The following is a 452,306-nucleotide window of genomic DNA, read 5'->3' on the forward strand; positions in this document are numbered from 1 at the left end:
CAGCAACGGCACCGACGTGCCGATCGCCGACAACTCGACGGTGCAGAGCACCATCGTGATCAGCGGTTGCGCGGCGACCCCGTCGACCGCGAGCAAGGTCGAGGTGCACATCGTGCACACCTACATCGGTGACCTCGTGGTCAGCCTGATCGCGCCGGACGGCAGCGTGTACACGCTGCAGAACCGCTCCGGAGGCAGCACCGACAACATCGACCAGACGTACACCGTGAACCTCTCCTCGGAGACGGCGAACGGCGCCTGGCGACTGCGGGTGCAGGACGCGGCGAGCCTGGACACCGGCTACCTCAACAGTTGGAGCCTGAACCTCTGACGCATCGGCGACACGGGCGGGCCATCCGGGGTTTCCCGGGTGGCCCGCTCACGCGTCGGCGACCCGAACCCACCCCGCTATAGTCATGTCTATCTATTGGTGTCGCCGTCCCGACGCCGGCAGCTCCCCCACCACCACCCCACCACCGAGGAGGTCCGGATGACTCCGTACCGCTCCCGCCTGCGGGCCTGGGCCGTCGCGTTCCTCGCGGCGGTCGCCCTGCCGGCCGCCCTGCTCGGCCCGCCGACGTCGGCGTCGGCCGCGAACACGCTGACCATGCTCGGCGCGGACGTCTCCTCCGTGCAGCGCAGCCTGGACCTCGGCGCGCGGTACTACGACGCGGCCGGCACCGCCCGCGACCCGCTCGACATCCTCAAGGGCGTCGGCGTCAACTACGTCCGGCTGCGGGTCTGGAACAACCCGGCCAGCGGCTGGAACAACAAGGCCAAGGTGCTGGCGTACGCGAGGACGGTCAAGGCCAAGGGCCTCAAGCTGATGATCGACTTCCACTACTCCGACACCTGGGCCGACCCGGGCAAGCAGTACAAGCCGACCGCCTGGGCCAACCACGGCATCGGCCAGCTCCAGACCGACGTCTACGACTACACCTACGACGTGTGCACCAGCCTGCGCAACCAGGGCACCACCCCGGACAGCGTGCAGATCGGCAACGAGATCAACGTCGGCATGCTGTGGAACGACGGCAAGGTCGTCAACAACGACTTCACCAACCTCAGCCTGCTGCTCAAGGCCGGTTACCAGGCCACCAAGGCGTGCAACGGCGGCACCCAGGTGATCATCCACACCGCCAACGCGGACAGCATGGACCACGCCCGCTGGTTCTACGACGGCATCCGGGCCAAGGGCGTGCAGTGGGACCTGACCGCCCTGTCGTACTACTGCATGTGGCACGGCACGCTGGCCAACCTCTTCAACGTCATCACCGACGTCCGCACCCGGTACGGCAAACCGGTGGTGCTCACCGAGACGGCGTACCCGTTCACCGCCGCGAACGCCGACTACGAGGCCAACGCGATCAACGGCACCGAACCCTGCGCGGGGCACCAGGCGAGCTGGACCGGCCAGGCCACCGAGTTCTCCTGGGTGCAGGACACCGCCCGCAACGCCGGCGCGATCGGCGTCTTCTACTGGGAACCGACCTGGTACGCGGTGCCCGGCAACGGCTGGGACCCGGCGAACATCAACGGCACCGGCAACCAGTGGGACAACATGGCCATCTTCAACTGGACCGGCCAGGTGAACCCGAACATCCGCTGGCGGCCGTAGGCCGGACGGTCGGCGGGCCACCGTCGGTGGCCCGCCGACCGGGCACTACCCTGGCGCGGTGCGATACGACGAGTGCGAAGCGGCCATCCGTGAGCTGGTCGACGCGGCCGACGAGGACGCCCTGCACGCCTTCGGGCTGGCGACCGTCACCCGCCTACTGGAGGCCGACCTGATCGACGAGGCCGGTACCGACGACCTCGACGAGGACGCCTGGGCGGCGCTGACCGCCGCGCGGGAGCGGATCACCACGGCCGACGCGAGCGAGCTGCGCGCCCACCTCGACCGCATCGACGAGGGCATCCTCGCCGACGGCGACATGGATCCCGGCCTGTTGATCGCCCTGTCGGCCCTCGAACACTGGACCAGCTACCTGGAGGAGCACCGGCGCGGCGAGCTGCACGAACTCGCCCTGCGCTCGGTCGAGGAGGTCGACTACCGGGTCTCGGCCGCGCTCGACGACTTCCTGGCCACGCCGGAGATGGCCGCCGAGTACGCGCGGATCAGGCAGTCGCTGACCGCCTGACGGGTCGATGGGTGGCGTGCCGGACCGACGGTGTGCCGCCAACCGGGTGGGTGGCGGCACACCGGTGTGCGCCTCAGTGCCGTGTGGTGTGCCCGCGCGCCGACACGACCGTCACCCGCCGGCCGACGGTCACCGGCCGCAGTTCAGCGTCAGCGGGCCCGGCGCGTTGGTCCAGACGAGCATGCCGAAGGTCGTGCTGCCACCCGGGGCCAGCGTCCCGTTCCACGAGGCGTTGCGCACCGTGACGTCGGCACCGGAGATGGTGAGCACGCCGTTCCAGAGGGCCGAGATGCGCTCGTCGCCCAACCACCGCCAGGTGACCTGCCAGCCGTTGAGCGTCTCCTCGGCGGTGTTGCGTACGGTGACCGTGGCCGCGTACCCGCCGGTCCAACGGTTGTCGATGGTGATCGTCGCCCGACACGACGCCGACCCGGCCGGCAGCGTCCGGACCGGCCCGTTGAGCACGTACGGGTCGTGCTTCTCCCCGGCGCTGAACCGGTACCAGTAGTCGCTGTCCGGGGTCAGCCCGGTGACCGTGATGTCCCCCTGCCGTTCCGGGCCGGACACCGCCGAGGCCACCGGGTTCAGCCACGCCGTCGCGTCCTCCCGGCTGGCGAAGAGGACCAGGGTCATCGGCGGGTTGTAGCCGCACGGCGGGGTCATGATCATCGAGTACCGGACGGTGATGCTCGTGGCGCTGGCCGACACGAACTGCCCGGAGACCGGCAGCGCCGGGGGGCAGGCGTAGGTGGGGGTGGGAAGGGGGGTGGCCGAGAGCGCCGGCTGGGCCTGGGCGCCGGTGAGCGTGCCGGCCCAACCGGCCAGGGTCAGGGTCGTGGTCGCCAGCACCACGCCGAGCGTGCGGAGCATCCGTACCTCCGAGAGGGTTGCGGGGGCACCGGCGGCCGGGACGGGCCTGGGGTGCCGGGCGGTGAGGGGTGGGTGATCTCTGCGCGACCGACGGCGGCCGTGGACCGGGTGGTGCCGGACGACACGGGCGGGGCGACCGGCCGGTGGTCACCGTCGCGGACTGCCCGGCGCGGGGTGGCGCGGTCGCCCCGCGTGTCCGACGGATCGGCGCACGAGTGGTCACGCTGGCTCCCGAGCGTGACGACGTCAGAACAGTCTGGCATTCGATGAGTGTCGATGCAATGCCCGTCCGGCCGGCCGGCGTGCCAGCCGGACGGGCGTGCCGCGCCGCCGTCCGACCGATCGCCCAGAACGGGTCGGATCAGCGGTTACGCGGCGGGGCGGCGCTGTCGCGGACGACCAGATCGGTGGCGAGTTCGATCCGCGGACTCTCGATCGTCTCGCCCCGGGCCAGCCGCAGCACGGTACGGGCGGCCAGCATGCCCATCTCGGCCAGCGGTTGACGGATCGTGGTCAGCGGCGGCGAACACCAGCGGACCTCCGGCAGGTCGTCGAAGCCGACCACGCTGACGTCGTCGGGCACCCGCAGGCCACGCTTGCGGACCGCCTCGTAGACGCCGAGCGCCATCTGGTCGCTGGAGGCGAAGATCGCGGTGGGCGGTTCGGGCAGACCCAACAGGTGCATGCCGGCGGTGTAGCCAGACTCGTGGTAGAAGTTCCCGGGCCGCACCAGCCGGTCGTCGATGGCGAGGCCGGCGGCGTCGAGCGCGGCCCGGTAGCCGTCCATCCGGGCCCGGCTGCACATCAGCTGCGGCGGGCCGGCGATGAAGCCGATCCGCCGATGGCCGAGGCCGAGCAGGTACTGGTTGGCGCGCAGGCTGCCCGCCCAGTTGGTGGCGCCGATGGTGGGGGCCTCCTGGGGGGCCACCCCGGCGGGGTCGACGATGACCACCGGCAGCCGTAGCCGGCGCAACTCCGCCTGCAACGGCGGCTCCACCATCGAGGTCACGAAGATGACCCCTTCGGTGGAGCGGGTGCGCATGTTGTCCAGCCACTGCTTGGCCGACGAGGTGCGCCGGTGGATGGCCGACACGACGGTGCCGGCCCCGCTGGCCTGCGCGACGTCCTCCACCCCACGGATGATCTCCACGGCCCACGGGCTGTCCAGGTCGTTGAAGACCAGGTCGATCAGGGCGGACTGGGTGCGTCGCGCCGCCGAGCGGGGACGGTAGCCGTGCCGGGTGAGCAGTTCCTCCACCCGTTCCCGGGTCTGCGGGGCGACGTCGGACCGACCGTTGATCACCCGGGAGACCGTGGGCACGGAGACGCCCGCCAACCGCGCGATCATCGCGATGGTGACGTTCCTGCCGTTCTCGGAGCCCACGGTCGCCCTTTCGGTCGGGGAACTACAGTCGCAGAAGGCTATCGCAGCAGGTCCGGGTCACCCCTTCACGCTGCCGGAGAGCCCACCGATGAGCTGACGTTCGGCGATGGCGTAGAAGCCCAGCGCCGGGATCATCGACAGCACGACGTAGGCGAGCACCTTCGCGGTGTCGTCGGAGTACTGCCCCTGGAACGCCTGGACGCCGAGGGGAAGGGTCCACCAGCTCTGGTCGGTGAACACCACCAGCGGCAGCATGAAGTTGTTCCAACTGCTCACCAGAGCCAGCACCGACACGGTGGCCAGGGCGGGACGGGCCATCGGCAGCAGCACCCGCCAGAAGAAGCCGAACGGGCCGCAGCCGTCCAGGGTCGCCGCCTCCTCGACCTCGCCGGGAATGGTCCGGAAGAACTGCCGCAGGATGATGATGGTGATGGGCAGGCCGAACGCCGCCTGCGGCAGGATCACCCCGAGCGGGTTGTCCAGCAGCCCCATCCCACGCAGCAGGATGAACAGCGGCAGGATCGCCACCGCGAACGGGAACATCAGCCCGATCGCGAAGATGGTGACCAGGAACTCCCGGCCCCGGAAGGCGAACCGCGCGAACACGTACGCGGCCATCGCCGCCGCGGCGACCACGACGAACGTGCTGGCCACGGCGATGAAGACGCTGTTGCCCACGTTGCGCCAGAACACCCCGGCGGTGACGATGTCGAGGTAGTTGCTCGGCGCCCACGGGTCGGGCAGGCCGAGCGGGTTGGTGGAGAGCTGCCCGTTGTCCTTGAACCCGCCGATCACCCCGAACCAGACCGGCACCACGATGAGCGCGCCGACGGCGATGGAGATGAGGTGCAGCAGGAGGCGGCGGGCCCGCTGGGCCGGGTTCGCCGGGCTGGTCATCGCTGGTCTCCTTGGACGGTGAGGGCGCCCTCGGTGTCCCGGCGCAGCACGATGCGCTGGTAGATGAGGGCGAAGACGAGGCTCAGCAGGAACATGATGATGCTGATCGCGCTGGCGTAGCCGACCTCGAAGCGGCGGAAGCCGTACTGGAACATCGTCACGGCCATGGTCTCCGAGGCGTGGATCGGGCCGCCGCCGGTGAGCACCCAGACCATGTCGAAGAGCTGGATGGTGCCGATGACCGACAGGAACACGCTGATCCGGATGGTCGGGCCGAGCAGCGGCAGGGTGACGTGCCGGAACGCCTGCCACGCGCTGGCCCCGTCGGTGACCGCCGCCTCGTTGAGTTCCTTGGGGATGTTCTGCCGGGCGGCCAGGAAGAGGATCATGTAGAGGCCGAAGTACTTCCAGGAGACCACCAGGAAGACGGCGTACAGGACGGTGTCCGGGTCGGCGAAGACGGCCCCCGCGTCGGCCCCCAGGAACCGGGAGATCGCGTCACCGAACCCCCGGTTGGGCGAGAACACCAGCTTGAACAGGACAGCGGTGGTGACCTCGGAGAGCACGTACGGGGCGAAGAAGATCACCCGGTAGACGGCGCGTCCCCGCAGCGGCTGGTTGAGCAGCATCGCCAGGCCCATCGCGACCGGCAACTGGACCACCAGGGAGAGCACGATCAGCACGAGGCCGTGCCACAGGTCGCCCCGGAACACCGGATCGGCGAAGGCCCGGGTGTAGTTGTCCAGCCCGATGAAGTTCTCGGGCAGACCGAAGCCGTTCCACTTGTAGAGGCTGGCGTAGCTGGCCACCACGATGGGCGCCAGCACCAGCACCAGGAACAGCAGCAGGGACGGGGTGAGGAAGATGGCCAGGGCACGGCGGCGGCCCGGCCGGGGCCGGCGGCCGGTACGGCGTACGCCGCCCGGCCCCGGCCCCGCCGGTCCGGTCACTCGGCCGCCGGGTCCCGCGTTCGACAGGATCGATGGCGTGGTCATGCCTGCTCCACTCAGTTCTCGCCGGCGGCTGGTGATCGGTGGGGGTGGGACGTCACTACTGGGTCTTCGCCACCTGGGTGATGTCCTTGAGGATCTGCGCCGGTGACTTGCTGCCGGCGACCAGGGCGGCGACGCTGTCGTTGACCTGCTGGCCGACGGCCGGCGGGTACGCCTGGTCGAGGTAGAGCTGGAAGCCGGTGGCGGCGGCCAGGCTCTCGGCGACGATCTTGTTGTTCGGGTCGGCGATGGCGTCGGTGGCTTCCTTGACCGTCGGCAGCACCGCGCCGGTCTTCGCGCTCCGGCGCTGGACGTCGACGCTGAGCAGCGTCTTGAGGAAGTCCATGGTGGCCGGCGGGGCGTCCTTGCCGACGGCGAAGCCGTTGCCACCGCCGAAGACCTCGGTGGCCGAGCCCTTGCCGCCGTCGACGGCCGGGAAGGGGAAGAAGCCGAGCTTGTCGCCGAGCCCCTTCTTGCTGGTCGAGCTGGACGCCTGCACCGACGGTGCCCACTGCCCCATCAGCTCCAGCGCGGCGCCCCCGTTGCCCATGGTGGCCGCCTGGCCGTCCGGGGAGCCGTACTCGGCACCGAGGAAGCCCTTCTGGAACGGCTGGAGGTCGACCAGTTCCTTGAGCCGCTCACCGGCTGCCGCGAAGTCGGGGGTATCGAAGTTCTTGTCCTTGGCGGCCTGCTGGAGGGCGCCCAGGCCGCCGATGCGCATGGACAGGTAGGCCCAGTAGTAGTGGGCCGGCCACTTGTCCTTGCCGGCCAGCGCCACGGGGGTGATCCCGGCGGCCTTGAGCTTGCGGACCACGTCGAGCAGCTCGGCCCAGGTGGCCGGCGGCGCGGTGATCTGCGCCCGGGCGAAGAGGTCCTTGTTGTACCAGAAGCCGACCATGCCGATGTCGAACGGCACCCCGTAGATCTTGCCGTCCACCGTGTACGGCTCCAGGGACAGCGGCAGCAGGGTGTCCTTCCACGGGGCGACGGTCTCGGTGAGGTCCTTGACCAGGCCCGCGTCGACCTGCTGCTTGAGCACCCCGCCACCCCAGGACTGGAACAGGTCCGGCGGGGAGCCGGCCTGGGTGGCGGTGGTCAGCTTGGCCTTGAACGCCTCGTTCTCCAGCGGCTGGATCTCGATCTTCACGTTGCTGTGCGCGCCCTGGTACTCCTGGGCCACGGCCGCCCAGACCGGCAGCATCGGCTCGGTGTTCTGGATATGCCACCAGTTGATCGTCTGGGGCGCGTCCGGGTCGTCGGACGCGTCGTCGCTGCAGCCGCTGAGCAGGTACGCGCCGGCACCGGCGCCGACGAGGCCGAGCAGCGATCTGCGGGAGAGGTGCGCTGTCATGATCCATCCCTTCAGGGACTCACGAGGTGCTCGGGCGCCGGCCGGGCCGGCGGGATTCGAAACGTGTATCTCCGGAACTTTCAGAGCGTCGCCGGTATTACCGATCGATGGCGGGCACGCTACGAGTTGTTTCCACGCGGGTCAAGACCTCTGTCCTATCGCGGCGAAAACGGCTAGCGTGTGCAGGGCTTCACCGAGCACGGACCTGATTTCGAAAGTTTCGAGAGCTGCCCCGAGGAGTGCACGTGTCGACCGACACCGCTGAAGTGGCGACCGCTGCCCGGTCGATCCGCAATCCCGTCCTCGCCGGGTTCCACCCGGACCCGTCGATCCTGCGGGTCGGCGACGACTACTACCTGGCCACCTCGACGTTCGAGTGGTACCCCGGGGTCCGCCTGCACCACTCGCGCGACCTGGTGCACTGGCGACCGCTCGGCGGGATCATCACCGACCGCCGCCTGCTCGACCTGCGCGGTTGCGGCGACTCCAACGGCGTGTGGGCACCCGACCTGACCTACCACGACGGGCAGTTCCACCTCGTCTACAGCGACGTGGCCAGCTTCGCCAGCGGCTACTGGGATCCGCAGAACTTCCTGATCACCGCGCCCGACATCACCGGCCCCTGGTCGGACCCGGTGAAGCTGCACGGGCGCGGCTTCGACGCCGCGCTGTTCCACGACGACGACGGCACCACCTGGCTGCTGGCCATGAGCGCCGACTGGCGGCCCGGCCGGGACCGCTTCGGCGGCATCGAGATCCAGCAGTACGACCGGGCCACGCGCCGCCTCGTCGGCCGGCCCCGCATCCTGTTCACCGGCACCCCGGTCGGGGTCACCGAGGGCCCGCACCTCTACCGCCACGACGGCTGGTACTGGCTGATCACCGCGGAGGGCGGCACGAGTTGGGAGCACCAGGTCACCGTGGCCCGCTCCCGCGAGCTGTTCGGACCGTACGAGGTGGACCCGGACGGCCCGCTGCTGACCTCGGTGGGCCGACCCGACCTGCGGTTGCAGAAGGCCGGCCACGGCAGCCTGGTCCGCACCCCCGACGGCGGGTGGTACCTCGCCCACCTGGTCGGTCGCCCCTACTCCCCGCTGGGCAGCTGCGTCCTGGGCCGGGAGACGGCGATCCAGCGGGTCGAGTGGCCCACCGGCGGCTGGCCCCGGATTCCCGGCGGGGTGCCCGCCGACGAGGTCGACGCCCCCGACCTGCCGGCACACCCGTGGCCGGCGGAACCCGACACCGACGACTTCGACACCGACGAGCTGGGCCCGGCGTGGTCGACGCTGCGCCGGCCGGCCGCCCCGGACTGGATCGACCTGCGGGCCCGGCCGTCGCACCTGCGGGTCCACGGTGGGCAGTCACCGGTGGGGCGGCAGGCCCCCAGCCTGGTCGCCCGCCGGGTCGGCGCGACCCGGTGCGCCCTGGAGACCGTCGTCGAGTTCGACCCGGTCGACCACCGTCAGCTCGCCGGGATCACCGCGTACTACAACACCCTGAACTGGCACCATCTCTACCTGACCCGGGCCGACGACGGCCGCACCGTGCTGGAGCTGCTCAGCTCCGACAACGGCCGGCGCACCGCCCACCCGGAGCTGACCGTGGACACCGGCGGCGTCACCCGGGTCGGCCTGCGCGCCGAGTTCGACGGTCCGGTGGTGCGCTTCGGCTACGACCTGGGCGCCGGCTGGCAGCAGCTCCCGGTCGAGCTGGACGCGACCATCCTCTCCGACGAGCACGCCGCCCTGATCATCGACGGCGAGCCGGCCGCGTGGGGGTTCACCGGGGCGTTCCTCGGGCTCTGGGTCCAGGATCTCGGCGGCGACGGCGGGTACGCCGACTTCGACCGGGCCACCTACCGGGAGCACTGACCGCCGGCGTACCACGACCGACCGCACCACGACCGGCTCCGGTGGAGCCGGTCGTGGTCGTGCCCGGAGCCCGTCGCCGTCGAAACGTTGCGACTCGGCGTCGGCGGCCTGACCAGGAGTTCCGGAAGTATCGATGGTTGACCCGGCGGGTCTGCGCTCGTAACGTTCCAGTCGACTTCCGGAAATCGATAGTGAACTATCGGTAGGTTCCGGCGCGGCCGTCCCCCGCGCGCATCGGTGGCCGCACCGCACCCCTGCCCCACCTCGCCGCCGTCGACCCGTCGACGGGCCTCGGGAAAGGAACGCAGATGATGCTCAGACGGTGGATGGCTGCCGGACTGGTCGCCGTCGCGACCGCCGGTGTTTTGAACGCCGTACCGGCCACGGCGCAGCGGCCGTACGACCCGACCGCGCAGAGCCTGCGCGCCCTGGGCCAGCGCCACGGCCTGTACGTCGGCACCGCGGTCGACATGGCCGCCCTCGCCGACCCCGCCGAGCCCCGCTACCGGGAGATCGTCCGCGACGAGTTCTCCACGGTCACCGCCGAGAACGTGATGAAGTGGGAGTCGCTGGAGCCCACCCGGGGCAGCTACGACTGGTCGGCGGCCGACGAACTCGTCGCCACCGCCCGGCGCAACGGCCAGAAGGTCCGGGGCCACGTGCTGGTCTGGCACAGCCAACTACCCAAGTGGCTCACCGACGGGGTGGCCGACGGCTCCATCGACAACACCGAGCTGCGGTCGATCCTGCGCCGGCACATCACCACCGTCGCCAGCCGCTACCGGGGCAAGATCTGGCAGTGGGACGTGGTCAACGAGGCCGTCAGCGACCCCTGGGACACCCCGTCCACCCTGCACTACAAGGGATTCTGGGCCGAACACCTCGGCCCCGGCTACGTCGCCGACGCGTTCCGCTGGGCCCGCGCCGCCGACCCGACCGCCCTGCTGTTCTACAACGACTACAACATCGAGGCGTTCGGCTCCGGCGACCCGGCCAACGACAAGACGCAGTTCGTCTACGACATGGTCAAGGGCCTGCTGGCCCGGGGCGTGCCGATCGACGGCGTCGGCAGCCAGGGCCACCTGGGCACCCAGTACGGCAACTACGACACCCTCCAGGTATCCGACGCGCTGCACCGGTTCGCCGGGCTGGGACTGTCCACCGCGTTCACCGAGGTCGACGTGCGCAGCCGGCTGACCGACGGGGTGCAGGCCGGCGACTCGGAGGAGATCAACCCCCGGCTCCAGGCGTCCGCGGCGAACTTCCACGTGCTGTTGCAGGCCTGCCTGGCCGAGCCGCGCTGCCTGTCGTTCACCGTCTGGGGCTTCACCGACCGGCACTCCTGGGTGCCCGGCACCTTCGACGACCCGCCGCAGGGCCTGGCCACCATCTACGACGAGAACTACCAGCCCAAGCGGTCGTACCAGCTGATGAAGGCCGACCTGATCTACGCCGGACCGCCGTACGTGCGGATGCGGGCCACGCCGAAGCCGCGCCGGTAGGCCGGCCGGTGGTCGCCGACATCCTCGACGCGGCCCGGGGCGGCGGACGGACGGTCAGCCTCACCTTCGACGACGGCCCGAACCCCACCGACACCCCGCGCCTGCTCACCGTCCTGCGGCGGCACCGGATCGCGGCCGTGTTCCTCCTCTGCGGCGGGCAGGTCGAGGCCCACCCCGAGGTGGTGCGCAGGATCGTGGCCGACGGCCACCACCTGGGCAACCACAGCATGCACCACGACGACATGTCCGCCTGGTCACCCGAGCGGATCGAGGCGGACCTGCGGGAGACCAACGAGGCCATCCGGCGGGCCGTGCCGGCGGCCAAGGTCCGGTACTTCCGGGCCCCCTACGGGGCCTGGGGGGCGACCCCGGCGGTGGCCGCCGCGCTGGGCATGCGACCGCTCGGGTGGCGGCTGGCCGTCGGGGACTGGGAGCCGCCGGGCACCGACGAACTCGTCCGCCGCCTGCTCGACGGGGTCACCCCCGGCGCGGTGGTGCTGCTGCACGACGGCGGCGGCGACCGCAGCCAGAGCGTCGCGGCGGTCGACCGGGTCGCACCCGTGCTGCGCGCACGACGCTGGCGGTTCACCCTGCCGGCCGATTGACCCGCTGCCGGCCCGCCCCGGCGGAGCGGGCCGACAGACCGGCCACGGCCGGTGCGGCTGGTGGGTGTGGGGGGTCGGGGTGTGCCCGCCCGCCCACCGCGCCGTCGGGGTGCCGCCGGTCCACGTCGCTGGACGCGGCGGCACCCCGACCTGGCCGGTCACGGCCGGCGTGACCTACCGGACGATCCCGGAGCCACCGCTGCTGCCGCCACCGCCGCGCCGGTGGTGGTCACGGGTACGGTCGGACACGTTGCGCCGGCTCACCGACTCGTGCGACGAGCCGCTGTCCCGGCCGCTGGTGCGGGAGGTGTGGTTACGGGAGGTGTGGTTACGGGAGGTGACCCCGCTCCTGCGGTGCGAACTGGCGGTGTCGGCGATCTCCCCCCGGGACTCCGTGTCCTGCCGGGAGCGCCTCGGCTGTTCCCGGGGGCCCCGGGTGACCATGAACCCGGAGCCCACACCGTGCACGATGGCCCCGGCGTTGCCGGCCGTGGTGTCCTGGCCCGGCGCGTAGCCGACGCCCCAGGTGAGCGCGCCGGCGGCGGCCACCGCGCCGTAGGCGGCCCGGACCAGGTCACCCTGCTGGCCGTTGCGCAGCGAGTTGATCACCTCCTTGCCCACCACGTACGCGCCGGGGCCGGCGGCCAGGGCCAGGCCCACACTGTTGGCCACCGCGTTGCCCCGCAGCCCGGCGGCACCCTGCACCCCGGGCGACGCGACCATCGACACGAAGTTGACGATCTTCTCGTCGTTCTCGTAGATCCAGTTGCCGGTCGCCTTGATCAGGGTCATCACCCGGTTCCCGCTGTCCAGCGAATGTTCGCTGGTTTCCCCCTCGCTCCACTGGACGCTGATCGAGTCACCCGGGCCGGGGCTGCTGCGACCCGAGGAGGTCGACGTGCTGTACGGCTGGCCCACGTCGGCCTGGTAGTCGGCCGCGCTGTACTGGCCGTAGCCCGACGGCATGGACGAGGTGCTCGGGGCGTCCTGGCTGTAGTTGCTGGGGGTGTAGCTGACCTGCGGGTTACTGGCCTGGCTGTAGACGCTCGGCGAGTAACTGATCTGCCCGTACTCGCTCTCGGTGGGCGGGTAGTGGACGCTGTAGCTCTCGCTGCCGGTGGGACTTCCGGTCCCGCCCGGTGGCGGCTGATGGGGTGAGGACACCTGGGCTCCTTGATGCTCGACCAGCGGTTGACACGCTCTTTACGACCGGCCCGGCGGGCCGGTTCAGCCGGCGGCGGGGGTTTCTCACCGGTTCGCCTGCCACGGCGTCGCGGTGGCCTTGCCGGCGGCCCGCTCGGTGATCGCCGCAACCTCCTGCCGGGCCTGCGCCGAGATCCGCGCCGCATCCGGCTCCTTGTACCAGGGCCGCAGCGTGATCACGGCGGGCCGGATACCGGTGGCGAGCAACAGTGCGGTCCCCTTCGGCAGAGCCCGGATCCGGTCCGGCGGCAGCACGTGCTCCTGCCGGTACGAGGTGGACCGCGACGAGCCGTCCCGGCTACGCGAGACGCTGACCGTGCTCACGTCGTGCTGCCCGACCAGCTTGGACACCTTCTCCACGAAGTCGGCGTCGTCGAGGCCCGCACCGAGCAGCTTGATGGTGGCCGCGCCCCACAGCGCGTCCATCCCGGCCTCCCCCCAGACCCGGGACCCCTGCCGGTAGCTCTGCAACAGGGTGACCACGTTGATCCCCCGCGATCCCAGGTGCGAGTAGAGGTCGGGCAGGTCGGAGATCCGGCACACGTTCGCCGCCTCGTCCAGCACCGCCGTCATCGGCGGGTCGAGCCGGCCGCCCATCCGTTCGGCGGCCACCACCCCCGCCCGCAGCGTCGCGTCGGCGAGGCCGGCGATCACCCCGGCCGCCGAACCGCCACCGTCCTTGGACAGCAGGAAGAGGGTGTCCCGGCCGAGCACATGCTGCTCCGGGCGGAACTGCGGCAGGTACGGGTCCGGGGACACCCAGGCCAGGATCTCCGGGTCGAGCAGGCACGCCACGCACTGCCGGGCCGTCTCGTAGATGCCGTCGCGGGTCTCCACCGCCCCGCGTACGGTGCCCTGGAGCTGCTCGGCCATCGCCGGCAGCCCGGCGTCACGCAGCAGGTCGATCGGGGTGCGGTCGGCCGGGTCGGCCAGCCAGCCGAGCAGCTCGGCGACGGGTACCCGCCCCCGGGCGGCGGCCAGGAAGAGCGCGGTCAGGGTGTTCTGCGCCGCCGAGATCCAGAAGTCCTTCTTGGCGGTGTCGTCGTTGACCGACGCTACGAAGTGCCCGGCCAGTCGGCGGGCCCCCTCGATGCTCGTGCAGTCGGCGAGGATGTCCCACCACATCCGCCGGGGCACGTGGGCGATGCCCTGCGGGTCGAACGTCCACACCGTACCGACGCGTTCCCGTTCGGCGCGGGTCACCGCGTACACGTCGGACTTGTTGGAGGTGAGCAGCACCGCGCCCCGGGCCCGCAGCACCCGGGGCACCGCGATGCCGGTGGACTTGCCGGCCCGGGGGGCCATCAGGTCCAGCTCCACGTCCTCGAAGGAGGAGCGCAGCTCCGGGCCGTTCGGCGCGAGGTCGCCGAGCAGGTTGCCGGTGTCGTCCGGGCTGAGCTGCCGTACCCCGGCCAGCGAGGGACGCAGTTCCCGGGCGCGGGCGGCGATCCCGGCGGGGGCCAGCGGGGCCAGGTCACGTACCCGGGCCAGTCCGACCCCGCGCCCGCGCAGGTCCAGCAGCCGGCGTCCGGCGAGCACCGCCGGCACCACCAGCAGCAGCGCCACCACCAGCATCCCGGCGTAGACCGGGTACGGCGACGCGCCGGGCCAGAGCGTGCCGATGTCGCCGGAGATCAACGCCAGGTACGCGCCGAGGGTGAACGGCGGCGGGTGCCAGCCGTGCCCGGTCACCGCGGCGCCCAGGGTGCCGCCCAGCCAGGCGACCGTGAACAACGCCGCGTTGGCGAGGACCACCAGGCAGAACGCCCAGAAGAACAGGTCGGCCCCCCGGGGCGCGCCCGACGACATCCGGCTCATGCCCGCCACCCCGGATCGCCCGCGAGGGCCTCGTCGGCGAGGTGGGCCAGCTCCGGCCGGGTGGCCAGGTTGCCCAGTTCCGCCTCGGCCTCGAAGACCGCCTGCCGGGCCGCCGCCCGCTCCGCGGCCTGCTGGGCGGCGTACCCGTTCTGCACCCAGCGTTGGTTGGTGTCGTGTAGCCGGCGCTCGGTGTCGGTGATGGACACCCGGATCGGGATGCCGGGCCGGCCACCCACCTTGATCAGGAACCGGCCCCGGCCGGGTGGTTCCTCGTTGCTGCCGGTGCTCGCCCAACCCGGCGGCGACGACCAGGACGAGACCAGCTCGATCTCCCGCTTGGACAGGCCGATCACCCGGCCCAGGTCGGTCATCTCGGCCGCCGGCAGCCCGGCGCAGGCGACGATCCCGGCCCGCTCCACGAAACCGCGCGCCTTGGCCCGGTCGGCGTCGGACCCCAGCGCCTCGGCGTCCTTGAGGGTGTGGGTGATCTTGGCGTCGCCGAGGCCGAGCGACCGGTTGAGCCGGGTCAGCGCGTCGATCCGGTCGACGATGCCGGAGGCGGCCCGTAGCGGTCGCCACAGCTCGTCCAGGATGGTGAAGAACCAGCGGCGCGGAGCCAGGCCGGCGTCGGCGAGGGCGTGCGAGGCGGCGACCGTGCCCAGGCCCTCGGACCAGGCGGCCAGCATCGCCGCCGCGGTGAGCTGGGTGTCGGACTCGCCGATGCGGGAGATGTCGATGCAGACCGCCGGGGCGTCCGGGTCGATCCGGGTGGAGGTGGTCGAACCGAAGGTGTCGCCCAACGCCCCGTCGAGGATGCCCAGCAGCGACCGGTGCAGCGGGTCCACCGCGTCGCGGTAGCGGCTCTCCTGCCCCCGGTCCAGGGTCACCGCGCGGACCCGGTCGGGTCCCTCCTCCAACACCCGCAGCAGGTCCGGCAGCAGCGGCGCCCGGCCCTGCGGCGTGCGTTCGCGCAGGTGCCGCAGGCAGGCCGAGAGCACCGACTGTTCGTGGTCGTCCAGGGCCCGGCCGCGCACGATGGTCAGCAGCGCCGCGACCATGTTCAGCACCCGGCCGTGCGTCTCGGCGGCCAGCGCCCGGCCGGCCCGGCCGCCGATCCGCTCGGCGGCCAGCCCCATCGCCCCCGGGTCCAGCACGTTGATCCCGCCGACGCCGCGCCCGATCGGGATCACCTGACCGCCGAGGGCGCGCACCGTGTCCGCGTAGTCCGGCTTGAGGTCGCCGAGCACCAGTGGCACCACGCCGGTCGCGGCCAGGCCCACCGCCATCCGGTTGATCAGGGTCGACTTGCCCAGACCGGGCATGCCCAGCATGAACAGCGACGGGTTGGAGATGTAGCGGGCCCGGGTGAACCAGGAGATCGGATCACCGCAGACCGTGGCGCCGGTGTAGAGGTGCTGGCCCAGCGGCACCCCGGACATCGGCGCCCCCGAGCCGGCCGAGAACGGCCACAGCCCGCACGCCTGCACGGTGGTGGCCCGCCACATGGTGGGCGCGTCCAGGTAGCCGACCCGGCCCCCGCCGGGCCCCTCCCAGCCCCGCGCCGAGGCGGGCAGCTCCCGGCGGGGCCGGGGCGGCCTGGTGTTCTTCGGCGGTACGGGGGCCCCGTCGTCCGGGTCGCCGGCCAGCCCGGTCAGCGCGGTCCGCGCCCCCGAGGTCCCGGCCGGCCAGCCCGCCCCGAGCCCGTCCGCGCGGACGGCAGGTGCGCCGCTCACATCGCCTCCTGGAGTTCGTGTGGCAGCACGGTCTGCTCCCACGGAAGGATTCCGGCCGGCAGGGTGCAGGTGAACGCCGCCGCCTGCATCCGGTGGGCCGGCCGCATCGCGATCCGGGTCGCCCCGGTCATGTTGCGGACCAGCACCGACGCGTCGTCGAGCTGGGACCGGTCGTCGACGGTGACGGTCAGCATCAGCGAGAACTCCACCAGCCCCGCCCCGGTGGCCTCCTCGGCGGCGGCCTGCTCGGCGGCGCGGACCTCGGCGGCGGCCCGCGCCTGCACCATTCCCCGCCCGGAGGTGGCCATGAACTGCGCCGTACGCCGGTCGGCCTCGACGATCCGGGCCGAGGTCGCCGGGTCGATCGGCCGGTACAGCAACGCCACCCGTTTGCGGCGGGTGCCGGCGGAGGCGTCGAGCATGGTGCGCAGCACACTGGAGCGCACCGTGCCCCGGGGCGCCAGGGTGAGCAGCCAGGTCCGGGAGACCCCCGAGTCGTGCTGGTAGGCGTCCACCGACTCGACCGCGGCGACCGGCCCGCAGTCGGCCCACTCCAGCCCGGTCTGCCCGTGCTCGGCACGGACACTGAGCACCTCGGCGGCGCAGGCCGGGTCGTACGCCACCCGGACCACCTCGGCGATCTGCTCGGCCGACAGCGGCTCGGCGACGCCCCCACCGGCCCCGATCAGCCCGGTCAGCAGGCTCGGCACCCGGATGGCCAGGTCGGCGACCACGTCCTCCGGATCCCGCCGCGCCCCACCCACCGGGGCGTAGGTGAGGGTGATGTACGAATTCATCTCCGACGACGCCGACGGGTAGTCGTCGACCACCTCCTCCAGCACCGCACGGGCGGCGGCGGGAGCGGCGGCGTCCAGCCGGGGCAGCACCTCCGCCGCGAGCCGGGTGCCCGGGTCCGGTGCGGTCTCCACCACCACCGCCGCCCCGCGCAGCCCCGGCTCGTGGGCGAGCCGGGACAGCCACTCCCCCCACAGCGACACCCACGTGTCGACCTGCTCCGGGTCGACCAGCGACCCGCCGTCGGGCTCGCACCGCAGCACGATCGTGTAGAGGTTGCGGCTCTTGTGGTGCAGCACCCCGAACGGCCTGTCGTAGGCGTCCCGGCCCTCCCGGGCGAGCACCCCGCTGAGCAGGCCGGGCGGCGGGAACCGGCCACCCGGCCGGGCCGAGAGCGGCCCGGAGACGTACAGGTGCTCCCGCCGGGACACCCGACGCGACCAGCCGATCCGCAACGTCAGGAGCTGGTACATGTTGCGGCCGTCCTGGGTGCGTACGGCCATCGGCAGCAGCGCCACCACCAGCGGCACGCCGACCACGAACGCCGCCTGTAGCGACGCCAGCGAGGCCAGCAGCACCAGCACCAGCCCGCCGAACACCCCGACCGTGCCGACCAGGCCGAGCGGGCCCAGCCCGGCCCGGCGCGGCCGACGCCAGTTGCCGTACGTCGGTTCGATGACGGCTTCCGTCGACATTGCCTCTCCCTCGTCTCACCAGACCACCACCCGGCCGGATCGTCCGGTCGGCGGCGGTCCGCGCTGTCAGTTGTGGCCGGCGTCGCCGTCCGCGCCCGACACGGTGCCGGCCACCATGTTCCGGCCGGTCCGGGCCGCCCGGTGCGCCCCGTCGATCGCCGCCCCGACCGGCCCGGCCAACCGGGCGGCGGAACCCGCCGCCGCCGTGCCACCGGCGGAGCTGCCCGCGTTACGACCGGACCGGCCCTCGCTGCCGGACGGTCCCTGCCGGCCGGTGTCGCCCCGGCTGCCCTGCGGCCCGCGTGCGCCGGACGGCGCGCCACCACCTCCGCCGCCCGAGGACAGGGCGGACCCGGCGACCCGTTTCGCGCCGGAGGCGACCATGCCGCCCGCGGCCGAGACGGCGGTGCCGGTCGGATCACCGGTGCCCAGCGCCGCCGTGGCCGGCACCACAATCTTGAGCAGCGCCGGCAGGGCGATCGCCGACAGCAGCAGGACGCCGATGCCGGCGATGCGGATGTGCGAGGAGTTCTGGGTCCGGCTGCCGACGGCGAGCATCTCCGCGCCGGAGAACATGATCAGACCGACGGCGGGCTTGTAGAGCAGCCAGGCCACCGTCCAGCCGATGTGCTTGCGCCACCAGCCGGCGCCCCAGTTCGTCATCGACGCGGCGGCGGCCAGCGGCAGCGTGCCGAGCATGATGGTCATCACGCCCAGCCGCAGGTAGAGCATCAGCACGTGCACGATGGCGGCGATCAGCAGCAGGAAGGCCAGCACCAGCAGCAGGAACGACTCGATGGACGAGCCGTTGTCCACACACGGCACACCCATGATCACCTGCATGGCCGCCGACTTGAGCAGGTGGTCGGAGAAGCCGTCGGAGAGGCTGGCCGCCCGGCCCACCACCCACGAGCCGGCCCCGGCGACCAGGATGACCCGCAGGAAGCCCTGCAACGCGGTCCGTCCGGCGGTGCCCTTGCGTTCCATCGCCATCCGGGCGGCGGCGAACAGCACCGACCCGATCGCCAGATAGGTCACGACCCACTCGATCTGGTCGCTGATCAGGCTCGGTACGTCGTCCGGCCCGCCCTCGGTCGTGGTGCCCAGCGTCGGCACCGAGGCGCTCAGCTCGGCGAAGATCGAGATCGCGGCGGCCAGCATCAGGTTGGCGATCATCCGGACCAGGGTGCCGATCGGGTCACCGAGGAACGAGAAGAAGCCGGTGATGATGTCCAGCGGACTGGGAGGTGAACACCCGCCCATCTACTTCCTCCAGAGGGTGTAGCCGGCGCTGCCGGTGACCGTGCCGAGCGAGGCGTGCACCACGCCGGCCCGCGACGGCGTCACCTTCCAGTCGCCGGCGTCCCAGCGCAGCTCGACCAGGGTCGCCACGTAGCCCCCGGCACCGGTCTTGACCAGCAACTGCACCCGGGCGGCGTCGGCCGCGTACCGGGACAGGGCGAAGCCCGCATAGCTGCCGCCGCCCCGGCTGGTGACCACCCCGGCGGCGGCCTCCAGCCGGGCCACCAGCACGTCACGGCCCGGCCCCGGCAGCACCTGCCGGTCGGCCACCGTCCGCCAGGCGGGCCCGGCCAGCTGGGTGGGCACGGCATGTGCCGCCAGCACCGCACCGATCGGGGTGTGCGCGAAGCAGCCCAGCACCCCGTCGGCGGTGCGCGACGGCCCCTGCGTCGCGGAGACCGGCACCCGGTCGCCGCCGTCGAGGGTCCGCCACGCCACGTCCTCCGGCGGCACCGCCGGGCCCGCCGTCACCACCGGTCGGGGTGGACACTGCGCCACCTGCGCCTCGGCGGCGGCGCGGGCCACCGGGTCGACGGACGTCTGCCGGGTCACCCCGGACACCCAGACCCCCGCCGCCAGCAACGCCATGCCGGCGAGGAACGCGACGGACAGCAGCCAGCCGCGCTCGGCCCAGAACGGCGGGTCCGCCGGAGACCGGCCTCGCCCGCCGGTCACTGCGGCTGGCCGGCGGTGGTGCCGGCGCCGCCGAGGAAGAAGTTGGCCAACGGACCCGCGACGGCGACCAGGATGCAGCCACCGAGCACCAGGCCCAGGCGGGACATGTGTTCGGAACTCTCACCCCGCTTCACCGAGATCGCCATCATCGTGCCGGTGATCAGCACCCCGGCCACCCCGGCTGCGGTGCCCGCCCAGGCGATCAGGCCCAGCAGCTTGTTCACCAGGGTGTTCAGCTGTCCCGGCGCGTTGGGGGTCGGGTTGATCCCGCCACCGGGTCCCGGGTCGGGGGCCATCGGGAGGCGGGCGAACAGGTAGGCCGCCGCGTACTGGGACAGGCTCGTGAACGTCATCGGAACAGCTCCTTCAGGGCAGGTGGCATCACCGGAGGCGTCGACGACGCTCCGGCGGTGACGGGGGTGGAACAGGGCCGGGCAGTGCGGGGTGCGCTGTCCGGCCGGCGACGGTCCGGCTCAGAGTCCGAGGTCGCCGAAGAACGTGACGAGCGGTCCGGCGGTCGCGCCGAGCGCGCAGCCCATCGCGACGAACACCGCCCCGCGGAAGTGGTCGCTCATTTCCCCGGGCACACCCCGGTTGAGTTGGATGGCCATCGAGATGCCGAGGATGAGCAGCCCGGCGACGCCCGCCGCGCTGACCCCCCAGGCGAGCAGGTTCAGCAGGTCGTCGGCCGCGCCACCGGCCGGGTCGTACGGCGGCGGGGGCTGGAAGGCCGGCAGCGGGGAGGGCGCCGCCGCCGGACCACGCGCCAGGAACGCGGCGACGATCCCGTACCCGGAGGTCACCGGGTCATCCCCTCGCCGGCCAGCCCGGTCGCCGCCCGCAGCCGGTCCAGGGCCTTGGGCATCCGGGCGGGCTGCTGTCCCAGCCGCCAGGCCGGAATCCACGGCACCCGGTGCACCGGCGCGACCGACCGCAGCACCCGGATGCGGCGGGTCAGTGCCGGCGGCAGCCGGCCCGGGGCGTCGGCCAGCAGCGCCAGGCCGACCAGCCGCATGCCGGGCGGGTGACGCCCCTCCCGCAGCGCGTTGAGCGCCCGGGAGACCGCCCGCATCCCCTCGGCGTTGGTCCGGCCGACCAGCATCACCGTGGCCGGTTCCGCCCGCGCGGGGTCCGGCCACCGGCAGCCGAGGTCGACGCCGCCGAAGAGCCGGGTCAGCGTGGTCGTGCCGGCGCCGCCGTGCGCCGCGATCCAGCCCAGCCCCGTCTCGGACAGGGACCGCCGGGACACCGCCGCCCCGGGACCGGTCCGGACGGACGGCGGCCCCGGTGGCATCCGCGGTGCCGGGTCGGTCATCGTCGCGGACCCCATGGCACCCACCTCCTGTCGAATGTCGCTCCACTTCGTCGACGTCCCGGTTGAACCACCTCGGGTCCGGACCCGTCAGTACGGCGGGCCGGGCGGTCGACGGACGCCACTACGACGGGCCCCGCCACCCGGTTCACGCCGGGGACGAACTTTTTTCCACCGCGGTGGTGACCAGCCTGGGAGGCGACATGGCAGCGTCCGACAACGACGGCGCGGAGCCGACGCAAGGGTCGAACCGGAGCAGCGCGGCGCTGATCGGCGCGGCCGTCGCGGCCGGGCTGAGCTGCCTGGCGACCCCGGTGGCCGGGGTGGTCGGGGCCGCCGCCGTCTTCGTGATCGGCGCGCTGGGCGTGCTGCTGGCCCCGCTCGTCGCGCTGATCCTGTTCTTCGGTGGCGGCGGTGGGTCGGCCGACCCGGTCAGCGCCGCCGACGACTCGCTGGCCGCCGCGCAGGGCGACGGCAAGGGCACGCTCGACCCCGACCAGGTGCCCGAGGGGCTGGCGGACAGCATCGAGGACGCCGGGAAGACCTGCACCCAGATCGGCCCCGTGGTGATCGCCGCGCAGATCGAGGTGGCCTCCGGGTGGGACCCGGCGAAGGTCGGCCCGAACGGGGAGAAGGGCATCTCCCAGCTGCCACCCGCGGTCTTCACGCAGTACGGCGAGGACACCGACGACGACGGCGACACCGACGCGGTCGACGAGGAGGACTCGATCGCCGCCCAGGCCAAACACGTCTGCGCCCTGGCCCGGCAGGCCCAGGCACTGCTCGACGACGGCGAGGCGATCGGCGAGGTGCTCGACCTGACGCTCGCCGCGTACGCCGTCGGCATCGACGAGGTACGCCGGGCCGGTGGCGTCCCCTCCACCAACGCCGCCCAGCTCTACCTCGCGCAGGTCCGGTCCCTGTTCGCCAAGTACCAGGGGCTCGGCGGTCCGCCGCCGTCGTTCCCGCCGACCGCCTCGCCCAGCCCCGCCTCGCCCAGCCCCGGAGCGTCGGGTGACTGACCCGTACCGACCGGCGGAACCGATCCGACCGGCAGACCGACGAGGAGTGTCCATGACGGTGACGACCCCGCAGGAGCAGACCCGTGCCGACGACGCGCCGCCTGAGGACCGGCCGCCCACCTCACCGTTCATCCTCTACCTGCGTGACGACGAGTACGTCGAGGAGTTGGAGCTGCTCAGCAACTGGGTCCGGCTGCTGCTCGTGCCGATCTACGCCCGGGAGGCGTCCTCGACCGCGCCCTGGTGCGGGCAGTGGTGGCGACACCCCGAGGCGGTGGCGCAGTTGCACGGCCTGTGGTTGGCGTGGCAGGAACTCACCGGCCCGGAGGCGGGGCTGTGCGGCCCGGCCAACTGGCACCGCGACTACCTGGAGCCGGTGCTGAACAGCCTGCGCAACCCGGCCGGACCGTTCGCCGGCTGCAAGGCGGGCGCGCACCGGGCGAAGGAGGTCCCGCACACCGACCCGTACTGACCACCGCGAACCCGCCCGCCCGGACCGGCAGGTCAGGGGCGGGCGGGTCGGTGGCCCGGGTGGGCTCAGCGGGAGATCGGGGCGGTGACGATCGCGGTGCCGTCGACCAGGCCCACGGTGACGAAGGCCAGGTCCGCAACCGGCAACGACAGTTCGCCGGTGACCTCCTGCGGGCCGGTCGAGGCGGTCCAGTCCCGCACCACGTGGGTGACGCCGTCACGGGTCACCGCGAACAGCCGGTACCGCAGGCCCTGGCGCAGGCCGGTGGCGGTGATCCGGATGGTGGAGCCGCGCCCCTCGTCGGTGGTGATCGCCACGGAGAGGCTCACCCCCTCGGCCGGCGCCTCCCCGGTCGCGGTGAGCACCACGCCGCTGTGGTCGCCGAAGCCGGTGACCGCGGCGATCCCGCCGGCCAGGACGACGGCCACCAGCGCGGCGGCCACCCCGCCCCAGAGGAGCATCCGGCGACGCCGGGCCGGGTCGCCGGGGCGGGTGCCTGCCGTGCCGGAGGCCGTCGCGGGCCGGTCCCCGCCGGGGCGGCTGCCCGCCCCACCGCCGGTGGTTCGCGGACCGGTGCCCCGGCGAACGCCCCGCCGGGGCGTCGCGACCGGGGCCACGTCGGTGAGCGGCTCGGCGGCCGGTGCGTCGGCCGTCGCCCCAGCGTCGTCGACGGTGGGTGGTGGCGGGGAGTCGGCCGGCGGACGCGCGACAGGCACCGGTGCCAGGGCGGCCGGCGGGGTCGGGACGCGGTCCGGCGGTGGGCCGAACTCGGGCGGCAGCGGGAACTCGGGCGGCAGGCCGGCGAGATCCTCCCAGTCGGCGGCGTCCAGCCCGCCGAGGGCGCTGGTCACGCCGCCCATCTCACCCGCCGTGGACAGGCACTCGTCACAACCGGCCAGGTGGGCCTCGAACGTGACCCGGTCGGCGTCGTCGAGCGCGCCGAGCAGGTAGAGGGCCAGGGCGGCGTGCTCGGCGGTGGGCTGGTCACCCCCGGTGCGCATCACGCCCTCCTTCTCGACCCGGAGACACCGGTGACGGTGTGACGACCCCCGGGACGGCAACCGTCCGGCGGATCGAGCGGGAAACCGACACGTCGCGTCATCACGACGACTCGGTCGGGCCGATCGCTGCGTGCAGCGCGCGCACCGCATAGTACGTCCTGGACTTTACCGTACCCTCCGGGATTCCCAGTCGCTGTGCGGCCTCAGCGACCGAGGAGCCCTTGTAGTACATCTCGACGAGCACCTCACGGTGTTCCGGTTTGATCTGCTGCAACGCCAGCCGGACGGTGTGGGTGCTGACCACCCGGTCCATCTCGTCGTCGGCCGAGGCGAGCCGGTTGAGGTCGGGGATGGCCACCTCGGGCGGACGGGACTGGCGGGCGCGCATCGCGTCGATGGCCACGTGCCGGGCGACCGTGTAGAGCCACGGGGCGATCCGGCGCGGGTCCTCCGCCAGCGTCTCCAGATTCCGCCAGGTACGCAGGAACGTCTCCTGGACCAGGTCCTCGGCGAGTTCCTGCCGGCCCAGGAGCAGTCGGGTGAGGAACCGCAGCAGCGGTCCCCGGTACTGCTCGTGGATCCAGCCCATCAGGGCCTCGGGGGAGGCCCGTTCGGTCGCCGCGTCGCCGGTCACCCCGGGCGCTTCGTTGGGCACCGCCGACACAGAACGCCTCCCCCTGACGTACGGGTCACCCCCGTACGGCCGCGCCGTCGTCTCGGCGTCGAGCCCGCCTAGGAAGGAAGCATAACCATGCTCATCGGACGGTCGACCGGGCCGTCGACCGGTCGGTCGGTGCCGCCGGGGTGCGGCGGTGGACGGTGCGGTGGCGGCCCACCGGTCGGTGTCGTGGCCCGGGGCGACGAGGGTGGCCGTGCTCATCGGGTGAAACGCAGCCAGCGGACGTTGACGAACTCCTCGGGTTGGCCACTGGCGAACGTGAGGTAGACGTCGTGCACCCCGGTCACCGGGGCGAGGTTCCCCGGCACGGTCACCCAGTTCTGCCAGCCTCCGGTGCCGGCCACCGCGATGCTGCCCACCGGCGGCAGGCCGGGGGCGTCGAGGCGTACCTCGATCAGGCCGGAGACGCCCTGCGGCGCGCCGGAGGCCACCCGCACCTGGAACTGGGTCGCCGGCTCGCGGCCGAAGTCGACTCCCCGGTACCCGGCCCAGTCGCCGTGGGCGAGGAAGCCCAGGTGCTCGCCGCCCTCGCTGGAGGGTTCGGTCCGTACGCCCTGCTGCCGGTCGAAGCCGGCGGCCGGGATCTCCTGGCCCACGCCCCGGGCGGCGACGACAGCCGCCGGCCCCTCCACGACGACCGGTCCCTCGACGACCACCGGGCGCTCGGCCTCGGGTGCCGGCTGTCCGGCCGCGCCCCCGCCGAACGGGGTCAGCGTGATGGTCATCTCCCGGGGCGCGGTGTCCTGGATGTAGGAGGCGTCGTCGGCGACGTCGTCGAACGGGAAGCCGTACGCGCGCCCGTCGGCGCTGTGCCGGTGCAGCACCCGGGAGTAGTGGTTGGTCACCGGATGCTGGTAGTAGGCGTCCCGGCTGGTGGTGGGCTGGTCCGGCTGGTCGAGCACCGACCGGTTGAACCCGGCCCCGAGGACCGCCGCCACCGGCCCGGAGCGCCCGTCGTTGGGTGCGGCGAGCGCCCCGTCGCAGTGGAACACGTTGAGCGTGGAGGGCCGGTCGAAGGCGCGTACCCCGCCGTCGAAGGTGAACCGCCCGTCGACCACCCGGCCCCGGACGGTGCCGGTCGGTCCGTGGACCCGCAGCTCGGTACGGCTGTACCGGTCCCAGGTCTCGGCGATGTAACCGTCGTAGTACGCCGGGTCGAAGCGGCCCGTCTCGATGCCCTTGCCCGGCGCGATGACGCGCAGCCCGTCGCCGAGCACCAGCCGTTCGAAGCCGGGCTGACGGGACAGCTCGGCGAAGATCGCGTCCCGCCCGCCGTCGACGAGCTTGCCGGTGGCCTGCTCCACGTCGCCGAGCAACCGGATCGACAGCGGAATGCTGAACATGTCCACCGTGGTGGTGTTGCAGAACATGCCGGAGGCGTTGTAGGTGAACTCACAACAGTCGTGCAGCACACCGAAGCTCGGGTCGTCGGCCACCCAGCCGACCGGGTACTGCAACGCCGGGCGGCCGTTGCCGTCGGTGACCACGGTGAACCGCAGCTCGCCGTCGATGGCGAAGTAGATCCGGCCCGACATCATCGGCAGGACGAACCGGGTCACCCCGGAGTCGGCCAGCCGGACGCCGATGTCGGCGACGCCGTCCGGGCCGTTGTGCGCCGGGTCGGCCGGGGTGAACCGTCCGCTCTCCCGGACGTAGCCCATCGCCCCGGTCTCCGGGTCGGTGCCGACGACGTACATCCGGATCGCCGGGTTGGCGAACCGGCCCGTGCTGTTCACCACGTTCAGTGGCAGACCGCCCGAGGCCCGTGCCCGCGAGATCAACGGGGCCGCCACCAACGGCACACCGACCACGGCGGCGCCGGCGAAACCCATCCCGAGTACCCTGCGGCGAGAAAGCATCCCAAGCTCCGATCAACGACACGGCCATCGCCGCCGTTGCCCGGTGTGACTCCGGCCCGGCCCGGCGGTAGCCACGTTGACGGCCCACTACGCCCCTCGGTTCAATGTCGACCGGACCAAAATCATCCGATCCGATTCGAGCCCGGTGAACCAAGGACATCGCGCATCCGTCACGACAGCGATGTCGCCACGCCGGAAGGGACACCTCCCGTGAAATCCGATCACCCCTCCGTACTCGCCCGACTGGGGTCGATCCCCCGTCGTACCGCAGCCTTCGCCGTCGCCGGACTCGCCGTGCTGTCCATGGTGGTGGCCGCTGTCGGCTGGGGCGCGGCCGAGGCCCGCGACGACGACCTGACCGGTCGGCCCGTCTCCCAGGAGCACCTGACGACCATCCAGGCCGCCGCCCGCTCGTGTCCGACGCTCACCCCGGCCCGGCTGGCCGGTCAGCTGATGGCCGAGTCGGGTCTGGACGGTCGGGCCGACCGGACCGCCTCCGGCGGGCAGGGCATCGCCGGTCTCGACGCCGCCGCGTGGAAGGCGTGGGCACCGTGGCCCGGGGCGGAACGCTCCGACCCCGCCGCCAACATCCTCGCCCTGGCCCACCTGATGTGCGACCTCAGCGGCCAGGTCCGGCTGGCGGACGTCCCGGGTGACACCTGGCGGCTCTCGCTGGCCGCGTTCCACACCGGCCTCGACGAGGTACGCGACGCCAAGGGGGTGCCCACCGACGCGGTGAAGTACGTCGACCAGGCCAGCGGGTACGCCGCCTACTACGCCAAGCTGACCGCGTTCGGCGGTTCCGGCCAGCCCCGCCCCAGTTCCGGCGTCCAGCAGCCCAAGGCGGTGCCCGGCAACTACACGGCACTCGTCGTGCGGGCCGGTTCGGTCTGCCCCGAGGTGACGCCGCCGCTGGTCGCGGCGCAGATGATGGCGCTGTCCGGGTTCGACGCCAACCTGCTCGGCCCGGAAGGACAGCGGGGCGTCGCGCAGTTCCGATCCGAGGTGTGGCAGGCGTACGGCCCCGCCGACGCCTCGGCCTGGGACCCGCAGGCGGCGATCCCGGCGGCCGGCACCGCCCTGTGCGCCCTGCACAAGGAGCTGTCCGGGCTGGAGGGCGACCCGTCGCTGCTGGCGCTGGCCGCGTACCGCAACGGCCCGGCCGCCGTCCGCCAGTCCGGCGGTGACCTGGACGCCGGGACGCAGGCGTACCTGCGGACCGTGCGGGAGCACACCGACTACTACACCCTCGACAACCGGCTGCGGCCGGCACCGCCGTCGGCGTCGCCGTCGCCCAGCCCGACCGGGACGCCCCCCGCGTCGCCGTCGCCCAGCCCGAAGGGCAGCTCGGACGCCCCGCCGCCGCCCGCGAGCCCGTCGGCCAAGCCGGCGGCGGCACCGACCCGACCGGCCGGCACCAAGCAGCTCGTGGGCAAGGAGACCGGGCTGTGCGTCACCGCCGGGACCAGCGACGGGGTACGGGCGGTGCTGAACAAGTGCCGGGAGGAGCGGTCTCAGTGGTGGGACTTCCGCTCCGACGGCAGTGTCCGGGCCAACGGGCTCTGCCTCGACGTGGCCTGGGGTGAGAAGAAGGACGGCACCCCCGTGCAGGTCGCCGTGTGCAGCGGCAACCCCGCCCAGAAGTGGGAGTGGATCGAGTACAACGGCCGCACCTCCCTGTTCAACCGGGAGACCGACCGCTGCCTGGACGTCGACGGGCACGGCGTCGGCGCGCCGATGATGTCCTGGATCTGCGTGTTCAACCCGAAGCAGACCTTCACCCGGCGGTAGCCGACCCGGCCGGCGGGCTCCGGTGGGCCATCATGGTCCGCCGGAGCCCGCCGCCTGTGGGCCGCCGTAGCCGGGCGCTGGCGTCAGCGGCCCGGCCCGGCGTCAGCGGCCGGGCCGTTGTTCCGGGCCTCAGCCGGCGAACCGGCGGCGGCGCAGGCGCAGGCCGAAGACCACACCGACGCCGCAGAGCAGCGCGACACCGAGGATGACGGCGAGCGCCGCGCCGTTGTTGCCCTGCTGCTGGCTGGCCACCTGGTTACGGTCGTCCACCGCCACCGACACCGAGGCGGCCGGGTTGATCATGCCGGAGCCGTACCTGGCGTCGGGGGCCGTGCCGATCGCGTCGGCGGTGCTGCGGATGCGCTCCTTGACCTGGGCGGCGGTCAGGTCGGGCTGGGCCGCCCGGATCAACGCCGCCTGCCCGGCGACGAACGCGACGGCGAACTCGGTGCCGGTGTTGCTGACCGCCTTGCCGCCGCCCACGCCGAGGCTCGCCACGTCCACCCCGGGCGCGACCACCTCCACCCCGCCCTCCACGTACTGCTCGGCGAGCTGGTCGCCGGCACCGACGCCACCGGTGAACAGCAGCGCCCCGCCCCCGGACCGGCCGGCCGGGGACGGCGGCGTCACCGCCTTGGTCGGCGCACCGGCCACCAGCAGGACGTCGTGGTCGAGGGCGGTGGCCACGGACGACGCCACCGCCGGGTCACCGAGGTCGACGTGCGAGCCGACCGCGACGACCGACGCGCCGGCGCTGACCGCCACCTCGATGGCGTTCGCCGCGTCGGCTGCCCGCGCGGCACCCGAACCGCGCACCACCCGTACCGGCAGGATGGTGGCGTCCGGCGCGATGCCCACCGGGCTGCCGTCGACGCTGCTGTCACCGGCGATGATGCCCGCCATCGCGGTGCCGCTGCCCAGGCAGTCGGTGTCCCCCCGCCCGTTGCCGACGGTCACGTCCGCGCCGACCGCCACCCGGCCGCTGAGCTGCTGCACGCTCGCGTCGACCCCGGTGTCGACCACCGCCACCTTGACCCCGTTGCCACGGGTCAGGGTCCAGGCGCTGTCGGCGGCCATCCGCAGCTGCGCCCAGTCCGACCGGCTGCTCGACCCGGTGGTGGCGGTGCACTTCGGACCGGTCGCGCCCGGTCGGGGGCTGCCGCCCGTCCGGGTCGGGCTCGGAGTCGGGCTCGGGCTGACGGCCCTGGGCGTGGGGTCGGCCCCGCCGGAGGGCCGGGCACTCGGGGTGGGTCGCTTGCCGGTCGGGAGCTGGCCGTACTTCACCCCCTCGCCGGCCGCGTCCCAGGGCAACACCAACTGCCAGCCGGCCTTCAGGCTGCCCGGGTCGGTCAGCCGGGACCCGTCGGGCTGCACCCGGCCGGTGTTGAGGTGGTAGATCTCCGCGGACCGTTCGCCGCTGCCGAGGAACCGCCGGGCGATCGCCGTGAGGCTCTCCGGCTGGCCCTGGTACTGCGCCGCGACCACGTAGTACTTCACGTACGGCTGTGGATCGTTGGCGGCCCTCGCCGCAGCCGGCCCGGTCGGCGTCATCAGCACGCAACCGGCCATCACCACCGCGAGCAGGCGGGCAAGGATCGAGCGCTTCGCCAGCACTGGGTGTCCCCCTTCAGTCACCATGGCCGAGCGTCACCGGCCTTCACCGTCTATTGCGGATGAGCGGCCGGTCCGTTCAAATCAATCTGAACCAGATTTCCATGATCCTCGTCATGAGGTCAGCCGAGGGTACCGGCCGCCGATGACGGGAACATCTCCTCGGGCCGTCCCCCGGTGGGGACGGGTGACCGGCAGGCGGACGTCCACCGGCGACGGTGGCGACGAACGACGGCCGGACGATCAGGTGCCGGTGGAGACGAAGGTGGGGCGGCGGTGAACGGGCTCGGGCGCACGGCGGAGCCGGTGGGCGGCAACGGCTTGGACCGGGTGCCGGCCACCCGCCGGTTCGACGTGCGCCGGCACCGCCGCATCGCCGGCCTGTACGACCTCTGGCTGGCCTCCGGTCCCGGCGGGCGGCTGGTGGTGCCCACCGCCCCCGGCCGGCCGCTCGACGCGCGGGCCGTCGCCACCCTGGTCCGGCACGGCGCGGACGCGGCACAGGACGTCCGGATCCTCGCCGACGACGGGGCCCGGCACCTCGACCTGTTCACCGAGGTGGCCGGGCTGCTCGGGCACGACGTGCTGGTCAGCCCGGACGGCTCGGACATCAGGCACGCCGTCGACCGGTCGACCACCGGGCCCGCCCGGCCGGCCGCCGACAGCGGGCCACTGGACGCGGTGCCACTGGACCGGGTGACCCGCCAGCCGATGGACTGGCTCGTGCTCCAGCCGCCGGACCTCGCCACCTCGCTGCCCGGCTGGTTCGCGGTGGGCGACGGGCTGGTCCGTCCCCGTACCGGGGTGGTGGGCCTGCCGCTGCCGGACGGCCTCGCCCTGGCCACCCGGGCCGACTTCGTGACCAGGCGGGCCACCGCGCACCGGCTCGGCGCGTCGACCGGGGTGGTCACCGTCGCCGTCACCGCCCGCTCCGGCGGTTTCCTGGTCGGCACCTACAGCGGCACCCAGGACGTGCACAGCGGCGGGCAGCTCGCCGCGCTCCTCGGCGACCTGCCGCTCTACGGCGCCGACCTGCGGCTCTGGTTGACCTGGCCGTCCGACGCCGACGAGCAGGCCCGGCTCGTCGCGGAGGTGGTCGAGCTGGCCGAGACGACCGGGGCCACCGTCTGGACCCCACCTGCGGGCGGCCGGGCCGAGCTGATCGACGACCGGCGTGACCTGCGGGCGTTCGACCCGACGGGCGCGGTCGCCAGGTGGCAGGCACACCGACCGAGGTACGCCGACGGCCCGTCGACCCTGGACGCGACCCCCGAGGGGCTGCTGGTGTCCCGGCTGGTCCGGGAACGGATCGTGGTCGCCTCACCCGCCACCGGGGGCGTCGACGCCGAAGCGGCCGACGGCCACCGGGCACCGGCGCGCGCCGACGACCCGGCCCCCGGACCGGACGGCACCGACGCGTCCCTTCCGACCGACCCGGCCGACCCGGCGTCCCGTACGCCGGTCGACGACGCCGGGGCGGCTGAACAGCCGGCCACGCCCCTCCCCCGGCCCGCCCTGGTCACCGAGAGCCGCCGCGCGGCCGACTACGGTCCACCCTGGTTGCGGCGCGGCCAGCAGGTCAACGCCGCGACGTTCGAGGCGTACGTCCTCGTCGAGGGTGACCCGGCGCGGGCGGTCAGCGACGGGGTGCCCGGCGTCGAGTTGTTCGTGGCCGCGTTCCTCGACCCCCGGTCCGCCCCCGCCGGCAGCGACCTGCTGCGGGTGCGGATCTCCCCCGGCGGCGCGATCCCGATGGCGGTCCTGCGGGCCCACGTGCCGGCACGGTTCAAGTACGTCCTGGGCAGCCCCGACACCTACCTGCTGCCGGCCGCCCGGCTGGACCGGGTCCGGCTGGTGGGCGGATTCCGCTCGGACGGGTTCAGCCGCCTGCTGCCCACCATGGACGCCGACGGCGAACCCCTGCGGATCCGGCCGGCACCCACCAACCGGTCGGTCGCCGGGTTGCCGAACGACGTCCGCCGCTGGCCCGGCTTCGGCACCCGGCAGGCGTACGCGCTGCTGCCGGCCCGGTCCCGGGGGCTGCCCCGGGGCTGGCTGCCGCTCTACCAGCAGCGGCCGGTGGCCCGGCCGGGCCGGTTGTTGGTGGAGGTCCGGGTGCCGGCGGGACGCACCGTCGACGTCGGGGCCACGCACACCATGCTGGCCGGGTTGACCCTGGTCGGGAGCAGGGTGGACCGGCTGCACCGGGCGGGGGTCGACCTGGTCCTCGGCAGCCGCTCGTACGACCGGATCGTGGTGCAGCGCGCCTACCGGGCGCAGGCGGGCGGCTGGCAGCGGATCGGGGAGGTCACCCCGGGGCCGCTGCCGTCCGCCGCCGCCGGCCTTCAGTCCGCCGTACCGGCCCGGGTGGTGGACCCGCCGTCGACCGTGGACACCTGAACCGACCACCGGCCGGCCGGCACCGGTCCGATCACCACCGGCACGCACCGCCCGCCGGTGTCCGTGGCGAGTCGCCGTGCCCCGGCCAGTTCCGCACCGGCCAGGCCGGGGGTGAACACCACGTACGGCGCGGGCGGCTCGGCGTCGGGGGCGGTCGCCGTCGGCAGCCCCGACAGGGTGCGGCACCCCTCCGGGGCCTGCCCGCCGAGCACGTCGCCCACCGTGGCCACGCCGATCCCGCCGGCCCGCAGCCGCCCGGCGAACAGGGCGGCCGTGCGCCGGCAGTCGTCGGTGTCGCCGACCAGGGTGAGCACGTCGGGTGCCCGCCCCAGGTCGACGTGTAACCGCCACGGTCCCCGGTGGCCCAGCACCAGGGGCAGGGTCGCCGGGGGCGCGGCCTCGTCCGGGCCGAGCCAGGCGTACGCGGGCGCACCCCGGCCCGCCGCGACCCCGACCAGCCGGACCCGGATCGGCCCGAGTTCGGTCTCCAGCTCGGTGCTCAGGTACGGGACCTCGTTGCCGGTCGGCACCGCCGGGCGTGGCAGCTCCGCCCCGGCCGGCACGTCGGCGGGCCCGACGGAGGCCACCGCAGCCGGTGCGACGGCGGCACCGGTCGGCGGTGGCGTCGGGGCCGGCGGCGGTGGGACGCCCACCGTCACGCCGACCGGCGGCGGGACGGCCGGGCGGTCGACCGTCGTCGGTCGGGGTGGTGCCGACTGTGGTGCCCGGGGCGGCCAGACCGGCTTCCCGGGCAGCCCGCCCACCGTCGCCGGGGGGCCCGCCGCCTCCGGTACCGCCACGGCGGTTCCCGGTCCCGGCAGTGCCGCCGGAGCCGGCGCTACGGTCGGTTCCGGCGCTACGGTCGGCTCCGGCACCGCGGCCGGTCCCGGCGCTACGGTCGGCTCCGGCACCGCGGCCGGTCCCGGCACTACGGTCGGCCCCGGCACCGCGGCCGGTCCCGGCAGGGAGACCGGCTCCGGCGGGACTGTCGGTTCCGGCCGGACCGACGCCTGTGGGCTCGCGGTGCCCGGCAGTGGTTCCGGTGCGGCTGCCGGGGACGACGCCGGCAGGGCGGTGGGCCCGGTGACAGTGGGCCGGGCGGCGGTGGGCCGGGCGGCGGTGGGCCGGGCGGCGGTGGGCGGTGCCGGCAGGACCACCGACGGCGGCGGAGGCAGCATCGGCGGGGTGACCGCCGGTGGGGCCGGTCGTCGGGCCGGTGCCATGACCGGCCTGGTGAGCGGCGGGGGCGACGGCGGCGACGGCGGCGCGGACGGTGCGGGCGTCGGTCGGGTGACCGGAGGCCGGCCGGTGCCCACCTCGTCGGCCACCGGCCCGGCGGCGAGTTCGGCGGGGGTCGGGGTGTGGTGCCGCTGCGGCGGCCACGGCCCGTCGTCCTCCAGCACCAGTCGGCGGGGCCCGCTTCGACGCAGCAGCAGCACTGCCACGGCGGCGAAGAAGACCGCCAGCAGCCCGGCGCCGACCCGGATCAGTAGCGGGTCCAACCCGCCGCCGGCCTGCGGGGGGTCGGGGGGCCGGGCGACCGCCCTGGTGCTCGCGACGACGGTCCCGGCCGGACGGGAGGGCGCTGCGGACGACGGGGCCACCGTACGCGGGGTCGAGGCGGGGCGGGTCGAGGCGCGTGGGCTGGGGCTGGCCGGGGCCGGTGACCGTGGGCCCAGTTGCGGCAGCCGGCCGATCCGTACCCCCTGGCCCTGCGCGTCCCTGGGCAGCACGAGCCGCCAGCCGGGATGCAGGACCACCCCGTCGGTGAACGTCTCGCCGTCGGGCTGGACCCGGCCGACGTTGAGTTCGACGATCTCCCGGAACCGGTTGCCGTTACCGAGGGTGCGCAGCGCGATGGCGTAGAGGTACTCCCGTTGCCCGTCCACGGGTGGCCCGACCACGTAGTACCGACCGGTTTCGGCCGGCACCGCATGGACCGGCCGCACCGCACCCAGCGGCTGCGCCACGCCCGCCGCCTGCGTCGGCTGTGCCGCCACGAGCAGCGCGATCCCGGCCAGCAGCACCGTGACAAAGGCCCGCCGCATCCCCACCATCGCTTTCCACACCCTTGGTCCCACCGACATCCTCCCGTCCCGGCCCCCTTATACGAACCGGGGTGCCGACGGTTCAACGCGAGCCGGATCGTCCTGCCCGGCGGGCGGCGGTGCGTACGGGTGCCGTCGGGTCCGGCTGGCGGCATGCCGCCCGCGCGCACCGCGCCCGACGGTCATGCCAGGATGTGGCGATGTCGTACCCCCCTCAGCCGTCGTACCCGTCCGCGCCCGGCCCAGCGCCGTTGACCGCCTACCCGCAGCCGATCCCCCCGCCGCCGGGGCACGCGGTGCTGGCCGTCTCGGTCAACCGGGGCCCGTACCTGGTGCCCGTCCCGTCCACCAGCCGGTTCAAGGTCGACGGACGGGTGGTGCCGATCCCCGGCGAGGGGACCTGGTACGTGGCCGTGCCGGCCGGCGCGCACGACATCCGCTACACGGACTTCATGGGCATCCCGATCGTCACCACCGCGCTCACCGTGCAGCCCGCGATGGTGTACCCGCTGTCGTTCCGCTTCGGCGGTTGGCGCAACCGGGTCCACGACGGGCAGGGCACCGACGTGACGAAGTTCGGCATGTGGTCGAACTACAGCATCCTGCTCGTCACGCTGGCCGTGCTGGGGGTGCTCTGCTGCGGGGGCTTCGGCCTGCTCAGCACGCTCTCGACCTCCCCCTGAGCCGGTCCGGGGCCGGTCGGTCCCCCGGGGCGGGGTGGTCACCGGCCGCAGGCGGGGTCGCGGCCCGGTCCCGGGTGCGTTGGATCAGCACCACGCTGACCAGCACCAGCAGGGCGGTGCCGAGGGTGGCTGGCGCGACGTGCTCGCCGAGCAGCAGGGCCGACCAGAGCAGGGTGAGCACCGGCTGTCCGAGTTGGAGCTGGCCGACCCGGGCGACGCCGCCCCGGGCCAGACCCGCGTACCAGGCGAAGAAGCCCAGGAACATGGAGACCACGGTCAGGTAGCCGAACGCCGTCCAGGTGCCGGTGTCCGCCCGGGGTGGGTGGGCCACGGCGGCGACGAGGGTCGCGGCACCGGTGACCGGCAGTGCGTAGAGCAGCGCCCAACAGATCGTCCGGGCGCCGCCCAGTTGGCGGGCGAGCGCGCCGCCCTCGGCGTACCCCAGGCCGCAGAGCAGGACCGCGACGAGCAGGAACAGGTCCGACGGGGCCGGTGCACCGTGCACCGCGCCACCGACGGCCAGGAAGGCCAGCACCGCCACCAGGCCGACGCCGCTGGCCAGCCAGAACGCCGGCGGGGGCCGTTCGCCGCTGCGCAGCACCGCGAAAACAGCGGTCACGGCCGGTAGCACGGTGATCACCACCGCGCCGTGCGCGGCGGTCCGTTCGGTCAACGCCAGCGAGGTGAACAGCGGGAACCCGACCACCACGCCGAGGGCGACGACCGCCAACCGCCGCCGCTGCACGGGGGTGGGTCGTGGCCCGCCGGTGCCGCCCAGATAGGCCCCGGCCAGCAGGGCCGCGCCGACGGCCCGGCCGAAGGCCACGAACCACGGGTCGAGCTGCTGCACCGCGACCCGGGTGGCCGGCAGCGACATGCTGAAGGCGAACACGCCCAGCGCCCCCAGCGCGAGACCGGTCAACCGGTCCACTGTTACCGTGCGGGACGCAGTAGCACTACCATGCTCTCTCATGAATAACGATAACGCAGCCGATCGCGTTATCCACGATCTGCGTCGGGCGGCGGCTGCCGCCGCGCCGGGCGACCGGCTACCGTCGGTGCGGGAGCTGACCGCCCGGCACCACGCCTCGCCGGTGACCGTCGCCGCAGCCGTCCGGCACCTGGTGGCCGAAGGGCTGATCGAGGCGCGCGCCGGCCGAGGCACCTTCGTGGCCGCCGTCGCGCCCCCGCAGCGGCCCGCCGCCGACGTTTCCTGGCAGACCGTGGCGCTCGGCCCCCGCCGACCCGGCGAGGACGAGATGCAGGCGCTGCTGGCGCTGCCGCCGGCCGGGGCGATCCCGCTCTCCGGCGGCTACCTCGACGCCGATCTCCAACCCGACGCCGCGCTCGGTGCCGCGCTGACCCGCGCCGCGCGGCAGCCCGCGTCCTGGCAGCGCGGCCCGACGTCGGGCCGGGCGGATCTGCGCGCCTGGTTCGCCCGGGATGCCGGGGGCGGGCTGCGCGCCGAGGACATGGTGATCTGCTCGGGCGGGCAGGCGGCGCTGTCGTCGACGCTGCGGGCACTCGCCGCGCCCGGCGACACACTGCTGGTGGAGTCCCCGACCTACCTGGGCGCGCTGGCCGCCGCGCGGGCCGCCGGGCTGCGGGTGGTGCCGGTGCCCGCCGACCCCGACGGGGTACGCCCCGACCAGCTCGCCGGCGCGTTCGCCCGGACCGGCGCCCGGTTGTTCTACTGTCAACCGTTGTACGCCAACCCGCACGGTGCGACGCTCGCCCCGCACCGCCGGGCCCTCGTGGCCGACGCGGTACGCGACGCCGGAGCGTTCCTGATCGAGGACGACTACGCCCGTGACCTCACCATCGACGGGTCGGCCCCACCGCCGCTGGCCGCCGACGACCCCGACGGGCACGTCGTCTACCTGCGGTCGCTGACCAAGTCCGCCGCCCCCGGATTGCGGGTCGCGGCGATCGGCGCACGGGGTCCGGCTGGCCACCGGCTGCGGGCGGCGCGGCTGCTCGACGACCTCTTCGTCGCCGGGCCGCTGCAACAGGCCACGATGGAGTTCGTCACCGCGCCGGCCTGGAAGCGGCACCGGCGGGCCCTGCGTTCCGCGCTGCACGCCCGCCGCGAGGCGTTGCTGGGCGCGCTCCGCCGGCACCTGCCCGCCCTCGCCGGGCAGCCGGTCCCGCGCGGCGGGCTGCACCTGTGGGTCCGGCTGCCGGAGGGCACCGACGACGTCGCGGTCGCCGCCGCCGCAGCCGCCGCCGGGGTCGTCGTCTTCCCCGGCCGTCCCTGGTACGCCGCCGAGCCCCCGGCCCCGCACCTGCGCCTGAGCTACGCCTGCGCCCCGCCCGAGGTGATGGACGAGGCCGTCCGGCGGCTCGCCCGGGTCCTGCCGGCCGCCCGCCCCGGACGCCGGGACGCCGACGTCACCGCAGCCGGCGGGCGGTGAACCGGGCCGGCGGGTCGGCGATGGCGTCCTGGGCGGCGACCAGCTGGATCTCCCGGGTGCCGGCCACGAGGGTCCGCTCCAGCACGGTGAAGACCGAGGCGATGGTGCGTTCCAGCGCGAGCGCCGGTGAGCCCGTCGTCCGCAGGTGGGCCAGGTAGAGCGCGGCGGTGACGTCGCCACCGCCGTTCGGGTTGATCGGCAGCAGCGGTGTGGTCACCGCCCAGGCGCCCTCGTCCGAGACGGCCACCACCTCCAGCGAGCCGGCCGGCACGTCGTCGTGCAGCACGCTGGTCACCAGGACGTCCCGGGGCCCGGTGGCGCGGACCACGTCGACGGCGTCCAGCACGGCAGTCAGCGAGGTGGTCGTCCGGCCGGCGAGGAAGTCCAGTTCGAAGTGGTTCGGGGTGATGATGTCGGCGCGCGGGACCACGACGTCGCGCAGATACTCCGGGATGCCGGGCCGGACGAACATCCCCCGGCCGGTGTCGCCCATCACCGGGTCGCAGCAGTAGACCGCGTCCGGGTTGGCCGCCCGGACCCGGTCGACCGCGGCGAGGATGACCGCGCCCATCGCCGGGTCGCCCTGGTAGCCCGACAGCACCGCGTCGGCGGTGCCGAGCACCCCCCGGTCGGCGATGCCCTCGATCACCTCGGCCACGTCGGCCGGGGCCAGCAACGGCCCGCGCCACGCGCCGTAGCCGGTGTGGTTGGAGAAGTGCACGGTGAGCACCGGCCAGACCTCGTGCCCGAGGCGCTGGAGGGGGAACACGGCCGCCGAGTTGCCGACGTGGCCGTAGGCGACGGAGGACTGGATGGACAGGATCTTCACCGGATCATCATGGCTGTTCCCCCTGACAGCCCGGGTACGGGCCCACCGATTCACCCCCACTGCCGGGTCGGGATTCACCCCACTGCCGGGCCGGAAGGCGCGGTTGCGGCCGGTCCCGCGCGGCGCACGCGGGGTCGGCCGCAACCGCGCTCAGGTCAGGTCGAGGGTGTACTGCGCGGTGTGTACCTTCCCGTCGACCTGGAAGTCGAAGAACGCCCGGTAGCGGCCCGCGCTCGGCGCGGTCAGCCAGAACCGCACCGTCCCGTCCACCAGTTCCTGGTCGGGGTGGACGTGCACATAGCCGAGGTCGCCCTCGCGTACCACCACCAGGTGCCCGTACGCCCCCAGGTAGCGCTCCAGGCGGGCCGGGTCGACGCCGTCTAGCCGGAAGGACAGCGGCACGGTCACCCCCACCGTGGGGCTGCCGCCCATCGTCACCGTGAACGGCCCGGCCGTCGACTGCGAGGCGGCCGGCGGCAGCGGGACCGGGGCGTGCGCGCCGGGCACCTGGTGGTCGACCCCCAGCACCAGCGGGACCGTGGTGCCGTCGACGCCGGTCACGGAGAAGTCGGCATAGATCCGGTAGCCACCGGGCCGGGTCAGCGTCAGCGGGACGCTCCAGGTGCCGTCCGAGGTCATGGTCGGGTGCAGGTGCTGGTATCCGCTCAGGTCCCGCCCCACCACGACCAGGTGCAGCGGCTTGTCGTGGACGACCGCGAACCGGGTCGCCGGTTTGCCGTCCGCGCCGACGATGCGGAACCGGTAGTCGGCGCGGACGCCGGCCGGTTGGGTCCGGGTCGTCGGCTGCACGGTGTAGCCACCGGCGTTGACCGACAGCCCGGTCACCTGCGCCTGGGCACCACCGGCGTCGCCGGGATGGGTGTGCGCCCCGGTGCCGGGCCCGTGCTGGTGCCCGTCCCCGGCCGAAAGCGCCGCACCGGTGGCCGGCGGGGCGGCGGTGGTGCCGTCGGCGGGTCGCGCGCCCGAGCCGATCCGGCCGAGCCCGAAGCCCGCCAGCAGGGCCACCACCAGCCCTCCGACCAGCAACGCGAGACCCGTGTTGCCCAGTCGACCCCCGGCATTCGGCGCGGCAGCGGCGGATGCCGTCTCGTCGGCGGCGGACGTCTCGGCGGATGCCGTCTCGGCGGCGGCGGGTGCCGTCTCGGCGGCCCCGGAGGTCGCTTCGGCGGACCCCGCCCTGGCCGTGACCGTCCCCGCCGCCGTGGCCGGAGCCGCCCCGGCGGGGAGTCGTCTCGCCTTGCCGGAGGCCGGGGCAGCCTTACCCGAGGCCGGGGCAGCCTGGGCCGCAGCCGGGACCGCCTGGGCCGAGGCCGCGCCGGTCCTGGCGGGGGTCGTCACCGGGGCGGTGACCACTGCACGTCGGGCGGCGGCGGGACGGGCCGTCTTCCTGCCACCGCCCGTCGTCCCACCACCCGTCGTCTTCGACCGGTTGACCCGGCTGCCGCCCCCCGACCGGGCGGCAGTCCGCCCGGGGCGGGGCCGACCGGCGGGCCGGGTGGCGGGCACCGCACGACGCCGCCACGCCGCGAAGCCGACGGCCGCCGCGACCAGCGCCGCCCCGCCGGCCCAGGCCAGCCATCCGAGGCCGTCCCCGTCGTCGGGGGCGGCGGCCGCCGGGGCGGCCGACGCGGCGGCGGTCACCGGTGCGGTCGGCACCGCGGACGTTGCCTGGCCGGGGGCGTGTCCTGAGGTGGCGTGCTGTTCGGCGGCGGCCACCAGCGCCGGGTCCGGCTGGTCGACCGGGGGCTGCCAGCCGGCTGGCGCGGCGGTCGGGCGTCCGGTGTAGCGGAAGGTCATGGTGCCCCGGACCGGCTCGCCGTCGGAGGCCACCGACAGGTAGCTGACCGCGTACTGGCCGGCCGCCGGCAGGTGGGCCAGGGTCACCACCGCCGGGTAGCCGGTGCTGTACTCCTTCGGCTCGAACGTGCCGTTGACCAGCAGGTACTCCCGGACCGGCTTGTCCAGGGGACGGGGGGCGCCCTGCCGCCAACCGTCGTCGACCCGGCCGCCGCCGGGCCCGGTGACGGTGAAGTACGCGTTCGCCGCGACCTGCTCGGTGAAGTACAGCTCCACCGTCGTCAGCGGCTCGGCCACCGTGGCGTTGGCCGCCGGGGTGGACATCGCCAGCGTGCCGTGCGCCTCTGCCGCAGTGGTGGGTAGCAGGACCACCGCCACCGCGAACACGAGGGCGAGCAGGCCGGCGAGGGTACGCCCGGCGGGTCCGGTGGCTGGAGCGGGACAGCGCATCGGATCATCCTCACGAAGAGCGGACTTCAATCAATAGTTCACTAACTTTTTACGCAGATAGCAAAAGTTTTGGCTATGGCGTCCCAAGCTGAGGTCAAGATGATCAAAACTCGGTCACGGCTGTGCACCACGTGCCCGGCCGGTCACGGTGGGCCTGCCGTCCCGATCCCGGTACGGATGATCCGCCGACGCCTCCCGTCCGTACCAGTGGGCGGGGGTGACGCCGGGTATGACGTACGCTCACCCGGGACCTACTACACCCCGTCGTTACCGTTGCCGGACGACGACGGGGGCAGGCAGGCGGCAGAACCGGACACGGAGGTGGCAGGTGGGCGACGACGACGCGGAGGTCACCGCGTGGGCGCTGGCCGCCGGTCGGGGTGACCGGGAGGCCGCGGCCCGCTTCATTCGGGCGACCCAGCAGCACGTACGACGGTTCGTCGCGCACCTGATCAGCCCGGCCGAGGCCGACGACCTCACCCAGGAGACCTACCTGCGGGCGATGCGGTCGCTACCGTCGTTCGCCGCCCGTTCGTCGGCCCGCACGTGGCTGCTCGGCATCGCCCGCCGGACCGCCGTCGACCACGTCCGGGCCGCCACGTCGCGTCCGCGTACGGTGCCGCTGTCCGAGTGGCACGACACGCCGGACACCCGGGGCAGCGGCTTCGACGGCGAGGTGGTCCTCAACGACCTGCTGCTGGCCCTGCCCGCCGACCGGCGGGAGGCGTTCGTCGCCACCCAGGTCCTCGGCCTGTCCTACGCCGAGGCGGCCGAGGTGTGCGGCTGCCCGGTCGGCACCATCCGGTCCCGGGTCGCCCGGGCCCGCGAGGATCTCGTCGCGGCGGTCGAGGGGAATCCCCAGGCGATCCGCCGCCGGCCGGGAAGCGCCGCCGGCTGACCGCCGACCCCGGGCCGCGACCTGGCCCGGGAGAGGTTACGGGAACCATCACGCCCTGCCGGCCGACTACCTGTACATGGGGTGTGAGCAGTGGCGGGAGATCCTGTCGGCACAGTTGGACGGCGAGGAGACCCCGGCCGAGCGGATGGCGGCGGACGCGCACCTGGACGGGTGCGCGGACTGCCGGATCTGGTGTGACCAGGCCGCGACGGTGGCCCGACGGTCCCGCCTGACGCTCTCCACCGCCGACCGCTGCGACCCGGCCGTCGGCACACCCCGTCGGCTACGGTCGACGACCGCCACCCCGGCAGGGCCGGCACCGGTGGGCACTGCGGCCCGTCCGGATCTCGCCGACGTCGTGCTGGCCGCGCTCCCCGCCCGCCGCCGGCTGCGGGACCGGCTCGTGCCGGGCCTGCGCGCCGGGCTGGCCCTCATCGGCGCCCTGCAACTGGTGCTGGGGCTGACCCAGGTCGGCCGGGGCCCGGCCGCCGGGCACGCCCACGGGGCGCTCGACACGCTGGCGTCCGGGCATTTGTGGCACGAGTCGGCCGCGTGGAACATCGCTGTCGGCGCGGGTTTCCTCGTCGTGGCCGCCCGACGCACCCCGACCGGGGGGCTGCTGCCGATGTTGAGCGCCTTCGTCGGCGCGCTCGTGCTGCTCTCGGCCAACGACCTGGTCACCGGCCGGGTGGAGCCGACCCGGCTGGTCAGTCACGGGTTCCTGCTCACCGGTTATCTGATCGTGGTCGCGCTGTCCCGGCCCCGGCTGCGGCCGGACGGCCCGGCGGGACGCGGCCGGGGTGACCGGCCCGCCTGGCGGCTGCGCGCGGACGACGTACCCACCGCCACCCCGACGTTGCGCCTGTTGCCGCCGCACCCGGGCACGGCGCGGACCCGCGACCGGTCGGCCGCCTGACCCGGACGCCGCCCGGCCGGCACGGCACCGCCTCCGCAACCCGGCGACGTCAACCGGTCCGCCAGCGGGACGGCCGGCACGGCGGTCGGGTCACCCGGGAGAGGACAATCCCGACCGGCCGGAACTATCGGCGACAGGTGACCGACCAACGGGACAGAGCATCGGCACAACGGAGGAAGAACCCATGCGTCCCACCGGTCCACTCGGCACGAATCGACGCGCGTCAGTCGTCTTCGCCGCCACCACCACCGCCGCCCTGCTGGCCGTGGGCACCGCCGGCTGCGGCCCGGCCGACCCGGCGTCGGGCCCCCGGCCGGGCGCCTCGGCCCCGGCGAGCACCCCCGCCGGGGTGATCGGCATCCGGGACCCGTGGGTGAAGGCGGCCGACAAGGGCATGACGGCGGCCTTCGGGACGCTTGTCAACGACAGCGACGCCGACGTCACGCTCACCGGGGCCAGCACCACCGTGTCGGCGCTGGAACTGCACGAGATGACCATGCAGGACGGCAAGATGATCATGCGGCAGAAGCAGGGCGGCATCGTGATCAGGGCGAAGGGCACCCACGTGTTGGAGCCCGGCGGCGACCACCTGATGCTGATCGACCTCCGCCAGCCGGTGCGGGCCGGCGACGAGGTCACCGTGACCCTCACCTTCGCCGACGGCCGGACCCAGCAGTTCACCGCCGTGGCAAAGCCGTTCACCGGGGCGCAGGAGAGCTACGCCCCCGGCCACGGCGCTCCCGTGCCGCAGCCGAGCGGACAGCCGGCCATGAGCGGACAGCCGACGACCGGACCGACGTCGTGACCGGACACCCGGGGGTCCGTGCGGTGGGCCGGCGTGGCCTGCTCGCCGGCGGGGCACTGGCGGCGGGGGGCGCGCTGGCCGGCGGCGCGGTGGTCGTCGCCGGGCGGGACGGCCCGAGCGACGGGCCGGGCGTGCCGCAACCGAGTCCGGTGGCGGCCGTCGGCAGCCTGGTCGAGCCGTTTCACGGGCCCCGGCAGGCGGGCGTGGCCACCGAGCCGCAGGCCCACGCCGCGTTCGTCGCGTTCACCCTGCGACCGGGAACCGACCGGGCGGCGCTGGGCCGGCTGCTGCGGCTGCTCAGCGATGACGCCGCCCGGCTCACCCAGGGCCGGCCGGCGTTGGCCGACACCGAGGCCGAACTCGGGCTGCTGCCGGCGCGGCTGACCGTGACCTTCGGTTTCGGTCCCGGCCTCTATCGGGCAGCGGGCGTCGACGACAGGCGGCCGGCGTCGGTGGCCGACCTGCCGGCGTTGCGGATCGACCGGCTCCGACCGGCCTGGTCCGGTGGGGACCTGCTGGTGCAGATCTGCGCCGACGACGCGGTCACCGTCGCGCACGCCCAGCGGGTGCTGGTCAAGGACAGCCGGCCCTTCGCCACCGTCGCATGGGTGCAGCAGGGCTTCCGGCGCAGCCCCGGCGTCGAGCCCGCCGGGCACACCCAACGTAACCTGTTCGGCCAGCTCGACGGCACCGCCAACCCCCGCCCCGGCGTCGCGTTGGACACCGCCGTCTGGGTGCCCGACGGTCCGGACTGGCTGCGCGACAGCACCACCCTGGTAATCCGCCGGATCAGCATGAACCTGGAGACCTGGGACCTGCTCGGCCGTACCGACCGGGAACTCGCCGTCGGCCGTCGGCTCGACACCGGCGCCCCGCTCACCGGCACCGGCGAGCACGACGAGCCCGACTTCGCCGCGGTCGGCGACGACGGGCTCACCGTCATCCCCGACTTCTCCCATCTCACCCGGGCCCGGGTCACCGACGACCGGTTGAAGATCCTGCGCCGCCCGTACAACTACGACGGTGTGCCCTCCCCTCAGGGGCACGCCGACAGTGGCCTGATCTTCGCCTCGTACCAGGCCGACGTCACCGCCCAGTTCCTGCCCATCCAACGTCGACTCGCCGACCGGGACCTGCTCAACGAGTGGACCACCCCGATCGGCTCCGCCGTATTCGCCGTCCCACCCGGTTGCCCGCCCGACGGGTGGATCGGCCAGCAGGTCCTCGGGTGAACCGGCCCATGACGACCAGGTCACCGTCCCGCCGGGCCGCCGGGCCGCCCCGCCGAGTCACCGGCCGGTTCGTCGCCGCGCTGCTGGCCGGCGTGCTGAGCCTGTTCGTCGCCGCCCCGCCGGCCCGGGCGCACAACGGCCTGCGGTCCGCCTCGCCGGCCCGGGACGCGACGCTGACCCACGCGCCCACCGCGATCACGCTGGAGTTCCTGGCCCGGCTCGACCCGACATTCACCACCATCGTGCTGACCGACGGGACGAAGCGACGTGTCCCTACCGGCGATCCGGTGGTCTCCGGCACGACGGGAGCCGTCCGGGTGACCGGTCCCCTGCCCAACGGGACGTACACCGTGGCGTACCGGGTGGTCTCCGCCGACGGGCACCCGGTGCAGGGGTCGTACCCGTTCACCGTGGCCGACCCGGCCGGTCCGGCCGCGCCGTCCCCCGGTCCGCCCACCGCGTCCCCCGACCCGCCGACCGCTGCGGCCGTCGCGGTGGGGCGCGGCGGCGGGCGGTCCACCGTCGTCGGTGCCGCCGGCAGCGCGGTAGTCGTCCTGCTGGCCGCAGCAGCCCTGCTGCGTCGGCGACGCCGGTCGCGGCGCCCCTGAAGCCACCCGCCGCCGCTGGGCCGCAGGCGGTCGCGGTCGGCAGACCCGTGCCGGCAGACGGTCGTCCCTTGTGGACCCGTGACGCCGCCGGCCCGTCCGGACATGTGCCGGGAACCGCGGGGACGTCCGCTGCGACTACCTCACCAGGCGGGGCCGATCGCAGGGAATCGGCTGACCCGCAGGCACGGGGCGACCATCGAATACATCCAACACATTCGATCGGATGGATATGTCTGTCACTGAGTTGTCCGACCCGCCGAGGCCGGAACCCGCCCCACCCGCCCGGCCGGCCCGGGGTGGCTCCCCGTTCGGCGCGCTGCTGCTGCGGCTGCACTTCTACGCCGGCATCCTGGTCGCGCCGTTCCTGGTGGTCGCCGCGTTGACCGGGCTCGCCTACACGGTGGCCCCGCAGGTGGACGCGGCGCTCTACGGCGAGGTGTTGACCGTGACGCAGGTGGGTGAGCGCCCGGTGCCGGTGGCCGACCAGGTCGGGGCGGCCCGCAACGCCCATCCGGAGGGCAGCGTCAGCGCGGTGCAGCCCGGCACCGGCGACCGGACCACGAGGGTGGTGTTCACGGTGCCGGAGCTGGCGGACAAGCAGCACACCGTGTACGTCGACCCGTACACCGGCCGGGTGCAGGGGCAGCTCACCACCTGGTTCGGGTCCACACCGGCCACCACCTGGCTGGACGACCTGCACCGCAACCTGCACCTGGGCGCGGTCGGCCGGCACTACTCGGAGCTCGCCGCGAGCTGGCTGTGGGTGCTCGCGCTCGGCGGGGTGGTGCTGTGGTGGCGTCGCCGCCGCGCCTCCCGGTCCACCGCGCGGCACCTGCTCGTACCGGACCTGACCGCCGCCCGCGGGGTGCGCCGGACCCGCAGCTGGCACGCCACCACCGGGATCTGGCTCACCGTCGGCCTGCTGTTCCTCGCGGCCACCGGGTTGACCTGGTCCCGGTACGCCGGGGCGAACTTCGGCGCCGGTCTCGACGCCCTCGACGCCCGCGCCCCGCAACTCTCCACCGCCCTCGCCGCCGGACCGGCTCCGGCCGACCCCGGTGGCGGCCACCACGGTGCCGCCGGGGCCGGCGGGGTGGTCGAGTCGGCCGCCTTCGACCGGGTGCTGACCGCCGCCCGGACGGCCGGGCTGGCCGGCCCGGTCGAGATCGCCCCCGGCGAGCCGGGCTCGGCCTGGACGGTCACCCAGGTCGACAACACCTGGCCGGTGGCCAAGGACCGGGTCGCCGTCGACCCCACGACGGGGACGGTCACCGCCCGCAGCGACTTCGCCGACTGGCCGCTGCTGGCCCAGCTCAGTGGACTCGGCATCCAGGCCCACATGGGGGTGCTCCTCGGCCCGGTCAACCAGATCCTGCTCGCCGCGCTGGCCCTCGGGCTGCTCTGCGTCGTCGTCTGGGGCTACCGGATGTGGTGGCAGCGCCGGCCCACCCGGGCGGACCGCCGGGCCCGCACCGGCACTCCGCCACCCCGGGGTGGTGTGCGGGGCCTGCCGTGGTGGGCGGTGCCCGTCGGCGTACCGGTGGTGGCGGCGATCGGCTGGGCCTTGCCCCTGCTCGGGCTGAGCCTGCTCGCCTTCCTCGTCGTCGACGTCGCCCTGGGCGTGGCGGCCCGACGTCGCCGCGACGCCGCCCCGCACCGGCCGGCGGATGACGTGCCGCCCCCGGCCGGCACGTCACATTCCCCGGGCGACGATTGACCGGTCGGGGGTCGCGCCGTTACGGTCGACCCACTATCTGCGGCGTCGCGAGGTAAGCCGGTGGGAATCCGGCGCGGTCGCGCCACTGTGAGCGGTTCCGTCGTCGACGGGTCCGTGAGCCAGGACGCTCGGTCGTCCGCAGCCTTGCGATGGGGACGCGTCATCCCCGGGAAGGTTCGAATCCCATGTCGAGTCCCACTCCTGCCCAGCCGCTGGTGCACCCCGTCGGGTCCACCCGTCTGTGGTGGACGGCCCTGGCCGTCGTCGGCGTACTCCTGCTGCTCACCTACCTGGTCGCGTTCGACCAGGGGGCGGTCTCGCGCAGCGGCATGTTCCTGCACGAACTGATGCACGACGGCCGGCACCTGCTCGGTGTCCCGTGCCACTGACCGCTGCCCACAACCCACCCACCTTCGTCACCGTCCTGCTCCGCGGGCTCCTCGCCGGCCTCGTCGCCGGTCTACTCGCGGGCGGTTTCGGCTACCTCGCCGGTGAGCCGCGCATCGACGCGGCCATCGCGATCGAGGAGGCCGCCACCCACACCGGGCCGGTGGCCGACGACCACCACGCCGAGGACCTGGTCGGCCGGGACGGGCAGCGGTTCGGCCTGTTCCTGGCCACCGGCCTGTTCGGGACGGCGATGGGTGGCCTGCTCGCGACCGCGTACGTGCTGCTGCGCCGACGGTTCCCGGCCGCCGACGACGGCCGGACGGCGTTGCTGCTGGCGGGCGGTGCCCTGCTCGGCGTAGTGCTCGTGCCGTTCGGGAAGTACCCGGCCAATCCCCCGGCGGTGGGCAACCCCGACACCATCGACCAGCGCACCGCCGCCTACCTGGCGTTGGTGGTGCTCGGCCTGGTGGCCGTCTGGGCGGGCACCCTGGGCTACCGGTCGGTCCGCGCCGACGCGCCGCCCTGGCAACGGTGCGGCGCGGCCCTCGGCGGGTTCGTCCTGGTCGCCGGCGTCGGGTACGTCGTCCTGCCGTCGTTCCAGGAGGTCCCGGAGGACTTCCCGGCAGCCCTGCTGTGGAACTTCCGGCTGGCCTCGCTCGGCACCCAGGTGGTGCTGTGGACCGCCCTCGGTCTGTTGTTCAGCGCCCTGATGAGCCGACGCACCGCAGGGCCGCGCCCCGGCGACCGGGCCCGTGCGCCGCTGACCGGTCAGGGCACGCCGGCCCGCCCGTGACCTCGACCAGCCTGCGGCTGGTCGCCCACGCCCACACCGGCGCGCTGCGGCGGGCGGTGTTCGGCGCGGGCGACGACGACCTGGACGAGGGCGGTCGACAGGCCGCCCTCGCCCTGGCCGGTCACGGCCGGACCGGGCCACTGGGCACCGTGGACACCTGTCTGACCAGCCCGGCGACCGCACCGGTGCAGACCGCGTACGCCCTGGGGTTACGGCCCACCGTCGAGGCCGCGCTGGCCGACTGCGACTACGCCGGCTGGGCCGGGCGCAGCCTGGCCGACGTCGGGGCGCGCGAGCCCGGGGCGCTGCGCCAGTGGTGGGAGACGCCCGGGGCGACGCCGCACGGCGGGGAGTCCCTCGTCGCGCTGCGCGAGCGGGTCGCCGGCTGGCTCGACGACCGGCTCGGGCCGGGCCGGCGGATCGTCGCGGTGACCCATCCGATGGTGGTCCGGGTGGCGATCGTGCACGCGCTCGGCCTGCCGATGGCCGCCCTGCCCCGGCTGGACGTCGCCCCCCTGGCGGTGGTGCGCCTCAGCCGGTACGGCCAGCGGTGGCAGCTCCGGTTCACCGCGCCGGCCGGGCCCGGAGACCGGCATGCACCATGACCGGCCGGTCCGCCTCCGGCGACCAAGGTGGCGGTGCGGGCCGGTGGCGGTGAGACTCGGTCCTGACCCCGCCCTACCCGGGCGGCGGGGCACGGCAACCGGCTGCGGGTAGGGTCGCGCAGATGACCGGTGATCCGTCGCTGCTCGCCGCCGACGATCCGTTGGCGGTCGCGGTGACCGGGGCGATCCGCGACGGTGACCTCGCCCGGCTGTGGTCGCTGCTCAGCACGCACCCGGGGTTGGCCGCCGGGCACATCGTCGACCGGGTCGGCGGGGTCCGCACCCTGCTGCACGTGGTCACCGACTGGCCGGGCCGGTTCCCGCGTGGTGCCGACACCGTCGCCGCGCTGGTCGCCGCCGGTGCCGACGTCGACGCCCGGTTCGCCGGTCCGCACCGGGAGACCCCGCTGCACTGGGCAGCCAGCTGCGACGACGTGGACGTCGTCGACGCCCTGCTGGACGCCGGCGCCGACATCGAAGCTCCCGGGAGCGTGATCGCCGACGGTACGCCGCTGGCCAACGCGCGGGCCTTCGCCCAGTGGCGGGCGGCGTTCCGGCTGGTCGTCCGGGGCGCCCGCACCACCCTCGTCGACGCGGCGACGCTCGGCCTGCACGACCGGGTGGAGCGGGCCTGCACCGGTGACACCCCGCCGTCGACCGACGAGATCGACTGGGCGTTCTGGGGTGCCTGCCACGGCGGGCGGCAGTCCTGCGCCGGGTACCTGTGGACACGCGGCGCGCGGCTCAACCGGGTGCCGCCGTGGGAGCACCGCACCGCCCTGGACGCGGCCGTCCGGCGCGGTGCCACCGAACTGGTCGGCTGGCTGCGGGCGCGAGGTGCCGTCACCGCCGCCGAGCTGGGCCCGCACCCGCCCGATGCCAACGGCTGACCCGGGTACACCCACCGCGCGTCCCGACGCGACGGCTGCGGGCTACTCCCCGGCGGCCAGCTGCTCCTTGGCCTCGTCGTAGCCGGCCGCCGCCGGGGCGTCGGTCGGCGCGTAGATCACCCGGATCACCCCGGTCGGGTACACCTCGGTCGTGGTCACCCGCAGGTGGTACGGGCTGCCCCCGTCGTCGAACAGCCGGCGGCCCTTGCGCGCCGCCACCGGGTGCACCAGCAGCCGTAGTTCGTCGACGAGACCGGCGGCGAGCAGCTGCTGCACCACGGAGATCGAACCGGGGATGAGGACGCCGCCGACACCGGGGTCGTCGCGCAGCGCCGTGACGACATCGACGAGGTCGCCGTCCAGCACCTCGGAGTTGCGCCAGGGCAGCTCCCTCGCCTGCCGCGTGACGACCACCTTGCGCAGGTCACCGAGCTGCTTGGCGAAGGGCGCGTCGTCGCCACCGGCGGCCTCCCGGTCGGGCCACGCCCCGGCGAAGCTGTCGTAGGTCTCCCGGCCGAACAGCAGCACGTCGGCGGCATCGTAGTCCGCGCTGACGGCCCGCCCCATGTTGTCGTCGAAGTACGGGAAGTGCCAGTCGGGGTCGATCTCGGCCACGCCGTCGGCCGAGATGAACAGCGTGGAGATGACCTTTGCCATCGGAAGGGTCCCTTCGGGTCGGTAACCGGACCGGCTCAGCATCCCAAACTCCCCGATCGGGCACCGCCCATCCCCGGTCGCCGGTCCGGCCTGTCGTGAGCAGGGCCTATCCGCGCAGCATGATCCAGTAGCGTCGGGTGGGGCCGAACCGGGTGTCCCCGACGCCTTCGAAGAGGCCGCCGCACCGCTCGATCGTCCGCGCGGAGGCGACGTTGTCGGTCGCGCACACAACCAGCAGCCGTTCCCGACCGAGTAGCCGCGCCTCCTCCATCATCCGTCGCACCGCCCAGCTGGCCAGCCCCCGGCGACGGGCGGACGGACGAATGCCGTACCCGAGGTGGCCGGCCCAGGGTGCCTGCTCGTCACAGTCGGGGCGCAGGGCGATCCCGCCGAGCACCTGCCCCCGCTCGATGATCCAGCGGTAGGTGCAGATGTCGCCGGGGGCCACGGTCCGGTCCGGCGGTGGTGTCAGTCGTACCAGCCACGCGGCGAACCCGGCCGGCGAGTCCACGTCGTCGGACGGGCACAGTCCGAACCCGTCCTCGTGCTGCCCCGGCCCCCACTCCGCGTGCGCTTCCTGCCAGGCGTCACGCAGGCGGGCGGTGGGGGGCGACCAGGTCGGGCACCCGCCGAAAGTACTCCCGCCGGACGGGGGATGCTGCGATCCCGTCGCCGGTGGCGGAAAAAGATCGTGGCGGGTGGTGAAACCCGGGGGCGGTTCCGGACGTCCTGAGGGGTGAGTCGGGCACCGGCGGCGACCATCGGGCCGGTACGCCGACCGCGATCCCCCACCAGAAGGAGCGGACGATGTCGACGAAACGATGGCTCGCGGGCGTCGGGTTGCTGGCCCTGACCGGCGCAATGGCGGCCTGTGCGCAGACCCGGCCCGAGGCCGAGGCGCCCGGGGCCGAGCCGCAGCGCAAGCCGGCGGCCGTGGCGGTGGGGCTGTCCGCCACCCCGCCGAAGACGAGTTCCGCCCCGCGCGGGTTCACCGGCACCCGGCAGTACACGATCGTCCGGGTCGGGTCGTTCGAGGGCGGCCTGTCGCTGACCGACTCCGGGCGGTTGGCCGAGGTCGACGACGACCAGGGGCGGCAGCTGTTCGTACCGACCCCGCTGGGCGGTGGGAAGTACCTGATCAAGGCGTACGCCCGGACCAGTGCCGGCCCGCTGTGCTGGCGGGTGCATAATCCGGGCAACAGCCAGCCGTTGGTGGTGCAGGCGGCCACCTGCCGCAGCGACGACGCGCGCCAGCAGTTCGAGATCGTCGCGGCGGCCGGCAGCACGCCGTCGTACCTGATCAGCAGCGCCGGGGCGTTCCTGCGGACCTCCGCGCGCTCCGGTCTCATCCTCGAGGAGTTGGGTGACGCCCCGCCGACCAGCAGTTTCCGGTTCACCGACAACGGGCCGGCACCGGCCGGACGGTGACGGTGGGCCGGGCGGGTCGGCCGGGGGCACGACGCCGGCCGACCCGACCGGAACGGGGCGCGACAGCGGCGGGCGGGGCCGGGCGCAGGGTGGGACGGGACCAGAGGCGAGCGGGTGGGTGGAGATCGTGATCGATGCGTGACGCCGAGGAGTTCGACGCGTTCTACGCCTCGTCGGCCCAGCGGGTGCTGGGGCAGGTGTACGCGATGGTCGGCAGCCGTACCGAGGCCGAGGACGCGGTGGCCGAGGCGTACGCCCGTGCCTGGAGCCGCTGGTCGACGGTGCGGGAGTGCGACAGCCCCGAGGCGTGGGTGCGCAAGGTGGCGTACCGGATCGCGGTGAGCGCCTGGCGCAAGACGGTGAACCGGGTGCGGGCCCACCGTCGGGAGGCGGTCGCCCAGCAGGTCGATGCGATCTCGGTCGATCATGTCGTGCTGGTCGAGGCGTTGCGGCGCATCCCCGGCGAGCAGCGCCGGGCGATCGTGCTGCACCATCTGGTCGGCCTCAGCGTGGCCGAGATCGCCGTGGAGACCCGGGCGAATCCGAACACCGTCAAGACCCGGCTGGCCCGGGGCCGCCGGGGCCTGGCCGGGTACCTGAGCGGCGACGAACAGCAGACGACGGCGGGGAGGGGCCATGGGGTCTGACGACATGCTCGACGACGCCCTGCGGGGGCTGGCCCGGCACGCCGGGCAGACCGGTCGGCTCGCCACGGTCGCCGAGGTCCGCCGGCGGGGCGACCGCAGGCGTCGGCAGCGGCACGTCGCGACGGCCGCGGTGGGGGTCGTGGTGCTGGGGACGCTGGGGGCCGGTTTCGCCGTGGCCCGCCTGGCAGGGCCGCCGCAGGCCACCGTGCCCGTCGGTCCGCCCGCCACGACGTCGACGCCGCCCACGGCGACCCCGTCCACCGGGCCGACGCCGCGTACCCCGGCCACCGGTGGCCCGACGCCCGGCGCGACGGATGCCACACCGCAGGGTTCGGCGACCGCCGATCCGTTGCGGCTCGGGCAGCGCCGGTACGCCCTGGTGCGGTCCGCGGCGGCGGAGGGCGCGGTGTCCCTGCTCGACGACGGTCGCCTCGGTGAGGTCGACGGCGACGAAGGCCGGTCGCTGTTCGTCTTCGTACCCCAGGGTTCCGGCACCTACCTGGTCCGGACCGCCGAACCGGACGCCGACGGCGACCTTGCCTGTTGGCAGGTCCGGTCGTCGGGTTCCCAGCCGCTCACCGTGGCCGGGGCCCCGTGTGAGCCGACGGAGCCACGGCAACTGTTCTCGATCACCGTCGACGGTACGGCCGGTGGCCAGCGGACCTACGCCGTCAGCAACAACTCGGCGTACCTGCAGTACTCCAGCCGTCGCGGGCTGATCCTCGAGGAACTGGGCGACGCCCCGCTGACGACGGTGTTCCGGTTCGTCGACAACGGCCCCGCACCGCAGGGCTGAGCCCGGCCCGGGCGCGGGTGGCCGCGCTCACCGTCGGGGCAGGCCGGCCAGCCAGCGGTCCAGTTCCGCCGGGGAGTCGAAGCGCAGCACAGGCGGCCCGGTGGGGTCGGTCTGCCAGGCCCGCATCCGGCGGCGGGCCCGGCCGTACGCGCCGACGTGCCAGAGCAGGATCGAGTCCCGGGACAGCACGCTGCGCAGTGTCTCCCGGTTGCCGTTGCAGATCACCTCGCCGGTCACCAGCCGGCGGAGGGTGCGGCGCAGCAACCGCCCGAAGGACAGCCAGCGCGGGTAGTCCAGGGCGACGACCAGGTCGGCGCGGCCCAGCGGCACGTCCCGCCACCCGTGGTAGGCCCCGTCGATGATCCACTGTTCGCCCTGGCAGATCCGGGTGATCCGGTCGCGTTGCTCGGCGACCGGCACCTCGACCCAGCCGGGCAGCCACAGCAGGTCGTCGACGGGGTGCCAGGGCAGGCCCAGCCGGTCGGCCAGTTCCGCGGCGAGTGTGGACTTGCCCGCGCCGTACACCCCGTAGACCAGGATGCGGGACGGAGCGCTCATCCGGGCAGCCTACGCAGCAGGTACGCGGTCCACACGGTGCGCCCGGGGCGGTCCGGCGCGACGGTCGCCGGGCGCGGGCGGCCGGTCGCCGGTCGGCACGGCGGGTGTCGATGCCTCTTGTCGGAATCTCCCGCCGTCCATTAGTTTGTTTAACATCCAGACCAACTAGCTCCACTTCCACCTGCGAATCCACCACCAGCCCTTTTCGAGGGGGAACCGATGAGACCCCAGCAACCCGGCTCGAAGGCCTCGCGCCGCCACTTCCTCGGCCTGGTCGGCCTCGGCACGGCCGCCATCGCCGGCGGCCCCCTGCTCGCCGGGTGCTCCGAGAAGCCGGCCGGCTCCGGCGCCGCGCAGAACCTGGACGCGTACGCCAACCTGCTGCCGACGCAGAAGGACCTCGCCCAGAGCATCAAGCCCGACATCATCGGCACCCGACCGGTGCCCGACGGCTACACGAAGTACCCGACCTCCCTGGTCGACGCGATCACCGAGCGGCCCGGCACCAGCGGCAAGGAGATCACCGCGATGACCCCGGCCTGGGGTCCGGCCCCACCCGGGATCGCCCAGAACGCCTACCTCCAGGCGGTCAACGCCGAGCTGGGCACGCCGGTGAACTTCACCATCCAGGACGGCAACACCTACGCCGACAAGCTCAACGCGATGCTCGGCGCGCGGGACGTCCCGGAACTGCTCTGCGTGCCGGGTTGGGAGGTGCAGAAGATCCCGCGCTTCTCCGAGGCGATCAAGGTGCTCTTCGAGGACCTCACCGACTACCTCAAGGGCGACGCGGCCAACGCGTACCCGATGCTGGCCTCGTTCCCCACCGGCGCCTGGCGCAACTCGCTGTGGAACGAGCGGCTGATGGCCGTGCCCAACCCGACCGACGGGCCGTTCCCGTGGGCGTTGTTCACCCGCAAGGACCTGCTCGACGCGCGCGGGCTGGCGGTGCCGGCGTCGCTCGACGACCTGCTCACCGTGGCCAAGCAGGTCACCGACCCGGCCAAGAAGGTGTGGGCGTTCGACAACGTCTTCGAGATGATCCAGATGTACCACAAGGTGCCGGCCTCCAAGCAGGGCTGGCGGCTGAAGGCCGACGGGACCCCGGAGTTCAAGTACGAGACCCCGGAGTACCGGCAGGCCCTGGAGGTGATGGCCAAGATCTACAAGGACGGTCTGGTCCACCCCGAGATCGTCGCCAGCAAGGGCGCGGACAACGTCCAACTGTTCGCCAAGAACGGCGCGATCGTCTTCTCCCGCAACGGGGTGGGCTTCTGGCAGGGCGCCCAGGCCGAGCACCAGAAGGTCAACCCCAAGCTGAACATCCAGCCGGTGCCGATCTTCTCGGCCACCGGCGGTGACCCCCTGGTCTGGGGCGACGACGAGCCGATCTCCTTCACCTTCGTCAGGAAGGGACTCGGCAAGGACCGGGTCGAGGAACTGCTGCGGATCATGAACTGGTGCTCCGCGCCGCTGGGTTCGCAGGAGGCGCAGCTGCGGGACTACGGGGTGGCGGGCAAGCACCACACCAGCACCCCGAACGGGCCGGTCAAGACCGACCTGGCGTTCAAGGAGATCGCCAACCAGTACTTCTTCATCAGTGGGCGCAACCCCACCATCGGCCCGTACCCGGAGACCCCGAACTACGTACCGGACCTGCTGAACTACTCCAACAACATGGTGAAGTTCCTGGAGAAGGACCCCTGGGACGGGGTGAAGCTGGAGATGCCGGCCGCGTACAAGGCCAACCAGGTGCCCACCGAGGACAAGTTCACCGACATGCTGCGGGGTCGCCGGCCACTGTCCGACATCGACGCCATCGTGCAGGAGTGGAAGGCCAACGGGGGCGAGGAAGCGCGGGAACTGCTCGCCAAGTCGCTACCCAAGGCCGGGCGATGACCACTCGCGACACCACCGTCGCGGCCGGGTCCGACCGGACCCGGCCCGACGGGCCCACCCTGGCGGGGCGAGAACGCCGTCCCGCCCGTCGGCGGCGGGTGCCGCTGCGCACCCGACTCGCCCGGGACTGGCAACTGCTGGCCATGGTAACGCCCGGCTTCCTCGTCCTGCTGGTCTTCAGCTACCTGCCGATCCTGGGCAACGTCATCGCCTTCCAGGACTACAACCCCTACCTGGGGGACAACCCGTTGCAGGCGTTCGCGCGCAGCAACTGGATCGGGTTCGGGCAGTTCCAGCTGTTGTTCGAGGACTCGGCCTTCTGGGAGGCGTTCCGCAACACCCTGGCGATCACCGCGTTCCAACTGGTCTTCTTCTTCCCGCTGCCGATCTTCCTGGCGATCATGCTGCACAACCTGCTGTCCAGCCGGTGGCGCGGCTTCGTGCAGACCGTCGTCTATCTGCCGCACTTCTTCAGCTGGGTGCTGGTGGTCACCTTCTTCGTCGCCATGCTCGGCGGCGCCGGACTGCTGGCGCAGACCATGCGCGACGCCGGGATGCAGCCGTGGAACGTGATGACCAACCCGGACACCTTCATCATCCTGGTCACCGCCGAGGCGGTCTGGAAGGACGTCGGCTGGGGAACCATCGTCTTCCTCGCCGCGCTGTCCACCATCGACACCAGCCTCTACGAGGCGGCGGCGGCCGACGGCGCCGGCCGGTGGCGGCGGCTGTGGCACATCACCCTGCCCGGTCTACGCCCGGTGATCGTGCTGCTGCTCATCCTGCGGCTGGGCGACGCGCTCTCGGTCGGCTTCGAACAGTTCCTGCTGCAACGCGACGCGGTGGGCCGGCAGGCCGCCGAGGTGCTCGACACGTTCGTCTACCACTTCTCCATCGCCACCGGGAACTACGGCTACGGCGCGGCGGCCGGCCTGTTCAAGGCCGCGATCGGGCTCGGCCTGATCCTGGCCGCCAACCGGGTCGCCCACCTGCTCGGCGAACGGGGGATCTACTCGAAATGACCGAGACCGTCGCACTGCGGGCCCGCACCGGACGCAACCGCCGGCCGGTGTGGGAGGAGCCACCGACCCGGATCGGCCAGGGGCTCAAGGCCGCCTTCCTGGGCCTGCTCGTGCTCAGCGTGCTCTTCCCGCTCTGGGTGATCCTGGTGACCAGCCTGTCCTCCCGGGAGACCCTCGCCGAGGCCGGCGGCATCGTCGTCATCCCCCGGGGCATCGACACCGCGGCCTACGAGACGATCTTCGCCGGTGGGGCGGTCACCCGGGCGCTGTGGATCAGCACACTGGTCACCGTCATCGGCAGCGCGCTGGCGTTGACGGTGACCGTGCTGGCCGCGTATGGGCTGTCCCAGCCGCGTTCGGTCGGCTACCGCTGGCTGCTGATCTACTTCCTGGTCCCGTTCCTGGTCTACCCGCCGCTGGTGCCGAAGTACCTGGTGGTGACCGGGCTGGGCCTCAAGGACACCATCTGGGCGCTGATCCTGCCGCCGGCGATCAGCGTGTTCAACCTGGTCGTGGTGCGGGGCTTCTTCCAGGCCATCCCGCAGGAACTGCTGGACAGCGCCCGGGTCGACGGGGCGAGCCACTTCCGTACCCTGGGCCAGATCGTGCTGCCGCTGTCCCGGGCGGTCATCGCCGTGGTGGGCCTGTTCTACGCGGTGAGCTACTGGAACGTCTGGTTCGACGCGCTGCTGTTCATCGACCGCAACGACATGTACCCGATCCAGCGGGTGTTGCAGAGCTACCTGCTGGCTGGTCAGGCCCCGCACACCTCCGGCGGCAGCACCGGAGTGTCGATGCCGCCGACCGAGGCCATCAAGATGGCGGTGGTCGTGCTCACCGTCGCCCCGATCGTCGCGGTGTACCCGTTCATCCAGCGCCACTTCATCAAGGGCGTGCTGATCGGTGCCGTGAAGGGCTGACCGGTCCGGGGCGGGGGCGGGTCGGCGGGGATGGCGGCCCGCGTGCGACAGTGGGCGGTCGTGAGCACCCTTGCCGTACGCGGGCTGACCCGCCGGTTCGGCGCGCTTGTCGTCCTCGACGACGTGCGCTTCGACCTCGACGCGGGTCAGGTCGCCGTCGTCGTCGGACCCAACGGCGCCGGCAAGACCACCCTGCTGCGCTGCGTCGTCGGGGCGGACCGCCCGGATGAGGGCGAGGTCCTGCTCGACGGCCGGCGCTGCGACGAGACCGACCCCCGGGTCCGGGCGGCGGTCGCCGCCGCCCTCGACGACATCGACTTCTTCCCCGACCTGTCCGTCGTCGAGCACCTCGAACTGCTCGCCTACGCCCACGGCGGCACCGCCGGACCCGTCGCGGAGGTGCTCGCCGAGCTGGGTCTCGAACCGGCCCGCGACCAACTACCGGCGACGCTGTCCAGCGGGCAGCGCCGCCGCCTCGCCCTCGCCTCCTGCTTCGTACGCCCACGCCGGCTGCTCGTCCTCGACGAGCCGGAGCAGCGCCTCGACGTCCGGGGCCGGGCCTGGCTGGCGCAGCGGCTGCTGCGGGAGAAGGCGACCGGCACGGCGGTGCTGATGGCGTCACACGACACCGACCTGATCGACGCGGTCGCCGACCGGCGGATCGAGATCGGCGGTTGAGGTGACGTCGACCAGGACCTCTCCGCCCGCGCTGGCCACGCCCACGCCCCGGCAGGTGCGGGCCCGGCTGCGCGACGCCCGCCGCCGGCACCATCCCGGTTCGCTCGGCGAGGTGCTCACCGACGCCTACGTCGTGGTGCTGTTCGTCGCCCTGTACGGCTGGTTCGCGGTCGCCGCGATCCGCGACCACCTGACGGCCCCGCAGGTCGCCCGCACCGACCCGGGCGACAGGTACTGGATCGCCGTCGCCGCCGTCACGGCGGGGGCCGGGCTCGTCTGGTGGGGCCTGCGGCTGACCGGACCGCTGCTGGTCACCCCGGCCGCACAGGCCTGGCTGGTCAGTTCCCCGGTGGACCGGCGGGCGTGGCTGCTCCCCCGGTTCGGTGCCCTGGTCGGCGGCGGCACCGTCGGCGGCGGTGTGCTGGCGGTGGCCGCCGCCGTCGCCGGCGGCCACGACCGCCCCGCCGACCTGGCCTGGGCGGCGGTGGCCGGGGTCAGCTGCGGGGCCACCGCGACCGGCTGGGCCGTGGTCGCCCAGAGCGCCCGCCCCACGCCCCGCTGGGCGCGACGGCTCGCCGTCGGGCTGCCCGCCGCCGGGGCGACGATCGCGGTGCTGGTGGTGCTCGGGCACGCCGCCGGACGGTCCCTCCCGCTGCTGCCGGTGCCGCTCACTCCCACCGTCGGCCTGGCGTTGCTGCCGGTCGCGGTGGCGTCGACCGTCAGCGCGTACCGGCGGCTGCCCCGGGTGGACCGGGCGGCGCTGACCACGGGGGCGCAGTTCGCCAACGCCGCCACCACCGCCGCCGTGCTGCTGGATCCGTCGCTGCTCGCCGCGCTGGTGGAGAGCCGCAGGTGGCGCGCGATCGGCCTGGTAAGCGGCCGGCCCCTGCGGGCCGGCGGCCGGTTCGCGGTGCTGCTCCAGACGGAGGTACGCCGGTTGTCGCGGCGTCGGGGCGCCCTCGTCGGCTGGGCCGGGGCGCTGCTGACCATGTACGCCGTCGCGGTGGCGCTGCCGTCGATCGCGGGTCCCGCGCACCTGGTCCTGGCGTACCTGGCGACCTGTCGGCTCACCGGTGGGCTGCGCGCGGTGAGCCGGTCGGCGGGGCTGCGGCGGTCCCTCGGCGGCAACGACGCCCTGCTGCGGCTGACGCACCTCGTCGTGCCGGGCCTCGGGGCCACCGTGTGGTACCTGGCCACCCTGCCGGCGCTGCGGCCGGTCCCCGTACCGCTCGACGCGGTGCTGCTGCTCGGGATCGTGACGGCCGCCTTCTGGGCCGGCACCCGCCCACCCATGCGGTACGGCGGAGCGGTGGTCAACACCCCGTTCGCGATGGTGCCCGTCGATCTGGTCCGGCAGGTGCTGCGCGGCCCGGACCTGGTCGCCGTGCTGGTGGTCGTCCAACTGCTCGCGGGGTGACGGCGGCGGCCGGACGCTCAGCGGGCCGGCAGGCAGACCCGGCCGGTGAACGCCGGGTCGGGTTGCCGGTTGCCCGCCCAGGCCGGGTTCGCCGCGATCGGCAGCGGCGGTGCCTGCCAGGCGGCGGCGAAGCTCTGCAACAGCGGGTACTCGGCCCGGGTGTGGGCGATCGGTTTACCGAGCAGGAAGTCGATCAACCGGTCCTGGAGCAGGCTGCGGTCCAGGAGGCCACCGTGCACGCCGGGGATCTGGTAGACCGGAATCCGGCTGTACTCCCCCGGCGGCGCCTCGGTGGCCGTCGCGGTGGGCAGGAAGGCGACGATCCGGACCCCCGGCACGGGACACATCAGCTGGTTGCGGTAGAACGGCGCGTCGTCGAGCAGCGACCTGATGAACGGCTCGTCCGGCCCGCCGCCGACGTCGGCGAGACCGAAGATGGCACGTAGTTGCCAGCCGGTGACCACCCCCCAGCCCTCATCGTGGTGCGGGGGCGGGTAATAGGCCCGGCCGGCGTAGATCAACGGACTGAACATGACCAGGATGTCGACCGCCGGGTCGTGCCGCCGGGCCAGATAGGTCCGGGCCACCATCGCCCCCTCGCTCTCCCCGATCAGCGCCACCTGCCGCCCGGTACGCCGGTGCAGCAGCTCCACCTGCCGGGCGAGCAGCGCCACGCTGTCCGCCATCGACCGGGTGGTGTCCGCCGACCCGTACGACAGCGGCCTGCCGTCGGGGTCGAGCCCCCGGTAGGAGAAGCGCTGCACCCGGGGGTCGGACGGCTGCTCACCGCCGTATTCGGAGCCGTAGCCGGTGAGCACGATCACCGCGTGGGTGACCGCGGCGGGCAGCGGTCGTTCCAGCACCGCCGTCCTGATCCACTGCTCGTTGCCCGGGACCAGCTCCGTCACCGGCGGGATGACCAGCGGCACGGCCACGGCCAGCAGCGCCGCCAGCGGGGTCACCGGCACCCGGGCCCACCGTAGCCGCGAGCGCAGCAGCGCCGCCCGGACGGTCCGGTTCCACAGCACCCCGTTGAGCGCCCCCGCCACCCCGGCCACCGGCACCGTCCACCAGCCGGGCACCACCCAGCACAGCGCGCCGGCCACGGTGAGCACCACGAAGTTCAGCAGTGACCAGCCGACCAACGAGATCGACGGCAGCCCCCGCCACCAGTGCTCCACCACGGCCACCCGTTGCAGGAACGGCGCGAGCAGGAACATCGGCAGCAGCGACGCCAGCAGCACCCAGGACAGGGCCACCACCGACGCCGCCACCGAGATCGCCGCCCAGGGTGCGACGAACCCGCCGACCAGCACGCCGAGCACGACGTTGCGGCGCAGCAGCCACCCCAGTGAGGGTCGGGGCACCCCCACCGGCCAGGCCAGCAGCACCAGGCCGGTGGTGAACAGGCCCCGGGCGACCAGCACGTAGGTCAGCCAGAGCACGAACTCCCACCACGACCGGTGGTAGACGTAGAGCCACCGCAGGTCGTGGTAGGTGTCGTACGGCCAGAGGGCGGTGAGCTGCGGGGGGATGCCCTGGGCGGCCCGGAATCCGAGGGCGACCAGCACGGTGGCCCCGATCATCGGCACCAGGCTGGTCACCAGCAGCAGCCCGACGAACCTTCGGTTCACGACCACCCCGTTCCGCCGTACCGTGCGCGATCGCGTCTCTCGAAGGCTCCACCGGAACGACGGCCGGCGTCGGCGAATCCGGCACATTGCCCCGGTTCGACCGACGCCGGCGCGTTCGGCGACGACGCGACCGCGTCGCCCGGACGGGCCCGGGTGGCGCGGCGGACGGCTGCCGGTCCGGGGTGCCCCGGACCGGCCCCGTCGCGGATCACTGGACCAGGCAGGTGCCCCCGTTGAACTGGAACGCGGCCGGGCGCGGGTTGCTCGCACCGGAGGTGCCCTGGACGCCGAAGCTGACCGTGCCGCTCTGCGGCACGGTGCCGTTCCAGGCGGCGTTACGGGCGGTCACGGCGACGCCGGACTGGGTGACCTGCGCGTTCCAGGCGTTGGTGATCCGCTGGTCGGCGGCGAAGGACCAGGTCAACGTCCAACTGGTGACCGAGAATCCCAGGTTGGTGATCGACACCTCGGCGGTGAACCCGCCGTTCCACTGGTTGGGCTGCCAGACGACCCGGCAGGAGACGGGCGGCGGGGTGACCGGCGGCGGGGTGACCGGCGGCGTGGTGGGCGGGGGCGTGGTGGGCGGGGGCGTGGTGGGCGGGGGCGTGGTGGGCGGGGGCGTGGTCGTCGGCGGCGGGGTCGTCGTCGGCGGCGGGGTGGTGGTGTCCTTCGGCGGGAAGCGCAGGATGCGGTCGTCGGTCGCCGCCGGGGTGCCGCGTCCGTCCCGGTTGCTGGTGGTGACCCAGAGCCAGCCGTCCGGCCCGTACTCGACGGTGCGCAGGCGGCCGTAGGTGCCGGTCAGCTCGGCCGTCGGGGTGCCGACCCCGCCGGTGCCGGTCAGCGGCACGGTCCACAGCCGGGTGCCGCGCAGGGCGGCGACGAAGAGCCGGTTGCCGGCGACCGCAGCGCCGCTCGGGGACGCCTCCGCGGTCGTCCAGACCAGCAGCGGGTCCCGGAACCGGGGGTCGTTGGCCCGCCCCTCGACCGTCGGCCAGCCGTAGTTGCCGCCGGGCACGATGAGGTTGACCTCGTCCCAGGTGTTCTGCCCGAACTCGGCGGCGTAGAGCCGCCCCTGGGCGTCCCAGGTCAGGCCCTGCACGTTGCGGTGTCCGAGGCTGTAGACCAGGGAGCCGGCCGTGGGGTTGTCCGACGGCGCCGACCCGTCCGGCCGCATCCGGAGGATCTTGCCGTTGCGGCTCTGCGGGTTCTGCGCGTTGGCGGTCTGCCCCGCGTCACCGACCCCGGCGTAGAGCATCCCGTCGGGGCCGAAGGCGATCCGGCCGCCGTTGTGGATGGTGGACCGGGCCAGGCCGGTGAGGACCGGCTCCTGGGTCTGCGGCGTGGTGAGCCGGAACCGGACGATCCGGTTGTCGGTGGCGGTGCTGAGGTAGACGTAGACGTAGCCGTCCTGGGCGTACCCCGGGGAGACCGCGAGGCCGAGCAGGCCGCCCTCGCCGGTCGCGGTCACCCCGGAGATCTGGGCCACCTGCTCCGGGGCCTGCCCGGGGCGGACCCGCAGCACCTGGCCGGAGTTGCGCAGGGCCGTCAGGGCGCTGCCGTCGGGCAGGAAGTCCATCCCCCAGGGTACGGTCAGGCCGGTGGCCACGACCTGCGGACGGGTGAAGTCGAAGTCGCCGAGGGCCAGGGTCGTGGCGGCCGGGGCCGGGCCGACCGGGGCAGCCCCGGCGAGCGTCGCGGTGCCGACGCCGGTGGCCGCGAGCCCCGCCGCGACCGCTGCCGCCACCATCGAACGGACTCTCACGTCGGGCACCTCCCAGACATTAAGTGACTTGCGTCAATATAGCCCGACCTCGGTGAAAGACGCAGCGCTGGACGAAACCGACGCCGGCGGCGGCCCTCCCGCCGACGCCTACCGGTACGGCGGGCCTGTCGGGGGCGGCGGCTAGCATCCGCCGGTGACCCTCACCCCTGACGACCTGACCGGTTACGTCGAGCGTGACCTCGACGCCGATCTCGCCCGCTGGTTCGCCGACCGCCCACCGGTCGTCGTGCCCGACTCGACCCGGCCGGTGACGCCGATGCTCGACCGGCTGCCACCGCCGGCCGCCTCGGCGTTGGCGGCGTTCGACCGCCGCGTCCGGTCCGGGCGGATGCCCCGGTTCCTCGACATCCACGACTGGTCCTACGGCTTCGACTTCGCCGGGAACGACTGCCGGCTCCTCGACGCCGACTACCGGCCGACGCTCACCGACGACGACGTCTACTCGATCGGCGCCGACGGCGGCGGCAACCTGCACGTGGTCCTCGCCACCGGGCAGGTCGGCCTCTGGTTCCACGAGGAGGAGGTCGTCGAGGGCGGCACCCGTTTCGACACCCTCGACGTCTTCCTCTGGTCGGTCGTGCGTTACCACGCGGTGCGGGCGGGCCGGCTGGAGCGGGCCGCCGTCGAGGCCGACTTCCGGTCGCTGGGCCAGGACGGCGTCCTGCGCCCCGAGGTCGGGCTGCTCAGCACGATGCCGTGACGCGCCACCCCGCCCCCGACACCCCCGATCCGTGACGCCGGCCGGGCCGGGGTGGGCACGCCGCCCGCTAGCGGGCCCGACCGGTGTCGCCGGACTGGGCCCACTCCTTGGCCAGCAGCTGGTAGGACCGCACCCGGTCGGCATGGTCGTGGGTGATCGTGGTGACCAGCAGTTCGTCGGCGTCGGTGACGTCCCGCAGGGTGCGCAGCCGCTCGGCGACCGTGTCCGGCGCGCCGACGAACCTGGTGTCCAGCCGGTCGGCGACGAGCTGCCGGTCGGCGTCGGTCCACGGCAGGGCGGCGGCCTGCTCGGGGCTCGGGTACGGGATCGCGCCCACACCGCTGCGGATGCTGTGCACCCAGTGCCCGTACGGGGTGGCCAGCCGACGCGCCTCGGCGTCGGTGTCGGCGACGACCACGTCGGCGGAGACCACCAGGTAGGGCTTCGCCAGCACCGCCGACGGCCGGAACGCCGCCCGGTACGCGGTGACCGCGTCGAGCACCGTCGCGGGGCTGACGTGGTAGTTGGCGGCGAACGGCAGGCCCCGCGCCCCGGCGAGTCGGGCGCTCTCCCCGCCGCTGCTGCCCAGCAGCCACACCTGCAGGTCCACCCCCTCCCCCGGTACGGCGTGCGCGTCGAGACCGTCGGCGTCCCGGTAGTCGCCGCGCAGCAGCGCGAGGATGTCGTCGAGCTGCCCGGCGAACCCGGGCGGTCGCGCGCCGGCCTGGTGCAGCAGCGCGGTGGCGAGCGCGTACCGGGGTGCGGCGGCGAGGTGGGCGTAGGAGAACGGGGCGGGGATCAGCAGCCCGTCGACCACCCGGGCCCCGGCCGGCGGTGCGACGGACGCGGCGGGTTCCCGGGCGGCGTCCGCGCGGGGCGGTCCGGACCGGCCGATGCCGAGGTCGATGCGGCCCGGGTGGAGGGTGGCGAGGGTGCCGAACTCCTCCACCACCGACAGGGCGGTACGGTGCCCCACCAGCAGCGCGCCGGAGCCGACCCGCAGCACGCTGGTGGCTGCGGCGACCTGCCCGATCAGCACGGCCGGCGCGGCGCTGGCCACCCCGGCGGCCAGGTGGTGTTCGGCCACCCAGTAGCGGCGGTAGCCGAACTGCTCGACCTGGCGGGCCAGGTCGACGGTGTGCCGCAGCGCGTCGGCGACGGTGCCACCGGCGGGCACCGGCGACAGGTCGAGCACGGACAGCGCGGTCGATGGCATGGGTGACCCCGTTTCTGCTCAGAGCGGCTCGGCGGCAGACGCCGGCGGACGGAAGGGACGGCTGGGGATCTCCCGGCGCAGCACGGGTGCCACCTCCGCCTGGAACAGCTCCAGGCTCCGCCGGTGTGCCTCGGCGGTCAGCCCGTCCTGGTCGGCCCGCAGGTGCATCACCTCGTGGCCGAGCTGCCCGTGCTGGCGCAACACCTTGTCGACGATCTGCTGCGGGCTGCCCACCAGCAGGGAGCTGCGGGCCACGGCGTCCTCGATGGTGGGGAAGACCGGCTCCACGCCGAGCCGGCGGGACGCGGCGACCCGGGCGTCGAAGATCGGCCGGTACGTCTCGACCGCCTCCTGTGAGGTGCGGGCGGCGTAGAAGCCGGCGGTGCCGGCCCCGACGAGGGCGTCCGCCGGGTCGTGGCCGTGGTGCACCCACCGTTGCCGGTAGTACCGGACCTGCTCCGCGTACGGCTCGATCGGGTTGACGACGTTGGCGGAGAAGATCGGGTCGCCGTGGCGGGCGGCCAGGTCGACCGAGTCCCGGCTGGTGGCGCTGCCGTGCCAGATCCGGATGGTCTCCTGCAGCGGGCGGGGCCAGGTCTCGGCCTCGGTCAGCGCCGGCCGGTACCGGCCCGACCAGGTGACCCGCTCCTCCCGCCAGAGCCGGCGGAACAGCTCGTAGCCCTCCCGGCTGCGGTCCCACTGGTCCTCGGCGGTGACGCCGAAGAGTCGGGCCTGGACGGCGCCGTTGCCCTTGCCGATGATCAGTTCCAGCCGGCCGTCGGAGAGGTGGTCGAGGGTGGCGTAGTCCTCGTAGGCGCGGACCGGGTCCAGCAGGCTCAGCGTGGTGACCGCGGTGAACAGCCGGATGGTGCGGGTCCGGGCCGCGATGTGGCTGAGCACCACCGGCGGCGCGGAGGAGATGAAGGGGCGTTCGTGGCGTTCGCCGACGCCGAAGCCGTCGAACCCGAGTTCCTCGGCGAGCACGGCGGTGTCGACCACCTCCCGGAACCGTCCGGTGGTGCTCCGCAGTCGCCCGGTGACCGGGTCGGGCAGGTGGGTGATCAGCGTGACCAGCAGGACCTTCATGCCGGGACCGGAGCCTTCCGTCGGGTGCCGGGCTGGATCACCAGCGCGAAGCACCGGGAGTAGGGCAACGCATCGTACGGCGGGAAGACCGCGATCGGCCGGTAGCCGGCGCGTTCGTAGCGGCGGACCGCGTCGGGCTGACGGTCACCTGTCTGCAGGACGATCCGGCCCGCGCCGAGCTGCCCGGCCGCCTCCCGGGCGGCGTCCAGGAGCTGATCGGCGATGCCCCGCCCCCGGTGGGCGGGTGCCACGTACATCCGTTTGAGTTCCAGGTCGCAGCCGTGCCAGCGCAGCGCGGCGTGCCCGACCGGGGTGGCGTCGGCGGTGTAGGCCACCCCCGTCCAGGCCACCGAGCCCGGCGCGAACACCCGTTCCGGGGGCAGGTGGATCGGGTCGTACGGGCGGTCGGCGTACCGCTGGCGCAGCTCCCCGGTCATCGCGGCCCGCAGGGCCACCGCGTCCGGGTCGTCCGGGCGCAGCCGGCAGACGGTGACCGGAGTCGCCTGCGCGGCGGTCACGCCGCACCGACCCGGGTGACCGGGCGGGCGGCCCGCAGGCCGAGATGCTCCCGCAGGGTGGTGCCGGTGTACTCGGTGCGGAACACGCCACGTTCCTGCAGCAGCGGGACGACCCGGTCGACGAACTCGTCGAGCCCGCCCGGGGTCAGGTGCGGCACCAGGATGAACCCGTCGGCGGCGTCGGACTGCACGAAGTGGTCCATCTGCTCGGCGACCCGCTGCGGGGTGCCGACGAACGACTGCCGGCCGGTGACCTCGATGACCAGGTCACGGATCCCGAGCCCCTTCTCCCCCGCCAGCGCCCGCCAGCGCCGGGCGGTGCCGACCGGGTCCGGGTACATGCCGGCGCGGCCCCGGCTGATCGTGACGGCGTCGACGTCGGGGTCCTCCGCCGGCAGCGGGCCGTCCGGGTCGTAGCCGGACAGGTCCCGGTTCCACAGCTGCTCCAGCAGCAGGATCGCGGTCTGCGGGCTGACCTGCTGGCGACGGATGTGGTGGGCCCGTTCCTGCGCCGCGGCGTCGGTGTCGCCGAGCACGAAGGTCGCCCCGGGAATGATCTTCAGGTCGTCCGGGGTGCGGCCGTACCGGGACAGCCGGGCCTTGACGTCCCGGTAGAACTCCCGCCCCTCGGCCAGGGTGCCGTGCCGGGAGAAGATGGCGTCGGCGCTGGACGCGGCGAACTCCCGGCCCTCGGGCGAGTCGCCGGCCTGCAGGATCACCGGGTGCAGTTGCGGGCTGCGCGGCACGGTGAAGTGCCCGGCGATGTCGAACTGGTCGCCGTGGTGGGCGAAGACCCCCGGGTCGGCCCCACGGACGTACCTGCCGGTGGCGCGGTCACCGACGACGGCGTCCGCCGGCCACGACTCCCACAGCCGGCGGGCGACCCGGACGAACTCGGCGGCCCGCTCGTAGCGCAGCGACCGGTCGAGGTAGCCGCCCCGGCGGAAGTTCTCCCCGGTGAACGCGTCGGAGGTGGTGACCACGTTCCAGGCGGCCCGCCCGACGCTGAGGTGGTCCAGGGTGGCCAGCTGCCGGGCCAGCTCGTACGGCTCCCGGAAGGTGGTGTTCAGGGTGCCGGCCAGCCCCAGGTGGGTGGTGACGGCGGCGAGCGCGGCCAGCACGGTGAGGGTGTCCGGCCGGCCCACCACGTCCAGGTCGTGGATCCGGCCGCGTTGTTCCCGCAGCCGCAGGCCCTCGGCCAGGAAGAAGAAGTCGAACCGGCCGCGTTCGGCGGTGCGGGCCAGGTGGACGAAGGAAGCGAAGTCGATGTGGCTGCCGGAGGCCGGGTCGCTCCACACGGTGGTGTTGTTCACGCCGGGGAAGTGCGCGGCCAGGATGATCTGCTTGGGCATGGGTCCTCTCCGGGGGTCAGCGGGGGCCCGCGACGGCGTACCGGTTGGCCGGGCGGGGCAGCCCGAGCAGGTCGCGCAGCGTGCCACCGGGGTAGCCGGCGCGGAACAGGCCCCGGTCCCGCAGCGCGGGCACCACCGCCCGGGTGATCATGGTCAGGTCGTCGGGCAGCACGGCGGGACGCAGCCGGAACCCGTCCACCCCGGCCCGCCGCCACGCGGCGAGCAGGTCGGCGAGCTGCGCGGGGCTGCCGGTGAAGGTGGCCGCGTCACAGGTGTGCGCCGTCCCGTGCAGCTCGTCCAGCCGGTCCCGACGCCGTCGGGCCGCCGCCGGGGTGTCGTCGAGCAGCACCTGCAGGTCGGCGAGGATCCGCAGGGGCGGCCCGCCGCGGCCGATGGTCTCCTCGACGGCCCGGACCTCGGCGACGACGGTCTCGGCGTGCGCGGCGTCGGTGGGGGTGACGACCACGACGTCGGCGTGCCGGGCGGCGAACGTGTACGGCACCGTCGCGTGGGCCAGCACGGCGACCACCGGTTGCCCCTGCGGTGGCCGGGGAACGATCGACGGGCCCTTGACCGAGAACCACCGGCCGGTGAAGTCGGTGTAGTGCAGCCGGTCCCGGTCGATGAACCGGCCGGTCGGGGCGTCCCGGATCTCCGCGTCGTCCTGCCAGCTGTCCCAGAGGCGGCGGACCACCTCGACGGCGTCGGCGGCCTCGGCGAACAGGTCACCGACGAGTCGTGCCCGCTCGGGTTCGGCCAGTCGGGTCGGGTCCGGCGGCAGCTCCCGCCGACCGAAGTGCCCGGCCTCGGCCCGGTGGGCGGAGATCCGGGGCCGCCAGCCGGCCCGGCCGCCGCTGACGTGGTCGAGGGTGGCCACCGCGGTCGAAACGTGGAACGGCTCGGTGTGCGTGACGCTGGTGGTCGGGACCAGCCCGATGTGCCGGGTCAGCGGGGCGATCCGGGCCGCGACCAGCAGCGCGTCGAGCCGGCCCCGGAGCTGGTCGACCCGGCCGTCCGGCCCGTCGGGCAGGGACGACTGGAGGTCCAGCGAGTCCTCGATGGTGACCAGGTCCAGCGCGGCCTGTTCGGCCTGCGCGACCAGGGCGGCCCACCAGCGGGGGAACAGCGGTGCCGCCGGGTCGGCGTGGGACAGCCGCCAGGCGGCGGGATGCCAGCCGAGGCCGTCGAGGGCGACGGCCAGGTGCAGGGTGGGTTCGGGCATGGGTTCTCCTCCTCGGTCAGCCGGCGATGACCAGCGTGGGCAGCGCGTCGAGCAGGGACCGGGTGTGGTCGTGCCGGGGGTAGCTGAAGACGTCGCCGACGGGGCCCTGCTCGACCACCGCGCCGTCGTGCAGCACCAGCACCCGGTCGGCGAGGTGGTGCACCATGCCCAGGTCGTGGGAGATGAACAGCAGGGCGGTGCCGTCGGCGGCCCGCAGGTCGGCCAGCAGGTCGAGGACCTGGGCCTGGACGCGGACGTCGAGGGCGGAGACCGGTTCGTCGCAGATGATCAGGCTGGGCCGGGGGGCGACGGCGCGGGCGATGGCGACCCGTTGCCGTTGCCCGCCGGACAGCGACCGGGGGTGCCGGTGCAGCAGGTCCGGGCCGAGGCCGACCCGGCGCAGCAGGGCGACCACCCGGTCGGTGCGGTCCGGCCCGGGGTCGAGGTTCTCGGCGACGAGCCGACCCACGGTGTACCGGGGGTCGAAGGAGCCCAGCGGGTCCTGGGAGATCAGTTGCAGTCGGCGGCGCAGCGGCCGGCGGGCCCGCTCCGGCACCCCGGACCACCGGGTCGACTCGAAGGTGACGGTGCCGGCGTCGGCGGCGAGCAGGCCGGCGACGAGCCGGGCGACGGTGCTCTTGCCGGACCCGGACTCACCGACCAGCCCCAGCGTCTCGCCCCGGGCCACGCTGAACGACACGTCCCGCACGACGGTGTGCGGGCCGTACCGTCGGGTCAGGCCGACCGCGTCGAGCACGGTGTCGTCCGGGCGGACGGCGGGCCGCGCCGGCAGCGGGGTCCGCGCCAGTGCCGGCACCGCGCAACCGTCGCGGACCCGGGCCGGTTCGCTGAGCCGACGTCCCCGGGACGAGGCCGACGGCACCGCCGCGAGCAACTGCCGGGTGTACGGGTGCTGCGGCGCCTGCAACAGCCGGCCGGTCGGCCCCTCTTCGACGATCCGGCCGTCCCGCATCACCAGGACCCGGTCGGCCACCTGGGCGACCACCGCCAGGTCGTGGCTGATCAGCAGCAGACCGACCCCGGTGGCCCGGCGTTCGGCGAGCAGCCGCAGGATCTGCGCCTGCACGGTGACGTCCAGCGCGGTGGTCGGTTCGTCGGCGACGAGCAGCACGGGTTCCCCGGCGATCGCCGAGGCGATCAGCGCCCGCTGCCGCAACCCGCCGGAGAGCTGGTGCGGGTACTGTCGGGCCCGCCGGGCGGGTTCGGGCACGTGTACCTGGTCGAGCAGGTGGGTGACCCGGCCGGCGCGTTCCCGTCGGCCGACGATGTCGTGCGCGGCGAGCACCTCGCCGATCTCCGCACCGACGGTGCGCAGCGGGTCGAGGGAGACCAGCGCGTCCTGCACCACCAGCCCGGCGAGCCGTCCGCGCACCCGTCGCCAGTCCCGTGGCCGGTAGCCCCGCACGTCCCGGCCGGCGAGGTCGAGCCGGTCGGCGCGGACCCGGGCGTCGACGCCGGCCAGGCCGACCAGGGCACGGGCGGTGACGCTCTTGCCCGAGCCGGACTCCCCCACGAGGGCGACGCACTCGCCGGCCCCGACGGTGAGGTCGATGCCCCGGACCGCCGCCACCGGGCCGGTCGGCGTGTCGAAGGTGACGTGCAGGTCCTCGACGGCGAGCAGCGGGCCCATCAGGGACGCCGCCCGTCGAAGCGGGTCTGCCAGTGCCGGCCGACGACGGTCAGCGCGACCACCGTCGCGGTGACCGCCGCACCGGGCAGCACCGTCATCCACCAGGCCACCTGGAGGTAGTTGCGCCCCTCGGAGAGCATCGCGCCCCACTCCGGCGACGGTGGTTGCGGGCCGAGGCCGAGGAAGCTGAGCCCGGCGGCGGCCAGCACCGCCTCGCCGAGCCCGATCACGGCGAGCACCGGCACCGGGCCGAGCACGTTGGGCAGCACGTGCCGCCACACCAGCCGGGGACGGGACAGGCCGAAGCTGACCGCCTGTTCGACGTAGTCGGCCCGGCGGACCAGCAGGGTCTGCCCGCGTACCACCCGGGCGTGGTGCGGGAGGGTGGCGATGCCGATGGCGACGACCAGGCTGGCGGTGCCGGGGCCGGTGACCGTGATGAACAGCAACGCAAGCAGCAGCAGCGGGAACGCCGACAACGCGTCGAAGGACCGGCTGAGCGTCTCGTCGGCGAACCGGTGGGCCAGTCCGGCGAGCAGCCCGAGCAGCACCCCGCCGGTGACCGCGATCCCGGTCGCGGCGAGGCCGATGGTCAGCGAGTGCCCCGCGCCGTGCACCACCCTGGTCCACACGTCCCGGCCGAGTTGGTCGGTGCCGAACCAGTGCGCCGGGTCGGGGGCGGCGAGCGTGGCGCGCGGGTCGGCGGCGAGCGGGTCACCGGGGGCCAGCAGCGCCGGGAGGACCGCCGCGACGACCAGCAGGACGAGGTACGCCCCGGCGACGAGCAGGCCGGGTCGAGGCCGGGTGCGGCGTCGGCCGGCGGGGGTGGACGGGTCGGTGGCGAGCGGGACCGCCGCGCCGGCGGTGGGCGTGGGCCCCAGGGTGACGGTCATCGTCAGCTCCTTCGCAGGCGCGGGTCGACGAGCAGGCAGGTCAGGTCGGCGGCGGTGTTGACCAGCACGTAGACGGCGGCGGAGAGCGTCACCACGGCCAGCACCACCGGCATGTCCTTGCTGGTCACCGCGCTCAGGGTGACCTGGCCGAGGCCGGGGCGGCCGAACACCTGCTCGACGATGACCGCGCCGCCGAGCAAGACGCCGAACAGCCAACCGGCGAGGGTGACCGCCGGCAGCAGCGCGTGCCGCAGGGCGTGGCGCAGCAGCACCGTCCGTTCCCGTGTCCCCCGGGCGCGGGCGGTCAGCACGAACGGCTCGTCCAGCGCCCGGTCCAGGCCGTCGCGGAGCACCTGGGCGAGCAGGCCGGCGATGGGCAGGGCGAGGGTGAGCGCCGGCAGCGCCAGGGCGGCGGGCCCCCGGTCGCCGGCGACGGGGAACAGCCCGTTCCGGAAGGAGAGCACGCTGAGCAGCACGATGCCGATGAGGAACGGCGGGGTCGAGACCAGCAGCAGCTCGGCTGCGGAGCTGACCCGGCGCGGCCACCGCCGGCGACGGCCTGTGGTGCCGACCGCCACCACCACGGCCAGCAGCACCCCGAGGCCGGCGGCGGCGACGGCGAGCGTCGCGGTAGGGGCGAGCTGCTCGCCGATGACCTCGGCGACCGGGCGTTGCAGCAGGTAGGAGCGGCCCAGGTCACCCCCGGCCAACCGCCACAGGTAGTCGAGGTACTGCACGGCCGGCGGCCGGTCCAGACCCCACTCGGTGATGATCTGGGCCCGGATCTGCGGGGTGTCCGCGCCGTCGCCCACGATGCTGTCCACGGTGTTCCCGGGCGCGGCCAGCAGTGCCAGGTAGGCGGTGGTGGCGGCGGCCCACAGCACGACGAGTCCGGCGGCGACCCGACGGGCCACCGCCCGCAGCAGGCTCACCGCGCGATCCACAGGTCGTACGCGCTGGCCGGCACCCCGGCGGTGGGCTCGAACCGCACCCCGCCGACGGCGGTGCTGGCGGCGATCTGGTCGGCCGGGGCGTAGAGCGGCAGGGCGAGCGCCTGCCCGGCGACGACCCGCTGTTGCAGGGCGGCGTAGCTCTCGGCCCGCCGCGCGGGGTCGGTGGCGGCCTGCCCGGCCTCCATGAGCCGGTCGAGCTGCGGGTCGGCGACCCGGGTGCGGTTGATGCCGCCGGCGGAGTGCAGCAGCAGGTTCAGCGCCGCCCCGGCGTCGGTGTCGGCGCGGGAGTTGTCGAAGACCTCGTACTCGTTGCGGTCGAACGCCTGCTGGGCGGTGCCCTGGTCGACCACGGAGACCTTCAGGTCGATGCCGGCGCTCTGTTTCACCGCCGCCTGCACGGCCTGGGCGAGCACGTCGCGGCGGTCGCGCACGTACGGGGCGGCCTGCACCAGCCGTACGGTGAGCCGCCGGCCGTCGCGGGTGCGGTAGCCGTCGGCGTCGCGGCCGGTCCAGCCGGCCTGGTCGAGCAGGCGGTTGGCCTTGGCGGCGTCCCCGCCGTAGCTGCCCTCCAGCCGCTTGTCGTAGAGCGGGCTGGACGGGCTGACCACGCTCCACGCCCGGGTCGCGGTGTCCCGGTAGACCGAGGCCAGCACGGTGTCGACGTCGAGGGCCTCCCGGAACGCCTGCCGGACCCGCAGGTCGTCGAACGGTGCGTGGGAGACGTTGAGGTAGTACGTGTAGGCGGAGCCGGAGTTCAGCTCGCGGGTCAGCCGCAGCCGCGGGTTGCCGGTGATCAGTGGCTGGTCGGTGGCGGGCACCCCCTCGATGAGCTGCACCTGCTGTGCGGTGAGGGCACCGACCCGGACCGCGGACTCTTTGAGGAACCGGTAGGTGATCTCGTCGAGGTGGGCGGGGCCGGTGTGGGTGGCGGTGGGCGGGGCCCAGTCGTAGCCGGGGTTGCGCCGGTAGTGCAGTTCCTGACCAGGGACGTAGCGGTCGAGCACGAACGGTCCGGTGCCGACGACGTCGACGCCGCCGGCCTTGAGGTTCCTGGCCTCCCGCAGCGACCTCGGGGACACCTGGGCGCCCTGCGGGGAGGCGAGGAAGTCGAGGATGAGCACGTCGGGGGCGGTCAGGGTGAGCCGTACGGTGTGCGGGTCGACGACCTCGACGGCCTTGAGGTGGCGCAGTTGCACGGCGGCGACGGCGGGGGCGTACCCGGGTTCGCGGAGTTTGTCGAGGTTGGCCTTGACGGCGGCGGCGTCGAACGGGGTGCCGTCGGTGAAGGTCACTCCGGTGCGCAGCGGGAGGGTGTAGGTCAGGCCGTCGGGGGTGATCTGCCAGCCGGTCGCCAGCCAGGGCACGGGTCGGCCCTGCGCATCGTAGGTGAGCAGTGACTCGAAGCTGTTCCAGACCAGCAGGCGGGCCTTGGCCTGCGCGTACTGGTGCGGGTTGAGGGTGATCGGTTCGGTCTCGACGGCCCAGGTGAGCGCGCCGCCGGGGCGGGGTCGCCCGGCGGCCTCGGCGGCCGGGGTGGTGGCGGTGGCGCAGCCGGCGAGGGCGAGCACGGCGGCGACGGCGAAGGTCCGCAGGGGGCGGACGGGCATGGCGGGTTCTCCTGTCCAGGCAGGCGATCGGGTACGCCGACACCCGGCCGGGCGCGGGGCGCGGGCCGGTGCGGTGTCGGGAAGGGTGCGGCGGTCAGCTCGGCGGTGAGCCCCACCTCGACGGACCGGGGTGGCGCGTCGGGTCCGGGTGTGGGTGCCGGGTCAGGCCAGACAGGAACTCGACCACACCCGACCGAAGTCGATGTGGCCGCGGATCGTCAGCCGCAGCTCGCTGGACATGGGTCGAGTCCACCTCGGGGTGCCGGAGGTGTCAACGGAACACGGGACGGATGTCGGCTAGCGCACCGAGGGGTGTCGATCCGTTGACGCAATACCTACTAAGGCTATAGAATTTACATAGATTGCGTCCGTCAGGCGGCGGGACGGCGGGTGACGCCCTCCGGGCCGCCGGCCAGGCCGGTGTAGCGGCCCCGGTGGTAGAGCAACGGCGACCCCACGTCGGCGTGCCGGATCAGCTCCGGCTCGGCGAGCACGATCGCGTGGTCGCCGACCGGCACCCGCTCGACCACCCGGCAGAGCAGCCAGGCCAGGGTGTCGTCGAGGATCGGCACCCCCTCCGGCCCGGCCTGCCACCGGGTCGGCGCGGCGAACCGGTCGATGCCGCTGGTCGCGAACGTACGCGCCAGGTCCTGCTGGTGGTGGGCGAGCAGGTGCACCGCCACGTGCCGGCTGCGGGCCACCGTGGGCCAGCTCGACGCCCCGAGGTTCAGGCAGAACGAGACGATCGGCGGGGCCAGCGACACCGAGGTGAACGAGGTCGCGGTGAAGCCGACCGCCGGGGCACCGGGGGCGGTGACCACCACGACCGTGCTGGCCTGGTGGCGCAGCAGCGTACGTAGGGTGTCGGCGTCGGCCTCGACCGGCGGTGGACGATGGTCGGAGTCGGTCATCGCAGGGGCCTCCCGCACGGGGGTCGAAGGGTCACGGCGGCACGGCGGACGCCGCGCGGGCCTACGGAATCGTCCCTGCCGGCGGCGACGGCGGTCGGCACCGCGATGCGGCGACCGCAGCGGGTCAGGCGGCGGGGGACGGCCCGGGACACCGCTGGGCGGCGACCCGCATCAGGTCGACGACCCGGCGGGAGGTGAACAGCCGGACGAGCAGCACCGGACCAGTTTCCTATCGAATCGATAGGATTTCAAGCCCCCGTCCCACGTGGGCTCCTCCCCCACTGACCCCGGGGTCAGGACCGGCGGAACGCCCGTGCTCCGCCGGCTGTCGCGCATCGGTCGCCGCCACCGCGACCGTCCCCCTACCCGGACCACCCCGGCCGCCCGCCGTCACCCCACCGTCACCCGGCGATGACCTCCCGCAGCCGGACGGCGAAGCCGGCCGGGTCGTCGGTGAAGCCGATGTGCCCGCCGGGGAACATGGTGGGCGGCACGCCCAGCGCGGCGGCCAGCGCACGGGAGCTGCGGTCGCACAGCTCTCCGGCCGACTCCTCACCGAGGCCGACCAGCACCCGGGTCGGGCCGGCGCGCAGGGCGGTGACGTCCGGCTGGTAGCGGGTCGTGCCGCGCAGCGTGTGCAGGTACTGGTAGCGCTCGTCGGCGGCGTCCTGCGGGTCCGGCTCGTGGCCGAACATGCCCTGGACCATCTCCTCGGGCATGACGATATTGGCGGTGGCGAGGAACTTCCGCCAGGCGCCCAGCCGGTCCCCCCGTCGGTAGGTGGCGATCATGTCGTCCTCCCGGGCCAGGAGTTCGTCGCGGTCGTCGAGCAGCAGCACCAGCGGCGGCTCGTGGGCGATCACGGTGTGCGCCACCTGCGGGTGCCCCTGGGCGAGCGCCAGCACGGTGACCGCGCCGCCGCTGGACCCGAGCACCGTCGCCGGGCCGGCGTCGAGGTGGGCCAGCAGCCGGGCCAGGTCGTCGGCGCGCAGTTCGGGCGTGGAGTCCTGCTGCGGGTCGTGCAGCCGGCTGCGGCGGATACCGCGCGGGTCGGTGGTGAGCACGGTGTGGTCGGTGGCGAGCAGGTCGGCCAGCGGGGCGAACGCACGGGCGTCCATCGGGGCGGCGACCAGCGCTACCAGGGGACCCTGGCCGCGTACCTCGAAGTGCAGGGTCCCGTCGGGGACGGCCAGGGTGGCGGTGGTCACCGGAACGGTCGTGGAACTACTCATGGTCGGGTCCTCCGGGTCGTGACGTGCGGCTCCTACCCGATGCAGACTCCCAGCGTGGGGCAGAATCGTCGGTCGTGAGCAGGATTCTTGCCGAGATCACGGCCGACGACCATGCCGCGACGCTGACCCGGGCCCGGGGCGGGGACGACGCCGCGTTCACCGCGCTGGTCGCGCCGTTGCGGCCGGAACTGCACGCGCACTGCTACCGGATGCTCGGTTCCCCGCACGACGCCGACGACGCGCTGCAGGAGGCCCTGCTGCGGGCCTGGCGCTCGCTGCCCCGGTTCGAGGGGCGCAGCTCCCTGCGGACCTGGCTCTACACCGTCGCCACCCGCACCTGCCTGGACCTGGCCACCGGCCGGGGGCGGCGGGCGTTGCCCGTCGACCTGGGGCCGGCCAGCGAGCACGCCGTGCCGGGCAGCGTCGCCGCCGACCACGTACGGTGGCTCGGTCCCTACCCCGACGCCGCCCTGGCCTCCGGCCCCGCCGCCCCGGAGGCCCGCTACGAGCAGCGCGAGGCCGTCGAGCTGGCGTTCGTCACCGCGCTGCAACACCTGCCCGGCAACCAGCGCGCCGCGCTGCTGCTGTTCGACGTGCTCGGCTTCACCGCCGCCGAGATCGCCGCCATGATGGGCACCTCCACCGGCTCGGTCAACTCGGCGCTGGCGCGGGCCCGCCGGGTCGTCGCCGAGCGGGTGCCGGCCCGCAGCCAGCAGCAGACCCTGCGCACGCTCGGCGACGCCCGGCTGCGCGCGGTCGCCGCCGGCTATGCCGCCGCGCTGGAGAACGGCGACGCCGATGCCCTGGTGGCCCTGCTCACCGAGGACGTCACCTGGTCGATGCCACCCCTGCCGAACTGGTACGCCGGCCGCGCCGCGGTGCTGGACTTCGCGCGGGCGATGCCGTTGGGCAGTTGTGGCAGGTGGCGGCACGTGCCGGTGGCGGCCAACGGCCAGCCGGCGGTGGCCAACTACCTGCGCGCGGGCGACTCCGGCCCGTACCTGCCGTGGTCGATCACGGTGCTGACGGTGCGCGACGGCCGGATCGCCCAGCTCGTGTCGTTCCTGGACGGCACGCTGTTCCGGACGTTCGGCCTGCCGGCCACCCGCTGAGCCCGCGCCACCCGCTGAGCCCGGCCGGCCGAAAAGCCCGCGCCACCCGATGGGCGTGCGGCACGTCCGCCGGCCGGCGCGTCGGACCGCTCAGGCCAGCGGCGTGGTGAGGGTGAACGAGGCGTCGCCGGCGAAGGTGCTGCCGGCGGCGTACGGGTCGACCCGCAGCACGTAGTCGTAGTGGCGCAGGTAGCGGCCGGGGTGGTTCCACGACTCGAACGAGTAGCTGCCACCCCCGGCCAGCCCGGTACGGCTGCAGAAGGTGGCGTCCCCGGCGAAGACGGCGCTGCCGTCGTTGCCGGCGAGCCGCATCGTGAAGTCCCAGTGCCGCAGGTAGGAGCCATTGACCGCGCGGAACGAGTAGCAGGAGGCGTTGGCGAGCCCGGCGACGATCTGGAAGGTGGCGTCCTGCCGGTCAGCCAGCGCGCTGCCGCTGCTCAGCACGTCGATGCGGGCGACGTTGTCACGGTGACGGACGTAGCGGTCGGGGAAGTTCGCCGAGCGCAGCGAGCGGCTGCCGGTGGGCGGTGCGGAGTTGTCCCCGACGCTCTCCCGCAGCACGGTGAAGTGCCGCACCGTGCCGGACAGCCCGGCCAGTTCGGTCTTGCCGGTGAAGCCGTACAGGTCGCTGCTGTCGGCGGAGTAGTAGCGGCCGGCGCCGTACTGGTCGAAATAGATGCGCCAGCGGTTGTCGGGCAGCCGGACCAGGGCGGGACCCTCCAGGCCGGAGCCCCAGCCGGCCCAGTTGCCGGTGCCGACCCAGCTCCACGGGCCGGTCAGCGCGGGGGCGGTGGCGTGCTCGATGTACTTGGTGGTCTCGTTCTTCATGAAGTTGTGGTAGGTGCTGCCGACCTTGACGATGAAGCTGTCGATGTGGTTGGTGCCGATGCCGGCGAGCGCCGCCGGTGCGCTCCACGCCGGCAGTGCGGCGTTCGTCGCGGTGATCCGGTACGGCTGGAACTGCCCGGCGGTGCCGGTCTGCGATACGGAGACGACGATGTGCACGCTGCCGTCGCTGTCGACGAACCACTCGGGGGCCCAGGTGCTGCCGTTGGCCGGCGCGACGCCGATGGTGACGTTGCGCTGGAACGTCCAGGTCAGGTAGTCGCTGCTGCGGGCGATGCCGATGGTGTTGCCGGTCCAGCCGGTGGTGTAGACGAGGTAGTAGTAGCCGTCGGTGTGCTTGATGACGCTCGGGTCGCGGACCAGCCCGGACGGCGGGGTGTAGGCGTTGGCCCGCTGGAGGGTGAACCGGCTGGCGTCGGCCGAGTCGTAGACGTACATGTTGGATTCGCTGCTGTTGGTGAACGCGGTCATCAGATAGTGCGGGACCGGCCCGGCGGCGTTGGCCCGCGCCGGTACGGCGACCAGCAGGCCGCCGAGCACGCAGAGCACCGCCGCCAGGGCGCCGTACCGGAGACGTCCCATCGACACACCTCTCTCATTAAATCGACAGGTGTCATCCTGCACTATTGCCAATGGTTTTCGTAAGTGTTGCGATAAGCGCCATGGCCCGGACCTCCCGCGACATCCGTTCCGCCAACCGGCTCACCGTCGTCCAGCAGGTCGTCGCCGCCGGCACCACCAGCCGGCAACGCCTCGCCGTAGACACCGGGCTCAGCCTCGGCACCGTCGCCACCCTGGTCGCCGAACTCACCGACCTCGGGCTGCTCACCGAGGCCGGCCAGGAGGACTCCGGTGGCGGGCGACCGCGCGGCCTGGTCGCCGCCGACCCGCACGGCGGCCTGCTCGTCGGCGTCGACGTCGCCGAGACGTACGTGCACGTCGACCTCTTCGACACCACGCTGACCCGGCTGGCCGGAGCCGAGGAGGCGCTACGCCCCCTGGAACGCCGCCCCCACCAGGTGGTCCGGCACATCGTCAGCGGCATCGACACCGTCCTGGCCGGCACCGGGGCCCGGGTGCTCGGCGTCGGGGTCAGCGTCCCCGGCCAGGTCGACCGGGAGGGCGGCGTGTCGGTGTTCGCGCCCAACTGGAACTGGCACGACGTACCGCTGCGGGACCTGCTCGCCGACCACCTGCCGCTGCCGCTGCACCTGGACAACCCGCTGCGCGCGGCGGTGCTCGCCGAACTGTGGGCCGGGGCCGCCCGGGGCCGCGACGACGTCGCCGTGATCAACCTGGGCACCGGCGTCGGCGCGGGCCTCGCCTTCGGCGGCACCCTCTACCGGGGCAGCAGCAACAGCGCCGGCGAGTGGGGGCACACCACCCTGGTCCTCGACGGCCGGCTCTGCCGGTGCGGCAGCCGGGGCTGCGTCGAGGCGTACGTCGGCGCGCCCGGCATCATGCAGACCCTGCGCGACCTTGCCCCGACCAGCCCGCTGCTGCACCCCGAGGACCAGACCGCCACCCTCGACGCCCTCGCCGCCGCACTGGCCGCCGACGACCCCACCGCCGCGAAGGTGGTCGCCGAGACCGCCCGCTACCTCGGCGTCGCCGTCGCCGACCTGGTCAACCTGCTCAACCCGGAGGTCATCGTGCTCAGCAGCTGGGTCGCCGACCGGCTCGGTGACCGGCTGCGCGACGAGGTCCGCACCGTGGTCGCCCAGCACGCGCTGCGCCGCCCGCTCGCCGCCACCGGGATCGTCCGCTCCCCCGTCGCCGGAAACCCGGTCAGCCTCGGCGCAGCCACCCTCGCCCTGGAGGGCTTCCTCACCCAGGGCCGCTGAGCCCGCGCCAGCCCGGCCTGGCCTGACCGGCGCAATATCGGCGATCCAGCGGTATCGGACCGCTCGGATACCGCTGGATCGCCGATACAGGTAGTGCCGGGCCGGGACCTCAGTCCAGGATCGCCGTCGCCTCGACCTCGACGAGGACGTCGGGCTCGAAGAGATAGTCGACGCCGATGAGCGACGACGGGGGCAACGGCTGCGGCAGGCCGAGTTCCCCCGCGACATCCGCCACCCCGGCCATGAAGTCACCGATCCGCTCCGGCGACCAGTTCGTCACGTAGAACGTCAGGCGCACGACGTCGGCGAAGCCCGCGCCGGCACCGGCCAGCCCGTACCCCGTGTTGCGCAGCGCCTGGGCGACCTGACCCCGCAGGTCGCCGACGGCGACCGGCCGGCCGGCCTCGTCGCGGCTGATCTGACCGGCCACGTGGACGTGGCGCGACCCCGACGCGACCGCGACGTGGTGGTAGGGAACGGGCTGCATCATGCCCGGCGCGGAGAAAAGCTGAACACCCATCTGAGTTCCTCCCTCGTTGGTATCTCATGGATACCTGGTGCTCCGAGGACACTTCAACGAGACTAGGTGTCATGCCGGAAACCACACCCCTGCCGTCGGAAGCCCTCCAGATCACCCCGCCGCACCGCGAGCTGCTGGACCAGGTGCTCGACAAGTGGTCGTTGGAGGTGCTCAACCAGCTCTGCGAACGGCCCTGCCGGTTCAACGAGCTGCGCCACGCCATCCCCGCCGTGTCCCAGAAGTCACTGAGCGCCACCCTGCGCCGACTCGAACGCAACGGCATCGTCGCCCGCCACGTCCTGTCGTCACGGCCGGTCGCCGTCGAGTACCGCATCACCCCGCTGGGCAAGACGCTCCGGCACCCGGTCGACGTGCTCCTCGACTGGGCCGGGCGGCACCTGCCCGCCATCGAGGCCGCCCGCCGGACGTACGACGAGACCGGGTGAGGTCGCCGGCGCGCCGGAACCGAAGTCAGGAGGCCAGGCGGCGTATCCGTTCGGCGACGATGAAGGCGGCATCCTCAGTACCCTGACGAACCCTGGTGCCGGTGATCGCGTCGGCAAGCGCGACAAGCTGCTCCGGCCGCCGGCTTTTCATCCCGTGCAGCGGCAACCTCACCTCGAACACCGGATGCCCAGTCCTGACCAGCAACGACACGATGTCTCGCCGGCGGTCATCCTCGGCGTCGATGTCCGCCGTGGACAGATCGACCCATCGCGTCCGAAACCACAGGCGCTCACCGAGCATCGTCCCGTCCAGCCACACCGCGTAGGGGATCACCGCGACTATCGCCAGGCTGACAGCTCCCATGAGGTAGACGCCCAGCAGGAATCCGGCAGAGACGAACAGATGAGGCAGCAGTGAGCCCCACAGATCGACCGGACTCTCGGTGACCGACTCGACGATCAGGTACAGCGGCGCCCAAAGCAGAACCCCCGCCGTGACGACGAACGGCAGGCTGAGCACGAACGCGCTGACCTTCCTGGACGCGCCGACACCTACCGCCAGCCGAACCTTGGAACGTCGCCGCCACATGCCCGCCGATCCTATCGGCCCCAGGCTCGACGGCCCTGTCCCACTCAGCTGGAGGGGCCGTCGTCCACCTTGCCGCCAATCACGTCGACGTCACCAGAGCGGATCATCTCTCCCGGAGCCCCACCATCGCCTCGACGCCACTGTGCCCAGATCGAGGTAGATACAGGACCATGACCTCACTTGGCGTTGAAGTAGTTGGCCTCCGGGTGGTGCACCACGATCGCGTCGGTGGCCTGCTCCGGCACCAGCTGGAACTCCTCCGACAACTGCACGCCGATCCGATCCGCCCCGAGCAGATCCACCATCTTGGCCCGGTCCTCCAGGTCCGGGCAGGCCGGGTAGCCGAACGCGTACCGGCAGCCCCGGTAGTCGTTGCGCAGCAGGCCGGCCAGGTCGGTCGGGTCGCCGGTGGCGACCGTGCCGCCGCCCGGCAGGGTCAGCTCGGAGCGGATCCGCCGGTGCCAGTACTCGGCGAGCGCCTCGGTGAGCTGCACGGACAACCCGTGCACCTCCAGGTAGTCGCGGTACTCGTTGGCGGCGAACATCTTCGCGGTGTACTCGCTGATCGGCTGGCCGACGGTGACCAGTTGCAACGCCACCACGTCCAGCCCGTCGCCCTTGGGCCGGAAGAAGTCGGCCAGGCAGAGCCGCCGTTCCTGCCGCTGCCGGGGGAACGAGAACCGGGCCCGCTCGCTGGTGCCGTTCTCGTCCAGGACCACCAGGTCGTTGCCTTCGGAGTACGCCGGGAAGTAGCCGTACACCACGGCCGCCTCCAGCACCTGGTCGGCGATGAGCCGGTCCAACCAGTACCGCAGCCGGGGCCGCCCCTCGGTCTCCACCAGTTCCTCGTACGACGGGCCCTGGCCGCCCCGCGACCCGCGCAGCCCCCACTGGCCGAGGAAGGTGGCCCGCTCGTCCAGCAGCGCCGCGTAGTCGGCCAGCGGCACCCCCTTGACCACCCGGGTGCCGAAGAACGGCGGGGTGGGTACGGCCACGTCGGTCGCCACGTCGGAACGGACCGAGGCGTCGTCCAGCTCCGGCAGTGCCTCGGTGACCATGGTGCGCTGCTTCTCCCGGCGGGCCCGCCGGGCCGCCAGGGCCGCCTCCCGCTCCGGGTCGATCACGGGTGCGCCACCACGCTTGGCGGTCATCACCCGGTCCATCAGGGCCAACCCCTCGAAGGCGTCCCGGGCGTAGTGCACCTGGCCAGGGAACATCGCCCGCAGGTCGTCCTCCACATAGGCCCGGGTCAGCGCCGCCCCGCCCAGCAGCACCGGCCACCGCTCGGCGACCCCGCGCGACGCCATCTCGGCGAGGTTCTCCTTCATGATGACCGTGCTCTTGACCAGCAGCCCGGACATGCCGATCGCGTCGGCCCGGTGCTCCTCGGCGGCGTCGAGGATCGCGGTGATCGGCTGCTTGATGCCGATGTTGACGACCTCGTAGCCGTTGTTGGACAGGATGATGTCGACCAGGTTCTTGCCGATGTCGTGCACGTCGCCGCGCACGGTGGCCAGCACGATCCGGCCCTTGCCGCCGTCCTCGACGGCCTCCATGTGCGGCTCCAGGTAGGCCACCGCCGTCTTCATCACCTCGGCGGACTGGAGCACGAACGGCAACTGCATCTGCCCGGAGCCGAACAGCTCGCCGACGACCTTCATCCCGTCCAGCAGGATGTCGTTGATGATGGACAGCGGGGACCGGCCCTGCGCCATCGCGGCGTCCAGGTCGGCCTCCAGGCCGTTGCGCTCGCCGTCGATGATCCGCCGCTTGAGCCGCTCGTCCAACGGCAGCCCGGCCAGTTCCTCGGCCCGGGTGGCCCGCGCCGACGCGGCGTCGACACCCTCGAACGCCTCGATGAACCGCTGCACCGGGTCGTAGCCCTCGCGCCGCCGGTCGTAGATCAGGTCGAGGGCGACCTCGCGCTGCGCCTCGGGGATCTTGGACATCGGCAGGATCTTGCTGGCGTGCACGATCGCCGAGGTCAGCCCGGCCTGCACGCACTCGTGCAGGAACACCGAGTTGAGCACCTGCCGGGCCGCCGGGTTGAGGCCGAACGAGACATTCGAGATGCCCAGGGTGAAGTTGACCCCCGGATAGCGGGCGGCGATCTCCCGGATCGCCTCGATCGTCTCGATGCCGTCCCGGCGGGTCTCCTCCTGGCCGGTGGCGATCGGGAAGGTCAGCGCGTCGATGAGGATGTCCGACCGGTCCATCCCCCAACGCCCGGTCAGGTCGTCGATCAGCCGGGCCGCCACCCGGACCTTCCACTCCCGGGTACGGGCCTGTCCCTCCTCGTCGATGAGCAGCGCCACCACGGCCGCACCGTGTTCGGCGATCACCGGCATCACCCGCGCGTAGCGGGAGTCGGGGCCGTCGCCGTCCTCGAAGTTGACCGAGTTGACCACGCAACGCCCGCCGAGCATCTCCAACCCGGCTTCGATCACCGCCGGCTCGGTGGAGTCCAGCATGATCGGCAGGGTGGACGCGGTGGCGAACCGGCCGGCCAACTCCCGCATGTCCTGCGTGCCGTCCCGGCCGACGTAGTCGACGCACAGGTCCAGCAGGTGCGAGCCGTCGCGGGCCTGGCTGCGGGCCACCTCCACGCACGCCTGCCAGTCGGCGGCGAGCATCGACTCGCGGAACGCCTTGGAGCCGTTGGCGTTGGTCCGCTCCCCCACCATCAGCACCGAGGCGTCCTGGGCGAACGGCACCGGGTGGTAGATCGACGAGACGCCCGCCTCGTGCCGGGGCTCGCGCGGCACCGGGGTCGCACCGTGCAGCCGCTCGGCCAACGCCCGGATGTGCTCCGGGGTGGTGCCGCAGCAGCCGCCGATCAGCCCCACGCCGTAGTCGGCGACGAACCGTTCGAGGGCGTCGGCCAGCTCCACCGGGCTCAGCGGGAAGTACGCCCCGTCGGCGGTCAGCACCGGCAGGCCGGCGTTCGGCATCACCGACAGCGGGATCCGGGAGTGCTGCGACAGGTAGCGCAGGTGCTCGCCCATCTCGGCCGGGCCGGTGGAGCAGTTGAGCCCGATCAGGTCCACCCCCAGCGGCTCGATGGCCGCCAGCGCGGCCCCGATCTCGCTGCCCACCAGCATGGTGCCGGTGGTCTCCACCGCCACGTGGCAGATGATCGGTACCTGCTGGCCCAGCTCGGCCATCGCCCGCTTCGACCCGACCACGGCCGCCTTGACCTGCAACAGGTCCTGGCAGGTCTCGATGATCAGCGCGTCCGACCCACCGGCGATCAGTCCGGCGGCATTTTCCTGGTACGCGTCCCGCAACGTCGCGTACGGGGCGTGGCCGAGGGTGGGCAGCTTGGTGCCGGGGCCGATCGAGCCGAGCACGAACCGGGGGCGCTCCGCCGTGGCGTACGCGTCGGCGGCCTCCCGGGCGATCCGCGCGCCGGCCTCGGAGAGCTCCCGGATGCGCTGCGGGATGTCGTACTCGGCGAGGTTGGCGAGGTTGGCGCCGAACGTGTTCGTCTCGACGCAGTCCGCGCCGGCCGCCAGGTACTCCTCGTGCACGCCGCGCACCACGTCGGGCCGGGTCACGTTGAGGATCTCGTTGCAGCCCTCCAGCCCTTCGAAGTCGTCGAGGCTCAGATCGGCTGCTTGCAGCATTGTCCCCATCGCCCCGTCGGCGATGAGGATCCGGTCGGCCAGCACATCCCGCAACGAAGTCCGCACAGGTTCAGGTTAGTGCGAGGATTCCGACGATTGTCGACGCCCGACCCCGTCCCACTATGTGTCGATCCGCTCACCGGGCCGGTTCGTACCGGTTCGGGGCCGGGTGGATCGGCGGACCGGCGCGGCCGACGGGCCACGCGCCGCGCCGGGACGTAGGCTTGCGGACGTGAAGGACATCAGGGACGCCACCGTGCACGGCGGGCGGATGACCGGGCCGACCCCCGGCACCGTCGGCGACGAGCGGGGCGAGGTGACGGCGTGACCGAGTTCGACGGGCTGCCGGTGCTGCGGTCCCCGGTGGCGATCGCCGCCTTCGAGGGCTGGAACGACGCCGCGGACGCCTCCACCGCCGCCGTGGAACACCTGGAACAGGTCTGGCAGGCCCGCCAGATCACCGAGATCGACCCGGAGGAGTTCTACGACTTCCAGGTCAGCCGCCCGACGATCACGATGTCCGACGGCGAGACCCGCCGGGTGGAGTGGCCCACCACCAAGTTCGTGGTGGCCAGCCCCGAGGGCACCGACCGCGACGTGGTGCTGATCCGGGGCATCGAGCCGAGCATGCGCTGGCGCACGTTCTGCGAGCAGGTGCTGGAGATCTGCCACAGCCTGGAGGTCGAACGGGTGGTGCTGCTCGGCGCGTTGCTGGCCGACGTGCCGTACACCAGGCCGTTGCCGATCAGCGGCAGCGCCTCCGACGCCCAGGCCGCGCAGCGTTACCAGCTCACCCCCACCCGCTACGACGGGCCCACCGGGATCGTCGGCGTGCTCCAGGACGCCTGCACCCGGGCCGAGGTCGACGCGGTGTCGTTCTGGGTGCACGTGCCGCACTACGCCAACAACCCGCCCTGCCCCAAGGCGACCCTGGCCCTGCTGCACCGGGTCGAGGACGTGCTCGACCTGCCGGTGCCGATGGCCGACCTCGCCGAGGAGGCCGCCGAGTGGGAGCAGCGGGTGCGTGGCGCCGCCGAGCAGGACGCCGAGCTGGGCGAGTACGTGCGGGAGCTGGAGGAACGCGTCGGCGACGCGGGCATCACCCCGTTGACCGGTGACGAGATCGCCCAGGAGTTCGAGAAGTACCTGCGCCGCCGGGGCGGTTCCGCCGGCCCCACCGCCGGTTCCTGGTAGTCGTCCCCGTAGGGCCCCGGGCGTCGTGGCGTCCGGGGCCCTCGGCGTGTCCGGGGTGGCGTCGTCACCCCGTCTAGGGCATCCTAGGAACCTAGCTGTCAGGAGGAGGCGGGCGTGCAGATCAACCCGGGAGCCGCCGAGTTCCCGCACCGGCAGATCGCCGCGCAGCTCAAGGCCCAGGTGCGGCGGGGCGACTGGGGGCCGGGCGAGCGACTGCCGTCCATCCCGGCCATCGCCGAGATGTTCGGGGTGGCGAAGCAGACCGTGCAACGCGCCGTCGACCAGCTGCGGGTCGAGGGCATCCTGATCACCAAACCCGGCTCCGGTACGTACGTGCGGGGCACCCGGCGGCGGCTCAACCGGCTCTCCCGGGGCCGCTACGGTGGTTTCCGCGGCTACCACGCCGACCTCGCCGCGCGGTACCGCCAGCAGCTCGTCTCGGTCGGTCGGTCGCCCGCCCCACCCGAGGTGGCCGACGCGTTCGGGGTCGCCGACGGCACCGAGCTGCTCTGCCGCCGGCACCTGGTACGCACCGACGAGTCCCCGGTGGAGGTGGGCGCGTCCTGGTTCCTGCCGAAGGACACCGCCGGCACCTCCCTGGAGCGGGCCGAGGCGTTCGGCAGACCGCTCTACCAGGAGGCTGAGGAAGCCACCGGCCGGCGGTACACCACCGCCGCCGACACCATCAGCGCCCGCCAGCCCAGCCGGGAGGAGGCCGAGACGCTCCAGATCCGCCCCGACACGCCGGTGCTGCACCTGCTGCACGTCGCCTACGACGCCCACCGCAAGCCGATCGAGGTCGCCCAGGCCACCTGGCCCGGCCCGATGACCACGCTGACCGAGGAGTACCAGGTTCCCGCCCCCGCGCCGGACCCCGACCCCGACCCCGGACTGGTCCTCGGCTGATCCCGACCGGGCACCGCCCGCCCTCCGGTCCGGCCCCCGTCCCGGTCCGGCTCAGCCCCGGTCCGGTCCGGTCCTGTGCCGGTCCGGTCCTGTCCCGGTCCAGCCCCCGCACAGGGGCTGGGCCGCACAGGGGCTGGGCCGCACAAGGGCTGGGCCGCACAAGGGCTGGGCCGCACAAGGGCTGGGCCGCACAAGGGCTGGGCCGCACAAGGGCTGGGCCGCACAAGGGCTGGGCCGCACAAGGGCTGGGCCGCACAAGGGCTGGGCCGCACAAGGGCTGGGCCGCACAAGGGCTGGGCCGCACAGGGGCTGGGCCGCACAGGGGCTGGGCCGCACAGGGGCTGGGCCGCACCGTACAACGGCGGCGGCACGGCCGGCGGGACGGCACCGGGCGCAAGGGGGTCGGCCGCGCCTCAGGTGAGCGCGGTGACCACGATGACGGTCGCTCCGAGCGCGACGACGATCAGGGAGGCGACCACCCCGAGCAGGTCGGCGACCCGTACGGGGACGGTGGCACCGAGGGCCGCGCCGATCGTGGCGAGCCCGGTCTGCCAGAGCAGGGAGGCCAGCCCGGCGGCGACGACGAACACCCCGGGCCCCGTCCAGCTACCCGGCACGGCGTTCACCGTCCCGGCCAGGGCGAAGAAGTACACCAGGGTCAACGGGTTGACCGCGGTGAGGAGCACGAAGCGGACGTAGACCGGTCCGGCTGCGGTCCGGGCCGGACGTTGCCCGCCGGTGCCGTCCCGCTCGACTCCGCCGCCGCTACCGTCCCGCCGGGCCCCGCCGGTGCCGTGCCGCTCGGCACCGGCCCCACCGGTGAGCTCCCCCTCGGCACCAGCCCCGCCGGTGGGTTTCCGCCCGGCACCGGCCTTGCCGGTGGAATTCCCCTCGGCTCCGGCGGTGTCGGGGCCGGCCCCGGGGCGTGCCGGGGGGCGGCGCAGGGTGGCCAGTTGGTGGCAGCCCAGCCCGACGATCACCAGCCCGGACAGGTAGCGGGGGGCGTCCCCCCACGAGGCGATCACCGGCGCGAGCGCCGCCCCGGTCAGCAGCGCGCCGAGGCAGTAGAGGGTGTCGACGGTGGCGACCCCGAACGCGGCGGCCAGGCCACTGCGGTGGCCGCGCAGCATCCCCTCCCGGAAGATCAACACCCCGATCGCCCCCAGTGGCATGGCCACCCCCAGTCCGGCGGCGAACCCGGCGACCGCCAGGAACACGATTCCATCAGCCATCCGCCGAGTCTGGGGCACCCCGCCGGGTGCGACCGACAGATGAGCGGTGCCGACGTACGATTGTCGGTGTGGACCGTCTGGACGAGCAGATTCTCGGCATCCTCCAGGAAAATGCGAGGTGTTCGTTCAGTGAGATCGGTCGACGGGTGGGCCTGAGCACGAACGCCACCGCTGCCCGGGTCCGCCGGTTGGAAGCCGACGGCGTCATCCTCGGGTACACCGTCGTCACCGGCCACGAGACGCCGGAACTCCGGGGCGGGTTGGAGGTGTTCATCGACGTACGCCTCGACGTCGGGACCGACTACGAGACGTTCGTCGACGCCATCGCCCCGATCGAGCAGATCGTCGACGCGGTGCACATGACCGGGCCGTACGACTACCTGCTGCGGGCCCGGCTGCGGGACACCGCCGCCCTGGACACGTTGCTGCATCGACTCAAAAAGAGCTGCGGCGTGGTGCAGACCCAAACCCGGGTCGCCCTACGCCCACCCACCCCCCACCCCCACCCCCACCAACCCCCACCCCCAGGCCCAGGCCCCGGCCCAGGTCCGCTGCGTCGATCATGAAGTTGTGGGGCTCCGAAAACGTCGCATATCCGGGCTTAACCCCCACCACAACTCCATGATCGACGGGCGGGGCGGGGGGTGGGGCGGAGCCGGGGGGTGGGTGGGGGTTAGAGGCGGATGCCGAGGAGGGCGTTTATGGTGTCGGCGAAGAGTGATGGGGCCTGGGGGGCGTCGCCGGTGCCGGACAGCGCCGCCGCGGCCCAGTGGTCGGCCAGGGCGAGTGTGCCAGGGGTGTCCAGGTCGTCGCCGAGGCGCTCGCGTACCCCGGCGAGGAAGGCCGTGCCGGACGGCCCGGACGGCGCGGCGGCGGCCCGTCGCCAGCGGTCCAGGCGCTGCTGAGCGTCGGTCAGCACGTCGTCGGTCCAGGCCCGGTCGTCGCGGTAGTGGCCGGACATCAGGCCGAGCCGGACCGCCATCGGGTCGACCTGGTCGGCGCGCAGCCGGGAGACGAAGACCAGGTTGCCCTTGGACTTCGACATCTTCTCGCCGTCCAGCCCGATCATGCCGGCGTGCACGTAGTGGTCGGCGAAGGGGGCCGTGCCGGTGAGCCGCTCGGCGTGCGCGGCGGAACACTCGTGGTGCGGGAAGATCAGGTCGTTGCCGCCGCCCTGCACGTCGAGCCGGTCGCCGAGCAGGTTCAGCGCGATAACCGTGCACTCGATGTGCCAGCCGGGCCGGCCGGGACCCAGCTCGCCGCCCGGCCAGGACGGCTCGCCGTCGCGGGCGCCGCGCCACAGCAGCGGGTCCAACGGGTCGCGCTTGCCGGCCCGATCCGGGTCGCCACCGCGCTCGGGGAAGATCTCCAGCATCTGCTCCCGGGTCAGGTTCGACTCGTAGCCGAACGCCGGGGCGGCGGCGATGTCGAAGTAGACGTCGCCGGTGCCGTCGTCGAGCCGGTACGCGGCACCGTCCTTGAGCAGCTCCTGCACCCGGTCGGCGATCTGCGGGATCGACTCCACCGCGCCCACGTAGTGCGCCGGCGGGATGATCCGCAGCGCCTCCATGTCCTCGCGGAACAGCGCCGTCTCCCGCATCGCCAGGACCTTCCAGTCCTCGCCGTCGCGCTCGGCGCGTTCCAGCAGCGGGTCGTCGATGTCGGTGACGTTCTGCACGTACCGGACGGTCAGGCCGGCATCGCGCCACATCCGCTGCACCAGGTCAAAAGTGATCATGGTGGCGGCGTGTCCCAGGTGGGTCGCGTCGTACGGGGTGATGCCGCAGACGTACATGGTGGCGGGGCCGGCGGGCCGGCTCGGGTGGAGACCGCGCCGCGCCGAGTCGTACAAGCTCAGGGGCCCGCCGTCACCCGGCAGCCGTGGCACCTCGTGTCCCGCCCAAGACTCCATGACCGCCAGCCTAACGAGCCGCCCGGCCGCCGGAAGGAACCGCCCGGGTGATCAACACGACAACGGCTCAGATCGGCGGCCACGGCATCGCCGGCCACTCCTGCGGCGGCAGCGGGTACCGGCCGGTGTCGCGCAGCCGCCGCACCCGGGCGGCCACCTCGGCCACCTCGCCGATGGTCAGGTGCTCCGCCAGCTCCTCCCCCAGCTCGCCGGTGAGCTGCCGGTCGAGGGTGTCGAGCACCTGCACCGCGTCCGGTGGGAGCTGCCGGCCGGCCCAGCCCCACAGCACGGTCCGCAGCTTCTCCTCGACGTGGAAGCAGACCCCGTGGTCCACCCCGTAGATCCGGTCGTCCGCACCGGCCAGCACGTGCCCGCCCTTGCGGTCGGCGTTGTTGATGACCGCGTCCAGCACGGCCAGCCGGGCCAGCCGGGGGTCGTCGGCGTGGGCCAGCGCGTACGCCGCGCCGTCGTCGTCGCGGGCGGCGGCCACCGGGAACCAGCGCGGCGGCACCGCCTCGGCCGGCACGAAACCGACAAGCGGCTCGGCGTCGTCCGGTTCGTCGATCCAGAGCTGGCACGACCCGGGCCCCAGCGGCCCGTCGCGCAGCACCGTCGGCGGGACCAGATCCCAGCCGGTGGCCCGGGAGACCAGGTAGGCGCAGACCTCCCGGCCGGCGAGGGTGCCGTCGGGGAAGTCCCAGAGCGGGCGCTCGCCGCGCACCGGCTTGTAGACGCACCTGGCGGTACGGCCGTCGAGGGTCAGGATCGCCCGCAGGGTGGTGTTGGAGGCGTCGACCAGTCGACCCTCCAGCTCCAGCGCACCGTCGCACAGCAGCCGGAGCGCGGCGTCGGCGTCCTGACGCCGCACCTCCGACGACGTCACCGGTGGTAGCCGTTGTGCCGGGGGCAGAGGTGCCCGGCCGGGTCGAGCGGCTGGCCGCACAGTGGGCAGGGCGGGCGGCCGGCGTTGACCACCCGGCGGGCCCGTTCGATGAACTCGCGGGTCGCCTCGGGGGTCAGCCGAACCCGCAGCCGGTCGAGGTCCTCGTCCGGTTCCTCGTCGTCGTCCTCGTCGGCCTCGTCGTCGCCCAGCTCGACCTCGGCCTCCGCCTCACCGGCGGCGATCGCCTCGATCACCACGGTGGCGGAGTCCACGTCGAACGCCAGCCCGAGGGTGCCGACCCGGAACTCCTCGTCGACCGGATTGTCCAGCGGGTCGTTGTCGCCGACGGACACCGGGGACTCCGGCAGCTCGACGCCGAAGCGGCGCTGCGCCTCGGAGAGCAGCTCCTCCAGCTTCTCGGCGAGCAGGGAGACCTGTACCTTCTCCAGCGCGACGCTGACCAGCCGGCCGCCACCGCGGGCCTGGAGGAAGAACGTGCGCTCCCCGGGCGGCCCGACGGTCCCGGCGACGAACCGCTCGGGCGGCTCGAAGGCGTGCACCTGGTGGGTCATACCCACGACCCTATCCGGAGCGTGGAACGGTCGCGCAAGGCACCGACGCCGAATCAGCCGAGGGCGAAACGGCGCGACCCGTGCCCGGCGGCGACCGCCCCCGGTGGGCCGGCTCAGCCGGTGGCCCCCGCACCCCCGCCGACGGCCGCGTCGGAGTCGGCCGGCCGGGTCGCCCGACGCCGCCGCTTGGCCGGCGGCGGCACCAGGGAGGCCAGGTCACCGCCGGTGTCGTTGAGCCGGACCAGGAACGGCCGCAGCGGGGTGTAGCGGATCGCGGTGACCGAGGCCGGGTCGGCGACGATGCGTTGGAACAGGTCGAGGTGCACCCCGAGGGCATCGGCGACGATGGCCTTGATCACATCGCCGTGGCTGCACGCCAGCCAGACCGCCTCCGGCCCGTGTTCGGCGGTGACCCGGGCGTCCCAGGCGCGTACCGCGGCGACCGCGCGGGCCGACATCTGCGCCATCGACTCACCGTCGGGAAAGACGGCGGCGCTGGGGTGCTGCTGCACCACCGGCCAGAGCTTCTCCTTGGCCAGCTTCTTCAGCGGCTGCCCCTCCCAGGCACCGTAGCCACACTCGATGAGCCCGTCCTCGACCACCGGGGTGGCCTGCGGAAGGGCCAGCTCCAGGGTCTGCCGGCAGCGGATCAGCGGGCTGGTCACCACCGCCGAAAGCGGCAGGCCGCGCAGCCGCTGGCCGACCGCGCCGGCCTGGGCCCGCCCGGTGTCGTCCAGCTCGACCGGCTGGCGGCCGGCCAGCCCGCCGTCGGCGTTCGCGGTCGTCCGGCCGTGTCGCAGAAGCAGAAGGGTCGCCACGCCCCCACCCTAGGGGCAGCCGGACCGCAACCGGCCCCCGACACCGGCGGTGGTGTCGGGGGCCGTGGGCCGACACTGTCAGGTGGCGCTGATCGTGCCGGTGAGCAGCAGCGCCAGCACCAGGGTGCCGAGCGCCACCCGGTAGAGCACGAAGACGTACAGGGTGTGGTGCGCCACGTAGCGCAGCAGCCAGGCGATGGCCGCGTAGCCGATGCCGAACGCGATGATCGTGGCGACCACCATCTGCGCCACCGAGGGCACCGAGGTGCCCGGGGCGGCCGGCTCGAAGACGTCCCCGACGCTGAAGATGCCGGACATCACCACCGCCGGGATGGCCAGCAGGAACGAGTACCGGGCGGCGGCCTCCCGGGTCAGGTTGAGCAGCAGGCCGGCGGTGAGCGTGCCGCCGGAGCGGGACACCCCGGGGACCAGCGCCATCGCCTGGGCGAAGCCCATCACGATGCCGTCGCGCATCCGGAAGTTCACCAGGGTGCGGCTCTGCCGCCCCCAGTACTCGGCGAAGGCCAGCACGAAGGCGAACACGATGAGCGTGGTGGAGACCACCCACAGGTTGCGCCCGGCGGTACGGATCTGGTCCTTGAACAGGAACCCGAACAGCCCGATCGGGATCGAGCCGACGATCACGTACCAGCCCATCCGGTAGTCGAGGCTGGAACGCACCGAGCGGTCCCACAGCCCCATCAGCCAGGTCCTGGTGATCCGCCAGATGTCCTTGGCGAAGTAGATGAGCACGGCCGCCTCGGTGCCCAGCTGGGTGACCGCGGTGAAGGACGCACCGGCGTCCCGGTCGAAGAAGATCGCCGAGGTGATCCGCAGATGCCCCGACGAGCTCACCGGAAGGAACTCGGTGAGCCCCTGGACGATGCCCAGGACGATGGCCTCGACCCAGGTCACTCGCCGACTCCCGAGAGGTCGAGGGCCTCGGCGACGGTGCGCAGGGTCTGCACGCCGCTGTCCCGGTCGGCCACGAACAGGGTGACCGACAGGGTGGTCACCCCGGCGGCCGCGTACTCCCGCATCCGCTCGGCGATGCGTTCCTTGGGGCCGAGCAGCGAGGTGCGGTCGATGAACTCCATCGGCACCGCCGCCGCCGCGTCGCGCTGCTGCCGGGCCAGGTAGAGATCCTGCACCTGGCGGGCGGCGTCGGCGTAGCCCATCCGGGTGGCGAGCTGGTTGTAGAAGTTCTGCTGCCGGCTGCCCATCCCGCCGACGTAGAGGGCGGCGTACCAGCGGACCAGCTCGGCGCAGGCGGCCACGTCGTCGCCGACCACCACGGGCACCGAGGGCACCACGTCGAAGCCGGCCAGCTCCTTGCCGGCCCTGGCCCGGCCGGCGCTGACCGAGGCGAGCTGCTCGTCGGCGAACTCGGGGGCGTAGAAGACGGCCAGCCAGCCGTCGGCGATCTCGCCGGCCAGTTCCAGGTTCTTGGGGCCGACGGCGGCCAGGTAGATCGGGATGTGCTCGCGCGGCGGGTGGAAGCCCAGCCGCAGCGCCTTGCCGGGGCCGTCGGGCAGCGGCAGGGTGTAGTGCTCGCCGGCGTAGGCGACCTCCTTGCGGGCCACCGCCAGCTTGACGATGTCGACGTACTCGCGGGTGCGGGCGAGCGGCTTGCCGAACCGGACGCCGTGCCAGCCCTCGGAGACCTGCGGGCCGGAGACGCCCAGGCCGAGCCGGAACCGGCCGCCGGAGAGGGTGTCGATGGTGGCGGCGGTCATCGCGGTCATCGCCGGGGTACGGGCGGGGATCTGCATCACCGCGCTGCCCACGTCGATCCGTTCGGTCTGCCCGGCCATCCAGGCGAGCATGCTCGGGGAGTCCGAGCCGTACGCCTCCGCCGCCCACACCACCGAGTAGCCCAGGCGGTCCGCCTCCTGGGCAAGCGCCAGGTGGTCCGCCGGCGTACTCCACGCCGTCTGATATCCGAGGCTGAGCCCGAGTCGCACTGATCCTCCCCATCCCGCACCACAGGTCGCATCAGGTTACGCAATGCCCCGGGGCCCGCCGCCCACCGGCTCGCCACCGCAGCACGGACGCCCGGACGCCGGGGCGGGATGGACAGCCAGCGACCGGACCGGCGCGTCCGGTGCACACCGTGGCGTCGCGGACGGCGGTGACGGTCGGATCGGCGACGCGACAGGCAGAGATGCCGGCAGCAAGGATATCGGTTGCGCCGCGTTCGAAATAAGGTTCACCCATGCAACAGCGACCGCTCGGCCGAAGCGGGCTGGCGGTTTCCCGGCTCGCGCTCGGCACCATGACCTGGGGCCGGGACACCGACGCCGACGACGCGGCGGCCCAGCTGAAGAGTTTCCTGGACGCGGGCGGCAACCTGGTCGACACCGCCGACGTGTTCGCCGACGGCGACGCCGAGTCGGTGCTCGGGTCGCTGCTGGGCACCCTGGTCCCCCGCGAGGACGTGCTGATCGCCACGAAGGCGGGGCTGCGGCCGGGCAGCGGCCGGCGGCGGGACGGCTCACGCGGGCACCTGCTGCGCACGCTGGACGCCTCGCTGCGCCGGCTCGGCACCGACCACGTCGACCTGTGGCAGGTGCACGGCTACGACCCGGACACCCCGCTGGAGGAGACGCTGGCCGCGCTGGACCACGCGGTCGCCTCGGGCCGGGTCCGCTACGTCGGGGTGTCGAACTTCTCCGGCTGGCAGACCGCCCGTGCCGCCGCCTGGCAGGCGGCCTGGCCGGGGCGGGCGCCGGTGGTCGCCACCCAGGTGGAGTACTCGCTGCTGGAGCGGGGGGTGGAGCGGGAGGTGCTGCCGGCCTGCGCCGCGATGGGTCTGGGCGTGCTGCCCTGGTCGCCGCTGGGGCGGGGGGTGCTGACCGGCAAGTACCGCAACGGCCGCCCGGCGGACTCGCGGGCGGCCTCGGCCCACTTCGAGGCGTTCGTCGCCACCTACCTGGAGCCGCGCTGCTCCAGCATCGTCGAGGCGGTGAGCATCGCCGCCGGCGGGTTGGGCGTGTCGCCGCTGGAGGTGGCGCTGGCCTGGATCAGGGACCGGCCGGGGGTGACCGCGCCGGTCCTGGGCGCCCGTACGGTGGGGCAACTGCTCGGCGCGTTGCAGGTGGAACGGATGACCCTGCCGGAGGAGATCACCACGGCGCTGGACGACGTGTCCGCCGTGCCGGTCGGCTACCCGGAGCGCGAAGGCTGATCCCGCCGCCGGCGCACAAGGTGGCGGACCGGACCAAAAGCACACCGGTACGTGTCAATTCCACCGATCACCCTTTACCAACTGGCACTGCCCCATATTTGGTTCAGGCCGCTTGCGATGTTCCGTCCGAATAGGCGGCTTCGAACCTCCTGGCGCTGTTGGGCCGGGTTTCGGCGTCCGCTTTTCGGTGGGCCTGTCCGGAAAGAGATTCAGGCCCACGGAAACTGTCCGATCAGGCCGTCGGAAACATTGTGGCGAACCAATGACGGTGCTCTAATGATTGCGGCGTGAGCGACCCCCGCCGCGCCGTTTCTCCCATTTCGTTGGAGGACCCGTGGACCGTAAGACCGACGTCAAGCGCAAGCCCGCCAAGGTCGTCGTGCGCAAGCTCGAGCGGCTTGAGACCACCGTCGCCATCATCAGCGAGCCGGGCTGCCGCAACGACGTCTGCGGCTGACCCATCCCGTTTCGGCCGGGGCGCGGCAGGCCGCGCCCCGGCCGTCCATCGTCCAGGAGGTCTTCGCCCGATGCAGCGGCCCCGGATCAAGGGCATCCACAAGCCGGTACGGCTCCACCCGACCCTGATCAACATCGGTGGTCGGCAGCTGGGGATCGGCGCGGAGATCGACGACGAGGACGGCAGCCTCTGGGAGCTGCTCCGCCTGATGGACGGCACCCGGACCCGGGCCGAGGTCGTCGCCGCGTTGCTCGCCGCACGCCCCGAGATGGCCGCCGAGGACGCGACCGACGCGATGCAGACGATCATCGACGCCGGGTACGTCGAGGACGCCGCCGCTCCGCCTCCGCCCGAGCTGAGCCCCGCCGAGGTCGACAGGTACGACCGGGCGTTCACCTACCACGCCTGGGTGGATCTCACCCCGCGCAGCTCCCGCTACGAGGTGCAGGCCCGGCTCAAGGCCGCCCGGGTGGTGGTGCTGGGGCTCGGCGGCTCCGGGTCGGCGGTGGCCGCCTCGCTGGTGGCCGCCGGGGTCGGCACGGTGCACTGCGTCGACTTCGACGTGGTCGAGGCGGGCAACCTGACCCGGCAACTGCTCTACACCGAGGACGACATCGGCGCCCCCAAGGTGGCCACCGCGGTGGCCCGGCTGCGCCGGATGAACTCCCACGTCACGGTCACCGGCCAGGAGGCCCGGGTCGACTCGACGGCGGACGTGGCGGCGTTGATGCGCGACCGCGACCTGCTGGTGCTCTGCGCCGACCAGCCCCGGCACGCCATCCGGGAGTGGACCAACCGGGCCGCCCTGGCCACCGGCACGGCCTGGATGCTCGCCCAGTACGCCGGCCCGATGGCGGTGATCGGCCTCTTCGTGCCCGGTCAGACCTGCTGCGAGGCGTGCCTGCCGAGCGTCACCGACCGGCTGCGCGAGGAGTACGGCAGCGAGCCGGAGGAACTGTTCGGGTTCACCGGGCACGCGGTGATCGCCCCCACCGCCAACCTCACCGGGCACCTGGCCGCCCTCGACGCCGTCTACCACCTCGCCGGCATCCCGACGACCACCCGGGGCCGGATGTTCCACCTGAGCCTGACCGACCTGACCTACCACTACGTGGTCGATCCCCGGCCCGGCGCGAAGTGCGACACCTGCGGCTGGGTCCAGGAGGAGCGGTGAGCGTGCTCGGGTTGGACAGCCGCCCACCCGTGGCGCACCTGGTGGTCCGCCAGGAGGAGGAGGACGAGTACGTCGTCGGCGACCTGGCCAGCGGAAACTTCGTGGTGGTGCCGGAGGTGGGGGCGCGGCTGGTGGCGCTGTTCGCGGCCGGCCGGACCGTCGCCGAGGCCGCCGACGAGGTGGAACGCGAGACCGGTGAACCGGTCGACGCGCTGGACTTCGTCGAGGTGCTCGTCGAGGCGGGCATCATCCGCCCGCAGTCCGACGAGGGGCCGCCACCGGCGCAGGCCCGACCCTGGTCGGTGTCGCGCATCCCGGCCCGGCTGGTCCGGCCGCTGTTCGGCCGGGTGGCCTGGACGGTGTACGTCGGCGCGCTGGTCGCCACGCTGGCGATGTTCGTCGCCGAACCGTCGCTGCTGCCGACCTACGAGGACACCTTCATCTTCCCGGACGTGGTGCTCAGCCTGCTGATCACCAACGTCACGGTGGCCCTGCTCACGGTGGTGCACGAGGCGTGGCACGCGTTCGCCGGGGCGGCCGTCGGCGTCCGGTCGCAACTGCGGTTGGAACGCCGGGGGATCTTCCCGGTGCTGGAGACCGACCTGACCGGGCTCTGGGCGCTGCCGCCGGAACGCCGCTACGGCCCCTTCCTCGCCGGCATGGCCATCGACGGGATCCTGCTGTTCGCCGCCGTCGCGCCACGGTTCGCCTGGTCGCGGGGTTGGCTGGAGTTGCCGCCGGGAATGGTGCGGTTCCTCGCCATGGTGGTGTTCAGCCAGGCCGTCAAGCTGGCCTTCCAGACGCTCGCGTACCTGCGTACCGACATGTACCTGGTGATGGCCACGGCGACCGGCTGCCGCAATCTGCACGAGGTGACCCGGCTCAGCCTCAAGAAATGGATTCGTCGGCTGACCCCGGCCGAACGCACCGTGCTGCGCGACGCGCACGCCCGGGATCTGCGGGTGTCCCGCTGGTACCGATTGTTGTATGTCGCCGGAGTCATCTGGATGGTCTGGTTCGCCGTCCATTTTCTGCTACCGGGGGCGAAAGTGACACTCGGGTGGGCCGCCGGGGTGTTGACCGGAGCGCCGTTCGGCAGCGTCTACTGGTGGGAGGGAATTGCATTGGCCGCATTCGCCTCGCTGAACGTGCTGCTTCCGCTCGGGGTGGTCGTCCGTAATCGTTACCGCGCCGGGAAGTTGGCCACGTGAAACGCAGATGGCTCGGGCCGGTGGTCAGTGTGGTGGTCACCGTGCTCAGTGTGGCGACCATGTCCAGCCTCGGGGTGGGGGTGCTGGTCAACCTGGTCGGCGGGGACACCGCGCTGCCCTGCGACCGGCTGCCCGGCACGGCGCAACCGTTCGAGGGCGACCGGCACATCGCGTACGAGGGGGCGCCGCACGAACCGTACCGGACGCTGCCGCCCACGTCGGGGCCGCACTCGCCCCGGGTCGTCGTACCCGGCGTCTACCGGGACCCGGTGCCGGAGGAGCTCCAGGTGCACGCCCTGGAACACGGGCACGTGCTGGTGCAGTACGCCCCGGACGTCCCGGCCGGCGACGTCGAGAAGCTGGAGCGGCTCGGCCGCCGCCATCCCCGGGACGTGGTGGTGGCCCCCTATCCGGCGCTGGGCCACGGCATCGGGTTGACCGCGTGGCAGCGGCTGGACCGGCTGGACTCCTTCGACGAGCGGGCGGTCGAGGAGTTCGTCGAACGGCTCGCCGGCCGCTACGACCACTCCTGGCGGCACGGAGCGACGGACTGCGCGGTGGTGTGACCGATGGCGGCGGGTGGCGCGGCGCACCGGTCAAAGGGTGGCGCGGGGCCGCCGGGCTGGGCAGCATAGGGACCATGGACTACGAATACGCGCCGCTGCGGTTGCCGCCGAATGTCGACCGGTTGACCGCCGCGGCGCAGCTGGCGATCCAGGCGGAGTTCTCCGGGTGGGAGTTGGCCCGGGTGCAGCTGTTCCGGGACGGCACCCGCAAGGTGGTGCTGCGCCGCCGCCGGGTCAACCAACCCCAACCGGGCCTGTCCTACTGACCCTGCGGGCGGCGACTCCGCTGACCCTGCGGGCGGCGACGACCGGCACCCGGCCGGCCCGGGGCCGCCGGCCGGCGCGCGCCGGGCGACCCCGGTGCCGCCGCCGGGCGACCCCGGCCGGCGCCTAGTGCTGGTGCCCGGCGTGGTCGTGGTCGTCCTCGTCGAGGAACGGGTGCTCGTCGAGCCGGCCCACCAGCCGGTCGTCGGCGGCCGGGGTGAACGGGCCCACCGGGTCGTCGTCGTCGAACGACTCCAGGTCGACCGGGGTGCCGACCTCGCTGACCATCACCACCCCGTCCAGCGGCTCCAGCTCCGGCACGTCCAGGGCGGACAGCGATCCGTCGCCGCTCTGCAACAGCTCCAACACCGCCTCGCCGACCCCCTCGACCGGCGCCGGCTCGGCGTCCTCGGGGGTGCCCTCGCGGCGGGCCACCTCGGCGACCCGCAGCAGCGCCGACACGCTGGGCACCCGGTAGTCGCGGCGCTGGCGTACCGAGATGACCTGCGGGTGCGGGTCGGTGGCCGCGGCGTCCCCGGCCGCCCCGCCGAACCGCTCGTCGGCCTCGTCCGGGTCGATCGACTCGACGTCCCAGGGCGTGACCTCGCCGAACGCGTCGAGCAGCTGCTCGTCGTAGGCGAAGGAGGCGTTGTTCAACGCCACGTACGCCTGCCACACGTCGTCGTCGTCGATCCGCCCCTGCGCGGCCCGCACGGCCGTCAGGTGGGCGCGGGCCGCGTCGATCACGCGCTCCAGGGCGGCGTCCAGCTCACCGTGCTGGTCGGTCATGAGGCTGTCCCTTCGAGACATGGGGGAAGGTGCGGCACCGGTGCGGTCAGCAGTTGCGGAGGAACCGGTCGAGCACCCGCACGCCGAACTGTAGTCCGTCCACCGGTACCCGCTCGTCGATGCCGTGGAACAACGCCGAGAAGTTGAGGTCCGCCGGCAGCCGCAGCGGGGCGAACCCGAAGCAGCGCATGCCGAGCTGCGCGAACGCCTTGGCGTCGGTGCCGCCGGAGAGCATGTACGGCACCGGCCGGGCCCCCGGGTCCTCGGCCCGCAACGCCGCCGACATCGCGTCGACCAGGTCGCCGTCGAAGGTCGTCTCCAGGGCGGGCTGGCGCTGGATGTACTCGATCTCGATGTCCGGGCCGACCAGCTCGCGCAGTTGCCGTTCCAGCAGCTCGGACTGGCCGGGCAGGCTGCGGCAGTCGATGGTGGCGGTGGCCCGGCCGGGGATGACGTTGTCCTTGTAGCCGGCGGCCAGCCGGGTCGGGTTGGCGGTGCTGCGGACGGTCGCGCCGATGATGTTGGCGATCGGGCCGAGCTTGGCGATGGCGGTCTCCGGGTCGTCCGGGTCCAGCGCGACGCCGAGCACGTCGGACAGCTCGGTCAGGAACGCCCGGACGGTCGGGGTGACGGTCAGCGGGAACCGGTGCCGCCCGACCCGGGCCACCGCCTCGGCCAGCGCGGTGACCGCGTTGTCGTCGTGGACGAACGAGCCGTGCCCGGGGCGGCCCTTGGCGTGCAGCCGCACCCAGTCCAGCCCCTTCTCGGCCGTCTCGATCAGGTAGAGCCGCTGGGCGTCGCTGATCGAGTAGGAGAAGCCGCCGACCTCGCCGACCGCCTCGGTGCAGCCGTCGAAGAGGTCCCGGTGCTGCTGGACGAGGAAGTGCGCACCGTAGTCGCTGCCCGCCTCCTCGTCGGCGGTGTAGGCCAGCACGATGTCGCGGGGCGGGCGGACGCCGGTGCGCTGCCAGTGCCGTACCACCGCCAGCACCATCGCGTCGAAGTCCTTCATGTCGATCGCGCCCCGGCCCCACAGGTAGCCGTCGCGGACCTCCCCGGAGAACGGGTGCACCGACCACTCGTCGGGGTCGGCGGGCACCACGTCCAGGTGGCCGTGCACGAGCAGGGCGTCGCGGCCGGGGTCGACGCCGGGGATCCGGGCGATCAGGTTGGCCCGGCCCGGCGCGGACTCGTGGATCTCGGCGGTCACGCCGACCTCGGCGAGCTTCTCCGCGACGTACTCGGCGGCCCGGCGCTCGCCCGCGCTGGTGTCGTTGTCGCCGGTGTTGGTGGTGTCGATGCGCAGCAGGTCACGGCAGAGGTCGACGACCTCGACGGTGGGGTCGGGCGCGGCGGAGGCGGCATCGCTCGTCATCGCCTCTTTCTACCAGTCGCCGCCCCGGCCGCGAACGGCCCGGCCGCCCCGGCGGCGGCCACCTGGGACCACCCGCCGGACGGCGGGGCCGCACGCGGCGCGGACGTCGCCCCGGTTTGCCGATCACCGGGTACGGGTACCGGCGCTGGCGTCCCCGTTCCGCCCGTCGCACCGGCCGGCGACCCCCGCCGACCCCGCCGAGGAGGACGTCATGTCCGCCGTTCCCCTGCCTCCGCTGCCGCCGTCCGCCGACGACGCCTACCGTCCCGGTGGGCGCAGCATGGCCGACCTCGCCGACACCGAACACCGGCAGCTGCTCGCCCTGGTCGACGAGGTCACCGACGTCGCGGTGGCCCCCGGCCGGCGGCGCGAGGTGCTCCAGGTGCTCACCGCCATGGTGTCGCGGCACCTGTCGGCCGAGGAGCAGTACCTGCTGCCCACGGTGCGTGCGGCGCTGCCCGACGCCACCGTCCGGGTGGAGCGGGAGATCGCGGCGGACGCGGCGCTGCTGACCGCGCTGAAGGCCCTCGCCGGGCCGGACGACCCGACGCTGGCCGACGTCGCCGCCCGGATCCGGCGGCACGTCGCCGCGGTGGCCGAGCTGGTCACCCCGCTGCGCGAGGTGGCCTCCGACGCGGAGCTGATCCGGCTGGGCAACCGGTGGGAGATCGCCGAGGAGGCGGCGCCGACCCGGCCGCATCCGGGCACCCCGGCCACGCCGCCGTGGAACCGGATCGTCGAACCGGCCGTCGGAGTGGTGGACAAGCTGCGCGACGTGGTGACCGGTCGGCGTACCCAGCTGGCCGACCTGAACCGTCGTCCGCGAGAGTGATCGACCGGCCCCGATCCGTCAGGTTCACCGGCCCGGTTCGGTCCGGGGCCTTCCGTCTATCGACATGTGGCCATACCGTCACCATATGAATCTGGAGCTGCGTCACCTCCGGGTGGTCTGCGCTATCGCCGAGACGGGCAGCGTGACGAAGGCCGCGTCCACCCTCGGCCTGGCCCAGCCGGCCCTGACCGCCCAGCTTCAACGCATCGAGCGGGCGCTGGGCGGTCCGCTGTTCGAACGCGACAGGCGGGGTGCCCGGCCGACCGCCCTGGGCGAGCTGGTGCTGTCCCGGGCCCGGGTGCTGCTGCCGGCGATGAAGGGCCTCCAGGACGAGGCGGCCCGGCTGGCGGGGGCCGACGACGCCCTCGGCCGGTACCGGTTCGGCGGGGTGAACAGCCCGATCCTGGGCCGGCTGGTGCACCGGCTCGCCGCCGAGCAGCCGCATGCGCAGATCACCACGTACGCGTCGTGGTCGGCCGACGAGCTGGCCGCCCTGGTCGCTGGTGGCCGGCTCGACTTCGCGCTGACCGGCGTCTGCGGCGACGCCGCCCCACCTGCGGAGTTCGGGCTGGCCTGGCGGGAGGTGGCGGTCGATCCGGTGCTGGTGCTGTTGCCGTCCGCCCACCCGTTGGCCGACCGCGACGAGGTCGGCCTGGCCGAGCTGCGCCACGAGCAGTGGGTGGCCGCGCCGGGCGACGGCTGCTTCGGCGACTGCTTCGCCGCCGCCTGCGCCCGCGCCGGTTTCACCCCCCGCAAGGTGTACGAGACCGACGTGCGCGGCTGCATGGACCTGGTCGACGCCGGGGAGGCGGTGGCGTTGTGCCAGGCCACCTTCCGTCCGGTCGCCGGGTTGGTGACCCGGCGACTGGCCGGCACCCCGCTGCGCTGGCGGCTGCTGCTCGGCTGGCACCCGGAATCCCCGGCGGCCCGGGTCGCCGAGGCGGTGCTGGACGACGCGGTCGCCGCGTACACCGACTCGCTGGCCGCGCACCCGGACTACCTGGCCTGGCTGCTGCGGCATCCCGAGTTCGGGGCCCGGGACGCCGGCACGGCCCGCCCGGTCCCACGGGTGCGAACGGCGTGACGGCGGGTATCAGCCCTGCATGACCGATCTCTATCCGGCCGCCGACCAGCGGGAGCTGCTGCGTCGGGCGGCCAGCGCGCACACCGCCGCCGCCCGCGACGTCGAGGCGTTCCTGCGCCGGCTGCCCGAGGTGCCCGACCCGGCCGACATCACCGAGTACGCGACGCTGCTCACCCGGGAGGAGCAGACCCGCGCCGAGCGGCAGGACGCCGCCGACGCCGCGGGCCTGCAACTGCCCAGCCTGGAGGCCGAGTAACCCCACCGACGCGCCGGGCACCCGGGACGGCGTCCCGGGTGCCCGGGCTCGTGTTTTGACCGTTGTGTGGGGAGGGTGGGCAGGGTGGTGTGGTGTGGGTGTTCGTGGTGGTGTGGGGGTGGGGTGTTATTTGCCTTTGTGGATGGCGTTGCGGCGGATGACGGGGTAGCGGGTTCGGCGTTTGCGGCGTTTTCCGGCGGGGCGTCCGGGTCCGGGGTGTCCGGGTTTCGGGTGGCCTGGTGGTTGCCAGGCGTTGCGTAGAGCGGGCGAAACCTGTCGGCGGGTCTGGCCGGGGGTGGGGGTTGTGGTGGTGGTGGGTTCCCAGGGCAGCCGGTGGTGGGTGAGGTGGGTGCGGGTGCAGAACAGGTGGAGGTAGGCGTAGGCGTGTAGGCGGAGCCAGGTGGTCAGGGTGTCGGGTTGGCGGGGGTGGAAGTCCGGGGCGTGGGCGGTGGTCTTCAGGTAGCGGAAGTAGTGCTCGATGTCGTAGCGGGTCAGGTAGGTCATGACGAGGGTGAGTAGGTCGTGGCGGGTGCCGGAGTACCAGAGTGCGAGGTCGCCGGCGCGGCGGCTGGGGCGTAGGTGCTGGACTCGGGCGAGGAGCACGGTGCCTTCCACGATCGGGAGGGTGGTCTGGTCGGTGAATCCGCGGCTGGCGCGGGTGAGTTTGGGGTGGACGTGGTGCCAGGCCCGGACGGTGACGGTGCCGTAGATGTCGACCGGGCCGCTGACACCGGCGTCCGGGGTGAGGTCGGGTTCGCGCAGGGTCAGCCGGAATCCGTGTCGGCGGGGCCGGCCTCCGAGTGGGTGGGCGGCCCGGTGTTCGGGTCTGGTCCACATGGTCTGCGAGGTCGCGAGTCTGACCAGGACGTCCGCGGGAATCCTGCGTTCGCGGATCAGGTGGGTGATCCGGGCCGCGGGGTAGCCGGAATCGAGGAGGAACAGCGACGGGTCGCCCGGGCGGGCGCCGTCGGCTGCGCAGATCTGTGCGATGTGGCTGACGGTGACCTCGACCAGGTCGTCGTCGGAGGTGATGCGGTCGGCCAGGACCGGCACGACCCACGAGTCCGGGGTCAGCGTCAACCGGACGACGTGCTGATACCGCCACCCGGTCCTGATCAGCGCCGCGCCACGCGGGCCGCCCGGGGTGTACTGCGGTTGCCGGTCCGGGCTGGTGGCTGCGTTCGGCCGGGGCCACGCGGTGGTATCGACGGCATACACCCGCGGCAGACCGGACCGAGCGGCGATCCGGCACGCCGCCCGCAACGCCCGGCCGGTATCGATCTCGCCGTCGCGTAACGCCCGGTACGCCGCGGCGTGCCCGGTGACCGTGCCCAGCGACAGATGCGCCGGGCAGCCACACCGTCCCTGGTCCGCGGCCAGCTCATCGACCAGCGAGAACAACGTCCTCGACCGCGACACGAGGACACCCTCGTACAACTCCCGCCGCCACGAATCCAACAAGATCCGGCCCAGCTCGCTGTCACCGGCACCGGTAGCCGCTACGCTCCTCATCGAGAACCCTGCCCATTGATGATCTTTGTGTGAGAACTCAGATCATGGACAGGGTTCTCCCTGTTCCGCTAGACCTCGACCACCACAAATCCCCACGATGGTCAAAACACGAGGCCGGGCACCCGGGACGGCGTCCCGGGTGCCCGGGACAGCGTCCCAGGTCCGGTCGGCGGGTCAGCGTTCGACGAGGACGTCGTGGCCCAGGTCGAGCAGGGCGTGCCGCCACTCGTCGTCGGCGTTGCCGTCGCCGGGCCTCTCGTCCACCAGCACCCGGATGCGGTCGATCGCCGCCCGCATCACCTCGACGTCGGCCGGGGTGAGGTCGACCTTGCGCTTGCGCAGCACGGCCAGGATCTGCCGGCCGGGCTCGGGCAGGTCGAGGTCCGGGTCGGGGCCGAACGCCTGCTCGCCCGACCCCCGGGTCAGCAGCCACTGCCGCAGCTGCTCGGAGGGGACGTTCACCGCGGCGTGGAAGTCCTCCCAGATCAGCTCGACCTCCGGGTCGAGTCGCTGCTCACGTGCCATCACGCCTCCTCCTGCGGTGGTCCGGGTGGTGCCGGGTCCCCGTCGTCGGTCCACTGCCCCGGGCCCTCCGGCGGCACCTGGACCCGGGCCGGGTTCGCCGTCGGGGGCGCGAGGATGGGTGGGGTCTGCTCGGCGTACTCCTCGGCCTGCTCGGGTTCGGTCATCGCGGCCCTCCGGTCATCACGGCACTGAGGCTCATCGCGGCCCTCCGGTCATCGCGGATGCGTGGTGCTGGCGGGGGTGTGGTCGCGGTCGCCGGCCGACACGTCGAAGGCGAGCGCGCCGTCACGCGCGTCGACGGTGACCCGCTGGCCCGGGGAGAGCTGGTTCTCCAGCAGCATCCGGGACAGCCGGTTGTCCACCTCCCGTTGGATCACCCGGCGCAGCGGGCGGGCCCCGAACTCCGGCTGGTAGCCGTGCTCGGCCAGCCAGTCGGTGCCGGCCGGGGTGACCTCGACCTGGATGTCCTGGGCGTGCAGCCGGCGGCGGGTCTCCTCCAGCAGCAGCCCGGTGATCTGGCGCAGCTGCTCGGCCTCCAGCCGCTGGAAGATGATCGTCTCGTCGATCCGGTTGAGGAACTCCGGGCGGAAGTTCTCCTGGAGCCGGCGCATCAGCCGCTCCCGCAGCTCGTCGGCCTCCTGCTGGTCGCCCTGCGCGCCGACCCCGAACCCGACCGTACGCTGGGCGCCGGTGATCAGCTCCGAGCCCAGGTTGCTCGTCATGATCAGCACGGTGTTCTTGAAGTTGACCGTACGGCCCTGGCTGTCGGTGAGCCGGCCGTCGTCGAGCACCTGGAGCAGGATGTTGAACACGTCCGGGTGGGCCTTCTCGATCTCGTCGAGCAGCACCACCGCGTACGGGCGGCGACGGACCGCCTCGGTGAGCTGGCCGGCCTCCTCGTAGCCGACGTAGCCGGGGGGCGCGCCGACCAGCCGGGCCACCGTGTGCCGTTCCTGGAATTCGCTCATGTCCACCCGGACCATCCGGTCGGCCTCGCCGAACAGCGCCTCGGCCAGGGCGCGGGCCAGTTCGGTCTTGCCGACGCCGGTCGGTCCGAGGAACAGGAAGCTGCCCATCGGCCGGTTCGGGTCGGCCAGCCCGGTACGGGAGCGGCGGACCGCCTCGGCGATGGCGCTGACCGCGTCGTCCTGGCCGACCACCTTCTGGTGCAGCTGCCCCTCCAGGCGCAGCAACCGGTCCCGTTCCTCCTCGGTGAGCTGGCTGATCGGGATGCCGGTGGACCGGGAGACCACCTCGGCGATCTCGGTGGTGCCGACCGAGGGGACCTGGGTGTCCCCGCCGTCGCCCCGGGCCCGGCCGATCTGCGCCTCCAGCTCGGCGATCCGGTCGCGCAGCGCGGACGCCTTCTCGTACTGCTCGTCGGCGACCGCCTGTTCCTTGTCCCGGCGGACGTCCTCCAGTTGCTGTTCCAGTTCCCGCACGTCGGAGGCGGGGGTGCGGGTGCGCAGCCGGACCCGCGCGCCGGCCTGGTCGATCAGGTCGATCGCCTTGTCCGGCAGGAACCGGTCGGTGACGTACCGGTCGGACAGTTCGGCGGCGGCGACCAGCGCCTCGTCGGTGAACCGGACCTGGTGGTGGGCCTCGTAGCGGTCCCGCAGGCCGCGCAGGATGGCCACGGTGTCCTCGACGCCGGGCTCGGGCACCAGCACCGGCTGGAACCGGCGGGCCAGGGCGGCGTCCTTCTCGATGCTGCGCCGGTACTCGTCCAGCGTGGTCGCCCCGATCACCCGCAGCTCGCCCCGGGCCAGGGCCGGTTTGAGCATGTTGGACGCGTCCATGCCGCCCTCGCTGCCGGCACCGCCCGCACCGACCAGGGTGTGGATCTCGTCCAGGAAGATGATCAGCTCGTCCCGGTGGGCCCGAATCTCGTCGATGACCTTCTTGAGCCGCTCCTCGAAGTCGCCCCGGTAGCGGGTGCCGGCGACCAGGCCGGCCAGGTCGAGTTGGACGACCCGCTTGCCGAGCAGCGTCTGCGGCACGTCGCCGTCGCAGATCCGCTCGGCCAGGCCCTCCACGATGGCGGTCTTGCCGACGCCGGCCTCGCCGATGAGCACCGGGTTGTTCTTGGTCCGCCGGGACAGGATCTCGACCGCCTGTTCGATCTCGTCGGCGCGGCCGATCACCGGGTCGATCTGGTCGTTGCGGGCCAGGTCGGTGAGGTCCTGGCCGTACTGGTCGAGGGTGGGCGTGCCCCGGTCCGGTTTCGGGCCGGCCATCGGTCCGCGTTCGGCCCCGGCCGCCTGCAACGACTCGGGCTGGATCCGCCCGGCGGCGAGCATCCGGCCGGCGGGCGACTCGGGGTTGAGCGGCAACGCCATCAGGATGTGCTCGGGTCCGATGTAGTTCGCCCCCATCGCCCGGGAGAGCTGGTGGGCGTCGAGCAACGCCCGTTTCGCCGCCGGGGTGAGCGAGAGGTTCGGTGGCACCTCGCCGCGGGGGGCGCCGTCGGCCCGGCCGCCGAGCGCGTTGACCAGGGTGTCCGGGTCGGCGCCGGCCCGGCGTACCAGGTCGCGCAGCGGCTCGCGTTGCAACGCCGCCCAGAGCAGGTGGTCGGTGTCCAGGTCGGTGCTGTGCTTCTGGGCGGCCCGCCGGGCGGCGTCGGCCAGCATCTCCCGGGCGTCGGCGGTCATCAGCCGGGTGATGTCGACCCGATGGGCCGGCCGGCGTCCGCCCTCACCCCGGCCGAAGTACCGGGCCAGGAACTCGTCCCACGGGTCGGAGCCGAAGTCACCGGGTCCCATCATGTCTGTCCTCCGCTCCTCGGGCGCGGCCGGGCCGCCGAGGGCGGCACGCAGGCGCGACACGATCGCCGGTGGCTACCCGACGGTCGCCCCGACAAACGCCGACAGGTGGCAGGGTGGGGGCATGGACACCCATCCGCTGCTGATCGTCGACGGTGCGAACGTGGTCGGTTCCCGGCCGGACGGCTGGTGGCACGACCGGGCCGGTGCGGCGGCCCGGCTGCGCGACCGGCTGGTCCCGGTGGCCGACACCGGCGTACCCCCGGAGCTGCCGGCGCCCGTCGAGGTGGTGCTGGTGGTGGAGGGCGCGGCCCGCGACGTGCCGGGCGTGGCCGGGGTACGCACCGTCGCGGCCCCCGGTTCCGGCGACGACACCATCGTCGACCTGGTCCGCGAGTCGGCGGACCGGCGACGGCTGGTGGTCACCGCCGACCGGGAGCTGCGCGGCCGGGTGGGCGAGTTGGGTGCCGAGGTGTACGGCCCGCGCTGGCTGCCCTCCTGACCCCCGTCTGCCGCGTGGGTGGGCGGCGCGGCACCCCGCCGGGGCGGTCCCGTCGACGGGATTCGGTGTCCCGCTACCGGGACCGGGTCGACGGCTTCGCGCACGTCAGGGCGGTAAACGGACAACAGGGCGGCAACACCGCCAGGGCGGATGTTCTCTCCCCGTCGGGGATACGTTGTAATGGAGATCTCCCCGCCCCCTGGAGGTCACCCGTGGCGAGCGTCGCCGAGCTGAAGGCCGCGATCGACATCGCCCTCCAACAGATCGGTGACGGGCAGAGCGCCGTCCAGGCCGCCGGGGAGAAACTCGCCGAGGCGCAGCAGACCCTCGCCGGGGCGCTGGAGGGCAGCGGGCACGAGACCGTCGAGGCCGCCCAGGCCTCCCTCACCCAGGCCGGCCAGGAGCTGGAGGAATGTCTCGCCGCGACGCTCGTCGCGGTGGAACAGGCGCAGCTCTACGTGTCGTCGCTGTAGCGGGGCGTCGTGTCGATCGTCGAGGACGTCGGAGCCCAGGTACGGGCCGCCGCCGAGGAGTTCCCCCTGGCCCAGCTCGCCCTGGCCCTGGAGAAGTTCGGCCAGGCCACCGAGCGGCTGCGCTGGGTACGCCAGGAGTCGGCCAACCCGATGGGGGTGCCGGAACTCGCCGCCGCCACCGAACACGCCGAGTCGGCCGGACACGCCCTGCGGGTCGCCCAGGAACAGCTCTCCGGCTACCTGGCCGCCATCGGGCTGGCCCCCGACGGCCCGCCCCCGGCCCGTGCCGACGGTCCCGCGCCCCGCCACGACGGGCCCCGGGGCGACACCACCGCACCGCCGGCCGCCCCGGCACCGGACGCCGACGAGGACCCCACCGTCAAGCGCTGGTGGGCGGTCCGGGTGGCCGAGCTGACCGGCGGCCGGGAGGGTCCGCCCGAGCAGCAGCCGGACGAGCGGGTCGCCGACTCCCGGGAACTGCTGCACCGGGTCGTCGCCGGCATCCGCTCCGGCGACCGGGACCGGCTGCACCGGGAGCTGCGTGCCGCGCACGCCGACGTCGGCCTCGGGCTGGCCGCGATCGCCCCGCCGCTGCTGCGCGACCTCGCCGGGGAGCTGCTCGGGCATCCGCCCCGCGCCGACGACCTGCCCCGGCTGCGCCGGGAACTGGACGGCCGGGTCCGCGACCTGCTGCCCGGCCTGCCGCCACCGGTGCTGCACACCCTGCTCACCCGGGTCTGCCGGATGCCTCCGCCCCGCCGGGGCGAGGACGGGCAGGAGCAGCCGCACGCCGCCGACCCGGCGGTCACCGCCGGGGTGCTGACCGGTGTGCTGCTGGCCCGGCTCGGCCGTGACCTGCCCCGCGAGGACCGTGACCCGCAGCGGGAGCAGGTGCCGCAGCGGGCACCGGAACCCGACCGGTCGCCGCGCCGCCCTCCCGCCGACCGGCGCACCGAGCCGCGTCGGCCCGAGCCGCCCCCGCCGCGTCGGCCCGAGCCGACTCCCCCGCCCGCCGGGCCGGCCACCCACCGCCCGAGGAGCCCGTGGGCGGACGGCGGCCCCCGTGGCTGATCTGCGGGCCCAACTGGCGACGCGGGTACGCGGAATGCTCTCCGAGGCGCTCGGCGTCACCCGTACCCGGGTCGCCACGGCCGAGTCGGAGCTGGCCGCCGCCCGGGACCGGCTCGCCCGGGTCCGGCGGGCCGCCGCCGGAGTCCCGGAAAAGGTGGGCGTCGAACGCGACAGGCGGCTGGCCGAGATCGACAGGCGGCACGCCGCGCGGCTCGCCGAACTCGCCCACCGGGCCGCCGAGGCGGCCCGCCGGGAGGCCCCCGGTGCGGCCAGCGCCCCCTGGTCCCACTGGCAGGTCACCCCGGCGGGTCGCGGCGAGAGCCCCGGCCCGCTGCGGGTCGGCACCCTGCGGGTCGCCGACGCCGAACCGGTCCCGGCGCTGGTGCCGCTGCTCGACGCCGGACACGTGCAGCTGCACGGCGACGACCGGGAGGGCGCCGAGGCGGTGGTGTCGGCGCTGCTGCTGCGCGGGGTCGGCCGGACCGACCCGGGCACGGTCCGGCTCTACGGCTACGACCCCGAACACCTGGGCGGCGGGCTCGCCGGCTTCGCCCCGCTCGGCACCGCCGGACTGCTGACCTTCGTCGGGCCGGGCGGGCTGGCCCGGCTCCTCGACGACCTGGTCGAACAGATCCGCCGGATCAACGAGACGGTGCTGGCCGGTGAGTACGGCTCACTGCGGGCCCTGGCCGCGGCCACCGGACGGCGGCCCGAGCCGTGGCGGGTGGCGGTGCTGCTCGGCGGGGACGAGCTGTCCCGGCACGAACGCGGCCAACTCGACCGGGTGGTCCGCACCGGCGCGGCCTGCGGGGTGCACCTGGTGGCACACGGCATCGACCTGCCCGACGACCCCGGCCTGACCCGGATCCGCACCGACCCGGACGGCACCCGGATCGGCACCCCGCCCGGCCCCCCGGTACGCCTGGACCCGCCCCCGCCGGCCACCCTGGTCACCGAGACCTGCCGCGAGATCGCCGCCCGGGTCAACGCCGGCCCGCCGCCGACGCCCTTCACCGACCTGCTCCCCCCGCCGGAGCAGATGTGGAAGGAGGACTCGGCCCACGGGCTGACCGCGCCGATCGGCGAGGGCCCACACGGCCGGCCGGTGCTGCTGACCCTCGGCGACTATCCCCCGCACGCGCTGATCGGCGGGCCGTCGGGCACCGGCAAGACCAACCTCATCTTCGCCTGGATCGGCGCGCTGGCCGCCCGCTACTCCCCCGCCGAGCTGGAGTTCTATCTGCTCGACTTCAAGGAGGGGGTGTCCTTCGCCCGGTTCGCCCAGGGCCGGCGCGACCCGAGCTGGCTGCCGCACATGCGGCTGGTCGGCATCAACGTCAACACCGACCGGGAGTTCGGCCTGGCGCTGCTGCGGTTCCTCGCCGAGGAACTGCGCCGGCGGGCCGACGCGGCCAAGAAGCACGAGGTCACCAAGCTGTCCGAGCTGCGGGCGGTGGACCCGGCCGGGCACTGGCCCCGGATCGTCGCGGTGGTCGACGAGTTCCAGGCGCTGCTCGCCGGCCGGGACGTGGTGGCCCGGGAGGCCGCCGACCTGCTGGAGGATCTCGCCCGGCGGGGCCGCTCGCAGGGCATCCACCTGGTGCTCGCCTCGCAGGACGTCCGGGGCATCGAGGCGCTGTGGGGCCGGCCCGCGCTGGTCGCCCAGTTCACCCTGCGCATCGCGCTGCCCAAGGCGCTGCGCATCCTGGCCGAACGCAACGACGCCGCGCAGGCGCTGCCCCGCTACCACGCGGTGGTCAACGCCGAGTCGGGCCTGACCGAGGGCAACGAGGTGGCCCGCATCCCGTCGGCCAGCGACTGGGAGACGTGGAGCGAGTTGCAGCACCGGCTGTGGCGGATGCGGCCCGCCGACGCCGCCCCGGCACGGCTGTTCGACGGTGACGCCATCCCCCGCCTCACCGAGGCCCCCGACTTCCGGGCCCTCACCCCGCCGCCGGGCGACGCCGCGCCGCGCGGCCCGGTCGCCGTGCTCGGGGAGATCATCGACGTGCAGTCCCGGTCGGCGGCGCTGCGGCTGCCCCGGGCGCCCGGCCGTAACCTCGCGGTCCTCGGCACCCGGGTCGACGAGGCGTGCGCGGTGCTCGACGCCGCCGCCCGGTCGCTGGCCCGGCAACACCGCCCCGGCACCGCCCGGTTCTCCATCGCCTGCCTCGACCCGGACGCCGACCCGGCGGCCCGCGCCCTCTACGAGGACCTCGCCGACGACGCCGCCTGGTACGACGAGGAGACCGTCGCCGAGCTGATGGCCGAGACGGCCACCGCGCTGACCCGCCCCGGCACCCCGGGCACCCCGCACTACCTGCTGCTGTTCGCCGTCGACGCGGCGGCCGGGGCGCTGGCCACCGGCTCGCCCGGGTCGACCGGCCTGGACCGGCTGCGCCGCATCCTGCACGACGGGCCGGAACGGCGTACCCACGTGTTGGCCTGGTGGCGGGGGGTGGCCCGGATGCGGGCCGACCTGGGCGGGCCGGCCGCCCGCACCGACCAGATCGGCGCGTGGGTGGCCCTGGACGTGCAGGGCGGCGAGCTGGGCTCGGCGCTCTATCCCGGTTCCGGCGGGCCGGACTGGTACCCGCGTCCGTGGCGGGGGCTGTTCTTCGACCGGGCGGTGCACCGCACCGGACAGGTAATCATCCCTTATGGACCGTCGCGATGAACCAACCGGTCCCCAGTGACACCTACGCCACGCACGTGCGCCGGCTCGCCGAGCTGACCGGCCGGGTGGCCGCCCAGCGGGCCGAGGCGCAGGCCTGGCACGACCAGCAGCGGGCCGCCGCCGAGCGGGCCGTCGCGCAGGCCACCGCCCAGCTCCACGACGCCGAGCAGGAGGTCGTCGACGCCCGCTCGATGCTGGAGCGGGTCGACGCCGAGGTCGGGCACCTCTGGGCCGAGCTGCGGTCCCGGCTGGGCACGAGGCGGACCGGCGACCCGCCGGGGCCGGCCCGGGACGTCACCGGCGACCCGGTGCCGCTGTTGCGCGGGGTCCGCGAGTTGCTGGATCGTACCGGCCAACGTGGTGAGCTGCCGGGGTCGGTGAACCCGCTGCTGGCGCTGTGCGGGGTGGCCGGTGCGGTCGTCGCGTACGCCCTGGGGGCCGCCGCCCGCGCGGTGGGCCAACGCTACGGCGGTGACCTGGCGGTGGGCATGCCGGTGCTGGCGCTGGTGGTGACGTTGCTCGGTCCGGTGGCCGGGCTGGCCCTGGCGAAGCGGTTGGCGGACCGCCGGCACGCGCTGCTCGGCCCCCGCCCGCTGGCGATCGTGTTGGCCGCCGGGGTGCTGACCACGGTGCTGCTGCTGGTGTCGGCCCGCTGACCGCCGCCGGGCGTCGCCCGGCGGCGGTCAGCGGGGCCCAGGACCGTGACTCACGCCGGGGCGGAGACCAGCGGCTTCACACCGGAACGGCGACCGCCTCGCGCAGCAGCCGGCGGGCCAGCACCAGCCGGTCCGCGTCGTCGTCCAGGCCGGGCAGGTCGCCCACCCGCAGCCCGGTGGAGCCGAGCAGGGCGTGCAGCGCCGGCCCGCACTGGTCGGGCAGGGTGACGGTGCGGTCCACCAACCGCAGCGTCACCCGGGCGTCGGCGGTCGGGGTGAGCTGCCAGCGCAACCCCGGCCGGGGGGCGATCCGGCTGTCGGCGGTGAGCGCGGTGAGCGCGGCGGCCTGTGCCAACGGCCGGATCGGGGCCGGGCGGGCGGCCGGCCAGGACCGACCCCGCAGCCGGGCGGCCACCGCAGCCGGGTCGGCCCGCAGCAGCCAGTCGCGCAACGCCTCCACCGTCTCGGTCAGCTCCGGTTCGATGGCGTCCGGGTCGGCCACGTCGGTGCCGAACGGCAGCCCGGCCCGCAGCCGGGGGTCCTCGGCGGCCAGCGCCAGCAGCTCCTCGACCAGGGCGTACCGGGTCAACGCGCGGATGCCGACGGTCAGGTGCAGCGAGCTGGTCTCCTGTGCCTGGGCGCTGTGCAGCCAGCCGCGCGGCAGATAGAGGGCGTCGCCCGGTTCGAGGACCACGTCCAGCGCCGCCGGCCCGTCGGCGGTGGCGGACACCTCGTCGGCCCGGCCGCCCCAGGGCTGCTTCTCCAGCGGGTCGATCAGCACCGGCGGGTGGATCCGCCAGTGCTTGCGGCCGTCGACCTGGAGCACGAACACGTCGTGGGTGTCGTAGTGGGTGGCGAACCCCTGGTTGCCCGGTGGGGTGAGGTAGGCGTTGACCTGCAACGGCTGGGTCAGCGCGGTGCCCAGGTCACGGGCGAAGTCGATCAGGGCGGGCCAGAGCCGGTGCAGCCCCTGCAACACCAGCGTCGCGCCGCCGGCGTACAGCTCCAGGACACGTTCGTCGAGGACCTGGTCGCCGATCTCCGCGCCCGCGCCGCCGCCGCCGGTGAACCGGGCCGCCGGCACCAGCTGGCCGTCGCGGGCCACCCGCAGGAACGGGGTACGCAGACCCCGCCGGCTGAGCAGCTCGTCGGCGTCGGCCGGGCTGAGCAGATCGGTGAACCCGTCGGGGTTGGGCAGCTCGGCGGCCCGCGACAACAGCGGCGCGCGGCCCCAGTGGGCGGCGGCGAACTTGGCCGGTTCGACGCTGACGCAGCGCTCCAGCGCCCGCGTCGCGGCCGACGGGACCGCCGGGCGGCCGTGGCCGCCCGGCGGGTCGATGGTCGTCATGGATGTCGGTCAGCGGGCGCTGCCGTCGGCGCCACCGTCGTGCTGACCGGGCGTCGCCCCGCCGTCGGCCGGACCCTCCGCGCTGCCGTCCGCACCACCGTCGTGCTGACCCGGGGTCGCCCCGCCGTCGGCCGGACCCTCCGCGCTGCCGTCGGCGCCACCGTCGTGCTGACCGGGCGTCGCCCCGCCGTCGGCCGGACCCTCCGCGCTGCCGTCCGCACCACCGTCGTGCTGACCCGGGGTCGCGCCACCATCGGCCGGACCCTCCAGGCCGCCGCCGCTGGTGGTCTGCATGTCGTCATCGTTCAGTGCCATGGGTGCTCCCTCGGGTGTGCCGCCCCGCCGCAGGGCGGGGTCTGTCGTACGCGGGTGGTACCCCCCACACGATCTTCTCTAACCACACCGTAGACGGCCCTTCCGACGCGCGGGACCGATCGCCGGCCCTGGACCGCACGGGCTCGGCGGTCCAGGGCCGGTCGGGTCAGGGAATCAGCCGTTGCAGGTCACGGGGCATGCCGGCCTTCACGTCCTGCCACTCCCCCTGGGTGACGTGCCGGCGCAGGGCGTCCAGCACCACCCGGGCCACCCGCTCGGGGCCGCCCTGGACGTCGTAGGGGAAGCCCTGCCGGACCTCGTAGAGGAAGTCGTCCCGGTTGAGTTTCACCGGTACGTCCTCCGGCCGCCACCCGTCGAAGTAGATGCCCCGGACCAGCACCGGGAGCTGGGCGGAGAACTCCGCGCACTCCTGCACCGTCATCCGGTCGCGCAGCAGGTGCAGCACGGTGCGCAGCGCCGCGTACGACTGGTTGCGCTGCGCCCGGGGCCACCCGTACGCGTCCTCGATGTCCTTGAGGATCAGGTTGGTCTTGTCCACCGAGGACTCGATCGCCGACATCAGCTGCTCGGCCATCGGGTCACCCCCCGTCCTTCGGCTCGCCGCCCCGACGCCTGTCGTCGGCGCGTCGGGGTGGGCCCGCCGGGCCCCGCCCCTGCCGGGCCGGGCTGCCGAACCGTCCGGGCCGCTCCGCTCGGCGGGTGCCGCCACCCGTGCCGACGACGTGCAGCACCGCGCCACGTCGGGGATCCGCCACCACCCGTGCCGTCATCTCGGTCACCTCCGTACCCGTGCGCGGTCTGTCCGACCGCTGCCCCGTCGGGCCGTCGACCTGACCGGGGCGTGCTCCGGCCGCGGGCGCGGCCGGCACCGTCGAGGCTGCCCGTCAGTCGGGTGAGCCGCCCTCACCCGGCCGGGGTGAGGTACGGCCGCCTGGTCACCGGGCCGATGTGGCGGCATCGCCACGCGGGGATGCCGCTACACCGACTCCCCGGAGTCGATCAGCGGTGCGGGTTGGGCGTGGTGGCCGGTCGGCTGCCGGGTCAGGCGGCCCGCCGCTCCCGGGTCTGCTTGCAGCCGACGCAGGAGGTGGCGGACGGGAAGATCTCCAGCCGCTCCATCGGGATGGGCGCGGTGCAGCCCTCACAGAAGCCGTAGGTGCCCTCGTCCAGCCGGGTCAGCGCGTGCTCGAACTGGGCCCGTCGGTCGAGGATGGTGCGCAGCAGGGACTGGGCGGTGTCCCGCTCGGCGGTCTTGGTGCCGCTGTCGGCCTGGTCGTCGCCGGCGGTGTCACCGACCTCCACCAGCCGCAGCACCTGGCTCTGCGCGACCGCCTGCTCGTACTCCGCGGACAGCTCGTCGTAGCGGGCCCGCAGGGACGCCCGGATCTGGTCGGCCTCCGCCGTGGTGCGGGCGGTACCGACGGTGTCGTGGACGAGCATCGCTGCCTGCCTTTCCTGGGACCGGCGCGACCTGAGGGCACGCTCCGGGCTCGGCGGGCACGGTGAGATCATCCGTGCCGTGTGAGTCCGGCGATTACCCACCGGCACGTCCCGTCAAACCACCGGTTCCGTCACCGTCGTGGCGGGCGTACCGGGCCCTCCCACCGGCCCGTCCCGCCGGCCCGGTGCGGGTCCCGCCGGCACGGCGGCTTCAGCCGGCCCCGTCGGTCCGTTGCACCAGGGCCGGGTGCCGGGGGTCGTCGACGCGCACGACCACGTCGGCGAAGGACTGCGGGGCGACCTCGTCGGCGTACCTGGCGAAGGCGGGCAGGGTCCACCGCTGCGCCGGATCGGTACGCCGGGCCAGCGCGGCCGGCGAGAGCACCAGGTGCACGGCGACGTCGAACGGCAATCCCCCGCCGAGCAGGAGCGCCCCGCTGACCAGCAGCACCGTGCCGGGTGACAGCTCCCGGTAGGCCGCCCGGCTGGCCCGGTCGGTCTCGGCGTCCCACAGTGAGGGCAGCACCCGTCCGGTACCGCCGGGACCTGCCGGGTCGAGCACCTCCCGGCGCAGGCCGGCCTCGTCGATCCAGCCCTCGTAGTAGGCGTCGGGGTTGGTCCGGCCGAACTCGAAGCGGACGGAGGCGGGCCGCAGGAAGTCCCCCGCGCGCAGGTGCAACGCCGGGCGGCCCCCGGCGCGCAGCGGGTCGACCAGCGCGGCGGCGAGCCCGTCCGGGGCGGCGGCGGGGGGACCGTCCACCGCGACCCGCAGGTGGGCCGGCGGCGTGGCCCCGTCGACGGTCGGCCCGGACGCGACCGTGAGGAGCCGTTCGGTCAGCTCGGCGACGAGCCGGTCGGGTGAGATCGGACGGACACGCATCCGACCATCGTGCCCCGTCGGCCGACGACCGACCCCGGCGCACCCGCGGCGGTGTCCGCCCGGACACACCTGTCGGGTCGTCGTGCCGGGCCCGCCGTCGACCCGGGCTCCGGTCCGGTCGACGGGACTCGGGGCGACAAAATTCTTGCCCGACGGTGGCTCCGGGAGCGGATGAACCCGCTCGTGGCCGGCGCACGGCACGACGCAGGCGGTCCGGTGGGGCTGCCCGACGGCGGCCGGCGGGCGGTGGCGGCGGTCCGGTGGGGCTACCCGACGGCGGGCGTTGGCGGCGGCGGGCCCGACGGGTCAGCCGGTGCGGTCGACGGTGACCCGGGCGTCGTCGGCGAGCCGGTAGCCCACCCCGTAGACCGTGGTGACCAACGGGACGTCGACGCCGACCTTGCCGCGCAGCCGACGCACGTGCACGTCCACCGTGCGCACCCCGGCGTGCTCGTAGCCCCAGACGGCATTGAGAAGTTGCAGCCGGGTGAACACCCGACGGGGGTGGGCCACCAGGTGCAGCAGCAGGTCGAACTCCAGCCGGGTCAGCGGCAGCGGCTCGCCGTCGCGCAACACCGACCGGGAGGAGGCCAGGATGTGCAGCATCGGAATGGTGGCGGCGAGGGAACGCCCCGCCGTCCGGCCGGCCGGGACCTGGTCGGGTCGTCGTTCGGCGGGAACCCCGGTGGTGGCGATGGTGCCCTCGCCGCGTTCCAGCATCTCCCGGGCCGCCTCCAGCAACCGGCGGGCCGGCGCGGTGAGTGACTCCTCGCTGGCCAGCGGGATGGAGAGGGTCACGGTGAGCACAGGGGTGGCCGTGGTGGCCGGGCGTCGCTGACCGCCGGGAGGTCGACCGGGGACCGAGGGCTGGGACGTATGCCATCCGGCGCGCGACGATGCGGGGCTGACCGACATGGTCCTCCTTGGGCTGGGTCCGGGTATCTCCCCACGGCCCGGGACGCCGCTGCATCGATGCTTCCCGGCCCCTGGACGAGGGTCAAGGGGCGACCGCGTTGCATGAATGTGACAATTGACGAACAGTTCGCAGCCGATCCCTCGCTCTGCGTACGAGCCAGATGATTACAGCAGAAGCGTCGAAGTGCCCGGATACGGGGGTGCCCGCCGGTTGGATCACGGCCGGCACGCCGCGACGCACCCGGCTCGGGGCGGGCCGGGTGCGTCAGGGAATGGTCGCAAGGTCAGCGGAACCGGTCGATCCGGACCCTCGCCTCGTCGGCGAGCCGGTAGCCCACCCCGTACACGGTGGTCACCAGCGGGTTGTCCGCGCCGAGCTTGGCGCGCAACCGCCTGATGTGCACGTCCACGGTGCGGGCGACGGCGTGTTCGTAGCCCCAGACGTTGGCGAGCAGTTGCAGCCGGGTGAAGACCCGGTGCGGGTGCTCGGCCAGGAACAGCAGCAGGTCGAACTCGATGCGGGTGAGCGGGATCTCCCGGTCGCCCTGACGCACCACCCGGGTGCCGGCGGAGATCCGCAGGGTCTGCGGGTGTTCGTCGGTCGGCACGGGCTCCCCGGCCACCGGCGCCGGCCGCGGGGCCGGCAGCGACGACAGCAGGCGCGGTGCGGTCGGCTCGCTCAGCCGGACCACCCCCTCCCCCGCCTCGGCCAGTTCGCCGAGCAGGTCGACCAGACGGGCCAGCCGGGGCGTCAGCGGCCCGGCGGTCAGGTCGAGGGTGATGGTCAGCGAGGGCGTGGAGCGGGGCCGACCCGGCACCACCCGGTCGGGACGGCCCGGCGGGTGCGGACGCGCGGTGAGGGCGACGAGGGACATGGGAGCCTCCTGTGTGGCGGTGCGTCCGCCACGCCCGGTGGGGCGCGACGGTCAGTGTGGCGTCCGGCCGGCGGTCACCGGCGGCGCGAAGGACGGGGTGCGGTGCGACGGCGTCGGGCCCAGGGCCGGCAGCCCGGCGATCCGCCAGGCGACGAAGCCACCCACCACGTCGGTGGCCCGGTGCAGGCCGATGTCCTGCAACGCGGCGGCGGCCAGCGACGAGGTGTAACCCTCCTGGCAGATCACCAGCACCGGCAGGTCGTAGTCGACCGCCTCGGGCAGCCGGGCCGGGCACCGTGGGTCGAGCCGCCACTCCAGGACGTTGCGCTCGATCACCAGCGCGCCCGGCACGGTGCCGTGGGCGGCCCGCTGGGCCGCCGGCCGGATGTCGACCATGAGCGCCCCGCTCCGGTGGGCCAGGTGCGCCTGCTCGGGGTCGAGCCGACGCAGTCGGGTACGGGCCTCGGCGAGGATCTCGTCGATGCCGCGGGAACCCGGGGGTGGGGCCGGACAGCTCTCGGTGAGGGTGCAGTGCTGCGGCATCGTCGCGGTCCTTCCATGGGCGAGCCGGCGGGTGGGGGAATCGGGGGCGGGCGGCGTCACCAGGCGACGCCGGCCCGGGCGACCTCGGCGACCCGGAGTCGCCCGTCGACGAGGTGGTAGCGGGTCATGTGACGCAGCGCGGGCAGGTAGACGTGCACGCTGACCGCCGGCTGGTCGCCGCGGTTGGTCACCGTGTGCACGTGCCGGGGGCCGAACCGGCGACCGGACCCGGCGGCGAGGCGGTGCGGACGCAGCCGCCCACCGGAGACCGTCTGCTCGGTCAGCTCACCGGCGACGACCAGGAAGGCGCCCGAGGAACCGCCGTGGTCGTGCAGGTCGGTGCCCTGGCCGGGTAGCCAGCTCAACGCCCAGACCTCGTGGTCGTCGGCCGAGGCGAGCCGGGTGTACCACCGCTGCGTCGGGTCGAACCGCAGTGGCACCGCCCAGGTGGCCGGGTCGGCGTACCGGCCGGCGACGGTGAGCAGGTCGGTGGCGTGGATGCTGGTCATGTCTTCTCCCGTGTGGTGCGTCCCCCGACACTCTAGACTGCAAAGCCTATAGGTTTAGTAGGTAATACCGCATGCTGGGACACGCCTGGCGGCCGCTTCCCGTCACCGGCGGTGACAGGGGCACGGGCCTCTAGGCTGGGCGGATGACCGAGGAGTTCGACGCCGAGACGCTGGCCTTCGCCCACCGGATGTTCGACCTGGCCCGCGCGGGCGAGGCCACGGAACTCGGCGGCCACGTCGACGCTGGGCTGCCGGTGAACCTGACCAACGACAAGGGCGACACGCTGCTCATCCTGGCCGCCTACCACGCCCGTCCGGAGACCGTCGCCGCCCTGCTGGCCCGGGGCGCCGACCACACCCGGGTCAACGACCGAGGGCAGACCGCGCTCGCCGCGGCGGTGTTCCGGCGAAACACCGACGCGGTACGCGCCCTGCTCGACGCCGGAGCCGACCCCGACCACGGGACCCCGTCGGCGGTGGAGACGGCCCGGTTCTTCGACCTGCCCGAGATGGTCACCCTGCTCACCACCCGCCACGTGTGATCGACCCGCCGGAACCGATGGCGCGCCGTCCCCACGCCGGATGCCCTGGCGTCACCCGCCACCACGGGTCCTTCAGGCGGGCCCGTCGGTCGGCTTGACCGCCTCGATCAGGAAGCGTCGGGAGTGGGCCACGAAAGCGCCCTCGGCACGGATGTGCGCGTGCAGCCGTTCGAGCTGTGGGCGGTACCGGTCGACGTCGAAGTCCGGCACGGTCCAGACCACCTTGCGCAGGAACCAGACCACCGCGCCGACGTCGTGGAACACCGCCCGCAGGGTGGCCTGCTCCAGCCGCGCCACGTGCAGGCCGGCGGTCCGGGCGGCGGCCACCGCCTGCGCGGTGTGCCGGGTGGCCGGCGGCGGCAACGGGCCCAGCACCGCCTCGCTCAGCTCCCGCATGGTGCCGGCGCCGATCTGCTGGGACAGGTAGCGCCCGCCGGGGCGCAGCACCCGAGCGATCTCCGCCCACCCGGTGTCCACCGGATGCCTGCTGGTCACCAGGTCGAAGGCGGCCGCCCGGAACGGCAGCCGGGACCCGGGAGCGATCTGCACCACCCGGGCGCCGACCCGTCGCAGCGTACGCCGGGCGACCGCGACGTTGGGCGGCCACGCCTCGGTGGCGACCAGCAGCGGCGGCGGCTGGGGCAGCTCGGCGAGCACCTCGCCGCCGCCGGTGTCGATGTCCAGCGCGGCCGTGACCGTCGCCATCCGCGCGGCCACCTGACGGGCGTAGCCCCACGGTGGACGCTCCTCGGTGGCCCGACCGTCCAGCCAGGCGAAGCCCCAACCGTCGACGGGGGCGGCGGCGGCCTCGGCGATCAGCTCCGCACAGCTCGGCTCGACCATCCGTCCACCCTGCGGCAGGGCCGTTCGGCACGGCAACCCGTTTACCGCAGGGCGGCGCGGACCCCCGCGACCACCGCCGGACAGCGCGACGGTGGTAGGGGCGGGGCGCGATCAGGGGGCGGGGCGGAGGATCTCCACGGTGGAGCCGGCGGGCACACCGTCGAGGCTGTCGAAGCCGGTGGGCTCGCCTCGGCCGGACTCGAACTGGCGCATCAGCCGGGCACCCAACCCGACGCCCACCGCACCGACGAGCAGCGCGACCAGCTCGGTCACCAGCAGCACCCCGGTCGCACCGCGCTGCGGGGAATCCGCCCGGACCAGGCAGGACAGCAGGAAGAGCGCGGCCATGCCCGCGTTGACCATGTTGAAGGTGACCATGGTGCGACGGTGCGGCCCCGGCCGTACGTCCCACAGATCGATCATGCCAGCCACCCCGGCGAGCCCGGCGGCCACCAGCGCGGCGACCGCCGTCCAGTAGCCGACCTCGCCGAGGAACGCCGGACCGCCCGCCACGTCGGCGAGGTCGAAGACGGTGGCGCTGACGAAGAGCCCGAACGGGAACGTCACCAGCATCGGTTGGATGGGATGCCCCTGCACCCTCAGGCGGCTCTCCATCGTTTCCTCCCCGGAATCGGCTCAGCTCACCGGTCCAGGGTGCTACCCGGGGGTCGCTCCGACGAAACGGTCGGGCCGGGATTCGCGGGTCCGGGGAGAAACGACACCGTCGGCCGCGGGCGTCCGGGAACCAGGGTCGGCGACCTGGCGGCATCCTCACGGGTCGATGCCGCCAGGTCGGCCCGGGTGAGTGGCTCAACCGGACCGGAGACGGTCAGGACTCGCGGGGACGGGAGACGGTGGTGACCAGCCGTTCGGCCACCTCCCGCAGCGGGATGTCCAGCGAGGTCGCGGCGCTGCGCAGCACGTCGAGGGCCTCCGGGGCCGGGCAGCCCCGCTGGGTCATGATCACCCCGACGGCCTGGCCGACGACGTTCTCCCCGAGCAGCGCGCCGTCGCGTTCGCCGGCCCGCTCGGCCCGCCGGGCCCGGTCCCGCACGGCGGCCAGCAGCAACCCCGCGTGCTCGGCGAGCAGCATCGCGGTGAGCTGGTGCCGGGTGCCCAGCGTGCCGGGCCGGCCGGCGTACAGGTTGATCGAGCCGATCGCCCGCTCGTCGACGTCCACCGGGGCGGAGATCACCCCCCGGACGCCGAGCCGGCGGGCGCGGTCGGTCCAGGTCGGCCACCGCTGCTCGACCGCCAGGTCCGCCGCGATGATCATCTCGCGGCGGCGGATGGCGTCCATCGCGGGTGACTCCGCGCCGTGCCCCAGGTCATCCAGCTCGGCCAGCCGGGGGTCCGAGGCGGCCACCCCGGCGGGCTCACCGGCCCGCAGCGCGGTGAAACCGCACCAGAGCACCCCCGGGACGGCGTCCGCGGCGATCCGGACCAGCTCGGTCAGCGCCTCGTCGAAGTCGTCGACCGCGATCAGGCCCGCGGTCAGCTCCCGCAGCAGGGCGGCCGTTTCCAGTACCCCGAGCGTGTCGATGGTCAGCTCCCGCATGTCCAGGTTCACCGGCCTGCGGGCTCCGTCGTACCCCTGCCGACCGGCACCGGCGTCGTTGCCTGTGTCATCGTGATGATCTCTCTCCCGAGTCGTGGGCCCCGGGCTACTACCCTCGCAAAACCGGGTCGAAACCGCGTAAAGGGAACCCCTCCGGCACATCCCGCGCCGGAGGGGTTCCCGGGTCGCTCAGCGGGCGGCGGCGAGCCGACGGCCGACGGAGGCGATCAGCCGGTCCAGTTCCGAGCCGAACGGGTTGTCGTGCACCAGGTACGTCCAGGTGGCGCTGGGCCGCACCAGCTTGGCGGCGTCCGGCTCCCAGTCCTCGGCGAACTCGGTCTCCTCGAAGGTCGCCAGGGTGCGCGTCTCGATCTCGGGGATGAGGTTGGTGAACGCCGGCACCGCCGCCCGGTGGAACTCGTCGAGCGGGTCGAGCCGGCCCAGCGCCCGCAGGTGCACGCCCTCGCGGACCTCGGACAACTCGGCCAGGTGTTCCGCCCAGAGCCGGTCGGTGTGGTAGAGCGCGATGGAGCGGGCCACCCGGGCCAGCAGGTCCTCGTCCATCTCGCCGGCCTTGTCGGGCATCCGGTCGAGCAGCATCAGCGCCGCCACGTCCGAGGTGAGCAGCCGCTCCCGGCGCTCGGCCAGGGCGATCCGCTGCTGCTCGATGACCACGCTGTAGCGCCAGGTGTTGCGGTGGATCTCGTGGTTGACGCCCTCGGCGACCCGCTGGGCGTGCTCCACCGCGTAGTCGACCTGCTCGTCGGTGACCAGACCGTCGGCGTTCATCCGGGGCGAGGCCGGGACGGTCTCGCCGGCATGCCGCACGACCAGGTCGTCCTCCAGGCTGACGAAGAAGACCGAACCGCCCGGGTCGCCCTGCCGGCCGGCCCGGCCACGCAGCTGGTCGTCGACCCGGCGGCTGTCGTGCCGGCCGCTGCCGATCACGTAGAGGCCGCCGAGTTCGGCGACCCGCTCCTGGTCGACCTGCTCGCTGCCGCCGAGCCGGATGTCCACGCCCCGGCCGGCCATCTGGGTGGAGACGGTCACCGCGCCGTACGCGCCGGCCTCGGCGATGATCGCCGCCTCCTCGTCGTCGTTCTTGGCGTTGAGCACCACGCACGGCACCCCGGCAGCCTGGAGGCCGGCGGCGAGCCCCTCGGACTCCTTCACGTCGAGGGTGCCGACCAGCACCGGACGGCCCGCCTCGTGGCAGCGCCGGATCTCGTCGATCAGCGCCTCCTCCTTCTCGGCCCGGGTCGCGTAGATCCGGTCCGGCTCGTCCTCCCGGACGCAGGGGGTGTTCGGCGGGATGACCGCCACCTCCAGGCCGAAGAACTCCCGGAGCTGGTCGCCGACCAGCACCGCGGTCGCCGTCATGCCGCACAGCTTGGGGTAGAGCGCGATGTACGCCTGCACGGCGATGGTGCCCAGCACCTCGCCCTCGGCGGTGGCGTCCAGCCCCTCCTTCGCCTCCACGGCGGCCTGCAGGCCGTCGGGCCAGCGGCGACGCTGGGCGACCCGGCCGCGCATCTCGTCGATCAGCTCCACCGAGCCGTCCCGCACGATGTAGTCGACGTCGCGGTGCAGCAGGGCGTGCGCGTGCAGCGCCACGTTCACCGCGGAGAGCTGGCCGACGTGCTCGGTGTCGTACAGGTCGATGCCGCCCAGCTTGGCCTCGACGGCGGCCAGGCCCTCGGTGGTGAAGGCGACGCTGCGACCGTCCTCGGCGACCGTGTAGTGCCGGCCCTTGCGCAGGCCGCGCACCAGCGCGGCGGAGGCGTGCACCGGGTCCTGTTCGCCGGCGGTCGAGCCGGCCAGCACCATCGGCACCCGGGCCTCGTCGATCAGGATCGAGTCGGCCTCGTCGACGATGGCGGTGGCCAGCGGCGGCTGGACCCGGTCGGCGATGTCGGTGACGAGTTGGTCGCGGAGGAAGTCGAAACCGGCCTCGCTGACCGAGACGTAGGTGACGTCGCAGCCGTACGCCTCCCGCCGCTCGGCCGGGGTGGACGCCTCGTTGACCCAGCCCACGCTCAGCCCGAGCAGCCGGTAGACAGGCGTCATCCACTCGGCGTCCCGGCGGGCCAGGTAGTCGTTGACGGTGAGCACGTGCACCGGGCCGTTGCCCAGGCGGACGTGCCCGTAGGCGGCGACGGTGGCGGTCAGCGTCTTGCCCTCACCGGTGGCCATCTCGGCGACCTTGCCCGACAGCAGCGCCATCGCGCCCAGCAGCTGCACGTCGTACGGCCGCTGGTCGAGGCCCCGGCGGGCGGCCTCGCGGCCGACGGCGCAGATGTCCACGTACTCCGTCGCGGCACCGGCGGCCTCGGTCAGCGCCTCGTCGTCCAGCGCCGACAGCTCGTCCTCGCGCGCGGCGATCCGCGGCAGCAGCTTCTCCAGGGGAGCCAGGTCGACCGTCGTCCCCGGGCGTTGGAGGAACCGGCGGAACCTGCTCTTCAACCGTTGCGACACACCCATGAGCGGCAACGGTACGCGAACCCGGGCGGAAAAGGCTGCCCGGTCCGCACGTTGCGATCCCGCTGTCCGGTTCCCGGCCCATCCGGGCAGGTCAGCGAGGTGCGGCGACGGCCCACCGGAAGGTGGCGGGCAGCTGGTCGACCGGGACGCAGGCTGACGGTCGTCGATGATCAGCCAGGCCAGCCCCGCGGGCGCGGGGAGGCGGGCGATCGCGCCGCCGGTCGGGCCCGGCGGGCCATCACCGCCGCGTGCGCGGGGATGCAGAATTACCGAGCTGGGGCGCTATAGATCAACTTCCTGGATGCACGTCACCGTGCCGCACGAGCCGACTCCCACCGGCTCGCGAAGTCGACGAAGCCGCGCCACGCCGCCAGGGTGAACGCGAGCACCCCGCCGTCCCGGTCCTTGGTGTCCCGCACCAGGACGGCACCGGGCAGGTTGCCCGCGACCTCGACACAGTTGCCGCCGTTGCCGCCGCTCTTCGTGCTCTTGTGCCACCGCGCAGCGGTCAGGTCCATGATGCAGCCGCTTCTCTCAGGAGATCCAAAGTCCGTCCACGAGGGAGCGCCTCCCCACGGATACGCTCCCACCGCCGTTCAAGGTTAACAAGGTCAGAGGGCTTGTCCAGAATCTGCGCCTGCGCCGGACCATCGACATGCGCCACTCTCGCCCCCTCCGGCAGGTCGGCGATCACGAACGGCCCGTCGAGCCCCGGGTAGCTCGGCGCGTCGGCCGGGACGACGTGCAGCTGCACGTTCGGCAGCTCGGCACAGGCGAGAAGGTGCCCGAGCTGGGCTGCCATCAGCGCCCGACTGCCACCGACCCGTCGACGCAGGACGCCCTCGTCCAGGACGGCGACCAGCAGGGGACTGCGCTCACGGTGCAGGATCGCCTGTCGACCGAGCCGCGCGTCGGTCAGGTCGTCCATCGCCTCGGCCGTCAGCGTTCCGCCGGTCAGCGTCGCCCGCGCGTACGCCTCGGTCTGGAGCAGGCCGGGCACCCAGGCCAGCTCAAAAGCCCGTAAGGTCGTGGCTTCCCGCTCGATGTCGACCCAGGGCCGGAACCAGACCGGCTCGCGCCGCTTGACGATGTCCGGCCAGAGGGCATCGACATCGCGCTCCAGCAGTTCTGCGACGGTGGCCCGGTGGCGACTCTGCGGAATGTGCCCAGGATTTGCCCACCGGGCGACGGTCTTCGGATGCAGACCGAGCTTGCCGGCGAGACTCTCGGCCGTGTAGCCCGCCTCGGTGATCGCCTTGGCCTGGCCGCCCCCACCTGCCGCCCCTTCACCGCAGTGATCAAGAGGTTTACGTCAAGAATCCGTTCCACCATGACGTAAACCTCTTGATCACCGGGGCGAGGCGGGCGGGGCGAGGCCGTCGGGATGGTCAGGCGGTGAGGACGACCTGGAGTTCCTGACGGCGACGTTCGGCCAGGTCGGTGAGGAGGGTGGGTGCCTGCGCGAACGGGACCACGGCCGAGACCAGGTGGGTGCGGATCAGGTCGCCGTACCGGCGCAGCAGGTCGATCGTCTCGGCGGAGAGGCGTTCCCGGTCCCAGGTGGGGGCGAGACCCCGGGGCACCCGGCCGATCTGCGCGCAGCGCAGCGACAGCCCGTTGTGGTGGAACTCCTCACCGAGCCGGACGGCGTCCGCGCCGCCCTGGTAGAACGCCAGGTCGATCACGGTGCCCTGGGGGCGCAGCAGGCGCAGCGCCAGGTGCAGCGCCCAGTCCTGACCCCGGCACTGGAACACCACGTCGGCGCCCCGGTCCCCGGCGCTGTGGTGCCACCTGGTCTTGAGCACGACGGCGGGGTCGTCGGCGTCCGGGTCCAGGGTCTCCAGACCGAGTGCCTCGGCGACCTGGCGGCGCTGCGGCGTCGGGTCGACCACCACCACCGAGGCGGCACCGTGCTGCCTGGCGAACAGGGCGGTGAGCAGGGCGACCACGCCGCTGCCGACCACCGCGACCCGTCGGCCGCGCACCCCGTCGCCGAGCGAGCGGACGTCGGTGCCGTACAGGTCGGCGGCGGCGTGCAGCAGCCCGTTGGCGCAGATCGGCCCCATGTGCGCCACGTAGACGCCGAGCAGCGGATCGAGATCGTCGGGCAGCGGCACGAACCGTTCGGCCAGCGGGTCGGCGACGTACCCGGTGCGGTGGCCGTAGGTCATCGCACCGACGGTGCCGACGGCGATCGCCGGGGTGCGGCTCTGCACCACCTCGGCGACCTGCATGTAGCCGAGCCGGGTGACCGGGTACGGCGTGCTGGCCGTCCCGGGCCGGAAGAGGCCGAGGCCGGTGTCGAAGGTGACGTTGAGGTAGGGGTTGGTGCCCTTGACGAAGCTCAGCTCGGTGCCGGCAGAGATGCCGCTGTAGCGGGTCCGCACCCGGACCGTGCCGTCGCGCAGCTCACCGGCCTCCTGTTCGGCCAGCTCGACCCGTCCCGGGCCGCTGACCACCACCACCGTGTCACGCATCGGCGGCCGTGCCCACGGGTGTCGCCGGCACGCCGCCGGCCACCGGCGTGAGCGCGGCCGGGCCGGTGGGCAGGGTGACGGGGCGACCGGTGCGGGCGCTCTGTGCGAGCGCGACCGCCAGTCGTTGGGTGCGCAGCGCCTCCGCGTACGGCACCCGGATGTCGTCGCCGACCCCGGCGACCGCGTCGACGAAGGCCCGGTCGACGGCGCTCCGGGCGGCGTCGGGGTCGGCCGGGAGGTGGCGTTCCCCGTCAGCGTCCCGGACGGTCAGGCCGTCCTCGGTCAGCGCCAGGGCCAGCCCGTCGGCGAGGATCTCCAGCCCGGCCCGGTGCTTCCAACCGAGCACGCAGGCGGCGGCGAGGGTGCCCACCGCGCCGGAGGCGAAGCGCAGCGTGGCGGCGGTCACCGAGTCGATGTCGGCGTCGTCGACCGGGGGCGGGTTGCCGTCGCCGTAGGCGGTCACCTCGACGGCCTCGCCGACCAGCGCCCGGGTCAGGTCCAGCACGTGGGCGGCCTGCTCGACCACCGGGCCGCCGGAGCGGTCCCGCACCGGCCACCAGGCCACCGGGGGCACCTTGTCCAGCCAGGCCCCGTTGACCATCCGCACCTGACGGTCGGCGAGCAGTTCCCGGGCCCGCGCCACCACGTGCAGGTAGCGCCAGTGGTGTCCGACGGCGGTGAGCAACCGCCGCTGCTCGACCAGGGCGGCGATCCGTTCGGCGGTGTCCAGGTCGACCGCGACCGGCTTCTCCACGAACATCGGCACCCCGGCGGCGATGACGGCCTCCTCCACCGGCCCGTGGGCGAACGGCGGCACGCAGACGTAGACCGCGTCGGGGCCGGCGGCCAGCAGGTCGTCGACGTCGGCGAAGGCCCGGGTCGAGTGCGTGTCGGCCAGCCGGGCGGCGGCCGACCGGGTCACGTCGGTGACCCCGACCAGTTCGACGTCGGCGAAACTCCCCAGCACGCGGGCGTGACGGTGCGCCACCCCACCGGCCCCGACCAGCCCCACCCGACACGTACGCATACCTGGCCCTCTCGACGCGGTCACCACCACCGCGCACAGCACTGCCCCGGCGCGGCGGGGCCAAACCCGGCGGTCACCGCAACACAGCGTTCATCTGCCGGGAACCAGCCGGTGGAGCCGCCGTGATCAAGCTGTTAGGCAATATCCAGTTAACGAATGTGCAGAGACGGGAAAACCAAGTCTGCGTTTTCCGCCATGGATCTGGGGGTTTGCCAGTGCGGGACACAGAACCGATCGTCTCCCCTGTCGTGGAGGCATGGGCCACCTACCGGACGACGTCGGCGCAGGACTGGCCCACGCGACGGCTGATCAGAGCCAAGGGGGAGAACCGGGTCAGCGTGGTGCTGCCCGCCCGCAACGAGGAAGCCACCGTCGGGGCGATCGTCTCGACGATCCGGGAACACCTGATGGACCGGGTCCCCCTGGTCGACGAGCTGATCGTGGTCGACTCCCGGTCGACCGACCGCACCGCGCAGGTCGCCCGGGCCGCCGGCGCGGAGGTGGTCGGCCAGGACGAGATGACCCGGGGCCTGCCCCGGCTGACCGGCAAGGGCGACGCGCTCTGGGCCGGGCTGGCCGCCGCCGAGGGCGACATCGTCGCGTTCGTCGACGCCGACCTGCGGGAGTTCCGGCCGCACTTCGTGACCGGCCTGATCGGCCCGCTGCTGGTCGACCCGTCGGTGGAGTTCGTGAAGGGCTTCTACCACCGGCCGCTGGTCGGCACGACCAGCGTCGAGACCGACGGTGGCGGGCGGGTGACGGAGCTGATGGCCCGGCCACTGCTGAACCTGTTCTGGCCGGAGCTGGCCGGTTTCGTGCAGCCCCTCGCGGGCGAGTACGCCGGTCGGCGCGAGGTGCTGGAGCGGGTGCCGTTCGTCACCGGTTACGGGGTCGAGACGGCCATGCTGATCGACCTGCTGGAACTTGTCGGCCTGGACGCGTTGGCCCAGGTCGACCTGGGCGAGCGCAAGCACCGGCACCAGGACACCGCGGCCCTGGGCCGGATGTCCGCGCAGATCATGCACACCGCCTGGGCGCGGTTGCAGCGGCGGGGCTGGGCCGCCCCGGGCACCCACCCCGGCACCCTGCTGACCCAGTTCCGTCGGGGCGGCTCGGAGGCACTGCCGAATCTCGACCGGGAGGTCGTCGTCAACGACGTCTCGGTGCAGGAACGCCCGCCCCTGGCCGAGCTGCGGCCCCGGCTGCCGCGTCGGCGGGTGGCCGCGTGACGACGCGCCGCACCGGCGGCGACGTCACCCGACGCGCGGGGTCGAGACCCGCCCGGGACCCGGTCCGTCCCGAGAGGAAGTCCCGACCATGAGCCTCACCGTGCTGATGAACGCCGGCCCGTGGCTGTCCGTGCCGCCACCCGGCTACGGCGGCATCGAGAACGTCGTCGCCACCCTGGTGCCGGAGCTGCGCCGGCTCGGGGTGAAGGTCGTGCTGGCCTCGGTCGGATCGAGCACCCTGCCGGTGGACGAGAAGTTCTCGGTCTATGCCGACGGGCAGTTCGCGGCGCTGCAACGGCCGTACAACCAGGTGTGCGGGGTGTCCCAGGCGCACCTGGCCGGGGTGGTCCGGCAGGTGCACGGCCGCGACGACATCGACCTGGTGCACGACCACGTGGAGGCGGTCGGGCTGGCCACCTTGACGGCGATGGGGCCGGCCGCCCCGCCGGTGCTGCACACCCTGCACTGGGACCTGGCCAAGCACCCCGAGCTGTACGGCACCCTCGACGGCGGGACACGGGTACGGGTCAACGGGGTCTCCGCCGCCCAGCTGGCCCGCGCCCCCCGGGCGCTACGGGAGCACGCCGTCGGGCACGTGCACCTGGCCACCCCGCTGGCGGTGCACGCCGACCGGACGCCCCGGCCGGTGAAGGGCGACTACACGGTCATCCTGGGCCGGATCAACCCGGGCAAGGGGCAGGACGTCGGCGTCCGGCTGGCCCGGCGTACGGGGGTGCCGCTGGTGCTCGCCGGCCCGGTCGGGCCCTACCACCGGCCGGCGGACCTGGCGGCGGCGGGCGACGGGGCCCGGCAGAACCCGGACGTGCGGTTCTTCCACGACGAGGTCGCCCCGCACCTCGACGGCGACCTGGTCCGCTGGGTCGGCACGGTCGCCGGCCGGGAGCGCGACGACCTGCTGGCCGGGGCGCGGGCGTCGCTGTTCCCGCTGCGCTGGGAGGAGCCCGGCGGGACGGCCGTGGTGGAGTCGCTGGCGCTGGGCACGCCGGTGGTGGCGACCGCCCGGGGCTGCCTGCCCGAACTGGTCGAGCACGGGCGTACCGGACTGCTCACCGACGACGAGGACGAACTGGGTGAGCTGCTGCTGGCGGCGCGGCGACTCGACCCGGACGAGTGCCGGCGGGAGGCCGCCGAGCGGTTCACCCCGGCGGTGATGGCGCGGCGGTACGTCGCCCTCTACGAGACGGTCCGCGCCGCGGCCCGGAAACCGCAGCTCCAGGCGGCCTGAGCCACCCGCCCCGACCGGGCCCGGACCGTCACGGTCCGGGCCCGGTTTCGGTCCACCGGGCCGCGGGTACCTGGCGGTTCTCCCCAGCACCACGAGCGGAATCGAGGGGCCGATGGTCAGCCGGATCACCTGCGAGGTCAGCGACGAGTCACCGGTGACCGTCGTACGCCTCGCCGGCGCGCTCGACCTGGGCACCATGCGCGCCGTGCACACCGTGTTGGACCGCTGCCTGACCACGCTGCCCGACGCGCTGGTGGTCGACCTGGGCCGGGTGACCGTGGCCGACCGGCTGGCGCTGTCGGTGTTCGCCGCCACCGCCCGGCAGGCCGCCGACTGGCCGGCCGTGCCGATGGTGCTCTGCTCTCCCCCGCCGGATGCCGCCGCCTGGCTGGCCACCTCCACCACCTGCCGGGTGGTGCCGGTGCGGCAGGACTGCGCGGAGGCGACCCGGTGGGCCGGGGCGACCGCCGCGCCCCGGCTGCGGGCCCGGTTGGAGCCGGTGGCGGGGGCCTGCCGGCGGGCCCGTGAGCTGGTCGGCGACGCGTGTTCCCGGTGGAACGTGCCGCACCTGGTGGAGCCGGCGTCGCTGGTGCTCAGCGAGCTGGTCGGCAACGTGGTCCGGCACGCCCACACCCCGATGCGGATCACCTTGACCCTGCACCAGCCGTACCTGCGGGTGGCCGTGGCCGACGGCAGCCGGACGGCGGCGCGGGCGGCCAGCCCGGACCTGTCCGCCGAGGGCGGCCGGGGGCTGCTGCTGATCCGGGAGATGGCGCAGCGCTGGGGCAGTTCCCCGCTGGCCGACGGCAAGGTGGTGTGGGCACTCCTGCCGGCGAATTGACCGAAATTCCCCCTGTCGCCTGGTTACATGGGCGGAGGGCGGGTAGTCGCGCCCGTCCTTTCTGTCGTCACGACGGGGTGAGAGAGCCATGCCCAGACGGGTAACCACGGAACCCGCCCGAGACCGGGGGCCGGCCATCCTCGCCCCGGCCCGGTTCGGCGGCTTCCCCGGACCGGTCCGCCCGACGCTGCCCGGCAACAAGCTGCTGCGGCTGCTCGGCACCACCGACGCCAAGCAGATCGGTCTGCTCTACCTGGCCACGGCGTTCGTGTTCTTCCTGATCGGCGGGGTGCTGGCCCTGCTCATCCGGGCCGAGCTGGCCCGGCCGGGAATGCAGTTCCTCTCCCCCGAGCAGTACAACCAGGCGTTCACCATGCACGGCACGATCATGCTGCTGCTCTTCGCCACCCCGCTGGTGTTCGCCTTCGGCAACTACATCGTCCCGTTGCAGATCGGTGCCCCGGACGTGGCGTTCCCCCGGCTCAATGCGTTCGCGTACTGGCTGTACCTGTTCGGCGGGACGATGGTCGTCGGCGGCTACCTCACCCCCGGCGGCGCCGCCGACTTCGGCTGGACCGCCTACAACCCGCTCAGCGACGCGGTGAACTCCCCGGGCATCGGGGCGAACCTGTGGGTGGTCGGTCTGGTCGTCTCCGGCCTGGGCACCATCCTCGGCGCGGTCAACCTGATCACCACCACGCTGACCCTGCGCGCCCCCGGCATGACCATGTTCCGGATGCCGATCTTCACGTGGAACATGCTGCTCACCGCCGTCCTGGTGATCCTGGTCTTCCCGCTGCTGGCCGCCGCGCTGCTGGCGCTGGGGGCGGACCGGCTGCTCGACGCGCACGTCTACGACGCGGGCACCGGTGGGCCGATGCTGTGGCAGCACCTGTTCTGGTTCTTCGGCCATCCCGAGGTCTACATCGTGGCGCTGCCGTTCTTCGGCATCATCACCGAGATCATCCCGGTGTTCAGCCGCAAGCCGATCTTCGGCTACACCGGTCTGGTGCTGGCCACGGTCGCGATCACCGTGCTGTCGATGACCGTGTGGGCGCACCACATGTTCGCCACCGGCCAGGTGCTGCTGCCGTTCTTCAGTTTCCTGAGCTACCTGATCGCGGTGCCCACCGGGGTGAAGTTCTTCAACTGGATCGGCACCATGTGGAAGGGACAGCTCACCTTCGAGACGCCGATGCTGTTCGCCATCGGCTTCCTGGTCACCTTCCTGCTCGGCGGCCTGACCGGGGTGCTGCTGGCCAGCCCGCCGGTGGACTTCCACGTCACCGACTCGTACTTCGTGGTGGCGCACTTCCACTACGTGCTGTTCGGCACCATCGTGTTCGCCGCGTTCGGCGGGGTCTACTTCTGGTTCCCCAAGATGACCGGCCGGCTGCTCGACGAGCGGCTCGGCAAGCTGCACTTCTGGACCATGTTCGTCGGCTTCCACGCCACCTTCCTCGTCCAGCACTGGCTGGGCGACGAGGGCATGCCCCGCCGGTACGCCGACTACCAGCCCGGCGACGGCTTCACCACGCTCAACATGATCTCCACCGTCGGCTCGTTCGTGCTCGGCGCGTCCACCCTGTTCTTCCTCTACAACGTCTGGAAGTCCTGGCGGTACGGCGCACTGGTGACCGTCGACGACCCGTGGGGCTTCGGCAACTCCCTCGAATGGGCCACCACCTGCCCGCCGCCGCTGCGCAACTTCGACCGGATGCCCCGGATCCGCTCCGAACGCCCCGCCTTCGACGCCAAGTACGGCCCACTCGTCGCCGACCTCGGCCGGGACCTGCCGCAACGCACCACCCGCCCGCCGCAGGAACTGCACGACGAGTTGCACCACGAACGGCACGTCCCCGAGTCGCCGGCGGCCGAGGGCGCGCACGGGGCCCGGGAGGCGGTGGAGTACCAGCCCGCCCCGCAGTCGGGCGCCCGCCCGGTGGTGGTACCCGAACCGGAGGACGTCCGCCGGCCCGGCTTCGCGCACTCCGACGCCCCCGAGGACGACCGGCCCGACGACACGGACCCCGACACCCCGCAGCGGTGGCGGCACCCGCACGACAGGGACGACCCGGGGCAACGCTGACCGACCGGCACACCGTCGGGCCGGCACCGCGAGGCGGTGCCGGCCCGATGTCGGCTCGGGCCGACGGGGTCGGTTCAGGCGTCCACGGTGGCGGGCAGGCCGGCGGCGGCCAGCGACCGGCGCACCGCCGGCCGCACCCGGGTCAGCCGCAGCGGCACCCCGGTCCGCAGGGCGGCGTCCCGGCCGGCCACCAGCGCGGCGATACCCCCGGCGTCCACCCCGCCCGCGCCGTCCAGGTCCACCACCAGCTCGCGGGGCTGCCCGGCGACCGCCTCCAGCATCATCCGGCGCAACTGGTCCGCGCCGTCGCGGTCGATCTCGCCCCCGACCTCGACCACGGTCCGCTCCGCGGTGCGTTTGACCGCGATCCGGTTGCGGCCGGTGTCCGTCTCGGCTGTGCCGTTGCACCAGGGCGGCGGGGTGTCGGCGAGCATCGCCTGACGCAGCCAGGTCAACGCCCGCGACAGCAGCCGGGACACGTGCATCTGGGAGATGCCGAACCGGGCGGCGATCTCCGCCTGGGTCTGGTTGCCGTAGAAGCGCATCGCCAGGATGCGCCGCTCCCGCCAGGGCAGCCGGTGCAGCAACCCGCTGACGGTCACCCGGTCGTCCACCGACTCCAGCGCGTTGTCCGACTCGCCGACCAGGTCACCGAACTCGGCGGAACTCTCCCCGCCGACCGGCGCGTTGAGCGAGGCGGGGCTGTAGCCGGCCGCCGACTCCAGGGCGGCGAGGATCTCCTCCTCGGGCGTCTCCAGCCGGGCCGCCAGCTCGGCCACGCTCGGCGCGCGGGACAGCTCACTGGTCAACGCCGAGGTGGCCTGCCCGACCTCCAGGATCAGGTCGCGCAGCCGGCGGGGCACGTGCACCCCCCAGGTACGGTCCCGGAAGTGCCGCTTGATCTCCCCGACGATGGTGATCGCCGCGTACGCGGTGAACGAACCCCGCTCGGGGTCGTACCTGTCGACGGCGTTGACCAGGCCGAGCCGGGCCACCTGTTCCAGGTCCTCCAACGGCTCACCCCGGCCCCGGTAGCGACGGGCCAGCCGGCCGGCGAACGGCAGGGCGAACCGGACCAGGTCCTCGCGGGCCTCCCCCCGGCGCTCCGGTGGCAGGCCGGCGATCCGCGCGGCGTACGCCAGCGCGGCGGCGTCCAGGTCCTCCAGCCCCCGGTCGGTCGGAGGTGGTGTGGTCGTGGTGGTCTGTCCGAACATCCGCGCCTCCCTCAGGAAGGTCCCCCGCCCGGATCGGGCCGGTTCGGCGCGTGGTGGCACCACGCACCGGGTCGGAAGTGGGGTTTCACGTGCCGTGCCGGGATCACCGGACACGCGCGGGCAACGACCGGCCGCCACGCGGCGGACCGTCGCGGCGAGCGGTCTTCCCGCTCCCCAGGTACTCAACCACGCGTCCCCGGGTTCGCGAGGATGTTTCGGTGTGCCGGCTCCGGCCGGGCGGCGCGGACACCCCCGGCGTCCCCTTTCCGGGCGACCCGCCGGCCCTCCCCGACCCGGCCGCGCCGTGGGACCCGGGCCGGTCAGGACACGGCCAGCCCCAGCGGCGCACCCGCCTCGCGCAGCCCGGCCAGCGCGTCACCGACGCTCAGCGGCGGCGGTGTCGGCAGGTCGTACGGCTGCCCGCGCAGCACCTCGGTGGCCCGCCGGGTGGCCACCGACGCCACCGGGTAGCCCCGGGCGGCGGTCCGGTCCAGGGCCCGCCGGCGACGGCCGAACGCCGCCACCGCCAGCCACTGCGGCAGCCCCGCCACGGCCGGTGAGCGCAGCCCCGGCGACTCCGGCAGCACGTCCACCGAACTGAACGGCTCACTGCCGGCGAGCCACCACTCCACCTCCTCGACGCTGCGCCGGGTGGCGTTCTCGCACCAGTACGGCACCAGCCCCGCCCGCACCACCTGCCACGGATCGAACACCCGGCCGCACTCGACCACCAGCCGGTCGCCCGTCTTGCCGGCCCGGCGCAGCCAGCTGCGGTACAGGTCGGCGGTGGCCGCGCTGAGCGCCCCCGGGTGCGGCACCCCCACCTGGCGCAGCTCGTGGCCCCGACCACCGGCCCAGTGCCCCAGCGCGCGGACGAACTCCGGTTCCACCCCGTGTTCGGCGGACTCCCCGGCGGCGGTGACCGCCGGCGGCTCCCACCCGTCCCCGGTCGCCCCGGCGGCCCGTAGCACCTGACGTAGGGCGGGCGAGTCCGGGTGGAAGTCCACCGGCCGCAGCCCGCTGGCCGGGCAGCCGAGCTGGAAGCTGTGCCCCTGCCCGGAGTCCGACACCGGCCACCGGCGGGCGTCGTCGACCAGCAGCACCGCAGCCCCGGGGGTCAGCCGGTCGGCCAGGAACCTGGCGTACGCCACCGGCAGCACCCGCCAGCGGGCCACCAGGCTGATCGCCGTGCCGGCCGACGCGCCCCGGCTCGCCGGGCAGTGCACCTGACGCAGGTGCAGGCCGGAGTTGCCGGCAAGGATCCGGGCGGCGAACGCGGCCCCCTGGTCGAGCGCGGCGGCGGGACGGTCCACCGCGCCGTGCGTCCAGTGGGCGGTCATCTCGAAGCCGGTGGGCAGCCAGGGCACCCCGAGCGCCACCGCGAGGTGCACGGCGGCGGCGTGCGGCGCGCCCAGCAGCACCGCCGGGTACCGCTGTCGGGGGTACTGGTCGGCGATCCAGCCGGCCACCCGTTCCCCGTCCACCTCGCCGGCCTGGGCGACGGTGAGCGGCCCCCGGCCGGCGTTGCGCGCGACGGCGAACCGGGAGGCGGACGTCGCGTGTCCCAGGTCGGCGCAGTCCACCCCGCGCAGCGCGCGGGCGGCGGCGGCCACCAGCACCCGTGCGGTGCTGCCGGCCGTGACGATCCGGTCGCCGGCCAGGCCGGCGCCCTGGGCCGTCGGCCCGGCCGGTGCCGTCCGCACCGGCTCCACCCCGCCTCGTTCGCTCACCACGCGGCCCGGCTTCCCGCCCCTTCGGGGTCTAAACGGGGCATCGCGCCCTGACCGGTGCGATCCCCGACCCGCCCGCCGGTACGCCCTACCGGTGCGCCCCGGTCGGCGACCGCCCAGCGCGGCCCGGGCCGGCCGGGGTGGGCGTCGACCGGACCGGGCACCGGGCCCGGAGACTAGACGAGATCCTCCGCCTCGACGATCTGCCGCTCGGCCGCCATCATCCGGTCCCGGATGCGTCGGGTGGCGTCGCCGTCGGCGAACAGACCCCGCAGGTCGGCCAGGGACGGCTCCGGAGCGCCAGGCGACACCGCCGGGTCCACCACCGCCTCCAGCACGCACGGCCGGTCGGCGGCGAGCGCCTCGTCCCAGGCCGCGCCGACCAGTTCCGGCCGGTCCACCCGGACGCCGTGCAGGCCGAGCAGCCGGGCCCAGCCGGCGTACGGCACGTCGGCGCGGCGACCGGGCACGCCCGGCTGCCGGCGGCCGTCGCCGAGCCCGGCGTGGTCCCGGTTGTTGAGCACCAGCACCACCAGCCGGGGATCGGCCCAGTCCTGCCAGCGGTGGGCCACGGTGATCAGCTCGGCGAGGCCGTTGAGCTGCATCGCCGCGTCGCCGAGCAGGGCGAGCACCGGGGTGTCCGGGCGGGCCAGCTTCGCGGCCAGCGCGTAGGGCAGGGCGCAGCCGAGCGAGCCGAGGGCACCGCAGAGCTGCGCGTCGACCCCGGGTGGCAGCATCAGGTGGCGGGCGTACCAGGAGAGCACCGAGCCGACGTCGACGGCGACCGACCCGGCGTGGGGCAGCCGGGCGGACAGTTCCCGCAGGACCAGTTGCGGGTTGACCGGCTCGGCCGGCTCTGCGGCGTGCGCCGCGGCCTGGCTGCGCCACCTGTCGACGGTGCTCTCGACGGTGGCCCGCCACTGCCGCTCGGGGCGGTCGGCGACCTGGCCCAGCAGCGCGCGCAGGGTCTCGGTGGCGTCGCCGACCAGCGGCACGTCCACCGGATACCGGGTGCCGATGCGTCGCCCGTCGATGTCGATCTGGATGGTGCGGGTCTGGCCGGGCAGCGGGAAGTAGTCGGTCCAGGGGTCGTTGGTGCCCACCAGCAGCAGGGTGTCCGCGCCGCCCATGAGCTGCGCGGCGGCCGTGGTGCCGACCTCGCCGAGCACACCGGTGTGGAACGGCAGCCGTTCGTCGAGGACGGGCTTGCCCAGCAGCGAGGTGGCCACCCCGGCGCCCAGCCGGTCGGCCAGCGCCACGATCTGTTCCGCCGCGCCCCGACCGCCCTGCCCGACCAGGATCGCCACCCGCTGACCGATGGTGAGCAGCGCCGCAGCGGCGTCCAGGTCGGCCTGGTGCGGCAGCACCCGGGCCAGCGGTTCGCCGGGGGTCGCGGTGAACACCCCGGCCGGGTGTGGTTGCAGGTGCGCCACGGCGGCCTCCTGCAACGCCCGGGGCAGCACCACGCAGGTCGGGCTCCGGGTCGCCGCGGCGGTCCGGAACGCCTGGTCGAGCAGGGCCGGCACCTGCTCCGGGGCACGCCCGTAGCGGACGAACTGGTGGCACACGTCGCCGAAGAGCCGGCTCAGCCCGATCTCCTCGTGCACCTCGCCGAGTGGCCCGGTGACGTCCTCACCGACGATCGCCACCACCGGTTTGCCGTCCAGCTTCGCGTCGTACAGGCCGTTGAGCAGGTGCACCGCGCTGGGGCCCTGGGTGGCCAGGCAGACCCCGATGCCGCCGGTGAACTTGGCGTGCCCGGTGGCCATGAAGGCGGCGCTCTCCTCGTGCCGGGCGGGGACGAACTCCGGGTCCCCGCCCGCGGCGTCCAGCGCCCCGACCACCGGGGCGATCGCCGCCCCCGGGCAGCCGAAGACGCGGGGCACCCGCCAGGCCCGCAACCGCTCCACGACCAGGTGTGCGACGGTGCGGTCAGCCATGGTCGCGTCCCGGGGTGGCCGGGTCGACGTAGCGCAGCACCGCGCCGACGCCGTCAGCCAGGTCGGGGGCCTCGTCCGGCCCGAGGACGGTCAGGTCGGCGTCGGTGCCGACCAGTGCCCGGACCAGGGCGGCGTCGGCCCGGACCCGTTGCGGGTCGGCCACGGCGGCGAGCTGGTCGGGCGCGGTGGCGATGTCGGTGGCCCGGGGGCCGATCCACAGCTCGCCGTCGGCCGACGGGTCGTCGACCAGCAGCATGGTGTCGACCTGGTTGCGTTGCAGGGCGGCCACCACCGCGTCCAGCCCGACGCCCACGTCCTGCTGGGTGCCGAACCGGTCCAGCGCGGCGCTGACGTGCTGGTCGGCGACCTCGGCGATGGTCTGCACGGTGACGTCGTCCATCGCCGCCGGGTCGGCGCCGCCGGCCCGGGAGCCGGCGTCGGTGCGGACCACCAGGTCCTGCCAGCGGGCCGGCAGCTGGGCGGCGATCATCCCGGTGGCCCGGACGTCCCCGGCGACCACCACCACGTCCGCGCCGACCCGGTCGGCCAGTTCGGCGGTGGCCGCGGCGGCGTCCCCGGCGTTGTGGTGCCAGGCCTCCGTCGCGGCCCGCTGGTAGCGGGACTGGGACCAGCCGCCGGGCTGCACCCGGCGCAGCGGGTAGCTCTGCCGGCCGGTGACGTGGGCCCGTCGGGGCACCCCGCCGGCGCTGACCGCGACGGCGTCCGCGCCGGTGCGGTCGGCGAGCACCCGGACCCAGGCGACCTGTTCCCCGCGCTGCGCGAGCAACGGCATGACGTGCGGCAGCGGGGCGTACGCGGCCAGATCACGCAGGGGCGGCGCGGCGAGGTACTCGGAGAGCACCACCCGGCCCCGGTTGGCGAACGCGGCGAGTCCGTAGTCGCCGGGCAGCGGGTCGTGGCCCCGGACCACCCGGTCCAGCGCCGCGATGGTCGGCTCGTCCGCGCCGTCGGCGGCGAGTTGCCCGGCCAGGGCCCGCCAGCGCAGGTCCAGCGCCGGACGCGCGTCCTGGGTGTCCCGGGAGGCGTCCAGGTAGACCGAGCACCACGGCCCGGGACGGTCGTAGAGCGGGTGCAGGAAGGACAGCTGCATGCTCGACCCCTTTCCGGCTCGGCCGCCCGCTTACCCGCGCCACCGGGGATGTCACCTCGGCCGGGCCGGGGGACGTGACCGTCGGTTCATTCATGTCATTCGACCCGGAAGACGGATACCATCAGTGAACGGAACCGGACTCTCGGTGGTGAACATGGACAGCGATCTCCGTAATCGGGTGATCCGCCCGACGCAGCGGATATTCACCGGGCGGGTCGTCCGGTTCATGGACGGCTACACCCGCGAGGTGCGCATCGGCCAGCCGGTGCTGGTGGCGGTGCTGACCGCGGCGAGCGTGGCGGGCCTGCTGGTGATGCTGGTGCGCACGGCGCTGTCGCAGTCCGGCGGCGGCGCCCGCCGCAAGTGGAAGGACCTCAAGAAGGGGCCGGAGTTCCTGGTCACCCCGGTCCGGCTGCGCGACGACCAGGGCCAGCTCTACGAGGTGGAGCTGCACGGGCACCTGGCGCAGAGCGCGGTGCACCCGTCCGACTGGGTGCAGCTCACGCTGCGCCCGCAGGACGTCGACCTGCCGCCCCGCATCGAACGGATCGTCAACCTGACCACCGGGCAGTTGCTCACCCCGCGTACCGCCACGGTGTGGAGCCACCTCGGCCCACCGCTGCTGATCCAGGCGGTGCTGGGCGCGGTGCTGGTGCTGCTGGTCGCCGCCGCCGTGGTCCTCGTCTGACGCCGACCGGCCGCGCCCGACCCGACGGGTCAGGGCCCGCGCGGCAGCAGGCGGCGACGGGCGGCCGGGGGTGGTCAGCCGACCGGGGTCAGCGGGCGCTGCTCCCCGGTGCTGCGCAGCAGGCCCCGGCGGGCGGCCCAGCGTTCGAAGAGCAGGGTGGCGAAGGGCGGCACCGCGCAGACCAGGGCGACGAAGGTGACCCCGGGCGACCACCGGTGCAGCCGGGCCACGGCGAGCACCAGCAGGCCGTACGCGACGAAGAGCGCGCCGTGGATCGGCCCGAAGACCTGGACGCCGATCTCGTTGCCCGGCGGGCCGTACTTGACCGCCATGCCGACCAGCAGGGCCAGCCAGGAGCAGGCCTCGGCGATCGCCGCCGCCACGAACAGCCGGGTCGTCTTCTCGCGCATCGCGCCATGCTATCCAGCAGCCGTGACCTGCCGGCCCGTGACGGGCGGCGGGCGACGGGGATCACCCGGGTCGCCGGTGGGTAGGTAAGGGTCCTTCGGTTCTTCCCGGTTCGCCGGGGACGTGCGAGGTTTGTCGGGACCAACGGTGACAGGGCGGTGGCCATGGGCGAGGAAGTCGGAGCGCGCACGTTCAGCCGGGAGGACCGGGCCCGCTACCGGGAGAAGGTCCGCCGGTGTCTGGACGTCTTCGCCGAGATGCTGCGGGAGTCCCGGTTCGACGTGGAGCGGCCGATGACCGGTCTGGAGATCGAGCTGAACCTGGTCGACGACGACTCCCGGCCCACGATGCGCAACGCCGACGTGCTCGCCGCCGTCGCCGATCCCAGTTTCCAGACCGAGCTGGGCCAGTTCAACGTGGAGATCAATGTCGCGCCCCGGCGGCTCGTCGGCACCGGCACGGCCGAGTTCGAGTCCCACGTCCGCGCCAGTCTGAACGCCGCGGAGGAGAAGGCCCGCACGGTCGACGCCCACATGGTGATGATCGGCATCCTGCCCACCCTGGAGCCGGGGCACCTGACCGCCGGAGCGCTGTCGTCGAACCCGCGCTACGCGCTGCTCAACGAGCAGATCTTCGCCGCCCGGGGCGAGGACCTGCGGATCGCGATCAGCGGGGTGGAGCGGCTGGCGACCACGGCCGACACGATCACCCCGGAGGCCGCCTGCACCAGCACCCAGTTCCACCTCCAGGTCAGCCCGGCCGACTTCGCCGGCTACTGGAACGCCGCCCAGGCGATCGCCGGGGTCCAGGTGGCACTGGGCGCGAACTCGCCGTTGTTCTTCGGCCGGGAGCTGTGGCGCGAGACCCGGGTGCCGCTGTTCCAGCAGGCCACCGACACCCGTTCCGAGGAGATCAAGGCCCAGGGGGTACGCCCACGGGTGTGGTTCGGTGAGCGCTGGATCAACAGCGTCTTCGACCTGTTCGAGGAGAACGTGCGCTACTTCCCGGCGCTGCTGCCGGTCTGCGACCCGGAGGACCCGGCGCAGACGCTGGCCGCCGGTGGGGTGCCGAGGCTTGCCGAGTTGCGGTTGCACAACGGCACCATCTACCGCTGGAACCGCCCGGTGTACGACGTGTGGAAGGGCCGTCCGCACCTGCGGGTGGAGAACCGGGTGCTGCCGGCCGGGCCGACGGTGGTGGACACGATCGCCAACGGCGCGTTCTATTTCGGGCTGGTCCGGGCGCTGGCCGAGTCGGACCGGCCACTGTGGTCGCAGATGTCGTTCAGCGCGGCGGAGGAGAACTTCACCAGTGGGGCCCGGCACGGCATCGACGCGCAGGTGTACTGGCCGGGGTTGGGTTACCTGCCGGCGACCGAGCTGGTGCTGCGTCGACTGCTGCCGTTGGCACACCAGGGGTTGGACCGGTGGGGGGTGGACCCGGCCGAACGTGACCGGCTGCTGGGCATCATCGAGCAGCGCTGCCTGACCGGACGTAACGGCGCGAGCTGGCAGGTGGCGACGTTGCACCGGCTGGAGTCGGCCGACCATCTCGACCGGCCGGAGGCGTTGCGTGAGGTGGTCCGCCAGTACGTCGAGCTGATGCACAGCAACCTGCCGGTCCACGAGTGGCCGGTAACCGATTGACTTTCGATAGGTTGCGAGCGATAGTCGATACATGACGACGGCGCGCTGGGCGGTCACCGCCCTCAGAGTCTTTCTCGTGGTCCTGTTCGCGGTGTTGGTGCTGTTCCAGACCATGTCGCTGCCCGGCCAGTTCGCCCACCTGGCCCGGGAGTCGCCCGAGCAGGCGTACCTGCGCTGGCCGGCCACCGCCGTGACGGTGTTCTGGGTGCTCTGCGTCCAGGTGGTGATCGTCGCCACCTGGCGGCTGCTCACCCTGGTCCGCAACGACCGGATCTTCAGCGAACCCGCGTTGGCCTGGGTGGACGCCATCGTCTGGGCGGTCGCCGCCGGGTGGCTGACACTGGTGGGCGTGTTCCTCTACGTCGGGTTCCACGCCGACGACCCCGGCCTGCCGATGCTGCTGTTCCTGCTGTCCGTCGGGGCGACCGTGCTCGGACTGCTGATGGTGGTGATGCGGGCGCTGCTGCGCCAGGCCACCACGCTGCGCTCCGACATGGAAGCGGTGATCTGATGCCCATCGTCGTACGCATCGACGTCGAGCTGGCCAAACGCAAGATGAGCGTCGGCGAGTTCGCCGAGCGGGTCGGGCTGACCCCGGCGAACGTGGCCGTACTGAAGAACGGCCGGGCCAAGGCGGTGCGGTTCAGCACCCTGGAGGCGATCTGCCGGGTGCTCGACTGCCAGCCGGGCGACCTGCTCGAATACGTCGACGACGGGGAGCCGACGTCGTGAGGTACCTGCTCGCCCCCGCCGCCGCCGCGCTCCTGGCCGCCGGGGTGGCCGGCGTCGTGCTCGGCGAGTCCGACGACTCCCCCGGGCTCCAGTTCCTGGGCGGACTGCTGGTCATCGGCGCGGTCGCCATCGGCGTCCGGCTCGCCCGCCGCCCACGCTGACGCCACCGAGCCGACCCGGGCGGGCGTGCCGGCGACGGCGGTCAGGGCGTCGGCCAGTTCCGCAGCAGGGCGTCGAGGGCGTCGAGGACCCGGGTCCAGCTCTGCCCGGTGTCGGGGACGCTGTGGTCGAAGCTGCCGCCCAGTTCGAGGTTGACGTAGCCGTTGAAGACGCTGCCGAGCAGCCGTACCGCATGGGTCTGGTCGGGTTCGGGCAGGTCGTAGCCGCGCAGGATGGCCCGGGTCAGCTCGGCGTGCCGCCTGCCGGCGCTGGCGGCGGCGGTGGCCGGGTCGAGCCTGAGCTGGGCGGCGGCCCACCGGCCCGGGTGGGCGCGGGCATAGTCGCGGTAGACGCCGCCGAGGGCGGCCAGCGCGTCCCGGCCGGCCCGGCCGGCGAGGGCGTCAGCGGCCCGGACGGCCAGCTCGTCGAGGGCCAGCAGGGCGATCCGGGTGCGCAGGTCCTCGGAGTTGCGCACGTGCGCATAGAGGCTCGCGACCTGCACGTCGAAGCGCCGGGCGAGCGCGGAGAGGGTCACCCGGTCGAACCCGACCTCGTCGGCCAGCTCCGCGCCGGCCCGGGTGAGACGTTCCGTGGTCAAGCCCGCACGTGCCATAACTCATTATGCGTTTGCCTAAAGTTTTTAGGCAAATTACCGTGACCGTCATGGAGCCACTGACCGAGCAGGAGATCCGTTCCGCGTTCGTCAACTGCACCAAGGGCGAGAGCAAGCGGCTGTACGTCCCCCGCGACCTGGCCGGGCGCCCCTGGCCCGACCTGGACTATCTCGGCTGGCGCGACCCCCGCGCCCCCGACCGCGCCTACCTGGTCACCGAGGTGGCCGGCCGGCGGACCGCCCTGGTGCTGCGCTGCCCCACCCCGACCACCAGGCAGCCACCGCGTGGCCTGTGCGCGATCTGCCTGACCTCACCCGCCGGTGGCGTCAGCCTGATGGTCGCGCCGAGGGCCGGCAAAGCCGGGCAGCAGGGCAACTCGGTGGGCACCTACCTCTGCACCGACCTCGCCTGCCCGCTCTACGTCCGCGGACGTAAGGACCCCGGCCCCGGCACCCGGATGCAGGAGTCGCTCACCACGGCCGAGAAGGTCCAGCGGCTGACGACGAACGTCGCCGCGTTCGTCGCCCGGGTGACCGGCTGACCCCGACCGACCGGGGCGGCGTGGCCGGCGACGGGACCGCGCGACAGCGGTCCGGTGCGCACCGGGCCACGCGGCGACGCTCACCCCGGGGATGACACCGCCTCGTCGAGCACCAGCACCATCCCGGCCCGACCCGCCACCTCGCCGAGGACCTCGCGCACACTGCGCCGACGGTCGAGCCGCGCCCCGACGAAGCTGACCGGGCCGTGGAACGACGCCCGCCCGACGCCACCGCCGAGCGTGAAGGTCGCCGCGGTGAAGACGCTCGCCGCGAACCGGGTGTCGCCGTGGAACTGGACGCCGGTGAAATCGGCGTGGCCGACGTGGCAACCGCCGAGGTCGAGGTCGACCAGGGTGGCCCCGCAGAGCATGAGGTCCATCCCCGGCCAGTGCGGCCCGCCCGGGGCGTCCGTCGACGGACGCAGCCGCGCCGCGAGGATCCGCTGCGCGGTGCGCCGCAGCTCCAGCTCGGCGGCCTGCCCGTCGGTGCGGGGCCCGGCCAGGTCGAACGACAGCGGCATCCGCAGGTGGCCGCAGACCGCGTCCACCACCCGCTGCCGCAGTTCCGGCCGGGCGTCGCCGAGGTCGGCGAGGGCCGCCAGCCCGGCCCGGCGCACGTCCGGGTCGGTGTCGGCGAGCTGGCCAGCGTACGGCCGGACGGAGTCGTCGGGCACCAGCTGCGCCCCGTCCGGCCCGGCCGGTGCCAGCGCCGGCGTCCAGCCCAGCGGCCAGCACACCGGGCCGTCGTCGGCCGCGCCGGCCCAGGTCGCGGCGGTGAGGTCCACGGTGGGCTGGTCGAGGTGGACCGGACCGGCGAACCGCGCCTGCCGGAACGTCGCGGCGGCGGCGAACCGCGCCTTGAAGAACCAGGTCGGACCAGCGAAGCGGGCCTGCCGGAACGACACCGGTCCGACGAAGCGGGCACCGTCGCCACCCTCGCTCCACTCCTGGTAGTCACCCATCAGCACGGCGACGGGCCAGTGCGGGTCGGCCTCGTTCGGCTCGTCCCAGGGGGCCGGGGAGGTCTCCTCGACGGTCTCCCAGGCCGGGTCGTCCTCCCACCACTCGTCCTCGCCCCGGCCGAACCAGGCGAACGCGGCGAACCGGGTGTCGGTGAAATCGGCGTCGGCGCGGAAGCGGGCCCGACCGAATGCGGCATGGTCGAGGAACCGGGCCCGGGTGAACCGGGCCGGGCCGTGCCAGAGGGTGCGGGCGAAGTCGGCGACACCGGTGAACCGGGCGTCGGCGAACGAGGTGGCCCCGAGGAACCGGGCGTCGGCGAACCGGGCCGCACCCAGCACCGCGCCGGCGAGGTCGAGATCCACCAGGGTGGCCGCCCGCAGGTCGAGGTCGACGGCGGACGGTGGTTCCGGGTTGACGCCCGGGTCCACCGACCCGGCCGGGGTCTGCGCCGCCGGGCGCAGCAGCACGGCCAGCACCCGGCCCGCCTCCCGCCGGGCGTCGGTGTCCCACCCGTCGGCGTCCGTCGACGCCCGCAGCCCGTCGGCGAGCGCCGCGACCGCCCGGGACCGCAGCCCGGGATGCCCGGCCACCAGGTCACCGAGGCTACGCAGGGCGGCGAGCCGGCCCGCGCCCGTCTCCTGCGTCACCGCGCGGACGGCTTCCTGAAACGCCGGTTCCGCCTGTCCGACCGTCACCCGACCTCCCCACCCGAGCCCCCGCCGGGACGCCCCGGCGTCGCGCAGGATAGCCGGACCGACCGACACCGACACCGACACCGGCCCCGGGCGGGCGGCGCGGCGTACGCGTCAGCCGCCCCGGGCGAACAGGGCCAGGCGTACCCGGTTCGGGCTGTCCGTCTTGGTCATCAGGCTGGTGATGTGGGTCTTAACCGTGGTCACACCGATGTGCAGCCGGTCGGCGATCTCGGTGTTCGACAGCCCCTCGGCCACCAGGGCGAGCACGTCCTGTTCGCGGGCGGTCAGCCCGGCCGCCGGGCGGGACGGCTCGGCGCGGGCGTGCACCGCCCGGCGGACCAGCCGTTGCAGCACCTCCTCGCTGAACGGGCTGCCCCCGGCGGCGGCCCGGCGCACCCCGTCGACCAGCTCGCCGGGCGGGGCGTCCTTGAGCAGGAACCCGCAGGCCCCGGCGGTGAGCGCGGGATAGAGGTGGTCGTCGTCGCCGAACGTGGTCAGCACCAGCACCCGGGTCGCCGGCCGGTCGGCGAGGATACGGCCGGTCGCGGTGATCCCGTCGACGCCGGGCATCCGCAGGTCCATCACCACCACGTCGGGGACGAGCCGGGCGGCCAGGGTGACCGCGTCGCGTCCGTTGTCGGCCTCCCCGACCACCTCGATGTCCGGCTGCGCGTCACAGAGCATGCGCAGGCCCGCGCGGATGAGGTGCTGGTCGTCGACCAGCAGCACCCGGATCACGACCGCCGCGCCGGGTAGGGACCGGCCGACCCGGGCGGCGGGGTCGCCGTACCGCCGGGAGGTGGGCCGGCGGCCGGGGACGGGCCGGCCTCGGTCGACGCCACGGCGGGCAGCACCGTGCGGACCCGCCATCCGGTGCCGGCGGGGCCGGCGTCCAGCCGCCCACCGAGCACCTCGACCCGTTCCCGCATGCCGGTGAGGCCGTGCCCACCGCCGGGTGGCACCGCCGCCGGCGCCCAGCCCCGCCCGTCGTCGGCCACTTCCCAGTGGACGGCGTCGTCGACCACCGACACGGTCAGCCGCGCCCGCGCGGACGTTCCGGCGTGCTTCACCACGTTGGTCAGCGCCTCCTGGGTCAACCGCAGCACCGCCAGCCCGCGTACCGCGTCGAGGGCGCCCACCGCCGGGGCGACGTCCGCCTCCACCGTAACCCCGGCCTGCCGGGCCCGGTCGACCGCCGCCCCGAGCGCGGCCGGCAGCGCCGACGGCTCGATCGCGGTCAACGTCGCGTCGCCGTGCGCCACGTCGGGATCGCGCAGCACCGCGACCAGCCCGCGCAGGTCCGCCAGCGCCGCCGTCCCGGTGGCGTGCACGTCGTCGAAGACGGCACCCACCCGGGGGTCGAGATCGGTGAGGACGTGCCGGGCGACACCGACGCGCAGCACCATCGAGGCCACGTGGTGGGCCACCACGTCGTGCAACTCCCTGGCGATGGCGCTGCGTTCGTCGGCGCGGGCCGCCCGCTGCTCCGACTCGCGGTGCAACTGCTCGGCCCGGTCCCGTTCGTCGGCCTGCCGGCCGAGTTCCCGGTTGGTCCGCACCACGGTGCCGATCAGCAGCGGCAGGCCGACGTCGACCAGCAACCCGAACACCGTGCCGGTGACTCCCCGGCCGGTGTGCCCGGACGGGTCGAACGCGGCGACCACGGTCAACGCCACCGCCGCCCACCATCCGGTGCGGGGTCGCCGGGACCGCATGGCCACCTCGAGCAACGCCCAGCTCGCCCCGACCTGGTTGATCGTGGTGTCGTCGAGGACCACGATCGCGGCCACCAGCAGCGCGGTCTGCGCCGTCAGGTTGAGCAGTGGCCGGCGGTGGGCCAGCAGCGCGACGGCGAAGGCGGCCGCCGCGAGCGCCCACTGCCGGCCCGTGGGTGGCTGCCCGGTCTTGGTGCCGAAGAGCAGGTAGCACAGGCCGCTGAAGTCGAGCAGGACCATTCGCACCAGCGTGTCCCGCGTGTCGAACAGCCGTCCCAGCCAGCCCACGCCGATCAGCCTACGGACCGCAGGACCGGCGCCGGACCCGCCTGGTGGGTGGCGGTCACGCGGCCAGCGCCAGGTCCGGACGACGCCGCCGGGACACCACCACCGCCGTCGTGGCGAGCGCGGTCGCGGCCACCAGGGCGGCCAGCGCGGCGACCGTGGTCAGGTCCGGCCGCAGCAGCGGCTGCCCGCGCAGCGCCTGCCAGGTCAACAGCAGCGTGAGTACGCCGTACCCGGTGCCCGCGACGGCCAGCAACCGGACCCGGTCGGTCTCGTCGAGCCGGCGGCCCAGGTATCGGCGCAGCAGGAAGGCCAGGATCGGCAGCGCCTGCATGGCGTGCAGCCCGACGAAGTGCCCGATCCGCAGGTCGCCGCCGGTGGTGCTCCAGCCGAGGACGGGCAGCCCCGGTCCGCCGTCGGGCACCCCGACGCTGTGCGCACCGGTGATGCCGGCGTCGGCCGACGCCTGGCCCGGCTGGGTCATCGGCACCGCCACCAGCATGCCCAGCGCGGACACGCCGAGCCCGAACCCCATCGCCCACCGGGTGACCCGGTCCCCGGCCCGCCGCACCAGCAGGGTGACCGCGACGACGACGTGCGCGACGAACAGCACCATGACGGCCGCGCCCATCACCCGCCAGAGCGCCGCGTTGAGCGGGCTGGTCGCGTTGTAGTGGCTGGTCGTGCCGCGCAGCACCTGCCCGACGATCACCGCCATCTCGATCAGGGCGGTGGCCACCACCACGCTGGCGGCCCACTCCCCGACCCGGCTGCGGCGGGGCAGTTGGGCCAGCATCCAGGCGAGGGTGATCCCGTAGACGACGAAGGACACGGAGAACTTGAACGGCTTGAGCCAGATCGGCACGCCGGTCAGCACCCGGGGGTCGGCGACCATACCGACGGCCGTGACCACGGCGAGCACCGCCATCGCGGCGCTGAGCAGAACCAGCGGGCGGTGCCGTCGGGCCGCCCGGGACATCAGGTGAGTCATGCCTGTAGACGTTCGTCGGTCGACGGCCCGACCGCGTCCGACCGGGAGCCCCGGTCACGACCCCCGGTCGGAGATCGACTCCTCCCCGGGGAGGAGGTGGGCCGCCTGCCGATTGACGGCATCGAAAACGGTCAGTACCGTGGGACGGAAAGCGCTTACCTACTCGAATTGACTGGTCAGCGCGTCGGGACCGGCCCCGGTCGTCCCGCCGGCAACATCTCGCGTCCGACGATCCGGGCTGGTCCGGCGCGAGGGCTCCCTCCCGTGACGGGCCGGTAGGGCGGGCCCGCCCGCACCGACCCCGCCGGGCACCGGAGTCGCCGGTCCCCCCGTGCGGGCTCCCTCACCACATCCACAGGAGAGAACCATGATCCTTCGCCAGCGCCGTACGGCGTGGTGGATCTCCGCAGTCGCCGCGACGGCGCTCACCACCGCCGGCGCGGTGGTCACCGCGAACGCGGCCCAGGCCGCCGCCGGCTGCCGGGTCGACTACACGGTGGCCAGCCAGTGGTCAGGCGGTTTCACCGCGAGCATCACCCTCACCAACCTCGGCGACCCGATCAGCTCCTGGGCGGCCACCTGGTCGTTCACCGCCGGGCAGCGCGTCGACCAGGGCTGGAACGCCACCTTCAGCCAGAGCGGCAGCACCGTCAGCGCGGCGAACGCCGACTACAACGGCGCCCTCGGCACCAACGGCACGGTCACGTTCGGCTTCAACGGCACCTGGACCGGCAGCAACCCGACGCCGACGGGCTTCGCGGTCAACGGGGTGGCCTGCGGCGGCCCCACCGCGCCCCCGACCACGGCACCGCTCACCACCCCACCCCCGACCACCCCACCCCCGACCACCCCGCCGCCCACCACGCCCCCGCCGACCACGCCGCCACCCACGACCCCGCCGCCCGGCGGCAGCACCCTGTACGTGGCGACCAACGGCAGCGCCGGCGCGGCCGGCACCCAGGCGAACCCGACCACCCTCGCCTCCGCCATCACCCGGATACCCGCCGGCGGGACGATCTACGTGCGGGCCGGGACCTACCAGCTCGCGCAGACCGTCACCATCGAGCCGGGCAACAACGGCACCGCCAGCGCCCGCAAGAAGCTGTTCGCCTACCCGGGCGAGAAGCCGGTGCTGAACTTCTCGGCGATGAGCGAGGACCCGGCCAACCGGGGGCTGGCGCTGAACGGGTCGTACTGGCACGTCCAGGGCCTGATCGTGGAGCGGGCCGGCGACAACGGGATCTTCGTCGGCGGCAGCAACAACATCATCGAGCGGACGGTGACCCGGTTCAACCGGGACAGCGGCCTCCAGCTCTCCCGGATCGCCTCCAGCACCCCCCGCGACCAGTGGCCGGCCAACAACCTGGTGCTCAGCGCCGAGTCGCACGACAACGCCGACTCCGACGGTGAGGACGCCGACGGCTTCGCAGCGAAACTCACCGTCGGCACCGGCAACATCTTCCGGTACGCGGTGTCGCACAACAACATCGACGACGGGTGGGACCTCTACACCAAGACCGACACCGGCCCGATCGGCCCGGTCACCATCGAGGACTCGCTGGCCTACAACAACGGGACGCTCAGCAACGGCACCCAGAACGGCAACGGTGACCGCAACGGCTACAAGCTCGGCGGCGAGGACATCGGGGTCAACCACATCGTCCGGCGCAACATCGCCTTCCGCAACGGCAAGCACGGTTTCACCTACAACCGCAACCTCGGCACCATGACCGTCTCGAACAACCTCGGCATCGACAACACCGAGCGCAACTTCTCGTTCGACGGCGGCAGCTCGGTGTTCCGGAACAACACCTCGTGCCGTAGCGGCAGCGGGTCCAACGACAAGATCGTCGGCAACAGCGACAGCTCCAACCAGTTCTGGAACGGCAGCAACGGCTCCCGCTGCGCGTCGTACACCGGGGCCATCGGGTGGTCCTTCGCCGCCGACGGACGGCTCGTGGTGACCCTCGGCGGCCGGCAGGTCACCCTGTAACCGCCGGTATCCGTCGGGTGGCCCGGCCGGTCGGACCGGCCGGGCCACCCACAGGCAGCCCCGGTCACCGGGTGGTGAGGCCGACCAGCGTGGCCAGTCGCGCGACGCCGGCCGTCGTCGGCCGCCCCCGGGCCAGCTCGGCGATCACCGTACGGCCCACCGGCCGGCACCGCACCTCGGCCGGCGCGATGCCGTCCGCGTCGATCAGCACCCGACCGGCCCCGAACAGGTCGCCGACCTGGAGGTACGCCCGCGCGGCGTCGACCAGGTAGGCGGCGCGGTACTCGGCCGGCAGGCGCCGCCAACCCTCCCGACGGACCACCTGTTCATGCCGGTGGACCGCCTCGTCGGCGTCGCCCGCCTCGATCGCCGCCACCACCCGGGCCAGCTCGACGGCGACCGGCCCGAAACCACAGTGGTGCGGATCGTCGCCGGCCCCGACCCGGACGGCGATACCGGCAGCCAGGTCGATCAACTCGTCGGCCCGACGGGGGTCACCGTGCTCGGCGGCGGCCAGTGCGGCCTCGATCAGCAACGTTCCGCAGAGGGCCTGCCGCACCGGCGGGGCGTCGCGTACCGGCCTCGGGGCGACCTGGCGCGCAGCCGCCACCGTCACCGCGAGCGCCAGCCGCCCACGGCCCAGCGCGCGCAGCGCCTGCCCCACCGCCACCGCCGCCGTCCCCGCCAGTGCCGGATCGTCACCGGCCACGGCCACCGCCCGGTCGGCGGCCAACCACCCGAGGTCGGCCTCACCGAGTTTCACCAGCACCGCCGAGGTGAGCCGGTACGTCCGCACCAGCAGTTCCGCCGCCCCCTCGGGCACTGTCGCGTGCCGGCTGCGGGCGGCGTCGAGCAACCCCGGCAGTGCCCGCACCACCTGTGCGTAGTGGGCGTGCTGGTAGGTCAACCAGGCGTGCGCGACGTGCCGTTCCAGTTCCGCCGACGACACCGCCGCCGCAGTGGGTTCGTAGCGGGCGAGGGCGGCGCGCAGCCCGTCCACTCCGTCCAGCGCGCCGGTCCGATCTGACGACGGCAGCTGGGTGCCGAGCAGGAGCGCCGGATCGATCCGCAGCACCTCGGCGATCTCCTGGATCACCGAGTACCGGTCCAGCGTGCGGACCCCCCGTTCGACCTTGTCCACCCAACTCTTCGACTTGCCGAGCCGGTCGGCGAAGACCTGTTGGCTCATCCGACGGCGCACCCGCCAGCGCGCCACCCGTCGCCCGACCGGAAGGTCGTCACCGCCCACGCCGCCACCGCCGATCCGACACGGCACGCGTCGTGTCCGCCACGGGTATCCGCTCCGCCTCGGCCTGCGCGAGCAGTCGACGCCGGGCCGCCTCCCGCTCAGCCGCATCGATCTGCTCGCCGCGATCCGCCCGGCTGGCGTCTTCCCCACCCGAATCCACCGAACACTGGTACCACTTCCACCAGGGCATACCACTCCCTCGCGCAGGTTTACGGAGACTCACCCAGGGTAATCCATCCTGTCCTACCTGTACAGCCTGTTCTATACGGGTTGCCCGTACTTGACGCTCATGATCGGGCTGGCTATCCATAAGGTCCGCGCATGGTTGACGAGATGTCTCCGGTGGCGTTCTACGTTCAGCTCGCAGACCTCCTCACCAAGGAGATCGACGCGGGCAGACTCAAGCCCCGCCAGCCGCTTCCCAGCGAAAGTCACCTTCAACAGGAGTACGGCGTCAGCAGGGGGACCGTACGGGCCGCCATCAGGCTGTTGCGTGACCGAGGACTGGTGGTGACCTTTACCGGTCGTGGCACCTACGTCGTCGATCGCTCGTGAACGGCTACGTCCCGACCTTCCGGGTGGTCATCAACGACATCCGGAAGTCGATCGCCTCGGGGCAACTGAAGGAGGGCGACAAGCTCCCCTCACTACCTGAACTCGCCCAGCAGTGAGACTGCTCCATCGGCACGGTGCGCCGGGCGATCGAGCATCTCCAGATCACCGGGGAGCTTCAGGGGCGACAAGGCAAGGGCACATACGTGACCGGGAAGCTGTTCGAAGGGTCCTGAGCGGACCGTCTAGGTTGCGGTGCTCGTCGCCCAGCGTGGGTCGGGCCGAGGAGTACATGTATGCACTCGGGCTTATGACACACAGGCATAAATATGCCTGACAGGAATACCCCTCCCACCCGTATTACGGTCCGCCGCGCCCGTCACCCAGCGTGACGACCGGTCGCCGGACAGGCCCCGGCGCTCCCGGCCGCCGCAGCGGCAGCGGCCCGTCGCGAGGCCGGCCCGGACACCAGGCCGAGGCACCACGCGCGCCCGACACGGGACCGGGCCACGGAACGCCGTCGCGGTCAGAGCGCCACGATCGCCGCCGTCTCCGCCGGCAACTCCACCCGGTCGCGCATCACGGTGACGCCCTCCCCGGTGGTGAGCAACACCCGACGGGCCACCCCGGGCAGGGTGACCCGCTGCGGCCGGCCGGCGAGGTTCGCCACCACCAGGCACCCGCCCCGGCGGACCACCAGGAACTGGTCGCCGTGGCGCACCTCCATCCGGTGCAGACGGGGGTCGGACAGGTCGGCCCGGCTCTTGCGCAGCGCGATCAGCCGCCGGTAGAACTCGTACATCTCGCGGTGTTCGGGTTTGTCCAGCTCGGCCCAGTCGAGCCGGGACCGCAGGAAGGTCTGCGGATCCTGCGGGTCGGGCACGTCACCGGGCGGCCAACCGTGCGCGGCGAACTCCCGCCGCCGGCCGGTGGCCACCGCCGCCGCCAGCTCCGGCTCGGGGTGGCTGGTGAAGAACTGCCACGGGGTGCTCGCCGCCCACTCCTCCCCCATGAACAGCATCGGGGTGAACGGCGCGGTCAGCAGCAGCATCGCCCCGACCCGCAGCAGCGCGGGCGACAACCCGGCGGAGATCCGGTCGCCGGTGGCACGGTTGCCGACCTGGTCGTGGTTCTGCAGGTACGCCACGAACCGGTGCCCGGGGACGGTGTGCCGGTCCACCGGGCGGCCGTGGGTGCGGTTGCGGAAGCTGGACCAGGTGCCGGCGTGGAAGAACGCCCCGGTCAGCACGTCGGTCAGGCACTCCAGTGAGCCGAAGTCGCCGTAGTAGCCCTGGCGTTCCCCGGTGAGCAGGGTGTGCAGGGCGTGGTGGGCGTCGTCGTTCCACTGCGCGTGCAGGCCGTAGCCACCCGCCTCCCGGGCGGTGATCAGCCGGGGGTCGTTGAGGTCGGACTCGGCGATCAGCGACAGCGGCCGGCCCAGGTGGGTGGCGAGCGACTCCACCTCGACCGCCAACTGCTCCAGGACATGCACCGCCCGGGAGTCGGGCATCGCGTGCACGGCGTCGAGCCGCAGGCCGTCGACGTGGTAGTCACGCAGCCACATGAGCACCGAGTCGATGATGTAGCGGCGTACCCCGTCGGAGTGCGGGCCGTCCAGGTTGACCGTGCGACCCCACGGGTTGCTCTGCTCGCTCAGGTACGGCGCGAAGCTCGGCGCGTAGGCCCCGGAGGGCCCGAAATGGTTGTAGACGACGTCGAGGATCACCCCCAGCCCCTTGGCGTGGGCGGCGTCGACCAGGCGTTTCAGCCCGTCCGGCCCACCGTAGGGTTCGTGCGGGGCGAACCAGCACACCCCGTCGTAGCCCCAGTTGTGCTCGCCGTTGAACGCGTTGACCGGGAGCAGCTCGATCAGGTCGACGCCGAGGTCGACCAGGTGGTCGAGGCGGCCGATCGCCGCGTCGAAGGTGCCCTCCGGGGTGAACGTGCCGATGTGCAGCTCGTAGAGGATGCTGCCGGGCAGTTGCCGGCCCGTCCAGCCCTGGTCGGTCCAGTCGAAGGCGGCGTGGTCGTAGCGCCGGCTCGGCCCGTGCACCCCGGCCGGCTGCCACGCCGAGCGCGGGTCGGGCAGCGGGGTGTCCTCGTCGTCGAGCAGGAAAGCGTAGTCGGTGCCGGGGCCGGCGTCGGGCACCTCGACCCGCCACCACCCGTCCGGCCCGATCCGCATGTCGTGGTCGGCGACGCCGGGCAGGCGCAGCCGCAGCCGGGCGACGTCGGGCGCCCAGACGGTGAACTCGGTCATGCGGCAGCCTCCGCGGGGTCGGTGGGAGCCAGCAGGGCGGTGGGCGCGAGCAGAGCCACCGGATAGCTGCCCAGCAGATCATGAAGGAGCAGCTCAGACCCACTGTAGACCTGGCCGGTGAACACGTCGGTAACACTGTTGCCGGGCATCGACAGGCGGGTGTCGCGCCAGCCGCCGTCGCGGGCCAACCCCACCGGCAGCCGGGTGGCCACCGCGACCGCCCCACCCCGGTCGAAGGCGACCACGTGCGCGGCGGCCGGCCCGTGCGCGGCCACCGGCCGGTAGCCGTCGAACAGTTCCGGGTGGTCGCGGCGCAGCCGCAGCGTGCGCGAGACCACCAGCAGCTTGGCCGCGCCGTCGGCGGTCACCGCCGGCTGCCAGCCGGCATCGAGCCGGGCCAGCAACTCCCGGCGTACGGCGAAGTCGACCGGGCGGCGGTTGTCCGGGTCGACCAGGGAGTTCTCCCACAACTCGGTGCCCTGGTAGGTGTCGGGCACCCCGGGCATGGCGAGCTGCACCAGCTTCTGCCCGAGCGCGTTGGACCAGCCGGCCGGGGTGATCCGGTCGGTGAACGCGGTGATCTCGGCGTGCAACTGCGGGTCGTCGTACATCCGGTCGACCAGGGCGTGCAGGTCGCGTTCGAAGGTCGGGTCGGGGTCGGCCCAGCTCGTCGCGACCGACGCCTCCCGGGCGGCCTTCTCCACGTACGCGTGCAGCCGGTCCCGGCCGATCGGCCAGGCCCCCACGGCGGTCTGCCAGACCAGGTGGGCGAAGGCCGGATCGGCCAGCGGTGCCCGGGCCATCCAGTCGCCGACCTGCTCCGCCCAGCGGGCCGGCAGCTCGGCGAGCACGGCCAGCCGGGCCCGGACGTCCTCACCGCGCTTGGTGTCGTGGGTCGACAGCGTGGTCATGCCGGCCGGCCAACGGACCTGCCGGGCGGCGGCGAACCGGTGGAACTCCGCCGGCGGCACCCCGAAGTGGGCGGGTGAGCCGCCGACCTCGTTCAGCGCCACGAACCGGCTCCACCGGTAGTAGGCGGTGTCCTCCACCCCCTTGGCCATCACCGCGCCGGTGAGCTGCGGGAACCGGGCGGCCAGCTCGTGCTCGGGACGGCGCAGCAGCGCGGTCACCGCGTCCAGGGCGGCGGTGAGGTCGGGTCGACGCCGGCCCGCCTCGGCGCGGGCGGCGGCCAGGTGCCGGGCCCCGTGCGGCGGGTAGCCCCGGTAGACCGGGAAGCAGGCGGCAAGCTCCGCCAGGGCCGCCCGGGTGACGTCCCGGTCGAGCTCCGGGGCGAGCGCGGCGAGCCGACTCAGCTCGGCGGCGAGCAGCCGGGTGGCGGCGGCCAGCTTGGTGGCGTGGGTGAGGTCCTGCCAGGAGGTGTGGTGACCGGTGAGCCGGGCGTCGAGGGCGGTGAAGTCGCCCTCCGCGCGCCCGTCGACGAACAGCCCGCAGACCGCCGCCAGCGCGTCGTAGCCGGTGGTGCCGTCCACCGGCCAGTCCGGCAGCTCCTCGCCGTACTCCAGGATCTTCTCCACCACCAGCCAGGCGTGCGGGGCGGCGGCGCGCAACCTGGCCAGGTAGCCGGCCGGGTCGCGCAGGCCGTCGGGGTGGTCGACCCGGATGCCGTCGACCTCACCGGCGGACACCCAGCGCAGCACCTCGGCGTGGGTGGCGTCGAAGACCGCCGGGTCCTCCACCCGCAGCCCGGCCAGGTCGGACACGGCGAAGAACCGGCGGTACGTCAGCTCGGTGTCGCCGCGCCGGCAGGAGACCAGCTCGTAGTGCTGCCGGTCGTGCACCTCGCGGGGGCTGCCCGCGCCCGTGCCGTCGGCGACCGGGAACCGGTGCTCGTGGTAGCGCAGCTCCCCGTCGACCAGCTTGAGGTCGTCGACGGCGTCGGGGCTGTCGGCGAGCACCGGCAACAGCAGCCGGCCCCGCTCCCAGTCGATGTCGAACCAGTCGGCGTACGCCGAATCCCGACCCCGGCGCAGCACGTCCCACCAGGCCGGATTGGCGGCCGGCTGGGCGACCCCGGCGTGGTTGGGCACGATGTCGACGACCAGGCCCAGCCCGGCCGCCCGCAACGCCCGGACCAGCCGCTGCCGGCCGGCCTCCCCGCCCAGCTCCGGGTTGACCGCGCGGTGGTCGACCACGTCGTAGCCGTGCGTGGAACCGGGGGTCGCGGTGAGCAGGGGGGCGCTGTAGAGGTGGGTGACACCCAGCGCGGCGAACCAGTCGGCCAGCCCGGCGGTGGTGTCGAGATCGAACCCGGGTCGGACCTGGACGCGGTAGGTCGACCCGACCGTCGCCGTCGAGTCTGGTCGGGGCTGTGCGGGCATGTCAGACCGTCCTCTCCAGGACCACCAGGGAGCGGTCCGGCACGCAGACCGTGCCGCCCGCCTCGACCACCGTCGGCTTCTCCGGTTCCGGTTCCGCCGTGCTGATCACCAGCTCCCAGCGCTGGCCGAACTCCGCGCCGGGCAGGGTGAAGTCCAGCGGCGCGTCGTGGGCGTTGAAGCAGAGCACGAACGATGAGTCGCGGTGCCGCTGACCGTACTGGCCGCGTTCGGGGATGCCGTCGCCGTTGACGAACAGGGCCACCGAGCGGCCGAAGTCGTTGCCCCAGTCCTCGCCCGTCATCTCCCGGCCGTCGGGGGTGTACCAGGCCAGGTCCGGCAGCCCCGTCCCGGCGTTGCGGCCACCCACCGGCAGGCCGGTGAAGAACCGGCGGCGGCGGAACACCTGGTGCCGGTTGCGGAAGTCGGTGAGCCGCCGGACGAAGGCCAGCAGTTCGTCGTCGGCGTGTTCCCAGTCCACCCAGGCCAGGTCGCTGTCCTGGCAGTAGGCGTTGTTGTTACCACGCTGGGTACGGCCCAGCTCGTCGCCGTGGCCGATCATCGGCACGCCCTGGGAGAGCATCAGGGTGGCCAGGAAGTTGCGCCGTTGCCGGGCGCGCAGGGCGGTGACACCCGGGTCGTCGGTCTCCCCCTCGACGCCGCAGTTCCAGGACCGGTTGTGGCTCTCGCCGTCGCGGTTCTCCTCCCCGTTGGCCTCGTTGTGCTTGTCGTTGTACGAGACCAGGTCGTTGAGGGTGAACCCGTCGTGGCAGGTGACGAAGTTGATGCTGTGGAAGGGGCGGCGGCCGTCGTCCTGGTAGAGGTCGGCCGAGCCGGAGATGCGGGAGGCGAACTCGGCCAGGGTGGCCGGCTCGCCCCGCCAGAAGTCGCGCACCGTGTCGCGGTACTTGCCGTTCCACTCCGTCCACAGGGGTGGGAAGTTGCCGACCTGGTAGCCGCCGGGGCCGACGTCCCACGGCTCGGCGATCAGCTTCACCTGGCTGACCACCGGGTCCTGCTGCACCACCTCGAAGAAGGTGGACAACCTGTCGACCTCGTAGAACTCGCGGGCCAGGGTGGCGGCGAGGTCGAAGCGGAACCCGTCGACGTGCATCTCGGTCACCCAGTAGCGCAGCGAATCCATGATGAGTTGCAGCGAGTGCGGGCTGCGCACGTTGAGGCTGTTGCCGGTGCCGGTGTAGTCGACGAAGTAGCGTCGGTCCTCTTCGGACAGCCGATAGTAGCTGGGCGCGTCGACGCCCTTGAAGCTCAGCGTCGGGCCCAGGTGGTTGCCCTCGGCGGTGTGGTTGTAGACCACGTCGAGGATGACCTCGATGCCGGCGGCGTGCAGCGCCTTGACCATGCCCCGGAACTCCTGCACCTGCTGGCCGAGCCGGCCCAGCGCCGAGTAGCCGTGGTGCGGGGCGAAGAAGCCGATGCTGTTGTAGCCCCAGTAGTTGCGCATGCCCAGGTCGGCCAGCCGGTGGTCGTGCACGAACTCGTGCACCGGCATCAGCTCGACGGCGGTCACCCCGAGCTGCCGGAAGTAGTCGATCATCACCGGGGAGGCGATCGCCGCGTAGGTGCCGCGCAGTTCCTCCGGGATGCCGGGGTGGCGCATGGTCAGCCCGCGCACGTGCGCCTCGTAGATCACCGAGTGGTGGTACGGGGTGCGCGGCGGCCGGTCGTTGCCCCAGTCGAAGTACGGGTTCACCACCACCGACTTGGGCATGAACGGGGCCGAGTCGGTCTGCGACATCCGGTCCGGGTCGCCGCCCAGCTCGTAGTCGTAGACCGCGGGGTCCCAGGTGACCTCCCCGTCGACCGCCTTGGCGTACGGGTCGAGCAGCAGCTTGTGCGGGTTGCACCGGACCCCGTTGGCCGGGTCGTACGGGCCGTGCACCCGGTAGCCGTACCGCTGGCCCGGCTCGATCCCCGGGATGTACGCGTGCCAGACGTACGCGTCGACCTCACGCAGCTCGACCCGGCGCTCGGCGCCGGTGTCCCACTCGTCGAAGAGGCACAACTCGATCTTCTCGGCGACCTCCGAGAAGATCGCGAAGTTGGTGCCCATCCCGTCATAGGTGGCGCCCAGGGGGTAACGCTCACCCGGCCAGACCTGCATGTCGCTCCTTAGGCCCATGATCATGAGCGCACCGGCCGGGTCGGAGACCGCCGGTGCGCACGCCGCTAATGCCCCGCGCCCGGTCCGGCCAATCCACCCGTTCGGACGGCGCCCGACATCCACCCGTCCGAGGGGTCACGCACCGTCGGGTGTCGTCCGTCACGATAGGCCCTTTCGAGATGCGCCGGGCCGCCCGATGCCCTTTGCTAGACGCGACGCGCCCGCGCGGGCACGTCACCACTCGGCCCTCGGCCACCCCCACCACCGCCCCCTCTCGCCGTCACCGTTGCCGGCGTGATCGCGTGCGCATGGACGGAGATTGATGTGACCACCCTGCGGGTCAGCGAACAGCTCGCGACCGCTGTGGACCGGACCTGCCGGCCCACCCCCTCCTCCCGGCCCCCGGTCCCCCAGCAGGGCGGCGGCTCCGGCGTGCCCCCGCGCACCCGGCGCATCCTGATGCTCTCCTGGGAGTACCCGCCGGTGCTGGTGGGCGGGCTCGGCCGGCACGTGCACGCCCTGTCGGTGGCGCTGGCCGCCGCCGGGCACGAGGTCACCGTGGTCACCCGGCACACCGACGGCGCGCCGCTGGAGGAGTACGCCGACGGCGTGCGGATCGTCCGGGCGGCCGAGGACCCGGTGACCTTCCCGCTGGCCACCGACTCGTTGCTGGCCTGGACGATGGCGTTCAACCACACGCTGACCCGGGCCGCGCTGCGGGCCGCCGAATCCGGCGCGTACGACGTGATCCACGCCCACGACTGGCTTGTCGCACACACCGCCATGACGCTGCGCGCCCACCTGGACGTGCCGCTGGTCAGCACCATCCACGCCACCGAGGCCGGCCGGCACCAGGGCTGGCTGCCGGGCGAGATGAACCGCACCATCCACGGGGTGGAGCAGTGGCTGGCCGCCGAGTCCGGCCGGGTGATCGTCTGCTCCGGCTACATGCGCGACGAGGTCAACGCGCTGTTCGACGTGCCGATCGGCCGGGTCGACGTGGTGCCCAACGGGGTCGAGCCGCACCGGTGGAAGGTACCGGCCTCGGCGGTCACCTCGGCCCGTGCCCGGTTCGCCGGGGACGGGCCGCTGGTCACCTTCGCCGGGCGGCTGGTCTATGAGAAGGGCGTCCAGCATCTGCTCGCCGGCCTGCCCCGGCTGCGCGAGCGGCACCCCGGGCTGCGGGCGGTGATCGTCGGCGACGGGCCGTACAAGGCCGAACTGGAGGCCGAGGTGCACCGGCTCGGGCTCGGCGGCACGGTCGCCATGCCGGGCTTCCTCGGCGGCACCGACCTGCCGGCCGTGATGGCCGCCTCGGACTGCTTCGCGGTGCCCAGCATCTACGAGCCGTTCGGGATGGTCGCCCTGGAGGGGGCCGCGGCCGGCGCGCCGCTCGCGGTCGCCGAGACCGGTGGGCTGGCCGAGATCGTCGAGCCGGGGGTGACCGGGGTGACCTTCGCCCCGGAGGACCCGGCCGACCTCACCGAGGCCGTGCACGCGCTGCTGTCCGACCGGGAACGCGCCAGGGTGCTGGCCCGCCGGGCCCGTGCCATGGTCCACGAGCAGTACGGCTGGTCGGCGATCGCCGCGCGCACCGCGACGGCGTACGCCTCGGCGATCGCCGGGGACGCCGCGTTCACCGCCCGGCGTGCCGAGCAGCGGATGGCCACCGGTCGGGTCACCGCGCCGGTCCCGGCGGGCAACCTGCTGGTCGCCGCCGGCCTGCGCTGAGCCCGCCGTATCCACGACAAAGGCCGCCGACCCGCGACGGGTCGGCGGCCTTCGTGCGTGACCGGGAGGGTCAGCGCTGCCCGATGGCGGTGAACTCCCGCTCCGGGGCGCCGGTGTAGATCTGCCGGGGCCGGCCGATCTTGGTCTCCGGGTCGCTGATCATCTCGCGCCACTGGGCGATCCAGCCGGGCAGCCGGCCGAGTGCGAACAGCACCGTGAACATCTTGGTGGGGAAGCCCATGGCCTTGTAGATCAGGCCGGTGTAGAAGTCCACGTTCGGGTAGAGCCGGCGGGACACGAAGAAGTCGTCGGCGAGCGCGATCTCCTCCAGCTGCATGGCCAGGTCCAGCAGCGGGTCCGGCTTGGACATCCGGTTGAGCACGTCCTGGGCGGCCTTCTTGACGATGGCGGCCCGCGGGTCGTAGTTCTTGTAGACCCGGTGGCCGAAGCCCATCAGCTTCACGCCGTCCTGCTTGTCCTTGACCTTGCGGACGAAGGACGCGACGTCGCCGCCGTCGGCCTCGATCTTCTCCAGCATCTCCAACACCGCCTGGTTCGCCCCGCCGTGCAGCGGGCCGAACAGGGCGTTCACCCCGGCCGAGACCGAGGCGAAGAGGTTGGCGTTGCTGGAGCCGACCAGCCGGACGGTGGAGGTCGAGCAGTTCTGCTCGTGGTCGGCGTGCAGGACGAGCAGCATGTCCAGCACCCGGGCCACCACCGGGTCGACCTCGTACGGCTCGGCGGGCACGCCGAAGGTCATCCGCAGGAAGTTGTCCACGTAGCCCAGCGAGTTGTCCGGGTACAGCAGCGGCTGACCGATGGATTTCTTGTAGGCGTACGAGGCGATGGTGGGGACCTTCGCCATCAGCCGGACCGTGGACATCTCCACGTGCTCGGAGTCGAACGGGTCCAGGCTGTCCTGGTAGAAGGTGGAGATGGCGCTGACCGCCGAGGACAGCACGGCCATCGGGTGGGCGTCCCGGGGGAAGCCGTCGAAGAACCGGCGCATCTCCTCGTGCAGCAGCGAGTGCCGTCGGATCCGCTCGCTGAACTCGCCCAGCTGCTGCTGGGTGGGCAGCTCACCGTAGATGAGCAGGTACGAGACCTCCAGGAAGGAGGACTTCTCGGCCAGCTGATCGATCGGGTAGCCGCGGTACCGCAGGATGCCCGCGTCACCGTCGATGTAGGTGATCGCGGAAGAGCAGGAGGCAGTGTTCACGAAACCGGGGTCGTATGTTGTCATTCCGGTTTCCTTGAGCAACTTACTGACCCCGATGCCCGCAGGGCCCTCGACCGCGCCCTGCACCGGCATCGAAAGCTGCCCACCGGGGTGGTCGAGCTTCACTTCCGTCATGTGGTTCCTCGCTTCGCCGGCGAATCTTCGTTGAATTGCCTTCGCTTTTACCGTAATCGCGGTCGCGGGGATACCGCCCGCCGTGGTTCTGCGGTGAGGTATGCGTCACCCGTTTCCCGACCCGGCGGCCCGGAAACCCGCCCGGCGCGGGCGGGTCAGCCGGGAACGGACGCCCGGAACGGCACGGTAGAAAGCGGCGAAAGCCGACGAAAGCTTAGGAAAGTGTCAACCGGCGCAACGCACCGTCGGCACCCACCCGGTAGAGATCCAGCCGGTTCGCCCCGGGCCGGAAAAGATGGTCGTCGGGGAGGAACGCCGCGAACCGGCGACCCCCCGGGTCCGCGGGCACCACCGGGACGACCGCGCCGACCCGGCCGTTGACCGCGACCGCGAGCAGCGTGCCGTCGGGCACCTGCCGGGGCACGGTCCCCCACACCAGGGCCGGCAGCTCCCCCGCCGCCGGATCGACGTGGTCGAACGCGCCCAGGTGCGCCACCGAGGCGGTGCCGTCCGTCGGCTCCTCCCCCACCGTCGTGCCGACCAGCGGGTGCGGGACGGACGGCGCGGGACGGGTCGGCACCCCGCCGGGAAGAACCACCCGCTCACCGGGCCGGTCGTAGAAGTACTTCTCGGTCCGCTCCCGGGCGGGCTGCTCCGCCGACCGCCCGTCCAGCCGCCACGGGACCCGCACGTGCACCGCGTCGGCGATCGTGGGCAGCAGGTCCACGTGCTCCCAGTTGCGGTCGTCGACCCGGCCGGCGCGCTGACCTGGCTGCTTGACGAACAGCGGCACCCAGGCCACCTCGCCGGGCGCGTGCTCGATCGCGCCCATCCCCCGCCCCTGCCAGTCCGGGGCGAAACTCACCCCGTGGTCGGCGGTGAGCACGACCAGCGACCTGTCGTACAGGCCCGTGGCGCGCAGCGTCCGCAGCGTCTCGCCGACCAGCCGGTCGGTGTACCGCAGCTGGGCCAGGTGCCGGGCCCGGGCCAGGTCCGCCCAGCCCGCGCCGTCGTTGGGCAGGTCGTCCGGTGCGTCGTACCGCGCCCCGGACGGCAGGAACGCCCACGGCGCGTGCGGCATCAGCAGGTGCAGGAAGTGCAGGGTCGGCCGGTCGGCCGGACGCAGCCCGGCCAGGAAACTGGTGAACCGCGCCGGCTGGTTGTCGTTCAGGCTGTCCCAACGGAACTTCGGGTCGGCCGGGACCGGTTCGGCGGCGTCCAGGCCCACCTCGGCCGCGGTCTGCTCCCGGAACGACTCCTGCGGGTCGATGCGGCTGTCCACCGGGGCGGCGATCCGGCCCAGCAGCGCGCCGCTCTCCCGTACCAGCACGCCGAGCCCCTGTTCGGGGGCGACCGGCTGGTCACAGCGGCTGGGCGGGCAGAGCCGGGTGATGCTCTCCTGCGCCCGGATGTCGTACAGGCCGCCGAGGGCGGTGAAAAGGTTGTCCGGGTACTGCGAGTAGTGCGGGGCGGACGGGGTCGACGGGTAGCGGCCGGTCAGCATCGCCGGCAACGCGTACGGCGTCCACCCGCTGACGCCTGTCGCGTTGCGGTACCAGGTCGAGCCACCGGCCAGCTCGGCGAAGTTCGGGTAGCGGGCCGCGTCGATCCGTCCGTCCGGGCCGAGCAGCGACACCAGCGGCAACTCGTCCAGGACGATCATGACGACCGGCGGGTGCGAGCCCGGACCGGCCACCCCGGCGGCACCCTCGTGCGCGCGGGGCAGCACCACCGCCGAGGCGGGCGAGGCGAACAGGAACAACCCGACGAAGACCAGCGGCCCGAGGGCGGCCACCCGCAACACCCGGCCGGGCAGCGACCAGCGCCGGTGTGCCACCGCCCCGGCCGCCCCGGCCAGCACCGCCACCACCACCAGCGGTACGCCCCGCAACGGCGTCACCTGCCGGCCCACCTGCACCGCCAACGCGGCCAGCAGCAGCCCGACGATAACCGTGTGGGCACCCGCCCGGACCCGGGCCCCGGCCGGCCGGGTCGCCGCCCCGAGCAGCACCACGGCGGCACCGGGCACCAGCGTGACCAGCGCCACCAGCACCAGGACGTCCCGACTGGTGGCCCGGTGGAACAGGAAGAAGTCGGGGCTGCGCCCGAGCACGTCGAGCAACGGCTGGGTGACCACCAGACCGACCAGGGCGACCACCTCCGCCGCCCGGTGCAACTCGACCCGCCGGGCGGACGGCGCGCACCCCTGCGGCGCGGGTGGCGCAACGGAGGCGGGCCGGTTCGGCGCACCGGCGAGGGTCGGCTCAGCCACCCGCCACCGCCTGGTAGAGCGTCCGGGTGCCGGAGGGCAGTTCGCACTGACGCTCGATCCGGCAGTGGGCGTTCAGCAGCCGGGTGAACTCGTCGCGTCGGTAGTCGGGGAAGATCCCGGCCGGCTTGTTCGCCAGCAGCCGCCGCGCCATCGGGTCCTGCGGATCGACGAACTCCACCACCAGCCGGCCACCGGGACGGACGTACCCGACCAACTGGTCGACCACCTCGGCCAGCGGCACGTTGTGGCCGATCGCCAGGTGGTGCACCACGGCGAGGGCGAGCACCACGTCGGCGTGGGCGCGCTCGGCGAACCCGGCCCGTTCCACCCCCCGCCAGCCGCCGCCGGGCGACGGGTCGGCGAGGTCCATCACCAGCGGCAGGATGCGCTGGTCGCCCTCGGCCCGCAGCGCCCGGTAGAGGGCGTCCACCACGGCCGGGTCCTGCTCGACGGCAACCACCTGGGCGGCGTGCCGGGCGGCGATCCGCGCGTACCGGCCGTCGTTGGCACCGAGATCGAGCACCAGCCCGGCGGCGACGCCCGCCACCGCCGCCTCGACGAAGCTCTCCTTGGCGGCCCGGTCCGCCGTGGTGTAGCCGCAGGTGCGCTGGTAGTCGACCCAGTGGCCGCCGGCCACCCGACGGTCCAACCGACGGACCAACCGCGTCAACCGTCGTACGGTGGCCAGGGCCAGGTCCCGGGAGTAGCCGGCGTCGCGCAGTTGGGCGGCGACGGCGCTGCTGCTGGCCCCGGCGTGCCGGGCCTGCATCGCGGCGTGCAGGTGCACGTGCGTCGGCACCCCGGGTAGCAGCCGGCGCACGCCCCGGAACAACGGTCGGAGCTGATCGGGGGTGATGCCGTCGACCCGGGCCCGCAGCCAGGGCTGGAAGTCCACGCCCAGGTGGGCCTGGAGCAGCAGCGGATAGAGCAGGGTCTGGCAGAACTGCCGGTAGCCGGCCCACGGCTCGCCCCCGCCCAGCGGCGCGAACGAGCCGATGTCGATGAAGACGGGTGTGGCACCGCGCCACTGCAGGTTGTAGGCCGACCCGTCCTTGGTGGTGAAGCCCGCCTCCAGGGCCCGGTGCAGGATCTCCAGGTGCAGCAGGGCGGCATCCCGCAACATGCCGAACGACCATTCGTAGGGGTGCGAGACGAACGGGATGCGCTCGTGCCGCAGCACCATCGTCCACCCGGTGTCCGGCAGCGTCGCCGGGTCGACCGGGACGGTGCCGCAGACCTTGCCCTCGGCGAGTAGCGCGGCGAAGAACTCGCTGCCGGCGAGCGCCTGCCAGTCGGCGGCACCCTGCGGGCCGAGGCCGCGCAGCACCTGGTCGCCCAGGTGGAAGACCCGGTTGGCGGGGTCGCGGAAGGAACCGGGTTCCGGTTGGATGCGCAGGTCGGCGGTGGTCATCGGTACGCCCACCGGTCAGTTGCCGGCGGGCTGACGCGGCTGCCGCTCGGTCGGGGCGGGCTGACCGGTCGCAGCGGGCCCGGTCGCAGCGGGCCCGGTCCCGGAGGGCTGACCGGTCACGGCGGGGTCGGTGGCGGGGGACCCGGTGTGCCCGGCGGTCTGGCCGGACGTGGTGGCCTCGGCGGCTTCGGTGGGCTGGCGGCGGAACCGGGCCGCCACCCGCCGCCAGTAGAGCTTCGCGGCGACCGCTGCGCCCGCTGTTCCGCCGACAACCGCCTGCACGATCAGGCTGCCGGACCCCGCGTCCAGGTAGGCCAGGTGCATCATCGGGCCCGCTCCCTTCCCTCGCCGTCATGGACCGCCGACAGGTGCACCCCGATGGGGTATTTACACCTTAAAGGCGTATTGCTCCCCTGACACCGTACGTCGTCCGGTCCGGCCGCGAGGGGCACATGGTCTCCTCGGCCCGGTCCGTTCCGTTCAAGACCCCGGGGCTCGCCTCGCCCTACCCTGGCCACATGACGCCCCGTTTCGATCTCATCGGCACCGCGGTCAACGACATGGCCCGCACCCTGGAGTTCTACCGTCGGCTCGGGTTGGACATCCCCGCCGGGGCCGACCACGAGGACCACGTCGAGGTGACCCTGCCCGGTGGGCTGCGGCTGGCCTGGGACACGGTGACCATGCTGCGGAGCTTCCACCCCGAATGGACGCCCCCCAGCGGCAGCCCACGCGCCAGCCTCGCCTTCCTGTGCGCCGACCCGGCCGAGGTGGACCGGTACTGGACCATGCTCACCGAGGCGGGTTTCCACGGCGAGGTAGCCCCGTGGGACGCGGTGTGGGGCCAGCGGTACGCCATCCTGCACGACCCCGACGGCAACGGCGTGGACCTGTTCGCGCCCCTCGGCACCACTCCCGGCCGGAGCTGACCGACCGGCTCCACCGTCACGGGACGGGAGCCGATCCCCTGATGTCGCCGCGCTGCCGGACGCCCCCGGGTCTGCCGCGCCCCTCCCACCCCGCCTGCCCGCCTGCCCGCCTGCCCGCAGGAGGGTCCGCCCCGAGCAGGGGCAGGGGCAAGCGGGTCACAGGTATGTGGTGCGGGTCCTTTCGACCTGATGACGCTGACGGTTCACCCCGACCGGGCCGCCGACCGGACCGCCGACCGGGCCGCCGTCCGACACGCCCGTTCGCCGCACCTCCCCTGTTCGGTGGGACGACGACACCCGGGTGAAGGTCCCCCTGGCGAGGTGCGGCGGCGCAGGGCCCGTGCCGGCCGGGCGGATTCGGCGACGGCAGCCGGGGCCGGATCCGGCCCCGCAGCATCCAGCGCCCGGCCCGAGACACCCAAGTTCCCGTGGCGCAGCCTGACGACCAAAGGCACCCGAACCCCGACAGCCATCCCGCACATCGGCGACGCACCTGCTCGGCCACCCAGGAGCGAGAAGAAACCGCCCCACCTCGGCGCAACCGGACCACCAACCCGGACACAACAACTCGACCACCAGCCCACACATCAGTCACATGACACAACCCGACCACCAGCCCGCCAGACACACCAACCCCATCCGCCAGCCCGTACAGCGATGCGCATGCCACGCCAACCGAAGGGTCCTACGGCAGGTGGGCGGCTACCACCTGCCGTAGCCCGGCGGGTAATTCGGCAGCCCGGCGGTGATTCGGCAGCCCGGCGGGTGATTCGGCAGCGTCATCAGTTCGAAAGGACCCGCACCGCATATCGTCGGCCGGCCCGGCCGCCATGACGCGGGCCGGGTGGACGGCGACGCGGGCCGGCCGGACGGCGACGCGACCCGGGGCCGGCCGGGAGGCCGGTCAGGTGCGTCCACGGTCGGGTGACGGCCGGCCAGCAGGACTCGGATACAGCGGGTGGCCCGACGGGACCGCGGAGAACCCGACGACTCGGGCCACCGGCTGAAGGCGCGCGGCGCACGACCCGAGGGGGCGCAGCGCACGATCCGCACCGGACCGGGCGCGCGCACGCCCCGGGCGCACGACGCACGGCGCGAGGACACGACGGCACGACGCGCGGCGCGGGGGCACGAGATCGGTGGCCCGGTCCCGCCACGGCGGTGGTCAGCGGGCGAGCAAAGTGGTCGGTGCGACGCCGGCCAGGTCCCTCACCTCGCGGGTGAGGTGGGCCTGGTCGGCGTAGCCGGCGCGGGCGGCCACCTCGGCCAGTCCCACGCCACGCCGGGCCAGCGCCAGGGCCCGGTGCAGCCGCAGGATGCGGGCGAGGGTCTTGGGGCCGTACCCGAAGAGGGTCCGGCTGCGCCGGTGCAGGGCACGCGGGCCCAGGCCGATCTCGGCGGCGGTCGCGGTGACCGTGGCGCCGGCGGCGAGCAGCGCGGCCACCCGGGGGCCGAGCGGGTCGACGCCGCCGGACCGGGCGAGCCGGTCGGCCGCGACCACGGCCAGGGCGGCGGCGGTGGGCGCGGTGCCGAGCTGCTCGGCGAGCCGGACGGCGGCACGCCCCCAGAGGACGTCGAGGGGGACCCGGAGGTCCCGCAGTTCGTCGGCGGGAACGCCGAAGACGGCCGGGCCCACCCCGGGCGGCAGCCGGACGCCGCGCCACCGCTCCCCCGGCACCGACACGCTGAGCTGCGCCGTGCGGTCCGGGCCGGCGACCAGCAGGCCCGCCCGGCTGGACCAGAGCAGGTCGAGACAGCCGTCGGGCAGCACCCGGGTCGGTGGGGCGTCCGGGCGGCTCTCGCTCGCCCAGAGCACCGCGCCGTCGATCACCCCGGCGGGCCGTTCCCGGTACACGGTCCCAGCCTGCCACGCCGTCGGCCTATCACCGCGACCCGACGCCGGCGTCCCGGGGAACCGGACGGCGACGGACACCGCAACAGGCACGACATCAGCGCGTCATCGCCCCGGCCACCAATCCATAACTTCTACGGGTTCACGTTCTCGCAGCTCTTGTGCAGGACGAACGTTTGTGCAACCGTCATCACCTCGACTGAGCAATCGTTTGCGCAAGGGGGTGTGGCTGGTGCGGATCGCGGTTCTGGCAACCGGTGGGACGATCGCGTCGCGGTGGGACCCCGACGAGGGCCTGGCCGTGACCGACTCCGTCACGGACCTGCTGAAGAACGTCATCGGTACGACCGACGCGGAGATCCACGGCTTCGACCTGTCCTGCCGGCCGAGCTTCACGCTCTCCCTGGACGACATGCTGACCACCGTCCGGGCGGTACGGGCCAAGCTCGCCGACGGGTTCGCCGGGGTGGTCGTCACCCACGGCACCGACACGCTGGAGGAAGCCGCCTACCTGACCGGGCAGTTCACCGGACCCGACGCCCGGGTCGTGCTGACCGGGGCCCAGCGCGGTGCCGACGAGCCCGACTCCGACGCCGGGCGCAACCTCGCCGACGCGATCCGGGTGGTCACCGCGCCCCGGCCGCTCGGCGCGGCGACGGTCATGGGCGGCGTCGCGTACGCGGCGGTGGAGAGCCGCAAGGTGCACACCTCGGCGGTGTCGGCGTTCTCCGGCGGTACCGCCGGCGTGCTGGCCCTGGTCGACCCGGACGGCGTGCTGCGGGTCTCCACCGCCGCCCGGGGCGGGCACTACGCCCACCTGCCGGTCCCCGCCCGACTGCCCCGGGTGGACCTGGTCAAGCTCGTCGCGGGCGCGGACGGCACCCACCTGCGCGCGTCGCTGCACGCCGGTGCCGCCGGCATCGTGGTCGAGGCGTTCGGTGCGGGCAACGCCCCACCCGCGGTCGCCGAGGCCATCGCGGAGGCCGGCCGACGCGGCGTACCCGTGGTCATCACCAGCCGGACCGGCGCGGGCCGGGTCCGCCCGGTCTACGCCGGCGGTGGGGCGACCCTCGCCCGCGCCGGCGCGCTCTTCGCCGGTGACCTCACCGGCACCCAGGCCCGGGTGGCGCTGGCCCTCGCCCTGGCCGTCGAAGAACCCGGCGCCGTGCCGGAAGCCCTGCGCACCATGGTGGAAGGACGTCGCGCGTGAAGACCGAAGCAGTGACCATGAACGGGTACGGCGGCCCCGAGACGCTCACCCTCACCGAGGTCGACCTGCCGGACCCCGGCCCCGACGAGGTCGTGCTGCGGGTGCTCGCCGTCGCCGTCAACCACCTCGACGCCGACCTGCGCAGCGGGGTGTCCCGGATGCCGCTGCGGCTGCCGCACGTGCTCGGCCGCGAGGTCGTCGGCGTGGTGGAACGGCTCGGCTCCCGGGTCACCGGTCGGGCCCCCGGCGACCGCGTGCTGGTGCTGCCCAACACGCCCTGCGAGAGCTGCCCCCGCTGCCTGACCGGGCGGGCCAACCTCTGCCCGAACGCCGACATGCCCGGCATCACCAGGTGGGGCGGGTACGCCCGGCACGCGGTGGCCCCGGCGCGCGGTCTGCTGGACATCGGGGACCTCGACCCGGTGGTCGCCGCCGCCACCCCGATCTCCTTCGGCACCGCCTGGCGCACCCTGTACTCCATCGGCCGGCTCGCCCCCGGCGAGTGGGTCCTCGCCCCGGGGGCCGCCGGTGGGCTCGGGCACGCGGTGGTCCAGCTCGCCAAGCTGGGCGGCGCCCGGGTGGTCGGCCTGATCGGCGACCCGGCGAAGGCCGACTTCGTCTCCTCGCTCGGCGCGGACGCGGTGCTGAGTACCCGGAATCCCGACTGGGCCGCCGAGGCCCGGGAGATCACCGGAGGTGCGGGCTTCGACGTGATCGTCGAACACATCGGCGGCGACGTCTTCGAGGCCGCGCTGGGCACCCTCGCCCCCACCGGCCGGCTGATCGTCGGCGGTGGCCACGCCGGGGAGCACCCGCACCTCGACCTCATCGAGACCTTCCGCAACGAGTACGAGCTGCGCGGCTCGCGCAGCCAGCGCCCCGACGAGATCGCCCGGGTGCTGGGCCTGGTCGCGGCGGGACAGCTCACCCCCCGGGTCGACGCGGTCCTGTCGTTGGCCGACGCCGGCCGGGCCCACCAGGCGCTCGCCGACCGGCGGGTGCTCGGCAAGCAGGTGATCACACCGTGACCGGGCACCGGCGGGGGGATGCCCGCGGTGACGTGCTGGCCACGCTCGTCGCCGGTGCCGCCGAGGCGGCCGACACGCTGCTGGCCACCGGCGCGGGACAGGTGCTGGTGCGGCAGGTGGCGGCCCGGCTGACCGCCAACGCCGTCGCGGCCCGTGGGCACCTGCCCGCCGGGCTGGACACCGCCGGCGACCCGGACGGCCCGTGCAGCCTGCTGGCCGCGCCGGGCGGGACGGACCAGCCGGCGCGGGCCGCCGCGGTGACGGCGGCGGCGATCACCGTCAGCCAGTGCGACGAGGGTCTGCGCGAATCCCGGGGGCACCCGGGGCTGCACGCGTACGCCGCCGCGCTGGCCACCGCCGAGGCCGACGACCACAGCCTGCGGGTGTTCCTGCGGGCGCTGGCGGTCGGCTGGGAGGTGGGTGCCCGGCTCGGGCTGCTGCTCGGCGCACCCCGCCCCGGGGTGCACCCGCACGGCGGGTGGGGCGTCGGCGCGGCGGCGGCCGCCGCCGGGACCGTCGCCGGGCAGGACGCCGCCGGACTGGCCGCGACGGTGAACCTGGCGCTGACCGTGGCGCTGGCCGGGCCGGAGGCCGACACCCGGCGGGGGCACGCCGCCCACTACCTGCTGCCCGCCCTGGGCACCGCCAACGGGCTGACCGTCGCCCGGCTCGCCGACGCCGGGTTCCCGGCCACCGGCCCGGCGCTGCCCCACCTCGGCCGGACCGTCCACCAGGGCCTCACCGACCGGCCGGTGGACGCCGCGCTGCTGCCCCGACCGCTGCTGCCCGACGCGTACTTCAAGCCGGTCGGGGTGTGCGCGCACACCCTGACCGCCTGGACGATGGCCCGCGCGATGGCCCGGGACCTGCCCGCCGACGAGGTGGCGGCGGTGACCGTGCACACCTACGCGGGGGCGGCCCTGCTCGCCGAGCGGCGTCCGGCCGGCCGGCTGGCCCGCCAGTTCAGCATCCCGTGGGTGGTGGCCTGCGGGCTGCTCGGCACCGACCCGGGCGTCCCGGACGGGTCGGCGGACGACCGACGGGCCCGCGCCGCCCGGCTCGCCGAGCGGGTGACCGTACGCCACGACCCCGGCCTGGACCAGGGATATCCGGCGGGCCGACCGGCGGTGGTGGAGGTGACCACCCGCAGCGGTGCCCGGCTGACCGGGCGGGCCCGGTTCCACCACGGCGACCGGGAGGACCCGATGACGGCCGACGACCTGGCCGCCGTCGACGCCGCGCTGCTGCGTACCCCGGGGGTGCCGGGCGGGGCGGCCGAGCTGCTGCACGGGCTGGCCCGCGCGCCCGGGGCGACCCGACTGCGAGACCTCACCGCGCTGGTGCGCGGCGGGGCACCGAATCCGAACGGCGGTCCGCCGCCGGTTCCCGCTGGGGCCGGCCCATCCGGCAGAAAGGACACGACGACATGGTGATCAGAGTCGAACCCGGCACCGAGCGGGACTTCATCGGCTACGGCGGGGACCTCCCCCGCGTCGAGTGGCCCGGTGGCGCCCGGGTGGCGGTGAGCCTGTGCCTCAACTACGAGGAGGGCGCCGAACACAGCCTCCTCGACGGCGACAGCGTCAACGAGTGGGTCGGCGAGATCTCGTACACGCCGACCAGCGCCGAGCATCGGGACCTGTCCCAGGAGTCGGTCTACGAGTACGGCAGCCGGGCCGGTGCGTGGCGGCTGCTGCGGCTGTTCGACCGGACGCAGACCCCGGTGACCGTGTACGGCTGTGCCGAGGCGCTGGCCCGTAACCGGCCACTGACCAGGGCGTTCGTCGACGCCGGGCACGAGATCTGCTCGCACGGCCTGCGCTGGCGGGAGCCGTCGGGGATGACCGAGGACGAGGAACGCGCCGAGATCCGGCAGGCGGTGGCGACGATCACCGAGCTGTGCGGGGAGCGCCCGGTCGGCTGGTACTCCCGGTACGCCCCGTCGGACCGCACCCGGCGGCTGCTGGTCGAGGAGGGCGGCTTCCGGTACGACTCCAACGCCTACAACGACGACCTGCCGTACTGGGTGCAGGTGGCAGGGCAGCGGCACCTGGTGGTGCCGTACACCCACACCTACAACGACGGCCGGTTCGCCTTCAGCCCCGGTTACGGCAATCCGACCGACTTCTTCGAGAACTGCCGGCGGGGCATCGAGTACCTGTGGGAGGAGGGCGAGACCTCCCCCAAGATGATCTCGATCGGGCTGCACGCCCGGCTGATCGGCCAGGCCGGGCGGGCCTCCGCGCTGCGTGACCTGATCGCCTGGGCGCAGGACCTGCCCGGCGTCTGGTTCGCCAGGCGGCGCGACATCGCCGACTGGTGGCACCACAACTACTCCGACCTGCCGGCCCACGGAGGACAGTGACCATGCGTATCGAGATCGACAACGTGGCCAAGGGGTATCCCCGGGCCGACGGGAGCCGGCTGTCGGTGGTCGGCAGCCTCAGCACCACGATCGAGGCGCAGGAGTTCATCTGCGTGATCGGTCCGAGCGGATGCGGCAAGTCGACGCTGCTCGGCCTGCTCGGCGGGCTGCGCCGGCCGGACGACGGGGAGATCCGGTTCGTCGGGGAGCGCACCGCCGCCGGCCCGCTCACCTCGATCGTCTGGCAGGACTACGCGCTGATCCCGTGGCGCTCCATCGCCGACAACGTGGCGTTCGGCCTGGAACTGCGCGGGGTGCCCGCCGCCCGGCGGCGGGAGGTGGCCCGGGAGCACCTGACGATGATGGGCATCGAGGCGTTCGCCGACAACAAGCCGCACGAGCTGTCCGGCGGGATGCGCCAGCGGGCCGGGATCGCCCGCGCGCTGGCCAGCGACCCCGAGGTCCTGCTGATGGACGAGCCGTTCGCGGCGGTGGACGCCCAGACCCGGACCCTGTTGCAGGACGAGCTGCTCCAGGTCTGGTCGAGGCACCGCAAGACGGTCCTGTTCATCACGCACAGCATCGAGGAGGCGCTGCTGCTGGCGGACCGGATCATCGTGCTCGGTCCCCGGCCGACCCGGGTGGTCGAGGAGATCCGGGTGCCGTTCCCCCGGCCGCGTACCCGCGACGTCGAGTTGGACCCGCGGTTCACCGAGTTGAAGCGCCACCTGTGGGCGCAGTTGCGGGACGCCACCCTGGCGGCCGAGTGGGCGGAAGCGAAGGGGGACCGATGAGCGAGCAGAGCGCGCCGACCCGGGAGCGGGCGACCGACGAACCCGTGGTCCGCTACGCGGTGGACCCCCGCGCGGAACGCCCGCCGGGTCGCGGGTTCAAGCTGCTCAGCAGCGGGCTGGGCAGCATGGTGCCGGTGGTCGTGGTGCTGGCGCTGTGGCAGGTCGGCAGCATGGCCGGGCTGATCGACAAGACCTTCTTCCCGGCCCCGTCGGAGTGCGTGCAGGCCCTGGTCGACCTGTTCTCCTCCGGGGAGCTGCTGCCGAACATCGGGATCACCGCCCAGCGCATCCTGCTCGGCTTCCTGCTCGGGGTGATCCCGGCGACGCTGCTGGGCATCGCGATGGGACGGTCGCGGTGGGTGCGGGTGCTGATCGATCCGCTGATCGCCATCACGTACCCGATCCCGGTGGTGGCGATCCTGCCGCTGCTGCTGGTCATCTTCGGCACCGGCGGCCGGCCGATCGTGGTGCTCGCCGGCATCATCTCGTTCTTCCCGGCGGTGGTCAACGCGATGTCCGGGGTGCTCCAGGTCGACGAGCGGCTGATCCTGATGGCCCGCAACCTGGGCGCCGGTCGGCAGCAGATCCTCTGGAAGATCGTCCTGCCGGGGGCCCTGCCGTCCATCTTCGCCGGTATCCGGCTGGCCGCGGGGCTGGCCCTGCTGGGCACGATCGCCGGTGAGTTCCTCGCCGCCAGTGACGGCGTCGGGTCGATGACCTGGCGGTACTGGCAGATCTATCAGATCGACAACATGTACGCCACGCTCGCGGTGATCGCGGCGATGGGCTTTTTCCTCACCACGGTGACGCTGCGCGTGCAGCGGCGCTTCTTCAGCTGGACGGAGGGCCAATCATGACAATCAAGAACAAGGGTGTCATCGCCGCGCTGTTGGGGGCGAGCCTGCTGCTCGGCACCGCGGCCTGCGGTGACGACGCGGAGTCGACAGGCTCCGGCGGTACCGACAAGGTGACTGTCAACTCGCTGGAGATCCTCTCGCTGGCCCCGATGATGGTGGCTGACGCGAAGGGCTTCTTCGGCAAGCACCAGGTCGAGGTGGAGTTCAGCAACGCCGACATCTACTCCCGGCTCGCGGTGCAGGGTCAGGGCAAGCTGGACGTGAACATCCCGGGCACCGGTGGCGCGTTGTTCAACGCGGTCAACCAGGGGCTGCGGGTGCGGGCGGTGGCCGACCGGCAGCAGTACCGGTGTGCCTCGGACAACCTCCTGCTGGCCCGGACCCAGGCCTTCGACGGCGGCCTGAAGAGCGTGGCCGACCTCAAGGGCAAGAAGGTCGCGATCCTGGCCAAGGGCTCGACCACCGAGTACTGGCTGGACCGGGCGCTGGGTGAGGTCGGGCTCAAGCAGTCCGACCTGGGGCAGATTGTCACCCTGAGCTACCCGGACACCGCCAACGCGCTCAAGAGCGGTGCGGTGGACGCCGGCTTCGTGGTGCAGCCGCTGGCGTACCAGCTCATCACCGACGGGCAGGCCAAGCGGGTGCTGGCGATGAACGAGGTGGCCCCGAACCAGGAGCAGGGCCTGATCACCATGTCGCAGGACTTCATCAGCAAGCGGCCCGAGGTCGCGGCCCGGTGGATGGCCGGCTGGCTGGAGGGTGTGCGCTACTACCAGGACCCGGCCAACAAGGACGACGTCATCAAGATCGTGGCCGAGCGGACCAAGGTGCCGGCGGAGACGATCACCAAGCTGTACGGCACCGACCAGTGGCCGTACATGGACCCGAACGGCCGGGTGGACACCGCCACGGTGGTCGCCGAGGACGGCAAGTGGCTGCTCGACAACAAGATCATCGAGAAGCTGCCCGAGGTCGGTGAGTGGCACGACGGTTCCGTCGTCGACGCCGCTCTGAAGATCGTCGGCGAGGTGCCGGTCAACCGCGACTGCGGCAGCGTCCAGAAGCTGGAGTCCTGATGTTTCCCCGTCCGAGCCGGCTGGCCGAGGTGCTGCGCGACGGTGGCGTCGCCCTCGGCAGCCTGACCCTGCTCCAGGAACCGGCGATCGGCGAGATCCTCGGCGCGCTCGGCTACGACTTCCTGGTCGTCGACACCGAGCACGCCGCGGCCGACGAGCAGAGCGTGCTGGCGATGGTCCGGGCGGCCGGCTCGGCGGGGACCACCCCGCTGGTCCGGCTGCGCCGGATCGAGGAGAAGGACCTGCTCTGGTCCCTGGACAGCGGTGCCGGCGGCGTGGTGCTGCCGCTGGTGGAGACCGGCGCGCAGGCCGTCGAGGCGGCCCGGCTGACCCACTACCCGCCGGTCGGCGACCGGACGCTGTGCTCGGCGGCGCGGGCCGCCGGGCACGGCACCGCCCGGGGCGACTTCGACCGCTACCTGACCTGGGCCGGGCAGAACACCACGGTCGTCGCCCTGGTCGAGACCCCCACCGGACTGGCCAACCTCGACGACATCCTCGCCGCCGACCTCGACGTGCTGATGCTCGGCCGGGCCGACCTGTCGGTCAAGCTGGGCCTGGGCTACCAGCCCACCCATCCGGAGGTGGAGAAGCACGCGGTCGACTTCGTCGAGCGGGTCGTCGCCGCCGGCCGGGTCGCCGGCATGCTGGCCTACTCCGCCGAGGAGGCCCGCCGCTGGATCGACCGGGGCGTCCGCTTCGTCGTCTACTCCCAGCCGGAGATGCTGCTCTCCGACGCCTACCGGCGGGCCCGCGACGAGATCCTCGGCGGCACGTCGTGAGCCTGCTGGTGACCGGCGGAGCCAGCGGCATCGGCGCGGCGGTGGTCGCCACCGCCCGCGCCCGGGGCGAGACGGTGCACGTGCTGGACGTCTCCACCGGCGTGGACGCCGCGGACCCGGTCGCGGTCGGCGAGTTCGTCGACGCGATCGGCACCCCGACCCGGGTGGCCCACCTGGCCGGGGTGGTCAGCGCCGGTGGCATCGAACAGACCAGCCTCGCCGAGTGGGAACGCACCCTGCGCAACAACCTCACCGCCGCGTTCGTCGTCAGCCAGGCCGTGGTGCCCCGGATGGCGGCGGCCGGCGGCGGGTCGCTGGTGCTGATGAGCAGCCTCAACGCCCGCGACGGCGGCACCCGGCTGTCGGGCACGGCGTACGCGGCGGCGAAGGCCGGGGTGCTGGGCCTGATGCGCCACCTGGCCGTCGACTTCGGACCGCAGGGGGTACGGGTCAACGCCGTCGCGCCCGGCCCGGTGGCCACCCCGATGCACGACCGGCTCACCGCCGAACAGAAGGCCGGGCTGCGGGCCCGGATGCCGCTGGGCCGGGTCTCCTCGGCACAGGAGATCGCCGACATCGTGCTGTTCCTGCTCTCCGATTCCTGCGCCACGGTCACCGGCATGACCTTCGATGTGAACGGGGGCAGTCATCTCAGCTAGGTTGCCGGGTACGGGTACCGGTCCGGCACGGGAGGCACAGTGAACAAGCGGGTGACCCTGCGCGACGTCGCCGGCCACTGCGGTGTGCACGTCTCCACGGTCTCCCGGGTGCTACGCGGCGACGACGTCCGGGTCGCCCCGGCGACCGCGGCCCGGATCGTCGCCGCCGCCCGGGAACTGGGCTTCCACCCGGACCGTTGGGCGGCCAGCCTGCGCAGCGGCAAGACCGGGGTGATCGGCGTGCTGGTCCCCCGGATCACCGACATCGTGCTGGCCACCGTCTTCGAGGGCATCGACGCCGCCGCTGCCGCCGCCGGCTACCAGGCGGTGGTCAGCAGCAGCTGGGACGACGACGAGGCGCGGGCGGTGCGTATCCGGCGGTTGATCGGGGAACGGGTGGACGGGCTGATCATCGGCGACGCCCGCCGCAACGATCCGATGCTGGCCCGGCTGGCCGCCGACGGGGTTCCGTTCGTGCTGGTCAGTCGGGCCTCCCGGGGTTTCCCCTCGGTGACCGGCCGGGACCGCCTCGGTGGTCGGCTCGCCGCCGAGCACCTGATCGACGTGGGCTGCCGGCGGCTGGCGGTGATCGCCGGTCCCGGGCACGCCAGCACCTCCGCCGACCGGGTCGCCGGCTTCCTCGCCGCGGCGAAGGCCCGGGGCGTGCCGGTCGACCCCCGGTGGGTCGCACCGTCCACCTTCGACGTCGCCGGTGGGGCGTCGGCGATGGCCGGGCTGCTGGACACCGGCCGCCCCGACGGGGTCTTCGCGGTGAACGACTTCGCCGCGATCGGGGCGATGGGCACCCTGCGCGACCACGGCCTGCGGGTCGGTCGGGAGGTGGCGGTGGTCGGCTACAACGACATCGACGTGGACGCCCAACTCCTGGTGCCGCTCACCTCGATCCGTACCCCGCTGCGGGACATGGGCTCGCAGGCCCTGCACGCCCTGCTCACCCTGCTCGGCTCGGGCAGCACCACGTCGGTACGGCTGGACCCGGAACTGATCGTCCGGGCGACCACCGCCGACTTCTCCCCCGGGGCCACTGAGCCGGTGGCGCGTACCGTCGCGCTGCCCGAGGTGCCCCACGGAGAACACCTACGAGGGCACTCCGCAGGCGCGGTGGTCACCCCGGTGAACTGACGCCCGGCCGACCCGGTCCTGCGGCCCCCCGCCGCACGGCCGGTGCCGGCAGGGCGGGCGGGGCGCGGAGGTCGCCACGCCCCGCCGCCCGGCCGGTCAGGCCCGGCGGTGGTGCATCGCCAGGCGCAGCAGCAGGAACCGCAGCGCCGTCGCGGCCAGGTTCGCGACCACCAGCACGGCCAGTTCGACCGGCCGGGACGGGGTGCCGGCCGCGTGCAGGGCGGCGAGCGCGCCGCTGGTCAACGCCAGGCCGAGGGCGAAGGCGAGCAACCCCTGCAGGTGGTGCCGGCCGGCGGCCCGCCGGCCGGTGATGCCGAAGGTGAGCCGGCGGTTCGCCGCCGTGTTGCCCACCGCCGTCACCAACAGCGCCAGCAGGTTCGCCGGTTGCGCGCCGAGCATCCCCCGGGTCGCCACGAACAGCACCAGGTACGCCACCGTGCTGACCACGCCGACCAGGGCGAACCGGGCCAGCTGGCCGGGCAGCCCGGCCGGCACCCGCGCCGGTGCGGCGGCCAGCGGTGCCCGGCCCCACTGGGCGCGCAGCGCGGCCAGCGGCAACGCCCCGGTGACCAGGGCCCGCCCCAGCCGGCCGATGCCGCGCAGGTCGGCCAGGGCGGTGGCCACGATGTCGACCCGGCTGTCCGGGTCGTCGACCCAGTCCACCGGCACCTCGTGGATGCGCAGTCCGGCGCGCTGGGCGAGCACCAGCAGCTCGGTGTCGAAGAACCAACCGGTGTCCTGCACCAGCGGCAGCAGCTCCCGGGCCACGTCGGCGCGGATGGCCTTGAAGCCGCACTGCGCGTCGGAGAACCGGGCGGCGAGAGCGCCCCGCAGCAGCAGGTTGTAGGCCCGGGAGATCACCTCCCGTTTGGCGCCCCGCACCACCCGGGAGGTCCGGGCCAGCCGGGTGCCGATGGCGAGGTCCGAGTGGCCGGAGATGAGCGGGGCGACCAGCGGCAACAACGCGGCCAGGTCGGTCGACAGGTCCACGTCCATGTACGCCAGCACCGGGGCGTCCGACGCCGACCAGGCGACCCGCAGGGCCCGGCCGCGTCCCTTGGCGGTCAGGTGCCGTACCTCGACGTGCGGGAGTTCGGCGGCGAGCGCCTCGGCCACGGCGAGGGTGCCGTCGACGCTGGCGTTGTCCGCCACGGTGATCCGGAACGGGTACGGGAAGTGCGCGCTGAGGTGCTGGTGCAGCCGACGTACGCAGGGGCCGAGGTCGGCCTCCTCGTTGTAGACCGGCACCACCACGTCGAGCACGGCGGTCGGCGTGCCGGTCCGGGTTTCGACGGCGGGCCGGGCGCTGCCGATCGTGGTCATCACTGTGCCTCCTGTCCGGCGCTGGTCAGGTCGTAGACGGTGACTCCGTCGACGGTCTGCGCGGTGAAGTTCTCGGTGACCCAGGTGGTGATCTCCTGGGAGGCGGAGCTGCCGCCGTTGGCCCGGAAGCCACTCCCGCCGATGAAGTAGTGGATCTTCCCGGCCGCCACGTACTCCTGGAACCGGGCCAGGGTGGGCGACGGGTCACTGCCGTTGAAGCCGCCGACCGCCATCACCGGACGGCCGGTGGCGAGCTGGTAGCCGGAAGCGTTGTTGGAGCCGACGGTCGCCGCCATCCAGGTGTAGTCGTCGGCGTCGGCCGTCAACAGCGCCTTCAGCGCGGCGCTCGGCTCCCGGGAGTCGAGCAGGCCGCCCATCCCGCCGGCCATGCGTCCCTGGCCACCCCCGGTACGCCCACCGTCCTGACCGGTACCACTGTTCGGCCCGGTGCCGCCGTCCTGGCCGGTGCCCCCGTCCTGACCGGTGCCGCCGTCCTGGCCGGTGCCGCCGGGGAGGCCGGGGAACTGGCCGGTGCCGCCGGGGAAGCCGGGGGGCTGACCGTTCCGACCGGTGCCGCCGTCCCGGTTGCCGCCCGGGAAGCCACCACCGGGGAAGCCGCCACCACCGGGGAACTCCATGCCGTCGCCCATCCGGCCGCCGGGCCCGCCACGACCCGGGCCGAAGCCGCCCTGCACGGCCGGGCCGGCGGTCGGGATGGCCCCGGTGTGCGGGGTGCCGGCGGTCTGCGCCGCGTACGCCGCCGGGCCGGCCAGCGCGACCGACGCGCCCAGCACCAGCACCACCGGCACCAGACGCCGGGGCAGCCGCCGGGTGAGCAGGATCAGCACCGCCACGGCGAGCCCGCCGACCAGCACGGCCGGCCGTAGCCAAGGCTGGAAGTCGGCGCTGCGGCCCAGCAGCCGCCACGACCACCAGGCGGTCACCGCCAGGGTGACGGCGAGGATGCCGGTGGCGAACCACCCCCGCCACCGCAGCGACCGGCGACCACCGGTCACCGGTGCGGTCACGGGGGCCGTCGCGGCGTCGGCACCCGGGGCGGCGGTCGGCGCGGTGGGCACCGCGGAACCGGTGACCGGGGTGACGGTTCCGGCGGCGGCCCGGCGTTCCCGCCAGAGCAGGACGGTGCCGATGCCGACCAGCGCGCCGACCGCCGGGGCCAGGGCCACGGTGTAGTAGGCGTGGAAGATGCCGGACATGAAGCTGAAGATCAGCCCGGTGACCAGCAGCCAGCCGCCCCACAGCAGCAGCCCGGCGCGACGGCGGTCCGTGCGCGCCGCCCGACCCGCCAGCACCAGGCCGGCGACGAGCAGGATCAGCGCGGCCGGCAGCAGCCAGGAGATCTGGCCGCCGACCTCGGTGTCGAACATCCGCAGCCAGCCGGTCTGTCCGGAGAACGGCCCACCGCCGCCGCCCATCCGGCCACCGCCGACGCTGCCCTCCTCGTCACCGGTGATCCGGCCGAGACCGTTGTAGCCGAGGGTCAGCTCCAGGATGCTGTTGTTCTGCGAACCGCCGATGTACGGGCGGGCGCTGGCCGGGACCAGCTCCACGGTGGCCACCCACCAGCCGGCGGCGACGACCAGGCCCAGGCCGGCCAGCAGCAGCTGCCGGATCCGCCGCCAGAAGCCGGTCGGCGCGGCCAGCAGGTAGACCCCGGCGAAGACCGGGATCACCAGGAACGCCTGGAGCATCTTGGTGAGGAAGCCGAAGCCGACCAGCACCCCGACCAGCACGATCCACCGGGTGCTGGCCGTCTCCACCGCCCGGACCGTGGCGTACGCCCCGAGCACCAGCAACAGGACCAGCAGCGCGTCCGGGTTGTTGAACCGGAACATCAGGGTGGCGACCGGGGTGAGCGCCAGGACCGTCCCGGCGATCAGGCCGGCGGCCGGGCCGTACCAGCGGCGGACGGTGGCGTACAGGACGCCGACCGAGGCGACGCCGAGCAGCGCCTGTGGCACCAGGATCGCCCAGCTGTTCAGCCCGAAGATGCGTACCGACAGGGCCATCAGCCACAGCGCGGCCGGCGTCTTGTCGACGGTGATCGAGTTGGCCGCGTCGGAGGAGCCGTAGAAGAACGCCTTCCAGCTCTCGGAGCCGGCCTGCACCGCCGCCGAGTAGAACGAGTTCGCCCAGCCGGACTCCCCCAGGCCCCACAGGTAGAGCAGGCCGGTGCCGAGCAGCAGCACCGCCAGCGCGGGTCTCACCCAGCGCGGGTCACGTCGTGGTGGGGCGTCGTCTGCGCCCGGGTGGACCGACGCCGACCGGGCCGGCGGTACGGTCGCGGCGTCGGGCTGGCCCGACGGCGGTGCGGTCGCGGCGTCCGGCGCGCTGGCCGGCGTCGTCAGCAGGCTCTCGGTTCTGTCCATGCGGCCAGCCTGGCCGGGCCGGTTGGGTCGCTCCCGTGCCCTGGCTATGCGTTGGCTGTGGAATCCGGCGGCCCCGCCGCGCCGGCCTCCGGCAACGCGGGGGCGGCGGAATGACGCGACGAGGGCGCGGCGGAATACGGCGGCGTGGACGGGTCGGCGTCCCGCGGTGCGGGCCCGGTGGAGTCCGGCAACCGCACGGTGAAGACGGTGCGGCCCGGTCGGCTCTCCAGGGCGACGGTGCCGTGGTGGGCCTCCACCACGGCGGCCACGATGGCCAGGCCCAGGCCGGTGCTGCCGTGTTCCCGGGACCGCGAGCTGTCGCCCCGGGCGAACCGTTCGAAGACCTCGTCGCGCAGCTCCGCCGGCACCCCCGGGCCGTCGTCGGTGACGCTGATCTCCACTGCCCCGGGCACCGGGGCGAGCCGGGTGGTGACGGTGCTGCCGGGTGGGGTGTGCACCCGGGCGTTGGCCAGCAGGTTCGCCACCACCTGGTGCAGCCGGACGGCGTCGCCGGGCACCTCCACCGCCTCGTCGGGCAGGTCGAGCTGCCACCGGTGTTCGGGACCGGCCACGTGCGCGTCGCTGACCGCGTCGACCACCAGGGCGGTCAGGTCGACCGGCCCGGTGGCCAGCGGCCGGCCGGAGTCCAGCCGGGCCAGCAGCAGCAGGTCGTCGACGAGGCTGGTCATCCGGGTGCTGGCGGATTCGACCCGGCGCAGCGCGTGGGCCACGTCCGGGGGCACCCGGTCGCGGCCCCGCCGGGCCACCTCGGCGTAGCCCCGGATCGCGGCCAGCGGGGTACGCAGCTCGTGCGAGGCGTCGGCGACGAACTGGCGTACCCGGGTCTCGCTGGCCTGGCGGGCGGCGAGCGCGGCGGCGACGTGACCCAGCATCCGGTTCAGCGCCGCGCCCACCTGGCCCACCTCGGTACGCGGATCGGTGTCGGCGGCGGGCACCCGTACCGACAGGGCCACCTCGCCCCGGTCCAGCGGCAGCTCGGCGACCCGCCCTGCGGTGGCCGCCACCCGGTTCAGCGGGCGCAGCGTGGCCCGGACGATCAACGCGCCCAGGCTGCCGGCGACGAGCAGGCCGGCGGCGGCGACGCCCGCCTGGGCGACGACCATCCACCAGACGGTCTCCTGCACGAGACTCAGCGGGATGGCGAAGACCAGGATGTCGCCGCCGGGAACCTGGCGGGCCACCGCCCGGTAGTCGCCCCGCTCGCCGAGGTCGACGGTGTGCGGCCTGCTGTCGGCGGGCAACCTGGTCAGCGGGGCGACGTCGGCGGCGGTGAGCGCCTCGGTCGTGCCGGAGGCGCTGCGGATGCGGGCCGAGGGCTGCTCCTGCGGGATGATCCGCATCCCGATCGAGCCGACCGGGTAGGTCGGTGGCGGGTCGGGTTGCCCCTGCCGGCCGCTGGCCTGGTCGAGGGGGCGGGGCTGGCCCGGGGTCCGGTCCCAGGGCAGCCGGGTGTCGAATCGGCGGTTGTCCCCGACGAGCTGGGTGTCGACCTGGGTGATCAGGAAGTGCCGCAGCGCGACGGTGGTCAGCCCGCCGATGCCGACGCTGACCAGCGCCAGCAGCGCGACCACGGTGAGCACCAGCCGGCGACGCAGTGACCAGCCCGCCAACCGGTGAGCCAGCCGGCGGCGGAGGCGACCGACCGGGTCACGGCGCGGGCTTGAGGACATAGCCGGCGCCGCGCAGGGTGTGGATCATCGGCGCGCGTCCCACGTCGATCTTCTTGCGCAGGTACGAGATGTACAGCTCGACGACGTTGGCCTGCCCGCCGAAGTCGTAGTTCCACACCCGGTCCAGGATCTGCGCCTTGCTGAGCACCCGACGCGGGTTGCGCATCAGGTAGCGCAGCAGTTCGAACTCGGTGGCGGTCAGGGTGATCAGATCGTCGCCCCGGCGTACCTCGTGGCTGTCCTCGTCGAGGGTGAGGTCGCCGACGGTGAGCACGGCCTCGTCCCGGGCGGTCACCGCGAAGCCGGTACGCCGCAGCAGGGCGCGCAGCCGGGCGATGACCTCCTCCAGGCTGAACGGCTTGGTGACGTAGTCGTCGCCGCCGACGGTAAGCCCGGCGATGCGTTCCTCGACCGCGTCGCGGGCGGTCAGGAAGAGCACCGGCACGGTCGGGGTGTGCTCGCGCAACCGGCGCAGCACCTGGAAGCCGTCCAGGTCGGGGAGCATCACGTCGAGCACCACCGCGTCGGGCTGGAACTGGCGGGCCGCGCTCAGCGCCGCCATCCCGTTGCCCGCGCTGCGCACCTGCCAGCCCTCGTAGCGCAGCGCCATCGACAGCAGGTCGGTCAGGGTGGGTTCGTCGTCGACCACCAGCACCCGGACGGGTTCGCCGTCCGGGCGGCGCAACTCGATCCGGTGCGGTGCGGTCTGCCCCTCGGTCACCATGCCCCCATCGTGGGACCGGTTACTGGCGCTGCCCTGTGCCCATCCTGTGCGCCCGCTGTGCGCGCGGCCCCACTCGACCGTACCCGGCCGGGCGGCGTCGGGGGGCGGTTCCCCGGATCGCACCCGGCCACCGACGGGCCGGTACGGCGGGCGGCTACTGGCTCATACCGGTCGGGTAGGTGTGCACGAAGGACATCGTCCAGTGGTCGTCGCCGGCCGGCTGGTCCCGCTGGTAGAGGTGGTCGGGGCCGCCCCCGCCGGGGGCCGGTGGGGCGTCCGGGTGGCGCAGCACCCAGCGGGCGGGCGGCGTCCCGGCCGGGTCGGCCGGCAGAACACGGACCAGGTCGTGGGCCGGCCCGCCGACGAAGCGTACGGTCACCTCGCCCATCGGGGCCTCCCTCCGGCCGGCGGTCGCGGGCCACTGACGGCAAGCTACCGCACCCGGGGCCCGGCCGGGGTGGCTCGACCGGGTCCACCCGGGTCCGGGGCGCAGCGGGCACGGTTTGCCCAGCGCAGCGGCCGGGTACCGGCTCGACAGCGCCATCGCCACCCCGGCGACGCGGTCGGCATGGACGGGAGCGGGTCGATGAGGACGCTGGCCGGGCGGTACCAGCTCGAACAGCGCATCGGCATGGGTGGGATGTCGGAGGTCTGGCGGGCCCACGACGTCGTGCTGGACCGGCCGGTCGCGGTGAAGCTGATGTCCCCCGCCCACCGGGGTGAGCAGACCTCGGTCGAACGGATCAGGGCCGAGGCCCGGTCCGCCGCCCGGCTGGTGCACCCGAACGTCGCCAGCGTGCACGACTTCGGCACCTCGACGTCCCTGCCCGGCCGGGAGCTGCCGTACATCGTGATGGAGCTGGTGGAGGGCGAGACCCTCGCCGCGCACCTGCGGGCCGGCCCGCTGGACTGGCGGATCGCGGTCCGGGTCTGCGCCGAGGTGGCCGCCGCGCTCGCCGCGGCGCACGCCCACGGGATCGTGCACCGCGACGTCAAGCCCGCCAACGTGATGCTCACCCCGTCGGGGGCGAAGGTGCTCGACTTCGGTATCGCCACCCCGGCCGGAGCGCCCGACCACAGCCCGGACGGCATGCTGGTGGGGACCCCGGCGTACCTGGCGCCGGAGCAGTTCGACAGGCAGCCGGCCACCCCCGCCGCCGACATGTACGCCCTCGGTGTCCTGCTCTACTACTGCCTCACCGGACGACTGCCGTACGCGGCGGGGACCACCGCCACCCAGCTGGTCGGGTCCCGCCGCAAGATCACGCCGGAGCCGCTGCCGCCGGTCGCGGGGCTGCCGCCCGAGGTGGCCGACCTGTGCCGGCGCTGCCTCGCCGACGACCCGCGCGAGCGGCCCACCAGTCTGGTGGCGGCCCTGGAGCTGGCGGAGGTGGTCGACGCCCGGGTCTACGTGCCGATGCTGGCCTCGGTGCCCCGGCCCCGCGCCGCGCCGGTGTCGCCGTGGACCGAACGGGCGGCGGCCGAGGCGACCGAGGCGGTGGCGGTGCCCGACTGGTCCCGGACCGGACAGGTCTGATCCCGGCCGTCGGCGTGTCCCGGGCGTTTCACCCGTTCGTGGCCGGGAACCCGGCCGACGGATGAGGGGGGAACGCGATGCCGGATCCGAGTTCCTGGCTGCACGAGGCCAGCGCGACCGCCACGGGCGGGCACGTACGCACCGACGACGGCGAACTGTCCACCGCGCTGGCGTCGCCGCTCGCACCGCACTGCACCGGGTTGACCCCGGAGCAGCTGCTGGCCGCCGCCTTCGCCTCCTGCCTGCACCACGCGGCGGTCGAGGCGGCCGGGGAGATCACCGACGAGGCGCACACGGTGCAGGTGACCGCCGAGGCGAAGCTGGGGCGCGACGACGACGGCCGGTACCGGGCCGACGTGCACGCCAGCATCTCCTCGGCCGGGTTGAGCCGGGAGCAGTTGGCCGAGCTGGTCGCGTACGCCGACCGGCTGTGGCCGTTCTCCAGCGACGACAGCAGCCGGCACCGGCTGACGGTGAGCGCGGCCGAGAACGGCAGGCACTGAACCGGCGGATCCCGCCACGTCCGGGTGAGCCGGTCCCATCGGGTCGGCGGAACCGGCTCACCCGTTCGGCGGAGGCCCGTCCGGCGGCACCGCCAGGGCCGCTGCCCGCCCGATTCCTCCGTACTTCGACGGTCAGGACCGACAAGTACCGCCTAACCGTTTCGCGGCTTTGGTAAGGCGATACGGGGAATATCCGGGCGGATTCCGGCCGATTGTGGCGTAGGCCACCCATACCGCCGCCGGTCTGCGGCCGAAACCTCTCTAACCTCGTCGGGTGCACCCCGACGAGACCGCTGCGCGGCAACCGCCCCGGAACCGCCCGACCACCCCTTCGACCCCGGTGGCCTCGGACGAACGGAGGATCGGCCGGCACCGCGCACCGGAGCCGCCCCGCCGGGGTGCCCGTGCCGCGCTCGCCTCGACCCCCGCCCGGATCGCCCTCGTCGGGGGTGTGACCTGCTGCCTGGGGCTCGTCGCGCTGGCCGGGACGCACCGGGTCGACAGGCAGCCCCGGCCGGTGCAGGAGGTGCTGGCCGACCGGGCCACCGACGAGCAGCGGGCCTCCCGGGCCCGGGAGCGCACCGCCCTGCCGTCAGGCACCGCCACCTCCGCCGACCCCGCCCCGTCGGCGAGCCGCACCGCCACACCGAAACCCCAGCGGCCGGCCCGGCCCCGCCCGGTCGCCGGGCTCACCCCGCTACAGATGGCCAACGCCCAGGTGATCGTCGAGGTCGGCGTCGAGCTGGGGGTGCCGCGCCGGGGCCTGGTGGTCGCCGTCGCCACCGCGATGCAGGAGAGCGACCTGCACAACCTCGCCAGCGACGTGCTGCCCGAGTCGTACGAGCACCCGCACCAGGGCAGCGGTTCGGACCACGACTCGGTGGGCCTGTTCCAGCAGCGCCCGAGCAGCGGCTGGGGCACGGTCGCCGAGTTGATGCGCCCCGCCTACGCGGCACGGGCGTTCTACTCCGCGCTGGCCGAGATCCCCGGCTGGCGGCAGCTCAGCATCACCGCCGCCGCGCAGGCCGTGCAGATCTCCGCCTACCCGGGTGCGTACGCGCGGCACGAGGACCGGGCCACCACCGTGGTCGACGCGCTGACCTGACCCGGCCCTGTCGGCACCGCGGGTCGGGCGGCGGCGGGGCCGGGCCACGGCCGGCAGGGTGTCCGGTCAGGCGACCCGGGTGCCCGGCTCCGGCTGGTCGACAGTCACCTCGTCGGTGCCGGTGGCGACCCGGGTGGCCGGCACACCCCCGGCGGCTGCGGTCGGGGTGTCGACCGGCACCGGGTCGACGCTCAGCCCGGTCAGGATCTGGTCGACCCGGGCCGCCCGGTGCCGCCGTTCGTGCAGCGACGCCTCGAACTCGCGGCGGGCCTGCACCGCCTCGGCGTACACCCGCTCGCGCAACTGCCGGGCCTCCTCCCGGGCGGCGTCCAGCTCGGCGCGGGCGCGGGCCAGCAGCTCGTCGGCCGCCGGCCGGGCCGCGCCCCGGTCGGCGTCGACCCGCCGCCGGTCGACCAGCGCCAGGAGCAGGGTGGTCTCCTGGCGGATCTGGTCCCAGTCCCGCCCCGCGTCGGCGATCACCTCCGCCCGCGCGGCGAGGCGGGTCAACCGGACTCCGAGCTCGTCCAGGCAGGAATCGACCTGACGCCGGTCGTAGCCGGACTCAACGACGGAGAACCTCATACGTGTCGCCCCCCAGGAAGCTGGTACGTCTGTCCCAGCTCGATCCTCGCGCCAGCCGACGACCCCCGGGGCGGTTCGAGAAAAATGTTCAACAATTGCGGGGCGGCTCCCGAGACCGTCGTTCGGGGGACGCCCCGGGCTGCTCAGGAACGCTTCGGCAGCACCACGACCCGACCGAAGAACTCGTCGATCCGGCGTACGACGTCGTTGAAGTCGTCCAGGTCGATCGGTTTGGTGACGTAGGCGTTGGCCTGGAGGCTGTAGCTGCCCACGATGTCGGTGTCCGCGTTGGAGGTGGTCAGCACCACGATCGGGATGGTGCGCAGGTCGTCGTCCTGCTTCACCTCGCCGAGGACCTGCCGCCCGTCCATCCGGGGCATGTTCAGGTCGAGCAGGATCACGTCGGGTCGCCGGGCGTCGACGTGCCGCCCCTGCTGCCGCAGGAACTCCATCGCCTCCTGACCGTCACCGACCACGTCGATGACCTTGGCGATGCCGGAGTCCGCCAGGGCTTCCTCGATCATCAGCACGTCACCCGGGTCGTCGTCGACCACCAGGATGCGGACGGGGTTCGTGGCGCCTCGGTCCATGGGTCCAACCTGTCTGTGTCGGCGAGCGGGGGACGACGGTCTCGGTACCCCGTTGGCGGCCCGACCGAACGCGGTCACCCGCGGCGCGGGAACTGCGCGGTCAGCCGCTGGCGGGGAAATTTAACCCATCAACGGGTGGACGGCGACCGCGGGTCGGCGGTGTCGGGCTGAAAGAGCAGCACGTCGGCCAGGCCGGTGATCTGGAGGACCCGGTCCACCCGGCCGGTCGCCCCGCACAGCCGCAGCCAGCCACCCCGGGCGGCGGCGAGATTGTCCCCCCGGACGAAGGCCGCGATGCCTGTGGAATCGCAGAAGGTCAGCTCGGTGAGGTCGAGCAGCAGGTGCCGCTCACCGTCCGCGGCGAGCCGGTCGATCTCGGTGTTGAGTGCCCCGGCCGAGCTGAGGTCCAGCTCGCCGGCGAGCCGCAGACACACGCCGCCGTCGTCCCGCCCGGCATGCGTCACGGTGAAGGTCAACGTCGTCCCTCTCGCTCCCACCACAGGCAGACCCTTGCAGTGCAGCAAGTATACGCAGCGTTCCCCGGGGGGCCCGCGCGGCGCGTCAGTGCCGTACCCCGCCGGACGCCACGGTCGCCGCCGTGCCGAGCGCCAGGAACCGCGCCGCCCGGGGGAAGTCACGCAGGACGCGCCCGTAGTGACCCAGGGTGTCGGCGACCGACCCGGCCGGCACCCCCCGGCTGGTCAGGATCGACACCAGCCACGACACGAAGTCGGTGAACAGCGCCGCGTCGTCGACGTAGACGGCGGCGGCCAGGAAGTCCACGATGTAGCCCAGGTCGCCCGTCGTGGCGTCCCACTGCGCCGGGGTGTACTCCCCCACCGACGGCACCCGGGCCCGCAGGTCCGCCACCGCCGAGTCGATCAGCTCGCCGCGCCGCTTCACCAGGCTGGCGTACTCGTCGTCGGCGAGATGGGCGAGGTCCGCCGGGGGCACCCGGCGCAGGGCCCGCTCGTCGGCGACCAGGTCGGCCGCGCCCGGGGCGTCCGGGGCCCAGGCGACCCCGAGCCGCCGGGCCCACCGGCCGTCCAGGCCGAACCCACGCCCACCGACCACCACGGGTACGTCCGAACGCCGGCACGCCTCGACCATCCGGTGCGCCTGCGGCAACCGCATCGGCAGGGCGCAGGCCAACGCGACCGCGTGCGCGTCGTGCCGGTGCAGGTACGACACCAGGTGGGCGGCCGGCACGCTGGCCCCCAGGAAGGTCACCTGCCAGCCGCGCAGCCGCAGCACCTCGGCGACCAGCCGGGGCGGCAGGGCGTGCCACTCACCGTCCATGCAGGCCACCACGATCCGGCCCCGGGTCGGACGCGGATCGGCGTACCCGGCGACCGCCGCCACCGCCCGCTCGCTGATGTGCGTCGCGGCATGCTCCTGCGCCACGCTCCACTCGTTGCGGGCCCACCGCTCGCCCACCTCGGTCTGCGCCGGGGCGACCAGGTCGAGCAGCACCCGCTCCGCCGGGACGCCGACGTCGAGCAGCCCGGTGACCACCTCGATCGCGCCGTACTCGTCGGCCTCCTCCAGGCAGGCGAGGAAGTCGCCGAAGGCCCGGTACGGGTCGGCGGGGACGGTCACGGTCGGGACGTCCTCTCCCCGGCCGGGTCCGGCACAGCCGGCACGGAGTGCAGGTGCCGCCGGGAGCGGCCACCCGGTGCGGTGGCCCGCAGCGCGAGCACCGCGATGTCGTCGTGGTCGCCGTGCGCCAGCCAGTCGCAGGTGACCTGCTCGACCCGCTCGGCGAGCGCCGCGGCGGGCATCCGGTGACACCCGGTGACCACGTGGACCAGCCGGTCCTGACCGAACTGCTCGTCGCCGCGCCGACCGCCCCGGGCCTCGGTGACCCCGTCGCTGTAGAGCAGGCAGGTCTCCCCCACCGCCAGCCGGACGGTGACCTCGCCGATGCGGGGGTCGGGCACCACGCCGATCAGCATGCCGCTCAGCGGTACCGTCTCCACCTCGCCGCCGTCGCGCAGCACCAGCGGCGGCAGGTGCCCACCACCGGCCAGGGTCAGCGACAGTCCGCCGTCGCGGTGCGGACGCACCACCCCGAGCACCATGGTGGCGAACCGGCCCTGCCCGTGCGCCTGGGTGGTCTCCAGCAGGGCGTCGTTGAGCAGCTTGAGCAGCCGGCCGGGCCGCGACTCGACCCGGTAGAGCGCCTGCAGACACTGGCGGAGCTGGCCGGTGAAGACCGCCGCCTCCACCCCCTTGCCGGAGACGTCACCGAGGAAGAACACCGCACCGCCGTCGGCCAGCCGGTGCGCGCCGTAGAAGTCGCCGCCGATCCGCAGGCTCGCCTGGGAGGGCCGGTACGCCGTGCCCCACTGCACCCCGACCACCTCGGCCGGTTCCACCGGCACCAGGCTGGCCTGCAGGGTGTCGGCCACCTCGGCCTGGTTGCGGTAGAGCACCGCGGTGGTGAGCGCCGCGCCGGCCCGGGCGGCGAAGGCCCGCACCAGCTCCACGTCCGCGTCGTCATACCAGCGGGTACGCCGGGCCACCAGCAGCACACCCGCCGGGGCGTCCCGGCCGGGCAGCGGAACCACCCGGGCGGTCACCTCGCGGGCGCTGAGCCCCGGCAGCCAGCCGGCCTCGACCGCCTGGTCGGCCAGCCAGTCCACGGTGTGCGGCTCCACACCGGACAACCCCTCGACGATCGCCGGAGGCAGTGTGGCGGCGGGCAGCATGCCGCTGTCCACTGTGGGCGACTCGTCGTCGGCCCGGGTCGCCCGCCACCAGCGGGCCCGCCCGGAGCGGGGGGCCAGCACCAGCACCGCCACCTCGGCCAGGGTGGGCACCGTGAGCCGGACCACGGCGGCGGCGGCCCGGTCCGGATGCAGCGGGTTGCCCAGTTTCTCGCCGACCACGGCGAGGAAGGCCGACCGGGCCCGCTCGGCGAGCAGCGCGTCGGCCCGGGAGACGATGTCGGTGACGTCCTCGACGTACAGGCAGCTGCGGGAGCCGGACAGCGGCACCCGGCGGATGCGCAGCCGCCGGCCGTGGTGCCCGAACCCGTCGGGCTCGGCGGCGGCTGCGGTCAGCACGGCCAGACCGGCGGCGGCCAGCGGACGGCCGGGGGTCACCTCGGGCAGCAGCCGCCCGGCGACCGGGCTGACGTGCCGGACCACCCCGTCGGCGTCGCAGACGACCAGGCCCTCCCGGAAGTGTTCGACGACCTCGGGCCAGGCCGGGTCGACGCGGTCCGGGTCGGCCCGGACGGGGTCGGGGCCGCTCCGGTCGGGGGCCAACGGCGGCAGCCCGACGGACCGCGCCGCGGCCCGACCGGCACTCGGCGTGGAGATCCGTCCGTCGCCCGGCTCGAAGCCCCTGACGTCGGCAGCACTCACCAGCTGAGCCCCACTCCCCCTGTCGCCATCCGGCACATCCCGGATGTAGGTCGTATGTTCCAATCTGTTCCGCCCAGCCTACGCCGGAACGCGGGCACCGCCACCGCACGGCGTCCTGCGCGCACGCGCACCCCTGCGGACCCACCGGCGGGTTGTTACGATCCGGCGTAGTCCGGCCCGACCGTCGGCCCTGCGGAAAGGCGTGCTGTGGTGCCCCCTGGAAGGAAACCCGAGACCGCCCCGTTGACGATGTCGGTGGACCGTTCCGACCCCGCGACGCCGGTCCTGTCGGTCGGCGGTGAGCTGGCCTACGCCACCTCCCGACCGGTGCGGGTGGAGGTGGACCGGCTGCTGGTGGAGCGCCCTGCGGTGGTCGTCTTCGACTTCTCCGGGCTGACCTTCATCGACAGCACCGGCCTGTCGGTCATCGTGCACGCCTGGCGGGAGGGGCAACGGGTCGGGACGCTGGTCCGGCTGCGGGCCGTCCCCCGCTTCCTGACCACCATCCTCGACATGACCGGGGTCACCGGCCTGCTGGCCCGTCAGGTGCCGCCGCAGTCCGCCCCCGCGCCGCAGCACCGGGCCGCGTCCGCCTGAACCGGTCACCGGGCGCAGAAACCGGGGCTGCGCACCCGGGGCGGGCCTGCGGGGGGACCGCCGGGCGAACCCCGGCGTTTCCCGATCACCTGATGCTGGGAACATGGGGGCATGCGCCCGCAGCTTCTGACCATCGAGGTGACCCGGCCCGACGCCGGCACCGCCCGGCTGCGGCTGACCGGCGACCTCGACTTCGACACCGCGCCGGAGCTGGTCGAGGCGGCGGCCAGGGTCCGCGCGGACGGTCACCGCGCGCTGGTCATCGATCTCAGCGGGGTCGGTCTGTGCGACTCGTCGGGGCTGAGCGCGTTCGTGGTGCTGCGCCAGGGTGGGGCCGGCCCGGTCCGGCTGACCGGCGTCAACGCCCGGCTCCAGCAACTGCTCGACCGCACCGGCCTGGCCGAGTTGCTGGCGGGGCAGGAGCAGCCGGCGGCCGGCGTCAACGACGACGTCCCCGAGGTGGGCTGAACCGTCCGGCCGCAGTGGCCCCCGACCCTGGGACCAGGGGCCGGGGGCCGGGAGGAGGGCCCGGGCGGCTCGCCGTCACGCGCTGACGGCGGCCTCCTGCGCCTCGACTGCCGGTTGCCGGCGCGTCCCGGTCGACCGGGACGCGGCGGACGACGGGGGTTCGACGTCCTCCGGAGGACCGGAATCGGGCAGTTGGAACAGGTACCTGACGAATCCCCCACCCGACTCGTTGTGCTCCGCCCCGGGCCACTGCCCGGCGCAGTCCATCCCCACCACCTCGCGGCCCGAGCCGTCGGCCTCCTCCACCAGCGCCCAGAGGCTCACCGGGTAGCACCGGGTCACCTCGGGGCCGACCTGCCAGCGGGAGTACCAGCCGGGACGGGCCGGGACGATCTCCACGATCCTCTTCATGACGACCTACCCTTCCGCGTTCCTCGGAAGACCTCCGGTCGCCCCGATGGTCCGTCCCGGACGGGTGAGCACCCCTCACCCCACGGGAGTGAAGCCGGGCCCCCGGGCGTACCGGGGCCGTCCGGCCGGCACCGGCTCAGCGGGTGCGCACCGGCACCTCGGGTGAGGAACTCTCCAGCGGCACGGCGTGGGCCGGGACCAGGCCGAGCTGCGTCGCCGGGCGGGGCAGCGCGGCGTCGAGCACCCAGTCGGCGCTCACCCGCGCCCGGTTGCCCGGCATCGCCAGCAGGTGGTAGCCCCGGGTGACCGCCTTGGCGGCCAACCCCGACAGCGACACCTTCAGCGGGTTCGCCGCCGCGTCCTTTCCGCCCAGGTCGACCACCCAGCCCAGGTCGTGGTGCTGGTACGGGCGACGCCTGCCGTGCCCGTAGGAGGCGGCGATGTTGTGTGCCGCGAGTTTGCCCTGCCGCTGGGCGTGCTGGGCGGTCATCGTGCAGAGCTGCCCGGGCCGGGTCAGGTCCGGCACGGCGGCGGCGTCGCCGCAGGCGTACACCTCGGGGAAGCCGGGGACGTTGAGGTACTCGTCGACCACCAGCCGGCCCTTCTCGGTACGCAGGCCCAACTCGGCCACGAACGGGTCGGGGCGGACCCCGACGCACCAGGCCAGCGTGCAGGTCGGAACGTACCCGCCGTCGGTGAGGTGCACCCCGTCGGCGGTGGCCTCGGCGACCGAGGTGCCCATCCGGACGTCGACCCCCCGGCGGCGCAGCACCCGGTCGGCGGTGCGCGACATCCGTTCGTCCAGTTCCGGCAGCACCCGGGGGGCGACGTCCAGCAGCATCCACCGGGGCCGGACGGTCAACCGGGGACGTTGGGCGTGCAACGCGTCGGTGAAGAGTTGCCCGTGCGCGGCGACCTCGGTGCCGGTGTACCCCGCGCCCACCACCACGAAGGTGGCGCGGGCCTGCTGCTCGGCCGGGTCCTGCGCCTGCTCGGCCAGCTCGATCTGGCGGACCACGTGGTCGTGCAGGTAGACCGCCTCGGGCAGGCCCCGGAAACCGTGGGCGTACTCGGTCACACCGGGGATGGGCAGCAGTTTGTTGACGCTGCCGACGCAGAGCACCAGCCGGTCGTAGGCGAGCTGACCCCGCTCCCCCTCCGGGTTGGTGAAACCGACCCAGCGGTGGCGCAGGTCGACCCGGTCGGCCTCGCCGACGACCACCCGGACCCCGGGCAGGGTGCCGGTCAGCGGGACCGAGATCCGGGTGGGCTCGACCACCCCGGCGGCCACCTCGGGCAACAGCGGCAGGTAGAGGAAGTAGTCGGTCGAGTTCAGCAGCACGATCTCGGCCCGCCCGCCGGCCAGCCGACGCAACGTCTTCGCCGCGTGGTAACCGGCGAAACCGGCCCCCACGATCACCACCCGAGGTTTCGTCATGTCCGCTCCCTTCCCGGCGGTCCGCACGACAAACGTGTCGGACGCCCCGGCACCCGCGCGCCGGGGCGGGCGGCGGGCGACCCGGGGCCACCGTCCGCGCCGCCCACGGCCCCGGTGGACGAGGCCGTCGCGGCCCGTTTGATACCTCAGTGACGGGCTCCCGACTGTAGTCACACCGGGTAGCCGACACCGTTGCTTTCGGGTGCACCCTCCGCTCACGCTGAGTTCCTGTTCGACCACCACCAAGGAGGGACAGATGAGAGTTCGTCGTGTCGTCGCCGTCGTACTGGCCGCCCTGCTGGCGGCCGTGGGGCTCGCGCCGACCGCACCCGCCACGGCGGCCACCGCGGACCGCTGGGGCTTCGCCTATGTCGACAACCCCACCGTCACCAGTTGGACCGTGCTGGACACGAGCCGGCAGTGGGGCACCTGGAAGACCGCCTTCCCGGCCGCCTGGGCCACCGGCATCAAACTCGCCCCGGGCCGGTTCCAGGTGCGTTTCCCGCAGATCGGCGCCGGTGCGCGCGGGGTGCCGCACGTGACCCCGGTGGACCGGGCCGGGCACTACTGCACGGTGGTGCGCTGGTTCCAGTCGGGCACCGACGAGATCGTCGACGTGCAGTGCTTCGCCCCCGGCGGTACCCGCGACGACAGCCGGTTCACCGTGTTGTGGACCGCAAGCTCCGGGGTGCTGCCGGCCGGCACCGCACACGCCTACGTCCAGGGCGGGGTCAGCGGCCTGGTCCAGTCGTACGTGTCGACCGGGGCCCCCGCCGCGCTGGCCCCGGTCGGCGTCGGACAGTGGTCGGTGAAGCTGCCCGGGGTCGGGCTGGCCGGGGTGCTCGCCGGCAACGTGCAGGCCACCGCGATCCAGCCGAACGCCGCGCCGCGCCGGTGCACCGTCGCCAGGTGGGGCGCCTCCGGCTCCGACGTGCTGGTCTACGTGTTCTGCTTCGACCAGGCCGGCGCGCCGGTGAACACCGACTTCACCCTGTCCTACCACCGGGGGCGGTCGGTGGTCGGGTCGTTGGCCCCGCCGACGTTCTTCGGCCACCTGGCCAGCGCGGCGGGCGGCCCCACCAACGACAACTCCCAGCTCGGGGTGGGCGTGAACACCATCGCGCCGCTCGCCCCGGCCGGCCGCTACCTGGTCACCTTCAAGCAGCTCGGGCAGAAGGAGACGCACGCCCAGGTCACCGCGCAGGGCACCGGGCCGAACTACTGCAACCTGACCCAGCCGTGGTCGTACGCGGTGGATGCCCCGGTGGACGTGATCTGCTTCGACAACACCGGCACGCCCGCGCCGTACCAGGTGCTCGTCGCCTTCACCTCGCGGATCTGAACCGGACGGTGCCGCCCGCCGGTGGGCCGGCGGGCGGTGCCGCGTGGGCGGACCACCGCCCGGCGACCCGCCGGCACCGCCGGGCGACCATCCCGCAAGTGGGCCGCTGGTGATCTCCACGGGTGGATCCGGTCGGCTAGCGTTGTCGGACCGTCGGGCCGACGGCCGAGCCACGAACGACGCGAAGGTGAAGCGATGCCGAAGGCGAGCATCCGGGACGTCGCCGCCGCCGCGGGCGTCTCGGTGACCACCGTGTCCCACGTGCTGAACAACACGTCCGGCACCCGGGTCAGCGCACAGACCCGGGAACGGGTCGAGACGGTGGCCCGCCAGCTCGGTTACGCGGCCAACGGGCTGGCCCGGGGACTGCGGCTGCAACGGTCGTACGCCCTGGGGCTGCTCGGTGACGTCGTCGCGGCCACCGGCCGGGCCGGGCGGCTCGTCCTGGGCGCGCAGGAGACCGCGTCGGCGCGCGGGTGGGTGCTGCTGCTCACCACCGGCCGCGATCCCGAGGTCGAACGGCGGGAGATCAGGGCGCTGGCCCGGCACCGGGTCGACGGGGTGCTCTACGCGACCACGGACCACCGGGTGGTGCGGGTCCCCGACGAGCTGCGCCCGATGCCGGTGGTGCTGCTCAACGCCCGCAGCGCCGACGCCACGATCCCCTCGGTGGTGCCGGACGAGCGCGGCGGTGCGGCGACGGCGGTACGGGAGCTGCTCGCCCACGGGCACCGGCGGATCGGCTTCGTCACCACCGTCGACGACGTCCCCGCCGCTCAGGGCCGGTTGCTCGGCTACCGGGAGGCGCTGTGGGCGGCCGGGGTGCCGTACCGGCCGGAGCTGGTGCGCGCCGACGCCGGTGACCCCGTCGGCGGGCACCGGGCGGCCCGGGCCCTGCTCGCCGCGGCCGACCGCCCGACGGCGCTGTTCTGTTTCACCGACGCGATGGCGATGGGCGTCTACCGGGCGGCGGCCGAACTCGGTCTGCGCGTCCCGCAGGAACTCTCGGTGGTCGGCCACGACAACCAGGAGGTCGTCGCCGACGGGCTGTTCCCCGCCCTGACCAGCGTGGCGTTGCCGCACCACGGGATGGGCGCGTGGGCGGTCGAGACCATGGTGGAGCTGCTCGACCGGCCGAAGGGCGCCCGCCGTCGGGTGGCCCGGCACGTGGCCCTGCCGGGTCAGCTGGTGCGCCGGGCGTCGGTCGCCGCCGCGCCGCGCTGATCAGCGCAGGGACGGCGGTGTGGTCGGCGGCACCGGCACCCGGAGGTAGCTGGCGCCGCGCAGGTCCAGCCAGGCCCGGTCGGGGGCCCGGACCAGCCGGAGCATCACCTCGGTGCAGGCCGGGCAGCGCCCCACCAGCCCGGGGGCGTGGGCGTAGACGCGCAGGCCGGCCAGCGGGCCGACCATGCCGCAGGACGCGCACCGTCCGGTCGCCGCGCTCAGGTCCACCGCGAACAGCTCCCGCAGCGGCCCGTCGAGCATGTTGCCGTCCAGGTAGGACATCTCGGTCATCGGTTCTCCTCGCCGGTCAGCCGGTCGGCCCGAACCGTTCGGTGCGGACCCGGCGGGTCGGGTGACCCAGCCCCACGAGCAGGTCCGCGACGGTCTCCACGAAGCCGGTCGGGCCGCAGACGTAGCACAGCGGCTCCAGGTCCGCCGGCCAGCCGTGGGTGTTCACGTCGGCCAGCCCGATCCGGTGCGGCTCGCCCCGCCACCCGTCGGGGGCATGCCGGGTGTAGACGTAGCTGACGTCCAGGCCGGCGTCGTCGCGGGCCCGGGTACGCAGCTCGTCGGCGTAGATCACGTCCGCCGGGGTGCGGACGGAGTAGATCAGCCGGAACGGCGCGCGGTTGCCGGCGGCCCGGCGGGCCCGCACCATCGCCATCAGCGGCACCACCCCGGAGCCCCCGGCGACCAGGAGCACGGGCGGGGTCTGCTCGGGTCGCCAGACGAACCAGCCGCCGACCGGGCCGCGCACCTCCACCGGGTCGCCCTCGGCCCAGGTGTCGGTCAGGTACGGCGACACCTCGCCGTCGGGCACCCGCTGCACGGTCAGCGCGATCCGGTCGCCGTCGACCGGCCCGGCGAGCGAGTACGACCGGGCCGCCTGGTAGCCGTCGGGGGCGGTGAGCCGGACGTCGACGTGCTGCCCCGGCAGGTGCCCCGGCCAGCCGGGCACCGACAGGACCAGGGTCTGCGCGGTGGGCGTCTCGACGCGGCGCTGCGCCAGCCGGGCCACCCGCCAGCCCAGCGGCGTGGCCGGCCGACCACCCGCCGAGGTCACCTCAGTCGCCCTGGTAGCGCTGCTCGCGCCACGGGTCGCCGTAGTCGTGGTAGCCGGCGGTCTCCCAGAACCCGGGTTCGTCCTCGACGGTCAGCCGCAGGCCCCGTACCCACTTGGCGGACTTCCAGAAGTAGAGGTGCGGCACCAGCAGCCGGGCCGGGCCGCCGTGTTCGGCGGGCAGCGGTTCGCCGTCGTAGCCGTGCACCACCCACGCCTGCCCGTCGCGCAGGTCGTCCAGCGGCAGGTTGGTGGTGTAGCCGCCGTACGAGTGGGCCTGGGCGTAGTCGGCGGCGGTGTCCACGCCGTCGAGCAGCACGTCCAGCGAGACGCCCTGCCAGCTGGTGCCGAACTTCGACCACCGGGTGACGCAGTGGATGTCCACCGTGGGGGTCTCCTGGGGCAGCTCCATCAGCTCCGCCCAGGACCAGCGGACCTCGTCGCCGGTCTCGGTGGTGAGGACGAACTCCCACCGGTCCAAAGGGACCCGGGGGGTCGGCCCGGCGGACAGCACCGGGAAGTCCTCGGTCAGGTACTGCCCCGGCGGCAGGGCCGGGTCGGTCGTCCGACGGCGGCCCTGGAAGCCCGGTGACACGATGCCCACCCGTCAGTCGTACCACCTGGGAGGCGCTGGCGGGAGGGTTCCGGCGGACCGGGCCACGACCGGCGGCGGCCCCGTCGCGGGCCGCCGCCGGTCGCGTACGGTCAGTGCTTGTCGACGACCACCTCGGCGTCGCCGGGCTCCCGGTCACGGGTGGCCCGCAGGCTGGTGAGGGTGACCACGACCAGCACGCCGATGATGACCCCGAGCGAGGCCAGCGTGGGGATCTCCGGCACGCCCGGCCAGATGCCGTGCGCCCAGTGCAGGCCGAGCTTGACGCCGATGAAGGCCAGGATGATCGCCAGGCCGTAGCTGAGATGTACCAGCCGGCTCAGCGCGGCGTGCAGCACGAAGTAGAGCGCCCGCAGCCCGAGCAGGGCGAAGGCATTGGTGGCGAAGACCAGGTAGGGGTCCTCGGTGATGCCGTAGACGGCGGGCACCGAGTCGACCGCGAAGACGATGTCGGTGGCGAGCACCGCGACCACCACGAGGGCGAACGGGGTGAGCGCCCGTCGGCCGTGCTGCCGGATCGTCATCCGGGTGCCGTGGTACTCCTCGACCACCGGCATGAACCGGCGCAGCAGCCGCACCGACCGCATCTTGTTGATGTCCACCTCCTGCTCGTGCCCGGTGAGGGCGTCGCGCAGGAGTTTGACCGCGGTGGCGATGAGGATGACGGCGAAGATCAGGAACGCGAAGTCGAGGGTCTGCAAGGCCGCCGCGCCGAGGGCGATGAAGACCGCACGGAGCACCAGCGCGCCGGCGATGCCGTAGAGCAGCACCCGCTGGGCCAGCACGGCGGGCACCGCGAAGGCGGCCAGCAGCAGCATGAACACGAAGAGGTTGTCGACCGACAGCGACTTCTCGACCAGGTAGCCGGTCAGGTACTCGACGCCCTGCTGGGAGCCGAAGCGCCACCAGACCCACCCGCCGAACGCCAACGGCAGCGCGATGTAGAACGCCGACCAGCCCAGCGCCTCCCGGATCGACACCTCGTGCGGGCGTCGGGTGACCAGGAAGTCGAGCACCAGCAGGGCGAGCACGCCGACGATGGTCACCGCCCACAGGGTGGGGGTGCCGACCGACGACAACCCACCGGCGGCAAAGTACGACAGATCGGTCATGGAGCCTCCTCGAACACCGTGCCATGTTCGAGGTCTCCTTCACCCACGTTCGTCGTGGGCAACCACCCGAGGCGCGCCCGGAGCGCGCCGTACTGACCGGAATGGTTCGTGGGAAGTACTCCCCTCGTGCCGACCAGGTTAGGCCAGGTCCGGACGACTCGCCAAGCCAGTCCCACCGTGGTTGCCCTGGTCAACCGCTGTGCGCCGCCCACCGACCCGGGCCCGACCGTGGGTCAGGCCCGGCGCGGGGCGCCCATGCCGGGGGCGAGGGCCGGCTCCACCAGGTCGCGGTAGTCGCGGGGCAGCCGGGTCACCAGATCGTCGAACTCACCACCGCTGACCGCCTCGTGCACGACGCCGAAGACCACCCGCACCCCGTCCCGGGCGGCCGGTTCGTCCAGCTCGGCCCGCCGCGCCACCCGGGCCACGAACTCGGCCGCGCCGAACTGCTCGGCCGCCTCCGTGCCGGGGCCCGGCCGCAGTGCCAGCCGCAACGGCGCGGGCAGCTGCGTCGCCAGGTCGAGCACCTCACCCCCGGTCAACCGTTCGGCCAGGGTGGCCAGCGTCGCGTGGACCAGCACCACCGCCCGCTCCGGGTCGGTACGGACCCGCCGGGCCACCTGGTCGACGAAGGTGTCGTAGTTCATGCGGGGCTCCCTTCGACATGAGGCGGCCCGGTTACCCGCCGGGACGACCCGGAAACGACACCGCCCACCGGGGTTTTCCGCCCGTGGGCGCGTGACCTGCCACCGGACGGGTAACCGCCGCCGATCGTGACCGGATCGAGGCGGCGAGGAGGCCCACCGATGGCCAGTCGGACCGAAGTCCTGCGGTACCTGTCCAGCCTGGACTACCCGGCGGCGAAGGACGCCGTGGTGCGTCAGGCCGAACGGGAGGGCGCACCACCTGACGTGCTGCGGGCGTTGCGGGCGCTGCCGCCGGTGGACTACGCCAACGACGCGGAGGTGGCCCGCTCGGCCCGGATCGATCCCGCCCCGGAGGTCGACCCCGCCCGGCGGGCACAGCAGGCGAGGGAGAAGCAGCACCAGCGGGTCGCGCAGCACCTGCGGAGCATCTGACCCCGAACAGGCGGGCGCCCCGGGTCACGAACCGCGACCTGGGGCGCACGCGTGCCTGTTCACCGGCGAACCGCCGGGTGGCCACCCGAACCGGGTGGGCATCGCTGCCACGATCATCATAGGTCACGCCATCACCCGTACGGCTGATTTCGGCGAGACTGTGGGCGAGCACACCACCGGGGCGGATCGGTCAACCGTGCAGGTCACCCCGGCGGTCCCGGGCCTTCAACCGGACGGTCGGCAGTTCCGGGGCGGGCAGCGGCGGGGCCGGGTCGTCGGTGACCCGCCCGAACCGGTCCCGACCGGCCATCCAGTCCGCCCGGGCGGTGGCCACCTCCTCGTGCGAGCGGCCGACGAAGTTCCACCACATGACCAGGGGCTCGTCGAACGGCTCACCGCCGAGCAGCATCAGCCGGCTGCCCGGCTCGGCGGTCAGCTCCAGCCGGTCCCGCCCGGTGCCGAGGTAGAGCAGCGCGCCGGGCTCCAGCGACACGCCGTCCACCCGGGCCCGGCCGGACATCGCCAGCAGGGCGTACTCGAAGCGGGGCCGCAGGCGCGGCGTCGCCGGGGCCGGGCCGTGCGCCGCCAGTTGCACGCCGAGCAGCGGGGTGTGCACCACCGCCGGGGACGCCTCGCCCGCCAGCTCGCCGACGAGCAGGGTGTGCTCCCAGTCGCCGGAGCGCCAGCGGGGCAGATCGGCGTGGTGGGCGAAGCCGGCGGCACCGGCGCGCGCCGGGTCGGGCAGCGCCACCCACAGCTGCACCCCGTGCATCAGCGGCGGATGGCTGGCCGGGGACCGCTCGGAGTGGGCGATGCCGTGCCCGGAGGTCATCACGTTGAGCTGGCCGGGACGGATCGGCTGGACGTTGCCGAGGCTGTCGCGGTGCACGATCTCCCCGTCGAGCAGCCAGGTCACCGTCTGCAACCCGGTGTGCGGGTGCGGCGGCACCTCCATGCCGGGCCGCTGCGCCACGTCGTCCGGGCCGAAATGGTCGACGAAGCACCACGCCCCGACCATCCGGCGGGCCCGCTGCGGCAACAGCCGGCGCACGGTGGTGTACCGGCCCAGCGGCACGTCGTGGCCGGGCAGCAGCACGCTGCCCGGGTCCTCGGCGGCGACGCCGGGTGGTCGGGTCTGTGCCGGCAACGATTCGGTACGGTCCACCGCCCGACTCTATGCCGGCCGGCCCGCGACGGCTCCGGTCCCGGCCGGTTCAGTCCTCGACGACGGTGACGGTGTTCGCCCCGGCCACCAGGTCGAGGTAGAGCCGGTCGGGCGACCGGTCCCAGTTCGGCGAGCCGACCGTAGCGCCCCGGGCCAACCCGTCGCGCCGGTCGCCGTACCAGACGACGCTGCCCGCGCCGGAGACGGCGCGGACCCGGACCGGGGGGCCGTCGGGCGCGTGGACGACGAACTGGTTGACGCCGCCGGTCATCCGGACGGTGCGGGTGCCCGTGGTCGGCGGCAGCCGCAGGTCGATGCGGGCCGCGCCGCCGATCAACTCCACCCCGGACAGCCGCGCGCCGGTGAGGTCGAGGACGTGGTCGCTGACCCCGCCGACCAGCCGCAACCGCCAGGTCAGCCGCGCGTTGAGCGTCACGTCGACGACGCCCCGGCCGGGCCGGTCCTTGCGGGTCACCCGCAGCTGCACCCGCTCACCCGCGACCTGGGGCCGGGGGGTGAGTCCGGCGTCGGCCGGGCTGCTGATCCGGTACAGGTCGGCACCGAGGTCGTCGGTGCGCAGCCGGAACGAGGTCACCCCGTCCACCAGCTCGAAGGTGGCCCGGCGCAGCCCGTCGACCGGCGCGGTCAGGGTCCGCCCGTCGGCCTCGGCGGCGCCCGCGCCGCCGGGGTCGGCGCTCACCGACGCCGGGGGTGCGGCGGCGCGGTCCCCGGAGGAGACGATCCCCAGCCGGTCGGGGTTCGCCATGGTCACCACCACCGCGATCGCACCGAGCGCGACCACCAGCACCGCGGCGGCGGCCAGCAGCCGCGCGCTGCGGGGCCAGGGTGAGCGGTAAGCCGGTTCCGCCGTCACCCCGACCGGTTCCCCGGTCACCTCGATCACCGGCTCGAAGACCGGTCGCTGCTCCCCTGTCGTCGGACGGTGCTCCTGCCCCGGCTCCGCCATCGTGCCTCCCCTGTCCCGGTCCCCGCACAGCAGTACGGCCCGGCCGCCGCAACGGATCATTCCGGGCGCGGTCGGTGTGCCCGGCCGCCACCCGGTCGCCGCGCCGGTCAGTCGGTGTCGCGGCCCCAGAGTCCGCCCCGGTAGACGGTCCCCCGGTAGGGCGTGCCGTCGGCGACGTCCGGCTGCCCCGCGACGTCACCCCCGGGCGCGGCATCGGCGGCCGGGCGGGCGTTGGCGGACCGGGCGTCGGCGGCCGGGGCGTCGGCGCGCGCGGCCCGCGCCCGGCGGACCCGGGTCACCACGAACCAGCAGGCGGCGGCGACGCAGACCACGATGACGACCTTCTGGAACGACCCGACGTACTCCTCGACGACGTGCCAGTTGTCGCCGAGCAGGAACCCGGCCATCACGAAGGTGGTGTTCCAGATCAGGCTGCCCAGCGTGGTGTACAGCAGGAACGTCATGATCGGCATCCGCTCCACCCCCGCCGGGATGGAGATCAGGCTGCGGAAGATCGGGATCATCCGGCCGAAGAACACCGCCTTGACCCCGTGCTTGAGGAACCACGCCTCGGTACGGTCCACGTCGCTGAGCTTCACCAGCGGCAGGCGGGCCGCGATCGCCCGCATCCGGTCCCGGCCCAGCGCGGCGCCGATGCCGTAGAGCACCCACGCGCCGACCACCGACCCGAGGGTCGTCCAGAGGATCGCCGACACCAGGCTGATCCGCCCCTGGGCGGCGGCGAAGCCGGCCAGCGGCAGGATCACCTCGCTGGGGATCGGCGGGAAGAGGTTCTCCAGCGCCACCGCCAGCCCCGCGCCGGGCCCGCCGAGCCGCTCCACCAGACCGGTGACGAACCCCACCGGCCCGTCCGAGGGGGGCTCGGCGGCGGAGACGACCGTACGGGGGCTGAGCGCCAGGGAGCGTGGGATCATCCGACAAAGTTACGAGCCGGTCGACGAATCGACCACGCGTACCGGCGACACCGCACCGGTACGCTGGGCCGGTGCCGGGACGACTGACCGAACTGTGGCGGTATCCGGTCAAGTCGATGCTGGGGGAAGCAATGTCCGACGCCACGGTGGACGGTCGCGGGGTGGCCGGCGACCGTCGGCTCGCCGTGCTCGACCACGACACCGGGCGGGTGGGCAGCGCGAAGCGGCCCCGACGCTGGTCGGCCCTGCTCGGCGTCCGCGCGACAGGCGACGCCCCCGACCGGGTACGCCTCACCTTCCCCGACGGCACCGTCCTGGACCATCCCGACGCCGGCCTGGACGCCGCCCTGTCCCGGCTGCTCGGCCGGGACGTCACGCTCACCGACGCGGTGCCCGCCGACGCCCTGCTGGACCGGGCCGACCCGGACGCGGTGCTGGCCGAGGGGGTGGACGCGGACGTGCCGGTGACCGGCAACCCGCTCGGTGGCGTCGCCCCGCCGGGCAGCCTGGTCGACTTCGCGCCGGTGCACCTGGTCACCACGGCCAGCCTGGACGCGCTCGGCCTGCCCCGGGAGGCGGTGCCGCGCTACCGGCCCAACCTGGTCGTCGCGACCGAAGCCCGGGGGTTCGTGGAGAACGACTGGGTGGGCCGGGAACTGCGGATCGGCCCGGAGGTGGTGCTGCGGGTGCTCGCGCCGACGCCCCGCTGCGCGGTGCCCACCCTGGCCCACGGCCCGCTCCCCCGTGCCCCGCAGGCACTGCGGCAGCCGGCGCGACGCAACCGGGTGGTCCCGCTGCCGGGCCTGGGGCCGCAGCCCTGCGTGGGGGCGTACGCGGTGGTGCTACGGGGCGGCCGGGTGGCCGTCGGGGACCGGGTCGAGCCGGCCTGACCGCACGGACGGGTGCCCGGCCGCGCACGGACGGCCGGCTTCCGGTCAGGGCTTGCGGCCGACCGCGCCGTACACGCTGACCTCCTCGACCGTCGGCCGGGGCTGCGGTTCGTCCTCGGCCCACCACTCGGCCACCGAGACGAGGCCGGGCGCGACCAGGTCGAGGCCGTCGAAGAAGCGGGCGAACTCGTCCCGGCTGCGCAGGTTGATCATCCCGGGCGGGTTGCCGCTCCGGTTGCCCGCCCGGGCCTGCTCGGCCACGGCGGGTGGCAGGTGGTCGTAGGTGGCGTGCGAGGCGGCCAGGTAGCTGCCCGACGGCAGCGCCGCGAGCAACCGGCCGACCACCCCGTACGGGTCCTCGGTCTCGGTCACGAAGTGCAGGATGGCCACCAGCATCAGGGCGACCGGCTGGTCCAGGTCGAGGGTGCGGCGCAGTTCGGGGTGGTGCAGGATCTTCTCGGGCTCGCGCAGGTCGGCGTCGATGTAGGCGGTGGCCCCCTCGGCCGAGCTGGTCAGCAGCGCCCGCGCGTGGGCCAGCACGATCGGGTCGTTGTCGACGTAGACCACCCGGGCCTGCGGAATGATCGCCTGGGCCACGTCGTGGGTGTTGTTGGCCGTGGGGATGCCGGTGCCGATGTCCAGGAACTGCCGTACGCCTGCCTCGCGGGCCAGGTGGGCGACGGCGCGTTGCAGGAACCGGCGGTTCTCCAGGGCGGCGGTACGCACGGTCGGGAAGGCCTCGGCCATCGCGTCGCCGGAGTCCCGGTCGGCCTGGAAGTTGTCCTTGCCACCCAGCCAGTAGTTGTAGCGGCGGGCCGGATGGGCGACCGAGGTGTCGATCCGGTCGCTGGGGTGCTGGGCGGCGCCCGTCGGGGCATCGGCGGTCACAGGGTCCTCCATGACTCCGCGCCATCCGATCGTCGATGGCGTCCGTCCACTGTCTCCGGTCGATCATCGTAGAGGCCGCCCTGACGGGGCCGGCGACCCGGTGCGGCAGTCACTGCGGGTACAGCTCGTCACGCAACCGGGTGAGCACCTCGGGCGTACGTTCCGGCGGGGTGGCCTCGACGCAGAGCCGCTCCATCGCGGCGGCGTAGTAGTCCAGGTCCTCCCGCTTGTCGAGGTAGAGGGCGCTGGTCAACTGCTCGATGTAGACGATGTCGGGCAGGTCGTCGTCGCCGAAGCGCAGGATGGTGAAGGCCCCACCGGCGGCGGCGTGGCCGCCGGCGTCGAACGGGATGATCTGGAGTCGGATGTGCGACGAGCGGGTCGCCTCGATCAGCGCGGTCAACTGCCCGCGCATCACCTCCGGGCCGCCGATCGGTCGGCGCAGGACGGCCTCGTCGACCACCGCCCACAGCTGCGGCGGGTCTGTGCGGTGCAGCACCTGCTGGCGTTGGATACGCAGCTCCACCCGCCGGTCGACCTCGTCGACCGCGGCCCCCCGGTGGCCGAGCAGGACCACCGAGCGGGCGTACTCCGGGGTCTGGAGCAGGCCGGGGACGAACTGCACCTCGTAGCTGCGGATCAGCGCGGCGGCGGCCTCCAGGCCCAGGTAGGACTGGAACCAGGCGGGCAGGACGTCGCCGTAGCGGTGCCACCAACCGGGGCTGTTGGCGTCGCGGGCCAGCTTGAGCAGTGCCTCGCGTTCCTGCACGGCGGTCACCCCGTAGAAGGTGAGCAGGTCGGCGACGTCGCGTTCCTTGAAGCCGACCCGGCCCAGCTCCATCCGGCTGATCTTCGACTCCGAGGAGCGGATCTCCCAGCCTGCGCCCTCCCGCGTGACACCCTTGGCCTCCCGCAGCCGGCGCAACTGCGCGCCGAGCAGCATCCGCAACACCGTGGGGCCGGTGGCCGGTCCCCCCTCGGCGGCAACCATCGTCACGTGCCCCGCCCCTCCGCGCATGCCCTTACACCCGATCGCGGTCCCTGGCCCCCGCCCGACCGACGAGTAAGCATGCCATGAACCGACGGTGAGGTGAACATCCTCCGGACGGATACGGTCCCGTGGGCGGGACCGTCGGGCCTCAGTCGATCAGATGGTCGAAGTCACCGTCGCGGGCGCCGAGGACGAACGCCGTTATCTCGTCCACCGTGTAGATCAGGGCGGGCCCCTCGGGGTGGCGCGAGTTGCGCACGGCGATGCCGGCTCCGCCGGGCAGTTCGGCCAACTCGACGCAGTTGCCGCTGGGGTTGCTGCGCCGGCTCTTCTCCCACCTCAGCGGGGGCAGCTGGGTGGTGGGGACGCCGTTCTCAGGCTGCTGCATGGGTGTCTTTCTGTCGGGGTGCGGAACCACTGTCGCGAGGGGACGTTGCGGTGTCGAAGGGGCGCTGCGACATCAGATCCGGCCGTGCTGCACGTGCATCTGCTATTGCATCTGCTTCGGACAGCGAGCATGATAGCGCACATGGACGGGTACTTATCCGTTCACTTTGGGTTACCAGACTCAGGGCTTCACCTGGGCAAACGACGACCCGGCGGGGCACGACGGCCGCCGCCGCGCGGGTCGTGCGCCGACATGCGAGGGAGGACCCGTGCCGGATCCGTTGACCGTCGCGTCCGGCGTTTCCGCAGCCGGAGCCCTGGTCTCGGTGTGGCAGCTACGCCGCCGGGCCCTACAGGCCGAGGCGGAACTGGAGCACCTGCAGGCCGAGCTGGCCGCGGAACGGCACGCCGCCAGCCACGACCCGCTCACCGGGCTACCCAACCGGCGGGCCTTCTACCGGCTGGCCGCCGCGCTGCTCACCGACGCCGGCGGGCAGCCCCTCATCGCGGTGGTCCTCGACCTCAACGACTTCAAGCAGGTCAACGACAGCTACGGGCACGCCGCCGGCGACCAGGTGCTGATCAGCGTCGCCCAGCGGCTGGCCGCCTTCGCCGGTGACAACCTGGTCGCCCGGCTCGGCGGCGACGAGTTCGCCGGCCTGCTGGCCAGCCCCTCGGTCGACCGGCGCTGGATCGACCACGCCACCCGGCGGCTCTGCGAGGCCATGGCCGCACCCATCCCGCTGGGCCCGTGCAGCGTCCGGGTCACCGCCTCGGTCGGGCTCGCCCCGGTCACCGGCCCCACCCAACTCGCCGACGCGCTCTGCCAGGCCGACGCCGCGATGTACCGGGCGAAGGGCGTCACCAGCCGGCAGTCACCCCGGCAACTGCTCGACGTCGCCCGCCTCGCCGAGTGCTGAGCCGCCGGGCCGAGGCGGCACCGCGCCACGACGTGACGGCATGACGGGACGGGTCAGCGCCAGCCGTAGCCGGCCCGCAGCGCCTGCCCGACCCGGTCGAAACGCCCCCGGTCCAGCACCGCGCCCTCGCGACGGATGCCGTCCTCGCGCATGGTGAGCACCCGGTCCAGCCGTACCCAGCTCGGACGGGCCTCCCGGTCCCACTCCCCCGGGCCCAGCGCCAGCCAGTGCCGCTGGCCGTCCCGCTCGCTCTGGCTGGACAGCATCAACCCGAACAGGGTGCGGCTGGACCGGCCGACCACCAGCACCGGACGGTCCTTGCCCTGCTTCGGGTCGTCCTCGTAGGGCACCCAGGTCCAGACGATCTCCCCCGGGTCGGCCTGCCCGTCCGGCTCCGGGGCGTACGACAGCTCCCGCCGTTGCAGGGCGCTGACCTGACGCCGCCGGGCCAGCTGCGCCGGGATCGGACCTGGGGTGGCGCGCTGCGCGCCGGTCACCCGGCTCAACCGGGACGCCACGTTCCTCAACAGACCTGCCACGGCGGGCAGCCTACCGCCAGCCGGGCCGGATCACCCGTCGAGGCTGTCCGCCCGGCGCAGCAGCACCGCCCGTTCCCGCACGTTGCGGCACAGCCTGGCGGCGAACTCCAACTCGGCACGCGCCTCGGCGGTCCGGCCGAGCCGGGCGAGCAGCTCACCCCGGACGCCGGGCAGCAGGTGCGACCCGGCGAGACGGCCGGTGGCGGCGACCTCGTCCACCACGGCCAGCGCCGGCTGCGGCCCGTCGACCATCGCCACGGCCACCGCCCGGTTCAGCTCGACCACCGGCGACGGCGCCACCCGGCCCAACGCCTCGTAGAGCAGCACCACCCGGGCCCAGTCGGTGCGCTCCACCGAGGGGGCGGCGGCGTGGCAGGCGGCGATCGACGCCTGCAACCCGTACGGCCCGAGGCCACGCCCCGACGCCACGGCCCGGCGCAGCGCGGCCGTCCCCCGACGGATCGCCGACCGGTCCCACCGCCGCCGGTCCTGGTCCGCCAGCAGCACCGCCTCGCCGTCGGCGTCGACCCGGGCCGGGAACCGGGCGGCGGTCAGCTCGCACAGGGCGAGCAGGCCGTGCACCTCCGGCTCGCCGGGCAGCAGCGCGGCCAATGTCCGGCACAGCCGGATGGCCTCGTACGCCAGGTCGGGGCGGAGCAGGTCGTCACCGGTCGTCGCCGTCGACCCCTCGGTGAAGATCACGTAGAGCACGCCCAGGACCGCGCCGAGGCGTTCCCGCCGCTGCGGTGGCTCCGGCAGCGCGAACGGCACCCGCGCGGCGGCGATCGCCTTCTTGGCCCGGGTGATCCGCGCCTGCACGGTGGGCACCGGCACCAGCAGCGCCCGCGCGATCTCCTCGCTGGACAGGCCGCCGACCACCCGCAGTGTCAACGCCAGCCGGGCCGGCGGCGCGAGCACCGGATGGCAGGCCACGAACATCAGCGCCAGCACGTCGTCGTCGACCCGGTCCGGGTCCCACGGCAGCTCCCCGGCCCCGGACACCGGACCGGCGAGCTGGCCGGCGAGCACCGCGTACCGGTCGTCGAGCGCGGCCCGACGGCGGAACGCGTCGACCGCACGCCGCCGGGCGGTGGTGAGCAGCCACCCCACCGGGTTCGCCGGCACCCCGTCACGCGCCCAACCGACCAGGGCCTGCGCCACCGCCTCCTGGGCGACGTCCTCGGCGAGCGCGAAGTCGCCGGTGTACCGGGCCAGCGCGCCGACGATCCGGGCCGACTCGATACGCCAGAGCGCCTCGACGGCCCGCCGGGCCGACTCGGCACCCGGCGGGTCGTCGGTGGGCACCGTGCTCAGAGCTGGCCGGTCCGCTCGCGCCACGCCCGCTCCCGGACGATGAACTCGTTGTCCTGCGGGAACTCGTCGATACCGGGGACCCGGCGCACCTCGCACTTGCTGCCGGGCAGCGCCGGCATCCGGCGGGCCCACTCGACGGCCTCGTCCTTGGACGCCACATCGAGCAGGTAGAAGCCGCCGAACAGCTCCTTCGTCTCGCCGTACGGGCCGTCGGTGACGACCGGGGTCTCCCCGCTGTAGTCGACCACCACGCCCTGCGCCGGGTCCTCCAGGCCCTCGGCGGCGACCAGTACGCCCGCGCGGATCAACTCGTCGTTGAACCGCCCCATCGTCTCCAGCATCTCCTCGAAGGGGATCTTCATCATCGCCGCCAGGGAATCGTCGGTGTTCCGCATGATCAGCATGTACTTGGCCATCGTCGCTCCTCGCTACCGGGTCGCCGTTCGACCCTCTCACCCCCAGGTCGAACGGGCACCCGGCCGGATCGACACGACCACCCGACGACTTTTTCTCAGCCGGGCCGGCGGGCCAGCACCAGCGTGGTCCGCAGGTCGAGGGTGACCGTGCCGCCGAAACCGTCGACCGCACCGCCGATCGCCTCGACGACCCGCTCCCGCAACCGCGGTGGCCGGCGCAACTGCGGCGAGAAGGTGCCGACCAGCCGCTGGTACTGCGCCGTGGTCAGTGGCACCGCCCGGCGCAACGCCACCGACCGGACGTCGGTGAACAGCCCGCTGTCGGTGATGTCGGCGTGGAACCAGTCCTCCGGCCGGTCGTGGTGCGGCACCGGGTCCACCGACTCGAACGCTGCCCGGATCGCCGCCGACTGGGCCGGGTCGACGTAGTCGTAGCGGTGGGCGAAGACGGCCAGGGTGCCGCCGGGGGTCAGCGCGTCGTGGGCCCGCCGGTTGCGGGTGCCCGGGTCGAGCCAGTGCCAGGCCAACGCGCAGGCCAGCAGGGGCACCCCGGCCGGGGGCGGCGACCACTGCTCGAACCGGGCGAGGACCACCTCGACGTCGGGGAACCGGGCGGACAGCACCGCCGCCATCCGCGGGTCCGGCTCGACGCAGGTCACCCGCGCCGGGTGGGCCGGTGCGTCCGGGGCGACCAGGTCGCGCAGCAGCGCGGTGGCCAGGCCGGTGCCCGCGCCGACCTCGACCAGCCGGGACGGGGGTTCGCCGTGATAGGCGAGGATGGTCGGGGCGAGGGCGGCCGGATAGCCCGGCCGGATCTCGTCGTAGTCGTCCGCCACCGCACCGAAGAGCTCCACCATGATCGCCATCGTCGCACCGCCGCCGCCCGGCCGGTGCCCCGTCGAGGGAGGCCCATGACCGAACTGCCCCGGGACCTGCCGGTGGTCGAACGCACCGCCGTCCGGCTGGTGGTCCGCGACCGGGACGGCCTGATCCTGCTGTTCCACACCCGTGACCCGGAACATCCCCGGCTGGGCACCTGGTGGGAGCTGCCCGGCGGGGGCGTCGACCCCGGTGAGACGTACCCGCAGACGGCTCTGCGGGAGCTGCGGGAGGAGACCGGCTTCGTGGTCACCGCCGCGCAGCTCGGCCCGCCGACCTGGCGACGGCGGGCCAGCTTCATCCACCGCCGGTTGCGCCACGTCCAGGACGAGGTGGTGCTGACCGTACGCCTCGACGCCGCCGCGCCGGACGTCGACGGCGCGGACCGGCTCGACTACGAGGTGGAGGACTACTTCGGGTTCCGCTGGTGGCCGGTCGAGGAGATCGTGACCAGCACCGCCCGGTTCTACCCGGGTCGACTGCCCGCCCTGCTCACCGCGTTCCTGGCCGGCGAACGGATCGACGAACCGTTCGAACTCTGGTCCTGACCGGGGTGCCACCGGCCCGCCCGGTGGGCACAGTGGGGGCATGACGACGCTCCCGTACGACCCGCTGGCCCGGTACGCCGCCCGGCTGCACGCCGACCTCGGCGACCGGCACCACGTCGCCTCCCCGCTCGGGGCCTGGCTGCTGCTGGCGCTCGCCGCACCGGCCGCCACCGGCGCACAACAGGCCGAACTGACCGAGGTGCTCGGTGTCGACGGGGCGGTCGCCGCGCGGGCCGCCGCCGCGCTGCTGGACCGGCCGCACCCGCTGGTGCCGTCGGCCACCGCCGTCTGGCACCGGCCCGGCACGGACCCCGGCCCGCTGGCCGGCTGGTGGGACGGGCTGCCCCGCAGCACCGCCACCGGTCCGCTGCCCGACCGGGCCGGCCTGGACGTCTGGGCGCGTGAGCACACCCTCGGGCTGGTCGACAGGTTCCCGCTGACCGTCTCCCCCCGGGTGCTACTGGCGCTGGCCGGCGCGCTGGCCACCCGGATCTCCTGGGCCACCCCGTTCGACCTGGTGCCCGGCACGGCACTCGGCCCCGACGACCCGCGCGGCGCGACCCGACCAGACGGCGCACCCGCGCACGGGCCGGGCGCAGGGCACGGGCCGGACCACGGGCGCGGGACGGCCGGGTCGGGCGGCGGCTGGGCGGGGCGGCTGACCCGGGCGTTGCGCAGCCCGGAGCACGGGCACCGGGCCTGGATCGCGGCGACCGGGCCGGCCGGTGACGTCGCCGTGCACGCCGCCGGTGCGGTGGAACGCGACGGGGCCGGCCTGGTGGTGCTCTCGGTGCTCGCCGACCCGGCGGTTCCGCCCGCCGACGTGCTCGCCGCCGGCTACGCGTTGGCCGGCGCGGCGGTCGACGGCGAGCCGGCCCGCCGGTCGCTGTTCGACCTGCCGCTGGGCACGGGTCCCCTCGGCACCCTGCGTGAGGAGCCGGTGCGCACCGCCGCCCGCGACGGCCGGGAGGAACGGCACCGGGCGGTGCTGCCCTGCTGGTCGGCCCGCGACGAGCACGACCTGACCGCCCCCGGGCTGGGGTTCGCGGCGGTGGGGCGGGCGCTGGGTGGGCTGCTCGGCGTCGACGTGGGCGTCGAGGCCCGGCAGGCGGTGGTGGCCGACTACGGCCGGTACGGCTTCGAGGCCGCCGCCGTGACCGGGGCGTTCGCCCTGACCAGCCTCCCGCCGCAGGGCGTACGCCGCAGCGTCGAGTTGCGGTTCGGGCACCCGTACGCGGTGCTGGCGGTGGCCACCGACCGCCGCGACGGCGAACCGGGGCCGTGGCACGGGCTGCCGGTCTTCTCCGCCTGGGTGGCCGAGCCCCGGGAGCCGGCGGACACCGACCTCGCCGACCCGGTCGAGTCCTGGTGACCGGCACCGGGGCGACCTGACCCGACCGGCACCGCCCGGGAGCCGGCACTGTCGAGGGGCCGACGCCACCGGGATCGCGGCGTGCGGGGACCGGCCGCCGCGACCAGGCCCGACCGCGACGTACGTCCCCGGGGCGGCACCGTCCCCGGGGACCGCCGCGGTCGGGGGTCCCGCTGCCGCGCGGGCACGACGGGTGTCGTCGTGCCCGCGCGGCTGGTCAGCCGGCCACCGACGCCGGTTCCGGGCGGGCCTTCGCCCGTTCGGCGAGCCGCCGCTGCCGCTCCTGCGCCCCGATCAGGTCGTCGGGGAGCGAGTCGGGCACCTCGATGTCGAACCGGCGCAGCGTCCGGATCGCGAACCCGCCGAGCGTGATCAGCACCAGGGCCAACCCGAAGCAGACGTACGCGAAGCCGATGCCCCGGCCGGGACCGGTGCCGATCACCGCGCCCACCGAACCGGCGAGCGCCCCGCCGTCGGCGAGCATCGGCTCGAACAGCGCGGTCGCACCCGGGGCGAGCAGCGCGAAGCCGATCGGCAGGGTCGACCAGGAGATCGTCTGGTTCAGGCTGAACACCCGGCCGTGGAACCGCTGCGGCACCTTCACCTGGACGATCGTGGCGTAGATCGACTGGGCGGTGGTCATCGCCATGGCCAGCCAGAACGCCCCGAAGGCGATCATGACGACGGAGGCGTCCAGGCCGATCAGCACACAGCCGACGGCGGTGCCCAGGTTGCCGATCAGCACCCCGATCATCCGCCGCTGCCGGGGCCCGCCCCACAGCGACATCAGCACCCCGCCGGTCACCGCACCGATCGCCTCGGCCAGCGCCACCTGCGCCACCTGGGTGGCGGTGCCGAACGACAGCACCAGCGGGGTGGTGAGCACCAGCGCCGGGGCCAGGAAGACGTTACCCAGCGCGAAGTAGCCGAGCATCAGCCGGAAGCCCCGGTGCCGCCACGAGTAGCGCAGGCCGTTGGCGATCGCCACCAGCAGCCGTTCCCGGGGCCGCCAGCCGAGCAGGTCGGGGAAGCGGACCACGGCCAGCGTCAGCACCGCCACCAGGTAGCTCGCCACGTCGATCAGCAGGATGCCCTTGAGGCCGATCGCGGCGAGCAGACCGGCCGCGAAGACCGGCATCAGCAGCATCGCGAACCCGCTGGAGAGCTGGGTGATGCCCATCGCGTGCCCCAGGTAGCGCTTGGGCACCAGCTGCGGCACCGCCGACTGGAAGGCGATCCGCTGGAACGACCCGGCCACCTGGCTCAACGCCACCAGCCCGTAGATGTGCCACAGCGCCAGGTTGTCGGTCCAGAGCAGGGCGGCCAACACGAGCTGGATGGAGCCGGACACGCAACTCGCGATCATCATGATCCGTCGCCGGCTGACCCGGTCGGTGAGCGCGCCGGCCACCGGCAGCATCAGCACCCCGCAGATCAGCGCCAACGCCCAGAGCAGGCCCAGGTCGGCCACCGACCCGGTCCGGGTGAACAGCCAGATCGGCAGGGCGAACGCGGTCAACGCCGAGCCGGTGGTGGAGACCAGCTGCCCGGCGGTGACCGCGACGAACCGGGCCATGCTCGGCTTCACCACCGCCGGGGCCGGCCGGTCGGTGTCGCCGACGCGCTGGTGGTCGGTGACCACCCAGCCGGCGTCCTCACCCCGGGCCGCCGGGCCCAACGCCGTCACGTCCCCGGCCCGCACGGCCGGGTGCACCTGGGTGACGATCTCGGCCAGCTCGTCGGCCCGGTACTTGAGGAAGAAGTGCCCGGCCTGGTCGAGCACCACCAGGCCAAGGGTGTCGCTGAGGAACTGCCACTCCGCGTACCGCTCGGAGTGGTAGTCGGTCACCGGGTCCTCCGAGCCGACCACCGAGACGATCGGCGCCCGCAGCTTCTCCGCGCCCCGGTCGAGCAGCCCGGTGAAGTACTCCTCCGACGCGCGGGAGTCGGCCCGCATGTTGCTGATGATCCGGTCGGCCTGCTCCGGCTCCAGCTCGTCGGTGTCCACCCCCATGCTCTTGAGCCAGCTCGCGTAGTGCCGGTTGCTGCTCAACTGCTCCAGCCGGTTACGCAACGCCGCGAAGGCGCCCTTCGGTCGGGCGAACGGGAACATCGCCCCGATGTAGACGACCTCCAGCTCCCGCCCGGCGGCCTCCACCTTGCGGGCCACCTCGGCGATGATCGCGCTGCCCACCCCGCAGTGGCCGTAGAGGGCCAGCGGGCCCTCGATCCGCTCCACGATCTCGGCGGCCACCCGGCTGGTCAGCTCGTCGAACGGCAGGGCGTCCTCGGTCAGCCCGACGTCGTGGCCGGGGATCGCCAGCGACCACAGCGCGTGCCCGGCGGGCAGCGCGTCGGCCAGCGGCTGGTAGACGATGGCGCTGCCGCCGCCGTACGGGACGCAGACGTAGCTGAGCACCCGCCTGCCGGCCGGGATCGGCTTGGTCAGCTCGTAGAGCAGCCGACGCGGGCCGGCCGCCTCGGCGTCACCGGTCATGAACGCGGCCAGCTCGCGGATGGTGCGCTGCTGGAACAGGTCCATCACGCCGACCGCCCGGCCGCCGTGCTCGGCCCGGCGGATCTTCGCCACCACCTGCGTGGCGAGCATCGAGTGCCCGCCCAGATCGAAGAAGTCGTCGTCGATGCCGAGCGTCGGCACGCCCAGCACCTCCGACCAGATCCCGGCGAGCAGCCGCTCGGTGTCGTCGCGCGGCTCCACCAGGGCCACCGACGCCTCGCGGGTGACCACCGGCGCGGGCAGCGCCTTGCGGTCGAGCTTGCCGTTCGGGGTCAGCGGCAACGCGTCCAGGGTGACGAACGCGGCCGGCACCATGTACTCCGGCAGGGTCTCCTTCAGCGCCGTCTTCAGCGCGGCATGCTCGGCCGCACCCACCAGGTAGGCGGTGAGCCGCTTGTCGCCGGGGCTGTCCTCGCGGACGATCACCGCCGCCTCGGCCACCCCGGGCTGCTCGCGCAGGGCGCTCTCGATCTCGCCCAGCTCGATGCGCAGGCCACGCAGCTTGACCTGGTGGTCGATCCGGCCCAGGAACTCGATCACCCCGGCCGGGTCGGCCCCGGTCGTCGGCCCCGCCGGGTCGGGCACCCAGCGGGCCAGGTCACCGGTGCGGTACAGCCGGGCGCCCGGCTCGCCGGAGAACGGGTCCGGCACGAACCGTTCGGCGGTCAGCGCCGGCCGCAGGTGGTAGCCACGGGCCAGGCCCACCCCGCCGATGTGCAGCTCACCGGCCACCCCGACCGGGCACTCCCGGCCGGCCGGGTCGAGCACGTGCAGCCGCAGGTTGGCGATCGGCCCACCGATCGGCACACCGGTCAACCCGGCCAGCAGCGCCGGGTCGCAGTGCCAGGCGCTGACGTCGATCGCCGCCTCGGTCGGGCCGTACAGGTTGTGCAGGGCGCAGTGCGGCAGCCGGGCGGTGAAGTCGACCGCCGAGGCCAGCGGCAGCTCCTCACCGGAACAGATCACCCGGCGCAGCGCGGTGGCCGCCTCCACCCCCTCCTCGGCCAGGAACACCGTGAGCATCGACGGGACGAAGTGGGCGGTGGTGACCCGCTCGGCCACCAGCACGTCACGCAGGTAGCCGGCGTCCTTGTGCCCGCCGGGCTTGGCCAGCACCAGCCGGGCCCCGGTACGCAGCGGCCAGAAGAACTCCCACACCGACACGTCGAAGCTGGCCGGGGTCTTCTGCAACACCGCGTCGTCGGCGTCGAGCCGATAGGTCTTCTGCATCCAGTCGAGCCGGTTGACGATGCCCCGGTGGGTGTTCGGCACGCCCTTCGGGCGACCCGTCGACCCCGACGTGTAGATCACGTACGCCAGGTGTTCCGGGCCGGCCAGCGGGGTCGGGTCGGTCGACGGCTGGTCCGCCCAGAGGGTCGGGTCGTCCAGCGCCAGCACCGTCGCGTCGACGGTGGGCAGCACGTCACGCAACTGCTCCTGCACCAGCACCACCGGCGCTGCCGCGTCGGTCAGCATGAACGCCAGCCGGTCGGCCGGGTACTCCGGATCCAACGGCAGGTACGCCCCACCGGCCTTGAGCACCCCGAGCAGCCCGGCGACCAGCTCCACGGAGCGCTCCGCGCAGACCCCGACCAGGGTCTCCGGGCCGACGCCGGCCGCCCGCAGCCGGTGCGCCACCCGGTTCGCGGCGGCGTTGACCTGCGCGTACGTCGTCGAGACGCCCTCGATGGTGACGGCCACCGCGTCCGGGGTGGCCGCCGCGGCCGCCTCGATCGGGCCGTGCAGCGTCTCGGCGGTCGGAAAGTCGGCGGTGGTGTCGTTCCAGGACGCCAGCAGCGCCCGCTCGTCGGCGGGGAGCAGATCCACCGCCGAGACCGGCACGTCCGGGGTGGCCGCGACCGCCCGCAGCAGGGTGCACCAGCGGTCGGCCATCCGGGTCACCGTGTCCCGGTCGAACAGGTCGGTGTTGAAGACCAGCTTGCCCCAGAGCCCGTCGACGGTCTCCACGGCGTGCAGCTCGAAGTCGAACCGGGTGGCCCGCAGCTCCATCGGGGTCCAGTCGAACGTCACGTCGGTGGCGTCGGAGACCCCGGTGAACCGGCCCATCTCGTAGTTCTGCAACACGAACATCGCCTGGAACACCGGCGAGCGGCTGACGTCACGGGGCAGGCCCAGCTCGTGGACCACCTTCGCGAACGGCACCTCGGCGTGCTCGAAGCCGTCCAGCACGCTGCGCCTGGTGCGTTCCAGCAGCTCGGTGAAGGTCGGGTCACCGCCCAGCTCGGCCCGCAGCGGCAGCATGTTGATGAACATGCCGACGACGTTCTCCAGCTCCGGGGCCGACCGGCCGGCCACCGACGCGCCGACCGCGAAGTCCTCCTGCCCGGCGTGCCGGGCCAGGAACACCTGGTAGGCGGCGAGCAGGGTCATGAACAGGGTGCCACCGGACTCCCGGGTGAGCGCCGTCAGCCGTCCCGTCTGCGCCGGGTCGAGCCGGAACTCGACGAAGTCGCCCCGGTAGGTCTGGGTGGCCGGGCGGGGACGGTCCAGCGGCAGCTCCAGCGGGGTGATCCCGGCCAGCCGGGACTTCCACCAGTCCAGATGCGACCGGGCCGCCGGGCCGCCCAGCTCCTGCGCCTCCCAGACCGCGAAGTCGCCGTACTGCACGGGCAGGGTGGGCAGCTCACCCCCCTGGTAGGCGGTGATCAGATCGCGCAGCAGCACGTCGACCGACCAGCCGTCGCCGACGATGTGGTGCTTGCTGAGGAACAGCACGTGGTCGTCGGCGGCCAGCCGGATCAGCAGGGCCCGCAGCAGCGGCCCGGCCGCCAGGTCGAACGGCGCGAGCGAGGCCGCCTCCACCAGTTCCTGCGCGGCCCGCTCGTCCGGGGCGTCGACCACGGTCAACGGCACCTCGACCGCGTCGGCGACCACCACGGTCGGCTTGCCGTCGGCGTCGGCGGGGAACCGGCTGCGCAGCGACTCGTGCCGGGCGGTCAGCGCGGCCAGGGCGGCGCGCAGCGCCGTGACGTCGAGCGGGCCACGCACCCGCAACGGCACCGCGATGTGGTACGCCGCCTCACCCGGGGCGAGCTGGTCCATGAACCAGACCCGCTCCTGGGCGTACGACAGCGGCACCTCGACACCCTCGGGCCTGGGCGTGATGCGGGCGGCGGGCGTGGCCTGCCGTCGGCGTAACCGTTGGGCGATCAACGCCGCCCGGGCGGCCTCCCGGGAATCCTTCAGGTCCGTCATGTGGGGGTGTCCTTCTCCGCCGCCAGCAACGCGGCGACCTCGGTCTCGGAAAGCTCGTCCAGTTCGGCGGCGATCTGCGCCTCGATCTGGGCGGCCAGGTCGGCCACCACGGGGCTGCCGAACAGCGCCCGCATCGGCAGGTCGACGTCCACCTCGGCCCGGATCCGGGCCATCGCCCGCATGCCGCGCAGCGAGTTGCCGCCGAGGGCGAAGAAGTCGTCGAGCGCGCCGACCTTCTCCACCTGGAGGATGTCGGCGTACACCTCGGCGACCAGGGTCTCGGCGTCGGTGCGCGGGGGGACGTAGCCGTCCCCGGCGACGGACTCCGGCGGCGCGGGCAGCGCGGCCCGGTCCAGCTTGCCGTTCGGGGTCAACGGCAACGCGTCGAGCCTGACGAACGCCGCCGGCACCAGGTGCGCCGGCAGCTCCCGGGCCAGCTCGGCGGCGAGGTGCGTCTCCTCGGCGGTGCCGACGTGATAGCCGACCAGGGTCGGCTCACCCGAGTCGGTGCGGACGGCCACCGCCGCCTGGTGCACCTCCGGGTGCTCCCGCATCGCCGCCTCGATCTCGCCCAGTTCGATGCGCATCCCCCGCACCTTGACCTGGTCGTCGCGGCGGCCCAGGTAGTCCAGGGTGCCGTCGGCCCGCCACCGGGCCAGGTCACCGGTGCGGTACATCCGCTGCCCCGGCGGGCCGTACGGGCAGGGCAGGAACCGCTCGGCGGTCAGGCCGGGCCGGCCCAGGTATCCCCGGGCGAGCTGGTCACCGGCGACGTACAGCTCACCGACCACCCCCGGCGGGACCGGCTGGAACGCGGCGTCGAGCAGGTACACCCGGCTGGTGGCGGTGGGCCGGCCGATCGACACCGGGCCGGCGGGCACCGGCTGCCCGGGGGCGATCCGGGCGGCGACGCAGCCGACGGTGGCCTCGGTCGGGCCGTACTCGTTGACCACCGCCACGTCCGGGTGCACGGCCCGCCAGTCGGCGAGCTGCTCACCGGTGAGCGCCTCGCCGCCGATCACCAGGTCGGTGGTGGGCGACAGGGCCTCCTCCAGCAGCGGCAGGTGACTCGGGGTGACCTTGAGGAAGGTCGGCCGGCCACCCACCCGCGCCGCCGGGGAGTCGATCCCGGCCAGCCGCACGGTGCCCCCGGCGGTGAGCGGACCGAGCAGCCCGGTGACCGTCAGGTCGAACGAGACCGGCGAGTGCAGCAGGGCGGTGCCGGCCAGTCCCGGGTAGGTGTCCCGGGCCCAGGCCAGGTACGCGGCGATCGCCCGGTGCTCCACCACCACACCCTTGGGACGGCCGGTCGAGCCGGAGGTGTAGAGCACGTAGCCGGGGTGCTCCGGGCGCAACGGGGCGACCCGGTCGGCGTCGGTGAGGTCCGCCCCGTCGGCGGCGGCACCACTGTCGGCGTACGGGCCGGCGACCCCGTCGACCAGCAGCGCGTCGGCCGGCACCAGGGCGGCGGTCTCCACCACGGCCAGCACCAGCGCCGGCGCGGCGTCGGTGAGCAGGTAGCCGATCCGGCCCGCCGGGTAGCCGGTGTCCACCGGCACGTACGCGCCGCCCGCCTTGAGCACGGCGAGGATCGCCACCAGCAGCTCCGGGCCGCGCGGCAGGGCCAACGCCACCCGGGACTCCGGGCCGACACCCCGGCCCACCAGCACCCGGGCCAGCCGGTTCGCGGCGGCGTTGAGCTGCGCGTAGGTGAGGCTGACATCGTCGCAGACCAGCGCGGTGGCCGCCGGCGTGGCCGCCACCTGCCGCTGTACCTCGTCGACGACCGTGGCCGACGGTCCGGCCGTGGCCGTCCCGGCCCAGCCGCCGAGCACCAGGTCCCGTTCGGCGTCGGCGAGCAGCGGCAGCGCGGAGACCGGCTGGCGCGGGTCGGCCACCGCCGCGTCGAGCAGCCGGACGTAGCGGGCCACCACCGCCTCGGCGGTGGCCCGGTCGAACAGCGCAGTCCGGTAGACCAGCCGGCTCTCGCCGGTGGTGATGTCGAACGCCAGGTCGTCCTTGGTGGTGCCCAGCTCCACCGGGTCCAGCCCGGAGTCGGGGATGAAGTTCAGCGCGGTCTGGAAGATCGGCTGCACCGACGGGTCCCGCTCCGGGGCGACCGCCTCGACGATCGCCTGGAACGGGGTCTGCCCGTGCTCCAGGGCGTCGACCAGCCCGTCGCGGACCCGGCCGAGCAGGTCGGTGAAGCGCGGGTCGCCGCCGACGTCGCAGCGCAACGCCACCGGGTTGACGAACATGCCGATCAGCGGGGTCAGCTCGGCGGTCTCCCGGCCGGCGGTGGAGACCCCGACCACCACGTCGGTGTCGCCGGAGATCCGCGACAGCAGCGCCGCGAAAGCGGCCAGCAGCACCATGTACGGCGTCGCCGCCGACCCGGCCGCCAGCCGGGTGACCCGGTCCAGCAGGCCGGCGGGCAGGTCGAAGCGCACCTCGTCACCGGCGAAGCCGAGCTGCGCCGGGCGGGGCCGGTCCAGCGGCAGGCCGGTTACCTTCGGGGCACCGGCGAGGTGCCCGGTCCAGAACGCGAGCTGCCGGTCCCGTTCCACGCCGGCGAGCTGGTCGCGCTGCCACACCGCGAAGTCGGCGTACTGGATGGGCAGCTCCGGCACGGCGGCCGGCACACCGGTCGACGCGGTCCGCGCGAACGCGGCGACCTCGGCACCGAACAGCACCGCCGAGTGGCTGTCGAAGACGGCGTGGTGCACCACCAGCAGCAGCGTCCACCCGTCGTCGAAGCGGATCAGCCGGGCCCGCCACAGCGGCGGCGCGTCCAGTGGGATCGGGGTCCGGGCCAGCTCGGCGCGCAGCGCGTTGGACCGCCGCAGCCGCTCCGGCTCGGTCAGCCCGCGCAGGTCGTCGACGGGCAGCCGGGGCGGCTCGTGCTCCCGGACCACCTGCACCAGGGTGCCGTCGTCGACCCGCAGGTGGGTACGCAGCGCCTCGTGCCGGGCGACCACCTGACCGAACACCTCGGTCGCCGCCTCGGCGTCCAGGTCGGCGGGCAGCCGGCACGGCACCGACACGTTGTAGACCGGCGAGGCCGGGTCGAGCTGGTTGGCGATCCAGACCCGTTCCTGGGCGAACGAGGCGGGGAAGGTCCACTCGCGGGTCATGCCGTCTGCTCCCGTACCGAACGCGGGCGCATGTCGGTCCAGACCTCGTCGACGTGGGCCAGGCACTCCTCGCGGCTGCCGGTGAAGCCCGCGTCGAGCCAGCCGGCGGGCAGGTCACGGTCGGCCGCCCAGATCGAGTACTGCTCCTCGTCGTTGCGCACGACCAGGAATCGGGTGTCGGCCATCAGTTCGCTCCAGCGGTGTCGGGGGTGTGCGGTTCGGCCATCGCGACGGCGATCTTGCGGGGGCCGGTGAACGGCTCCCGCCCGTGCGCGGCGGTCATGTTGTCGACCACCAGCACGTCGTCGCGCCGGTAGTCGAAGCGGACGCTGGCCGCCCGGTACGCGGCCCGCAGGTGGTCCAGCACGTCGGCGGGAATCTCGCCGCCGTCGCCGTAGTAGGTGTTCGCCGGCAGCCCCTCGGGGCCGAACATCGCCAGCAGCCCCTCCTGGTAGTCCTTCGGCAGGGTGCTCAGGTGGAAGAAGGTGGCGTGGTTGAACCAGCGCGGGGTGTCCGAGCCGGGCCGGTGGTGCACCACGTCGCGCACCGCCCGGGTCCGCAGCCCGTCCTTGCCCACCCACTCCAGCTCGATCCGGTTCGCCGTGGCGTACGCCTGCACCTGCGCCCGGTCGTCGGTGCCGAAGACGTCCTGCCAGCGGGTGCCGAAGTCGGCGTGGAAGTTGCGCACCAGCAGCCAGCGCCGCCTGACGAACTCCTCGCGGACCGCCGGGTCGATCTCGGCGTACACCCGGCGCACGTCGGCCAGCGGGGTCGCGCCGAGGGTCTGCGGCGCGGTGAGGCAGTAGAAGAACAGCGTCAGCGGCCAGCGCGCCTGGTACGAGTTCTCGTTGTGCAGGAAGATCTCCTCGTCCGGCGGGTAGTCGGTCGAGGTGTAGACCTTCCCCTTGATGGCGTGCCGGGGCGAGGACCGCTCGGTGTAGGTCAGCGGTTCGCCGGAGAACGCCCGTACCACCGCGTCGAAGCCGTCCACCCCGCCCACGTCGAAGCCGCGGAACAGCAGCCCGCCGTGCGCGACGAGGGTGGCCCGCAGCTCGGCCCGGCGGCGGTCGATCAGCTCGGTCAGGGCGGTGCCGTCGTTCTCGACGACGACCGGCAGCGTGGCGATCGTGTCGCTCATTGCGTGGTCTCCTGTTTTCTCGACGTCAGGCGCGGGGTAGCCGCGGGATGGCGGGGATGGTGGCCGGCGCGGCCGGTTCGTCGGCGGCGGCGGCCCGCAGCTGGGTGATGCGCTCGGCCAGGCCGGCCACGGTCGGGGTCTCGAAGAGGCTGCGCATCGGCAGCCGGACCCCGGTCGCCTTGCGCATCGCCGCGATCAGCTGGACCGCGACCAGCGAGTTGCCGCCGAGGGCGAAGAAGTCGTCGTCCACCCCGACCTCGGCCACCCCCAACCCGTCCCGCCACACCCCGGCGATGGTGACCTCCAGCTCGGTACGCGGGGCCGCCGAGCCGCCGCCGGTCGCCGTCGCGGCGGCGGTCGACGGCTCCGGGTCCTGCTCCAGGGAGTCGGTGGTGACCCGGGCGGCCCGCCGCCTGATGTCCGCCACCGTCCGGGTGGCGATCACCACCTGCGGGCCGAGGCCGGCGGTGAGGCTGCGCCGGAACGCCTCCGCCCCGTCGACCGGGCGGATGTCCTCGGTGGCCGCCCCGGCTGCCGGGTCGGCCGGGGCCGCGTCGGCGGCACCGGTCAACCCGCCGGTGACCGCGCCCTGGTCGACCCGGCGCAGCACGAAGTCGCCGATCGCGACGAGTTCCCGCCCCTGCGGGTCGGTCAGCGACAGGTCGGCGGCGACCACCTCGTCGGTGGCGCTGGCCCGGTGCCGCAGGTGGCTGTGGAACACCGCCGGCAGCGGCCCGCGCACCACGATCCGCCCGTACGACAGCGGCAGGTAGGTGCCGTCGCCCTGGCCCCGGCCGAAGGCGGTGGCCACGTCCAGCAGCGCCGGGTGCAGGCCCCACGCCGGCAGGTCGGCCCGGACCGGCTCCGGGGCCTCGATGCGGGCCAGTTCCTCGCCGTCGCCGAGCCGGTGCTCGGCCAGCGACGCCCAGCGCGGGCCGAAGGTCAGCATGCTGGTGCGGCCCCGACCGAACGAGGCGTCGTCGTCGACCCGCCGGCCGTCGACCACCGGCACCCGGGCCGGCGGGGCGGCCTCCACGGTCCAGCCGGCCGAGCCGCGCACGTGGGTGCGGAGCTGGCCGGCGGCCAGGCTGCGGACGGCGAAGTCGACGCCGTCCTCGGCCGGGGTCAGCTCGACCCGGTACTGGGCGACGGTGCCCTCGGGCACCGCGAACGGCTCCAGGAACACCACGTCGCGCAGCTCCACCACGGCCTGCGGGGCGGGGGCGGGCAGCCCGGCGGCCACCGCAGCCCGCACCGACTCCAGGTGGGCGGTGCCGGGCACCACCGGCACCCCGCCGATGCGGTGCTCGTCGAGCAGCCAGTGGGTGTCGGCGGAGACCAGCCCGTGCAGCACCGTCGACTCCGGTCCGACCACCTTCGTGGTGAGCACCGGGTGCTCCACCGGCGTGGTGACGGTGTCCCGGCCGGCGGCCCGGAACGCGGCTGGCGCGGCGGTCTCCACCGCCATGCCGACCTCCGCCCAGCCACCCCAGTTCTGCGCCAGCACCGGGGCCCGGAAACCCGCGCCGGAGCGGGCGAACGCGTCGAGGAAGGCGTTCGCCGCGCAGTAATCGACCTGACCGAAGCCGCCGATCACCGACGTGATCGACGAGCACAGCGCCACGAAGTCCAGCGGCAGGTCACCGAAGACCTCGGCCAGGGCGAGGGTGCCGGTGAGCTTCGGGGCGAGCACCCGTTCGGCCTCGGCCCGCTCCTTCACCTCGGCCATCCCGCCGCCGGGCAGACCGGCGGCGTGCACGATGCCGTCCAGCCCGCCGAACTCGGCCTCCACGGTGGCCCGGACCCGGCGCAGGTCGGCCGGGTCGGTGACGTCGGCGGCGAGCACCAGCACCGTCGCACCGGCCGCCTCCATCCGGCGGATCGCCGCGATGGCCCGGCCGGCCCGGTCCGCGCCACCGTGCACCGCCAGGTGGTCGTCCCACCGCTCACGTGGCGGCAAACCGGAACGGGCCAGCAGCACCAGCTTCGCCCCGGCCCGCCGGGCGAAGTCCTCGGCGAGGGTGACGCCGATGCCGCCCAGGCCGCCGGTGACCAGGTACCGGCCGCCGTCGCGCAGCGCCCCCGACCCGGTCTCGGCGGCGACGGTGACCTGCTCGTAGCCGGTCACCCAGCGGCGGGTGCCGCGCAGCGTCACCTCCGCCCGCTGCGGGTCGACCGGGCGGCGCAGCTCGGCGGCGAGCGCGTCGACCCCGTCGCCGGCCGGGTCGGCGTCGACCAGCCGGACGGCCAGGCCGGGCAGTTCGGCCGGCAGCACCCGGGCCAGGCCGGCGAGGGTGGCGTGCTCGGGGCGGACCAGGTCGGCACCGGTGACGTCGCCGACGCCCGCGGTGACCAGGTCGAGGGTGAGTGGCCGCTCCCCGGCGGTCGCCCCCGCACCGGCGAGCGCCTGCACCAGGTGCAGGGCGTCGAAGAAGCCGCGCTGCTGGGCGTCCCAGGCGGCGGTCGCGTCGAGGCCGGCCGGCGTGCCGTCCAGGGCGAAGGCGTGCACCAGCCGGGCCGGCACCCCGCCCGCATTCAACGCCGCGACCAGCGCGTCGTGGTCCTCCCGGTGGCCGGGGCGCAGCCGGTACCCGTCGTCGGTCGCCGTGAACGCCGCGCCGGGGCGTACCACGACCGGGTCGTCACCGGCGGCCCGCAGCGCGTCGAGGAGCGCCTCGGCGCGCGGACCGGCGGCGAACACCAGGCAGCGACCGCCGGGCACGGTCGCCGGGTCGGCGGCGGCCTGCCGCCACACCGGCACCGCGAACCACCGCTCCAACGGCTGCGGACCGGCGTCGGCCGGGGCGTCGGGCGTCACCGCCACCGGGTCCGGGTCGACCCAGTAGCGCCGACGCTCGAACGGGTACGTGGGCAGCGGCACCCGCCGGGCGGCCGGGTCGGCGTCGAGCCGCACCCCGGTCCCGGCGCACCACAGGGCGGCGGCGCTGGTGAGCAGGGTGGCCAGGTCGCCGGTGGGCTCGCCCGGGCCGGGCAGGCTGCCCAGCGGGGTCAACGCCCGCTGCTCCGGGGAGCCCTTGGCGACCTGCATCCGGGCCAGGTTGGCCAGTTGCCGGCCCGGACCACACTCCAGCAGCGCCCAGGTGCCCGCCCCGAGCAGGGTCGCCACGCAGTCACCGAACCGCACCGGCTGGCGCAGGTGCGCCGCCCAGTACGCCGGGTCGGTGGCCTGTTCGGCGGTGATCCAGGTGCCCGTCACGTTGGACAGGAACGGGATGGCCGGCGCGTGCAGCGGCACCGTCGCCATCAGCGCGGTGAACTCGGCCAGGATCGGGTCCATCATCGGCGAGTGGAACGCGTGCGAGGTGCGCAGCGGCTTGCTCTTCTTGCCGCCGAGGCTGTCGGCGAACGCCGCGACAGCCTCGCTCCCGCCGGCCACCACGCAGGTGCCGGGCCCGTTGACGGTGGCGATCGACAACCCCTCGGGCAGCCGGGCGGCGACCTGCGTCTCGTCGAGCGACACGGCCAGCATCGCCCCCGCCGGCAGCGACTGCATCAGCCGGCCCCGGGCGGCGACCACCCGCAGCGCGTCGGGCAGGGTCAGCACGCCGGCGACGGTGGCGGCGACGTACTCGCCGATCGAGTGGCCGATCATCGCCGCCGGGCGTACCCCGGCCCGCTGCCAGTGCAGCGCCAGGGCGTACTCGACGACGAACAGCGCCGGCTGGGTGTAGCGGGTCTCGGTGAGCTTCTCCGCCGCCTGCGGGTCCCGGCCGAGGATCAGGTCCCGCAGGTCCAGGCCCAGCTCGGGCCGGAGCAGCGCGGCGCACTCGTCGACGGTGGCGGCGAAGGCCGGCTCCTCGGCGTAGAGCTGCGCGCCCATCCCGGCGTACTGGGCGCCCTGGCCGGAGAAGAGGAACGCGGTGCGCGGTGCGGCACCGTCGACCACCCCGGACTGGCGGCGACGCGGGGTACGCAGCGCGGTCACCGCCTCGGCCAGGTCGGTGGCGACCACGGCCACCCGGTGCGGGTACTCCTGGCGGCCCACCCGCAGCGTGTGCGCCACGTCGGCGAGCAGTTCCGGCCCGCCGTCGGTGGCCGCGGCCAGGTGGTCGGCGAGCCGGGTGACGGCGCTGTCCAGCGCCGACGCGGTCTTCGCCGACACCGTCAGCAGGTGCGCCGGGCGGACCCGCCGGTCCGCGCGGTGGGCGGCCGGGGCCTCCTCGAGCACCACGTGGGCGTTGGTGCCGCCGATGCCGAACGAGCTGACCCCGGCCCGGCGCGGCCCACCGTCGGTGTCCCACTTGGTCAGGGTGTTCGCCACGTAGAACGGGGTGTCGGCGAAGTCGATGCCCGGGTTAGGGGTCTCGTAGTTGATCGTCGGGGGGATCAGCCCGTGCTCCATCGCCAGCACCGTCTTGATCACGCTGACGATGCCGGACGGCTGGCTCAGGTGCCCGATGTTGGACTTCACCGAGCCGATGCCGCACCAGCCCCGCTCGTCGGTGTCCCGGGTGAACACCGCCGACAGCGCGGCCACCTCGATCGGGTCGCCCAGCGCGGTGCCGGTGCCGTGCGCCTCGACGTAGCTGATGGTGCGCGGGTCGATCCCGGCCATCCCGACCGCCTGGGCGATCGCCTCGACCTGCCCGTCGACGCTGGGGGCGGTGAAGCCGACCTTCCCCGCACCGTCGTTGTTGATCGCGTTGCCCAGCACCACCGCGCGGATCGTGTCGCCGTCGGCGACCGCGTCGGAGAGCCGCTTGAGCAGGGTCACCCCGACGCCGCTGCCCCAGACCGTGCCGTTGGCCCCGGCGTCGAACGGCCGGCACCGGCCGTCGGGCGAGGTGAAGCCGTCCATGCCCAGGTAGCCGACGTGCGGCAGCTCCACGTTGACCCCGCCGGCCAGCGCCATGTCGCACTCGTGGTTGCGCAGCGCCTCGCAGGCCAGGTGGAAGGCGACCAGCGAGGTCGAGCAGGCGGTGTGCACGGTCAGGCTCGGCCCGCGCAGGTCCAGCCGGTACGACACGTTGGTCGCCACGTAGTTGGGCGAGTTGCCAGTGGCCAGCGAGACCGCGCCGTGCGGGTTGCCGCCGACGCGCTTGTTGCGCAGCACGTACCGGTGCAGGTAGGTGTTGCCGCCGGTGCCGGCGTACACGCCCACCGCACCGTCGTAGCGGGCCGGGTCGTAACCGGCGTCCTGCAACGCGGTGTAGCAGCTCTCCAGGAACAGCCGGTGCTGCGGGTCGGTCATCTCCGCCTCACGGCTGGTCATCCCGAACAGCCCGGCGTCGAAGGTGTCGTACCCGTCGATCAGCGGCGCCCGGTTCACCCAGCCCGGGTCGTCGACCTCGTCGGCGCTCGCGCCCCGGGCGAGCTGTTCCTCGCGGCTCAGCTCGGTGACCGACTCGACGCCGTCGACCAGGTTGCGCCAGAACGCGTCGACGTCGGCGGCACCGGGCAGCCGGGCGGCGAGCCCGACGATGGCGATGGGTTCGATGCCGTCGTCGGTGGGCGGCACGGTGGCGATCTCGTTCTGCATCGGGGTTGTCCTTTGTCGCAAGGTGCCGCCCGCGGGCGGTGGGGAGGGAGGCGTCGTCACGGTTGGTGCGGTCGGCGGGGTGGCGGGGGCCGACGGGTCCGGCCGCGCCGGGCGGCGGCGCGCAACGCGGCGCGGGCCAGCTCGGGTCGGTCGGCGGCCCCGTCGAGGCTGGCGGCGAGCGCCCGGACGGTGGGGTGCCGGAACAGGTCGAGCATCGTGATCGACCGGCCGGTGGCGGCGGTGAGCCGGGCGTGCACCGCCGCCAGCGCCAGCGAGTGCCCGCCGATGTCGAAGAAGTTGTCGGCGACCCCGACCCGGTCGCGTTCCAGCACCTGCCGCCAGATGCCGGCGATCAACTCCTCGGTCTCGGTCAGCTCGTCCGGCCCGGTCGGCACCGGCACGGCCGGGGCCGGTGCGGCGGCGGCCACGGTCATCGCGCCCAGCGCCGCCACCCGGACGGTCGGCCGGGGCAGCGCCACGGCCACCGTGTCGGCCGGGGTGTCGGGGTCGGCGGCGAGCGCGCCGACCAGGTCGGCGAGGTCGGCCAGGAGCGCGTCGATCCGGTCGGCGTCGAACAGGTCGGGGTTGTAGACCACGTCCACCCCGCACCGGCCGTCGCGCTGCACCACGTAGACGGTGATGTCGAACGGGGAGCCGGGCTTGGGCACCGGCAGCGTCTCGGCGGTGAGCCCGCTCAGCGTCAGCCGGGGGGCGGTGAAGTTGAGCACGTTGAACAGCACCTGCACCAGGGGCGCCCGGGAGGTGTCCCGCCCGACGCCGAGGGTCTCGACGAGCTTCTCCAGCGGCGCGCCCGGATGGGCGGTCGCCTCGTGCAGCTCGGCGGCGCACCTGTCGACCAGTTCGGCGAACCCGACCCCACCGCCGGTCGTGCCGTCGGGGCCGGTGCGCAGCCGCACCGGGACGGTGTCGATGAAGAAGCCGACCACGTCGTCGAAGGCGGCCAGCCGGCGGTCGGCGACGATCGCCCCGACCAGGTGGTCGTCGCCGCCGGTGAGCCGGCGCAGCAGCTCGGCGAATCCGGCCAGTAGCACCGCCGCGACGGTGCTGCCGCGCCGCCCGGCCAGGTCCCGCACGGCCCGGTCGGCGGTGGCGGTCAGGGTCACCGCCGCCTCCGCGCCCGCGTACGTCTGCACGGCCGGGCGGGGACGGTCGCGGGGCAGGTCCAGCACGGTCGGCACGCCCCGCAGGTGCTCCGCCCACCAGGTGAGGTCGGCGGGGCCCTGCCGGCGGTCCCGCGCGTCGCGCCACACCGCGTAGTCGGCGTACGAGGCGGACAGCGGCGGCAGGGCCGGCGGCGTCCCGGCGACGGCGTGCGCGTACCCGGTGGCCAGGTCGGCGTAGAGGACGGCCTCGGACCAGCCGTCGAAGACCGCGTGGTGCATGGTCATCGCCAGCACGTGCTCGGCGGGGCCGAGCCGGTAGACGGTCACCTGCCAGGGCGGGCCGGTGGCCAGGTCGAAGGCGTGCGCGGCACCGGCGGCGAGCATCCCGGCCAGTTCGGCCTCGGCATCGGCGCGGCCGGTCAGGTCGACCACCGGCACCGCCACGTCGGTCGGTTCCTCGCACACCGCGTAGGGCACCCCGGCGGTCTGCGGGATGCGCCAGCGCAGCACGTCGTGCCGGGTGGCCACGGCGCGCAGCGCCGCGCCGAGCGCCCCGGTGTCCAGCGGGCCGCGCAGCCGGTGCGCGACGGCGATGTTGTAGGGGGCGCTGGAGGGGGCGAGCTGGTCGACGAACCACAGCCGGCGCTGCGGCGGGGACAACGTGGGCGGGTTGCCGGTGGTCAGCCCGTCGGCGTCGGCGGGCGCGGCGGCCCGCAGCCGGGCGGCCAGCGCGGCCGGGGTGCGCCCGGTCAGCACGTCGCGGGTGTCGACGTGCCGGCCCAGTTCGGCGCGCAGCGCCGCGACCAGCCGCATCGCGGCGATGGAGTTGCCACCGGCGGCGAGGAAGTCGGTGTCCGGGCCGGGTGCCGCGCCGAGCAGCCGGGTCCAGGCCCGCCGCACGGCCCGCTCGACCGGGTCGGCCGGCTCGTCGGTCGGCCCGGCGGCGGGGGCGGCGGTCAGGGCGGCGTCGGCAAGCGCCCGCAGTGCCGGCCGGTCCAGCTTGCCGGTGGTGGCGCTGACCGGCAGGTCGTCGCGGCGCAGCAACCGCGCCGGCAGCATCGCGGCGGTCAACCGCCCCCCGGCGTACGCCCGGACGGCGTCGTCGTCGGGCGCGGTGGCCGGGGTGAGGAAGGCGACCAGTTCCGTCCCGGCCGGGCCGGGCACCGCCTCCACGGCCACCCGCTCGACGCCGGGCACGGCGGCCAGCACGGCCTCCACCTCGCCCAGTTCGATCCGCTGGCCCCGGATCTTGACCTGCCGGTCGGTCCGGCCGAGGTAGACGATCCGCCCGTCGTCGGCCTGCCGGACCAGGTCGCCGGTGCGGTAGAGCCGCTCGCCGGGCAGCCCGGAGAACGGGTCGGGGACGAACCGGTCGGCGGTCAGGCCGGGCCGGTTGAGGTAGCCGTCGGCCAGCCCCGGCCCGCCGATCAGCAGTTCACCGGTCTGCCCCGGCGGCACCGCCCGCAACGCGTCGTCCACCACGTAGGCCCGGTGGTTGGGCAGGGGCAGCCCGATCGGCACCGGGTCGGTGTCGACGCCGGTCAGCTCGCCGCTGACCGCCAGCACGGTGGTCTCGGTGGGGCCGTAGCCGTTGAGCAGCCGTCGGCCCGACGCCCAGCGGGCGGCCAGGTCGGCGGGGACGGCCTCGCCGCCGCAGAGCACCGTACGCCAGCCGGGCACCCGGGCCGGGTCCAGCATGGACAGCACGGTCGGGGTGATGAAACCCCAGTTGACGTCGTGGGCGGCGATGAACCGGGCCAGCCGGTCCGGGTCGGCGCGGTCGTCCGCGCCGAGTAGCTGCACGCTGCCGCCGAGCAGCAACGGGACGAACAGGTCGATGCTCGCCGCGTCGAAGCCGAGCGAGGCGATGCCGAGGCTGCGGACCCCGGCGTCGGCGGCGCTGAGCGCGGCGCAGCCGGTGACGAACTCCACCACGTTGCGGTGGGTGGTCAGCACCCCCTTGGGCCGGCCGGTGGAGCCCGAGGTGAACAGCACGTACGCCGGGTCGCCGGCCCGCGCCGGGCAGGGTGCCAGCGGGGCCGGGCCGGTGGCGGTGACCACCTCGATCCCGGGGGTGTCGGCGAACTCGACCGCCGCCGCGTCGCCGACGACCAGCGTCACCCCGGCGTCGGCGGCGATCTCCCGCAGCCGCCGCCGGGGGCCACCGGGCTCCAGCGGCACGTAGCAGCCCCCGGCGAGCAGCACACCGAGGACGTCGACCACCAGGTCGGGGCGGCGGTGGGCGCAGATCCCCACCCGGGTCTGCCGGCCCACCCCCCGGGCCCGCAGCGCGGCGGCCAGGCCGGCCGCCCGGCCGACCAGCTCCCGGTAGGTGAGCCGGTCGTCCCACTGGCGCACCGCCACCGCGTCCGGGCAGCGGGCCGCCCGCTCGACGATCAGGTCGGCAAGCGTGCCGTCCGGCCAGGGCAGTGTCTCCCCGGCGAGGGCGCTGACGGTCAGGATGTCGGTCACTGCACTCCCCGTACGGTGGCGGGGTCGGCTCCCCGGTGGCTGGCGGGTTCGACGCCCGGGTAGGTGGCCGGGTCGGTGATCAGCAGGCGCAGCTCGCTGACGTACCCCCGGCCCGCCGCGTCGGGCACCCAGGAGTCGGCCGGGGTGGGCAGCAGCTCGGTGACGACCAGCGGGACGTCCGGGCCGGTCCGGGCGGCGGTGTCGACCATGGCGCACAGCGACTGGGCGTACAGCGGGCCGGTCAGGTCGACGTAGCAGGGCTTGACCTCGGTGCCGACCTTGACGAACACCCGCTCGGGCAGGTCGGCGGCGGCCCGGAAGCGGCGCACCGCGAGGTAGCGGGCCGTCTCGTCGGGGTGCCCGGCGAGGCCGCTGGCCCCCACCGTGGTCCGCCAGGTGCGTCGGGCCACCACCAGCCGGTCGATGACGATCCGGGGCATGTGCGGGGCCGGGTCGAGCAGCTTGAACGCGTCCAGCAGCAGCGCGCCGAGGACCTGGGCGAAGACCTCCACCAGCGGCCAGCGGACGCCGTCGGGGAAGACCGCGACCAGCTCGTCGCCGTCGTGGCAGACGGTGACGGCGGTGGACGCCACCAGCCTGTCGACGTCGGCCCCCTGCGCGGTGTCGATGCCCAGCTCACGGTCGGTGGGTCCGGGCAGGCCGTAGGTGGTGCGGGTGGCCCGCCGGGGGAAGCTCTCCGGCCACAGCACCCGCAGCCGGGTCGGGCCGAGGTCGGTGTCGAAGTCCGCCCGCAGGGCCGCCGGGTCGGGGTGGAACATGCTGAGCACCGCGCTGTCGAACGCGATCGCGGCCGGATGCAGCTCGCCGAGGACCAGCAGGAACTCCCCCCGCTCGAACGCCTGCGGGGAGGCGGCGGCGAGCTGCACGTCGGGGTTGTGCAGCCGGGCCGACGGCCAGCCGGGCCGGTCGGCGGGGAAGACCTCGGCCACCTGCCCGGCCAGGTCGGCGGCGGACAGCCGCAGCTCGACGCAGTCGGCCGGCAGGTCCCGCAGGCCGAACAGCCGGGCCCACCGCTCGGTGAGCTCAGCCCCCGCGGTGGCGATCGGACCGTGCGGGGAGACCAGCGTGCCCTGGGCCAGCGACCAGATGTCGGCGAGCCGGACCGGCCCGTCGACGGCCAACTCGTCGTACAGCTCGGCCAGCAGGGTGCCGACCCCGACGCCGATCTCGGCGGTCAGCCAGCGGGCGGCCTGCAACACCACCGCCAGCGGGGCGGCCAGCGCGTCGAGGACCGGCGCGCCGAGGCGGAACTCCAGGTCCCGGGCGGAGTCCTCGTAGCAGACGGTGCGCCCGGCGTACATCCGGCCACGGTGGCGGGTGGCGGGCCGCCCGGTGACAGCGGTGAACTCGGCGTTGAGGCCGGCCAGCGCGGCGGCGAGCCGGTCCGGGTCACCGGCGGCGGCGGCGACCTCGTCGCGGGCCGCCCGCAGCCGGTCGAACCCGGCGGCGGCCCCGGCGCGGGCCGGGTCGTCGCCGATCGCGGCGATCCGGTCGGCGAGCACCCGTTCGGCGTCCGGGCTGACCGGCAGGTTGGCCCCCCAGGAGAGGTGGCCCCGCTCGACCCAGCGGTCCAACAGCAGGTAACCGTCGTCGACGCGGTGTACCAGCCCGTCGGCGTGCAGCCGCCGGACCAGGTCGACGGCGGGGGTCCGGCCGTCGCAGTCGGCCAGCAGCCGGGCCTCGGTGGCGGTCAACGCGATCGGCGGGTGCAGCGGCCGGCGCAACTGTCGGTCCTCGACGGTCAGGTGCGGTTGCCGCATCGGCGCCCACCACCGGCGGACGACGAGGTCGTCGGCGAGCCGGTCGGCGTACTCGGTCAACGCCCACGCCTCGAAGAACACCTGCCGGCGGGTGACCAGGGCCGGGCCGGGCCGCAGCTGCACGCCCGGGTGGGCGGGGTCGAACACGCCCCAGCAGACCGGGCCGAAGAAGCCGATCGTCTCGGCCTTGCCGCAGTACCGCTGCCAGTAGCGCAGCAGGCTCGACTCGCGCTTGCGGCGGCGGACGTTGCGCACCGCCGGATCGGTCCGCAGCAGCCCGTCCAGCGCCGCCAGCATGTCCGGGTTCTGCCAGGTGACCGCCTCCCGCAGCAGCGGGTCGGCGGCGATCTCCCCGGCGGCGGCCGAGGACTCCAGGAAGGCCGCGCCGAGGATCTTGCCGAAGACCTCCGGTGGGACCTCCCCGGCGAGCACACCGTCGGCGGCGGCCGCCGCGCCGGGGGCGGCGAACCGGTCCAGCCCGGTGGCCGGGAAACCGGCGCTGCGCAGCACCACGTCCCGCCACACCGACCAGCCGGTGCCGCCCAGGGGTATCAGGTGGCTCATCGGGTGGCCTCCCCGGCGGGGGCGTCGACGATCTGCAACCGCAGCTCGCTGAAGTAGCGCCGGCCGGCGGCGTCGGGCACCCACGCCTGGTCGGGGGTGGGCAGCATCTCGCTGACCACCAGGGAGACCGCGTCGCCGCCGTCGACCCGGGCGGCCCGGACCATGGCGCAGAGCACGTTGGCGAAGGCGGGGCTGCTCAGGTCGACGAAGCAGGGCTTGGTCTCGGTGCCGAGCTTGACGTAGACCTGCTCCGGCAGGCCCAGCCGCCACCGCCAGGCCCGGACGGCCAGGTAGCGGTCGCGTTCCCCACGCGCGTCGGCGAACCCGCACTGCCCGACGGTGGTCCGCCACGTCTCACGGGCCACCACCAGGTTGTCCAGCACGATCCGGGGCGTACGGGGGGCGGCGGCGACCAGCTTGAACCCGTCGACGGCGTGCGCGCTGAGCAGTTCGGCGAAGATCTCCACCAACGGCCACCGCTGTCCGTCGCCGGCGGTCGCGACCAGTTCACCCCGCTCGTCGGTGACGGTGAGATCCACGGTGGGCAGCAGCCGGGCCGGGTCGCCGCCGGGCGCGGGCAGGAACGCCAGGTGCCGGTCCGTCGGCCCGGTCAGCGCCTCGGCGGTGCGACTGGTCCGGCGCGGCCAGTCGGTCGGGAAGAGCAGCCGGACCCGTCGTGCGCCGAGATCCTCGGCGAGCGCGGCGCGCAGCCGTTCGACGTCCGGATGCGCGGGGGTGAACACCGAGCAGTCGAACGACGACCAGCCGGCGTGCAGTTCACCCAGCACGACGGTGTAGTCCCCGCGCCGCAGGGCGTCCATGTCGGGGGCGCAGATCTGCAGGTCGGGGCTGTGCAGCAGGGCGTTGGACCAGGTCGGTCGGGTGGCGGGGAAGGTCGCGTCGATCCGGTCGGCGAGGTCGGCGACCCGCAGCCGGACCACCCCGGCGTCGGCGGGCCGGGTGTCCAACCCGAACAGTCCGGCCCAGCGGGCCGCGAACTCGGCGGCCACCGCGTCGACCGGCCGCTCCCCCTCGCCCCAGAACAGGCCCTGCACCAGGAACCACAGGTCGGACAGGGCGACCGGGCCGTCGCCGGCCTCGGCGCGCAGCTCCTCGTAGAGCGACCGGAACACCGCGTCGTACGCCTGCGCCAGCGCCTGCACCAGCCAGCGCGCGGCACGCAGCAGCACGTCGAGCGGGGCGGCGAGGTCGGCCAGCAGGGGTGCGCCGAAGACCGCGTCGAGGTCCCGGCTGGTGTCCTCGTAACAGATGGTCCGGCCGGCGTACATCTGGCCCTCCCGGCGGCGGGCGGCGGCCCCGGTCAGCGCGGTGAAGGTCCCGTCCAGTTCGTCGAGAGCGACCCGCAGCCGCTCGGGGTCGCCGGCCGCCGCGGCGACGGCGTCACGGGCCGCCCGCAGCTCGTCCCAGCCGGCCTGTGCGGCCAGCCGGGCCGGTTCGTCGCCGATCGCGGCGATCCGGGCGGAGAGCACCGGCTCGGCGTCGGGGCTGACCGGCAGGGCGGCGTCCCAGGTGAGCAGTTCCCGGGCCACCAGCCGGTCCAGCAGGGCGTAGCCGTCCTCGGGCCGGCGCAGCCCGACGGCCGGGTCGGCGACCAGGTCGTACGCGGGCCGGTGGCCGTCGACGGCGGCGAGCAGCGCGGCCTCCACCGGGGACAGCGGGACCGGTGGCCGGCCGGGCCGCAACACCTGGCGTCCCCGGACGCTGAGCTGGGCGCAGAGCCGCGGCGGCCACCAGCGGCGAACCGCCTCGTCGGCACCGATCCGGTCGGCGTAGGCCGTCAGCGCCCACGACTCGAACCAGACCCACCGGCGGCGGATCAGCGCCGCGCCGTGGTCGATCCGGGCCACCTCCGGCTGCTGCGGGTCGACGGTCACCCAGCAGCTCGGCCCGAAGAAGCCGACGGTCTCGTTCTTGCCGGCGTAGCGCTGCCAGTACTTGAGCAGCGCCCGTTCGCGGTCGCGGCGGCGCACGTTGCGGGCCGCGTCGCCGCCGCTGCGGGCCAGTCCGTCCAGGGCGACCAGCGCGCCCCGGTTCTGCCAGGTGACCGCCTCCCGCAGCAGCGGGTCGGCGGCCAGTTCGCTGCACCGGTGCGCGGCGGCGCGGACGGCCTCGGTGAACTCCTTGTCGAACCGGTCCGGTGGGGTGTCGCCGTCGAGCAGGTCGTCGGCGGCGGCGGCCAACTGCGGCGCGGCGAAGCGGGTCAGCCCGTCGGCGGGGAAGCCGGTGCCGCGCAGGATCGCGTCGCGCCACACCGACCAACCGGTGTCGCCCAGCGGCACCCGGTGACCGCCGACCCCGGCCGGCACCGGCCCGACGGCGGCTGGCAGGTCGGCGCGGATCAACCGCAGCAGCTCGGGCAGCCGGTCGTGCAGGAAGAAGTGGCCGCCGTCGAGTTCGTGCAGGGTGAAGCCGGCGGTGGTGTGCTCCGCCCAGGCGGCGCTCTGTTCCCGGCTGACCGCCAGGTCGTGCCGCCCGGCGAACACCACCACCGGCACCGGCAGCGGCACCTCGGGGACGTACCGGTAGCTGTCGACCCGGCCGAAGTCGGCGCGCAGCAACGGCAGCAGCAGCTCCACCAGTTCCGGGTGGTCCAGCAGGCCGTCGGGCAGGCCACCACCGTCGGCGAGCCGGCGCAGCAGCTCGTCGTCGTCCACCCGGGACAGCCCGTCGAAGGAGCTCGCGGCGGTGACGTGCGGGGCGCGGGCACCGCCGACGTACAGCCGCACCGGCAGCTGACGGCCGGCCCGGCGCAGCTCCCGCACCACCTCGAAGCCGAGCCGCCCGCCCATCGAGTGTCCGTAGATCGCGTACGGGCGGTCGGCCCGGTCGGCGATGGCGGCGGCCAGCTCCGCGACGGTGAAGTCCGGGTCGTCGCCGATCCGGTTCTCCCGACCGGGTAGCTGCACCGGCAGCACCTCCACGTCCGGGCCGGCCTCCGGCTGCCAGCGGCGGAACGCGCTGGCTCCACCCCCGGCGTACGGCAGACAGAACAACTGCACCGGTGCCTGGGGTCGGCTTCCGGGCGAGACGAACCAGTTCACCGTGCGCCTCTCTGCGGTGGGTCGATCCAGTGCCGCCGGCGCTGGAAGGGGTAGCCGGGCAGTCCGGTGCGTCGGACGACGCCCTGCGGGTGCAGTGCGGCCCAGTCGACGTCGCGGCCGGCCACCCAGCCGGCGGCCAGGTCACGCAGCGCCCCCGGCGCACCGGCCACGGTGGCGTCGGTGGCGAGCAGTTCGTCGAGTCCGGCGACCGCCTCGGCCAGGTCGGCGGCGACCACGGCGGCCCGCCGGGCGAAGGACCGCCGGCCCAGCGCCAGGGTCGCGGCCACCTCGGGCAGGGCCGGCCCGACGCCGGCCAGGTGGTGCCGCAGCCGGGTCAACGCCGCGTGCAACGCCTGCGGGGTACGCGCCGACACCGGCAGCAGCCAGGCCCGCGGCGGCGACGGCTCGACCGGTACGGCAGGTGGCGGCTGCTCCACGACCACGTGCGCGTTGGTGCCGCCGAGCCCGAACGCGCTGACCCCGGCCACCCGGCGCGGCGCGTCCGGCCAGTCCCGCGCCTTGGTGGGCACGTAGAACGGGCCGCCGGCCAGGTCGATCTCCGGGTGTGGGCGGGTGAAGTGCAGGTTCGGCGGGATCACCCCGTGCTGGACGGCGAGCACCGTCTTGATCAGCCCGGCGATGCCGGCCCCGGCGTCGAGGTGACCGATGTTGGTCTTCACCGCGCCGAGCGCGCAGGACTCGGCGGGGGCGGCGCCGCCGTACACCTCGTGCAGGGCGGCGACCTCGATGGCGTCGCCCAGCGGCGTACCGCTGCCGTGGGCCTCGATGAAACGGACCTCGCCGGGGGCGACCTCGGCGGCGGCCAGGGCGTTCGCGACGGCGGCGGCCTGGCCGGCGGGTCCGGGGACCGCGAAGCCGGCCCGGTCGGGGCCGTCGTTGGTGACCGCCCAGCCGGGCAGGACGGCGTAGATCCGGTCTCCGTCGGCCTGGGCGTCGGCGAGCCGGCGCAGCGCCACCACGCCGACGCCGGACCCGAAGCCGGAGCCCTCGGCGGCCTCGTCGAAGGCGCGGCAGCGGCCGTCCGGGGAGGCCAGCCCGCCGGGGGTGGCCCGGTAGCGGGGCCAGGTGACGTTGACCCCGCCGGCGAGGGCGATGTCGCACTGGTAGTCGGCGAGGCTCTGGGCGGCGGTACACACCGCTACCAGGGAACTGGAGCAGGCGCTCTGCACGGCCACCGCCGGCCCGGTCAACCCGAGCCGGTACGCCACCTGGCCGGGCAGGTGGTCGGTGGACTGCCGGCCGATCAGCCGGGCCTCCCAGTCGTCCGGGTCGACGTCGCCGACCACCGCCGGGTTGTCCATCAAGTGGAACAGGAAGTAGCGGTTGGCGGAGGTGGCCGCGTAGACGCCGACCAGTCCGGGGAAGCGGGTCGGGTCGTGCCCGGCGTCCTCCAGCGCCTCCCATGCGGTTTCCAGGAAGAGCCGGTGCTGGGGGTCGGTGCGGGCGGCCTCCTCGTCGCCCATGGCGAAGAACTCGGCGTCGAAGTCGGTGACCCCGTCGAGCCGGCCGGTGGCCCGCACGTGCCGGGGGTCGGCGCGTAGTCGCGGCCCGATGCCGAGGGCGGTCAGCTCGGCGTCGGAGTGGTCGTGCACCGAGTCGACCCCGGCGCAGACGTTCCACCAGAAGGTGGCCGCGTCGGGTGCGCCGGGGAACCGGCCGGCGAGCCCCACCACCACGATCTCGTCGCCGGTGTACTCGCGGGCGGCGACCGACGGCGCGGTCGGGGTGGGCAGGCTCGGCGCGGGGGTCGGGCCGGTGCGCGCCGCCCCGGCCGGCGGCCCGTCGACACCCGGGTCGAGCAGCCGGGCCTGGGCGGCGATCGTCGGGTGGGCGAACAGCCGCACCATGGGCAGCGTCGCGCCGAACCGGTCGGCGATGCGCTGCTGCACCTGGCCGAGCAACAGGGACTGTCCTCCGGCGTCGAAGAAGCTCTCCTGCCGGCCGACGGCGTCGCGGCCGAGCACCGCGCACCAGATGTCGTGCACGGCCCGCTCGGTGTCGGTGGCCGGTTCCTGCCCGGCGGGGACCGTCCGGGGCGGGTCCGGCAGCGCCCGCTCGTCGATCTTGCCGGTGACGGTGAGCGGGAACGCGTCGAGGACCAGTACGGCGCGGGGCAGCGCGTAGTCGGGCAGCCGTCGGGCCAACGCGGTGCGCAGCGCCGCCGGGTCGAGGTCACCGCCGGCCGGCACGGCGTACGCGAGCAGCGTCCCGTCGCGGGCGATGGCGCGGACGGCGGCGACGCCTGGCTGCGCGGCGAGGACGGCCTCGACCTCGGTCAGCTCGACCCGGAACCCACGGACCTTGACCTGGCGGTCGAGCCGGCCGAGGCAGACCAGTTCCCCGTCGGGCAGCCACGCGCCGAGGTCGCCGGTGGCGTAGCTGGGCGTCCCGTCGGGGTCGACGCCGAACCGGTCGCTGTGTTGGCCGAGGTAGCCGGGGGCGAGGTGCGGGCTGCGCACCACGATCTCGCCGGAGTCGGCCAGCCGCAGCGTGTAGCCGGGTAGCGCCGTGCCGATCGGCAGCGGGCCGGTGCGGCCCGGGTCGGCGTCGGCCAGCGGCAGCGCGTACCGGGCGGCGAACGTCATCTCGGTCGCGCCGTAGCCGTTGACCAGCACGCATCCCGGGGCGAACCGGTCGCGACCCCGGGCGGCGTCGACGTGGGTGGCCTGCTCGCCGCCGAGCAGCACCACCCGGATGCTGTCCAGCCGTCGCTCACCGAGGGTGTCGAGGAGGAACCGGTAGACCGTCGGGGTGGAGTGGTAGACGGTGACCCGGTGCCGGGCGAGTTGCCCGACGGCGTACGCCAGGCCGTGCCGGCGCAGGTCGACCGGGACGACGGCGGCCCCGGTGAGCAGCGCCGGGTAGAGGTCGGGGATGGCCGCGTCGAAGCTGAACGAGGCGAGCAGGCTGAGCCGGTCGGTCGGGCCGATGGCCAGGGTGCGGATCTGGTTGTCGACGACGTGCCGCAGGTTGCGGTGGGTCTGCGCGACGGCTTTCGGGGTGCCGGTGGACCCGGAGGTGAACAGCACGTAGGCCGGGCTGTCGGGATCGACCGGGACGGGGTGCAGCACGGCGGTGGCGGTCGGGTCGAGGACCAGCACGGCGGTGCCGGGGCGGGCGGCGCACAGGGCGTCGGCGAGGTCGCGGTGGTCGGGGACGCAGGCCACGACGCGCACGTCGGCGGCGGCGAGCATGTGCCGGAGCCGGTCGACCGGGAAGCCGGGGTCCAGCGGCACGTACACGCCACCGGCGGCGAGGGTGCCGAGGACGGCCGCGATGGTGCCGACGCCGTGCCCGGTGAGCAGGGCGACCCGGTCGCCGGGGCGGACGCCGGCCGCGGTGAGCGCGACCGCGTGCCCGCCGACGGTGGCGGCCAGGGCGGCGTAGCTGACCTCGTGGGTCTCGCCGAGGATCGCCGGGTGGTCGGTACGGGTGGCCGAAACCTCGGCGAACTGTTGGATGATCGTCGGTTGCGCCATGTCAGCGGATCGGCTCGACTCCACTGTGGGCGGCCGCGCAGGAACAGCCGATTGTGATCATGATCCCCCCCAGGACTTCACAATGGAAGCAGAATAGGGCGACATCCGGCCGAGGAAAGATCATCGATCGGAGTCGGACCGAAGGGCCCACCAGGCCCTGAAGATCGGACGGCGAAAATCGGCCGATCATCCCCCTAGCGCGAAAAGGAGTTTCAGCTTAAGTGTCCAACGACAAGTGATTTTGCGGCGAAAGAGCTTGCAAACCGGCTATTTTCCATCTTGGACGGCGCCTTAACGCCAGGTCAGGCGGGTTGCCGCAGCCGCCGGCCCACGCCATCCTAGGGTCGGCCGACCACCCGGGACCTCCGGCCCGTCAGGACGTGACGGCGGTCGACGCGCGCACGGTGGACGAGGGCACCGGCTACCGGACGGTGGTGGACCTGCTCACCGCCCGGCACGTCACGGCGGCGCCGGTGGTCGACGACACCCGACGGGTGCCCGGCGTGGTCTCCCAGGCCGACCTGCCGACCCGGGGCCGGGGTCACGCCGGCGGGGCACCCGTCCCGCACCCAGGGTCGACCCGGCGACACCCTGCGTCACCAGGGCCGACCCGCCACCCGTGGGGGCTGACGATGGCCGCCCGGGTCCGTAGCATCTGTCGGGTGTCCGCGTCGGCGCGGACACCCGACGGCCGGCGGCGTGCCCTCCGCACGCGCGCCGGGTGGCGACGTTTCCGCGACGGGCAGAGAGGCCGGCGATGAGTCGAGCAGAGCAGGACACCGCGGCGGGCACCGAGGGTGAGGACTACACCCAGCGGTTGCAACGCCTCGGTGGCGCACGCTGGAAGCAGGTGCTCGACGTGCAGGCGCCGTACCGGTGGAACCTCCAGCGGCTCGACCTGGGCCGCACCCTCGACGTCGGCTGCGGCCTCGGCCGCAACCTGGCCAACCTGGGCGAGGGCGCGGTCGGGGTGGACCACAACCCCACCTCGGTGGCGCACGCACGGGCCGCCGGACTGGAGGCGTACACGATCGAGGAGTTCCACCAGTCCCCGCACGCCCGGCCCGGTGCCTTCGACGCGCTGCTCGCCGCCCACCTGCTGGAGCACCTGCCCGCCGACGCGGCCCTGGAGGTCATCTCCAGCTACCTGCCGTTCCTGCGTTCCGGCGGCACGGCGGTCTTCATCACCCCGCAGGAGCGGGGTTACGCCAGCGACGCGACCCATGTCCGGTTCGTCGGGTTCGACGAGGCCGCGCAGGCCGCCCGGGATCTCGGCATGACGGTGGTCAAGCAGTACTCCTTCCCGTTCCCCCGGTCGATGGGCAAGGTCTTCACCTACAACGAGTTCGTCACGGTGGCCCAGCTGCCCTGAGCCCCGCCGTGACCGGCCCGCCTCCCCCGGCACGGTGGGCGGTGCCGTGCCGCCCCGGCACGCCGGGCCGGCCGGTTACCGTGGCGGCATGACCAACCCGACCCGGTGGGCGACCGAGACCGGCCCCGAACACTCCCAGTGGTACATCGACCGGTTCCGCCGGCTCGCCGCCGAGGGGGCCGACCTGGCCGGGGAGGCCCGCCTGGTCGACGCGGTGGTGGCCCCCGGCTCCCGCATCCTCGACGCCGGCTGCGGCACCGGACGTGTCGGTGCCGCGCTCGCCGCGCGGGGGCACCAGGTGGTCGGGGTCGACGCCGATCCCGCCCTGGTCGAGGCGGCCCGCACCGACCATCCCGGGCCCCGCTGGCTGGTCGCCGACCTCGCCACGCTGGATCTCGCCGCCGACGGCGAGGCCGAGCCGTTCGACGCCGCCGTGGTGGCCGGCAACGTGATGGCCTTCGTCGCTGCCGGCACCGAACCCGCCGTGCTGACCCGGATCGCCGCCCACCTGCGCCCGGACGGGGCGGTGCTGGTCGGGTTCGGCCTCGACCGGGGCTACCGGCTCGACCACTTCGACAGCGACCTGGCCGCCGCCGGCCTGCGGCTCGAACAGCGCTTCGCCACCTGGGACCTGCGCCCCTGGCGCGACGACGCGGACTTCGCCGTCAGCCTGCTGCGCCGCCCCACCGGCTGACCCCCGCGCACCGCCCCGGGCGCGGGCCGGGCCGGGTGGTCAGGACGGGGCAGCCGCCGCCCGGGCGGCGGCCGGGTCGAGGGTGCTGCCGGCGGGAACGAGGCTGACCAGGCCGGCCGGGAGCCGGACCGGGGTGACCCCCCGGTAGCCGAGCATGCCGAGCACCCCCTCGTCGGCGAGCACGTAGCGGCGGCCCAGGTCGGTGACCACCGACACCGCCCCGCCGTCGGCGCCCGGCGCGGCCACCGACTCCACGAGCGCACCGCGTCCCGGCTCGACCAGCACCTGGTCGGCGCGCACCCCGCCCGGGGTGTCGGTGCTGCGGGCGGCGGTGAGATCCGGCACGGTCGCGTCGACCCGCACCTCACCGACCGTGCCGTCGTCGCCGATCCGGGCACAGAGCACGCCGCCGTCGACCCCGGCCAGGCGGGGCGGGGCCGGTGGCGGCGCGGTCGGCCCGGTCGGCACCAGATCGGGCAGCTTGGGCGACGCGGCGAACCGGCCCAGGCTGATCGGGGCCGGCTCGTCCTGGCCGGTGCGGGCCATCAGCAGGGCCGCCTGGAGTTCGGTGATCCCGGCCAGGCCCGCGCGCCCGGCGACCGCGTACTGCCGACCGCCGCCGGAGTTGCGGACCAGGTAGACGTCCCCGACCGTGGCGTCGGTGACCCCGGACGAGGGCTCGCCGAGCCCGGCCAGCGACGGCGGGGCCAGGTCGACGCCCGCCGGCAGGGCGTTGAGCAGCGCCGGGGCGGCGGGAACCGCGCGTTCCCTGGTGGTCGCCAGCGCGGCGAGCACCCGGGCGGTGTCGCGCAGCAGGTGCCGACGCTGGTGCCAGATCAGGTGCAGCCCGCCGTCGGGGTGCCGGACCAGCACCGCCTCCTCGGTGAGCCGCCGCCCGCCGGTCGGCTCCCGGCCGATCAGCAGCGCCGAGCGGGGTACGGCCCGCGCCGCCTCGGCCGACACCCGCGAGCAGACCGTCCACGGCGCGGTGGACAGCCGCCCGGCGGCCGGCAGCGAGTCCGGGGCGTCGGCGATGCCCAACGGCAGCCCGCGCGGCACCCCCTCGATGGAGCGGCGGGACACCAGCACCGTACGGGACCGGTCCGCGCCGACGATCAGCAGCGCGGAGGCGTAGTTGAGCACCGGGTGCAGCCGGCCGTCACGGTAGACGAACCGGGCCCCGGACTCCTTCTCGACGATCACCGCACCGGCGTCGCGCCAGCTCGACCCGCCCCCCACGAACAGGCCGTAGAGCGCGCAGCCACCCAGCCCGATCGCCGCCACCAGGACGCTGGCCAGCCCGGCACCGGCCAGCCGGCGAAACGGTGACCGCGCCGGGTCGGTCTCCCGCATGACCAGGGCGGTGACGGCCCGCTGCACGGTGAACTGGTAGGAGTGGAGCTGGTCCTGCCGCGACGGCATGGCGTCCCTTCCGCGAGTCCTCGGCGGACAGGATATGCGCTGCGTCGATGTCCCGTGGACCCTGCGTGGTGACCGGCGGCGTCCGCCCGGCCGCGTCGCCGCGCGCCGGTGCCGCGCCGAACCGGTCACCCGGTAGCATCCCGGCACGACGACGGTGGAGGGACGACCGGGTGGGCGTGCGATTCGAGGAACTGGCCTGGCGGGAGACCCCGATCGGCGCGATCAGCCTGCGCCGGCGGCGGGAACCCGCGCTCGACGTCGACGTCTACGAGGTGAAGCTCGACGACGAGTATCTGATGTCCAGTCTCTTCCCGGTCGCCGAGATCGAACTGGCCCGGCTGGGGCTGGCCCCGTTGGGCGACGGGCCGCTCGACGTGGTGGTCGGTGGTCTCGGCCTCGGCTACACCGCCCGTACCGCGCTGGAGGACACCCGGGTACGCACGGTGCTGGTGGTGGAGACGATCGAGGACGTCATCGACTGGCACCGCCGGCAGTTGCTGCCCTTCGCCGCCGGTCTCGCCCCGGACCCACGGACCCGGTTCGTCCGGGCCGACTTCTTCGCCGCGGTCGCCGACGGCAGCGGTTTCGACCCGGACCAGCCGGGCCGCCGGTTCCACGCGGTGCTGCTCGACGTCGACCACTCCCCGCGCAACGTGCTGCACCCCAGCCACGCCGCCTTCTACACCGCCGACGGGCTGCGCCGGCTGGCCGACCTGCTGCTGCCCGAGGGGGTGTTCGCGCTCTGGTCGGACGACCCGCCGGACGACGCGTTCGGCCGGGTCCTGGCCGAGGTGTTCACCACCTGGCAGGCGCACGTCGTCCCGTTCGCCAACCCGCTGACCGGCGGGAAGTCCGCCAACACCGTCTACGTCGCCCACCGGCGGCCCGACCCGCGCTGACCCCGCTCCCGGCGGCTGCGGGGCATACGGCGGCCCGGAACGGGAAGGCTGCCCGGTCAGCGAGTCACGGGAGGTGGACATGCGGGCCATGCTCTGGGTCGTCGGTGTCGTCGGCGGCGCGCTCATCCTGCTCGGGCTGCTGCTGGAGGCGGTCCGTTGGCTGGCCATCATCGGCCTCGTCGCGCTGCTGGTGGTGATCGTGCTGGCGTTCGTGCGGGGACGGCAGGTGGTGCACCGGCACTCCGCGGGCCGCCGCTAGCCCACGTGCCACAGCCGGCCGACCCCGCACCGGGGCGGCCGGCTCAGTGCGCCCCACCCAGGTTGAGCACGACCACTCCCCCGATGATCAGCCCCACCCCGACCACCTTCGTCAGGCTCAGCGGCTCACCGAGGAAGGCCGCGCCGACGGCGACGATCGCGGCGGTGCCGAGCCCGGACCACATCGCGTACGCCACCCCGACCGGGATGTCCCGGACCGCCAGCGCGAGCATCCCGAAGGCCAGCAGGTAGGCCACGGCCAGCCCGACCGTGGGCCAGAGCCGGGTGAACCCCTGCGTCGCCTTGAGCAGGCTGGTGCCGGCCACCTCGGCACCGATCGCGATCAGCAGGAACAGGTAGGCCATCGCATTTCCTCCGCTGCTTCACCCCCGTGGTCCCGCACCGCCGGGACGCCGGGCAGGGTCCGACGCGGGACGGACCGGCGGGCCGGTCGCGTATCGGACACCGCGCAACCTGACCTCGGTTTCGACCGTAATACAGACAAACACAGGCGTCCGGTCCGCCCGGTCGACACAGCGGGACGGGCCGGTACGCCGGACCACCCCGCACCGGTCGCGCCCCGCCGCGACCGACGTGGCGGGGCCGGGCGGGTGCCGGGACCACCACCACGTCCGAAGGGATCCGCCATGATCGGTCAACGAGTGTTCGCCGGGGCCGCGGTCGGCCTGCTCACCGCGGCGCTGGCCCTGCCCGGGTCGGCCGCGGCCGGGCCACGCCGGGACAGCATCGGGTACTGCGCGTTGCGTCCGTTGCCACTGCCGGCGGGGCTGACGCACGGCGAGGCCCAGGCGGTGGACCCGACCGGCCGGTTCGTCGCCGGCATCGGCACCCGGATCACCGACGGGGTGTGGGAGCAACTCCTGCTGATCTGGCAGGGCAACCGGGTCACCGCCGTGGACACCCCGCTGGCCGGAGAGGTCACCGGGATCAACCCGGCCGGCGTGGTGATCGGCAACGGGGCCATGTCCGCGACGTACCGCCCCTGGCGTTACCAGGACGGCCAGCTCACCGAACTACCCGTCCCGGGGACCGTCTCGAACGTCTGGGCCGAGGGGATCAACGCCCGCGGCGACATCGTGGGACGCGGCTCGGTGGACGCCGCCGAGACCCAGGTCCCGCTGCGGTGGCCGGCGGACCGGCCGGGCACGGTCGAGACGGTCGCGCCGCTGACCGACGCGGTCGCCAACGCGGTCCTGGACGACGGCAGCGTCGTGGGCACCTCGGTCGGACCGGACGGCCCGCCGAGCTACGCGGGCTGGGTACGTCGCCCCGACGGCAGCATCCGCTGGCTCAGCGTGCCCGGCAAACCCCGCGCCTGGGCGTCCGTGGGTCGGGGTGACTGGGCCGCCGGTGGGGTGGACGACACCCCGGAGGAGGGGGACGGGACCCCCCAGCGGTGGAACCTGCGCACCGGGGCGGCGACACCGGTCCATCCGGCGGTGGGGTGGCGGATCTACGGCGTGACGGCAAGCGGTGTGGTGCTCGGCGAGTCGGCGGTGGGGCACGGTGACCGGGTGACGCCGCTGCCCGGGGCGGGCAACACCATCCGCTTCGTCCGGGCGGGCGCGATCGCGGACAACGGCACGGTGGTCGGCTGGACCGTCGGTGACCGGCTCACCCCGGTGCGCTGGACCGGCTGCTGACGGGCCACCCAGCGGGCCGCCTGCGGGGTCAGACCCCGGAGGTGGCGAGCACCCGGGCCGGGGGTTCGTCGGTGGCCGGCGGGGCGGTCTCCCGGTTGGGCAGGGAGAGCCGGATGACCTTCCACCAGGCGGAGGCGACCTGCTTGGGCAGCGGGCCCGTGGTGTAGGTCAGCCCGTACCTGTCGAACAGTGCCCGCACCTGCGGGGCGATCTCCTGGTAGCGCTTGCTGGGCAGGTCGGGGAAGAGGTGGTGCTCGATCTGGAAGGACAGGTTGCCGGTCATGATGTGCATCAGCCGGCTGCCGCTGATGTTGGCCGAGCCGAGCATCTGCCGCAGGTACCACTCGCCCCGGGTCTCCCCCTCGATCGAGGTCTTGGAGAACGTCTCGACCCCGTTGGGGAAGTGGCCGCACATGATCACCGAGTGGCTCCAGAGGTTGCGGAGCAGGTTCGCGGTGAAGGTGGCGGCCAGGGTGGTCAGGAAGGACGGACCGGACAGCAGCGGGTGGATGACGTAGTCCTTGAGCACCTGGCGGCGGATCTTGCGGCCGACCGCGCGCAGCCGGGCCCGGAACTCGGGGGTCTTGTGCCGGCCCTTGCGCAGGTTACGACCCAGCTCCAGGTCGTACGCGGCGATGCCGTACTCGAAGAAACAGGCGTTGACGAAGTTCCACAGCGGCTGGCCGAGGTGCATCGGGTACCACTTCTGGTCCTCGTCGACGCGCATGATGCCGTACCCGAGGTCGTTGTCCTTGCCCAGCACGTTGGTGTACGTGTGGTGCAGCTGGTTGTGCGAGTGCTTCCACTGGTCGGCCGGGGAGACGTGGTCCCACTCCCAGGTGGTGGAGTGGATCTTCGGATCGCGCATGAAGTCGTACTGGCCGTGCAGGATGTTGTGGCCGATCTCCATGTTCTCCAGGATCTTGGCCACCGTCAGGCCGGCGGTGCCGACCACCCAGGCCGGCGGGAAGAGCGAGAAGAGCAGCACCGCGCGGCTGCCCATCTCCAGGGTCCGCTGCGTCTTGATCACCTTGCGGATGTAGGCCGCGTCGCTCGCGCCGCGCTCGGCGAGCACCCGGTCCCGGATGGCGTCGAGTTCCTTGCCGAGCGTCTCGATGTCCTCGGCGCTCAGGTGGGCGATCGGGTTGACGGGCTTGTGCTGGATGACGGTCACGTCCGGCCTCCGGTCAGAGATCGATGTCGCAGGAGCCGGCCGCCGCCGACACGCAGGTCTGGATGAGCACGCCGTCACCGGGGACGGCGGTGGTGAGTTCCCCGGTCCGCAGGTCCCGCACCGCCCCCTGGCGCAGCGGCAGGACGCAGCCGTAGCAGATCCCCATCCGGCAGCCGGACGGCATCAACGCGCCGGCGGCCTCACCGGCGTCGAGGATCGGGGTGCCGCCGCCTGCGGCGAGGGTGAGGCCGGTGCGGGTGAAGGTGACGGTGCCGCCCTCGCCGGGCGCGATCACCGTCGGCCGGAACCGTTCGGTGTGCAGCCGGTCGGCGACGCCGGCCGCCGTCCAGTGCTCCTGCACCGCGTCGAGCATCCCGACCGGGCCGCACGCCCAGGTCTCCCGGTCGAGGTAATCGGGGACCAGGGTGGCCAGCTCGTCGACGCCGAGCAGGCCGTGCCGGTCGGTGTGCCGCTCGACCAGGCGGATGCCGCCCTGCCCGGCCAGCGCCCGCAGCTGCGGGCCGAACACGACGTCGTCGGGGGTCGGCGCGGAGTGCACCACGACCACGTCGGCGCGGGTGTGCACGCCGGTACGGAGCATGCCCATCACCGGGGTGATACCGCTGCCGGCGGTGAGGAACAGCACCCGGGCGGGGACGGGGTCGGGCAGGACGAAGTCACCGAGTGCCTGGTCGAGCTGGACGACGGTGCCGACCGGGGTCCGCCGGACCAGGTGGTTGCTGACCCGGCCGTCGGGGATGGCCTTGACGGTGACGCTGATCAGGCGGTCGGGGCGGTCGGGGGCGGAGGTCAGCGAGTAGGCCCGCCACTGGCGTACCCCGTCGACGTCGACGCCGAGGCGGACGTACTGGCCGGGGGTGTGGCCGCGCCAGTCGCGGCCGGGCCGGATGGTGAGGGTCGCCGCGTCGGGGGTCTCGGGCTCGACGGCGACGATCCGCCCGCGCAGGGCGGCCCCGGCGCGCAGCGGCGCGACCAGGTCGAGGTAGTCCTCCGGCAGCAGCGGGGTGGTGACCGTCTCGGCCAACCGCAGGAGCCGGTCCCGGACGGTGGTCTTCGCCGGGCGGTGCGGGACGGTGGTGGTCATGAACCCAGGGTCCTCGCACCTCCGCATAACATCTTGACCAGGGAAGGTGAATTGGACGCGATAACTTGTTCGAAGGGAACAACATGTCGGAAACGGAGGCGGCCGGCCACCCCGGCGGACGGCTGGAACTCGACGCGCCGGTGGCCGCCCGGTTACGCGGCCGGTTGCCGATGGTCGCCGCGCACACCGTGACCACCATCACCGCCGAGGTCCCCGCCTACTCCGGCACCCTCACCGGCCAGATGCGCGAGAAGATCGAGAACGCGGTACGCATCGCGTTGGGCACGTTCCTCCAGCTCATCGAGCGGGCCGGCACCGCGGCCGACCCGAGCACCCCGCTGAACCGGGCGCTGGAGGCCGCGTACGCGCTGGGCGCCGGGGAGGCGCGGGCGGGGCGCAGCATGGACGCGCTGCTGGCCGCGTACCGGGTGGGGGCCCGGGTGGCCTGGCGCGAGGTCTCCACCACCACCGTACGCAGCGGGCTGTCCGCCGAGACGGTCGCCGAGTTCGCCGAGCTGATGTTCGCCTACATCGACGAACTCTCCGCCGCCAGCGTCGCCGGCCACTCCGACGAGCTGGCCAACGTCGGCCGGGCCCGGCGGCGCGACCTGGACCGGCTCACCCAGCAACTGCTGACCGGCGAGCCGGAGGAGGTGCTGCGGCGCAGCGCCGAACGGGCCGAGTGGCCCCCGCCGCAGACCCTGACCGTGGTGGTGCTGCCCCGCAGCAGCCTGCGCGGGGTGCTCGCGGTGCTCCCGACGCACACCCTGGAGAGCGGTGAGGAACTGCCCGGGGCGCAGTGGGCCGAGGAGGGGGCGCTGCTGCTCGTACCGGACATGCACGGTGGGCGGCGGCGGCAGCTCGCCACGGCGCTGCACGGGCACCGCGCGGTGCTCGGCCCGGCCCGGCCGTGGGTGGCGGTGGCCCGGTCGTACCAGCGGGTGCTGAAGGCGCTCGCCCTCGGCCTGCCGTCACCGGCGGACGCCGCCGCGTGGGACACCGAGCAGCACCTGGCCCGGCTGGTGCTGCACACCGACCCGGAGGCGCTGGCCGACCTGCGCGCCCAGGTGCTCGCACCGCTGGCCACGCTGCCGGCGGCGACCGCCGCGCGGCTGGCCGAGACGATGCGGTCCTGGCTGCTGCACCAGGGCCGGCGCGACGACGTCGCCGCCGACCTGTTCGTGCACCCGCAGACGGTCCGGTACCGGATGGGCCGGCTGCGCGAGCTGTACGGCGACCGGCTCAACGAGCCCGGCACGGTGCTCGACCTGACCGTGGCGCTGGCGTTCCCACCCACCGACGACACCGTGCCCGCCGGCTCCTGAGCCGGCACTCCGTCACCACCGACCCCTCCCCCACATCGGACGGTCCACCGGCCGCGCAATTCCCACCGGACTCGGTCGTGGCGGTGGTCCGACATGGACGGTCGGCGGGACTGTGTCGACAGGACGACAGGAGAGCGTCCCGCGGCTGACACCGCGTGACGGCATGGGCCATGATGACGGCATGCGTCTGATCTTCTCGGTCTCGGACTCCGACGAGTCGCCGGTGCACGACCTTCGCGACGAGTTGGTGGCCGACCCGGAGCTGCGCGACGCCCGGGTCCGGCTGATCCACCGCGCACCCGAGCCGGGCACCCTCGGGGCCGCCGAGGTGCTGGAGTTCATCGGCCAGGACGTGCTGCTGCCCGTGGCGATCCAGGCGGTGTACGACTGGTACCAGGCCCGGCGCGGCGCCCGGCGCGGCGGCGACACCACCGTCACGGTGACCCTCACCGACAGCCCGGACGGCACCCGGGAGGTGAAGATCGAGGCCAGCGGCTCGGCCGAGGACGTCGTCGCGGTGCTCAAGCAGGGCCTGCGGTGACCGCTGCGCACCAACCACGGTTCGATCCGGCCCAGTCCCGTGCCGTCCTGCTGGGGGTCAGCTCCTACGCCCATCTGGGGCTGACCGTCCCGGCCGCCGGGGACAACCTCACGGCCCTGGCCGAGGCGTTCGCCGATCCCGCCGTCTGGGGGCTGCCGAAGCGGCGGATCGCCGTGGTGCCCGACCCCACGGCCGACGACCTGGCCGGGTACGTCGAGGACGCGGCCCGGCTCGTCGGCCGCGACGGCGTGCTGGTGGTCTACTTCGCCGGTCACGCCGTCCTGGCGGGCCGGTCGCTACGGCTCCTTCCCCACGAGGCTGCGGACACCTCCGGCAAGGAGTTCCCGGTGGAGAGTTTCGTGGCGGCGGCCAGGGGCACCGACGCCCAGCGGTGCCTGCTGATCCTCGACTGCTGCCACGCGGGCAACGCCAGCCTGGTCCTGCCGTCGGAGGCGCTGCACCTCGACGAGGACCGTGGCTGGCAGCTGATGGCGGCCGTCCGCAGTGGGCCGGCGCTCGACGCCGGCCCGGACGAGCTGCACACCCCGTTCACCCGGGCCCTGCTGGAGGTCTTCGGGCGCGGCCGGGCGGACGCGCCCGAGTGGCTGAGCCCGACGGAGGTGCTGCGGGAGGCCGGGGAACTCCTGGCCGGCGAGGGCTTTCCGCCGCCGGCCCGCAGCCCGGTCGAGTTCGACCGGGGCTGGGTGCGTAACCCCGCGTGGCGTCCGCCGCAGCGGCGTGCGGTGCCGTTCCCCCGCCGGCCCGCCGGCTCCCCCACCGACCACGGCGAGCGGGCCGGCTTCGAGAGCGCCTGGCCGGACCGGCAGCTGCCGTTCGCCGGCCGGGTCCCGGAACTGGTCCGGGGCGGGGCCAGCCTGCGCCTGCCACAGGGGGCGGTGCTGCCGGTCGTCGGGCCCCGGCACGCCGGCAAGCGGTACTTCGTCGACGAGGTGCTGGCCCGCTTCGCCGAGGAGGCCGGGCAGCTCGACGAGGTGGCACTGCTGCGGCTGGACATCCCCAACAGCAGCGCGCCCGAGCCGGTGCTCGGGGCGCTCGCCCGGGAACTCGACGTCACCATCGACGACGTCACCGACTACGGCATGGACTACGCCGAGGCGGTCCGGACGACCCTGGTCGAGGAGTTGCAGCGGCAGCTGCACCGCCGACGGCTGATCCTGTTCGTCGAGGGTTCCCGGTTGGGCACCCGGCCGGGGGCGGTCCGGGCGCAGCTCGACCGGCTGCTGGAGCTGTCCGTGTTCGACCGGGCGCTGGTCATCATCGCCACCCGGGCGGAGGTCCACGTCAGCGGCGACAACCGGTTGCGCTACCTGCCGGTGATCCAGCTGCGGGAACTCAGTGAGGACGAGGCCACCGCGTTGGTCGACCAGGTGCTCGCCGACCCGCTGTACGGCGGCGGCCTGACCATCGCCGGCCTCGCCGAGGGTCGGCTCTGGACGGAGCTGGACGACAAGCTGGTCCGGCTGCCCGGGGTGCTGCACAACGGCATCGACGAACTCGCCAACGATGTGCTGAACAAGCGCATCGAGCAGCCGGGCGTCGAACACCTCATCGACGCGCTGCTGCGCCGTTCTGCCGCCACGGTCGGTGCCGGCCTGCGCGACGTGGACTGCTTCGCGCTGTGGACCGGCGTCGACGGCAAGCGGGGCCGGCCCGGTGCGCTGGCCGTGCTGACCGCCTGGGCGATCACCGACGGGCTGTGGATGTCCGCCGAACTGCTCGAAACGATGGGCTGCGGGCTCACCCCGCAGGCCACCCACCACCTGGTCGAGGCGCGCATCCTCACCCAGCAGGAGCACGACGGCGTCCTCTGGCACGACCTGGGCCGGTCGGCCCGGCACGCGCTGAGCAACGCGTTGACCGCCACCCTGCGCGGCAGCGGCGGCGACAACGTCTACGGGCGGGCACTCGTCGACGGTGCCGAACTCACCCCCGACCAGCTCGACGAGCCGGTGGCCGAGGCGATGTTCGCACTGGTCATGGCGATGCTGCGGCAACGGCAACGCCACCCGGACAACTCCGACCGGCACGTCCTGAAGGGCGTCGACCGGGCGATCGGCTGCCTCGACGAGGCGGTGGTGGCCGGATACCCCCGGCTGCGGGAGACGCTGACCAAGCTCGCCGCCGCGCACTCAGGCGACGCGGCGTTCAGCCCCGTGCTGCTGGAGGCCACGGCCGTCGCGGCAACCGACGGGCCGGTCACCACCCCGACCGACGCCGTCGCGCCGCCGGTCGAGGTGGACGTCCCCGCCGCCCGGCCGGTCCGGGCCAGCGGCTACCCGGTGGTCGCCGGTGCCGCCCGGCTCAACCAGGCGATGCGGGCCACCGGGCAGAGCCAGCAGGTGCGCGAGGCGTTCGTGGCCGCCGCCGACGCGGTGGCGGAGGCGATCGGGCAGGCCGACCGGGACGCGCTGTCGCACCGGCTGCTGAAGTCGATCGACACCGCGCTGTTCATCGGTGGCCGCCGGTTGCGGGCGGGGACGAGCCTGCTGCCGGCCCGGGAGCAGGCCGCGCCGGTGCTGGCCGACTGCGCCCGGGTGGCCGGCGGCAACCGCCCGGATCTGATCACCGTGGCGATCTCCTGGCTGCTGAACACCGTCGACCTCCAGCTCACCTCGGGCCGGGTGCCGGCCGCGCGGGCCGCGCTGGGCACCGCGTTCGAGCTGTTCGGGCTGATGCCCGAGCCGGTCACCCTGCGGGACCGGTTCGCGGTGTTGCAGATGCGCCACCGGCTGCTGTGCGGTCGCGCCCGGGGGGAGCGCACCCTGGCGGAACGGGTGGCGACGCTGACCGAGGCCACGGCGGCGGTCAGCGAGGGGTTGGCCCTGTCCGGGTCGGACAGCGACCGGGGACTGTGGAGCATGCGGCTGTGCGGCGTGGCGACGCTGCTCGTCGCCGAACAGCCCACCTTCGCCGACCAGGAGGCGACGGGCCGGCGGGTGGTCGAGGAGCTGACGACGGCCTGGGGCTCGCCGGCCCGCTGGCCCGGCGACACCCGGATGTACGTGTGGCGGCTGCTGCACGCCGTGCACCGCAGCGACCCGGACGTGGTCAGCCAGCTGGAGGCCGCCCGACGGACGATGGCCCTGGTGCTGACCGACGGCGAGTTCCCGCTGTTCCCCGGGATCGAGGCGGAGGTGCACCTGTTCGTCGCGCACTGCCTGCGTCGCAACAACAGGTTCGCCGAGGCGACGACCGAGGCCGAGGTCGCGCTGGAGTGCGCGAAGCGGGCCCACGAGGACCGGCCGAGCGCCCGGTCGCTGCTGCGGGAGCTGCGTATCCAGCGGGAGCTGGGCGGCTGGCGGGCCGAGATCGACGCGTCCCCGCGCGGCGGTGACGTCCCCCGGACCCGACCCCGCGACCAGAAACTGCTGCGCCGGATCAAGGAGGTGCAGAACTGGCTGGCCGAACAGGAGCACACCACCTGGCACCACGCGGTGCTCGACCTGTGGTGCCACCGGGCCCGGTGGAGCAGCGAGGGTAACCTGCTGGCCGCGGCCACCCCGGAGGGCGTGGAGCGCCTGGAGCGCAGGAAGCGGCTGCGGCCGGAGGATCTGGTCGACATCCGCCGGGTCTACCGGCTCCGCCGGGACAAGCTCGACGGGCACCTGCGCCGGTTCAGCCACTCGATCGAGCTGCTCCAGATGGAGGTGGGACTGGAGCGGCAGTACCGGCGCTGGCTGGGGGTGGGCGAGCAGCAGCCTGACGAGCAGGGGGTGCACCGGCGTAACGACGTCGACAACAGCACGGTCTGGGAGCTGATCCGGGCCGCCGAGCAGCGCTGGCCGGACCATCCGGGGGTGCTGGAGGTCCGGGCGGAGTTCCACCGCTACATCTGGGAGTACCGGCAGGCGATCGAGACGTACCGGCGGCTGATCGTGACCGCGTCGGACGGTCGGGGACGGTTGCGGTACGGGCTGGCCATGGTCGAGGCCATCGTCGGGTACGCCCACTTCGGTTGGCCGCGCAACGATCCCGACCCGCGTCCGCTGCTGCTGGAGGCGGGCGACCTGCTCGCCGCCGAGGAGCGGGAGGGTCCGCTGCTGGAGCAGTTGGTGATCCTGCGGACCCGGGTCGACCTGGAACTGAACCGGGAGATCGCCTGGAGCGACGTCGAGAACGTCGCCACCGAGATCATGAGCAACGGCGGCTACACCGAGGGTGTCGCGCGGATGCTCAACCGGCGGCGCAGCGGCGACGCCGTGGTCACCAGCCTGGCCGACCGGGGGGTGTGGCGGATCGCCGAGGGCAGCGAGTTCGCCGACCAGCTCAGCCGGGTCTTCGACCCCACGCCCCGGGTGCGTCCGCCGGCCGACCGGGAGGTCACCGACGAGTCCCACTCGACGATCGCCGACCTCCTCCGGGAGAACTTCACCGAGGTGCAGCTCCTGCGCGGTCTCGGTGCGGTCTACCTGCGGATGGCGGAGCTGCGGCGGGACCCCGAGAAGGCGGTGAAGGCGTTCCACTTCTTCGACGGGTGCCGGGTGTTCCAGCAGGTCCACCTGGCCGGTCGGGTCACCCCGGTCACCATGTTCCTGATGGCCCGCGCGATCCTGCTGGCCGCCGAGCTGACCTCCGCGGCCGATCCGATCGCCGAGCCGTGCCCGTGGGAGGGCCACAGCTGGCTGGAGTACGCCGAACGGCTGCTCCAGGCGAGCAAGGACCAGTCGGTGGGCGAGTTCGGCAAGCAGTGCAGCCACTTCCGCAAGGAGACCAGCAAACTGCTGCGTACCGTCCAGGCCCGGCAGGGCATGGAGAAGCTGGCCAACCTGCGTCGCCGCCCCCGGTGACCGCGCCGCAGGCCCGGCCGGGTGGTCAGTCGGCGGGGCGGGGCGCTGCCCGACCGGCCCCGGACGGGGCACGTCGGGCACAGGCCAGCGCGGCGAGCGCCGCGCCGGCCGCGAGGCCGGCCAGGCCGGTCCACAGCGCCGGGTCGGCCCGAACCTCGCCGGGTAGTTGCCGGACCAGCACGAAACCACCCATCACCAGCACGAACCAGCCGAACGACCGGCCCAGGACCTCGGCCGGCACCCGGCCGGTGAGCCGCCCGCCGAGCAGGCTGCCGAGCACGGCGGCGGCCGTGACGGCGAGCGCCAGCGGCCAGTGGATGTCGACGGTCCAGAGGTAGCCGGCGAGACCCGCGAACGACTTCATCGCGATCACCACCAGCGAGGTGCCGATGGCGACCGGCACCGGCAGGCCGCCCAGCAGCGCCAGCGCGGGCACCACCAGGAACCCGCCGCCGGCCCCGACGAGTCCGGTGGCCAGCCCGACCACCACCCCGTCGGCGAGCACCCGGGCCAGAGGCAGCCCGTGCGGCCCGGTCCCCCCGGCGACCCGTCGGCCGCGGATCATGGCGACGGCGGTGGCCAGCATCAGCACCGCGAATCCGGTGAGCAGGAGCGTCGGCGGGAGGTGGCCGGCCAGCCGCCCACCGACGTACGCCCCGGCCATGCCGGCGAGGCCGAACACCAACCCGGTACGCCAGCGGACCCGGTGTGCCCGGGCGTGCGGCAGCACCCCGACGAGGCTGGTGACGCCGACGACGAGCAGCGAGGTGGCGATCGCCTCCCGTACCGGCAGGTCGGCGACGTAGACCAGCAGCGGCACGGCCAGGATGGAACCGCCGCCGCCGAGCAGGCCGAGGCTGACCCCGATCAGCACGGCCAGCCCGACGGTCAACGGCAGGGTGGCGCTCACCCCTGCCGTCCGGTGTCATCGCGTAGCTGGGCGACGACACCGTCCAGGTCGCATCCGACGCCCCGGTTGTAGGGCAGCCGGCCCAACAGCATGCCCATGGCGCAGGTGTCGGTGAGGGCGGCGACGGTGAGCCCGCCGCCGATCAGCGCGGCGACCCACTTCAGTCCCGGCACCAGCACCGAGCCGAGGACGCTGACCAGCACGATCGACCCGGCGACGAGGCGTACCTGCCGTTCCAGGTCCCAGCGGGGGGTGCCCCGTCGTACGGGTGCCGCGGTCTTCTCCCAGGCGAGCATGCCGCCGTCGAGGACCCGCAGGTGCGGCAGGCCGGCGGTGGCGAGCGCCCGGCCGGCCTGGTTGGCCCGTGCGCCGGAGCGGCAGATCAGCACCACCTCCTCGTCGAGGTGTCGCCGCAGCTCGTCGCGGTGTTCGCGGAGCAGGTCGAGCGGGACGTTGTAGGCGCCGGGGATGTGTGCGGTCGCGAACTCGGCCGGGGTGCGGACGTCCAGCAGCCGGGGTGCCCGGCCGGCGTCGACCAGGGCACGCAGGGTGTCGGCGTCGACGGTGGCCGTGCGGGTGGGGTCGGTACGGTCCATCTCTCCTCGTTTCGGGTCCGCCGCGGCGGGTGGGGATGTCAGGCGGGGGTGGTGAGGGTGAGGCCGGCGGGCGCGGCCCGGTCGAACCGGTCGTCGACGACGACCACCGTCCGGCCGGCGTTGGCCAGCAGGGACGCGGCGGCGCTGGCCCGGTAGCCGGAGCCGCAGTGCACCCAGATCACCCCGGTGGGGATCTCGGCGAGCCGGGCCCGCAGGTCGGGCAGGGGGACGTGCACGGCGTCGGTGAGGTGCCCGGCCGTCCACTCGTTGGTCATCCGCACGTCGAGGACGACCTGCGGGGCGGGCAGTCCGGCGGGCGGGTTCCCGGCGCGGGCGGCGGCCAGGGCCGCGAAGTCGGCGGTGGGCTGCTCGCGGAGCTGGCCGGGGTCGGCGGCCCACCGTTCGGGGCCGCCGGTGGCCTGGGCGGCGGGCCGGTCGATGCCGATGCGGGCCAGTTCCCGCTGGGCCTCGGCGATCTGTTCCGGGGTCTCGGCGAGCAGGGTGAGCGGGGCGCCCCAGTCGATCAGCCAGCCGAGCCAGGTGGACATCGGCCCGTCGAGGCCGAGGCTGACCGTGCCGGCGAGGTGCGCGGCGGCGTACGCCTTGCGGTGCCGCAGGTCGACCACCCACTGCCCGGCGGCGATCCGTTCGCGCAGTTGACCGGCGTCGGCGCGGGTGACCGGGGTGAGGTCGATCGGCGTCGGGCCGGCGGCGTTGGTGGACCCCATGTGCGCGTAGTACGCGGGGTAGGCGTCCAGGCCGGCGAGGATGTCGGTGACGAAGTCGGCGGCGGCGAGCCGGAGCACCGGGTTGACCTGCCGCTCCCGGCCGATGGTGGAGTCGGGGGCGTCGGACTGGGTGGCGGAGCAGAAGCTGCCGAAGCCGTGGGTGGGCCAGACCTGGGTGCCGTCGGGCAGCAGGTCGGCCAGCCGCCGGGCGGAGGCGTGCTGGTGGTGGGCGAGTTCGTGGGCGTGCTGCTGGCCGAGCAGGTCGGTGCGGCCGGTGGTGCCGAAGAGCAGGGAGCCGCCGGTGAAGACACCGACCGGCTGCCAGCCGCCGTCGGTGGCGGCGTCCAGGACGTAGGACAGGTGGTGGAAGGTGTGGCCGGGGGTGGCGACCACCCGTAGCCGCAGGGTGTCCGACACGGGCACCTCGTCGCCGTCGTCGACCGGGGTGCGGGGGAAGTCGACCTGGTCGGCGGCGGCCACCAGGTAGTCGGCGCCGGTGAGCCGGGCGAGTTCCCGGCCGCCGGAGACGTAGTCGTTGTGCAGGTGGGTCTCCACCACGTGGGTGATCCGGACGTCGTGCTGGCCGGCCAGGCGCAGGACGCGGTCGACGTCGCGCTGCGGGTCGACCACGACCGCGACCCGGCCGTCGGTGGCCAGGTAGCTGCGGTCGCCGAGGGAGGACGTGCTGAGCACCGTCACCTCAACAGTCATGACAAACCTCTCTTTCTGCTTATACCCCAGGGGGTATTTAACGGACAGACGGGTGTTCGTGTTCCGAGGTACGGAGTACCCGCCCGGAGCGCGCTCAGGCGGGCCGGGCGGGACGCCGTTCGCGGGTCAGGCCAGCGCCAGGAAGAGCTTCTCCAGCTCGGCCTCGGTCATCTCGGGGGTCTCGCCGCGCCCGCGCGCCGCGTCGCAGTGCCGCATCCCGGAGGCGATGATCTTGAAGCCGGCCCGGTCGATGGCCTTGGAGACCGCCGCCAGCTGGGTCAACGCCTCCCGGCAGTCCTCGCCGTTCTCCATCATCTCGATCACGGCGTTGAGCTGACCCCGGGCCCGCTTGAGCCGGGTCAGCGCGTCGCCGGTCATCTCCGGTCGCAGTTTCACGGTGCACCTCCTGCCGCCAACATACCCCCGGGGGTACCTGGACCGCCACCCGGCGCAACGGCCGCGTCGGCCCGCCCCGGGGAGAGGGCGGGCCGACGCGAGGGGGTGCGGGTCAGTGCCGACGTCGGCCGTACGTGCCGGCGAGAACAGCCACGCCGACGGCCGCGAAGGCCACCTGGAGGAACAGCTCGATCCAGTCGATGCCCGGGGTGTCGTCCACCCCGAACGCGCCGGCGAGCAGGGTACCGAGGATCGCCGCCACCACGCCGATGGCCAGGGTGAGCAGGATCGAGATCTTCTGCTTCCCGGGCACCACGAGGCGACCCAGGGCACCGATGATCAGACCGATGATGATGGCGGTGAAGAAGCCCTGTACTTCCACGTGTGTCGTCCCTCCACGAGTCGCTGTCGACCTGGACTCTGCCCCCGGCGGGCGGGCGGTGAAACCACGGCGGGACGCTGCGGGCCGAATGTCACGCGACTGTCATACGCTCGCATGGGGACCGTCATCCGACCGCCGCGCCGACCCCCGGAAGGTCCGATCCAGCAGGTCGAACAACGCCGTCCAGTGGCGCTCGGCGGCCCCCTCGTCGTACATCGCGGTGTCGGCCATCGTGAAGCCGTGCGGTGCGCCGACGTACACCTCGGAGCGGTAGGCGACCCCGGCGGCGTCGAGCGCCGCCTCCAAGGTCGCGATCTGGTCGGCGGTCATCGAGTCGTCCCGGTCGGCGTGGGCGAAGTACAGCTCACCGGTGACCGCGCCGACGCCCCGGTGCGGGCTGTCCGGCTCGTCGGTGACGACCCGTCCGGCGTGGAAGCTGGCCAGCGCCGCGATCCGGTCCGGGTGCGCCTCGATCGCGCGCAGCGCGTTGGTGCCACCCATGCAGTACCCGACGATCGCCGCCGGCCCGTCCGCGACGTCGTCACGGGCGGCGAGGAAGTCCAGATAGGCCCCGGCGTCCCGGGCCACCAGCTCCGGGGTGAGCGCCATGATCAGCGGCACGATCCGGCCGAACAACTCGCCGCGCCGCTGCGGGTCGGCCAGGTCGGCGAGGTCGACGCGCGGCATCGGGCCGGTGCGGTGGAACAGGTTCGGCACCAGCACCAGGTAACCCCGCGCGGCGATCCGCTCGGCCATCTCGGCGAGCCGGGGACGCAGCCCGAAGGCGTCCATGAAGAACAGCACCGCCGGGAACGGCCCGTCCCCGTCCGGCCGGGCCAGGTACGCCTCCGCCGCGCCGTCGCTGGTCGGAACCTCCACCGTCGTCGTGCCCGCCATGGTGTCTCCTCACCCGGGTGCCGGCGCACCCACCGCGGGAACGCTACCCGCTGCCGCGGCCACCGGCGGACCGTGACCCGGCCACCCCACCGGGCCGCCGCCCCGCTCCCGGCCCGCCACGACGCCTGTCACGGATCACCGGTCCCGTCGGTCGTAGGGGTACGGGGCGGCGCGACCGCCAGGGACGGACAGGGAGTGGATCGACCATGAAGATCGTCGTCATCGGGGGCAGCGGACTCATCGGCAGCAGGCTGGTGGCGCTGCTCGGGCAGCAGGGCCACGAGGCGGTGGCCGCCTCGCCACGGACCGGGGTCGACGCGGTCACCGGCGCGGGCGTGGCCGAGGCGCTCGACGGCGCGGACGTCGTGGTGGACGTGTCGAACTCCCCGTCGTTCGAGGCGGACGCCGTGCTGGCGTTCTTCGGGACGTCCACCCGGACCCTGCTGGAGGCAGCGGCGAAGGCCGGCGTACGGCACCACGTGGCGCTGTCGATCGTCGGCGTCGACCGCATCCCCGACAGCGGGTACATGCGGGCCAAGGTGGCCCAGGAGGCGCTGATCGCCGCCGCGGACGTCCCCTGGACGGTGCTGCGCGCCACCCAGTTCTTCGAGTTCGTGCCGGCCATCGTCGAGTCGTCAGTGGTGGACGGGGAGGTACGGCTGCCGTCGGCGCTGATCCAGCCGGTCGCCGCCGACGACGTGGTGACGGTGCTGGCCGAGATCGCCCTCGGCACGCCTGCCGACGGGATCGTGGAACTGGCCGGACCCGAACGGTTCCGCCTGGACGAGCTGGGCCGGGCGACGCTGACCGCCGCCGGTGACCCCCGCCCGGTGGTCAGCGACCCGCAGGGGCGCTACTTCGGGGCGCTGCTGGCCGAGCAGGCGCTGGTTCCGCTCGGCGACGCCCGCACCGGCGGCACCCGGCTGGCGCAGTGGCGCGGACGCTGACCCGGCGCGGGGGGCCGGCGGGTGCCGCCGCGCCCCCGCGCCGCACCCCCTACCGTGGGTGCATGACGACCGGGTCCGGGGCCGCCGCCGACGCGCCGGCGGCCGTCGCGCCGGCCGACCTGACCGCGTTCCTCGACGTACGGCCGAGACTGTTCGGGCTGGCCTACCGGATGCTGGGCAGCGTCGTCGAGGCCGAGGACGTGGTGCAGGAGGCGTGGCTGCGCTGGCAGCGCGCCGACCGCAGCAGGGTACGCAACCCGGCGGCCTTCCTCACCACCACGACCACCCGGCTGGCGGTGAACGCGGCCACCTCCGCCCGCGCCACCCGGGAGACGTACGTGGGGCCGTGGCTGCCCGAACCGGTCGCCACCGACGCCGATCCGACCCTGGGCGCGGAACGGGCGGCGGCCCTGGACGTCGCGGTCCTGCTGCTGCTGGAGCGGCTGACCCCCGCCGAGCGGGCCGCGTACGTGCTGCGTGAGGCGTTCGACTACCCGTACCGGGAGATCGCCGAGGTGCTCGGCACGTCGGAGCCGAACGCGCGGCAGCTGGCCACCCGGGCCCGGCGGCACCTCGCCGTCGAAGGCCCTGCGCCCGCCGCGCCGCAGCACCGTCGGCGGTTGGCGCAGGCGTTGCTCGGCGCGGCCCGCGACGGCGACCTGGCCACCCTGGAGCGGCTGCTCACCGCCGACGTGGTGGCCCGCTCCGACGGCGGTGGCCGGGTGCACGCGGCCCGCCGGGACGTGTGCGGGCCGGCCCGGGTGACGAACTTCCTGGACAACGTGCGGCGCAAGTACTGGCGGGGCACGACGGTCGGCCTGGTCGAGGTCAACGGCGGCCCGGGGGTGCTGGTCGCCGCCGACCGGCCGGTCACCCTGATCACCCTGGACACCTCGGTACGGGGCATCGAACGGCTGCTGCTGGTGGTCAACCCGGACAAGCTGGCTCGGCTGCCGACCCGCCGCTGACCGGCGAGTTCGGCCACCGTTCACACCGGGCCCACTGGACCGCTCCTTCGACTTCCGTCTATACATGGGGCAACGGAGCCCGCATCTGACCGGACGGAGCACCCATGAACCGACACCTGCGCGCCGCCGCGACCATCCCCGCCGCGGTCCTCGCCGCCACGCTCGGCCTCGCCCACCGCGCCGAGGCCGCCGGCTACTCCGCCCCGCTGACCACCGCCGTCGCCGACCTTCCCGTCGCCACCGAGATCCGTACCGGATACAGCCGCGACCTCTTCCCGCACTGGATCGACGCCGACGGCGACGGCTGCAACACCCGCAACGAGGTGTTGCTCGCCGAGGCGGTCAGCGCGCCCACCGTCACCGGCACCTGCACGCTGAGCGGGGGACGCTGGTACTCCTACTACGACAACGCCTACTGGACCGCCACCGGTGACCTCGACATCGACCACATGGTGCCGTTGGCCGAGGCATGGGACTCCGGCGCGCGTACCTGGACCACCAGCCGCCGCCAGGCGTACGCCAACGACCTCGGCGACAGCCGCCCGCTGGCCGCCGTCACCGACAACGTCAACCAGGCCAAGAGCGACCAGGACCCGGCCACCTGGCTGCCGCCGTACGCCGCCGCCCGGTGCCGGTACGTCAACGAGTGGGTGGCCACCAAGACCCGGTGGCGGCTCACCGTCGACAGCGCCGAGAAGAGCGCCCTGACCAGCCTGGCCGGTGGCTGCCCCAACGCCACCATCTCGGTCACCTACGCCTACTGACCCCCGTACGGTCAGCGGGGCGTCATCCGCAGCGCCCCGTCGAGCCGGACCACCTCGCCGTTGAGGTAGTCGTTGCCGACGACCGCGAGCACGAGCGCGGCGTACTCGCCGGGGTCGCCGAGACGGGCCGGGAACGGCACCCCGGCGGCGAGCCCGGCCCGGTACTGCGCCGACACGGTCTGCATCATCGGGGTCAGCATGATGCCGGGCGCGATCGTCATCACCCGGATGCCGTGCGGGGCGAGGTCCCGGGCGGCGGGCAGGGTGAGGCCGACGACGCCGCCCTTGGACGACGCATACGCCGCCTGACCGACCTGCCCCTCGAACGCGGCGACCGAGGCGGTGTTGACGATCACGCCCCGCTGGCCGTGCCCGTCCGGGGTGGTCTGCGCGATCCGCTCGGCGGCCAGGGTCAGCACGGTGAACGTGCCGACCAGGTTGACCCGCACCACGCGGGCGTACAGGTCGAGGTCGTGCACGCCGCGTCGGCCGAGGATGCGCTGTGACGGGGCGATCCCGGCGCAGTTCACCACCGTCCGCAGGGGCGCGTCGCCGTCGGCCGCCCGGTCGACGGCCGCCCGCACCGACACCGGATCGCACACGTCGACGTCGACCAGCCGTACCCCGGACGGGGTGTCGCCGGCCGCCGCGATGGCCGGCCCGAGGTCGAAGCCGTGCACGGTGGCACCGGCGGCGGCCAGCGCGGCGGCGGTCGCCGCACCCAGCCCGGATGCGGCGCCGGTGACGATGGCGGTGGTACGGGCGAGATCCATGGATGCTCCTTCGTGCCGGGGCGGGGTCTGCTGCCGGTGACAGCGCGGCTTCGGCCGGGGACGGGTCTTCGGCCGAGGGCGGCGGGTCTTCGGCCGAGGGGCGGGGTCAGACGTCGGTGACGCGCAGGCCCGCGTGGGCCCGGTAGCGCCGGTTGACCGAGATCAGGTTGGCGGTGAACGCCTCGACCTGGTGGGCGTTGCGCAGCCGGCCGCCGTAGACGCCCCGTACACCGGGAATGGCGGCGGCGAGGTCCCGGACCAGGTCGGTGGCCTCGCGGTCGTCGCCGAGCACCAGCACGTCGGTGTCCACCCGGTCGAGGTCCGGGTCCTCCAGATGCACGGCCGAGACGTGGTGGAACGCGGCGACGACCCGCGACCCGGTGAGGATCGCGGCGGCCTGCTGGGCGGCGGAGCCCTCCGCGACGGGCAGCGCGTAGGCACCCTGCTTGTCGAAGCCCAGCGGGTTCACGCAGTCCACGACGATCTTCCCGGCCAGCGCCGGGGCGAGCGTGGCGAGCAGTTCGGCGTGCCCCTCCCAGGGCACCGCGACCACCACGATGTCGGCCTGCCCGGCGGCATCGGCGTTCGACCCGCCCCGGACCCGGCCGGGCAACCCGGCCGCCGTCCGCGCAGCCCGCTCGGCGTCCCGCGACCCGAGTACGACGTCCAGCCCGGCCGCCCCGAACCGCCGCGCCAACCCCCGCCCCTGCGGCCCCGTCCCGCCGAGCACACCGACGGTGAGGCCCCGCAGTTCGTCACTCACACTCACATCGATCTCCTTCTCGTACCTCTCCGAGTGCCCCTGCCCTCCCCACCAGCCGCCCCGCCCCCTCCCGCCCCGTGCCCTGCCCTGCCGGCCCCTTGCCCGCTCTCCGTGCCCTACCCCCCGGCCACCCGCCGCTGCGTGAGGTGGAGGTGCTGTCCCGGCTCGCTTCGGTGATCAAGAGGTTTGCGTCAGATGATCAAGAGGTTTGCGTCATCGTGGAGATCACTCCTGACGCTTTTCTCTTGATCACCGGGGCGGGGTGGGGGGTGGGTGAGGGGGTGGGGTGGGGTGGGGGGTCAGGGGTGGGGTTGGTAGAGGGTCAGGGGGTTGCCGGTGGGGTCGGTGATCAGGGCCCGGCGTTCGTGCGGGCCGGTGGTCGGGGTGGTGGCGGTGACGCCTACGGCGGCCAGTTGGGCGAGGCAGGCGTCGAGGTCGTCGACCTGGATGCTGAGCACGGTGCGGCCGGCGACGGGTTGCTGGCCGGCGTCGGCGAGGCCGATGGTGACCGTGCCGTCGGTGACGGCGGCGTAGCGGTCGCCGTCGCGGAACCGCACCGTCAATCCGAGCGCGGTGTAGAAGGCGAGTTGGGCGTCCAGGTCGTCGGCGGGGACGATCACGTGACCGATCCTCATGGCCGGAACCTCGGCATCACCTCGCGGGCGAACCGCTCGACGATCTCCATGGACCGTTCGATCGGCAGGCCGAGCCACTGGGCGCGGAAGACGAAATGGTTGAAGCCGGCGTCGGCGAAATCCTGGATCTTGGCGGCGATGTCGTCGGGCGAGCCGAAGAAGAGCGCCTTCTCCTTGATCGCGTCCCACTGCGACTCGAAGAAGTCCATGCCGTACTGGACGTACTCGCCGTAGGAGCGGCGCACCGCGTCGCCGGCGACGGCGAACGCGGCGTCGGCGGAGTCGGCCACGCACAGGTCCCGGTGGATCGGGAAGACCGCGTCCCGTTCGTCGAAGCCGGCGGCCCGCCGCTGCTCACGGTAGTCGGCCAGGTTGCCCACGGCCCAGTTGCGGCGCACGTTGGACGGGGCCAGCCAGGGCAGCCCCTGCCGGGCGATCCGGGCGATGCCGGTCGGGCCGTTGGCACCCACCCACACCGGCGGGTGCGGGCGCTGCACCGGCAGTACGCTGCACCGCACCCCGTCCAGGGTGAAGTGCTTGCCCTCGTGGTGCACCGGCTCCCCGGTCCACAGCTGCTGCATCACCGCGAGCGCCTCGTTCATCCGGGACACCCGGGTCCGCCGTTCGATGCCGAACGACGTGAACTCGACGTCGCGGTAGCCCGAGCCGATGCCCAGGACGAACCGGCCGCCGGACATCTGGTCGATGGTGGCGATCTCCTCGGCCCAGTGCACCGGGTGGCCCAGCGGCAGGATGAGGATGCCGGTGCCGAGCTGCATCGTCCCGGAGTGGTCGATGAGCCGGCTCAGCAGCGGCAGCGGCTGCGGGGTGCGCAGCGACGACAGGTAGTGGTGGATGCCGAAGACCGAGTCGTAGCCCAGGTCGCGGACGTGCTGGACGTACTCGACGGTCTCCCCGATGCGCCGGCCCAGGTCGTCGCCGGGGGCGTACTGGTGGTCGAGCAGGATGCCGAACCTCACGCCGTCGCCTACTCTTCCCGCGACCGGCTGTCGCTGAGCCGGAAGTACGGGGCGACCAGCCGGTCCCGGTCGGCCAGCGCCTGCCCGATGCCCTTCTCCCGGCGTTCCTTGAGGAAGTTCCAGTCCCCGTCGGCGAAGCTGACGTTGGTGGCCCAGCCGTGCCCGACCCAGCCGGTCATCGCCCCGAGGCCCTTGCCGCGCGCCTCCATCACCACCTGCATCATCGACTTGCCCATCATCAGCGAGTCCAGCGGCATCACCGCGATCGCGTCGGCGTAGTCGTCGACCCACTTCTGGAGTTCGTCACGCGGGACGACCTTGGTGACCAGGCCCTTGCGTTCACCCTCCTCCGCGCCGATCGCCCGCATGGTGAGCATGACGTCCTTCATCGTGGTCAGGCCGACCTTCTCGATCCAGTGGTACATGTCCTGCGGCGCGGGCCCCAGGTAGCGGAACGCCGGGTGGGTGAACCGGGCGTCCGGGGAGGCGATGACGATGTCGGCCGACAGCGCGATCTGGAAGTGCCCGCCGTAGCAGTAGCCCTGCACCTGGCAGATGGTCGCCTTGAGCGATTCGATGATCGGCCGGGTGAAGCCGGAGCTGAGCACGTTGCGGTCGGGCAGGATGCGCTGCCGCTGCGCCGGACGACGCCGGGACGCCTTGTCGGTGCCGGTCTTGTAGCCGATGTAGTGCCCGAGTTCGGCGGCGTCGGCGCCGGTGCCGAAGTGCTCCCCCTCCCCGGTGAACACGATGACCTTGACCCGGTCGTCGGTCTCCGCCTCCTTCACCAGGTCACCGACCCGTTCGAAGGCGGCCACCGGGATGGCGTTGAGCCGCTCCGGGCGGTCGAAGGTGATGGTGGCGACGGCCCGTTCCTCGTCGACGTGGTAGCGGACGTACTTGGCGAGGACCTCGGGGTCGACCTCCATGTTCTCGACGTCCCACTGGTTCTCCAGCAGTTCGGCTTCGGTCTTCTTCACGGCGGATTCCTTAGGTCAGGTGGTGGTACGGAAGGCGGGGATCACCTCGGCGGCGAACAGCCGCAGCGAGGCGCGGAGCTTCTCGGTGGGCATGCCCAGCCACCCGGGCCGGAAGATGAGATGGTCGAACCCGAGGTCCCGCAGGGCGGAGATCCGCTCGACGAGGAACTCGGGTGAACCCAGCAGCAGTGTGTTACGGACCAGTTCGTCGAACCGGTCCCGCTGCCAGCGCAGCGCCGGATACTCGGCGTACGTCGAGTACTCGACCCGGGCGTGCGGCAGCGCCTCCGCGACGGCCTGTTCGGTGCTCGGCGCGCAGTACAGCTCCACGCCCACGGGACGCTGCACCGTCGCCGGGTCCCGCCCGTACTCGGCCAACGCCTCGTTGTAGACGGCCAGGTGCTCGGGCAGGAACCGGCGGCTCGGCGAGTTGCCCGGCGCGTACCAGGCGTCGCCGAGCCGGGCGGCCCGACGGACCGCCTTCTTGCCACCCGCGCCGACCCAGATCGGTGGCCCGCCCGGGGTCAGCGGCGGGATGCCGATGGTGGCGTCGACCTGCGGGTAGAACTCCCCGTCGTGGGTGACCGGCTTCCCGGTCCACAGCGCCCGGATCAGCCGCAGGCTCTCGTCGAAGCGGCGGAACCGGCTCTCCGGGTCGACGCCGAAGGCGGCGAACTCGTTCTCCCGGTAGCCGGCACCGACGCCGAGGATCACCCGCCCGCCGGAGAGGTGGTCCAGGGTGGCGAACTCCTCGGCGACGTGCACCGGGTGGAACATCGGCAGTAGCAGGATGCCGGTGCCGAGCAGCATGTCCCCCGAACGCGGGATCAGGCTCGCCAGCATCGAGATCGGCTGCGGGGTGGCCAGGTTGGACTGGAAGTGGTTGATCGTCCAGACCGAGTCGTAGCCCAGTTCGGCGGCCAGCTCGACGGTGCCGAACAGGTCGTCGAGGTGCCTGCCGAGGTCGTCGCCGGGCGGGTACTGGTGCGACGCCATGATGCCGAACCTCATCGTTCTCCGCCTCCCTGCGATGGGGCCGCTGCGCGGCTGAGCTTGCCGGTGGCGCTGCGTTCCAGCGCCGGCACGAACTCGATCCGCCGGGGGGCCTTGAAGTGGGCCAGCCGTTCCCGGGCGTACGCGACGAGCAGTGCGGCGAGGTCGGTGTCGTCGACCGTGTCGTCGGCGGCGCGGACCACCAGCGCCACCGGGATCTCGCCCAGCCGGTCGTCCGGCCGGCCGAGCACCCGGACGTCGCGCACCAGCGGATGGGTCCGCAGTTCGTCCTCGATCTCCTCGGGCCAGACCTGGAAACCGCCGCACTTGATCATGTCCCGCTTGCGGCCGACCAGGAAGAGCACCCCGTCGGGGTCGACGTAGCCCATGTCGCCGGTGTGCACCCAGCCGTCGCGGACCAGCTCGGCCGAGGCGGCGGCGTCGTCGACGTACCCCCGGGTCAGGGCGGAGCGGACCACCACCTCGCCCTGCGCGCCGGTCGGCAGCGCGGCCCCGGCGTCGTCGCGGATCTCCAGCTCGACGCCCGGGTAGACCCGGCCGGCCGAGCCGGGCTTCCACCGGCCGGCCCTCATGTCCCGGCCGGTCCAGCCGGCGATGTGCCCGGCCTCGGTCGAGCCGTAGTTGACCAGGATCGGCACCCGGTAGCGCTCCTCGAAGGCCCGCCGCACCGGCCAGGAGATCGCCTGCCCGGCCACCAGCACCGACCTGACCCCGGCGAACGGCAGGTCCCGTTCGGCGTGCACGATGTCGTAGACCATGGTGGGCAGCAGGAACAGGTTGTCGAAGCCGAAGCGGGGCATCAGGTCGGCGAGCCGGTCGACGCCGAACCGTTCCCAGACCACCGCCGGCCGGCCGACGAAGTACGCGAACAGCAGCGCGTGCTGGCCGCCGCTGTGGAACAGCGGCAGGGCGATCAGGTTGGGGCGGGCGTCGCGGGCGGCGCTGCCCTCGGCCTCGGTGCCGGTGGTGACCCGGGCCAGCCGGATCAGCGACTCCCGCGTCCCGCCGTGGGTGACGCTGACCGCCTTCGGCCGCCCGGTCGTGCCACCGGTGAACAGGATGCACGCCTCGGCCTCCGGCCCCACGTCGACGCCGGTGACCCGGGTCTCCTGCCGCCACGGCAGTTCGGGCACGTCGGTCAACGCCGCCGTGACGGACCGGACCGGGACGGCGGTGGCGTCAGCTACGCCGTTCCCGTCGGGGTCGGACCGGGCGGCGAGGAACGCGGCGACCACGTCGGGCCGGCGGTCGTCGACCAGCAGCAGCCGGGGCGCGGTCTTGGCCACCGACTCGGCCAGTTCGGCGGCGTTGTAGAGGCTGCTGACGGTGACCGGCACCGCGCCGATCTTCCAGGCCCCGAAGAGCAGGAAGACGATCTCGGGGCCGTTGGTCAGGTAACAGGCGACCCGGTCACCGGGGCCGACGCCCTCGGCCCGCAGCGCGGCGGCGACGCCCCCGGCGAGCAGGTCGATCTGGTCGAACGTCCAGGACCGGCCGTCCTCGCCGTACAGGCCGGGCAGCTCGCCCCGGTCGGCGCACCGGCCCTCCAGAATGCCGACCAGGCTGCCGGCGCTCACCGGGTCACCCCGGGTGCGGTCGCGGCGACCCTCGGAATGACCTCCGCGCCGAAGCGGGCGAGCTGTTCCATCGCCTCGTCCTGGCCCGCGCCGACGAACTGGTGGCGCAGCGACACCTCGGTGATGCCCAGTTCGGTCTCCCAGCGGCGCAGCTTGGCCACGATCTCGTCGGCCGAGCCGACCAGGCAGTCCTCGGCCAGATAGCGGTCGAGGTCGAGGGACTGCGCGTCGTCCCAGGACCGGTAGCCGGCGTACTGGCGTTGCAGGTGCGGGCGGACGGCCGCGACCGCCGCCGGGTAGCTGTCGCCGAGGTACGCCTCACGGCTCATCGGGTACTCCCGGTCGAGGGAGAAGCCACGCTCGCCCAGGTCGGCCCGGTAGATCCCGAGCAGCCTGGCCAGCTCGGCGTCGTCGCCCTTGGGTCCGATCAGCCAGGGGGCGTCCAGCCGGGCGGCGCGGCGGACGGCCGGCTCGGCGAACGCGCCGATCCACAGCGGCGGGCCGCCGGGCTGGGCCGGGCGCAGTGCCAGGGACGCGCCGGGAGCCTCGCCCCAGCTGCCGGCGACGTCGACCGTCTCGCCGTTCCACAGGGCGCGCAGGATCGGCACGTACTCCCGCAGCCGGCGCAGCCGGTCCTCCCAGGCGACGCCGAACGCGGTGGTCTCACGCTTGCGGTAGCCGGCGCCGATGCCGACGGTCAGCCGGCCCCCGCACAGCACGTCGAGGGAGGCCAGGTCCTCGGCGAGGGCGACCGGGTTCAGCAGCGGGGCCAGCAGGACGCCGAACCCGATCCGGACCCGCGAGGTGGCGTGGGCGAGGTAGCCGGCCAGCGGGACGGGTTGGACGAACGCCGACCGGGCCAGGTAGTGGTGGCCGAGGTAGACGGCGTGGAAGCCGGCCGCCTCGGCGGCGGCCGCCTGGGCCAGTACGCCGTCGATGCCCTCGGCGGCGGACGCCGACGGATCGAACTGGGCGCTCAGGAAGCAGCTGATCTTCACCCGAGGACCGCCTCGGCGGTGGGCACCCGCCCGGCGGCGCGGTCCTGGGCCCGGAAGTGCGGGATGACCTTGTCGGCGAACTCCTCCATGGAGCGCAGCGCGGCGGCCCGGTCCAGCGACGGGATCCGCAGCCAGCCGATGTAGTGGTTGATGCCGAGCTGGTCGCGCAGCATCTCGATGGTCTCGATGACGCGCTCGGCCGAGCCGAAGTTGCCGCCGTGGGTCAGGGTCTGCTCCAGGGTGAGCAGTTCGATGTTCTTGGCGACGGCCGCGTAGTAGGCGCGTTCCTGGGCGATGGCGTCCTCCGAGCCGGGGATGACCTTGCCGACAGACTTGTAGTAGTTCATCGCCGCCTGGGCTGCCGCGCGCAGTCCCTCGTCGCCGTCGCCGCACCAGACCTGCTGCATGAACGGCAGGTCGTAGGTGGACAGGTCGAAACCGTTGTCCCGCATGCTCTGCCGGTAGAGGTCGAAGTTCTTCTGCATGATTCCCAACGGCGTGAAGTTCGGTGAGGTGATGATCGACTCGCCGACCGCGCCGCGTTCCCGGAAGCTCTCCGGGGAGACCGTGCCCTGCAGGATGGGCGGCCCGCCGGGGGTGAACGGCCGGGGGTAGGTGGTGACGTTGTCGTAGTGGAAGATCTCGCCGTGGTAGGAGAAGTTCTCCTGCGACAGCGCGAGCCGCAGGATCTCCAGGGTCTCCTGGTAGCGCTGCTTCGACTCCTCCAGCGGCACGCCGAAGCCGGCGAACTCGGCGGGCTGGTAGCCGCGGCCGACGCCGATCGAGACCCGGCCGCCGCTGAGCACGTCGAGGGCGGCGATGTCCTCGGCCAGGCGCAGCGGGTGGTGCAGCGGGAGGACCAGGACGGCGGTGCCGATGGTGATCCGGCGGGTCCGCTCGGCGACGGCCATGCCGAAGTTCACCGGGCTGCCGAGGATGCCGTACTTCGAGAAGTGGTGCTCGGCGAGCCAGACCGAGTCGAAGCCCAGCTCGTCGGCCAGCTGGATCTCTTCGAGGGTTTCTCGGAGCACCTGATGGTCCGATGCGCCGTCGGCCACCGGGAACAGGTTCATGATTCCGAACTTCACGGCCTTCTCCTCATTTATTCCGACCAGCCGGTATGTTACTGCTCCGGGTTGGCACCCGGCAAGACTTCCGCAGGTCAGCCCCGCGTGGCCCGACGTGCCCGGATGCGCAGCTCGCCGGCCCGCCGCCGGTGCCACGACCCCCGCCCGCAGCGGGCGTCGAGCACGAAGGCGCGGCGCAGGAACAGGTGCGGGTCCGCCTCCATCGTGATGCCCATCCCGCCGTGCACCTGGATGCACCGCTCGGCGGCGAACACCGCCGCCTGTCCGGCCGCCGCCTTCGCCGCGTGCACCTGGACCCCGGCGTCCGGGCGTCCGGTGTCGACCGCCCACGCCGCGTACAGGGTCAGGTCCCAGGCCGCCTTGCGGGCGGTGGCCGCCTCGGCCAGCGGGAACGCTACCCCCTGGAACGACCCGATCACCCGGCCGAACTGGCGGCGGGTGCGGGCCTGCTCGGCGGCCAGGTCGATCGCCCCCTGCGCCACCCCGCACAGCTCAGCCGCCACCACCAGCGCCGCCCGCAGCGGCCCGGCACCGGACGGCTGGGGCCGCTCGGGCGCGGCCAGAGTCAGGTCCGCCAACGGCACCGACGGGTCCAGCGACTGCCGCGCGGTGATCCGGACCGGGTCGGCGAACCAGACCCCGGCCGGGCCGAGCGCGACGACGCCGTCGGCCTGCGCCGCGTACGGCACCAGGGTGCGTACCAGCGGGTCCACCGACGCCGTGTCGGCCCAGCCGGAGTTGCCCGGCACGTCGACCGCCGTGGTGAGCACCCGGCGGCCGTCGAGCACCTCCTCGGGCAGCGGCCCGCGCCGCCCGTCCCCGCAGAGCAGCTGCACGGCCGCCGCGTGCGCCGGGAACCGGCTGGGCACCAGCCGCCCGCCGAGCGCCTCGACCGCGACCAGCAGGTCGATCAGGCCCGACCCGATGCCACCGGCCGACTCGGGCACCCCGAGCAACCCGAAGTCACGCAGCAGCGGCCCGTCCCCCGCCGGGGCCCGCCAGCCGCCCGACCACGCCGCGCGGGCCGTGCCCCGGTCGGCGGCCGCGAGCGCGCCCACGGTCCGGCCGATGTCCTGCTGTTCCTGGGTGAATGTCGCGCGCACCGGACCACCTCGCTCAGCGGGAGCGGGGCAGGCGCAACACCCGCTCCGCGAGAATCGACTTCTGGACTTCCTCCGTGCCGCCCTCGATGGTGTGGGCGCGGGCCCGCAGGTAGCGGCGCATCCGGGCGGCGGCGCCGGCGCCGTCGACCAGCACCCCGCCGGCCTCGTCGAGCTGCACGGCGAGCCGGTTGGCGTTCTGCACCACCCGGGCCCACAGGCTCTTGAGCGCCGAGGTCTCCGGGCCCGGCACCCCGCCGGCCCGGCTCTCGCCGAGCATCCGCATCGACCCGATCCGGACCGCCTCGGCGTCGCACTGCAACGCGCCCACCGCGTCGACGAACGCGCTGTCGTCGGCGACGCCCCGCTCGACCGCGACGTCGATCAGCCGGTCGACCGCCTGCCGGGCCCAGACCCACAGGTTCAGCGCCATGCTGCCGCGCTCGAACGCGAGCGTGGTGAGCGCGACGGTCCAGCCGTTGCCGACCCCGCCGAGCACGTCGTCGTCGGCGACGAACACGTCGTCGAGGAACATCTCGTTGAACTCGGTGTCCCCGTTGATCATCACCAGCGACCGGACGGTGAACCCGTCCATCGGGGCGAGGAAGTAGGTGATCCCCTGGTGCTTCGGCGCGGCCGGGTCGGTACGGGCCAGCAGCAGGCAGCGCGAGGCGTTGTGCGCATTCGACGTCCAGATCTTGGCCCCGTTGATCCGCCAGCCCCCGTCGACCCGGGTCGCCGCCGTGGTAAGGCTGGCCAGGTCCGACCCGGAGCCGGGCTCGCTGAAGCCCTGGCACCAGTACTCGTCGCCGCGCAGGATGCCGGGCAGGTGCCGGGCCTGCTGGGCGTCGGTGCCGTGCGCGATGATCGTCGGCCCGGCCAGCATCATGCCCACCCCGTTGAGCGGGTACGGCGCGCCGCGTACCGCGGCCTCCTCGTTGAAGACGGCCTGGGCCAACGCGTCCATCCCCCGGCCGCCGTGCGCGACCGGCCAGGACAGTCCGGCCCAGTTGCCGGCGCAGAGCCGGTCCTGCCACACCCGGGACCAGTGCTCCCGCTCGTCCTGGGTCAGCTCCTCCTGGTCGGGCACGTCGGCCAGCGCCCCGTCGAGCCATCCGCCGACCTCGCGCCGGAACGCCAGGTCGGTGTCGCTGTCAGCGAAGTCCATGCCCACCCCCCTGTGGGTCGTCGGTGTCGCCGGTCATGCGCTGGCCTCCTCGGCGGGCACGAGCCGGGCCTTGTAGAGCTTGCCGTTCGGGTCGCGGGGCAGCGCGTCGCGCACCACGTAGGACTGCGGGCGCTTCGGCTTGGCCAACCGCCCGGTGAGGTACCGGCGCAACTGCGCGACGGCCGTGTCCGGGTCGGGCGCGGTGCCGGTGAGCACGACGTGCGCCTGGGGCACCTCACCGAACTCCGGGTCGGGCACCCCGACGACCCCGACGTCGGCGACCCAGTCGTGGCCGATCAGCGCCGCCTCGATCTCGGCCGGGTAGACGTTGACCCCGCCGACCAGGATCAACTCGGCGGCGCGGCCGGTGATGTAGAGGAACCCGTCGGCGTCGACGTGCCCGACGTCCCAGACGGTCAGCAGGCCGTCGCGACGCGCGCCGTCGGTCTTGCCGGGGTCGTTGTGGTACTCGACCCGGTCGTCGCCCTGGCGCATGTAGACGATGCCGGTCTGCCCGACGGGCACCTCGTTGCCCAGCTCGTCGAGGATGCGCAGGGTGGAGATCGAGGCCGGCCGGCCGACCGTGCCGGGGTGGGCGAGCCACTCGTGGGGGCGTGCGATGGTGGTGCCGACCTCGGTCGAGCCGTAGTACTCGTAGACCACCGGGCCGAACCAGTCGAGGATGCGCTGCTTGACCTCGCGCGGGCAGGGCGCCGCGCCGTGCAGCACGTAGCGCAGCGACGAGACGTCGTAGCGCTCGCGCACCGCCTCGGGCAGTTGCAGCAGCCGGTAGAAGTGGGTCGGCACCATGCTGGTGCCGGTGACCCGGCACTGCTGGACCCGGCGCAGGAAGCCCTCCGGCGTCCAGCCGTCCATCAGCACCATGGTGCCGCCGGCGTGCAGCGCGCCCATCGCCGGGGTGATGTTGGCGGAGTGGTACATCGGGGCCGACACCAGCCAGGACGCGAACGCGTCGCGTTCCATGCCGAACTCGCGGAACAGCCAGACGTAGGTCAGCGCGCCGGTGTCCGCGTCGACGCCGCTGAGTGGGCGCTTGACCCCCTTGGGCCGGCCGGTGGTGCCGGAGGTGTACATCATCAGTGAGCCGGCCGGGGTCTGCGCCGGGCTGGTGGCGGGCATGTCGGCGGTGAGCGCCGACAGCGGCCGGGCCCGGTCGGTGCGGGGCGTGCCGTCGACGAAGACCTGGATGTCGGGCACGTCCGCGGCGGCGTCCACCACCACGTCCTGCACCCGCTCGGAGCCGACCACCACCTTCGCGGCGCTGTCGGCCAGGATGTAGCCGATCTCGGGCGCGGTGAGGTGGTAGTTGAGGGTCACCAGGTAGAGCCCGGACTGCATCGCCGCGAGATAGAGCGCGACCAGGCCGGGGCTGTTGGTCAGCACCGCCGCGACGGTGTCACCGGGCCGCAGGCCCGCATGCGTACGCAGGCCGTGCGAGATCCGGTTCACCTCGGCGAACAGGTCACCGTAGGAGATCCGCCGGTCGTCGGCGGTCACGATCGCGCACAGCTCCGGTTCCGCGGCTGCCCACAGCCGGAACCCGGTCCGCTCGTCGCTCATCGAACTCCTTGAGCTAGATTCCGACCATCCGGTATGTTGATGTCCCACAGTAAGGGAGCCTCCCGACGATGTCCATACCCGTGAGCGACGCCCACGCCGCCAGCTGGCGGGCCCGTCAGGTGCCGGTCCCCGCGCAGGTCGTCGCCGGTGTCTGGGCCATCCCGGTCCCCCTGCACGGCAGCGCCCTGCGGTCCATCACCGTCTTCCTGATCGAGACCGGAGACGGCCCGGTCCTCGTCGACGCCGGCTACGACCACCCGAGCTGCTGGACGTCGTTCCAGCGGTCGCTGGCCGCCATCGGCCACCGGGTCGAGACGATCCCGGCGGTCCTGCTCACCCACAACCACCCCGACCACGTCGGCTTCGCCGACCGGGTACGCGCCGCCTCCGGCGCGCGGGTGGTGATGGGCGCGGCCGACGACTTCGCCACCATGCACCGGCGGCGCGGCACCTTCCTCCAGCAGGTACGCACCGCGCTCGACCTGACCGGCGCGCCACCCGACGTCGTCGCCGCCATGTACGCCGACGCGGTCGCCGTCGCCGTGCACCGCGAGGACCTGCAGCTCGACGTGGCCGTGGTCGACGACACCGAGTTCCGCTTCGGCGACGTGGGCATCCGCGCCCTGCCCGCCCCCGGGCACACCTACGGCCACACCGTCTACGTCGACGACCGGGGCCTGGTGTTCACCGGCGACACGATGATGGCCGAAGGGCCCACCCAACTCGCCATCGTCAGCCGCCCCGACGACGACCCGGCCGCCGACCTGTTCGACACGCTGGCCCGCATCCGCGACCTCGGGGCCGCCATCGCCTGCCCCGCACACCAGTTCCCCTACCGCGACGTCGCCGCCCGGGCGGGTGCCCTCGCGGCCCTCCACCGCGACGAGGTCGGGACGGTCCGGGAACTGGCCCGCGACGGCGGCACCGCGTGGGATCTCGCCCAGCGGATGACCTGGAAGAAGCCGTGGGACGAGCTGGGCCGGGGCACCCGGCGGTTCGCTCTCGTGCACACCCTCGCCCTGCTGCGGCACGCCACCGGCCGCTGACGCCGGGGCGGCCGGCCCGGCGCGGCCTCAGTCGCGCCGGGGGTCGTCGTACGTCCAGTCGGGGCGCAGCGTCGAGCGCAGCTCCCGCAGGGACCGCTTGAGCACCTTGCCGGACGGGTTGGTGGGGAACTCCGGCACCAGGTAGACCTCCTTGGGCACCTTGAACCGGCCGAGCCGCTGCCGGGCGTGCGCGATCAGCGCCTCGGGCGTCAACCCCGGCCGGGCGACCACGAACGCGGCCGGCACCTCCTGCCACACCGGGTGCGGGGCCGCCACCACCGATGCGGCCAGCACCAGCGGGTGGTCGGCCAGCACGTTCTCGATCTCGGCGCTGGACATGTTCTCCCCGCCGCTGCGGATCATGTCCTTGAGCCGGTCGCGGATGTAGAGGTAACCGTCGGCGTCGAAGCAGCCGATGTCGCCGGTGTGGAACCAGCCGTCCCGGAACGCGGCGGCGGTCGCCGCCGGATCGTCGAGGTAGCCGGGGCTCACCTTCGGCCCGCGCGCGACCACCTCACCGTGCGCGCCGACCGGCACGTCCACGCCGTCCGGGTCGACCACCCGGACCTGGACCCACGGCACCGGCAGCCCCACCGACCCCTGCTTGGACTCCTGGTGCGCGGCGTCCAGGTAGGTCAGCCCGCTGCACGTCTCGGTCAGGCCGTACCCCTCGATCAGCCGGGCGTTCGGGAACAGTCCCCGGGCCACCCCGAACAGCGCCGAGGTGACCTGCGAGAAGATCAACCAACGCACCGACGACAGGTCGGTGGTCGCGGCGGTGGGCTCGCGGCGGACCAGGTCCAGCATGGTCGCCGCCACCACCATGCCGGTGATCCGTTCCGTCTCGATCGCCCGCAGCACCGCCGCCGGCACGAACCGGCGGTGCAGCACCATGGTGCCCCCGACGTGCCAGATGCCGAAGCCCGGCAGGTCGGTGCCGCCGACGTGGTAGAGCGGCGCGGCGTTGAGGATCCGGTCGGTCGGCCGCAACCCCAGCTCGACGATCTGGGCGTGCATGTTCCGGTTCACGTTGCCGTGGGTGAGCAGCACCCCCTTGGGCAGGCTGGTGGTGCCGGAGGTGTAGACGATCCGTTGCAGGGCCGCGTCGTCGAGGTCGGCGTCGGCGACCCGCGCCCCCCGGTGCGCCGCGACCAGCGCCCGCACGTCGGTCCAGCCGTCGTCGACCGGTTCCAGCGCGAACCGGCGCACCGCCGGCAGGTCGGCCAGGGCGGCGGCGGTGAGCGCGGCGAACTCCGGCACCGTGGCCACCGCCTCGACCCGGGCGTGCGCCAGCAGCCGGGCCAACTCCCCCGCCGTCAACCGGTAGTTCAGCGGCACGACGACCGCGCCGAGTTTCGCCAGCGCCAGGCAGAGCAGCAGGAACTCGGGGACGTTGTCCGCGACGACCGCCACCCGGGCGTCCCGGCGTACCCCCTCGGCGGTCAGGCCGGCGGCCAGCGCGTTGACGTCGTCGTCAAGCTGCCGGTGGGTCCACCGACGCCCCTCGAAGACCAGCGCGTCGGCGTCGGCGAACCGGCGGGCGTTGCCGGCCAGCATCGCGGCCAGGTTCGCGGTGCTCATCCCGCCGCCTCGCGCAGCGCCTTCTTCAGCACCTTGCCGGAGTCGTTGCGCGGCAGCGACGTCACCAGTTGCACGTACCGGGGGACCTTGAAGCGGGCCAGTTCGGCCCGGCAGTGCGCACGCAGGTCCTCGGCGGTGCCGGTCGCGCCGTCGCGGAGGATGACGAACGCCTTCGGCACCTCGTCCCACTGCGGGTCGGGCACCCCGATCACGGCGACCTCGGCGACGTCGGGGTGCTGGGCCAGGACCCGTTCGATCTCGGCGCTGGCGATGTTCTCCCCACCGGACTTGATCAGGTCGGCCCGGCGGTCGACGAACCACAGGTAGCCGTCGGTGTCGATCCGCCCCACGTCGCCGGTGCGGAACCAGCCGTCGCGTCGGCTGCGCCGGTTGGCCTCGTCGTCGTTCCAGTAGCCGGGCGACACCTTCTCCCCCCGGACGACGATCTCCCCCTCGACGTCCGGGCCGACCGGCCGGAAGTGCTCGTCGACGATCCGGATCTGCACCCCGGGGAAGGGTGCGCCGAGCGCACCGAGCTTGCTCTGCTCGTGGGCGGCGTCGAGGTAGCACACGCCGTTGCACAGCTCGGTCATGCCGAACGTGTCGATCAGCCGCACGTGCGGCAGCCGGCGTTTGACCTCCTGCCGCACGCTCGGCGCGACCCCGGCGAACAGCAGGTAGCGCAGCGTTCCGAGATCCGGCGGGTCGTCCAGGTCGAGCAGGCCGAACAGGATCTGGGCGGCCAGCACCATGCCGGTGATCCGCTCCTGCGCGGCGATCCGGGCGATGTCGGCCGGCTTGAACGTCGGGGTGAGCACCATCGTCGCGCCGGCCACGAACGTCGCCAGGCCCGGCGCCTCCAGCCCGCTGACGTGGAACAGCGGCGCGGAAACGAGGATCCGGTCGGCGGCGGTCAACTCCAGTTCGAGGACCTGCGCGAAGTGGTTCGCGGTGAGGTTCCCGCAGGTGTGCACCACCCCCTTGGGGCGGGCCGTGGTGCCCGAGGTGTAGAGCAGCCGGTGCACGTCGGCGGGGCCCTTGTCGGCGTCGGCGACCCGCACGCCCGGCGGCTGCCCGGCGAGCAGGTCGGCCAGCCGTCGCGCGTCGCCGACGACCGTGTCGCCGGTGGCGACCAGCGTACGCAGCCCGGTCGTGGCCGCCAGCCGGGCGGCGTCGGCGGCGAAGTCGTCGTCGTAGAGCAGGCCGGTGACGCCCGCCTGGTCGATGACGTACGCCTGCTCGTTGGCGTGCAGCCGCCAGTTCAGCGGCACCGAGACCGCGCCGAGCCGGCTCAGCGCCAGCAGCTCGACGACGTAGGTGGCGGTGTTGCGCCCGAGCACCCCGACCAGGTCGCCGTCGGCGATGCCGGCGTCGCGCAGGGCCGCGGCGTGCCGGTCCACGTCGGCGTCGAGTTCCGCGTACGTCCAGCGGGCCGCCCCGTCGACCAGGGCCTCGGCGTCGGCGCGGCGCAACGCCTGCCGGCGCAGCGTCTCGGTGAAGTTGCTGCCGCCCATCAGTCGCCGCTCCCCCGCCGCCGGGCCAGGATCTCCTCCCGGGACGGCAGCGACACGAACTCCAGCAGGTTGCCGTCGAGGTCCCGGGCGGCGAACGCGGTGATGTAGCCGTAGTTGTCGAGCAGCACCCGGTTCGGCGCGGACAGGCACTGCGCGCCCAGCTCGGTCAGCCGCCGGTGCAGGTCGTCCAACTCGTCCAGGGGCACCTCGAAGCTGAGCAGGAAGGTGCCCAGCTCCAGGTGACCGGCGGTGGCGGTGCGGGTCTTCACGCCGTTCCACTCGATGAGTTCGAGCTGGCCGACCCGGCTGGGGCCCTGGAGGTACTGGACCCGGCCGGTGGTGCCGGCGGGCAGGCCCAGCGACACCTCGATCCCCGGCCCGCCGACGTCGGTGCGCAGCGTCCGGCGGTAGCCCAGGGCCCGTTCGTAGAAGTCCGCGGCGCGGTCGACGTCCGAGACGGTCATGGCCACGTGGTGCACTTCGCTGACCGGCATGGTGCCTGCCTTCCTGTTGGTTCGCGCCGGAATCAGGCCGACGGGCCGGACGGCCCGCCGAGGACCCGTTGGATGAGGGTGACCTCGTCCGCGCCGCTGTCCGGCACGATGAAGTCGTCGAGCCGGCAGATCTCGTCCACCGCGCCGAGCACGTCGTCGGGCGAGGCCGGGGTGGGCCCGCCGTACCAGCCGGGGGTGACGCCCAGGAAGATCCGCCCGACCCGGCCGCCGCCGACGGTGAGGATGTGCCGGTTGAGCTGGCACTGCTCCGAGGCGAGGAAGGTCGCCACCGCCGCCACGTGCTGCGGGTCGAACCGGTCGGTCAGCTCGCCGAGCAGGTTCTCGGTCATCCGGGTCGCCGCCGTCGGCGCGATCGCGTTGACCAGGATGCCCCGGCGGGCCCCCTCCAGCGCGAGCACGTTCATCAGCCCGATCAGGCCGGCCTTGGCCGCGCCGTAGTTGGCCTGACCGAAGTTGCCGAACAGGCCGGACGACGAGCTGGTCAGCACGATCCGGCCGTAGCCCTGGGCGACCAGGTGCGGCCAGGCGGGCCGTAGCACGTGGAACGCCCCGGCCAGGTGCACGTCGAGCACCGCGCTGACGTCCTCGTCGGACATCTTGGCCAGCGTCCGGTCCCGCAGGATGCCGGCGTTGTGGATGACCGCGTCGAGCCGGCCGTACGTGTCGATCGCCCGGCCGACCAGGTCGGCGCCCCCGGCGGCGGTGGCCACCGAGTCGGTCGAGGCGACGGCGGTGCCGCCGGCCGCGCGGATCTCGGCGACGACCTGTTGCGCCGCGCCCGAGGAACCGGAGCCGTCGACTGTCCCGCCGAGGTCGTTGACGACCACCGACGCGCCGCGTGCGGCGAGGGTCAGCGCGTGGGCCCGGCCGATGCCGTTGCCCGCGCCGGTGACGACGACGACCCGGCCGTCGAGGGTGACCCGGGCGCTCATCGCTCGTTCCCCAGGACCGCCACGAACGCGACGCAGGAACCGGGCTGCCCGCCGAGGTTCTGGGCGACCGCCAGCCGCGCGTCGGGCACCTGCCGGGGTCCGGCCTCCCCACGGAGCTGGGTGAAGCACTCGAACATCATCCGCAGCCCGGTCGCGCCGATCGGGTGGCCGAACGACTTGAGCCCGCCGTCGGTGTTGACCGGCAACGCCCCGTCGAGGTCGTAGCGGCCGTCGAGGATGTCCCGCCACGCCTTGCCGCGGGCGGAGAAACCCAGGTCCTCCATCAGCACCACCTCCGTCGGGGTGAAACAGTCGTGCACCTCGGCCAGCGAGATCTGCGCCGCCGGGTCGGTCACGCCGGCCTGCTCGTACGCCTCGCGGGCGGCGGTGACCACCTCGGGGAAGGTGGTGAAGTCGTAGCCGTCGGCGGCCAGGCCGGCCCCGGAGCCGGCGACGAAGCTCATCCCGCGCAGGTAGACCGGCCTGTCGGTGTACCGGTGGGCGTCCTCGGCGCGGACCAGGATCGCCGCCGCCGCGCCGTCGGAGACGCCGGAGCAGTCCATGACGCCGAGCTGCCCGGCGATCCGCGGGGACCGTTCCACCGTCTCGGCGGTGACCGCCCGACGGAACTGGGCGCGGTCGTTGCGGGCCCCGTTGGCGTGGTTCTTCACCGCGACCCGGGTCATCGCGGCGCGCATCTCCCGCTCGTCGATCCCGTGCGCCGCCTGGTAGGCGGGGGCGAGCAGGGAGAACCCGGCCGGCGCGGTCCAGTCGACGTCGGTGCCGTCGGCGGGTGGGAACACCGCCGACAGCCCGGAGTAGGAGGAATCCTTCAGCTTCTCCACCCCGGTCGCCATGACCATGTCGTACGCGCCGGAGGCGACGGCGAAGGCGGCGTTGCGGAACGCCTCGGAGCCGGTGGCGCAGTAGTTCTCCACCCGGGTCACCGGCTTGCCGGTCAGCCGCAGCGGGCGGGCCAGGGTCTGCCCGGACAGTCCCGAGCCCTGGGTGCCGACCCAGAACGCGTCGACGTCGTCGAGGGTGACGTCGGGCAGCGACCCGACGCACTCCTGCACGGCGTCGACCAGCAGGTCGTCGGCGGAGGAGTTCCAGTGGTCCCGGAACGGGGTGCAGCCCATCGCGACGATCGCGACGTCGTGGGTGGTGCGCCTACTGGCCATCGGCGGTGTCCTTCCCTGGCGTGGCGTCCGCGGGTGCCGGGCGGAGCTTCCAGAAGTAGTTGTGGATCGAGTCGGTGGTCCAGAGCCGGCGGAACACCGGGGTCATCGCCATCCCCACCGCCACCTCACCGGGTGCCACGTCGGTGACGTACGCGTTGAGCCGGCCGCCGCCGTCGACGTCGGCGACGACGATCGCGACCTCCGGTTCCGGCATGGTGGTCAGGTGGTCGCGGGTCACCGAGACCACCCGCGCGGTGCGGTCGCGCAACGACACCGGGGCCGCGCCCGCCCCGGCGACGCCGCAGGAGGCGCAGACCCGGCCGGGAGGTGTGGTGACCCGGCCGCAGGCGGCGCACCGGCTGCCCTCCAGCCGGTACTTCCAGCCGGCCCGGCGGTGCATGGGCGGGGCGGCCGGGGCGGGGGCGGCCGGTCGGGCCGGACCCTGCACGTCGAGCAGCCCGCGCCAGCGCAGGTAGCGGCCGTAGCCGAGGCGCTGCCGGGCGGCGAGCTGGGCGCGGACCGACGGCCCGCCCCGGGCGGCGCGGACGCCGTCACCGACCCGCAGCACGAACGCGTCGCCGCCCTCGGTGGCCGACAGCAGCAGGATGGTCTGCCCGGGTTCCGCCTCGTCGAGAGCGGCGGCGAGCAGCAGGCCGGGGTGGGCGACGCCGGTGAAGCCGGTGGCCCGTTCGACGGTCGCATCCCCTCCGGTGCCGCCGAGCGTCTTGCGCAGCGCCGCCGCCGCACGCGGGTTCGACGACGACACGACGACCTCGTCGACGGTGTCCAGGGACGCCTGCGCCAGGGCCCGGCGGGCGGCGTCCAGGCCGGCGGCGACGAGGATCTCGGCGGTGAACCGTTCGTCCCAGACCCGGTCGTGGCGTTCCCCGGGCAGCCGCCAGCGGTCCAGCAGCTCGCTGGTGTGGCCGGCGCGGGCGAGGAGCACGGCGGCCCGCCCGCCGCCGACGAACGCTGCGGCGGCGTCGCCCTGGGCCAGTTCGTCGGGGGCCCCGGGGCGGGTGGTGCGCACGTCGGCCAGGGCCGCCGTGGCGACGCCCCGCAGGACCAGGTCGAGGGCGGACGCGCCGGCCCGGTGGCCGCGCAGGTCGAGGGCGGTGACCCCGGGGTCGAGGCCGAGCGCCTCGTGGACCACCCCGGCGGAGGTCTTCGTCTCGTACGGTGCGCTGGTGGTGGCCAGCAGCAGGTGCCGCCCGGCCGGGGTGCCGGCGGCGACGTGCCGCAACGCCTCGACGGCCATGGTGACGGCGTCCTCGTCGTGGCCGGCGACGCCACGGGTGGGGCCGCCGGCACGGGCCGGGGCGCTCGGGTCAAGCCGGTTGTCGTCGAGCACGTACGCCGGGAGGTAGGCCGCGTAGGCGTCGATGCCTGGTTGCTCGGGCATGGGTCGCGGGTTCTCCTTCAGCTCCACGAGGGGATGGCGGCGAGCAGGCGTCGGGTGTACTCCTGCTGCGGTCGGTCCAGCACGGTCAGCGCGTCGCCCTGTTCGACGACCCGCCCGCCGCTCATCACCGCGATCCGGTCGCACAGGTCGCTGGCGAGCATCAGGTCGTGGGTGACGAAGAGCAGGCCGATGCCGAGTTCGTCGACGAGGGTGCGGAACAGGTCGACGACCTTGGTCTGGGTGGTGACGTCCAGGGCGGTGGTGCACTCGTCGGCGATCACCAGCGCGGGGCGGGTGACGACGGCGAGCCCGATGGCGACCCGCTGCCGCAGGCCGCCGGAGAGCTGGTGCGGGTAGCTGGCCAGCACCCGGCCGGGGTCGTCGATGCGCATCTGGGCCAGCACCTCCACCGAGCGCCGCTCGACCTCGGCCCGGCTGATGTCCCGGACGTGGCGGCGCAGCACCTCGGCGAGCTGGGTGCGGACCTTCAGCAGCGGGTTCAGCGACCGGGACGCGTCCTGGAAGACCATGCCGACGGCGCTGCCCCGGACCCGCGCGGTGCGGTCGACGCCGGGGGCCACCACCTGTTCGTCGCCGACGGTGACGGTGCCCCGGTCGACCCGGACGTTGCGGTCGAGCAGGCCGACGACGGCGCGGGCGAGGGTGGTCTTGCCGCTGCCGGACTCGCCGACGACACCGACGATCTGGCCCCGGCGGATCTCCAGGTCGACGTCGTCGAGCAGGGTCAGCTCGCCGTCGGCGAGCCGGGCGGTGATGGACAGCCCGGAGAGCTTCAGCAGTGCGCTCATCGCCGCCTCTTCCGTGGGTCGTGGTGGGTGAGCAGCGCGTCGCCGAGCAGGTTGACCAGCAGCACCAGCACGGTGATGGCGAGGCCGGGGAAGAAGGCGATCCACCAGGCCTGGCTCAGTTCGTCCTGGCCGGAGGCGAGCATCGAGCCCCAGCTGTTCATCGGCGGCACCACGCCCAGGCCGAGGAAGCTCAGCGCGCTCTCCACCAGGATCGCGGTGCCGACCTGGAGGGTGCCGAGGGCGACGATGGTGCCGGCGAGGTTGGGCAGGATGTGCCGGAAGACGATCCGGGGTTCGGACGCGCCGGCCGCGCGCAGGCCGACGACGAACTGGCGTTCCCGGATGGCCAGGGTCGCCGCCCGGGTGACCCGGGCGCACACCGCCCAGCCGGTGAGCGCCAGCACCAGGAACAGCACCGGCAGGGAGCTGCCCCGGTTGGCGATGATGGCGAGGGCGACCAGGATGAACGGCAGGGCCAGCTGGGCGTCGATGAGGATCGAGATGACCCGGTCGACCCAGCCCCGGAAGTAGCCGGCCAGCAGGCCGAGCAGGGTGCCGGGGCCGATCGCGACGAGCGCGCCGACCAGGCCGATCACGATGGTCAGCCGGCCGGCCGAGACGAACTGGGTGAGCAGGTCCTGGCCGAGCTTGTCGGTGCCGAGGGGGTGCGCCCAGCTGCCGCCGGCCAGGAACGCGGGCGGCCGGCGGGTCGCGTCGAGGTCCTGGCCGCCGTCGGGCAGCAGCCCGGTCAGCGGCAGCACGAACACGGCGACGGCGGCCACCGCCAGCGGCAGGGCCAGCCAGAACACCGAGGTACGCGCCCGGCGGCCGGCCCGGCGCGGGGGCACCGCCGGGGCGGTGACCGGGTCGAGTTCGAGTTGGCTCATGCTCACCGCACCCTCGGGTCGACGATCGAGTGCAGGACGTCGACGAGCAGGTTCAGCAGCACGAACACCAGCGCGCCGAACACCACGATCGCCTGCACCAGCGGGAAGTCGCGGAACTGGATGGCCTGCAACGCGAGCTGGCCGAGACCGGGCCAGGAGTACACGTACTCGACGGCGACGGCGCCGGAGAGCAGGATGCCGGTCTGGAGCACCACGATGGTGAGGATCGGCATCATCGCGTTGGTGAAGGCGTGCCGCCACACCACCCGGCGGGTGCTGATGCCCCGGGCGCGGGCGGAGTCGATGTACGGCTCGGCCAGCGCGTCGCTCATCGAGGCGCGGGTGAGCCGGGCGATGTGCGCCATCGGGTAGACCGACATGGTCAGCGCGGGCAGGATCAGGTGTCTCGGGCTGCCGGACTGGCCGGCGGGCAGCCAGCCGAGTTTGACGGCGAACAGCACCACCAGCATCATGCCGAACCAGAAGACCGGCACGGACTGGCCGAGCAGGGCGAGGGTGGAGGCCCCCCGGTCCCACCAGGTGCCCTCCCGGGTCGCCGCGAGCACCCCGAGCGGCACGCCGACCAGCAGCGCGAGGGCCATGCCCGCACCGACCAGTTGCAGGGTGTACGGCAGCCGGTCGGCGATCATCGAGGTGTTGGACTGGTAGAACTGCAACGACTGGCCGAGGTCGCCGGTGAACACGCCCTTGAGGTAGTCGAGGTACTGCACGACGACGGGCAGGTCCAGGCCGAGCTGGTGGCGCAGCGCCTCGCGTTGTTCGGGCGGGGCCATCGGGCCGAGGATGGTGGCGGTCGGGTCGCCGGAGAGCCGGCCGAGCAGGAACGCCAGGCTGAGCGCGATGAGCAGCGAGGCGAACAGCGACGCGAGCCGGCCGCCGACGCGGCGTACGGTGCTGGCCTTCATCGGCGGGACCTCCAGCGCACGCCGGGCATCGCGGCGAGCAGTTCGCGGGTGTAGTCGTTCTCGGGGGTGCCGAAGACCCGGTCGCAGGGTCCCGCCTCGACGACCCGCCCCCGGTACATCACGTGCACGACGTCGCAGAGCGACCGGACCACCGCCAGGTCGTGGCTGATCATCAGCAGCGCCGCGCCGGTGGTGGCCCGGATCTGGCGCAGCAGGGCCAGCACGTCGGCCTGGACGGAGACGTCGAGGCCGGAGGTCGGCTCGTCGGCGACGATGAGGCGGGGGCGCATCAGCAGCGCGCGGGCGATGCAGACCCGCTGCGCCTGGCCCCCGGAGAGCTGGTGGGGGTAGCGGTCGAGCAGGTCCGGGGCGAGCCGGACCCGGCCGAGCAGGTCGGCGTCGTCGATCCAGGAGGTCCGTTCGGGTTGCAGCGCCCGCAGTTCCCGTAGCCCGGAGCGGACCGACTGGCGGGGGTCGAGCGAGCCGTGCGGGTCCTGGAAGACCACCTGCACCTCGGGGCGCAGCCGACGCAGCTGGGCACGGCTGACCGCCGCCAGCGAGTGGCCGAGCAGCCGGATGTCGCCCCGGCCGCGCGGGCCCAGCCCGGTGGCCGCCATCGCCAGGGTGGTCTTGCCGGAGCCGGACTCGCCGACGACGGCGACGCTCTCGCCGGCCGCGATGCGCAGCGACACCTGGTCGACCGCGCGGAAGAGCGCGCCGGTGCCGCCGTCGCGGTGCTCGACGACGAGGTCGTCGACCTCCAGCACGGGAGGCTCCGACTCCGGGGTGCGGGGGTGCCGGGCGAGGTCGCCCGGCACCCCCGTCTCCACTACCTCGGACATCGTCAGCGGGTCGTCTTCGTGAAGTCCACGGTGTTCAGCGGGCCGAACACCACGCCGGAGACGCCGGGGCCGGTCGCGTAGTTGAACACCTGCCGGTACAGCGGCACGTAGCAGTGCTTCTGCACCACGCCGATCGTGTTGAGCTGCTCGTAGATCGGGGCGGCCTGCTGGGCGTCGTTCTGTTCCAGCGCCTGCTGGGCCAGGGTGTCGATCTGCGGGTCGGGGCAGTTGCCGGTGATCGACTTGGTCTTCATGAAACCGCTGACGAAGTAGTCGGGCACGGCGACGTTCGGCACCCCCGCGAAGATCGACAGACCGGGCACCTGGCGCCCGACGATCCGCTTGACCAGCGTGCCGTAGTCCAGCGGCACGTAGCTGACCTTGAAGCCGGCCTTCTCCAGGCTGCCCCCGACGGCCTGGGACACCTCTTCGATGTTGGTGTACTGGGCCGCCGGGTAGGTGATCTGCACGGTCGGGGTGGCCCCGCCGAGGAGTTCCTTGGCCTTGGCGGCGTCGGCGGTCACGCTCTGCGTCGGCTGCTGACCGGGTTTGACGTTGAGCAGCCCGGCGTCGGCGACCGCCTGGCCGTCGAAGATGCCCTTGACGATGGCGTCGCGGTCGATGGCCAGGGCCGCCGCCTCGCGCAGCTTCGGGTCGTCGAACGGCGCCTTGGTGGAGTCGAGGAAGGCGATGATCTTCATGGCGGTCTCTGTGCTGACCACCTCGACCCCGGCGGCCTTGGCGGCGCTGGCCTGGGCCGGCGGCAGGTCGAAGGATACGTCCACGCTCTTGCTCTGGATCAGCGCGAGCCGCTGGGCGGCCTCGTTGGCCCAGGTGAAGGTGACACCCTCGTTGGTCGCCTTGGTGCCCCAGTAGTCGGGGTTGCGCTTGACCGAGATGTCGCGGCCGGCGTTCGCGCCCGACCAGACGTACGGGCCGGTGCCGACGGGTGCGGCGGCGAAGCCCTCCGAGCCCTTCTCCTGGTAGTACTTCGGCGGCACCAGGTAGACGGTGGTGAGCAGGTCGGGGATGTCGTACTGCGGGGTCTTGGTCGTGACCACGACGGTGGTGGCGTCGGGCGTCTCGATCGCGGTGACGTTGCCGAAGTACGACTTGAGCTGTGAGGCCGGGTTGTCGCGGGTGAGCGTGATGGTGTTGGCGACCGCCGCCGCGTCGGCCTTCTCGCCGTTGCTGAAGCTGATGTCGGGCCGGACCTTGAACGTCCAGGTGGTGGCGTCGGTGCGGGTCCAGCTCGTGAGCAGGCCGGTGTCGGCCGGCGCGAGGTCGCTACCGGTGTTGATCAGAGGTTCGAGCATCGTCGCCCAGACGATCTGGGCGGAACGCGCGCCGACGATCGGGTCGAGGGTCGCCGGTTGGGCGGCGAGCAGCGCCCGGATCGGGCCCGTGCCCGAGCCGCCGGAGTTGTCGGAGTCGGAGCCGCCGCACCCGGTGAGGCCGGCGCCCACGACGGTCAGCGCGGCGGCCAGTGCCAGGAAGCGCCGGGAGCGCAGGGATTTCATGATCATCATGGGTGTCCTTCACTGCGATGGACCCGTTCTGTCTCCGCGTGAGGCGGCGGTGACGTTCGCCACAAAGTACCGACCAGCCGGTATCAAGTCAACGGGTCAACCCGGTATCCCGCTCATGACATTCGCATGACAAAGGCCCGCCGGCCAGCGCCGTTGTGTTCATACCGACCGGTTTGTATGATACCGCGGTGACCATCACCCTCACCCATGGGCACGACGGCCGCCTCGCCCGGGTCCGCTACGACAACGCGGCGCGCGGCAACTGTTTCGACACCCCGACGCTGCACCGGCTCGTCGACACCCTGGAGACCGCCGCCGCCGACGCGACCTGCGCGGTCATCCGCCTCGACATGGCCGGGCGGCACTTCTGCGCCGGCTGGGACACCTCGTCGTTCACCGCGCTGGCCGGGGCCACCCGCGAGGAGGTCGCCGCCGACCTGCGCGCCAGCGACACCGCGGTGCAGCGCATCCGTCGGCTCCCGGTGCCCGTCGTCGCCGCCGTCCGGGGGCGGATCATCGGGTTCGGCGTCGGCCTGCTCAGTGCCGTACACCTGCCGGTCGCCGCCGCCGACGCCCGGCTGTCCCTGCCGGAGGCGCGCTACGGCTTCGCCCCCGCCGGGGTCGGCCACACCATCGCCCGGTCGGTGCCCCGGCCGCACGCCTACCACCTGCTCACCGGGGTGGCGGAGGCGACCGCCGGGCAACTGCGCGACTGGGGCCTGGTCGCCCGGGTGGTCCCCGACGACGAGCTAAACCGGGCGGTCGACGAGCTCGTCGACGCGTTGCTGGCCGTGCCGGGGGCGACCCTGCGCGCGGTGGTCGGCGTCGTCGAGTCGAGCCTGGTCACCGGGACCGCCGACCAGGCGTACGACATCTCGGCCCGCACGATCGTCGCGGGCCCGGCCACCAGGGGGGCAACCGGATGAGACCACGCTTCCAGCCCGGCGAGGCGGTCTGGGTGGAGCTGTGCACACCCGACCCGGCGCAGGCCGAGACCTTCTACGCCGCGCTGCTCGGCTGGACGGTCCGCGCCGAACGCCTCGGCGGCACCACCTACCGGATGTGCAGCATCGACGGGCGGGACGTCGCCGGGATCTCCGACGCCGCCGCCCTGCACGGCGACCGCCCCCGGGGCTGGCTCACCTACTTCGCCGTCGACGACATCGCCGCGTCCGCCCGGCAGGCGGTGGCGCTCGGCGGCGAACTGGTCGCGCCGCCGCGGTACCTGCCGGCGGCGGGCACCGGCGCGGCGGTGATCGACCCGTTCGGCGCGGCCTTCGGCCTCTACCAGGGTGAGTCGCGTGTCGGCGTCCAGGCGGTCAACTCGGTCGGGGCGCTGTGCTGGAACGAACTGGACACCGGTGAGCCGGCCGAGGCGGTGGCCTACTACCGCACGTTGTTCGGCTACACCACCCAGCAGCGCGACGACTCGCCGACGGCCCGGCCCTACACGGTGCTGATGCTCGCCGACGTGCCGGTCGCCGGGGTCCTCGAACTCGACAACGCCTGGCCGAACCCCATCCCGTCGACGTGGGTCACCTACTTCGCCGTCGCCTCGCTCGACGACGCGCTGGCCCGGGTGACCGCCCTGGGCGGCAAGCCGACCGTCGGGCCGGTCGACACCCCGCACGGCCGGCTGCACCTGGTGAAGGACCCGGGTGGGCACACCCTGTGCCTGATCCAGCTCGACACCGGGCTGCGTCCCGACCACGACTCCTGCGACCCGGCGGTGAACCGATGATGGCCGAGCCCCTGTTCGACTCCGCCGAGTTCCGCCAGGTGTGCGGGCACTTCCCCACCGGCGTGACGGCGGTGACGGCGGTGACCGCCGGGGGCGCGGTCGCCGCGCTGACCGTGAACTCGTTCACCTCGGTCTCCCTGCACCCGGCGAAGGTGCTGTTCTGCGTCACCAGCTTCTCGTCGAGCTTCCCGGTGCTGATGGACGCCGACCGGATCGCCGTGCACATCCTCAGCCAGGACCAGGAGGACGTGGCCCGGCGGTTCGCCACCTCCGGGCTGTCCGGGGAGCAACGGCTCGACGGGGTGTCCTGGGTGCCCGGCCCCGACGGCGTCCCGCTGCTGCCCGACACCCCGGCGATCCTGGCCGGACGGCGCGACGAGGTGATCACCAGCGGCGACCACGTGATCGTCCTGATCGACGTCGACCGGGTCCACCTCAAGCCGACCGACGTGCCCGCGCTGTCGTTCTACCGGGGCCGGTTCGTCGCGCCGTCGCGGACGACCGAGTGACCACCGCCGCCGGGCCGGGTGACCGCCGGCCCGGCGTAGGCCGGGTCACGACCGACGCCGGGCGACCGTTCCCCGCTCAGGCGTAGTAGCGGAACAGGATCTCCGCCACGCAGCAGGGCTGCGACGTGTCGGCGAACTCCACCACCACCGACGCCTTGGCCTGCACGCCGGGGGTGGCCTCCGGGCCGGGCGCGGTGATCGCGGTGGCCGCGACGAGCGTCGCGGTGCCCTGGATCTCGACCCCCGGCGGCAGCGGCCTGACGAACCGGACCCGGTCGAGCCCGTAGTTGACCCCCATCGAGAAGGTCCGCACCTCCAGGATGTCGGCGAGCAGGCACGGGACGAGGGCCAGGGTGAGGAACCCGTGCACGACGGTGCCGCCGAACGGCCCGGACCGGGCCCGTTCGACGTCGACGTGGATCCACTGGTGGTCCCCGGTGACGTCGGCGAACTGGTCGACCTGCCGCTGGGTCACCACCTGCGGCGCGCTGACGCCCAGCTCCGTGCCGACCAGCCCCAGCAGGTCGGAAGGGGTGTCGACGGTGGTCCGTCTCATGGTGCGCATCAGGGGTGCTCCGTTCCGGGTGGTCGGTCCAGGGTGTCGGGTCGGGTCGGTGTCCCGGGGGTGTGGCGGTCGGGCGGGGACGCGGCTGCGGCACGGGCCGCCGCCTGGGCCGTGACGTGCGCGGTGAGGGTCTCCCACTCCCGGTCCCAGTCCGCCTCGGCAACCGGCGGGCGGGCGAGCGTGAGCATCCGGCGGACCGCCGCCGGGTCGCGGGCCGCGACCGCGTCGGCCAGCGCGTCGACGTGCCCGACGAGCCGCTCGGCGGCGACGGCGGCGCTGACCAGTCCCCGGCGCTCGGATTCCTCGGCGGACCAGGTCTCCCCCGTGAGCAGCAGACGGCGGGCGAGCGCGGGGCCGACGGCCAGGGGCAGCAGGACGCTTGACCCCCAGCCGGGGACCTGACCGGCGGCGAGGTGCCGGTCGCCGATCCGGGCGGTGTCGGCGGCGACCGCGATGTCGCAGCCGAGCAGCAGTTCGAGGCCGCCGCCGAAGGCCGCCCCGTTGACCGCGGCGACGGTGGGCACCGGGGCGGCCCGGAGGGCGCGGACGAGGCGGCGGCCCCGGTCGAGGTGGGCCAGTAGCGCGGGCAGGTCGCCGAGCAGGCCGGTGGCCTCGGCGAGGTCGGCTCCGGCGCAGAAGCTGCGGCCGGTGCCGGTGAGCACCAGCACCCGTACCGCCGGGTCGGCCGCGCCGGCCAGCCACCGTTCGAGACCGGTCAGCACGGTGCTGTCGCAGGCGTTGCCGGACCCGGGCCGGTCGATGCGCGCCCAGAGGGCGGCCCCGCGCCGGGTCAGCACCACGGAGGTCACGTCAGGCTCACGCAGAGCTTGCCGAACGCGGTGCCGGCCAGCATCCGGCCCGCCTGGGTACGAATGTCGGCGAGGTCGACGACGCTGTCGACGACCGGCCGAATACGGTGGGTGTCGACGAACCCCACCAGCGCCTCGAACTCGTCGAGGGTGCCCATGGTCGCGCCGTGCACGCTGATCTCCCGGGCAAAGAGCCGCGGCAGGTCCAGCTCGGCGGTGAAGCCGCTGGTGCCGCCGCACACCACGATGGTGCCGCCGGCCCGGGTGCAGCGGGTCGAGTGGTCGAAGGTGACCGCGCCGACGGTCTCCACCACGATGTCGGCGAGTTCCGGGGTCCGCGCGCCGACGTCCAGGGCGACGGCCGCGCCGAGGGCGAGGGCCCGTTCCCGTTTGGCCGCCGACCGGGAGGTGACCATGACAGTGGCGCCGGCGGCCACGGCGAGGCTGATCGCGGCGGTCGCCACCCCGCCGCCCGCGCCCTGCACCAGCACGGTCCGCCCGGGACCGACCGCCGCCCGGGTGAACAGCATCCGGTACGCGGTGAGCCAGGCGGTCGGGAGGCTGGCGGCCTCGGCCCAGCTCAGTCCGGCGGGCTTGGCGACGAGGTGGGCCGCCGGGACGACGATCCGTTCGGCGAGCACGCCGTGGCCGGCGTCGGGCAGCAGGGTGGCGTGCGGGACGGTCCGGCCGTCCGGCGCGGTGGGCAGCACCGGGTAGACGATCACCTCGCGGCCTGCGGCGACGCCGGCCGCGTCGCTGCCGATGACCCGGGGCCCGTCGTGCCCGGTGGTGCCGATGCCGCGCAGCGTCCACAGGTCGTGCATGTTCAGCGCACCGGCCCGGACGTCGACCTCCACCCAGCCCGGTGGCGTCTGCGGGACGGCGAGGTCGCCGACGAGCAGCGCGCCCACCGGGTCGGCGGCGCTCGGGGTGCGGACGTGGGCGGCTCTCACCGGGTCGCCGATCCGGCCGGCTCGGTGGGCCCGTTCCAGAACGCCACGTCGGCGAGGTCGGCGCGGGCGGCGGGGCGGAAGTCCAGGCCCCGGGTGTAGGCGACCGGGACGAGGGTGACCGGTCGCCAGTCGTCGGGCAGGCCGAGCACCTCGCGTACCCGGGTGGCCCGGTGGGCCAGGGCGGTGGCCAGCACCGAGCCGAGGCCCCGGGAGCGCAGGGCGAGCTGGAACGACCAGGCGAACGGGAAGATCGACCCGTAGTAGCCGGAGGCGGTGCCGCCGACGGGCCGTTGCGGAACCGGTTTGGTGCTGCACAGCACGACCAGGACGGGCACCTGCGCCAGGTGGTCGACGAGGTGCTTGACGGCGGCGAGGACCCGCTGCTGGCGGGCCTGGGCCTGCGGGTCGGCCCGGACGCCGGGTGACAACCGGGTGGTGGTGGCCGCCTCGCCGTCGGCCAGCGGGCGGGCGACGGTGGCGTGCCAGATCTCGGTGTACAGGGTGGATAGCTTCCGCTTGAGTGCCGGGTCGTCGACCGCGACGATCCGCCAGTCCTCCAGGTTGGAGCCCATCGGTGCCTGCTGGGCGAGGCGCAGGCACTCCTCGACGACGGCGCGGCCGACGGGCCGGTCGAAGTCCAGCCGGTGGCGCACCGCGCGGGTGGTGGTCAGCACCTCGTCGATGTCGGTGATCACTGCGCCGGTCATCGGTGCTCCTCTCCGGTGAGTCGGTCGACGGGCTTGTCCCGGTAGGGCAACGGGGTTCCCCACCGGTCGAGGTAGCTGACGCTGCGCACGGGTCGGCGGGCGGCGACCCTGAAGTCGGTGCCGAGGGTGTACGCGACAGGCAGCATGGTGATCTGCACCGCGCCGTCGGGGATGCCGAGCAGCGCGGCGACGGCGGCGGCGTGGTGCAGGTGCAGGGTGGTGATGACGGTGCCGAGTCCGCGCGCCCGCAGCGCCAGGTTGAACTGCCAGATCGCCGGATAGAGCGACCCGTAGAGGGCGGAGTTGGTGCCGGGGCCGCCGGTGGCCGGGTCGGGCCGGGTGGCGCACGGGATGACCAGGTACGGGGCCCGCCCGATGTGCTGCGCGAGGTGTTCGGCTCCGGCGAGGATACGGGCGGTGCGGGCGCTGACCGTGCCGTCCGCGTCGACGCCGCCGAGGCGGCCCCGGACCAGGTCGTTGCCGGTGCCGGCCGCGCTGTGCAGTGGTTCGTGCACGTGGGTGCGGTAGGCGGCGTGGTAGAGCGTCGCCAGTTCGGCCTTGAGCGCCGGGTCGCCGACGACGAGCCAGCGCCAGTCCTCGGCGCCGCCGCCGGTGGGCGCCTGGACGGCGAGTTGGAGGCACTCGCCGACGAGGTCGAGGGGCACCGGGCGGTCGTAGTCGAGGCGGAGCCGGACCGACCGGGTGGTGGTCAGCACGTGGTTGAGGTCGGTGAACGGCAGGGTCATCGGTCGGCCTCCGGGGCGACACCCAGCAGGTCGGTGACGTGCAGGGTGTCGCAGTACTCGCGGACCCCGGCGATGCCGCCGGGTCGGACGTCGACGATCCAGAGGTAGCGGTTCTGGTAGCGGGCGCCGTCGCCGAGGACGGCGTGTCCGTGGGCCTCGACGGCGACGAGGGTGTCGTCGACGATCCACCGGTCGGCGGTGACCGCGATCCCGGCCGACGCGTAGGTCCCGCCGGCCAGCCGGGCCCGCATCGCGGCGAGTTTCCCGCTCATCGCGACCCGGCCGTGCAACGGCCCGTTGGCGTCGAGGTCACCCCGGCCGTGGTGCCGGCCGAGGTCGCGGCGGCGGCCGGAGTCGGTCCACCAGGTGGCGTCGGCGGTGAACAACGCGCCGAATGCGTCGAGGTCGCCCCGGGCGAGGGCCGGCCACATCGCCAGCGCGGTCGCCAGCGCCGGGGGCACGCCGACCGGGTCGGGCGGGTCGGGGTGCGGGGGGTCGTCGAGGCTGCTGCGGGGTACGGGCGCGTCGTCGCCCACGACGTGCTGCGCGTGGGCGGTGTCGAGGTACTCCCGCACGGCGACGATCGCGCCGGTCGGGTCCACGTCGACGACGAAGCCGTAGCGGTTGGCGTACTCGCGTCCGCTGGCGTGGACGCCGTACCCCTCGACCTCGATGACGCAGGTGTCGTCCCCGGCGACGATCCGGCGGGGGATCTGCCGACAGCCGGTGGGGAACGCGTGCGGGCCGAGGGACCGCATCAGCGCCAGCTTGTCGTCCATCCGCATCAGGCCGTGCAGCGGGAAGCGTCCACTGCCGTGCGGCGCGAGATCCGGATCGCCGCCGCGCCGGTCCGGGCCGGTGTCCACCCACCAGGTCGCGTCGGCGGCGCACAACCGGGCGAGGCCGCCGAGGCTGCCCCGGTCGAGCGCGGAGACGAAGTCCATGCCTGCCCGGACCGCGCGGGTCATCCGGCCTCCCACATTCCGACTGGTGGGTATCTAACACCGCCGGCCCGGACAACTCAAGGGGTGACCAACATACCGACCGGATGGTATTTTGCTGGCCGGCGGTTCCGACGAGGGGGTCTGTGGTGTTCGAGGCGTACCGGTTGCCCGAGGAGCACGAGGCGGTCCGCGAGGCGGTCCGCGAGGTCTGTGCCGCCAAGGTGGCCCCGTACGCCGCCGAGGCCGACGAGACGGGGCAGTTCCCCACGTCGTCGTACGACGCGCTGCGCGCCGCCGACTTCCACGCCCCGCACATCCCCGTCGAGTACGGCGGGGCCGGTGCGGACGCCCTGGCCACCGCGATCGTCATCGAGGAGGTCGCCCGCGCCTGCGCCTCGTCGGCCCTCATCCCCGCCGGCAACAAGCTCGGCACCATGCCCCTGCTGCTGGCCGGGTCCGAGGAACTCCGACGGCGTTATCTGACGCCGGTGGCGGCGGGTGAGGCGATGTTCTCGTACTGCCTGTCGGAGCCCGAGGCCGGCAGCGACGCGGCATCGATGACCACCAAAGCAGTCCGCGACGGCGACCACTGGATCCTCAACGGCGTCAAACGATGGATCACCAACGCCGGCGTCTCACAGTTCTACACCGTGTTCGCCGTCACCAACCCCACCGCCCGCTCCCGCGGCATCTCCGCCTTCGTCGTCGACAAGTCCGACCCCGGCGTCAGCTTCGGCGCACCCGAGAAGAAACTCGGCATCAAAGGCTCCCCCACCCGCGAGGTCTACCTCGACAACGTCCGCATCCCCGCCGACCGCATCATCGGCGACCCCGGCACCGGCTTCACCACCGCCATGCGCACCCTCGACCACACCCGGGTCACCATCGCCGCCCAGGCCGTCGGCATCGCCCAGGGCGCCCTGGACTACGCCAAGGACTACATCCGCGAACGCAAACAGTTCGGCAAACCGGTCGCCGAGTTCCAGGGCATCCAGTTCATGCTCGCCGACATGGGCATGAAGCTGGAGGCGGCACGGCAGCTGACCTACACGGCGGCCGGGAAATCCGAGCGTGGCGACGCGGACCTCACCTACTTCGGGGCGGCCGCGAAGTGCTTCGCCTCCGACGCCGCGATGGAGATCACCACCGACGCCGTCCAACTCCTCGGCGGCTACGGCTACACCCGCGACTACCCCGTCGAACGCATGATGCGCGACGCCAAGATCACCCAAATCTACGAAGGCACCAACCAGGTCCAACGCATCGTCATGGCCCGCCAACTCCTCAAGGACTGAGCAGCGGGGACCGGCGCGCGCCGGCGGGACTCAGGCGGTCAGACCCTCCAGCACCATCGCGCTGAACTGGCGGGCCACCTCGTCGACGCTGAGCGGTCCGCCGACGTTGAGCCACTGGTAGGCCCAGGCGCACATGCCGACCAGCCCGAAGGTGGCGATGCGCGGGTCGACGTCCGCGCGGAACGTCCCCCGGGCGACCCCGTCGGCGATCATCCCGGCGAACGCGGCCTCCACCAGGCCCCGCTTGCGGGTCACCTCGGCGAACAGGTCACCGGAGAGGTACCGCCGCTCCTGGTAGAAGATCGTCACGTGGGCCCGGTACTCGGCCACGCTGGTGAGGCTGAACCGGATCAGCTCGCGTACCCGTACGGTCGGGTCGTCGCTGTCGGCCTCGATCTTCTGGATCGCGGCGAGCTGCGCCTCCAGGTACTCCTCCTGGATATGCCGCAGCAGGTCGTCCTTGCTGGCGAAGTGGTGGTAGAAGGCACCCTTGGTGAGCTGCGCCTGGTCGGCAATTTCCTGCACCGAGGTGCGGTCGAAGCCCCGCTGCTCGATCAGCCCCAACGCGCTGGTGATCAACGAGTTGCGGGTGTTCTCCGGGTCGTACCCGTCGGGCCAGCGCTGCCGGCGTCGGGTCGACTCCGGCCGGGACGTCGCACGCGCCATTGGTGGCCTCCTATCCCCGGTGCAACCCCACAATGCTACCGTCCGGTCGGAAGGAAACGAAGAGAGCCACCCCGGTCAATTCGTCCGGGAAGTGTCGCCCCCCCGGGGGGGGGAAGCCCCCGCGGTGACACCGGCCGTACGCGGGGCGGACTCAGCGGCGGGTGTCGCCCGAGCGGCCCCGACCCGACCCGGCGGCGCGGAGGCCGACGCGTGGCGCGCGGACCACCGGGGACGCCCCGGCACCGGGACGGAACTCGCGGGCCGCGGCGGCGACCAGTTCGTCCGGGTCGTCGGTGAGCGCGCGCCGCAGGTGCGCCGGGACGAGTTCCGACGTCGCCACCGCCATCCGCACCTGCGCCGACCGGTCCTCGACCAGGGGACGCAGGTCGGCCTCGTCGAGCGCGACGGCGGACACCAGCACGGCCCGGACGTCCGGCACCGGGTCCCCGGCGAGCGCGCGACGGTGCTCGGCGGTGGTCCGCGGGTTGCGCGCCAGACCCTTGCGTACCCGGGCCGTGCGGTCGGCCAGCAGCGTGGTCATCACGTCGGAGTCGTGGGTGTGCGCGGCGAGGCGTTCCCGCACCTCGGGTGAGACGTCGTCGACCAGCCGCGCGGCCAGCTCCGGCTCCAGGTCACGCGACTCGGCGAGCAGGCCCCGCAGTTCCTTGTCGGCGGTCTGCGCCATCGCCCGGCGTACCGACGCGTCGCAGGCCGGGTTGCCGGCGACCGCCCAGCGGACCCACCGGTCGGCGTCCCTGACCAGGCGCAGCAGGTTGGCGATCGAGGTGGCGGGATTACGCGCCACGGCCTCCCGCACCTCGCGGTCACGGTCACGGGTGAGCGGGCGCAACGCCTGGGCGGGCGCGTCGGCCCGGGTGGCGACCGCCCGGCGGACCGCCGGCGACGGGTCGGCGGCCAGGTCGATCAGGGTCAGATGGCTGGTGCCCGGGTCCTGCGCGAGGCGCAGCCGGGCGTCCGCGTCGCCCTGCGTCGTCGGGTCCGGTCCGGTGTCCGCCCCTGCGTGCCGCCCGGTTCCGTCGACGTCCTGCGCTCTGCCCATCGCGTCATCATGTCACGGTCGACCGGGGACACCGCGGGGCCGACCACCGCTGCGCCGACCTCGGATGTTCGCCGGGGTGGTGATGGCGTGCGCGATCGGCATCCTGCGTGTTCCAGGACTACAGCCGCTCGCTGTTCCCCTGGCTCACCGTCGAACGCGACATCGGGCTGCCGCTGCGCCGCGACCGGGGCCAGATCGTCAGCAGGCAGGCGCCCCTGTTCGGCAAGCTCCGCAGCGAGGTGATGGACCTGGTCATGCGCCACTGACCGACCCGGCGTGGGCCGCCGGGACCGTCCTGCCGGCGGGCGGCCCGGCGGCCTCACGGGTGCGCCGGTCGGCGGGCGTCGGCCATCTGGTGGTGCGACAATCTGTCGGGGTGACCGCCGAACAGCCCGTCCCCGACGTCCGCACCCCCCGGGCCCCGCTCGGGTCGAGCCCGCAGCACCTGCTGGCCACGCTGCTCGGCGAGTACCTCGACTCGGCGGACGCCGACCTGCCGTCGGCGGCGGTGATCGCGATGCTGCGGGAGTTCGGGGTCACCGAGCCCAGCGCCCGCGCGGCGCTGTCCCGGCTGGTCAAACGGGGTCTGATCGCCACCCGGGGCGACACCCGGCCGCCGGTTTACCACCTCACGCCCACGGCGATCGCCCGGCACCGTTCCCGGATGCGGCACTTCCTGACCTTCGGTGCGCAGCCGCCGCCCTGGACCGGGGACTGGGTGCTGGTCTCCTACTCGATCCCCAGCGCCGGTCAGGCGGCCCGGCACGTGGTGCGCCGGGCGTTGGCCGGGCTGGGGTTCGTGGGCCTCTACGACAGCGTGTGGATCAGGCCGGGGGTCGACGCCGCACCGGTCCGGGCGGAGCTGGCGGCGCTGCTGCACTCCGTCGTGGGGGCCCGGTGGTCGGTGCTGCACGCCCGGTTCGACGAGGAGGCCGGACCGCACGGCCCGGCCGCCGCGTACGACCTGGCCGGCCTCGCCGCCGGGTACGCGGCCTTCGTCGCGCGGTTCGCGCCGTTGCGGGCGGCGGCCCGCCGGGGTGCGGTCGACCCGGCCACGGCGCTGGTGGCGCGGACCTCCGCGATGGACTCCTGGCGCCGGTTCGCCGACACCGACCCGGATCTGCCCGCGCACCTGCTGCCGCAGCCCTGGCCCCGTGGTCAGGCCCGGGAGACCTTCCTCGACGTCCACTCCCGGCTCGGTGCGCTGGCCCGGTCCCGGCTGATCGAGGTGACCGCGCCGCACTGGCCGGACGCCGCCCGGTGGATCACCCACTTCGACGCCCCGGACGACCCCACCCGACCCGAACCGGCCGGTGGCCCGCGCGGCGTCGCACGCCGCCCCCGCTGACCGTGGGCCGCGTGCCGGTCGCACCGGGCCCGACAGACGGGCGTCGCACCGGCCCGACAGACGGGCCACACATTGACACTTTTCGTTACCCCGGTGATAGTAACTGCATACCGCGACCGCCTGTGGGACTGCGGCCGGGCGGTCGACGCGTCCACGTCGACCCGCCCCGTTGCCGGCGCTGACCACCCTGGTCGGGCCCGGCGGCAGACCCGCCACCGCAGGGGGTGCCACCGCCGACACCCGCAGGAGGGTGCATGCCAAGGAGATCGAAGCTCTACGCGGGTCTGACCGCCGCGCTCGTGCCGGCAGCCGCCGTGCTGATGGCCCTCGGCGCGACGCCGGCCGATGCCGCAGTGGGCGGCTCGGGGCCCTACCCCGCCGACTACGAGACCTCGACCAGCCTGCCCAACCACACCATCTTCCGGCCCCAGACGCTGCCGACCGAGCGCCTGCCGATCCTCGTGTGGGGCAACGGCGGCTGCTCGGCCAACGGCCTCTCGCAGGGCAACTTCCTGCGTGAGATCGCCTCGCACGGCTTCCTGGCCATCGCCAACGGCGGCCCGAACGCCTCCGGTTCCACCAACTCGCAGATGCTCACCCAGTCCATCGACTGGGCGGTGGCGGAGAACTCCCGCCAGGGCAGCAAGTACTACAACCGGATCGACACCGGCAAGGTCGCCGTCGCCGGCTTCTCCTGCGGCGGCCTGGAGGCGTACGCCGTCTCCAACGACCCCCGGGTGACCACCACCGGCATCTTCAGCAGCGGCCTGCTCAACGACGCCGACGACTACCAGCTCCGGCGGCTCACCAAGCCGATCGCCTACTTCGTCGGCGGGCCCAGCGACATCGCCTACCCCAACGCCATCGACGACTGGGGCAAGCTGCCCGCCGGGCTGCCCGCCTTCATGGGCAACCTCAACGTCGGCCACGGCGGCACCTACGACCAGCCCAACGGTGGCGAGTTCGGCCGGGTGGCGGTGCTCTACCTCAAGTGGCGGCTCAAGGGCGACACCACCGCCGGCACCAACTTCGTCGGCGCGAACTGCGGGCTGTGCCGTACCCAGTGGACCGTCCAGCAGAAGAACCTGACGCTCGACGGCCCGCCGCCGACCACCCCGCCGCCCACCACCCCACCCCCGACCACTCCCCCGCCCACGACCCCACCCCCCACCACTCCCCCGCCCGGCGGTGCCGGCTGCACCGCCGTCTACGCCGTGCAGGACCAGTGGAACGGCGGCTTCGTCGCCAACGTCAGCGTCACCGCCGGCTCCGCCGCGCTCACCGGCTGGCGGGTCACCCTGACCCTGCCGGGCGGGGCGGCGGTCAGTTCGGTGTGGAACGGCGTCGCCACCGGCACCAGCGGCACCATCACCGTCACCAACCAGAGCTACAACGGCAGGCTGGGGGCCGGACAGAGCACCAGCTTCGGGTTCCAGGGCACCGGAAACGGCACCGGAACCACCGCCACCTGCACCGGAAGCTGACCGCCGCACGGGTCGCACGGTGCGGCGGGCCGGTACCGGGTACCGGCCCGCCGCACCGTGTTCTAGGGTGCCGGCATGACGAGCGCGCCCCGGGAGGCGGAGACCCGCATCGGGCCGGTCGGCGCGCTGCTCTGCCGGCTGATCTTCCTGGCCATCTGCCTGCCCGGCCCGGTCCTGCTCGCCGCCGACGTGACCGGCGACCTGCCGGTCTCACCCGGGGAGCGCTGGGGGCTCGTCGCCGGCGGGGTGTTCACCACCATCGTCGGGGTCGGCTTCGGTGTCTTCGGCTGGCGGGTGGTCGACCGGTCCCGCCGCGACGCGCGCCAGCTCGACGCGACCGGAGTCGCCGCCACCGCCGAGATCCTCACCGTGGCGCACCACCTCGGCGGAGAGGGCCCGGAGCTCGACCTGCGCCTGCGGATCAGCGGGCCCGGCTTCGCCCCCTTCGAGGCGGACACGGTCCGGCCCGACGACCCGGGACTCGTGCCCGGCCGGCTGCTGGCCGCCGTGGTGGACCCGGCGAGCCGGCTCTACCGGGTCCGGTGAGGACGCCAAGCCCTCACCCGCCGCGCAGGTCCTCCTCGATCCGCTTGGCGGTGGCCAGCAGCGGCGGGAGCAACTCGCGCCGGATCAGCTCGAACGACCCCCGCGAGGCGTGCGCGGACAGGTTCACCGCCGCCACCACCGACCCGTGCGGGCCATGGATCGGCGCGGCCAGCGACCGCAACCCCTCCTCCAGTTCCTGGTCCACGATCGCGTACCCCTGGGCGGCGATCTTCGTCAGGACGGCACGCAACTTCGCCGGGTCGGTGACCGTACGCCGGGTCAACGGTTGCAACCGCGCGGTGGCGAGGTAGTCGGTCAACCGGTCCGCCGGCTGCGCGGCGAGCAGCACCCGCCCCATCGACGTGGCGTACGCGGGGAACCGGGTCCCGACGCTGATCCCCACCGTCATGATCCGTCGGGTGGGCACCCGGGCGACGTAGACCACCTCGTCGCCGTCGAGCACCGACACCGAACAGGACTCGTGCACCTGCGCGACCAGCGCCTCCATGTGCGGTTGGGCGATCTCCGGCAAGCCCAGGCCGGACAGGTAGGCGTAGCCGAGGGCGAGGATCCGCGCCCGCAGCGAGAACAGCCGGCCGTCGCTGTGCACGTAGCCCAGCTCGACCAGGGTGAGCAGGAACCGGCGGGCCGCGGCCCGGGTCAGCCCGGTGCGCCGGGCCACGTCGCTCAGGGTGAGCTGCTGATGCTCGGCGTCGAACGCCCGGATCACCGCGAGCCCACGCTCCAGCGACTGCACGAACTCCGGTGACCGTGCCGCCTGACCGCCCACCTCACCCAGCCTCCCGCCGCAGCGCCTCCCGGGCCACCGAGAACGCCCGGTTCGCCGCCGGTACGCCAGCGTAGACGCCCACCTGGAGCAGGACCTCCGCCACCTCCAGTTCGGTCAGCCCGTTGCCCAGCGCGGCCCGCACGTGCATCGCCAACTCCTCCTCGTGGCGCAGGGCGGCGAGCACCGCGAGGGTGACGCAGCTACGGGTACGCCGGTCGAGGCCGGGCCGGGTCCACACCTCACCCCAGGCGTAGCGGGTGATGAAGTCCTGGAAGTCGGCGGTGAACGCGTCGGTGCCGGCCACGGCGCGGTCGACGTGCGCGTCACCGAGCACCTGTCGGCGTACGGTCATGCCGGCCTCGTGCCGTTCGCGGTCGTCCATCAGCCACCCGCCTGTTCGAAGTGTTCCCGCAGGAGTCGGCCCACCTGTCCGGGTCGCTCGACGTTGGCCAGGTGGGCCGCCGCGTCGAGGACGACCAGCCGCGCCCCGGGGACCAGGTCGACGATCTCCCGGGCGTGCCCGACGGGGATCGCCGGGTCGTCCGCGCCCGCGACGACCAGCGTCGGCACGCCGATCCGGCCCAGGTCGGGGCGCAGGTCCAGGGCGGCGATCGCCTCGCAGCAGGCCGCGTAGCCGGCCGGGGAGGTCGCGGTCAGCATCGCGCGGTACCCGGCCACCAGGTCCGGGCGGGCGGCGGCGAGGGTCGGGGTGAACCAGCGGGCCACCACGGCGTCGGCGACCGCCGGCAGGCCGGCGGCGCGGACCGTGGCCGCCCGCTGCCGCCACGGGTCGGGCGGGCCGAGCCACGCCGCCGTGCAGAGCAGGGCGAGTCGGCGCACCCGCCCGGGTGCGTGGGCGGCGAGCCACATGCCGACCATGCCGCCCAGCGACAGCCCCGCGTAGTGGACCCACGGCACGTCGAGGTGGTCCAGCGCCCGCAGCACCTCCCGGCCCAGCAGTTCGATGGTGTACGGGCCGGTCGGCGTCGCCGAGCGGCCGTGGCCGAGGTGGTCGTAACGGATCACCCGGAACCGTTCGGCCAGCGCCGCGACCTGGGGTTCCCACATCGCGCCGGTGGTGCCGAGGGAACTGCCGAGCAGCAGCACCGGCGCGCTGGGCGGGCCGTCGACGGTGAGGTGCAGCCGGGAGGTCACGGTGCCGCGTCCCGGGCGACGGCCGGCGTCGCGTCGACGGACCGGCCGGCCGACCCGGGGCGGTGGTCCCGGTCGCGCACCTGGTCGATGCGCCCAGCGGACATGCCGGTGAGCGGGCCGTCAGACGGCGAAAAAGACGGTCTCACGGTCGCCTTGGAGGTGGATGTCGAAGCGGAACCCGTCGGGTGCGGCGCTGGCCAGCAGCGTGTCCCGGCGGTCGGCCTGCACGCTGCCCAGCACCGGGTCGACGGCGTTGGCCGCCGGCTCGTCGGGGAAGTAGAGCCGGGTCACCAGGCGGTGCAGCAGTCCCCGGCCGAGCACCGACAGGGTCAGGTGCGGGGCCTCGGTGCCGCCGTCCGGGTCGGGCAGCGGCCCGGGCCGGACCGTCAGCAGCCGGTAGCACCCCTGCTCGTCGGTCTCGCTGCGGCCGAACCCCCGGAACCCGGCGAGTCGCGGCGGCCGGGCCCCGCGCGGGTCGTCGGGGTGGTCGAACCGGCCGTCCGGGTCGGCCTGCCAGCTCTCCACCAGTGCGTCGGCCACGGGTTCCCCGGTGCCGTCGACGATCCGGCCCCGGATCCAGAACGCGCCGGGGGTGCCCTCGGGGACGACGTACGGGCCGTCGGGCCAGTGCAGGCCGATGCTCAGGTACGGCCCGACGGTCTGCGCCGGGGTGACGCCCAGCTGGTCACTCATCGTCGTCCCCGTCCTCGAAGGGGGTGTCCTCCCGGCCCCGCAGCACGATGTCGAACGCGTAGGCCAGCGCCCACTCGGGCTGGGTGGCGGCGTGGTCGTAGCGGGCGACCAGCCGTTGCCGGGCCGTCGGGTCACGCACCGAGTGCAGCACCGGGTCCTGGAAGAACAGCGGGTCACCGGGGAAGTACATCTGGGTCACCAGCCGCTGGGTGAACGCCCGGCCGAACAGGGAGAAGTGGATGTGCGCCGGCCGCCAGGCGTTGTCGTGGTTGCGCCAGGGGTAGGCACCCGGTTGGACGGTGACGAACCGGTAGCGCCCCTGCTCGTCGGTGAGCGTCCGGCCCACCCCGTCGAAGTGCGGGTCGATCGGGGCCGGCCAGGTGTCGCGGGCGTGGCGGTAGCGGCCGGCGGCGTTGGCCTGCCAGATCTCGACGAGCGTACGCGGCACCGGCCGGCCGTCGCCGTCACGGACCCGGCCGTGCACGATGATCCGCTGCCCCTGTGGTGACCCGTCGTGTTGGCGGGTCAGGTCGTGGTCGAGGTCGCCGAGGCGTCCCTCGCCCAGCAGCGGGCCGGTGACCTCGGTGAGCCGCTGCGGCAGGTGGGCCAACGGTTGCCGGGGGGCCCGCGTCACGGTCGACCGGTAGCCGGGGCTGAACAGCGGCGGGTGGGCGTCGATGTCGTCGCGCCGGTACGCCGGCAGCGGCAGCCCGCGCCCTGCGGTGTCCTCGGTCATGGTCGGCTCCCCTCGGCCGTGGCCCGCAGCGCGCGCAGCACCGCCAACTCGTGTGCCGTGGGCGGGTCGTTCGTGGTCAGCGGCTCGGCGACGGCGAGGTCCCAGCCGGTGGCGGCCCGCGCCTGTTCCCGGGTCACCCCGGGGTGCAGCCGGGTGAGGGTCAACTCGCAGCTGACCGGGTCGGGTGCCAGGACGCCGAGGTCGGTGATCACCAGTCGGGGGCCGCCGCCGCGCAGGCCGAGCCGTTCCCGGTCCCCCGGGCCGGTGCCGTAGCCGACCGAGGTGACGAAGTCGACGCGGCTGGTGAAGGTGCGCGGGTTCTGCCTGACGATCACCACGACCTCGCGGCAGGAGGCGGCGATCTCGGGGGCCCCGCCCGCGCCGGGCAGCCGGACGGCCGGGGTCGCGTAGTCGTCGCCGACGACCGTGGTGTTGAGGTTGCCGTACCGGTCGAGCTGGGCCGCGCCGAGGAAGCCGACGTCGATCCGGCCGGGCTGGAGCCAGTAGTTGAACACCTCGGGCACCGACACGACCGCGTCGGCGGTGTCGGCGAGGACGCCGTCGCCGATGGACAGCGGCAGCCGGTCCGGTTTCGCGCCGAGGCAGCCGGACTCGTAGACGAGCACCAGGTTCGGGGCGTGGGTGGCGCGGGCGAGGTTCGCCGCGGTGCTGGGCAATCCGATCCCGACGAAGCAGGCGACGCCGTCGCGGAGCTGCCGGGCGGCGGCGACGGTCATCATCTCGTCGGCGGTCCACCCGGTCGGGCCGCTCACGTCGGCCTCCCTGGGCGGGGGTCGGGCGGCGCGCTCATGCCGCCGCCCCGGCCCGGTGCACGTGCCGGTCGAGCCAGGCGCGGAAGGTGTCGCGGTCCCGGCTGACGGCGTCCCAGGCCCGGTAGAAGTCGTTGTCCCGGACCGAGTAGCCCTGGGCGTAGGAGGGGTGGGCGCCGCCGGGCACCTCGGCCACGGCGGTGACCGCCCAGCCGGGCAGCACGACCTGCCCGGGGACGGGGGTCAACTCGGGCACGACCTCCTCGACGGTGACCAGCGACCGGTGGGCGGCGAGCACCGCCTCCTTCTGCACGCCGGTGATGCCCCACAGCTGCACGTTGCCGGCCCGGTCGGCGCGTTGGGCGTGCACCACTGTCACGTCGGGGCGCAGGGCCGCCACGGCGGTGAGGGTCTCGCCGGTGAACGGGCAGTCGACCGAGCTGACGTTGGCGGTGTGCCGGGGCAGGTCGGTGCCGGTGTAGCCGCGCAGCACGGCGAACGGCAGGCCGGACGCGCCGGCCACGTAGCGGTTGGCCATCCCGGCGTGGCTGTGTTCCTCCAGCTCCAGCGGGCGCGGCCAGGAGTGCTGCACGGCGTCGCGGAACCGGTGCAGCGATCCCACGCCGGGGTTGCCGCCCCAGGAGAAGACCAGCCGGCGGGCGCACCCGGCGCCGATGAGCTGGTCGTAGATGACGTCGGGGGTCATCCGGACCAGGGTCAGCTCCTGCCGCCGCTGGCGGATGATCTCGTGACCGGCGGCGAACGGGATGAGGTGGGTGAAGCCTTCCAGGGCCACCACGTCGCCGTCGTGGACCAGTTCCGCCACGGCCTGCGCGAGCGGGACGAGCGTCGCCATGCGCCTCCCGCCTCACCTCGGACCGGTGTTCGCCATGCGGACCATCGTGCTCATGTCGAACGTACGACGGGTGGCGACATCCGTCAATGTCCGCATCGGGCCCGGCGTCGGGACGACCACCGTCCGGGCAGGACGTTGACGGGAGCCGGGTCGCGTGCCAACGTTCAATGGGAGAACACCCGTTCGCCCAGCGAACGCTGTCGGTGGCCCGCCGCCGGGCCCCGGTGTCGGGTCGGCGTCCAGGAAGGACGGACCGGGATGCGTACCCAGGTCGGCATCGTCGGCGCCGGGCCGGCGGGCCTCATGCTGTCGCACCTGCTGCACCGGCAGGGCGTCTCCTCGGTGGTGCTGGAGAGCCGCAGCCGCGCGCACGTCGAGCACCGGCTGCGCGCCGGGGTGCTCGAACAGGGCTCGGTCGACCTGCTCTGCCGCACCGGCGTCGGCGCGCGGCTGCTCCGCGAGGGGCTGCGGCACGAGGGCATCGAGCTGCGCTTCGCCGGGGAGTCGCACCGGGTGCCGATGACCGAGCTGACCGGGCGGGCGATCACCGTCTACGGGCAGCAGGAGGTGGTCAAGGACCTGATCGCCGCGCGCCTCGCGGCCGGCGGCACGATCCGGTTCGACGCCGAGGTGACCCGGCTGGACGGACTCGACTCCCCCGACCCGGTGGTCCGCTACCGACGCGACGGCCGGGAGGAGGAACTGCGCTGCGACTTCGTGGCCGGCTGCGACGGGTTCCACGGGGTGAGCCGGGGCGCGGTGCCCGACGGGGTGCTGACCAGCTACGAGCGGGCGTACCCGTTCGCCTGGCTGGGGGTGCTCGCCGCCGCCGCGCCGGCCGTGGACGAACTCGTCTACGCCCACCACGAGCGGGGTTTCGCCCTCTACAGCATGCGCTCGCCGCAGGTCTCCCGGCTCTATCTCCAGGTCGCCCCCGACGAGGACCTCGCCGCGTGGCCGGACGAGCGGATCTGGGCGGAGCTGCGGGTCCGGTTGGAGACGGTGCCGGGTTGGTCGCTCACCGAGGGTCCGGTGCTGGAGAAGTCGATCACGCCGATGCGCAGTTTCGTGGTGGAGCCGATGCAGTGGGAGCGGCTGTACCTGGCCGGGGACGCCGTGCACATCGTCCCGCCCACCGGCGCCAAGGGCATGAACCTGGCGCTGGCCGACGTGGCGCTGCTCGGCGAGGCGTTCGCCGCCTGGTACGCCCACGGCCGCACCGACCTGTTGGCCGACTACTCGGCCACCGCGTTGCGCCGGGTCTGGCGGGCGCAGCACTTCTCCTGGTGGATGACCTCGATGCTGCACCGGCTGGCGCACGACGACCCGTACGAGGCGAAGTTGCAGACCGCGACGCTGCGGTACGCCGCCACCTCGCGGGCGTACGCGACGAGTCTGGCCGAGAACTACGTGGGCCTGCCCGAGGTCTGAGCGACGCCACCGCGACGCAGCGTCGTTCAACTTATTCATGACGGGCGTCAGAAATTCTTGACTTTCGATGTCGAGGTGGCTGACCATGGCCACCACAGCGGCGTGCGCCCCCACGCAGCGGTTGGTTCTCCCCGCAGGTCCGAGGCATCCCGCCGACTTCCGACGCACCCCACCACCCCCGCCCAGGAAGGGCCTCGTCAATGAAGAAGGTCATGGCTCTCGGGTTGATCGCCGTCGCCGCGGTCGCCCTCACCGGATGTACCGACTCCGACGCCTCCACCCCGTCCACGCCGACCTCCGGCGACCTCCGCACGGTCCGGGTCGCGGCGCTGCCGATCACCGAGACCGCCGCGCTGTGGGGCGGCATCAAGGCGGGCCTGTTCGCCGAGCACGGGCTCCAGGTCGAGGTGCTGCCCGCCCAGGGTGGCGCGCAGGCCATCCCGGCGCTGATGAACGGCGACATCGACTTCGCCATCGGCCAGCCGTTCGGCCCGTTCCGCGCCGACCTGCAGAACCTCGGCGTCGTCATCATCGGCAACTACGCCTCCTCGTACGCCCAGGGCGACGACATCAACGCCGTGGTGGCCTCGGCGAAGTCCGGTGTCACCCGGCCGGCCGACCTCGCCGGCAAGCGGGTCGCGGTCAACAGCCTGGGCGCGGCCGGCGACGTCACGATCATGGCGGCGGTGGAGAAGGACGGCGGCGACCCCAGGAAGGTCAAGTTCGTCGAGGTGGCCTTCCCGGACGCACCGGCCCAGCTCGCGGCGGGCAACATCGACGCCGCCTGGGTGCCGGAACCCTTCGTCACCCAGCTGAAGGGCCGGGGCGACACGGTCGTCGTGGCGCCCTACCAGGCGGTGGTGCCGGGCCTTGCCACCCTGACCACCATCACCACCACCGCCCGCCTCGACAAGGACGCCAAGCTGGTCGAGGACTTCTCCACGGCGATGAAGAAGACCCTCCAGTGGGCGCAGGACCCGGCCAACGCACCGGCCCTGCGGCAGGCCATCAAGGACAACCTCCAACTGCCGCCGCCGGTGGCGGAGTCGGTCCGGCTGCCGGCGTTCGGCTGGGACGTCGACCGGGCCAGCCTCCAGACCCTCGCCGAACTCGCCGGCAGGTACCGGGTGCTCGACCGGCAACCCGACCTCGACCGGCTCATCCGCCAGCAGTAGCCGACCCGGCGACGCCCCGGCGGCCGGGCCGCCGGGGCGAGGCCGACCCCGCCACCTTCGGAGGTGACCCGCCCGTGCCCACCACCCGACGGCCACCCGCGTTGCGCAGGACGCTGCTGGGCGTCACCGGCCTGGCCGCTTTCCTCGTCGGCTGGCAGGCGATCCCGACGCTGGGCCTGATCGACCCGCAGTACCTGCCGTACGTGACGGACGTGCTGGCCCGGCTCGCCGAACAGCTCGTCGACCTGGCGTTCTGGCGGCGCCTCGGCAGCACCATGACCTCCTGGGCGATCGGGCTGACCGTGGCGACCCTCGCCGCCGTGGCCCTCGGCACCCTCGTCGGCCTGGTGCCGTTCCTGCGCCGTACGACCCACACGATGGTCGAGTTCCTGCGCCCCATCCCGTCGGTCGCGCTCATCCCGCTCGCCGTGCTGATGTTCGGCATCCAGCGGCAGGCCGCCCTGGTCATCATCGTCTACGCGTCGTTCTGGCAGGTGTTCGTGCAGGTGATCTACGGGGTCGCCGACGTCGACGCGGTCGCCCGGGACACCGCGCGCAGCTTCGGTCTGCGCCGCCGCGAGCAGTGGACGCACCTCGTCCTGCCGACCACCCTGCCGTACCTGATGACCGGTCTGCGGCTGGCGGCGGCGGTGGCGCTCATCCTGGCCGTCACCGCCGAGATGGTGATCGGCAACCCCGGCCTCGGCCGCATGATCGAGCTGTCCCGTTCCGGCGGCGACGCGGTCGGCCTGTACGCCCTCGTCGTGGTCACCGGCCTGCTCGGACTGACGGTGAACCTCGTCTTCCGGTTCGTCGAACGGCAGACGCTGTCCTGGCACGAGTCCGTCCGTGGGGAGCGGGCGCGGTGACCGCGTACCCGGGCCGGGTCGTCGCCGCGCCACGCCGCCGCCGGGCCGGCGCGCGGGCCGGGGCGGGCCTGCTGCACGCGCTCGGGCTGCCGATGCTGCTGCTGGTGCTCTGGGGCCTGGCGGCGACCGGGACGACGAACCGGTTCTTCCCCGACCCGGTGACGATCGCCGACGCCTTCGTCGACACCTGGATCGGGCCGGCGTTCACCCAGGACGTGCTGCCCAGCCTCTACCGCCTCGGCCTCGGGGTCGCCGCGTCGGTCGTGCTCGGCGTCGCCGCCGGCACCGTCATCGGCCTGACCCCGTGGCTGCGCGAACTGCTCGAACCGCTGCTGGAGTTCCTCCGGGCCGTCCCGCCGCCGGTGCTGATCCCGGTGGCGATGCTCCTGCTCGGCATCACCGACACCATGAAGGTCGTGGTGATCGTCTCCGGCGCGGTCTGGCCGATCCTGCTCAACACGGTCGAGGGGGTGCGGGGCACCGACAGCGTGCTGACCCAGACCGCGCTGTCGTTCCGGGTCACCCGGTGGGAGCGGCTGTGGTTCCTGGTGCTCCCCGCCGCCAGCCCCCGGATCATGGCCGGGGTCCGGCAGGCCCTCTCGGTCGCGCTCATCCTGATGGTCATCTCCGAGATGTTCGCCTCGTCGGCCGGACTGGGCTACCGGATCGCCTACTTCCAACGCAACTACCTCGTCGCCGAGATGTGGAGCGGCATCCTGCTGCTCGGCGGGGTCGGCGTGCTGCTCGCCGTCGTCTTCGGGGTCGTCGAACGGCGCGTGCTGCGCTGGTACCACGGAATCAGGGAGGTCAACCGTGTCTGACCGGGGCACCCTGCTGCGGGTGGCGCAGCTGCGCAAGGTCTACGAGTCCCGCACCGGGGACGTCGAGGCGATCGGGGACCTCAGCTTCACGATGGACACCGGCGAACTCGTCTGCATCGTCGGACCGTCCGGATGCGGCAAGACCACCCTGCTGAAGTGCCTCGCCGGGCTGCTGCGCCCGACCGGCGGCACCGTCGAGATGCACGGCGCGCCGGTGACCGGCCCCAGCCCCGCCATGGCCGTGGTGTTCCAGGAGTACGGCCGCAGCCTCTACCCGTGGCTGACCGTCCGCGGCAACGTCGAGCTGCCGCTGCGGCACAAGCGGCTGTCCCGCGCGCAGCGGCACACCCTGGTCACCGACGCGCTCGACGCGGTGGGCCTGGCGCACGCCGCCCGCAGCCACCCGTGGCAGCTCTCCGGCGGGATGCAGCAGCGGGTGGCGATCGCGCGGGCCGTCGCGTACCAGCCGGAGGTCCTGATCATGGACGAGCCGTTCGCGGCGGTGGACGCGCAGACCCGGGCCGACCTGGAGGACCTGGTGCGGGAGCTGCACGCCCGACGCGGGATCTCGGTCCTGTTCGTCACCCACGACATCGACGAGTCGGTCTACCTGGGGCAGCGGGTGCTGGTGCTGTCCCACGCGCCGACCCGGGTACGTGAGGACCTGGTGATCGACCTGCCGGCCGAGCGTGACCAGATCACCACCCGGGCCCTGCCCCGGTTCACCGAGCTCCGCACGCACGTCTACGGCGAGATCCAGCGGGCCAGACGCGGGCAGAATGTGGCCCCGCGACCCGCGCCGTGAGTGCGCCGGGCGACGGAGGCGGCGGAGGGGATGACCGTGGGTAGGCGGCAGCCGAAGCAACTGGTGCTCGCGTTCTTCGGCGAACACGTCGTCGACGGCGACACCGGGCCGATCCGGGCCAGTGTCCTGATCACCGTGCTGGAGGGGGCCGGGGTCGCCGCGCCGGCGACCCGGGCCACCCTCGACCGGCTGGTGCGCAGCGGCATCCTGGCCCGGGGCCGCAGTGGTCGGGAGACGTTGTTCTCGCTGACCGAGCACGGGGCGGCGGTGCTGCGCGAGGCGACGTACCGGGTGCGTGGGCCCCGACCGTTCGACCCGCAGGGCAGCGGCTGGACGCTCGTCACCTTCTCGATCCCGGAGGAGCAGCGGACGCTGCGGCACCGGCTGCGCTCCACGCTCACCTGGGAGGGCTTCGCGCCGATCCGCGACGGGCTGTGGCTGGCCCCCGGCGAGGTCGACCTCGCCGGGTCGCTGGAGCCGTTGCGCCAGGATCTCGCCCCGCACCCCGTGGTCGCCTTCCACGCCCGCGAACTCGCCGGCTTCCCGATCGGCGACAGCGTCCGCGCCGCCTGGGACATCGAGGCGATCCGGCGCGAGCACCTGGCGTTCATCGACCGATGGGCCGACCCGGCCGCGACCACGGCGGCGGCCGGCGCGTTGACCCTGCGCACGATGCTGGTGGCGGACTGGCTGGCGCTGCTGCGGGCCGACCCGAGGCTGCCCGCCGAGTTCATGGACGCGCAGTGGCCGGCCGCCCGGTCGGCGCAGACCTACCGCCTGGCGCACCGGGCGCTGGCCGAGGCGTCCACGGCGGAGTTCGCCGCCCTGGTCACCCACCGGCCCACGGTCAGCCGGCGAACCGCGCCCGCAGCTCGGCCTTCCTGACCTTCCCCGAGGCGGTGCGCGGCAACTCGTCCACGATGACCACGTTCCTGGGCAGCTTGTAGCGGGCGATCCTGCCGTCGAGGTGGGCCCGGACGGTGCCGGTGTCCACCGACGCCCCCGCCCGGACGGTCAGCACCGCCCACGGCACCTCCCCCCAGCGGTCGTCCGGCACGCCGATGACGGCCGCCGACACCACCCCGTCGATCTCGCCGAGCAGCAGTTCGACCTCGGCCGGGTAGATGTTCTCGCCGCCCGAGATGATCATGTCCTTGAGTCGGCCGGAGACGTAGAGGTAACCGTCGTCGTCGAGGCGTCCCAGGTCGCCGGAGCGGAACCAGCCGTCGGCGGTGAACGCCTCGGCGGTCGCCTCCGGCAGGCCGTGGTAGCCGGGGAAGACGTTGGGCCCGGCCACCTCGATCTGGCCCACCGCACCGGCGGGCAGCACGGCCCCGCCCGGGTCGGTGATCCGGACGTCGGTGAAGAAGTGCGGCAGGCCGACGCTGCCCTGCTTGGCCCGGGTCATCGCCGGCGGCAGCGCGGTCGCGCCCGGCGACGCCTCGGTCATCCCGTAGCCCTGGGAGAACGACAGGCCACGCGCCTCGTACGCGTCGAGGACGCGGGTCGGCACGGCGGACCCGCCGCAGGTGAGCTTCGTCAACGTGGACAGGTCGGTCGCGGCCCAGTCGGGGTGGTCGGCCAGCAGTTGGTAGGTGGTCGGCACCCCGCTGAGCATGGTGACCCGGTGCCTGGCTATCTGCGCCAGCGCCCGGCCCGGTTCGAAACCCCGCTCGATGACCATCGTGGCCCCCTTGAGGATGACGGGCAGCGCGCCCATCCCCAGCGAGGCGACGTGGAACAGCGGCGAGATCATCAGCGCCACGTCGGTGGAGACGACGTCGTAGTCGACCACACAGTTGAGCGCCACCCAGGTCAGGTTGCCGTGGGTGAGCACCGCGCCCTTGGCCCGGCCGGTGGTGCCCGAGGTGTAGACGATCGCCGCCGGGTCGGTGGGGCCGGGGTCGGCGTGCCCGGCCCGCGCCGGATCGGCGTCGCGGGTGAGCGTCGCCAGGCCCGGCCGGTCCGGGGTGCCCTCGCCGGTGACGACGACGAGTGGGGGCCGGGCGGCCGGCAGGGCGGCGGCCACCGGCACCGCGAAGTCCGGGTCGTGGATCAGCACCCGGGCCGCGCAGTCGGTCAGCACGTGGCCGATCTCGGGGGGTGCGAGCCGGGTGTTGACCGGCACGAACACGGCACCGAGCCGCACCGTCCCGAACATCACCTGGAGGAACTCCGGACTGTTCTCGCCCAGGTAGGCGACGGTGTCGCCGGTGCCGACGCCGAGCTCCGTCAGCACCGCCGCGACCCGGTCCACGGCGTCGGCGAACTGCGCGTAGGTGACGGTCGCGCCCGCACCGTGCACCAGGGCGACCCGGTCCGGGGACCTGAGCCGACGTCGGGTGACCCAGGCGTCGATTCCGTGCTGGTGCATCAGCGGTCTCCCGGTGGTGGAGGTGGGATGATGACCTGGCCGCACGCCCGGGGTCTCAGGCGTGGAAGCGGTACAACCCGCGGGCGACCACCGCCGGCTTGGTGCCGCCCTCGATCTCGATGGTCTGGTCGACGGTGAGCTGGTAGCCGCCCCGGACCTCGGCCACCTCGACGATGGTGGCCCGCATCCGCACCCGCGCGCCGACCACGACCGGCGCGGGGAAGCGCACCCGGTCGAGCCCGTAGTTGACCTTGGTGGTCACGCCCTTGACCTCCAGCAGTTCGGTCCAGAGCGGCACGGCCAGCGACAGGGTGAGGAAGCCGTGGGCGATCGGCGCACCGAACGGGCCGGTCGCCGCCCGTTGCGGGTCGACGTGGATCCACTGGTGGTCGTCGGTGGCGTCGGCGAACAGGTTCACCTGCTCCTGGGTGACCGTCCGGTAGCCGGTGTGCCCCAGGTCCGTGCCGGCGAGGTCGGCAAGCTGGTCGTAGGTGACGGTGGTGGTCATGGCGCTTCCTCTCGTCGTTGCCCGGCGAGGCCCAGCAGCCGGGCCGCGTTGTCCTTGAGGATGCCCGGGAGCACGTCGGGCTTGAGGTCGGTGGCCGCCACGTCGCGCAGCCACCGGTCAGGGGTCAGCAGCGGATAGTCGGTGCCGAACAGCACCCGGTGCCGCAGGACCGAGTTGGCGTGGCGCACCAGCGCGGCCGGGAAGTACTTCGGGCTCCAGCCGGACAGGTCGATCCAGGTGTTGGGTTTGTGGGTGGCCACCGACAGCGCCTCGTCCTGCCAGGGCACCGACGGGTGGGCCATGACGATCTGCAGGTCGGGGAAGTCGGCGGCGACCGGGTCGAGCAGCATCGGGTTGGACAGTCCGAGCCGCAGGCCGTAGCCGCCGGGCAGGCCCGCGCCGATGCCGGTCTGTCCGGTGTGGAAGATCGCCGGGAGGCCGGCGCGTTCGATCAGGGCCCACAGCGGGGCGTACGCCGCGTCGCCGGGGTCGAAGCCCTGCACGGTGGGGTGGAACTTGAACCCGCGTACCCCCTCCTGCTCGATCAGCCGGGCGGCGAGGTCGAGCGCCGCCGCGCCGGTGCGCGGGTCGACCGACCCGAAGGGGATGAGCACGTCGGCGTGCTCGGCGGCGGCGCGGGCGATGGCGGCGCTGGACAGCGGCGGGTGCCGCAGTTGGGTGCCCGCGTCGACGGTGAAGACGACGGCGGCCATCCGCCGCTCGCGGTAGTACCGGGCCACCGCGTCGACGGCGGGCCGGGGCCCGTCGGTGCGGAAGTACTTCGACACGGCCGCCACCAGCGGTTCGGGCAGCGAGGCGTGGCCGTGGTCGTCGACCTCGATGTGCACGTGCATGTCGATCGCGGTGACGGCGTCGAGGTCGATCGCGGACTGGTACATGGGGCGGCCTCCGTCGGGCGGGTCCGGTCCGGCGGGTCGGGCGGTGTCGTGGGTCGGCTGACGCGGGCCGGGTCAGGGGTTGGCCGGCTGGAACTGGGCGGGCAGTTCGGGGAAGCGTTCGCCGACGCTCTGCGTGGCCCCGTCGAACGTCGTCGGCCAGGCCTCCACCAGCGCGTCGTAGGTCCAGCCGCCCTCGCGGTAGGCGGTCAGCGCCGCCTCCGGGTGGGTCCAGATCTGCAGGCGGTCACCGCCCACCCCGATCACCTGGCCGGTCACCTGGGCCGCCGCGTCGGAGGCGAGGAAGGCGACCAGGCCGGCCACGTCGGCGACGGTGCCGAAGCCGAGGTCGTGCCGGAAGAACGCGGGCATCGGCTCGCCGGCTGCCTCGGCGCGTACGGCGGCGGCGAAGTAGGGGACGGTGGCGGTCATCGCGGTCGCGGCGACCGGGACGACGGTGTTGGCGGTGATACCGGCCCGCCTGAGCTCCAGCGCCCAGGTGCGGACCATCCCGACGATGCCCGCCTTGGCCGCCGCGTAGTTGGTCTGGCCGAAGGTGCCCCGCTGCCCGGTGGGCGAGCCGATGCAGATGATCCGGCCGCCCTCGCCGGCCTGCCGCAGGTGCCGCACCGCCTCGCGCACGGTGGTGAAGGTGCCGCGCAGGTGCACGGTGACCACGGTGTCGAAGTCGTCGTCGCTCATCTTCCACAGCACGGTGTCGCGCAGGACACCGGCGTTGGTGACCAGGGCGTCGAGCCGGCCGAACGCGGCGAGGGCGGTGTCGACCAGTTCCTTGGCGGTCTCGGTCGGGCCCACCGGCGCGGTCACCCCGACGGCCCGGCCGCCGGACGCCTCGATCGTGGCCACCGCCTCGGCCGTGACGTCGGCGTCGATGTCGTTGACCACGACGCGGGCGCCCCGCCGCGCCAACTCCCGGGCGTAGGCCAGGCCGAGGCCGCGCCCGGAGCCGGTGACGATGGCGACTTTGCCGTCCAGTGACATGGGCACTCCCTTTCGTCGATGCGATCTGAGCACGAACCATTGAGAATGTCAATTATTTAGGAAGCTTGCTACCATCGTCGCCATGCCCGCCGAACGGACCCGGTCGACCGGCAGCGACCGGCTGCGGGACAGCGCGCTCGCCGGTGACCTGAGCTTCCTGCTCGCCCGCGCCAACGCGCTCGCCCTCGCCGCGGCGAACGCCGCCCTGGCCACCCATGGCCTGAAGGCCCGCTCCTACTCGGTGCTCGCCCTGGCCGCCGACGACGTCCGCCCGACCCAGCGGGAACTCGCCGAGTTCCTGCGGCTCGACCCCAGCCAGGTCGTCGCCCTCGTCGACGGGCTGGAACAGCGGCACCTCGTCGAGCGGCACGCCGACCCCGCCGACCGGCGGGCCAACGTCCTCGTCGCCACCGACGCCGGCCGGGCCCTGTTCGCCCGCGCCCGTGACGCCGTCCGCGCCGTGGGGATCGACTCGCTGTCCGTGGTGCCGGTGCAGGACCAGGCGCGGCTGGCCCGGTTGCTGCGGCTGCTGGCCTTCCCCGACTGAACCCCCGGTTCACCGGGGCGTGCTGCCCAACGCCCGGGACAGCACCCGGCCCGCCGCCTGCACCAGCGGGGCCAACGCCACCGGGTCCGCCCGGTCGTGGGCGACCACCAGCGACAGCGCCGCCACCACCCCCTCCGGGGCCCGCACCGGCGCCGCCACCGACAGGGCGTCCATGGTGACCTGCCGGTCGCTGACCGCGTACCCGACCCGGCGCACCTCGGCCAGGCAGCTGCGCAGCCGCCCCGGATCGGTGACCGTCAACGCGGTGTAGCGCTCCAGCGGCGCGGCCAGCACCCGTTCCTGCACCTCGGCCGGGGCGTGGGCGAGCAGCACCAGCCCGACGCCGGTGGCGTGCAGCGCGAACCGGCCGCCCACCCGGGTGCGCACCGGCACCGCCTGCCGGCCGGCGATCCGTTCGATGAAGACCAGTTCGAGCCCCTGGCGGACGGCGAGCTGCACGTTCTCGTGCGTCACCTCGTACAGGTCCTCCATCACCGGCAGGGCCACCTCACGCAACCCCAGGCCCCGCGGCGCGAGCGAACCCACCTCCCACAGCCGCAGGCCGATCCGGTACCGACCGTCGTCGCCCCGCTCCAACGCGCCCCAGGCGAGCAGTTCCGCCACCCGACGGTGCACGGTGGACAGCGGCAGCCCGGCCCGGCGGGCCAGCTCGCTCAAGGTCAGGGCCGGCCCGTCCGGGGTGAACGCGTCGAGCAGCGCCAGCACCCGACTGGTCACCGTCCGACCCGGTTGCCCACGCATCCCACCATCCTCCCCGCCCGCGCCGGCCGGTCACAGTTCCAGGACGAGCCGGGGGGTACGGGCCCGCGAGACACAGATCAACATGGTGTCCCCGGCGGCGCGGTCCTGCGCGGACAGCAGGCTGTCGCGGTGCTCGGGCACCCCGGCCAGCACCGGCGTCTCGCAGGTGCCGCAGGTCCCCTCCCCGCAGGACGACAGGACCGGCACCCCGGCCTCCTGCACCGCCCGCAGGATCGGCACCCCCGGCGGCACGGTCACCGTCCGCCCGGACAGCGCGAGTTCCACCTCGATCGCCGTCTCCGGGCCGGTTGTGGCGTCCCGGGGGGCGAACCGCTCGACGTGCAGCCGGCCGGGCGGCAGATCCCGGCAGTGCTCCTCCACCGCCCGCACCAGCGCCTCCGGGCCGCAGCAGTAGACCAGGCCGTCGCCGGCACCGGCCAGCAGCCCGGCCAGGTCGAGCAACCCGGTCTCGTCCTGCGGGTACAGGCCGACCCGGTCGCCGTACCTGTCGCGCAGCGCGGCGGCGTACGCCATCGTGGCGCGGGTCCGCCCGCCGTACGCCAGGTGCCAGTCGGCGTCCGCGGCATCGGCGGCGGCGACCATCGTCAGAATCGGGGTGATCCCGACGCCACCGGCGACGAACAGGTACCGGCGGGCCGCGACCAGCGGGAACGTGTTGCGCAGGCCGTGCATCCGGACCGTGCCGCCGACGGCGAGCCGCTCGTGCGCCGCCCGGGAGCCGCCGCGTCCCGCCGCCTCCCGCTGCACCGCGATCCGCAGGACGCTCCGGTCGGCCGGGTCGCCGCAGAGCGAGTACTGCCGCACCAGCCCCGGGCCCAGCTCCAGGTCGACGTGCGCGCCGGGCGCCCAGCCGGGCAGTTCACCGCCGTCCGGGCGGGTCAGGCCGAACTCGACCACCCCGTCCGCGACCGGCTGCCGGGCCACCACCACCAGGTCCGTCCCGGTCACGCCGGCACCGCCCGCCGACCGGTCGGGACGCCCGCCGCCGGGGTGCGGTGGCCCCGCGGGTGCCCGAGCAGCCACTGCCACAACTCGGCCGGTTCCTCGGCGAGCCGCTGCGCGCCACAGTGGCAGGTGCCCCGCAGGGTGTCGGTGCCCGGCACCCAGTGCACCCGGTAGACCCGGCCCCCGCCGGCCCCGGGCGTCACCGGGGCGCTCCCACCGTCCCCGGGGCGACCAGCCGGGCCAGCAGCCGCCGGGCGGCCAACCCGCCGGTGTCGATGTTCATGCTCAGCTCCTGGTACCGCTCCGGTTCGGCCGCGATCACCCGCTCCAGCACGTTCAGCGCCGCGACGTCCTGCATCACCACCGTGTGGTTGCTCTGGTGCAGGTACGCGCTGACCGACTCGTCGTCGACCGCGAAGTCCCTGGCCACCGCCCAGAAGTCGTACGTGCTGTGCGCGGTCGACGGGGTGATGGCGTAGACGATCTCGGCGTGGAAGGCGTCGCTGTCCTCCCCCTGCGCTGGCGGGTAGACGCCCTGCGGGGCGATCCGGCTGTGCAGCAGGTAGAGGCACGGCGGGTGGTACTCGATATCCTGCCAGCGGGTGATCCGGCCCTGGATGCCTGTCGAGCGGGCGTAGAACGGCGGGCACTCGGCGTCGTCCATGTGCCGGCTGACGTGCACCACGCCCCGGTCCTCGTCCACCTCGGTGGTGATCGGGGTGTCCGCCACCTCGGGGGTGCCGATGTAGCCGCCGTGCAGGTAGGTCTCGTGGGACAGGTCCATCAGGTTGTCCACCAGCAGGCCGTAGCGGGCGTCCAGCGGGGCCATGCCACGGACCACCGCGTACCGGGGGTCGGCCAGCCACGGCGCGCGGGGGATCATGGCCGGATCGGCCCGCTCCCGGTCGCCGATCCACACCCAGACGAAGGAGTCCTGCTCCACCACCGGGTACGCCGCGACCCGCGCGGTGCGCGGAATCCGCCGCTGACCGGGGACGAAGACGCAGGCACCGGTGGGGTCGTAGGTGAAGCCGTGGTAGCCGCAGACGACGGTGTCGCCGTCGAGCCGGCTCTGCGACAGCGGGTAGCGCCGGTGCACGCACCTGTCGGCCAGCGCCACCGCCTCCCCCGCGCCGGTGCGGTACAGCACCAGCGGTTCACCGAGCACGGTACGGGCGAGCAGGTCCCGGCCGACCTCGACGCCGTGGGCCGCCACGTACCACTGGTCTCGGGCGAACTCCATCCGGACGACCTCCTAGCCGGCTCACCATCGACAGAGGTGAATCATCGCGCCCGGGGCCGCCACCGGGGAGCAGGCCTTCCGTCGAGTGGAAGCCGGGGTCCGGGCACCGCCGCCGGGACCACGCCGGGTGCCACGCGAGCGGGGTGCCGCGGCTGCGGATCGTGCGGCACGATGGTCAGGTGAACACCCAGGGGTACGCGTTCGACAACGCCAGCGACCAGGCCACCGTCCACCACGACGCGCTGGCCGACCTGCTGGACGGGCCGACCCGGGACGCGCTCACGGAACTCGGCGGGCTGACCGGCCGACGCTGCCTGGAGGTGGCCGCCGGGGCCGGCAGCATCGCGCTCTGGCTGGCCGACCGGGCCGCCGAGGTGGTCGCCACGGACATCGCCCCGCAGCACATCCCGGCGCACCCCCGCCTCGTCGTACGTCGCGAGGACATCGTCACCGACCAACCAGCTGGCACCTTCGACCTGGTGCACGCCCGGCTGGTCCTCGGCCACCTGCCCCGGCGGGAGGAGGCCCTGCGGCGGATGGTCGCCGCGCTGCGGCCCGGTGGCGCGCTGCTCATCGGCGAGTTCGCCCACCCGTCCGCCGACTTCGTCGTCGACGCGCCCGACCCGGCAACCGCCGACCTGCTGATCCGTTACCTGGCCGCGCACGTGGCGACGCTGACCGCCCGGGGCCTCGACACGGGGTGGGCGCAACGGGCCCCCGCCGTCTTCGCCGACGCGGGACTGACCGATGTGCGGTCGGGCACCACGGCGGGCCGCTGGCGTGGCGGCGGCCCGGGCTGCCGGCTGCTGCGGGCCGGCATTCCGCAGCTGCGGGCCGCCCTGCTGAGCCACGGGATGACCGACGCCGACCTCACCGCGACGATGGCCGCCCTCGACGATCCCCGGGTGGTCGTCAACGGCTTCCCCTTCGTGCAGGTCAGCGGTCGCGCCCCGGACCACCCCGGCCCGGCCTGACGCAGCCGGCCCGGGTCACCCGGCCACCGGCCGGGGCGACGGCGGCCGTGGGTGCGCCGGTCAGGCCCGGACCCGACGGGCCGAGCGGGGCGCGGGGCGGACGGGCCGGCCGACCCGGGTGACGTGCAGCAGCCGATGCGGTGCGACGTCGAGCAGCGCACCGAGCGCCGCCCGGGTGGCGGGGACGTCGATGAGCTGGCTCAACGGGTGGGCGGCCAGTCCCGCCGTGTGCAGGGTCAACCAGGCCCGCAGCAGCACCCGCCCGAACGTGACCTGCCCTGGGTGGTCGAGATGGTCCGGGGCGAGCAGCACCAGCACGGTGCCGCCCTGGGCGAGGGGGTCGCCGGCGGCGGCGAGCAGGCGCGGCAGGCCCAGCGGGCGCAGCACCGGGTACCCGGCCAGTGCCGCGCGCAGCCCGACGGCGGCGGGGCGGGACAGGGCGAGGCACCTGTCGGTCAGCCCGTCGGCGTGGTAACCCGGGTGGGTCGGGTCCAGCCGCAGCCAGTGCCGCAGTTCCGCGACGACCGCCGGGTCGGCGTACTGCCGGCGGTCGGCGGTGCGCAGCAGTACGCCGAGCCGGCCGGCGTCCGGTACGGCCCGCACGCTGCCGCCGGCCGGGCCGGCGACCGCGTCCAGGGCGGTACGGGTGTCGGCGTCCACCGCCCCGACGAGGACGCCCCGGTGGGTCCGGCGTTCCCACACGTCGGTGGTGCGGAACGGGGTCGGGTAGCGGTCGGGCGCGGGGCGCAGCAGCCCCACCCAGCTGTGGTGCTCGTCGTGGTCGGCGACGTACTCCAGCCGCAGGCCGGCGTCGGCCGCGACGATCAGGCAGGTCTCCACGAACGCGCCGAGGGACAGCCGTAGGTCCCGACCGGTGGGGTCGCCGACGGGCAGGGTGTGGGCGGGTTCCCAGCCGATCCGGATCGCGTCGGCTTCGTAGCGCAGCCGCCACGGTTGGGTGTTGTGCGCGCTCGGGGCCCGCCAGCACCACGGTTCGAGGGCGCGGAACGCGTCGTGGTCCACTAGCGCTCCCTGGCGTAGAAGGTGTAGCCGTGTAGCGGGCGACCGCCGAGGCGGCGGTACTGGGCGGCCGAGGCGGCGTTGTCCCGTTCGACGTAGGTGCTGCGCAGCGTGGTGTAGCCGCCGGTGTACAGGTTGCGGTGCAGGTGGGCGGAGAGCAGCCGCTGGTAGCCGCGTCCCTGGTGCTGCGGGAGCACCCCCTTGACGATCAGCACCGCCTCCCGACGGTAGCGGCGGCGGGTGGCCAGCAACCGGGCCTGGTTGAGCGGGTGCAGGTCACCCCGGACGGCGATCAGGAACTCGCTGATGTCGGGCACGCAGAGCACGAACGCGACCGGCTCGCCGTCGCGGGTCAGGTAGAGCAGCAGCGACTCGTCCAGCAGGTACGCCAGCCCGTCGGTCTGCCGCCGTAGCTGCGCGGCGGAGATCGGGGTGTAGTAGCCGAGCTGGGCGAAGGAGGCGTTGAGCATCCCGCGCAGCAGGTCGAGCTGCTCGTCGAGGTGGCGTACGTCGCCCCGGTGCAGCGCGATCCGGGCGCCGTCCGGGTCGACGTGCTCTGCCGGGACCGGCTCCGGTGGGGCTGGCACGGGGCAGATCCAGGTGTCGGCCTCGAACCGGCGGACGAACCCGTACGCCTCGTAGGCGGTCGGGTACCACGGCGGGTTCCAGGCGCTGTCGACGAAACCCCGCTCGGCGTGCCCGGAGGTGATCACGCCGCCGGCCTGGTTGGGCAGCAGCGCCACCGGGCCGAACAGCAGGTCCCGGTCGGCGTCGGCGTGCGCGGCGATCGCGTCGAACAGCGGCTGCGCCGCCGGCTCGGTGAACTCGGTGAGTCCGAAGAGCTGGCACCGGCGGCCCAGCTTGGCGTCGAAGTCCGCGTCGGTGTGCAGGGTGGTCCGGCCGACGACCGTGCCGGTGGCGTCGCGCAGCAGGTACAGCGGTACGCCGTCGCGCCACCAGCGGCGGATCTGCTGGCGCGGGATGGGCACGTGCCGGGGTTCACCGGCGTAGAGGCGGTCGCCGAAGGCCAGGAACTGCCGCAGGCCACGCCGGTCGGTGACCCGGGTGAACCGGTGCCGGGCGGAGCTCATCGGCGTACCGCCGGCCCGGTCGTCTCCGCGCCCAGCGGGGTGAAGGTCTCGATGTGCCCCATCTCGGGGTCCTCGGCCCGCCAGGTGCCGTTGGAGTAGCCGTCGGGGCTGGCGGTGTAGAGCCGGATGAAGCCGGCGGTGGCGTTGCGGGTGCCGTCGGTCAGCCAGACCATCAGCCGGCGGTGGTGCCGGGTACGGGCGAAGCGCAGCATCGCGTCGCGGTCGGTGAAGAACGCGATGGTGCCGAGGGTCAGCGGGAACTGCCAGTAGACGGTGTGCCAGCAGTAGCCGTTCATCCGGCGCATGTCGCGCAGCATCCGGAACCAGGAGGGGGCCAGCCGCAGCAGCACCAGCGGGTTGGTGTAGCGGGTGCCGCCGATGAACATCGCGCCGGCGCGGGCCTGCGCGGGGGCGCGGGAGAAGTCACGGGTACGCATGGTCACCTCACCAGGTAGCTGTTCTTGATCTTCTGTTGCCCGGCGAACGGGCCGGTGCCGGGAGCGTGCAGCTCGACCCGCAGGTCACCGGCGGTGGCGTCCTCCACCAGGGACTGGGCGAAGTCGCGGGAGACCGAGGTCAGGTGGCGGCGGACGCCGAGGCGGCACGCGTCGGCGAGCGCGGCGCGTTGCGGGGCGGTCAACGGGCGGCGCAGTTCGAGGTGGATCACCGGTCGGCTCTCCAGCGTCGCGTCCTCGACCAGGGCCAGGCAGAACCGGCTGATCTCGGCGGCGTACGGGTTGCCGACGTAGAGGCCGTACTCGACATCCTGCGGGTAGAGGTTCGCGCCGAGGTAGGAGATGGTGGAGTCGCTGCGGCCGAAGAGCAGCAGCAGCGGCAGGGTCATCCGCTCGGCGGCGAGCGCGGTACGCAGTTCGGCCCGGCGTACCGGGTCGGCGCAGACCAGGTCGACGGCCCGCTGGTATGACACGAGCAGCGCCTCGTCCCCGACGTTGTACCGCAGCCGGGGCTGGAGCACGTCCCCGCCGGTGATCGTGCAGAGCAGTTCCCGTCGCTGGTTGGTCTCCAGGTAGGTGGCGAACGGGTTGTACTGGAACACCATCGGCAGCCGTTGCTCGCCCGCGCCGAGCAGGGCGTCGCGCAGCCCCCTGTCGGTCTGCAACCGCCGGCGCAGCCACACCGTGAACCGGGTCTCCGCGCCGATGCCGATGCTCAGGTCCGACGCCCCGTACGCCGACCGGACGAGGGTGAAGCGTTGCTCCAGGTAGTCGCGCAGCGCCTCGGTCATCGCCTCCCCGCCGCAGCTGGCCGCGACACGGTACCGCGTCCAGGGGAAGCCCTCGGCGTCGAGCCGGTCGCGCAGGTGCTTGAGAAACGGCGGGTAGGCGGTCACCAGGTAGTCGAAGTCGGGACCGAACTCCCGCAGGGTGTCGATGATCTTCCCGAGGTCGGGGCCGGTGTTCTTCACCACCGCGATGCGCGCCATCGCCGCGCCGGTGGTCGTCCCGGTCGCCCAGGCCCCCATCGAGTAGGCGTTGATGACGAACGGTCGGCGCATCGGGAAGACCAGTCCGGTGTAGCCGGTGATGTCGCGGTGCACCGCGTGCAGTTCCCGTTCGCCGCGCGGCCAGTTGAACGGTTGTCCGGCCGAGCCCGCCGACTCGTCGACGATGACCCCCCGGCTGGGCAGCCGGCCGTGCCGGCACCGGGCGGCGACGTCGTGCGCCAGCACGTAGCTGCGCTTGTCGGTTTCGGGGAAGTCGGTGAGCCGGCGGCGCACGCCCGTCGGGTGGGCGCGCAGGAAGTCACGGTAGGCGGGGACCTGCCGGGCGGCCCGCGCGCACACCGCCCGGGCGTGCGCGGCGGCCAGCGCGTCCAGGGCCGGGTGGTGCCGTCGGGCCGTCCAGCGCCAGCCGGCGGGGTGCCGGGCAGCGAGCCGGCCCAGCGCGGCCACCGCGCGGCCGAGGGCCCCCAGGCCGACCTGCCGGCCGTGCGCCACCACGGCCGGCAACGGCGATTCGACGGTACGCAGGGCGACGGGTCGGTGTGGTAGTTCGGCCATGCCGACCACTCTGTCCCGGCTGTCGCGCCGGGTCCTGAGGCCGGATGCGGTGGGTACCTGAGTATTCCTACTCGGTCGGCCGCCCCGGCCCGCTCGTGCCGGGTGTTCCTGGCACGAGCGGGCCGGCCGGGGTCAGCCCCTGGGTCGGCCGAACCAGCGGGTCAGGTGGTCGTCCAGGTCGGTCTGGTCGTCGCCGAGCCAGGCGACGTGGCCGTCGGGGCGCAGCAGGACGCCCGGGGCGTCCAGGGCCGCCGTGGGGTCGGCGAGGTGGTCGACCCGGTCGGCCCAGCCGGCGACGCCGAGCCGGCCGGTGCGGTCCAGCAGCAAACCCCGGCCGTGGCGCAGCCGGTCGTAGAGGCGACCCTGGCGCAGGTCGAGGTCGCGTAGCCGCCGGCCGAGCAGGTCGGGTCCCGGGCCGAGGTCGTAGCGGACGCCGATCGCGGTGATCTTCTCGGTCAGGTGGCGGTTCACCGCGTCGATGGCCATCAGTTCGGTGAGCAGCCGGCGTACGGCCTGCGCGCCCGGTCCTTCGGAGAGCAGTTCGGTCTGGGCGCGGGTGTTGTCCAGCACGTCCGCGGCGACCGGGCGTCGTTCGGCCTGGTAGGTGTCCAGCAGGGCGGCCGGCGCCCAGCCCCGGACCTGGGCGGCCAGTTTCCAGCCGAGGTTGACCGCGTCCTGCACACCGAGGTTGAGCCCCTGCCCGCCGATGGGCGGATGGATGTGCGCCGCGTCGCCGGCCAGCAGCACCCGTCCCACCCGGTAGGCGTCGGCGAGCCGGGTGGCGTCGCCGAAGCGGGACAGCCAGCGTGGGGAGTGCACCCCGAAGTCGGTGCCGGCGACGGCGCGTAACCGCTGCCGGACCTCGTCGATGGTGGGCGGCACGGCCCGGTCGGTGACCCCGGCGGCGGGGACGACGACGCGGCAGCCGCCGTCGCCGAAGGGGGTCAGGCTGAACCGTCTGTCGAGCTTGCCGAGCCCGGCCAGCGTGGCCGCGATCTCCTCGGGCGACACGCCGACCGCCATCTCCCCCATCAGCGTCTCGGTCCGCGCGGGTTCGCCGGGGAAGCCGACGCCGAGCAGCTTGCGCACGGTGCTGCGGCCGCCGTCGCAGCCGACGAGGTGGCGGGCCCGCAGCCGGTGCCCGTCGGCCAGCGTGACGCCCACCCCCGTGTCGTCCTGGTCGAGGCCCACCACCGGCGTGCCGTGGCGGACCTGCGCCCCGAGGCCGGTCGCGTGCTCTTCGAGCAGCCGCACGACGACCGGCTGCGGGATGCCCAGCAGGTAGGGGTGGGCGGTGTCCAGACCGGGGGGCGGGGGCGCGGCGATGGCGGCGAAGAAGCCGGCGGCGGGTCGTCGCCGGCCGTGTTCGTGCAGGCGGTCGAGCAGTCCGCGCATCGCCATCAGTTCGATGGTGCGCACGTGCAGGCCGACGATCCGCACCATCGAGGTGGGCTCGGTCTCCCGTTCCAGGACGAGGACCCGCACGTCGTGCAGCCGTAGTTCGGCGGCGAGCATCGCCCCGGTCGGGCCGCAGCCGACGATGACCACGTCGGCGTCGTGGGGTGGCCGGCCGGCAGGGGGCGGGAACCCTGGTGCGGGCCCGGCCACGGCGGTGGGCGGGGTGGTGGCGAACTGCGACTGGTGCACGGGAAGCGCCTTTCGGGAGAGCCTGGTGGGCGGGCGCTCCCGGGCGACGGTTACGTCGGTCGCCCGACCGCGACGTTCAGGGGGAGCACCCACGTGGGTACGGCGTTCATGGGTCTCACCTCCTCGGGCGGTGTCACGGGCAGCGGCAACCTATCCACCGGCCGGCGGCCTGTCCAGCGTTTTTCCGGCCGTCCGGCCACCGCCGGACCGGATTTCGAATGTTTCGGCGTCCGCCCGGCGCACGGTGGAGGCAGCCACGCGTGGCCCTTCGGGCGCCCCCACGTCCCGGCGTGTCCACCTGCGAGAATCTGACTTCCACCAGCTCAGCACACCCACAGAGGTTTCCGGAACATTTCCGAAAGTTGTTGACAGTGCGGTCGGGCGGTATCGATACTGACCCTTCGATGGGCATACACATTCATCAATTATTGACGTCATGTAGCGAGGAGGTTCCGTGGGCAGCAGCCTGAGGCGACGCAGGATAGTGAGCAGAACAGCCTTACCGGCGGCGGTGTTGCTGCTGGTCGGCGGCGCGGTGGCGGTCCAGTCCGGCACCCCGGCCGCCGCCGCCGAGACCACGCTGCGGGCCGCAGCGGCCAAAGCCGGCCTGTTCTTCGGCACCGCGTCCTCACCGAACCGGCTGTACCCGATCCTTGCCCAGGAATTCGGCCAGCTGACCCCCGAGAACGACATGAAGCCCGACCGGATCGCCACGTCGAGCGGTGGGTTGCAGAACACCAGCGGCGCGGATCAACTGGTCAACCACGCGCAGAGCAACGGCATGCTGGTCCGGGGGCACACCCTGGTGTGGCACTCGCAGGCCGGCGCGCTCCAGGGCGCCAGCCAGGCCACGCTGAACACCTTCATCGGCAACGCCATCAACCGCTGGGGCAGCAAGATCGCCTACTGGGACGTGGTCAACGAGGCGCTGGAGGACAACAACACCGGCCGCCGCCGCAACCAGTGGCCGCACACCATGAACCGGGACGCCAACGGCGACGGCGACTTCTTCGACGCCGGGGACACCGACGTCATCCGGGACTCGTTCATCCGGGCCAAGCAGGTCGTGCAGGCCGGCGGCTACTCCACCAAGCTCTGCATCAACGACTACGACGTCGAGGGGCTGACCGTCCAGGGCGGTGGCCCCAACCGCAAGGCCAACGCGCTGTACGACATCGTGCGGACCTACCGCCAGTACATCGACTGCGTCGGGTTCCAGTCGCACTTCAACGACAACCCGAACAGCATCATCAGCAACGACCTCCAGGCCAACATCCAGCGCTTCGCCGACCTCGGCGTCGAGGTGCACCTGTCCGAGGTCGACATCGACGACGACCTGAGCAACAACGACATCGGCACCGGCCAGGCGGACAACTACCGCAAGGTCGTCCGGGCCTGCCTGAACGTCGCGAAGTGCACCGGCATCACCGTCTGGGGCATCTCCGACAGCGAGTCGTGGCGTTCCTCCGAGCGGGGCCTGCTGTTCACCGGCGGCAACGGCAACTACCAGAAGAAGGCCGCGTACTACGCCGTCCTCGACGAGCTGAACAAGGGCCGGACCACCACCCCGCCGACCACCACGCCGCCGCCGACGACTCCCCCGCCGACCACGCCGCCGCCGACGACCCCACCGCCCACCACGCCGCCGCCCACCACCCCACCGCCGACGACTCCCCCGCCGACCACGCCGCCGCCGACGGGCGGCTGCACGGCCACGGTGTCGTTGAACTCGTGGACCGGCGGCTTCGTCGCCACCGTCCGGGTCACCGCCGGCAGCGCGCCGATCCAGGGCTGGAACGTCCAGCTCACCCTGCCGTCGGGCGCCGCGGTCACCGGCGTGTGGAACGCCAACCGCACCGGCACCAGCGGCAGCATCCAGTTCAGCAACGTCAACTACAACGGCTCGGTCGCCGCCGGCCAGTACACCGAGTTCGGTTTCCAGGGCACCGGGGCCGCAGGCGGCCTGACCCCGGTCTGCACCGCCTCCTGAGCGCCGTCTGTCCGGGACGGGCGCACGCCGTCCGTCCCGGACAGCTCCGAGGGGACCGGCCACGGGGCCGCTCCCCTCCGCCACGGACCGGTCAGCCACGCCCGGCCCGGCGACGGCGCACCGCCACCAGGGCCACCGACAGCAGCACCATCCCCGCGCCGACCCCGGCCGACAGCCACCGGGCCGGCCCCGGCGACGGGTCGACCGTGTCGGCGATCCACTCCCCGAGCACGTCGGTGCGGGCACTGAAGTCGGGGCCCGGATGGGGACATCCCGGCCCGGTGCTGACCACGGCCACCAGGACGGCCGAACCGTCGGGGCGCTCCCGGAAGTACGGGCCGCCGGAGTCGTGCGGACACGGGCTGGTGTCCGCCCGGGGCCGCCGGCCGGAGGTCTCGACGAGGGCGGCACCGACCCGACCGACGGTGAACTCACCGGTCTGGAGCCGGTCCGTCGGCGCGACGGCGTCGGCGGCGGTCAGCCCGTACCCGGTCAGCCGCAGCACCTCACCCGGCACCGGCGGCACGTCGGCGAGCCCCAGCGGCGGCACACCGGTGATCGCGGTGTCGAGTTCGACCAGGGCCACGTCCGCGTCGTCCGCCTGCCGGACCGCGACCACGTCGGCCTGGTAGCCGTCCCGGCCGCCGAGGTCCGTCCGCCCCACCGTGACACTCGTCCGCTCGGCCACCGTCCGGCTGACCCGCCGGCCGTCCGGGGTACGGAAGCAGTGGCCGGCGGTGATCACCCACCGCGGGGCGACCAGCGCGCCGGAACACCAACTGTCCCGGGTGCCGCCGCCGTCCACCGGCAGGCCGGTCATGGTCAGCCGGGCGGTGAACCGGTACGCGCCGTCGGCCGCGTCCTCGCCGTGGGCGATCGCCGACGCCGGGCGGGGCGCGACGGGAGCGACGGCAACCGCCGTGGCCGCCACGGCGACCATGACACACTGTGTGGCGAGTCGGAGCACGGGTTCACCAGCCTGTACGTACGGGAGCAGGAACGCAGCGATGCTGCGACCCCGGCCGTCCGGGCGGCGTCAGCGGCGCCCTTACCGGTTCTTTATGCACCGGGTGCCAGCCTTGCGGGCGGTCCCGGGCACGGGAGAGGCGACGGGAAGGGGACGGCGTGCGGGTGCTGATGGCCGACGACGAGCGGGTGCTGGCCGACATGGTCGCCGAGGGGCTGCGCCGGCTGTCCATGGCCGTCGACGTGGTCTACGACGGCGACAGCGCCCTGGAACGGCTCGCCGTCAACCGCTACGACGTGGCCGTGCTCGACCGGGACATGCCCGGCCAGAGCGGCGACGAGGTGTGCCGGTGGATCGCCGGCTCCGCCACCGGCACCCGGGTGCTGCTGCTGACCGCCGCCGCCGGCATCCGGCACCGCGTCGAGGGTCTCGGCCTGGGCGCGGACGACTACCTGACCAAGCCGTTCGCCTTCGCCGAACTCGTCGCCCGGTTGCAGGCGCTGTCCCGGCGCTCCACCCCGGCGCTGCCCCCGGTGCTGGAGCAGGACGGCATCGTGCTGGACGTCACCCGGCACACGGCCGCCCGCGACGGGATGCCGCTGTCGCTGTCCCCCAAGGAGTACGCCGTCCTGCACGTGCTGATGCGCGCCGGTGGCCGGGTGGTCAGCGCCGAGGACCTGCTGGAACAGGCGTGGGACGAGAACACCGACCCGTTCACCAACACCGTACGGACCACCGTGATGACCCTGCGCCGCAAACTCGGTGACCCGCCGGTGATCCACACCGTGCCCCGGGTCGGCTACCGGCTCGGGGCATGAACCTGCCCTCACCGGCCCGGCGGATGCTCCTGGTCGTCGGGGCGCTCCTGCTCGTCGCCCCGTTCGTGACGACGGCCGCCGACCTGCTGCTCGCACTGTGGCGGGAGTTCGGCCCGTCCTGGTGCGCCACCCCCGAGTTGCGGGCGCCGGGCGACGACGCCCCGTTCGTCTGTGTCCAGGTGTTCCGGCGGCCGAGCATCCCCCTGGCGATCGCCGTGACGATCGTGCTGCTGGCCCTGTTCGCCGCCGCCTACCCGGCCGTGCGCTGGTGCCTGCGTCCGCTGCGGGACCTCGCCCCGGTGGTCGCCGGCGTCGGGCCGCAGAACCTGGGCCACCGGCTCAGGCCCGGCCCCGGCCGCGACGAGCTGGCCGTCCTCGGCCGCACCATCGACGAGATGATGGACCGGATCGCGGTGGGCTACGAGGCGCAGCGCCGGTTCGCCGCCGACGCGTCCCACGAGCTGCGCACCCCGCTGGCCGTCCAGCGCACACTGATCGAGGTCGGCCTGGCCCGTACCCTCACCGACGACCAGCTCGCCCTGCTCGCCGCGCAACTGCTGGAGACCAACGAACGCAACGAGCGCCTGATCGAGGGGCTGCTGGTGCTCAGCGAGAGCGACCGGGGCCTGCTGACCCGCGTCCCGCTGCGGCTCGACCGGATCGTCGCGACGGTGCTCGACGCGCACCGCGGCCGGGCCGAGGAGGGCGGCGTCACGATCGTCAGCCAGTTGAGCCCCCGGCTGGTCGTCGGCGAGCAGGTGCTGCTGGAACGGCTGGTCGTCAACCTGGTGCAGAACGGCCTGAAGTACAACCGGCCCGACGGCACCCTCACGGTGCGGGTGGGCACCGACCCGGCGCTGGTGGTCGAGAACACCGGCGACGACGTCCCCCCGGACGAGGTCGCCGCCCTGTTCGAGCCGTTCCGCCGCCGGTTCGGCAAGCGCATCGACCACAGCGGCGGCGCGGGCCTCGGGCTGGCGATCGCCCGCTCGATCACCCGGGCGCACGAGGGCATCATCACCGCCTCCTCCACCGGTCGCGACGGGCTACGGGTGCAGGTCACCTTCCCGACCGTGGACACCGGCACGGCCGACGGCTGAGCCGGCGGGCCGGCCCCGACCCTGCCGGGATCGGGGCCGGCCCGCCGCAGCGACGGATCAGTAGTTGCAGACGTCCACGCCGGGGATCCAGTTCGCGTAGCCGGTGTAGGTGTAGTAGTCGGCCACGTACCCCTCCCCGCCGCTGTAGGAGATGTAGTTCCAGACCGGATCGCCGTAGATGGTCTGGCCGGAGTGCTGGCAGATGATGTGCACGGCGGTGCCGGCCGGCACGGTCTTGATGGCCGTGCAGCTCTGGCTCGGCTGCGCCGCCTTGGTCGGGTGGTAGCAGTCCCGCAGGGTCACCGCGGTGTTGCCGATGCTCGCGTTGTACCAGCTCGCCTGTGCCGGTGCCGTGGTGACGGTGAGCAGCGCGGCGGCCGTCCCCGTGGCCAGGGCGACGGCGGTGGCGGCCCGCCGCAGCCGGCTTCCCGCCCGGGGCGAGGTCCGGCTGGTCGCGGAGGTGAAGTTCATCGGGTCTCCTTGGATCGGCGTCGGTGCGGTGGTCCCGCCCCACCAGCTGACTCCGCCGCCCGGGGTGCCGGGAAGGGCGGCCGACCGGTCCGGATGAAGTCCGTACCGGTGCCGTACAGACCCGTACAGGCTGGTCAGACGCACGGCGGCTGGTATCGGACGCCTGGCACGTAGCGACGCCAGTCGTCCCTGCTGATGGGGGCCCCGGACGTCGCGCAGACCCACCCCGAGACGCGGTCGGCGTCGGTGTCGGCGAGCCGGGTGACGTGATCGCTGCCGGCGGCGGCGAGCGTCCGCCCGTCGGGGCTGTACGCCACCGCGTAGACCGCGTCGGTGGCGCGGGACAGCACGGCCGTGGCGGTGGGCCTGGTCCGCTCGCCGAGGTCCCACAACCAGACGGTGCCGTCGGTGGCGGCGACGGCGAGCTGTCGGTTGTCCGGACGGAAGGCCACCATGTACGCGTAGCCGGCCGGGCCGGTCAGCGGTTCGCCGACCGCCGACGGGGCGGCCGGCGTGGTGACGTCCCAGAGCCGCACGGTGCTGTCGGCGCTCGCAGCGGCCAGGGTGCCGCCGTCGGGGCTGAAGGCGACGCTGTAGGCGTAGCTGTGGAAGCCGGTGAGTGGCTCGCCGACCGGTACCGGATCCACGCCGCCGGTCACCGCCCACAACCGGACGACACCGTCCGAGCCGGCGGAGGCGAGGAGCCGACCGTCCGGACTGAAGGCCACCGTCAACACGATCGCCGCGCCGACCTGCGTGCCGCCGACCCGCCGGCCGGCGTCGTCCCACAGCGTGATCCGGTGGTCGTCACCGCCTGCGGCGAGGAGCCGGCCGTCCGGACTGAAGGCCACGGACTGCACCAGCGCCGAGCCACTGACCAGGGTACGCACCAGCGCCGGCCGTCCGGGTCCCGCCAGGTCCCAGACCTGGATCCGGCCGGTCCGGGTGCCGACCGCCAGTAGTCGGCCACCCGGTCCGAAGGCGATCGTCCCGCTGAACGCGTCAGTGGTGGGTGACCGCAGCGGCGGCCCCAGCGGTCTCGGCGCGTCCGGTCGGCTGACGTCCCAGAACCAGACGGTCTCGTCCCGGCTGGCCACGGCCAGGCGCGTGCCGTCGGGGCTGTACGCGATGCTGAAGACGGCGTCCTGCGGCCCGGTCAGCACCGGGCCGGGAGGGGTCCGCCAGAGCCGGACCGTGCCGTCGGTGCTGCTGGTGGCGAGGCTCTCGCCGTCCGGGGTGAAGCTCACCCCGGTCACCGGGGAGGGTTGCGGCAGCACGCCGACCCTGCGGCCACCGTCGACCTCCCAGACCGTGACGGTGTTGTCGGAGCTGCCGGCGGCGAGGCTGCGGCCGTCCGGGCTGAAGGCGACCGCGTTGATCCAGCTGTTCGGGCCGGTCAGTGGCGTGCCGACCGGGCGGGGACAGCGGGCGTCGGTCAGCTCGAACAGCCGGACCGTCTTCTCCGCACTGCCGGCCGCGAGGGTGTGGCCGTCCGGGCTGAACGCCACGCTGAGGATCTTCCCGCCGCCGCCCGAAACGGTGCACACCGCCCTCGGGCGGCCCCGTGCCGACGTCTCCCACAGCCGCACGTTCCCGTCGGCTCCGGCGGCCGCGAGCAGCGGACGCGCCGGGTGGAACGCGACGGACTGCACGGCGGGGCCGGGCCCGGCCAGGGCCGGCAGTTCGACCGGCTGCGCGGCTGCCGGGACGGCCCAGCGTCGCACCCGTCCGTCGGCGGTGCCGGCGGCGAGGACGGTGCCGTCCGCGCTGAACGACAGGGCGTACACGGTGGCACCGGCCGGGTCCGGAAAGGACTGGAGCGGCACCGGACGGCCCGGGTCACGCACGTCCCACAACCGCACGGTCCCACCGGCGCCGCCGGCGGCCAGCGTGCTGCCGTGAGGATCGAAGGCGACGCCGAAGATCTCCTCGTCGACCCCGGGCAGCGGGGTGCCCCCGGTGGTCGCCATGGCGTCCACGGGACGGGTGGACCACAGCCGAACGGTGTGGTCGGTGCCGCCCGCCGCCAGCAGGCGGCCGTCCGGGCTGTACGCGACCGCCTGGGCGGACCCGGCGAACGGGAGCAGCCGGGTCGAGCGGGCAACGGTGGAGGCGTCGAGGAGGCTGGACCGGGCCTCGACAGTGGGCGCCGTCCGGTAGGCGGCGAGGCTCAACTGCATGGCCAGGGAGACATCGCTGTCACGCAGCTTGTCGGCCCGGCCGGCGATGAACCGTGAGACCGCCTCGTTGCGCTGCCCGACGGCCTCGCGTCGTTGCCGCTCGGCGTGGGCGCGTTGATCGAGTGCCACCCCGGCGAACACGACGGTCAGCGCGGTCAGCACGGTCAGCGTCGTGACGAGTTGGGTCACCCGCCGGGCACGGCGTCGCGAGTGTCGCCGGGAGGCCGCCAGGAACTCCGCGGCGGGGGCGGTGAGGTCGGCGTCGGCGGACGCCGCCCAGGCCTGCGCAGCGGCGAGCCGGCTGCCCTGGTAGAGCTGCCCCGGATCGTGTCCGTCCGCCTGCCAGGCGAGGGCGGTGACGTGCAGCTGCCTGGCGATCAGCAGGCCGGAGCGGTTGCTGTCCAGCCAACCTCGCAGTCGTGGCCACGCCGAGACGAGGGTCTCGTGACTGATCTCCACCGTGTCCGTGGCCGTGGTGATGAGCCGCTGTGCGACGTACTTCTCCAGGACCTGGGCGAGTTCGCCGTCGCTGTGGTCGAGGTCGGCCAGTTCCGCCGGAGTGACCCGCCGCCGGGTGTCCGCGGTCTCTGGGGCGACGTGCACCAGCCGCAGGAACAGGCGACGGGCCAGTTCCTGCTGCGGCCCGGTCAGCGAGGCGAAGACCGACTCGGCGGTCTCGGAGACGGCACCGGCGATCCCGCCGATCCGGCGGTAGTCGCCGATGGTCATCCGGCCGCCGCCCCGCGACCAGGTGGCGAGCAGGGCGTGGGACAGCAGCGGCAGCGAGCCGGAGCCGGGCGGGATGTCCCGCAGCAGCACCTCGACCAGTCCCGGTTCGACCTGCGCCCGGGCCCGGCGGGCCGGCTCGACGATCACGTCGCGGAGTTCGTCCTCGGTCATCGGCCCGATCGTCAGCTGCCGGTGGCGGGCGGTGGCCAACAGGGCGGGGAACCGCAGCGCCTCGGCGTAGAAGTCGGCCCGTAGCCCGATCACCACCACCGCGCCCCGCGGCCCGGCCGCCAGCCCGAACAGCCGATCGACGAACGCTCGCCGTCGGGTCTCGTCGACGCAGACGGTGAACAGTTCCTCGAACTGGTCCACGACGATCAGGAGACGACCCTCGCCGGTCTCCCCGACACCGTGCAACCCGGCGAGGGGGTCGACGCCCGGCGTGCACAGCACGATCTCCCAGTCCGGCTCGGGACCGATCCCGGCGGCCCGGACCCGGGGGATCAGACCCGCCCGCAGCAGCGACGACTTCCCGGCCCCGGAGACCCCGACGGCGAGCAGCACGGCCCGCCCCGGGGGCAGGTCGGCCAACTGCCCGAGCAGGGCGGTGGTCAGGGCGGTACGCCCGAAGAACCAGCCGGCGTCCTCGGCCTGGTAGGGGCTCAGACCCCGGTACGGTTCCGCTCCGGACCGTCGCACCGCTGTCGCCCGGGCCCGACGCCACCCGGCGAGCCAGCGGGCGCGCTCCTGCGGGTCGTCCACCCCGCAGGCGGTCAGAACCTGTACCAGGAGGTCCTGCGACGCCAGCGACGGCAGCCCACGCCCGGCGAACCAGTCCCCGATCGTGCTGTGCGTGCCACCCGCCTGGGCGCGCTCCGCCACCTCGCGAACCGTCAGACCCGCCAGCAGCCGCAGGGCGGTGAGCTGCCGGCCGAAGCTGGAACGGTCGTCAATGGCTTCCGGGTCGGGACCGTTCTCCACCATGTTCCCTCTCCACCCTGGCAGTACAGGGTGGAGAGATTACTCTGGGCAATCGAAAATCAACAGGGTGTGATCAATTCGGCCGACCGCGCGGGCACCCGACAGGTTTCCCGTCGGTGCGGAAGCCGCAGCTCAGTCGCGCTCGCCCGGGCGGGCCACCGGTTCGCCACCGATGCAGCCCACGTTCACCTCGAACTCCCCCGCCGGGCCGGCGAAGGTCACCTCGGCGTCGTCGTCCGGGCCCCGGTCCACGTCCTTCACCCGGTAGTCCTGCGCCGGGGCCCAGGAAACCAGCCGCACCTCGGACCCCACGCACTCGGCGACCGCCGTACCGCCGGGGGTGGAGAAGCTGCGGCGCAGGCCGGGCGTCGCGGACGGGGACGACGGCGCGGACGCCGCCGGGGCCGACGGTGTCGCCGGGGTCGGTTCCGGGGCCGCCAGGGCCCGCTCGACCTCGGCCTGGCTGCGCACCCCGCCGGGGGTGCCGGTGATGCTCTCCCCGACCAGCCGGATCGCGGCCACCCCGATCAGGGTGGCGAGCACGGCGGCGGCCAGCCAACCGGCGGTGGCGAGGAGCGTACGGCGACCCATGCCCCGACTATGCCCCACCGGCCGCTAAGCCGGGCCCGGCGGCAGGATAAGCGGAGGTTAAGAGCCGGCCCGTGGCCGGTGGCACCGGCTAGCCTGCCTAGCGGTGGCAACCCTGCTCCTGATCGGGGACGATGCATGAGACGGCGGCTGGCGCTGCTGGTCGCGGCGACCAGCTGCCTGACCCTGGTGGCCTTCCTGGTGCCGCTGGCCCTGCTGGTGCGCACCGTCGCCGAGGACCGGGCCACCGTCCGGGCGACCGCCGACGTGCAGGGGTTGGTGCCGGTGGTCGGCACCGCCGACACGGCGACGATCCGGTTGACCGTGGAACAGCTCACCGCCGAGTCGGGGCGGCCGGTCAGCGTCTACCTGCCCGACGGCACGGTGCTCGGCGCGCAGGAGCCGCGTACCCCGGCGGTGGCGCTCGCCGCCCGGGGCCAGAGCCTCACCGCGGAGCTGGACGGCGGTCGGGAGATCGTGATCGCGGTGCAGGGCCGGGCCGACGGCACCGGCGTGATCCGCACCGTGGTGCCCCGCGCCGACGTCACCGCCGGGGTGGCCCGTGCCTGGCTGGTGCTGGCCGCGCTCGGCATCGTGCTCGTGCTGCTCGGCCTCGCCGTGGCCGACCGGCTGGCCCGCACCCTGGTCCGGCCGATCACCGAGCTGTCCTCGGTCTCGCACCGGCTGGCCAACGCCGAGCTGACCGCCCGCGCCGAGCCGGCCGGCCCGCCGGAGCTACGGGAGGTCGCCGGTGCGCTCAACCACCTGGCCGCCCGGATACAGGTGCTGCTGCGGGAGGAACGTGAGCAGGTGGCGGACCTGTCGCACCGGCTGCGGACGCCGTTGACGGCGTTGCGGCTGGAGGCGGAGTCGCTGCGCGACCCGGACGACGCGGCCCGGGTGGCGGCGGCCGTGGACGGGTTGGAGCGGGCGGTGACCGGCCTGATCCGGCAGGCGCGCTGGCGTAGCGACCCGGCCGACGGTGATCCCGGCGCGGTCAGCGCCGACGCGGCCGCGATCGTGGGGGAACGGGTCGCCTTCTGGTCGGTGCTGGCCGAGGACACCGGCCGCACGGTCGACCTCGACCTCGCGGCCGGGCCGCTGCCGGTCGGGGTGCCCGCCGACGAGTTGGCCGCGGCCGTGGACGCGCTGCTGGGCAACGTCTTCGCGCACACCCCGGAGGGCACCGGCTTCACCGTCCGGTTGACCCGGGAGCAGGCCGGTGCCGCGCTGACCGTCTGCGACGCGGGGCCGGGGATACCGGCCGCCCTGGTGCAACGGGGGGCCAGCCGGGCCGGCTCGACCGGGCTCGGCCTGGACATCGCACGGCGGGCCGCGCAGGCCAGTGGCGGTCGGCTCGACCTGGGGTCGGGTGCGCAGGGCGGCGCGGTGGTGACGCTGCGGCTCGGGCCGCCCAGGTCGGCCTTAACCGGAGCTTAGGGTCGGCGCAGCGCGCCGCTATCCACCGCCGGAGCACGCTGAGCGCACCAACCGAGAAACTCCGGAGGTACGCACCATGAAGCGCACATCCCTGCTCCTGGCCGCCGCCGGCGGCGCGGCCGTCCTCGCCGTCACCGGCACGGCGATCGGCGTGTCCGCCGCGGAACGGGCCCCCGGCCCCACCGCCACCGCCACCACCGCTCCGGCCCCGGTGGACCCCACCGGCACGCCGACGGCCGGCACCCCCGGTGGCACGCCGACGGCGGAGACGCCCGGTGGCAGCCCGACCGTGGCAACGCCTGGTGGCAGCACCGCCCCGGCCACCGACGACGCGGTGAGCCAGCAGCGGGCCGGTGAGATCGCGCTGGCCAAGGCGGGTGGCGGTCGGATCACCGAGATCGAGCGGGAGCGGGAGGAGGGCCGCCCGGTCTGGAGCGTGGAGATCATCAACGGGGACACCGAGCACGAGATCGACGTCGACCGGGACAACGGCGGCATCGTCAAGTCCGAGCAGGAGAAGGCGGACGCCGACGACCGGTCCGGTCACGACGACGACCAGGACGACGACTCCGACGACCAGGACGACGACGGCGACGACGACTGACCGTCCGGGTGGCGGTCAGAAGGTGTACAGGTCGACCGTGAGGCCACCGGCACCGGAGCGGCTGACCGCCACCCAGTCCGTGCCGGCTCCGGCGAGCCACCCCGGGTAGCGGCCGAGTTGCCGGCCCGTGTCCGCCTCGTACACGAGCACCATTGGGCGCTCGTCCTCGGCTCCGCTGACCGCCACCAGCCCGGCCGTCACCGCCGACCGCCAGCTCGCCGACGTGCCGGGCAGCGCCGGGTCGGGCGCGGTCCAGCGGGAGGCACCGGTGGCCAGGTCGAGCAACGCCAGCGCACCCGAGTCGGCGGTGTCACGCACCAGGACCGACCGGTCGTCGCCGTCGATCGGCACGCCCGCGTTGGCACCCTGCCAGACCGTCCGACCGGTGCGCAGGTCGACCAGTTGCGGTCGCTCGTCGGCGGTGACCGCGACGAGCCGGGTCCCGGCCCCGATCAGCTCCCTGCCGCTGCGGGGGTGCGCCAGCCGCTTGGCGCACTCGCCGTCCTCCCGACGCCCGCTGTAGACCGCGCCGGACCAGCCCTTCGCCCCGGTGCGCGCGTCGACGCTGGCGATGCTGACCGTGCAGCGCCCATCCCCCTCGGGCGGGTCGTGGTCGGTGCTGACCAGCAGGTCGTCGGCGGCGAAGCCGAACCAGGCCCGGTTCGGCAGGCGCCCGGTGCCGGCCCGCCCGGTGGTGGGGGCGACGGGGGTGTAGGTGGCCGCCCGGGCGGAGGTACTCAGCCGCACCACGACGTACCGGCCGGCGGCCGGCGCGTACGGCAGTCGCGCGCCGAGGGTCACGTCGCTGACCCGGGCGAACCGGTCGGAGGGCAGTTTCCACAGTTGGCGGCCGCTCTCCAGCTCCCGACCGATGATCACGCAGGTCGCCTTCGTACCGGCACCGACGCATTCCCGGGCGTGGACGACCGTGCCCTGCACGACGACGTCCTGACTGCTGTCGGCCCGCCACCGGGTGGCCCCCGTGAGCGCGTCGAGCACCTCCACGCCGTCGCCGTCGTTGTCGCCGGCCACGATGGACCCGTCGGCGATCACGTACCGGTAGCCGCCGTCGAGCGGGTGCCGCCACCGCTCCTGCCCCGTGCCGCGGTCCACCGCCCGCAGCTCCCGCTCGTCGGGGATGACGATGAGCTGACCGGTCTCCCCCACCTCATGGTCGATCCGTCGCAGCGACACCGACCAGGCCGACGCCGGGCCCGGCGAGGGCGACGGGTCGGGCCCGTCGCGCAGCCGCTCGGGGGTCTGCTCGACAGGCGTCGGCGAGCGGGGCGGGCGGGGCGCGGCGCAGGCGGGAAGCCCGACGACCAGGGTCAGGGCGACGGCGGCGGTACGCCAACGGGCTGGTCGGTGCGACGGCACGGGTTCCCCCTCGGTGGACGGTCGAGCCGTCACCCTAGGACCCGCGCGCATCCCGTGCCACCGGACGGACGATCCGCCGGTCCCGGCGACGCGGGACATCCACCCCTGGCCGGCGGGACGGGACGCGGAACAGGCTGCGCTACGCGTCCGCCGATCCGGCGGCACGCGATGACCCGGAGGAAGCCCGTGGGTGTGCTGGTGCGGCCCCCGTCGCCGACGGCGGCCGGTGACGCCGTCCGTGGCGGTGGTGGTGGTCATGCTGAGACAGTGGACCGGCCATGCCGAACGTATCCGTGACCGCGCGATCGACCGGGTGGGCGGTGCTCACCGGCACCGTCCTGCTCAGCCTCGGCGCGGTCGTCGCCTGGTCGGTGGCGACACCGCCGTGGTCGGCCACCCAGCTGTACTCGCTCGTCGACCTGCTGGACGGCATCGTCTACGGCACCCTGGCGTGGCTGATCCTCAGCCGGCAGCGGACCGGCAGCCGGACGCCCGCCGTCATCACCTGCGCGGCAGGGCTGGGCAGCGCGGTCGCCGCCTGCGCCGGGCAGTGGCAGCTCGCCGTGGGTGGGCCGCCGGTGCTGACCGCGCTGCACCGATGGGCCTGGGTGCCCGGCCTGTACGCGCTGGTCGTGGTGATGCCCTGGCTGCTGCCGGACCGGCCGTTGGACCGGTTCGGCCGGGGCGCGGTCACCGCCGGGGTCGGCTACGTGGTGGTGACGATGGCTGCCGCCGTCACCGCGCCGACGCCGCTGGGGGTGCTGCCGCTGCCGGACGGGCTGCGGGGCGTCCGGGCCGCGCTGCTGCCCGTCCTGCCGTACCCGCTGGTCGGGCTCGGTCTGCTGGCCTGCGCCGGGTTGGGGTGGCGGTGGCGACGTGGCCCCACCGCGCAGCGCCACGGCCTCGGTTGGGCGACGGCCGGCAGCGGGCTGCTCACCCTCGCCTTCCTCGCCACCCTGCTGCCTCCGGTCGTCCCGGCGGCCCTGCCGGCGCTGCTGATGCTCGCCTCGCAGGCGTTCTTTCCTGCCGCGGTGGCGGTGGTGGTGCTGCGCCAGCAGCTGTGGGGGCTGCGGCTGGCCGTACGCCGGACGCTGGTGTGGTACCTGATGACCGCGGTGGTGATCGCCGCCTACTGCGCGACGGTGGCGCTGCTCGACCGGCTGCTGCCGCAACGGCTGCCGCTGCCGCAACTCGTCGTGACCGGGGTGCTCGCGGCGGCGTTCCAACCGATGCGCGAGGCGGTGCAGCGGCGGGTGGACCGGCTGGTGCACGGCGAGGCCCCGGGGCCGCTGCTGCACCGGGTGGCGCACAGCGTCGGCAGCACCACCGAGATCAGTGCGACGATCGCCGCCGCGCTCCGGCTCGCCGAGGTACGCATCACCGAGGGTGCGCCGCAGCCGCCACCGCACCCGTACGGCTGCCCGTTGACCGTGCCGTTGACCAGCGGCGACCGGCTCGTCGGCCAGTTGCACGCCTGGCCGCTGCCCGGTGAGCTGCTCGACGGCCGGGCCCGCGAGCAGCTCACCGTCCTGGCCCCGGTGGTCGCCGCGGTCGTGGACCTGGCCGGCACCAACCGGGACCTGGCCCGTTCGCGGCAACGGCTGGCCGAGGTACGCGACGAGGAGCGCCGCTCCCTGCGCCGCGATCTGCACGACGGCCTCGGCCCCGCGCTCAGCGGCATCGGGTTGGGGTTGGCCGCCACCCGCAACCTGCTGCGCCGCGACCCGGAACGGGCCGAGGACCTGCTGGACCGGTTGACCGACGAGCTGACGGCACGGGCGGCGGAGGTCCGGGACATGGCGCACGGCCTGCTGCCACCGGTGCTCGCCGACGGCGGCCTGAGCCCCGCCCTGCACCTGCTGCGGGACCAGTACGCCCGGACCGGCCTGCGGATCGTGCTGCACGGGCCGGCCACCCTGACGCCGCTGCCGGAGCCGGTCGCCACCGCCGCCTACGGGGTCACCGCCGAGGCGATCCGCAACGTGCACCGGCACGCCGGGGTGGACCGGTGCACCGTCTCGCTGGACCAGCGGCCCGACCGGCTGCGGGTCACCGTCACCGACCAGGGTCGGGGCCTGCCGGCCGGCCCCACCGGCCACGGCGTCGGCCTGCACGCGATGCGGGAGCGGGCCGAGGCGGTGGGCGCGACCCTCACCGTGGGGCCGGCCGGCTCCCGGGGCACCACCGTCTGCCTGACCGTCCCCCTGGAGCAGTCGTGACCGACACCCCGATCCGCGTCGCCGTGGTGGACGACCATCCGGTCTTCCGGCTGGGCATGGGCGCGTTGCTCGACACCCTGGGCGGCATCGAGTGCGTGGGCGAGGCCGCCGACGCGTCGACCGCCCTGGCGCTCGTCGACCGGGTGCGCCCGGACGTGGTGCTGATGGACCTGCACCTCGGCCAGGGGTCGGGGATCGAGGTGACCCGGCTGCTGCGCCGCGACCATCCGTCGGTGCGGGTGCTGGTGGTGAGCATGCTCAACGACGACGCGTCCCTGGTCGCCGCGCTGCGCGCCGGAGCCCGGGGCTACCTGCTCAAGGGCGCCTCGGCCGCCGACGTGGAGCGGGGTATCCGGGGGGTGGCCGGCGGCGACCTGATCCTCGGGGGTCCGCTCGCCGACCGGGCCGGCGCGCTGCTGGGCGGCCGCACCGACGCCCCGTTCCCGCAGCTCACCGACCGGGAACGGGAGGTCCTCGAACTGCTCGCCCGGGGGTTGTCGAATCCGCTGATCGCGCACCGGCTCGGGTTGAGCGCCAAGACCGTCCGCAACAACGTTTCGGTCATCCTGGTCAAGCTGCACCTGGGCAGCCGCGCCGAGGCGATCGCCCTGGCCCGCGACCACGGGCTGGGCGCGCCCAGCCCGGCCGAGGCCCCCACCGCCCCGGTCCCGGGCCGGTCGGCGTGACCGGGGACGACCACGGTGGGACCGGGGTCGGGCGGTCCCCCGCCGACCGGCGCGGAGCCGTCGCCGGCCGGTCAGCTCGGTCGGGCGTCGGGCAGGGTGACGCCGGTGAGCTGCGCGCAGTAGGCCAGCAGGTCCTCCCCGAGCGGGGCGAGCCGCGACGGCGACGGCCGCCAGTCGCGGGCGCTGACGTACCGGCCGCTGACCAGCACGTCGGGGTCGGTGCCCACGGCGAGGCGCACCTGGGCACGAGCGGCGTCGTCGGGGCTGGTCGGGGCGGTCGCACCGCCCATCCGGGTGCGCACCCAGCCGGGATCGAGGGCGTTGCTCAGGGTGGCGGGCCAGCGGCGGGCGACGGCGACGGCGAGCGCCAGGTCCAGCAGCTTCGAGGTGGCGTACGCCTCGACGCCGTCGAAGCGGCGGGTGTCGTACCGCAGGTCGCCCAGGTCGGCGAGCCCGTCGGCGGCCATCGCCGACGACACGAACACCAGCCGGCCGGGCGGCGGCAGCAACGCCGTCAGCAGGTACGGCGCGAGCACGTTGACCTGGAACGTCGACTCCAGCCCGTCCTCGGTCAACTCCCGTTCGACGGCGTCGAGACGGGCGATCCCGGCGTTGTGCACGATCGCGTCGAACCGGCCGAACGCGGCCAGCGACCGGGCGAGCGCCGTGGTCTGCGCCAGCGAGGCCAGGTCGCCGACCACCACCCCGGCCGCGTCCGGGACGGCCGCCTTGGCCACCGCCGCCCGTTGCTCGTCGCGGGCGTGCAGCACGACGCGGTGCCCGGCGGCGACGAGTCGCGCCGCGGCACACCGGCCGATGCCGTCCACCGATCCGGTGACCACCATGGTGCCCATACCGTTTCCTCCGTCCTGGCGCGACCGCACCCCGGGCAGGTCGCTGCCCTGACCGATGGGACCCGGCGTCACTTGGTGACGGCTGAACGGGGCCACCACCCGGCACGCCAGGTGGACGCCAAGTGGTGGTTGCTGTGCTGGGGGTATGAAGAGAATCCTCGCCATCGGCCTGACGCTCGCCCTCAGCGCCGGGCTGACCGTGACCGCCGCCGGCAGCGCGCTCGCCCGCCCCAACTGCGACGTGCCCGACCCGCCGTCGGCCTGCGACGACAGCCCGGTCGAGCCGACTCCCCCGCCGGTGGGCAGCGACAAGTACCCGATGGGCTGGCTGGAGTCGTGGGAGTACGTCGGTGGGGCGGTCCGGGTCAGTGGCTGGGCCAGCGACCCCAACGGCGGCCCGGTGCAGGTGACGGCGCAGACCGACGTGCCGCCGGCGGTGACCCGTCCGGCGAACCTGTGGCACGTCGAGCAGGGCGGTTTCGTCGGCTTCTCGTTCACCGTGCCGAGTTCGGCGCTGGCCGGGGTGCACACGTTCTGCGTCACCGCGAACAACGTGCCCGACGGCAGCCAGCCGGTGCCGGAGGTCGTCCCGCTGGCCTGCCCGCAGTACCGGATCAGCCCGGCGACGCCGAGCGGGCTGACGCTGTCGGCCGGCTACCAGGAGGGCAGGCGGACGCTCGACGTCACCTTCACCGACAACTCGGTGCGGGAGGACAACTACCGGATCGACCTGAGCTGGCTGCAGACCACGCCGGACGACACCCCGACCGACCCGGGGCTGCCGACCACCCCGCCGGGCGGGCCCTCGTTGCCGATCCCGCAGCCCACCTGGGGTGCGCCGATCCCCACCACGGAGGTCGGCGTCGCGCGGGCGGTCATCTACGGCACCCCGGACACCGGGCGGCGTACCTGGCACTTCACCCACATGCCGCAGGCCTTCGTGCACGTTGTGGTGGTCTCGAACGAGGCGGGGCTGACCTCCGCCGCGCTCAGCGGAGGCATCTCCACCCGCTGAGCGGGGTCCGGACGTGACGACGATCGGCGTGCTCGGCCCGGTGCGGGCCGCCCGGGACGGCACGCCTGTCGACCTCGGCGCACCCCGGCAACGCGCGGTGCTGGCCCGGCTCGTCGCCGGCGGCGGCCACGTCGTGTCGGTGGACCGGCTCGTCGACGATCTCTGGGCGGGAGACCCGCCGCCCCGGGCCCAGGCCGCCCTCCAGGTGTACGTGTCGAACCTGCGCCGCGTCCTGGAACCGGACCGTCGCGCGCGGACCCCCGCCCGGGTCCTGGTCACCGTCGCCCCCGGGTACGCCCTGCGGCTGCCGACCGCGCAGGTGGACGCCTGGCGGTTCGAGGCGGCGCTGCGGTCCGCGACGCCGGACGCCGCATCCGGTCCCGGCGCGGCGCTGGCCGTCCTCGACGCGGCGCTCTCCTGTTGGGGGGAGGGCGGCCCGTACGCCGAATTCGGTGGGGAGCCGTGGGCGGACCGGGAGGGTGAGCGGCTGGCCCGGCTCCGGTCGACCGCCGTCGAGCAGCGCGCCGGGCTGCTGCTCGAACTCGACCGGCCGCACGAGGTGGTACGCGACCTCGACCCGCACGTCCGCGAGCACCCGCTGCGGGAACAGGCCGCGATGCTGCTCGCGGTCGCCCTGTACCGCCTCGGCCGGCAGGCCGACGCGTTGGACGTGCTGCGTACCGTCCGGACGACGCTGGCCGAGCAGTTGGGCATCGACCCCGGCCGGGCCCTGCGGACGCTGGAGACGGACCTGCTACGGCAGAGCCCCCGGCTGGAGCCGGCCGTCCCCGGGCCGCCGATGCGCTGCGCTCCGGGACCGCTGCCGGTGGCCGCCGTGCCCGGCCCGCCACCGGCGGCGACCGCACCGGACCCGCACCCGGTGTGGGGGCGTACCGCGGAGCTGGCCCGGCTGCGGGCGGCGGCCGACCGGGCCGCCCGGTCAGGGCTCGGCGTCTGCTGGCTCGGCGCGGAGGCCGGGGCGGGCAAGTCGACGCTGGTACGACAGCTCGCCGGGGTCCTCACCGACGCCGGCTGGGCGACGGCGGTCGGCACCTGCCCGCCGGTGGCGGGTGCTCCCCCGGCGTGGGCGTGGCGCGAGGTGGTCGCCGCCACCAGGCGGTTCCAGTCGCCCGGGGAGACGGCGCACCGGGGCCTGCACCCGCTGCCGGACCCCGACGGGCCGGAGGACACCCGGGACGGGTACGACGAGTTCCACCTCCGTCGGGCCCTGGCCGCCCACCTGTCCCGGGTGGCCGGGCACGGCCCGCTGCTGCTGGTGGTCGAGGACGTCCACCACGCCGACGGGGCGACCCTGCGGGTGCTGCGGCATCTCGCCGCCGCGCTCGGCGACGCTCCGGTGCTGGTCGTGGTGACGTACCGGCCGGACGAGGTGCCCGACGACGTGCTGGCGGCGCGGGCGGCGCTGGCCGGGGTGCCGGCTGTCGACATCATCCTCGGCGGCCTCGACGCGGAGGCCGTCACCGCGGTGCTGCGCCGGCACGGCGTGCACGACCCTGCGGTGCTGCGTACGGTCCGGGACCGCTCGGCGGGCAATCCGCTGTTCGCCATCGAGCTGGCCGGGCTGGTCGCGGCGGAGGGGCCGGCGGCGGCGTTCGACGGTGTGCCGGCCGGCCTCGGGCACCTGCTGGCCCGCCGGCTGGCGCGGCTGCCGGCGGGCGCGCGGACGGTGCTGCGGCACGCCGCGGTCTGCGGTGTGGAGGTCGACGTCGACCTCCTGCTCGCGGTCGACGGTGGCCCGGAGGAGCCGGTCCTGGCCGGGCTGGAGGCCGGGGTGACGGCTGGCCTGCTCGTCGAACCCGCGCCGGGGCGGGTGCGGTTCGCCCACGCCCTGATGCGTGACGTGATCTACCACGGTCTCCCGCTGCTGCGCCGGACCCGGCTGCACGCCCGCGTTCTCGCCGTGCTCCGCGAGCGGCGGAGCGACGACGTGCCGACGCCGGGACGGCACGCGCTGGCGGCCCGCACCCCGTCCACCGCCACCGACGCGGTGCGGGCGGGTCGCCGGCTCCGGTGATCAGGTCGTCCACCCGGGCGGTCCGCCCCGGGGTGCGGGGGCGGCTACGGGGTCCGGGGCCGCTGGAGGGCGAGGTGGTCGAGCAGCTGGGTCAGTCCGTCGTCCCGGGGTGCCACCTCCAGCGCCGGATCGTCGGCGAGGACCGCCTGTTGGAGCAGGTGCAGCCGCTTCGACGGCTCCAGCCCCAGTTCCTCCACCATGGAGGTGCGCAGCCGGTGGAAGACCGCCAGCGCCTCGCGTCGCTGGCCGCTGCGGTGCAACGCGACCATCAGCTGCGCGCACAGGTTCTCGTTGAGCCCGTGCTCGGCGATGAGCAGGGTGAGTTCGGCCAGCACGTCCTGGTGGTGGCCGAGTCGCATGCGGGCCTCGATGCACTGTTCGACGGTGGTGAGCCGGGTCTGTTCCAGCGCCTTGAGGCGGGGTTCGGCCACGGTGCCGGCGCGCACGTCGGCGAGCGCCGGGCCACGCCACAGCGCGCAGGCGCGCACCAGCAGCGCCGCCGCGTCGACGTTCTCGCCGGCCGCCAGGGCGCGCCGGCCGGCCGAGGCGAGCTGTTCGAACAGGCGCAGGTCGAACTCGTCGGGGCCGACCCGGAGCACGTACCCGCCCGGAACGGTGACCAGCACCCGCTTGGCCACCTCGGCGACCGGGACGTCGAGCAGGCCGGCGAAGCACTTGCGGATCTGGAGCACGTACGTCTGGAGGGTGGTCAGCGCGCTGACCGGTGGGGACGCGCCCCACAGATCCTGGATCAGCGCGGAGACCGGCACGGTCTGGTCCGCGTTGAGCAGCAGCAGGCCCAGTACGCTGCGGGGCTTCGGGGCGGTCGGTGTGGCGGCGTGGCCGGCGTGGGCCAGCACGAGCGGTCCCAGGATCCGGATGTCCATGGCCTCTCCCCCAGAGAACGAGCTGCCTGCGTCTCGACGTGCCGCTGCGGGGACCGAACGACAACGGGAACCGCACCTGTCTCCATAGACAGGCGACAGTTACATGCGGCATTCACGTCTTTTTGCGTCGCAGTGGTACGTGGTTCGACTGAGAGGCTAGCCGGTTTCTGGACGACCGTCGTCGATTGTTCGAGCGATTTTCGAGCGATGGCGGGAACACCGAGGTCAGAACCCTCGGTGAAGCGAAAAAACAGGGCCCGGGTCGGACCCCGGCCGGAGCCCCTTCGGTGATCATCCGGCCACATCGACATCATTGATGGCCTTCATTAAAAATGGGATTTGTCGCCCCGAAGGGTCCCGACTGCCGCGCTTCGGGCGGGCAGGTTTCACCGCCGGCGCAGCGCGGCCGCCCCGACCCGCCACAGGAGGTCCGGTCGGCGCAGCCGCCCGGGGCCGGCGGTCAGGTTGACGACCTCCAGGAACGCCCGGTGCACCACCTCGTCGGTCACGGTCGCGTGCTGCACCGCCTCGGCCAGGCCACGGCGCAGCCGCCAGCCGAACGGTCGGGCGACCGTCACGTGCGGCAGGTAGCAGTCCTGCGCGGCGGAGAACTCCCAGGCGTCGTCCACCACCGCCCGGACCCGCCGGAAGTACCCGTACGCCGGTCGGTCCACCGCACCGGGTTCGGCAAGCCACTCGGCGAGCGCGAGCGCCTGCACGGCCGCCACCGAGATGCCCTGGCCGTAGGTCGGGTTGAACGAGGCGACCGCGTCGCCAATCGCCACCAGGCCGGCCGGGAACCGGTCCAGCCGGTCGAAGTCGCGGCGCACGCTGTCCGGGAAGCGGTGCACGTACACCTCGCTGGCCGGCTCGCACGCGTCGGGCAGCAACCGCAGCGGGGTGGCCGGGTTCGACCGGCAGCGCTGGAGGAACCCGTCCAGGTCGCGGCCCGGCCGCCGGTCGCCGTAGCCGCTGACCAGCGTCAGCCAACGGTTGCCCTCGACGGGGGTCATCGAGCTGGGTCCGGTGCGCGCCCGGCTCGGCGTGTGGACCGAGTACACCGCCACCTGCCCGGCCAGCCGCTGGCCGGGCTCCCGGTGGAACAGGCAGGTGGCGTAGCCGAGGTCGAGGGCCATCCGGTGCTTGTCGGGTGCGGGGTAGTCGAGCCGGCCGAGCCAGTCGGCCAGCCGGCTGGACCGTCCGGTGGCGTCCACCACGAGGTCCGCCCCGTGCCGCTCGGCGTCGGTGTGGCCCCGGGCGCGGACCAGCGCGCCGTCGACCCGGCCGGCGGTGGCGGTGAGCCCGACGGCGGTCCCTGCGACCAGGGCCACGTTGGGCAGCGCGAGGACCCGCCGACGCAGGTGCCACTCCAGGAACGGCCGGGACACGCTGACCACGCTGCCACCGCGTACCGGGACCTTGGGCCGGCCGTCGAGGAACCACTGCGCCCCGCCGGGACCGCTGGTGACCAGTTGGCCGCCCTCGCGCACCATCTGCCGCACGACGCCTGGCAGCAGCCGCTCGATGACCGTCCGGCCCCGGCCGAGCAGGGTGTGCGCCTGACTGCCGTGCGGCGCGCCACGGCGGATCACCGGGGCGTCCGCCAACTGGTCGGGCTCGACGATCCACACCTGGTCGGCGTGGTCGGCCAGGACCCGGGCGGCCACCAGTCCGGCGATGCTGCCGCCGAGGACGAGCGCGGTCCGCATCAGCGACCCAGGGCCGGCGGTGGGGGGCCGGGCCGCACCGACGCGCGGGCGACCGCCAACACGTGACCGGGCAGTTCCCGGTGGGTCACCAGGACGCCGGGGGCATCGACGGCGGCCCGCCACGCCGGCGGTGCCGGTGGCGCGGTGCGCCAGCGCAGCAGCCGGCCGCCACGCAGCCCGGTGCCGTACAGCTTGGCCACCGCCTCCTTGCCGGTCCACAGCGCCAGGAAGTCGACGCCGAGCCGCTCCACCGGCCGCCCGCGCAGCCAGTCGGTGTCCTCGGGGGCGAACCACCGCCGGCTCAGCGGCAACGCGGGCACCGGGCGCAGCGCCTCCACGTCGATGCCGACCGGCCCGTGTCGGGACACCGCCACCGCGACCAGGCCACGGGTGTGGCTGACGCTGGTGTGCCAGCCGGTGGCGACGCCGCCCAGCACCGGCGCGCCCGCCGCCGTGTGTTCCACCGCGACCGCTCCCGGCGGGGTGCCGGCCATCGCCGCGGCCGTCTCCACGAGCAGCGCGCGGGCCGTCGCCCGCCCGTCGCCCACCGTGCGGCACAGCCGCACCACCAGGTCAGCAGGCACCACGGTACGCCCCGACGGACGTACGCCCCGGGTGCCCGGCGGACCACCCGACCGCACCCATTCGATCCCCCACGGGTTCCCATTCACGACAATTGTCAGCGCACCCTGGTTAATGCGAGGATGACCGGGCCGAATTGACCATACCGAGGCGCCTGCGGGCCCGGCCCGCACTTCTCTGGACATTCACTAGAGTCTCAGTGGAGGGCCATCCGTGGCGCGTGACGACGACTACTTCCGCAAGCGGCTGCTGAACGTGCTCTGTGCCACCTGGACGGCGCAGGCGTGTTCGGTGTTCGCGCTGCTCGGACTGGCCGACCGGATCGCCGCGGGCACCACCGGCGGTGCCGACCTGGCGACCGCCGCCGGGGTGGACCCGGTGGCGTTACGCCGGCTGCTCGCCGCGCTCGCCGACGCCGGTGTCCTGCGCCAGACCGGCCCCGACGACTTCGTCCTGTCCGGTATGGGGGAATACCTGCGCACCGACGCCCCGGGTTCGGTACGCGACACGGCAGTCCTCTACGGCCAAGAGGTCTTCGCCTCGTTCGCCGGCCTGCTCGACACCGTACGCACCGGCCGCCCGGCCTTCACCGACCGCTTCGGCGAATCCTTCTACCAGTACCTGGGCGGACACCCCGAGCTGGCCGCGACGTTCAACGGGGCGATGTCCACCGCCCCGGAACCGCCACCGCCCCCCGCCCGGCTGTTCGACGACGCCCGGACGGTGGTGGACCTCGGCGGCGGCGACGGCGGCCTGCTCGCCGACCTCCTGCGGGCCCGTCCCGGGCTGCGCGGGGTCCTCGTCGAGCTGCCCGAGGCCGCCGCCCGGGCACGCGTCCGGCTCGCCACCGCCGGGGTGCTCGACCGAGTCGACATCGTCGTCGGCAGCTTCTTCGAGCAGGTGCCCACCGACGGGGACCGGTACGTGCTGCGGCGGGTCCTGCACAACTGGGACGACGGGAACGTCACCCGGGTGCTGTCCCGGGTGCGCACGGCGATGCCGGCCGGGGCGCGGCTGCTGGTGCTGGAGGAGTTGTTGCCCGCGCAGCCGCAGCGGGCCGGGGCCGGCGCGGGCACCTGGGGGGCGCCCCGCAACCGGATCGTCGATCTGCTGATGCTGGTCCTGATGGAGGGCCGGGACCGCACCGCGGCGGAGTACGGCCAACTCCTCGCCGACGCCGGCTTCGCCGTCACGGGCGTCACCGACGGCATGATCGAGGCGGTCCCCGGCTGAGCGCGGCGGTGGGCCCGGCGTCGCTCCCCGGCTCAGCGGGCGGGCCGGGTCAACAGCAGCCCCTCCTGGGCCACCGTGGCCACCAGGTCGCCGTCGCGTGCGTAGAGGCGGCCGGTCGCCAGGCCACGACCGGCCCCCGCCCACGGGCTGTCGCAGTCGTAGAGCAGCCACTCGTCGGCCCGACAGGGTCGGTGGAACCACACCGTGTGGTCGATGCTGACGCCGAGGTCACCCGGACCCCACTCGGTCGCGTGCCCGGCCACCATCGCGCTGAGCAGCAGGGGCAGATCCGAGATGAGCACCAGCGCGCCGGCGTGCAGCGACCCGTCGTCGGGCAGCCTCCCGGCGACCCGCACCCAGGCCCGGCGGTGCGCCTCGCCCGCCCGTTCCCCGACGGTCCGCGCCCCGGGCGGCGGGCCGAGGTACCTGGTCTCGAACGCGAACAGCATGTCCTGCACGGCGGCCAACCGGGCCGGCGCGTCGGCGAGCAGTTCGGCCAGGGTCGGCACCTCGTCCGGCGGCGGAACCTCGGGTGCCGGCCGCAGGTGCGCCGGCCCGACGCCGGGCTCGTGGAACGAGGCGGTCAGGAAGAAGATCGGGGTGTCCCGCTGGAGGGCGACCACCCGTCGGGTGGAGATGGACGGGCCGTCACGCAGGGTCTCGACCAGGTAGGTGACGGGCCTGCGGCTGTCGCCCGGCCGGGTGAAGGACGCGTGCAGCGAGTGCACCGGTCGACCGGGGCGCACGGTGTGCGCGGCGGCGGTCAGCGCCTGCGCGGCGATCAGCCCTCCGTACCGGCGGGTGCTGCCCCGCGTCGTACCGCGACCGGAGAACACCCCCGCGACGGGGACCAGGCGGTCCGTGGTGACCGTCGCGGGGTCGACGGGTGCCAGGTCGAGCAGTCCGACCACCTCCGCGACGACCGCCCGGGCACGGTCGGCGGCGGTCGCTGCGCCGCTCATCCGGCGAGGTACCTGTCGACCTCGTCGGCGGCGACGAGCGTGCCGTGCGGTTCCGCGCGCATCCGCTCGCCGAGCTGCGCCGCCCGCCGTCGCAGCGCAGCGGTGGTCAGGCGGGACATGCCCGCGAGCAACGCGTCCTCGGACAGGTCGGTGAACCGCACGTGCACACCGACGCCGAGCCGTTCCAGCTGGCGGCCCCAGAACGGCTGGTCGGCGTACGAGGAGCAGACCATCGTGGGGATGCCGGCGCGTACCCCGGCGGCGGTGATGCTGGCGCTGCCGTGGTGCACCACCATCGCGCAGTGCGGCAGCACCAGGTCGTAGTCCACGTAGGGCACCACCCGCAGCTCCGGCGACGTGGACGGCTCGACCCCGGCGAGGCCCCAACCCATGGCCACCAGGCCCCGCAGGCCCAACGACCGGCAGACCCGCCTGATCGACGCCATCATCGCGGCCGGGTCCGACACGTGCGTGCTGCCGAACGTCACCAGGACCGGAGGTTCACCAGCCGCCAACCATGCGGCCAGCTCCGGGTCGAGTGTGGACATGCCGGCGCGGTCCAGGTCGGCCAGGGTCAGCCGGAGGTCACCGACGATCGGACGGTAGGCGTCCCAGGTCAGGCCCGGCACCAGGGTGGGGCTGTAACCCTGCAGCTCCAACGGCCGCCGGAGCTGCTTCGGCGGCGGCGGCATCTCCGGGAGCCCGAGCTGGCGACGGAACTGGAACATCAGGTCGCGCCGGTACCGCCAGGCCCGTCGGGTGTAGTGCAGGTACGTCGCCCGGTTCGCCGCGGCGGTCGGCAGCGGGTCGACGGCCACCAGCGGATGCGGCACCACGTCGTTGGGCCGGGACGGGGTGAGGTCGTACGCGACGAGCGGGACGTCGTACGCCTCGGCCAGCGTCGCGGCCCACTGCTCGCTGACCACGGCGCAGACGATGGCCTCACTGCCGGCGGTGATCTCGATCGCCTCGTCGCCGAACCGACGGCCGTAGTCCCGGTACGCCTCGATCGTGATCTGCAGGAAGGAGTCGAGGGTGCTCTTGGTGACCCACTCCCGGCCCCGCTCGGTCTGCATCATCGACTGCTGGTTCCAGCCGACCGGCACCACGTCGAGCCCCAACTGTCGGGGCAGGTCCACCAGGTTCAGTGAGGCCGCGAGGCGTACCTCGTGGCCGTGGCGGGCCAGCTCGGCGGCGAGCGCGGTCAGCGGATAGACGTCACCGCGACTGCCGAGCGCCAGGACGGTGATGCGCATCGTCGTTCCCCTCCGGTCCTCGGTGCGGCGTCGACCCGTCGCCGGCGTCCAGGTCGGTGGAGAACGCGACCTGCCGCTGGTCCTCCAGCTCGGCCAGGCGCGCGGTCAGTCCGCGCCGGATCGTGGCGTACGCGTCGCTGCCCAGCGCGAGCCGCAGCGGGGCGGTCGGCCCGGTGGCGACGTCGACCACGGCGGCGGCCATCTTCGCCAGGTCGCCCCGGCACGGGAGGCGACCGTCCTGCGCCCGGCGACGCAGGATCGCCGCCGGGGTGCCGGCGTAGGCGGGTGAGGCGGTGGTCAGCTCCTTGCTGCGCCCGAAGAACCCGGTGTGCACGGTGCCGGGCTCGACGATCGTCACGCCTATCCCGAAGCCCTTCACCTCGGCGGCCAGCGACTCGAAGAAGCCCTCCACGCCCCACTTGGTGGCGCAGTAGACGGCCGTGCCGGGCGAGCCCCGTTGCCCGGCCATGCTGGAGATCTGGATGATCCGCCCGCCCCCCTGCGCCCGCAGGTACGGCAGCGCCGCCCGGGCCAGGTGGATGGGCCCGGTCAGGTTCGTCCGGATCTGCCTGTCGACCTGCTCGCCGCTGGCCTCCTCGGCGGCGCCGACCAGCGCGTAGCCGGCGTTGCTGACCACCACGTCGAGGCGGCCGAGCGCCTGGGCGGCGGCGTCGACCACCTGCCGGACCTGCTCCGGGTCGGTGACGTCCAGCCGGGCCGTCCACAGGGTCCCCGACGCGGGGGGCCGCAGGTCGGCCAGGGTGCCCGGGTCGCGGGCGGTGGCCGCCACCGTCTCGCCCCGGGCGAGCAGTTCGGTCACCAGCGCCCGGCCGAGCCCGGTCGAGCTGCCGGTGACGAGCCAGGTACGCGGGGACACGGTCATGCCCCGGCCCACTCCGGGACGTCCAGGATCTCCAGGACCGCGCAGGACATGGTGGCCGGCGCGCCGCCGTACAGCAGCAGGTGGTCGCCGGCGGTGAGCTGCCCGGTGACCAGCAGGTGGTTGAGGGAGAGTAGCTGGTCGCTCGCGCCGGTGTGCCCGACGCCGCGGCCGAACTGCCAGGTGGTGCGCTCCATCGTGATGCCCAGCGGTTCCACCAGGTCGTACTGCACCATGTACGCCGCCGCGTTCCCGCAGATCACCCGGGTCATGTCGGCCAGCTTGCGGTCCGCCTCGTCGAGCGTGCGGTCGATCAGGTCGAGCCGGGCCCGGTTGCGCAGTTCGTTGGCGTCGCTCAGCGACATCACGTTGGTGCGGAAGTACTCGGCCCGTTCGCGCATGTCGATCGTGCGGCCCTGGCCCGCCGCCGGGGGGTACAGCGGTTCGCCGCCCCGGTACAGCGGCTCCACCTCGGGCACCGCCACGCTGCCCACGGCGCACAGCCGGGCGAAGCCGTGGTCGCGGTCCAGCAGCAGCGCGCTGCCGGCGTCGCCCAGGATGAACCCGGGGGCCGAGTTCCACCTGTCGATCAGCGGTGAGCCGAGGTTCTCGGCCGTGGTCACCAGGACCGTCCGGTCCGCCGCCGCACCGGCCAGGTGCCCGGCGGCGATCTCCAGCGCCGCGAACACGCCGTTGCAGCCCAACCGGACCTCGAACGCGGGGGCCGCCGTGCCGACGACCTCCCGCTGGATGTACGGGGCGGGCAGCCACATCTCCGGACCCTGGTGGTAGATGGAGGCGTGCAGCACCAGGCCGATCCCGCTCGGGTCGGCGGCGGCGCGGGTCAACGCCTGTCGGGCCGCGTGCACGGCCATCTCCGGCGGCGAGACGTCCCCGGCGATGCAGGCACCCGTCAGCCGGTTCTCCAGGTAGGCGGCCGGGCTGTAGTCGCCGCGCCGGGCGGCCTGCCCGGCGTCGGTCACGGGCGGCTGGAAGACACCCAGCCCGGACAGGTGAACGTTGGTGATCTTCAACCGCGTCTCCCGGGTCGGCCGGCCACGGCGTCACGTCCGCCTTTGGCAAGGACTGTAGTGGCCCCGCGCGGGCAGGCGGTGTACCCGACCTCGACGCCGGGCTGAGGACTGCTCGAATTCCGCTGCCGCTACGACTTCAGCACCCGTGGAGGCCATGTCCGGCGCATTGACCGGCGCGAGTGTCCGTTGGTAGCTTCGGCCCACTCATTTCGGAAATATGTCGTCGACCGACGTGATGACGCCGCGGGTCGTCGGTGACAGCCGATGACGACGTCGACCGACGCCGACCCCGCCGCCCCGCGCCATCCGAGAGGAAGGTAGCTCAACCATGTCAGCCGACGAGGTCCTGGCGTTCACCATGCAGGCGCTCCGCGAGATGAACTTCTACACCGACGACACCGGCCCCGACTCCATGCTGGGACCGTCCGGTGTGGACCTCGACTCGCTCGCCGTGTCCGAGCTCGCGCTGCGGGTCGAGGACCAGTTCGGCGTGACGTTCGACGACGACGACATCGAGACGCTCGCCATCATGACGCTCGGCGAGTTCGCCGCCGAGGTGGCCCGGCGTGCGGAGCTGATCCCGCAGGCCGACGCGGCACGCGGCTGACGGCGCACCGGGGCGACCGGCGCACGGGGCGACACCCCACGTACGACCCGGTGGCGGTGACCGGCACGCCCGCGGTCACCGCCACCACCCGTGCCCCGACCCGGGTGCGCCGAGAGCGGGGGCCCCGCCGTACCGCCCACCGGCCCGGCCCGGTCAGCGCCGGCCGGCCCCACCCAACTGGCTGAACACCTCACCTGCCAGGTCGGCGACGCTGTGGCCGCCGAGCATCTTCGCGATCGGCAGCAGCATCCCCAGGTCGCGCTGGACCCGGGTCCGGACCTCCACGGCCATCAGCGAGTCCAGGCCCTGCCGCTTGAGCGGACGCCGGGTGTGCACCTGAGCCGACGGCATGCCCAGCACCTCCGCGAGGACCTGGGCCAGGTAGCGTTCCACGGCGTCCCGGTCGGTCAGCGTGCCGGCCACCCCGGGCCCCACCTGCGCGGTCCCCACCTCGCCGGCACGCGGCTGCCCGGGATGCGCAGGCGTGGCGTCGGTGACGTCCACCGGTCGCGCCGGGGCCGGGGCGGTCGGCGGCGACCCGGGGACGACGGCCGACACGGCGGCGGGTACGGCGACGGCGGCGGGTACGGGTGCCGCGACGGCCGTGGGGTCGGCGAGCAGGTCGCGCAGCAGTGGAGAGGTCGCCGCGTCCGGGTGCGCGTCCGCCCACCGCCGCCAGTCCGCCGGCAGCACCACGCCGTGGGTGGCGTCGCGGGCCAGCAGCAGGCGCAGCGCCTCGATGCCCTCCCGGGGACTGAACGTGTCCATGCCGGCCGGGTTGATCGCCCGGCCGTGCTCCCGCCCGACCCGCGCCGGCATGCCTACCGACCAGAAGCCCCAGTTCACGCTGAGCGCGGTCAGCCCGGCGAGGCGGCGCTGGTCGGCCAGCGAGTCCAGGGCCGCGTTCGCAGCCGCGTACGCGCCGAGCATCGGGGAGCTGAGCACCGCCGAGCCCGAGGAGAACAGCACGAAGAAGTCCAGCGGCTGCTCGGCGAAGAGCCGGTGCAGCACGGCCGCGCCGGTGACCTTCGGGCGCAGGACCGCCGACATGGTCCGGTCGTCCAGCTCGGACAGGGCGCGGTACTCGATCACCCCGGCGGCGTGCACCACGCCCCGGATCGCCACCCCGTCCTCGCCGTGCCGCTCCACCACCGTCCGCATCGCCTCCTCGTCGGCCACGTCGACCGCCTCGTACGCCACCCGCACCCCGTGCCGGCGCAGCTCCGCCAGCCGGTCCGCGCCGCCGGTGCCGGAAAGCGGGGTACGCCCGGTGAGCACGATGTGCCGGGCCCCCTCGCGGACCAGCCAGTCGGTGACCACCAGGCCGAGGTCGCCGAGCCCGCCGGTCACCAGGTAGCCGGCTGTCGGATCGATGCGGACCGGCCGGTGCGGGACGGGTGGTGCGGCCGGCTGCGGCGCGGTCAGCTCCCCGACGGACACCAGCACCTTGCCGACGTGCCGGGCCTGGGCCATGTACCGGAACGCGCCGACCACGTCGGTCGCGGGAAAGACGCGGTGCGGCAGCGGTTCGAGCAGACCGGCCTGCACCAGGGCCAGGGTCTCCTGAAGGATCGCGCCGAGCCGACGCGGTTCGTTGAGCCCGAGGTCCACCACGTCGACCACGAAGAACGACGCCCCGCGCGCCAGCAGCCGCAGGTCGAGCCGGGTGCCCTCGACCAGGTCACGCCGGCTCAGCTCGACGTAGCGCCCCCGGTCGGCCAGCAACTCCACGCTGCGCAGCAGGCCCTCCCCCGCCTGCGTGTTGAGCACCACGTCGACGCCCTCGCCCCGGGTGGCGTCCCGGATCTCGTCGGCGAACCCGGTGCTGCGCGAGTCGGACACGTGCGCGACGCCCATCATCCGCAGCAGCGCGCGTTTGTCCGGGCTGCCCGCGGTGGCGTACACCTCGGCGCCGCGCCAGCGGGCCACCTGCACCGCGGCCAGGCCCACCCCGCCGGTGGCGTGGTGGATCAGCACCCGTTCGCCGGGCCGCACCTGCGCCAGGTGCACCAGCGAGTGGTACGCGGTGACCATGGCCACCGGCACGGTGGCGGCCTCCTGCGCGGTGAGCCTGGCCGGCCGCCGGCGCACCAGGTGCGCGTCGACGCAGAGGTGGCCGGCGGCGGGTGAACGCAGCGAGATGGCCACCACCTCGTCGCCGGGCCGCAGTCCGGCCACGCCCGGTCCGACCCGGGTGACCGTGCCGGCGCACTCGCCGATGACGCTCGCGGGCTGGTCGGACAGGCGCGGATACAGGTCCATGGCGATCAGCACGTCGCGGTAGTTCAGGGCGAGGTGGTCGGCGCGGACCTCCACCTCGCCCGGCCCCGGCGGCCGGCGCGGCACCGGCACCAGGCGCACCCCGTCGAGCAGGCCGGGCGAGGTGACCTGGATCTGGTGGGTGACGTCGGCGTCGTCCGGCCGGGCGGTGGGCGTGGGCAGCAGGCGGGCGGCGTACCGCTGGCCGTCACGCAGCGCCACCTGGTCCTCCGGTCCGACACCTGCCAGTTCCCGGTCCAGCGCGGCGGCGAGTTCGGCGGGTGGACCCGCCGGGTCCAGGTCGACCAGCACGCAGCGCAGTTCCCGGTGCTCGTGGGCGACGACCCGGCCCAGGCCCCAGAGCGCGCCCTGCCACATCGACACGGTCCGGTCGGCGTCGCGCACCCGGTGCGCGCCCCGGGTGCCCAGCGACAGCCGGGGCGGCTCGGGCAGACCGGCGTCGGCGAGCGCCCGCAGCAGCCGCAGGACGCTGCCGCAGCCGAGGCGTTCGGCCTCCCCGGCCGCCTGCTGCGCCGACTCGGAGCCGTCGGGCTGCGCGTCCAGCGTCCAGAGGTGCACCACCTCGGTCGGCGCGAGGCCGTCGAACCCGGCCCGGACGTCGGCGAGCAACCGCCGGTACTGCGCCGGTGCCGTCGGGTCGATCTCGTACCGGTCGGCCGCCAGCCGTTGGTACCCGTCGCCCGCGAACACCCGGACGTCGGCGGGCAGGGCGGTACCGACGCCGGACCGGTCGGCGAAGACCAGCCGGCGGTCGGCCGGCCGGTGCGGGTCGGGCAGCGCCGGCAGCGGCTGCCAGCGCAGCTCGTGGAACCACCCGTCGGGGTCGCGCACCGAGTCCGGGGGCTGCAGGTACTGCAGGCGCAGTCCCTCGATCTCGACGATCACCCGGCCGTCGGCGTCGGCCACCACGAGGTCGCCGCAGACCGAGTCGGACCGCCAGGCGGTGACCGCGACGGCGTGCGCCCAGCCGGGGACGCCCGGGTCGGGGTGGACCGTCACCGCGTCGATGCCGCCCAGGACGAACGCCGACGACAGGTCCCCGGCCGGGATCAGCGACGCGAGGACCTGCCCGCAGGCGTCCAGCAGCGCCGGGTGGCAGGTGTACCCGGTCGGGTCGACCCCGGCGGGCACCTCGATGCGGCCCAGGGCCTGCCCGTCGCCCGTCCAGAGTTCCGCGATGCCCTGGAACGCGCCCCGCCACTCGTTGCCCCGGGCGGCGAACCGGCGGTAGAAGTCGACCCCGGTCAGGTGGTCGGGGCAGGCGGCGCGGGTCGCCTCCAGCGGCAGCCGACGCCGTCCGGGCGGCGCGGTGCGGGTCACCGTCGCGGTGACGTGCGTCGTGTCCGCCCCGGTCACCGCCACGTCCCAGGTGTCGGGTCCGCGCGGGGTGAACGTGGTGGACAGCGCGGGCGGCGGCTGGTCCGGACGCAGGAACAGCGCGTCGAGGTAGCGGATGTCGCGCAGCACGGGTGTCTGTCCGCCGCAGACCCCGGCGGCGGCGGTGTTCAGCAGCTCGACGTACGCGGTGCCCGGCAGGACCACGGTGCCCTGCACCCGGTGGTCGAGCAGGTACGGCTCGCGGGCCGGGTCGACGACCCGGTCCACGCGGTGCGGGGCCGGTTGTCCGGCCGGGGTCGGGGCGAGCCAGTACCGCTGGCGCTGCCACGGGTAGGACGGGAGCCGCACGTAGCGGGGCGGGGGCCCGCCGACCACCCGGTGCCAGTCGACCGGGCAGCCGGCGCGGTGCAGGGCGGCGACGGTGTCGAGCAGGCTGACCCGCTCCGGCTCGTCGCGACGCAGGCAGCCGACGGCGACACCGTCGGTCCCGGCCGCCGCCAGGGTTTCCTGGATGGCCGGCAGCAGGATGGGGTGCGGGCTGATCTCGACGAACACCGTGTCGCCCGAGCCGGCGAGGTGTGCCACCGCGGCCCCGAACCGCACCGGTTCGCGCAGGTTACGGATCCAGTAGGCGGCGTCCCACCCGGAGCCGTCGCAGGGGGCGTCGTCCACTGTGGAGTACAGCGGGACGTGACCCGCGTGGGGGGTGATGTCACCGAGGTCGGCCAGCAGTTCGTCGCGGAGCTGGTCCATCTGCGGGCTGTGCGAGGCGACGTCGACCCTGACCTGCCGGCAGAACACGCCACGCTCGTCGAGGCCCGCGACGATGGTCGCCAGCGCCTGCGGGTCGCCGGAGAGGACGGTCGAGGTGGGGCTGTTGCTGACCGCCACGGAGACGAGGTGCTCGTGGCCGGCCAGGGCGGCCTGGGCCTCGGCGGCGGACAGCTCCACCGAGTACATGACGCCCTGCCCGGCGACGGTGCGCAGCAGCCGGCTGCGCCGGCAGATGACCGCGCCGGCGTCGGCGAGGCTGAGCGCGCCCGCCGCGCCCGCCGCCGCCACCTCGCCCATGCTGTGCCCGACCACGTGGTCGGGTTCGATGCCCCAGTCGCGCAGCACCGCGCACAGCGCGGTCTGCATCGCCCACAGGGTCGGCTGGACGGTGTCGATGGACGCCGGGGCATCGGTCTCCCCGGTCAGCCGGGCCAGCAGCGACCAGCCGACCTCGGCGCGGATCACCTCGTCGCAGCGGGTGAGCGTGTCGCGGAAGACCGACGAGCGGGCCAGCAGTTCCCGGCCCATGCCGTCCCACTGCGAGCCCTGTCCGGGGAAGACGAAGACGACCGTGGGCCGGTCGCCGTCCACCGGTGCGGACGCGGTGACGCCGAGCCGGGGGCGGGACTCACCGGCGGCGTACGCCAGCAGCCGCTCGACCAGGTCGTCGGGTGACGCGCCGACGGCGGTCAGCCGGTTCTCGTGGTGGTCGCGGCGGGTGGCCGCGCTGAAGCACACGTCGCGCAACGGCAGGTCCCGTCCGCCGCCGCCCGGCCCGAGGAACCGCGCGTAGTCGGTGGCGAGGGCGGTGAGCGCCTCCCGGTCGGGTGCGGAGAGCACCAGGAGCTGCGCCGCGTCCCCGTCGGGCGCATCCCCGTCGGCGGGCGTGGGTGCCGGTGCGGTGTACTCGCCGAGCACCACGTGGGCGTTGGTTCCGGAGATGCCGAACGAGCTGACCCCGACCAGGCCCGGCCGGCCGGTCTGCGGCCAGGGGGTGCGCTCCCGTACCAGTCGTAGCCGCAGCCCCGCCCAGTCGACCGCGCCGGTCAGCTCGGCGGCGTGCAGGCTCGGCGGGATCTCCCGGTGCTGGAGCGCGAGCACCGCCTTGACGACCCCGGCCAGCCCGGCGGCCGCCTCGGTGTGGCCGATGTTCGTCTTGACCGAGCCGACCAGGCAGTGCCCGTCCCGGCCCGCGCCGGCCACCGCGCCGAGGGCACCCAGCTCCACCGGGTCACCGGCCGGGGTCCCGGTGCCGTGCGCCTCGACGTAGTCCACCAGCGCGGCGGACACGCCCGCGTCGGCGTACGCCGCGCGCAGCGTCTCCTCCTGGCCGGCCTGTGAGGGCGTGAGCAGGTAGCCGCCGGACTGGCCGTCGTTGCCGACCGCCGACCCCCAGATCACCGCGTGGACGGCGTCGCCGTCGGCCTCGGCGCGGTCCAGTGGTTTGAGCACCAGCACCGCCACCCCCTCGCTGCGGACGAACCCGTCGCCGTGGGCGCTGCCGAACTTGCACCGGCCGTCGGCGGCGAGCATCCGGGCCGCCGAGAACGGGATGGTCTCCTCGGGGGCGAGGACCAGGTTCACCCCGCCGGCCAGGGCCAGTTGGGTCTCCCCGTTGCGCACGCTCTGGTAGGCCAGGTGCAGCGCCGCCAGGCTGGAGGAGCAGGCGCAGTCCACCGCCATGCTGGGGCCGCGCAGGTCGAAGGCGAAGGACACCCGGCCGGCCAGGAAGCTGCGCGCGCCGCCGGTCGCCGCGTGCAGGTCCAGCACCGACGCGTCGTTCAGCAGGTTCCCGTACGCCGACGACATGCCGCCGACGTAGACGCCGGTGCGGGTGGTGGACAGCCGGTCGCGGGTCAGACCCGCGTCGGCCAGCGCCTCGGCCGCGGTCTCCAGCAGCAGCCGCTGCTGGGGGTCCATCCGTTCCGCCTCCCGGGGCGCCACCCCGAAGTAGCCGGCGTCGAACTGGTCGATCTGGTCGAGGAAGCCGCCCCGGCGGCTGACGATCCGGTTCGGGGTGCCCGGTCGCGGGTCGTGGTAGGCGTCGATGTCGTACCGGCTGGCCGGCACGTCGGTGATCGCGTCTGCGCCGTCGCTGAGCAGACGCCAGAACTGCGCCAACCCGTCGGCGCCGGGGAACCGGCAGCCGATGCCCACCACGGCGACCGGTGTCCCGCCCGGTGTCCCGGCCCGCGTGCGCGCCGACTCGTCCCGTCCGGTCATCCGCCCCGCCTCTCTCGGCGTCCGTGTGCTGACTGCGACCCGAGTCTTCCGGCCACCGCTCGGGAACGACTTGAGAAACCACGGAAGCCGGTGGGCAGACCCGCTCGTCTTCCGGTCGGGGCCGCCGGCTCGGGGCCCCGCCCGGCCGTGGCCGGCGGTGGCCTCGTCCTTGAGAACGGCTCGACGACGGGCCGGGGACGGATGCCGACTGTCGACAACGACGGCCGTGGATCGATAGTTTGACAGCCGGTCCGTCCCGGCCCACAGGTCGGGCACCAGGGCGCATCCGGTGCGGTCCAACGGCACGAACCACCAGCACGATTGGACGCCGACCATGCGGGTCATCACCATCGCCACCGACCTCGACCACCCCTTCCTGCGGCGGCTGCTGGAGCCGTCCTGCGCGGCGGTGGGGCTCGAACTGGTCGTCCTGGAAGGACGGCAGAAGGGGTTCCGGCCCCGGGACAAGCGGGCGCTGCTGACCGACTACCTCGCCCGGCACGTGGCACCAGACGAGCTGGTGCTGTTCACCGACGCGTACGACACGCTCCTGCTGCGCGGGGAGCAGTACATCCGCACGGCGTACGCGGGTTTCCCGCAACGGGTGGTGTTCAGCGCCGAGCCGAACAGCTGGCCGATGGGCCCCGTCGGTCTCGCGTTGCACGAGGACCCGCCCGTCGGCCCGTACCCGTATCTCAACAGCGGCGGTTTCCTCGGGCCCGCCGGTGACCTCCTGGCCCTGTGCGCGGCGTATCCGGACCCCCCGAGCGGGCGTTTCCCGCTGCTGAACCGGCTGCGGGCGCACCAGGTCGACACGGACCGGCTGCACGGCACGAGCGACCAGTACTACTGGACCCTCGTGCAGCTCCTCGAACCGGACACCGTCGGGCTCGACCACGGGGCCGTCCTGTTCGAGAACTTCGCGCCCAGGGTCAGCAACTTCTGCGAGCTGAACCGCTGGACCGACGACTTCCGCACCCACGGCAGGCAGTCGGCCAGCTACCGGCGGGAACGCTCCCGGCTCCTGTCGCGGCTGCGCACGCCCAGCGGGGCGGCCCAGGTGCACTTCGCCTCCACCCTGGCCAAGACGGTGGTCCTCGACCTGCTCGACGAGGATCTGCTGCCCTCCTGGCTGGTGGGGATGGTGGCACGGTGACCGCGCGACCGGAGTACGAGCAGCGCCACCGTCCGTCGCTGCAACGCAACGAACTCCAGCGCAACGACCTGCTGGCCATGCAGGCGCTGGCTCCGCTGTCACTGACGTACCTGCCGTGGAGCGCGAGCGCCATGCGCCCGAGCGGGGTCGTCGCGGTGCTCAACGAGATCATGGTGAACCGGCGGCGGTGCGTCGTCGAACTGGGCGGCGGGGTCTCCACCTTCTATCTCGGCCGGCTGCTGCGGCAGCGCGGCGGGCACCTGTGGACGGTGGAGCACGACGGGCGCTGGGCGGACCTGCTCGGTCAGGAGCTGGCCGACGAGGGCCTGGCCGACGTGGTGACCGTGGTGCACGCCCCGCTGACGTCGGTGCCGGCGTCGTGGCCGGGCGAGGAGTCGACCTGGTACGCGCCGGAGCGGCTGCGGGAGATGACCGCGGGCCGCCCCGTCGACCTGCTGCTCGTCGACGGGCCGCCCGCCCACCAGAGCGGGTACGCGCACGCCAGGTATCCCGCCGGTCCCTTCTTCGCGCCGCTGCTCGCCGAGGATTTCGCCGTCGTGCTCGACGACATCGACCGGCAGGGTGAGCAGGACATCATGCGGTGCTGGGAGGAGGAACTGGGGGTGACGTTCGAGCACCGCCCGACCAACGGTCGGATCGGCATCGGCCGCCCCGGTCCCGCGTTCACGGTGTGAGCGGGGCCTGCCGCTGCGCGACGGCGGGCGCGAGCGTCGACGCGCACCACTGCCGGAAGGTGGTCCCGCCGTCCCCGCCGGGCGCGGGCGGGTAGACGCCGGCGGCCTGCGCGCGGGCCATCTCGACCATGGCGTCGACGACCGCCGGGCTGGCTCCGGCCGCCGTGTACCGGGCACGGTGGTCCTCGAACGTGGCCCGGTGGTAGGTGACCGGGCGGCCGAGCGTCTCGGAGATGATCTGTGCCAGCTCGCGGGGAGTGTGGTCGACGGGCTGCCGGACGGGGACGCCGGCCCGGCCGGTCCAGGTGCGGTCGGTGAGCAGTGCCGTGGCCGCGGCGGCGATGTCGGCGGTGGCGACGGCGGGCAGCGGCGCGTCGGGGTCGGCGGGGAGCACGAACCTGCCCTCGTCGCGGATCAGATCGACCTGGCGCAGCAGGTTCTCCATGAAGAACGGTGGCTGAAGGGAGCGGTAGGCGGCCCCGCTGTCCTCCAGCGCCGAGTCCATCGCCCAGGCCGCCGCGAGCAGCCCCGACGGGCCGGTGAAGCCGCGGCCGAGTGAGGAGACCGCGACGACCCGGGATACGCCGTGGGCCCGGACGGCGGCCGCGATCGGGCGGGCGAAGCGGAGGTAGTGCTCGGTCACGTCCGGGGCGGTGTAGTCGGGCGGCACGAGCACGAACAGCGCCCCGGCGTCGGCCAGCGCGGTGTCGAGCACGGCGGGGTCGGCGTGGGAGCCGGCGACCACCTCGGCGTCGGTGCGCAGGTGCTCGGGCAGGCGGGCGGGGTCGCGGGCGACGAGGCGCAGCGGCGCGCCGGTGGCGTGCAGACGGGCGGCTACGGCGGCACCGATGGTGCCCGTGGGGGTCGTGACGACGATCATGACGCCCATCGTCACGCGGTGGGCGTCATGGTGAGAAGGACCGGTTCGGGCGCGATCATTAACCTGGGGGCATGAATCACGTGGAGTCGAGGGCGCTGCGCTACTTCGTGGCCGTCGCCGAGGAACTCAACTTCACCCGGGCGGCCCGCCGGCTCGGCATCGCCGCACCGGCGCTGTCCAGGGCGGTCGCCGGCCTGGAGACGGACCTCGGCGTACGGCTGTTCGCGCGCACCACCCGCAGCGTCCGCCTCACCGAGGTGGGCGCGCTGCTCCTGGCCGACGCGCGGGCGGCGCTCGTCGCGCTCGACGCCGCCACCCTGCGGGCCCGCCGGGCGGCCGGGGTGACTGACGGCAGGCTGGTGCTCGCGGTGAAGGCCGACGTCGAGGCGGGGCTGCTGGAGGACGTGCTCGCGGCGTACGCCACCGAGCCGGCGGCGGTGCCGGTCGAGGTCGTGTTCACCGGCTGGCGGGAACAGCCCCGGCTGCTGCGTGCGGGCGAGGCCGACGTGGCGATCGTCGTCGAGCCGTTCGACACCGACGGGCTGGACGTCGAGCCACTGCTGCGGGAGCCGCAACTGCTGGCGCTGCCGGCCGGTCACCCGCTCGCCGGGTCACCCCGGCTGCGGCTGGCCGACGTCGAGACGGGCCACCGGCCGGCGGTCCCCGGCGCGCACGTCTACGTACGGCACGGGGAGCAGCGGCCGCCGTTCGGGGACATGGTGCAGATGCTGCGGCAGATCGAACTCGGACGGATGGTCGCGCTGTTGCCCGCCTCGGTGGCCGCGCGCAACGCCCGGCCGCAGTTGACCTGGCGGCCGGTCGAGGACGCGCCGGAGGCGGCCTTCGCGGTGGCCTGGCCGCAGCATTCGCATTCGCTGGCGGTGGCGGCGTTCGTCCGGATCGCCACCGCCGTCGCCGCTGACCGCCCGGCCGACGCCTGTACGCTGCGGGCGACCGGGGCGACCGACTCCGGACAGGTGCGGGTCGTCCCCTGACCGGCCGACCAGAGCCGTCAGGCCGGGCAACAGGCAACCGGGGCTCTCAGCCCGCGATCGAGGCCCGGAAGTACCAGCCGTTGTACTGGCTGTCGGGCAGGGTGCGGTAGACGCAGCTGTTGGCGACCTCGCCCCAGTAGCTGGCGTCGATGCGCCACTGCTCGCACTCCTCGTACGTGGCGAAGGCCCCGTTCCAGTCCCACGGCACGGCGGCGGCCGGGGCCGGCTGGACGGTGAAACTGACGGCGGCAGCCGCGGTGGCGACCACCGCGAGTCGGGTGAACCGGCGGCGCATCGGCTGGGGCATGGGGGTCCTTCCGCAGGGGTGACGGGACTGCGACCGATCGTAGATCCACAGTGGCCGATCGCTGATCCACCGTTCGGCCAACCCCCGGGAGGGCGGCGCGGGGCGGCCGGGCCGTACGGGAGGTGTCAGTCGTGGACGCCGACGTGGAAGTTGAAGACCGCACCGTTGCGCTTGAGGGTGAGGTTCCACTTCCCACCGTCCTTCAGCACCACCGGGTTGGAGGTCGGATACCGCTGGAGGAACCAGTCCTCCAACCGCTGCGCCTCCGTGGCGGCGAGCACCCCGACCTCCCCGATCGCCGCCGCGTGGTGCGGTTCCTGGTTGCAGCCGGCGTTGAACCGGTAGCTGCTGTCGCGGTTCCACCGGCCGCTGCCGAGCATCGTGACCGTCACCGGGCCGGAGTGCTGGAACGCCAACTGCGGGACCGCGGGATCGGCGACGACCACGCCGGGTGGCGTCTCCAGGGACGGGAACGGCACCGCCACCGTCTCGATGACGGCCTGCGATGCCCAGTTGAAGTCGACCTCGAACGGCATGCCCATCCTCCTGACCGGGGTGTCCCGTCCGCCGGCCTGTCGCGACGGCACGTCGACGTGACCCATCATGGGCGGGACCCCTCGTCACATGGCGGCTACTGTCCGTGCCCGGACACTGCCGACCAACCGACAGCGTCCGGCACGGACCCGGCCCGGCGGGCGGTGGCGACGCCGACCGTCGGTGGCGGACCGGTCGTCGCGCCGCCGGCCGTCGTCAGCAGGCGGCGCGCTGGCCGGAGTAGTGGACGCCGATCCGGCCGACCACGGTCAGGTCGGTCAGGGCGGTGTCGGCGGCACGGTTGACGTAGCAGGAGTACCGGTGCTGGTTGATCACCTCAAGGTGGATGTGCGCGCCGCTGTCCCCGTTGACCTGGTAGCAGCTGGAGTACCGGAACCGGCCGGTCTCGCCGAGCTTGGTCCACGGGCCGACCGAGGCGCCGACGACCACACCGCCGGGCTTGTTGTTCACGTGCATCACGTCCGCCCGGCCGACGACCCCGCCGGTCGTGGTGTCCCGGGCCTCCAGCCCGATCCGGTAGCCGCCGTCGGCGAGGTTGCCGGTCGCGCAGCCCGGCCGGACGGTGACCACGGTGACCGCGACCGGGTGCCCGGCCGCGGTCTTGGTGCCGAACGGGGAGACCACGGTGGCCCCCGGGTTGCGGTAGATGTCGACCGCCCAGTCGTTGGTGTAGCCCCAGTTGCCGAACACGATGTGGTGGTTGGCCGGCCCGGACCCGCCGAACCTGTTCCAGGTGGACGAGTCCTGGATCGGCGGGTAGACCCCGATCGCGTCGGCGGTGTCGTGCGCGGCGGCCGGGGTCGCCGGTACGGCGACGGCTCCCAGCACGAGCGCGAGTGCGCCGAGCGTACGGGCGATGCGGAACCTCATCGTGCCTCCGAAGGGTGTGCGGAGCGGAACGAAACCACCTCGCCGATCGACGAGAGTGGATGAGGATACCGCCTGCGGCGGGACGTCGACAGCCGCCGACGTCGCGACCGTGACGGGCCGTGCCGGTCGCCCGGCTCAGGGCATGAGCGTCTCCCACAGGTGCGGGTGCCGGGTCAGGTGCAGCAGCCGTTCCAGCAGTCGTCGGTGGGCCGGGGTGTGCGTCGGGGCCCCCCACAGGGGCGCGCTTCCCATGCCGTCCGCCGCCGCGACCACGAGCGCCAGCACGTCGGCGGGCAGCCCGTCGGCGGCGAGGGCTCCCGCCAGCCGTTCCGCGTCGGCGCGGGCGAGTTCGGCGACCGCGGGCAGCGTCATGAGCTGGGTGACCAGCGCCATCGAGGCGCGTACGGCGGCGTCGTCGTCGGCGGGGGCGACCGACGCGCGTAGGTAGGCCCGGGTCAGCCGTCCCGGTGCGGTGTCCGTGGGGTCCAGCGCGGCGTCGATGCCGGCCTGGAAGGAGGCGAGCTGGTCGCGGGCCAGTTCCAGGATCAGGTCGTCCTTGCTGGCGAAGTGGTAGATCAGGCCGCCCTTGGACACGCCGGCGAAGCGGGCGATGTCGTCCAGCGAGGCGTGGATCCCCCGGGCGCGGACGACGTCCGCGGCGGCGTCCAGCAGGGCACGTCGGGTGTCCTGCGGCGACCGGCCGGCTGTGCGTCCCACGGCGACACCGTACCTACGGCCGCGTGGGACGCGGTGAGGGGATGAGCACCCAGGCCAGCACCGCCGCGCCGAGGGTCAGCGCCGCGGCGAGCGACGAGGTGACCTGCACGCCGGTGATGAACGCGTCCCGCGCCCCGGCGGCGGCCTGCGGCGGCAGCACCTGCAACGCCGAGCCCAGCGAGTCACGGACCCGGGCCGCGTCGGCGGCCGGCAGACCGGACGGAACGCTCACCGCGTGCCGGTAGACCAGTGACAGCAGGGAGCCCAGCACCGCGATGCCCAGCACCACGCCGAGTTCGTTGGCGGTCTCGGTGATCGCCGAGACGGAACCGGCCTTGCGCGGGGGTGCGGCCGAGATGATGGCGTCGCCGGTCAGGGTCATCGCCAGCCCGATGCCGAGGCCGATGGGCACGAGCGCCAACCCGAGCCACAGGTACGGCGCGTGCGCGGCGACCGCCACCCCGGCCAGCCCTGCGGCGGCCAGGCCCAGGCCGAGCGCGATGGCCCGGCCCCGGCCGAACCGGGCAACCACCGCGGCGATGATCACGACGACGACGATCGAGGCCAGGGTCGCGGGCAACTCGGCCAGGCCCGCCTGCAACGGGCCGAACCCCCTGGCGAACTGGAGGTACTGCGAGAAGAAGAACAGCATGCCGACCAGCGCGAAGATGGCGATGACGTTGGCGACGACCGCCCCGAGGAACGCCGGGTTGCCGAACAGCTCGACGTCGAGCATGGGCTGTTCCAGCCGCCGCTGCCGCCGCACGAACAACACCCCGGCGGTCACGCCGACCAGCAGGCAGGACACCGTCACGCCGTCGACGCCAGCCCCGACCACGTGTTTGACGGCATACACCAGCGGCACGACCGCCGCCATGGACAGCACCGCGGAGAGCACGTCGAAGCGGCCCGGTCGCGGGTCGCGGGACTCCGGGAGCAGTAGCACGCCGGAGACCACCACCAGGACCATCACCGGCACGTTGATGAGGAACACCGAGCCCCACCAGAAGTGCTCCAGCAGGAACCCGCCCACCAGCGGCCCGACCGCCGACCCGGCGCCGAAGGCGGTGGACCAGATGGCGATGGCCCGGGTCCGTTCCCCGCTGTCGGTGAAGATGTTGCGGATCAGCGACAGGGTGGACGGCATCAGCGTCGCGCCGGCCACGCCGAGCAGCAGCCGGGCCCCGATCAGCGCCGGTGCGCTGGGGGCGAACGCGGCCAGCAGCGACGCCGCGCCGAACGCCACCGAACCGACCAGCAGGACCCGCTTGCGCCCGAACCGGTCGGCCAGGTTGCCCATCAGCACCAGCAGCCCCGCCAGGGTCAGCGAGTAGACGTCACCGATCCAGAGGACCTGTTCCGCGGTCGGCGTCAGGCTCGCGGTCAGCGCCGGAACCGCCAGCGAGAGCACCGTCCCGTCGACGGCGAGCAGCAGCACCGCCGCGGCCAGCACGGCCAGTGCCGCCCACCGGCGGCGGGTGGACAGCACCGGAGCGGAAACCGGGGTCGAGGACGTGATCACGCCGGAACTGTACCGACCAGCCGGTACAGTTCGTCAGGGTGACCTGCCGCACCCCCGGCTGCCGGCCCGTCGGAGCGCGGGCAACCCGGGCACGGGGACCGGTCGGGTGGCAGGGTGGGGCACATGGACAGGAAGCAGGTCGACGACTGGCTCGTCGGTTACGAGCAGGCCTGGCGCACGCCGGGTACGGACACCCTGGTCACGCTCTTCACCGAGGACGCGAGCTACCAGCAGGGGCCCTATCTGACCCCCGTGGTGGGCCTGCCGGCCATCGCCCGGATGTGGGAGGAACAGCGCGACGGCCCCGACGAGGTCTTTCGGATGACCAGCACGGTCGTCGCGGTCGACGGCGACACCGCCGTGTCCCGCCACGAGGTGCACTACGGCGACCCGGTCACGCAGGAGTACCGCGACCTGTGGGTGATGCGCTTCGCCGACGACGGCAGGTGCCGGTCGTTCGAGGAATGGCCGTTCTGGCCGGACCGGCAGCCGCCCGGGGTGCCGCAGTCGTGACGGGGAGCGCCGGGCCCGGGTCGGTCAGGCCCGCGACCGGAACGGGGCCAGGGTGGCCCGGATCGTGTCGGCGGCACCCCAGTCGTCGTCGAACTGGGCCAGCACCGCCAGGTGCTGCCGCAGCTGGATGATCGGCATCCGGTCCCGCCAGTCGGCGTCGAGGCCGGTCAGCTCGGCGTAGACGGCGAAGAACCGATCCGACTCCGGTGGGGCCGCCGTGGTCCACAGGTGCGCCAGGTCCACCTCGGCCCACAGGTACGACACCGCCGGGTCGATCAACGCCGCCCGCCCCGACCCGTCGGACAGTACGTTCTGCGACCACAGGTCGCCGTGCGTCAGGCAGGCCGGCCGGTCCGGCAGCAGCTCGGGCAGCCGGGCACACAGCCGTTGCACCGCGGCCCGGTCGGCGGCGTCGAGCGCGGCCCGGACCCTCGGCTCATCCAGCCAGCGCAGCAGGCGGTGCTCGGCGAAGAAGGTGAAGCCGTCGTCGGCCCAGGTGTTGACCTGCCGACGACGCCCCAACCAGTTGTCCCGGTGCCAGCCGAAGCGGGGGTGGACGGTGCTGGTGTGCAGATGCGCCAGCGCGTGCGCGAACCGCTCCCAGAACGCCCCGTCCGGCGGCCTCGGCGACAGCAGCGACAGCACCAGCAGTTCGTGGTTCGCCACGAGCACGTCGGGGGTGGCCAGCCCGCCCTGCTCCCGCAGGGCCGTCAGCCCCTCGGCCTCCGCGCCGAAGGCGTCGCCGCCGGGGGCTTCGGCGAAGGTCTTGACGAAGACCGGCGGCGCGTCCCTGCGGTGGGCGATCCCGGCGAGCGCGGCGAGGCCACCGTTCACCGGCTCGACGGTGACGACGTCACCGATCCCGGCCCGCAGCAACCGTTCGGCGAGCAGTTGCGTCGCCCCGGTCACCCGCCGGTGCCCTCCTCGGCACCGTCGTGCTGGTCGCCGTCCAGATAGACGTGCTGGTGGCCGTGGCCGGCGTCGACGTTGACCTGATCGAGTTGGGTGGCGGCGACGGACCAGGCGGCGGCGGCCTGCTCCGCCTGCCGTTTCGCCAGTGCCGTCAGCGCCGCCCGCTGCGCCGGTGGCCCGGTGACCGCGAGCAGGTACGACTCGACGGCCAGGGACGTCTGTTCCACCGCGCCGCGCAGGCCACCGCGCGCCACGTTGGTCGCCGTGCTGCCCGACGGCGGGTTGGCGAACGGCTCCGCCGCCCGCAGCAGGGTCTGCTGCCACTGGCGTGCCTGCTGCGGGTCGGCGGTCGGCTCGGCCCGCAGGGCGTCGAGCACGGGGGTGATCTCGTCGCGGAGGCGTCGGGCGGTGGCCGTCAGCTCGGTGATCTGCTGGGCGTCCCGCTTCGCCTCGGCCCGGCGCAGGTCGGCGATCGTCGACTCGGTGGCGTCCGGTCGACCTACCGCATAGCCGATGCCGCCACCGACGAGGGCGACGACGAGCCCGATCGCGGCGACGACGGCGAGCCGGGACAGCCGGCGGCGGGGCGGTGGCGACGCGGCCAGCAGATACGAGGGCCTACCGGTACGACGCGACACGTCATCTCCCTGCTCGACGGGGACTGGTCGCAGCATAGTGCCGTCCGGCGGGCGGCGGGTCGGCCGTTTGTCGACCCGCCGGGGTCACCACAGCGCCACCACGGCATCGGTGCCCCCGTGGTGGCGCAGCACGGTCTCCGGCGTCGGATCGTGGCGCAGCAGCGTGTCCCGGACGAGGTCGGTGCCGGCGGCAAGATCGTCGAAGACCGCGATGTCCACGCTGACGGCGTGGATGACGTAGCCGCCGGAGGCGTCCCGGCGCATGCTGCTGCCGGTCTGCCCGGCGTGGCCCAGTCCCCGGTCGCGCAGCGCCCGGTCGAGGTCGCGGGTCACCGTGGTGGCGTACCCGCGTGGATCGGGCCGTCCGCCGACCTCCAGGTGCAGGCTCAGCCGGTGGCGGCGGGCCGCGCGCAGCGCACTCGGGCCGAACCACCGGGCGACGAGGGAGCCCTGCGCCGCGCCGGTGACCGTTTCGAGGATCCAGCAGACCTCGGCGGGGTTCGCTGGTTCGGCGAGCCCGCGCAGGAGCACCGGATGCCCGACGCCGGCGGCGGCGAGCACCCGGCCGGTCTGCGCGGCCAGGCTCAGGTCGCGGCCGGCGACGGCCCGGGCCGGCAGGTCACCGAGGGCGTCCGGCGCCGACGCGGGCACGGCGTCGGCGACGGTACGCCCGGCGGCGGCGAGCAGGTCACGCCAGGCGTCGAACGGGAACTCCGACTCCGGTCCACGCAGGCTGTAGAGCGTGAAGTCGCCGCCCTGTTCCTCATCCTGCTCGACGGTCCAGTTGCCGGCGTCGTCGCGCTGCCAGGTGACGCCCCTGCCGCGCCCGTCGCACCGGTACAGCCAGGAACGGACCGTCGGCCAGTAGGCGGCGGCGTCGGGGCCGGTTCCGAAGGCGGCGGCCAGCAACGGGGTGACCGCGTCGAGGTCGTCGTGCTCGCCGAGCAGCACGAACCGGCTGGCCAGCGCCAGCAGCGGGCCGGGATGCGGCAGGTCCGGGTCCCGCAGGGCGACGGCCCGGGCGATCAGGTCCAGTTCGTCCCAGCGCAGGGCGTGCGGGAAGGGGTGCGCGTCGTCGTCCCAGCCGAGCTGCAGCGGCTCGTTCACACCGGGCGGGCACACCCCGAGGTTGACCATGCCGAGATCGATGTCGATCTCCAGGACGAGGGTGTGACCGTCGCCGACGTCGGCGGTCAGCGTCCACCCGGGATGGTCCTCCCAGCGCTCGTCGTCGTCATCACCGTCATCGCCGTCGCAACGGTCGTAGGCCGACCAGAACGACGGGTCTTTCAGCAGGTCACGCAGGTCCGCGGGGAGAGGCACGCCGGGCATCGTACCCAGCCACCCTGACGTTTCCCCGGGGTCGGTCGGCGTCGCGGTCTCCCCCGGCGCCGGCGAAATGGGCGGCGGCGGTGATCTTCGCCGGGCATACTGGCGGGCATGAAGCTCGCCGAGGCCCTGGCGTTGCGCGCGGATGCGGCGCGCCGAGCCGAGCAACTCCGTGCCCGCATCGTGGCCAGTGCCCGGTTCCAGGAGGGCGAGACACCGGCCGAGGACGCGGCGGCGCTGCTGACCGAGGCCGACGGGGTGCTCGGTGAGCTGGAGACACTGATCCGGCGGATCAACCGCACCAACGCCGCCACCGTGGTCGACGGCGGCACGCTCACCGACGCCCTGGCCCGCCGCGACGTGCTCCGGCTGCGGCACGGCGTGGTCACCTCCGCGGCCAACGCCGCCGCCGGTGAGGGTCAGCGGGGATTCCGGCAGCTACGGTCGGAGCTGAGGATGATCCCGGCGCTGCCGGTGGCGCAACTACGTGGCCAGGCCGACGACCTCGCCCGGCAGATCCGCGAGGTCGACACGCTGATCCAGCGGGCCAACTGGGAGGTCGACCTGCTGGACTGACGGTTGCGGAGCAGGTAGCCGACGTGGAGGCGTGCACGAACCCGAGGGCCGGCGGGTATTCCGGCTCACTCCTGGTGCGCCGAGGGCAGGCGCGGGGGTTCGATTCCCCGGCCTTACACCGCATGCCCAGCACAGCACACAGGTGACGGCGCACAGGGCACGGCACACCACCGGGTGCAGATCCACGACGGCGAGGGTGGGACAGGGGACCTCCGCAACCCGCTCACCGGTCATCGGCGGCCGGGTCGACCACCCGTACGCCGGGCCAGCGTGCCACCGGACGCTGGCGGGCGAGCCGACGTCGGGACACCTCGCGGCCGGCCCGGGTCGGGTTGTGCCGCCACACCCCGTCGAGCAGGTCGTCCAGGCCGTACGGCGCGCAGACGGCGATCGTGTCGTCGGCGCGCAGGCGTACCGCGACGGCGGTGGCGTACTCGGGCCAGGTGGCGACCGCCTCGGCGATCGTCCGCAGCGGGGCCACCGGGTCGCCGCCGAACGTCGCCGGGTACCAGGTGTGCACGGCGGCCTGGTTCTTCGCCTCCCACGGCGGCTGCGGCCAGGCCGTCACCAGTCGCGCGGTGGCCCGGTCGTCGTTGGCACGGGTCAGGTCCGTCGGGTCGAGGAAGACCACGTCGACGTCCCGTACCGACGACGGTTCGAAGCCGTCGCCGTAGCGGCGGCCCCAGACGAGGTCCCGCACCACCCCTGCCCCGATCCACGCGTCGGGTAGGCCGGTGTCTCGGACCACCCGCAGCGCCCGCATCAACCACCCGCTGCCGCGGAGCAGGTCCCGTAGTTCGTCCTCGCGCACCCGACCAGCCTAGGAGCAGCGCGTGGACGGGGACGGTGGGTGGTCAGGGCCGCACCGGGAGGAAATCGGCGTCGCCCCCGGTCAGGGGCAGCCCGGCGGTGGCGGCGATCCGCCGGACCGCCTCCTGAAGCGGGGTCGTCTCGGGCAGGACCATCTCGTCGTCGTATCCGAGCAGGTCACGCGGGGTATACCAGCCCCGCATGTCGTCGGCGGTGAACTCGGTGGCCTGCGGACGCGTCTCGTGTCGTCGCAGGGTCTCGGGCAGCGACACGTCGAGATAGACGAACACCGTCCTGCCCCGGTGGCCGTCGCGCAGCGCGGTGAGCATCCGCCGGTACCGGGCGGTGTGGAGGATTCCTTCGAGGATCACGTGGTAGCCGTGGTCGAGGGCCAGCCGGACCGTCTGCCCGATCAGGGTGGGCGCGAGCCCGCCCGGCCTGTCCCGTTCCCGTAACACGACCCGCCGCAGGTAGTCCTGCTCGACCAGGGCGCAGCCGCGACCGTGCCGCAGCCGCATCTGCCGGGCGATGCTGCTCTTGCCCGCCCCGGAGTTCCCCCGGACGGCGATCAGGATCGTCCGGTCGCTGCCGGTCGGGATCACCTCGTCCATCGCGGTGGTCCTCCCCGGGGGTCGGCCGGTCGGCCACCGGCGTCACCCCGACCGGTGGGCCCGCCGGGACTCTGCGACGATGCCCTGGCCGCGCGGGCGGGTGCGGCGGAAGGGGGGCGGCGCGGATGGTCGCGGACATCCTGGTCGGTGGCGCGGTCGCGGTTGCGGTCTCGTGGGTGGCGTTGCTGGTCGGTCTGCTGATCGTACGACCGCAGGGCCCGTTGCTGACCGAGGCGCTGCGGGTCCTGCCCGATCTGGTGCGGCTGCTGCGGCGGCTGGCCGGGGACAGGACCCTGCCGCGCGGCGTCCGGGTACGCCTGGGCCTGCTGCTGGCGTACCTGGTCATCCCGGTCGACCTGATCCCGGACTTCGTCCCGGTCCTCGGGTACGCCGACGACGCGATCCTCGTCGTCGCGGTGCTGCGCTCGGTGGTCCGCAGGGCGGGTGTCGGGGCGCTGCGCCGGCACTGGCCGGGTACGGAGGACGGTTTCGCCGCCCTGTGCCGACTGACGGGCGTACGCCATGCCGGCAGCGACCACGGCCCGGGCGACGCCGGCCCCGGATGACGGGCGCGGCCGTTCACCGGATGACGGGGCGTGGGGAATCGATTCCGGCGCTCTCACCTGCGGAGACGATCGGGCGGAACCCCCACTGACACCCGTCAATGTTGCAAGAGCGGCTCCAGACGTGTTGGAATGGCCCATATCGCCGCAGCACGGGGGCAACCGTGCTGAGCACGGCCACAGCACGGGAGCACCGCGGTACGGGTCGCACGCCATCCTGGCGGGCACCGGCACGTCACCGCGCCGGGCCATCGCCCTGACGACGGGCATTCCGCCGGGCAGGCATCCGCACCTGCCCTGCGCACCCCTGGCACATGTCCCCGACGACGGCGCGTTCGACGCCCCGGGCCACGGACGGTCCGCCAGCATCAGAACCGGCGACGAGGTGAGAAGCGATGAGTTCCGCTGAGAGTTCCGCGTGGTACCGGCACCGCCTGGTGTGGGTGGCCGTGATCCTGCTGGTGGTGTCGGTCGGCACGGTCGTGCTGGCCAACCGGGGCGGCACAAGTGCGCAGCCGGCGGACCTGCCGGCGCAGATCACGGCCCGGATGCGTACCACGCTGGAGCGGGCGGACCCGGCCCAGCACCAGCATGCCGGGCACGACGCCCAGCAGGGTGCCGGCGCGGAGAAGCCGCCGGTGATCTGCGGGGTCCGCGTCTACGGCTACGAGCCGGCCGGGGCCGCCACGTTCGCCGACGTCAAGACGGTGTACGGCTTCCACCTGTGCGGGATCGCCGAGCAGAAGCGCCCCTGGGACGTGGCGGTCAAGCTGGCCGGCCCGCTGATCATGGACATGTCCACCGATCCCCCGGGCATCCGGGTCGTCGAGGCGACCGCGGAGGTCAGGTTCGTCGACCGGCTGCGGGAGATGTTCCCGCCCGCGTACGCCACGATGGCGCAGCAGGAGTCGCTCGGCGCGACCGAGATGGCCGACCTGCGTCGCCGCTACGACGCCGCCGCCAAGCTGTGACGCCCCCGGCGGCCTAGCAGTCGTCTCCGGCCACCGGACCCGGCACCCGATCTGCGGTGATGCCGTGTCCCCGGTCCGTCGTGCCCGTCGACCGATCCGGTGATCCCGGACAGCTCGACCAGATCCGACAGCTCGATCCAATCCCACTAAATATCGATCAACATTGATATTTGTAGCTATTGGTGCCACAGTGGATTCGGGAGCATTCGCCTCCCGATGTCTCGTACCGACGAATGGAGGATGAACAGTGCGTTCACACCAGTCCGACCAATCCGGCGGACGTCCCCGGTCCACCGTCCGCCGGTCCCTCCAGGCGCTCGTCCTGATGTTCGCCATGGTGGTCGGTACGCTGCCCATGACCAGCCCCGCCCAGGCGCACGGGACGATCATCAACCCGGCGACCCGGGCGTACCAGTGCTGGCAGACCTGGGGCAGCCAGCACACCAACCCGGCCATGCAGCAGCAGGACCCGATGTGCTGGCAGGCGTGGCAGGCCAATCCGGACACCATGTGGAACTGGATGAGCGCGTTGCGCGACGGCCTGGCCGGCCAGTACCAGCCCAGCACCCCGGACGGGCAGCTGTGCAGCAACGCCCTGTCCCGGAACAACTCGCTGAACAAGGCCGGGGCGTGGAAGGCGACCACCGTCAGCCGCAACCTCACGGTCCAGATGTACGACCAGGCCAGCCACGGTGCGGACTTCTTCCGGGTCTACGTCACCAAGCAGGGGTTCAACCCGGCCACCCAGACGGTCGGGTGGGGCAACCTCGACCTGATCACCACGACCGGGCGGTACGCGCCGGCACAGAACATCTCGTTCAACGTCTCGATCCCGTCGTCGCGTTCCGGGAGCCACGTCCTGTTCTTCATCTGGAAGGCGTCGCACGCGGACCAGACCTACATGTGGTGCAGCGACATCAAGATCGCCTGATCGACGACGCGCCACTCATCCGGCCCAGGGCTGCCCGCCCTGGGCCGGGTCCGCTTCCGGGCCGGCCGGGCCCAGCGCGGCCCGCAGGCCCCGCCGCCCCCGGCTCAGCCGGGTCGGGGCGCGTCCCGGCGGCGTTCGTAGTCGGCGACCGTCGGGACGACGGGAAGCACGAACAGCCCGACGAGGTACGCCACGGCGAGCAGCCCACCGGTGACCAGGGTCAACAGCAGCACGACGGTACGCACCCAGTCGACACGGAATCCGCCGTACGCCGCGAGGCCGAGACAGACGCCGCCGAACCACCCGCCTTCGCTGATCCGGCACCAGAACCGGCCGCGTACCGCTCCCCCGACCTCGGCCGGCACGGGGTGCGCCGGCCGCACCGGCCCGATTTCGGCCAGGATCGCGGTCATCCGGGCACCGGTCACCGGGTCGCCGTCCGGATCCAGCCGGTCGCCGACGGCGGCCTCCAGGTCACGCACGATCTCGTCGGCGTCCGGGTCGCCGCGCAGCGCACGTCGGGCGTCGTCGAGATACCCGCGCAGGGCGGCGTACGCCTCGCGGGTGGCGGGATAGGCCGCGGCGTGCCCGGTGAGGCGGATGGCGGTGGGCTCGTCCATGGTCATCGTCCAACCGAATCGATCATGCGGGTCAGGTCGTTCCAGTGCTCCCGGAACGCGGCGAGCCGCTGCCTGCCGGCGTCGGTGAGCAGGACGTACTTGCGGGGCGGCCCGGACGGCGACTCCCGCCACTCGTGGTGCACCAACCCGTCCCGCCGGAGCTTGCTCAGCAGCGGATACAGCGTGCCCTCCTGAGCGGGGAAGTTCACCTTCCGCAACGCGGCGAGGATCTCCGCCGCGTAGCGCTGCCGGGACTCGACGGCGGCGAGCACGAGCGGTTCGAGCAGGCCGCGCCGCAACGCGACGAGCATCGGGTCGACCTGCATGCCGCTACCTTGCCACAGCAAGGTACCTGTTGCAATGTTGGTTGTTCGGGCAGGGCCCGTCCCACCCCGGGAGGTCCGACCGGGCTGACCTCGGAGCTGTTGTTACGGTTTCCGCATGCTGCCCGACCGCCGCCCCACGGTTTCCCCGTGACCGCGCCGCCGGTGCTGCGGGTGACGGACGCGGCCGTCGTCCGCGACGGCAGGCCGATCCTGGCCGAGGTCTCACTGACGGTACGGGCCGGCGAGCACTGGGCGCTGCTCGGTGCGAACGGGGCGGGCAAGAGCACCCTGCTCAGCCTGCTCGGGGCGATCACCCACCCCACCCGGGGCACCGTCGAGGTGCTGGGTCACCGGCTCGGCCGGGTCGACCTGCGGGAGCTGCGTTCCTCCGTCGGCCACGTCAACCCACGGCACGACCCGGGTGCGCCACTCACCGTGCACGACGTCGTGCTCACCGGGCTGACCAACACCAACGACCGGGTTCCCCGGTGGGCGCCGACACCGGAGCAGAACGCCGAGGCCGACCGGCTGATCGGCCTGCTCGGCCTCGGTGAGCGGCACGGGGCCCGGTGGCCCACCCTCTCGCAGGGGGAACGGGGCCGCACGCTCATCGCCCGCGCGTTGATGCCCAGGCCCCGCCTGCTGCTGCTCGACGAACCCGCCACCGGCCTCGACGTCGCCGGCCGGGAACAGCTCATCGAGCGGCTCGACGCACTCCAGCAGACCTACCCGCAGCTCGCGTCCGTCCTGGTCACCCACCACCTGGAGGAGCTTCCTCCCGGGACGACCCACGTCATGCTGCTGCGCGACGGACGCCCGCTGGCGTCCGGCCCCGCCGACGAGGTCCTCACCGGCGACCAGGTCAGCAAGTGCTTCGACCATCCGATCCGCCTCACCCGCACCGACGGGCGGTGGAGCGTGCGGGCGAACCGCCCGACCGTGCGTCCGGATGGTCCGCCGGGTCGGTGAAGGTCAGGCGCGGCCGGCCGTGACGTGGTGGCGGCCGATCGGCAGCATCAGCGGCCGACCGGAGACCGGATCGACGATGACCCGGCTGTCCAGGCCGAAGACCGCCCGTACGCACTCCTCGGTCAGCACCTCGGCGGGCGGCCCCGCCGCGTGCAGGCCACCGTCGGCCAGCGCGATGAGGTGGCCCGCGTAGCGGGCCGCCATGTTCAGGTCGTGCAGCACCATCACGATGGTGGTGCCGCGCGTCGCGTTGAGGTCGGTGAGCAGGTCCAGCACCTCGACCTGGTGACTGACGTCGAGGAAGGTGGTCGGCTCGTCGAGCAGCAGCAACTCGGTCTGCTGGGCGAGCGCCATCGCGATCCACACCCGCTGGCGTTGGCCGCCGGAGAGTTCGTCGACCGACCGGTCGGCCAGGTCGGCGGTGTGGGTGTCGTCGAGGGCGGCGGCCACCGCGCGGTCGTCGTCCCCGCTCCAGCGGGACAGCAGCCGCTGGTGCGGGTTGCGGCCCCGGCCCACCAGGTCGGCCACGGTGATGCCCTCCGGCGCGATCGGCGACTGGGGCAGCAGGCCGAGGGTGCGGGCCAGTTCCTTGGCCGGCATCCGGTGCACCTGCCGGCCGTCCAGCATGACGTGACCGGTGCGCGGGGCGAGCAGTCGCGACATCGACCGCAGCAGCGTCGACTTCCCGCACGCGTTGGCGCCGACGATCGCGGTGATCCGGCCGGGCGGGACGAGCAGGTCGAGTGATTCGATGACGACCCGGTCGCCATAGCCGACGGTCAGTTTCTCGGTCGTCAGGGCGTGGTCGGTGGTCACAGCGAGCCTCCGGCGCGGTTCGTGCGGACGAGCAGGTAGATGAGGTACGGGGCACCGAGCACCCCGGTGATCACCCCCACCGGGAAGCGGATGTCGAAGGCGAACTGGCCGATGAAGTCGGCGACCAGCACCAGCAGCGCGCCGACGAGGGCGGACGGCACCAACGGCGAACCGCCGGCCCCGACCAGCCGGGCGGCGATCGGCCCGGCCAGGAAGGCCACGAACCCGATCGGCCCGGTGGCCGAGGTGGCGAACGCGATCAGGCCGACGGCCGCGACGATCGAGACCAGCCGGGTACGTTCCAGCCGGGTGCCGAGCGCCGCGGCGGTGTCGTCACCGAGTTGCAGCATGGTGAGGTTCCGGGCCTGGCTCAGCAGCACCGGGCCGAACAGGGCCAGCGCGGCCAGCACCGGAACGACCTCGTCCCAGGTGGAGCCGTTGAGGCTGCCGTTGAGCCAGCGGGTCGCCGCCTGCAGGTCCCACTGGCCGGCCTGGTTGAGGATGTAGGCGGTGGCGCTGTTGAGCATGGCGGCGATGCCGATGCCGATCAGCACGAGCCGGGTGCCGGCCACCCCGTCGGTGAACGACAGCAGGTAGATGAGTACGGCGACGCCGAGCGCGGCGACGATGGCGAAGACCGAGACGCCGGTCTCGCCGAGGCCGAGCACGATGATGCCGAAGGCCGCCGCGGCGCTCGCCGCCGAGCTGATGCCGATGATGTCGGGGCTGGCCAGCGGGTTGCGCAACATGGTCTGGAAGGTGACGCCACCCATGCCGAAGCAGAGCCCGGTCGCCAGGGCCAGGACCGTGCGGGGCAGCCGGAGTTCACCGACGGTGAACGAGGCACCCGGCACGGTGTCGCCGAGGATCACCCGCAGCACGTCGCCGGCCGGGTAGAAGGTGCGTCCGACCATCAGCGAAACGACGACCATGGCGGCCACCGCCACGGCGAGGGCGGCGAGCACCGCGCGGCGTCGTCGGTTGCGCCGGACCCGGCCGTGGGTGACGGCCTGCAGGGTCGTGGTGCTCACAGTTCGCGTACCTTCTGCCGGCGGACGATGTAGATGAAGAAGGGGGCGCCGATCAGGGCGGTGATGATGCCGGCCTCGATCTCGTCGGGGCGGTTCACCACCCGTCCGGTGACGTCCGCGACGGTCAGCAGCGCCGCGCCGACCAGGGTCACGAACGGCAGCAGCCAGCGGTGGTCGAGCCCGACCAGCAGCCGGCACAGGTGCGGGACGATCAGGCCGACGAAGGCGATCGGCCCGGCGACGGCGGTGGCCGCGCCGCAGAGCACCACCGCGCCGGCGGCGGCGATCCCGCGCACCAGGGCGACGCGTTCGCCCAGACCGGCGGCGAGGTCGTCGCCGAGCGCGAGGGAGTTCAGGGCCCTGGCGCACAGCAGGCAGACGGCCAGCCCGGCGAGCAGGAACGGCAGGACCTGGCCGATGCTGTCCCAGCTGGCCCCGCCGACGCCGCCGACCTGCCAGGACTGGAAGTTCTCGGCGATGTCGCCACGGGGCAGCACGACTGCGGCCACCAGCGACGCGAGGGCGGCGGAGGTGGCCGCCCCGGCCAGGGCGATCTTGAGCGGGGTGGCGCCGCCGCGGCCGAGCGAGCCGACCGCGTAGACGAACAACGCGGACACCGCCGCACCGGCGATGGCGACCCAGATGTACGCGGTGGCGGTGTACAGGCCGACGGTGGCCATGCCGACGGCGATGGCCAGCATCGCGCCCATGTTCACCCCGAGGATGCCCGGGTCGGCGAGCGGATTGCGGGTGACGCCCTGCATCACCGCGCCGGACAGGGCCAGCGCCGCACCGACGAGGGCGGCGAGCGCCGTACGGGGCAGTCGCTTGACCACGGCTGCCTGGTCGAGGGTGTCCTGGGTGCCGCCGAGCGCGGCGGTGATGTCGGCCCAGCCGACGATCCGGGAGCCGAAGGCCACCGACGCGAGCAGGGTGAGGACCAGTGCGCCGAGGACCACCAGGAGCCAGGTCAGGCGGGTCCGGGCCGGACGTCGCCGCAGGGAGACGTCCGGCCCGGATGTCGTCGGACCGGTCATCAGAGCTTGTCGGCGGCTTTGCCGAGCAGGTCGACGTAGTCCTTGAGGACGTACGAGACGCCGAGCGGGGTCGGGTTGGCGGCGGTGGCGACGGGGGTGCTGCCGGGCAGCGAGACGAAGGAGCCGCGCTTGATCGCGGGGATCTTGGACAGCAGCGGGTCCTTCTGGAGGGTGGCCAGGGTGGTGCCGTCGGCGTCACCGTAGGTCACGATGATGTCCACGTCGCTGAGGTTCTGCACCTGCTCGGCGCTCTGGGTGAGGCTGAACTCCTTGGTGGTCGCGGAGGCCTTCGCGATGCTCTCCGGGTGCGTCATGCCGAGGTCGGTGAAGAACTGGGCCCGGGTGTCGTTCGTGGTGTAGAAGCTGATCTTGCTGAGGTCCGTCGGGTCGAGGTGGGTCAGGAACATCGCCGAGCGGCCGGCCAGCTTCGGGTAGCGGGCGGCCTCGTCCTTCATCTGCTGCTCGATCTTCGCGATCAGCGCGTCGCCCTCGGCGGCCAGGCCGAGGGCCCTGCTCTCCAGCGTGATGCTGTCGCGCCACGACGTCGCCCACGGTGCCTTCGGGTACGCCACCACCGGCGCGATCTTGCTCAGGGTGTCGTAGTCCTGCTTGGTCAGGCCGGAGTACGCGGCCAGGATCACGTCCGGCCTGGTGTTCGCCACCGCCTCGAAGTCGATGCCGTCGGTCTCGTCGAACAGCACCGGGGTCGACGCGCCGAGTTCCTTGAGCCGCGCGGCGTCCCAGGGCAGCAGTCCGTCGCCGTCCTCGTCGCCGAAGTTGGCCTTGGCGTAGCCGACCGGGACGACACCGAGGGCGAGGGGCACCTCGTGGTTGGCCCAGTTGACGGTGGCGACCCGCTCGGGCTTCTTCGCGATCGTGGTGGTGCCCAGCGCGTGGGTGACGGTCAGCGGGAAGGTCGCCGCCGCGGCGCCGGACGCGGCGGGCGTCTCCCCGACGTCGGAGGACCCGCCGCAGGCGGCGAGGGCGAGCGCGGTGGTGGCCGCGACGATTCCGGCGAGCAACCGGGAGGGGCGCATGCGGAGTACTCCAACTCACATAGTAAGGACAGGCTTACCTAAAACTTGATCGGTAAAGTACTCCACGTTCCTGAGCCGTTGACCAGGGGGTTCTACGTAGTGAGCAAGGTCAGTACCGGTGCCGCGGTCCTGCGCCGGGCGGTCGCCCGCAACGGGTGGCACCTCTGGACCGGCACGGCACTGGCCGGCGTCTACCAGCTCTGCGCGGCCCTGGTGCCGATCCTCATCGGCGTCATCGTCGACCGGGGCGTCGCCACCGGAGAGGCGACCGCGCTGCTCGTCTGGATCGCCGTCCTGGCGGCGGTCTATCTCGTCCTGGCGGTGACCTACCGCTTCGGCGCACGACGCCTGCAACGGGCCATCGCCGCGGAGGGTCACCAGCTGCGGGTCGAGCTCGCGGCGCGGATCCTGGACCCACGGGTGCTGCGGACCGGACGGCACACCGGCGACCTGCTCGCGGTCACCACCACCGACGCCGAGTACACCTCCTACCTGCTCGACCACATCCCCCGGATCACCAGCGCGCTGGTGGCGGTCACGGTCAGCGCGGTCGCGCTGCTGCTGATCTCGACGCCGCTCGGGCTGACCGTGCTGATCGCCGTCCCGGCCGTGCTGGCGATCCTCACCCGCACCGCCCCGCTGATCGCCAGACGCGTCAAGGACCAGCAGGACCAGGCCGGCCGGGCCACCGCGCTCGCCACGGACCTGGTCACCGGGCTGCGCCCGCTACACGGCATCGGCGCGCAGGACGCCGGGGCGCGGCGGTACCGCCTGGTGAGCCGGCACAGCCTGGCGGCCACGCTGCGCGCCTCCCGGACCCAGAACGCCTACCTGGGCGCGTCCACCATGCTGAGCAGCCTGCTGACCGGGGGCGTCGCGCTGATGGCGGGCTGGTTCGCACTGACCGGCCGGATCACCGTCGGCCAGTTCATCACGGTGATCGGCTCCGCACAGTTCCTCGTCGAACCGTTCGGCGTGCTCGCGGTCGTGCCCAGCTGGACGGCCGCCGCCCGCGCGGCGGCGGACCGGGTCGCCGCCGTCCTACGGGCCGACGTGGTCCTGCCGCCGGGCACCGCCGCGCCGGCGGCCACCGGGTGCGAACTACGCCTGACCGACGTGACGTACGGCCCGCTCGCCGGCCTGCACCTGCACGTCCGCCCCGGGGAGTTCGTCGGCGTGGTCGCGCCCCGGCCGGCGGACGCCGAGGCCCTGGCGCGGCTGCTGGCGGTGCCCGCCGGCCACATGGGTGACGTCCTGCTCGGCGGCGAACGGCTGGAGACCGTGGACCGGGACCGGGCGCGCCACCTGCTGCACAGCGAACCGCACCGCACCGACCTGTTCACCGGCACCCTCGCCACGAACATCGCCCTGCGCGACGACGCCGGGCAGCACGACGACGACGCCGGACGGCTCGACCAGGCCCTGCGCGCCGCTGCCGCCGACGAGGTGGCACACCTGCACCCGGAGGGTCTGCACATGCCGGTCACCGAACGCGGCGCGAACCTCTCCGGCGGCCAGCGGCAACGTGTCGCGCTCGCCCGCGCGTTGCTCGCCGGAGCGCCGCTGCTGGTCCTGCACGACCCGACCACCGCCGTCGACGCGGTCACCGAGCAGGCCGTCGCCGACGGCATCCGGACGCTGCGGCACGGGGCGGACGGCGGTTACGGCACCGTCGTCATCACCGGCAGTCCGACGTTGCTCGCCGCCACCGACCGGGTCGTGTTCGTCGCCGACGGCGTCGTCGCCGCCGAGGGCACGCACACCGACCTCGTCACCCACCACGACAGCTACCGCCGGGCGGTACTGCGGTGACGTCCCCGATCCTGCCCGTGGCCGGCCCGCGCGAGAGCAGGGCGTGGCTCGGCGCACAGCTGCGGGCCCGCCGGGGTGCCGCCGTCGGCACGCTGGTCGTCGGGCTGCTCGCCGCCGCCACCGCGATCGTGCCCGCCTACGCCTTCGGCCTGCTGGTCGACCGGGTCCGCGCCGGTGGCGGCACCGGGGCGCTCGTCCCGGTCGCCGTGCTCATCGTGACCGCCGCGGTCGTCGGTGGTGCGGCCACCGGCGTGAGCGCCCACCTGATCCGCCGGTTGGGCGCGCACATCCTCGCCGACCTGCGCGAACGCACCCTGGACGTCGCGCTGCGGCTGCCCGTGACGGTGCTCGACCGGGCGGGCCGGGGCGACCTGGTCTCGCGGGTCGGCGCGGACGTCGGCGCCATCGACCGGGCCGTCACCGAGGTCCTGCCCACCCTGGTCTCGGCCCTGTTGCTGGCGGCGATCAGCCTCGCCACGATGATCGGCATCGACTGGCGGCTCGGGCTGGCCGGCGCGGTCGCCGTCCCGCTCTACGTGCTCGGTGCGCGGTGGTACCTCCCCCGGGCCGCGCCGGCCTACGCGGCCGAGCGGGTCGCCATCGCGCAGCGCTCGCAACGCTTCGTCGAGAGCGTGCAGGGCATCCGTACGGTGCACGCCTACCGGTTGGAGGACCGGCACCTCGCCGACATCACGGAGGTCTCGGCCCGCGCCCGGGACATCTCGACGAGCGTGTTCGCCCTCTACACCCGGTTCGTGGGCCGGATCAACGGGGCGGAGCTGGCCGGGCTGGGCGCGGTGCTGGTGGTGGGGTTCCTGCTCGTCCGCCGGGAGGCCGTCACCCTCGGCGAGGTGTCGGCGGCAGCGTTGCTGCTACACCGGCTGTTCGGCCCGGTCCTGCAACTGATGGTCACCTTCGACAAGGCCCAGGACGCGGGGGCCAGCCTGGCCCGCCTCGTCGGGGTGCTCGGCACCGACCCGGACCGTCGGGCGGGCGGCACCGCGCCGTCGACGCACGACCTCGTCCTGACCGACGTCGGCTTCAGCTACGACGGGGCCACGCCGGTGCTGCGTGACGTGTCCCTGCGGGTCGGGGCGGGGCGGGTGGTGGCGCTGGTCGGCTCCACCGGTGCCGGGAAGACCACCGTCGCGTCGATCGCCGCCGGGGTCCTGCGACCCGGGCACGGTGTGGCCAGCCTGGGCGGCGTTCCCGTCGCCGAGCTGCCCGCCCGGACGATCGCCCTGGTCAGTCAGGAGACCCACGTGTTCGCCGGCCCGCTCGGTGCGGACCTGCTGCTGGCCCGGCCGCAGGCGTCACCGGACGAGCTCACCGCCGCCCTGGCCCGCGTCGACGCCCTGTCCTGGGTGCTCGCCCTTCCCGACGGGCTGGACACCGTGGTCGGCGAGGGCGGCCATCCGCTGACCCCGGCGCAGGCGCAGCAGTTGGCGCTCGCCCGGGTGGTGCTGCTCGACCCGGCGGTCGTGGTGCTCGACGAGGCGACCGCCGAGGCCGGCAGCGCGGGTGCGCGCGATCTCGAACAGGCCGCCGCCGCGGCGTTGGCGGGACGCACCGCCCTGGTCGTCGCCCACCGCCTCACCCAGGCCGTGACGGCGGACCAGATCGTCGTGATGGACCAGGGCGAGATCGTCGAGCGCGGCCCGCACGCCGAGCTGGTCGGGGCGGGCGGCAGCTATGCCCGGCTGTGGGCGGCGTGGACCGCCCGGGCCGACGACACGCCGGCCCGGGGCGGTGACGCGCCGGGGTCCGGGGTGGTCGGCGGCGGCCCGCCGGTGCCGCACCAGGGGCAGGCGCGGTGGACCGGGCCGCCGCTGACCGTTCAGCGGGAGTAGAACTCCACCACCAGCTGCTCGTCGCAGATCACCGGGACCTCGTGCCGGACGGGCTCGCGCACCAGGGTGACGCGCAGCCCGGTCAGCTCCACCGACAGGTACGGGCGGGGGCGGTCGTCGGCGTGCGCGCCGGCGGCGGCGAGCTGGAACGGCGGCAGGGCCCGGCTGCGCTCGCGTACCGCGACCACCTGGCCGGGCCGCAGCCGGTACGAGGGCCGGTCGACCTTGCGTCCGTCCACCGTGAAGTGGCCGTGCCCGACCAGCTGACGTGCCTGGTAGATGCTGCGGGCCAGCCCCGCCCTCAGCACCACCGCGTCGAGTCGCCGTTCCAGGAGGGCGACCAGCGACTCGCCGGTCTTCCCGACCCCCCGGACGGCCTCGTCGAACGTCCGGCGCAGCTGGGCCTCGCTGACGTTGTACTGGTGGCGCAGCCGCTGCTTCTCCAGCAGCCGTACCTGGTAGTCGGAGGTCTTGCGCCGGTTGCGGCCGTGCACGCCCGGCGGGTAGGGACGCCGCTCGAAGTAGCGCACGCACTTGCGGGTCAGCGGGATGCCGAGAGCACGGGAGAGCCGGGCCTTGGGGCGGGGGTGGTTCACGTTCGACGTCTCCGATCACATGGTCTAGCCTGCTAGTTAGGTAAGGCTAACCTACATTGAGGAGATCGGGATCATGCGACCCAGCCCGGCGGAGATCGTGCGTACCCTCGTCGCGGGCCGGCTGCCCGCCCTCGCCCACCTGGCCGGCAGCACCGGCCCGCAGCAGGTCCGGCACGCCACCGACCCGCAGGGCCGGGTGCTGCTGCTGGTGCCGACGTCCGGCGACCTCGCCACGGCGCTCACCCCACCGGCCGGGGACACCGACGTCGCCACCGTCCTCGACGTGCTCGACCTGCCGCCCACCGCCGACGCCCCCTCGCTCGGCCGGACCTGGGTCTCCGGCTGGGCCGAACGCCTCGACGGCGACGCGGCACGACAGGCCGCGATGGACTTCGCCGCCACCCGGCCTACTGGCGACCTGCTCGACGTGGGCAGCCGGTTCCGGCTGCACCGGTTCGCGGTGACCGAGGCCCGCTGGGAACGTGCCGGCGCGACGCGCCCGATCGACCCGCAGGAGTACGCGCAGGCCGAGCCCGACCCGCTGCACGCGGCCGAGGCGGACCTGCTGGCCGACCTCGCCGACCACCACGGCGAGCAGGTCGCGGCCCACCTGCGCCGGCGGTTGCAGCTGCCCGGGACCGAGTCGCCCCGGGTGGTCCGGATCGACAGGTACGGCCTGACGGTCGCGTACGGTCGGCCCGGCGCGGTCCGACGGGCGAGGGTGAGCTTCGCACGACCCGTCACCGACGTCGACGAGCTGTCCCGGCTGCTGCACCCGATGATCTGCCCCCGGCAGGCGGCGGCCTGAGCCCGTCGCGACGGCGCTGAGTTTCGACGAGGCGAACCGGCCCGCCCCGGGGTTTCACCCGTTGCCCGTTGCGGGTAGCGGAGGGCCGTGAACCGCGATCTCGTGACGGCCTTGCAGGCGGCCTGGGGCCTGCCGGAGTTCCGCGACGGGGTGCGCCACGTCATCGACCTCGACGAGGTGGCGCTGCTGCTGGCCGCGCTCTCCGTCCCGGACCACGACCGCGAGGTGGAACGCAGCCTGCTGCGGCTGCTGCGGTCCAGCCTGGACACCACCGAGATCCGGGAAGCGGTGTTGCTGCTGCTGGAACGCGACGAGGTACGCCGGCCGCTCCTCGCGGCGGTGGTGCCCCCGCGTGCCGACCGGCCGGGTCTGGCTGCCGCCGTCACCGCGGCGGCCGAGGACCCCCGGGTGCGGCGTGAGGTACGCGCGGTGCTGGACGACGCCCGGGTGCGCGAACTGGTCTGGCAGGTGGTCGAGAACCAGGTGGACGCCGACCGGGTCGGCCTGGTCCGCCGCGCCGCCGTGCTGTTCGTCAGGCACCCGAGCGTTCCCCGCCTCGCCTGGGCCCTGCGCCGCCACGGCGTCCTGCGCGAACTGCGCCGCACCGCTGCCTCCGATGATGACGCGGCGGCCTGACCAGCCGGTCCTACACTCCTGCCATGTTCGAGTACCACGGATGGATCACCCTCCGCTCGACAGCCGAAGCGGTCGACGACGACCCGCCCCTACGCCTCGACGAGATCCAGGATCTGATCAACGGGTACACCGGTCCCGGACTGGTGGATCTCCGCCCGGTCAACGGCGCACACCACGTCCATCTCGGCGGGTTCCGCAACCATCGGGGCGGCCGGGACGCCGACGTCATCGAGCTGTTCACCAGGATCGGTCACCTGGCCCCGGGGTCCTACGGGTTGCTGTACGTCCACGACGACGAGGACCCCGGGCACGAACTGACCTTCCGGGTACACCGGCTGGTCCGGGGCGCCGTCACCGCACACGCCGACCAGCTTCTGTCGCCGGTCATCCCCACCCTCGAAGACGAGTACGTCGACTGACAGCGGCGGGGCCCTTCGCTTGAAATCGCGAGCGGCATGCACACAGGTGGACGATGCTAGGGCGGCCAGCCAGGAGGTGACGATGGGGCAACCGACACTGTTCCTGACCGTGGGACTCCCCTGCAGCGGGAAAACCACGGCGGCGCGGCGGATCGAGGTCGAGCGGAACGCCCTCCGCCTGACGAAGGACGAGTGGGTGAAGGCGCTCTACGGGCCCGGGAACCCTTCCCTGGCGGGGGCCGTCATAGAGGGGCGGCTCATCGGGATCGGACTGCGCGCTCTCGAACTCGGCACCAACGTGGTGATCGACTACGGCCTGTGGAGCCGCGACGAACGTTCCGCCCTGCGCCAGGCCGCAGCGGACCTCGGCGCGCGGGTGGAGTTGCACTACTTCACCCTCACCCCGGCCGAGCAGCGCAGACGGCGGGACCGACGTCAGGCCGACGCACCGCACACCACCTGGCCCATGGCGGATGAGGAACTCGCCGAGTGGGCCACCCGCCTCGACGTCCCCACGCCGGGGGAACTCGACGGCAGCGAACCCATCGATGCTCCCCCGGCGGGATTCCCGACCTGGCACGCGTGGCGCAGGTACCGCTGGCCCCCGTCGGCTCACTGAGACCTGCGGGTCGACCCGCCTGCCTGACCGCAGGCTCAGCCGAGCGCGCAGGGCGTCCCGTTGAGGGTGAACGAGGACGGGCTGCCGGTGTCACCGGTGTGGTCGGCCACGTACCCGATGGCGATCGCCCCGCCCGGCCCGATGGTGACGTGGTCGTCGTGGCCACGGGCCGTGACGGTGCCACTCGACGGCGAGTACACCGCGTTCCAGCCGGTGGTGATGCGTTGCCCGGTGGGCAGCGGGAACGTCAGCCGCCAGGAGGTGATCGTGGTGACGCCGGTGTTGGTGACGGTGATGCTGCTCGTCAGGTAGGTGTCCCAGGTGTAGGCCGAGTACCTGACGGTGCAGGCGACCCCGCTGGGCGGCGGGCTGCCCGGCACGGCACTACTGGGCGGCGGGCTGCCCGGCACGGCACCGCCCGACCCGGCGCTGCTGGCGGGTGGGGTCGTGCCGGCCACGGCCGTGGTGGGCGCGCTGACACCACCCAGGGCGACGGCCAGCGTCACGGCCGCCGCGGCGGCGGCGGAAAGGCTGCTCTTCGGTCTCATGGTGGCGGTGGTTCCTCCGGGGACGGCGCACGGCTGCGCGGCGGAGCGGGGATGCCCGCCGACACCGGGTGTCGGTGCACCTCGCGAACACCACACTAATCGACTTACTTCGATCATGTGCCGGGCAGACATCGACGACTGTCTTATTCGCCGGTCCTGGCGTCATCTGACGACCGGCCCCGCCACGGTATTTCCCGGCACGTTTACGGCTCTTCAACAACGTCATCGCGTCGATACGGCACCGCAACACGCCGCACTCGGCGTCCCCCGCCGATGGGAGAAAACCTGTCATGGGCAAGGTAGGAAAACGCGTCCGTCGCTCGACGCTGGCCGTCCTCACGGGCGCGGCGCTGGCCGGGCTGCTGGCGGTCACCGCCGCAGCCGCGGCACCCGGCGAGGCACCGCAGGGCAAGGCCGCCGCCGCGGCCCGTACCGACGTCTACATGAAGGACGTCACCGCCGACACCGGCTACCAGCCGCACTCGTACAGCCCGCTGTGGGCCAGCCCCGACATCAAGGTCTGTCCGACGGCCGTGGAGTGCTCCGTCAGCCAGAACCCGAGGGTCGGGGTCACCAACTACCTCTTCGTGAAGCTGCGCAACGCCGGGCCGTACGGCTCGGGCACCGACAACGGCGTGCTGCGCATCTACCGGACGACCCCGGGCGGCGGCGCCACCTGGCCGACACACTGGACCCAGATCGGCGCGGTCAGCGTGCCCGTCTTCGCGGGCGTCACCACGGTGACGATCCCGTGGACCGGGGTGCCCGGACCGGGCCACTTCTGCCTGCTGGCGCGCTGGGTCTCGCCCACCGACCCGATGACCTTCGAGGGCCCGAGCACCAGCGTCAACACCCAGTACAACAACAACATCGCCTGGCGCAACGTCGACTCGGTCCGAGTCGTCTCGGGCGGGCCCCGGGTCGTCCGGCCGTTCGCCATCGGCAACGTGACCACCGTGGAGACCAAGAACGACCTGGTCTTCACCCAGCCGGCGGAGCAGGCCCAGGGCGCCCGGGTCTTCGTCGACCTCGGCCCGACCCTGTTCGAGCGCTGGCAGGCCACCGGCAAGGTCGGCACGGGAGTCCGCCAGGTCGGCAAGACCGAGTTGGAGATCGTCGATCCGGGGCGGGCCAGCATCAGCGGACTGCTGTTGAAGCCCGGTGAGCGCATCGAGTTCTCGCTGGCCTTCTCGGCCGACACCACGCTGACCAAGGAGACCGCGCTCAACGTGACCCAGTTCGGGCCCGACGCCGACGGCACCGCGCGCGCCGACCTCGGCGGAGTGCAGTACCTGCTGGCCGGTGAGCAGCGGGAGTAACGCCGCCACCACCTGAGGACGGGGGCGCGGGCCGGTCGGCCCGCGCCCCACCGTCGTCGCAGGCCGCGACCGGGCACCGGATGCGACGGTCAGCGCAGACAGACCCAGGCGGTGGATACCGCGTAGCCGACGGTACGCGCGCACAACTGCACCGGGCCCGGCGGTGGAACGCCCAACGAGAAGAAACCCACGGCGTCCACCGACGCCTCGTCGTAGGTGCCGGCGGCCGTGCGGGCACTGACCCGGCCGCCACCGGACGGGGAGAGCTGCCCGACGATCCCGGCGTCGCTCACCTCGATCTCCACCAGCACCGACCCGGCACGGAAGGACAGCGTCCGCGCCGACGCCGCGGAACGGGTCATGCCGGCCAGCTCGGCGTCGACGGCCGAGTCGAACGTCAGCTCGGCGACGGCCAGCTCCGCGTCGGCGGTACGCCAGGTGAACGCGGCCAGAGCCGCGCTGAGGTACGCCTCCGAGACCGGCCCGGTGTCCCACAGGGCCGCGCCCAGCTCCGTCGTCAGCGCCTCGTCATCCGCCGGCGGCCACGGCTCCATCCGGTTCACCCCCGTTTCGTGCCGATGGTGGAAGCTCCGAGAAACTCGACGATCGCCGGGCACTCCCGCAGCCTACGCAGGCATCGTGCCTGGGTGGGCCCGATGCTGCCGACCGGCACGCCCAGCCGCTCGGCGACCTCCCGGTAGCTCACCGGCGGGTCGGCCGTCAGCAGCGACAGCAACGCCTGGCAGCGCGACGGGAGCTGCACGAACCCCTCCCGCAACGCCTGTCGACGCTCCGCGCGCAGCAACTCGTCGTCCGGAGCGGGCGTCATCGCGGCCAGTTCCCGGGAGAACCCGTGCTGGTTCTCCAGGGTCTGGTCGTACGGGTCGACGGGGTGGGACCGGCGGCTCAGCCGGGATAGCCGGTAGCACTCGCGGCGGGTCGTGGTGGCCAGCCAGCCCGGGAGCGCCTCGGGTTCGCGTACCCGATCCAGCTGCTCCACCAGGCGCAGCCAGACGGTCTGGTTGACGTCGGCCGCGTCGGAGCGGCTGAGGTCGTAGGCGCGGATGACCGCGTACACGACCGGGGTGTACCGGCGGACCAGCTCGGCCCAGGCCGACTCGTCCCCACCGGCGGCGGCGGACAGCAGACCGGTCGCGCTGGCACCTGTCACCGGGTCACCGCCCGGGGCGTCGACCCGGCTCATCCGACGAGCACCCCGTAGTCGGGGTGCCAGCGTGGGGCGGCGAGCAGGCTCGCGCGGGCCGCCTCCGCGCTGAGGCCACCGGCGGTCATCAGGGCGGCGAGCCGCCCGGAGACGTGTGCGGTGGCGAACGAGGTGCCGGCCCAGATGGCGAACCCGTGGAACTGCCGTACCGGCCTGCCGGGCAGCGGAAGCCTCCCCTCGACGTAGGTGCTGTGCCGCTCGCCGACGGCGCAGGCGTCCACCCAGCGCCCGTAGCAGCTGTCGGCCGTCGGCACCGGGCCGCCCGACGTCTGGGTGACCGCCGCGACCGCCAGCACCCGGTCCAGGGCGGCGGGCCAGAGCGGACGACTGGTCCCGGCGTTGCCGGCCGCGGCGACCACAGCGCTCGTCGCCGGCAACGCCGCCAGCGCGTTGGCCAGTGGCAGCGACGGCTGATCGTCCAGGGTGTAGCCGCCGAGCGAGAGGTTGAACACGGTGACCTGCGGCGCGAGCCGGCTCAGGGCGGCCACCACCGTCGACTCGTCACCCACCCCGTTCGGGTCCAGGGCCAGTTCTGGGTCGACGCGTACCCCCGGGGCGGCCTGCCGGACCACGCCCGCGACGAAGGTGCCGTGCCCGCCCTGCGTGGCCAGCACGTCGGTGCTGACGTAGAGCGGGTCCTCGTCGTCGAGTTGCGGCAGGTACGCGCCGCCGAGCCACTGCGGGTGGCAGACGCCGGCCTGCTGCCAGATCCCGGTGTCACAGATGCCGACGGTGACGCCGGCGCCCTCACCGAGCCGGCTCGGGTCGGGAGGCGGCAGCGCCGCGGCGGCGCTGGGCGGCGTGCCCGGGTTTCCCATGATGTTGCCCAGCCCGAGCAACACGTGGTGGGGCTGCACCGCAGGCACCTGTTGGCCGGGCCACTGCTGGGGGTCGCGCAGTTTTCGCACGACACCGGGGATGTCGGTCTCCCGGTCGAACAGCAGCCGGGTGACACCGGCGAATCCGGCGCCTACGGTGACCGGATAATCGTGGGCGCGCAGCCAGGTGGCGACCCGGTTGGCGTCGGCGGCGGCGGCGAGCAGTTGCCGGGGACGGTAGAGGATCTCCCGGCCGGGGACGGTGTACCGGCGTACGTTCTGGTCGGCGGCCAGCGCGGCCTCGAACGCCTTCTGGTAGGCGGTGGCATCGGCATCGCCGGCCGAGGCGGGGGCCGGACGCGGCACGACACCGAACGGCGTCGCCACGGCCAACGCGGACAGCGCCAGGATCCGCCGTCGGGACAGCTGGCCGCCCGGACCAGGCACGGTGGGGTGGTCAGACGGCGGCACGGATCCTCCATGCTCGTGAAAGAAGCGCGCCCACCGATGGTGAGCTCGGCGAATTCCCCGACCGCCAATTATTCCGGACCATCGCCGATTGTCAATTAGGGGCAACCGAGCAGGACACCCATTGACGACATTCCCGCGATGGATTCCCGGCGTTGACTCACGGCTGTTCGTCGTGGACTCTCTAGGGCATGCCCGACAGCACCGTTTGCGGTGCCGCGGCGGCCCAGGCGGCACTCGACGCCGTCCAGCGATTCCCACCCGAGGCGATCAGCATCGCCCAGCGGGTGCTCGCGAGTCCGACCGCCGACGACGACGAGCGCTCCACCGCCGAGCGGGCCATCGGGCTGGCCCTGCGCGAGCTCAACGACCTGCCCGGTGCGCTGCGCCACCTGCGCCGGGCGGTACGGGTGTCCGGCACCCCCCGGACCCGGGCGCTGGCCCGGATGAGCCTCGGATACGTGCTGGCCAACGCCGGCCGTACGGCGGCTGCGCTGCGGGCGGTGACCGCCGCGCTGCCCCAGCTCGCCGGTGCCGACGCCGGCCGGGCCCGGATGCAGCGGGGGGTGGTGCTGCACTACCGCGGGCGCTACGCCGAGGCGGTACGCGACTACGGCATCGCCATCGACATCGCCCAACGCGAGAACGATCCGCTGTTGGAGGCCCGCGCCCGCAACAACCGTGGCCTGCTCAACGCACACCGGGGCTCCTCCGGTGGCACCGGCGACGACCTGTCCCGGGCGGCGGCGGTCTTCCACCGGCTCGGGCTCGATCTCGCCGCGGCCGACGCCAGGTGGAACAGCGGCATCGCCGCCGGGCAACGCGGCGAGATCGCCGTGGCGCTGCGCTGTTTCGCCGACGTCGACGAGGAGTACCGGCGGCTCGCCGTCCCGCGTCCGGCGCTGCTGCTGGACCGGTTCGAGCTGCTGCTGTCGGTGCCGCTGCTCGACGAGGCGGTCGAGGTGGCCGCCGCAGCGGTCCGGGAGCTGCACCGCCGGGGCATGGCCTCGGACCTCGCCGAGGCGCTGCTCGCCCAGGCCCGGGCCGCGCTGCTCGCCGACGACCTGGACACCGCGACCGCCGCCGCCGCGCAGGCCCGGGTCAGGTTCCGGCGTCAGGGCCGGCGCACCTGGGCCGCCTTCGCCCGGCACGTCGAGCTGCGCGCGGAGTTCCGCCGGGGCACCCGGACGGCGGCCCTGCTCACCGCGATGGTGCGGACGGCCGACGAACTCGACGCCACCGGCTGGCCGGGGCCGGCGCTGACCACCCGCCTCGAGGCCGGCCTGCTGGCCGCCGCCTCGGGTCGCGTCGACCGCGCCGTGACCCTGCTCGACATGGCCGCGCAGGCCCGCCGTCGGGGCACCGCCTCCCGCCGCGCCCAGGGCTGGTACGCGCTGGCCCGCTCGCGTCGGCTCACCGGTGACGACGCCGGGGCGGCCCGGGCGCTGCGACGGGGGCTGGCGGTACTGGACCGGCACCGCACGTCGCTCGGCGCCACGGAGCTACGCGCGCACAGCGGCACGTACGGTCGGGAACTGGCCGCCGAGGGGCTCGACATCGCGGTGCGGGCCGGCGCCCCGGCCCGGACCCTGGCCTGGGCCGAACGCTGGCGGGCCAACACCCTGCGGATGCGTCCGGCGCTGCCCCCTGACGATCCGGACCTGTTCGCGGCGCTCACCGAGCTCAGGCTGGTCAGCAGTCTGCTGGAGGACGAGGTGCTGGCGGGTCGGCCGGCCCACGCCCTGCGTGGTCGGCAGGCGCGGCTGGAACAGCGCATCCGGGACCTGGCCCGCCGGGTGCCCGGGGGGACCGGTGTGGTGGACCCGCCCGGTGTGGGCGTGCTCGCCGGGCGGCTCGGCTCCCGGGTGCTGGTCGAGCTGGTCGCCCACGGCGACCGGCTGCGCGCGGTGCTGGTCCGCGACGGCCGGGCCAGCCTGCACGACCTCGGGCCGCTCGCCGAGGCGGTGCACCTGACCCGGTGGCACCGGTTCGCCCTGCGCCGGCTGGTCACCACCGGCGACACGGCGACCGCACGGGCCGGGGCCGGGCACGCCGCCGCCGCGCTGGACCGGCAGCTCTTCGATCCGCTGCGCCGGCACCTCGGCGACCGCCCCCTGGTGATCGTGCCGGTCGGGGCCCTGCACGCGGTGCCGTGGTCGGGTCTGCCGACCTGCGCCGGGCGTGCCGTGACCGTCGCCCCGTCGGCCACGGCCTGGCTGCGGGCGGACGGCGGGGAAGACCCGACCGGGCCGTCGGTGCTGGCCTGCGGGCCGCGCCTGCCGGCGGGGCAGGCGGAGGTGGCCCGGCTCGCGCAGGTGCTGCCGGGGGCGACCCTGCTCACCGGCGCGGACGCCACCGCCGACGCGTTGACCGCGGCATTGGACGGGGCCGGCCTGGTCCACATCGCCGCCCACGGCACCTTCCGCGCCGACAATCCGCAGTTCTCCACCCTGGAGCTGGCCGACGGCCCGCTGTTCGCCTACGAGTGGGAGCGGGTCGCCCGGCCGCCCGGCTGTGTGGTGCTGTCCGCCTGCGACTCGGGGTTGACCGGGGTCCGCCCCGGCGACGAGGTGATGGGCTTCACCGCCGTGCTGCTCGGCCTGGGCACCCGCTGCCTGGTCGCCACCGTGCTGCCGGTGCCCGCCGACCCCACCACGGCGCTGATGCTGGACCTGCACCGACGGATGCGGGCGGGGCTGCGCCCGGCGCAGGCCCTCGCCGACGCCCAGCGGGACTTCGTCGCCTCCGGCGACAGCACCGCCGCAGCCACGGCGGCGGCGTTCGTCTGCCTCGGCGCCGGTTGACGCGCTGGTTGACGTCCCGCCCCGGCACCGCCGCCGGTGCGGGTCAGCCCAGCGCCGCGACCCGGGGACGCAGACCGTCGATCAGCTCCGGCGGGGCGGCCAGCACCCGGCTGCCGCTCACCTCGACCGCGACGCCGGCCTCGACGGCGATCACCTGACCGGCCGCCCAGTCCCAACGGAACGTGCGGTCCTCGACGTAGGCGTCGCACCGGCCCGCCGCGATCCAGGCCAGCGCCAGCGCCGTCGAGCCCAGCATCCGTACCCCGCGCACGTCGGCGGCCAGGTCGGTGACCACGGCCGCCTGCACCCGGCGGTGGTCGACGTCGTAGGCGTAGCCGGCGGCGAGGACGACCTCGCCGAGCGGGATGCCGGCACGCCGGGTCAGCGGGGTGCCGTTGAGGACCGCACCGCCGCCCCGGACGCCGCAGAACGTCTCGTCGTGGACCGGGTCGTGGACCACCCCGACGACGGGCCGCCACCCGTGTCGGGTCTGCTGCTCGCAGGCGACACTGACGCACCAGAACGGTATCCCGGAGACGTAGTTGACGGTGCCGTCGAGGGGGTCGAGCACCCAGCGCAGTCCGGAGTCGCCGACGTGGTCGCTGCCCTCCTCGGCGAGGATGCCGTCGCCGGGGCGGCGGGCGCGCAGCAGCTCGACGATGCGCGTCTCGCTGGCCCGGTCCGCCTCGCTGACCAGGTCGGTGGGGGTGGTCTTGTAGTCGACGCGGCCGTGGTAGCCGAAGCGTCGCAGCAGTTCCCGGCCGCCGAGGCGGGCGGCCTCCTCGGCGACCCGCCGGCAGTCGTCCAGCTCGGCACCGGTCGCCATCGCGCTCTCCTCGGGATCGTCGGCAGGGCCGGTGGAGATCGTCGCACCCGCGCGGGCGCGGGCACCAGGCGGACGCGGCGAGCGGCGGGGCCGGCCGGTCGGGCACACTGTGGACGGCGGTCGGGGAACCGACGCTCGCCGACACCCGTCGACCCGCCCCGTCGCCACCGCGGTGGGGAGGCAACGCGACATGGGTACGGTGGACACAGAGCGGCTGCTGGCGCGGATCCGCGACGGGCTGATCGGCGAGGGAGAGGTGCTGGAAGGCCCGTACGGGCCACGCCGGATCACCTACGCCGACTACACCGCCTCCGGTCGGGCGCTGGACTTCGTGGAGGACACCGTCCGGGACTGGGTCCTCCCCCGCTACGCCAACACCCACACCGAGAGTTCCGCCACCGGCCGGGTGACGGGGCGGCTGCGGGAGGACGCCCGACGGACGATCCTCGACGCCGTCGGGGGCAGCGACGAGCACGCGGTGATCTTCTGTGGGGCGGGGGCCACGGCGGCGGTCGACAAGCTGGTGGGCGTCCTCGAACTGCGGCTGCCCGCCGGGCCGGCGCGCCGCCACGGCCTGCTGGACGGCATCGCACCGCAGCAGCGCCCGGTGGTCTTCGTTGGCCCCTACGAGCACCACTCCAACGAGCTGCCGTGGCGGGAGACGTACGCCGACGTGGTCGTCATCGGCGCGGACGCCGACGGGCACATCGACCGGGCCGAGCTGGCCGAGCGGCTGGCCCGGTACGCGGACCGCCCGCTGCGGATCGGCAGTTTCTCCGCCGCCTCCAACGTCACCGGCATCCTGTCCGACACCGACGCGATCGCGGCGTTGCTGCACGCCCACGGGGCGCTCTCGTGCTGGGACTACGCCGCCGCCGGCCCGTACGTGCCGATCCGGATGGGCGAGTCGTCGCCGGGCGTCGGGGACGGCAAGGACGCGGTCTTCCTGTCCCCGCACAAGTTCGTCGGCGGCCCGCAGACCCCGGGCGTGCTGGTGGTGCGGCGGGACGTGCTGCGCAACCGGGTTCCGGTGGTCCCCGGGGGCGGCACCGTGGCGTTCGTCGACCCGGTCGGGCACCGGTACCTCGACGATCCGGTGGCCCGCGAGGAGGGTGGCACGCCGGCGATCGTCGAGTCGATCCGGGCGGGCCTGGTGTTCGCCCTCAAGCAGTCCGTCGGCACCGACGTCATCGCCGACCGGGAGGAACGGCTGTGGTCGCGGGCGCTGCGCCGCTGGTCGACGAACCCGGGGATCGTGGTGCTGGGCAACACCCGGGCGCGGCGGCTGCCCATCGTGTCGGTGCAGATCCGCCACGGTGCCCGCCATCTGCACCACAACTTCGTCGTCGCGCTGCTCAACGACCTGTTCGGCATCCAGGCGCGCGGCGGGTGCTCCTGCGCGGGCCCGTACGGGCACCGGCTACTCGGTATCGACGAGGAACGTTCCCGCGCGTTCCGGGTGGAGATCGCCCGGGGGTGGGAGGGGATCAAGCCCGGCTGGACCCGGATCACCTTCGGCTACTTCCTCTCCGAGCGGGTCGCCGACTATCTGATCGACGCCGTCGACCTGGTCGCCCGGCAGGGGCACCGGCTGCTGGCCGACTACCGCTTCGACGCCCGTACCGGCCTGTGGCAGCACCACCGGGGCCCGGGGCGGTCGTTGCGCCTGGCCGACCTGGCCCGCCTGCTGGCCGGCGGGGAACACCCGACGCCCCGGCGGCGGGCCGGGGAGGACGCCCTGACCGGCTACCTGCACGAGGCGCGGTCGATCCTGGCCGATCGCCGGGACCAGGTCGACGAGGGGCCCACCGGCCTACCGGCCGGCGTGGAGGCGCTGCGCTGGTTCCACCTCCCGCCGGCCTGCACCGCCACCGCGTCGTCGCGCTGACCCGGGCGACGCCCGACCATCCGGCCGGCCGTCCCCCGGTCGGTCCCGGGAGCGGTTCCCGCCCGCCGCCGGGGCCGCTACTCCGACGGCTCCGTGCGGGCCGGGCCGCCGAAGGCGTAGGCGACCAGCCCGGCGAGGGCGAACGTCACCGCCGTCACCGTGGCGGCCCGGCTGTCGGCCGGCTGGCCCTGCCAGGTGGCGACCGCTCCCCAGACGCCGCCCTGCGGGTAGAGGGCCGCGATGGTGGTCCAGCCCACCGGCAGGAACCAGGACCGGGCGGCGCCGACCACGCTCGTGCACAGCGCGGTCAGGCCGAGCAGCCCGGCGGCGTCGCGGGCCACCAGCGCGGCCGGCCCGAACCGGGCTGCGGTGTGCAGCGTGGCCAGCAGCACCGCGACGACGATCACCAGGCCGGCGAGCAGGTGCCCGCCGCGTCGCCAGGGCCAGCGCAGTGACGCCGTCCGGTCCAGGTTCGCGTCCGGGCCGGCGAGGGTGGGGGCGAGCGCCGCGACCATCAGCAGGACGGTCAGCACGACCACCAGCGGGGTGGCGTCCCGGTCCTCGGCGAAGGTCAGGTGCAGCGCCCAGATCACCGCCGCGCCGCCGACCGCCGCGGCCAGGGCCAGGGGTACGCGCCGGGAGCGCAGGTAGAGCAGCATCCCGGTCACCTGGTGCTCCCGGACAGCAGCCCCTCAGGGTCCCGGCAGGCCAGCAGGGCGTCGCGGACGGCCGTGACCCGGGCCACCGCCTCCGCCTCGGGCAGTGCCCGCAGGCCCTGCCACAGGGTCCTCGCCCCGGTGGTGATCGCCGGGTCCTCCTCGATCATGCCGGGGACCAGCCCGACGTCCGAGCGCGGCTCACGGCCCATGAGCCAGTACGCCGCCGCCCGTTCGACGGTCTCGTTGCGGTTGCGGCAGTCGCCGTCGTACGGGACGCCCAACCCTCTGACGACCTCCAGGAACACGACGTCGGGGTGGGCGAGCCGGCCCCGCTTGTCGATCCGGACCTCGACCGTGACGACCCCGTCCGGGACGGTCGGCTGCTCCCGGCGGTACCCGATCGTGTGGGTGTCCTCGTGCACGGCGGTCGGCGCGCCCGGCAGTTTCGCCAGTGCCGCGAGACCCTCCCGGGCCGGCGGGGTGATCGTGTCGAGCACGGTGGCGTGGACCCGGCTGACGCACACCGTCGGGGTGTCCTTGGTGCACACCAGTTCCCTGGCGACCGGGTCGACCGGCCAGGTGAGCACGTCCCGGTCGGTGGGGAGGATCGCCGTCGCCACCGCGACCCCGAGCAGCACCGGGAGCACCGCCATCACCCGGACCCGCCAACCGTCGGCGACGAACAACAGCAGCCCGGTGACGGCGAGCGTGATCATCGAGATCGTCAGCGCACCGCTGACCCGGTTGTCGATCGTCTGGTAGTCGTGGAACCCGCCGGAGCCGTGTGCCGGGGAGATCGCCGCAGCCACCCGTTCCGGGGGCGAGATGGTGGCGAAGAAGACCAGCAGCACCCCGCCCACCGCCAGCGCCGGGGCGGTCACCAGGGCCGGGAGCAGCCGCCCGATGCCCAGTCCCAGCCACGCTGCGGCGACCAGCGACAGCGCGCCGACCGCGGTGACGACGACGAAGCTCAGCAGCGGCACGTACGAGGCGGTGGTGACGATCCAGGCGATGCCCGCCACGGTCACCAGCAGGTAGGCGACCGTGAGGGTGAGGGCCATCGTGCCGAGCACCGGCAGCATCCGGGCGGTGCGGGGCCGGGCCGTGGTGGCGAACAGTTCACCGACCTTCGCCCGGTGTTCCCGGCGTCCCTGCCAGGCGCCGGCCGCGAGGGCGAGCGGCCACAGCAGGAGCAGGTACTCCCGGATGGTCAGGGCCAGCGCCATCCAGCCGGTCGACCAGCGGCCGGTCGCCACGTACAGCGCCCCCACCCCGACCACCACCGTCATCAGCGCGGCGCCGAGCGCGGCGGAGCGGCGTAGTTCGATCCCCGTGACGCCCACGCGGGCACCCCGCTTCCCCTCGGGCCGCCCGGCGGCGGCGGTGTGCACGTCGACGGTTCGCCCGCTCATCGGGTGGCCTCGGCGCGGTGCTGACGCAGCAGCGCGGAGTAGCCCCGCTCGGCCGGGCTGTCACCGGCGTGGCCGGCGTCGCCCTGCGCAGCGAGCACCTCGGGGGTGCCCCGCCACACCAGGCGGCCCTCGTTGACCAGGACGACGTCGGTGCAGGCGGCCACCACGTCCTCCACCAGGTGGGTGGAGACCAGCACGCAGGTGTCGCTGCCGAGGTCGCGCAGCAGTTCCCGGAAGTCGAGCCGTTGTTCCGGGTCGAGGCCGACGGTCGGCTCGTCGAGCAGCAGGAGCCGTGGGTCGTTGACGATGGCCTGGGCGATGCCGGCCCGGCGCAGCATGCCGCCGGAGAGGGTCTTCATCCGGGCGTCGGCCTTGGCGGTGAGCCCGACCCGGTCGATGGCCCGCTGCACCGCTGCGGCGACGCCCGCCTTGGGCATCTCCTTGAGCCAAGCCAGGTAGGCGACGAACTCCCGCACGGTGAACCGGGGGTAGTAGCCGAAGTGCTGCGGCAGGTAGCCCAGGGCACGGCGGACCGCCCGCAGCTCGGAGCGGCCGTCGACGGGGTGCCCCAGCAGCGTCAACCGGCCACCGGCCGGGGGCACGACGGTCGCCAGGGCGCGCATCAGCGTGGTCTTGCCCGCGCCGTTGGGGCCGAGCAGCCCGTGCACGCCGGTGGGCAGGGCCAGGTCGAGGCCGTTGACGGCGAGGTACCGGCCGGCCCGGACCTGGAGGCCTTCGGCGTGGATCGCCCAGGGATGGGTGGTGGTGGTCGTTTCGACCGCGCTCACCGCACGCATCGTCGCTGTCTCCTTCGATAATTGCCAGGGCAGGGTGGCGGTCCGGCCGGGTGGCCGTACCGCGGGGTCACAGGTGGGGTCAGTCGCGGTGGGAGAGCCGCCGGAACCCGTCGGCCCGGAGCAGGGCCATGACGGTCAGGGCGGCCGTGACCAGGGCCCAGGTGCGGGCGCTGTCGGCCGACAGCACCACCGGCATCCGGGCGGCGACGAGGCTGGGGGCGATCACCGCGAGCGTCCAGGCCGTGATGAGACCGAGCGCGGCGCGGCGTACGCCGACCAGGGTACCCAGCAGCAGGGTGGCTGCGGTGAACGCCAGGCAGGGCAGCAGCAGCAGCGCCAACGACGTCCCGGTCCCGGCGCCGACCACGGCGAGCGCGGGGATGACGAACGCCAGCACCGCAGCGGTGCGCCGCAGTAGCATCGTCAGGCCGGCGGCGGGCGTGGCCGCGATCAGTTCCCAGGCCGGATCGGCCCGGCGGTGCCAGGCAGCCGCCACGCCGGGCAGCGGCGCCAGGGGCGCGATCAGCAGCACCACCGAGGGCAGGCCGACCCACAGCGCGCCGAGCAGCGCGGCACAGCCGAGCACCGTCACCGTCATGACCAGCCAGGGCAACAGGGTGCCGACGAACCAGCGGTGCCGGGCCACCGACCAGGACCGGCTGCGGCCGGCGGGGGCCGGCGTGGCCGCGATCTCCCGGTCGAGGGCCGTGGCGACCAGGTCGATCACGGCCCGGCTCTGCGCCGTGGTGCTGCCCGCCAGGCGGGCCCGGCAGTCGGCGCAGTCTTCGAGGTGAACCTCGATCGCCCAGACGCTTGCCTCGTCGAGGCCGGGATCGCCGGTGGCGTACCGGTCGATCTGGGTCAGACTGGGGTGGGTGGTCATGACAGCGCCTCCCGTAGGGCGACCCGGGCCCGGCGGACGCGGGACTTCACCGTGTTTTCCGGTACGCCGAGCAGCACCGACGCCTCGCGCGCCGAGAGCCCGTCGAGGACCGTGGCCCGCAGGGCGGCCCGGACGGCGGGCGGCAGGGTGAGCAGGGCCTGCTCCAGTTCCTGGCCGATCCGGGCGGCCATCACCTCGTCCTCGGCGGCGGGGGCGGTGCTCGGCATCAGCTCCACCTGCGGCACCTGACCCCGGCGGGCGCGGCGGCGGAACGCGTCGACCAGCCGGTGCGCGGCGATGGTCCACAGCCAGCCCACGGCGCTGCCCTGCGCCTCGCCGCCGGTGCGCGCCCGGGTGCCGGCGAAGCTGCCCGCCGCCCGCCAGACCGCCAGGTAGGTGTCCTGGAGCACCTCGGCCACCACGTCCGGGTCGGCGCAGCGGCGCCGTAGGCGCACCTCCAACCACGGGGCGGTACGGCGGTAGAGCTCGTCGAACGCCTGGCGGTCGCCACGGGCGACGCGGCGTACGAGTTCACCCTCGTCGTCCGCTTCCATGTCTGTCCTCACACCTGGTAAGACGACGGCCGCACCGGATCGGGTCCCCGATTGGTGTGACCGGCGTCACATCATCGCCGGGTCGGGCTGCCCCCATCCTGACGCACCCGCCCGAAGCGGGTCGACGGGCCGCCTGCCGTGCCGGTGCAGGTCAGTGCTACTGGGCCGCCGGGAACGCCGGCAGGGCGGTGTCCCGGGACACCGCGTCACCGTCGCGCTGAGCGACGATCCCGGCGGTGATCTCGTCGGGCGGCACCGGACGACCGAAGTGCCAACCCTGTCCGTTGTCGCAGCCGGTCGCGGCCAGCCGGTGGGCCTGCTGGGCGGTCTCGATGCCCTCGGCGGTCACGACCAGGCCCAGCCGGTGCCCGAGGGACACGACGGTACGCAGGAAGTCGTCGTCCGTGCCGGGACGGCGGGCCCCCGGCCGACGGACCGGCTGCGCCGACGGACGGGTCAGGCTGGCATCGAGCTTGAGACCGTGCAGCGGCAGGGAGCGGAGGTTGGCCAGGTTCGCATAGCCGATGCCGAAGTCGTCGATGACGATCCGGACGCCGAGGGCCATCAGCGCCGCCAGGGATTCCGCCACCACGCCGGTCAGGTCGATCACGGCCTGTTCGGTGACCTCCAACTGGAGCAGGTGGGGCGGCAGGCCCGTCCGGTCCAGGATCTGCGCCACCTCCCCGGCCAGGCCGTTGCGGCGGAGTTGGCGTACCGACACGTTCACGCTCACGTACAGCCCGGGTTGGACCCGCTGCCACTCGCTGGCCTGCCGGCACGCCTGCTCCAGCAGGTGGCGGCCGAGCGCCACCACGAGGCCGGTGTGTTCGGCGAGGTCGATGAACCGGGCGGCGGTCAGCAGACCGAGCCGGGGGTGCCGCCAACGGGCCAGCGCCTCCACGCCGGCCAGCCGCCCGGAGCGCAGCGCGGCGATGGGCTGGTAGGCGGCGGTGAACTCGCCACGGTGCAGCGCCGCCGGCATGGCCGCCGACAGCCGGTAGCGTGCCGCGTCGGCGGCGCTACGGTCCTGGTCGAAGCGGCGCAGGATGGCCTTCCCGTCGGCCTTGGCCCAGTGCAGCGCGATCTCACTGTCGCGCAGCAGGGTGGCGCCGTCGTCGGCGACGGTGCCCTCGGCCACTCCCGCGCTCGCCGTCAGGGGCACTTCGGTGCCGTTGACGCGGAACGGGGCGACGAGCGTGGCCAGGGCCAGGTCGGCGATCTTGATGGCGTCCTCGGCGCAGGTGGTGTCGCGGACCAGGATCGCGAACCGGTCGCTGTCCAGCCGTGCCACCAGTTCGATCCGCGGGTCGGTGAGGGTGGCCAGCCGCTGGGCGATCTCGCGGAGCAGGAGGTCACCCACCTGGTGTCCGAGGACGTCGTTGACCGCGGCGAAGTCGTCGACGTCGAGGCAGCAGACCCCGATCCGGTCGACCGGCACGGCGACGGAGCAGAGGCGTCCCAGTTCCTCGGTGAACCGGGTCAGGTTGGGCAGGCCGGTCAGCTGGTCGTGGGTGGCGAAGCGGCGGAACCGGGCCTCGCTGACCCGCAACGCCTCCTCGGCCTGGGTGCGGGCGGCCAACGCGGCCAGCCGGACCGCGTCCTGCTCCCGCAGGCTGCGGTCGTGCGCGGCGGACGCGAAGCCGGCCGCGAGATCCGCCAGCAGGTCGTTGAGCCGGGCGGCGCGGGTCGGGTCGGCGGCGACGCCCAGCCCGGTGAGCAGTCGCGCGCCGACGACCGCGATCGTCCCGCCGAGCGCCTCCGGCGAGCCGAAGCCGGCCGCCACCAGATCGACGCCGATCCGCTGGCCCTCGCCCGGCCGTACCGGATCGGCGAGGACCGCGGTGACCAGCCGGTCGGCCAGCGCGCTGACGATCCGGTGCCGCTGCCCGGCGCTGATCGGCACGTAGTGGGCCCGGTGCAGGGCGGCGGCCCACGCCGTGACGAACTCCTCGACGCCCGGCCGGTGCCGGTCGTCGATGCCGTCGGCGTCGGGCCGATCGCTCACCTGCGGCGTCCGACTCCGACGTAGAAGCTCATCCGTTCCGGGTGCTCGCCGACCTCGGCCGGTGACTCGGGACGCCACAGCGGTGACCACACCACGCCGGGCTCCACCAGGTCGAGGCCGTCGAAGAACTCCTCCACCCGGGCCCGGGTGCGGGCGGTGACAGGCGTGTTGGTCCGGCCGCTGAGCCGGGCGCCCTCGCCCATCTCGTCCGGGCGGCTGTCGGTGGTGACGTGGCTGATCGCCACGCAACTGCCGGGGGCCAGCGCCGTCCACAGTCGCCTGACCAGGCCGTACGGGTCGTCGTCGTCGGGGACGGCGTGCACCACCGAGACGAGCAGCAGGCCGACGGGCCGGTCGAGATCCAGCAGCCGGCGGGTCTCCGGGTGCTCCAGGATGGCCTCCGGGTGGCGGAGGTCTTCGAGCAGGGCGACCGCGTTGGGCTGGCCGGCGAGGATGTGCGTGCTGTGCGTCACGGCCACCGGGTCGATGTCCACATAGACCACCCGGGCGTCCGGGTCGACCTGCTGGGCGATCTCGTGCACGTTGCCGACGGTCGGGATGCCGGACCCGATGTCGAGGAACTGCCGCACGCCCTGGTCGAGCATGTACCGCACCGCGCGGTGCAGGAACTCCCGGTTCGCCCGCGCGACCAGGCGGAGGTCGGGCACCGCGGCCAGCGCCTGGCGGGCGAATTCCCGGTCGACCTCGAAGTTGTGCGAGCCACCGAGCCAGTAGTCGTAGGCTCGGGCCACGCTCGGCCGGCTGAGATCGACATCCGCTGGCGCCCACTCCGGCCGTTCCATCGCCACCCTTCCCGCCGCCACAGTGACGTGACCGCCGCCACTATAGTCGGATATTTTCCACTACCACCCCGCACCGCGATCATGCTGCGGGATTGCGGCGTCGGCCGGCGGCCGGTATGTCCACACGGTACATACATCGACCGTCGCGCGCCCGGATCGGGTCGGACGTTGACGTCGGGCGCACGGACGGTGACTCACGGCTACGATCACGGGTCCCGGTTCACTCAGCCACCGTCCAGGTTTCGTTGCTAGCTTGCCGGCACAGCGGTATTCCACTGTGGATGCTGCTGGAGTCGTTGTCGGACAACGGTTTCGCGCAGTTCCGTCGGGTCCCGGGACATCCTGGGCCGGGCGGCCGTCGAGGGAGAGGTTCGTGGTGTTCACGAAGATGCTGGGCGCGTTCGGGGTGGGCGGCCCCAGCGTCGATACGGTCCTGGCCAATCCGAGCACCCGACCGGGGCTGACGCTCACCGGGCAGGTGAACCTGACCGGCGGCAGCCACGACGTGGAGATCGACCAGATCACCGTCGGCCTGGTCACCCGGGTGGAGATGGAGGGCGCGGAGGAGGAGTACGACGCATTCGTGGAGTTCCACCGGGTGTCGGTCGCCGGCGGCCTGTTCCTGCGCGAGGGGCAGCAGCTCAGCCTGCCGTTCCAGGTGGCGGTGCCGTGGGAGACGCCGGTGACCGAGCTGAACGGTCAGCACCTGCCCGGCCTGACGATGGGTCTACGTACCGAGGTGGCCGTGCGGGGCGCGGTCGACAAGGGCGACCTCGATCCGGTGTACGTGCACCCGCTACCCGCCCAGGAGCGCGTCCTGGAGGCGTTCGGCCGGCTCGGCTTCACGGTGAAGGCGGCCGACCTCGAACGGGGCCACATCTCGGGGCTGCACCAGACGCTGCCGTTCTACCAGGAGATCGAGTACTACGCGGCACCGCAGTACGCCCACGCCGTCACCGAGGTCGAGCTGACCTTCGTCGCCGACGAACACGGCGTGGACGTCGTGCTGGAGCTGGACAAGCACGGCGGGCTGTTCACCGGTGGACACGACTCGTACGGCCGGCACCACGTCGCGCACGGTGACGCGCACGGTGACTGGACCGCGCAGGTCGACGGCTGGCTCCGGCAGGCCGTCGACGGCCGGCAGGATCCGCACGCCGGTTACGGCTACGCCCCGCCCGCGCCTGCCTACGGGACGCCCGGCTACCCGCCGCCGCCCCCGCCGCCCGGCTACGGCGCGCCGGCTTACGGCGCACCCGCCTACGGGCAGCCCGCGTACGGGCACGCGGGGCACGGGCATCCCGGTGGGCACCACAAGGAGGGGCACCACGACCACGACGGGCCCGGCATGGGTGCGGTCGCCGCCGGTGTGGTCGGTGGCGCGGCTCTCGGCTTCGCCGGCGGCATGATCGCCGACGAGATCTTCGACGACGAGGACGAGGGCGGCGACGAGGACGCCTGATCCCCCGCCCGGTCCACTGTGGATCGGGCGGCGCAGTCATGATCTAATTCGTGTAGTTCGTACGTATATGGTCGGAATTTCCGATCAAGAGTCAAGGAGTGTGCATGCCCGCAAGCGCCGACCTCACCAAGCTGGTCGACAAGGCATACCAGGACAAGACCCTCACCGAGATCGTCGACGCCCCGGTGTCCGCCCTCGCCGGGGTCAGCGACGGCGACGCCAAGCTGCTCAAGGAGGCCTTCGGCATCACCACCGTGGGCGACCTCGGCCGCAACCCGTACTTCCAGACCGCCAACGCCCTGGTCGCCCTCACCGGCGCCAGCTGATCCGACCCGGTGGCCCGGGCTCCCCCGGGCCACCGGGCCCCCGCCCCCGCCCGCACCGCCGGCCGGACCCCGACGGCACCGGCTCACGGTCGCCGCCGACAGGCGCATCCGACCGTCCTGCCGGATAATCGTCCGATGACAAATCCTGACCTCGACCCGGACGTGTACCCACCCCTCGACCCCCGCGAGCCGGTGCCGGACGACGTCGGCGAGCTTCTTCCCGACACGCCCGGCGAACTGCCGGAGGCCCCGGTCGAGCCGATGCCCGACGACGGCGATCCGGGAGGCGTGCCCGAGCCGGCCTGACGGCGGGCCCGTCCGAGCCGGCCGCACCACCGGGCACCGTCCGGTCACGCCCCGGTCGGCGCGGGTGACGGTCGAGGCGCTACACCGGTGACGCCACCGTTCCCCCGCCGGCCCGGGGCGTCGCTCAGCGGCCCCGACCGGCCGGAACGTGCCGCCACCGGGCGAGCTTGCGGGGGTTGCGGACCACCCACAGGTGCCCGACCCGGCCGGTGCCGGTCGCGGCGAGCGCGAGCACGGCGAGGGTACGGCCGAGCCGGTCGGTGGCGACCAGACCCGGCTCCCCGTTGACGGACGCCTCGTCGACCACCAGGTCGGGTTGCCGCTCCCACACGCCCAGCAGGAAACCGGCGACGGCCTGCGGCCCGTGCAGCGGTACGGCGGAAGCCGAGACCAGGCCGCCACCATCGGTGATCGCGGTGGCGTCCGGATCGAGCACGTCGACCAGAGCGGCGAGGTCGCCGGTCTGCCAGGCGGACCGGAACGCCCGCACGACCGCGGCGTGCTCGGCCGGACCCACCGGGGTACGGCGCTGCTCACGGACCCGACGCCGCGCCGACGAGGCGAGTTGCCGGCACGCGGCCGGGGTACGGCCGACGATCCCGGCGATCTCCGGGTAGGTGAACCGGAACACGTCGTGCAGCACGAACGTGACCCGCTCGGCCGGGGTCATCGCCTCCAACACCACCAGCAGGGCCATCGACACCGAGTCGTCCAGGATCACCCGGTCGGCGGGGTCGACCACCGTCGAGGGTTCCTGGCTGCTCCACCCGGTCGCCGGGAGGGGTTCGGGAAGCCACTCGCCGACGTACTGCTCCCTGCGGGCCCGCGCCGTGGTGAGCATGTCGAGCCCGATACGGCCGGCGGTCCTGATCAGCCAGGCTCGGGGGTTGGCGACGGCGTGGCGTTCCCCGTCGCTGAGCCGGTGCCAGCGGATGTAGGTCTCCTGCACGGCATCCTCGGCGTCGGCGAGCGAACCGAGCAGGCGGTAACTGAGCCCCAGGAGCACCGCACGCTCGCGGGTCACCGGGTCCGGCGAACCCGGGTGGCCCGGCCCGGCGTCCTGCGGCACCTCCGCTCCCTCCCCCGGGCCGGCACAACGACCGCCGCGCGCCGCCCACCACTATCGGATCACGTCCGGCGCGCCGGGCACCACCTGACAGTTCACCGACCCACGTCGTCTACCTCACCGAGCGGGCGGTCCCGTCCGCTCCCCCGGCAGCTCCGCGCGGCGTCGGGTGCGGCCCGCCGAGGCGGCACCGCCCGTAGGGAGCGCGAACGAAGGAGAAGACGATGTCCGACCACGTCACGTTCGTCAACGTCATCGACGTCGACCCGTCCCGACAGCAGGAGGTGATCGACCTGCTGGTCGAGGGCACCGAGAAGGTGGTGTCCCGGCGACCCGGCTTCGTCTCGGTCACCCTGCTCGCCAGCCTCGACCGGACCCGTGTCGTCAACGTCGCCCGGTGGCGCAGCGCCGACGACGTCAGGGCCACCCAGGTCGACCCGGAGGCTGCCGAGTACGCCCGGCGGACCGCCGCGCTCGCCCAGGCCAGCCCCGGTCTCTACACCGTCGTCGGCGAGTTCGCCCCGTGACCCCGACGGCGGCGGTCCGGTCGGCGACCGGCCGGCGCCGGAGTGGGGCTACCCCGACGGCCGGGCCGTTCCCGGGCAGCGCCGGTGTCCGCCCGGTCGGCTAGTCGGTGCCGGTGGTGCCCGGCCCGGCCGGCCGGGCACCACCAGTGGCGTTCGCGCTCGTGCGCGCCGGATGACCTGTCGGGTTCGAGCCGCGCGAGAACCTGACCGCCACCTTCGTCGTCACTCCGCTGGCCGCACCGCGCCCGACACCGGCGAATGGTGCGCTGCTGGGACACTGCGCTCATGAGTCAGGGTGTGTCCGGTGTGGCGTCCGGCCGGTGGTGGGGTGCGTTGCGGATCACTCTGGTCCTGCTGTGGCTGCTCGGGGCAGCGACGACGTGGTGGACCGCCCCGCGCCAGCAGGACTACGACCGGGCCGGGGCGGACGTGGCCGCGGGCCGGGTGGTCGCCTACCAGTGGGGTGACCGGTGGGAGGTGGATCGTTCCCCGCTCTGGTTCGGTTCTGCCACCCTGTGGGCCTCGGGCCGCCACGGGCCGCTGTTCGCGTGGCGAACGTCCGACGGCCGGGTGCACTGGACGGACACCGACCGGTTCGGACAGGTGACCACCACCAGTGCCGTCGAGCAGGAACGCTACTCCGGACCCGGCGCCGTCGGCATCGCGCAGGAACTGCGGGCCGCCGGGCTCGAACACCACGCCGGTGACCTGCACGGACCGGTGCCCGCCGTCGGCGGAGCCGGGGTCCTCCTCGCCGTCGGTGCCCTCGTCGTCGTGGTCGCCGGCCCGGCACCGGTCCGGGGCACCAGGTGGTACTGGTTCTGGTTGATCTTCCTCTGCCCGTACGGTCTCGGGCTGCTGCTCTGGACGGCGCGGGAGCGGCCGTGGTCACGGTCCGCGGCGGCGGCCGTGCGGAACCCGACGGCCCCGCAGGACCGGGGCGTTCTCGGCTTCGGCCTCGGCATACTCGCGTCGGTTCTGCTCGGTGCCGTCCTGTTGGTCCTCCACGGAGCACTGGGTGACTGGTGGGTGCCGCGACCTGACGCCTAGCGGCACGCCGTCCCCCACCTTCCGGCCGGGACGGGTCCGATCGGCCCTCGGGAGCGACCGGGGTACGGCACAATGCGCCCATGACCTCTACCGGATCGTCACGGCTGTCGTTGTGGTCCACCGACTCGGTGCTGTCGATCGGGTCGCGGGGCTCGGTGCTGTCCATCGGCAGCGTCGGGTCGATCGCCTCCGTCGGCAGCGTCGGCTCCGCCGGATCGGTGCTGTCCATCGGGTCGGCGCTCTCGGTCGGGTCGGCCCTGGCGTGGCGGTCCCGCTGGTCGTTGCTGGCCGACCGGTCCTCGGGGGTCGCGATGGGTTCCCGCGCGAGCGCCCGCGCGCTGGCCGGTCCGTCGGCGACGGTGGCGGCCGTGGCGCTGGCCGCCTACGCCGGCTACCTCCTGACGCGCAGCCGCCGGCCGGACGACGGCAGCCGGGGACGGTGACGTCGTCCCGGATGGCGGGGCCGCGTCGCCGCTGTCCGCTCCCGGGCCGGGTCAGCAGTTGCCGATCTCGTCGGTGCGCGTCACCGCCGCCGAGGTGAGCGGCTCGCCCGGCACGTCGGGCACCGGGTAGGGCGTTCCGTCGTGCGTCGTGAGTTCCCTGGCGTACGCGTCGCTGACGAGGAAGACGTGCAGTTCGAAGCGCTGTCCCGGCGACCTCTCGTCGCCGACGACGACCCGTTTGGCCCGCCAGTTGTGCGGGGTGGGGAAGTGCAGCGGCTGCTCGTAGAAGTAGCTCCCGCCGGCCGGGCGGACGAAGAGCACGGCGGTGCGGCCGGCCGGCGGCTCGTTCCCCGTGCCGAACACGTCCGAGCAGTTCGGCACCACCGTCGCGCTGGTGATCGCGAACCGCACCGTCGGCGTCCTGGTCACGGTCGGAGCGACCGTGGGACGCGGTGTCCGGGTGGGAGGTGGGCTCGGTGTCGTCGATGCCGTGGGGGTGGGCGGTGGGGTCGGTGGGTCGGTCGGCTCCGGCGTCCCGGGTGGACCCGTCGTCGGTTCCGGCGGTGGGGTGGAGTTGGCCGCAGAGTCGGACCCCGCCGGTGTCTCCTTGGTGGCGGTGAGGTACGCCGGCACCGCCGCGATGACACCCACGACCAGTGTGACCAGCGCGCCGAGCGCCACCACCTGCTCGGCGGGTTTCAGCGTCCGCCACCATCGCCGCATACGCACCCTCCCGGGTCGACAGACACCTGCTTGCAGTGAACACCGCGCGGGCAACCCGGGCCCTCGTCCAGATGGGGTCGACGGTGCGGAATCCGGGTGGACCGGTCGGGTCCTGATCGTCGAGGATCGGCGGGTGTCCGTTCCCGTACGCCAGATCCGTGCCCGCCACTCGGCCACGACCGTCACCGTGTACCAGGCGTACCCCCCGGACATCGCGGTGCCGGCGGTGGCCGCCGGCCGTTTCGTGGCCCCGTTCAAACGGGAGCGGATGACGTGGATCAAGCCGTCGTTCCTGTGGATGATGTACCGCTGCGGCTGGGCCACGAAGCCCGGCCAGGAGCGCGTGCTGTCCATCGAGATCACGCGGGCGGGATTCGAGTGGGCGCTGGGCCGGGCCTGCCTGAGTCACTACGACCGTGACCTGCACGGCGACCGGGAGAACTGGTCACGGCAGTTGCGGACCAGTCCGGTCCGGGTGCAGTGGGACCCGGAGCGTTCGCTGCGGCTGGCCGCGTTGCCGTACCGGTCGTTGCAGGTCGGGCTGTCCGGCGAGGCGGTCGACCGGTACGTCGACGAATGGATCGTGACGGTCGAGGACGTCACCGCCACCGTCGGGCGGATCCGGGACCTGCTGCGCCGGGGTGACGAGCAGGCGGCGGTGGCGCGCCTGCCCGTCGAACACGTCTACCCACTTCCGGACGCGATCGCCGTGGGTCTCGCGGCCAGCCCCGCCGAGAATCCCGATCGGCGGCACCGGCCGTGACAGCGCATCCGCCGCCATCCTGACCGCGCCGGGTCACCGGCGCTGCGGCGGGTTCGGCCGCCGCCGCACCGTGCGCCCCGGGTCCGGGGCGCACGGTGGACGCCAGGGTCACGTTCCGGCTCAGGGCGGGAAGCCCGGTGGCCGGGGCCACTGCTCCGCCTCCGGGTCGGGTCGGTAGCCCGGTCGGGGTTGCCCGGCCGCCTGGCGTTCCGGGGCCGGTGGCGCTGGGGGCACGCCCGGCCGCTGCGCTCCCGCGGCGGGTGGAACCGGGGCGCCGGCCACGGAAGGATTGCCGCCGGGCGGTGGCGCAGCCGCCACGCCGACCACGGGCCGGGCCGCGCCGGACCCGCCCGGCGCACCAGGCGCGGAGGGGGTGACGGGCCGTGCCGCCGGTGCCGGGTGGCCGTCGGGCTGCGGTCCCGGGAGCGCCCGTACGGCGGCAGCCCGGGGCCGCCAGACCGGTTCCGCACCGATCAGGCTGCGGAAGTCGAACTGGCACTTCGGGCAGGTACGCAGCGCGGTCTCGGCGCGGCGGTCACCGCATTTCTGGCAGTAGGTCACCACCGTCTCGTCGGCGTCCATCCCTTGGCAGCGGGGGCAGGCGAACGTGGGGCCCTTGTTGTTGAGCTGCACCAGGCGGCCGGCGAGCACGTAGGGCGTGACGAGGCCGCTGATGCTGCTGGCCAGGTCCCGGGTGCGCCGGGTGCGCTCCTGCATGCGTTCCATCTCCGGGTTGGCGACCTTCTCCAACCGGCAGGTGGTGCAGGTGCGCAGGGTCCGTACCGGCAGCAGGCCACGCAGCCGTGCCTGCTGGTGCAGGAAGGTCACCGCCGGCACGTCCGCCGGCTCGACGGTGATCCGGTCTGCGTCGCCCGCCGCCAGGCGTTCCTCGACCCGGAACACCAGTGACTGCACCTGCCCGACCAGCTTCGGCGGCATGCCACCCGGTCGGCTGACGATCAGCGTGCCGACCATCAGCATGCCGTCGGCCAACTCGGCGGGAACCTCGGCGACGGTGTCGGCCGTCTCGAAGGTGAAGGTCGCACCGCCGGTACGGGCGACCACCGCCCGCCGCTGCGCCGACTCGCCGTCGAGCAGCCGGCCAGCGTGCCGGGAGAGCGCCGCCTGCGCCCGGTTGGCAAGGCCGGCGGCGTGCTGCATCATCGCCACGTCACCCGGGCCCGTCTGCCGCCACCACGGGGTGAACGAGGCCGCAGCCGTCGGGTCGAGCCGGCCGAGCACGGCATCGAACGCGCTCAGCACCGACTCGAAGAGACCGACGTACACCGAGGTGACACCCCAGTTCCGCCCCAGCCTGCCCGGCCAACGGTCGACCAGCAGCACGCCCACCCGGACGCCGGGGCCGTCGGCCTCCAGGGTGACCCGCAGCAGCACCGGCACCTGCGTCGGCGAGAGGGTGACCCCGCCCAGGCGGGAGCCGCGTACCGCCTCCAGGAGGCTGAGCTGCTCGGTCTTCAGGTCGAAGGCGAGGTCGCGGATGCTGCGCAGCAGGTGCTGGCGGGCCACGCTGGGCGGGGCGCCGAGCCGACGGTGGACGCCGGCCGCCAGCCGGCCGGGCTCCAGCCCGGCCGCGACGGCCGGCGGCACGGCGCCGGGTCCACCGGCGTCAGCCCACCTCATTCCGCTGCGTCGTAGGAGGTGCCGGCGTCGAAGCTGGACGCCGCGTCGTAGCCCCCGGTGTCGTACGACGTGCTGGCGTCGTACGACGTGCTGGCGTCATACGTCGTGCTGGCGTCGTAGCCGCTGGTGTCGTAGCCGGAGGTGGCGGCGTCGGTGCCGCTGGTGGCCCAGTCGACCTCGGCGGCGGCGGTCTCCATGTGGTCGGCGACGGCGTCGGAGTACTCGTCGGAGACCGTGTAGTTGCCCTCGGCGATGCTCGCGTGGTCGGCCGCCCGTGCCATGGCGTTCTCGGCGACCTCGACGTTGCCGGCCGCCGCGTTCTCCACGGCGTAGTCGGCCCAGTCCTGCGCGGAGTCGGCCCAGTCGTCACCGCTGTCCGCGTGCCAGCTCGACCAGTCCTGGTCGGCGACCGCGCCGCTGATCTCGCTCTCCACGATGGATGCCGACGGTTCCGGAAGCGCCGCCACCGCCTCGGTCAGGGTGGTGTCCCCGATCGGCGTGTCGGTGGTCAGGAAGTCGCCCCAGTCTGAGTCGGCACTCATGCTCTGATTCCCCAGCTTCTGATGAACGTTGCGGTCAGCGGTCGTCGCCGGGTGGTCCGGTCGAACGACCAGAACTGTCCCACGCCCACGCCCACAGCCGCGCGGTCACGGCACCGGGCCCGCAGGGCGTCGGCCGAGGTCACGGCGGGTGCCGGCCGGCAGGGTGACGCCGGTGTCAACATGCCGACAGACCCGGTCGACGCCGCACCGGTCCGCCAGGTCGACGGTGACCGCCCCGGTGGCGGGGTCAGCCCTTCACCGCTCCGGCGGTGAGACCCTCGGTGAGGAACCGCTGCCCGAAGGCGTACATGATCACCACGGGGATGCTGACCAGCAGGGACGCGGCGGCGAGTTGCCCCTGCGGCACGACGTCACCGGTGATCATCGACTGCATGCCCACAGGGAGGGTCTTGTACTCGTCCTTGGTGATGAACACGAAGGCGAAGAGGAACTCGTTCCAGGCGTTGGTCAGGGTGAACAGGGCGACCGCCAGCAGTCCCGGCTTGGCCAGGGGCAGCACCACCCGCCCGAACGCCTGGAGCCGGGTGCAGCCGTCGACCAGCGCGGCCTCCTCCAACTCGATCGGGATCGACGCGAAGTATCCCGCCAGCAGCCAGGTGGCGAACGGCAGCGTGAAGGTCGGGTACGTCACCACCAGCGACCACAGCGAGTCGGTGAGCCGGGCCCCGATGAGCAGTTGGTACAGCGGGATGAACAGCAGCGCGCCGGGCATCACGTAGGTGACCAGGACCGTGACGGTGAAGCCCTGTGCCCCGCGGAACCGCAGCCGGGCCAGCGCGTAGCCGGCCAGGGCGGCGCAGACCAGCGCCACCACGGTGGACGCCACGGACACCAGCACCGTGTTGAGGTACCAGCGGCCGAACGGTTTGGTGGTGAACAGGTCGGTGAACTGTTGCATGGTCCATGGTGTGGGCCACAGGTCGTGCTCGTGCAGGACGATCTGGCCGTCGGACTTGAAGGCCGTGACGACGATCCAGTACAGCGGGGCCAGGACGAAGACGAGCAGCGCGGCCAGGGCGAGGCCGGAGGCCAGGCCCGACACCAGGGCGGACGTCCTGCGTCGTCCCCACGACTGCAACGCCGAGAGGACCCGGCCGACCGCCGCCACGACCAGCAGGACCACTCCGAGGATCAGCGCCGCCTTCCACATGATGTGGGGTGACGCCCACGCCAGCGCACCGGTGACCAGCACGGCGGCGGCCCACGGCAGCGCCCGGCGTACCGGCCCGGCGGGTCGGGTGGGCGTGCTGTCGGCGTCCCGCCGCAGCAGCCGGACCAGCACGTACACCAGCACGCCGATGACCGGCAGCATGACGAGCGTGACGGCCGCGCCGGCACCGTACTGGAGTTGGAGGATCGCCTTGGAGTACGCGACCAGCACGTACGGCGCGGTCGCGTCGCCGGGGCCACCCTGGGTCAGCAACCAGATGAGGTCGAAGTTGTTGAACGTCCAGATCGACGACAGGGTGACCGTCACGGTGATGACGTGACGCAGTCCGGGCAGCGTCACGTGGACGAACCGCCGCCATGCCGACGCCCCGTCGACGGTCGCCGCCTCGTAGAGGTCGGCGGGGATGGCCTTCAACCCGGCGAGGAAGGCGACGGTGAAGAACGGCACCCCCTTCCACACGTTGACCATGATCACCGATGGCATGGCCAGGGACGGCTCGGACAGCCAGCCCGCCGGCCAACTGTCGACCAGGTGCGCGTCGACCAGCAGCGGCCCGATCCCCGACTCGGTGAGGAGCAGGTTGACGCTGCCGAAGATCGGGTCGAGCAGCGAGCGCCAACTGAACGCGGTGACGACCGTCGGCACCACCCACGGCAGCAGGAGCAGGCCGGCCAGCACGGCCCGCCCCCGGCGTCGGTGGTGCAGCAGCAGGGCCGCGGCCAGGCCCAGCACCACCTTGAACACCTCGGCGTACGCGGTGAAGACGAACGAGTTCACCACGCCGGTGTGGAACTGCTCGTCGTCGGTCAGAGCGAGGTAGTTGGCCAGACCGACGAACACGCTGTGCTGGCCGTGCCGTTCGGTGGTGCTGGTGACCACCGCCCAACCGATCGGGACGAGCACGAGGACACCGACGAGCACGGCCGTGGGGGCCAGGAACAGCGCCGCCAGCCGCCAGTCGCGTCCCAGCCGTCGCCGGGTCGCGGGTCGCGCGCCGGGCTTGCGCCGTCGGGATCCTCCTGACGCCGGGGCCGACGCCGGGCGGACCGACGTCACTGCGGCAGACCCTGCTGGGTGAAGATCTGCACCATCTTGGCGTGGGCGGCCTGCACGGCCTGCGCGGGCGGGGTGCCCTGGATGACCTGCTGCATCATGTCGGTCAGCACGTAGGCGCCCACGGCGGCCTGCTGCCCGGCGCTGGCCTGCTGCGGGAAGTCCAGGCCGTTCTTCGTCGACAGCGGCAGTTTCTGTTGAGTGATCCTGCGCATGATGGGGAACGCCGGGTCGCCGCTGGTGAAGAACGGGTCGGCGTCCCAGACCCGGTCCCAGGCCGGCAGGGCCAGCCCCGGGGCCTCCTTCGCCACGCCGACGAGGGCGGGCGCGCTGACCAGGTACTGCGTCAGCAGCTTGGCGAGGTCGGCGTTCTTGGCACCCTTGAAGATGACGAAGCACTGGGACTGTCCCAGCAGCAGCGAGGTGTCGGTGGCCGGGCCGGTGCAGTCGGGAAAGACGTGGGTGCGTTCGTAGACCGGGTTCTTTTTGGTCTTGGAGTCGGCGTAGACGCTGAACTGGTTGCGGGTGTAGCCGAGGATGCCGGCGAGCCAGTTCTCGTTGTTGCTGGAGTCGGTCCAGGCGGCGACCCCCGGCGGCAGCATCGGCTTGTACTTCGGGTTGGTGTAGATGTCGCCGAGGAAGGTGACCGCCTGGACGGTCTCGGGAGAGTCGAAGGTGACCTTCCGGCCGTCGTTGGAGGCGATCGCCCCGCCGTAGGAGTTGATCAGGGCCTCGATCATGCCGTTGGCGTCACCGGAGCGGTTCACGGTCATGCCCCAGCCGAACCGCCGCTTGCCGGGGTCGGAGATGGCCAGGCAGAGATCCCGCAGTTCCTCCCAGGTGTAGCTGTCCTTCGGGGTGATGCCCTTGTCCTGCATCCAGTCCTTGCGCAGGAACGACCCGATCCCGATGAAGTGGTACGGGATGGCGTACCACCTGCCGTCGAAGACGCAGAAGTTCTTGGACTCGGCGGTGGGTTCGCCGTACTTCGCGGTCAGCGCCTGCACGACGTCCGTCACGTCCTCCAGGTCGCCGAGCGCCTGGAACTGGGCGACGAACCGCGAGTCGGTCATGAACGCGAGGTCACGCGCGACGCCCCCCTTGACCTCGGCGTCGATCTTGGCGACGACGTCACCGGCGTCGGCCTGCACCAGACTGTTTCCGATCTTCGTGCCGGTGGTGTCGGCGAACTTCCGGATCGAGCTGTCCAGGGCCGCGTTCGCCGCCTCCGAGTACAGCTTCTGCGACAGCATCCCCATCGAGGAGCCCTTCAACGCCGCCGCGGCGTCGACGAGTTCCTGCGGGACCTCGGCCTGTGCCTTGGGCGTCGACGGTCCACTTCCTCCGCAGGCGGCGAGGCCGGCAGCTCCGAGCAGCCCCACCCCCATTCCCAGGAAGCCGCGTCGGGTCCGTAACGAGCCGTCCTCCGTGGACATCTGTCTCCTCCCTTTCGCCTCAACGCGACTCACCGATGGCCGGGGAAGGGTTACCCTCCCTTGTGGACGCTGGTGCCGTCCGTAACCGGGGACGATCGCCCGCCCTGATGGATGACCGCAGCCCGCTGCTGGCGCGCGGCAATCGGGAAGCGGCTCCGCCGGTGGCGGACCCTCCCCAGCCTGTCCGAGATGCTCGTGCCCCGGGCGGCCGGATGTCGCCGGGGCGGCGCTGCGCTCACTCTACACATTTCGGAAAGTCGCGACCAGACTTTCCTTCCCACCGGAAGACACTTTCAACAATTCACTATGATCAATAGGGGTGTCGGTGACGCCACCGCCGGACGGGACGCCCGCCGCACGGCGGGCGTCGGTCACGGGCGGGGCGTCGAGGTGGCCACAGGCACGCGCGCACCGACCGGGCGGCACGGGGGCGCACCCGCCCGTCGCCCACGAGCCGGCGTCCCACGGCGGGGCGCTGCCGCGTGGGTCGCCCGACGACCACCCCGACCCGACACCACCCGACGGCCGCACCCACAACCAGCCACCCGCACCGTTTGCCGATCGATGGTCGTGCATCTATTCTTTGGCGGCCCATCGACTACCGGACAGGTAGTCGAAATAATGTCGAAACGCTTCGACAACCGTCGCACGACGGTTGACCCGAAGACGGGAGATGCTGATGAAATCCACACTGAGGAGGGTTCAGTTCGCCGTACTTTCCGGCGTACTGGCGCTGGCTGGATCGACAGCCGTCATGACGAGTTCCGCATCGGCCGACAGCATGACCCAACTGAACGCCACCCAGCTCGTCGCCAACATGGGGGCGGGCTGGAACCTGGGCAACGCCCTGGAGGCCAACGCCAACGGAATCCCCAGCGAGACGGCCTGGGGTAACCCGGTCGTGACGCAGGCATTCATCGACCGGGTACGGGCGGCGGGATTCAAGACGATCCGCATTCCGGTCTCCTATCTGGGAAACATCGGGGCCGCCCCGAACTACACGATCAGCTCCACCTGGCTGAACCGGATCCAGGAAATCGTCGACTACGCCTACGGTCGCGGCCTGTACGTGCTGATCAACATGCACGGCGACGGCTACAAGACCATCAACGGTTCGTGGCTCATCTGCGACTCGTCGAACCAGACGACGATCAAAGACAAGTACCAGAAGGTCTGGCAGCAGGTAGCGACCAAATTCCAGAGCTACGGCGAACGCCTCGTCCTCGAATCCATGAACGAGGAGTTCGACGGGCAGTACGGCAACCCCACCCAGCCGTGCTACTCCAACATCAACGCCTACAACCAGATCTTCGTGGACACGGTCCGGCGGACCGGCGGGAACAACGCCTCGCGCTGGCTGCTCATCCCCGGCTGGAACACCAACATCGACTACACCGTCGGCAACTACGGCTTCGTGCTGCCGACCGACCAGTACCGGTCGTCGTCCGTTCCGGCCAACGAGCAGCGGATCATGATCTCCGTGCACTACTACGACCCCTGGGACTTCGCCGGTGAGGAGAACGGCACCATCACCCAGTGGGGGCCGGCCGCCACCAACCCGGCACGCAAGTCGACCTGGGGACAACAGGACCACATGGACGGGCAACTGAAGAAGGTGCGGGACACCTTCGTCGCGCGCGGCTACCCGGTGTTCGTCGGTGAATACGGCTCGGTCGACAAGACCTCGGCCGACTCGACGAACAACCGGTACCGGGCGGACTACGCGCGCACCCTGGTAGCCACCGCCAAGAAGTACGGTGCGGCCACCGCCTACTGGGACAACGGCTACAACGGCGCGTACGGTTTCGGGCTGTTCAACCGCAGCAGCGGCGCGGTCACCCAACAGGGCATCATCGACGCCATCATGAGCGCCGTCGGCGGCACCACCCCCACCACGCCGCCGACCACCACGCCGCCCCCGACCACCGCTCCCCCGACCACCACGCCGCCGCCGACGACCGCCCCGCCGACGACCCCGCCGCCCGGCGGGCGCTCCTGCTCGGCGACGTACACGGTGACCGGTCAGTGGCAGGGCGGCTTCCAGGCCGAGGTGCGGGTCACCGCCGGCGGCTCGGCGATCAGCGGCTGGACCGTGACCTGGACGTTCGGCAACGGGCAGCAGGTGTCGCAGGGGTGGAACGCGACGCTGACCACCAGCGGCGCGACGGTGACCGCCCGCAACGTCAGCTACAACGGCGCCCTCGCTGCCGGCGGCAACACGACCTTCGGTTTCCTGGGCTCGTCGGGCGGCACCAACGGCGTACCGGCGGTGTCCTGCGTGGCGAGCTGAGCGGGCGGCGACCGACGCGGGCCGGGGGTCACCGACCCCCGGCCCGCGCGGCTCCCGGCCCACCGGAGCCAGATCGGCCCAGCGCGCCCAGCAGCAGGTCGTAGGTGGCCTGCACCGCCCCCGCCGCGCTGGGCACCAGCACCGCCCCGGGGCGTAGGCGGACCACCCGCATCAGGTCGTCGTACATGGTGCCGAGCACGGCCGATCCGCCGGAGCGCGCGATGAGCTGCTGAGGGAGGCGGATCCACTCGTCGTCGGCGTCGCGCGCGCGGCGGTGGAACCGCTCGATCGCGGTCTCCCGCCCGTCGACCAGGACAACCTCGTGGAAACTCGCCCCCTGCTCGCGTGCGAGCGCCGCGAGACCGTCGATCTCGTCGACCGTCGCGAGGTACTGCGGCAGGACGACGTCACCTCCGCCGGCCAGCCGGACCGTCACCATCGCCCGCACCAGGGACCACACGACGGGCCAGGTGTCGAACTCCTCGTCGCGCCATCCGCCGACGAGGCGGTGTAGCGCGTCGACGTCGAGATTCAGCGTGCCGGGGTGGCGGTCGGCGTAGCGCGCCGAGAGGGTGGACTTCCCGATGCCCGGCGGTCCGTTCAGATGGATCAGTCGCGCCATCACGCACCCTCGGGGTGACGGTCACCCGCGTCGTCCAGGCCGTCGACCAGCAGCTCCGCCTCGTCCACCGAGATGGCCATCGTGGTGCCGAGCAGTTCGACGGCCTGCTCGCGCTGGCCGGCTTCCACGAGTGCCGCGATCCGGAGCCAGGCGACCGCGTCGGCCATCGGGTCGCTGTTCCCGCCAGGCGTCGACGGCCACCCGGACGGCGGGGAGGTGGGGTCTGGGACCGGCCGGTCCCCCGCCGTACCGGCCGGGGCTTGCGCCGCTGGTGGCGCGGTGTCCGCAGCAGGCGTGCCGGCGCCCGGCGGGTCGGGAGCGACGGGGGTGCGGTCAGGACAGGCGGCTTCGCGGCTGCGGGCAGCGGCGATCCGGGTGGCCGCGTCCCACGCGCGGGTGTCCGCGTCCGGGGACGCGGCGGCGGCGACCCGCGCCTCCAGCTCGCGGACCTGGGTGCCCGGCAGGTCCCGGCGGTCACCTCGGCGACGCAGGACCACCGTGATCACCGCGATGAGCGAGACCGCGACGACGAGACCCACCGCCAGGTCCAGCAGGCTCGCGTCGGTGCCGCCGGGGCTCACCGGGTCGGACGGCCCCGGCCGGGCCGGTGCCGGTCGGCGACGGCGCGGAGCGGTACCCGGGCCAGGCGGGATGCGGTCGGTACCCGGCAAGCGGCGGCCGGCGACACCGTCGCCACGCTCGTCGCGGTCCCCCACCCCATGCCTGGCATCGTACCGGCGGGAGGGCCGCCCGCCGGGCTGCGCCCGGTCCGTATGCGGTCCCTTTGTCCCTGAGGGTCCGATACCGTGAGACGGCATGACACGTCCCGATCCCGTCCGCCTCGCCGCACCCCTCCTGCTCGTCCTCACCCTGGTCGCCGGACTGCTCATCGCGCCGGCCGGCCCGGCGCACGCCGCACCGGCCAAGAACCCGCCGCTGACCACCCCCTGGACCGCGCAGGCGCTCGACGGCACACCACTGCCGGAGTACCCGCGACCCCAGATGACCCGGCCGGACTGGCTCACCCTCAACGGCGAGTGGCAGTTGCGCCAGTCCGCCACGGACGACGCCCCGGCGTTCGGCACCGACCTGCCCGAGCGGATCAACGTGCCGTTCCCGGTGGAGAGCGCCCTGTCCGGGGTGCAGCGCGCCGCCGCCGACACCCGCAACTACCTGTTCTACCGCCGCACGGTGACAGTGCCCGGGAGCTGGAACGGACGCCGGGTGCTGCTGCACTTCGGCGCCGTCGACTGGCAGAGCACCGTCTGGGTCAACGGCGTGGCCGTCGGTGGGCACACCGGCGGCTACGACGCCTTCAGTTTCGACGTCACCGCCCAGTTGCGGGGCGGCGCGAACGAGATCGTGGTGAAGGTGTGGGACCCGACGGACAGCCGGCAGAACGGCAGCCTGCCGCCGATCGGCAAGCAGACCAAGCAGCCCGGCGGGATCTTCTACACCCCCAGCTCGGGCATCTGGCAGACGGTGTGGCTGGAACCGGTGCCGGCCGCCTCGATCAGCAGGGCCGACCTCTCGCCGCGCCTGGCCGACAACACCCTGCGCGTGCGGGTGCTCACCCGGGGCGACGTCAGCGGGCACAGCGTCCTGGCCGAGGCGCTCGACGGCACCACCGTGGTCGGCTCCGCCACCGGCGGTTTGACCGAATTCACGGTGCCCGTGCCGAACGCCCGTCGCTGGTCGCCCGACACCCCGTTCCTCTACCAACTGCGGGTCACCCTGCGTAATGCCGCGGGCGTCCAGGTGGACCGGACCACCCACTACTTCGGCATGCGCGAGATCAGCACCGGCATGGTCGGCGGCGTCCTGCGGCCCAAGCTCAACGGCCAGTTCGTCTTCCAGATCGGCACCCTCGACCAGGGGTTCTGGCCGGACGGGCTCTACACCGCGCCCACCGACGCCGCGCTCGCGTTCGACCTGCAGAAGCAGAAGGACCTGGGCTTCACCATGGTGCGCAAGCACATCAAGGTCGAACCGCAGCGCTGGTTCTACCACGCCGACCGGCTCGGGCTGCTGGTGTGGCAGGACGTCCCGTCGCTGACCGCGCAGGACATCGACGCCACCGACGCGCAGCAGGCGCAGCTCGAAGCCGAGGCCCGCGAGATCGTCGACGAGCACCGCAGCTCGCCGGCCCTCGTCACCTGGACCGTCTACAACGAGGGATGGGGGGAACGGGCGCTGGCCGACACCCGCCGGGTCGCCCAGGCCGTCAAGACCCAGGACCCGACCCGGCTGGTCAACGCGCACAGCGGCCACAACTGCTGCCAGTCGTTGGGCGACCCGGGCACCGGGGACATCGACGACTGGCACGTCTACCTGGGGCCGGACTCGCCGGTGCCGTCGGGCAGCCGGATCGCCGTGCTCGGCGAGTTCGGCGGCCTCGGCCTGCGCGTACCCGGGCACGAGTGGAGCCCGAACGGCAGTTTCTTCGCCTACGAGTGGCAACCGAACTCCACCGCGCTGACCGACCGCTACGTCGGCCTCGTGCAGGGCACCCAGAACCTCATGCTCGGCAAGGGGCTGAGCGCGTCCGTCTACACCGAGATCACCGACCAGGAGGGTGAGCTGAACGGGTTCCTCACCTACGACCGGCAGGTGGTCAAGCTGGACCAGGCCCGGGTCCGGGCCGCCAACCTGGCCCTGATCGCCGCGTCACGGTCCGTCGGCAGCTCGACGCCGGTGGCGTTGCCGCTGAACAGCCGCCGGTCGTTGCAGGTGACGACCCCCGGGTACACCGACCGGTTCCTGCGGCACCGGGACAGCCTCGCCTACACCGAGGTCGTGAACGCGGACAGCTCGGCGCTGCTCAGGAACGACGCGACGTACACGGTCCGGGCCGGGCTGGCCGACCCCGCGTGCTACTCGTTCGAGTCGGTCAACTTCCCCGGGCAGTTCCTCCGCCACCAGGAGTCGCGGGTACGCAACTCCCCGAACGACGGTTCGGCGCTGCTGCGCGCGGACGCCACCTGGTGTGCCCGGGTCGGGGTGAGCGGGAGCGGGGTCTCGTTGGAGTCGTACAACTTCCGCGGCAGGTACCTGCGGCACTACGCCTCCCAGGTGTGGCTGAGCAACGGCACGGGCGGCGAGGCGTGGAACTCACCCACCCTGTGGGCCGCGGACAGCACCTGGAACGTCACGACCCCCTGGGCACCCTGAGCGGGGCGGTCCCGCCGGGGCAGCCACGCTGCCCCGGCGGTGGGGGTCAGCCGATGCGGAACTGGTCGCCGTAGACGGCGAACACCAGTGGCGTGTTCAGGTCGAAGTTGCCGTTGTCGAGGAACACCCGCTGGGCGGTGTCGACGCGGGAGGTGTCGGAGTGGGCCTCCTCCTTCTTCATCTCGACGACCCGCTCGTCGAGGAACGCGTTGAGCCAGGTCCGCTCGTTGCCGCCCTGCGCCGGGGGTTTCGCCCGGAGCAGGGCCCGGCTGCGGATCTGGCGCATGCCCTCGTACCCGTGCATGACCGCCGCGTCGTAGTAGGCGAACTGGCCGAGCGCCCGGACCCCGTCGTTCTTCCCGTCCCGCACCGAGGGGGTGAAGTAGACCCGGTCCCGTTCGGACTCCTGTGCGGCCCGGAACACGGAGTCGTTGGCGGCGGTGCGCCAGTCGCGGGGGTAGTTGGGGTCGAGGCCGGCGTGCGAGGCGGTGCCGTTGACGGCGCGCAGCGCCGGCAGGTAGCCGGCCAGCACGTTGCCGGGCTTGGTGTTCGTGTACGCCTGGACCAGTTCGAGCATGTCGCCGGTGCCGGAGCAGAAACCGATGATGCCGGCGGTGTAGCCCCGGCCGTCGCCGATGTCCTCGATGTAGGAGAACTGGGCGCGCCAGTCGAGCGAGGAGTTCTCGGCCGCCGAGACGAGCTGCATGGCGACGTCCTTCTTCGCCGGGTCGTCGAGGTTGACGCCGGCCGGGGTGGTGGCGGTCGGGGTGGGGGTGCCGCCGCCGGGCAGGGTCCACTGCTGGTTGGTGGTGCCGCCGCAGGTCCAGATCTGGAGTCGGGCGCCGTTGGCGGTGCTCCGGTCGGTCACGTCGAGGCACTTGCCCGAGGTGGGGTTGACCAGGGCGCCGCCGCTTGCGGTGGTCCACTTCTGGGCGCCGGTGCCGTTGCAGTCGTACAGCTGGATCTTGGCGCCGTTGGTGGTCGACGCGGCGGTGACGTCGAGGCACTTGCCGAGCGCACGGATCGAGTTGTCGCTGTTGCCCACCGTCCAGGTCTGGGCGGTGGTGCCGTTGCAGTCGTAGAGCTGCACGGCGGTGCCGTTGGCCGGGTTGGCGCCGGCCACGTCGACGCACTTGCCGGCCAGGCCGGTGATCGGGCCGGCGGTCGCGGCGCTGGCCGACGGCAGGCCGTAGCCGACCGCCGCGATGCCGGTCAGCAGGGCGCCCACGGCGTAGGCGACTGTTCTTGTGCGCACCATGGCGATCCTCGGGGAAGGGGCGGCGGGCCGCCGGCCGGTCGGTGCCCGGGCACCACGTACGCCCGGGTGGGCACCGCAAGAAATAGGAAGCTCTGTTTACTGATAGCAGTACGTCGATCAACTGTCAATCACGGCACTGAGCGATCGTGCCAGGTCAAGACAGCGCGCGGCGCACCGGCCGACCCCACCGGGCGATCCGGGCGCGGAATCGGTGCCGACCCGAGCGCGGCACCTGACGGTCAGCGACGGTGCCCGGTGCGGAGGAAATCCGCCAGCAGGTGCCGGAACTCGCGCGGGTGCTCGACCGCCGGCACGTGCCCGCACCTGCCGAACACGTGCAGCCGGACGTCGGCCAGGTGGTCGAGCAGGGGCAGGGTGGCCGGGCCGAGCGGGGTGACCCGGTCGTCGGCACCGTGCACGAGCAGCACGGGCGCGCGGATCGCGGCCAGTGTCCGCGCCGGGAGGGTGAGGTCGTCGACCCACCGCTGCCGGGGTGGCGGGAACAACCCCGCGTACGCGGCGACCCCGGCCAGCATCGCGTCCGCGCGGGCGGCGACCGCCGCGTCGGTCACCAGCGCCTGGTCGAGAAAGAGCCGGCTCAACATGTCCCGCGCCCCGGTCGGGCCGGCCGGGGCGGCCCAGAGCGCGTCGAGGTCGGCCGACAGCGACGCCCCGGGGGCACCCATCGTCGAGACCGCCACGACCCGGGTGACCCGCCCGGGGTGCTCGGCCGCCAGGGCCAACGCCACCGCCCCGCCCATGGAGTGGCCCACCACGGCGTAGTCCCCGACGCCGAGCGCGTCCATCAGGCCCGCCGCCTGCCGGGTCCACAGGCGCAGACCACCCCGGGAGCCCACCGGGACGGGGGTACGGCCGAACCCCGCGTGGTCGGGGGCCAGCACCCGCCAGGACGGGCCCAGCGCCTGCGCCGTCGCCGCCCAGGCTCCGGACCCGGTGGTGCCGGGTCCGGAGCCGTGCAGCATCAGCACCGCCGGCCCGGTGCCGCTGTCGAGGACGTGGACGGGCGAGCCGTCGACGGTGACCGTCCGCGTGGTCGTCATCGGCACCGGCCGGGTGCGCTCAGGCCGAGGGAGCGTCGACGGACTTCGCGAAGAGTTCCATCATGGCCCGGCCGAACTGCGGCATGTCGGGCCAGCCCCGGCAGGAGACGAGGTTGCCGTCGACCACGTCGGGCGCGTCGATGACCGTCGCGCCGGCGTTCTCCATGTCGCCGGTGATGGGCGGGAAACACGCCGTCTTGCGGCCCTTGAGCAGGCCGTACACCGCCGGGACCTGCGCGCCGTGGCAGACCAGGGCGACGGGGAGGTTGCGCGCGAAGAAGTGTTCGGTAATCCGCCTGACGTCGGCGTCGACCCGGATCCACTCGGGGGCCCGCCCGCCGGGGATGATCAGGGCGTCGTAGCGTTCGACGTCGACCTCGGCCCAGGGCACGTCGACAGGCAGCTTGCGGCCGTTCTTCTCCACGTACGCGTCGGAGTTCGGGTCGAACTCGTGGATGACCAGTTGCACGTCACGCAACGTGCGTGACGCGACGTCGACCTCCCAGCCGCCCTCCTGGACGCGGTAGTAGGGGTACATCGTGTCGAGTTCCTCGGCGGCGTCGCCGGTCAGGAGCAGCGCTCGGGGCATCTGCTTCTCCTCGCAATGTGGTGGCGGTGAGGTGGACGCGATCCAATCCGATCTGATCCGATTGAGCTAGCATTCCTCCGCCCCGCCCGCCCGTCAAGACCGCACGGTCATCGCGTCCGCGTCCCTGATCTCGTCGAACAGCCGGCGGAAGCGCTCGCCGGAGCGCAGGATGTGCCGGCGCATCGCGTAGGCGGCGGCGTCGGGGTCCCGCGCGGCGATGGCGGCCACCACCGCCTCGTGCTCGGCCATCGCCAGGTGCGTGACCTGGGTGTCGTGGTGCAGCCGGAACAGGTGCACGTGACTGTGTAGGCGGGCGAGCGTCTCCCGGATGACCTGGTTCTCCGCGCTGTGGGCGACCAGGTCGTGGAAGGCGGCGTCACGCAGCCCGAAGGCGCCGTAGGCGGTCGGCCCGACGCCCCCCTCCAGCTCCGCCATCTCCGCCAGCATCCGGCGCAGCCCGGCCACCTGCGAAAGCGACGCCCGCTCGGCCGACCTGCGCGCCGCCGCCGGTTCCAGCAGCAGGCGGACCTCCAGCATGTCCTCGAACCGCTGGCGGGTGATCTGGGGTGGGATGCGGTAACCGGCGTGCGGCACCCGGACGACCAGCCCCTCGGCCTCCATCCGGTTGAGCGCGTCCCGGATCGGCGTCTGCGAGACCCCCAGCTCGCGTGCCAGGACGTCGATCGTGACGCGGGAGCCGGGCTCGATCCGCAGCGACATCAGCTGTCCGAGCAGCGTGTCGTACACCTCGTCGGCGAGCCGGCCGCGCGATCGCGCGGGTGACGTCGTGCCCGGCGCGGCCGTGCGGCCCCGCGCGCCCATCGCTTCGTCGTCCATCGTGACGTGAGGTCCTTTCTTGCACCTTCGGGAACCTGTTGACATCAGTTACGACGCTGCGACATGCTGACGCCCCCCACCCGATCGTATAGGAAACGTGACGGGCGACCGTCATTGCGCACCGTCGCCGTAACGCCTGCCATCGCTCCACTCGATCAACTGGAGCCCCCATGAGCATGCTCGACGTCCCGCCCGGCCCGGCACCGGGTCCCGACGGGTCGTCCTGCCTGCCCACGGCACGACGACGAACCGGAACGACGACGAACCGGCAGGTCATGGCGCGTCCGTGACACCGGTCCACGGGGCGGCCCCCGCGCCGGCCCGGCACCACGCCGGAAACAACCAAGCACCTGCTCGGCGAGGCACATAGCGAGGCTCTCGACGTCCCCACCACCCCAGAAAGCAGGTACCACGATGCGGCACCCGAAGCGAATCGCCCGAACATCGGTCTCCCGGCGGAAGATACGGCTGGCGACGGCCGCCATGCTGCTGCTCGCCACGACCCTGGCGGCGTGCGGCGACGGGGACGACGGCACGAAGGCCGGCGCCCCGAAGGCGCCGGCGACGGTCCCCGAGCTCACCAAGGACCCGCTGACCCTCAGCTTCATCTGGTTCGAATGGCCCCCGGCCAAGGCGCTGGAGGACTTCGCGAATGCGGAGTACAAGAAGGAACGGCCGAACGTGACCATCAAGGTCAACACCGTGCCGAACGCGAACTGGCACGACGCGATGTTCACCCAGTTCGCCGCGCGCAAGACCGACTTCGACATCGCGATCCTGGATTCGCAGCACATCGGTGAGGCCGTGACGAACGGCAACATCCTCGACCTGACCGACTTCGTCAAGAAGAACATCGAGGTCGACGCCTACAACCCGTACCTGCTGGCGGCGTACGGCCAGTTCCCGCAGGCCGAGACCGGCAAGCGCGACGAGAACGCCAGCCTGTACGGGCTGCCGCTGCTCGGCGACACCTGGACGATGATCTACCGCAAGGACCTGATCGGCGACAAGCCTCCGCAGACCTGGGACGAGATGATCTCGGTCGCCGCGAAGTGCCAGGCGGACAACCCGGGCGTCAGCGGGCTCGCCTTCCACCAGGCCAACGGCTCCGACGCGGCGGCCGTCACCTACAACACGGTCAACGGCGTCTACGGCGGCAACCTCTGGGACGCCAAGAGCCGCAAGATCGACGGCGTCCTCAACGACACCGCCGGTCACGAGGCGATGGACGTCCTGGTCAACAAGATGAAGCCGCTGACCGCCAAGGGCTCCGGCAACTGGTTCATCGACGAGGTGAACGCGGCGGTCGCCCAGGGCAAGGCGTGCATCGCATTCAACTGGATCGCCGCCAGCGGCGGCCTGCTCGACCCGAAGCAGTCGACGCTCGGCACCAGCCGGGAGCAGATCCTCGGCAAGCTGGGGTTCGCCACCCTGCCGACCCAGAAGACGAACCTGGTCCCGCTCGGCGGGATGGGGATGCACGTGTCGGCCTACTCCCCCTCGGCGCAGCAGGCCGAGGCGCTGAACTTCATGCGGTGGTTCGAGCAGGCCGACGTGCAGAAGAAGTGGGCCGCAGCCGGTGGTGTGCCGTCGCGTACCGACGCCCTGCAGTCGCCCGAGTTCCTCAACGCCGGGCCGTTCAACCAGGTGTACGCCGACTCGGTGCCCCGGATGCGGGACATGTGGAACGTGCCCGAGTACGCGCGTCTGGTCGACATCGAGAACACGAACGTCAACGCGGCGCTCAACGGCGCCAAGAGCCCGAAGGCCGCGCTCGACGACATCGCCCGGGAGCAGCAGGGCGTACTCGACTCCAGCAACCGCAAGGGCGGCGGCGGGCTGTGAGTGAGCTGACGACCGACCGTCCCGGGCAGGTGGCGTCCGCGACGCCACCTGCACCGGGGCGGCCCCGCCGCCGGCTGGGCGACCGCGGCCTCGCCGTGGCCTTCATCTCCCCCGCGCTGCTGCTGTTGCTCGGCATGTCGGTGTTCCCGCTGCTGTGGGCGTTGTACCTGTCGTTCACCGACTACTCGGCCACCCGAGGGGGGCCCGCCCGGTTCGTCGGGTTCGGCAACTACACCGCCATCCTGACCTCGGCGCAGGTGCACCAACGGGCGCTGACCACGCTGATCTACGTGGTCGGCGCGGTCACCCTGCAGACCGTGCTCGGCTTCTCCATCGCCTACCTGATCTCCCGGCGCACCCACGGGCGGGGCGTGCTGACCACCCTGTTCCTGGTGCCGATGATGCTGTCGCCGGTCGTGGTGGGGCTGTTCTGGCGGTTCATGCTCGACGCACAGTTCGGCGTGGTCAACAGCATGCTCGGCTCGGTCGGCCTGGGGCAGGTGGAGTGGCTCACCCGGCAGCGGACCGCGCTGGTGTCCCTGATCGTCGTCGACACCTGGCAGTGGACGCCGTTCATCATGCTCATCGCGCTCGCCGGCCTCACCGCCGTCCCGAAGTACCTGTACGAGGCCGCCTCGATCGACCGGGCCTCCGAGTGGTTCCGGTTCCGCACCATCACACTTCCGCTGGTGTGGCCGCTGCTGCTGATCGCCGTGCTGTTCCGGGCCATCGAGGCGTTCCGGCTGTTCGACCTGGTCTACATCCTCACCAGCGGAGGGCCCGGGGTCTCCACCGAGACGTTGTCGTTCCACGTCTACAAGGTGGCGTTCCTGGGCTTCAACACCGGCACCGCCTCGGCGTACGGGATCCTCATGGTCCTCGTCGTCATCGTCCTCACGCAGCTCTACCTGCGCTACCTGAACAAACTCAAGGAGGGCTGATGGCCGTCTCCGTCGACGAGGCCGTGTCCGCAGGCCCGGCCCCGGACCACCCGTCCCCCGCACGCCGCGTGCGCCGGCGGGGCCGCGGCCGGTCGGTGCTGGAGGTCGTGCTGCTGACCGCGCTGGCCGTCGTGATGCTCTTCCCGGTGCTGTGGATGATCGAGACCTCCATCAAGGAGAACCGGGACGTCTACGCCGTGCCGGCCGAGTTCTTCGGCTTCACGGTCACCCTCGACCACTTCCGGGACGTCTTCGTCGGCGCGGACGGCGGCCGCTCGGCCCTGTCCGTGGCGTTCCTCAACTCCGTGGTCGTCGCCGGGGTGTCCACGGTGCTGGCCACCGTGCTGGGGGTGCCGGCGGCGTGGGCGTACTCGCGCTTCACCCTGAAGGCCAAGAAGGACCAGTTGTTCTTCGTCCTGTCCACCCGGTTCATGCCGCCCGTGGTGGTCGTGGTGCCGATCTTCCTCATGTACCGCCAGGTCGGACTCATCGACACCAAGCTCGGGCTGATCCTCATCTACGCCGCGTTCAACGTCCCGTTCACGATCTGGATGATGAAGGGCTTCGTCGACGAGGTGCCCGCCGAGTACGAGGACGCCGCCATGCTCGACGGCTACAGCCGCCTGCAGGCGTTCGGGAAGTTCACCCTCCCCCTGCTGGTGCCCGGCATCGCCGCGACGGCGGTGTTCGCGCTCATCTTCTCCTGGAACGAGTTCGTGTTCGCCATCTTCCTCACCTCCAGCGACGAGGTGCGCACCGCCCCACCGGCCATCGCCGGCCTGATCGGCGGCACCACCGTCGACTGGGGCCTGGTGGCCGCCGCCTCGGTGGTGTTCGCCCTGCCGGTGCTCGTCTTCGCCTACCTGGTACGCCGGCACCTCGTCGCCGGGGTGACCCTCGGGGCGGTGCGACGCTGATGGCGGGCATCGAGGTGAGCGCCCTGCACAAGCGCTACCCGGACGGCACGGTCGCCGTCGAGCACGTCGACCTGTCCATCGGCGACGGCGAGCTGTTCGTGATGCTCGGCCCGTCGGGCTGCGGCAAGACGACCACACTACGGGCGATCGCCGGCCTGGAACGGCAGACCAGCGGCGACATCCACATCGGCGACACGCTGGTCAACGACCTGCCGCCGGCCGAACGTGACATCGCCATGGTGTTCCAGTTCTATGCGCTCTACCCGCACCTGCGCACCCGCGACAACCTGGCGTTCCCGCTGCGGGCCGAGGGCCTGCCCAAGCACGAGGTGCGCGAGCGGGTCGAGGAGGCGGCCCGGCTGATGCGGCTCGGTCCGCTGCTGGACCGGCGGCCACGTCAGCTCTCCGGCGGGGAGCAGCAGCGGGTCGCGCTCGCCCGCGCCCTGGTGCGCCGGCCGCGTGCCTTCCTGATGGACGAACCGCTCACCAACCTGGACGCGGAGTTGCGGGCGGACATGCGCACCGAGATCAAGCACCTGCAGGGCGAGCTGGGGGCGACCATGGTCTACGTCACCCACGACCAGGTCGAGGCGATGTCGCTCGGTCACCGCATCGCCATCCTCAACAAGGGCCGTGTCGAGCAGATCGGCACCCCGCTCGAGGTGTACGAGCGTCCGGCGAGCCTGTTCTGCGCCGCGTTCATCGGCTCCCCGCCGATGAACCTCATCGACGTGGAGGTGGCCGACGGGGAACTGCGCGGTCCGGGCGGGTTGGTCCTCACCCCACCGCCCGGCCTGCCCCGCGACCGTCCCCTGGTGGCCGGCGTACGGCCGGAGGCGCTGGAGGTCACCGCGCCGGGGACGGACGGGTCGGTGCCGGCCCGCGTCGTCTCGGCCGAGTGGCTGGGCGACGAGATCATCTACGTGGTCGACCACAGCGGCGGACGCGACGTGCGGGTCCGGATGCCACCGACCGTACGGTTCGCCGCCGACGCGAAGGTCGGGCTGCGGCACACCGGCGGCACCCCGGCGGTCTACGACGTACGCACGGAAGAGCTGGTGGCCTGATGGGAACCGTTGCGGTACAGGGACTGCGCAAGTCCTTCGGCAGGGTCCGGGCGTTGGACGGGGTGACGCTGGACGTGCCGGACGGGGCGTTCTTCGTCGTCCTCGGGCCGTCCGGGGCGGGCAAGACGACGACCCTGCGGGCGATCGCCGGCCTGGACAAGCTCGACGCCGGGTCGGTGCACCTGGACGGCCGGGACGCCACCGCCGACGCCCCGGCCGTCCGTGACCTGGCCATGGTGTTCCAGAACTACGCCCTCTATCCCCGGCACACGGCGTACGAGAACATCGCCTCGCCGCTGCGGGCACGTCGCCGCCCGGCGGGCGAGATCGCCGCCGCCGTCGAGCGGATGTCGGGCCTGCTGCACATCGAACGGCTGCTGCACCGTCGTCCCGCGCAGTTGTCCGGCGGTGAGATGCAGCGGGTCGCCCTGGCCCGGGCGCTGGTCCGCAGCCCGCGCGCGTTCCTGATGGACGAGCCGTTGACGAACCTCGATCTCAAGCTCCGCGTCGAGATGCGCACCGAGCTCACCCGCATCCACCGCAGCCTCGGCGCGACCTTCGTCTACGTGACCAACGACCAGGTCGAGGCGCTGTCCATGGCCGATCAGGTGGCGGTGCTCAGAGAGGGGACGGTGCAACAGGTCGGCACCCCGACCGAGGTGTACGAGCGGCCGGCCAACACGTGGGTCGCCGGCTTCGTCGGCAGCCCGCCGATCAGCCTGCTCGCCTGCCACGCCGAGGGGGACCACCTGGTCGGCGCAGCCGGCTGGACGCTGCCCCGGCCCCGCTGGGCCACGGCGAAGGACGGCCAGGCGCTGCTGTTGGGCCTACGCGCGGAGGACCTGTCGGTGGAGCGGCGCGGGGACGCGTCGTTGCCCGGTGAGCTCTACGGGCTCGAACCGCTCGGTGACCGGACGGTGGTCGACGTGCGGGTGGGCGCGGAGATCCTCAAGGTCAAGGCGCGGCCCACCGTCACCGGCACGCCTGGCGAGCAGGTGCGGGTGACGGTCGACCTGGACCGGGCGCACCTGTTCGACGCGGGCACCGGGCTGTCGCTCTCGGCGGCCGGACGGTAGCCGGGGCGGCGCCGGCCCGCACCGCTACCCGCAGGTGACCCGTCGCGGCACACCGGACATCACCACGAAGATCACAGGAGGCGACCCAATGAGTGACCCGATGGACGTCCTGGCCCCCGAGCACCGACGGCTGCGGATCGGCGACGCCTGGCGGGACGCCGCGAGCGGCGTCACCTTCGCCGTCGAGGACCCCGCCACCGGTACGACCGTCGCCGAGGTGGCCGACGCGGGCGTCGTCGACGGGCTGGCCGCGCTGGACGCGGCGAGCCGGGCTGCGGCGCAGTGGGCGACCACCCCGCCCCGGAGACGGTCGGAGCTGTTGACCGCGACCTACCGGGCGCTGACCGACCGGGCCGAGGAGGTCGCCCGGCTGATCACCCTCGAAATGGGCAAGCCGCTCGCCGAGGCCCGGGCGGAGGTGGCCTACGGCGCCGAGTTCTTCAGATGGTTCGCCGAGGAGGCGGTACGCGTCGAGGGACGCTACAGCACCGCTCCCGCAGGCGGGTACCGCATCCTCACCGTGCCGAAGCCGGTCGGACCGTGCGTGTTCGTGACGCCGTGGAACTTCCCGTTGGCGATGGGCGCCCGCAAGATCGCCCCCGCGTTGGCGGCGGGCTGCACGACGGTCACCAAACCGGCCGCCCAGACGCCGCTGACCATGCTGCTGCTGGCCCGCATCATGGAGGAGGTCGGCGTCCCCGCCGGTGTGGTCAACGTGGTGACCACCAAGCGTGCCGGTGAGGTGGTCTCGGCGCTGCTGGCCGACACCCGGACCCGCAAGGTGTCGTTCACCGGGTCGACCGAGGTGGGGCGGGTGCTGCTGCGCCAGGCGGCGGACAACGTGCTACGTACCTCGATGGAACTGGGCGGCAACGCGGCCCTGATCGTGTGCGCCGACGCCGACCTGGACGTCGCGCTGCACGGCGCGATGGTGGCCAAGATGCGCAACATCGGGGAGTCCTGCATCGCGGCCAACCGGATCTACGTCGAGGAGCCGGTGCGGGAGGAGTTCACGAAGCGGTTCACCGAGCGGATGGGCGCGCTGGTGGTGGGCAACGGCCTCGACGACGGCGTGGACGTCGGCGCGTTGATCGACGAACCCTCGGTGGCCAAGCTCGACGAACTCGTCGCCGACGCGGTCGGTCGGGGGGCCCGGATCCTGGTGGGCGGCGTGCGCCCGGACGGGCCGGGGCACTTCTACCCGCCGACGGTCCTGGTCGACGTGCCCGACGACGCGCGGATGCTGCGGGAGGAGATCTTCGGCCCGGTGGCGCCGATCATCTCGTTCACCTCCGACGACGAGGTGATCGCGAAGGCCAACGACACCGAGCACGGCCTGGTCGGCTACGTCTTCACCCGTGACCTGCAGCGGGCGTTGCGGTTCACCGAAGGGCTCGAAACCGGGATGATCGGCGTCAACCGTGGCCTGATCTCGGACCCGTCGGCCCCGTTCGGGGGCGTGAAACAGTCAGGCATCGGCAAGGAGGGGTCGCACGAGGGCATCGGCGAGTACCTCGACCTCACCTACGCGGCGATCGACCTGCCGTGACCGTCCCGCTCACCGTCGCCGCAGTTCCGGAGAGGCACCGCCATGCTTGAGACCGTCCGTGGACCACGCCAGCTGATCGTCGGCGAAGGGGTCGCGCAGAACATCCCCCGGGTGGTGGCCGAGAACGGCTCACGGGTCCTCGTGGTGACCGACCGGATCCTGCTGGGGCAGCCGGGCGTGGCCGGGATCGTGGCCGCCGTACGGGAGAGGGTCGAGGCCGTCGAGGTGTTCCCCGACGCGACGCCCGACGTGCCGCTCACCGACGTCGACCTGGCCGTCTCGGCCGCCGCCGCGGTGGACGCCGACGTGATCCTCGCCGTCGGGGGTGGCACGGTGATCGACCTCGCCAAGATCGTCGGCGTCATCCGGTGCCACGGCGGGACACCGCGCGACTTCTACGGGGAGTCGCGGGTGCCGGGGCCGACGATTCCGCTCGTCGCGGTCCCGACGACGTCGGGCACCGGCTCCGAACTGACCCCCGTCTCGGTGCTGACCGACCCGGACCGTGCGCTGAAGGTGGGGGTGTCCAGCGTCCACATCGTGCCGGACTTCGCGATCGTCGACCCCGAGCTGACCTACACCTGCCCGGCGAGCGTCACCGCCCACTCCGGCATCGACGCGTTCTGTCACGCGGTGGAGAGCTACACCGCGCGGGCCCGGCCCCACGGGCCGCGCGACCCGGTGGAGCAGGTGTTCCTCGGCCGTAACCAGGTCACCGACCACTACGCGCTCCTGGCTGCGGAGCGGATCGCCCGCAGCCTGCGCCGGGCCGTCGCAGACGGCGGCGACACCGACGCGCGCGCCGACATGTCCTACGGGTCGGTGCTCGCCGGGCTCGCCTTCTCCCACGCGGGCAACGCGGCCCCGCACGCGCTGCAGTACCCCATCGGCGCGGCCACGCACACGCCGCACGGCCTGGGCGTCGGACTGCTGCTGCCGTACGCGCTGCACGCGGCCCGGGACGCCGTCGGTGACCGGCTGGCGACCCTCGCCGGGGTGTGCGGGCTCGACGTCGCCGACGCCTCGCCGGCCGAGGCCACCGACACGTTCCTCACCTGGCTCGACCGGCTCCTCGCCGACATCGGCATCCCGCGCACCCTGGCGGACATCGGGGTGGCCCGCGCCGACCTTCCCCGGTTCGCGGAGCTGGCCTCCGGCGTCACCCGCCTGATCCAGAACCATCCGGGGCCGACCGACACCGCCAGCCTGACCGCGATCCTCGAAGCGGCCTGGACCGGGGACCGGACCTGACCGGTCCCGGTCGACGACCGGCCTCGCCCGCCGGCCGGTCCGGTGTGGTTCAGGCCAGGTCGACGTGCAGGAGGCGCTGCCAGCCCAGCACGAAGCTCGCGACGAGCAGCAGCAGGGACCCGGTGATCAGTGACCAGTGCCAGGGCCCGTTGACCCAGTAGTAGACGAGCCCGCCGAGCGCCGGGACGTTGAAGGTCAGCAGGTCGGTCGAGGCCTGGAGGATCTTGCGTAGTCGGCGGCGGTGGTCGCGGCGGTGCGTCTCCTCCCAGCCGAACACGGGCGCGGCCCGGGGGTGCAGGTCTTCCACGCGTGGGGCGAGCGCCGTGCGGACGTAGCGACCGATCGCCGAGATCTTCTCGTCGTTGGCGAGGTGCGTCCAGCCCAGGACCGTCGCCGCTCCCGACAGGATGAGCAGCAGCGCCCCCTGACTGCCCAGCGTGGTCACCCCCACCACGATGGCGGCGTACGCGGCCAGGGTGACGTAGATGAGGTTGTCCCGCAGGCCGATGCGGGCCCGCTGTTCCTCCTTGAGCTGCCCGTACTCGGCCAGGAGCAGCTCGCGCAACGGGTCAGTGGACATCACGGGCCCCCTCGTGACGGGCGCGCAGGATGGGGATCTGCACCAGCCATGCCTCGCCGGGGCGGTAGAGCGCGGCGGGCCGTCCACCGTTGCGGGTGGTCTGTGCTCCGGTCGGCCGGACGAAGTCCGGCACGGCGAGGACCTTGCGGTGGAAGTTGCGGGCGTCCAGGGAGCGCCCCCAGACGATCTCGTAGACCCGGCGGAGTTCGGACATGGTGAACTCCGCCCCGCAGAAGGACGTGGCGACGGTGGTGTATTCGAGCTTGCTGCGGGCGCGTTCCACGGCGTCGGTGAGGATCTGGGCGTGGTCGAACGCGAGCTGGCCCGGCTCCGCGAGGATCTCCTCCACCGGGTACCAGTCGGCGTGGCGCGCGTCGCCGCCCGCAGCGGGCGCGCCGGGCGTCGGCGTCAATGCCAGATAGCAGACAGTGACGACCCGCTGTCGGGGGTCCCGGTCCGGCGTGCCGTACGTGGCGAGCTGTTCGAGATGGACCTGACCAGGGTCGAGACCGGTCTCCTCGGTCAACTCCCGCATCGCGGCGCGGGTCAGGTCTTCGTCCACTGTCGACAGAAAACCGCCTGGTAGGGCGAGGGCGCCGAGGTCCGGTTCGATACCGCGCTCGACCAACAGGACAACGAACCGGCCCGCCAGGACGGTGAAGACCGCCAGGTCGACGGCGATCGCGATCAACGGGGCGGTCCACTGCTTGTCGTTCGGCACGACGCTCCCCCTCTTTTGGTCAGCTTGACTATAGCATCGGAGCACACTTACGCTCAGCAGGGGAATCGTCACTGCCACGGCAGTTCGATCGAGCATTCCCGTGGCCGCCCCCCTCGGCCCGCACCTCGCGAACCCTCCGCAACCGCAGCGCCCGTACCGGGTCGCACCCATCCACCGTCCACAGAGGACGAATAGTTCTGAGACGTACGAGGAGTGTCTGGTGATCGTCGTACTGGTGGCGCTCGAAGTCGAGCGCAGTGAGATCAGGAAACGCCTACAGGACATCCGTGTCGAGCGGCACCCCGCCGGCACCCACTTCGACGTGGGAACCCTCGCCGGGACCGGCGACGGGCCGTCCCGCCAGGTCGCGCTGGCGCTCGTCGGGCGGGGAAACCCCGCCGCCGGGGTCATCGCCGAACGTGCCATCAGCCACTACCGGCCGAGCGCGATGCTGTTCGTCGGGGTGGCCGGTGGACTGCGCGACTGGCTCACCCTCGGCGACGTCGTGGTCGCCACGAAGGTGTACGCCTACCAGGGCGGACGCAGCGAGGACAGCGGATTCCGGGCGTACCCGCAGGCCTGGCCGATCGCGTACGAACTGGAGCAGGTCGCCCGCCACCTCGCCCTCGACGGAGGCTGGGCGGGCGGCCTGGACCCGGTGCCGAAGGTCCACTTCGAACCCGTCGCCGCCGGCGAGGTGGTGCTGAACGGACGCACGACGCCGGAGGCGCAGCGCCTGCACGAGCACTTCGCCGACGCCGTGGCGGTGGAGATGGAGAGCGCCGGCGCGGCCCACGCCGGACACGTCAACCACGCGGTGCCGACGGCCGCCATCCGTGGCATCAGTGACCGGGCCGGCGGTCGCAAGGACCAGACCGACGCCGAGGGTTGGCAGCCCAGGGCGGCGGCACACGCGGCGGCGTTCGCGCTGGCGCTGGCCGCCCGGCTCGACAGCGGCGACGCCGGCACACCGACCGCCCCGCACGAGAGCCGCTACACGGTGCACACCTCGGGGGCGCAGTCCCCGGTGATCGGCACCAGCGGCACCATCCACGGCGACGTACGCCTCTACTACCGGGGGGAGCAGGGAAATGGCTGAGGTTCCCCGTCAGCACGTCAGCACGTCGGGGCCCAACTCGCCCGTCATCGGGACTGGCGCCACCATCCACGGTGGCGTGCACACCTACTACGTCGGGCCGAACGACCCACCCGAGAGGAAGTACGAGGTGGCGGTCCGCCTGCTCGACGGTGGCATGTCCCGCGCCGCCGAGCAGTTGCTGGCCGAGGTACTCGCCACCGATTACGGTCAACGACCCGGGGTGTGCTACCACTACCTCGTCGCCACGCTCAGCGACCGGACGCTGAGCGCTCTCGACGATCGGCACCTGCAGGCGCTGGGCAACGCCCGACAGCTGGTCGCCAAGGGCGGCCACCCGAGCCAGGAGAGCGCCGAGGACTTTCTCGACCGCACGAGGCTGGGCAGCCTGGTGACCCTCATCGACGTCGCCATGGGCATCAGCGACCGTGCGACGGACGCCGGCGTCAGGGCAACCTCGGGGACCAACCTCGAGGAGATGGAGGCGGCGTACGGGAACCTTCCCGAGAAGCACCAACGGCACCTCGACGGCCTGCTCGCCGGCCCCTTCAAGGACGAGATGTTCCGTCGGACCGCCGACCGGGTCCGGGAACAACGCTCCGGCGACATCCCCGGCCGCAAGGACCGCGTCTGGAAGTTCTTCGAGCCCGACCCCGCCGAGCCCAGGGAACTCGGCGGGGCACAGGTGCCGCCATCGCGGAGCTTGACCCTGGTCCGGTGGGCCGGGCTGGCGCTGGGAGTGGTCGGGACGGTCGGCGTCGTGGTGCAACTCGGTCTGGTCGGCGCGTTCACCACGCTGGCGATCATGCTCGTCCTCACCGGGATCGGTGTGCCCCTCGCCGGCTACGCGCGGTGGCAGCGGCAGCACCGCCGCACCCTGCTCGCGTTCAACCATGACCGGTTCCGCGGTGTTCTCGGTCTGGGCGTGACCGTCGATCCGGCAACGATGGCCGCTGCGACCCGCACGGTCGAGGAGGCCTTCGCGAACGAGGCACCGGGACAGCAGAGTTGGGATCCGATGACCGCCGGGCTGCGCCAAACCCTCGCCCGTGAGTTCGCGTTCCTCTACCACGAAACGGAGCTGCGCAACGGGCATCTGCGGTGGCTCGCCCGCTGGCATGCCCGGCAGACCCGTGACGTCTGGAGCGGACGCCTACTGCTCGCGTACGCGGACTCGTACCGCGAGCGGCCGCTGCTGCGTCGGGCCGAACGGTTCGCCGTGGCCCTGCTGGCCGTGGCAGCGGTGCTGGTGCTCGTCCGGTTGTTGCCCGACGGCGGCACGGAGTCGGGGCTTCCGCTCCTCGCCGCCATGGTGGGCATCGCCCTGCTCTGGTACTCCCAGCCGCTGTTGCGGGCGCGGGAGACGACCTACCGGATCGTGTCCCGGGAACGGGCCGAAAGGTATCAGGCCGAGCGGGCCGAGTGGGACAGGTGGTGCGCGGTCCTGCGTGACCGTCCCACCGACCAGGAGATGGCGACCTGGCTTGCCCAGGACGTCCTGGTCTTCAGGGCGGACATGCTCCGTGAACGGGGGATTTCCGCCTCGGAGGTGGCGTACGTGCTGGAGCTGACCACCGGCGCACCGGGGGCGAGCAGCGCCCGGGTCTCGTACGGGCCGATCCGCTACTCGCGCTACGTGCTGACGCTGTTCCTGCTGACCGCGACGGGTATCCGCTACTTCTGCTCCGAACTCGACCTCACCTACGGCGAATTTCACGGATCGAGCCGCCGTTCGATCCCCTACGGCGGCCTCCGCGAGGTGGAGGTCACGGAACAGAGCATCCGACGCCCGGCCGCCACGGCCACCCAGGCACAGATCACCTCCGGGGGCGTTGCCGCGGCTACCGCGTCGTCCACGGAGGTGCACATCCAACAGCGGAGCTTCATCGTCCGCACCGACACTCTCGGCACCATCAGTCTCGAACTGGGCGACTTCGGGCAGATGCGCGACAGCGGGGAACCGGAGGGGCTGGTTGCCCGGCTGGCCCTCGACAGCACCGGCGTCAACGACGCACTCGACGTCCTCGAAACGGTGGTGGTGGACGGCGCCGCTTGGCTGACCAGGGAGTTGCACCGCCGCCGCGGCGGCGGGCTGTGGGGCCGGGAACCGGGGCGCATCGGAGCCGGCCCGGAGCCGGTCACCGAGCCGGACGGCCTGGGGCAGGACACCCGCCCGGGGAGTGTGTGGTGAACCGCACCGCGATCGCGGCCGTGGTCGCCGTCGTGCTGATCTGCCTGGGCGGCTGCTGCCTCAGCGGAGGCGTCGTCGTCGGCAGTTCGATGCCCCACGAGTGGCAACTGCCCGACGGCGACAAGCCGGCCCGGGACAAGAAGCTCGGCATCATGGGGCACGTCGCCTACCAGCCTCCGTTGCTGCCGGTGAAGTTCGTGCTCAACTCGGACGGCAGCGTGGAGGTGCAGACCGACGACGTGTCCATCGTGACCCCGTTGGGGGTCTTCGGGGTCGGCGTCGGCGGCGGTGTCCAGGACGCCGGGACGCCGGTGCGTATCCTGCGGGCGGAGCCCGCCGACGTCACCCAGCTGCTGGTGTGTCCGATCGCGGCCCGGGAGAAGCCCGACGCCGCCTGCGAGACCTTCCGGATCAACAGCGGCCGCAAGCTGCGCATCACCATGGACGGCCGCTTCGTGCAGGAGGTGGAGCGCAACCGCATCGTCATCTACGTCGCGGCAGGGGCGAAGATCGACGTCGCGGACGCGGGTGCGCCGACCAGGAACACCGAGGTGTACGGCCCGGCCCGCATCGACGTCGAGAAGGTGACCTTCACCGTCAACGGTGAACACACCTACCTGGATCTGGAGCGCAGTCAGTCCGGCACGACCGCGGACGTCGCCTTCGACCACGTCACCCGCAGACTGAAGCTGGTGAACGGGGCACAGGTCTCCCGGGTGCTCCGGCCGCAGATCTTCGACGGGGTCACCACCGCCGATCTGCCGAGCGAGGCGGACTGCCTCGCCCAACGGGAGTGGAGTGACGAGTTCCCGCCGCTCACCATCGCGCAGCGGGCGATACGGCTGGGCCGGGGGGTGGACAATCCGGTGGCCGTACCGCTCGTGGCCTGCGTCAAGACCGCCGAGGCCGATCTCGGCTACGTCGTCATCTGGCCCGGCAGCGAGTGGTTCACCGGAAAGCCGAAGTTGACCTTCTACAGCCTGGTCTGGGTTCGGTGACCCTGGTCGCCGGCACGGAGTCACCTCCCGACCACGGATCCCGCGGCGCGATCGCGCCGCGGGGTCCGTGCGGGATACGGCCGTACGGGCCATCCGGGCAGTGACGACCGTCGCCGCCTACCGGGGGATCACCTCGTTGAGTCGCCCCAGGGTGATCACCTCCGATCCGTCCGGCAGGTTCTCCGGCGCCTCGATGCCGACGAAGGTGACCGGCCCGTCCGGCGGACGGCCGTCCCACACCGTCACCTCGGCCCGACCGCGCCACCTGTCGACCAGGTACGACACGGTGAGGTACCGCCGTTCCATCAGCGCCCGCACCCGGTCGGCCGTGGTGAACGTGTTCTCCTCCACCCGGTTGAACGACGGCCGTCCCGGCAGGTAGAGGTGCAGCCAGACCGCCTGCCAGCCACGCTCGTTCCTGGCGAACACCATCGGCAGCGCGACCCGGCCGTGGCCGCGTAGGTGCGACCGCGCCCGCACGGTCCGGGCGTCGAACGGCGCCCCGCCCTGGTCCCGCGCCCGGGTCTGGTATCCGAACATCGACTCGGCGACCTCGTCGAACGACTCGCCCGCGTAGATGTTGACCTGCGGAACCACGTAGCGTCCGCCGGCGGTCAGCGGCACGTCGATGAACTCGGTCGCCCCGTTACGCGCGTCGGTGACGTCGCCGGAGTGCACCACGCCGTCGTGCCGGTAGTTCGTCCAGGACACCTGACCGGAGCTGTGGAAGTCGTCGTCGAGCAGCAGCACCGACAGGTCGTGGTCGGTGCGGCGGCTGGCCTGCCGCCAGTAGGTGAAGAACCGCAGCACCTCACCGGACACCGACGCCCGCGAGCCCCTCGGCATGACCGCGAAACCGCCCTCGGTGGCCTTGCCGGACAGCGGCAGGGCGACGTCGAGCACCTGCGGATCCACCAGCAGCGGTCGGTGCCACTGCGGCAGCCGGGCGGTGATCTCGGCGTCGAGCAGCGACGACAGTTCGGCCACCAGCGCGGCCGGCAGCGCTGGCCGCTCGTCGGGGCCCACCCACGCGGTGCGGGAACGGCTCGCGTACATCCGGGCCGAAGCGGGGGTCAGTCGGTTGTCGACGTGCTCCCGCAGCGAGAGCAGCACCCGGCCCGAGGCCGAGCCGAGCGCGCCGGTGACCGCGTCGACGACCGTGGCCCGCTCCGCCGCCGACGCCAACCGCAGCAGCCGGTCGGCAGACCGCAGGAGCAGGCCCGGTGCGGCCGACAGCACCGATGCGGCCGGGCCGACGGCACCGGCACGGATCGCCGCCTCGGCGCGGCCGGCGAGGTTGTGCACCCGCCGCTGGCCACGGGCGACCGTGAACACCTCCTGCGCGTGCGGCCACTGGCCGTACTCGTGGGGGTGCAGCCGTTCCCCGAGCCGCTTCCAGCGCTCCGCGTACCGGGCGACGTCACCGAGCCGGTCCGGGTGCGCGGCGACGACCTCGTTCAGCGCGGCCAACAGCATCCGCCGCTCCGGGCGTCGGAAGGCACGGAACCGGGTGGGTGCCGCCAGCGAGACGTCCCCGCCGGACACCTGGCAGGCGAGGCGCAGCACGTCGGTGGTCGTGTCCACGCCGACCAGCGGCCGGCCGAGGACGAGCCGGATCCCGTTGAGCACGGCACGGTTCTCCCGTACCGGGATCTCGGCCGGCTGCACGCCGTCGGCGCAGGCCACCGCCAGCTCACCGAGGATCGCGAGGTCGGCCTCGCCGTGCGGCGTCGGGCTGCCGGCCAGGGCCAGGTACAGCCGTGCCGCCTCCACCTCGGGGGCGTCACCGAGATGCAGCACGGTCAGCCGGTCACCGGCGGCGGTGACCAGCGTGTCGTGTGCGGCGAGCAACTGCGCGTAGGTGTGCTGGTAGATGCCGTAAGCCGGCAGGTCGAGCAGGTTCACCCCACCCGAGACGACGGCGTCGCGCAGCTGCGCGTCGGTCGCCGTGCCCCCGCCGGTGAGCACGGCGGCGCGCAGCCGGTCCACCCAGAACTCGACGGTGTCCGGCACGTCGTGCGGGAAACCGATGAAGTAGGCGTTGTGCTGGACGTGGTCGCCGACCAGCTCACGTACTGCCGAGACGACCGTGGCGGCGAGGTCCATCGCGGGCGCGGGGGCCAGCGCGCCGATGTGCTCCAGCAGGGCCCGCGACGCCGCGAACCCGACATCGAGCAGCGCCGCGTCCAGCTGCCGGGCCACCGGCGTGCCGTCACCGGGCCCGGCCGTGCTCGCCGGTACGCGCAGGGTCTTCTGGATGATCAGCTTCTCGATCACGTGCTCCTCCGTTCCCCTCGGTTCCGGTAGGTGGCGGCGCGCAGCCGTGGCACAGTGGGTCGCCGGGGATTCGAACCCCGAACCTTCCGATCCAACAAGGAGAAGGAAGCGCACCCATGGCCGCCGCAGCGGAGGGCGGACGCGCTACTCAGTCGGATGCTCTGCCAGTTGAGCTAGCGACCCAGATGTCGATCATCCATGAGCCGGGTCGACATGGCCACCGGGATTCGCGGTCACCGCCCGGGGCCGGCCGGGAGGTGCCGCGTCCACCCCGGCTACAGACCGGCGCGACGTAGGGTGGGGCGGGACAGGAACGCGGCGGTGGCGGTGACCGCGATCGCCGCGTGGACCAGCAGGGCCGTGGCGGGGCCGAGATGCGCGAACAGGACGCCGATCAGCAGGTTGCCCAGGGGAATCGCGGCGAACGCCACCAGCGCCAGCACCGCCAGCACCCTGCCCCGGTACTCCGGTTCACACCAGGTCTGCAGCAGCGACGTCCCCAGGCTCGCGGTCACGCCGAGCAGGGCGCCGAGCGCGACGAAGATCGCCACCACCGGGCCGAGGGAGGCCGCCGCCGCCAGTGCCGCGAGCAGCGCGGCCTGGGCCACGAGTGCCATCCCGAACACCGTCCCGGCGCTGCGGCGGGCGGGCACCGCGATCAGGGTGAGTGCTCCGGCTGCCGATCCGATGGCGAATCCGGTGAGGAGCAGTCCGGCACCGCTCTCGTCGAGGCCGCGCGCACGGGCGAACAGGGCCAGTCCGACGTTGAGCACCCCGGCGCAGCTCAGTTCGTTGAGAAACAGCACCAGCAGCAGCCAGCGCAGCTGGGCGTGCCGCCAGGCATACCGTAGGCCCGCCCGGACGCCGACCGTGCCCGGACCGCCCGGGCGGCCGCCGGTGGTGGCGGGCTGCTCCTGAGGCGTCGCGTACGGGCGGGTGAGGGCGACGGCGATCATCGAGCACCCGTACGACACGGCGTTGAGGAGCGCGACCAGTAGTCCTCCGCCGAGCGCGAGTGCGTACGCGCCAAGCGGCCCTCCTGCTGCCTGCCCGCCGCGCAGCGCCAGGGAGTAGAGGGCGTTGCCGCGGACGAGGTCGTCCCTGGCCAGGAGTTGGGGTCGCAGTGCGGCCGAGGCGGGGACGAAGAACGCGCCGGTGACCGACATCGCCCCGGCCGCCAGCAGCAGCACCCACCAGGGCCCCCCGACGAGCAGGGTGACGGCGGCAGCGATCATGACCAGGGCGGCGACCCCGTCGCTGAGGATGATCACTTTTCGGCGGCTGTGCCGGTCGGCGACGGCGCCTCCGTAGAGCAGCACGGCCAGCCGGGGCATGGTGGCCAGTGCCAACAGCAGCCCGGCCAGCCCCGGACTGACGGTGGTGGCCAACGTCCAGGACAGCGCGATGTACCAGGCGGCGTTGCCCAGCGAGGACAGGCCGGTCCCGGTGACGAAGGCGAGATAGTTGCCACCGAAGACACGGCCGGAACGTGGTGCGACCGGGCCGTCAGGTCCGGCGGTCACCGCGCTCGTCGATTCCATCAGCTCCCCCGTCGCCGTGCTGTGCGAGCCACCTCCGTGTGTCGTCCTGATCCCCTGCTTCCGGGACATCGAACCATGTTCCCGCCCGACTTTTCAGGTCCCCATGCGACAGCGCCTACCCAAGACTGCATATCCCACAGGGGAAAGTCGCGTCGACACAATTTTCCGGCCGGGGCGAGCGGAATCGGGTTTCCGACCGTACGGCCTCCACCGGGTGCCGCCGCCAGGCTCGTCATTCGTCAACGTCAAAGCGTAATGTGATGAATAACTCGTTGCGCGCAGGTGACCGTCCTGGATCGAAGGATTCCGCACCATGACCGAGCAGTACTCGCGGCGCT

At 73.7% G+C, this 452,306-nt stretch carries 415 protein-coding genes, 1 tRNA gene, 1 pseudogene and 1 riboswitch (2 of these 418 only partly in view); of the genes and pseudogenes, 166 read left to right on the plus strand and 251 right to left on the minus strand.

Translation table 11 applies throughout. The annotated features are described in order from the left end of the window. The 3 genes from ACN267_RS10160 to ACN267_RS10170 all read left to right on the plus strand — a co-directional run. On the plus strand, positions 1-331 hold the 3' end of the coding sequence (locus tag ACN267_RS10160; RefSeq protein WP_421488500.1) for a M4 family metallopeptidase. Its footprint begins 1,913 nt before the window's first position; the window shows 331 of its 2,244 coding nt (coding positions 1,914-2,244); the start codon falls outside the window, past its left edge; its stop codon occupies positions 329-331. Between the two features lie 159 nt (positions 332-490). Then, positions 491-1,618, plus strand: a complete 1,128-nt coding sequence (locus tag ACN267_RS10165; protein WP_421488501.1) for a glycoside hydrolase family 53 protein — start codon at positions 491-493, stop codon at positions 1,616-1,618. A gap of 58 nt (positions 1,619-1,676) precedes the next feature. Further along, a complete protein-coding gene (locus ACN267_RS10170; protein ID WP_204960187.1) occupies positions 1,677-2,141 on the plus strand; it encodes a hypothetical protein in 465 nt (154 codons plus the stop codon). A 129-nt stretch (positions 2,142-2,270) separates the two neighbouring features. Here the strand turns inward: ACN267_RS10170 and ACN267_RS10175 are convergent, their stop codons facing one another. The 5 genes from ACN267_RS10175 to ACN267_RS10195 form a co-directional block, all read right to left on the minus strand. Continuing rightward, positions 2,271-3,011, minus strand: coding sequence for a cellulose binding domain-containing protein (locus ACN267_RS10175; RefSeq protein ID WP_204960188.1), 741 nt, complete (start codon positions 3,009-3,011; stop codon positions 2,271-2,273). Between the two features lie 361 nt (positions 3,012-3,372). Then, entirely contained in the window at positions 3,373-4,359 is a 987-nt protein-coding gene (locus ACN267_RS10180) for a LacI family DNA-binding transcriptional regulator (RefSeq protein ID WP_239485909.1), read from the minus strand. A 93-nt stretch (positions 4,360-4,452) separates the two neighbouring features. Continuing rightward, a complete protein-coding gene (locus ACN267_RS10185) occupies positions 4,453-5,292 on the minus strand; it encodes a carbohydrate ABC transporter permease (protein WP_204960190.1) in 840 nt (279 codons plus the stop codon). After that, positions 5,289-6,287, minus strand: coding sequence for a carbohydrate ABC transporter permease (locus ACN267_RS10190; protein ID WP_421488502.1), 999 nt, complete (start codon positions 6,285-6,287; stop codon positions 5,289-5,291). Before ACN267_RS10190 ends, ACN267_RS10185 begins: the two co-directional genes overlap by 4 nt. A 55-nt stretch (positions 6,288-6,342) precedes the next feature. Further along, positions 6,343-7,635 (minus strand): extracellular solute-binding protein, encoded by a 1,293-nt coding sequence (locus tag ACN267_RS10195; RefSeq protein WP_281897979.1) that lies wholly within the window; start codon positions 7,633-7,635, stop codon positions 6,343-6,345. Positions 7,636-7,880: 245 nt separating this feature from the next. On the opposite strand from ACN267_RS10195, the gene ACN267_RS10200 reads away from it, so the two are divergent. From ACN267_RS10200 to ACN267_RS10210, 3 genes are all read left to right on the plus strand, one after another. Continuing rightward, positions 7,881-9,506: a glycoside hydrolase family 43 protein gene (locus ACN267_RS10200; protein WP_421488503.1), complete on the plus strand. Its 1,626-nt coding sequence runs from the start codon at positions 7,881-7,883 to the stop codon at positions 9,504-9,506. 308 nt (positions 9,507-9,814) lie between these two features. Continuing rightward, positions 9,815-11,008, plus strand: a complete 1,194-nt coding sequence (locus ACN267_RS10205; RefSeq protein WP_204960194.1) for an endo-1,4-beta-xylanase — start codon at positions 9,815-9,817, stop codon at positions 11,006-11,008. Positions 11,009-11,016: 8 nt separating this feature from the next. Next, a complete protein-coding gene (locus tag ACN267_RS10210; protein ID WP_281897986.1) occupies positions 11,017-11,613 on the plus strand; it encodes a polysaccharide deacetylase family protein in 597 nt (198 codons plus the stop codon). A gap of 174 nt (positions 11,614-11,787) precedes the next feature. Here ACN267_RS10210 and ACN267_RS10215 read toward each other — a convergent pair whose 3' ends face one another. The 9 genes from ACN267_RS10215 to ACN267_RS10255 form a co-directional block, all read right to left on the minus strand. After that, positions 11,788-12,777, minus strand: coding sequence for a hypothetical protein (locus tag ACN267_RS10215; protein ID WP_281897988.1), 990 nt, complete (start codon positions 12,775-12,777; stop codon positions 11,788-11,790). Positions 12,778-12,861: 84 nt separating this feature from the next. Continuing rightward, complete coding sequence (locus tag ACN267_RS10220) at positions 12,862-14,634, minus strand: type IV secretory system conjugative DNA transfer family protein (RefSeq protein ID WP_239485768.1); 1,773 nt, start codon at positions 14,632-14,634, stop codon at positions 12,862-12,864. Then, the gene (locus tag ACN267_RS10225; RefSeq protein ID WP_281897992.1) at positions 14,631-16,367 is read right to left on the minus strand and encodes an ATP/GTP-binding protein; all 1,737 of its coding nucleotides are present in this window, start codon (positions 16,365-16,367) and stop codon (positions 14,631-14,633) included. The genes ACN267_RS10220 and ACN267_RS10225 overlap by 4 nt, the downstream gene beginning before the upstream one ends. Further along, on the minus strand, positions 16,364-17,857 hold the full coding sequence (locus tag ACN267_RS10230) for an SCO6880 family protein (RefSeq protein WP_204960197.1): 1,494 nt from the start codon (positions 17,855-17,857) through the stop codon (positions 16,364-16,366). Before ACN267_RS10230 ends, ACN267_RS10225 begins: the two co-directional genes overlap by 4 nt. 66 nt (positions 17,858-17,923) lie before the next feature. Beyond that, positions 17,924-19,120, minus strand: coding sequence for a hypothetical protein (locus tag ACN267_RS10235; RefSeq protein ID WP_204960198.1), 1,197 nt, complete (start codon positions 19,118-19,120; stop codon positions 17,924-17,926). Next, positions 19,121-19,834, minus strand: a complete 714-nt coding sequence (locus tag ACN267_RS10240) for a hypothetical protein (protein WP_421488504.1) — start codon at positions 19,832-19,834, stop codon at positions 19,121-19,123. Next, positions 19,831-20,187, minus strand: a complete 357-nt coding sequence (locus ACN267_RS10245) for a hypothetical protein (RefSeq protein WP_204960200.1) — start codon at positions 20,185-20,187, stop codon at positions 19,831-19,833. The genes ACN267_RS10240 and ACN267_RS10245 overlap by 4 nt, the downstream gene beginning before the upstream one ends. A gap of 120 nt (positions 20,188-20,307) precedes the next feature. Beyond that, on the minus strand, positions 20,308-20,637 hold the full coding sequence (locus ACN267_RS10250) for a hypothetical protein (RefSeq protein ID WP_204960201.1): 330 nt from the start codon (positions 20,635-20,637) through the stop codon (positions 20,308-20,310). Beyond that, positions 20,634-21,164, minus strand: coding sequence for a hypothetical protein (locus ACN267_RS10255; protein ID WP_239485769.1), 531 nt, complete (start codon positions 21,162-21,164; stop codon positions 20,634-20,636). Before ACN267_RS10255 ends, ACN267_RS10250 begins: the two co-directional genes overlap by 4 nt. A gap of 185 nt (positions 21,165-21,349) precedes the next feature. On the opposite strand from ACN267_RS10255, the gene ACN267_RS10260 reads away from it, so the two are divergent. Both ACN267_RS10260 and ACN267_RS10265 read left to right on the plus strand, forming a co-directional pair. Then, complete coding sequence (locus ACN267_RS10260; RefSeq protein WP_204960202.1) at positions 21,350-22,168, plus strand: lytic transglycosylase domain-containing protein; 819 nt, start codon at positions 21,350-21,352, stop codon at positions 22,166-22,168. A 52-nt stretch (positions 22,169-22,220) separates the two neighbouring features. Further along, entirely contained in the window at positions 22,221-22,640 is a 420-nt protein-coding gene (locus ACN267_RS10265) for a DUF4913 domain-containing protein (protein ID WP_204960203.1), read from the plus strand. Between the two features lie 65 nt (positions 22,641-22,705). Here ACN267_RS10265 and ACN267_RS10270 read toward each other — a convergent pair whose 3' ends face one another. The 3 genes from ACN267_RS10270 to ACN267_RS10280 all read right to left on the minus strand — a co-directional run bounded on the left by ACN267_RS10270 (position 22,706) and on the right by ACN267_RS10280 (position 26,152). Then, positions 22,706-23,641, minus strand: a complete 936-nt coding sequence (locus ACN267_RS10270; protein ID WP_204960204.1) for a zf-HC2 domain-containing protein — start codon at positions 23,639-23,641, stop codon at positions 22,706-22,708. Between the two features lie 100 nt (positions 23,642-23,741). After that, positions 23,742-24,296 (minus strand): sigma-70 family RNA polymerase sigma factor, encoded by a 555-nt coding sequence (locus ACN267_RS10275; protein ID WP_204960205.1) that lies wholly within the window; start codon positions 24,294-24,296, stop codon positions 23,742-23,744. A 221-nt stretch (positions 24,297-24,517) separates the two neighbouring features. Next, on the minus strand, positions 24,518-26,152 hold the full coding sequence (locus tag ACN267_RS10280; RefSeq protein ID WP_204960206.1) for a beta-1,3-glucanase family protein: 1,635 nt from the start codon (positions 26,150-26,152) through the stop codon (positions 24,518-24,520). 237 nt (positions 26,153-26,389) lie between these two features. Between ACN267_RS10280 and ACN267_RS10285 the strand changes: the two genes are divergently transcribed. Next, positions 26,390-27,970 carry a ricin-type beta-trefoil lectin domain protein gene (locus tag ACN267_RS10285; RefSeq protein ID WP_307821371.1) on the plus strand — a complete coding sequence of 527 codons (1,581 nt, stop codon included), beginning with the start codon at positions 26,390-26,392 and terminating at the stop codon, positions 27,968-27,970. Between the two features lie 129 nt (positions 27,971-28,099). On the opposite strand, the gene ACN267_RS10290 is transcribed toward ACN267_RS10285, so the two are convergent. Beyond that, on the minus strand, positions 28,100-29,584 hold the full coding sequence (locus ACN267_RS10290; RefSeq protein WP_204960207.1) for a S8 family serine peptidase: 1,485 nt from the start codon (positions 29,582-29,584) through the stop codon (positions 28,100-28,102). 273 nt (positions 29,585-29,857) lie between these two features. Here ACN267_RS10290 and ACN267_RS10295 point away from each other — a divergent pair, with 273 nt between their 5' ends. Further along, complete coding sequence (locus ACN267_RS10295) at positions 29,858-31,981, plus strand: hypothetical protein (protein ID WP_421488505.1); 2,124 nt, start codon at positions 29,858-29,860, stop codon at positions 31,979-31,981. Here ACN267_RS10295 and ACN267_RS10300 read toward each other — a convergent pair. Then, on the minus strand, positions 31,927-34,038 hold the full coding sequence (locus tag ACN267_RS10300) for a hypothetical protein (RefSeq protein ID WP_421488506.1): 2,112 nt from the start codon (positions 34,036-34,038) through the stop codon (positions 31,927-31,929). The genes ACN267_RS10295 and ACN267_RS10300 overlap by 55 nt on opposite strands. A gap of 191 nt (positions 34,039-34,229) precedes the next feature. Between ACN267_RS10300 and ACN267_RS10305 the strand changes: the two genes are divergently transcribed. Beyond that, positions 34,230-34,712, plus strand: coding sequence for a hypothetical protein (locus tag ACN267_RS10305; protein ID WP_204960210.1), 483 nt, complete (start codon positions 34,230-34,232; stop codon positions 34,710-34,712). Here the strand turns inward: ACN267_RS10305 and ACN267_RS10310 are convergent. Next, a complete protein-coding gene (locus tag ACN267_RS10310; protein ID WP_421488507.1) occupies positions 34,687-35,643 on the minus strand; it encodes a DMT family transporter in 957 nt (318 codons plus the stop codon). The genes ACN267_RS10305 and ACN267_RS10310 overlap by 26 nt on opposite strands. Before the next feature lie 40 nt (positions 35,644-35,683). Here ACN267_RS10310 and ACN267_RS10315 point away from each other — a divergent pair, with 40 nt between their 5' ends. After that, the gene (locus ACN267_RS10315) at positions 35,684-37,126 is read left to right on the plus strand and encodes a PLP-dependent aminotransferase family protein (RefSeq protein ID WP_204960212.1); all 1,443 of its coding nucleotides are present in this window, start codon (positions 35,684-35,686) and stop codon (positions 37,124-37,126) included. Here ACN267_RS10315 and pdxY read toward each other — a convergent pair. Next, positions 37,104-37,955, minus strand: coding sequence for a pyridoxal kinase PdxY (gene pdxY, locus ACN267_RS10320; protein ID WP_204960213.1), 852 nt, complete (start codon positions 37,953-37,955; stop codon positions 37,104-37,106). The genes ACN267_RS10315 and pdxY overlap by 23 nt on opposite strands. Positions 37,956-38,105: 150 nt before the next feature. Beyond that, on the minus strand, positions 38,106-40,223 hold the full coding sequence (locus ACN267_RS10325; RefSeq protein WP_421488508.1) for a copper resistance CopC family protein: 2,118 nt from the start codon (positions 40,221-40,223) through the stop codon (positions 38,106-38,108). A gap of 328 nt (positions 40,224-40,551) precedes the next feature. On the opposite strand from ACN267_RS10325, the gene ACN267_RS10330 reads away from it, so the two are divergent. The 10 genes from ACN267_RS10330 (at position 40,552) to ACN267_RS10375 (ending at position 49,077) form a co-directional block, all read left to right on the plus strand. Beyond that, positions 40,552-41,121, plus strand: a complete 570-nt coding sequence (locus ACN267_RS10330; protein WP_281898015.1) for a sigma-70 family RNA polymerase sigma factor — start codon at positions 40,552-40,554, stop codon at positions 41,119-41,121. A 76-nt stretch (positions 41,122-41,197) separates the two neighbouring features. After that, a complete protein-coding gene (locus tag ACN267_RS10335; RefSeq protein ID WP_204960216.1) occupies positions 41,198-42,037 on the plus strand; it encodes a zf-HC2 domain-containing protein in 840 nt (279 codons plus the stop codon). Positions 42,038-42,221: 184 nt separating this feature from the next. After that, the gene (locus ACN267_RS10340) at positions 42,222-42,842 is read left to right on the plus strand and encodes a copper chaperone PCu(A)C (RefSeq protein ID WP_421488509.1); all 621 of its coding nucleotides are present in this window, start codon (positions 42,222-42,224) and stop codon (positions 42,840-42,842) included. A 23-nt stretch (positions 42,843-42,865) separates the two neighbouring features. Further along, complete coding sequence (locus ACN267_RS10345) at positions 42,866-44,074, plus strand: Dyp-type peroxidase (protein ID WP_281903075.1); 1,209 nt, start codon at positions 42,866-42,868, stop codon at positions 44,072-44,074. Positions 44,075-44,082: 8 nt separating this feature from the next. After that, a complete protein-coding gene (locus ACN267_RS10350; protein ID WP_421488510.1) occupies positions 44,083-44,682 on the plus strand; it encodes a copper resistance CopC family protein in 600 nt (199 codons plus the stop codon). Positions 44,683-44,905: 223 nt separating this feature from the next. Beyond that, positions 44,906-46,399 carry a PepSY-associated TM helix domain-containing protein gene (locus ACN267_RS10355; protein WP_421488511.1) on the plus strand — a complete coding sequence of 498 codons (1,494 nt, stop codon included), beginning with the start codon at positions 44,906-44,908 and terminating at the stop codon, positions 46,397-46,399. Positions 46,400-46,408: 9 nt separating this feature from the next. Further along, positions 46,409-46,550: riboswitch (cobalamin riboswitch) on the plus strand. A 34-nt stretch (positions 46,551-46,584) separates the two neighbouring features. Further along, on the plus strand, positions 46,585-46,788 hold the full coding sequence (locus ACN267_RS10360; protein WP_281898019.1) for a CbtB domain-containing protein: 204 nt from the start codon (positions 46,585-46,587) through the stop codon (positions 46,786-46,788). Beyond that, positions 46,779-47,582 carry a CbtA family protein gene (locus ACN267_RS10365; RefSeq protein WP_421488512.1) on the plus strand — a complete coding sequence of 268 codons (804 nt, stop codon included), beginning with the start codon at positions 46,779-46,781 and terminating at the stop codon, positions 47,580-47,582. Before ACN267_RS10360 ends, ACN267_RS10365 begins: the two co-directional genes overlap by 10 nt. Then, complete coding sequence (locus ACN267_RS10370) at positions 47,579-48,187, plus strand: histidine phosphatase family protein (protein WP_421488513.1); 609 nt, start codon at positions 47,579-47,581, stop codon at positions 48,185-48,187. The genes ACN267_RS10365 and ACN267_RS10370 overlap by 4 nt, the downstream gene beginning before the upstream one ends. Positions 48,188-48,309: 122 nt before the next feature. Continuing rightward, positions 48,310-49,077: an ankyrin repeat domain-containing protein gene (locus tag ACN267_RS10375; protein ID WP_421488514.1), complete on the plus strand. Its 768-nt coding sequence runs from the start codon at positions 48,310-48,312 to the stop codon at positions 49,075-49,077. A gap of 42 nt (positions 49,078-49,119) precedes the next feature. Here the strand turns inward: ACN267_RS10375 and ACN267_RS10380 are convergent, their stop codons facing one another. Together ACN267_RS10380 and ACN267_RS10385 are read right to left on the minus strand one after the other, a co-directional pair. Beyond that, positions 49,120-49,734 carry a dihydrofolate reductase family protein gene (locus ACN267_RS10380; RefSeq protein ID WP_421488515.1) on the minus strand — a complete coding sequence of 205 codons (615 nt, stop codon included), beginning with the start codon at positions 49,732-49,734 and terminating at the stop codon, positions 49,120-49,122. A 106-nt stretch (positions 49,735-49,840) separates the two neighbouring features. Beyond that, positions 49,841-50,245: a GNAT family N-acetyltransferase gene (locus ACN267_RS10385; RefSeq protein ID WP_421488516.1), complete on the minus strand. Its 405-nt coding sequence runs from the start codon at positions 50,243-50,245 to the stop codon at positions 49,841-49,843. Between the two features lie 296 nt (positions 50,246-50,541). Here ACN267_RS10385 and ACN267_RS10390 point away from each other — a divergent pair, with 296 nt between their 5' ends. The 3 genes from ACN267_RS10390 to ACN267_RS10400 all read left to right on the plus strand — a co-directional run bounded on the left by ACN267_RS10390 (position 50,542) and on the right by ACN267_RS10400 (position 52,605). Beyond that, positions 50,542-51,162: a hypothetical protein gene (locus ACN267_RS10390; protein ID WP_421488517.1), complete on the plus strand. Its 621-nt coding sequence runs from the start codon at positions 50,542-50,544 to the stop codon at positions 51,160-51,162. A gap of 134 nt (positions 51,163-51,296) precedes the next feature. Then, entirely contained in the window at positions 51,297-51,809 is a 513-nt protein-coding gene (locus tag ACN267_RS10395; RefSeq protein ID WP_204960222.1) for a SigE family RNA polymerase sigma factor, read from the plus strand. Continuing rightward, positions 51,799-52,605 carry a hypothetical protein gene (locus tag ACN267_RS10400; RefSeq protein ID WP_204960223.1) on the plus strand — a complete coding sequence of 269 codons (807 nt, stop codon included), beginning with the start codon at positions 51,799-51,801 and terminating at the stop codon, positions 52,603-52,605. The genes ACN267_RS10395 and ACN267_RS10400 overlap by 11 nt, the downstream gene beginning before the upstream one ends. 27 nt (positions 52,606-52,632) lie before the next feature. Here ACN267_RS10400 and ACN267_RS10405 read toward each other — a convergent pair whose 3' ends face one another. Continuing rightward, a complete protein-coding gene (locus tag ACN267_RS10405; protein ID WP_281898033.1) occupies positions 52,633-53,163 on the minus strand; it encodes an adenylate kinase in 531 nt (176 codons plus the stop codon). A 219-nt stretch (positions 53,164-53,382) separates the two neighbouring features. Here ACN267_RS10405 and ACN267_RS10410 point away from each other — a divergent pair, with 219 nt between their 5' ends. The 5 genes from ACN267_RS10410 to ACN267_RS10430 are packed head-to-tail and all read left to right on the plus strand — an operon-like array spanning position 53,383 to position 59,099. Beyond that, positions 53,383-55,062 carry an extracellular solute-binding protein gene (locus ACN267_RS10410; RefSeq protein WP_421488518.1) on the plus strand — a complete coding sequence of 560 codons (1,680 nt, stop codon included), beginning with the start codon at positions 53,383-53,385 and terminating at the stop codon, positions 55,060-55,062. Further along, positions 55,059-56,084, plus strand: a complete 1,026-nt coding sequence (locus tag ACN267_RS10415) for an ABC transporter permease (RefSeq protein WP_204960226.1) — start codon at positions 55,059-55,061, stop codon at positions 56,082-56,084. Before ACN267_RS10410 ends, ACN267_RS10415 begins: the two co-directional genes overlap by 4 nt. After that, positions 56,081-57,004 (plus strand): carbohydrate ABC transporter permease, encoded by a 924-nt coding sequence (locus ACN267_RS10420; RefSeq protein ID WP_421488519.1) that lies wholly within the window; start codon positions 56,081-56,083, stop codon positions 57,002-57,004. The genes ACN267_RS10415 and ACN267_RS10420 overlap by 4 nt, the downstream gene beginning before the upstream one ends. A 60-nt stretch (positions 57,005-57,064) precedes the next feature. Further along, complete coding sequence (locus ACN267_RS10425; protein ID WP_421488520.1) at positions 57,065-57,682, plus strand: ABC transporter ATP-binding protein; 618 nt, start codon at positions 57,065-57,067, stop codon at positions 57,680-57,682. A gap of 1 nt (position 57,683) precedes the next feature. Continuing rightward, complete coding sequence (locus tag ACN267_RS10430; RefSeq protein WP_421488521.1) at positions 57,684-59,099, plus strand: DUF6297 family protein; 1,416 nt, start codon at positions 57,684-57,686, stop codon at positions 59,097-59,099. Positions 59,100-59,116: 17 nt separating this feature from the next. On the opposite strand, the gene ACN267_RS10435 is transcribed toward ACN267_RS10430, so the two are convergent. From ACN267_RS10435 to ACN267_RS10445, 3 genes and pseudogenes are all read right to left on the minus strand, one after another. Beyond that, positions 59,117-60,820, minus strand: coding sequence for a hypothetical protein (locus tag ACN267_RS10435; protein ID WP_281898041.1), 1,704 nt, complete (start codon positions 60,818-60,820; stop codon positions 59,117-59,119). Positions 60,821-60,941: 121 nt separating this feature from the next. Then, positions 60,942-61,421 (minus strand): cellulose binding domain-containing protein, encoded by a 480-nt coding sequence (locus ACN267_RS10440; RefSeq protein WP_421490408.1) that lies wholly within the window; start codon positions 61,419-61,421, stop codon positions 60,942-60,944. After that, positions 61,413-62,480 (minus strand): annotated as a pseudogene (locus ACN267_RS10445) (PQQ-dependent sugar dehydrogenase); the annotation flags it as partial. The pseudogene ACN267_RS10445 and the gene ACN267_RS10440, both read right to left, overlap by 9 nt. Before the next feature lie 169 nt (positions 62,481-62,649). Here ACN267_RS10445 and ACN267_RS10450 point away from each other — a divergent pair. Continuing rightward, positions 62,650-63,216, plus strand: coding sequence for a hypothetical protein (locus tag ACN267_RS10450; protein ID WP_281898043.1), 567 nt, complete (start codon positions 62,650-62,652; stop codon positions 63,214-63,216). A gap of 67 nt (positions 63,217-63,283) precedes the next feature. Here the strand turns inward: ACN267_RS10450 and ACN267_RS10455 are convergent, their stop codons facing one another. The 11 genes from ACN267_RS10455 to ACN267_RS10505 all read right to left on the minus strand — a co-directional run bounded on the left by ACN267_RS10455 (position 63,284) and on the right by ACN267_RS10505 (position 75,857). Further along, the gene (locus ACN267_RS10455; protein ID WP_421488522.1) at positions 63,284-64,432 is read right to left on the minus strand and encodes an LLM class flavin-dependent oxidoreductase; all 1,149 of its coding nucleotides are present in this window, start codon (positions 64,430-64,432) and stop codon (positions 63,284-63,286) included. A gap of 18 nt (positions 64,433-64,450) precedes the next feature. After that, on the minus strand, positions 64,451-65,518 hold the full coding sequence (locus tag ACN267_RS10460; protein WP_204960233.1) for an LLM class flavin-dependent oxidoreductase: 1,068 nt from the start codon (positions 65,516-65,518) through the stop codon (positions 64,451-64,453). Further along, positions 65,515-66,036 carry a GNAT family N-acetyltransferase gene (locus tag ACN267_RS10465; protein WP_204960234.1) on the minus strand — a complete coding sequence of 174 codons (522 nt, stop codon included), beginning with the start codon at positions 66,034-66,036 and terminating at the stop codon, positions 65,515-65,517. Before ACN267_RS10465 ends, ACN267_RS10460 begins: the two co-directional genes overlap by 4 nt. Next, on the minus strand, positions 66,033-67,388 hold the full coding sequence (locus ACN267_RS10470; RefSeq protein WP_421488523.1) for an NtaA/DmoA family FMN-dependent monooxygenase: 1,356 nt from the start codon (positions 67,386-67,388) through the stop codon (positions 66,033-66,035). The genes ACN267_RS10465 and ACN267_RS10470 overlap by 4 nt, the downstream gene beginning before the upstream one ends. Positions 67,389-67,404: 16 nt before the next feature. Then, complete coding sequence (locus tag ACN267_RS10475) at positions 67,405-68,610, minus strand: LLM class flavin-dependent oxidoreductase (protein ID WP_421488524.1); 1,206 nt, start codon at positions 68,608-68,610, stop codon at positions 67,405-67,407. Positions 68,611-68,626: 16 nt separating this feature from the next. Further along, a complete protein-coding gene (locus tag ACN267_RS10480) occupies positions 68,627-70,261 on the minus strand; it encodes a dipeptide ABC transporter ATP-binding protein (protein ID WP_421488525.1) in 1,635 nt (544 codons plus the stop codon). Next, the gene (locus ACN267_RS10485; RefSeq protein ID WP_421488526.1) at positions 70,261-71,154 is read right to left on the minus strand and encodes an ABC transporter permease; all 894 of its coding nucleotides are present in this window, start codon (positions 71,152-71,154) and stop codon (positions 70,261-70,263) included. Before ACN267_RS10485 ends, ACN267_RS10480 begins: the two co-directional genes overlap by 1 nt. A 2-nt stretch (positions 71,155-71,156) precedes the next feature. Then, on the minus strand, positions 71,157-72,086 hold the full coding sequence (locus ACN267_RS10490; protein ID WP_421488527.1) for an ABC transporter permease: 930 nt from the start codon (positions 72,084-72,086) through the stop codon (positions 71,157-71,159). Then, positions 72,083-73,714: an ABC transporter substrate-binding protein gene (locus tag ACN267_RS10495; protein ID WP_421488528.1), complete on the minus strand. Its 1,632-nt coding sequence runs from the start codon at positions 73,712-73,714 to the stop codon at positions 72,083-72,085. Before ACN267_RS10495 ends, ACN267_RS10490 begins: the two co-directional genes overlap by 4 nt. A gap of 371 nt (positions 73,715-74,085) precedes the next feature. Next, a complete protein-coding gene (locus ACN267_RS10500; RefSeq protein WP_204960240.1) occupies positions 74,086-74,625 on the minus strand; it encodes a flavin reductase family protein in 540 nt (179 codons plus the stop codon). 401 nt (positions 74,626-75,026) lie between these two features. After that, a complete protein-coding gene (locus ACN267_RS10505) occupies positions 75,027-75,857 on the minus strand; it encodes an alpha/beta fold hydrolase (RefSeq protein WP_281898056.1) in 831 nt (276 codons plus the stop codon). A gap of 74 nt (positions 75,858-75,931) precedes the next feature. Here ACN267_RS10505 and ACN267_RS10510 point away from each other — a divergent pair, with 74 nt between their 5' ends. Further along, positions 75,932-76,969, plus strand: coding sequence for a sigma-70 family RNA polymerase sigma factor (locus ACN267_RS10510; RefSeq protein WP_421488529.1), 1,038 nt, complete (start codon positions 75,932-75,934; stop codon positions 76,967-76,969). Between the two features lie 90 nt (positions 76,970-77,059). Here ACN267_RS10510 and ACN267_RS10515 read toward each other — a convergent pair whose 3' ends face one another. Further along, positions 77,060-78,397, minus strand: a complete 1,338-nt coding sequence (locus ACN267_RS10515) for a glycoside hydrolase family 43 protein (protein WP_421488530.1) — start codon at positions 78,395-78,397, stop codon at positions 77,060-77,062. A gap of 80 nt (positions 78,398-78,477) precedes the next feature. On the opposite strand from ACN267_RS10515, the gene ACN267_RS10520 reads away from it, so the two are divergent. After that, positions 78,478-79,659, plus strand: coding sequence for an ROK family protein (locus ACN267_RS10520; protein ID WP_421488531.1), 1,182 nt, complete (start codon positions 78,478-78,480; stop codon positions 79,657-79,659). A gap of 109 nt (positions 79,660-79,768) precedes the next feature. Here ACN267_RS10520 and ACN267_RS10525 read toward each other — a convergent pair whose 3' ends face one another. Next, positions 79,769-80,179, minus strand: a complete 411-nt coding sequence (locus tag ACN267_RS10525) for a RidA family protein (RefSeq protein WP_421488532.1) — start codon at positions 80,177-80,179, stop codon at positions 79,769-79,771. A gap of 71 nt (positions 80,180-80,250) precedes the next feature. On the opposite strand from ACN267_RS10525, the gene ACN267_RS10530 reads away from it, so the two are divergent. Further along, a complete protein-coding gene (locus ACN267_RS10530) occupies positions 80,251-80,625 on the plus strand; it encodes a winged helix-turn-helix transcriptional regulator (protein ID WP_204960245.1) in 375 nt (124 codons plus the stop codon). 25 nt (positions 80,626-80,650) lie between these two features. On the opposite strand, the gene ACN267_RS10535 is transcribed toward ACN267_RS10530, so the two are convergent. Next, positions 80,651-81,214, minus strand: coding sequence for a hypothetical protein (locus ACN267_RS10535; protein ID WP_204960246.1), 564 nt, complete (start codon positions 81,212-81,214; stop codon positions 80,651-80,653). Between the two features lie 176 nt (positions 81,215-81,390). After that, on the minus strand, positions 81,391-84,894 hold the full coding sequence (gene metH / locus ACN267_RS10540) for a methionine synthase (RefSeq protein WP_421490409.1): 3,504 nt from the start codon (positions 84,892-84,894) through the stop codon (positions 81,391-81,393). A 270-nt stretch (positions 84,895-85,164) separates the two neighbouring features. Between metH and ACN267_RS10545 the strand changes: the two genes are divergently transcribed. Both ACN267_RS10545 and ACN267_RS10550 read left to right on the plus strand, forming a co-directional pair. Further along, on the plus strand, positions 85,165-86,034 hold the full coding sequence (locus ACN267_RS10545; protein ID WP_204960248.1) for a PAC2 family protein: 870 nt from the start codon (positions 85,165-85,167) through the stop codon (positions 86,032-86,034). A 114-nt stretch (positions 86,035-86,148) separates the two neighbouring features. Beyond that, entirely contained in the window at positions 86,149-86,940 is a 792-nt protein-coding gene (locus ACN267_RS10550) for a GntR family transcriptional regulator (RefSeq protein ID WP_204960249.1), read from the plus strand. 413 nt (positions 86,941-87,353) lie between these two features. Here the strand turns inward: ACN267_RS10550 and ACN267_RS10555 are convergent, their stop codons facing one another. Beyond that, positions 87,354-88,172, minus strand: coding sequence for a LysE family transporter (locus ACN267_RS10555; protein WP_421488533.1), 819 nt, complete (start codon positions 88,170-88,172; stop codon positions 87,354-87,356). Between the two features lie 68 nt (positions 88,173-88,240). Between ACN267_RS10555 and ACN267_RS10560 the strand changes: the two genes are divergently transcribed. Further along, complete coding sequence (locus tag ACN267_RS10560) at positions 88,241-88,738, plus strand: Lrp/AsnC family transcriptional regulator (protein ID WP_421488534.1); 498 nt, start codon at positions 88,241-88,243, stop codon at positions 88,736-88,738. Between the two features lie 107 nt (positions 88,739-88,845). Here ACN267_RS10560 and mshC read toward each other — a convergent pair whose 3' ends face one another. The 6 genes from mshC to ACN267_RS10590 all read right to left on the minus strand — a co-directional run bounded on the left by mshC (position 88,846) and on the right by ACN267_RS10590 (position 94,321). Continuing rightward, positions 88,846-90,084: a cysteine--1-D-myo-inosityl 2-amino-2-deoxy-alpha-D-glucopyranoside ligase gene (gene mshC / locus ACN267_RS10565; protein WP_421488535.1), complete on the minus strand. Its 1,239-nt coding sequence runs from the start codon at positions 90,082-90,084 to the stop codon at positions 88,846-88,848. A gap of 67 nt (positions 90,085-90,151) precedes the next feature. Beyond that, a complete protein-coding gene (locus ACN267_RS10570) occupies positions 90,152-90,967 on the minus strand; it encodes an SCO1664 family protein (RefSeq protein WP_204960253.1) in 816 nt (271 codons plus the stop codon). Beyond that, the gene (locus ACN267_RS10575) at positions 90,964-91,539 is read right to left on the minus strand and encodes a DUF3090 domain-containing protein (RefSeq protein WP_204960254.1); all 576 of its coding nucleotides are present in this window, start codon (positions 91,537-91,539) and stop codon (positions 90,964-90,966) included. The genes ACN267_RS10570 and ACN267_RS10575 overlap by 4 nt, the downstream gene beginning before the upstream one ends. Before the next feature lie 113 nt (positions 91,540-91,652). Next, positions 91,653-92,357, minus strand: coding sequence for a histidine phosphatase family protein (locus tag ACN267_RS10580; RefSeq protein WP_204960255.1), 705 nt, complete (start codon positions 92,355-92,357; stop codon positions 91,653-91,655). 78 nt (positions 92,358-92,435) lie between these two features. After that, complete coding sequence (locus tag ACN267_RS10585) at positions 92,436-93,272, minus strand: undecaprenyl-diphosphate phosphatase (RefSeq protein WP_204960256.1); 837 nt, start codon at positions 93,270-93,272, stop codon at positions 92,436-92,438. Further along, on the minus strand, positions 93,269-94,321 hold the full coding sequence (locus ACN267_RS10590) for an LLM class F420-dependent oxidoreductase (protein ID WP_204960257.1): 1,053 nt from the start codon (positions 94,319-94,321) through the stop codon (positions 93,269-93,271). Before ACN267_RS10590 ends, ACN267_RS10585 begins: the two co-directional genes overlap by 4 nt. A gap of 251 nt (positions 94,322-94,572) precedes the next feature. Here ACN267_RS10590 and ACN267_RS10595 point away from each other — a divergent pair, with 251 nt between their 5' ends. From ACN267_RS10595 to ACN267_RS10620, 6 genes are all read left to right on the plus strand, one after another. After that, positions 94,573-95,544 (plus strand): aldo/keto reductase, encoded by a 972-nt coding sequence (locus ACN267_RS10595; protein ID WP_204960258.1) that lies wholly within the window; start codon positions 94,573-94,575, stop codon positions 95,542-95,544. A 334-nt stretch (positions 95,545-95,878) separates the two neighbouring features. Further along, on the plus strand, positions 95,879-96,001 hold the full coding sequence (locus ACN267_RS10600; RefSeq protein ID WP_255470009.1) for a hypothetical protein: 123 nt from the start codon (positions 95,879-95,881) through the stop codon (positions 95,999-96,001). Positions 96,002-96,071: 70 nt separating this feature from the next. After that, positions 96,072-97,175: a HesA/MoeB/ThiF family protein gene (locus ACN267_RS10605; RefSeq protein ID WP_204960259.1), complete on the plus strand. Its 1,104-nt coding sequence runs from the start codon at positions 96,072-96,074 to the stop codon at positions 97,173-97,175. Next, a complete protein-coding gene (locus tag ACN267_RS10610; RefSeq protein ID WP_204960260.1) occupies positions 97,172-98,386 on the plus strand; it encodes a PqqD family protein in 1,215 nt (404 codons plus the stop codon). The genes ACN267_RS10605 and ACN267_RS10610 overlap by 4 nt, the downstream gene beginning before the upstream one ends. Beyond that, positions 98,383-98,952, plus strand: coding sequence for a DUF3105 domain-containing protein (locus ACN267_RS10615; protein ID WP_421488536.1), 570 nt, complete (start codon positions 98,383-98,385; stop codon positions 98,950-98,952). The genes ACN267_RS10610 and ACN267_RS10615 overlap by 4 nt, the downstream gene beginning before the upstream one ends. A 74-nt stretch (positions 98,953-99,026) precedes the next feature. Then, the gene (locus tag ACN267_RS10620) at positions 99,027-99,218 is read left to right on the plus strand and encodes a DUF5703 family protein (RefSeq protein WP_088646215.1); all 192 of its coding nucleotides are present in this window, start codon (positions 99,027-99,029) and stop codon (positions 99,216-99,218) included. A 124-nt stretch (positions 99,219-99,342) separates the two neighbouring features. Here ACN267_RS10620 and ACN267_RS10625 read toward each other — a convergent pair whose 3' ends face one another. Further along, positions 99,343-100,005: a hypothetical protein gene (locus ACN267_RS10625; protein WP_281898087.1), complete on the minus strand. Its 663-nt coding sequence runs from the start codon at positions 100,003-100,005 to the stop codon at positions 99,343-99,345. Positions 100,006-100,051: 46 nt separating this feature from the next. Then, complete coding sequence (locus ACN267_RS10630; RefSeq protein WP_204960263.1) at positions 100,052-101,380, minus strand: M20/M25/M40 family metallo-hydrolase; 1,329 nt, start codon at positions 101,378-101,380, stop codon at positions 100,052-100,054. 211 nt (positions 101,381-101,591) lie between these two features. On the opposite strand from ACN267_RS10630, the gene ACN267_RS10635 reads away from it, so the two are divergent. From ACN267_RS10635 to ACN267_RS10645, 3 genes are all read left to right on the plus strand, one after another. Further along, positions 101,592-102,212: a hemerythrin domain-containing protein gene (locus ACN267_RS10635; RefSeq protein WP_421488537.1), complete on the plus strand. Its 621-nt coding sequence runs from the start codon at positions 101,592-101,594 to the stop codon at positions 102,210-102,212. Positions 102,213-102,297: 85 nt separating this feature from the next. Further along, entirely contained in the window at positions 102,298-103,296 is a 999-nt protein-coding gene (locus ACN267_RS10640) for a LysR family transcriptional regulator (protein ID WP_204960265.1), read from the plus strand. 19 nt (positions 103,297-103,315) lie between these two features. Further along, the gene (locus ACN267_RS10645; protein WP_204960266.1) at positions 103,316-103,552 is read left to right on the plus strand and encodes a hypothetical protein; all 237 of its coding nucleotides are present in this window, start codon (positions 103,316-103,318) and stop codon (positions 103,550-103,552) included. A gap of 126 nt (positions 103,553-103,678) precedes the next feature. On the opposite strand, the gene ACN267_RS10650 is transcribed toward ACN267_RS10645, so the two are convergent. The 4 genes from ACN267_RS10650 to ACN267_RS10665 form a co-directional block, all read right to left on the minus strand. After that, on the minus strand, positions 103,679-105,064 hold the full coding sequence (locus tag ACN267_RS10650; RefSeq protein WP_421488538.1) for a hypothetical protein: 1,386 nt from the start codon (positions 105,062-105,064) through the stop codon (positions 103,679-103,681). A 174-nt stretch (positions 105,065-105,238) separates the two neighbouring features. Further along, positions 105,239-105,589 carry a DUF3140 domain-containing protein gene (locus ACN267_RS10655; protein WP_204960267.1) on the minus strand — a complete coding sequence of 117 codons (351 nt, stop codon included), beginning with the start codon at positions 105,587-105,589 and terminating at the stop codon, positions 105,239-105,241. Next, positions 105,589-105,753 (minus strand): hypothetical protein, encoded by a 165-nt coding sequence (locus ACN267_RS10660; RefSeq protein ID WP_204960268.1) that lies wholly within the window; start codon positions 105,751-105,753, stop codon positions 105,589-105,591. The genes ACN267_RS10655 and ACN267_RS10660 overlap by 1 nt, the downstream gene beginning before the upstream one ends. Positions 105,754-105,801: 48 nt before the next feature. Beyond that, entirely contained in the window at positions 105,802-108,354 is a 2,553-nt protein-coding gene (locus ACN267_RS10665) for an ATP-dependent Clp protease ATP-binding subunit (protein ID WP_204960269.1), read from the minus strand. A gap of 121 nt (positions 108,355-108,475) precedes the next feature. On the opposite strand from ACN267_RS10665, the gene ACN267_RS10670 reads away from it, so the two are divergent. The 5 genes from ACN267_RS10670 (at position 108,476) to ACN267_RS10690 (ending at position 113,730) form a co-directional block, all read left to right on the plus strand. Beyond that, the gene (locus ACN267_RS10670; protein ID WP_204924512.1) at positions 108,476-108,853 is read left to right on the plus strand and encodes a hypothetical protein; all 378 of its coding nucleotides are present in this window, start codon (positions 108,476-108,478) and stop codon (positions 108,851-108,853) included. 212 nt (positions 108,854-109,065) lie between these two features. Further along, positions 109,066-109,326 (plus strand): hypothetical protein, encoded by a 261-nt coding sequence (locus ACN267_RS10675; protein ID WP_088646224.1) that lies wholly within the window; start codon positions 109,066-109,068, stop codon positions 109,324-109,326. Positions 109,327-109,335: 9 nt separating this feature from the next. Continuing rightward, positions 109,336-110,397, plus strand: a complete 1,062-nt coding sequence (locus tag ACN267_RS10680) for a hypothetical protein (protein ID WP_281898097.1) — start codon at positions 109,336-109,338, stop codon at positions 110,395-110,397. Further along, a complete protein-coding gene (locus ACN267_RS10685; RefSeq protein ID WP_204960271.1) occupies positions 110,390-113,074 on the plus strand; it encodes an FtsK/SpoIIIE domain-containing protein in 2,685 nt (894 codons plus the stop codon). Before ACN267_RS10680 ends, ACN267_RS10685 begins: the two co-directional genes overlap by 8 nt. Beyond that, positions 113,071-113,730, plus strand: coding sequence for a hypothetical protein (locus tag ACN267_RS10690; protein ID WP_421488539.1), 660 nt, complete (start codon positions 113,071-113,073; stop codon positions 113,728-113,730). The genes ACN267_RS10685 and ACN267_RS10690 overlap by 4 nt, the downstream gene beginning before the upstream one ends. Before the next feature lie 76 nt (positions 113,731-113,806). Here the strand turns inward: ACN267_RS10690 and ACN267_RS10695 are convergent, their stop codons facing one another. The 10 genes from ACN267_RS10695 to ACN267_RS10740 all read right to left on the minus strand — a co-directional run bounded on the left by ACN267_RS10695 (position 113,807) and on the right by ACN267_RS10740 (position 120,576). Continuing rightward, entirely contained in the window at positions 113,807-115,078 is a 1,272-nt protein-coding gene (locus tag ACN267_RS10695; RefSeq protein WP_281898101.1) for a cupin domain-containing protein, read from the minus strand. A 9-nt stretch (positions 115,079-115,087) separates the two neighbouring features. Continuing rightward, complete coding sequence (locus ACN267_RS10700) at positions 115,088-115,393, minus strand: hypothetical protein (protein WP_145920322.1); 306 nt, start codon at positions 115,391-115,393, stop codon at positions 115,088-115,090. Positions 115,394-115,559: 166 nt separating this feature from the next. Further along, entirely contained in the window at positions 115,560-115,988 is a 429-nt protein-coding gene (locus ACN267_RS10705; protein WP_204960274.1) for a DUF2267 domain-containing protein, read from the minus strand. Between the two features lie 4 nt (positions 115,989-115,992). Beyond that, positions 115,993-116,184 carry a hypothetical protein gene (locus ACN267_RS10710; protein ID WP_421488540.1) on the minus strand — a complete coding sequence of 64 codons (192 nt, stop codon included), beginning with the start codon at positions 116,182-116,184 and terminating at the stop codon, positions 115,993-115,995. A gap of 271 nt (positions 116,185-116,455) precedes the next feature. Continuing rightward, positions 116,456-116,854 (minus strand): TraR/DksA family transcriptional regulator, encoded by a 399-nt coding sequence (locus ACN267_RS10715; RefSeq protein ID WP_421488541.1) that lies wholly within the window; start codon positions 116,852-116,854, stop codon positions 116,456-116,458. A gap of 211 nt (positions 116,855-117,065) precedes the next feature. Beyond that, complete coding sequence (locus tag ACN267_RS10720) at positions 117,066-117,734, minus strand: uridine kinase (RefSeq protein ID WP_421488542.1); 669 nt, start codon at positions 117,732-117,734, stop codon at positions 117,066-117,068. 306 nt (positions 117,735-118,040) lie between these two features. After that, positions 118,041-118,649, minus strand: coding sequence for a winged helix-turn-helix domain-containing protein (locus ACN267_RS10725; protein ID WP_204960277.1), 609 nt, complete (start codon positions 118,647-118,649; stop codon positions 118,041-118,043). Positions 118,650-118,933: 284 nt separating this feature from the next. After that, positions 118,934-119,524, minus strand: coding sequence for a winged helix-turn-helix domain-containing protein (locus ACN267_RS10730; RefSeq protein ID WP_204960278.1), 591 nt, complete (start codon positions 119,522-119,524; stop codon positions 118,934-118,936). Between the two features lie 51 nt (positions 119,525-119,575). After that, complete coding sequence (locus ACN267_RS10735; protein ID WP_204960279.1) at positions 119,576-120,067, minus strand: rhodanese-like domain-containing protein; 492 nt, start codon at positions 120,065-120,067, stop codon at positions 119,576-119,578. 56 nt (positions 120,068-120,123) lie between these two features. Continuing rightward, positions 120,124-120,576, minus strand: a complete 453-nt coding sequence (locus tag ACN267_RS10740) for a cysteine dioxygenase (RefSeq protein WP_281898109.1) — start codon at positions 120,574-120,576, stop codon at positions 120,124-120,126. Between the two features lie 143 nt (positions 120,577-120,719). Between ACN267_RS10740 and ACN267_RS10745 the strand changes: the two genes are divergently transcribed. Beyond that, positions 120,720-121,118 carry an ankyrin repeat domain-containing protein gene (locus ACN267_RS10745; protein WP_204960281.1) on the plus strand — a complete coding sequence of 133 codons (399 nt, stop codon included), beginning with the start codon at positions 120,720-120,722 and terminating at the stop codon, positions 121,116-121,118. Positions 121,119-121,190: 72 nt separating this feature from the next. Here ACN267_RS10745 and ACN267_RS10750 read toward each other — a convergent pair whose 3' ends face one another. The 8 genes from ACN267_RS10750 to ACN267_RS10785 form a co-directional block, all read right to left on the minus strand. Further along, positions 121,191-121,961: a class I SAM-dependent methyltransferase gene (locus ACN267_RS10750; RefSeq protein WP_421488543.1), complete on the minus strand. Its 771-nt coding sequence runs from the start codon at positions 121,959-121,961 to the stop codon at positions 121,191-121,193. Positions 121,962-122,072: 111 nt separating this feature from the next. Then, a complete protein-coding gene (locus ACN267_RS10755) occupies positions 122,073-122,576 on the minus strand; it encodes a DUF2231 domain-containing protein (RefSeq protein WP_204960283.1) in 504 nt (167 codons plus the stop codon). Positions 122,577-122,790: 214 nt separating this feature from the next. Next, on the minus strand, positions 122,791-123,531 hold the full coding sequence (locus tag ACN267_RS10760; protein WP_421488544.1) for a GAF and ANTAR domain-containing protein: 741 nt from the start codon (positions 123,529-123,531) through the stop codon (positions 122,791-122,793). 177 nt (positions 123,532-123,708) lie between these two features. After that, complete coding sequence (secA2, locus tag ACN267_RS10765) at positions 123,709-126,000, minus strand: accessory Sec system translocase SecA2 (protein ID WP_421488545.1); 2,292 nt, start codon at positions 125,998-126,000, stop codon at positions 123,709-123,711. A 308-nt stretch (positions 126,001-126,308) separates the two neighbouring features. Further along, positions 126,309-126,518 carry a DUF397 domain-containing protein gene (locus ACN267_RS10770; RefSeq protein ID WP_421488546.1) on the minus strand — a complete coding sequence of 70 codons (210 nt, stop codon included), beginning with the start codon at positions 126,516-126,518 and terminating at the stop codon, positions 126,309-126,311. Continuing rightward, a complete protein-coding gene (locus tag ACN267_RS10775) occupies positions 126,509-127,252 on the minus strand; it encodes a DUF5753 domain-containing protein (protein WP_281903082.1) in 744 nt (247 codons plus the stop codon). Before ACN267_RS10775 ends, ACN267_RS10770 begins: the two co-directional genes overlap by 10 nt. 136 nt (positions 127,253-127,388) lie before the next feature. Continuing rightward, positions 127,389-128,477, minus strand: coding sequence for a zinc-dependent alcohol dehydrogenase (locus ACN267_RS10780; RefSeq protein ID WP_421488547.1), 1,089 nt, complete (start codon positions 128,475-128,477; stop codon positions 127,389-127,391). Then, positions 128,470-129,504 (minus strand): Gfo/Idh/MocA family protein, encoded by a 1,035-nt coding sequence (locus ACN267_RS10785; protein ID WP_421488548.1) that lies wholly within the window; start codon positions 129,502-129,504, stop codon positions 128,470-128,472. The genes ACN267_RS10780 and ACN267_RS10785 overlap by 8 nt, the downstream gene beginning before the upstream one ends. A 248-nt stretch (positions 129,505-129,752) precedes the next feature. Here ACN267_RS10785 and ACN267_RS10790 point away from each other — a divergent pair, with 248 nt between their 5' ends. The 4 genes from ACN267_RS10790 (at position 129,753) to ctaD (ending at position 134,909) form a co-directional block, all read left to right on the plus strand. Then, the gene (locus ACN267_RS10790; protein ID WP_281903084.1) at positions 129,753-130,733 is read left to right on the plus strand and encodes a glucosyl-3-phosphoglycerate synthase; all 981 of its coding nucleotides are present in this window, start codon (positions 129,753-129,755) and stop codon (positions 130,731-130,733) included. A gap of 88 nt (positions 130,734-130,821) precedes the next feature. Next, positions 130,822-131,979, plus strand: coding sequence for a glycosyltransferase (locus ACN267_RS10795; RefSeq protein WP_421488549.1), 1,158 nt, complete (start codon positions 130,822-130,824; stop codon positions 131,977-131,979). Between the two features lie 112 nt (positions 131,980-132,091). Then, positions 132,092-132,820 (plus strand): ATP-binding protein, encoded by a 729-nt coding sequence (locus ACN267_RS10800; RefSeq protein WP_281898123.1) that lies wholly within the window; start codon positions 132,092-132,094, stop codon positions 132,818-132,820. Between the two features lie 88 nt (positions 132,821-132,908). Further along, on the plus strand, positions 132,909-134,909 hold the full coding sequence (gene ctaD / locus ACN267_RS10805) for a cytochrome c oxidase subunit I (protein WP_281898124.1): 2,001 nt from the start codon (positions 132,909-132,911) through the stop codon (positions 134,907-134,909). Between the two features lie 74 nt (positions 134,910-134,983). Here the strand turns inward: ctaD and ACN267_RS10810 are convergent, their stop codons facing one another. The 4 genes from ACN267_RS10810 to ACN267_RS10825 all read right to left on the minus strand — a co-directional run bounded on the left by ACN267_RS10810 (position 134,984) and on the right by ACN267_RS10825 (position 140,904). Next, the gene (locus tag ACN267_RS10810; RefSeq protein ID WP_204960293.1) at positions 134,984-136,123 is read right to left on the minus strand and encodes a SigB/SigF/SigG family RNA polymerase sigma factor; all 1,140 of its coding nucleotides are present in this window, start codon (positions 136,121-136,123) and stop codon (positions 134,984-134,986) included. A 320-nt stretch (positions 136,124-136,443) separates the two neighbouring features. After that, complete coding sequence (locus ACN267_RS10815) at positions 136,444-137,826, minus strand: hypothetical protein (protein ID WP_204960351.1); 1,383 nt, start codon at positions 137,824-137,826, stop codon at positions 136,444-136,446. 203 nt (positions 137,827-138,029) lie between these two features. Beyond that, complete coding sequence (locus ACN267_RS10820; RefSeq protein ID WP_204960294.1) at positions 138,030-139,793, minus strand: thiamine pyrophosphate-binding protein; 1,764 nt, start codon at positions 139,791-139,793, stop codon at positions 138,030-138,032. After that, the gene (locus ACN267_RS10825) at positions 139,786-140,904 is read right to left on the minus strand and encodes a Vms1/Ankzf1 family peptidyl-tRNA hydrolase (protein WP_204960295.1); all 1,119 of its coding nucleotides are present in this window, start codon (positions 140,902-140,904) and stop codon (positions 139,786-139,788) included. The genes ACN267_RS10820 and ACN267_RS10825 overlap by 8 nt, the downstream gene beginning before the upstream one ends. A gap of 145 nt (positions 140,905-141,049) precedes the next feature. Here ACN267_RS10825 and ACN267_RS10830 point away from each other — a divergent pair, with 145 nt between their 5' ends. After that, on the plus strand, positions 141,050-141,592 hold the full coding sequence (locus ACN267_RS10830) for a hypothetical protein (RefSeq protein WP_204960352.1): 543 nt from the start codon (positions 141,050-141,052) through the stop codon (positions 141,590-141,592). A 74-nt stretch (positions 141,593-141,666) separates the two neighbouring features. Here ACN267_RS10830 and ACN267_RS10835 read toward each other — a convergent pair whose 3' ends face one another. Beyond that, positions 141,667-142,002, minus strand: coding sequence for a DUF3817 domain-containing protein (locus ACN267_RS10835; RefSeq protein WP_204960296.1), 336 nt, complete (start codon positions 142,000-142,002; stop codon positions 141,667-141,669). A 162-nt stretch (positions 142,003-142,164) separates the two neighbouring features. Between ACN267_RS10835 and ACN267_RS10840 the strand changes: the two genes are divergently transcribed. Genes ACN267_RS10840 through ACN267_RS10855 form a run of 4 tightly spaced genes read left to right on the plus strand, consistent with a single transcriptional unit; the run spans position 142,165 to position 144,539 of the window. Then, entirely contained in the window at positions 142,165-143,646 is a 1,482-nt protein-coding gene (locus ACN267_RS10840; protein ID WP_204960297.1) for a glutamate--cysteine ligase, read from the plus strand. A gap of 31 nt (positions 143,647-143,677) precedes the next feature. Continuing rightward, a complete protein-coding gene (locus ACN267_RS10845) occupies positions 143,678-144,157 on the plus strand; it encodes a DUF2975 domain-containing protein (protein ID WP_421488550.1) in 480 nt (159 codons plus the stop codon). Then, on the plus strand, positions 144,157-144,378 hold the full coding sequence (locus ACN267_RS10850) for a helix-turn-helix domain-containing protein (RefSeq protein WP_421488551.1): 222 nt from the start codon (positions 144,157-144,159) through the stop codon (positions 144,376-144,378). Before ACN267_RS10845 ends, ACN267_RS10850 begins: the two co-directional genes overlap by 1 nt. Beyond that, on the plus strand, positions 144,375-144,539 hold the full coding sequence (locus tag ACN267_RS10855) for a hypothetical protein (RefSeq protein WP_281898136.1): 165 nt from the start codon (positions 144,375-144,377) through the stop codon (positions 144,537-144,539). The genes ACN267_RS10850 and ACN267_RS10855 overlap by 4 nt, the downstream gene beginning before the upstream one ends. A 41-nt stretch (positions 144,540-144,580) precedes the next feature. Here ACN267_RS10855 and ACN267_RS10860 read toward each other — a convergent pair whose 3' ends face one another. Beyond that, complete coding sequence (locus tag ACN267_RS10860; RefSeq protein WP_421488552.1) at positions 144,581-145,135, minus strand: TetR/AcrR family transcriptional regulator; 555 nt, start codon at positions 145,133-145,135, stop codon at positions 144,581-144,583. 65 nt (positions 145,136-145,200) lie between these two features. Here ACN267_RS10860 and ACN267_RS10865 point away from each other — a divergent pair, with 65 nt between their 5' ends. After that, the gene (locus ACN267_RS10865) at positions 145,201-145,692 is read left to right on the plus strand and encodes an FBP domain-containing protein (RefSeq protein WP_281898140.1); all 492 of its coding nucleotides are present in this window, start codon (positions 145,201-145,203) and stop codon (positions 145,690-145,692) included. 80 nt (positions 145,693-145,772) lie between these two features. Here ACN267_RS10865 and ACN267_RS10870 read toward each other — a convergent pair whose 3' ends face one another. The 4 genes from ACN267_RS10870 to ACN267_RS10885 form a co-directional block, all read right to left on the minus strand. Continuing rightward, entirely contained in the window at positions 145,773-147,350 is a 1,578-nt protein-coding gene (locus ACN267_RS10870; protein ID WP_421488553.1) for a pentapeptide repeat-containing protein, read from the minus strand. A gap of 111 nt (positions 147,351-147,461) precedes the next feature. After that, positions 147,462-148,088 carry a response regulator transcription factor gene (locus tag ACN267_RS10875; protein ID WP_421488554.1) on the minus strand — a complete coding sequence of 209 codons (627 nt, stop codon included), beginning with the start codon at positions 148,086-148,088 and terminating at the stop codon, positions 147,462-147,464. After that, complete coding sequence (locus ACN267_RS10880) at positions 148,085-149,353, minus strand: sensor histidine kinase (RefSeq protein ID WP_204960304.1); 1,269 nt, start codon at positions 149,351-149,353, stop codon at positions 148,085-148,087. The genes ACN267_RS10875 and ACN267_RS10880 overlap by 4 nt, the downstream gene beginning before the upstream one ends. A 55-nt stretch (positions 149,354-149,408) precedes the next feature. Then, a complete protein-coding gene (locus ACN267_RS10885) occupies positions 149,409-150,341 on the minus strand; it encodes a hypothetical protein (RefSeq protein WP_204960305.1) in 933 nt (310 codons plus the stop codon). A 367-nt stretch (positions 150,342-150,708) separates the two neighbouring features. Between ACN267_RS10885 and ACN267_RS10890 the strand changes: the two genes are divergently transcribed. Next, the gene (locus ACN267_RS10890) at positions 150,709-152,334 is read left to right on the plus strand and encodes a cellulose-binding domain-containing protein (protein ID WP_421488555.1); all 1,626 of its coding nucleotides are present in this window, start codon (positions 150,709-150,711) and stop codon (positions 152,332-152,334) included. Positions 152,335-152,398: 64 nt separating this feature from the next. Here the strand turns inward: ACN267_RS10890 and ACN267_RS10895 are convergent, their stop codons facing one another. Continuing rightward, positions 152,399-153,583 (minus strand): helix-turn-helix domain-containing protein, encoded by a 1,185-nt coding sequence (locus ACN267_RS10895; protein ID WP_421488556.1) that lies wholly within the window; start codon positions 153,581-153,583, stop codon positions 152,399-152,401. A gap of 321 nt (positions 153,584-153,904) precedes the next feature. Here ACN267_RS10895 and ACN267_RS10900 point away from each other — a divergent pair, with 321 nt between their 5' ends. Next, positions 153,905-154,138 (plus strand): winged helix-turn-helix domain-containing protein, encoded by a 234-nt coding sequence (locus tag ACN267_RS10900; RefSeq protein ID WP_204924555.1) that lies wholly within the window; start codon positions 153,905-153,907, stop codon positions 154,136-154,138. A gap of 523 nt (positions 154,139-154,661) precedes the next feature. On the opposite strand, the gene treZ is transcribed toward ACN267_RS10900, so the two are convergent. Genes treZ through glgX form a run of 3 tightly spaced genes read right to left on the minus strand, consistent with a single transcriptional unit; the run spans position 154,662 to position 160,856 of the window. Further along, positions 154,662-156,395 carry a malto-oligosyltrehalose trehalohydrolase gene (gene treZ, locus ACN267_RS10905; RefSeq protein ID WP_281898148.1) on the minus strand — a complete coding sequence of 578 codons (1,734 nt, stop codon included), beginning with the start codon at positions 156,393-156,395 and terminating at the stop codon, positions 154,662-154,664. Next, positions 156,392-158,734, minus strand: a complete 2,343-nt coding sequence (gene treY / locus ACN267_RS10910; protein WP_421488557.1) for a malto-oligosyltrehalose synthase — start codon at positions 158,732-158,734, stop codon at positions 156,392-156,394. The genes treZ and treY overlap by 4 nt, the downstream gene beginning before the upstream one ends. A gap of 1 nt (position 158,735) precedes the next feature. Continuing rightward, complete coding sequence (glgX, locus tag ACN267_RS10915) at positions 158,736-160,856, minus strand: glycogen debranching protein GlgX (protein WP_204962138.1); 2,121 nt, start codon at positions 160,854-160,856, stop codon at positions 158,736-158,738. A gap of 324 nt (positions 160,857-161,180) precedes the next feature. Between glgX and ACN267_RS10920 the strand changes: the two genes are divergently transcribed. After that, positions 161,181-162,587 (plus strand): glycosyltransferase family 4 protein, encoded by a 1,407-nt coding sequence (locus tag ACN267_RS10920; RefSeq protein WP_281903086.1) that lies wholly within the window; start codon positions 161,181-161,183, stop codon positions 162,585-162,587. A gap of 70 nt (positions 162,588-162,657) precedes the next feature. On the opposite strand, the gene ACN267_RS10925 is transcribed toward ACN267_RS10920, so the two are convergent. The 4 genes from ACN267_RS10925 to ACN267_RS10940 all read right to left on the minus strand — a co-directional run bounded on the left by ACN267_RS10925 (position 162,658) and on the right by ACN267_RS10940 (position 167,951). Continuing rightward, complete coding sequence (locus ACN267_RS10925; RefSeq protein WP_281898154.1) at positions 162,658-163,941, minus strand: citrate synthase; 1,284 nt, start codon at positions 163,939-163,941, stop codon at positions 162,658-162,660. 214 nt (positions 163,942-164,155) lie between these two features. After that, complete coding sequence (locus ACN267_RS10930; RefSeq protein ID WP_421488558.1) at positions 164,156-166,213, minus strand: sulfatase-like hydrolase/transferase; 2,058 nt, start codon at positions 166,211-166,213, stop codon at positions 164,156-164,158. After that, complete coding sequence (locus ACN267_RS10935; protein ID WP_421488559.1) at positions 166,206-167,624, minus strand: class I SAM-dependent methyltransferase; 1,419 nt, start codon at positions 167,622-167,624, stop codon at positions 166,206-166,208. The genes ACN267_RS10930 and ACN267_RS10935 overlap by 8 nt, the downstream gene beginning before the upstream one ends. A gap of 15 nt (positions 167,625-167,639) precedes the next feature. Beyond that, on the minus strand, positions 167,640-167,951 hold the full coding sequence (locus ACN267_RS10940; protein ID WP_204962142.1) for a hypothetical protein: 312 nt from the start codon (positions 167,949-167,951) through the stop codon (positions 167,640-167,642). A 191-nt stretch (positions 167,952-168,142) separates the two neighbouring features. Here ACN267_RS10940 and ACN267_RS10945 point away from each other — a divergent pair, with 191 nt between their 5' ends. Beyond that, the gene (locus ACN267_RS10945; RefSeq protein WP_204962134.1) at positions 168,143-168,553 is read left to right on the plus strand and encodes a VOC family protein; all 411 of its coding nucleotides are present in this window, start codon (positions 168,143-168,145) and stop codon (positions 168,551-168,553) included. A gap of 1,165 nt (positions 168,554-169,718) precedes the next feature. Here ACN267_RS10945 and ACN267_RS10950 read toward each other — a convergent pair. After that, the gene (locus tag ACN267_RS10950) at positions 169,719-170,408 is read right to left on the minus strand and encodes a helix-turn-helix domain-containing protein (protein WP_204961127.1); all 690 of its coding nucleotides are present in this window, start codon (positions 170,406-170,408) and stop codon (positions 169,719-169,721) included. 229 nt (positions 170,409-170,637) lie between these two features. Here ACN267_RS10950 and ACN267_RS10955 point away from each other — a divergent pair, with 229 nt between their 5' ends. Genes ACN267_RS10955 through ACN267_RS11000 form a run of 10 tightly spaced genes read left to right on the plus strand, consistent with a single transcriptional unit; the run spans position 170,638 to position 180,319 of the window. Next, positions 170,638-171,615 (plus strand): asparaginase, encoded by a 978-nt coding sequence (locus tag ACN267_RS10955; RefSeq protein ID WP_421488560.1) that lies wholly within the window; start codon positions 170,638-170,640, stop codon positions 171,613-171,615. After that, positions 171,612-172,643, plus strand: coding sequence for a quinone oxidoreductase family protein (locus ACN267_RS10960; RefSeq protein WP_421488561.1), 1,032 nt, complete (start codon positions 171,612-171,614; stop codon positions 172,641-172,643). Before ACN267_RS10955 ends, ACN267_RS10960 begins: the two co-directional genes overlap by 4 nt. Beyond that, positions 172,640-174,076, plus strand: a complete 1,437-nt coding sequence (locus ACN267_RS10965; RefSeq protein ID WP_421488562.1) for an MmgE/PrpD family protein — start codon at positions 172,640-172,642, stop codon at positions 174,074-174,076. The genes ACN267_RS10960 and ACN267_RS10965 overlap by 4 nt, the downstream gene beginning before the upstream one ends. After that, positions 174,070-175,008 carry a polysaccharide deacetylase family protein gene (locus ACN267_RS10970; protein ID WP_088645263.1) on the plus strand — a complete coding sequence of 313 codons (939 nt, stop codon included), beginning with the start codon at positions 174,070-174,072 and terminating at the stop codon, positions 175,006-175,008. Before ACN267_RS10965 ends, ACN267_RS10970 begins: the two co-directional genes overlap by 7 nt. A 2-nt stretch (positions 175,009-175,010) precedes the next feature. Next, positions 175,011-175,802 carry an ABC transporter ATP-binding protein gene (locus ACN267_RS10975; protein ID WP_228544614.1) on the plus strand — a complete coding sequence of 264 codons (792 nt, stop codon included), beginning with the start codon at positions 175,011-175,013 and terminating at the stop codon, positions 175,800-175,802. Then, complete coding sequence (locus ACN267_RS10980) at positions 175,799-176,659, plus strand: ABC transporter permease (protein ID WP_088645265.1); 861 nt, start codon at positions 175,799-175,801, stop codon at positions 176,657-176,659. Before ACN267_RS10975 ends, ACN267_RS10980 begins: the two co-directional genes overlap by 4 nt. Then, entirely contained in the window at positions 176,656-177,735 is a 1,080-nt protein-coding gene (locus tag ACN267_RS10985) for an ABC transporter substrate-binding protein (protein WP_204961123.1), read from the plus strand. The genes ACN267_RS10980 and ACN267_RS10985 overlap by 4 nt, the downstream gene beginning before the upstream one ends. Further along, entirely contained in the window at positions 177,735-178,517 is a 783-nt protein-coding gene (locus ACN267_RS10990; protein ID WP_204961122.1) for an HpcH/HpaI aldolase family protein, read from the plus strand. Before ACN267_RS10985 ends, ACN267_RS10990 begins: the two co-directional genes overlap by 1 nt. Beyond that, positions 178,514-179,176, plus strand: coding sequence for an SDR family NAD(P)-dependent oxidoreductase (locus ACN267_RS10995; protein WP_421488563.1), 663 nt, complete (start codon positions 178,514-178,516; stop codon positions 179,174-179,176). The genes ACN267_RS10990 and ACN267_RS10995 overlap by 4 nt, the downstream gene beginning before the upstream one ends. Positions 179,177-179,215: 39 nt before the next feature. Further along, on the plus strand, positions 179,216-180,319 hold the full coding sequence (locus ACN267_RS11000; protein WP_421488564.1) for a LacI family DNA-binding transcriptional regulator: 1,104 nt from the start codon (positions 179,216-179,218) through the stop codon (positions 180,317-180,319). 96 nt (positions 180,320-180,415) lie between these two features. On the opposite strand, the gene ACN267_RS11005 is transcribed toward ACN267_RS11000, so the two are convergent. The 5 genes from ACN267_RS11005 to ACN267_RS11025 all read right to left on the minus strand — a co-directional run bounded on the left by ACN267_RS11005 (position 180,416) and on the right by ACN267_RS11025 (position 186,835). After that, positions 180,416-181,642 carry a glycosyltransferase gene (locus tag ACN267_RS11005; protein ID WP_421488565.1) on the minus strand — a complete coding sequence of 409 codons (1,227 nt, stop codon included), beginning with the start codon at positions 181,640-181,642 and terminating at the stop codon, positions 180,416-180,418. Continuing rightward, a complete protein-coding gene (locus tag ACN267_RS11010; RefSeq protein WP_421488566.1) occupies positions 181,642-184,032 on the minus strand; it encodes a glycosyltransferase family 39 protein in 2,391 nt (796 codons plus the stop codon). The genes ACN267_RS11005 and ACN267_RS11010 overlap by 1 nt, the downstream gene beginning before the upstream one ends. Positions 184,033-184,076: 44 nt before the next feature. After that, positions 184,077-185,663 carry a sensor histidine kinase gene (locus tag ACN267_RS11015; protein WP_421488567.1) on the minus strand — a complete coding sequence of 529 codons (1,587 nt, stop codon included), beginning with the start codon at positions 185,661-185,663 and terminating at the stop codon, positions 184,077-184,079. A gap of 37 nt (positions 185,664-185,700) precedes the next feature. Further along, complete coding sequence (locus ACN267_RS11020; RefSeq protein ID WP_204961116.1) at positions 185,701-186,447, minus strand: response regulator transcription factor; 747 nt, start codon at positions 186,445-186,447, stop codon at positions 185,701-185,703. Positions 186,448-186,601: 154 nt separating this feature from the next. After that, complete coding sequence (locus ACN267_RS11025; protein WP_204961115.1) at positions 186,602-186,835, minus strand: hypothetical protein; 234 nt, start codon at positions 186,833-186,835, stop codon at positions 186,602-186,604. Positions 186,836-187,033: 198 nt separating this feature from the next. On the opposite strand from ACN267_RS11025, the gene ACN267_RS11030 reads away from it, so the two are divergent. The 3 genes from ACN267_RS11030 (at position 187,034) to ACN267_RS11040 (ending at position 189,592) form a co-directional block, all read left to right on the plus strand. Then, complete coding sequence (locus tag ACN267_RS11030; RefSeq protein WP_421488568.1) at positions 187,034-187,984, plus strand: serine/threonine-protein kinase; 951 nt, start codon at positions 187,034-187,036, stop codon at positions 187,982-187,984. 77 nt (positions 187,985-188,061) lie between these two features. Next, positions 188,062-188,487, plus strand: coding sequence for an OsmC family protein (locus ACN267_RS11035; RefSeq protein ID WP_088645274.1), 426 nt, complete (start codon positions 188,062-188,064; stop codon positions 188,485-188,487). 274 nt (positions 188,488-188,761) lie between these two features. Then, on the plus strand, positions 188,762-189,592 hold the full coding sequence (locus ACN267_RS11040) for a hypothetical protein (RefSeq protein WP_421488569.1): 831 nt from the start codon (positions 188,762-188,764) through the stop codon (positions 189,590-189,592). A gap of 66 nt (positions 189,593-189,658) precedes the next feature. On the opposite strand, the gene ACN267_RS11045 is transcribed toward ACN267_RS11040, so the two are convergent. The 5 genes from ACN267_RS11045 to ACN267_RS11065 all read right to left on the minus strand — a co-directional run bounded on the left by ACN267_RS11045 (position 189,659) and on the right by ACN267_RS11065 (position 194,135). After that, positions 189,659-190,174, minus strand: coding sequence for an ATPase (locus ACN267_RS11045; protein WP_281898183.1), 516 nt, complete (start codon positions 190,172-190,174; stop codon positions 189,659-189,661). 143 nt (positions 190,175-190,317) lie between these two features. Continuing rightward, on the minus strand, positions 190,318-190,764 hold the full coding sequence (locus ACN267_RS11050; protein WP_204961111.1) for a response regulator: 447 nt from the start codon (positions 190,762-190,764) through the stop codon (positions 190,318-190,320). A 128-nt stretch (positions 190,765-190,892) separates the two neighbouring features. Next, a complete protein-coding gene (locus tag ACN267_RS11055) occupies positions 190,893-191,240 on the minus strand; it encodes an STAS domain-containing protein (RefSeq protein WP_421488570.1) in 348 nt (115 codons plus the stop codon). Between the two features lie 85 nt (positions 191,241-191,325). Then, on the minus strand, positions 191,326-192,363 hold the full coding sequence (locus ACN267_RS11060) for a cobalamin B12-binding domain-containing protein (RefSeq protein WP_421488571.1): 1,038 nt from the start codon (positions 192,361-192,363) through the stop codon (positions 191,326-191,328). Further along, the gene (locus tag ACN267_RS11065) at positions 192,360-194,135 is read right to left on the minus strand and encodes a SpoIIE family protein phosphatase (RefSeq protein WP_421488572.1); all 1,776 of its coding nucleotides are present in this window, start codon (positions 194,133-194,135) and stop codon (positions 192,360-192,362) included. Before ACN267_RS11065 ends, ACN267_RS11060 begins: the two co-directional genes overlap by 4 nt. A gap of 249 nt (positions 194,136-194,384) precedes the next feature. On the opposite strand from ACN267_RS11065, the gene ACN267_RS11070 reads away from it, so the two are divergent. Both ACN267_RS11070 and ACN267_RS11075 read left to right on the plus strand, forming a co-directional pair. Then, the gene (locus ACN267_RS11070; protein WP_204961157.1) at positions 194,385-194,732 is read left to right on the plus strand and encodes an STAS domain-containing protein; all 348 of its coding nucleotides are present in this window, start codon (positions 194,385-194,387) and stop codon (positions 194,730-194,732) included. 111 nt (positions 194,733-194,843) lie between these two features. Next, entirely contained in the window at positions 194,844-195,200 is a 357-nt protein-coding gene (locus ACN267_RS11075) for an STAS domain-containing protein (protein ID WP_421488573.1), read from the plus strand. 75 nt (positions 195,201-195,275) lie between these two features. On the opposite strand, the gene ACN267_RS11080 is transcribed toward ACN267_RS11075, so the two are convergent. Together ACN267_RS11080 and ACN267_RS11085 are read right to left on the minus strand one after the other, a co-directional pair. After that, complete coding sequence (locus ACN267_RS11080) at positions 195,276-195,611, minus strand: hypothetical protein (RefSeq protein WP_421488574.1); 336 nt, start codon at positions 195,609-195,611, stop codon at positions 195,276-195,278. Positions 195,612-195,747: 136 nt separating this feature from the next. Further along, positions 195,748-197,049, minus strand: coding sequence for an NAD(P)/FAD-dependent oxidoreductase (locus tag ACN267_RS11085; RefSeq protein ID WP_204961106.1), 1,302 nt, complete (start codon positions 197,047-197,049; stop codon positions 195,748-195,750). A 256-nt stretch (positions 197,050-197,305) separates the two neighbouring features. Between ACN267_RS11085 and ACN267_RS11090 the strand changes: the two genes are divergently transcribed. Both ACN267_RS11090 and ACN267_RS11095 read left to right on the plus strand, forming a co-directional pair. Then, positions 197,306-198,391, plus strand: a complete 1,086-nt coding sequence (locus ACN267_RS11090) for a hypothetical protein (protein WP_204961105.1) — start codon at positions 197,306-197,308, stop codon at positions 198,389-198,391. Positions 198,392-198,586: 195 nt separating this feature from the next. Next, positions 198,587-199,615, plus strand: a complete 1,029-nt coding sequence (locus ACN267_RS11095; protein WP_421488575.1) for a LacI family DNA-binding transcriptional regulator — start codon at positions 198,587-198,589, stop codon at positions 199,613-199,615. On the opposite strand, the gene ACN267_RS11100 is transcribed toward ACN267_RS11095, so the two are convergent. The 5 genes from ACN267_RS11100 to ACN267_RS11120 form a co-directional block, all read right to left on the minus strand. Continuing rightward, the gene (locus ACN267_RS11100) at positions 199,616-199,906 is read right to left on the minus strand and encodes a DUF6510 family protein (RefSeq protein ID WP_204961103.1); all 291 of its coding nucleotides are present in this window, start codon (positions 199,904-199,906) and stop codon (positions 199,616-199,618) included. Between the two features lie 16 nt (positions 199,907-199,922). Beyond that, positions 199,923-200,678, minus strand: coding sequence for a ferredoxin reductase (locus tag ACN267_RS11105; protein WP_421488576.1), 756 nt, complete (start codon positions 200,676-200,678; stop codon positions 199,923-199,925). Between the two features lies 1 nt (position 200,679). Continuing rightward, positions 200,680-201,279: a sulfite oxidase-like oxidoreductase gene (locus ACN267_RS11110; protein WP_088645286.1), complete on the minus strand. Its 600-nt coding sequence runs from the start codon at positions 201,277-201,279 to the stop codon at positions 200,680-200,682. 101 nt (positions 201,280-201,380) lie between these two features. Then, on the minus strand, positions 201,381-202,400 hold the full coding sequence (locus ACN267_RS11115; protein WP_204961101.1) for a TerC/Alx family metal homeostasis membrane protein: 1,020 nt from the start codon (positions 202,398-202,400) through the stop codon (positions 201,381-201,383). A 233-nt stretch (positions 202,401-202,633) separates the two neighbouring features. Then, the gene (locus ACN267_RS11120; RefSeq protein ID WP_204961100.1) at positions 202,634-203,047 is read right to left on the minus strand and encodes a DUF2267 domain-containing protein; all 414 of its coding nucleotides are present in this window, start codon (positions 203,045-203,047) and stop codon (positions 202,634-202,636) included. A gap of 159 nt (positions 203,048-203,206) precedes the next feature. On the opposite strand from ACN267_RS11120, the gene ACN267_RS11125 reads away from it, so the two are divergent. Then, positions 203,207-203,479, plus strand: a complete 273-nt coding sequence (locus ACN267_RS11125) for a DUF2795 domain-containing protein (protein ID WP_281898200.1) — start codon at positions 203,207-203,209, stop codon at positions 203,477-203,479. Between the two features lie 190 nt (positions 203,480-203,669). Here ACN267_RS11125 and ACN267_RS11130 read toward each other — a convergent pair whose 3' ends face one another. The 3 genes from ACN267_RS11130 to ACN267_RS11140 all read right to left on the minus strand — a co-directional run bounded on the left by ACN267_RS11130 (position 203,670) and on the right by ACN267_RS11140 (position 206,546). After that, a complete protein-coding gene (locus tag ACN267_RS11130) occupies positions 203,670-204,644 on the minus strand; it encodes a pirin family protein (RefSeq protein ID WP_421488577.1) in 975 nt (324 codons plus the stop codon). A 49-nt stretch (positions 204,645-204,693) separates the two neighbouring features. Next, entirely contained in the window at positions 204,694-205,611 is a 918-nt protein-coding gene (locus ACN267_RS11135) for a hypothetical protein (protein ID WP_281898205.1), read from the minus strand. A 107-nt stretch (positions 205,612-205,718) separates the two neighbouring features. After that, positions 205,719-206,546 (minus strand): DedA family protein, encoded by an 828-nt coding sequence (locus ACN267_RS11140; RefSeq protein WP_204961097.1) that lies wholly within the window; start codon positions 206,544-206,546, stop codon positions 205,719-205,721. Positions 206,547-206,617: 71 nt separating this feature from the next. On the opposite strand from ACN267_RS11140, the gene ACN267_RS11145 reads away from it, so the two are divergent. Beyond that, positions 206,618-207,436 (plus strand): MOSC domain-containing protein, encoded by an 819-nt coding sequence (locus ACN267_RS11145; RefSeq protein WP_421488578.1) that lies wholly within the window; start codon positions 206,618-206,620, stop codon positions 207,434-207,436. Positions 207,437-207,481: 45 nt separating this feature from the next. Here the strand turns inward: ACN267_RS11145 and ACN267_RS11150 are convergent, their stop codons facing one another. The 3 genes from ACN267_RS11150 to ACN267_RS11160 form a co-directional block, all read right to left on the minus strand. After that, positions 207,482-208,336, minus strand: coding sequence for an SAM-dependent methyltransferase (locus ACN267_RS11150; protein ID WP_281898210.1), 855 nt, complete (start codon positions 208,334-208,336; stop codon positions 207,482-207,484). Between the two features lie 97 nt (positions 208,337-208,433). Next, on the minus strand, positions 208,434-209,315 hold the full coding sequence (locus ACN267_RS11155; protein WP_374760088.1) for a helix-turn-helix domain-containing protein: 882 nt from the start codon (positions 209,313-209,315) through the stop codon (positions 208,434-208,436). A 148-nt stretch (positions 209,316-209,463) separates the two neighbouring features. Then, complete coding sequence (locus ACN267_RS11160; protein WP_204961095.1) at positions 209,464-209,703, minus strand: DUF397 domain-containing protein; 240 nt, start codon at positions 209,701-209,703, stop codon at positions 209,464-209,466. Between the two features lie 268 nt (positions 209,704-209,971). Between ACN267_RS11160 and ACN267_RS11165 the strand changes: the two genes are divergently transcribed. Beyond that, a complete protein-coding gene (locus ACN267_RS11165; protein ID WP_204961094.1) occupies positions 209,972-210,622 on the plus strand; it encodes a GGDEF domain-containing protein in 651 nt (216 codons plus the stop codon). Positions 210,623-210,675: 53 nt separating this feature from the next. Here ACN267_RS11165 and ACN267_RS11170 read toward each other — a convergent pair whose 3' ends face one another. The 4 genes from ACN267_RS11170 to ACN267_RS11185 form a co-directional block, all read right to left on the minus strand. Beyond that, the gene (locus tag ACN267_RS11170; RefSeq protein ID WP_204961093.1) at positions 210,676-211,161 is read right to left on the minus strand and encodes a type II toxin-antitoxin system PemK/MazF family toxin; all 486 of its coding nucleotides are present in this window, start codon (positions 211,159-211,161) and stop codon (positions 210,676-210,678) included. A 30-nt stretch (positions 211,162-211,191) separates the two neighbouring features. Continuing rightward, positions 211,192-212,466, minus strand: a complete 1,275-nt coding sequence (locus ACN267_RS11175) for an RNA polymerase sigma factor (protein WP_421490410.1) — start codon at positions 212,464-212,466, stop codon at positions 211,192-211,194. Positions 212,467-212,471: 5 nt separating this feature from the next. Continuing rightward, entirely contained in the window at positions 212,472-212,891 is a 420-nt protein-coding gene (locus ACN267_RS11180; protein ID WP_204961092.1) for a YciI family protein, read from the minus strand. 95 nt (positions 212,892-212,986) lie between these two features. After that, positions 212,987-213,748 (minus strand): class I SAM-dependent methyltransferase, encoded by a 762-nt coding sequence (locus ACN267_RS11185; protein WP_204961091.1) that lies wholly within the window; start codon positions 213,746-213,748, stop codon positions 212,987-212,989. A 54-nt stretch (positions 213,749-213,802) separates the two neighbouring features. On the opposite strand from ACN267_RS11185, the gene ACN267_RS11190 reads away from it, so the two are divergent. Further along, positions 213,803-214,318: an NUDIX hydrolase gene (locus ACN267_RS11190; protein ID WP_204961090.1), complete on the plus strand. Its 516-nt coding sequence runs from the start codon at positions 213,803-213,805 to the stop codon at positions 214,316-214,318. Between the two features lie 40 nt (positions 214,319-214,358). After that, the gene (locus tag ACN267_RS11195; RefSeq protein ID WP_421488579.1) at positions 214,359-215,690 is read left to right on the plus strand and encodes a hypothetical protein; all 1,332 of its coding nucleotides are present in this window, start codon (positions 214,359-214,361) and stop codon (positions 215,688-215,690) included. Between the two features lie 217 nt (positions 215,691-215,907). Here the strand turns inward: ACN267_RS11195 and ACN267_RS11200 are convergent, their stop codons facing one another. From ACN267_RS11200 to ACN267_RS11240, 9 genes are read right to left on the minus strand one after another with little or no spacing between them, the layout of a single operon-like run. Further along, a complete protein-coding gene (locus tag ACN267_RS11200) occupies positions 215,908-221,424 on the minus strand; it encodes an amino acid adenylation domain-containing protein (protein WP_421488580.1) in 5,517 nt (1,838 codons plus the stop codon). Next, positions 221,421-224,558, minus strand: coding sequence for a non-ribosomal peptide synthetase (locus ACN267_RS11205; RefSeq protein ID WP_421488581.1), 3,138 nt, complete (start codon positions 224,556-224,558; stop codon positions 221,421-221,423). Before ACN267_RS11205 ends, ACN267_RS11200 begins: the two co-directional genes overlap by 4 nt. Beyond that, entirely contained in the window at positions 224,555-224,743 is a 189-nt protein-coding gene (locus ACN267_RS11210; protein ID WP_204961086.1) for an MbtH family protein, read from the minus strand. The genes ACN267_RS11205 and ACN267_RS11210 overlap by 4 nt, the downstream gene beginning before the upstream one ends. Next, positions 224,743-225,696, minus strand: coding sequence for a TauD/TfdA family dioxygenase (locus ACN267_RS11215; RefSeq protein WP_281898224.1), 954 nt, complete (start codon positions 225,694-225,696; stop codon positions 224,743-224,745). Before ACN267_RS11215 ends, ACN267_RS11210 begins: the two co-directional genes overlap by 1 nt. 25 nt (positions 225,697-225,721) lie before the next feature. Next, positions 225,722-231,196, minus strand: a complete 5,475-nt coding sequence (locus ACN267_RS11220; RefSeq protein WP_421488582.1) for an SDR family NAD(P)-dependent oxidoreductase — start codon at positions 231,194-231,196, stop codon at positions 225,722-225,724. 56 nt (positions 231,197-231,252) lie between these two features. Continuing rightward, on the minus strand, positions 231,253-234,792 hold the full coding sequence (locus ACN267_RS11225; RefSeq protein ID WP_421488583.1) for an amino acid adenylation domain-containing protein: 3,540 nt from the start codon (positions 234,790-234,792) through the stop codon (positions 231,253-231,255). Continuing rightward, complete coding sequence (locus ACN267_RS11230; protein ID WP_421488584.1) at positions 234,789-237,137, minus strand: lantibiotic dehydratase; 2,349 nt, start codon at positions 237,135-237,137, stop codon at positions 234,789-234,791. The genes ACN267_RS11225 and ACN267_RS11230 overlap by 4 nt, the downstream gene beginning before the upstream one ends. Then, positions 237,134-240,199 carry a thioesterase domain-containing protein gene (locus ACN267_RS11235; RefSeq protein ID WP_421488585.1) on the minus strand — a complete coding sequence of 1,022 codons (3,066 nt, stop codon included), beginning with the start codon at positions 240,197-240,199 and terminating at the stop codon, positions 237,134-237,136. Before ACN267_RS11235 ends, ACN267_RS11230 begins: the two co-directional genes overlap by 4 nt. Further along, complete coding sequence (locus ACN267_RS11240; protein ID WP_421488586.1) at positions 240,196-243,699, minus strand: AMP-binding protein; 3,504 nt, start codon at positions 243,697-243,699, stop codon at positions 240,196-240,198. The genes ACN267_RS11235 and ACN267_RS11240 overlap by 4 nt, the downstream gene beginning before the upstream one ends. A 404-nt stretch (positions 243,700-244,103) precedes the next feature. On the opposite strand from ACN267_RS11240, the gene ACN267_RS11245 reads away from it, so the two are divergent. The 3 genes from ACN267_RS11245 (at position 244,104) to ACN267_RS11255 (ending at position 245,765) form a co-directional block, all read left to right on the plus strand. Beyond that, positions 244,104-244,460, plus strand: coding sequence for a hypothetical protein (locus ACN267_RS11245; protein ID WP_421490411.1), 357 nt, complete (start codon positions 244,104-244,106; stop codon positions 244,458-244,460). Then, a complete protein-coding gene (locus ACN267_RS11250) occupies positions 244,457-245,071 on the plus strand; it encodes a methyltransferase domain-containing protein (RefSeq protein WP_204961079.1) in 615 nt (204 codons plus the stop codon). The genes ACN267_RS11245 and ACN267_RS11250 overlap by 4 nt, the downstream gene beginning before the upstream one ends. 88 nt (positions 245,072-245,159) lie before the next feature. Then, the gene (locus ACN267_RS11255) at positions 245,160-245,765 is read left to right on the plus strand and encodes a class I SAM-dependent methyltransferase (RefSeq protein WP_204961078.1); all 606 of its coding nucleotides are present in this window, start codon (positions 245,160-245,162) and stop codon (positions 245,763-245,765) included. A 39-nt stretch (positions 245,766-245,804) separates the two neighbouring features. Here ACN267_RS11255 and eccB read toward each other — a convergent pair whose 3' ends face one another. Continuing rightward, on the minus strand, positions 245,805-247,187 hold the full coding sequence (gene eccB / locus ACN267_RS11260) for a type VII secretion protein EccB (RefSeq protein ID WP_421488587.1): 1,383 nt from the start codon (positions 247,185-247,187) through the stop codon (positions 245,805-245,807). 170 nt (positions 247,188-247,357) lie between these two features. Between eccB and ACN267_RS11265 the strand changes: the two genes are divergently transcribed. Then, the gene (locus tag ACN267_RS11265; protein WP_421488588.1) at positions 247,358-248,086 is read left to right on the plus strand and encodes a spermidine synthase; all 729 of its coding nucleotides are present in this window, start codon (positions 247,358-247,360) and stop codon (positions 248,084-248,086) included. 79 nt (positions 248,087-248,165) lie between these two features. Then, positions 248,166-248,345: a hypothetical protein gene (locus ACN267_RS11270; protein ID WP_204961075.1), complete on the plus strand. Its 180-nt coding sequence runs from the start codon at positions 248,166-248,168 to the stop codon at positions 248,343-248,345. 43 nt (positions 248,346-248,388) lie between these two features. Here ACN267_RS11270 and ACN267_RS11275 read toward each other — a convergent pair whose 3' ends face one another. Continuing rightward, entirely contained in the window at positions 248,389-248,709 is a 321-nt protein-coding gene (locus tag ACN267_RS11275; RefSeq protein ID WP_281898239.1) for a DMT family transporter, read from the minus strand. 282 nt (positions 248,710-248,991) lie between these two features. Here ACN267_RS11275 and ACN267_RS11280 point away from each other — a divergent pair, with 282 nt between their 5' ends. Then, the gene (locus ACN267_RS11280) at positions 248,992-250,008 is read left to right on the plus strand and encodes a hypothetical protein (protein ID WP_204961073.1); all 1,017 of its coding nucleotides are present in this window, start codon (positions 248,992-248,994) and stop codon (positions 250,006-250,008) included. Positions 250,009-250,036: 28 nt separating this feature from the next. On the opposite strand, the gene ACN267_RS11285 is transcribed toward ACN267_RS11280, so the two are convergent. Together ACN267_RS11285 and ACN267_RS11290 are read right to left on the minus strand one after the other, a co-directional pair. Next, positions 250,037-251,182, minus strand: a complete 1,146-nt coding sequence (locus ACN267_RS11285; RefSeq protein WP_204961072.1) for a fatty acid desaturase family protein — start codon at positions 251,180-251,182, stop codon at positions 250,037-250,039. A 13-nt stretch (positions 251,183-251,195) separates the two neighbouring features. After that, entirely contained in the window at positions 251,196-252,287 is a 1,092-nt protein-coding gene (locus ACN267_RS11290; RefSeq protein ID WP_421488589.1) for a ferredoxin reductase, read from the minus strand. Between the two features lie 83 nt (positions 252,288-252,370). Here ACN267_RS11290 and ACN267_RS11295 point away from each other — a divergent pair, with 83 nt between their 5' ends. The 3 genes from ACN267_RS11295 (at position 252,371) to ACN267_RS11305 (ending at position 258,961) form a co-directional block, all read left to right on the plus strand. After that, a complete protein-coding gene (locus ACN267_RS11295; RefSeq protein ID WP_204961070.1) occupies positions 252,371-253,612 on the plus strand; it encodes a PucR family transcriptional regulator in 1,242 nt (413 codons plus the stop codon). Positions 253,613-253,793: 181 nt separating this feature from the next. Continuing rightward, positions 253,794-254,153: an effector-associated constant component EACC1 gene (locus ACN267_RS11300; RefSeq protein WP_421488590.1), complete on the plus strand. Its 360-nt coding sequence runs from the start codon at positions 253,794-253,796 to the stop codon at positions 254,151-254,153. Then, a complete protein-coding gene (locus tag ACN267_RS11305; protein WP_421488591.1) occupies positions 254,150-258,961 on the plus strand; it encodes a hypothetical protein in 4,812 nt (1,603 codons plus the stop codon). The genes ACN267_RS11300 and ACN267_RS11305 overlap by 4 nt, the downstream gene beginning before the upstream one ends. 25 nt (positions 258,962-258,986) lie before the next feature. Here ACN267_RS11305 and ACN267_RS11310 read toward each other — a convergent pair whose 3' ends face one another. From ACN267_RS11310 to ACN267_RS11335, 6 genes are all read right to left on the minus strand, one after another. Beyond that, the gene (locus ACN267_RS11310) at positions 258,987-259,871 is read right to left on the minus strand and encodes a sulfite exporter TauE/SafE family protein (protein ID WP_421488592.1); all 885 of its coding nucleotides are present in this window, start codon (positions 259,869-259,871) and stop codon (positions 258,987-258,989) included. Next, the gene (locus tag ACN267_RS11315) at positions 259,868-260,467 is read right to left on the minus strand and encodes a rhodanese-like domain-containing protein (RefSeq protein ID WP_421488593.1); all 600 of its coding nucleotides are present in this window, start codon (positions 260,465-260,467) and stop codon (positions 259,868-259,870) included. The genes ACN267_RS11310 and ACN267_RS11315 overlap by 4 nt, the downstream gene beginning before the upstream one ends. Positions 260,468-260,505: 38 nt before the next feature. After that, positions 260,506-261,906 (minus strand): rhodanese-like domain-containing protein, encoded by a 1,401-nt coding sequence (locus tag ACN267_RS11320; RefSeq protein ID WP_421488594.1) that lies wholly within the window; start codon positions 261,904-261,906, stop codon positions 260,506-260,508. A 126-nt stretch (positions 261,907-262,032) separates the two neighbouring features. Beyond that, positions 262,033-262,302 (minus strand): metal-sensitive transcriptional regulator, encoded by a 270-nt coding sequence (locus ACN267_RS11325; protein ID WP_204926517.1) that lies wholly within the window; start codon positions 262,300-262,302, stop codon positions 262,033-262,035. Positions 262,303-262,414: 112 nt separating this feature from the next. Then, entirely contained in the window at positions 262,415-262,684 is a 270-nt protein-coding gene (locus ACN267_RS11330; protein ID WP_204961064.1) for a GlsB/YeaQ/YmgE family stress response membrane protein, read from the minus strand. Positions 262,685-262,786: 102 nt separating this feature from the next. After that, a complete protein-coding gene (locus tag ACN267_RS11335; RefSeq protein WP_204961063.1) occupies positions 262,787-263,581 on the minus strand; it encodes a dienelactone hydrolase family protein in 795 nt (264 codons plus the stop codon). Between the two features lie 206 nt (positions 263,582-263,787). Here ACN267_RS11335 and ACN267_RS11340 point away from each other — a divergent pair, with 206 nt between their 5' ends. From ACN267_RS11340 to ACN267_RS11350, 3 genes are all read left to right on the plus strand, one after another. Continuing rightward, complete coding sequence (locus ACN267_RS11340; protein ID WP_421488595.1) at positions 263,788-264,528, plus strand: SDR family oxidoreductase; 741 nt, start codon at positions 263,788-263,790, stop codon at positions 264,526-264,528. Between the two features lie 62 nt (positions 264,529-264,590). After that, entirely contained in the window at positions 264,591-265,496 is a 906-nt protein-coding gene (locus ACN267_RS11345; RefSeq protein WP_204961061.1) for an RNA polymerase sigma-70 factor, read from the plus strand. Positions 265,497-265,600: 104 nt separating this feature from the next. Further along, entirely contained in the window at positions 265,601-266,260 is a 660-nt protein-coding gene (locus ACN267_RS11350) for an HNH endonuclease family protein (protein WP_421488596.1), read from the plus strand. 11 nt (positions 266,261-266,271) lie between these two features. Here ACN267_RS11350 and ACN267_RS11355 read toward each other — a convergent pair whose 3' ends face one another. The 12 genes from ACN267_RS11355 to ACN267_RS11410 form a co-directional block, all read right to left on the minus strand. Continuing rightward, on the minus strand, positions 266,272-267,033 hold the full coding sequence (locus ACN267_RS11355) for an SDR family NAD(P)-dependent oxidoreductase (RefSeq protein WP_204961059.1): 762 nt from the start codon (positions 267,031-267,033) through the stop codon (positions 266,272-266,274). A gap of 106 nt (positions 267,034-267,139) precedes the next feature. Then, positions 267,140-267,808 carry an NADPH-dependent F420 reductase gene (gene npdG / locus ACN267_RS11360; RefSeq protein WP_204961152.1) on the minus strand — a complete coding sequence of 223 codons (669 nt, stop codon included), beginning with the start codon at positions 267,806-267,808 and terminating at the stop codon, positions 267,140-267,142. A 287-nt stretch (positions 267,809-268,095) separates the two neighbouring features. After that, positions 268,096-268,431 carry a VOC family protein gene (locus tag ACN267_RS11365; RefSeq protein WP_204961058.1) on the minus strand — a complete coding sequence of 112 codons (336 nt, stop codon included), beginning with the start codon at positions 268,429-268,431 and terminating at the stop codon, positions 268,096-268,098. Next, positions 268,428-269,411, minus strand: coding sequence for an LLM class flavin-dependent oxidoreductase (locus ACN267_RS11370; protein ID WP_421488597.1), 984 nt, complete (start codon positions 269,409-269,411; stop codon positions 268,428-268,430). Before ACN267_RS11370 ends, ACN267_RS11365 begins: the two co-directional genes overlap by 4 nt. An 8-nt stretch (positions 269,412-269,419) precedes the next feature. Beyond that, positions 269,420-270,391 (minus strand): enoyl-CoA hydratase/isomerase family protein, encoded by a 972-nt coding sequence (locus ACN267_RS11375; protein WP_204961056.1) that lies wholly within the window; start codon positions 270,389-270,391, stop codon positions 269,420-269,422. 15 nt (positions 270,392-270,406) lie between these two features. After that, complete coding sequence (locus tag ACN267_RS11380; protein ID WP_204961055.1) at positions 270,407-271,402, minus strand: LLM class flavin-dependent oxidoreductase; 996 nt, start codon at positions 271,400-271,402, stop codon at positions 270,407-270,409. Next, positions 271,399-272,982 carry a class I adenylate-forming enzyme family protein gene (locus tag ACN267_RS11385; protein WP_421488598.1) on the minus strand — a complete coding sequence of 528 codons (1,584 nt, stop codon included), beginning with the start codon at positions 272,980-272,982 and terminating at the stop codon, positions 271,399-271,401. The genes ACN267_RS11380 and ACN267_RS11385 overlap by 4 nt, the downstream gene beginning before the upstream one ends. After that, positions 272,979-273,980, minus strand: coding sequence for an LLM class flavin-dependent oxidoreductase (locus ACN267_RS11390; protein WP_204961053.1), 1,002 nt, complete (start codon positions 273,978-273,980; stop codon positions 272,979-272,981). The genes ACN267_RS11385 and ACN267_RS11390 overlap by 4 nt, the downstream gene beginning before the upstream one ends. Continuing rightward, positions 273,977-275,068, minus strand: coding sequence for an LLM class flavin-dependent oxidoreductase (locus ACN267_RS11395; RefSeq protein WP_204961052.1), 1,092 nt, complete (start codon positions 275,066-275,068; stop codon positions 273,977-273,979). Before ACN267_RS11395 ends, ACN267_RS11390 begins: the two co-directional genes overlap by 4 nt. A 74-nt stretch (positions 275,069-275,142) precedes the next feature. Beyond that, on the minus strand, positions 275,143-276,171 hold the full coding sequence (locus ACN267_RS11400) for an acyl-CoA dehydrogenase family protein (protein ID WP_421488599.1): 1,029 nt from the start codon (positions 276,169-276,171) through the stop codon (positions 275,143-275,145). Positions 276,172-276,184: 13 nt separating this feature from the next. Beyond that, positions 276,185-277,336: an acyl-CoA dehydrogenase family protein gene (locus tag ACN267_RS11405; protein ID WP_204961050.1), complete on the minus strand. Its 1,152-nt coding sequence runs from the start codon at positions 277,334-277,336 to the stop codon at positions 276,185-276,187. A 33-nt stretch (positions 277,337-277,369) separates the two neighbouring features. Continuing rightward, the gene (locus ACN267_RS11410; RefSeq protein ID WP_421488600.1) at positions 277,370-278,917 is read right to left on the minus strand and encodes an AMP-binding protein; all 1,548 of its coding nucleotides are present in this window, start codon (positions 278,915-278,917) and stop codon (positions 277,370-277,372) included. A gap of 68 nt (positions 278,918-278,985) precedes the next feature. On the opposite strand from ACN267_RS11410, the gene ACN267_RS11415 reads away from it, so the two are divergent. Continuing rightward, positions 278,986-279,963 carry an MBL fold metallo-hydrolase gene (locus ACN267_RS11415; RefSeq protein WP_204961048.1) on the plus strand — a complete coding sequence of 326 codons (978 nt, stop codon included), beginning with the start codon at positions 278,986-278,988 and terminating at the stop codon, positions 279,961-279,963. Between the two features lie 27 nt (positions 279,964-279,990). Here the strand turns inward: ACN267_RS11415 and ACN267_RS11420 are convergent, their stop codons facing one another. Genes ACN267_RS11420 through ACN267_RS11470 form a run of 11 tightly spaced genes read right to left on the minus strand, consistent with a single transcriptional unit; the run spans position 279,991 to position 292,078 of the window. Continuing rightward, entirely contained in the window at positions 279,991-281,544 is a 1,554-nt protein-coding gene (locus tag ACN267_RS11420) for a class I adenylate-forming enzyme family protein (RefSeq protein WP_421488601.1), read from the minus strand. Next, complete coding sequence (locus ACN267_RS11425) at positions 281,541-283,058, minus strand: class I adenylate-forming enzyme family protein (protein WP_421488602.1); 1,518 nt, start codon at positions 283,056-283,058, stop codon at positions 281,541-281,543. Before ACN267_RS11425 ends, ACN267_RS11420 begins: the two co-directional genes overlap by 4 nt. After that, the gene (locus ACN267_RS11430) at positions 283,058-283,552 is read right to left on the minus strand and encodes a VOC family protein (RefSeq protein WP_067309619.1); all 495 of its coding nucleotides are present in this window, start codon (positions 283,550-283,552) and stop codon (positions 283,058-283,060) included. Before ACN267_RS11430 ends, ACN267_RS11425 begins: the two co-directional genes overlap by 1 nt. 32 nt (positions 283,553-283,584) lie before the next feature. After that, positions 283,585-284,505 carry an SDR family NAD(P)-dependent oxidoreductase gene (locus tag ACN267_RS11435; protein WP_204926547.1) on the minus strand — a complete coding sequence of 307 codons (921 nt, stop codon included), beginning with the start codon at positions 284,503-284,505 and terminating at the stop codon, positions 283,585-283,587. Continuing rightward, on the minus strand, positions 284,502-285,686 hold the full coding sequence (locus ACN267_RS11440; protein ID WP_421488603.1) for an acetyl-CoA acetyltransferase: 1,185 nt from the start codon (positions 285,684-285,686) through the stop codon (positions 284,502-284,504). The genes ACN267_RS11435 and ACN267_RS11440 overlap by 4 nt, the downstream gene beginning before the upstream one ends. Continuing rightward, positions 285,676-287,088, minus strand: a complete 1,413-nt coding sequence (locus tag ACN267_RS11445; RefSeq protein ID WP_421488604.1) for a zinc ribbon domain-containing protein — start codon at positions 287,086-287,088, stop codon at positions 285,676-285,678. The genes ACN267_RS11440 and ACN267_RS11445 overlap by 11 nt, the downstream gene beginning before the upstream one ends. Positions 287,089-287,105: 17 nt before the next feature. Beyond that, the gene (locus ACN267_RS11450; protein WP_204961041.1) at positions 287,106-287,897 is read right to left on the minus strand and encodes an ABC transporter ATP-binding protein; all 792 of its coding nucleotides are present in this window, start codon (positions 287,895-287,897) and stop codon (positions 287,106-287,108) included. Continuing rightward, positions 287,894-288,784 carry an ABC transporter permease gene (locus tag ACN267_RS11455; protein WP_421488605.1) on the minus strand — a complete coding sequence of 297 codons (891 nt, stop codon included), beginning with the start codon at positions 288,782-288,784 and terminating at the stop codon, positions 287,894-287,896. Before ACN267_RS11455 ends, ACN267_RS11450 begins: the two co-directional genes overlap by 4 nt. 2 nt (positions 288,785-288,786) lie before the next feature. After that, complete coding sequence (locus ACN267_RS11460; protein ID WP_088642656.1) at positions 288,787-289,710, minus strand: ABC transporter permease; 924 nt, start codon at positions 289,708-289,710, stop codon at positions 288,787-288,789. Continuing rightward, positions 289,707-290,552, minus strand: a complete 846-nt coding sequence (locus ACN267_RS11465) for an ABC transporter ATP-binding protein (RefSeq protein WP_204961038.1) — start codon at positions 290,550-290,552, stop codon at positions 289,707-289,709. Before ACN267_RS11465 ends, ACN267_RS11460 begins: the two co-directional genes overlap by 4 nt. A gap of 2 nt (positions 290,553-290,554) precedes the next feature. Then, complete coding sequence (locus ACN267_RS11470) at positions 290,555-292,078, minus strand: ABC transporter substrate-binding protein (protein ID WP_204961037.1); 1,524 nt, start codon at positions 292,076-292,078, stop codon at positions 290,555-290,557. Between the two features lie 191 nt (positions 292,079-292,269). On the opposite strand from ACN267_RS11470, the gene ACN267_RS11475 reads away from it, so the two are divergent. Genes ACN267_RS11475 through ACN267_RS11485 form a run of 3 tightly spaced genes read left to right on the plus strand, consistent with a single transcriptional unit; the run spans position 292,270 to position 294,331 of the window. Further along, positions 292,270-293,007 carry an enoyl-CoA hydratase/isomerase family protein gene (locus ACN267_RS11475; protein WP_421488606.1) on the plus strand — a complete coding sequence of 246 codons (738 nt, stop codon included), beginning with the start codon at positions 292,270-292,272 and terminating at the stop codon, positions 293,005-293,007. Beyond that, on the plus strand, positions 293,004-293,822 hold the full coding sequence (locus ACN267_RS11480) for a VOC family protein (RefSeq protein ID WP_144081591.1): 819 nt from the start codon (positions 293,004-293,006) through the stop codon (positions 293,820-293,822). The genes ACN267_RS11475 and ACN267_RS11480 overlap by 4 nt, the downstream gene beginning before the upstream one ends. Beyond that, on the plus strand, positions 293,822-294,331 hold the full coding sequence (locus ACN267_RS11485) for a flavin reductase family protein (protein WP_421488607.1): 510 nt from the start codon (positions 293,822-293,824) through the stop codon (positions 294,329-294,331). Before ACN267_RS11480 ends, ACN267_RS11485 begins: the two co-directional genes overlap by 1 nt. A gap of 76 nt (positions 294,332-294,407) precedes the next feature. Here ACN267_RS11485 and ACN267_RS11490 read toward each other — a convergent pair whose 3' ends face one another. Genes ACN267_RS11490 through ACN267_RS11515 form a run of 6 tightly spaced genes read right to left on the minus strand, consistent with a single transcriptional unit; the run spans position 294,408 to position 299,079 of the window. Beyond that, entirely contained in the window at positions 294,408-294,896 is a 489-nt protein-coding gene (locus ACN267_RS11490) for a MaoC family dehydratase (RefSeq protein WP_421488608.1), read from the minus strand. Continuing rightward, positions 294,896-295,705: an enoyl-CoA hydratase/isomerase family protein gene (locus ACN267_RS11495; RefSeq protein ID WP_421488609.1), complete on the minus strand. Its 810-nt coding sequence runs from the start codon at positions 295,703-295,705 to the stop codon at positions 294,896-294,898. Before ACN267_RS11495 ends, ACN267_RS11490 begins: the two co-directional genes overlap by 1 nt. Then, complete coding sequence (locus tag ACN267_RS11500; RefSeq protein WP_204961032.1) at positions 295,702-296,658, minus strand: zinc-binding dehydrogenase; 957 nt, start codon at positions 296,656-296,658, stop codon at positions 295,702-295,704. The genes ACN267_RS11495 and ACN267_RS11500 overlap by 4 nt, the downstream gene beginning before the upstream one ends. Further along, positions 296,655-297,365, minus strand: coding sequence for a nitroreductase family protein (locus tag ACN267_RS11505; protein WP_281898312.1), 711 nt, complete (start codon positions 297,363-297,365; stop codon positions 296,655-296,657). The genes ACN267_RS11500 and ACN267_RS11505 overlap by 4 nt, the downstream gene beginning before the upstream one ends. Next, on the minus strand, positions 297,362-298,111 hold the full coding sequence (locus tag ACN267_RS11510) for a nitroreductase family protein (RefSeq protein WP_281898314.1): 750 nt from the start codon (positions 298,109-298,111) through the stop codon (positions 297,362-297,364). The genes ACN267_RS11505 and ACN267_RS11510 overlap by 4 nt, the downstream gene beginning before the upstream one ends. Continuing rightward, positions 298,108-299,079 (minus strand): nuclear transport factor 2 family protein, encoded by a 972-nt coding sequence (locus ACN267_RS11515; protein WP_421488610.1) that lies wholly within the window; start codon positions 299,077-299,079, stop codon positions 298,108-298,110. The genes ACN267_RS11510 and ACN267_RS11515 overlap by 4 nt, the downstream gene beginning before the upstream one ends. Positions 299,080-299,201: 122 nt before the next feature. Here ACN267_RS11515 and ACN267_RS11520 point away from each other — a divergent pair, with 122 nt between their 5' ends. Beyond that, the gene (locus tag ACN267_RS11520; protein ID WP_421490412.1) at positions 299,202-300,350 is read left to right on the plus strand and encodes an acyl-CoA dehydrogenase family protein; all 1,149 of its coding nucleotides are present in this window, start codon (positions 299,202-299,204) and stop codon (positions 300,348-300,350) included. A 30-nt stretch (positions 300,351-300,380) separates the two neighbouring features. Here ACN267_RS11520 and ACN267_RS11525 read toward each other — a convergent pair whose 3' ends face one another. Further along, positions 300,381-301,016, minus strand: coding sequence for a TetR/AcrR family transcriptional regulator (locus tag ACN267_RS11525; RefSeq protein WP_204961028.1), 636 nt, complete (start codon positions 301,014-301,016; stop codon positions 300,381-300,383). A gap of 151 nt (positions 301,017-301,167) precedes the next feature. Beyond that, complete coding sequence (locus ACN267_RS11530) at positions 301,168-302,076, minus strand: hypothetical protein (protein ID WP_421488611.1); 909 nt, start codon at positions 302,074-302,076, stop codon at positions 301,168-301,170. Between the two features lie 107 nt (positions 302,077-302,183). On the opposite strand from ACN267_RS11530, the gene ACN267_RS11535 reads away from it, so the two are divergent. The 4 genes from ACN267_RS11535 (at position 302,184) to ACN267_RS11550 (ending at position 305,454) form a co-directional block, all read left to right on the plus strand. Continuing rightward, positions 302,184-302,342: a hypothetical protein gene (locus tag ACN267_RS11535; protein ID WP_421488612.1), complete on the plus strand. Its 159-nt coding sequence runs from the start codon at positions 302,184-302,186 to the stop codon at positions 302,340-302,342. Between the two features lie 110 nt (positions 302,343-302,452). Continuing rightward, complete coding sequence (locus ACN267_RS11540) at positions 302,453-303,424, plus strand: PaaX family transcriptional regulator C-terminal domain-containing protein (RefSeq protein WP_421488613.1); 972 nt, start codon at positions 302,453-302,455, stop codon at positions 303,422-303,424. A gap of 254 nt (positions 303,425-303,678) precedes the next feature. Further along, positions 303,679-304,908, plus strand: coding sequence for a cellulose binding domain-containing protein (locus ACN267_RS11545; protein WP_421488614.1), 1,230 nt, complete (start codon positions 303,679-303,681; stop codon positions 304,906-304,908). Positions 304,909-304,983: 75 nt separating this feature from the next. Beyond that, complete coding sequence (locus ACN267_RS11550) at positions 304,984-305,454, plus strand: hypothetical protein (protein ID WP_204961023.1); 471 nt, start codon at positions 304,984-304,986, stop codon at positions 305,452-305,454. A gap of 13 nt (positions 305,455-305,467) precedes the next feature. Here the strand turns inward: ACN267_RS11550 and ACN267_RS11555 are convergent, their stop codons facing one another. From ACN267_RS11555 to ACN267_RS11585, 7 genes are all read right to left on the minus strand, one after another. After that, positions 305,468-306,244, minus strand: a complete 777-nt coding sequence (locus ACN267_RS11555) for an IclR family transcriptional regulator (protein WP_281898325.1) — start codon at positions 306,242-306,244, stop codon at positions 305,468-305,470. Position 306,245: 1 nt separating this feature from the next. Then, on the minus strand, positions 306,246-306,626 hold the full coding sequence (gene pcaC / locus ACN267_RS11560; RefSeq protein WP_204961021.1) for a 4-carboxymuconolactone decarboxylase: 381 nt from the start codon (positions 306,624-306,626) through the stop codon (positions 306,246-306,248). Then, complete coding sequence (gene pcaD / locus ACN267_RS11565; protein WP_307821429.1) at positions 306,626-307,399, minus strand: 3-oxoadipate enol-lactonase; 774 nt, start codon at positions 307,397-307,399, stop codon at positions 306,626-306,628. The genes pcaC and pcaD overlap by 1 nt, the downstream gene beginning before the upstream one ends. 120 nt (positions 307,400-307,519) lie before the next feature. Further along, complete coding sequence (gene pcaG / locus ACN267_RS11570) at positions 307,520-308,092, minus strand: protocatechuate 3,4-dioxygenase subunit alpha (protein ID WP_421488615.1); 573 nt, start codon at positions 308,090-308,092, stop codon at positions 307,520-307,522. After that, positions 308,085-308,828, minus strand: a complete 744-nt coding sequence (gene pcaH / locus ACN267_RS11575; protein ID WP_421488616.1) for a protocatechuate 3,4-dioxygenase subunit beta — start codon at positions 308,826-308,828, stop codon at positions 308,085-308,087. Before pcaH ends, pcaG begins: the two co-directional genes overlap by 8 nt. After that, positions 308,825-309,568 carry a CoA-transferase subunit beta gene (locus ACN267_RS11580; protein WP_204961150.1) on the minus strand — a complete coding sequence of 248 codons (744 nt, stop codon included), beginning with the start codon at positions 309,566-309,568 and terminating at the stop codon, positions 308,825-308,827. Before ACN267_RS11580 ends, pcaH begins: the two co-directional genes overlap by 4 nt. Positions 309,569-309,635: 67 nt before the next feature. Beyond that, positions 309,636-310,454: a CoA transferase subunit A gene (locus tag ACN267_RS11585; RefSeq protein WP_204961018.1), complete on the minus strand. Its 819-nt coding sequence runs from the start codon at positions 310,452-310,454 to the stop codon at positions 309,636-309,638. Positions 310,455-310,712: 258 nt separating this feature from the next. On the opposite strand from ACN267_RS11585, the gene ACN267_RS11590 reads away from it, so the two are divergent. The 6 genes from ACN267_RS11590 to ACN267_RS11615 all read left to right on the plus strand — a co-directional run bounded on the left by ACN267_RS11590 (position 310,713) and on the right by ACN267_RS11615 (position 316,440). Beyond that, the gene (locus ACN267_RS11590; protein ID WP_421488617.1) at positions 310,713-311,885 is read left to right on the plus strand and encodes a 4-hydroxybenzoate 3-monooxygenase; all 1,173 of its coding nucleotides are present in this window, start codon (positions 310,713-310,715) and stop codon (positions 311,883-311,885) included. 212 nt (positions 311,886-312,097) lie between these two features. Continuing rightward, on the plus strand, positions 312,098-313,060 hold the full coding sequence (locus tag ACN267_RS11595) for an ABC transporter substrate-binding protein (RefSeq protein ID WP_421488618.1): 963 nt from the start codon (positions 312,098-312,100) through the stop codon (positions 313,058-313,060). A gap of 74 nt (positions 313,061-313,134) precedes the next feature. Beyond that, positions 313,135-313,929, plus strand: coding sequence for an ABC transporter permease (locus tag ACN267_RS11600; protein ID WP_281898338.1), 795 nt, complete (start codon positions 313,135-313,137; stop codon positions 313,927-313,929). Further along, complete coding sequence (locus tag ACN267_RS11605; protein WP_421488619.1) at positions 313,926-314,750, plus strand: ABC transporter permease; 825 nt, start codon at positions 313,926-313,928, stop codon at positions 314,748-314,750. Before ACN267_RS11600 ends, ACN267_RS11605 begins: the two co-directional genes overlap by 4 nt. Then, positions 314,743-315,555 carry an ABC transporter ATP-binding protein gene (locus ACN267_RS11610; protein ID WP_421488620.1) on the plus strand — a complete coding sequence of 271 codons (813 nt, stop codon included), beginning with the start codon at positions 314,743-314,745 and terminating at the stop codon, positions 315,553-315,555. The genes ACN267_RS11605 and ACN267_RS11610 overlap by 8 nt, the downstream gene beginning before the upstream one ends. A gap of 30 nt (positions 315,556-315,585) precedes the next feature. After that, the gene (locus ACN267_RS11615; RefSeq protein WP_281898344.1) at positions 315,586-316,440 is read left to right on the plus strand and encodes a PaaX family transcriptional regulator C-terminal domain-containing protein; all 855 of its coding nucleotides are present in this window, start codon (positions 315,586-315,588) and stop codon (positions 316,438-316,440) included. Here ACN267_RS11615 and ACN267_RS11620 read toward each other — a convergent pair. The 4 genes from ACN267_RS11620 to ACN267_RS11635 form a co-directional block, all read right to left on the minus strand. Then, entirely contained in the window at positions 316,403-317,929 is a 1,527-nt protein-coding gene (locus ACN267_RS11620; protein ID WP_204961013.1) for an acyl-CoA synthetase, read from the minus strand. The two genes, ACN267_RS11615 and ACN267_RS11620, sit on opposite strands and share 38 nt — an antisense overlap. A 55-nt stretch (positions 317,930-317,984) precedes the next feature. Beyond that, positions 317,985-318,437, minus strand: a complete 453-nt coding sequence (locus ACN267_RS11625) for a MaoC family dehydratase (RefSeq protein ID WP_421488621.1) — start codon at positions 318,435-318,437, stop codon at positions 317,985-317,987. Continuing rightward, positions 318,434-319,336 carry an amidohydrolase family protein gene (locus tag ACN267_RS11630; protein WP_204961011.1) on the minus strand — a complete coding sequence of 301 codons (903 nt, stop codon included), beginning with the start codon at positions 319,334-319,336 and terminating at the stop codon, positions 318,434-318,436. Before ACN267_RS11630 ends, ACN267_RS11625 begins: the two co-directional genes overlap by 4 nt. Positions 319,337-319,408: 72 nt before the next feature. Beyond that, positions 319,409-320,335 (minus strand): SDR family NAD(P)-dependent oxidoreductase, encoded by a 927-nt coding sequence (locus ACN267_RS11635; RefSeq protein WP_204961010.1) that lies wholly within the window; start codon positions 320,333-320,335, stop codon positions 319,409-319,411. An 82-nt stretch (positions 320,336-320,417) separates the two neighbouring features. Between ACN267_RS11635 and ACN267_RS11640 the strand changes: the two genes are divergently transcribed. Further along, entirely contained in the window at positions 320,418-320,882 is a 465-nt protein-coding gene (locus tag ACN267_RS11640; protein ID WP_421488622.1) for a MarR family winged helix-turn-helix transcriptional regulator, read from the plus strand. A 9-nt stretch (positions 320,883-320,891) separates the two neighbouring features. Here ACN267_RS11640 and ACN267_RS11645 read toward each other — a convergent pair whose 3' ends face one another. Genes ACN267_RS11645 through ACN267_RS11660 form a run of 4 tightly spaced genes read right to left on the minus strand, consistent with a single transcriptional unit; the run spans position 320,892 to position 323,853 of the window. After that, the gene (locus tag ACN267_RS11645) at positions 320,892-321,644 is read right to left on the minus strand and encodes an IclR family transcriptional regulator (RefSeq protein WP_204961008.1); all 753 of its coding nucleotides are present in this window, start codon (positions 321,642-321,644) and stop codon (positions 320,892-320,894) included. Between the two features lie 30 nt (positions 321,645-321,674). Further along, positions 321,675-322,613, minus strand: a complete 939-nt coding sequence (locus ACN267_RS11650; RefSeq protein ID WP_421488623.1) for a PDR/VanB family oxidoreductase — start codon at positions 322,611-322,613, stop codon at positions 321,675-321,677. Next, positions 322,610-322,813 carry a hypothetical protein gene (locus ACN267_RS11655; protein WP_204961006.1) on the minus strand — a complete coding sequence of 68 codons (204 nt, stop codon included), beginning with the start codon at positions 322,811-322,813 and terminating at the stop codon, positions 322,610-322,612. Before ACN267_RS11655 ends, ACN267_RS11650 begins: the two co-directional genes overlap by 4 nt. Continuing rightward, on the minus strand, positions 322,810-323,853 hold the full coding sequence (locus tag ACN267_RS11660) for a Rieske 2Fe-2S domain-containing protein (RefSeq protein WP_421488624.1): 1,044 nt from the start codon (positions 323,851-323,853) through the stop codon (positions 322,810-322,812). Before ACN267_RS11660 ends, ACN267_RS11655 begins: the two co-directional genes overlap by 4 nt. Positions 323,854-324,032: 179 nt before the next feature. Here ACN267_RS11660 and ACN267_RS11665 point away from each other — a divergent pair, with 179 nt between their 5' ends. After that, on the plus strand, positions 324,033-324,827 hold the full coding sequence (locus ACN267_RS11665; RefSeq protein WP_421488625.1) for a class I SAM-dependent methyltransferase: 795 nt from the start codon (positions 324,033-324,035) through the stop codon (positions 324,825-324,827). Between the two features lie 60 nt (positions 324,828-324,887). Here ACN267_RS11665 and ACN267_RS11670 read toward each other — a convergent pair whose 3' ends face one another. From ACN267_RS11670 to ACN267_RS11690, 5 genes are all read right to left on the minus strand, one after another. Then, positions 324,888-325,850 carry a nitroreductase gene (locus ACN267_RS11670; RefSeq protein ID WP_281898357.1) on the minus strand — a complete coding sequence of 321 codons (963 nt, stop codon included), beginning with the start codon at positions 325,848-325,850 and terminating at the stop codon, positions 324,888-324,890. Beyond that, entirely contained in the window at positions 325,850-326,938 is a 1,089-nt protein-coding gene (locus ACN267_RS11675; protein WP_281898359.1) for a GNAT family N-acetyltransferase, read from the minus strand. The genes ACN267_RS11670 and ACN267_RS11675 overlap by 1 nt, the downstream gene beginning before the upstream one ends. Next, entirely contained in the window at positions 326,935-327,375 is a 441-nt protein-coding gene (locus ACN267_RS11680) for a DUF4188 domain-containing protein (protein ID WP_204961001.1), read from the minus strand. The genes ACN267_RS11675 and ACN267_RS11680 overlap by 4 nt, the downstream gene beginning before the upstream one ends. Positions 327,376-327,377: 2 nt before the next feature. Continuing rightward, positions 327,378-328,958, minus strand: coding sequence for a phenylacetate--CoA ligase family protein (locus ACN267_RS11685; protein ID WP_421488626.1), 1,581 nt, complete (start codon positions 328,956-328,958; stop codon positions 327,378-327,380). Positions 328,959-329,090: 132 nt separating this feature from the next. Next, positions 329,091-330,566, minus strand: a complete 1,476-nt coding sequence (locus tag ACN267_RS11690) for an FAD-dependent monooxygenase (RefSeq protein ID WP_421490413.1) — start codon at positions 330,564-330,566, stop codon at positions 329,091-329,093. Positions 330,567-331,089: 523 nt separating this feature from the next. Here ACN267_RS11690 and ACN267_RS11695 point away from each other — a divergent pair. Then, complete coding sequence (locus ACN267_RS11695; protein WP_421488627.1) at positions 331,090-332,595, plus strand: endo-1,4-beta-xylanase; 1,506 nt, start codon at positions 331,090-331,092, stop codon at positions 332,593-332,595. Positions 332,596-332,686: 91 nt separating this feature from the next. On the opposite strand, the gene ACN267_RS11700 is transcribed toward ACN267_RS11695, so the two are convergent. Then, positions 332,687-333,535, minus strand: coding sequence for a S1 family peptidase (locus tag ACN267_RS11700; protein ID WP_421488628.1), 849 nt, complete (start codon positions 333,533-333,535; stop codon positions 332,687-332,689). 185 nt (positions 333,536-333,720) lie between these two features. Between ACN267_RS11700 and ACN267_RS11705 the strand changes: the two genes are divergently transcribed. Together ACN267_RS11705 and ACN267_RS11710 are read left to right on the plus strand one after the other, a co-directional pair. After that, a complete protein-coding gene (locus ACN267_RS11705) occupies positions 333,721-334,380 on the plus strand; it encodes a response regulator transcription factor (RefSeq protein ID WP_421488629.1) in 660 nt (219 codons plus the stop codon). Further along, positions 334,377-335,480: a sensor histidine kinase gene (locus ACN267_RS11710; protein WP_421488630.1), complete on the plus strand. Its 1,104-nt coding sequence runs from the start codon at positions 334,377-334,379 to the stop codon at positions 335,478-335,480. The genes ACN267_RS11705 and ACN267_RS11710 overlap by 4 nt, the downstream gene beginning before the upstream one ends. 57 nt (positions 335,481-335,537) lie before the next feature. On the opposite strand, the gene ACN267_RS11715 is transcribed toward ACN267_RS11710, so the two are convergent. The 3 genes from ACN267_RS11715 to ACN267_RS11725 form a co-directional block, all read right to left on the minus strand. Next, the gene (locus ACN267_RS11715) at positions 335,538-335,951 is read right to left on the minus strand and encodes an SH3 domain-containing protein (protein ID WP_421488631.1); all 414 of its coding nucleotides are present in this window, start codon (positions 335,949-335,951) and stop codon (positions 335,538-335,540) included. 134 nt (positions 335,952-336,085) lie between these two features. After that, on the minus strand, positions 336,086-339,844 hold the full coding sequence (locus ACN267_RS11720) for a helix-turn-helix domain-containing protein (RefSeq protein WP_421488632.1): 3,759 nt from the start codon (positions 339,842-339,844) through the stop codon (positions 336,086-336,088). A gap of 129 nt (positions 339,845-339,973) precedes the next feature. Next, positions 339,974-340,432 (minus strand): septum formation initiator, encoded by a 459-nt coding sequence (locus tag ACN267_RS11725; RefSeq protein ID WP_204960984.1) that lies wholly within the window; start codon positions 340,430-340,432, stop codon positions 339,974-339,976. Positions 340,433-340,567: 135 nt separating this feature from the next. Between ACN267_RS11725 and ACN267_RS11730 the strand changes: the two genes are divergently transcribed. Both ACN267_RS11730 and ACN267_RS11735 read left to right on the plus strand, forming a co-directional pair. Beyond that, positions 340,568-341,869 carry a sensor histidine kinase gene (locus ACN267_RS11730; protein WP_281898390.1) on the plus strand — a complete coding sequence of 434 codons (1,302 nt, stop codon included), beginning with the start codon at positions 340,568-340,570 and terminating at the stop codon, positions 341,867-341,869. Positions 341,870-341,945: 76 nt separating this feature from the next. Beyond that, on the plus strand, positions 341,946-342,473 hold the full coding sequence (locus tag ACN267_RS11735) for a PepSY domain-containing protein (protein WP_421488633.1): 528 nt from the start codon (positions 341,946-341,948) through the stop codon (positions 342,471-342,473). Between the two features lie 15 nt (positions 342,474-342,488). On the opposite strand, the gene ACN267_RS11740 is transcribed toward ACN267_RS11735, so the two are convergent. Then, entirely contained in the window at positions 342,489-343,883 is a 1,395-nt protein-coding gene (locus ACN267_RS11740) for a PQQ-binding-like beta-propeller repeat protein (RefSeq protein WP_421488634.1), read from the minus strand. Positions 343,884-344,128: 245 nt separating this feature from the next. Here ACN267_RS11740 and ACN267_RS11745 point away from each other — a divergent pair, with 245 nt between their 5' ends. After that, positions 344,129-346,069, plus strand: coding sequence for a sensor histidine kinase (locus ACN267_RS11745; protein WP_421488635.1), 1,941 nt, complete (start codon positions 344,129-344,131; stop codon positions 346,067-346,069). After that, positions 346,066-346,755, plus strand: a complete 690-nt coding sequence (locus ACN267_RS11750; protein WP_421488636.1) for a response regulator — start codon at positions 346,066-346,068, stop codon at positions 346,753-346,755. The genes ACN267_RS11745 and ACN267_RS11750 overlap by 4 nt, the downstream gene beginning before the upstream one ends. 71 nt (positions 346,756-346,826) lie before the next feature. On the opposite strand, the gene ACN267_RS11755 is transcribed toward ACN267_RS11750, so the two are convergent. Next, positions 346,827-347,609, minus strand: coding sequence for an SDR family NAD(P)-dependent oxidoreductase (locus ACN267_RS11755; protein WP_281898400.1), 783 nt, complete (start codon positions 347,607-347,609; stop codon positions 346,827-346,829). Between the two features lie 145 nt (positions 347,610-347,754). Between ACN267_RS11755 and ACN267_RS11760 the strand changes: the two genes are divergently transcribed. Both ACN267_RS11760 and ACN267_RS11765 read left to right on the plus strand, forming a co-directional pair. Beyond that, positions 347,755-348,624 carry a hypothetical protein gene (locus tag ACN267_RS11760; RefSeq protein ID WP_421488637.1) on the plus strand — a complete coding sequence of 290 codons (870 nt, stop codon included), beginning with the start codon at positions 347,755-347,757 and terminating at the stop codon, positions 348,622-348,624. Between the two features lie 13 nt (positions 348,625-348,637). After that, positions 348,638-350,659 (plus strand): BTAD domain-containing putative transcriptional regulator, encoded by a 2,022-nt coding sequence (locus ACN267_RS11765; protein WP_421488638.1) that lies wholly within the window; start codon positions 348,638-348,640, stop codon positions 350,657-350,659. 44 nt (positions 350,660-350,703) lie between these two features. Here the strand turns inward: ACN267_RS11765 and ACN267_RS11770 are convergent, their stop codons facing one another. From ACN267_RS11770 to ACN267_RS11780, 3 genes are all read right to left on the minus strand, one after another. After that, positions 350,704-351,546 carry an AfsR/SARP family transcriptional regulator gene (locus tag ACN267_RS11770; RefSeq protein WP_204960976.1) on the minus strand — a complete coding sequence of 281 codons (843 nt, stop codon included), beginning with the start codon at positions 351,544-351,546 and terminating at the stop codon, positions 350,704-350,706. A gap of 386 nt (positions 351,547-351,932) precedes the next feature. Continuing rightward, positions 351,933-353,255 carry an FAD-dependent oxidoreductase gene (locus ACN267_RS11775; RefSeq protein ID WP_204960975.1) on the minus strand — a complete coding sequence of 441 codons (1,323 nt, stop codon included), beginning with the start codon at positions 353,253-353,255 and terminating at the stop codon, positions 351,933-351,935. Continuing rightward, positions 353,255-353,839, minus strand: coding sequence for a 4'-phosphopantetheinyl transferase family protein (locus tag ACN267_RS11780; protein WP_421488639.1), 585 nt, complete (start codon positions 353,837-353,839; stop codon positions 353,255-353,257). Before ACN267_RS11780 ends, ACN267_RS11775 begins: the two co-directional genes overlap by 1 nt. Before the next feature lie 211 nt (positions 353,840-354,050). On the opposite strand from ACN267_RS11780, the gene ACN267_RS11785 reads away from it, so the two are divergent. Beyond that, positions 354,051-355,070, plus strand: coding sequence for a methyltransferase (locus ACN267_RS11785; protein WP_421488640.1), 1,020 nt, complete (start codon positions 354,051-354,053; stop codon positions 355,068-355,070). 32 nt (positions 355,071-355,102) lie between these two features. Here ACN267_RS11785 and ACN267_RS11790 read toward each other — a convergent pair whose 3' ends face one another. From ACN267_RS11790 to ACN267_RS11805, 4 genes are read right to left on the minus strand one after another with little or no spacing between them, the layout of a single operon-like run. Beyond that, complete coding sequence (locus tag ACN267_RS11790; protein WP_204960972.1) at positions 355,103-356,032, minus strand: acyl-CoA thioesterase; 930 nt, start codon at positions 356,030-356,032, stop codon at positions 355,103-355,105. Beyond that, positions 356,029-357,288 carry a glycosyltransferase gene (locus ACN267_RS11795; protein WP_421488641.1) on the minus strand — a complete coding sequence of 420 codons (1,260 nt, stop codon included), beginning with the start codon at positions 357,286-357,288 and terminating at the stop codon, positions 356,029-356,031. Before ACN267_RS11795 ends, ACN267_RS11790 begins: the two co-directional genes overlap by 4 nt. Beyond that, positions 357,251-358,171 carry an SDR family oxidoreductase gene (locus tag ACN267_RS11800; protein ID WP_204960970.1) on the minus strand — a complete coding sequence of 307 codons (921 nt, stop codon included), beginning with the start codon at positions 358,169-358,171 and terminating at the stop codon, positions 357,251-357,253. The genes ACN267_RS11795 and ACN267_RS11800 overlap by 38 nt, the downstream gene beginning before the upstream one ends. Beyond that, on the minus strand, positions 358,168-359,202 hold the full coding sequence (locus ACN267_RS11805) for a ketoacyl-ACP synthase III family protein (RefSeq protein WP_421488642.1): 1,035 nt from the start codon (positions 359,200-359,202) through the stop codon (positions 358,168-358,170). The genes ACN267_RS11800 and ACN267_RS11805 overlap by 4 nt, the downstream gene beginning before the upstream one ends. Before the next feature lie 328 nt (positions 359,203-359,530). Here ACN267_RS11805 and ACN267_RS11810 point away from each other — a divergent pair, with 328 nt between their 5' ends. Continuing rightward, positions 359,531-359,809 carry an acyl carrier protein gene (locus ACN267_RS11810; RefSeq protein ID WP_145920544.1) on the plus strand — a complete coding sequence of 93 codons (279 nt, stop codon included), beginning with the start codon at positions 359,531-359,533 and terminating at the stop codon, positions 359,807-359,809. A 153-nt stretch (positions 359,810-359,962) separates the two neighbouring features. Here the strand turns inward: ACN267_RS11810 and ACN267_RS11815 are convergent, their stop codons facing one another. Beyond that, entirely contained in the window at positions 359,963-366,424 is a 6,462-nt protein-coding gene (locus tag ACN267_RS11815) for a type I polyketide synthase (protein WP_421488643.1), read from the minus strand. A 334-nt stretch (positions 366,425-366,758) separates the two neighbouring features. On the opposite strand from ACN267_RS11815, the gene ACN267_RS11820 reads away from it, so the two are divergent. Together ACN267_RS11820 and ACN267_RS11825 are read left to right on the plus strand one after the other, a co-directional pair. Next, complete coding sequence (locus ACN267_RS11820; protein WP_421488644.1) at positions 366,759-367,580, plus strand: glycosyltransferase domain-containing protein; 822 nt, start codon at positions 366,759-366,761, stop codon at positions 367,578-367,580. Next, on the plus strand, positions 367,577-368,275 hold the full coding sequence (locus tag ACN267_RS11825) for a class I SAM-dependent methyltransferase (RefSeq protein WP_421488645.1): 699 nt from the start codon (positions 367,577-367,579) through the stop codon (positions 368,273-368,275). The genes ACN267_RS11820 and ACN267_RS11825 overlap by 4 nt, the downstream gene beginning before the upstream one ends. Here ACN267_RS11825 and ACN267_RS11830 read toward each other — a convergent pair. Further along, the gene (locus ACN267_RS11830) at positions 368,265-369,155 is read right to left on the minus strand and encodes an NAD(P)H-binding protein (protein ID WP_204960965.1); all 891 of its coding nucleotides are present in this window, start codon (positions 369,153-369,155) and stop codon (positions 368,265-368,267) included. The two genes, ACN267_RS11825 and ACN267_RS11830, sit on opposite strands and share 11 nt — an antisense overlap. Positions 369,156-369,226: 71 nt before the next feature. Between ACN267_RS11830 and ACN267_RS11835 the strand changes: the two genes are divergently transcribed. Continuing rightward, complete coding sequence (locus ACN267_RS11835) at positions 369,227-370,150, plus strand: LysR family transcriptional regulator (RefSeq protein WP_281898422.1); 924 nt, start codon at positions 369,227-369,229, stop codon at positions 370,148-370,150. A gap of 46 nt (positions 370,151-370,196) precedes the next feature. Here ACN267_RS11835 and ACN267_RS11840 read toward each other — a convergent pair whose 3' ends face one another. From ACN267_RS11840 to ACN267_RS11860, 5 genes are all read right to left on the minus strand, one after another. Continuing rightward, positions 370,197-370,457, minus strand: a complete 261-nt coding sequence (locus tag ACN267_RS11840; protein ID WP_204960964.1) for a hypothetical protein — start codon at positions 370,455-370,457, stop codon at positions 370,197-370,199. Between the two features lie 125 nt (positions 370,458-370,582). Beyond that, entirely contained in the window at positions 370,583-370,993 is a 411-nt protein-coding gene (locus tag ACN267_RS11845) for a hypothetical protein (protein ID WP_204960963.1), read from the minus strand. A gap of 214 nt (positions 370,994-371,207) precedes the next feature. Further along, entirely contained in the window at positions 371,208-371,882 is a 675-nt protein-coding gene (locus tag ACN267_RS11850; protein WP_281898426.1) for a hypothetical protein, read from the minus strand. Positions 371,883-372,017: 135 nt separating this feature from the next. Then, complete coding sequence (locus ACN267_RS11855) at positions 372,018-372,599, minus strand: TetR/AcrR family transcriptional regulator (protein ID WP_421488646.1); 582 nt, start codon at positions 372,597-372,599, stop codon at positions 372,018-372,020. A 13-nt stretch (positions 372,600-372,612) separates the two neighbouring features. Beyond that, a complete protein-coding gene (locus ACN267_RS11860) occupies positions 372,613-374,121 on the minus strand; it encodes an MFS transporter (RefSeq protein WP_281898429.1) in 1,509 nt (502 codons plus the stop codon). Between the two features lie 123 nt (positions 374,122-374,244). On the opposite strand from ACN267_RS11860, the gene ACN267_RS11865 reads away from it, so the two are divergent. Beyond that, entirely contained in the window at positions 374,245-374,634 is a 390-nt protein-coding gene (locus ACN267_RS11865; protein WP_204960960.1) for a YybH family protein, read from the plus strand. Positions 374,635-374,658: 24 nt separating this feature from the next. Here ACN267_RS11865 and ACN267_RS11870 read toward each other — a convergent pair whose 3' ends face one another. The 3 genes from ACN267_RS11870 to ACN267_RS11880 form a co-directional block, all read right to left on the minus strand. Further along, positions 374,659-375,543: a fructosamine kinase family protein gene (locus tag ACN267_RS11870; RefSeq protein WP_204960959.1), complete on the minus strand. Its 885-nt coding sequence runs from the start codon at positions 375,541-375,543 to the stop codon at positions 374,659-374,661. Beyond that, a complete protein-coding gene (locus ACN267_RS11875; RefSeq protein ID WP_281898433.1) occupies positions 375,540-376,184 on the minus strand; it encodes a hypothetical protein in 645 nt (214 codons plus the stop codon). The genes ACN267_RS11870 and ACN267_RS11875 overlap by 4 nt, the downstream gene beginning before the upstream one ends. A gap of 84 nt (positions 376,185-376,268) precedes the next feature. After that, entirely contained in the window at positions 376,269-377,507 is a 1,239-nt protein-coding gene (locus tag ACN267_RS11880) for a hypothetical protein (protein ID WP_421488647.1), read from the minus strand. Between the two features lie 117 nt (positions 377,508-377,624). Between ACN267_RS11880 and ACN267_RS11885 the strand changes: the two genes are divergently transcribed. After that, positions 377,625-378,089, plus strand: a complete 465-nt coding sequence (locus tag ACN267_RS11885) for a DIP1984 family protein (RefSeq protein WP_421488648.1) — start codon at positions 377,625-377,627, stop codon at positions 378,087-378,089. A gap of 223 nt (positions 378,090-378,312) precedes the next feature. Here ACN267_RS11885 and ACN267_RS11890 read toward each other — a convergent pair whose 3' ends face one another. Then, positions 378,313-378,900, minus strand: coding sequence for a nucleotidyltransferase family protein (locus ACN267_RS11890; protein WP_421488649.1), 588 nt, complete (start codon positions 378,898-378,900; stop codon positions 378,313-378,315). Positions 378,901-378,943: 43 nt separating this feature from the next. Then, positions 378,944-379,510 (minus strand): kinase, encoded by a 567-nt coding sequence (locus ACN267_RS11895; protein ID WP_204960955.1) that lies wholly within the window; start codon positions 379,508-379,510, stop codon positions 378,944-378,946. 125 nt (positions 379,511-379,635) lie between these two features. Between ACN267_RS11895 and ACN267_RS11900 the strand changes: the two genes are divergently transcribed. The 3 genes from ACN267_RS11900 (at position 379,636) to ACN267_RS11910 (ending at position 381,975) form a co-directional block, all read left to right on the plus strand. Next, positions 379,636-380,076, plus strand: coding sequence for a YkvA family protein (locus ACN267_RS11900; RefSeq protein ID WP_421488650.1), 441 nt, complete (start codon positions 379,636-379,638; stop codon positions 380,074-380,076). 392 nt (positions 380,077-380,468) lie between these two features. After that, positions 380,469-381,044, plus strand: a complete 576-nt coding sequence (locus ACN267_RS11905) for a hypothetical protein (RefSeq protein ID WP_421488651.1) — start codon at positions 380,469-380,471, stop codon at positions 381,042-381,044. Between the two features lie 247 nt (positions 381,045-381,291). Continuing rightward, entirely contained in the window at positions 381,292-381,975 is a 684-nt protein-coding gene (locus tag ACN267_RS11910) for a lytic polysaccharide monooxygenase auxiliary activity family 9 protein (protein ID WP_204960952.1), read from the plus strand. A 104-nt stretch (positions 381,976-382,079) separates the two neighbouring features. On the opposite strand, the gene ACN267_RS11915 is transcribed toward ACN267_RS11910, so the two are convergent. After that, a complete protein-coding gene (locus tag ACN267_RS11915; protein WP_281898443.1) occupies positions 382,080-382,601 on the minus strand; it encodes a PspC domain-containing protein in 522 nt (173 codons plus the stop codon). Then, positions 382,598-382,921, minus strand: a complete 324-nt coding sequence (locus ACN267_RS11920; RefSeq protein ID WP_421488652.1) for a PadR family transcriptional regulator — start codon at positions 382,919-382,921, stop codon at positions 382,598-382,600. The genes ACN267_RS11915 and ACN267_RS11920 overlap by 4 nt, the downstream gene beginning before the upstream one ends. A 147-nt stretch (positions 382,922-383,068) precedes the next feature. Here ACN267_RS11920 and ACN267_RS11925 point away from each other — a divergent pair, with 147 nt between their 5' ends. Beyond that, on the plus strand, positions 383,069-383,890 hold the full coding sequence (locus ACN267_RS11925; RefSeq protein ID WP_281898445.1) for an ABC transporter ATP-binding protein: 822 nt from the start codon (positions 383,069-383,071) through the stop codon (positions 383,888-383,890). Positions 383,891-383,893: 3 nt separating this feature from the next. Here ACN267_RS11925 and ACN267_RS11930 read toward each other — a convergent pair whose 3' ends face one another. From ACN267_RS11930 to ACN267_RS11945, 4 genes are read right to left on the minus strand one after another with little or no spacing between them, the layout of a single operon-like run. Next, positions 383,894-384,706, minus strand: a complete 813-nt coding sequence (locus ACN267_RS11930; RefSeq protein WP_421488653.1) for an ABC transporter ATP-binding protein — start codon at positions 384,704-384,706, stop codon at positions 383,894-383,896. After that, a complete protein-coding gene (locus ACN267_RS11935; protein ID WP_421488654.1) occupies positions 384,703-385,737 on the minus strand; it encodes a FecCD family ABC transporter permease in 1,035 nt (344 codons plus the stop codon). The genes ACN267_RS11930 and ACN267_RS11935 overlap by 4 nt, the downstream gene beginning before the upstream one ends. Continuing rightward, positions 385,734-386,774, minus strand: coding sequence for a FecCD family ABC transporter permease (locus tag ACN267_RS11940; protein ID WP_204960947.1), 1,041 nt, complete (start codon positions 386,772-386,774; stop codon positions 385,734-385,736). The genes ACN267_RS11935 and ACN267_RS11940 overlap by 4 nt, the downstream gene beginning before the upstream one ends. Continuing rightward, positions 386,774-387,811 (minus strand): iron-siderophore ABC transporter substrate-binding protein, encoded by a 1,038-nt coding sequence (locus ACN267_RS11945; RefSeq protein WP_281898448.1) that lies wholly within the window; start codon positions 387,809-387,811, stop codon positions 386,774-386,776. The genes ACN267_RS11940 and ACN267_RS11945 overlap by 1 nt, the downstream gene beginning before the upstream one ends. A 99-nt stretch (positions 387,812-387,910) precedes the next feature. Between ACN267_RS11945 and ACN267_RS11950 the strand changes: the two genes are divergently transcribed. Both ACN267_RS11950 and ACN267_RS11955 read left to right on the plus strand, forming a co-directional pair. Continuing rightward, entirely contained in the window at positions 387,911-389,623 is a 1,713-nt protein-coding gene (locus ACN267_RS11950; RefSeq protein WP_421488655.1) for an ABC transporter transmembrane domain-containing protein, read from the plus strand. Next, positions 389,620-391,473, plus strand: coding sequence for an ABC transporter ATP-binding protein (locus tag ACN267_RS11955; protein ID WP_421488656.1), 1,854 nt, complete (start codon positions 389,620-389,622; stop codon positions 391,471-391,473). Before ACN267_RS11950 ends, ACN267_RS11955 begins: the two co-directional genes overlap by 4 nt. Here ACN267_RS11955 and rpsD read toward each other — a convergent pair. Beyond that, positions 391,461-392,069, minus strand: a complete 609-nt coding sequence (rpsD, locus tag ACN267_RS11960; protein WP_204960943.1) for a 30S ribosomal protein S4 — start codon at positions 392,067-392,069, stop codon at positions 391,461-391,463. The two genes, ACN267_RS11955 and rpsD, sit on opposite strands and share 13 nt — an antisense overlap. 73 nt (positions 392,070-392,142) lie before the next feature. On the opposite strand from rpsD, the gene ACN267_RS11965 reads away from it, so the two are divergent. The 4 genes from ACN267_RS11965 to ACN267_RS11980 all read left to right on the plus strand — a co-directional run bounded on the left by ACN267_RS11965 (position 392,143) and on the right by ACN267_RS11980 (position 394,551). Then, the gene (locus ACN267_RS11965) at positions 392,143-392,877 is read left to right on the plus strand and encodes a DUF2470 domain-containing protein (RefSeq protein WP_281898451.1); all 735 of its coding nucleotides are present in this window, start codon (positions 392,143-392,145) and stop codon (positions 392,875-392,877) included. Between the two features lie 87 nt (positions 392,878-392,964). Further along, complete coding sequence (locus ACN267_RS11970; protein WP_204960941.1) at positions 392,965-393,513, plus strand: hypothetical protein; 549 nt, start codon at positions 392,965-392,967, stop codon at positions 393,511-393,513. Positions 393,514-393,536: 23 nt separating this feature from the next. After that, positions 393,537-393,932, plus strand: coding sequence for an Imm7 family immunity protein (locus ACN267_RS11975; RefSeq protein WP_204960940.1), 396 nt, complete (start codon positions 393,537-393,539; stop codon positions 393,930-393,932). An 82-nt stretch (positions 393,933-394,014) separates the two neighbouring features. After that, the gene (locus ACN267_RS11980; RefSeq protein ID WP_421488657.1) at positions 394,015-394,551 is read left to right on the plus strand and encodes an AAA family ATPase; all 537 of its coding nucleotides are present in this window, start codon (positions 394,015-394,017) and stop codon (positions 394,549-394,551) included. Positions 394,552-394,586: 35 nt separating this feature from the next. On the opposite strand, the gene ACN267_RS11985 is transcribed toward ACN267_RS11980, so the two are convergent. After that, on the minus strand, positions 394,587-395,099 hold the full coding sequence (locus ACN267_RS11985; protein WP_421488658.1) for a cellulose binding domain-containing protein: 513 nt from the start codon (positions 395,097-395,099) through the stop codon (positions 394,587-394,589). A 290-nt stretch (positions 395,100-395,389) separates the two neighbouring features. On the opposite strand from ACN267_RS11985, the gene ACN267_RS11990 reads away from it, so the two are divergent. Beyond that, positions 395,390-396,418, plus strand: coding sequence for a hypothetical protein (locus ACN267_RS11990; RefSeq protein ID WP_204960937.1), 1,029 nt, complete (start codon positions 395,390-395,392; stop codon positions 396,416-396,418). Positions 396,419-396,507: 89 nt separating this feature from the next. On the opposite strand, the gene ACN267_RS11995 is transcribed toward ACN267_RS11990, so the two are convergent. Genes ACN267_RS11995 through ACN267_RS12005 form a run of 3 tightly spaced genes read right to left on the minus strand, consistent with a single transcriptional unit; the run spans position 396,508 to position 398,932 of the window. After that, on the minus strand, positions 396,508-396,972 hold the full coding sequence (locus tag ACN267_RS11995) for a hypothetical protein (RefSeq protein WP_204960936.1): 465 nt from the start codon (positions 396,970-396,972) through the stop codon (positions 396,508-396,510). Between the two features lie 5 nt (positions 396,973-396,977). Further along, a complete protein-coding gene (locus ACN267_RS12000) occupies positions 396,978-397,622 on the minus strand; it encodes an RNA polymerase sigma factor (protein ID WP_281898455.1) in 645 nt (214 codons plus the stop codon). Beyond that, complete coding sequence (locus ACN267_RS12005; protein ID WP_421488659.1) at positions 397,619-398,932, minus strand: S8 family serine peptidase; 1,314 nt, start codon at positions 398,930-398,932, stop codon at positions 397,619-397,621. Before ACN267_RS12005 ends, ACN267_RS12000 begins: the two co-directional genes overlap by 4 nt. 188 nt (positions 398,933-399,120) lie before the next feature. Between ACN267_RS12005 and ACN267_RS12010 the strand changes: the two genes are divergently transcribed. Next, complete coding sequence (locus ACN267_RS12010; protein WP_421488660.1) at positions 399,121-401,733, plus strand: CHAT domain-containing protein; 2,613 nt, start codon at positions 399,121-399,123, stop codon at positions 401,731-401,733. A 43-nt stretch (positions 401,734-401,776) separates the two neighbouring features. Here ACN267_RS12010 and ACN267_RS12015 read toward each other — a convergent pair whose 3' ends face one another. After that, positions 401,777-402,559 (minus strand): inositol monophosphatase family protein, encoded by a 783-nt coding sequence (locus ACN267_RS12015; RefSeq protein ID WP_421488661.1) that lies wholly within the window; start codon positions 402,557-402,559, stop codon positions 401,777-401,779. Between the two features lie 190 nt (positions 402,560-402,749). Between ACN267_RS12015 and ACN267_RS12020 the strand changes: the two genes are divergently transcribed. After that, entirely contained in the window at positions 402,750-404,447 is a 1,698-nt protein-coding gene (locus ACN267_RS12020) for an aminotransferase class V-fold PLP-dependent enzyme (RefSeq protein WP_421488662.1), read from the plus strand. A gap of 77 nt (positions 404,448-404,524) precedes the next feature. On the opposite strand, the gene ACN267_RS12025 is transcribed toward ACN267_RS12020, so the two are convergent. From ACN267_RS12025 to ACN267_RS12055, 7 genes are all read right to left on the minus strand, one after another. Continuing rightward, complete coding sequence (locus ACN267_RS12025) at positions 404,525-405,106, minus strand: hypothetical protein (protein WP_421490414.1); 582 nt, start codon at positions 405,104-405,106, stop codon at positions 404,525-404,527. A 5-nt stretch (positions 405,107-405,111) separates the two neighbouring features. After that, on the minus strand, positions 405,112-406,518 hold the full coding sequence (locus ACN267_RS12030; RefSeq protein WP_239486097.1) for a hypothetical protein: 1,407 nt from the start codon (positions 406,516-406,518) through the stop codon (positions 405,112-405,114). Continuing rightward, positions 406,515-407,315 (minus strand): ABC transporter ATP-binding protein, encoded by an 801-nt coding sequence (locus ACN267_RS12035; protein ID WP_204960931.1) that lies wholly within the window; start codon positions 407,313-407,315, stop codon positions 406,515-406,517. Before ACN267_RS12035 ends, ACN267_RS12030 begins: the two co-directional genes overlap by 4 nt. A gap of 79 nt (positions 407,316-407,394) precedes the next feature. Continuing rightward, positions 407,395-408,198: a hypothetical protein gene (locus tag ACN267_RS12040; RefSeq protein ID WP_281898461.1), complete on the minus strand. Its 804-nt coding sequence runs from the start codon at positions 408,196-408,198 to the stop codon at positions 407,395-407,397. Further along, complete coding sequence (locus ACN267_RS12045; protein WP_204960929.1) at positions 408,195-408,752, minus strand: RNA polymerase sigma factor; 558 nt, start codon at positions 408,750-408,752, stop codon at positions 408,195-408,197. Before ACN267_RS12045 ends, ACN267_RS12040 begins: the two co-directional genes overlap by 4 nt. Before the next feature lie 157 nt (positions 408,753-408,909). Next, positions 408,910-410,757: a putative bifunctional diguanylate cyclase/phosphodiesterase gene (locus ACN267_RS12050; protein ID WP_281898464.1), complete on the minus strand. Its 1,848-nt coding sequence runs from the start codon at positions 410,755-410,757 to the stop codon at positions 408,910-408,912. After that, positions 410,754-411,560, minus strand: a complete 807-nt coding sequence (locus ACN267_RS12055; protein ID WP_204960928.1) for an SAM-dependent methyltransferase — start codon at positions 411,558-411,560, stop codon at positions 410,754-410,756. The genes ACN267_RS12050 and ACN267_RS12055 overlap by 4 nt, the downstream gene beginning before the upstream one ends. Positions 411,561-411,933: 373 nt before the next feature. Between ACN267_RS12055 and ACN267_RS12060 the strand changes: the two genes are divergently transcribed. The 3 genes from ACN267_RS12060 to ACN267_RS12070 all read left to right on the plus strand — a co-directional run bounded on the left by ACN267_RS12060 (position 411,934) and on the right by ACN267_RS12070 (position 413,654). Then, positions 411,934-413,022 carry a sporulation protein gene (locus tag ACN267_RS12060; RefSeq protein WP_421488663.1) on the plus strand — a complete coding sequence of 363 codons (1,089 nt, stop codon included), beginning with the start codon at positions 411,934-411,936 and terminating at the stop codon, positions 413,020-413,022. 104 nt (positions 413,023-413,126) lie between these two features. Beyond that, complete coding sequence (locus ACN267_RS12065; RefSeq protein WP_204960926.1) at positions 413,127-413,348, plus strand: hypothetical protein; 222 nt, start codon at positions 413,127-413,129, stop codon at positions 413,346-413,348. 135 nt (positions 413,349-413,483) lie between these two features. After that, positions 413,484-413,654 carry a hypothetical protein gene (locus ACN267_RS12070; protein WP_168222526.1) on the plus strand — a complete coding sequence of 57 codons (171 nt, stop codon included), beginning with the start codon at positions 413,484-413,486 and terminating at the stop codon, positions 413,652-413,654. Between the two features lie 124 nt (positions 413,655-413,778). Here ACN267_RS12070 and sigJ read toward each other — a convergent pair whose 3' ends face one another. Continuing rightward, a complete protein-coding gene (gene sigJ, locus ACN267_RS12075; RefSeq protein ID WP_421488664.1) occupies positions 413,779-414,723 on the minus strand; it encodes an RNA polymerase sigma factor SigJ in 945 nt (314 codons plus the stop codon). A gap of 221 nt (positions 414,724-414,944) precedes the next feature. On the opposite strand from sigJ, the gene ACN267_RS12080 reads away from it, so the two are divergent. The 3 genes from ACN267_RS12080 to ACN267_RS12090 all read left to right on the plus strand — a co-directional run bounded on the left by ACN267_RS12080 (position 414,945) and on the right by ACN267_RS12090 (position 416,740). Next, positions 414,945-415,247, plus strand: coding sequence for an antibiotic biosynthesis monooxygenase family protein (locus ACN267_RS12080; RefSeq protein ID WP_204960923.1), 303 nt, complete (start codon positions 414,945-414,947; stop codon positions 415,245-415,247). 285 nt (positions 415,248-415,532) lie between these two features. Continuing rightward, the gene (locus tag ACN267_RS12085; protein ID WP_421488665.1) at positions 415,533-416,297 is read left to right on the plus strand and encodes a hypothetical protein; all 765 of its coding nucleotides are present in this window, start codon (positions 415,533-415,535) and stop codon (positions 416,295-416,297) included. A gap of 80 nt (positions 416,298-416,377) precedes the next feature. Further along, on the plus strand, positions 416,378-416,740 hold the full coding sequence (locus tag ACN267_RS12090; RefSeq protein ID WP_088642527.1) for a hypothetical protein: 363 nt from the start codon (positions 416,378-416,380) through the stop codon (positions 416,738-416,740). 51 nt (positions 416,741-416,791) lie between these two features. Here the strand turns inward: ACN267_RS12090 and ACN267_RS12095 are convergent, their stop codons facing one another. Continuing rightward, entirely contained in the window at positions 416,792-417,463 is a 672-nt protein-coding gene (locus ACN267_RS12095) for a hypothetical protein (RefSeq protein WP_421488666.1), read from the minus strand. A 133-nt stretch (positions 417,464-417,596) separates the two neighbouring features. On the opposite strand from ACN267_RS12095, the gene ACN267_RS12100 reads away from it, so the two are divergent. Continuing rightward, a complete protein-coding gene (locus ACN267_RS12100; RefSeq protein ID WP_421488667.1) occupies positions 417,597-418,226 on the plus strand; it encodes a DUF4291 domain-containing protein in 630 nt (209 codons plus the stop codon). Between the two features lie 120 nt (positions 418,227-418,346). Here the strand turns inward: ACN267_RS12100 and ACN267_RS12105 are convergent, their stop codons facing one another. From ACN267_RS12105 to ACN267_RS12120, 4 genes are all read right to left on the minus strand, one after another. After that, positions 418,347-419,867: a hypothetical protein gene (locus ACN267_RS12105; RefSeq protein ID WP_421488668.1), complete on the minus strand. Its 1,521-nt coding sequence runs from the start codon at positions 419,865-419,867 to the stop codon at positions 418,347-418,349. Then, on the minus strand, positions 419,864-420,409 hold the full coding sequence (locus ACN267_RS12110) for a hypothetical protein (protein ID WP_204960918.1): 546 nt from the start codon (positions 420,407-420,409) through the stop codon (positions 419,864-419,866). The genes ACN267_RS12105 and ACN267_RS12110 overlap by 4 nt, the downstream gene beginning before the upstream one ends. A 247-nt stretch (positions 420,410-420,656) precedes the next feature. Continuing rightward, positions 420,657-422,657 (minus strand): ABC transporter permease subunit, encoded by a 2,001-nt coding sequence (locus ACN267_RS12115; protein ID WP_421488669.1) that lies wholly within the window; start codon positions 422,655-422,657, stop codon positions 420,657-420,659. Further along, a complete protein-coding gene (locus ACN267_RS12120; RefSeq protein WP_281898480.1) occupies positions 422,654-424,090 on the minus strand; it encodes an extracellular solute-binding protein in 1,437 nt (478 codons plus the stop codon). The genes ACN267_RS12115 and ACN267_RS12120 overlap by 4 nt, the downstream gene beginning before the upstream one ends. Positions 424,091-424,844: 754 nt before the next feature. Here ACN267_RS12120 and ACN267_RS12125 point away from each other — a divergent pair. Then, positions 424,845-426,380, plus strand: coding sequence for a cellulase family glycosylhydrolase (locus tag ACN267_RS12125; RefSeq protein ID WP_421488670.1), 1,536 nt, complete (start codon positions 424,845-424,847; stop codon positions 426,378-426,380). Between the two features lie 28 nt (positions 426,381-426,408). On the opposite strand, the gene ACN267_RS12130 is transcribed toward ACN267_RS12125, so the two are convergent. Continuing rightward, on the minus strand, positions 426,409-427,002 hold the full coding sequence (locus tag ACN267_RS12130) for an ATP-binding protein (RefSeq protein WP_204960915.1): 594 nt from the start codon (positions 427,000-427,002) through the stop codon (positions 426,409-426,411). Further along, complete coding sequence (locus ACN267_RS12135; protein WP_421488671.1) at positions 427,002-427,583, minus strand: hypothetical protein; 582 nt, start codon at positions 427,581-427,583, stop codon at positions 427,002-427,004. Before ACN267_RS12135 ends, ACN267_RS12130 begins: the two co-directional genes overlap by 1 nt. A 235-nt stretch (positions 427,584-427,818) precedes the next feature. On the opposite strand from ACN267_RS12135, the gene ACN267_RS12140 reads away from it, so the two are divergent. After that, complete coding sequence (locus ACN267_RS12140) at positions 427,819-430,173, plus strand: AbfB domain-containing protein (RefSeq protein ID WP_421488672.1); 2,355 nt, start codon at positions 427,819-427,821, stop codon at positions 430,171-430,173. Positions 430,174-430,219: 46 nt separating this feature from the next. On the opposite strand, the gene ACN267_RS12145 is transcribed toward ACN267_RS12140, so the two are convergent. The 4 genes from ACN267_RS12145 to ACN267_RS12160 all read right to left on the minus strand — a co-directional run bounded on the left by ACN267_RS12145 (position 430,220) and on the right by ACN267_RS12160 (position 433,918). Then, complete coding sequence (locus ACN267_RS12145; RefSeq protein ID WP_421488673.1) at positions 430,220-431,431, minus strand: chitosanase; 1,212 nt, start codon at positions 431,429-431,431, stop codon at positions 430,220-430,222. Between the two features lie 239 nt (positions 431,432-431,670). After that, the gene (locus tag ACN267_RS12150; protein WP_421488674.1) at positions 431,671-432,492 is read right to left on the minus strand and encodes an alpha/beta fold hydrolase; all 822 of its coding nucleotides are present in this window, start codon (positions 432,490-432,492) and stop codon (positions 431,671-431,673) included. A 19-nt stretch (positions 432,493-432,511) separates the two neighbouring features. After that, on the minus strand, positions 432,512-433,081 hold the full coding sequence (locus ACN267_RS12155; RefSeq protein WP_281898493.1) for a DJ-1/PfpI family protein: 570 nt from the start codon (positions 433,079-433,081) through the stop codon (positions 432,512-432,514). Between the two features lie 93 nt (positions 433,082-433,174). Continuing rightward, positions 433,175-433,918 carry a GntR family transcriptional regulator gene (locus ACN267_RS12160; protein WP_239486095.1) on the minus strand — a complete coding sequence of 248 codons (744 nt, stop codon included), beginning with the start codon at positions 433,916-433,918 and terminating at the stop codon, positions 433,175-433,177. Positions 433,919-434,332: 414 nt separating this feature from the next. Here ACN267_RS12160 and ACN267_RS12165 point away from each other — a divergent pair, with 414 nt between their 5' ends. From ACN267_RS12165 to ACN267_RS12195, 7 genes are all read left to right on the plus strand, one after another. Continuing rightward, complete coding sequence (locus tag ACN267_RS12165) at positions 434,333-435,763, plus strand: extracellular solute-binding protein (RefSeq protein ID WP_204960908.1); 1,431 nt, start codon at positions 434,333-434,335, stop codon at positions 435,761-435,763. Then, positions 435,760-436,704 (plus strand): carbohydrate ABC transporter permease, encoded by a 945-nt coding sequence (locus tag ACN267_RS12170; protein WP_281898498.1) that lies wholly within the window; start codon positions 435,760-435,762, stop codon positions 436,702-436,704. Before ACN267_RS12165 ends, ACN267_RS12170 begins: the two co-directional genes overlap by 4 nt. Further along, positions 436,704-437,621, plus strand: coding sequence for a carbohydrate ABC transporter permease (locus tag ACN267_RS12175; RefSeq protein WP_281898500.1), 918 nt, complete (start codon positions 436,704-436,706; stop codon positions 437,619-437,621). The genes ACN267_RS12170 and ACN267_RS12175 overlap by 1 nt, the downstream gene beginning before the upstream one ends. Further along, on the plus strand, positions 437,621-438,688 hold the full coding sequence (locus ACN267_RS12180) for an ABC transporter ATP-binding protein (RefSeq protein ID WP_204960905.1): 1,068 nt from the start codon (positions 437,621-437,623) through the stop codon (positions 438,686-438,688). The genes ACN267_RS12175 and ACN267_RS12180 overlap by 1 nt, the downstream gene beginning before the upstream one ends. Beyond that, positions 438,688-439,764, plus strand: coding sequence for an ABC transporter ATP-binding protein (locus tag ACN267_RS12185; RefSeq protein WP_281898502.1), 1,077 nt, complete (start codon positions 438,688-438,690; stop codon positions 439,762-439,764). The genes ACN267_RS12180 and ACN267_RS12185 overlap by 1 nt, the downstream gene beginning before the upstream one ends. A gap of 88 nt (positions 439,765-439,852) precedes the next feature. Continuing rightward, positions 439,853-441,313 (plus strand): NAD-dependent succinate-semialdehyde dehydrogenase, encoded by a 1,461-nt coding sequence (locus tag ACN267_RS12190; RefSeq protein ID WP_281898504.1) that lies wholly within the window; start codon positions 439,853-439,855, stop codon positions 441,311-441,313. 42 nt (positions 441,314-441,355) lie between these two features. Further along, a complete protein-coding gene (locus ACN267_RS12195) occupies positions 441,356-442,564 on the plus strand; it encodes an iron-containing alcohol dehydrogenase (protein WP_281898506.1) in 1,209 nt (402 codons plus the stop codon). A gap of 49 nt (positions 442,565-442,613) precedes the next feature. Here ACN267_RS12195 and ACN267_RS12200 read toward each other — a convergent pair whose 3' ends face one another. Beyond that, complete coding sequence (locus tag ACN267_RS12200) at positions 442,614-443,144, minus strand: hypothetical protein (protein ID WP_204960901.1); 531 nt, start codon at positions 443,142-443,144, stop codon at positions 442,614-442,616. Beyond that, entirely contained in the window at positions 443,134-443,865 is a 732-nt protein-coding gene (locus tag ACN267_RS12205) for an NUDIX hydrolase (RefSeq protein ID WP_281898507.1), read from the minus strand. The genes ACN267_RS12200 and ACN267_RS12205 overlap by 11 nt, the downstream gene beginning before the upstream one ends. Before the next feature lie 220 nt (positions 443,866-444,085). Here ACN267_RS12205 and ACN267_RS12210 point away from each other — a divergent pair, with 220 nt between their 5' ends. From ACN267_RS12210 to ACN267_RS12220, 3 genes are read left to right on the plus strand one after another with little or no spacing between them, the layout of a single operon-like run. Beyond that, positions 444,086-444,964: a 5'-methylthioadenosine/S-adenosylhomocysteine nucleosidase gene (locus ACN267_RS12210; protein WP_204960899.1), complete on the plus strand. Its 879-nt coding sequence runs from the start codon at positions 444,086-444,088 to the stop codon at positions 444,962-444,964. Next, positions 444,957-447,152, plus strand: coding sequence for a hypothetical protein (locus ACN267_RS12215; protein ID WP_421488675.1), 2,196 nt, complete (start codon positions 444,957-444,959; stop codon positions 447,150-447,152). The genes ACN267_RS12210 and ACN267_RS12215 overlap by 8 nt, the downstream gene beginning before the upstream one ends. Continuing rightward, entirely contained in the window at positions 447,149-448,150 is a 1,002-nt protein-coding gene (locus ACN267_RS12220; protein WP_421488676.1) for a hypothetical protein, read from the plus strand. The genes ACN267_RS12215 and ACN267_RS12220 overlap by 4 nt, the downstream gene beginning before the upstream one ends. 117 nt (positions 448,151-448,267) lie before the next feature. Here the strand turns inward: ACN267_RS12220 and ACN267_RS12225 are convergent, their stop codons facing one another. The 3 genes from ACN267_RS12225 to ACN267_RS12235 form a co-directional block, all read right to left on the minus strand. Beyond that, positions 448,268-450,427, minus strand: a complete 2,160-nt coding sequence (locus ACN267_RS12225; protein ID WP_421488677.1) for a hypothetical protein — start codon at positions 450,425-450,427, stop codon at positions 448,268-448,270. 55 nt (positions 450,428-450,482) lie between these two features. Then, positions 450,483-450,610 (minus strand) — tRNA-OTHER (locus ACN267_RS12230). 92 nt (positions 450,611-450,702) lie between these two features. Then, entirely contained in the window at positions 450,703-451,968 is a 1,266-nt protein-coding gene (locus ACN267_RS12235; protein WP_421488678.1) for an MFS transporter, read from the minus strand. A 313-nt stretch (positions 451,969-452,281) separates the two neighbouring features. Here ACN267_RS12235 and ACN267_RS12240 point away from each other — a divergent pair, with 313 nt between their 5' ends. Further along, positions 452,282-452,306, plus strand: the beginning of a protein-coding gene (locus tag ACN267_RS12240; protein ID WP_421488679.1) for an extracellular solute-binding protein. Its footprint extends 1,184 nt past the window's final position; only the first 25 of its 1,209 coding nucleotides appear in the window; the start codon lies at positions 452,282-452,284; its stop codon lies beyond the right edge, outside the window.

This window comes from Micromonospora sp. WMMD734 (assembly GCF_049178975.1).
GTDB lineage: Bacteria > Actinomycetota > Actinomycetes > Mycobacteriales > Micromonosporaceae > Micromonospora > Micromonospora wenchangensis.

What these genes read in the sequence shown, in the direction of transcription:
- ACN267_RS10165 (WP_421488501.1), top strand. Translation starts at nt 491, where the DNA reads ATGACTCCGTACCGCTCCCGCCTGCGGGCCTGGGCCGTCGCGTTCCTC.
- ACN267_RS10175 (WP_204960188.1), bottom strand. Translation starts at nt 3,011, where the DNA reads ATGCTCCGCACGCTCGGCGTGGTGCTGGCGACCACGACCCTGACCCTG.
- ACN267_RS10180 (WP_239485909.1), bottom strand. Translation starts at nt 4,359, where the DNA reads ATGATCGCGCGGTTGGCGGGCGTCTCCGTGCCCACGGTCTCCCGGGTG.
- ACN267_RS10185 (WP_204960190.1), bottom strand. Translation starts at nt 5,292, where the DNA reads ATGACCAGCCCGGCGAACCCGGCCCAGCGGGCCCGCCGCCTCCTGCTG.
- ACN267_RS10190 (WP_421488502.1), bottom strand. Translation starts at nt 6,287, where the DNA reads ATGACCACGCCATCGATCCTGTCGAACGCGGGACCCGGCGGCCGAGTG.
- ACN267_RS10195 (WP_281897979.1), bottom strand. Translation starts at nt 7,635, where the DNA reads ATGACAGCGCACCTCTCCCGCAGATCGCTGCTCGGCCTCGTCGGCGCC.
- ACN267_RS10205 (WP_204960194.1), top strand. Translation starts at nt 9,815, where the DNA reads ATGATGCTCAGACGGTGGATGGCTGCCGGACTGGTCGCCGTCGCGACC.
- ACN267_RS10220 (WP_239485768.1), bottom strand. Translation starts at nt 14,634, where the DNA reads ATGAGCCGGATGTCGTCGGGCGCGCCCCGGGGGGCCGACCTGTTCTTC.
- ACN267_RS10230 (WP_204960197.1), bottom strand. Translation starts at nt 17,857, where the DNA reads ATGTCGACGGAAGCCGTCATCGAACCGACGTACGGCAACTGGCGTCGG.
- ACN267_RS10235 (WP_204960198.1), bottom strand. Translation starts at nt 19,120, where the DNA reads ATGGGCGGGTGTTCACCTCCCAGTCCGCTGGACATCATCACCGGCTTC.
- ACN267_RS10245 (WP_204960200.1), bottom strand. Translation starts at nt 20,187, where the DNA reads ATGACGTTCACGAGCCTGTCCCAGTACGCGGCGGCCTACCTGTTCGCC.
- ACN267_RS10255 (WP_239485769.1), bottom strand. Translation starts at nt 21,164, where the DNA reads ATGGGGTCCGCGACGATGACCGACCCGGCACCGCGGATGCCACCGGGG.
- ACN267_RS10260 (WP_204960202.1), top strand. Translation starts at nt 21,350, where the DNA reads ATGGCAGCGTCCGACAACGACGGCGCGGAGCCGACGCAAGGGTCGAAC.
- ACN267_RS10265 (WP_204960203.1), top strand. Translation starts at nt 22,221, where the DNA reads ATGACGGTGACGACCCCGCAGGAGCAGACCCGTGCCGACGACGCGCCG.
- ACN267_RS10270 (WP_204960204.1), bottom strand. Translation starts at nt 23,641, where the DNA reads ATGCGCACCGGGGGTGACCAGCCCACCGCCGAGCACGCCGCCCTGGCC.
- ACN267_RS10280 (WP_204960206.1), bottom strand. Translation starts at nt 26,152, where the DNA reads ATGGGTTTCGCCGGCGCCGCCGTGGTCGGTGTGCCGTTGGTGGCGGCC.
- ACN267_RS10300 (WP_421488506.1), bottom strand. Translation starts at nt 34,038, where the DNA reads ATGGTGGGGATGCGGCGGGCCTTTGTCACGGTGCTGCTGGCCGGGATC.
- ACN267_RS10305 (WP_204960210.1), top strand. Translation starts at nt 34,230, where the DNA reads ATGTCGTACCCCCCTCAGCCGTCGTACCCGTCCGCGCCCGGCCCAGCG.
- ACN267_RS10315 (WP_204960212.1), top strand. Translation starts at nt 35,684, where the DNA reads ATGAATAACGATAACGCAGCCGATCGCGTTATCCACGATCTGCGTCGG.
- ACN267_RS10325 (WP_421488508.1), bottom strand. Translation starts at nt 40,223, where the DNA reads ATGCGCTGTCCCGCTCCAGCCACCGGACCCGCCGGGCGTACCCTCGCC.
- ACN267_RS10335 (WP_204960216.1), top strand. Translation starts at nt 41,198, where the DNA reads ATGGGGTGTGAGCAGTGGCGGGAGATCCTGTCGGCACAGTTGGACGGC.
- ACN267_RS10340 (WP_421488509.1), top strand. Translation starts at nt 42,222, where the DNA reads ATGCGTCCCACCGGTCCACTCGGCACGAATCGACGCGCGTCAGTCGTC.
- ACN267_RS10350 (WP_421488510.1), top strand. Translation starts at nt 44,083, where the DNA reads ATGACGACCAGGTCACCGTCCCGCCGGGCCGCCGGGCCGCCCCGCCGA.
- ACN267_RS10355 (WP_421488511.1), top strand. Translation starts at nt 44,906, where the DNA reads ATGGATATGTCTGTCACTGAGTTGTCCGACCCGCCGAGGCCGGAACCC.
- ACN267_RS10360 (WP_281898019.1), top strand. Translation starts at nt 46,585, where the DNA reads ATGTCGAGTCCCACTCCTGCCCAGCCGCTGGTGCACCCCGTCGGGTCC.
- ACN267_RS10375 (WP_421488514.1), top strand. Translation starts at nt 48,310, where the DNA reads ATGACCGGTGATCCGTCGCTGCTCGCCGCCGACGATCCGTTGGCGGTC.
- ACN267_RS10380 (WP_421488515.1), bottom strand. Translation starts at nt 49,734, where the DNA reads ATGGCAAAGGTCATCTCCACGCTGTTCATCTCGGCCGACGGCGTGGCC.
- ACN267_RS10390 (WP_421488517.1), top strand. Translation starts at nt 50,542, where the DNA reads ATGTCGACGAAACGATGGCTCGCGGGCGTCGGGTTGCTGGCCCTGACC.
- ACN267_RS10395 (WP_204960222.1), top strand. Translation starts at nt 51,297, where the DNA reads ATGCGTGACGCCGAGGAGTTCGACGCGTTCTACGCCTCGTCGGCCCAG.
- ACN267_RS10400 (WP_204960223.1), top strand. Translation starts at nt 51,799, where the DNA reads ATGGGGTCTGACGACATGCTCGACGACGCCCTGCGGGGGCTGGCCCGG.
- ACN267_RS10405 (WP_281898033.1), bottom strand. Translation starts at nt 53,163, where the DNA reads ATGAGCGCTCCGTCCCGCATCCTGGTCTACGGGGTGTACGGCGCGGGC.
- ACN267_RS10410 (WP_421488518.1), top strand. Translation starts at nt 53,383, where the DNA reads ATGAGACCCCAGCAACCCGGCTCGAAGGCCTCGCGCCGCCACTTCCTC.
- ACN267_RS10415 (WP_204960226.1), top strand. Translation starts at nt 55,059, where the DNA reads ATGACCACTCGCGACACCACCGTCGCGGCCGGGTCCGACCGGACCCGG.
- ACN267_RS10420 (WP_421488519.1), top strand. Translation starts at nt 56,081, where the DNA reads ATGACCGAGACCGTCGCACTGCGGGCCCGCACCGGACGCAACCGCCGG.
- ACN267_RS10435 (WP_281898041.1), bottom strand. Translation starts at nt 60,820, where the DNA reads ATGTGCCGGATTCGCCGACGCCGGCCGTCGTTCCGGTGGAGCCTTCGA.
- ACN267_RS10455 (WP_421488522.1), bottom strand. Translation starts at nt 64,432, where the DNA reads ATGCCATCGACCGCGCTGTCCGTGCTCGACCTGTCGCCGGTGCCCGCC.
- ACN267_RS10460 (WP_204960233.1), bottom strand. Translation starts at nt 65,518, where the DNA reads ATGAAGGTCCTGCTGGTCACGCTGATCACCCACCTGCCCGACCCGGTC.
- ACN267_RS10470 (WP_421488523.1), bottom strand. Translation starts at nt 67,388, where the DNA reads ATGCCCAAGCAGATCATCCTGGCCGCGCACTTCCCCGGCGTGAACAAC.
- ACN267_RS10475 (WP_421488524.1), bottom strand. Translation starts at nt 68,610, where the DNA reads ATGCCCGAACCCACCCTGCACCTGGCCGTCGCCCTCGACGGCCTCGGC.
- ACN267_RS10480 (WP_421488525.1), bottom strand. Translation starts at nt 70,261, where the DNA reads ATGGGCCCGCTGCTCGCCGTCGAGGACCTGCACGTCACCTTCGACACG.
- ACN267_RS10485 (WP_421488526.1), bottom strand. Translation starts at nt 71,154, where the DNA reads ATGACCGTCACCCTGGGGCCCACGCCCACCGCCGGCGCGGCGGTCCCG.
- ACN267_RS10495 (WP_421488528.1), bottom strand. Translation starts at nt 73,714, where the DNA reads ATGCCCGTCCGCCCCCTGCGGACCTTCGCCGTCGCCGCCGTGCTCGCC.
- ACN267_RS10500 (WP_204960240.1), bottom strand. Translation starts at nt 74,625, where the DNA reads ATGACCGACTCCGACCATCGTCCACCGCCGGTCGAGGCCGACGCCGAC.
- ACN267_RS10505 (WP_281898056.1), bottom strand. Translation starts at nt 75,857, where the DNA reads ATGAGTAGTTCCACGACCGTTCCGGTGACCACCGCCACCCTGGCCGTC.
- ACN267_RS10515 (WP_421488530.1), bottom strand. Translation starts at nt 78,397, where the DNA reads ATGGGACGTCTCCGGTACGGCGCCCTGGCGGCGGTGCTCTGCGTGCTC.
- ACN267_RS10520 (WP_421488531.1), top strand. Translation starts at nt 78,478, where the DNA reads ATGGCCCGGACCTCCCGCGACATCCGTTCCGCCAACCGGCTCACCGTC.
- ACN267_RS10525 (WP_421488532.1), bottom strand. Translation starts at nt 80,179, where the DNA reads ATGGGTGTTCAGCTTTTCTCCGCGCCGGGCATGATGCAGCCCGTTCCC.
- ACN267_RS10530 (WP_204960245.1), top strand. Translation starts at nt 80,251, where the DNA reads ATGCCGGAAACCACACCCCTGCCGTCGGAAGCCCTCCAGATCACCCCG.
- ACN267_RS10535 (WP_204960246.1), bottom strand. Translation starts at nt 81,214, where the DNA reads ATGTGGCGGCGACGTTCCAAGGTTCGGCTGGCGGTAGGTGTCGGCGCG.
- ACN267_RS10555 (WP_421488533.1), bottom strand. Translation starts at nt 88,172, where the DNA reads ATGGCTGATGGAATCGTGTTCCTGGCGGTCGCCGGGTTCGCCGCCGGA.
- mshC (WP_421488535.1), bottom strand. Translation starts at nt 90,084, where the DNA reads ATGGAGTCTTGGGCGGGACACGAGGTGCCACGGCTGCCGGGTGACGGC.
- ACN267_RS10575 (WP_204960254.1), bottom strand. Translation starts at nt 91,539, where the DNA reads ATGACCCACCAGGTGCACGCCTTCGAGCCGCCCGAGCGGTTCGTCGCC.
- ACN267_RS10595 (WP_204960258.1), top strand. Translation starts at nt 94,573, where the DNA reads ATGCAACAGCGACCGCTCGGCCGAAGCGGGCTGGCGGTTTCCCGGCTC.
- ACN267_RS10605 (WP_204960259.1), top strand. Translation starts at nt 96,072, where the DNA reads ATGCAGCGGCCCCGGATCAAGGGCATCCACAAGCCGGTACGGCTCCAC.
- ACN267_RS10620 (WP_088646215.1), top strand. Translation starts at nt 99,027, where the DNA reads ATGGACTACGAATACGCGCCGCTGCGGTTGCCGCCGAATGTCGACCGG.
- ACN267_RS10625 (WP_281898087.1), bottom strand. Translation starts at nt 100,005, where the DNA reads ATGACCGACCAGCACGGTGAGCTGGACGCCGCCCTGGAGCGCGTGATC.
- ACN267_RS10630 (WP_204960263.1), bottom strand. Translation starts at nt 101,380, where the DNA reads ATGACGAGCGATGCCGCCTCCGCCGCGCCCGACCCCACCGTCGAGGTC.
- ACN267_RS10635 (WP_421488537.1), top strand. Translation starts at nt 101,592, where the DNA reads ATGTCCGCCGTTCCCCTGCCTCCGCTGCCGCCGTCCGCCGACGACGCC.
- ACN267_RS10640 (WP_204960265.1), top strand. Translation starts at nt 102,298, where the DNA reads ATGAATCTGGAGCTGCGTCACCTCCGGGTGGTCTGCGCTATCGCCGAG.
- ACN267_RS10645 (WP_204960266.1), top strand. Translation starts at nt 103,316, where the DNA reads ATGACCGATCTCTATCCGGCCGCCGACCAGCGGGAGCTGCTGCGTCGG.
- ACN267_RS10650 (WP_421488538.1), bottom strand. Translation starts at nt 105,064, where the DNA reads ATGAGGAGCGTAGCGGCTACCGGTGCCGGTGACAGCGAGCTGGGCCGG.
- ACN267_RS10655 (WP_204960267.1), bottom strand. Translation starts at nt 105,589, where the DNA reads ATGGCACGTGAGCAGCGACTCGACCCGGAGGTCGAGCTGATCTGGGAG.
- ACN267_RS10660 (WP_204960268.1), bottom strand. Translation starts at nt 105,753, where the DNA reads ATGACCGAACCCGAGCAGGCCGAGGAGTACGCCGAGCAGACCCCACCC.
- ACN267_RS10665 (WP_204960269.1), bottom strand. Translation starts at nt 108,354, where the DNA reads ATGATGGGACCCGGTGACTTCGGCTCCGACCCGTGGGACGAGTTCCTG.
- ACN267_RS10670 (WP_204924512.1), top strand. Translation starts at nt 108,476, where the DNA reads ATGGACACCCATCCGCTGCTGATCGTCGACGGTGCGAACGTGGTCGGT.
- ACN267_RS10690 (WP_421488539.1), top strand. Translation starts at nt 113,071, where the DNA reads ATGAACCAACCGGTCCCCAGTGACACCTACGCCACGCACGTGCGCCGG.
- ACN267_RS10695 (WP_281898101.1), bottom strand. Translation starts at nt 115,078, where the DNA reads ATGACGACCATCGACCCGCCGGGCGGCCACGGCCGCCCGGCGGTCCCG.
- ACN267_RS10700 (WP_145920322.1), bottom strand. Translation starts at nt 115,393, where the DNA reads ATGGCACTGAACGATGACGACATGCAGACCACCAGCGGCGGCGGCCTG.
- ACN267_RS10705 (WP_204960274.1), bottom strand. Translation starts at nt 115,988, where the DNA reads ATGGCCGAGCAGCTGATGTCGGCGATCGAGTCCTCGGTGGACAAGACC.
- ACN267_RS10710 (WP_421488540.1), bottom strand. Translation starts at nt 116,184, where the DNA reads ATGACGGCACGGGTGGTGGCGGATCCCCGACGTGGCGCGGTGCTGCAC.
- ACN267_RS10715 (WP_421488541.1), bottom strand. Translation starts at nt 116,854, where the DNA reads ATGCTCGTCCACGACACCGTCGGTACCGCCCGCACCACGGCGGAGGCC.
- ACN267_RS10720 (WP_421488542.1), bottom strand. Translation starts at nt 117,734, where the DNA reads ATGCGTGTCCGTCCGATCTCACCCGACCGGCTCGTCGCCGAGCTGACC.
- ACN267_RS10725 (WP_204960277.1), bottom strand. Translation starts at nt 118,649, where the DNA reads ATGTCGGTCAGCCCCGCATCGTCGCGCGCCGGATGGCATACGTCCCAG.
- ACN267_RS10730 (WP_204960278.1), bottom strand. Translation starts at nt 119,524, where the DNA reads ATGTCCCTCGTCGCCCTCACCGCGCGTCCGCACCCGCCGGGCCGTCCC.
- ACN267_RS10735 (WP_204960279.1), bottom strand. Translation starts at nt 120,067, where the DNA reads ATGCCGCAGCACTGCACCCTCACCGAGAGCTGTCCGGCCCCACCCCCG.
- ACN267_RS10740 (WP_281898109.1), bottom strand. Translation starts at nt 120,576, where the DNA reads ATGACCAGCATCCACGCCACCGACCTGCTCACCGTCGCCGGCCGGTAC.
- ACN267_RS10745 (WP_204960281.1), top strand. Translation starts at nt 120,720, where the DNA reads ATGACCGAGGAGTTCGACGCCGAGACGCTGGCCTTCGCCCACCGGATG.
- ACN267_RS10750 (WP_421488543.1), bottom strand. Translation starts at nt 121,961, where the DNA reads ATGGTCGAGCCGAGCTGTGCGGAGCTGATCGCCGAGGCCGCCGCCGCC.
- ACN267_RS10755 (WP_204960283.1), bottom strand. Translation starts at nt 122,576, where the DNA reads ATGGAGAGCCGCCTGAGGGTGCAGGGGCATCCCATCCAACCGATGCTG.
- secA2 (WP_421488545.1), bottom strand. Translation starts at nt 126,000, where the DNA reads ATGGGTGTGTCGCAACGGTTGAAGAGCAGGTTCCGCCGGTTCCTCCAA.
- ACN267_RS10770 (WP_421488546.1), bottom strand. Translation starts at nt 126,518, where the DNA reads ATGGACCTGACCGCTGCGCGGTGGCACAAGAGCACGAAGAGCGGCGGC.
- ACN267_RS10780 (WP_421488547.1), bottom strand. Translation starts at nt 128,477, where the DNA reads ATGCGTGACACGGTGGTGGTGGTCAGCGGCCCGGGACGGGTCGAGCTG.
- ACN267_RS10785 (WP_421488548.1), bottom strand. Translation starts at nt 129,504, where the DNA reads ATGCGTACGTGTCGGGTGGGGCTGGTCGGGGCCGGTGGGGTGGCGCAC.
- ACN267_RS10795 (WP_421488549.1), top strand. Translation starts at nt 130,822, where the DNA reads ATGAGCCTCACCGTGCTGATGAACGCCGGCCCGTGGCTGTCCGTGCCG.
- ACN267_RS10800 (WP_281898123.1), top strand. Translation starts at nt 132,092, where the DNA reads ATGGTCAGCCGGATCACCTGCGAGGTCAGCGACGAGTCACCGGTGACC.
- ctaD (WP_281898124.1), top strand. Translation starts at nt 132,909, where the DNA reads ATGCCCAGACGGGTAACCACGGAACCCGCCCGAGACCGGGGGCCGGCC.
- ACN267_RS10810 (WP_204960293.1), bottom strand. Translation starts at nt 136,123, where the DNA reads ATGTTCGGACAGACCACCACGACCACACCACCTCCGACCGACCGGGGG.
- ACN267_RS10820 (WP_204960294.1), bottom strand. Translation starts at nt 139,793, where the DNA reads ATGGCTGACCGCACCGTCGCACACCTGGTCGTGGAGCGGTTGCGGGCC.
- ACN267_RS10825 (WP_204960295.1), bottom strand. Translation starts at nt 140,904, where the DNA reads ATGCAGCTGTCCTTCCTGCACCCGCTCTACGACCGTCCCGGGCCGTGG.
- ACN267_RS10835 (WP_204960296.1), bottom strand. Translation starts at nt 142,002, where the DNA reads ATGCGCGAGAAGACGACCCGGCTGTTCGTGGCGGCGGCGATCGCCGAG.
- ACN267_RS10840 (WP_204960297.1), top strand. Translation starts at nt 142,165, where the DNA reads ATGGGCGAGGAAGTCGGAGCGCGCACGTTCAGCCGGGAGGACCGGGCC.
- ACN267_RS10845 (WP_421488550.1), top strand. Translation starts at nt 143,678, where the DNA reads ATGACGACGGCGCGCTGGGCGGTCACCGCCCTCAGAGTCTTTCTCGTG.
- ACN267_RS10850 (WP_421488551.1), top strand. Translation starts at nt 144,157, where the DNA reads ATGCCCATCGTCGTACGCATCGACGTCGAGCTGGCCAAACGCAAGATG.
- ACN267_RS10865 (WP_281898140.1), top strand. Translation starts at nt 145,201, where the DNA reads ATGGAGCCACTGACCGAGCAGGAGATCCGTTCCGCGTTCGTCAACTGC.
- ACN267_RS10885 (WP_204960305.1), bottom strand. Translation starts at nt 150,341, where the DNA reads ATGACTCACCTGATGTCCCGGGCGGCCCGACGGCACCGCCCGCTGGTT.
- ACN267_RS10890 (WP_421488555.1), top strand. Translation starts at nt 150,709, where the DNA reads ATGATCCTTCGCCAGCGCCGTACGGCGTGGTGGATCTCCGCAGTCGCC.
- ACN267_RS10900 (WP_204924555.1), top strand. Translation starts at nt 153,905, where the DNA reads ATGGTTGACGAGATGTCTCCGGTGGCGTTCTACGTTCAGCTCGCAGAC.
- treZ (WP_281898148.1), bottom strand. Translation starts at nt 156,395, where the DNA reads ATGACCGAGTTCACCGTCTGGGCGCCCGACGTCGCCCGGCTGCGGCTG.
- treY (WP_421488557.1), bottom strand. Translation starts at nt 158,734, where the DNA reads ATGCCCGCACAGCCCCGACCAGACTCGACGGCGACGGTCGGGTCGACC.
- glgX (WP_204962138.1), bottom strand. Translation starts at nt 160,856, where the DNA reads ATGCAGGTCTGGCCGGGTGAGCGTTACCCCCTGGGCGCCACCTATGAC.
- ACN267_RS10925 (WP_281898154.1), bottom strand. Translation starts at nt 163,941, where the DNA reads ATGACGGAAGTGAAGCTCGACCACCCCGGTGGGCAGCTTTCGATGCCG.
- ACN267_RS10935 (WP_421488559.1), bottom strand. Translation starts at nt 167,624, where the DNA reads ATGACCACCGCCGACCTGCGCATCCAACCGGAACCCGGTTCCTTCCGC.
- ACN267_RS10940 (WP_204962142.1), bottom strand. Translation starts at nt 167,951, where the DNA reads ATGATGCACCTGGCCTACCTGGACGCGGGGTCCGGCAGCCTGATCGTG.
- ACN267_RS10945 (WP_204962134.1), top strand. Translation starts at nt 168,143, where the DNA reads ATGACGCCCCGTTTCGATCTCATCGGCACCGCGGTCAACGACATGGCC.
- ACN267_RS10970 (WP_088645263.1), top strand. Translation starts at nt 174,070, where the DNA reads ATGGTGATCAGAGTCGAACCCGGCACCGAGCGGGACTTCATCGGCTAC.
- ACN267_RS10975 (WP_228544614.1), top strand. Translation starts at nt 175,011, where the DNA reads ATGCGTATCGAGATCGACAACGTGGCCAAGGGGTATCCCCGGGCCGAC.
- ACN267_RS10980 (WP_088645265.1), top strand. Translation starts at nt 175,799, where the DNA reads ATGAGCGAGCAGAGCGCGCCGACCCGGGAGCGGGCGACCGACGAACCC.
- ACN267_RS10985 (WP_204961123.1), top strand. Translation starts at nt 176,656, where the DNA reads ATGACAATCAAGAACAAGGGTGTCATCGCCGCGCTGTTGGGGGCGAGC.
- ACN267_RS10990 (WP_204961122.1), top strand. Translation starts at nt 177,735, where the DNA reads ATGTTTCCCCGTCCGAGCCGGCTGGCCGAGGTGCTGCGCGACGGTGGC.
- ACN267_RS11005 (WP_421488565.1), bottom strand. Translation starts at nt 181,642, where the DNA reads ATGACCACGATCGGCAGCGCCCGGCCCGCCGTCGAAACCCGGACCGGC.
- ACN267_RS11010 (WP_421488566.1), bottom strand. Translation starts at nt 184,032, where the DNA reads ATGGACAGAACCGAGAGCCTGCTGACGACGCCGGCCAGCGCGCCGGAC.
- ACN267_RS11020 (WP_204961116.1), bottom strand. Translation starts at nt 186,447, where the DNA reads ATGGTGACCGAGGGGCAGACCGCACCGCACCGGATCGAGTTGCGCCGC.
- ACN267_RS11025 (WP_204961115.1), bottom strand. Translation starts at nt 186,835, where the DNA reads ATGGGCGAGGTGACCGTACGCTTCGTCGGCGGGCCGGCCCACGACCTG.
- ACN267_RS11030 (WP_421488568.1), top strand. Translation starts at nt 187,034, where the DNA reads ATGAGGACGCTGGCCGGGCGGTACCAGCTCGAACAGCGCATCGGCATG.
- ACN267_RS11035 (WP_088645274.1), top strand. Translation starts at nt 188,062, where the DNA reads ATGCCGGATCCGAGTTCCTGGCTGCACGAGGCCAGCGCGACCGCCACG.
- ACN267_RS11045 (WP_281898183.1), bottom strand. Translation starts at nt 190,174, where the DNA reads ATGAGGTTCTCCGTCGTTGAGTCCGGCTACGACCGGCGTCAGGTCGAT.
- ACN267_RS11050 (WP_204961111.1), bottom strand. Translation starts at nt 190,764, where the DNA reads ATGGACCGAGGCGCCACGAACCCCGTCCGCATCCTGGTGGTCGACGAC.
- ACN267_RS11070 (WP_204961157.1), top strand. Translation starts at nt 194,385, where the DNA reads ATGTCGGTGGACCGTTCCGACCCCGCGACGCCGGTCCTGTCGGTCGGC.
- ACN267_RS11075 (WP_421488573.1), top strand. Translation starts at nt 194,844, where the DNA reads ATGCGCCCGCAGCTTCTGACCATCGAGGTGACCCGGCCCGACGCCGGC.
- ACN267_RS11080 (WP_421488574.1), bottom strand. Translation starts at nt 195,611, where the DNA reads ATGAAGAGGATCGTGGAGATCGTCCCGGCCCGTCCCGGCTGGTACTCC.
- ACN267_RS11085 (WP_204961106.1), bottom strand. Translation starts at nt 197,049, where the DNA reads ATGACGAAACCTCGGGTGGTGATCGTGGGGGCCGGTTTCGCCGGTTAC.
- ACN267_RS11090 (WP_204961105.1), top strand. Translation starts at nt 197,306, where the DNA reads ATGAGAGTTCGTCGTGTCGTCGCCGTCGTACTGGCCGCCCTGCTGGCG.
- ACN267_RS11095 (WP_421488575.1), top strand. Translation starts at nt 198,587, where the DNA reads ATGCCGAAGGCGAGCATCCGGGACGTCGCCGCCGCCGCGGGCGTCTCG.
- ACN267_RS11100 (WP_204961103.1), bottom strand. Translation starts at nt 199,906, where the DNA reads ATGACCGAGATGTCCTACCTGGACGGCAACATGCTCGACGGGCCGCTG.
- ACN267_RS11115 (WP_204961101.1), bottom strand. Translation starts at nt 202,400, where the DNA reads ATGACCGATCTGTCGTACTTTGCCGCCGGTGGGTTGTCGTCGGTCGGC.
- ACN267_RS11120 (WP_204961100.1), bottom strand. Translation starts at nt 203,047, where the DNA reads ATGAACTACGACACCTTCGTCGACCAGGTGGCCCGGCGGGTCCGTACC.
- ACN267_RS11125 (WP_281898200.1), top strand. Translation starts at nt 203,207, where the DNA reads ATGGCCAGTCGGACCGAAGTCCTGCGGTACCTGTCCAGCCTGGACTAC.
- ACN267_RS11135 (WP_281898205.1), bottom strand. Translation starts at nt 205,611, where the DNA reads ATGGCGGAGCCGGGGCAGGAGCACCGTCCGACGACAGGGGAGCAGCGA.
- ACN267_RS11140 (WP_204961097.1), bottom strand. Translation starts at nt 206,546, where the DNA reads ATGATCCCACGCTCCCTGGCGCTCAGCCCCCGTACGGTCGTCTCCGCC.
- ACN267_RS11150 (WP_281898210.1), bottom strand. Translation starts at nt 208,336, where the DNA reads ATGGAGGACCCTGTGACCGCCGATGCCCCGACGGGCGCCGCCCAGCAC.
- ACN267_RS11155 (WP_374760088.1), bottom strand. Translation starts at nt 209,315, where the DNA reads ATGGTTGCCGCCGAGGGGGGACCGGCCACCGGCCCCACGGTGTTGCGG.
- ACN267_RS11160 (WP_204961095.1), bottom strand. Translation starts at nt 209,703, where the DNA reads ATGCAGCAGCCTGAGAACGGCGTCCCCACCACCCAGCTGCCCCCGCTG.
- ACN267_RS11180 (WP_204961092.1), bottom strand. Translation starts at nt 212,891, where the DNA reads ATGGCCAAGTACATGCTGATCATGCGGAACACCGACGATTCCCTGGCG.
- ACN267_RS11185 (WP_204961091.1), bottom strand. Translation starts at nt 213,748, where the DNA reads ATGGTGGAGCTCTTCGGTGCGGTGGCGGACGACTACGACGAGATCCGG.
- ACN267_RS11190 (WP_204961090.1), top strand. Translation starts at nt 213,803, where the DNA reads ATGACCGAACTGCCCCGGGACCTGCCGGTGGTCGAACGCACCGCCGTC.
- ACN267_RS11195 (WP_421488579.1), top strand. Translation starts at nt 214,359, where the DNA reads ATGACGACGCTCCCGTACGACCCGCTGGCCCGGTACGCCGCCCGGCTG.
- ACN267_RS11200 (WP_421488580.1), bottom strand. Translation starts at nt 221,424, where the DNA reads ATGACGGACCTGAAGGATTCCCGGGAGGCCGCCCGGGCGGCGTTGATC.
- ACN267_RS11205 (WP_421488581.1), bottom strand. Translation starts at nt 224,558, where the DNA reads ATGACCCGCGAGTGGACCTTCCCCGCCTCGTTCGCCCAGGAACGGGTC.
- ACN267_RS11210 (WP_204961086.1), bottom strand. Translation starts at nt 224,743, where the DNA reads ATGGCCGACACCCGATTCCTGGTCGTGCGCAACGACGAGGAGCAGTAC.
- ACN267_RS11215 (WP_281898224.1), bottom strand. Translation starts at nt 225,696, where the DNA reads ATGAGCGACACGATCGCCACGCTGCCGGTCGTCGTCGAGAACGACGGC.
- ACN267_RS11220 (WP_421488582.1), bottom strand. Translation starts at nt 231,196, where the DNA reads ATGCAGAACGAGATCGCCACCGTGCCGCCCACCGACGACGGCATCGAA.
- ACN267_RS11230 (WP_421488584.1), bottom strand. Translation starts at nt 237,137, where the DNA reads ATGAGCCACCTGATACCCCTGGGCGGCACCGGCTGGTCGGTGTGGCGG.
- ACN267_RS11240 (WP_421488586.1), bottom strand. Translation starts at nt 243,699, where the DNA reads ATGGCGCAACCGACGATCATCCAACAGTTCGCCGAGGTTTCGGCCACC.
- ACN267_RS11250 (WP_204961079.1), top strand. Translation starts at nt 244,457, where the DNA reads ATGAGTCGAGCAGAGCAGGACACCGCGGCGGGCACCGAGGGTGAGGAC.
- ACN267_RS11255 (WP_204961078.1), top strand. Translation starts at nt 245,160, where the DNA reads ATGACCAACCCGACCCGGTGGGCGACCGAGACCGGCCCCGAACACTCC.
- eccB (WP_421488587.1), bottom strand. Translation starts at nt 247,187, where the DNA reads ATGCCGTCGCGGCAGGACCAGCTCCACTCCTACCAGTTCACCGTGCAG.
- ACN267_RS11270 (WP_204961075.1), top strand. Translation starts at nt 248,166, where the DNA reads ATGCGGGCCATGCTCTGGGTCGTCGGTGTCGTCGGCGGCGCGCTCATC.
- ACN267_RS11275 (WP_281898239.1), bottom strand. Translation starts at nt 248,709, where the DNA reads ATGGCCTACCTGTTCCTGCTGATCGCGATCGGTGCCGAGGTGGCCGGC.
- ACN267_RS11280 (WP_204961073.1), top strand. Translation starts at nt 248,992, where the DNA reads ATGATCGGTCAACGAGTGTTCGCCGGGGCCGCGGTCGGCCTGCTCACC.
- ACN267_RS11290 (WP_421488589.1), bottom strand. Translation starts at nt 252,287, where the DNA reads ATGACCACCACCGTCCCGCACCGCCCGGCGAAGACCACCGTCCGGGAC.
- ACN267_RS11295 (WP_204961070.1), top strand. Translation starts at nt 252,371, where the DNA reads ATGTCGGAAACGGAGGCGGCCGGCCACCCCGGCGGACGGCTGGAACTC.
- ACN267_RS11300 (WP_421488590.1), top strand. Translation starts at nt 253,794, where the DNA reads ATGCGTCTGATCTTCTCGGTCTCGGACTCCGACGAGTCGCCGGTGCAC.
- ACN267_RS11315 (WP_421488593.1), bottom strand. Translation starts at nt 260,467, where the DNA reads ATGGACCGTACCGACCCCACCCGCACGGCCACCGTCGACGCCGACACC.
- ACN267_RS11320 (WP_421488594.1), bottom strand. Translation starts at nt 261,906, where the DNA reads ATGACTGTTGAGGTGACGGTGCTCAGCACGTCCTCCCTCGGCGACCGC.
- ACN267_RS11335 (WP_204961063.1), bottom strand. Translation starts at nt 263,581, where the DNA reads ATGGCGGGCACGACGACGGTGGAGGTTCCGACCAGCGACGGCGCGGCG.
- ACN267_RS11340 (WP_421488595.1), top strand. Translation starts at nt 263,788, where the DNA reads ATGAAGATCGTCGTCATCGGGGGCAGCGGACTCATCGGCAGCAGGCTG.
- ACN267_RS11345 (WP_204961061.1), top strand. Translation starts at nt 264,591, where the DNA reads ATGACGACCGGGTCCGGGGCCGCCGCCGACGCGCCGGCGGCCGTCGCG.
- ACN267_RS11350 (WP_421488596.1), top strand. Translation starts at nt 265,601, where the DNA reads ATGAACCGACACCTGCGCGCCGCCGCGACCATCCCCGCCGCGGTCCTC.
- ACN267_RS11355 (WP_204961059.1), bottom strand. Translation starts at nt 267,033, where the DNA reads ATGGATCTCGCCCGTACCACCGCCATCGTCACCGGCGCCGCATCCGGG.
- ACN267_RS11365 (WP_204961058.1), bottom strand. Translation starts at nt 268,431, where the DNA reads ATGAGGATCGGTCACGTGATCGTCCCCGCCGACGACCTGGACGCCCAA.
- ACN267_RS11380 (WP_204961055.1), bottom strand. Translation starts at nt 271,402, where the DNA reads ATGAGGTTCGGCATCATGGCGTCGCACCAGTACCCGCCCGGCGACGAC.
- ACN267_RS11405 (WP_204961050.1), bottom strand. Translation starts at nt 277,336, where the DNA reads ATGGACTTCGCTGACAGCGACACCGACCTGGCGTTCCGGCGCGAGGTC.
- ACN267_RS11410 (WP_421488600.1), bottom strand. Translation starts at nt 278,917, where the DNA reads ATGAGCGACGAGCGGACCGGGTTCCGGCTGTGGGCAGCCGCGGAACCG.
- ACN267_RS11415 (WP_204961048.1), top strand. Translation starts at nt 278,986, where the DNA reads ATGTCCATACCCGTGAGCGACGCCCACGCCGCCAGCTGGCGGGCCCGT.
- ACN267_RS11420 (WP_421488601.1), bottom strand. Translation starts at nt 281,544, where the DNA reads ATGAGCACCGCGAACCTGGCCGCGATGCTGGCCGGCAACGCCCGCCGG.
- ACN267_RS11425 (WP_421488602.1), bottom strand. Translation starts at nt 283,058, where the DNA reads ATGGGCGGCAGCAACTTCACCGAGACGCTGCGCCGGCAGGCGTTGCGC.
- ACN267_RS11430 (WP_067309619.1), bottom strand. Translation starts at nt 283,552, where the DNA reads ATGCCGGTCAGCGAAGTGCACCACGTGGCCATGACCGTCTCGGACGTC.
- ACN267_RS11435 (WP_204926547.1), bottom strand. Translation starts at nt 284,505, where the DNA reads ATGAGCGCCCGGGTCACCCTCGACGGCCGGGTCGTCGTCGTCACCGGC.
- ACN267_RS11440 (WP_421488603.1), bottom strand. Translation starts at nt 285,686, where the DNA reads ATGGCCAGTAGGCGCACCACCCACGACGTCGCGATCGTCGCGATGGGC.
- ACN267_RS11445 (WP_421488604.1), bottom strand. Translation starts at nt 287,088, where the DNA reads ATGCCCGAGCAACCAGGCATCGACGCCTACGCGGCCTACCTCCCGGCG.
- ACN267_RS11450 (WP_204961041.1), bottom strand. Translation starts at nt 287,897, where the DNA reads ATGAGCGCACTGCTGAAGCTCTCCGGGCTGTCCATCACCGCCCGGCTC.
- ACN267_RS11455 (WP_421488605.1), bottom strand. Translation starts at nt 288,784, where the DNA reads ATGAGCCAACTCGAACTCGACCCGGTCACCGCCCCGGCGGTGCCCCCG.
- ACN267_RS11460 (WP_088642656.1), bottom strand. Translation starts at nt 289,710, where the DNA reads ATGAAGGCCAGCACCGTACGCCGCGTCGGCGGCCGGCTCGCGTCGCTG.
- ACN267_RS11465 (WP_204961038.1), bottom strand. Translation starts at nt 290,552, where the DNA reads ATGTCCGAGGTAGTGGAGACGGGGGTGCCGGGCGACCTCGCCCGGCAC.
- ACN267_RS11470 (WP_204961037.1), bottom strand. Translation starts at nt 292,078, where the DNA reads ATGATCATGAAATCCCTGCGCTCCCGGCGCTTCCTGGCACTGGCCGCC.
- ACN267_RS11480 (WP_144081591.1), top strand. Translation starts at nt 293,004, where the DNA reads ATGAGACCACGCTTCCAGCCCGGCGAGGCGGTCTGGGTGGAGCTGTGC.
- ACN267_RS11485 (WP_421488607.1), top strand. Translation starts at nt 293,822, where the DNA reads ATGGCCGAGCCCCTGTTCGACTCCGCCGAGTTCCGCCAGGTGTGCGGG.
- ACN267_RS11490 (WP_421488608.1), bottom strand. Translation starts at nt 294,896, where the DNA reads ATGCGCACCATGAGACGGACCACCGTCGACACCCCTTCCGACCTGCTG.
- ACN267_RS11505 (WP_281898312.1), bottom strand. Translation starts at nt 297,365, where the DNA reads ATGACCGGCGCAGTGATCACCGACATCGACGAGGTGCTGACCACCACC.
- ACN267_RS11510 (WP_281898314.1), bottom strand. Translation starts at nt 298,111, where the DNA reads ATGACCCTGCCGTTCACCGACCTCAACCACGTGCTGACCACCACCCGG.
- ACN267_RS11515 (WP_421488610.1), bottom strand. Translation starts at nt 299,079, where the DNA reads ATGACCCGCGCGGTCCGGGCAGGCATGGACTTCGTCTCCGCGCTCGAC.
- ACN267_RS11525 (WP_204961028.1), bottom strand. Translation starts at nt 301,016, where the DNA reads ATGGCGCGTGCGACGTCCCGGCCGGAGTCGACCCGACGCCGGCAGCGC.
- ACN267_RS11530 (WP_421488611.1), bottom strand. Translation starts at nt 302,076, where the DNA reads ATGGGCAGAGCGCAGGACGTCGACGGAACCGGGCGGCACGCAGGGGCG.
- ACN267_RS11545 (WP_421488614.1), top strand. Translation starts at nt 303,679, where the DNA reads ATGCCAAGGAGATCGAAGCTCTACGCGGGTCTGACCGCCGCGCTCGTG.
- ACN267_RS11550 (WP_204961023.1), top strand. Translation starts at nt 304,984, where the DNA reads ATGACGAGCGCGCCCCGGGAGGCGGAGACCCGCATCGGGCCGGTCGGC.
- pcaC (WP_204961021.1), bottom strand. Translation starts at nt 306,626, where the DNA reads ATGGACGACCGCGAACGGCACGAGGCCGGCATGACCGTACGCCGACAG.
- pcaG (WP_421488615.1), bottom strand. Translation starts at nt 308,092, where the DNA reads ATGAGTGACCAGCTGGGCGTCACCCCGGCGCAGACCGTCGGGCCGTAC.
- pcaH (WP_421488616.1), bottom strand. Translation starts at nt 308,828, where the DNA reads ATGACCGAGGACACCGCAGGGCGCGGGCTGCCGCTGCCGGCGTACCGG.
- ACN267_RS11580 (WP_204961150.1), bottom strand. Translation starts at nt 309,568, where the DNA reads ATGATGACCGTCGCCGCCGCCCGGCAGCTCCGCGACGGCGTCGCCTGC.
- ACN267_RS11585 (WP_204961018.1), bottom strand. Translation starts at nt 310,454, where the DNA reads ATGGCGACGCTCGTCCCGCTCGCGCAGGCCGTGGCGGAACTGGTCCAC.
- ACN267_RS11590 (WP_421488617.1), top strand. Translation starts at nt 310,713, where the DNA reads ATGCGTACCCAGGTCGGCATCGTCGGCGCCGGGCCGGCGGGCCTCATG.
- ACN267_RS11595 (WP_421488618.1), top strand. Translation starts at nt 312,098, where the DNA reads ATGGCTCTCGGGTTGATCGCCGTCGCCGCGGTCGCCCTCACCGGATGT.
- ACN267_RS11615 (WP_281898344.1), top strand. Translation starts at nt 315,586, where the DNA reads ATGACCGTGGGTAGGCGGCAGCCGAAGCAACTGGTGCTCGCGTTCTTC.
- ACN267_RS11620 (WP_204961013.1), bottom strand. Translation starts at nt 317,929, where the DNA reads ATGCACCAGCACGGAATCGACGCCTGGGTCACCCGACGTCGGCTCAGG.
- ACN267_RS11625 (WP_421488621.1), bottom strand. Translation starts at nt 318,437, where the DNA reads ATGACCACCACCGTCACCTACGACCAGCTTGCCGACCTCGCCGGCACG.
- ACN267_RS11630 (WP_204961011.1), bottom strand. Translation starts at nt 319,336, where the DNA reads ATGTACCAGTCCGCGATCGACCTCGACGCCGTCACCGCGATCGACATG.
- ACN267_RS11635 (WP_204961010.1), bottom strand. Translation starts at nt 320,335, where the DNA reads ATGTCACTGGACGGCAAAGTCGCCATCGTCACCGGCTCCGGGCGCGGC.
- ACN267_RS11640 (WP_421488622.1), top strand. Translation starts at nt 320,418, where the DNA reads ATGCCCGCCGAACGGACCCGGTCGACCGGCAGCGACCGGCTGCGGGAC.
- ACN267_RS11645 (WP_204961008.1), bottom strand. Translation starts at nt 321,644, where the DNA reads ATGCGTGGGCAACCGGGTCGGACGGTGACCAGTCGGGTGCTGGCGCTG.
- ACN267_RS11660 (WP_421488624.1), bottom strand. Translation starts at nt 323,853, where the DNA reads ATGGAGTTCGCCCGAGACCAGTGGTACGTGGCGGCCCACGGCGTCGAG.
- ACN267_RS11675 (WP_281898359.1), bottom strand. Translation starts at nt 326,938, where the DNA reads ATGAGCTCCGCCCGGCACCGGTTCACCCGGGTCACCGACCGGCGTGGC.
- ACN267_RS11680 (WP_204961001.1), bottom strand. Translation starts at nt 327,375, where the DNA reads ATGCGTACCCGTGACTTCTCCCGCGCCCCCGCGCAGGCCCGCGCCGGC.
- ACN267_RS11685 (WP_421488626.1), bottom strand. Translation starts at nt 328,958, where the DNA reads ATGGCCGAACTACCACACCGACCCGTCGCCCTGCGTACCGTCGAATCG.
- ACN267_RS11700 (WP_421488628.1), bottom strand. Translation starts at nt 333,535, where the DNA reads ATGGTCGCCGTGGCGGCCACGGCGGTTGCCGTCGCTCCCGTCGCGCCC.
- ACN267_RS11710 (WP_421488630.1), top strand. Translation starts at nt 334,377, where the DNA reads ATGAACCTGCCCTCACCGGCCCGGCGGATGCTCCTGGTCGTCGGGGCG.
- ACN267_RS11715 (WP_421488631.1), bottom strand. Translation starts at nt 335,951, where the DNA reads ATGAACTTCACCTCCGCGACCAGCCGGACCTCGCCCCGGGCGGGAAGC.
- ACN267_RS11720 (WP_421488632.1), bottom strand. Translation starts at nt 339,844, where the DNA reads ATGGTGGAGAACGGTCCCGACCCGGAAGCCATTGACGACCGTTCCAGC.
- ACN267_RS11725 (WP_204960984.1), bottom strand. Translation starts at nt 340,432, where the DNA reads ATGGGTCGCCGTACGCTCCTCGCCACCGCCGGTTGGCTGGCCGCCGCC.
- ACN267_RS11730 (WP_281898390.1), top strand. Translation starts at nt 340,568, where the DNA reads ATGAGACGGCGGCTGGCGCTGCTGGTCGCGGCGACCAGCTGCCTGACC.
- ACN267_RS11735 (WP_421488633.1), top strand. Translation starts at nt 341,946, where the DNA reads ATGAAGCGCACATCCCTGCTCCTGGCCGCCGCCGGCGGCGCGGCCGTC.
- ACN267_RS11745 (WP_421488635.1), top strand. Translation starts at nt 344,129, where the DNA reads ATGCCGAACGTATCCGTGACCGCGCGATCGACCGGGTGGGCGGTGCTC.
- ACN267_RS11755 (WP_281898400.1), bottom strand. Translation starts at nt 347,609, where the DNA reads ATGGGCACCATGGTGGTCACCGGATCGGTGGACGGCATCGGCCGGTGT.
- ACN267_RS11760 (WP_421488637.1), top strand. Translation starts at nt 347,755, where the DNA reads ATGAAGAGAATCCTCGCCATCGGCCTGACGCTCGCCCTCAGCGCCGGG.
- ACN267_RS11770 (WP_204960976.1), bottom strand. Translation starts at nt 351,546, where the DNA reads ATGGACATCCGGATCCTGGGACCGCTCGTGCTGGCCCACGCCGGCCAC.
- ACN267_RS11775 (WP_204960975.1), bottom strand. Translation starts at nt 353,255, where the DNA reads ATGCGGACCGCGCTCGTCCTCGGCGGCAGCATCGCCGGACTGGTGGCC.
- ACN267_RS11790 (WP_204960972.1), bottom strand. Translation starts at nt 356,032, where the DNA reads ATGAGCGGCGCAGCGACCGCCGCCGACCGTGCCCGGGCGGTCGTCGCG.
- ACN267_RS11795 (WP_421488641.1), bottom strand. Translation starts at nt 357,288, where the DNA reads ATGCGCATCACCGTCCTGGCGCTCGGCAGTCGCGGTGACGTCTATCCG.
- ACN267_RS11800 (WP_204960970.1), bottom strand. Translation starts at nt 358,171, where the DNA reads ATGACCGTGTCCCCGCGTACCTGGCTCGTCACCGGCAGCTCGACCGGG.
- ACN267_RS11810 (WP_145920544.1), top strand. Translation starts at nt 359,531, where the DNA reads ATGTCAGCCGACGAGGTCCTGGCGTTCACCATGCAGGCGCTCCGCGAG.
- ACN267_RS11815 (WP_421488643.1), bottom strand. Translation starts at nt 366,424, where the DNA reads ATGACCGGACGGGACGAGTCGGCGCGCACGCGGGCCGGGACACCGGGC.
- ACN267_RS11820 (WP_421488644.1), top strand. Translation starts at nt 366,759, where the DNA reads ATGCGGGTCATCACCATCGCCACCGACCTCGACCACCCCTTCCTGCGG.
- ACN267_RS11830 (WP_204960965.1), bottom strand. Translation starts at nt 369,155, where the DNA reads ATGATCGTCGTCACGACCCCCACGGGCACCATCGGTGCCGCCGTAGCC.
- ACN267_RS11835 (WP_281898422.1), top strand. Translation starts at nt 369,227, where the DNA reads ATGAATCACGTGGAGTCGAGGGCGCTGCGCTACTTCGTGGCCGTCGCC.
- ACN267_RS11840 (WP_204960964.1), bottom strand. Translation starts at nt 370,457, where the DNA reads ATGCCCCAGCCGATGCGCCGCCGGTTCACCCGACTCGCGGTGGTCGCC.
- ACN267_RS11845 (WP_204960963.1), bottom strand. Translation starts at nt 370,993, where the DNA reads ATGCCGTTCGAGGTCGACTTCAACTGGGCATCGCAGGCCGTCATCGAG.
- ACN267_RS11850 (WP_281898426.1), bottom strand. Translation starts at nt 371,882, where the DNA reads ATGAGGTTCCGCATCGCCCGTACGCTCGGCGCACTCGCGCTCGTGCTG.
- ACN267_RS11865 (WP_204960960.1), top strand. Translation starts at nt 374,245, where the DNA reads ATGGACAGGAAGCAGGTCGACGACTGGCTCGTCGGTTACGAGCAGGCC.
- ACN267_RS11885 (WP_421488648.1), top strand. Translation starts at nt 377,625, where the DNA reads ATGAAGCTCGCCGAGGCCCTGGCGTTGCGCGCGGATGCGGCGCGCCGA.
- ACN267_RS11895 (WP_204960955.1), bottom strand. Translation starts at nt 379,510, where the DNA reads ATGGACGAGGTGATCCCGACCGGCAGCGACCGGACGATCCTGATCGCC.
- ACN267_RS11900 (WP_421488650.1), top strand. Translation starts at nt 379,636, where the DNA reads ATGGTCGCGGACATCCTGGTCGGTGGCGCGGTCGCGGTTGCGGTCTCG.
- ACN267_RS11905 (WP_421488651.1), top strand. Translation starts at nt 380,469, where the DNA reads ATGAGTTCCGCTGAGAGTTCCGCGTGGTACCGGCACCGCCTGGTGTGG.
- ACN267_RS11915 (WP_281898443.1), bottom strand. Translation starts at nt 382,601, where the DNA reads ATGACCATGGACGAGCCCACCGCCATCCGCCTCACCGGGCACGCCGCG.
- ACN267_RS11920 (WP_421488652.1), bottom strand. Translation starts at nt 382,921, where the DNA reads ATGCAGGTCGACCCGATGCTCGTCGCGTTGCGGCGCGGCCTGCTCGAA.
- ACN267_RS11940 (WP_204960947.1), bottom strand. Translation starts at nt 386,774, where the DNA reads ATGACCGGTCCGACGACATCCGGGCCGGACGTCTCCCTGCGGCGACGT.
- ACN267_RS11945 (WP_281898448.1), bottom strand. Translation starts at nt 387,811, where the DNA reads ATGCGCCCCTCCCGGTTGCTCGCCGGAATCGTCGCGGCCACCACCGCG.
- ACN267_RS11965 (WP_281898451.1), top strand. Translation starts at nt 392,143, where the DNA reads ATGCGACCCAGCCCGGCGGAGATCGTGCGTACCCTCGTCGCGGGCCGG.
- ACN267_RS11975 (WP_204960940.1), top strand. Translation starts at nt 393,537, where the DNA reads ATGTTCGAGTACCACGGATGGATCACCCTCCGCTCGACAGCCGAAGCG.
- ACN267_RS11980 (WP_421488657.1), top strand. Translation starts at nt 394,015, where the DNA reads ATGGGGCAACCGACACTGTTCCTGACCGTGGGACTCCCCTGCAGCGGG.
- ACN267_RS11985 (WP_421488658.1), bottom strand. Translation starts at nt 395,099, where the DNA reads ATGAGACCGAAGAGCAGCCTTTCCGCCGCCGCCGCGGCGGCCGTGACG.
- ACN267_RS11990 (WP_204960937.1), top strand. Translation starts at nt 395,390, where the DNA reads ATGGGCAAGGTAGGAAAACGCGTCCGTCGCTCGACGCTGGCCGTCCTC.
- ACN267_RS11995 (WP_204960936.1), bottom strand. Translation starts at nt 396,972, where the DNA reads ATGGAGCCGTGGCCGCCGGCGGATGACGAGGCGCTGACGACGGAGCTG.
- ACN267_RS12000 (WP_281898455.1), bottom strand. Translation starts at nt 397,622, where the DNA reads ATGAGCCGGGTCGACGCCCCGGGCGGTGACCCGGTGACAGGTGCCAGC.
- ACN267_RS12010 (WP_421488660.1), top strand. Translation starts at nt 399,121, where the DNA reads ATGCCCGACAGCACCGTTTGCGGTGCCGCGGCGGCCCAGGCGGCACTC.
- ACN267_RS12015 (WP_421488661.1), bottom strand. Translation starts at nt 402,559, where the DNA reads ATGGCGACCGGTGCCGAGCTGGACGACTGCCGGCGGGTCGCCGAGGAG.
- ACN267_RS12020 (WP_421488662.1), top strand. Translation starts at nt 402,750, where the DNA reads ATGGGTACGGTGGACACAGAGCGGCTGCTGGCGCGGATCCGCGACGGG.
- ACN267_RS12025 (WP_421490414.1), bottom strand. Translation starts at nt 405,106, where the DNA reads ATGCTGCTCTACCTGCGCTCCCGGCGCGTACCCCTGGCCCTGGCCGCG.
- ACN267_RS12030 (WP_239486097.1), bottom strand. Translation starts at nt 406,518, where the DNA reads ATGAGCGGGCGAACCGTCGACGTGCACACCGCCGCCGCCGGGCGGCCC.
- ACN267_RS12035 (WP_204960931.1), bottom strand. Translation starts at nt 407,315, where the DNA reads ATGCGTGCGGTGAGCGCGGTCGAAACGACCACCACCACCCATCCCTGG.
- ACN267_RS12040 (WP_281898461.1), bottom strand. Translation starts at nt 408,198, where the DNA reads ATGACCACCCACCCCAGTCTGACCCAGATCGACCGGTACGCCACCGGC.
- ACN267_RS12045 (WP_204960929.1), bottom strand. Translation starts at nt 408,752, where the DNA reads ATGGAAGCGGACGACGAGGGTGAACTCGTACGCCGCGTCGCCCGTGGC.
- ACN267_RS12055 (WP_204960928.1), bottom strand. Translation starts at nt 411,560, where the DNA reads ATGGAACGGCCGGAGTGGGCGCCAGCGGATGTCGATCTCAGCCGGCCG.
- ACN267_RS12065 (WP_204960926.1), top strand. Translation starts at nt 413,127, where the DNA reads ATGCCCGCAAGCGCCGACCTCACCAAGCTGGTCGACAAGGCATACCAG.
- ACN267_RS12070 (WP_168222526.1), top strand. Translation starts at nt 413,484, where the DNA reads ATGACAAATCCTGACCTCGACCCGGACGTGTACCCACCCCTCGACCCC.
- ACN267_RS12080 (WP_204960923.1), top strand. Translation starts at nt 414,945, where the DNA reads ATGTCCGACCACGTCACGTTCGTCAACGTCATCGACGTCGACCCGTCC.
- ACN267_RS12085 (WP_421488665.1), top strand. Translation starts at nt 415,533, where the DNA reads ATGAGTCAGGGTGTGTCCGGTGTGGCGTCCGGCCGGTGGTGGGGTGCG.
- ACN267_RS12090 (WP_088642527.1), top strand. Translation starts at nt 416,378, where the DNA reads ATGACCTCTACCGGATCGTCACGGCTGTCGTTGTGGTCCACCGACTCG.
- ACN267_RS12095 (WP_421488666.1), bottom strand. Translation starts at nt 417,463, where the DNA reads ATGCGGCGATGGTGGCGGACGCTGAAACCCGCCGAGCAGGTGGTGGCG.
- ACN267_RS12105 (WP_421488668.1), bottom strand. Translation starts at nt 419,867, where the DNA reads ATGAGGTGGGCTGACGCCGGTGGACCCGGCGCCGTGCCGCCGGCCGTC.
- ACN267_RS12110 (WP_204960918.1), bottom strand. Translation starts at nt 420,409, where the DNA reads ATGAGTGCCGACTCAGACTGGGGCGACTTCCTGACCACCGACACGCCG.
- ACN267_RS12120 (WP_281898480.1), bottom strand. Translation starts at nt 424,090, where the DNA reads ATGTCCACGGAGGACGGCTCGTTACGGACCCGACGCGGCTTCCTGGGA.
- ACN267_RS12125 (WP_421488670.1), top strand. Translation starts at nt 424,845, where the DNA reads ATGACGAGTTCCGCATCGGCCGACAGCATGACCCAACTGAACGCCACC.
- ACN267_RS12130 (WP_204960915.1), bottom strand. Translation starts at nt 427,002, where the DNA reads ATGGCGCGACTGATCCATCTGAACGGACCGCCGGGCATCGGGAAGTCC.
- ACN267_RS12140 (WP_421488672.1), top strand. Translation starts at nt 427,819, where the DNA reads ATGACACGTCCCGATCCCGTCCGCCTCGCCGCACCCCTCCTGCTCGTC.
- ACN267_RS12145 (WP_421488673.1), bottom strand. Translation starts at nt 431,431, where the DNA reads ATGGTGCGCACAAGAACAGTCGCCTACGCCGTGGGCGCCCTGCTGACC.
- ACN267_RS12150 (WP_421488674.1), bottom strand. Translation starts at nt 432,492, where the DNA reads ATGACGACCACGCGGACGGTCACCGTCGACGGCTCGCCCGTCCACGTC.
- ACN267_RS12155 (WP_281898493.1), bottom strand. Translation starts at nt 433,081, where the DNA reads ATGCCCCGAGCGCTGCTCCTGACCGGCGACGCCGCCGAGGAACTCGAC.
- ACN267_RS12160 (WP_239486095.1), bottom strand. Translation starts at nt 433,918, where the DNA reads ATGGACGACGAAGCGATGGGCGCGCGGGGCCGCACGGCCGCGCCGGGC.
- ACN267_RS12165 (WP_204960908.1), top strand. Translation starts at nt 434,333, where the DNA reads ATGCGGCACCCGAAGCGAATCGCCCGAACATCGGTCTCCCGGCGGAAG.
- ACN267_RS12175 (WP_281898500.1), top strand. Translation starts at nt 436,704, where the DNA reads ATGGCCGTCTCCGTCGACGAGGCCGTGTCCGCAGGCCCGGCCCCGGAC.
- ACN267_RS12180 (WP_204960905.1), top strand. Translation starts at nt 437,621, where the DNA reads ATGGCGGGCATCGAGGTGAGCGCCCTGCACAAGCGCTACCCGGACGGC.
- ACN267_RS12185 (WP_281898502.1), top strand. Translation starts at nt 438,688, where the DNA reads ATGGGAACCGTTGCGGTACAGGGACTGCGCAAGTCCTTCGGCAGGGTC.
- ACN267_RS12190 (WP_281898504.1), top strand. Translation starts at nt 439,853, where the DNA reads ATGAGTGACCCGATGGACGTCCTGGCCCCCGAGCACCGACGGCTGCGG.
- ACN267_RS12195 (WP_281898506.1), top strand. Translation starts at nt 441,356, where the DNA reads ATGCTTGAGACCGTCCGTGGACCACGCCAGCTGATCGTCGGCGAAGGG.
- ACN267_RS12200 (WP_204960901.1), bottom strand. Translation starts at nt 443,144, where the DNA reads ATGTCCACTGACCCGTTGCGCGAGCTGCTCCTGGCCGAGTACGGGCAG.
- ACN267_RS12215 (WP_421488675.1), top strand. Translation starts at nt 444,957, where the DNA reads ATGGCTGAGGTTCCCCGTCAGCACGTCAGCACGTCGGGGCCCAACTCG.
- ACN267_RS12235 (WP_421488678.1), bottom strand. Translation starts at nt 451,968, where the DNA reads ATGGAATCGACGAGCGCGGTGACCGCCGGACCTGACGGCCCGGTCGCA.